Source organism: Sphingobacterium sp. MYb388 (assembly GCF_037479535.1).
Lineage (GTDB): Bacteria > Bacteroidota > Bacteroidia > Sphingobacteriales > Sphingobacteriaceae > Sphingobacterium > Sphingobacterium anhuiense.
Genome location: NZ_JBBGYV010000003.1, coordinates 230,686 through 692,058 on the forward strand (window position 1 = coordinate 230,686; position 461,373 = coordinate 692,058).

Annotated in this window: 344 protein-coding genes, 5 tRNA genes, 1 pseudogene and 1 riboswitch (2 of these 351 cut by a window edge); of the genes and pseudogenes, 199 read left to right on the forward strand and 151 right to left on the reverse strand. The window is 36.8% G+C overall.

Going from position 1 to position 461,373, the window contains the following annotated elements; genetic code table 11:
• Positions 1–340, forward strand: partial view of an MmpS family transport accessory protein gene (locus WH188_RS11575; protein WP_168127765.1) — the 3' portion only. 50 nt of this gene lie to the left of the window's left edge; 340 of the gene's 390 nt are visible here — the last part of the coding sequence; the start codon falls outside the window, past its left edge; its stop codon occupies positions 338–340.
• A gap of 261 nt (positions 341–601) precedes the next feature.
• Here the strand turns inward: WH188_RS11575 and WH188_RS11580 are convergent, their stop codons facing one another.
• From WH188_RS11580 to WH188_RS11640, 13 genes are all read right to left on the reverse strand, one after another.
• The gene (locus WH188_RS11580) at positions 602–895 is read right to left on the reverse strand and encodes an ORF6N domain-containing protein (protein ID WP_339423987.1); all 294 of its coding nucleotides are present in this window, start codon (positions 893–895) and stop codon (positions 602–604) included.
• A 168-nt stretch (positions 896–1,063) separates the two neighbouring features.
• Complete coding sequence (locus tag WH188_RS11585) at positions 1,064–1,963, reverse strand: WYL domain-containing protein (RefSeq protein ID WP_339423988.1); 900 nt, start codon at positions 1,961–1,963, stop codon at positions 1,064–1,066.
• A gap of 7 nt (positions 1,964–1,970) precedes the next feature.
• Complete coding sequence (locus WH188_RS11590) at positions 1,971–2,207, reverse strand: hypothetical protein (RefSeq protein ID WP_339423989.1); 237 nt, start codon at positions 2,205–2,207, stop codon at positions 1,971–1,973.
• A 5-nt stretch (positions 2,208–2,212) separates the two neighbouring features.
• Positions 2,213–2,512: a hypothetical protein gene (locus WH188_RS11595; protein WP_339423990.1), complete on the reverse strand. Its 300-nt coding sequence runs from the start codon at positions 2,510–2,512 to the stop codon at positions 2,213–2,215.
• A gap of 30 nt (positions 2,513–2,542) precedes the next feature.
• Positions 2,543–3,997 (reverse strand): GTPase domain-containing protein, encoded by a 1,455-nt coding sequence (locus WH188_RS11600; protein ID WP_339423991.1) that lies wholly within the window; start codon positions 3,995–3,997, stop codon positions 2,543–2,545.
• Positions 3,990–5,102, reverse strand: a complete 1,113-nt coding sequence (locus WH188_RS11605) for a GTPase (RefSeq protein WP_339423992.1) — start codon at positions 5,100–5,102, stop codon at positions 3,990–3,992. Before WH188_RS11605 ends, WH188_RS11600 begins: the two co-directional genes overlap by 8 nt.
• Positions 5,103–5,127: 25 nt before the next feature.
• Entirely contained in the window at positions 5,128–5,766 is a 639-nt protein-coding gene (locus WH188_RS11610) for a hypothetical protein (RefSeq protein ID WP_339423993.1), read from the reverse strand.
• 492 nt (positions 5,767–6,258) lie between these two features.
• Positions 6,259–6,945, reverse strand: coding sequence for a hypothetical protein (locus WH188_RS11615; protein ID WP_339423994.1), 687 nt, complete (start codon positions 6,943–6,945; stop codon positions 6,259–6,261).
• A 271-nt stretch (positions 6,946–7,216) separates the two neighbouring features.
• Positions 7,217–7,582 carry an STAS-like domain-containing protein gene (locus tag WH188_RS11620; RefSeq protein ID WP_339423995.1) on the reverse strand — a complete coding sequence of 122 codons (366 nt, stop codon included), beginning with the start codon at positions 7,580–7,582 and terminating at the stop codon, positions 7,217–7,219.
• Positions 7,583–7,714: 132 nt separating this feature from the next.
• Positions 7,715–8,650 (reverse strand): hypothetical protein, encoded by a 936-nt coding sequence (locus tag WH188_RS11625; RefSeq protein ID WP_339423996.1) that lies wholly within the window; start codon positions 8,648–8,650, stop codon positions 7,715–7,717.
• 1,416 nt (positions 8,651–10,066) lie between these two features.
• Entirely contained in the window at positions 10,067–10,399 is a 333-nt protein-coding gene (locus WH188_RS11630; protein WP_339423997.1) for a hypothetical protein, read from the reverse strand.
• A gap of 325 nt (positions 10,400–10,724) precedes the next feature.
• Complete coding sequence (locus tag WH188_RS11635; RefSeq protein WP_339423998.1) at positions 10,725–11,405, reverse strand: Abi family protein; 681 nt, start codon at positions 11,403–11,405, stop codon at positions 10,725–10,727.
• A 158-nt stretch (positions 11,406–11,563) separates the two neighbouring features.
• Positions 11,564–12,079 carry a hypothetical protein gene (locus tag WH188_RS11640; RefSeq protein ID WP_339423999.1) on the reverse strand — a complete coding sequence of 172 codons (516 nt, stop codon included), beginning with the start codon at positions 12,077–12,079 and terminating at the stop codon, positions 11,564–11,566.
• An 825-nt stretch (positions 12,080–12,904) separates the two neighbouring features.
• Here WH188_RS11640 and WH188_RS11645 point away from each other — a divergent pair.
• From WH188_RS11645 to WH188_RS11665, 5 genes are all read left to right on the forward strand, one after another.
• Complete coding sequence (locus tag WH188_RS11645) at positions 12,905–13,648, forward strand: hypothetical protein (protein ID WP_339424000.1); 744 nt, start codon at positions 12,905–12,907, stop codon at positions 13,646–13,648.
• Positions 13,649–13,760: 112 nt separating this feature from the next.
• On the forward strand, positions 13,761–15,131 hold the full coding sequence (locus WH188_RS11650) for a TlpA family protein disulfide reductase (RefSeq protein WP_339424001.1): 1,371 nt from the start codon (positions 13,761–13,763) through the stop codon (positions 15,129–15,131).
• An 11-nt stretch (positions 15,132–15,142) separates the two neighbouring features.
• On the forward strand, positions 15,143–15,724 hold the full coding sequence (locus tag WH188_RS11655) for a hypothetical protein (RefSeq protein ID WP_339424002.1): 582 nt from the start codon (positions 15,143–15,145) through the stop codon (positions 15,722–15,724).
• A gap of 29 nt (positions 15,725–15,753) precedes the next feature.
• Positions 15,754–18,960 (forward strand): SusC/RagA family TonB-linked outer membrane protein, encoded by a 3,207-nt coding sequence (locus tag WH188_RS11660; RefSeq protein ID WP_339424003.1) that lies wholly within the window; start codon positions 15,754–15,756, stop codon positions 18,958–18,960.
• A gap of 13 nt (positions 18,961–18,973) precedes the next feature.
• Entirely contained in the window at positions 18,974–20,338 is a 1,365-nt protein-coding gene (locus tag WH188_RS11665; protein ID WP_339424004.1) for a RagB/SusD family nutrient uptake outer membrane protein, read from the forward strand.
• Between the two features lie 56 nt (positions 20,339–20,394).
• Here the strand turns inward: WH188_RS11665 and WH188_RS11670 are convergent, their stop codons facing one another.
• The 3 genes from WH188_RS11670 to WH188_RS11680 all read right to left on the reverse strand — a co-directional run bounded on the left by WH188_RS11670 (position 20,395) and on the right by WH188_RS11680 (position 21,744).
• On the reverse strand, positions 20,395–20,775 hold the full coding sequence (locus tag WH188_RS11670; RefSeq protein ID WP_339424005.1) for a hypothetical protein: 381 nt from the start codon (positions 20,773–20,775) through the stop codon (positions 20,395–20,397).
• 119 nt (positions 20,776–20,894) lie between these two features.
• Entirely contained in the window at positions 20,895–21,503 is a 609-nt protein-coding gene (locus tag WH188_RS11675) for a MauE/DoxX family redox-associated membrane protein (protein WP_339424006.1), read from the reverse strand.
• A gap of 22 nt (positions 21,504–21,525) precedes the next feature.
• Positions 21,526–21,744 carry a hypothetical protein gene (locus WH188_RS11680; protein WP_339424007.1) on the reverse strand — a complete coding sequence of 73 codons (219 nt, stop codon included), beginning with the start codon at positions 21,742–21,744 and terminating at the stop codon, positions 21,526–21,528.
• A 390-nt stretch (positions 21,745–22,134) separates the two neighbouring features.
• Between WH188_RS11680 and WH188_RS11685 the strand changes: the two genes are divergently transcribed.
• The gene (locus WH188_RS11685) at positions 22,135–22,662 is read left to right on the forward strand and encodes a hypothetical protein (protein WP_339424008.1); all 528 of its coding nucleotides are present in this window, start codon (positions 22,135–22,137) and stop codon (positions 22,660–22,662) included.
• A gap of 60 nt (positions 22,663–22,722) precedes the next feature.
• Here the strand turns inward: WH188_RS11685 and WH188_RS11690 are convergent, their stop codons facing one another.
• The 4 genes from WH188_RS11690 to WH188_RS11705 all read right to left on the reverse strand — a co-directional run bounded on the left by WH188_RS11690 (position 22,723) and on the right by WH188_RS11705 (position 25,479).
• Positions 22,723–23,715 carry an AraC family transcriptional regulator gene (locus tag WH188_RS11690; RefSeq protein WP_339424009.1) on the reverse strand — a complete coding sequence of 331 codons (993 nt, stop codon included), beginning with the start codon at positions 23,713–23,715 and terminating at the stop codon, positions 22,723–22,725.
• Positions 23,716–23,802: 87 nt separating this feature from the next.
• The gene (locus WH188_RS11695; protein ID WP_339424010.1) at positions 23,803–24,615 is read right to left on the reverse strand and encodes a hypothetical protein; all 813 of its coding nucleotides are present in this window, start codon (positions 24,613–24,615) and stop codon (positions 23,803–23,805) included.
• A gap of 64 nt (positions 24,616–24,679) precedes the next feature.
• On the reverse strand, positions 24,680–25,252 hold the full coding sequence (locus WH188_RS11700) for a hypothetical protein (RefSeq protein WP_339424011.1): 573 nt from the start codon (positions 25,250–25,252) through the stop codon (positions 24,680–24,682).
• A 26-nt stretch (positions 25,253–25,278) separates the two neighbouring features.
• Positions 25,279–25,479, reverse strand: coding sequence for a hypothetical protein (locus WH188_RS11705; RefSeq protein ID WP_339424012.1), 201 nt, complete (start codon positions 25,477–25,479; stop codon positions 25,279–25,281).
• A gap of 161 nt (positions 25,480–25,640) precedes the next feature.
• Between WH188_RS11705 and WH188_RS11710 the strand changes: the two genes are divergently transcribed.
• The 3 genes from WH188_RS11710 (at position 25,641) to WH188_RS11720 (ending at position 29,966) form a co-directional block, all read left to right on the forward strand.
• A complete protein-coding gene (locus WH188_RS11710; RefSeq protein ID WP_339424013.1) occupies positions 25,641–26,408 on the forward strand; it encodes a LytR/AlgR family response regulator transcription factor in 768 nt (255 codons plus the stop codon).
• Between the two features lie 15 nt (positions 26,409–26,423).
• Positions 26,424–27,482 (forward strand): histidine kinase, encoded by a 1,059-nt coding sequence (locus WH188_RS11715; protein ID WP_339424014.1) that lies wholly within the window; start codon positions 26,424–26,426, stop codon positions 27,480–27,482.
• Positions 27,483–27,620: 138 nt separating this feature from the next.
• Entirely contained in the window at positions 27,621–29,966 is a 2,346-nt protein-coding gene (locus tag WH188_RS11720) for an Ig-like domain-containing protein (protein ID WP_339424015.1), read from the forward strand.
• Positions 29,967–30,011: 45 nt separating this feature from the next.
• Here WH188_RS11720 and WH188_RS11725 read toward each other — a convergent pair whose 3' ends face one another.
• From WH188_RS11725 to WH188_RS11740, 4 genes are all read right to left on the reverse strand, one after another.
• On the reverse strand, positions 30,012–30,821 hold the full coding sequence (locus WH188_RS11725; protein WP_339424016.1) for a LuxR C-terminal-related transcriptional regulator: 810 nt from the start codon (positions 30,819–30,821) through the stop codon (positions 30,012–30,014).
• A 56-nt stretch (positions 30,822–30,877) separates the two neighbouring features.
• Positions 30,878–31,636, reverse strand: coding sequence for a helix-turn-helix domain-containing protein (locus WH188_RS11730; RefSeq protein WP_339424017.1), 759 nt, complete (start codon positions 31,634–31,636; stop codon positions 30,878–30,880).
• A gap of 387 nt (positions 31,637–32,023) precedes the next feature.
• Positions 32,024–32,476, reverse strand: a complete 453-nt coding sequence (locus WH188_RS11735) for a lipocalin family protein (protein WP_339424018.1) — start codon at positions 32,474–32,476, stop codon at positions 32,024–32,026.
• 85 nt (positions 32,477–32,561) lie between these two features.
• Positions 32,562–33,230 carry a hypothetical protein gene (locus WH188_RS11740; RefSeq protein ID WP_339424019.1) on the reverse strand — a complete coding sequence of 223 codons (669 nt, stop codon included), beginning with the start codon at positions 33,228–33,230 and terminating at the stop codon, positions 32,562–32,564.
• 728 nt (positions 33,231–33,958) lie between these two features.
• On the opposite strand from WH188_RS11740, the gene WH188_RS11745 reads away from it, so the two are divergent.
• The 10 genes from WH188_RS11745 (at position 33,959) to WH188_RS11790 (ending at position 45,613) form a co-directional block, all read left to right on the forward strand.
• Positions 33,959–34,276 (forward strand): hypothetical protein, encoded by a 318-nt coding sequence (locus WH188_RS11745; RefSeq protein ID WP_339424020.1) that lies wholly within the window; start codon positions 33,959–33,961, stop codon positions 34,274–34,276.
• Positions 34,277–34,818: 542 nt separating this feature from the next.
• The gene (locus WH188_RS11750) at positions 34,819–35,436 is read left to right on the forward strand and encodes a fibronectin type III domain-containing protein (protein WP_339424021.1); all 618 of its coding nucleotides are present in this window, start codon (positions 34,819–34,821) and stop codon (positions 35,434–35,436) included.
• Complete coding sequence (locus tag WH188_RS11755; RefSeq protein ID WP_339424022.1) at positions 35,437–35,901, forward strand: DUF5675 family protein; 465 nt, start codon at positions 35,437–35,439, stop codon at positions 35,899–35,901. It abuts the gene before it with no gap.
• 91 nt (positions 35,902–35,992) lie between these two features.
• Complete coding sequence (locus tag WH188_RS11760; protein WP_339424023.1) at positions 35,993–36,295, forward strand: hypothetical protein; 303 nt, start codon at positions 35,993–35,995, stop codon at positions 36,293–36,295.
• Positions 36,252–36,449 (forward strand): hypothetical protein, encoded by a 198-nt coding sequence (locus tag WH188_RS11765; protein ID WP_168127745.1) that lies wholly within the window; start codon positions 36,252–36,254, stop codon positions 36,447–36,449. The genes WH188_RS11760 and WH188_RS11765 overlap by 44 nt, the downstream gene beginning before the upstream one ends.
• A 484-nt stretch (positions 36,450–36,933) precedes the next feature.
• Positions 36,934–40,101, forward strand: coding sequence for a SusC/RagA family TonB-linked outer membrane protein (locus WH188_RS11770; protein WP_339424024.1), 3,168 nt, complete (start codon positions 36,934–36,936; stop codon positions 40,099–40,101).
• Between the two features lie 11 nt (positions 40,102–40,112).
• Positions 40,113–41,585 carry a RagB/SusD family nutrient uptake outer membrane protein gene (locus tag WH188_RS11775; RefSeq protein ID WP_339424025.1) on the forward strand — a complete coding sequence of 491 codons (1,473 nt, stop codon included), beginning with the start codon at positions 40,113–40,115 and terminating at the stop codon, positions 41,583–41,585.
• Between the two features lie 22 nt (positions 41,586–41,607).
• The gene (locus tag WH188_RS11780) at positions 41,608–42,750 is read left to right on the forward strand and encodes a DUF4859 domain-containing protein (protein WP_168127742.1); all 1,143 of its coding nucleotides are present in this window, start codon (positions 41,608–41,610) and stop codon (positions 42,748–42,750) included.
• A gap of 41 nt (positions 42,751–42,791) precedes the next feature.
• On the forward strand, positions 42,792–43,760 hold the full coding sequence (locus WH188_RS11785) for a hypothetical protein (RefSeq protein ID WP_339424026.1): 969 nt from the start codon (positions 42,792–42,794) through the stop codon (positions 43,758–43,760).
• 23 nt (positions 43,761–43,783) lie between these two features.
• On the forward strand, positions 43,784–45,613 hold the full coding sequence (locus WH188_RS11790) for a DUF4859 domain-containing protein (protein WP_339424027.1): 1,830 nt from the start codon (positions 43,784–43,786) through the stop codon (positions 45,611–45,613).
• Positions 45,614–45,809: 196 nt separating this feature from the next.
• On the opposite strand, the gene porM is transcribed toward WH188_RS11790, so the two are convergent.
• From porM to WH188_RS11805, 3 genes are all read right to left on the reverse strand, one after another.
• On the reverse strand, positions 45,810–47,342 hold the full coding sequence (porM, locus tag WH188_RS11795) for a type IX secretion system motor protein PorM/GldM (protein WP_132769710.1): 1,533 nt from the start codon (positions 47,340–47,342) through the stop codon (positions 45,810–45,812).
• A gap of 30 nt (positions 47,343–47,372) precedes the next feature.
• Positions 47,373–48,185, reverse strand: coding sequence for a type IX secretion system motor protein PorL/GldL (gene porL / locus WH188_RS11800; protein ID WP_132769708.1), 813 nt, complete (start codon positions 48,183–48,185; stop codon positions 47,373–47,375).
• Positions 48,186–48,566: 381 nt separating this feature from the next.
• Complete coding sequence (locus tag WH188_RS11805) at positions 48,567–49,247, reverse strand: 2'-5' RNA ligase family protein (protein WP_339424028.1); 681 nt, start codon at positions 49,245–49,247, stop codon at positions 48,567–48,569.
• A 446-nt stretch (positions 49,248–49,693) separates the two neighbouring features.
• Here WH188_RS11805 and WH188_RS11810 point away from each other — a divergent pair, with 446 nt between their 5' ends.
• A complete protein-coding gene (locus WH188_RS11810) occupies positions 49,694–50,791 on the forward strand; it encodes a sensor histidine kinase (RefSeq protein ID WP_339424029.1) in 1,098 nt (365 codons plus the stop codon).
• Between the two features lie 189 nt (positions 50,792–50,980).
• Here the strand turns inward: WH188_RS11810 and WH188_RS11815 are convergent, their stop codons facing one another.
• The 4 genes from WH188_RS11815 to WH188_RS11830 form a co-directional block, all read right to left on the reverse strand.
• On the reverse strand, positions 50,981–52,150 hold the full coding sequence (locus WH188_RS11815; RefSeq protein WP_339424030.1) for a hypothetical protein: 1,170 nt from the start codon (positions 52,148–52,150) through the stop codon (positions 50,981–50,983).
• Positions 52,151–52,251: 101 nt separating this feature from the next.
• A complete protein-coding gene (locus tag WH188_RS11820) occupies positions 52,252–52,689 on the reverse strand; it encodes a hypothetical protein (protein ID WP_339424031.1) in 438 nt (145 codons plus the stop codon).
• A 53-nt stretch (positions 52,690–52,742) separates the two neighbouring features.
• Positions 52,743–53,126, reverse strand: coding sequence for a response regulator (locus WH188_RS11825; RefSeq protein WP_339424032.1), 384 nt, complete (start codon positions 53,124–53,126; stop codon positions 52,743–52,745).
• A gap of 69 nt (positions 53,127–53,195) precedes the next feature.
• Positions 53,196–53,378 carry a hypothetical protein gene (locus WH188_RS11830; RefSeq protein WP_339424033.1) on the reverse strand — a complete coding sequence of 61 codons (183 nt, stop codon included), beginning with the start codon at positions 53,376–53,378 and terminating at the stop codon, positions 53,196–53,198.
• A 327-nt stretch (positions 53,379–53,705) separates the two neighbouring features.
• Here WH188_RS11830 and WH188_RS11835 point away from each other — a divergent pair, with 327 nt between their 5' ends.
• Positions 53,706–54,944: a phage integrase SAM-like domain-containing protein gene (locus WH188_RS11835; RefSeq protein WP_132769699.1), complete on the forward strand. Its 1,239-nt coding sequence runs from the start codon at positions 53,706–53,708 to the stop codon at positions 54,942–54,944.
• Between the two features lie 305 nt (positions 54,945–55,249).
• Positions 55,250–55,498 carry a hypothetical protein gene (locus tag WH188_RS11840; RefSeq protein ID WP_021190102.1) on the forward strand — a complete coding sequence of 83 codons (249 nt, stop codon included), beginning with the start codon at positions 55,250–55,252 and terminating at the stop codon, positions 55,496–55,498.
• Positions 55,499–55,860: 362 nt separating this feature from the next.
• Here the strand turns inward: WH188_RS11840 and WH188_RS11845 are convergent, their stop codons facing one another.
• From WH188_RS11845 to WH188_RS11900, 12 genes are all read right to left on the reverse strand, one after another.
• Entirely contained in the window at positions 55,861–57,078 is a 1,218-nt protein-coding gene (locus WH188_RS11845) for an enolase C-terminal domain-like protein (protein ID WP_339424034.1), read from the reverse strand.
• 554 nt (positions 57,079–57,632) lie between these two features.
• Complete coding sequence (locus WH188_RS11850) at positions 57,633–58,244, reverse strand: response regulator transcription factor (protein WP_339424035.1); 612 nt, start codon at positions 58,242–58,244, stop codon at positions 57,633–57,635.
• 1 nt (position 58,245) lies between these two features.
• Entirely contained in the window at positions 58,246–60,234 is a 1,989-nt protein-coding gene (locus WH188_RS11855) for an ATP-binding protein (protein ID WP_339424036.1), read from the reverse strand.
• Positions 60,235–60,277: 43 nt separating this feature from the next.
• Positions 60,278–60,889, reverse strand: a complete 612-nt coding sequence (locus tag WH188_RS11860; protein WP_339424037.1) for a hypothetical protein — start codon at positions 60,887–60,889, stop codon at positions 60,278–60,280.
• Positions 60,890–60,911: 22 nt separating this feature from the next.
• Positions 60,912–61,880 (reverse strand): hypothetical protein, encoded by a 969-nt coding sequence (locus tag WH188_RS11865; RefSeq protein ID WP_132769689.1) that lies wholly within the window; start codon positions 61,878–61,880, stop codon positions 60,912–60,914.
• A 202-nt stretch (positions 61,881–62,082) separates the two neighbouring features.
• Positions 62,083–62,739: a hypothetical protein gene (locus WH188_RS11870; protein WP_168127733.1), complete on the reverse strand. Its 657-nt coding sequence runs from the start codon at positions 62,737–62,739 to the stop codon at positions 62,083–62,085.
• A gap of 1,115 nt (positions 62,740–63,854) precedes the next feature.
• Entirely contained in the window at positions 63,855–64,973 is a 1,119-nt protein-coding gene (locus tag WH188_RS11875) for a cytochrome-c peroxidase (RefSeq protein WP_339424038.1), read from the reverse strand.
• 11 nt (positions 64,974–64,984) lie between these two features.
• Positions 64,985–66,514, reverse strand: a complete 1,530-nt coding sequence (locus tag WH188_RS11880; RefSeq protein ID WP_339424039.1) for a DUF6850 family outer membrane beta-barrel protein — start codon at positions 66,512–66,514, stop codon at positions 64,985–64,987.
• A 47-nt stretch (positions 66,515–66,561) separates the two neighbouring features.
• Entirely contained in the window at positions 66,562–67,914 is a 1,353-nt protein-coding gene (locus tag WH188_RS11885) for a DUF4876 domain-containing protein (protein WP_339424040.1), read from the reverse strand.
• Positions 67,915–67,925: 11 nt separating this feature from the next.
• Complete coding sequence (locus WH188_RS11890) at positions 67,926–70,664, reverse strand: TonB-dependent receptor (RefSeq protein ID WP_339424041.1); 2,739 nt, start codon at positions 70,662–70,664, stop codon at positions 67,926–67,928.
• 763 nt (positions 70,665–71,427) lie between these two features.
• The gene (locus tag WH188_RS11895) at positions 71,428–73,143 is read right to left on the reverse strand and encodes a hypothetical protein (RefSeq protein WP_168127728.1); all 1,716 of its coding nucleotides are present in this window, start codon (positions 73,141–73,143) and stop codon (positions 71,428–71,430) included.
• 24 nt (positions 73,144–73,167) lie between these two features.
• Positions 73,168–73,320, reverse strand: coding sequence for a hypothetical protein (locus WH188_RS11900; RefSeq protein ID WP_243655404.1), 153 nt, complete (start codon positions 73,318–73,320; stop codon positions 73,168–73,170).
• 487 nt (positions 73,321–73,807) lie between these two features.
• Between WH188_RS11900 and WH188_RS11905 the strand changes: the two genes are divergently transcribed.
• Positions 73,808–74,056: a hypothetical protein gene (locus WH188_RS11905; RefSeq protein ID WP_168127727.1), complete on the forward strand. Its 249-nt coding sequence runs from the start codon at positions 73,808–73,810 to the stop codon at positions 74,054–74,056.
• Positions 74,057–74,074: 18 nt separating this feature from the next.
• Complete coding sequence (locus WH188_RS11910; protein WP_132769672.1) at positions 74,075–74,269, forward strand: hypothetical protein; 195 nt, start codon at positions 74,075–74,077, stop codon at positions 74,267–74,269.
• A 982-nt stretch (positions 74,270–75,251) separates the two neighbouring features.
• Here the strand turns inward: WH188_RS11910 and WH188_RS11915 are convergent.
• From WH188_RS11915 to WH188_RS11935, 5 genes are all read right to left on the reverse strand, one after another.
• Complete coding sequence (locus tag WH188_RS11915; protein WP_132769671.1) at positions 75,252–76,484, reverse strand: hypothetical protein; 1,233 nt, start codon at positions 76,482–76,484, stop codon at positions 75,252–75,254.
• Positions 76,485–76,495: 11 nt separating this feature from the next.
• Complete coding sequence (locus WH188_RS11920) at positions 76,496–77,737, reverse strand: DUF4998 domain-containing protein (RefSeq protein ID WP_168127726.1); 1,242 nt, start codon at positions 77,735–77,737, stop codon at positions 76,496–76,498.
• Positions 77,738–77,770: 33 nt separating this feature from the next.
• The gene (locus WH188_RS11925) at positions 77,771–78,967 is read right to left on the reverse strand and encodes a DUF5000 domain-containing lipoprotein (protein WP_165905873.1); all 1,197 of its coding nucleotides are present in this window, start codon (positions 78,965–78,967) and stop codon (positions 77,771–77,773) included.
• 39 nt (positions 78,968–79,006) lie between these two features.
• The gene (locus tag WH188_RS11930; RefSeq protein WP_339424042.1) at positions 79,007–80,935 is read right to left on the reverse strand and encodes a RagB/SusD family nutrient uptake outer membrane protein; all 1,929 of its coding nucleotides are present in this window, start codon (positions 80,933–80,935) and stop codon (positions 79,007–79,009) included.
• Positions 80,936–81,053: 118 nt separating this feature from the next.
• On the reverse strand, positions 81,054–84,257 hold the full coding sequence (locus tag WH188_RS11935) for a SusC/RagA family TonB-linked outer membrane protein (protein WP_206368566.1): 3,204 nt from the start codon (positions 84,255–84,257) through the stop codon (positions 81,054–81,056).
• 333 nt (positions 84,258–84,590) lie between these two features.
• On the opposite strand from WH188_RS11935, the gene WH188_RS11940 reads away from it, so the two are divergent.
• Together WH188_RS11940 and WH188_RS11945 are read left to right on the forward strand one after the other, a co-directional pair.
• Positions 84,591–88,670, forward strand: coding sequence for a hybrid sensor histidine kinase/response regulator transcription factor (locus WH188_RS11940; protein WP_339424043.1), 4,080 nt, complete (start codon positions 84,591–84,593; stop codon positions 88,668–88,670).
• A 170-nt stretch (positions 88,671–88,840) separates the two neighbouring features.
• The gene (locus tag WH188_RS11945) at positions 88,841–89,560 is read left to right on the forward strand and encodes a YoaK family protein (RefSeq protein ID WP_168127725.1); all 720 of its coding nucleotides are present in this window, start codon (positions 88,841–88,843) and stop codon (positions 89,558–89,560) included.
• Between the two features lie 289 nt (positions 89,561–89,849).
• Here WH188_RS11945 and WH188_RS11950 read toward each other — a convergent pair whose 3' ends face one another.
• The 6 genes from WH188_RS11950 to WH188_RS11975 all read right to left on the reverse strand — a co-directional run bounded on the left by WH188_RS11950 (position 89,850) and on the right by WH188_RS11975 (position 102,337).
• Entirely contained in the window at positions 89,850–91,844 is a 1,995-nt protein-coding gene (locus WH188_RS11950) for a RagB/SusD family nutrient uptake outer membrane protein (RefSeq protein ID WP_339424044.1), read from the reverse strand.
• Positions 91,845–91,855: 11 nt separating this feature from the next.
• Positions 91,856–95,278, reverse strand: a complete 3,423-nt coding sequence (locus WH188_RS11955) for a TonB-dependent receptor (RefSeq protein ID WP_339424045.1) — start codon at positions 95,276–95,278, stop codon at positions 91,856–91,858.
• Positions 95,279–95,528: 250 nt separating this feature from the next.
• On the reverse strand, positions 95,529–96,674 hold the full coding sequence (locus WH188_RS11960) for a FecR family protein (protein WP_339424046.1): 1,146 nt from the start codon (positions 96,672–96,674) through the stop codon (positions 95,529–95,531).
• A gap of 66 nt (positions 96,675–96,740) precedes the next feature.
• Positions 96,741–97,319: an RNA polymerase sigma-70 factor gene (locus tag WH188_RS11965; protein WP_339424047.1), complete on the reverse strand. Its 579-nt coding sequence runs from the start codon at positions 97,317–97,319 to the stop codon at positions 96,741–96,743.
• Positions 97,320–97,617: 298 nt separating this feature from the next.
• The gene (locus WH188_RS11970; protein WP_165905872.1) at positions 97,618–99,195 is read right to left on the reverse strand and encodes a RagB/SusD family nutrient uptake outer membrane protein; all 1,578 of its coding nucleotides are present in this window, start codon (positions 99,193–99,195) and stop codon (positions 97,618–97,620) included.
• Positions 99,196–99,205: 10 nt separating this feature from the next.
• Positions 99,206–102,337 carry a SusC/RagA family TonB-linked outer membrane protein gene (locus WH188_RS11975; RefSeq protein WP_237682835.1) on the reverse strand — a complete coding sequence of 1,044 codons (3,132 nt, stop codon included), beginning with the start codon at positions 102,335–102,337 and terminating at the stop codon, positions 99,206–99,208.
• Positions 102,338–102,778: 441 nt separating this feature from the next.
• On the opposite strand from WH188_RS11975, the gene WH188_RS11980 reads away from it, so the two are divergent.
• The 3 genes from WH188_RS11980 to WH188_RS11990 all read left to right on the forward strand — a co-directional run bounded on the left by WH188_RS11980 (position 102,779) and on the right by WH188_RS11990 (position 108,975).
• The gene (locus WH188_RS11980) at positions 102,779–106,045 is read left to right on the forward strand and encodes a SusC/RagA family TonB-linked outer membrane protein (protein WP_237682834.1); all 3,267 of its coding nucleotides are present in this window, start codon (positions 102,779–102,781) and stop codon (positions 106,043–106,045) included.
• 14 nt (positions 106,046–106,059) lie between these two features.
• Positions 106,060–107,508, forward strand: a complete 1,449-nt coding sequence (locus WH188_RS11985; RefSeq protein ID WP_132769652.1) for a SusD/RagB family nutrient-binding outer membrane lipoprotein — start codon at positions 106,060–106,062, stop codon at positions 107,506–107,508.
• A gap of 288 nt (positions 107,509–107,796) precedes the next feature.
• Positions 107,797–108,975, forward strand: a complete 1,179-nt coding sequence (locus WH188_RS11990; RefSeq protein WP_132769651.1) for an acyloxyacyl hydrolase — start codon at positions 107,797–107,799, stop codon at positions 108,973–108,975.
• A gap of 57 nt (positions 108,976–109,032) precedes the next feature.
• On the opposite strand, the gene WH188_RS11995 is transcribed toward WH188_RS11990, so the two are convergent.
• A tRNA-Val gene (locus tag WH188_RS11995) sits at positions 109,033–109,107 on the reverse strand.
• Between the two features lie 288 nt (positions 109,108–109,395).
• Here WH188_RS11995 and WH188_RS12000 point away from each other — a divergent pair.
• The 6 genes from WH188_RS12000 (at position 109,396) to WH188_RS12025 (ending at position 119,639) form a co-directional block, all read left to right on the forward strand.
• Positions 109,396–110,052 carry a Pr6Pr family membrane protein gene (locus WH188_RS12000; RefSeq protein ID WP_132769649.1) on the forward strand — a complete coding sequence of 219 codons (657 nt, stop codon included), beginning with the start codon at positions 109,396–109,398 and terminating at the stop codon, positions 110,050–110,052.
• A gap of 161 nt (positions 110,053–110,213) precedes the next feature.
• Entirely contained in the window at positions 110,214–110,894 is a 681-nt protein-coding gene (locus WH188_RS12005; RefSeq protein ID WP_021192013.1) for a response regulator transcription factor, read from the forward strand.
• A complete protein-coding gene (locus WH188_RS12010) occupies positions 110,884–112,257 on the forward strand; it encodes a HAMP domain-containing sensor histidine kinase (RefSeq protein ID WP_021192012.1) in 1,374 nt (457 codons plus the stop codon). Before WH188_RS12005 ends, WH188_RS12010 begins: the two co-directional genes overlap by 11 nt.
• A gap of 257 nt (positions 112,258–112,514) precedes the next feature.
• Positions 112,515–115,721 carry a SusC/RagA family TonB-linked outer membrane protein gene (locus WH188_RS12015; RefSeq protein ID WP_132769647.1) on the forward strand — a complete coding sequence of 1,069 codons (3,207 nt, stop codon included), beginning with the start codon at positions 112,515–112,517 and terminating at the stop codon, positions 115,719–115,721.
• Between the two features lie 12 nt (positions 115,722–115,733).
• On the forward strand, positions 115,734–117,731 hold the full coding sequence (locus WH188_RS12020) for a RagB/SusD family nutrient uptake outer membrane protein (protein ID WP_132769645.1): 1,998 nt from the start codon (positions 115,734–115,736) through the stop codon (positions 117,729–117,731).
• 153 nt (positions 117,732–117,884) lie between these two features.
• Complete coding sequence (locus WH188_RS12025) at positions 117,885–119,639, forward strand: family 16 glycosylhydrolase (RefSeq protein WP_339424048.1); 1,755 nt, start codon at positions 117,885–117,887, stop codon at positions 119,637–119,639.
• A gap of 152 nt (positions 119,640–119,791) precedes the next feature.
• On the opposite strand, the gene WH188_RS12030 is transcribed toward WH188_RS12025, so the two are convergent.
• Both WH188_RS12030 and WH188_RS12035 read right to left on the reverse strand, forming a co-directional pair.
• On the reverse strand, positions 119,792–123,838 hold the full coding sequence (locus tag WH188_RS12030) for a two-component regulator propeller domain-containing protein (RefSeq protein WP_339424049.1): 4,047 nt from the start codon (positions 123,836–123,838) through the stop codon (positions 119,792–119,794).
• A gap of 489 nt (positions 123,839–124,327) precedes the next feature.
• The gene (locus WH188_RS12035; protein WP_132769639.1) at positions 124,328–127,057 is read right to left on the reverse strand and encodes a DUF5695 domain-containing protein; all 2,730 of its coding nucleotides are present in this window, start codon (positions 127,055–127,057) and stop codon (positions 124,328–124,330) included.
• 203 nt (positions 127,058–127,260) lie between these two features.
• Between WH188_RS12035 and WH188_RS12040 the strand changes: the two genes are divergently transcribed.
• From WH188_RS12040 to WH188_RS12085, 10 genes are all read left to right on the forward strand, one after another.
• Positions 127,261–128,142: an AraC family transcriptional regulator gene (locus WH188_RS12040; protein ID WP_237682833.1), complete on the forward strand. Its 882-nt coding sequence runs from the start codon at positions 127,261–127,263 to the stop codon at positions 128,140–128,142.
• 113 nt (positions 128,143–128,255) lie between these two features.
• Positions 128,256–129,158: a dihydrodipicolinate synthase family protein gene (locus WH188_RS12045; protein ID WP_168127716.1), complete on the forward strand. Its 903-nt coding sequence runs from the start codon at positions 128,256–128,258 to the stop codon at positions 129,156–129,158.
• A gap of 95 nt (positions 129,159–129,253) precedes the next feature.
• Positions 129,254–130,741 carry an aldehyde dehydrogenase (NADP(+)) gene (locus WH188_RS12050; protein ID WP_339424050.1) on the forward strand — a complete coding sequence of 496 codons (1,488 nt, stop codon included), beginning with the start codon at positions 129,254–129,256 and terminating at the stop codon, positions 130,739–130,741.
• A 21-nt stretch (positions 130,742–130,762) separates the two neighbouring features.
• Entirely contained in the window at positions 130,763–131,761 is a 999-nt protein-coding gene (locus tag WH188_RS12055; RefSeq protein ID WP_132769633.1) for a 4-hydroxyproline epimerase, read from the forward strand.
• A gap of 23 nt (positions 131,762–131,784) precedes the next feature.
• Entirely contained in the window at positions 131,785–133,044 is a 1,260-nt protein-coding gene (locus tag WH188_RS12060) for an NAD(P)/FAD-dependent oxidoreductase (RefSeq protein ID WP_132769631.1), read from the forward strand.
• A 16-nt stretch (positions 133,045–133,060) separates the two neighbouring features.
• Positions 133,061–134,836, forward strand: coding sequence for a DUF885 family protein (locus tag WH188_RS12065; RefSeq protein WP_206368564.1), 1,776 nt, complete (start codon positions 133,061–133,063; stop codon positions 134,834–134,836).
• A gap of 21 nt (positions 134,837–134,857) precedes the next feature.
• On the forward strand, positions 134,858–136,279 hold the full coding sequence (locus tag WH188_RS12070) for an APC family permease (protein ID WP_132769629.1): 1,422 nt from the start codon (positions 134,858–134,860) through the stop codon (positions 136,277–136,279).
• Between the two features lie 68 nt (positions 136,280–136,347).
• Positions 136,348–138,591 (forward strand): S9 family peptidase, encoded by a 2,244-nt coding sequence (locus WH188_RS12075; protein ID WP_339424051.1) that lies wholly within the window; start codon positions 136,348–136,350, stop codon positions 138,589–138,591.
• 272 nt (positions 138,592–138,863) lie between these two features.
• Complete coding sequence (locus WH188_RS12080; RefSeq protein WP_168127713.1) at positions 138,864–141,923, forward strand: beta-L-arabinofuranosidase domain-containing protein; 3,060 nt, start codon at positions 138,864–138,866, stop codon at positions 141,921–141,923.
• A gap of 71 nt (positions 141,924–141,994) precedes the next feature.
• Positions 141,995–145,390 (forward strand): family 43 glycosylhydrolase, encoded by a 3,396-nt coding sequence (locus WH188_RS12085; protein ID WP_168127712.1) that lies wholly within the window; start codon positions 141,995–141,997, stop codon positions 145,388–145,390.
• Between the two features lie 79 nt (positions 145,391–145,469).
• Here WH188_RS12085 and WH188_RS12090 read toward each other — a convergent pair whose 3' ends face one another.
• Positions 145,470–147,113, reverse strand: a complete 1,644-nt coding sequence (locus WH188_RS12090; RefSeq protein WP_132769621.1) for a RagB/SusD family nutrient uptake outer membrane protein — start codon at positions 147,111–147,113, stop codon at positions 145,470–145,472.
• Between the two features lie 57 nt (positions 147,114–147,170).
• Positions 147,171–150,227 carry a SusC/RagA family TonB-linked outer membrane protein gene (locus WH188_RS12095; protein WP_339424052.1) on the reverse strand — a complete coding sequence of 1,019 codons (3,057 nt, stop codon included), beginning with the start codon at positions 150,225–150,227 and terminating at the stop codon, positions 147,171–147,173.
• Between the two features lie 883 nt (positions 150,228–151,110).
• Between WH188_RS12095 and WH188_RS12100 the strand changes: the two genes are divergently transcribed.
• The 15 genes from WH188_RS12100 to WH188_RS12170 all read left to right on the forward strand — a co-directional run bounded on the left by WH188_RS12100 (position 151,111) and on the right by WH188_RS12170 (position 166,600).
• Positions 151,111–152,478 carry a DUF6055 domain-containing protein gene (locus WH188_RS12100; protein ID WP_339424053.1) on the forward strand — a complete coding sequence of 456 codons (1,368 nt, stop codon included), beginning with the start codon at positions 151,111–151,113 and terminating at the stop codon, positions 152,476–152,478.
• Between the two features lie 226 nt (positions 152,479–152,704).
• A complete protein-coding gene (locus WH188_RS12105) occupies positions 152,705–153,661 on the forward strand; it encodes an ornithine cyclodeaminase family protein (protein ID WP_132769607.1) in 957 nt (318 codons plus the stop codon).
• Positions 153,662–153,856: 195 nt separating this feature from the next.
• Positions 153,857–154,819 (forward strand): glycoside hydrolase family 43 protein, encoded by a 963-nt coding sequence (locus WH188_RS12110; RefSeq protein ID WP_339424054.1) that lies wholly within the window; start codon positions 153,857–153,859, stop codon positions 154,817–154,819.
• 337 nt (positions 154,820–155,156) lie between these two features.
• Positions 155,157–156,359 carry a porin gene (locus WH188_RS12115; protein WP_339424055.1) on the forward strand — a complete coding sequence of 401 codons (1,203 nt, stop codon included), beginning with the start codon at positions 155,157–155,159 and terminating at the stop codon, positions 156,357–156,359.
• 115 nt (positions 156,360–156,474) lie between these two features.
• A complete protein-coding gene (ureA, locus tag WH188_RS12120) occupies positions 156,475–156,777 on the forward strand; it encodes an urease subunit gamma (RefSeq protein WP_132769601.1) in 303 nt (100 codons plus the stop codon).
• An 18-nt stretch (positions 156,778–156,795) separates the two neighbouring features.
• Positions 156,796–157,167 carry an urease subunit beta gene (ureB, locus tag WH188_RS12125; RefSeq protein WP_168127707.1) on the forward strand — a complete coding sequence of 124 codons (372 nt, stop codon included), beginning with the start codon at positions 156,796–156,798 and terminating at the stop codon, positions 157,165–157,167.
• A gap of 2 nt (positions 157,168–157,169) precedes the next feature.
• Positions 157,170–159,020, forward strand: coding sequence for an urease subunit alpha (ureC, locus tag WH188_RS12130; RefSeq protein WP_132769597.1), 1,851 nt, complete (start codon positions 157,170–157,172; stop codon positions 159,018–159,020).
• A 14-nt stretch (positions 159,021–159,034) separates the two neighbouring features.
• On the forward strand, positions 159,035–159,520 hold the full coding sequence (locus WH188_RS12135; protein ID WP_339424056.1) for an urease accessory protein UreE: 486 nt from the start codon (positions 159,035–159,037) through the stop codon (positions 159,518–159,520).
• A gap of 7 nt (positions 159,521–159,527) precedes the next feature.
• A complete protein-coding gene (locus tag WH188_RS12140; protein WP_168127706.1) occupies positions 159,528–160,214 on the forward strand; it encodes an urease accessory protein UreF in 687 nt (228 codons plus the stop codon).
• 4 nt (positions 160,215–160,218) lie between these two features.
• Positions 160,219–160,833 carry an urease accessory protein UreG gene (gene ureG / locus WH188_RS12145; protein ID WP_132840731.1) on the forward strand — a complete coding sequence of 205 codons (615 nt, stop codon included), beginning with the start codon at positions 160,219–160,221 and terminating at the stop codon, positions 160,831–160,833.
• Between the two features lie 7 nt (positions 160,834–160,840).
• On the forward strand, positions 160,841–161,794 hold the full coding sequence (locus tag WH188_RS12150; protein ID WP_339424057.1) for an urease accessory protein UreD: 954 nt from the start codon (positions 160,841–160,843) through the stop codon (positions 161,792–161,794).
• The gene (locus tag WH188_RS12155; RefSeq protein WP_339424058.1) at positions 161,787–162,140 is read left to right on the forward strand and encodes a hydrogenase maturation nickel metallochaperone HypA/HybF; all 354 of its coding nucleotides are present in this window, start codon (positions 161,787–161,789) and stop codon (positions 162,138–162,140) included. Before WH188_RS12150 ends, WH188_RS12155 begins: the two co-directional genes overlap by 8 nt.
• Before the next feature lie 81 nt (positions 162,141–162,221).
• Positions 162,222–162,680: an urease accessory protein UreE gene (locus WH188_RS12160; protein WP_168127703.1), complete on the forward strand. Its 459-nt coding sequence runs from the start codon at positions 162,222–162,224 to the stop codon at positions 162,678–162,680.
• A gap of 390 nt (positions 162,681–163,070) precedes the next feature.
• On the forward strand, positions 163,071–163,688 hold the full coding sequence (locus WH188_RS12165; protein ID WP_339424059.1) for a response regulator transcription factor: 618 nt from the start codon (positions 163,071–163,073) through the stop codon (positions 163,686–163,688).
• An 89-nt stretch (positions 163,689–163,777) separates the two neighbouring features.
• The gene (locus WH188_RS12170) at positions 163,778–166,600 is read left to right on the forward strand and encodes an MSCRAMM family protein (protein WP_339424060.1); all 2,823 of its coding nucleotides are present in this window, start codon (positions 163,778–163,780) and stop codon (positions 166,598–166,600) included.
• On the opposite strand, the gene WH188_RS12175 is transcribed toward WH188_RS12170, so the two are convergent.
• From WH188_RS12175 to WH188_RS12185, 3 genes are read right to left on the reverse strand one after another with little or no spacing between them, the layout of a single operon-like run.
• The gene (locus tag WH188_RS12175) at positions 166,597–168,006 is read right to left on the reverse strand and encodes a hypothetical protein (RefSeq protein ID WP_339424061.1); all 1,410 of its coding nucleotides are present in this window, start codon (positions 168,004–168,006) and stop codon (positions 166,597–166,599) included. The two genes, WH188_RS12170 and WH188_RS12175, sit on opposite strands and share 4 nt — an antisense overlap.
• Entirely contained in the window at positions 167,981–168,778 is a 798-nt protein-coding gene (locus WH188_RS12180) for a hypothetical protein (RefSeq protein WP_168127699.1), read from the reverse strand. Before WH188_RS12180 ends, WH188_RS12175 begins: the two co-directional genes overlap by 26 nt.
• Before the next feature lie 30 nt (positions 168,779–168,808).
• The gene (locus WH188_RS12185) at positions 168,809–169,351 is read right to left on the reverse strand and encodes a hypothetical protein (RefSeq protein WP_339424062.1); all 543 of its coding nucleotides are present in this window, start codon (positions 169,349–169,351) and stop codon (positions 168,809–168,811) included.
• A 47-nt stretch (positions 169,352–169,398) separates the two neighbouring features.
• Between WH188_RS12185 and WH188_RS12190 the strand changes: the two genes are divergently transcribed.
• Complete coding sequence (locus WH188_RS12190) at positions 169,399–169,554, forward strand: hypothetical protein (RefSeq protein WP_165905870.1); 156 nt, start codon at positions 169,399–169,401, stop codon at positions 169,552–169,554.
• On the opposite strand, the gene WH188_RS12195 is transcribed toward WH188_RS12190, so the two are convergent.
• The 3 genes from WH188_RS12195 to WH188_RS12205 form a co-directional block, all read right to left on the reverse strand.
• Positions 169,528–170,163 carry a TetR/AcrR family transcriptional regulator gene (locus tag WH188_RS12195; protein ID WP_168127698.1) on the reverse strand — a complete coding sequence of 212 codons (636 nt, stop codon included), beginning with the start codon at positions 170,161–170,163 and terminating at the stop codon, positions 169,528–169,530. The two genes, WH188_RS12190 and WH188_RS12195, sit on opposite strands and share 27 nt — an antisense overlap.
• Positions 170,164–171,446: 1,283 nt before the next feature.
• Positions 171,447–171,899: a carboxymuconolactone decarboxylase family protein gene (locus WH188_RS12200; RefSeq protein WP_132769572.1), complete on the reverse strand. Its 453-nt coding sequence runs from the start codon at positions 171,897–171,899 to the stop codon at positions 171,447–171,449.
• A 73-nt stretch (positions 171,900–171,972) separates the two neighbouring features.
• The gene (locus WH188_RS12205) at positions 171,973–172,548 is read right to left on the reverse strand and encodes a Crp/Fnr family transcriptional regulator (RefSeq protein WP_339424063.1); all 576 of its coding nucleotides are present in this window, start codon (positions 172,546–172,548) and stop codon (positions 171,973–171,975) included.
• A 428-nt stretch (positions 172,549–172,976) separates the two neighbouring features.
• Between WH188_RS12205 and WH188_RS12210 the strand changes: the two genes are divergently transcribed.
• Positions 172,977–175,232 carry a GH92 family glycosyl hydrolase gene (locus tag WH188_RS12210; protein ID WP_339424064.1) on the forward strand — a complete coding sequence of 752 codons (2,256 nt, stop codon included), beginning with the start codon at positions 172,977–172,979 and terminating at the stop codon, positions 175,230–175,232.
• 433 nt (positions 175,233–175,665) lie between these two features.
• A complete protein-coding gene (locus WH188_RS12215; protein ID WP_168127695.1) occupies positions 175,666–175,839 on the forward strand; it encodes a hypothetical protein in 174 nt (57 codons plus the stop codon).
• A 12-nt stretch (positions 175,840–175,851) separates the two neighbouring features.
• Here the strand turns inward: WH188_RS12215 and WH188_RS12220 are convergent, their stop codons facing one another.
• Together WH188_RS12220 and WH188_RS12225 are read right to left on the reverse strand one after the other, a co-directional pair.
• Positions 175,852–176,565, reverse strand: a complete 714-nt coding sequence (locus WH188_RS12220) for a LytR/AlgR family response regulator transcription factor (protein WP_339424065.1) — start codon at positions 176,563–176,565, stop codon at positions 175,852–175,854.
• Positions 176,562–177,512 carry a sensor histidine kinase gene (locus tag WH188_RS12225; RefSeq protein ID WP_206368560.1) on the reverse strand — a complete coding sequence of 317 codons (951 nt, stop codon included), beginning with the start codon at positions 177,510–177,512 and terminating at the stop codon, positions 176,562–176,564. Before WH188_RS12225 ends, WH188_RS12220 begins: the two co-directional genes overlap by 4 nt.
• A 361-nt stretch (positions 177,513–177,873) precedes the next feature.
• Here WH188_RS12225 and WH188_RS12230 point away from each other — a divergent pair, with 361 nt between their 5' ends.
• Entirely contained in the window at positions 177,874–178,857 is a 984-nt protein-coding gene (locus WH188_RS12230) for a DUF6268 family outer membrane beta-barrel protein (protein ID WP_339424066.1), read from the forward strand.
• A gap of 70 nt (positions 178,858–178,927) precedes the next feature.
• On the opposite strand, the gene WH188_RS12235 is transcribed toward WH188_RS12230, so the two are convergent.
• The 3 genes from WH188_RS12235 to WH188_RS12245 form a co-directional block, all read right to left on the reverse strand.
• Positions 178,928–179,671 carry a DUF2490 domain-containing protein gene (locus WH188_RS12235; protein ID WP_339424067.1) on the reverse strand — a complete coding sequence of 248 codons (744 nt, stop codon included), beginning with the start codon at positions 179,669–179,671 and terminating at the stop codon, positions 178,928–178,930.
• Between the two features lie 163 nt (positions 179,672–179,834).
• Positions 179,835–180,416 carry an outer membrane beta-barrel protein gene (locus WH188_RS12240; RefSeq protein ID WP_339424068.1) on the reverse strand — a complete coding sequence of 194 codons (582 nt, stop codon included), beginning with the start codon at positions 180,414–180,416 and terminating at the stop codon, positions 179,835–179,837.
• A gap of 308 nt (positions 180,417–180,724) precedes the next feature.
• A complete protein-coding gene (locus tag WH188_RS12245) occupies positions 180,725–181,777 on the reverse strand; it encodes a hypothetical protein (protein WP_339424069.1) in 1,053 nt (350 codons plus the stop codon).
• A gap of 211 nt (positions 181,778–181,988) precedes the next feature.
• Here WH188_RS12245 and WH188_RS12250 point away from each other — a divergent pair, with 211 nt between their 5' ends.
• The 7 genes from WH188_RS12250 (at position 181,989) to WH188_RS12280 (ending at position 193,851) form a co-directional block, all read left to right on the forward strand.
• Positions 181,989–182,369 (forward strand): DoxX family protein, encoded by a 381-nt coding sequence (locus tag WH188_RS12250; RefSeq protein ID WP_339424070.1) that lies wholly within the window; start codon positions 181,989–181,991, stop codon positions 182,367–182,369.
• A gap of 248 nt (positions 182,370–182,617) precedes the next feature.
• Entirely contained in the window at positions 182,618–183,712 is a 1,095-nt protein-coding gene (locus tag WH188_RS12255) for a mechanosensitive ion channel family protein (RefSeq protein WP_339424071.1), read from the forward strand.
• Between the two features lie 314 nt (positions 183,713–184,026).
• Positions 184,027–186,459: a TonB-dependent receptor gene (locus tag WH188_RS12260; RefSeq protein ID WP_339424072.1), complete on the forward strand. Its 2,433-nt coding sequence runs from the start codon at positions 184,027–184,029 to the stop codon at positions 186,457–186,459.
• Positions 186,460–186,798: 339 nt separating this feature from the next.
• On the forward strand, positions 186,799–188,421 hold the full coding sequence (locus tag WH188_RS12265) for a tetratricopeptide repeat protein (RefSeq protein WP_168127685.1): 1,623 nt from the start codon (positions 186,799–186,801) through the stop codon (positions 188,419–188,421).
• Between the two features lie 206 nt (positions 188,422–188,627).
• On the forward strand, positions 188,628–191,414 hold the full coding sequence (locus WH188_RS12270; protein ID WP_339424073.1) for a TonB-dependent receptor: 2,787 nt from the start codon (positions 188,628–188,630) through the stop codon (positions 191,412–191,414).
• Between the two features lie 88 nt (positions 191,415–191,502).
• Entirely contained in the window at positions 191,503–192,765 is a 1,263-nt protein-coding gene (locus tag WH188_RS12275) for a right-handed parallel beta-helix repeat-containing protein (protein WP_132769527.1), read from the forward strand.
• Positions 192,766–192,774: 9 nt separating this feature from the next.
• The gene (locus WH188_RS12280; protein ID WP_339424074.1) at positions 192,775–193,851 is read left to right on the forward strand and encodes a phytase; all 1,077 of its coding nucleotides are present in this window, start codon (positions 192,775–192,777) and stop codon (positions 193,849–193,851) included.
• Between the two features lie 641 nt (positions 193,852–194,492).
• Here WH188_RS12280 and WH188_RS12285 read toward each other — a convergent pair.
• The 4 genes from WH188_RS12285 to WH188_RS12300 form a co-directional block, all read right to left on the reverse strand.
• Entirely contained in the window at positions 194,493–195,677 is a 1,185-nt protein-coding gene (locus tag WH188_RS12285) for a C1 family peptidase (protein ID WP_339424075.1), read from the reverse strand.
• Between the two features lie 10 nt (positions 195,678–195,687).
• On the reverse strand, positions 195,688–196,815 hold the full coding sequence (locus WH188_RS12290) for an acyltransferase family protein (protein ID WP_339424076.1): 1,128 nt from the start codon (positions 196,813–196,815) through the stop codon (positions 195,688–195,690).
• A 184-nt stretch (positions 196,816–196,999) separates the two neighbouring features.
• Positions 197,000–198,889 carry a hypothetical protein gene (locus tag WH188_RS12295; protein WP_339424077.1) on the reverse strand — a complete coding sequence of 630 codons (1,890 nt, stop codon included), beginning with the start codon at positions 198,887–198,889 and terminating at the stop codon, positions 197,000–197,002.
• 39 nt (positions 198,890–198,928) lie between these two features.
• The gene (locus WH188_RS12300) at positions 198,929–199,096 is read right to left on the reverse strand and encodes a hypothetical protein (protein WP_165905868.1); all 168 of its coding nucleotides are present in this window, start codon (positions 199,094–199,096) and stop codon (positions 198,929–198,931) included.
• 1,178 nt (positions 199,097–200,274) lie between these two features.
• Between WH188_RS12300 and WH188_RS12305 the strand changes: the two genes are divergently transcribed.
• From WH188_RS12305 to WH188_RS12330, 6 genes and pseudogenes are all read left to right on the forward strand, one after another.
• Complete coding sequence (locus tag WH188_RS12305) at positions 200,275–200,541, forward strand: hypothetical protein (protein WP_132769520.1); 267 nt, start codon at positions 200,275–200,277, stop codon at positions 200,539–200,541.
• Positions 200,542–200,654: 113 nt separating this feature from the next.
• Positions 200,655–200,888 carry a hypothetical protein gene (locus WH188_RS12310; RefSeq protein ID WP_339424078.1) on the forward strand — a complete coding sequence of 78 codons (234 nt, stop codon included), beginning with the start codon at positions 200,655–200,657 and terminating at the stop codon, positions 200,886–200,888.
• 47 nt (positions 200,889–200,935) lie between these two features.
• The gene (locus WH188_RS12315; protein ID WP_339424079.1) at positions 200,936–201,247 is read left to right on the forward strand and encodes a hypothetical protein; all 312 of its coding nucleotides are present in this window, start codon (positions 200,936–200,938) and stop codon (positions 201,245–201,247) included.
• A gap of 496 nt (positions 201,248–201,743) precedes the next feature.
• Positions 201,744–201,902, forward strand: coding sequence for a hypothetical protein (locus WH188_RS12320; protein WP_165905867.1), 159 nt, complete (start codon positions 201,744–201,746; stop codon positions 201,900–201,902).
• Between the two features lie 32 nt (positions 201,903–201,934).
• Positions 201,935–203,500 carry a hypothetical protein gene (locus WH188_RS12325; protein WP_339424080.1) on the forward strand — a complete coding sequence of 522 codons (1,566 nt, stop codon included), beginning with the start codon at positions 201,935–201,937 and terminating at the stop codon, positions 203,498–203,500.
• Between the two features lie 552 nt (positions 203,501–204,052).
• Positions 204,053–205,471, forward strand: a pseudogene (locus WH188_RS12330) (acyltransferase family protein); the annotation flags it as partial.
• 77 nt (positions 205,472–205,548) lie between these two features.
• Here the strand turns inward: WH188_RS12330 and WH188_RS12335 are convergent.
• On the reverse strand, positions 205,549–206,424 hold the full coding sequence (locus WH188_RS12335) for a tyrosine-protein phosphatase (protein WP_243655401.1): 876 nt from the start codon (positions 206,422–206,424) through the stop codon (positions 205,549–205,551).
• Between the two features lie 599 nt (positions 206,425–207,023).
• Between WH188_RS12335 and WH188_RS12340 the strand changes: the two genes are divergently transcribed.
• Both WH188_RS12340 and WH188_RS12345 read left to right on the forward strand, forming a co-directional pair.
• On the forward strand, positions 207,024–208,859 hold the full coding sequence (locus WH188_RS12340) for a nucleoside-diphosphate sugar epimerase/dehydratase (protein ID WP_339424081.1): 1,836 nt from the start codon (positions 207,024–207,026) through the stop codon (positions 208,857–208,859).
• Positions 208,860–209,130: 271 nt separating this feature from the next.
• Positions 209,131–211,269, forward strand: a complete 2,139-nt coding sequence (locus WH188_RS12345; protein ID WP_132769510.1) for an ATP-binding response regulator — start codon at positions 209,131–209,133, stop codon at positions 211,267–211,269.
• A 57-nt stretch (positions 211,270–211,326) separates the two neighbouring features.
• Here the strand turns inward: WH188_RS12345 and WH188_RS12350 are convergent, their stop codons facing one another.
• Both WH188_RS12350 and WH188_RS12355 read right to left on the reverse strand, forming a co-directional pair.
• Positions 211,327–212,139, reverse strand: coding sequence for an anti-sigma factor (locus WH188_RS12350; protein ID WP_339424082.1), 813 nt, complete (start codon positions 212,137–212,139; stop codon positions 211,327–211,329).
• Positions 212,139–212,699, reverse strand: coding sequence for an RNA polymerase sigma factor (locus WH188_RS12355; protein WP_132769506.1), 561 nt, complete (start codon positions 212,697–212,699; stop codon positions 212,139–212,141). The genes WH188_RS12350 and WH188_RS12355 overlap by 1 nt, the downstream gene beginning before the upstream one ends.
• Before the next feature lie 360 nt (positions 212,700–213,059).
• Here WH188_RS12355 and WH188_RS12360 point away from each other — a divergent pair, with 360 nt between their 5' ends.
• The 7 genes from WH188_RS12360 (at position 213,060) to WH188_RS12390 (ending at position 225,234) form a co-directional block, all read left to right on the forward strand.
• On the forward strand, positions 213,060–213,584 hold the full coding sequence (locus tag WH188_RS12360; RefSeq protein ID WP_237682846.1) for a fasciclin domain-containing protein: 525 nt from the start codon (positions 213,060–213,062) through the stop codon (positions 213,582–213,584).
• A 413-nt stretch (positions 213,585–213,997) separates the two neighbouring features.
• The gene (locus WH188_RS12365) at positions 213,998–214,666 is read left to right on the forward strand and encodes a MarR family winged helix-turn-helix transcriptional regulator (RefSeq protein ID WP_339424083.1); all 669 of its coding nucleotides are present in this window, start codon (positions 213,998–214,000) and stop codon (positions 214,664–214,666) included.
• Between the two features lie 672 nt (positions 214,667–215,338).
• Complete coding sequence (locus WH188_RS12370; RefSeq protein ID WP_339424084.1) at positions 215,339–216,628, forward strand: cryptochrome/photolyase family protein; 1,290 nt, start codon at positions 215,339–215,341, stop codon at positions 216,626–216,628.
• 20 nt (positions 216,629–216,648) lie between these two features.
• The gene (gene idi / locus WH188_RS12375; RefSeq protein ID WP_021190036.1) at positions 216,649–217,161 is read left to right on the forward strand and encodes an isopentenyl-diphosphate Delta-isomerase; all 513 of its coding nucleotides are present in this window, start codon (positions 216,649–216,651) and stop codon (positions 217,159–217,161) included.
• 399 nt (positions 217,162–217,560) lie between these two features.
• Complete coding sequence (locus WH188_RS12380; RefSeq protein WP_339424085.1) at positions 217,561–220,779, forward strand: SusC/RagA family TonB-linked outer membrane protein; 3,219 nt, start codon at positions 217,561–217,563, stop codon at positions 220,777–220,779.
• Between the two features lie 14 nt (positions 220,780–220,793).
• Positions 220,794–222,527, forward strand: coding sequence for a RagB/SusD family nutrient uptake outer membrane protein (locus WH188_RS12385; RefSeq protein ID WP_339424086.1), 1,734 nt, complete (start codon positions 220,794–220,796; stop codon positions 222,525–222,527).
• A gap of 376 nt (positions 222,528–222,903) precedes the next feature.
• Positions 222,904–225,234, forward strand: a complete 2,331-nt coding sequence (locus WH188_RS12390; RefSeq protein ID WP_339424087.1) for a hypothetical protein — start codon at positions 222,904–222,906, stop codon at positions 225,232–225,234.
• Between the two features lie 123 nt (positions 225,235–225,357).
• On the opposite strand, the gene gmd is transcribed toward WH188_RS12390, so the two are convergent.
• The 3 genes from gmd to WH188_RS12405 all read right to left on the reverse strand — a co-directional run bounded on the left by gmd (position 225,358) and on the right by WH188_RS12405 (position 229,791).
• A complete protein-coding gene (gene gmd / locus WH188_RS12395; protein ID WP_183917621.1) occupies positions 225,358–226,455 on the reverse strand; it encodes a GDP-mannose 4,6-dehydratase in 1,098 nt (365 codons plus the stop codon).
• A gap of 36 nt (positions 226,456–226,491) precedes the next feature.
• Positions 226,492–227,439, reverse strand: coding sequence for a GDP-L-fucose synthase family protein (locus WH188_RS12400; RefSeq protein WP_132769491.1), 948 nt, complete (start codon positions 227,437–227,439; stop codon positions 226,492–226,494).
• Positions 227,440–227,844: 405 nt separating this feature from the next.
• Complete coding sequence (locus WH188_RS12405) at positions 227,845–229,791, reverse strand: polysaccharide biosynthesis protein (protein WP_132840825.1); 1,947 nt, start codon at positions 229,789–229,791, stop codon at positions 227,845–227,847.
• A 631-nt stretch (positions 229,792–230,422) separates the two neighbouring features.
• Here WH188_RS12405 and WH188_RS12410 point away from each other — a divergent pair.
• From WH188_RS12410 to WH188_RS12420, 3 genes are all read left to right on the forward strand, one after another.
• Entirely contained in the window at positions 230,423–231,688 is a 1,266-nt protein-coding gene (locus WH188_RS12410; RefSeq protein WP_339424088.1) for a chloride channel protein, read from the forward strand.
• Between the two features lie 222 nt (positions 231,689–231,910).
• On the forward strand, positions 231,911–233,116 hold the full coding sequence (hmpA, locus tag WH188_RS12415) for an NO-inducible flavohemoprotein (RefSeq protein WP_339424089.1): 1,206 nt from the start codon (positions 231,911–231,913) through the stop codon (positions 233,114–233,116).
• Between the two features lie 246 nt (positions 233,117–233,362).
• On the forward strand, positions 233,363–234,610 hold the full coding sequence (locus WH188_RS12420; protein ID WP_339424090.1) for a glycoside hydrolase family 88 protein: 1,248 nt from the start codon (positions 233,363–233,365) through the stop codon (positions 234,608–234,610).
• Between the two features lie 230 nt (positions 234,611–234,840).
• On the opposite strand, the gene WH188_RS12425 is transcribed toward WH188_RS12420, so the two are convergent.
• The gene (locus WH188_RS12425) at positions 234,841–235,032 is read right to left on the reverse strand and encodes a cold-shock protein (RefSeq protein WP_021190047.1); all 192 of its coding nucleotides are present in this window, start codon (positions 235,030–235,032) and stop codon (positions 234,841–234,843) included.
• Positions 235,033–235,290: 258 nt separating this feature from the next.
• Here WH188_RS12425 and WH188_RS12430 point away from each other — a divergent pair, with 258 nt between their 5' ends.
• The 15 genes from WH188_RS12430 (at position 235,291) to WH188_RS12500 (ending at position 261,102) form a co-directional block, all read left to right on the forward strand.
• The gene (locus WH188_RS12430; protein ID WP_339424091.1) at positions 235,291–237,621 is read left to right on the forward strand and encodes a GH92 family glycosyl hydrolase; all 2,331 of its coding nucleotides are present in this window, start codon (positions 235,291–235,293) and stop codon (positions 237,619–237,621) included.
• Between the two features lie 6 nt (positions 237,622–237,627).
• Positions 237,628–238,341 (forward strand): basic secretory protein-like protein, encoded by a 714-nt coding sequence (locus WH188_RS12435; protein ID WP_339424092.1) that lies wholly within the window; start codon positions 237,628–237,630, stop codon positions 238,339–238,341.
• Between the two features lie 12 nt (positions 238,342–238,353).
• Positions 238,354–240,645, forward strand: a complete 2,292-nt coding sequence (locus WH188_RS12440; protein ID WP_339424093.1) for a GH92 family glycosyl hydrolase — start codon at positions 238,354–238,356, stop codon at positions 240,643–240,645.
• A 102-nt stretch (positions 240,646–240,747) separates the two neighbouring features.
• Positions 240,748–242,148, forward strand: coding sequence for a sensor histidine kinase (locus WH188_RS12445; RefSeq protein WP_168127655.1), 1,401 nt, complete (start codon positions 240,748–240,750; stop codon positions 242,146–242,148).
• A 3-nt stretch (positions 242,149–242,151) separates the two neighbouring features.
• Positions 242,152–242,835, forward strand: coding sequence for a response regulator transcription factor (locus WH188_RS12450; RefSeq protein WP_339424094.1), 684 nt, complete (start codon positions 242,152–242,154; stop codon positions 242,833–242,835).
• 100 nt (positions 242,836–242,935) lie between these two features.
• Positions 242,936–243,511 (forward strand): discoidin domain-containing protein, encoded by a 576-nt coding sequence (locus WH188_RS12455; protein WP_168127653.1) that lies wholly within the window; start codon positions 242,936–242,938, stop codon positions 243,509–243,511.
• Positions 243,512–243,523: 12 nt separating this feature from the next.
• Positions 243,524–246,616: a SusC/RagA family TonB-linked outer membrane protein gene (locus WH188_RS12460; RefSeq protein ID WP_168127652.1), complete on the forward strand. Its 3,093-nt coding sequence runs from the start codon at positions 243,524–243,526 to the stop codon at positions 246,614–246,616.
• 17 nt (positions 246,617–246,633) lie between these two features.
• The gene (locus WH188_RS12465) at positions 246,634–248,445 is read left to right on the forward strand and encodes a RagB/SusD family nutrient uptake outer membrane protein (RefSeq protein ID WP_206368552.1); all 1,812 of its coding nucleotides are present in this window, start codon (positions 246,634–246,636) and stop codon (positions 248,443–248,445) included.
• A gap of 190 nt (positions 248,446–248,635) precedes the next feature.
• A complete protein-coding gene (locus WH188_RS12470; RefSeq protein WP_339424095.1) occupies positions 248,636–250,921 on the forward strand; it encodes a GH92 family glycosyl hydrolase in 2,286 nt (761 codons plus the stop codon).
• Positions 250,922–251,202: 281 nt separating this feature from the next.
• Positions 251,203–252,723: a DUF6377 domain-containing protein gene (locus tag WH188_RS12475; protein WP_237682829.1), complete on the forward strand. Its 1,521-nt coding sequence runs from the start codon at positions 251,203–251,205 to the stop codon at positions 252,721–252,723.
• A gap of 242 nt (positions 252,724–252,965) precedes the next feature.
• Positions 252,966–255,905, forward strand: coding sequence for a SusC/RagA family TonB-linked outer membrane protein (locus tag WH188_RS12480; RefSeq protein ID WP_237682828.1), 2,940 nt, complete (start codon positions 252,966–252,968; stop codon positions 255,903–255,905).
• Positions 255,906–255,916: 11 nt separating this feature from the next.
• Positions 255,917–257,437, forward strand: coding sequence for a RagB/SusD family nutrient uptake outer membrane protein (locus WH188_RS12485; protein ID WP_168127648.1), 1,521 nt, complete (start codon positions 255,917–255,919; stop codon positions 257,435–257,437).
• Between the two features lie 39 nt (positions 257,438–257,476).
• Positions 257,477–258,949 carry a glycoside hydrolase family 30 protein gene (locus WH188_RS12490; protein ID WP_168127647.1) on the forward strand — a complete coding sequence of 491 codons (1,473 nt, stop codon included), beginning with the start codon at positions 257,477–257,479 and terminating at the stop codon, positions 258,947–258,949.
• A gap of 12 nt (positions 258,950–258,961) precedes the next feature.
• Positions 258,962–260,299 (forward strand): DUF5125 domain-containing protein, encoded by a 1,338-nt coding sequence (locus tag WH188_RS12495; protein ID WP_168127646.1) that lies wholly within the window; start codon positions 258,962–258,964, stop codon positions 260,297–260,299.
• 434 nt (positions 260,300–260,733) lie between these two features.
• Complete coding sequence (locus tag WH188_RS12500) at positions 260,734–261,102, forward strand: DUF7674 family protein (protein WP_021190059.1); 369 nt, start codon at positions 260,734–260,736, stop codon at positions 261,100–261,102.
• Between the two features lie 209 nt (positions 261,103–261,311).
• On the opposite strand, the gene WH188_RS12505 is transcribed toward WH188_RS12500, so the two are convergent.
• Positions 261,312–261,836 carry a hypothetical protein gene (locus WH188_RS12505; protein WP_168127645.1) on the reverse strand — a complete coding sequence of 175 codons (525 nt, stop codon included), beginning with the start codon at positions 261,834–261,836 and terminating at the stop codon, positions 261,312–261,314.
• 220 nt (positions 261,837–262,056) lie between these two features.
• On the opposite strand from WH188_RS12505, the gene truA reads away from it, so the two are divergent.
• Together truA and WH188_RS12515 are read left to right on the forward strand one after the other, a co-directional pair.
• Positions 262,057–262,818 carry a tRNA pseudouridine(38-40) synthase TruA gene (gene truA / locus WH188_RS12510; RefSeq protein ID WP_206368547.1) on the forward strand — a complete coding sequence of 254 codons (762 nt, stop codon included), beginning with the start codon at positions 262,057–262,059 and terminating at the stop codon, positions 262,816–262,818.
• A 5-nt stretch (positions 262,819–262,823) separates the two neighbouring features.
• Complete coding sequence (locus tag WH188_RS12515) at positions 262,824–264,587, forward strand: ABC transporter ATP-binding protein (protein WP_168127643.1); 1,764 nt, start codon at positions 262,824–262,826, stop codon at positions 264,585–264,587.
• Between the two features lie 100 nt (positions 264,588–264,687).
• Here the strand turns inward: WH188_RS12515 and WH188_RS12520 are convergent, their stop codons facing one another.
• A complete protein-coding gene (locus tag WH188_RS12520) occupies positions 264,688–265,215 on the reverse strand; it encodes a PglD-related sugar-binding protein (RefSeq protein WP_168127642.1) in 528 nt (175 codons plus the stop codon).
• Positions 265,216–265,482: 267 nt separating this feature from the next.
• Here WH188_RS12520 and WH188_RS12525 point away from each other — a divergent pair, with 267 nt between their 5' ends.
• Positions 265,483–265,962, forward strand: coding sequence for a DUF4293 domain-containing protein (locus tag WH188_RS12525; RefSeq protein WP_168127641.1), 480 nt, complete (start codon positions 265,483–265,485; stop codon positions 265,960–265,962).
• 152 nt (positions 265,963–266,114) lie between these two features.
• Positions 266,115–266,582, forward strand: a complete 468-nt coding sequence (locus tag WH188_RS12530; protein WP_168127640.1) for a hypothetical protein — start codon at positions 266,115–266,117, stop codon at positions 266,580–266,582.
• Between the two features lie 32 nt (positions 266,583–266,614).
• On the opposite strand, the gene WH188_RS12535 is transcribed toward WH188_RS12530, so the two are convergent.
• Positions 266,615–267,154 carry a tetratricopeptide repeat protein gene (locus tag WH188_RS12535; RefSeq protein WP_021192435.1) on the reverse strand — a complete coding sequence of 180 codons (540 nt, stop codon included), beginning with the start codon at positions 267,152–267,154 and terminating at the stop codon, positions 266,615–266,617.
• A 113-nt stretch (positions 267,155–267,267) separates the two neighbouring features.
• On the opposite strand from WH188_RS12535, the gene ung reads away from it, so the two are divergent.
• A complete protein-coding gene (ung, locus tag WH188_RS12540) occupies positions 267,268–267,942 on the forward strand; it encodes a uracil-DNA glycosylase (RefSeq protein WP_168127639.1) in 675 nt (224 codons plus the stop codon).
• Between the two features lie 9 nt (positions 267,943–267,951).
• Here the strand turns inward: ung and WH188_RS12545 are convergent, their stop codons facing one another.
• Together WH188_RS12545 and WH188_RS12550 are read right to left on the reverse strand one after the other, a co-directional pair.
• Positions 267,952–269,031 carry a DUF6695 family protein gene (locus WH188_RS12545; protein ID WP_168127638.1) on the reverse strand — a complete coding sequence of 360 codons (1,080 nt, stop codon included), beginning with the start codon at positions 269,029–269,031 and terminating at the stop codon, positions 267,952–267,954.
• 384 nt (positions 269,032–269,415) lie between these two features.
• Complete coding sequence (locus WH188_RS12550) at positions 269,416–269,886, reverse strand: Lrp/AsnC family transcriptional regulator (protein WP_021192431.1); 471 nt, start codon at positions 269,884–269,886, stop codon at positions 269,416–269,418.
• 342 nt (positions 269,887–270,228) lie between these two features.
• Between WH188_RS12550 and sufB the strand changes: the two genes are divergently transcribed.
• The 3 genes from sufB (at position 270,229) to sufD (ending at position 273,868) form a co-directional block, all read left to right on the forward strand.
• Positions 270,229–271,680, forward strand: coding sequence for a Fe-S cluster assembly protein SufB (gene sufB, locus WH188_RS12555; protein WP_021192430.1), 1,452 nt, complete (start codon positions 270,229–270,231; stop codon positions 271,678–271,680).
• 69 nt (positions 271,681–271,749) lie between these two features.
• Complete coding sequence (sufC, locus tag WH188_RS12560) at positions 271,750–272,508, forward strand: Fe-S cluster assembly ATPase SufC (RefSeq protein WP_021192429.1); 759 nt, start codon at positions 271,750–271,752, stop codon at positions 272,506–272,508.
• A gap of 58 nt (positions 272,509–272,566) precedes the next feature.
• A complete protein-coding gene (gene sufD, locus WH188_RS12565) occupies positions 272,567–273,868 on the forward strand; it encodes a Fe-S cluster assembly protein SufD (protein ID WP_168127637.1) in 1,302 nt (433 codons plus the stop codon).
• Between the two features lie 78 nt (positions 273,869–273,946).
• Here sufD and WH188_RS12570 read toward each other — a convergent pair whose 3' ends face one another.
• Entirely contained in the window at positions 273,947–274,363 is a 417-nt protein-coding gene (locus WH188_RS12570; protein WP_165905865.1) for a PH domain-containing protein, read from the reverse strand.
• A gap of 275 nt (positions 274,364–274,638) precedes the next feature.
• On the opposite strand from WH188_RS12570, the gene WH188_RS12575 reads away from it, so the two are divergent.
• The 5 genes from WH188_RS12575 (at position 274,639) to WH188_RS12595 (ending at position 284,247) form a co-directional block, all read left to right on the forward strand.
• Entirely contained in the window at positions 274,639–275,976 is a 1,338-nt protein-coding gene (locus WH188_RS12575) for a sensor histidine kinase (protein ID WP_165905864.1), read from the forward strand.
• Positions 275,977–276,135: 159 nt separating this feature from the next.
• The gene (locus tag WH188_RS12580; RefSeq protein ID WP_168127636.1) at positions 276,136–278,751 is read left to right on the forward strand and encodes a zinc-dependent metalloprotease; all 2,616 of its coding nucleotides are present in this window, start codon (positions 276,136–276,138) and stop codon (positions 278,749–278,751) included.
• Positions 278,752–278,775: 24 nt separating this feature from the next.
• On the forward strand, positions 278,776–282,120 hold the full coding sequence (locus WH188_RS12585) for a SusC/RagA family TonB-linked outer membrane protein (RefSeq protein ID WP_168127635.1): 3,345 nt from the start codon (positions 278,776–278,778) through the stop codon (positions 282,118–282,120).
• An 11-nt stretch (positions 282,121–282,131) separates the two neighbouring features.
• Complete coding sequence (locus WH188_RS12590; protein ID WP_132769440.1) at positions 282,132–283,451, forward strand: RagB/SusD family nutrient uptake outer membrane protein; 1,320 nt, start codon at positions 282,132–282,134, stop codon at positions 283,449–283,451.
• Between the two features lie 70 nt (positions 283,452–283,521).
• Positions 283,522–284,247 (forward strand): LytR/AlgR family response regulator transcription factor, encoded by a 726-nt coding sequence (locus WH188_RS12595; RefSeq protein WP_132769438.1) that lies wholly within the window; start codon positions 283,522–283,524, stop codon positions 284,245–284,247.
• Here WH188_RS12595 and WH188_RS12600 read toward each other — a convergent pair whose 3' ends face one another.
• Positions 284,248–284,682 carry a PH domain-containing protein gene (locus WH188_RS12600; protein WP_021188858.1) on the reverse strand — a complete coding sequence of 145 codons (435 nt, stop codon included), beginning with the start codon at positions 284,680–284,682 and terminating at the stop codon, positions 284,248–284,250.
• A 182-nt stretch (positions 284,683–284,864) separates the two neighbouring features.
• Here WH188_RS12600 and WH188_RS12605 point away from each other — a divergent pair, with 182 nt between their 5' ends.
• Positions 284,865–286,100 (forward strand): MFS transporter, encoded by a 1,236-nt coding sequence (locus WH188_RS12605; RefSeq protein WP_339424096.1) that lies wholly within the window; start codon positions 284,865–284,867, stop codon positions 286,098–286,100.
• Between the two features lie 40 nt (positions 286,101–286,140).
• Here the strand turns inward: WH188_RS12605 and WH188_RS12610 are convergent.
• Positions 286,141–286,213, reverse strand: a tRNA-Gly gene (locus WH188_RS12610).
• A 64-nt stretch (positions 286,214–286,277) separates the two neighbouring features.
• Complete coding sequence (locus WH188_RS12615) at positions 286,278–287,816, reverse strand: NAD(P)/FAD-dependent oxidoreductase (RefSeq protein WP_021188859.1); 1,539 nt, start codon at positions 287,814–287,816, stop codon at positions 286,278–286,280.
• 176 nt (positions 287,817–287,992) lie between these two features.
• On the opposite strand from WH188_RS12615, the gene WH188_RS12620 reads away from it, so the two are divergent.
• From WH188_RS12620 to WH188_RS12640, 5 genes are all read left to right on the forward strand, one after another.
• Positions 287,993–288,571, forward strand: a complete 579-nt coding sequence (locus tag WH188_RS12620) for a LemA family protein (protein ID WP_021188860.1) — start codon at positions 287,993–287,995, stop codon at positions 288,569–288,571.
• Positions 288,572–288,660: 89 nt separating this feature from the next.
• Positions 288,661–289,092 carry a TPM domain-containing protein gene (locus tag WH188_RS12625; protein WP_021188861.1) on the forward strand — a complete coding sequence of 144 codons (432 nt, stop codon included), beginning with the start codon at positions 288,661–288,663 and terminating at the stop codon, positions 289,090–289,092.
• A gap of 69 nt (positions 289,093–289,161) precedes the next feature.
• Positions 289,162–289,926, forward strand: a complete 765-nt coding sequence (locus WH188_RS12630) for a TPM domain-containing protein (protein ID WP_132770060.1) — start codon at positions 289,162–289,164, stop codon at positions 289,924–289,926.
• Positions 289,927–289,970: 44 nt separating this feature from the next.
• The gene (locus WH188_RS12635; RefSeq protein WP_168127634.1) at positions 289,971–291,101 is read left to right on the forward strand and encodes a TlpA disulfide reductase family protein; all 1,131 of its coding nucleotides are present in this window, start codon (positions 289,971–289,973) and stop codon (positions 291,099–291,101) included.
• A gap of 72 nt (positions 291,102–291,173) precedes the next feature.
• On the forward strand, positions 291,174–291,617 hold the full coding sequence (locus WH188_RS12640) for a hypothetical protein (RefSeq protein ID WP_132769430.1): 444 nt from the start codon (positions 291,174–291,176) through the stop codon (positions 291,615–291,617).
• A 69-nt stretch (positions 291,618–291,686) separates the two neighbouring features.
• On the opposite strand, the gene WH188_RS12645 is transcribed toward WH188_RS12640, so the two are convergent.
• Positions 291,687–293,273, reverse strand: coding sequence for a glycoside hydrolase family 10 protein (locus WH188_RS12645; RefSeq protein ID WP_168127633.1), 1,587 nt, complete (start codon positions 293,271–293,273; stop codon positions 291,687–291,689).
• 152 nt (positions 293,274–293,425) lie between these two features.
• Here WH188_RS12645 and WH188_RS12650 point away from each other — a divergent pair, with 152 nt between their 5' ends.
• From WH188_RS12650 to WH188_RS12675, 6 genes are all read left to right on the forward strand, one after another.
• Positions 293,426–294,853, forward strand: a complete 1,428-nt coding sequence (locus WH188_RS12650; protein ID WP_021191985.1) for an L-serine ammonia-lyase — start codon at positions 293,426–293,428, stop codon at positions 294,851–294,853.
• 94 nt (positions 294,854–294,947) lie between these two features.
• Positions 294,948–295,751 carry an MBL fold metallo-hydrolase gene (locus WH188_RS12655; protein ID WP_021191984.1) on the forward strand — a complete coding sequence of 268 codons (804 nt, stop codon included), beginning with the start codon at positions 294,948–294,950 and terminating at the stop codon, positions 295,749–295,751.
• Between the two features lie 498 nt (positions 295,752–296,249).
• A complete protein-coding gene (locus WH188_RS12660) occupies positions 296,250–299,399 on the forward strand; it encodes a SusC/RagA family TonB-linked outer membrane protein (RefSeq protein ID WP_168127632.1) in 3,150 nt (1,049 codons plus the stop codon).
• A gap of 11 nt (positions 299,400–299,410) precedes the next feature.
• On the forward strand, positions 299,411–300,937 hold the full coding sequence (locus WH188_RS12665; RefSeq protein ID WP_168127631.1) for a RagB/SusD family nutrient uptake outer membrane protein: 1,527 nt from the start codon (positions 299,411–299,413) through the stop codon (positions 300,935–300,937).
• Between the two features lie 11 nt (positions 300,938–300,948).
• Complete coding sequence (locus WH188_RS12670) at positions 300,949–301,641, forward strand: hypothetical protein (RefSeq protein WP_168127630.1); 693 nt, start codon at positions 300,949–300,951, stop codon at positions 301,639–301,641.
• A 17-nt stretch (positions 301,642–301,658) separates the two neighbouring features.
• Positions 301,659–302,726 carry a DUF5007 domain-containing protein gene (locus WH188_RS12675; RefSeq protein ID WP_021191981.1) on the forward strand — a complete coding sequence of 356 codons (1,068 nt, stop codon included), beginning with the start codon at positions 301,659–301,661 and terminating at the stop codon, positions 302,724–302,726.
• Positions 302,727–303,287: 561 nt separating this feature from the next.
• Here WH188_RS12675 and WH188_RS12680 read toward each other — a convergent pair.
• Positions 303,288–303,710, reverse strand: coding sequence for a hypothetical protein (locus WH188_RS12680; RefSeq protein WP_339424097.1), 423 nt, complete (start codon positions 303,708–303,710; stop codon positions 303,288–303,290).
• 253 nt (positions 303,711–303,963) lie between these two features.
• Between WH188_RS12680 and WH188_RS12685 the strand changes: the two genes are divergently transcribed.
• From WH188_RS12685 to WH188_RS12695, 3 genes are all read left to right on the forward strand, one after another.
• Positions 303,964–305,142 (forward strand): exo-beta-N-acetylmuramidase NamZ family protein, encoded by a 1,179-nt coding sequence (locus tag WH188_RS12685; protein WP_339424098.1) that lies wholly within the window; start codon positions 303,964–303,966, stop codon positions 305,140–305,142.
• A 426-nt stretch (positions 305,143–305,568) separates the two neighbouring features.
• Positions 305,569–306,351, forward strand: a complete 783-nt coding sequence (locus WH188_RS12690; protein WP_168127627.1) for a hypothetical protein — start codon at positions 305,569–305,571, stop codon at positions 306,349–306,351.
• A 279-nt stretch (positions 306,352–306,630) separates the two neighbouring features.
• Positions 306,631–308,181: a sulfatase gene (locus WH188_RS12695; protein ID WP_168127626.1), complete on the forward strand. Its 1,551-nt coding sequence runs from the start codon at positions 306,631–306,633 to the stop codon at positions 308,179–308,181.
• A gap of 92 nt (positions 308,182–308,273) precedes the next feature.
• Here the strand turns inward: WH188_RS12695 and WH188_RS12700 are convergent, their stop codons facing one another.
• Complete coding sequence (locus WH188_RS12700; protein ID WP_165905863.1) at positions 308,274–308,690, reverse strand: hypothetical protein; 417 nt, start codon at positions 308,688–308,690, stop codon at positions 308,274–308,276.
• A 497-nt stretch (positions 308,691–309,187) separates the two neighbouring features.
• A complete protein-coding gene (locus WH188_RS12705; protein ID WP_021191972.1) occupies positions 309,188–309,910 on the reverse strand; it encodes a hypothetical protein in 723 nt (240 codons plus the stop codon).
• 101 nt (positions 309,911–310,011) lie between these two features.
• On the opposite strand from WH188_RS12705, the gene WH188_RS12710 reads away from it, so the two are divergent.
• The 3 genes from WH188_RS12710 to WH188_RS12720 all read left to right on the forward strand — a co-directional run bounded on the left by WH188_RS12710 (position 310,012) and on the right by WH188_RS12720 (position 312,399).
• On the forward strand, positions 310,012–310,428 hold the full coding sequence (locus WH188_RS12710; protein WP_132769405.1) for a hypothetical protein: 417 nt from the start codon (positions 310,012–310,014) through the stop codon (positions 310,426–310,428).
• Between the two features lie 139 nt (positions 310,429–310,567).
• Entirely contained in the window at positions 310,568–310,960 is a 393-nt protein-coding gene (locus tag WH188_RS12715) for a hypothetical protein (RefSeq protein WP_021191970.1), read from the forward strand.
• Between the two features lie 218 nt (positions 310,961–311,178).
• Positions 311,179–312,399 carry a hypothetical protein gene (locus WH188_RS12720; RefSeq protein WP_132769404.1) on the forward strand — a complete coding sequence of 407 codons (1,221 nt, stop codon included), beginning with the start codon at positions 311,179–311,181 and terminating at the stop codon, positions 312,397–312,399.
• A 60-nt stretch (positions 312,400–312,459) separates the two neighbouring features.
• Here WH188_RS12720 and lipB read toward each other — a convergent pair whose 3' ends face one another.
• The 10 genes from lipB to WH188_RS12770 form a co-directional block, all read right to left on the reverse strand.
• Positions 312,460–313,158: a lipoyl(octanoyl) transferase LipB gene (gene lipB, locus WH188_RS12725; protein ID WP_021191966.1), complete on the reverse strand. Its 699-nt coding sequence runs from the start codon at positions 313,156–313,158 to the stop codon at positions 312,460–312,462.
• Between the two features lie 112 nt (positions 313,159–313,270).
• The gene (gene hflX, locus WH188_RS12730; protein ID WP_021191965.1) at positions 313,271–314,458 is read right to left on the reverse strand and encodes a GTPase HflX; all 1,188 of its coding nucleotides are present in this window, start codon (positions 314,456–314,458) and stop codon (positions 313,271–313,273) included.
• Between the two features lie 226 nt (positions 314,459–314,684).
• Positions 314,685–316,790 (reverse strand): ATP-dependent DNA helicase RecG, encoded by a 2,106-nt coding sequence (gene recG / locus WH188_RS12735; RefSeq protein WP_132769402.1) that lies wholly within the window; start codon positions 316,788–316,790, stop codon positions 314,685–314,687.
• 197 nt (positions 316,791–316,987) lie between these two features.
• Positions 316,988–318,655: a RagB/SusD family nutrient uptake outer membrane protein gene (locus tag WH188_RS12740; RefSeq protein WP_132769400.1), complete on the reverse strand. Its 1,668-nt coding sequence runs from the start codon at positions 318,653–318,655 to the stop codon at positions 316,988–316,990.
• Positions 318,656–318,665: 10 nt separating this feature from the next.
• On the reverse strand, positions 318,666–321,725 hold the full coding sequence (locus tag WH188_RS12745) for a SusC/RagA family TonB-linked outer membrane protein (protein WP_021191960.1): 3,060 nt from the start codon (positions 321,723–321,725) through the stop codon (positions 318,666–318,668).
• 642 nt (positions 321,726–322,367) lie between these two features.
• The gene (locus tag WH188_RS12750) at positions 322,368–322,889 is read right to left on the reverse strand and encodes a hypothetical protein (RefSeq protein ID WP_132769398.1); all 522 of its coding nucleotides are present in this window, start codon (positions 322,887–322,889) and stop codon (positions 322,368–322,370) included.
• An 18-nt stretch (positions 322,890–322,907) separates the two neighbouring features.
• Positions 322,908–323,612: a hypothetical protein gene (locus tag WH188_RS12755; protein ID WP_132769397.1), complete on the reverse strand. Its 705-nt coding sequence runs from the start codon at positions 323,610–323,612 to the stop codon at positions 322,908–322,910.
• A gap of 65 nt (positions 323,613–323,677) precedes the next feature.
• Entirely contained in the window at positions 323,678–324,604 is a 927-nt protein-coding gene (locus WH188_RS12760) for an EamA family transporter (protein ID WP_021191957.1), read from the reverse strand.
• The gene (locus tag WH188_RS12765) at positions 324,604–324,990 is read right to left on the reverse strand and encodes a RidA family protein (protein WP_021191956.1); all 387 of its coding nucleotides are present in this window, start codon (positions 324,988–324,990) and stop codon (positions 324,604–324,606) included. The genes WH188_RS12760 and WH188_RS12765 overlap by 1 nt, the downstream gene beginning before the upstream one ends.
• 10 nt (positions 324,991–325,000) lie before the next feature.
• Positions 325,001–325,132 carry a DUF6728 family protein gene (locus WH188_RS12770; protein ID WP_310437834.1) on the reverse strand — a complete coding sequence of 44 codons (132 nt, stop codon included), beginning with the start codon at positions 325,130–325,132 and terminating at the stop codon, positions 325,001–325,003.
• Between the two features lie 68 nt (positions 325,133–325,200).
• Between WH188_RS12770 and nagA the strand changes: the two genes are divergently transcribed.
• From nagA to WH188_RS12875, 21 genes are all read left to right on the forward strand, one after another.
• A complete protein-coding gene (gene nagA, locus WH188_RS12775) occupies positions 325,201–326,313 on the forward strand; it encodes an N-acetylglucosamine-6-phosphate deacetylase (protein WP_132769395.1) in 1,113 nt (370 codons plus the stop codon).
• Between the two features lie 69 nt (positions 326,314–326,382).
• Positions 326,383–327,990: a glycoside hydrolase family 10 protein gene (locus WH188_RS12780; protein ID WP_132769394.1), complete on the forward strand. Its 1,608-nt coding sequence runs from the start codon at positions 326,383–326,385 to the stop codon at positions 327,988–327,990.
• Between the two features lie 165 nt (positions 327,991–328,155).
• Positions 328,156–328,704: an acyl-CoA thioesterase gene (locus WH188_RS12785; RefSeq protein ID WP_132769392.1), complete on the forward strand. Its 549-nt coding sequence runs from the start codon at positions 328,156–328,158 to the stop codon at positions 328,702–328,704.
• 243 nt (positions 328,705–328,947) lie between these two features.
• Positions 328,948–332,031, forward strand: a complete 3,084-nt coding sequence (locus tag WH188_RS12790) for a SusC/RagA family TonB-linked outer membrane protein (RefSeq protein WP_132769390.1) — start codon at positions 328,948–328,950, stop codon at positions 332,029–332,031.
• A gap of 4 nt (positions 332,032–332,035) precedes the next feature.
• Entirely contained in the window at positions 332,036–333,667 is a 1,632-nt protein-coding gene (locus tag WH188_RS12795; protein ID WP_021191952.1) for a SusD/RagB family nutrient-binding outer membrane lipoprotein, read from the forward strand.
• 51 nt (positions 333,668–333,718) lie between these two features.
• Positions 333,719–334,360: an N-acetylmuramoyl-L-alanine amidase gene (locus WH188_RS12800; protein WP_132769388.1), complete on the forward strand. Its 642-nt coding sequence runs from the start codon at positions 333,719–333,721 to the stop codon at positions 334,358–334,360.
• 483 nt (positions 334,361–334,843) lie between these two features.
• Positions 334,844–336,061, forward strand: coding sequence for an exo-beta-N-acetylmuramidase NamZ family protein (locus WH188_RS12805; RefSeq protein ID WP_168127625.1), 1,218 nt, complete (start codon positions 334,844–334,846; stop codon positions 336,059–336,061).
• Between the two features lie 57 nt (positions 336,062–336,118).
• Complete coding sequence (locus tag WH188_RS12810; protein WP_132769384.1) at positions 336,119–339,577, forward strand: SusC/RagA family TonB-linked outer membrane protein; 3,459 nt, start codon at positions 336,119–336,121, stop codon at positions 339,575–339,577.
• An 11-nt stretch (positions 339,578–339,588) separates the two neighbouring features.
• On the forward strand, positions 339,589–341,445 hold the full coding sequence (locus WH188_RS12815; RefSeq protein ID WP_132769382.1) for a RagB/SusD family nutrient uptake outer membrane protein: 1,857 nt from the start codon (positions 339,589–339,591) through the stop codon (positions 341,443–341,445).
• A gap of 170 nt (positions 341,446–341,615) precedes the next feature.
• Positions 341,616–343,469: an outer membrane protein assembly factor BamB family protein gene (locus WH188_RS12820; RefSeq protein ID WP_168127624.1), complete on the forward strand. Its 1,854-nt coding sequence runs from the start codon at positions 341,616–341,618 to the stop codon at positions 343,467–343,469.
• Positions 343,470–343,489: 20 nt separating this feature from the next.
• The gene (locus tag WH188_RS12825) at positions 343,490–345,316 is read left to right on the forward strand and encodes a glycoside hydrolase family 9 protein (protein ID WP_237682826.1); all 1,827 of its coding nucleotides are present in this window, start codon (positions 343,490–343,492) and stop codon (positions 345,314–345,316) included.
• 38 nt (positions 345,317–345,354) lie between these two features.
• Positions 345,355–346,011, forward strand: a complete 657-nt coding sequence (locus WH188_RS12830; RefSeq protein WP_237682825.1) for a polysaccharide deacetylase family protein — start codon at positions 345,355–345,357, stop codon at positions 346,009–346,011.
• Between the two features lie 25 nt (positions 346,012–346,036).
• Positions 346,037–346,849 (forward strand): N-acetylmuramic acid 6-phosphate etherase, encoded by an 813-nt coding sequence (gene murQ / locus WH188_RS12835; RefSeq protein ID WP_132769378.1) that lies wholly within the window; start codon positions 346,037–346,039, stop codon positions 346,847–346,849.
• Between the two features lie 30 nt (positions 346,850–346,879).
• Positions 346,880–348,370, forward strand: coding sequence for a sodium:solute symporter (locus WH188_RS12840; RefSeq protein ID WP_132769376.1), 1,491 nt, complete (start codon positions 346,880–346,882; stop codon positions 348,368–348,370).
• Positions 348,371–348,439: 69 nt separating this feature from the next.
• Positions 348,440–349,255, forward strand: coding sequence for a purine-nucleoside phosphorylase (locus tag WH188_RS12845; protein ID WP_132769374.1), 816 nt, complete (start codon positions 348,440–348,442; stop codon positions 349,253–349,255).
• A gap of 28 nt (positions 349,256–349,283) precedes the next feature.
• Positions 349,284–351,272, forward strand: coding sequence for a putative porin (locus WH188_RS12850; protein ID WP_132769372.1), 1,989 nt, complete (start codon positions 349,284–349,286; stop codon positions 351,270–351,272).
• A gap of 186 nt (positions 351,273–351,458) precedes the next feature.
• Positions 351,459–351,533 (forward strand) — tRNA-Val (locus WH188_RS12855).
• Positions 351,534–351,563: 30 nt separating this feature from the next.
• Positions 351,564–351,638 (forward strand) — tRNA-Val (locus WH188_RS12860).
• Positions 351,639–351,752: 114 nt separating this feature from the next.
• Positions 351,753–351,827 (forward strand) — tRNA-Val (locus WH188_RS12865).
• A gap of 46 nt (positions 351,828–351,873) precedes the next feature.
• Positions 351,874–352,119, forward strand: coding sequence for a GIY-YIG nuclease family protein (locus WH188_RS12870; RefSeq protein ID WP_132769370.1), 246 nt, complete (start codon positions 351,874–351,876; stop codon positions 352,117–352,119).
• 271 nt (positions 352,120–352,390) lie between these two features.
• Positions 352,391–355,324: a M16 family metallopeptidase gene (locus WH188_RS12875; RefSeq protein ID WP_132769368.1), complete on the forward strand. Its 2,934-nt coding sequence runs from the start codon at positions 352,391–352,393 to the stop codon at positions 355,322–355,324.
• Between the two features lie 43 nt (positions 355,325–355,367).
• Here WH188_RS12875 and WH188_RS12880 read toward each other — a convergent pair whose 3' ends face one another.
• Positions 355,368–356,090 (reverse strand): 3-keto-disaccharide hydrolase, encoded by a 723-nt coding sequence (locus tag WH188_RS12880; RefSeq protein WP_165905862.1) that lies wholly within the window; start codon positions 356,088–356,090, stop codon positions 355,368–355,370.
• A gap of 100 nt (positions 356,091–356,190) precedes the next feature.
• On the reverse strand, positions 356,191–356,712 hold the full coding sequence (locus tag WH188_RS12885; RefSeq protein ID WP_132769364.1) for an NADPH-dependent FMN reductase: 522 nt from the start codon (positions 356,710–356,712) through the stop codon (positions 356,191–356,193).
• A 228-nt stretch (positions 356,713–356,940) separates the two neighbouring features.
• Between WH188_RS12885 and WH188_RS12890 the strand changes: the two genes are divergently transcribed.
• The 5 genes from WH188_RS12890 (at position 356,941) to lepB (ending at position 361,753) form a co-directional block, all read left to right on the forward strand.
• Positions 356,941–357,738, forward strand: a complete 798-nt coding sequence (locus WH188_RS12890; RefSeq protein ID WP_132769363.1) for a ParA family protein — start codon at positions 356,941–356,943, stop codon at positions 357,736–357,738.
• Between the two features lies 1 nt (position 357,739).
• Positions 357,740–358,666: a ParB/RepB/Spo0J family partition protein gene (locus tag WH188_RS12895; RefSeq protein ID WP_021188018.1), complete on the forward strand. Its 927-nt coding sequence runs from the start codon at positions 357,740–357,742 to the stop codon at positions 358,664–358,666.
• Between the two features lies 1 nt (position 358,667).
• Positions 358,668–359,390: a DUF5683 domain-containing protein gene (locus tag WH188_RS12900; protein ID WP_132769361.1), complete on the forward strand. Its 723-nt coding sequence runs from the start codon at positions 358,668–358,670 to the stop codon at positions 359,388–359,390.
• Between the two features lie 84 nt (positions 359,391–359,474).
• Positions 359,475–360,221 carry a 4-hydroxy-tetrahydrodipicolinate reductase gene (dapB, locus tag WH188_RS12905; protein WP_132769359.1) on the forward strand — a complete coding sequence of 249 codons (747 nt, stop codon included), beginning with the start codon at positions 359,475–359,477 and terminating at the stop codon, positions 360,219–360,221.
• 107 nt (positions 360,222–360,328) lie between these two features.
• Positions 360,329–361,753 carry a signal peptidase I gene (gene lepB, locus WH188_RS12910; protein ID WP_132769357.1) on the forward strand — a complete coding sequence of 475 codons (1,425 nt, stop codon included), beginning with the start codon at positions 360,329–360,331 and terminating at the stop codon, positions 361,751–361,753.
• 45 nt (positions 361,754–361,798) lie between these two features.
• Here the strand turns inward: lepB and WH188_RS12915 are convergent, their stop codons facing one another.
• Entirely contained in the window at positions 361,799–362,515 is a 717-nt protein-coding gene (locus WH188_RS12915; protein ID WP_021188016.1) for a pyridoxine 5'-phosphate synthase, read from the reverse strand.
• Positions 362,516–362,632: 117 nt separating this feature from the next.
• Here WH188_RS12915 and cdaA point away from each other — a divergent pair, with 117 nt between their 5' ends.
• On the forward strand, positions 362,633–363,427 hold the full coding sequence (gene cdaA / locus WH188_RS12920; RefSeq protein WP_021188015.1) for a diadenylate cyclase CdaA: 795 nt from the start codon (positions 362,633–362,635) through the stop codon (positions 363,425–363,427).
• Positions 363,428–363,474: 47 nt separating this feature from the next.
• Here the strand turns inward: cdaA and WH188_RS12925 are convergent, their stop codons facing one another.
• From WH188_RS12925 to WH188_RS12950, 6 genes are all read right to left on the reverse strand, one after another.
• Positions 363,475–364,323, reverse strand: coding sequence for a DUF2911 domain-containing protein (locus WH188_RS12925; RefSeq protein ID WP_132769355.1), 849 nt, complete (start codon positions 364,321–364,323; stop codon positions 363,475–363,477).
• Positions 364,324–364,437: 114 nt separating this feature from the next.
• Positions 364,438–366,165, reverse strand: coding sequence for a DUF4091 domain-containing protein (locus WH188_RS12930; protein ID WP_132769353.1), 1,728 nt, complete (start codon positions 366,163–366,165; stop codon positions 364,438–364,440).
• Positions 366,166–366,234: 69 nt separating this feature from the next.
• Positions 366,235–367,530, reverse strand: a complete 1,296-nt coding sequence (locus WH188_RS12935; protein WP_021188012.1) for a sugar MFS transporter — start codon at positions 367,528–367,530, stop codon at positions 366,235–366,237.
• A gap of 331 nt (positions 367,531–367,861) precedes the next feature.
• The gene (locus tag WH188_RS12940) at positions 367,862–368,281 is read right to left on the reverse strand and encodes a hotdog fold thioesterase (protein WP_132840961.1); all 420 of its coding nucleotides are present in this window, start codon (positions 368,279–368,281) and stop codon (positions 367,862–367,864) included.
• Positions 368,253–368,801, reverse strand: a complete 549-nt coding sequence (locus tag WH188_RS12945; protein WP_132769349.1) for a DinB family protein — start codon at positions 368,799–368,801, stop codon at positions 368,253–368,255. The genes WH188_RS12940 and WH188_RS12945 overlap by 29 nt, the downstream gene beginning before the upstream one ends.
• Positions 368,782–370,011 (reverse strand): sensor histidine kinase, encoded by a 1,230-nt coding sequence (locus WH188_RS12950; protein ID WP_132769347.1) that lies wholly within the window; start codon positions 370,009–370,011, stop codon positions 368,782–368,784. The genes WH188_RS12945 and WH188_RS12950 overlap by 20 nt, the downstream gene beginning before the upstream one ends.
• A 161-nt stretch (positions 370,012–370,172) precedes the next feature.
• Between WH188_RS12950 and gltX the strand changes: the two genes are divergently transcribed.
• Positions 370,173–371,699, forward strand: a complete 1,527-nt coding sequence (gene gltX, locus WH188_RS12955; protein WP_132769345.1) for a glutamate--tRNA ligase — start codon at positions 370,173–370,175, stop codon at positions 371,697–371,699.
• A gap of 58 nt (positions 371,700–371,757) precedes the next feature.
• On the opposite strand, the gene WH188_RS12960 is transcribed toward gltX, so the two are convergent.
• Positions 371,758–374,643 (reverse strand): DEAD/DEAH box helicase, encoded by a 2,886-nt coding sequence (locus WH188_RS12960; RefSeq protein ID WP_021188008.1) that lies wholly within the window; start codon positions 374,641–374,643, stop codon positions 371,758–371,760.
• Between the two features lie 171 nt (positions 374,644–374,814).
• Complete coding sequence (gene dapF / locus WH188_RS12965; protein WP_132769343.1) at positions 374,815–375,597, reverse strand: diaminopimelate epimerase; 783 nt, start codon at positions 375,595–375,597, stop codon at positions 374,815–374,817.
• 243 nt (positions 375,598–375,840) lie between these two features.
• Here dapF and WH188_RS12970 point away from each other — a divergent pair, with 243 nt between their 5' ends.
• The 5 genes from WH188_RS12970 to WH188_RS12990 all read left to right on the forward strand — a co-directional run bounded on the left by WH188_RS12970 (position 375,841) and on the right by WH188_RS12990 (position 380,004).
• Positions 375,841–377,388 carry a Do family serine endopeptidase gene (locus WH188_RS12970; RefSeq protein WP_132769341.1) on the forward strand — a complete coding sequence of 516 codons (1,548 nt, stop codon included), beginning with the start codon at positions 375,841–375,843 and terminating at the stop codon, positions 377,386–377,388.
• A gap of 105 nt (positions 377,389–377,493) precedes the next feature.
• Complete coding sequence (locus WH188_RS12975) at positions 377,494–377,928, forward strand: low molecular weight protein-tyrosine-phosphatase (RefSeq protein WP_132769339.1); 435 nt, start codon at positions 377,494–377,496, stop codon at positions 377,926–377,928.
• Between the two features lie 183 nt (positions 377,929–378,111).
• On the forward strand, positions 378,112–378,459 hold the full coding sequence (locus WH188_RS12980; protein ID WP_021188004.1) for a hypothetical protein: 348 nt from the start codon (positions 378,112–378,114) through the stop codon (positions 378,457–378,459).
• 9 nt (positions 378,460–378,468) lie between these two features.
• Positions 378,469–379,221, forward strand: coding sequence for a peptidylprolyl isomerase (locus WH188_RS12985; protein WP_132769337.1), 753 nt, complete (start codon positions 378,469–378,471; stop codon positions 379,219–379,221).
• Positions 379,222–379,239: 18 nt separating this feature from the next.
• The gene (locus WH188_RS12990; protein ID WP_132769335.1) at positions 379,240–380,004 is read left to right on the forward strand and encodes an exodeoxyribonuclease III; all 765 of its coding nucleotides are present in this window, start codon (positions 379,240–379,242) and stop codon (positions 380,002–380,004) included.
• 121 nt (positions 380,005–380,125) lie between these two features.
• Here the strand turns inward: WH188_RS12990 and WH188_RS12995 are convergent, their stop codons facing one another.
• Positions 380,126–381,187, reverse strand: a complete 1,062-nt coding sequence (locus WH188_RS12995) for an Mrp/NBP35 family ATP-binding protein (protein ID WP_021189414.1) — start codon at positions 381,185–381,187, stop codon at positions 380,126–380,128.
• Positions 381,188–381,328: 141 nt separating this feature from the next.
• Here WH188_RS12995 and WH188_RS13000 point away from each other — a divergent pair, with 141 nt between their 5' ends.
• Positions 381,329–383,401, forward strand: a complete 2,073-nt coding sequence (locus WH188_RS13000; protein ID WP_132769333.1) for a transglycosylase domain-containing protein — start codon at positions 381,329–381,331, stop codon at positions 383,399–383,401.
• On the forward strand, positions 383,402–383,941 hold the full coding sequence (hpt, locus tag WH188_RS13005) for a hypoxanthine phosphoribosyltransferase (protein ID WP_021189412.1): 540 nt from the start codon (positions 383,402–383,404) through the stop codon (positions 383,939–383,941). It begins immediately after the preceding gene.
• Here the strand turns inward: hpt and WH188_RS13010 are convergent.
• Positions 383,938–384,498: a DNA-3-methyladenine glycosylase I gene (locus WH188_RS13010; protein ID WP_132769331.1), complete on the reverse strand. Its 561-nt coding sequence runs from the start codon at positions 384,496–384,498 to the stop codon at positions 383,938–383,940. The genes hpt and WH188_RS13010 overlap by 4 nt on opposite strands.
• A gap of 110 nt (positions 384,499–384,608) precedes the next feature.
• Between WH188_RS13010 and WH188_RS13015 the strand changes: the two genes are divergently transcribed.
• The 3 genes from WH188_RS13015 (at position 384,609) to WH188_RS13025 (ending at position 387,495) form a co-directional block, all read left to right on the forward strand.
• Positions 384,609–385,562 carry a DUF4271 domain-containing protein gene (locus tag WH188_RS13015; protein WP_165905861.1) on the forward strand — a complete coding sequence of 318 codons (954 nt, stop codon included), beginning with the start codon at positions 384,609–384,611 and terminating at the stop codon, positions 385,560–385,562.
• A 12-nt stretch (positions 385,563–385,574) separates the two neighbouring features.
• A complete protein-coding gene (locus WH188_RS13020; RefSeq protein WP_021189409.1) occupies positions 385,575–386,345 on the forward strand; it encodes a uroporphyrinogen-III synthase in 771 nt (256 codons plus the stop codon).
• Between the two features lie 283 nt (positions 386,346–386,628).
• The gene (locus WH188_RS13025; RefSeq protein WP_132769327.1) at positions 386,629–387,495 is read left to right on the forward strand and encodes a cupin-like domain-containing protein; all 867 of its coding nucleotides are present in this window, start codon (positions 386,629–386,631) and stop codon (positions 387,493–387,495) included.
• Positions 387,496–387,563: 68 nt separating this feature from the next.
• Here WH188_RS13025 and WH188_RS13030 read toward each other — a convergent pair whose 3' ends face one another.
• Both WH188_RS13030 and WH188_RS13035 read right to left on the reverse strand, forming a co-directional pair.
• Entirely contained in the window at positions 387,564–390,440 is a 2,877-nt protein-coding gene (locus WH188_RS13030; RefSeq protein WP_132769325.1) for a PD-(D/E)XK nuclease family protein, read from the reverse strand.
• A 3-nt stretch (positions 390,441–390,443) separates the two neighbouring features.
• Positions 390,444–393,815, reverse strand: coding sequence for a UvrD-helicase domain-containing protein (locus tag WH188_RS13035; protein ID WP_132769323.1), 3,372 nt, complete (start codon positions 393,813–393,815; stop codon positions 390,444–390,446).
• Between the two features lie 348 nt (positions 393,816–394,163).
• Here WH188_RS13035 and WH188_RS13040 point away from each other — a divergent pair, with 348 nt between their 5' ends.
• The 4 genes from WH188_RS13040 (at position 394,164) to WH188_RS13055 (ending at position 399,816) form a co-directional block, all read left to right on the forward strand.
• Positions 394,164–394,685, forward strand: a complete 522-nt coding sequence (locus tag WH188_RS13040) for a 30S ribosomal protein S16 (RefSeq protein ID WP_021189406.1) — start codon at positions 394,164–394,166, stop codon at positions 394,683–394,685.
• Positions 394,686–394,818: 133 nt separating this feature from the next.
• The gene (gene rimM, locus WH188_RS13045; RefSeq protein ID WP_132769321.1) at positions 394,819–395,346 is read left to right on the forward strand and encodes a ribosome maturation factor RimM; all 528 of its coding nucleotides are present in this window, start codon (positions 394,819–394,821) and stop codon (positions 395,344–395,346) included.
• 166 nt (positions 395,347–395,512) lie between these two features.
• Positions 395,513–395,618, forward strand: a riboswitch (SAM riboswitch).
• A gap of 60 nt (positions 395,619–395,678) precedes the next feature.
• Complete coding sequence (gene metF / locus WH188_RS13050; RefSeq protein ID WP_132769319.1) at positions 395,679–396,635, forward strand: methylenetetrahydrofolate reductase [NAD(P)H]; 957 nt, start codon at positions 395,679–395,681, stop codon at positions 396,633–396,635.
• Positions 396,636–396,801: 166 nt separating this feature from the next.
• The gene (locus WH188_RS13055) at positions 396,802–399,816 is read left to right on the forward strand and encodes a protein O-mannosyl-transferase family (RefSeq protein WP_132769317.1); all 3,015 of its coding nucleotides are present in this window, start codon (positions 396,802–396,804) and stop codon (positions 399,814–399,816) included.
• A 50-nt stretch (positions 399,817–399,866) separates the two neighbouring features.
• Here the strand turns inward: WH188_RS13055 and WH188_RS13060 are convergent, their stop codons facing one another.
• The 4 genes from WH188_RS13060 to WH188_RS13075 form a co-directional block, all read right to left on the reverse strand.
• Positions 399,867–401,534 (reverse strand): glutamine--tRNA ligase/YqeY domain fusion protein, encoded by a 1,668-nt coding sequence (locus WH188_RS13060; protein ID WP_132769315.1) that lies wholly within the window; start codon positions 401,532–401,534, stop codon positions 399,867–399,869.
• Between the two features lie 160 nt (positions 401,535–401,694).
• Positions 401,695–402,339, reverse strand: a complete 645-nt coding sequence (locus WH188_RS13065; protein WP_021190157.1) for a carbonic anhydrase — start codon at positions 402,337–402,339, stop codon at positions 401,695–401,697.
• A gap of 94 nt (positions 402,340–402,433) precedes the next feature.
• The gene (locus WH188_RS13070; protein WP_031288378.1) at positions 402,434–403,972 is read right to left on the reverse strand and encodes a SulP family inorganic anion transporter; all 1,539 of its coding nucleotides are present in this window, start codon (positions 403,970–403,972) and stop codon (positions 402,434–402,436) included.
• A 99-nt stretch (positions 403,973–404,071) separates the two neighbouring features.
• A complete protein-coding gene (locus tag WH188_RS13075; protein WP_031288376.1) occupies positions 404,072–404,341 on the reverse strand; it encodes a hypothetical protein in 270 nt (89 codons plus the stop codon).
• A gap of 283 nt (positions 404,342–404,624) precedes the next feature.
• Between WH188_RS13075 and WH188_RS13080 the strand changes: the two genes are divergently transcribed.
• The 5 genes from WH188_RS13080 to WH188_RS13100 all read left to right on the forward strand — a co-directional run bounded on the left by WH188_RS13080 (position 404,625) and on the right by WH188_RS13100 (position 408,756).
• On the forward strand, positions 404,625–406,166 hold the full coding sequence (locus WH188_RS13080; RefSeq protein WP_168127623.1) for a helicase HerA-like domain-containing protein: 1,542 nt from the start codon (positions 404,625–404,627) through the stop codon (positions 406,164–406,166).
• A gap of 55 nt (positions 406,167–406,221) precedes the next feature.
• Positions 406,222–407,133, forward strand: coding sequence for a nucleotidyltransferase family protein (locus tag WH188_RS13085; RefSeq protein WP_132769311.1), 912 nt, complete (start codon positions 406,222–406,224; stop codon positions 407,131–407,133).
• A 104-nt stretch (positions 407,134–407,237) separates the two neighbouring features.
• Entirely contained in the window at positions 407,238–407,918 is a 681-nt protein-coding gene (locus WH188_RS13090; RefSeq protein ID WP_206368541.1) for a TIGR02117 family protein, read from the forward strand.
• A 132-nt stretch (positions 407,919–408,050) separates the two neighbouring features.
• Entirely contained in the window at positions 408,051–408,560 is a 510-nt protein-coding gene (locus WH188_RS13095) for a hypothetical protein (protein ID WP_021190154.1), read from the forward strand.
• Positions 408,550–408,756, forward strand: a complete 207-nt coding sequence (locus tag WH188_RS13100) for a helix-turn-helix transcriptional regulator (protein WP_021190153.1) — start codon at positions 408,550–408,552, stop codon at positions 408,754–408,756. Before WH188_RS13095 ends, WH188_RS13100 begins: the two co-directional genes overlap by 11 nt.
• 57 nt (positions 408,757–408,813) lie before the next feature.
• Here the strand turns inward: WH188_RS13100 and dnaK are convergent, their stop codons facing one another.
• Positions 408,814–410,718, reverse strand: coding sequence for a molecular chaperone DnaK (gene dnaK, locus WH188_RS13105; protein ID WP_132769309.1), 1,905 nt, complete (start codon positions 410,716–410,718; stop codon positions 408,814–408,816).
• A gap of 213 nt (positions 410,719–410,931) precedes the next feature.
• Between dnaK and WH188_RS13110 the strand changes: the two genes are divergently transcribed.
• Positions 410,932–411,486, forward strand: a complete 555-nt coding sequence (locus WH188_RS13110) for a thioredoxin family protein (protein WP_021190152.1) — start codon at positions 410,932–410,934, stop codon at positions 411,484–411,486.
• An 18-nt stretch (positions 411,487–411,504) separates the two neighbouring features.
• Here WH188_RS13110 and WH188_RS13115 read toward each other — a convergent pair whose 3' ends face one another.
• Positions 411,505–412,413 (reverse strand): GLPGLI family protein, encoded by a 909-nt coding sequence (locus WH188_RS13115; RefSeq protein WP_339424099.1) that lies wholly within the window; start codon positions 412,411–412,413, stop codon positions 411,505–411,507.
• Positions 412,406–415,078 (reverse strand): TonB-dependent receptor domain-containing protein, encoded by a 2,673-nt coding sequence (locus WH188_RS13120; protein WP_021190149.1) that lies wholly within the window; start codon positions 415,076–415,078, stop codon positions 412,406–412,408. Before WH188_RS13120 ends, WH188_RS13115 begins: the two co-directional genes overlap by 8 nt.
• A gap of 194 nt (positions 415,079–415,272) precedes the next feature.
• Between WH188_RS13120 and WH188_RS13125 the strand changes: the two genes are divergently transcribed.
• The 3 genes from WH188_RS13125 to WH188_RS13135 all read left to right on the forward strand — a co-directional run bounded on the left by WH188_RS13125 (position 415,273) and on the right by WH188_RS13135 (position 417,725).
• Complete coding sequence (locus WH188_RS13125; RefSeq protein WP_021190148.1) at positions 415,273–415,626, forward strand: MmcQ/YjbR family DNA-binding protein; 354 nt, start codon at positions 415,273–415,275, stop codon at positions 415,624–415,626.
• A gap of 150 nt (positions 415,627–415,776) precedes the next feature.
• Positions 415,777–416,919: a PCMD domain-containing protein gene (locus WH188_RS13130; RefSeq protein ID WP_168127620.1), complete on the forward strand. Its 1,143-nt coding sequence runs from the start codon at positions 415,777–415,779 to the stop codon at positions 416,917–416,919.
• Positions 416,920–416,948: 29 nt separating this feature from the next.
• Positions 416,949–417,725, forward strand: coding sequence for a porin family protein (locus WH188_RS13135; RefSeq protein WP_168127619.1), 777 nt, complete (start codon positions 416,949–416,951; stop codon positions 417,723–417,725).
• A 162-nt stretch (positions 417,726–417,887) separates the two neighbouring features.
• On the opposite strand, the gene WH188_RS13140 is transcribed toward WH188_RS13135, so the two are convergent.
• Positions 417,888–418,850 (reverse strand): isopenicillin N synthase family dioxygenase, encoded by a 963-nt coding sequence (locus WH188_RS13140; protein ID WP_045752411.1) that lies wholly within the window; start codon positions 418,848–418,850, stop codon positions 417,888–417,890.
• Positions 418,851–419,138: 288 nt separating this feature from the next.
• Between WH188_RS13140 and WH188_RS13145 the strand changes: the two genes are divergently transcribed.
• From WH188_RS13145 to WH188_RS13170, 6 genes are all read left to right on the forward strand, one after another.
• A complete protein-coding gene (locus tag WH188_RS13145; protein ID WP_021187929.1) occupies positions 419,139–419,588 on the forward strand; it encodes a MarR family winged helix-turn-helix transcriptional regulator in 450 nt (149 codons plus the stop codon).
• Positions 419,589–419,625: 37 nt separating this feature from the next.
• Positions 419,626–422,052: a 3-hydroxyacyl-CoA dehydrogenase/enoyl-CoA hydratase family protein gene (locus WH188_RS13150; protein WP_132769299.1), complete on the forward strand. Its 2,427-nt coding sequence runs from the start codon at positions 419,626–419,628 to the stop codon at positions 422,050–422,052.
• Positions 422,053–422,094: 42 nt separating this feature from the next.
• Positions 422,095–422,457 (forward strand): four helix bundle protein, encoded by a 363-nt coding sequence (locus WH188_RS13155; RefSeq protein WP_132769297.1) that lies wholly within the window; start codon positions 422,095–422,097, stop codon positions 422,455–422,457.
• Between the two features lie 55 nt (positions 422,458–422,512).
• Entirely contained in the window at positions 422,513–423,688 is a 1,176-nt protein-coding gene (locus tag WH188_RS13160) for an acetyl-CoA C-acyltransferase (protein WP_132769295.1), read from the forward strand.
• A 257-nt stretch (positions 423,689–423,945) separates the two neighbouring features.
• Positions 423,946–425,724 carry an acyl-CoA dehydrogenase family protein gene (locus tag WH188_RS13165; protein WP_168127618.1) on the forward strand — a complete coding sequence of 593 codons (1,779 nt, stop codon included), beginning with the start codon at positions 423,946–423,948 and terminating at the stop codon, positions 425,722–425,724.
• A gap of 137 nt (positions 425,725–425,861) precedes the next feature.
• Positions 425,862–427,118: a YeiH family protein gene (locus WH188_RS13170; protein WP_031286926.1), complete on the forward strand. Its 1,257-nt coding sequence runs from the start codon at positions 425,862–425,864 to the stop codon at positions 427,116–427,118.
• A 102-nt stretch (positions 427,119–427,220) separates the two neighbouring features.
• On the opposite strand, the gene putP is transcribed toward WH188_RS13170, so the two are convergent.
• The gene (putP, locus tag WH188_RS13175; protein ID WP_339424100.1) at positions 427,221–428,714 is read right to left on the reverse strand and encodes a sodium/proline symporter PutP; all 1,494 of its coding nucleotides are present in this window, start codon (positions 428,712–428,714) and stop codon (positions 427,221–427,223) included.
• Between the two features lie 203 nt (positions 428,715–428,917).
• Between putP and WH188_RS13180 the strand changes: the two genes are divergently transcribed.
• Positions 428,918–429,454, forward strand: coding sequence for an RNA polymerase sigma factor (locus WH188_RS13180; protein WP_031286924.1), 537 nt, complete (start codon positions 428,918–428,920; stop codon positions 429,452–429,454).
• Entirely contained in the window at positions 429,414–430,154 is a 741-nt protein-coding gene (locus WH188_RS13185) for a hypothetical protein (RefSeq protein WP_206368539.1), read from the forward strand. Before WH188_RS13180 ends, WH188_RS13185 begins: the two co-directional genes overlap by 41 nt.
• A 6-nt stretch (positions 430,155–430,160) precedes the next feature.
• Here the strand turns inward: WH188_RS13185 and WH188_RS13190 are convergent, their stop codons facing one another.
• The 8 genes from WH188_RS13190 to WH188_RS13225 form a co-directional block, all read right to left on the reverse strand.
• Positions 430,161–431,384, reverse strand: a complete 1,224-nt coding sequence (locus tag WH188_RS13190) for a carboxypeptidase-like regulatory domain-containing protein (RefSeq protein WP_168127616.1) — start codon at positions 431,382–431,384, stop codon at positions 430,161–430,163.
• A gap of 143 nt (positions 431,385–431,527) precedes the next feature.
• Positions 431,528–432,094, reverse strand: coding sequence for a nitroreductase family protein (locus tag WH188_RS13195; RefSeq protein ID WP_132769287.1), 567 nt, complete (start codon positions 432,092–432,094; stop codon positions 431,528–431,530).
• A 45-nt stretch (positions 432,095–432,139) separates the two neighbouring features.
• Positions 432,140–433,399 (reverse strand): peptidase T, encoded by a 1,260-nt coding sequence (gene pepT, locus WH188_RS13200; RefSeq protein ID WP_339424101.1) that lies wholly within the window; start codon positions 433,397–433,399, stop codon positions 432,140–432,142.
• A gap of 552 nt (positions 433,400–433,951) precedes the next feature.
• Positions 433,952–434,761: a DUF4197 domain-containing protein gene (locus tag WH188_RS13205; RefSeq protein ID WP_168127614.1), complete on the reverse strand. Its 810-nt coding sequence runs from the start codon at positions 434,759–434,761 to the stop codon at positions 433,952–433,954.
• 183 nt (positions 434,762–434,944) lie between these two features.
• Positions 434,945–435,781, reverse strand: a complete 837-nt coding sequence (locus WH188_RS13210; protein ID WP_168127613.1) for an endonuclease/exonuclease/phosphatase family protein — start codon at positions 435,779–435,781, stop codon at positions 434,945–434,947.
• Between the two features lie 57 nt (positions 435,782–435,838).
• Positions 435,839–436,633, reverse strand: a complete 795-nt coding sequence (locus tag WH188_RS13215; RefSeq protein WP_237682823.1) for a glycerophosphodiester phosphodiesterase — start codon at positions 436,631–436,633, stop codon at positions 435,839–435,841.
• 225 nt (positions 436,634–436,858) lie between these two features.
• Entirely contained in the window at positions 436,859–437,506 is a 648-nt protein-coding gene (locus tag WH188_RS13220) for an HD domain-containing protein (protein ID WP_132841010.1), read from the reverse strand.
• The gene (locus tag WH188_RS13225) at positions 437,499–438,680 is read right to left on the reverse strand and encodes a THUMP domain-containing class I SAM-dependent RNA methyltransferase (RefSeq protein ID WP_168127611.1); all 1,182 of its coding nucleotides are present in this window, start codon (positions 438,678–438,680) and stop codon (positions 437,499–437,501) included. The genes WH188_RS13220 and WH188_RS13225 overlap by 8 nt, the downstream gene beginning before the upstream one ends.
• A 70-nt stretch (positions 438,681–438,750) precedes the next feature.
• Here WH188_RS13225 and WH188_RS13230 point away from each other — a divergent pair, with 70 nt between their 5' ends.
• The gene (locus WH188_RS13230) at positions 438,751–439,125 is read left to right on the forward strand and encodes a DUF3127 domain-containing protein (RefSeq protein ID WP_021187916.1); all 375 of its coding nucleotides are present in this window, start codon (positions 438,751–438,753) and stop codon (positions 439,123–439,125) included.
• 63 nt (positions 439,126–439,188) lie between these two features.
• Here the strand turns inward: WH188_RS13230 and WH188_RS13235 are convergent, their stop codons facing one another.
• The 5 genes from WH188_RS13235 to WH188_RS13255 form a co-directional block, all read right to left on the reverse strand.
• The gene (locus WH188_RS13235; protein ID WP_168127610.1) at positions 439,189–440,181 is read right to left on the reverse strand and encodes an acyltransferase; all 993 of its coding nucleotides are present in this window, start codon (positions 440,179–440,181) and stop codon (positions 439,189–439,191) included.
• An 8-nt stretch (positions 440,182–440,189) separates the two neighbouring features.
• Entirely contained in the window at positions 440,190–441,359 is a 1,170-nt protein-coding gene (locus tag WH188_RS13240; RefSeq protein ID WP_168127609.1) for an MFS transporter, read from the reverse strand.
• Positions 441,360–441,444: 85 nt separating this feature from the next.
• Entirely contained in the window at positions 441,445–441,975 is a 531-nt protein-coding gene (locus WH188_RS13245) for a fumarate hydratase (RefSeq protein ID WP_168127608.1), read from the reverse strand.
• Positions 441,976–441,979: 4 nt separating this feature from the next.
• Positions 441,980–443,377 (reverse strand): class II fumarate hydratase, encoded by a 1,398-nt coding sequence (gene fumC, locus WH188_RS13250; protein WP_021188024.1) that lies wholly within the window; start codon positions 443,375–443,377, stop codon positions 441,980–441,982.
• 108 nt (positions 443,378–443,485) lie between these two features.
• Entirely contained in the window at positions 443,486–444,055 is a 570-nt protein-coding gene (locus tag WH188_RS13255) for a hypothetical protein (RefSeq protein ID WP_168127607.1), read from the reverse strand.
• A 180-nt stretch (positions 444,056–444,235) separates the two neighbouring features.
• On the opposite strand from WH188_RS13255, the gene WH188_RS13260 reads away from it, so the two are divergent.
• Positions 444,236–445,807, forward strand: coding sequence for a S41 family peptidase (locus tag WH188_RS13260; protein WP_243655395.1), 1,572 nt, complete (start codon positions 444,236–444,238; stop codon positions 445,805–445,807).
• On the opposite strand, the gene WH188_RS13265 is transcribed toward WH188_RS13260, so the two are convergent.
• The 5 genes from WH188_RS13265 to uvrA all read right to left on the reverse strand — a co-directional run bounded on the left by WH188_RS13265 (position 445,804) and on the right by uvrA (position 453,352).
• The gene (locus WH188_RS13265) at positions 445,804–446,922 is read right to left on the reverse strand and encodes an endonuclease/exonuclease/phosphatase family protein (RefSeq protein WP_132841019.1); all 1,119 of its coding nucleotides are present in this window, start codon (positions 446,920–446,922) and stop codon (positions 445,804–445,806) included. The genes WH188_RS13260 and WH188_RS13265 overlap by 4 nt on opposite strands.
• A complete protein-coding gene (locus WH188_RS13270) occupies positions 446,915–447,796 on the reverse strand; it encodes a rhomboid family intramembrane serine protease (RefSeq protein WP_132841021.1) in 882 nt (293 codons plus the stop codon). The genes WH188_RS13265 and WH188_RS13270 overlap by 8 nt, the downstream gene beginning before the upstream one ends.
• 13 nt (positions 447,797–447,809) lie before the next feature.
• Positions 447,810–448,487, reverse strand: coding sequence for a rhomboid family intramembrane serine protease (locus tag WH188_RS13275; protein ID WP_132841022.1), 678 nt, complete (start codon positions 448,485–448,487; stop codon positions 447,810–447,812).
• A gap of 12 nt (positions 448,488–448,499) precedes the next feature.
• Positions 448,500–450,377 (reverse strand): DNA mismatch repair endonuclease MutL, encoded by a 1,878-nt coding sequence (gene mutL, locus WH188_RS13280; RefSeq protein ID WP_132769269.1) that lies wholly within the window; start codon positions 450,375–450,377, stop codon positions 448,500–448,502.
• Between the two features lie 134 nt (positions 450,378–450,511).
• A complete protein-coding gene (uvrA, locus tag WH188_RS13285; RefSeq protein ID WP_168127833.1) occupies positions 450,512–453,352 on the reverse strand; it encodes an excinuclease ABC subunit UvrA in 2,841 nt (946 codons plus the stop codon).
• A 165-nt stretch (positions 453,353–453,517) separates the two neighbouring features.
• Between uvrA and WH188_RS13290 the strand changes: the two genes are divergently transcribed.
• The gene (locus WH188_RS13290) at positions 453,518–454,573 is read left to right on the forward strand and encodes a DUF2157 domain-containing protein (protein WP_132769267.1); all 1,056 of its coding nucleotides are present in this window, start codon (positions 453,518–453,520) and stop codon (positions 454,571–454,573) included.
• A gap of 30 nt (positions 454,574–454,603) precedes the next feature.
• Here WH188_RS13290 and WH188_RS13295 read toward each other — a convergent pair whose 3' ends face one another.
• On the reverse strand, positions 454,604–455,275 hold the full coding sequence (locus WH188_RS13295) for a response regulator transcription factor (RefSeq protein ID WP_132769265.1): 672 nt from the start codon (positions 455,273–455,275) through the stop codon (positions 454,604–454,606).
• A complete protein-coding gene (locus tag WH188_RS13300) occupies positions 455,268–456,602 on the reverse strand; it encodes a sensor histidine kinase (RefSeq protein WP_168127606.1) in 1,335 nt (444 codons plus the stop codon). The genes WH188_RS13295 and WH188_RS13300 overlap by 8 nt, the downstream gene beginning before the upstream one ends.
• A 114-nt stretch (positions 456,603–456,716) precedes the next feature.
• On the opposite strand from WH188_RS13300, the gene WH188_RS13305 reads away from it, so the two are divergent.
• Positions 456,717–459,092: an outer membrane beta-barrel family protein gene (locus WH188_RS13305; RefSeq protein WP_168127605.1), complete on the forward strand. Its 2,376-nt coding sequence runs from the start codon at positions 456,717–456,719 to the stop codon at positions 459,090–459,092.
• A gap of 114 nt (positions 459,093–459,206) precedes the next feature.
• Here WH188_RS13305 and WH188_RS13310 read toward each other — a convergent pair whose 3' ends face one another.
• The 3 genes from WH188_RS13310 to WH188_RS13320 all read right to left on the reverse strand — a co-directional run.
• Positions 459,207–459,623, reverse strand: a complete 417-nt coding sequence (locus tag WH188_RS13310) for an OsmC family protein (RefSeq protein ID WP_031287012.1) — start codon at positions 459,621–459,623, stop codon at positions 459,207–459,209.
• A gap of 225 nt (positions 459,624–459,848) precedes the next feature.
• Positions 459,849–461,141, reverse strand: a complete 1,293-nt coding sequence (locus tag WH188_RS13315; protein WP_132769260.1) for a G-D-S-L family lipolytic protein — start codon at positions 461,139–461,141, stop codon at positions 459,849–459,851.
• A 26-nt stretch (positions 461,142–461,167) separates the two neighbouring features.
• Positions 461,168–461,373 carry the 3' portion of an OmpP1/FadL family transporter gene (locus WH188_RS13320; RefSeq protein WP_132841032.1) on the reverse strand. 1,012 nt of this gene lie beyond the right edge of the window, so 206 of the gene's 1,218 nt are visible here — the last part of the coding sequence; the start codon falls outside the window, past its right edge; it ends in the stop codon at positions 461,168–461,170.

The following is a 461,373-nucleotide window of genomic DNA, read 5'->3' on the forward strand; positions in this document are numbered from 1 at the left end:
AACATTTTCTTTAACAGGCTGTAGTGATAAAGATGATCCTGCTCCAGAAGGTGGAAAAGCTAAGGTTCAGTATAAGCTGATTGCTTCAGAGGGTGTTAATATTTCAACAATTGTCTATTATTCTGATAATTCTGTTGTGACTAAAACAGGTGATTTTGGATCGACATGGACAAGCGAAATTGTGACAAACAATGAAGAAACCACGATGATCAGTGCAAATGCTGTTGGACCATCTGATCAATCTACTTTAAAAGCGCAGATATTAATTGATGGAAAAGTGGTAAAAGAAAACCCGGTGTCAACAGGGAAGATATTGACAACTAATGTATCGTTGAAATAAATTTCGTACAAAAACTATTATTCATCTTATCTAAGGTATAATAATAAGTTTGATATAGTATGTTAATAAAGAAGACCGAATGTTTCATTCATTTGGTCTTCTTTGTGTTAGGGTATTTGATTTCGATACGTGTATTTTGAAAAAATGCTAAAATAGACTTTTCTCCCACGCCTAAAAAATTTCTTCTTTATTACCAGTTTCTAAGGTTCATGCCGTTATGTTCAGCTAAATGTTGTCTTATTTGAGCAAAAATTATCATATTTATATACTTACCTGAATTGTTTGTTCACTGTTTATTACGCTGGATAACATGAGAACACCGAATTCAGTAAATACATTTGGCGCAGATCTTCTTCCTCCCCAACTTGAGGTCGCATTTTGCGACTTCAAGATTTCAAATTCTTGAATAGTTAATGTGAACATGAAGTCCACAGGAAATCTGGTTAAGTTGCGCCGTACTTGTTCATTTAATCTTTTCGTTTCAATACCATATAATTCTGCGAGATCACTATCCAGCATTACTTTATGTCCACGGAATACATATATTTTATTCATGACCACCTATTTTGGTAGTACAGATAGCGTATCTTCTTTCGCCATAATTGTTTAAGCATATTGGTTTTCAATATCTAAGATATTGAAAAATGCAGTAATATGCCCACTTCTGTTACTTGTTAAACAGCTAGACCAATCGTCACTTTTCCGTTGAAAAGTTAAATGCCCTTAACAATAGTATACTAACATTTTGTTCAAAACTTGTTTAAGTTCTTCTTTTACTGATTCAGGTGCCAATACCTGTACTTGTTCGCGCTGCCCTAAAATTGCCTGTATAAAATCATAAGTAGGCTTTAGATAGAGTTCGAAATCTGTATAATCAGCTGTCTCTGCAATAACTTGTTGCGAATGATGCAGGGGTACGTCTTTCAAATACGCATTTTGAGGCCAATACGCCCGTATTTGTATAAACTCTGCTTTACCTTCCGTAATTACACCAAAGCTTGTATAAAAATAAGTTGTAGCATCTATTTTATCTTTTTCCTTTAACACATTTTTAGGCAACTTCTCGCTTAACGTTAAATCTAATATACGCTCTAAAGCATACACGCGATGAGCATTTTGGTCCATATCTATACCGATTAGATACCAGCGTTGTCCCCACAGACGAACAAATGCAGGTGTAAAATTCACTGTTTTTGCATCTTTATAGTGTGATTTGTAGCGAATCTTTAAGCTTATATTTTGATCTATAGCCCGAAAGATCGGCTCTAGGAAATGTGTTGCCGGTGCCTCTGTATCCAACACGACAAAATCCTTATTCTTGATATCATTGGCCAATTTGTCCATCCTGAAGCTCATCAGCTGCCATGACAAAAACTTATTATTCAAGATAGTTTCTTTGTCTTGAATCTCGTACTTGTGGTCATTAGCACGATTACATTGGATGCTGATTTTGAACATATCTTCGGTATAACGTCTATACCGATTGAAGCTACGTTCGGCTAATTCTTTGCCATCGATATTGCTAGCAGCATATTGCCATTTGCGTTGTATCTCTACTAAACTAGAAGCTTTTGTCAGCAATAGTTCGATCAACCAAATACTAAAATTAAAATGTATTTTCATGTATTATTTATTTAAAAACTCGCAGTATAAAATCAGATAAAATGCGGCTTCCTTTGACCAGTAGTTTCAATACCAAAATGCTATACAGGATAAAACCTAGGTGGTAATACCATTCCAGATCTAGATAACCAATATCTCGCTCGTGGCTGATAAATCCAAGAACGAGAAATGCGCCAATGATAAAAGGTGAACCTAAAGAGGTGAATGAAAGGATAAAAATAACGATTGATAATATAGCTCGCATACTTCCTATTTAATAATGAATAAAATAATATGCTTAATAATCATTTGTACTAGGATAAAGGCTAGGTATGCCAATACCAATACGACTACGAAGGTTAATACGGAATTATACTGTTGGGAGAATGTACGGTAAATAATGTACCACCAAATACATATAAAATATCCGGGCAGTAGGCAAATAATAATTGCAGCTATACTCGCTATAACTTCTTTTTTGTCTTCTTTAGGTTCTGAGATTTGTTCGCTCTGTTGTTCCATAATAGTTGTTAATGTTTCTGGAACAAACATATACCATAAAGCCGCCATAAACTGGCGGTTTTATAAATAATATTTTAATTAACTCCTTCGCGAAAAATCTTCTATTAACCCAGCATTTTGAGAACTTATTTCCAAAGCCACTCGTAGAAAGTCTAATTTTTCACGTAAATCAGAGTCAAAAGCATGTTGGTTATCGACCAGTGCTTTTACTTTGTTATAATATATTTTTTGGTTAGAAGATAAGTCTGCTATTCGTAATATGGCTTGTAAATTTTCTTCTGATTTTTTTATATCAAATGATTTTTTTATCAAGATATCGCTAAATTGATGCAATTCCGCTTTATATACACTTTCAATTTTATTAATTTCACTTTTTAATTGTTCATAAACAGCATCTAGTGTTTTTAAATATTTGTTTTCAAAGTCTAATATTAATTTTTCTTCATCTCCCCCTAACCAAGTTGGATTTTTTACGATAGTATTAAATCGATTAACATATTTTTGGTTAATTAGTAATACTTGGCTCCATAAATGAACAAATAAACTGCTAAGTTCATAAACTTCTTTTTTAGTGGTTTTCAATGGTTTTACTTGAATTGTATCACCTGTTAAATCTGAATAGAAGCTTATTATTTTCTCATAGTTCAAATCTATTTCTGATAAAATCTTTTTAGTTCTATGTTGTAATTCAGCTTTATCCCATGTAAGATATTCTACCCTGTTTAATAAAAGAGATAAAAAATTAATAGTTACGCTGATTGGCTGACCTGATTTTGTTGAAACAAAATCCCTTAGATTAAAAAAAGTATACGTATTAAATGCAATAAAAATTTCATCTTGCCTCTGAAAAATATCGGAAGTAAAACAATCATACCATTTTAGTCTTAATGCTGTGGAATTAGATTGAATACAATCTTCCTTATGGAAGAATAAAATATCGTCTAATTGTGGTACATTTTTAGCAAATGTATTCCACAAACCAATAAATGCATGTTTTAAAAAATCCTCCTTGCCGAAAGGTTTAACTTCTCCTATTCTTAATTTTTTAGAAACACTACAAATAGAGATGGTCTTTATATCCCCACCAAATATATTTATGATTTCACTTTCTAGTTCCTGCTTTATTGGTGCTGTAACCAAATCGGACTTGGTTAATACAATAACGACATCAATTTCTTTGCTCATTTCTTGAATAAATGAGATTTCGAAAGGTTCTATCCTTTTATTATTAGCGCCGAGACAGTAATACAAGGTATGTATATGTTCAAATACATCTGTCTTTTCTCTAAATCTGGTAATTTGAGTAGTTAAATGCGCACTAAATTCCTCTGTTGTATCAGGTTCGACTCCTTTTGTGTCAAATAAGTGATACTCAATCCCATTCGATCGGAGTATTTCTTTCGTAAAATAATCTTGAGTTACAGGCAACCCTTCACCTGTTTCAAATAGATTTTCCTTTCCTATAATATAATTTAGTAACGAGCTTTTTCCTACGCCGGATTTGCCTGCTACTAGAATATTTAATTTATGCATTGCTTTGTTTATTTTTAAATTCCTTTAAAAAAGCATCTAAATTTTCTTCTGTGATGATCGAGTTCAGAGTATCTGTATTGAATTTACCATCTAAAATTTTTAGATACACCATTTCTGCTAATTTGGTTAATGCGTAACCGAGAGAATACGTGAGGCTTGATGCTACTGTAGCATTAATAGTACCACCTACTAAAGACCCAGCTACAGGTATAAGCTTGAGTAAACTACCAGCTAAAGTTTTTCCAATTAGCGTCATAATTCGAGCACCTAGAATTTTCATCACAACATCACTAACTCCCTGCTGAATGCCGTAAATTTTGAAAATTTTAAGGACAAGTCCTGTTTGTAAAGCCAATAATGCTACTGAATCTGCAATAGGAATTGGAGTTGCACCTATAATTGCTGCAGATGCTGCTGCGGCAATTACATATTTATGAGCTTGTTGATATTTTATTGTTAAATTAGATTTTTGAGATAATATAAATGCTGCCTTTACATTTTCATCTGAAATATTGTTAACAGACCATTCAATTAATTTTTCTAAATCTAAAATTAAGTTTGGGTAATTGCTTACTTGGAATGTATGTGTTTTACTTGGCAACGCATTGTTAATAACATCTGATAATGCTGACGCTGTACTACCGTCTTCATCATCTAAATCACATTGGGTGAATACAACAGTTGTAGGGATTCTTAAAACTTCTATTAAAAATTTTAAATTTTCAAGGTCAAATGGTAGTACTCTAGCGGAAGATACATTAATACAATACCATGCTAAATGCACCTGTTCTGAGACTTCGGTGAATCTAGAATCTACATATTCTTTTAATTTTGTTTTAAATTCTGCTGAATTTTCTAACTCATAGCCTTCACTATCAATTATATTGATGGGGTATTTTTCGGATGAGAATGTGTGGAAACCTCTGGTTTCGGGCTTAACATTAGATACTTTTGCTATATCCTCTCCAAATATTAAGTTCAATAAAGAACTTTTACCTACTCCTGTTTGGCCTAGGACAAGAATGTTAGCATTCTTAATGCTGTTAGCATATTGCTGGTACTCTCTGTCTATTTGATCCTTAATTTCATCCGTGTATAAATTCATAATTTCAATATTTTTTTTAGTGTTATTATTTATTTAATTCTTTCAACATCTTAGCTACATAGCCGTCGTGTCTAAACCATTTATGTGCCCAGTTTGGCACCATAAAAATAAAACCGCTTGGATCTTCATGCGGCGCACAATCCAGCTGATTGCCAATTGCAAGTGCTGCATCACTGACGGATATGTCACATACGCAAGCTACCTCTGTTCGCAGTAAATCATAAGTCGCCTTTCGAATCATAGCTGCTGTAATAGACTTATTAGCTAAAGCATCCGTACTACTGCTTTGCCGGGAAAGTATATGCCTTAATTCTTGTACATCAAGTGTACGCACTACGGGAGAAATACGTAATCCCCAGAAGCAGTATTCGCCATTCACCTTGAACATCTGAAAGCCAGATTGTGTATTTCGGGCATTACATTCTTGAGCGAAAGCAGCTAACTGTTGATTACCAATCCCGCTTAGTAATTCATTAATTATAGGTTGCCTTCTCAACTGCCCATAGGTATAGCCTTCACGATTTATACCTCCATATCCTGTTGGAACATCCAGATCACTTACCTGATACCTCTCAACCTGCTGGATATGTCCTAGGTTTGGATAATCTATATTTAGGTTAATAAATTCTTTTATCGTATTCATATCTAGATTAAGGCACTTCACTATTCTTAATATCTAATACAAGATGTGTCAATATTTCATTAAATATATATATTACTCTATAAATTTCTACGCGTAATATTATCGTTAATCAATGTTCTCTTTAAACCATTTGTATATGAGGTAACTAAAATTGAATACCATAACTATCTTCCAAAACTCCCATGTTGTTTCGAAAATATAATACATCAATAGGGCGATAAAGGCTAATTGAATAAAAGAAGCTGGTTTGCTCCAATAAGTGAATAAAAAATCAAAATGCTTCATGTTTATTGCTTTAATATTCAAATATGATAACTCATACCGCCAAAAAATGACAGTCTAATCGATAGTGTAACATATGTTGGAAAAATATATAGTTGCTGCATTGGCGTACGCGAAAAAAGAAGGTGGAGTAGAAGGGTCGTTTAGAAGAGCATATTATGCATTTTTTATTTCCCTTAAAAAGCTTTATATTAAAATGACTTGTGGTTAAATAGTATAATTATAATTCGGTTATGATTTTTTTTGGATGTTGGCACTAGGGCGATCATCAAAATCATCTAACGACAGGATATTTCCGTTATAATCCCTACTGTAATAGATCACCATTCTTTGTAGGTATACCAACGGTCTTCCTTCCTGCAAGGCAGGCCCCCAAACACAGGCATTTTTTTTGATTGCATGAAGTATGGCTTCATGTCCAGGGATATTTGGTTCTGTGCTTGTTAAAGCAGCGATCCAACCATTCTTGAATATAATAAACTCAACACTGATTGAGTCAGATTTTAGTGCTATATTGGGTTTAGCGGCAGGTAGGCCCATTGTTGCGGCTAATTGCTCGAGGTATAATTTTTTCCCTTTTTTGGGGTATGGTGCTATATTTGTGATTGTAAAAATAGCATCTTCTACCTCCTCAAGATTAATATTGACTACATAACAGGGTGAAATCGAATCAATAACCAAAGGTTTTACATAGCGCTTCGTTTCCGTCTCAATGCGCTTGGGGAATACAGGACTCTTGGGTTTCATAGCCTGTGGTAATGTCTGTAATCTGGATACATCCTTCTTAATGGCGGAGGGCACAACCTGACTGCTGGATTGCCAAGCCTGTGGTAAAGCTGGTAATCCAAATTGCATCAAAAGTAAAAGTAGCAAATAGCCACGTATGGCAAACCTGTTGCACAGTGATTCTCTTTTCAAAATTTTTGGACGGTCGTTAATTTTAGCACTTTCCGATAAGATTAAATTTAAAAATAATTATCTGTAATCTGTTGTGTTATTCTTGTGCTTCTCTAAGATAACTATCTTTCCTAAACTAGAGTAGCTCAACTCAATTTACAAGTTTTTTGCAAGTTATATTTTAATGCTTTGCGAATATTTTTATAGTTGCATGCGGTTGTAATGCTTAAATAGAACTTTAATAAAAAAGGCTTCAATATGAAGCCTCTCTATTAAATAAGAAATAAGGTGTTTACCATGAAAAAGTGTAATCCTTTATCATAGAAATATCATTTACGACGAGAACAGATGATTTTAGCTCTCTTTTCGTTCTTGTAGTCTGTGTCTTCTCAACCACTCTTAACAATTCTTTCATGCTCAAAGGCATATTGGCAAATGTGAATGATTTATGAAAATTCTCTAAATTAATTTGCTTATGCAGTTCATCCGCAAATGATCTGGACATAAAATCAATTCCTGTAAAATCTAATGTTATATCGTAACAGTCCTCTTTACCCAACTCGTTCTCGATATAATTGATCAGAAAATGTACAGATTCTCTGGTATCTAAAGATTCATTAAATAAATCCTTTAACCTAATGTCTGCTGCAGTTGTCATAGTTTACTCCTGTTCTTTAAATAGTTTGCAAAGATATACTTAAATTATAGATTATAAAAATGCTTTTAAACAATATACAAATTCTACTTGTAAAGAACAAGTCAATAAATAAATTGTTTTTATTTTTTCTATTTATTCAGCAAATTTATAATAATCAAAATCTTGAGGCACGAGTGCGGGTATTCTTAAACAAACTAATACCCCTTGCCAGTTAAAATCACCTTTTGTATTATAAATCTCATTTTTCTCGGCGGATATATAGCAGAAGGTATCTCCTGAATAGATAAAATACTTGCCATTCATTCCCTCGGTCAACATACGTGTTGATGTACTTATTCCAAACCCTCTACTGATATCCTGTAATTTCGTGGATTTACCCTGAAGTGCTGCTTTCATTGCTTCTAGGTGAGTCGTCACATTATAGGCATTATCTTTAAAGTCAGTATAAGATTCTAGTAACGTCCTTCCAATATCGCCTATGCAAATGTCAAGATAACCTAATGTAGGGTAAAACTGAGCAAATATATAACCATGATCGTAATATGCGTGATGAATAATATTTTCAATGGTTTCATCAATAAGATAAAGCAGAGCTGAAAGAAGATTATAATTTGTGCCTACATTAACAAATCCTCTTAATAAAGAATTTAAGTGACCAATAAAGATATCTCTTATTCTTGAGGTCTCATCATCACTACCTATTGGAAATGAAAGTAGAGGTATGTATGTTTTATTTTGATATTTTTCCAATAGTGATTGGACAGACTCGCTATTAGTTTTGTCACAATGAATAATATGAGGGAAAAAAATATTATTCATATAGGCAGCAACACTTTGATTTTCTATTTCTGACTTTAAACTGATGGGAGCTCTTTTACCCTCGTATTGTTTAATGAGAAGTAAAAGACCTAATGTAAAAAATGGTTTAGTGAATGAGGCTTTACTATAGTCCAGTAATATTTCTATATCTTTTTCTGTTTTGTCGATCTGCACTTGGAGCTCAAAAAGTTTACCCATTGAGTCTCCAAAATTATCATTTATATGTGTTGGCAATGATATTGTTTTCATACTATAAAAGGGTAATTAGATACTATTAAATACTGATTTAACAGTTTTGGTTTATCGTAGTTTTTACAGTAACTAAGATACCAAAGATAAATATGATTTAATATATTAATTAATGAAAAGTTTACTCATTCTTCCTCCATGATTTCTGATTCATCTTCCTCGACATTATTATCAAGACTTTGTTGTTCAGAATCATCTTCTTCAATATATGAATCTATAAAACTGCAAGATTGTCCTAAAATGGTTATGGTGTACTCGTAACCTTTGTCACTTGTGAATGAACAGGTATAAGCTGAGAGGTCCTCTGCTGTGAAATGGTAAATTTCCCTGTTTATAAGAGTAAAAATATTAAAAATTTACTCTCGTTTATCTAACGCAGGTAATATCTATCCTTGTTATTATTTTGTGATTAATTCCTTTCGGCTTGCGAAGATCAATAGCCTTTATCCTTCACTTTCCTTTCCCTCAGCTGGTTTCGGTAATAGGCCAATAACTGGACGCTCACCATCACCGTAGAATTGTCCATAAGACAATCCATGATGCCTATTGAAAGTAAATCAACTTATCATGAACTATTCGAAATTTATATTGTTCTAGACCGAGTGCAAAAGTAAGATTGTGAAATTTGAGTTGTCGTTATTTAAGTAAACCTGTTTTAATAAAAAAGGACTTCAAAAATTTCGAAGTCCCTTCCCTAATTATTATTGGTAGATAAATCTTTATCGATAGATTTTTTATTCGAAAGGTGCTTTCTGACAAAAACACAGCTTAATGCTATTTTATAAACAGATCTAACGTAAACCGTTATACGATCATAAATTAAATATACTAAAAAGTTTTAGTTTTCAAAGAAATGGGTTTTTATGATAGACCTTCTTCCTCAATTTTCTTTTCCTTCAGCTGGTTTCGGTAATATGCCAATAAGTGGGCGCTCGCCATCTCCCTAGAATTGTCGTTTCGGCAATCCATGATTCCGATAAAAACAAATTCTACAAATCATGAACTATTCGAAGGTTGGCTTGGGTTCGATATTGTTCTAAAGAATGTCTTTTTGAATTAAAAATTTTATTTTAAATATTGTGTATTTGATTTGTCTTATTATTGATATTGTCAATTGCTGTAAAAAATGGTGCTAATTCAGGATCTATCCATTTGATTAAATGATAAAGAATTTGTTTGATATCTGTAGCCTCTGTACAGTCAATATGTTGTCCATTGAAACATATTGGCTCACAATGATTGACTCTATTTCTAAAATCTTTGATTTTTTCTAATTTGGCATGTATACTAGCGCGGTTTTCATTCGTAGGTTTATGAGGGAAAATTTGTATTGGTTTTCCGTTCAACAAGGAATAATGATGTGGTAGAAATAGTGCTATCCAGAAACCAAATGTTTGGTCTGCTAATAGCTTACCATTAGTAATGGTTGTATTTCTTGTTGAACTTACGTTCGGATTTAATAATGCATTCTTTTAAATAATAACGTGATTGTCCAAGAGAGGGATTGCTCATGAATCCATTTTTTTGATTAATAATCCAATCTGGATCAATGAAATGTGCCGCTAGTATGTTACTTAAGGAATTACGAAGGATTACTTCAAATTGGGTCAGTAATGGATGAAATGCTTGTGCCAATCTAATATTTGCATTATACAGTCTTTTTGCTTTTTCTTTATGATTATGGGTGGCATACAAATACCTATTGTATCTTGATCGGGAAAGATATTTATGTCTAAGATTTATTTTCATTTTGGTAATTGGTTTAAGAATTACTATATTTGCATTGTAAGACTTGGTCAAGCCTCTTTCATTTCTGAAATGTAACCAAGTATAAGATATAAAGGGATTCTGTAAGGATCCCTTTTTTTATTGTCTTATTAATTCAGTTATTAATGCCCACCATTATTTCGTTTCTCCATCTGCTGGTTTCGGTAACAATCCTATAATAGGCCGTTCGCCATCACTGTAGAATTGTGCATAAGACAGTCCATGATGCCTATTGAAAACAAATCAAAACATCATGAACTATTCGAAGAGTTGACTTGGTGTTAGACTGAAAGGTAATACATAAACTTTATAGTGAATCTATTTCATTACAGATACTGTATATGTGATCCAGCCCATAGAGGAGCGCGGCTTCGTCAATTTGCATCCATTGAAAAAGCTGTAATATCAAATTGTAATGTTGCCTAGCATAAGTTGTATCTTTGATGGCTAAACCAGCTTGAAAGCAAATTGGTTCGTGATGTGCCATTCTATTTCTTAATGAATTTAATTTAGCTAACTCATTAAAGACATAAGTGTTATTATATTGCAATGTTGCACTACTTTTCGGTTTTGACGGAAAGATTTGTAATAGTATTTTACTAGTTGCATTATATTGATGAGCTGCAAACATATATCTCCAAAAACCAAATCCAAGTTCTGCGACTAATTTGAAATGAGAATACGAATGTAATTTTTTTAACGCCTCATTGATACTTTGTTTAGTCAGATAGCATTTGGAGTTGTCGAATATTCCACCTTTCTTTACCCCATCACGAAGCCAGTTATCTCCAAATTTCAATGTACACTTATGATCTATTGCATTTCTCAGTGCAATTTCAAAGCAACTTATTACTGTAAATAGTTCCTGAGTCAAACGAAGGTTTTTACGATAAAGAGTCATCGCTTTTCTAGAATCATTTCCTGATGCAGCAAGGTATCGATTCATCCGGGCATGTGTAATTACATTTGCAAACTCATTGTATTTCATTGATTTGTTTATTTCAGTTAATTAACTTATCTTTGTATTACCTTATTCCCGTTGGTCCCTGAATTGATATTCAAACTAGCGGGTTTCGTTTTTTACAGCCTTAATCTTCATCTATTTTTCATAGATAAATTGAAGCTTTCTATCATAGACCTTATCCTTCACTTTCCCTCAGCTGGTTTCGGTAATAAGCTAATTACTGGCCGCTCACCATCTCCATAAAAGTATTCGAAAAGTTGGCTTGGTTTGAGGTTGAATAAAATCGCTAATGCATATATTTCATAAGCGAAAAGTTCTTCGCCATCTTTATCATTTTTTGAATTGCTAAAATGTGTTTTGCTAACTCCGATAGCTTTTGCTAGATCTTCTTCAGAACGTGTAACACCTGATATGAAAATGGCTAGTTTTGAGCTGCCTAGCTTAGGGGGCGGTAAAGCATTTAGTTTGTAATCACTAAATAAATCTTGGCAAGCAATATCAATATCTAGTTTAACTAATTGTAATACAGCATGAAATAATTTACCCGTTAATTCACCTCCAAGTTGGCTGATTAATGAATCAACAACACTTTGGGCTTGCTCATATTCAGCCATACTTTTATGTTGCTTTTTTACCCATTTAGCAATATATCTTATAAATTCTATATTTTTATTCCTTTGATAATCAGCGCTTTTCATATTTATTGAAAATAATTATTTTTATAAATGAGTTATATTGCTATATTTGAGTATCAATCAGCTCGTCTGATTGGAGTCTTGTTAACGAAAACGACGAATTTTCATAGAACGCGAGACGATAGGGTTTGTGAACCCCCATGCTTTTTGTACATTTACAATTAGAAGGGGTAAGCTCCCTATTTGAAATCGCGTTCTGGGTTCTTCGTCGTACCTCGTTAGCGTTGGAAAATAGTGGAGCTTACCTTTTCATATAAAACCCACCTTTTTTCCGCACGAGACTTTATTTTCATTAACCAATGTTTTATTAACCGAATAATGATGAAAAGTAAAGAGTCCAGAAATCCAATTTTACGTCTGCCGATCCAGGATCGGGCAGGGCATAGCGCTATCAATGCGTTGATAAAAAACAAGCTCCGACAACCGGAATAGCTTGTCATCCATTAAAACCAAAAGGGCGTATCTACCTGTGATGGGCAATGAAAAATGGCGATAATAATATAGAGCCATTTTAACTGTCCGATCCCTTGTTGGTTTTACCGATTCATAGCTTCACAATCAGCGCAAAAGCAATAGGATTTCGATCCTTAAAATTTCACACATTAAAAGTAACGAATATTTTATTGCTAAACAAAGATTAAGCTTTTATTTGTATAGATTTTCTGTATAATATGAATCGGTTTTTATTCAAATTATATAAAATGCAATCACGAAGAAAAATTTTAATACGTACTGAAGACATATAATTGCATTTTTTCCATCTTATTTTTTAACTGTTAAGCTGTTAATAGCAGGTTGCTGGATTTCTAGAGTCCAGCCCGCTAAAATATGCTTAACGTAACACTTAATCGAATGCTAAAAAATAGCAAAAGGGAAAGCTATGCGCTATCCCCAGAGGAAGAAATGTTTTCGTACCAGTCTAAAAAATGTATTCCAGTCCTCAAAAAACCTGTTATGATAAGCCTTTTACCGGAAGGAGCTTTTAAAAAGCGTGTAGTGGTATCTGCGAAAGAGCCAGTCCGCAACCCACTTAAAGATAGAGCTGACGAGCGCCCGAAAGATCGCTACTATTCGTATGTGCTTGCTTCTAAAAAGGAGCACGAATCATACAGCGCGGTGGTTCGTGATGAACGCAAGGATGTGCTCCGCATATCACTGGTGAATATGGCTATTTATGAATGCTATTTGTTTGCAGTGGGATTGCCGTTGAGTTTTCCGACGGAACACATTATCGTGCACGGTGAAGATAAATCCAAGTTGGTACCGCCAAGAACCAATAACTATCGGGAGCAGTTGTCTGCCCATAATGATTTTTACGACTATGAGCTCACCGTACCTGCCGATACGGAAAGAGAGGAGTATAGTCAGCGGATAATGAACGACCTGAATGAGCACTTTCAACTGGAAGTACATATCGAGAATCTTTCGGTCGTGAAAGACAGTAGGTTTTTGATGACAGATAAAGGTGAATCAATCGAGCTTATTTGGGAAAAACAGCCAACTATGATCATGAAAACGAAAATGGGGGCTAAAGTAGGGAAGACTTATCCAATGTTAGCGGAGAACAATTAAAAGTAAAGTTTCAGTGTTTATCAATCCCCTTTCTACCGAGGGCTAAGAAAAGACTTTAGAATCAAGTCTCCCTCGGTATGAAATGGGGTATAGGCACATTATGTCTAAAAATATGATGAAAATACATATAAAATATATAAGCAAGCTCTGGAGCTATCTCCAAAAGTTGATGCGGTCTGGGGGCGAAGGTTTTCTGTTGGTTGGGAAGATGATGATGGTGATTCTGTTGGTAATGGGTGTTAAGGAAGGAAAGGGACAGGAGATTAAACCTCTTAAAAAGGGGGAATATATTCCAGAGGCCATTTGGGAAATGCCTCTTTTGTTGCAGAATTTAAATGGAGGTACAAAAACCATCAAATTCAACGAACTCAAAGGCAAGGTAATTCTGTTTGATTTTTGGGCAACTAGCTGTAAAAGTTGTATTGAAGGTTTTCCTAAGATGCAAGAACTGAATCGAAAATATGGGAAAGACCTTGCTGTTATATTGGTTAACAGTAAAAGAAATAAAGACAGCCCAAGACGGTTGAAAGCGGTATTTGATAATTATAAGAAAGCATATAATTATGAACTGGAACTTCCGTCTTTGTTAGATGATACTGTTTTTACTAGTTTATTTCCTCATAATGGAATCCCAACGCATGCTTGGGTGGATCGCGAAGGCAGATTGGTGGGTGTTGATAAGGGAAATGATGATCTTGAAAAGAGAATTAGAAGATTGATTGCTAGTGAGCAAGTTGATATCCTCGATATGGGAGTTATCATCAATGCGGATCGTAATTATAATCCTGCACTGGTGGATACTGTTGGTAAATTATCAACTTCAATATTTGCTAAACCTCTACCTAATTTCTTGCCGACACAGCAATATGCTTATTACAATAATGGTCATACCCATTTTCAATTGGGTAATCATCCATTAATTTCTATTCTTCAATACGCTTTTAGTAAAGAACTAATGGGTTTTTCTTTTTATCAATATGTTTTTGATAAAGACTTAAAACAAGGTGATAAGTTCAAGATGAGTCAAGTACTTAAGAAAATATACTGGTATGAGATGTACCGTGCTGATTCGCTTGGAAGTGAACAGGTTCGAGAACTGGTGAGGGCAGATGTGATGCGCTATTTCCAGTTGGAAGTGATCCGTAAGCAAGCATTGCAGGATGCATATGAATTAACAATATCTCCTGCTTTTTCGAAAATGGAGTCAAAGGAAGGTATGCTGTCTAAAGTGGAAGAATTGGATGAAGATGAAATGCAATTGAATCATATAGCTATCCCTCATTTTTTTAATTTATTATCTCCTTATCTGGATAGACCTGTCATATTAAAGGGTGAAAACAGTAAAACTTTTAATCTTATGTTGCCAAAAGGCTTTATCAACTTCTCTTTACCACACAAATTATCTTTTTTGGCGTGTAAAGGCCTACATCTAGAGCCAGTTAAGAAAATTATGGAATACCCTTATTTTAAAAAATCCAGTTAACCGATACTATTATGAATACTTATAAATATAACAACAGAACTGCTAGGGCAACACATTTACTACAGAAATTGCTGGCTTTCTTTTTACTGATTGCCTTTATCTTTTTTCAAGAAGTCCTCGCTCAAGTTAAAAATAAGACTTCAGTAGAGGTCAAATTAGGTTTAAAGAAAAATGATTTTTTACCAGAAGAGGCTTGGAATTATCGTTTTAAATTTTCGTACCTAAATGGTAACCCTCAGGTGGAGAAACAGCTTTCCGACTATAAAGGTAAGTTACTTTATTTTTTCTTTTGGGATTCCATATACTCCAATTCATTTTCGGATCTGCGTAAGCTTTATGAGATGTGCTTAGTTCCAACGGATAAATTTGCTGTACTTATTGTGCATAGTAAGAACAGTAAAGATACACCAAAGCAGCTAAGAGCAATAATGGATCGTTTCGAAAAAGAATATGGAGATGTGATGGATGCCCCGATCATCTTGGATGATGAGTTCTTTACTACATTATTTCAGCCCAGTCAATTCTTACATTACGCGCTAATACTGAATGATGGGATGGTGCATATGTCTGAATATTACCAAGATAAACTGTAAGTCTTATGGAGTATTTTAATGTAAACAGGATGAGAAGAATACTGTTCATGGTGTCATTTTTCTTTTGCACTGTTCAGGCTCAAGAAAATAAGCTTTTGATAATTCGAGGCACGGTGCACTCCAATGAAGACCGCAAACCCTTGGGAAATGTGACTATTTATTATCCCGGAGGAACAACAAAGTCTGGTCAAAACGGCGCTTTTTCTATTGGTGTCCAATCTCTTACCGATACACTGATGTTTAGCTCTGTTGGTTATTGGAGTAAGAAGGAAGCTGTTAGCAAGTTCTCAATGGGCACTCCTGTCTATTTGGAACGGAAAGTGAATGTACTGGAAGATGTTGTGGTTCATACCGGTTACCAGACTTTGAAGGCTAATGAAATAACAGGTTCGGTAGATGTTATCTCCAGTGAAATGCTGAATCAACAGATTGGCGGCAATATCCTGGATCGCCTCAAAAATATCACACCAGCTATCCGATTTGACAATCGAAAAACAGAGGATGGGGCTTTACAGAAGTTAAATTTTTCTGTTCGAGGACTCAGTACAATCAATGGACAGCGCGACCCATTGATTGTCTTGGATGGATTTATATATGATGGTAATATCGAAAATATTGATCCGAACAGTATTGACAATGTCACGGTACTCAAAGATGCGGCCGCAGCTGCTATTTGGGGAGCGCGGGCAGGGAATGGCGTTATCGTAATCAGCTCTAAAAAAGGATCGTTTTATTTAGCGCAGCCTAAGGTATCCTTTCATAGTACTTTACTGTTGCCTCAAAATCAAGATCTAAACAAGTTGTACCGACTTTCCAATAGTGAGTTTATCGGTATCGAAAAGATGCTGTTTGACCAAGGATATTACCGGTTTTATTTAGATTATGCTCCTTATAACTCTATGACTCCTGCTATTGATCTTTTTGATCAAAGAAAAAGTGGTTTTATTTCTGCTGCAGATTCGACGATAAGGATGAATCGAATGCTTGCCGAGAATGGAGCACAAAATTATATGGATCGTTTTTACCATCGCAGTTACAGCGATCAACACAGTCTGAATGTGCGTGGGGGTGGTGGGCGGAATGCGTATAGTTTTGGAGTTGGACATAATCGCAACCGTGCGGTCAATGACGCAAATAGCGATAAATTGAACATCAATATGTCCAATAGCTATAAGCCTATCGAAAAGCTACGATTAGATATCAATGTTTTATTTACCAACCAAAAAAATACGGCCGGTATGCCGGGATTTAATAGCCTAACTTATGGTGGTAAAAGGGTACCTTACATGCAGTTTTTAGATGGTGAAGGTAAGGAATTGGCTTTTGATAATTCTTCTAGAAAATCCTTTTTAGATCGACAATATCCCAATGGCTACTTGGATTGGGGCTATTATCCGCTTTCGGAGTATAAACAGGCTACAAATACCCGAAATATTAGGGAGTATAATTCTAGTGTAGCTCTGAATTATCAGCTTTTCAGTTTTTTGGAAGCTAATGTGGCCTTCCAATTGGCTAATCAGCAAGAAGAAGCGATTCAGATCAATTCATTAGACAGTTATGCTGCTCGGTATATGATCAACTCTTTCAGTATATATGATGCTTCAAACAATACGACCAAATACAATGTGCCTTTGGGTGGGATTAGAAATAATAGTTTCATCACAAGTATATCTAAGACATTTCGAGCACAGTTGAATTTTAATAGAAAAATAAGGAAGCTTCATATGATTGGTATGGTCGGTGCAGAGCGTAGCGCATATGATAATGACTATTCATCTTATTCGAGCTATGGTTATAATAAATTACCCGCTACGAGTGTTCCTGTCGATTTTGTTAATGCATTTCCATCAATACCCTTAAATTATCCGATGAATATTTCCGGAAGTCCAACTGCATTTACGGAAAGAAATCGATTTGTATCTGTTTATACTAACTGGAGTGCAATATGGAAAGATAAATATAGCATTTCTGGCAGCCTACGCCGAGATGGGGCGAATATTTTTGGGGCAAACACCAATGAAAAATGGTCTCCTCTCTGGTCTGTGGGAGGATCATGGCTGTTGAGTAAGGAAAGTTTTCTAAAATACGATTGGCTGGATTCCTGGCGTTTAAGGTCTACATATGGCTACAGTGGCAATGTGGACATACGGAAAACACCAGATCCGATTGCTGGTGCAGTTACGGCAAGATATACGAATCTGCCAGCTTTAAACCTGAGTGCACTCAATGACCCATCTTTGCGCTGGGAAAAGGTAAGTACGTTGAATTTTGGAATGGATTTTTCATTATGGAAAGGACGATTTACAGGAACTTTGGATTATTACATCAAAACAGGTAAGGATCTCTATGGCCCTACTGAATATGATTATACCAATTGGGGAAAAGCCTTTACGGTAACCAAAAATGTGGCTAGTATGCAGGGCAGAGGGTTGGATCTGAACTTAAATGTCGTAATAATCAATGCAGCATTTAAATGGAATTCAAGAACGATTATGAGCCTGAATCGTAATAAAACAACCGCATACTATTTAAATACGAATCGTAATATTCATGCCTTTATTGGAGATGGTAATAATATGAGCCCTTATGTGGGTAAACCATTATATGCTGTGGCTGGTTATACCTGGATGGGGTTAGATGATCAGGGTAGAGCACAAGGAAATTTAAATGGAAACGCAAGTACAGACTATTTTGCTCTCTGGAACGATGTGATTAAGAATGGCGAAAATAGCACTGCAATACAATTTTTTGGATCTTCCAGACCACAGGTGTTTGGAAACTGGATCAATACTTTTTCTTACCGTAATGTGGATCTCAGTGTTAATATCAACTATTTGGGTGATTATTATTTTAGAAAGCCAACGACGCGAACAACTTCTTTATTTTCTTCAGGTACTGTATATCCCGATTATGAAGACCGCTGGCAAGTGGCAGGTGATGAGTCGCGGACTAATGTGCCTGCAATGGCTTTCCCGGCGAGCTCGGATGGAGAACCATTTTATGAAAATGCAGATTTCAATATCCTGCGGGCAGACCATATTCGTTTGGCCTATATTTCGGCATCGTGGAATAAAAAATGGCATCTTGGAAATAAGTATTTAAATACCCGATTGTTTGTGAATGCTTCGGATCTAGGTGTTATCTGGACAAAAAATAAGGAAAATATAGATCCCGAATTTCCGTATCAATTAGGCCCAGCTAGGACTTATTCTATTGGTATTCAGGTGGATTATTAAAAAAAAACGTATCATGAATAATAAATATATAATATTAGTTGGCATCTGGGCTATATTGGGGCTGAGTATGCTGTCCTGTGATCAATATTTAGATGTGCAATCCGATAGTCGCCTGGTCATACCAAATGGCATTGATGACCTGCAGAAATTATTAGATAATAACATGGAAATGAACTATCAGAAGGGAGGTAAAATCGAGGAGATCACGGATGATTATAGCCTAACATCTGCAAATTATGCGCTATTACGTGACCAAGAAAAATTAGCCTATATGTGGAAACCTTATGAAAGCTTAAACAATATGGACTGGGCTAGGTCATATAGTGTGGTTTACAATGCAAATCTGGTGCTGGATCGTCTGTCTAAAGTGGCCCGTACTAAAGAAAATGCTACTACTTGGGATAAGGTCAAGGGAACGGCACTGTTTTATCGGGCTAATCAATATTTATCGCTTTTATGGATTTATGCGCCAGCTTACAGCAAAACGACATCTCAAGATGATTTAGGTATCGTGTTGCGAAACACTTCGGATTTTAATGTGAAGTCAGCTAGATCTACAGTAGAGGTAAGTTATCGAAATGTAATAAACGATTTAAGGCAGGCTGCGGAATTGATGCCCGAACATTCTGTTCATGTATTACAACCCAATGTGAAAGCGGTATACGGTGTTCTTGCGCGTACATATTTGTCTATGGCGCGCTACGACTCGGCATATTTTTATGCCGATTTAGTGCTGGGTGATAATCCTAAGCTATTGGATTATAATCAACTCGAAGATGTTAAGCTTAACAATGATTATCCATTTATGGCCTTTAATAAAGAAACTGTATTTTATGAAGAGATGAATTTTACTGGATTTTTGTCTCAAAATAATATTAATATTCCAGCATCAGTTTTGCAACTGTACGAAACCAATGATCTGCGGAAAATGACGTTTTTTAAAAGCGGGACTGGTGGAGATATGACTTTTAAAGGGAATTATTCGGGTTCTAATGCATGGTTCTGTGGTCTAGCGAATAATGAGTTATTATTGATCCGAGCTGAAGGTGCCTCACGTCAGGGAAATTTGGTAGTTGCTCAAAATGATTTAAATAGACTGTTAGAAAAAAGGTACGCTACAGGTACTTATATTCCATACGTTTTTGCTCATAAAGATGTTGCCGTGAATACGATCTTACTGGAACGGAGGAAAGAGCTTTTATTTCGGGGATTGCGCTTTAGCGATATAAAACGGCTCAATGTGGTGGGTAATGGTATCGTCTTGAATAGAACGGTAGAGGGTACAGCTTATCAATTGAATCCTAATGATAAACGTTATGCCCACCGTTTGCCGGATGATGTGATTCGGCTCTCGGGAATACTTCAGAACCCTTACTAAAACACACAATGCCCGACATCATGTCGGGCATTGTGCTTAAAATGATTTAAATCCTCTTAATTTCTGTTAGTAATTGTTGGATTTGGTGTTCCCGAGCCACTAGCGCGTTGCGGAACGAAACCAGGTCCAGCTGCACCTGGAACTGCTATTAAATTTACTTTAGCAGGATCCAGCTGAGCACCGATGAGATCGGTATTTTCAACTGATATCATACAGGCTAAATTATTGCCACTGCATGATTGTCCATTTGAAGTAGTTGTCCATTTACTTTCATCTGCGACCTCAGCTGAATTGGCTGGATTTCCATGAAAATATACGGGCACAGAAACCAATGCTTTTGTCTCAACACTGCTAATTTTATAAGCAGAAAAAGTGATTACTGTTGCGACAGCTATCATAGCCAGCGCGTATTTTTTGAATATGTTTTTTATGTTCATTTTTCAGGTTTTTATTTCACGTGGTGGAAAAAAAACACGGTAAAAAAAAGTTATGTTAAAAATTGTAATTCATAATTGTTGCCTCTGTCGGTATATGATTTTGGCGGTTTTAATTGGTGTCAAAATACTTTAAATTGATACACCTGACTACTGGGGAAGGTGTTCATTTTCTGGGCCATCACAAATGCATTTGTTTTCACCCCGAATGGTCTGCTCTGTACTGTGCCGATTGAGATTAGGACTAGATACATGAAAAACAACCGCACGCTTTTGCTGTATCCCTCGCTATCACCTGGGGATAATAAAGCAGGACGAAGTATTAACAACCCGAATATAGATATGCTCAATAAGACAATGTTTACAACCAGATGCCACTCCCAGGACATTTCATTAAAGATGGACGAACAGGTACATGGACGCTTTTCATAAACTCCAGCTACGCCCAGACCGATAAAGATAGTAAAAGCCGATAGAAGTAAAATAGAACCCCAATAACCTAACCGCTGCATTTTGTTACTTCGAAAAGCCAGCAAGATACCGGTGAGTATTTCTAGCAGTGGTACCAGCCAAAATATAATGCCTATCGACCAGTCAGGCAATGGTTGCTGCTGCAAGGAAATCCTAAAGTTCTGCCAGCTCCATGCTTTCTCCAAACCAACAAACAAACAAAAGATGATCAAGAAAATACTGATGCTCTTACCGATGATATTTTTTACCTTGTTGTTCATGTTTCCTTATTTTTATTTTCGCTTAACAGCTTCCTTGTTTGTGATTTGGCGCGCTGCTATTTTCTATATAATACCACTGTGGTGTTTTCAGTAAATCCACAACTGCTTCCCGCATATCGTGAGCTTGATTTTTTAATACCTCTTGTGAGAAACGATTGATACTAACAATTGAAATAACCAAATATATCAGTCCAATGGCTACAATTAGGTATGGGTTATATCGTTTAATTAGAATTTTCATTACTACTTTGTTTTTGTTTGCATCTTTACTCAAAGGTAGCGCGTACCGGAAAATTCTATTTCGGCGATTGACATATTTTGATTTCGGAATTTTTTATTGTAAAGGTTAAGGTGCTAGAAGGTGAAAAGGTTATTTGGTTAGAAATGACAGTCACTTGATCACTTGTCACTTCGTTACTGATTAAGAGGTTAGCGGGTTAGTCGGTTAGTTCATAGTAGTTAGATTGTTCGTGTTGGATTTGGTTAAAATCAAATATGGAGTTGTCCTTAAAATAGGGTGGTTTTTAAGGTGAGATTGTGGTTCTTACGTTTTTTATAACTATGATAAGATGTTGCGCGAATAATTAAAAATATTTAACTTTCCTTAATTAATAACCAATCTATAAAATCAATGAGAAATTATCTAGCCTTAATGATCTTGTCTTTGTTTGCTGTTCGCGCTTCTGCACAAACTGATCTAGTAAAAGAATTGAAAATAGTAAAAGGCCAACTTCAAGAACAGGTACAACGCAATGACTATTTAAAAGATGCATTAGCGCTGAGGGAGGGTGCGCAAGAACTAACTGCCGATGATATTACCATTAAACTTACCCGCGTGTACATGAAGGAGAGTAAAGTATGTGTCGAGGGCTTAGTAAAATATATAGGCGATGGCGATCAGGTGATCCAGTTTTCAGATCAGGACCTTGTCGATCCAAAGGGTAATCTATACAAAAGCTATAACGCTGGCCCTCTAAATGAACCGACAGGAACGTTGCATATTGCGCATGCTATTAAAGATATCAATTATGGTTTCATTGTTATATTTGATGAGATAAAAGAAAAAGTACCCGATATCAGCTTATTAAGTTTAAGGCTGAGCGGTAGAGGTGCCAGCGGAATACCTTTTAACTTTAAAAGTGTAACTGTGAAGTGGTAGCTCAATTTTAAAAGCTGCAAAAGAGCCAATTATTGATCGTAATTGGCTCTTTTGCTTACTTTATTTTTTTTCTGTCAATATTTGTTGCTGATAAGCGCTCGGTCGTATGCCCACCCTCTTGAAGAAAAAATCGGAAAAACTGCTTACCTCGCTATAGCCACAATAAGTGGCTGTTTCACCTACAGTGTACAGGGCTAACTTTTCTTTCGCTTTGATAATAATAAGCTCGTGCAGGTACTGTTGCAGAGTCTGTTTGAAATACTCTTTGTGTACAGCAATGAGCCGTTTGTGTCCGATACTGAATTTTTCAGATAATCCACTTAGTGATAGATTGCTAAATTCTTGACTAACGAGGTCTTGTATAGCGCCTCGTACACGTTTAGCAAGATCTTCATTTGGATCAAGCCATTCATAACTTGTAAATTGTTTGAACTTAGCAATGTCAAATAGGATATAGAGCATTTTGATTATCTCGGCTTCATGACCGGAATGGTAATGAAAAAAAATCTCTTCTAATCGCTGGATCTGATAACTCGTTTTTTCTTTGATAGGCCAGATCGGGGTCTGGAATAATTTCTTTTTATCCCGTAATCGTGCGGTTCTAAATTCATAGAGAAAGCTATGTGAGGGAAAGATGTTAGCCCGAATAAAACCTACATCAATTAATAAACCATAGACAAGATAATGACCGTACTGAAGGTGGACCGAAAATTTTCCTTTTGGTACATAGGCGTACGTGCCATGTCCACCTGGTAGCTGAATATGATCTTCGCTCTTGTTGTTTTTGATAATAATTTGAGTAGGGGATTTGAAAGCATAAAGCAGATGAAAATCTGATTTTTCTGTTTTAAGTGGCAAGATACAGTCTGCTTCAGCATATGCTTCGATGCGGTACAGGAGTACTGAATGATAGTCCAGATAGGTCTCCATAAGCTGTACGTTTTCGGCTTCGTGCCTAACTGTAGTAGCATCGGGATGCTGTGGTAGAAAGTTGTGCATTGGTCCACTGAATTGTGCAACTTCGGGTATAGGGAAGTGATAGGTTTTGATCATTGATTAGGTGGTTAGTAGGTTAGATAGTTAGATAGGTAAAAGTTAGATGGTTAAAAAGTTAGAGGATTAGTAGGTTAGAGAGTTAGATTACTTCGTACCTCCTTTCGTTGTATTGATTGTCTCTTTCGCGATGGGCACCTGCAGCTTTGGCTTGGAGCGTTCAAGAGGTTTTATATTTGGCTTGGCGATATTCAATAAGGGATGGTTCCACGCACAGAGGTTGTACCAGATCATCAATAAGGCAAAATGGAGCAAACCCATACTCAGGGCTATGCCGATATGCATCAGGATGATACCATTGATAATGAGTGGTCGAAATGTTTTTTTTATGTATGCCAGTGGATAGCAGAGTTCCAGTAGTATGGTGATGATGCCTATAAGGATCCAAAGATATTCGTAACGATAAGCAGATAATGGGACCGAAAAGTAGCTGGCACCAATAGGCTGGTGGATAGCCTTCCATACCGCTTCGCCATTCCACCAGGTTTCGCCAAAGGCTTTACCGAGTCCTGCAAAGAAATAAACAACGGTGATCTGTAAACGGAAAAATGTGGTGCCAAGGTTTGTCAACCCTTGCCTTTTTAGTTGTAATGCTTGCCGGCCTCCAAACAGTAAACTGAAAAATAAACCTGTCTGCGCGAGATAGTCGACCCCATAACTCCACACACTGTTAGCAACAAAAAAGCTGTAATGTAAGATGAAAAGGCTGAGTGTAGGAAGAAATGTGTACGAATGAAAACACATGAATAATCCACTCAGGATGTATAATGCTGCAAATACATAGATCAGATCGGTGTTGATGATGAACATAGACCAGGGTAATTGATATTGCTGGATATGACTGGCTGATAAGAGATGATGCGAATAGAGCAATTCCAAATCTGGCCATAGCTGTATCATCTCGAGGCTCAATAGTAGTCCGATCCCTTTGGGCAACAGGTACATGCCCCATAGAACCGAACCATCAGAGGTGAGTTGTACTGCTTGTGCTTGCATACTGATAAAGCGAAACGTAAACGGTTTTTTGATGGTGATCTGATCGAAGTGCTGCTAAAGTTGGCGTGATCTTGGTTATTAGGGTGCTCACAATGCTATCTGAGGGATATTGTCTTATAAGTTCTTCCGTACCTAGCTGCACGGCCAGGCGGACACTTTCTTTAGCTTCTTCTTGACCTTTTTCTAAAAATATGGTACTCATATCGAGAAAACTTTGATAACGAATCCGCCCGGCTTCAGTACGGATGCCGGGCGAATTATAATAACTGTTGACCTTATTTGACTGGCAATGGATATGTATCTGGTAGCTATTGCCTATAGATGGGCTGTAAAAAGTATATCCGCCGTGAATACCTGTATAGGACGAGTAAAGACCTAAAAGACCCGTATTTATCAGTTTACCAAATGGGACATGTAGATGTGCGAATCTTTCTGACTTTGGAAGGTGCTTATATAGATGCCCAAAATTGGTGTCAATAACGATACTGAAATGGATAGCACATAAACCATACAGTAACCTTCGGGTCCAACGTTGTTTCATAGGGTTTTGATGAAAATCTTATTGATTTACTTAATGTCTTTAGGTTTATCAGCGATGGTGAAAATTTTGGTTTTGAGTCCATCTTTTATCGGCTCGTCCAATGTCGATAGTGCTACAGTTACGATAGGCTCGGCTTTCGCAGGTGTTTTTTCTTTTTTTGTCAAGTGAACTGTACTGATCACTAAAGCAGTGGCTGCCATGATCGTCAGGTTTTTGTTGTATTTCATCTTCTAGAATATTGATTTGTCGGAGACCAATATCCCTAATTTCATCTATCAATTAAATAGTAACTATTTATATACTATGTTATACTATTTTTCATTGTTTAAATATTTTTTATTACATTACGGGTTAATAATTATATTTCCAGTTATATTACACTTATTTTATGAGTCTACACCGCGTTATTATTATTGATGATGAGTATTTGGTGCGTTGCGCAATTGAAGATAAATTGATTGAAACGGGATTATTTGAAATCACTGGTTCGTTTGATAGTGTATCACAGGCGCATAAGTTTTTAAGAACACAAAACCGCCTGTTAGATTTCATTTTCTGTGACATCGAGATGCCTGATGTCACGGGTTTAGAGGCAGCAACGCTATTAAAGTCGTACTGCTTTTATTTTGTCTGCTGCACCGGACATCAAAAATATACATTGGAGGCATGGAAGCATTTGGTGGATGCCTTTTTGGTAAAACCGATCGCAGATGATCTGCTCCTGGCATTGGTGGATAAATATCGTCGTATGATGCGAAATGCGGGTAAACCTAAATTGGACTATCTCATGATGGATCAATTGCCGGAAAATAATCAGCAGGAAATGGGTAAGCGGGTGCGTAGCTTCATCAAGATCATGATCGATGATGTGAGGTACTTACAAAAATCGGGTAATTATCTGTATGCCTATGGTCAAAATGAAAAGGGTCTACTGGTTAAAATAGCAAGAACGGCGAGTACCGTTAAGGATTTTAAAGAAAAATATTGGTTTTTAGAAAATCTGATCTGTATCAATCAATCTGAGATTGTTAATATGGACTATGTGAAGCATTATGAAAACGAGAAACTGACTGTTGGCAATGAGATCCTTGTAGTCTATAATCTGGGAAAGAAGGACGTCGCTTCCTTTTTTGCAAAGCATGACCCTAATTATTAATCTGTTAATTCTTGCATGCATAGACAGCGAAAAACATATCTTATTGGGGAAGGCTTGCTTGCGGGGGTTTCCATTATATTTTTAGCGATCTACTTTTTTTTGGTAGTGCCCGATTATTTCAATGGTGCGTTGGATTTTGTTTTTTTATGCCTCACGTATTTTTCGCTATATTTTAGTTCACGCTATATTCTGATACCATTCGTATCTAAACTTTACCGACCTCATATTATTTTCTTGGCTATCGGTTTTTTAGTGCTCTATGCGCTGATTCTTATTATTGTATTAGGTGGGAGCTGGTTATGGGGTGGATTGGAATGGTCTGAAGATGAGTGGGATATTGAAAACTTCTGGCATGTATTTGTGATTTTCCTCTTGCCCTGTATCGTTGGGATATGTATGTATATCTGGAAGGTTGGGTTCGGGGATTGGAAGTTGCTGCAAGAATCGACGATGCTCTATGATCTGTTACTGAAAGCGTATTCATTATTGAAAGTGCAGTTGCTACAGCAAGAGCTTTCGCCACATTTTCTCAATAATACGTTGACCATCATCCAGCCATTGGTCCGCCGTGATCCTCAGGCTGCCATAAATGCAATGGAAAGGTGTAATCGGATTTTTAGGTTTTATATGATGCATCACGGTAAAAAACTGATCGCTTGTCAAGATGAACTGGATCAGGTGGAACTGATCCGGCAGATTTATGAACTGCGAAAAGGGAAACCTATATCTCTGCAGATTAGGGGAGATGTGGCTTTTGTTTCTTCCATTTTGGTACCGCCCATGCTCTTGATCAATCTGGTTGAAAATGCTTTTCAATATGGTGACTTAGATAATCGGGATTTTCCTGTTTGCATTACGGTTGGATTAAATGACGAAACTATTGTTATGCTGGAAGTGATAAATAGTCTTTCCCAGGCACGCAGGGTCTCAACGGGTACAGGTACCTCTCAGCAGCGTACTAAAGATCTTCTAAAGCTATTGGACCCAGAGTCGGGTGTTATGGAAATAGAGATATCTGCCAAGATATATCGGGTGCGTATAGCGTTTGATATGGGACATATCATAGCTCTTTAAAAGAGGGTTACGATTTAGATATGTTAGACTTACTTGTTTTGATCTGTAGATGAGATAGCAGTAAAATACTCAATTTGAGGTATTGTATTCGGTATTAGTCCATATTAATTTTGACTATAAAATATAAGGGGCTAAATTATGAAAAAAAGATACTTATCTTTCCTAGCAGTAGGCGTCGTGTTATTTTTAATGTTGAGCTGTGATAAAAAAGAAGTAGCAGGTGAAAAAGAGGAGGAGAGTAAAACAGAAGAGCTTGAACAAAAATCGCGTGCCGAATTTAACAATAAGCAGATGCCTGGCGTGGCAAATGTTTTTATTTCTGATTTTCCAAAAGTGGGAGATAAACAACAGCTCTATACTAAAGCCGACTACCTCACAGGGCATCTCGCATATTATATTTCTCCTATTTCGGGAGATGATATCGGAACAGATCATCGGATCGTTTTTAGTGCCAATAAAGGTGATCAATGTGTCGTCGAATTGGACGAAAAGGAACAGTTAATTCGGCTCTACACGGAGCGCGAAGGAAAGCGTTTACCTATTCTGTTACAAGTAAAGCAACATGCGCTTAAAGAATTTGAATTACGTCTTTATAGAATAGATTGGGATAAAAAAGTGGAAGAGCTGGTGGGCAGTGTCTATTTAAGAAATGGTGAAACTGTGGGGGCGTACCAATCTGCTGCTCGTGCTGCCAGTACCCAACAGAAAGCTGCTGCAAAAGATACTTTGGGCTTTTATGGAATAAAACGTCCCAGTGGTCAAACCTCTAAAGCGGCGGCAACAGGAGATTTTTTGGTGTATATAAGTCAAGTGCTAGGTCCTATAGTAGATACTTCTAATAAGGGTATGGGCACGTTATCCAGTAATTTGGAACAGACGTCTGTCCTAGCGGATGCATTTGGATTTTTATGGTATGATTTAGGAACACTGACCACTGTGCTTGGGGATGCTGGTGCTGTATTCCCTGCTTTTCGTACAGATCCGTTATCAACGAGCGATCCGCTAAAAAGATTTCAATGGTATGATGGACAGGGAGCATTAGCTGTTAATCTTAAAGATTTGCAACTTTCTGCTATAATGAAGAGCTCGGTTCTTACATATGATGAAACGGCGCTTAATATTCCTATCAAATTGGTGGTGCAGGTGGAAGATAAAAATAAAAAACCGTTAATAGGAAATCCTGTATTTGTTGATTTTCGGGTAGAGTTGGAACAGGATGGGAAAAATAATATACTATCGCAGCAAACATTGAGTACAGACAAGGCAAATGGTATGGTCGAGATGCTTCTCAATGCGCAGCAGATTGCTGTTAAACCAAAAGCTGGAAGTGTATTGACTATATTTTACCGTCTAAGTGCACATGAGGGAACGGTATTTGACAAACAGCAGGTAATTATTGCGGATCAGCAACCCGCTCATATTACCCTGGTAAGCGGTAATGGACAGGAAGTGGATTGGGAAGAGAAAATGAAAGCACCTCTGGTTGTCAAAGTGACCAATAAAGCTGGCCAGGTACTCAAGAATGTGCGGGTTAAATGGAAGGTTCAATCGGTTTCTTGGGGAATAATTGTCGGCACACTAAGCGATACACAAGAGCTGACTGATGCTAATGGAACAGCAAAAACTTATTATACGGTAGGTAAGCAACAGGAAAAACCAGAAACGGTACTGGTGCAGGCCATCGGGACTGATGGGCAGCCCTTACCTCAGGTGTCAGCTACATTTACTTATAAACAGAAACGGAGAAATTTTACACTTGTTCAGCTAAAGTTTGAGGTAGACAGAACTGATATGAGTAAAACGAGTGTGATCCGAGAATGGAAAAGTGGAGATCAGGTTACGATCATGGAAAACGAAATGATTCCATTTAATATCAAAGAGAATGGCGTTTTATTGAGGCTGCCCGATGGAAGCCCGGCTCATTTTATACATTCTACAAAAGGTATTGTGCAGACTTCAAAATATGCTAATCGGACTTTTCAGTCAAAAGATATTGTACTAAACAATTGGGGCGTTACATTTTCAGATCCTCTTACAGGCCGTATGGATAGTGTAGTGATTAACCTGACTGTTAGTAACCAACTTTACAGAACTTTTGTCGGAAAAACGGTTCGGGTCGAAGGAGGTGGAAATCCAATACATGGTAACACTGGGGAAATGCTTACCTTTGCGTACCGAAGTGATGGTAAAGTGGAGATAAAGAGCAAGACCTATCCGACACATAATGTTATTACTACTTTTGCAACGCATCATATGGATACCTATGCACCGATCTATGGTTGTTCGGATAAAAATGGGGTAATGCCTTATACTATGAAAAGAGTGGTCGGTGTTATCACATCGCCAGCGGGACCTCCGATGGTTTATGGTATGAGTGCCACATTTCTCTTATTTACTGATGGAACTGTTAGACCTAATACTTTGGGAATAGGTTTTGATGCCTGTACGTTTAATGAGTATTGGAAGAGTGTGAAACTAGAGTGATAAAGACCGTTTAATCAAAACGGTCTTTTAGGTTAAATTTTTAATTTAAAATATCCACTGATCTAACGTTGTATTTATGATTTGAGTATAAATAAGTAGTCCGAGCTCGATACAGCGTTTTATCAGCGAGCTGCTGTTGCAGGTATCGGTTTTGCGGAGTATATTTTTGCGATGTACACGAACAGTTAACGATGATATCTCCAATTGCTGTGCAATCTCACTACTTGTCATTCCCTGTGCGATGTAAGGTAAAATCTGTAATTCCCGATTAGTTAAAATAAGACCTTTATTGTTTTGTAAAGGTGAGAGATCTATTTGATGGAAATCATTGCGGTCATTGAAACCCACTACGGTGGCCATGTAATTATTTGTCTTTGTTAGGTAGGATATATCGGTATGGATATTGAGGCTACGGACTACCCGATTTTCTTTATCTGTAATTAAGGTAATGGCTTGATGATGGAATAAATGATACGAACCGTCTGCCACCCGCATACGAAACCAATAACAAGATTTTAGTGAACGGAGATGTTCCGCCCCAATTTCTGACATTTTTTTAGAACAATGTTCCTCTGCTTTCATAACAAATGAAATATCATCAGGGTGGATAAGATTAATGATCTCTTCTAGATGATTAGGCATGGTCGTAAAGCCATGAATCTTAGTTATATTAGGATGCTGATATGTTATTTCCTGTCTTAAAATATCGATCAAATAATAATAATATTCGCCTGGAATAAAGATCTCTGAAATAAATTCAAGGATGGATATTTTGTCATCAGGAATTTCATCCGAAGAGAAAATCTCTGGGTATTTTTCCCAAATGGGAACTAGGCTATGTTCATTTGGTTTCATCTTTACAATTTTAATAAAGAATACCAACGTAAAAAATACCGCAATTGTGGTATTTTTTAAATCAGACCATATTCTATACTTTTTTTTATGAGAGAACCGCTATTTGACGTTTTTGTTTTTTTTAATAAATTTCTTCGATGAACTCTTACTGTTAGTGGCGAAATATAAAGCCTATCTGCGATCTGAGTGCTTGATAGTCCTTTAGCCAACAAGTGCAGCACTTCCATTTCTCGTTTGGAAATTTCTGGCTTCTGCTCTTCAGAACCATCTTTTGAAAGATTTATTTGATAATATTCATTCCCCCCTACAGGTTTAACAAGGACTATTTTATTGTTAGTACTGGTAATGTGATTGATATCTGTATGTATATTTAGAGCGGTTGTTATTCGGCCATCTTGATCTGCACTTATATGAATCGCCTGATGATGAAAGAGATGATATGGGCCTGCTGCTATTTTCATGCGAAAGCAATAAGATGTCCTATATAATGTCCCTTTTCCTAGTCCCATTTCATCCATTTTTAATAAGGTTGCTTTTTCAGCTTCAAAAACAAATTCCAGATCATCAGGGTGGATACAATCAATGATCTGCTTAACGGTGGTTGGATAGGATTTCATCCCAAGAACACTAAGCAAGTTTTCATGAATTTGATACAGGCTATAGTCTGCAACATTAATGACATAGTAATAAAAAGGTCCAATGGCCAGCATCTCTGCTAAATATTGACCGATCGGGATATTTTTTTGAACTTCATACTGATCGGTAATGGGATAGCTTTCCCAAAGGTTTGAAAGTAAGTGTGGTTGTCTTTTCATCTTCTCTCGGTTAAGGATTCAATTGCAAAGTGCATTCAAATTGGCATGAAGGAAGCTATTGGCTAAACATCGTTAATTCTTCTAGGCACGGCTAATAATGTTCTAAAAATAATGAAATATTGACATAAAGCAAAGTAGCCTTGAGAAGATTATATTTTTAAATAATATTGATGTAATAGACGGATTAACAGTTTGTTGATCTGTTTTGTTTTTTAGGTTGTAATAAAATTTTACATTAAACAAGTCTGCTTAATATTGTCTATTCTAAATAGAAGAGCGTAATTTGTTTTTTGATGAAAAGAATGAAAGTTAGAATTGTCAGGTTCGTCTAAACGAAAAAAGGTAGTTTCCATTTAGAAAACTACCGCAATTATTGATACATGAAGATTATTTTTTCAGATAGTAAGTATCTATCCATTTGATATCCTTTCCATCGTTCTTATATATGCCTTCTATTTTGAAAACGAGCTCTTCCTTAGTCAGTTTGATTAACGTGGACTGTTCATTATTAAATTTTAATTTATCGCCGGTTACTTTCCAGATAAAGGGTTCCGGATCAAAAGTTCCATCGTCCTCTTTCCATTGTTGAATACCTGTTCCGTCACTTTTAAACTCGGCCCATTCGCCTTCTTTTCCCATGTACGTCTCGGTTTCACCTGGAATTTCCTGACTCACATATTTGTTCAACTTCCATTTCCCCAAGATAGCTTGTTCGGTTTTTTCAGAATCGTTTTCATCTAATAGATCATTGTCTTTACCACAGCCAGTAAATAACAATAGCAACAGACACATTACAATAGGTAATAGATGTATTTTGCTTGTTTTGTCTTGTGTTTTCATAATTATTGTTTGATTTGGATATATTTATTCATACTTAATTGTGCCATTGATGATGAGGTGTTTGGACTTTTTCTTGGAAACGGGGCTAAAATCTAAAGGCTAAAAAGATACGGCTACCACTTAGTTTGATTTTCTCTTTGACCGTTATTTCTTGTTCTTCTAGGTCCTCAATGTCCAGGTTAAAACTATGTTTAGCAGTGCCCCAGCGTGTTTCGAATCCAATCCCAAATGCCCCATAGTTTGCGGATAAACCTGTAGTAAACATATTGCCAAAGCCGCCAGAGAACTCCTCGTCTTCATAAAGTAACGAATAAGAAGGAGCGTAGCGGACATGCCCAGACAGACTAAATCCATCCGTTAATCCGACATGGACTGATGGACCTACCTGCATACCGATTTCAGCTTTATGCGTTATATAATTTTCTGTTTCTGTCAAAATTTCACCAGGTTGTTCCTCATAAGTATACGTTCCCGTTTGTTTATATTGTGCATAGTTCAAATCAAGATATGTCCAGTCAATACCAAAATATAGCACTTTTGCTATAGGATCTTTATTGAGAAAAAATGTGCGACCACTGCTCAGTGAGGCTCCAAATTTACTTTTGATGTTTAATACGTCGCCCAAATTGCTGTTTGGTATGAGCTGTTGAGAAACATAGCCGATGTTGAAATATTTCTTCCCAGGTTTAGACTGGCCATCAGCATTTAAATAAACTAAACCGAAACTTGTTAATAAGAGTAAAATTCTTTTCATAGCTATAATTGATATAAATTATCCAAAGATAGATACAGGATAAAAAGGATAAAATACCGCATTTGGAGTATTTATCGTTTTGAGTTTGTCATGATGCTTTTAAATTTGTGATTTCATACATTATGGACCTTATGTAAGTGCAAATGGTGGAAAGTGAAGCAGATCATAACGGAATAATGTGCTCTAAAATATCCAAGCTGTGAATTTTTATAATTGTGTTATGTATTGTTAGTATTTAGTAAGTAGATAAAAGCGGCTTACTGCATTTCTTGTCTAAAGGTTAGAAAGGTAGTTCGTTTTTAATTATTATCTTAAAGGCAATTATAAACCTTTACCATATTACAATGGGCTTTCTTTAATTCTATCTTATGATTTAGCATATCACATTGCAAAGAACCGTTTTATTGTAGACAAGTAAGTTTTTAGTACTGTTTGAGGGTGACCTTAAAAAGAAGTGCTTTTTAAGGTCAGCTTGTAGTTCTTGTACTTGTTTTAAGGTCAGTTATTGAGCTCACCTTAAAAATGGGTGTTTTTTAAGGTGAGTATGTAGTTCTTGTCTAGCTGTAGTTAGTTTTTAATTATTATCTTAAAGGTAATTATAAACTTTACCATCCCGTTGGGATATTTCCATTGTTTTTAGGGGCTTGGCGGACCTTTGAACTTTTTTTTGCTTTCTAGGTCTAGGAAATTGCCCTACCTGTGCGCTGATGGTCTTAACTCAATAGACCATGAATTTAAGTATCTTATTACATACACTGATTGATAAAATTGAAAAACTAACAGAAGCTTTACTACTTATATGTAAACTGCTCTCTCTACTCACCGCTGCTTCACGAGGCAAAAAAGCCGAAACTAGTTCGCTGTCTGAACGCAAACTTTGGACACACCTTGATGTGATGCGTTACCTGAATATAAGCCTCTCCACCTATAAAAGACGGGTGAAGGAAGGTCTGCTTAAACCCATGACACTGACCGGGGACGACCGCTACTTTGAAGAAGATCTGACCGAGGCTATGGAACGAAGCCGCATAAAGGGTAAAGTTTAATGCTGCCGTTTCGCGCTATGGCACAAGGTCAATGACGGTGGCTTTACCTATTTCGCAACAGAGGGAAATGCTCTATGCAGTCGGGGAATCTACATTTTTATCAGACAATTTCATTTAATTGCCCTCCAGTATCATGTTGATCCTGGTAATAATCAATTTATTCATGAGGTGCCGATGGTGCGGATGGAAAAAATGAAAATGACGGGTAGGGAAATCAGACGCTCTTGTAAAATTAGGAGATGGACGGGCGACATTACACTTTTTCTCTTGGGCGATGCCGCTGTTATAGTTGCCAGATATGCTGCGCCATAGTGCGAAACATGCCTTTTTTTGAAATGCTCATATCAAATAAGATCAAATGAAATCAATACGACTCAATCTAGCTCAAAACTTCATTTTCGCTCGGTATCAAGATATGTTTGTCTTATTAAATAAGCTCGCGAGGAATATTTAATGTATTAATTAACAGATTTTTAAATGAATAGACTAATGGGTTAGAATAGTTTATTCAAGTAATTAAATGAAACATTATGGCAACAAAAATGAAGGCCCTGATCGGGTTTGCGAAAATGAGAGACGATGAATTGGTGATGTCCTGCAGAACAATAATCGGTGCAATGACCGGAAATCCCAAATACCCTAATCCGACGCCTGATCTCCTAGATCTGGAGTCAATTTTGGAAGATTTTATCACTAAGCTTGCGGTAGCTAGAAAAAGAGGATCGCCCGAAGATACTGCGCTTAAAAATGAAAGCCGGGAACCCTTAATCGTTGCGCTGCAACAGTTGGGTTATTATATAAACGGTGTGGCACAGGGGCATCTTTCAACCTTGCTTAGTTCCGGATTTCCAACGAACAGTGCATCGTTCGGTAATCAGGTACCGCTTAAAATCGATAATGTGAGGCTTTCGGATGGCCGCCAATCGGGACAGGTAAAACTGGAATTTGCTCCGCAGAAAATGGCAACCATCTATGAATACCGCTACCGGATCCGTGATGACTTTGAACAATTATGGGGTGATCGGTTTACGACGACCTCGTCGCGCGGCAATATCATTGCTCCTCTGGAAATCGGTAAATTTTACGAAGTGCAAGTACGTGCGGTCAACACGCAGGGTACTGGTGACTGGAGCGATGCGGCAAGTATACTGGTTCGATAGGTGATAAAAGTAGTACGAGCGAGACAGGGGAAGCAAAGTACCCTGTCTTACATTTTTGTCGATGGAGAATTTATCTGTTATGCACTAGAAGATGCCATTCGCGATGTAAAAATCAAAGGGGAAACGGCAATTCCAGCTGGTCAATACTCTCTGATTTTGAATGCCTATGGTGCCATGAATGCCCGGTATAAACGCCTGTTTCCAGAGTTTCACAAGGGCATGGTCGAAATCGAAGGAATTCCTAATTATAGCTATGTATATATCCATATCGGAAATAATATTGGTGATACTTCTGGTTGCATCCTGGTCGGTAACAGCTATGAATTGATCGATGGTGACTATGAATTACGAAAATCGAAGAAAGCATATATCTCTTTATATAAAATGCTGATCGACAAAATGGCATATGATGCAGTTTGTGTGCAAGTTGATAACCAAATGCTAGACAGTAACGGAGTAAGCTAGTAACGATGTTAGAGAGTGAGAAGGTTAGTAAGTGAGAAAGGTTTAACTAACTAACTAACCTTTAGCTTTCTAACCTTTTTAAAAAAAAACAATGAAAAAAATCATAAAAAAAATAAGCGGTGCTATACAGATCATCTTGCTGGCGCCAGTGAAGTTACCTGCTAAAGTGTTGAATGTCCTTAAATACATCGGACTTGGAATGGGTATTATTGAGTCTGTAATGGTAGAAGATGAAGAAGTCGCATCTGCGGCGAAAAATAATTCACAGGCACGCTCTTCAAATGGCCTTTTGGCTGGTACAGAAGATGATGTTGCCGGCGCTATAAAACCTCCAGATCGCATCGTAAAATATGACCTGGAAACTGGAAAGGAGATCTTGGATGAAACTGAATGATATCCGGATTTCGGCACTAGGGGGAACCATCTGCTCGATATGGGCAAGTTTTTCTTTTGGCGATCTTTTTCAGACAGCACTCCTCGCTGCGGTTGGGACAGTGGTGAGTTTTGTGACGAGTAGACTGTTGGGGACGTTAAAGAAACGCAAGTAATAGATAATGTAATGTTGCAATCAGCGACAAAAAAGTTATGTGTAACTTTTGTAAAGTTAATAAAAATTAATTTCAGTTTAATAATATGGCATAAATAAAAGGCATTCTCAATAGGGAGAATGTCTTTTATGTTTAAAGTTGATATTTTGTAATTAAAGTATTATTATTTAAATAATCAATAATAAGAGGTGTGTATAATTAAAACGCAATGGCTAAGTTATAGAGCGAAGTATTATGTTTTCTGAGTATTGATCATGCAGTCAAAATCGGGTTACGAGTTGGTAAAATCCGATTAGATTTTAGTTTTTTATACGGTAAATTTGTGTCACAGGGTTTGTAACTAATCAATTACATGCCGATACTAGCCGTTCCTCTGTCTACTATATTAGTGTACGATCATAAATTGACCAATTGAATTAACCTTCTGATATACAGGTTTTCTATTTTTTTAATTTGAACTCAATTATACCTTTATTAATAAATTATGAATATGCATGAACACCCTCAAAAAAAAATCCTGTACGGTATTTTAATTTTTCTGTTTTTGCTCAGTAGTCAGCTTTATGCGCAGCAGCAAAAAACTGTTTCTGGAGTCGTCAAAGATGCAAAGGGTGAGGCATTGGCTGATCTCAGTGTCTCAGAAAAGGGCATGGGAAACGCGACTAAAACTGATGCCGATGGAAAATTTTCGATCAAGCTCAAATCAACTAAGACCACGCTGGTGTTTAGTTATGTTGGTTTTCTCAAGCAGGAGAAGGAGCTAACTTCTGGAGACAATAACCTCAGTGTAATCATGAAGGAAGATGGTACTGGACTGGATGAAGTTGTCATCATGGGCTATCAGGATATACAACGTCGAAAAACAACCGGTGCAATTGCTACGGTAAAGGGGAAAGATTTTGAAAATACACCCTATGCAACTTTTGATGGCATGTTACAAGGTCGTGTTGCTGGATTGACAGTCCTCAGTACATCGGGCGAACCAGGAACGAATAATATTGTAAATATTCGCGGATCAAGTAATTTAGGTCTTGCAAACAATGCCATGCAAGCTCCTTTGTATGTCATAGACAATATTATTTATGATGTCAGTGATATCCAAGCTGCTTATGGGAATTCAAGTCCGCTCCAGGCAATCAATCCTAATGATATTGAATCTGTGGATGTATTAAAAGATGCTTCTGCCTCTTCTATATATGGGGCGCGGGCTGCCAATGGTGTCATTATCATCAAAACAAAACGACCAGCTACTGGAAAACCCGAAATACGAATTTCGGCTTATAATGGTGTTTCTGGTCGTCCGTCGATGAAACCGATCACAGTAGGAGCTGCCGAGCGCAGATTGAAATCTGCATTACTGTATCAAAGTGGAAACTATAATTGGTTCAATAATGGGACTATCAGCCAGATGTTGACCGATAGTTTAAATCCTTCTTTCAATAACAATACCGATTGGCAAGGCCTATTCTTACAATCTGCTAATATCAACAATGTAAATGTGAGTATTGGTGCTTCAATGGAAAAATTTTTGTACCGATTTTCTGCGCAACGTTACTACGAGGAAGGGGTCATGATGGGTTTTGAAAACGAAAATTTGACACCTAGGCTTTTGCTGCAAGTGAATCCTACGGATAATTTTCAATTTGAAACTAATCTTTTTGCTGGTTTTACAAAAGCAAAACACGGATCGGGCGATGATAGTAAGTACCCGTTCAATACTTGGGGTTTTCCGTCTTCATTCTATGAAATAACGGATGTGGAGAAATCGATATATACGGGAAGGTATGATGGATTGATGGATCGGGACAACTCGTTTAATTTGAATGGTAATTTTGCTGGTACGATGAAAAAATTCGTGTTTCAAGGATTGACCTTAAGGACACAGTTTTCTTTTAATATCAATAATAATACGCGCGATTTATTTAGACCTGCTCTGATCACCGGCAATCGTAATCTAGCCCAAAATTGGGTCAATCAAAATAAGCGTTGGGAATGGGAGACTTACTTTAATTATATAAAAAGTATCAACAATGTCCATAATATAAGTGCAGTGATCGGTACAGGTCTTGAACGGAATACTTCCAATCAATCATACTTAAGTGGAAGTAGTGACAACAGTGATTATATTAAAACGGTAAACAATATACCTTCAGGATCTGATTTATTTGGTTCCGCAAGTATAGAAGAAAGATCCCGAGTTTCATTTTTTGGACGGTTTAATTATGATTTTAAAGATAAATATCTGTTGTCTGCAAGTTATCGAATGGATGCATCATCTCGGTATAGTAAAGATAATAGATGGGGTATTTTTCCATCCATTTCGGGTGGCTGGGTGCTGTCTGAGGAACCTTTTTTTCAAGGATTGAAAGGTGCAATATCATTTTTGAAATTTAGGGGAAGTTATGGATTGACAGGTCGGGATCCAGGCTCGGTTTATGCCCGATACACCAACCTAACATTTGACAGTAACTATTTTGGTTCTGTCCTTGATAATGGACTCTCTGGTTCACAATTTACGTACAATGGGGTGAATGTTGCTTACCCCAACTATTCAAACTCCGCGACTTCCGCAACTATCAAGTGGGAGCGATCGCCACAGTTTAATATTGGATTAGACATGAATCTTTTGCGTGATCGTGTCACGGTTCAAGCTGATTTCTATGTGCGTGATTCAAAAGATTTGGTTTATGATTTGACCATGCCGGTTACCTCTGGTTATTCAACCATTTCAAATAATTTTATAAGTGTTAGAAATAGTGGTGTTGAATTAACGCTCATATCAAGAAATATGGCTCCAGGATCTCCATTTCAATGGACGACAAATTTCAATTTGGCTTATAACAAAAATGTTGTGACCAATTTGCCAGATGGTGGCAAGGAAATTAATGTGGGGCAGATTTTTATGCAGCGTGCTTTAAATGTTGGTCAACCGATTTACCCATTTAAAGTTTGGCAAGTGGATGGGGTATTTGCAACAGATAATGATGTACCCATCGATCCTTTGACCGGAAATAAATTGTTTGATGCTGGTAGGGGACAGTACTATCGGGCTGGCGATCCGAGACGAAAAGATGTGAATGGTGACTTTATTATTGATCATAATGATAAGGTCGACATGGGAAATCCAAATCCAGATTTTACAGGTGGTTTTATTAATCAATTTTCTTATAAAAATTTTAGCCTCTCTACTCTGATCAGTTTTGTATTTGGCAGAACACTTTGGAATGGTTATCTCTCAGATCGACTGCAAGATGCGGGTTCCGAATCTCTATATAACACTTGGGGAACAAATTCAGCCATAGCTGGCGATTTCAATATTGATGATTTTTGGAGGCCAAATGCTGGACAAAGTAAGTATCCAACATTATTTCGCAACTCAGTGGATAACTGGCATATCTCAAATGATACTTTTGTGGAAAATGCAAGTTTTGTGCGCTTGAAAAATATTCAATTGAGTTATACTTTGCCACAGAACTTGATCAAGAGACTTAAATTGCGCATGCTGCGGGTATATACTGTCGTGGACAATATAGCCGTAAAATCGTGGTCGTCAGTGCCCGATCCTGAAGCTGTTCAGCCTAATGGCTATTCTACAGGTAATGGTTATCCTATTCCAAAGAAGTGGACAATTGGTCTGGATCTAACCTTTTAATCACAAAAGTTATGAAAAGAAAAATATTAATTTTGATGCTAGCCGCAGTGCTATGCACAACCTATAGCTGTTCCAAATTTTTGGATATTGAACCTGTTAGTTCAGCGACAGATGAAAACTTCTGGAAAACCCAATCCGATGCCAATGCTGGTACGGCTGCTATGTATGCTTTATTGCGAAAGGCTTTTAACGATGCAAGTGGTATTAGTTTTTATGCTTATGGTGATTTACCTTCCGATGAATTCAGGTCAGCGACAAACGTAAATTTTGATGCTGTTATAAAAATGAATTTGAATTTATCTGTTCCATCTTCTGATACTGGAAATCCAATGTATCGTTTACGCAGATATGAAATATTTTATCAGGTTATTGATCAGGCGAATCGAGTGATTCAAAACTTGCCAAAAATGGATGCTAGTGCTTTTGACAATGAAGCCGTTCGGAACTATTATCTTGGGGAAGCCTATTTCATGCGCTCTTTTACTTACTTCTACATGTCTCGAATCTGGGGGGGTGTTCCGATTGTGCGCGAATCTGTTCAGCCTGTCAGTGCAGTAAACTATCCTGCCGCTACTGAAAAAGAGGTGTTAGAACAAAGTGAAACTGATCTGAATAAGGCACTTACTTTATTGAAATGGGAGAATATTGCGGCAACAGATTTTGCTGTACGGGCCAATAAAGGGGTGGCTTATGCTCTTAAAGCACATTTAAGTGCTTGGAAAGGTGATTATGCAACTTGTGTTCTGGCAGCAGATTCTGTCTTGCAAAGTGGGAAATATTCTTTTGTTGGTCGGGATAGTCTGAATTATAGAACCATATATAAAGGTAAATCAGCAGAAGGTATTTTTGAAGTAGCACAGAATGGCTCAAATGAAAGTAGCAGTACAGGTATTGGATTTTATACTTTGGCAGCTCCTTATAATCGAATGTTGATCAATCCAATCTTTAATATTGACCCAACTCATATCAAAACACTTTTTAACGATGTTAAGGATAAACGCCTAAATAGTGTGTTTGATCTTGAGTTGAATACGGAATATGCAATCTGCAGTAAATATGCCAACCTGTCTTATTCGGATGAAACAGCAAATGCACGAACTATTTTTAAAAATAATATTATTGTTTTCCGCTATTCTGATATTAAGTTGCTGCTCGCAGAAGCATTGGCCGCAACAAATAATGTAAGCAGGGCTCAAACTATATTGAATGAAATAAGGACGCAAGCAGGTCTATTAGCATGGAATGGGGATGGAAACTTAATCGAAGAAATATTTGCCGAACGTGCTCGCGAACTTTTTTTGGAGGGACACCGATTTTACGATATGATCCGTCTAAAGAAGAATTTTAATATTTATAAATTTTCTGATCAGATGATCTTATCGCATTTTAATGCTAAAAAATATTATTGGCCATTTGATCCTAGTTTGTTGAATGCGAATTCACTGCTTAATCAAACTCCATTTTGGAGAAGCGTAAATATGTAAATTAAACTTAACACTTTGAAAAATGAAAATCTTATATTTATTCTTCGGTATAATACTGCTCTGCACTACTTTTAACGCATGTAAAAAAGCTTCCTATTTGGAGGATGATGGCGTACATGTCGCAGAAGTTAATCTTTCTACTTATGATTATCTGGCTGCACATCCAAACGGAATGTTTGATACGTTGCTCATGGTTATTGATCATTTTAAATTAAAAGGTGAAATCGATAATGCTAAAACTTTTTGGGCACCGTCAAATTATTCTGTAAATCGATACTATAAGATAAAAATGGACTCTGTACTGTATACCGATGAAAATGCAGTATACACATTTGATCAATTTTTGAATGATATTCCAATCGATTCAGTTCGATCTTATATCTATTCAGGAACGCCTTATACGTTACAAAATGCTGCCTTTGATTATACTTCTATTACGAATGTTGCGCATATAGATGGTTTTAACTACCATAAGCAAAAACAACCGCAAGCGGCATGGTCTTATCAACCAGTGTACTATTTATATTATGTCAAAGTACGCGGTGAAGCTGATCAGATCGGTGCAGATGGTGTCGTAACGGTCAAAGAAGATGATATGGCAGATCTACGGGTTCTTTGTCAAACAACGGGTATAAAAACATCTTCGGGCACGATACTGCATGTTCTGGCCAATACACATACGTTTATAGGTGATTTTGTACCACGTAAAAATACAGGGCCTGAAGTCGTCACGTCCGATACTGAAATTACGTTTACTTACGATCTTAGTTTTAAATATAGTGCAACAGATTATAGTGGAACAACAGTTGTTGCGGATCTTCCCAAGTTAGCTCGTTTTTATGGTCTGCAATCGGGCAGTATATCGGCTTTGATCGGTAACGATATTACGTATTCGGCGGTTGAACCTGATGGTACTTTAAATCCTAATAGTACGGCTAATGCTCCAGGGCACTGGTTTGGAGCACAAGGTCAAGTTTCTGCATGGGGTACTGATGCTCGTCTTGTTTCTGAATTGGCAACTCCGACCATGACCTTTAACTTATTGCAATTTCCAGGGCAAACGACAGTAGGAACTACGTATACGATCAAACAGGCGCTTATCTACAAAGATAAATCTAAGGGTGATTTGAAAGCTGTTTTTGTGTTTAAGATTACCATTAAATAAAGTTGTAAACAAAATACTTTATCATTTTAAATGATTACAGGATGAAAAAGAATAAATTATGGATATTAATTCCCGCGGTACTATTTTTATCGTTGTCCGGATGTAAGGTTGAAGAACAGGGGTTTTTAAGTGAAAACCTGCGATATAATGTCGCAAATTTACAAGTAAATCAAGGATCTGTTACTTATACCGATCCATTGATTGCTAATGGTAGTACAACACCGTTAATGGTCAAGTTGTTGGCGGTCCGTAATAAAAAAACAGGTGAACTCGCTCCTGAGTTTTTGCAGGAGGGTGAGATTTCGACATATTTGTCCGAAATCACTTGGCAGGATACTACACTGCAGCAATTGAATGCTAAAATTGGTAAAGCAAAGTATCCGCCATTGATGCTCAACGAGATCGGTGGCAGAGTGGGATTTACACAGGCTACCAATTTTGTTGACACGGGACAGTATAGCATCGATGTCGAGGTAAGTAATATTGCTGGAAAGAAAAATTTTAATAATATTTTGGATTTCAGCGTTATTGGAGCGAAAAAGGATTCCGTATTTTATCAAGCTTGTACAAGTTCTGAATTTGGTGCTGAAACTGATTTCCAACCAGTTTCAAATTATAGAATTGATATCGAGCATATTTCAGGAGAAGAGAATAAAATCATTTATATGTGGTTGGATAAAAATGGTGTGCCTTTTAATCCCAAAAAAGGTGAAATTATAAAACGTGGTGACCGTCCAACTTTTAAAAATTGGTCACCTTACTATCCGGAGCTGGTAACCGATACGGCATTAGTGTATCAATATCCAGATGTATCGGGATTAACCTATCCGATTATAAGTGGCACGTATACAGGGACACAATTTTGGGAAGGAGATCCTATTTGCTATTATCGTATCGTAGGAACGGCTAATAGTTTAGGCAGAAATCTGAATCCTGTTTCTACAATTAAATTTTACTTACCAGGTACGTATATCGTTCGTTTTAAATTTTCAACAATTACGCATATTTAATAGATTTATAAATTGAAAAAATTATGAAAAGTCTTTTTATGTCATTGTGTTTTTTATGCATGTTACAAATGTTATCCTGCAGTAAAAATATGATCGCTCCGATGCAGCAGGGGCTTTTAGAAAAAAATGGTCCTGATTCATTATCTATCTATAAGCCTATCGAATTTAATGATATGGATTTTGATAATAATGCTAGTACTTGGTCATATGCGAGAAGTCGTGAATCTGAGCACTTTATTGTTTTTTGGGGTGCTGGTTATGGTGCTAATGATCCAAATGCAAGTACGGTACCTGAAGTATATCGTGTTGATATTGATGACCTGCTGGTTAAGGCAGAAAGTTATTATGATATCAATATCAATACCTTGAAGTTTGCTGAACGTAATCAAGGTAAATCTAATTTGGATCAGTACAAAATGATGATTTTCTTACATTATACAACCGAATGGATGGCTTATGGCAGTGGGTATGATAATGTAATCGGAGCATTATGGATAAATCCAGCTACGTGCAAACCCGTAGGATCTACGATAGCACATGAAATTGGACATAGTTTTCAATATCAAGTATTCTCGGATCTGAAGGGCGGTGCAGGATTTCGCTATGGTTTTGGCGGTAATGGTGGTAATGCATTTTGGGAACAAACAGCGCAGTGGCAAGCTCATCAAAGTTATCCAGAAGAAGCGTTTTCATCACATGATTTTACTGTTTACACTGAAAATTATCACCGTCATATTCATCATGAATGGCAGCGCTATGCGAGTTATTTTATACATAATTATTGGACAGAGAAACATGGGATAGATATTTTGGGACGTATATGGAGACAGGCAATAGAACCTGAAGATCCGTTACAAGCTTATATGCGTATTACAGGAATAAATGTCAACCAATTTAATGATGAAATTTATGAAGCTGCCTCGCGTTTTGTTACTTGGGATTTAAATAATATCAGAAATCTTGGGGCAAATTATATTGGTAAGCATAAGTATAAATTTAACATGCAGCCAAATGGCAGTTTGCGTGTAGCATATGAACAATGTCCAGGTAGCACAGGGTACAATGTAATACCACTGGTTGTACCTGCTGGGGGGACGCAGGTATCTGTCGCTTTTAATGGTGTTGCCAATGCTCAAGGGTTTAATACTGTTAATGCGAGCCGAGCAGGTTGGCGATATGGTTATGTCGCTTTATTGAGCAATGGTGCACGCGTGTATGGTAATATGGCACAGGGGACACAAAATAATGTCAATTTTACTGTACCAGTCAATTGTGAGAAGCTGTGGTTCGTCGTGACAGGTGCTCCAAGTGTTTATCAACCGCACGCTTGGGACGAGGTTGAAACTAATGATGAGCAATGGCCATATGAGGTTAAATTTACAAATACCAATGTTCTGGGATTTATAAATACGACAGCTGATCCAGAGGATATCACATTTAATCAGCATGTTAATCTAACAGTTAGTGCTACAGAATATGGCACAGAACAGGTTGTTGTCAACGCAAATCAGTTAGGACAAGCTTTTGCTGTCCAGCCAGGAGATATTGCAAATTTAATGGCTAATGGAAAAATCAAATTTTACGCTATTGAACCTAACGGTAACTTGAATCCAACTGCAACTGCTAATGGATATGGTCATTGGTTTAGTGCGACGGGAAACGTGACTAATTGGGGAGTTAGTTCTGTCCTTTTTTCTGAGTTTAATGAGAATACTCTCACGTTTACGATTGGTCAATTTCCTGCTGCTTTGGCTACAGGTAATATTTATACTATTCGTCAAGCGCTGGTCTATACTTATGATACAAATAAGACAGTACAAGCGACTTTTGTATTTAAGGTCAATGCACAGTAAATAGCTTTTCTAGCATGTTTTACTATTTCTTATTATTGCAAACCCTATTATATTTGCTCATTAAGGATAAGTACAACAGAGGGGTGTCGGAAATTGGTGTGATGCGGTAATTCTTAATTGGATGGGGCTAAACAATAATAAAAGAAAGAAAGCATTCTCGAATTTGAGAATGCTTTCTTCGTTATGCTAATAAAATTTAGTTTGCAGTCAATGCTACTGCGTTTAATTGTCTCGAAGTTCCATCCGGACCTACAGCGACAATGTTATCAAAGATAACACGGGTGCCCGGCGTGATACCGTTTAAGGCAGATGCCATACTTGAACTCAATTGATTGCCAGAAGTTGATAATACAATGGCATCAGCACGTGGCTTGGCAATGATCATTGTAAATTTAGTCACCTTAAAGTTCGCATCAAAGTCAAAGTTGTCCAGTTTCGCAAAGATTGCATTCTGTGCTTTCAACGCCACGGTAGCCATACTGCCACCTGTTTTTCCTGCAAATTTTGCAATTGGATCTGGAATACGTTTAACACGGAATTCCGTGGTACTCAAGGTCTGCATTTTACCCGGTGCTACTTCAGCACTAATAGAAATGCGTGCAGTACCTGGGGAGGAAACACGGGCATTGTACTTACCGCCTGATCCTGAAAGGCTACCGCCTGTCATGCTAACTTTTACCTTATCTGTTGGTGTTCCTGCAGCAGAAACGGATAATGGGTTATCAACACCAATGTAAAGCACATTCATCTTGTCCGGTGATACAACTGCCGAAGGGCGTGCCACCTGATAGGTCTGTGTCGCTGTACGATATTCTTTCATCGAACCATCCGTTTGTTTCACCTGCACAACTCCGGTCCAAGAGAAGATACCTTCCTTGCTTGTCGATACATTATACACTCCTTTTCCATCAACAATCTGTAATGGTGAACCATTGACACTGATGGCGGGTTGTGATTTAGAATCTGAAGCGGTTAAAAATACTTCTGCTTTATAGGGTTGTCCCTGTACTAAGTACGATGTTGGTGCAACAGCCACTGCGGCAAATTTGTCCAGATTAACAACTGCCTGATCCATTTTGCCTAAGATTAATTTCACCATATCCGATTCCGCATTTTGAGCATCGGTCTGGATTTTGGTCAAAATAGTCATCGCTGCTGTTAGGGGAGTGCCACTTCCGAAATTGATTTCTTCCCAGCTTTTCTTGCCGTTGACAGATTTTTCAGGATCCTTTGCTTCCAATGAAAAGGAAACACTTTTTTGTTCTTCAGGTGTCAATAAAGCGAGGAGCTTAGCTCTTGTTTCATTGATCTTATCCTTTAATACGGTTCCTTTTTTCTCATTGATCATCAGATTCGGCGAAATATCTTCGTTTTCTCTTTTAACAAGATCTCCTTTTTCAGGATCAATACCGCCACCTTGCTTGGTGAAATCTTCTTTTAGTGAGCTGATATAGGTGTTCAGTTCTCCGATGATCGCCTGTGCTTTTTTAGCTTTATCGTAGATCGGTTTCGCACGCGCAGGCTCTTCCTTTAATTTGGTGCTTTCAAATGCCGAGAACAATTGCTGTACGGCAGTGTTGACATTTGAGCGAGATGATTCGAGGCTATTGTTGATGTTTTTAAATGCATCCAAGATCGTATCGGGCACATTCAATGCAAGTAATGCAAGTAGTACCAGATAAAGAATGCTGATCATTCTCTGTCTTGGTGTCTCTCTTCCTAATGCCATTTTTATTGATTTAGATTATACATGGATGAATTAAACACGCGGTTGGTTCATTGCACTCAACATATTGCCATAGATCGCATTTAAAGCGTTTAGGTTTTTTGCCAACTTGCCAACTTCTTCTTTGAATGCCTTAGAATCATCTAATGACTCATTGAAGTTTTGCATCGTATAACTTAAATTTTCATAAAATTGGTTCATCGATTTTAAGTGCGTAGCCGAATCCTGTAGTTCACGCTCGTACATACCATTCAATTGTTGCAGGTTTGTTGTCAGCTTATTCACCTGTTCGTGGTAGCTGGCAGTATCTGCGGATGAATTGGACATCTGTACCAAATTAGCAGAAGCCTGCTCAAAAGCAACACTCATGCTGTCGAATTTGGATGTTGCCAATTTCAGCTTTTGCGTGAAATCTTCTGTTGCCAAAGAAACATCTGAGATTTTATTGATCGCCGACATTTTCTCGCTGAAATCACGTAATCCTCTTCCTAAATTGCCGATACTTGTTTCGTCAATATTAGCATCTGCAAACATTTTGTCCAAAGCTACAGTAGCAGAAGGTCCCGTAGGTGTGTTCACGACAGTTGCACTTCTGGTAGGTAGTTCACCGGTATAGTTTTCATCCAATTCTGGATATACGCGGCTCCAATCTGGTTCTGGTGCAGGAGGGTTGAGACCCATTAGAAAAAATAAGAAGGCTTCAACTCCTAATCCGATTCCGATCATGTAATTGGCATAGGAACCGCCGATGTGGAGAATCTTGAACAGTACACCGATGATGACAATACTCGCTCCCCAAGAGATGGCGACATTTAACCATTTCGAATTGTCTTTTTTCTTACTCATAGTTTTTGTTGTTATAAATGTATTTAAATTGATTACTATTTTGGTTCTTGATATCTTTTTATGTAAAACGTATTTTTCACTTTTTTTGATATAAAATGATATAACAAAAGAAATTATTTGCTTTTCGAACCACACAGCATATTATTTGCGATCTTATTCAGATAGCGCTACATGTGCATGCATGGGTAGGAAAAGATTGCGTCTGTTAAATACAAAAATCAAACCATATTTAATCTTGAAATAAAAATGACGTAGAAAAGATGGATAAATTCTTATTATATTATTCTTCTCCTTATATCGTTCCATTTCATCTTTCTGTACAGAAAGGAAATTAATTGTTTACGACATTAAATAGCTATTCAAAAAATATAGGCGTAACCTTTACAACTTAACTGTAAAAAGCTGTTTCACAATATGTTTTTTCTGATACCAGTCGTTGTATACAAATTCTATTGTACTTGCTTTTAAACAACCAAAATCAGCATTTCTATAATAATCTAATAAATCTGAAAATTTTTCAGGCTCTTTTAATGTTGTTTGGAAACGTGCTGTGGTGATATGAGCTGTAGATAACATATACCTAGTGTCTATGCTTTGTCTAAGTTGTGAGCTATTAAAATTATCTCGTAATTGGCTCCTTAAATTTTCCAATTGATTATTAATCGGAAATCCTTGAATAAGTATAGCCTCCTGAGATGCTGTAACTCCTTTAAAATGTAAGCTTATATCGGAAATACGATGTAAACTTTCTTTGATTATTTGTATATATTTTGATATATCTATCTGATTTAATTTAAAGTCTTGGGTGCATGAGATAATTGATAAAACAGTAATATGCATATCTGTGACTGGTTGATAATACGGAGTGTTATCAATATGACGCATACGTTCTTGAAAAGAATGAATTTTTTCTTTGATATTTTCACTAGGTCTAATAATAACCGTCAGACCCCGTCGGGTATCATCTATATCATGAATTAAGCTATCAGTCGATATTTCCCCACTGCGGATTTTCGTTATAGCAGTATGATACATGTTATTATAGTGATTGGTTAGGTTCATGTGTAAGATGTAAATTTGTAAATGCTACTCTAAGATAGCCGTTTTGATGGTTTTTTTTATAATATTGTGAACAACAAATGGTATCTAAGTATAGGAAATGAAAAGTCTCAAAGCAGATTAGCCGTAGTATTTAATCCAAAAAATCGTTATATAGGTTTAAATTAAGGCTCATCAATGATGAGCGACGTTTTTATAAACTATATTTAATTTTTTAGCTAAAAGCCAATTTTTTGCTACTGAAATTCTTACATAATTCTTCCTTAAAATACGACTGTTTTTATTTTATATAAAATAGATCGCTGTACTTTTGTCGGTATACGTGAAAATTCGTTTTTTATCAGTGATATGTCACGCATTAAAATGAAATTGTTACTATATTTAGCAAATGCAAAGCATATATTTGTTTACCATGCTTTCAACTTTTACTTAATCTTATAAGTGTATCCATGATCGCTCATGATAGTTTAATATTAGCAATTCTTAATGATTCCCCTCAAGCAACCGCTATTTATAATAACGGTGATCTGAATATCGCTTATGCTAATCAGGGTATGCTGGATATCTGGTGTGCTGATGAGTCCATCATTGGAAGAACCTTATGCGCCTGTTTTCCAAATTTTGTACAGGAAGGGTTTTGTTCTATTCTTAAAAATGTCTGGAAGACCGGCATTACTTATAATGCCACGGAAGTCGCCGCCAATATTGTGGTGGGAGACAGAAAAATCAAACGTTATTTCGACTTTGAGTATAAAGCGATACTTGATGAGAAGGGACAGACTTACGCTATATTGCACACGGCAAGTGATGTGACCGAAAGAAAATTGGCTAATAATAAAATGGAAAGACAGCGCGAGGAGCTTTCTTTAAGTTATAAATTGGACCGTTTGGCCAGTACCTTATCGCACGATCTGAAAAATCCATTATCTGTTTTAAAGATGGGAAATGATTTTCTGCTTAAAAATGAAGATCTTTCTGTTCAGGTGGCTAAACGATGGTATAAAAACTTCTCTGAATCCATACAGAATATTGAATCCATCATCAACCAGACTTTGCAGCTCAATAAAGTACGTGGTTCAAAAAATATGGCTGATTGTGTCGAGATCGATAAAAGGATCGGAGAATGGATTAATGAAGTGAAGCTGAATTTTCCAGAACAACACATCGAATTTCAGTTGGGACATCTATATTCTTTGAATGCAGACAGTGGTGCGGTATATCAGATTTTTGTTAACCTGATTGGTAATGCTGTGAAATTTGCCAATAGTAAAGGGGCATATCTGCATATTGATAGTGAAGAGACAGATCAAGGTATTGTCTACATTTTTGAGGATAATGGAATTGGTATTCCTGAAGATGAATTAACCAAAGTATTACTCATGGAAGTTCGGGGTACCAATTTTTCACATATAGTAGGGTCAGGAATTGGATTATCATTGGTAAAAGATCTAATGGAATTTATGGGTGGCACTATTAACCTTTCAAGTGCTATAGGAAAAGGAACGGTTGTTCGATTATTTTTTCCGCAAAGTGTTGAGGATTGCTAGGAAAAGGTTAGAAAGTGAGGAGGTTAGGTAGTTAATTGGTTAGAAAGTTAAAAGGTTAGAAAGTGAGAAGGTTAGACTTTATGTTACTCCGTTACTGGTCACTTGTTACTGGGTAAGGTTAGATAGTTAAAAGGTTAGAAAGCTAGAAATTGAATTGGTTAGACTTTACTTATTACTGTGCAAATGGTTTCAGTCAGTCCTGCTAATGGGCCAGTAGGAGGCGGGTTTATTCGTGTCGCGATATGCTATTCTACCTGCATCCATCAGTTTTTGCAGTTGGAATTCAAGGGTACGTACTTTTATATTCGATATCGTTAAATAAAAAGACAATGGTTGACCAGGATTATTCGCAATGATGTCATATAATTTATCTACTGCATCCATTTCTGCCTTTTCTTTTTCTTTATCAATTTTTAGTCTATTATTCTTATAATTATTAAACTTGACTACTCGTGACCGATCCTCAGGTTTAATATAACGAACAACTTCGTTTATCGCCTCAGGTTTTTTAGAGGCTTTGCTATAGATGAATTTTTCTTTTTTAGAGATCTCTCCGTCTGTTTTAATCGTATTTATTTTGAACCTAGTCAGTTCTTTTCCCACAAATTTATTCATTAAGTTATTGATATGTAAGGGAGATTTAAAATGCTGATAATTATTTTCAATTTCCTTTGTAATTTCTACGGCAGTACGATCTGTGAGAAAAAAATCTGTATAGTTGATCATATAGTCAAGGATACTGTACAGCTGTCCTTTTTGTTCTCTGGATATATTTTTCTTACGAATAAACTTCTGGACAGGTAATTCTACTGGAATTATTTCGTGTTCAGGAAGTGAATTGACCTTCTCTTTACAATTCATTCCATCATCGATAATTTCAAATCTTAATATTAACCTCTTCTTTTTATTGCCATATAGATAATCAAAAAGAATATGTGTTTCTATTCCAACGACAATAGCTAACGCATATACTTCATATGCTAGAAGATGGTCGTAATTTTTATTAAATATTTCGCTCAATGGTGATTCTTCTACATTTGTTGATGGACTTATAGCTATATGAGTGTTAAAAAATAAATCAGATAGTTTTTTAATTTCATATTCCGGATATTTCAATCGGATGATAGGCATATCTTTAAAAAAATGTTGACATATAAGGGATAGATCTAATCCGAGTGTATGTATTATCTTGAAAAAGGCTTTACCGGTTAACTTTATGTTTTCATTTTGTATAATAGCTTCAACATCCTGCATCTTTCGGTTGATGATCGATTGATCATAAAATAGCGCATTTAGAAGCTTATTTATAAAGACACAGAAATCAGTTAAATTGCATAATTCTTCTTGATTTTTTTCCATTTGAATGTAATAATTAAATCTATGGTGTTTTAAAATTTGCATTAAATGTTGCATTGAATGAAGACCCGCTTACAATTTTGTCTGTCTCATTCTTTAAAAAATCACAGCGGAGTAACCGAAATAATTAAAGGTTTTTCTGCCGCTCTATGTTCAACAATACCTATGTTAAACGTTCCTCCGATTTTGGATATCGTGTTAGTTGAGTAAGCATTTTGATCTATTGCGGATGAACATCGTCGAACTGTAATCATTGTGAGTGAATTATCTGATATTTCTGGAATAGATATACTGCTCAGCTCCTGGTCGTTACTGCTTCTAATCTCCAATTGATAAGGACCTATAGAAGTTATTTCTAATCGAGTATAGTTTTGCTGTTGTACACTAAGGTTTCCCTCCTTCTTTTCGGATAGAGCTATGGATAAAAAAGACTTGAGATCGATTTTTATAGTCGCAGAGACAGATTGAGCCCTAGTTTCTGGTATGCCTAGTGTAATCAGGTAGAAAAATATCCCTAAAGATATCCGGAAGGTTTTATTCATTATTTATTCAGATTAGAAAATTATCTCTTTAAAGGTTCTATTTCTATCACTTACTAACTGTTTGTCGTGAAGAAACGATGTATTTCCTGTAACACAATATTAAAATTGGTCTTATTGAATATCAATTGTACTCCGCTTTTATGGAATATCTCTATTTCAGAATCCTTAATTGAGCTCGTGTAGCCAAATAGCTTAATGGAAGGAAATTTTTCTCTAATCCTGTTAGCTGTTTCTATCCCATCCATCAAAGGCATATGTAGATCAATAATGCATACTTGAGGTAATTCGGTACAAGCTTCCAGTTGATCAACTAGCTCTTGGCCATTGCTGCAATTATATAACAGATCAAAAATATTGTTCTGGGCGACGATGGCTCTTATAATAGTGCGCTGCAGGATACTGTCGTCCGCAAATGCAATCTTAATTTTTTTAACCATAATTTTTATCAATATGGAAACTTGGATTTAGTTTGTCGTGTTTTATGGTTTTGAATTTCAATATTTTATTTAATTTTTGTGTTTTTGGTCAATCTTTCCTGTTTTATTCGTTACTAACGAACTCTTTATTTCGGCTTTATCCTCGTAGGATAATTTTTCTAGACAAAAGCTGAAGCAACTTTCCATTTCAATTAATATCCATTCTATTTTTGGAGCTACATATAGTTCTTTTTGTAATCTTTTCTCGTTCATCGTTGGTGCGCTTTAGGTTATTAACAATATCTAAAATGGAGCAAATTAATAGTCCAATTCAGACTGCTATTTATATGTAATCACTTGGTTTGCAGGTGAAAATATTTTTTATCATATTTTGGAGCTATGTATTAGAGGAAGTTTAATTTCTAAAATTTGAGTATTTAGCGGGGATTGTATAATTTTCCATTACCTAAGAAAAAAATACAGTATTTATTATTTTACTAGGAAAAAATTAGTACCTTTGAATAAGGTGAATGTAGTCTGAATTGGACTTCTGCGAATATGGTATTATCTTTATTCACAGATAAATAACGATATAGTTCAATGATTAATTTTGATTTTACCCTGCAGACGCCCAACCCAACAGCCACGATTTTTATTAGAATTTTTGATGAGTTTCAGAAAGAACATCTACTGAAGACTCCACTAAAAATATGTCCGTCCATGTGGGATGAGGAGAAGCAAAGACCTAAAAACATCTATTTAAAGAAATTTAAAAAATTGAATAATAAGCTGGACAATCTGAAAATTGCTATAGCTGAATATTTAGAAAATATTAAAAATACGATGCAACTTTCTCCAAATAGGTTGCAGCAGATTATAAAGAAATATAGCTCAAGCTCAAAAATTGGCTATCCAAAAGATAGTTTGTTAGAGCATATAGAGTCCTACATAAATAGCCGATTGCATTTAATTTCTTCCTCTACATCAAAACGTTATATGGTTTTTCTACATTTGCTTGAACGTTTTGAAGGTAATCGAAAGAGGCATCTTCTTTTGCCCGAGGTTAATGCTTCTTTTGTAAAAGAATTTCTAGAATTTGGAGATTTTGAAGCATATAATAAAAGTACCATTCATCGCACCATCTATTTTGTTAGGACTATTCTTAATTTTCTGGAAAAGAGAGGTGTTCGTACGTATGTTTATGAACTTGAACTTCCGAGGGAGAAGAAATCAAACTTATTTGTCACGCTGAATGAGGATGAATTAATCAGGATCAAAAGAACTGAGGTTCCGGAAGATCTGAAGGCAGCAAAAGATTGGCTTATTATCAGTTGTTATACCGGTCAGCGTGTTTCTGATTTTATGAATTTCAATATGGAGAATATGGAAATTATACATGGAAAACCTTGTATGTCCTTTGTGCAACAAAAGACGCAAAAGGAGATTTTATTGCCTTTACACCCCGCCGCATTGAATATTTTGGCTCAAAATGCTAATATTTTTCCTGAAAAACTTTCCGCCCATAAATACAATTGCCAGATTAAAGAGGTGGTTAAATTGGTGGGGATAAACAATCTTGTTAAGGTCCGGAAAAGATTGGGATTTAGATCAATTGAAATGCTCGTGCAAAAATGGGAAGCTATTGCCAGCCATATCGGACGTAGAAGCTTCGCTTCAAATTTTTACGGTAAGATCCCGACTTCTTTGTTGATGGAAGCTACCGGACATACGACTGAACAGATGTTTCATAGGTATATTTCTACAATTGACACCGAAAGAACTCGGTCTTTAGGGCAATATTTTGAAAAATCATATAAAGATAAATTTTTAGTCGCATAAGTGTTTAGGTTAGAAAGTTAGATGGTGAGCTGGTTAAACTTTGTGTGACTCCGTTACTGGTCACTTGTTACTTCATAGTATTTGGATTGTAGTATTTAGATAGCAGTATTTAGTAATTGCAAGGTTAGAAAGCTAGAAGGTGAGTTGGTTAGTAGGTTAGACCTTTTGTTACATTGGGAATTTTATTTTTTTTAGCCTAAAAAGATGCTTTTTTGGATGTAAACCGATGATTTTGGTGATTTTTAAGTGTTTTTTGTCCACTTTTGGTAAAATGCTTAAAATTATTTTTTGTACATTAGTTTAATATGGAATTAGCAAATATTACAAAAGAGAGACTTGTAGAAGCTCAAAAAAATGGATATACTGCAATTATTACGAAGTACAATTCAAATCCTTTGGATCCGATCTGGATCTTTGAAAAAGTAAAAAAAGATCAGTTTTTTCAATTTTCGGAAAACCTTCAGGATACCTATCAGCTGTGCTACCAGATTTCGGAAGCAATTGATACCGTAGAGGAATACCCTTTTATAGGAAAGGTTACTTTGCCAGATTAGGATTGAGAAGCAAAAAAACGAAAAATATACTTATTTAATATGAGAGCCGATTAGGAGAAATCCTATCGGCTTTTTTATTTGTATATTCTAAGGGAATTAAAGCTAGTTCACATCTTATGTTATTGTTATATTCTTTTAAATTGTCAACGAATCGTGATGTTTTCAATCTGTTCCTATATCATCCTATTCTGTTTTAGAAGTATAGGCATATATACAGATCTGTCCATATTGATCTCATGTGCAAATCGGCTGTACTATTATCTTACATTAGAGATAAAACTATTATCCCCCACATTACGGTGATGAGGGGGATCGTTACAGGGAAAGATCACTTATTTATTTAAAAGTCATCACCATTTTTCTTAAATCTTTTTCAGGAGAGGCATGCCAAAACCCGCAGTAGAGGGAGGAACCAATTGACCATTTTTTATCTTATATCCCGAAAGATCAACATCATCTGACGTGCTCGTTACTCCTTCAATAGTGACCGTGTTACCTAGTCCGCCTGTGAGATGTGCCGTATAGTATGTCTTAAGTAAAGATCCCCATGCGTGAGGCGATGCCTGCACACTCAATTTCTTCAATTCGGACATCAGCTTTCTCCAGTTTGTAAAACCGAGACCTTCGATATCGGTAAGATGTACATCTAAAAGTTTCTTTTCAAAAAGCTCTTGTAAAAGCTTTGGATCCGGATCGGCTTCACCATCTGCCAATAAGGTAATTCTGCCTGTTTTTTTTATATAACTTCTCAATTTTTGATAATCAGCAACGGTTTCATGGAAGGGTTCTTCGATCCAGAATAGCTTTACTGAAGGAATTCCTTCGAGATACTGGATGAATTGGTCAACGGAGAAACCGTTGTTGCCATCCACTAAAATACCGCAATCTGGAAAGGCTTTTGCGACGGCATTGGTAACATCGATATCACGCTGTAGGCCTTCTTTATAGGGCATCCATTTATAACCTCTACCGATTTTGAGTTTAAACTGTCGATATCCTACTTCGTAATCATACCGACATTCTTCGAGTATACGGTCGATACCTGCAGGCTTTTCCGAGGGCTCGAGATCATCAAAGTAGATCATACCACTATAGTAATCGGTTAGATACGGTGTTTTTCGACCAAGTAGGTGATAAACTGGTTTCTGCAGTATAATACCCGCGAGATCATGGAGAGCCATGTCAAAAGGGATATGTCTAGCTTCTAAAGTTCCGATATCAGATGCAAAAATATCGGATACTTTTTTACCCAGTAGTTCTTTTGCGATCTGCTCTGCATCTCTTCTTGATCCGCGGAGTGAGGCCCATCCCATCGCGCCTTTGTCTGTTGTAATACAGCAGATCTCGACATTGGGGCCATATCCATGGAGGTCAAGGCGTGCATTTTTTCCGACAAGTCGGGGATATTTCATCTGAACAGTGGAATATTTGATTTCCTGGATCCGATGATAGGACAATTCTTTATCCTGCGATTTATTGTCTAGGAGAGAGGTCAGCGTCATGGCATGTCCTGCTCCATTATAAAGTGTTGCAGAAGCCATGCCTACGTTTAAAGCCTGTAAAAATGTTCTTCTTTTCATATTTGGTTTATTTTTGATTTTAATTAACTAACCAATAATTCTTATACGATTATTTTTACCCTCACTCAACCGCTTCCTGATTGCTTCATCGAGACATCGCAAAACGAAATGGGCTAGCAATAAAAGCAGTACCATACCTCAAGCAATGACCAGAACCATTTAAGTTTATCAGTTCTTTTTAATACGATAAACGATTGAATTAAAGTATCATCGTATTTTTTGAAAGTTACATCAAAATATAAAAATCATTATAGCACATTTGTTTCAATCGATTTCCAAATCGTATCATTATTATTTAAAAGACATATATGATTTTTCATTAATGTATTCTGGGAGGAGTATTGATAAAGTCAGAAATAATTCAAATTTGTTAATGGTCTTAATATATTAAACCTAAAGAAGCTAGCTTTTTTACTGCTGTGTAAGTGTCCATATCATTTCCCTTACAGGTTTGGTGGGATCTTCCATGACCCCTTCGGTCATGAGAAATTACTCTATATCTTTTTACAGGAAAACATCATCTGTACATCCCAATCATCTAAAACTGCTGTTATCTAGATGAACTTCATCTCTGTGGCTTTATGAATTAAGGAGGCTGTATTGACTACCCCAAATTTCTGTAGCAAATTTCGGCGATGGCTCTCGACTGTTAATGGACTGATGAACATCTGTTCGCCGATTTTTGCTGTAGTATGCCCCTGGGCCATCAGCTTGAGTACCTCGCGCTCGCGTTGGCTAACGGATGGTATGTGGTCTTTCTTATTGCTTAAGATAAAGCTCATCTCCTTGCTTAGCACCTGCTCGCCCCTTACCACAGCCTTTATTCCTTCGATCAATTCGTCGGTAGATACATTTTTTAGCAGATATCCCATTGCTCCGGCTTTTAACATACGTAATGCGATGCTTTCTTCGTTGTGGTTGCTGATCGCAATGATCTGGGTCTCTGGATATTTTTTTTTGATGATTTCTGTTGCATCGATACCATTCATCTCGGGCATATTGATGTCCATAAGAACCACATCTACGGCTTCGGCTGCTAAAAATTCGAAAGCGTCTTCCGCGCTGTTAAATGAACCGCGTAGTTTGATTGTCGAAGTGTTTTTCAAGATAAACTCGAAGCCATTGAGTACGAGTGGATGATCATCGATGATAATTACTGAAAGCATATTATTTGATTAGTTCAAATTGAATGTGAAATGATGCGCCTTTACCTATGGCAGCATCAATTTCTAAGTGGCCATTTAAAATATCTACTCGGTTACGGATATTAGATAATCCTATTCCTCCCTGTTTGGAGTCCTGCATAGACGGATCAAATCCCTTGCCGTTATCTTCGACGGTGATATAAAAATAATGATCTGCGTCCGAACATTGCACCCAGATCTGGGTTGCACCGCTGTGTTTTAACGCATTGGTGAGCAGTTCCTGCACGATACGATATACAGCAATCAGAAAAGACTGGGGGTAATCTGACTGCAAGTTAGTGGCTTGAAAATCTATCTTTAGTTGCGGTTGATTCATCGCATTGCATAGATCGCGTAGGGATAACTCCAGTCCCATGTATAATAAAGACTCGGGCATCATATTTCGGGCTATTCGTCGAAGTTCATTCACCGAATCGTCCATTTGATTGATAATTGTATATAAATCCATTGCTGAATCTGTTTGTGGCTGTACTTTCGCCTCTCTATTTGCAACAGCTGACAATTTGAGCTTTACGCTGGCTAGCATACCACCTAGACCGTCATGTAGATCGCGTGCTATACGGCTGCGTTCTCGCTCTTGTCCTTGAACCATGGCATTGAAGAGGTTAAGTTTTTCCCGTTGTGACGCTAGTTTTTTTCTGTTTCTGGACGATATGTACCAAATGAGACTGAGCATGCCTAGTATAATTGATGTGAGCAGGAAAATGCCGGCAAACAGGCGTGTGCGCTGCATTTTAAGCTGTTGCTGCTGATGGGCTGCTTTTACGCGGAGGAGTTCATTTTCTTTCTCACTGGTCTGATATTTCTTTTCCAGTTCCAGCGTGAGCGCCGTGCCTTTATCTGCAAGAAGGGTATCGAGTACAATTTTATGTTTTTCAAACCATTTTACAGCCTCCTGATAGGCTCCTAGCTGTACCGCAGTAGTTGCTAGATTATAATAAACCATTTCTTTATTCTTCAACGAAGGATTTTTTTCGATGTAGGGAAGCACTTCACGCAGTTTCTTCATCGCTGATGCGGGCTTGTTTGCTGTTTGAAATGCCGCGGATTGGCTGAATAGTATAGAGGCAACCATATCGCTGTTATGCTGCTCTTTTGCGCCCACCAGTGCTTTTTCGAAATAAATATGGGCAAGGTCGAAATCTCGTTGTTTTTCCCAATAGCTTCCTTCTACGCTGTAATAGGTTGGAAGGTAGGAAGAAGCTGATACTGATTTTGAGGTATGGGAAGCACTGTCTAAAAAGATTCGGGAATGTGTATATTTATTATTGAGCAACGCGTTGCGTGCTGCATTAACAAAGAGGGTAAAGCGTTGCTCGGCCGCAGCATTCCTGTCGTGCAGTAAGGTCAAGGCATTGTTGTAATATTGCTCGGCTTTACTGTATTCCTGTAGATTCATCAAAGCCATCGCGACATTCTGAAGATTATTGCCCCAAAGGGTAGAGTCTTTAATGCTCTTGGCCATGGGAATAACTTTGTCGATCAGCACCTGCACATACTCGTGCGCTTTTCCTTCACGTTGTAAAAGTGCACCATAGCTTCCCCACAAACGGGCTCGGTAATGTGTCGCAGAAATTTTGCTTTTCGTGGGTATATCACCCTTGAGGAAGTTTTCGGCCTGCATGTAGAGTTTCTTTGCTTGCGCAAGATCGACGTCAAACTGGATAGCTCCGAGATAGAAACTCAGCAGTCCTTGGTAATAGTCCGTATTGGCTTTATCACCCAGCAATTTTCTGCTAGCGGAAACGTAGTGTAATGCTTTTTCTGTATTGTAATCGGACCAAAAGAAGCTCAGATCCAACAATGCCAATGCTTTTTCTTCGGTGTCTTCGATCTGCTGCAACTGCCTGTACAGACTATCGCTATATTGCGTCAATTGCTCTGGTGACTGTGCAGATGTATTACCAATGGAAAGTAAGAAATACGCAAAAAGTAACAGGATTTTGTACATTATTTAATTGATCGTTTTTTGAAATTACAGATTAATCATCATATTAACAATCTGGAACCATACCCATTGTTACTCCTGATGGGCTCCATATCGGTACCAGGCGCATCTCGCACCCGTCACCGTTGTCGTCATCAGCGATCGTCCGGCGCGTATCAAAAGTGAGTTTGAGCGACGATCCGCTAGGGAAGGGACCATTTTCTGCTTTAAAATTCACGCGCATGGTCATGCTAGCCGTTTCCTTTTTTAGGGATCCTTCGAATGACATCTCTTGCTGCGTATTCTTGATCGCACCCGTGATGTTTTCGTCGATAATGCGAAAGAAAATGCTTGGATCTGTTGTGTCCATTCGGTATGTAGAGCGATCGTATTTGCCGCGCACTTTAAAATTCATTTCTCCCAGATCACCAAAATCGGCCATAAATACCATCGACACGGAGTCTGCCGTGGCTTCAATCAATGCAATCCGACCTTCACCTTTCCAGGTGTAATCATCAGCCCCATTTTGGGAACGTATGCCTGTGGCCGTGCCTTTAAATGGGGTGCCTCCAAAGATTTCGTTGAAATTTTGGTTTGCCTCCTGTTCATTATTCTCTTTTGCACAGCCTGTTAGCAATAACATAAATGCCAGAAGCAATGTTGAATGTATCGTTTTCATCGTTTTCTCATTACGTTATACATTAGCGCCAGATCATCTGTCCACCTGCCGTTTCAATCCTGTCTTTGCCTTTTAGGACCACGGGTATGACACCGGTTGTGTTTGGCGCAATTGGATCCACATTATACTCTTTGCCATCATTGGGGATAATCTTTAGCGACCACATCCAGCCAAAGGGTCCGGTCTGCCTGTATTCAGTGCCTACGAGTAGGTGTTTTCCATCGGGCGAAAACTCGGGTACGGATTCTTTAAAATTGCTGGTGGTCACCTTTTTCAGGTTTGTCCCATCCATATCCATGGTATACACATGGTTTGCAATGCGCACAGCGAGTTGGTTGCCTGCGGGATTGACTGCCACGTCGCCCCAGTCGTCATATTTCATCTCTTTCAGCAAAGTTCCGGATGTATAGGGTGGGGCCAAGCGTATGATATAGTTGTTATGCGTTATCAAAAGCGCGTTGCCAGGCAGCCATAAACGCTGGTCATTAAAACCCAGCTCCTCCCCGTTGATGTTGTAAATACGGACCACGAAGTCGCCATTTCGTTTTAGAATCGTGATACCGTCTGCCTTATCGTTCGAAAGCACAACAATATGACTATTGTCGGGCGAAAGATATCCCTTACAGTACGCATTCAGTCCCGGGCTCTGGTATACAAATTCCTCAACTATGCTGCCGTTCGTTATGTCACTTAGGGTAAAGCGTATGGGGTATTTGCCCAACGTTTGCTCACTCACGACCGTAAGTTTGTATCTGCCATCTCTTGAAATGTCGAAGTTGTTGAGTTTGGAGTTATCGGGAATAAAGGTGGATCCCACCGCATCGGGTAAACTCACTTTGAGGATTCCCTCGGTTGCCCAGTCGTAATATATTGTTCCTTTTAACGCGGACGGGTAGCCATTGTCACCACCATCTGGCCCGTTATTATCCTTTGAACAGGCAGTTAGCAGCACCAGATATACCACTATCAGTAATAAATTTGTCTTTTTCATCCTTTTATTTTTTTTATTCATTAGTCGATTTTCTCTTCAAGGCATTCGTGCTGCCTTCAGTGGCTTCAGTTGTGATATAGCTACCAAGATTTACTCATTTCCATATGTGATTATTCATGCACAATTCTTTTTTTAGTGATATTCATGAACTCGTTTTACTTGATTTGAATAAATCATGATGGTTTCAGCTTTACTTATTTATTTAGGAGTGGCATATAGGCACCCGGATTAAATCAACTCCTCCATTATATAAGTTGAATACCGGTCGTGTCTCCCATAACACATTATTGCAGTTAGTCATATTATCCTGTGTGTCGCTTTGAGCCCTGTTTAAAGTCATTTTTGTCGTCAGAATCGAAGAAGCTGGTATATTGCCGTCTGCAATCAGATATTTCATGCGAATGGTTAGAATAGCACTGTCGTTAGAAAGATACCCATCCCAGGTAAATTCCTTGTTACCATCGGAAACTTTACCTTCCATTTTACCGTTTTCTTTGATGGAAAATTTGCCACCTTTAAAGGTGGCATTCCAATTCTTTCCTTGCTGTTTTCCGGGTATGCCGAGTGTAAAGCCATCACCCTTAGGTAAATTAACGATCACTGCTACCGTAACACTATCTCCATATATTTTATCAACATTTAGGGAAGAAGTACCGGAGAGCGAGGGTAAAGCATCGCTTCCCCCAACCTGCAGGGTGGATTTGGCATCGCCCAAGTAAGCTTCGTCTTGCATGGCGCTGATGAAATCATTTTGACCCGCATCCCTGTCATTACCTGTGTCTTTGCCACAGCTTAGATGTAAACATAGTCCTAACATCAATAGGCATCCTCGATATAAAATAACCACCAGTTTCTTCATACGTGCGTTTTTATCTTTTACTCTAACAAATTTAATGTCTGTGTGATTACTGGTCAATCCACGAAAACAAGGATTTTCAATATGGGATATCGTTTGCTAGAATTATTTCCATAAAGCTTGGAGGTCTTTAAAAAACTTTAAAATATTTTAATTAGTATGTCTTGACTAAAGATCCCCATGCGTGAGTCGATGTCTTCACACCCAATTTCTTCAATTCGGGCATCAGTTTTCTCCAGTTTGTAAAACCAAGACCTTCGATATTGGTAAGATGTACATCTAAAAGTCTCTTTTCATATTTGGTTTATTTTTAATTAACTAACCAATAATTCTTATGCGATTATTTTTACCCTGACTCAACCGCTTCCTGATCGGTTTATCCACACATCGCAAAACGAAATGAGCTAGCAATACAAGCAGAAGCATACCCACTCCAATGATCAAAGCACATCTGAGTCTATATGAGGGTTTTCTTAACTACGATGGGATATGCCTTTTACAGGCTTATCGTATTTTTTGAAAGATATATCAAACTATAAAAATCATTATAACGTATTTGTTTCAGTACATTTTCAATTTGTATCATTAATTATTAAAATTCTTCATGATCAGTATCAATTTACATGATGCGGAGAATAGCTCGTATATCTACTGTAAGAATAAAACAAAACAAGGGCAAAAAACATCTATCAATATAAAAGCTGGACAAATTTTATTTGAGATAATAAAGCATTAATGTTGTTTTTGGTGAAGTTCGACATATACAAGATACAAGGAAAAATTGCTGGACAAATGAGCTTCCGGTTTCTCCATTAGGAAGAAACTAATTTGAGTACGCTTATTTTAGATGCTGATGTGTTTGACTTGAATAGGTTCTTATGAATAGAAAAATAAGCGATGAAATTCTAAAGGATATTAAGTAAGATTTGTGTGATGAGGTGAGATAAAATTAACCTGCCAAGGTTTTTTTTAGTAAAAAGGACTTCAAATTTTTGAAGTCCTTTTTAGCTATTTTACGATGCTATCAGTTGCAATTCTATTCTTTAAATGTATACCATATTGTTAAGCTGAGCTTATTATTAATGATCAAAAAAACGACTGTAATATGATGCTATCACTTATCTCGGTAGGCTTTCTGGACGACGCATACGATAACTGGTGGCTGTAATAGCATGTAAAAAAGCTTCAATATCTTTGATTTCTGATTTACTCAGCTGGAGTGGTTGCATCAGTAGATCAGTAACCGGGTAAAGCGGATCTTTCGCTTTTTGCTCAGCAGTGGCTGAATTCATCTGCATACCGCTGTTGTACAAATTCAACAACCCTGTCATGTTCCAAAATAATCCATTATGCATCCACGGATCTGTATTCATAATATCACGAAGCGAAGGGGTTTGAAAACGGCCGATATCGTTGGGGTCTTTGGTGACTTCATAACGACCCAGATCCTCAAATTTCCGTTTGTAATAAGTAAGACCGATATTGTGGTATAGGTTGTCCGTAAAAAACTGTCCACTGTGACAGTTCATGCAGCGAGCTTTTGTTCGAAAGAGGTGCAACCCACGAATCTCCTGATCGGTCAATACCTTATAGTTCCCATCTAAAAATTCGTCAAAACGGCTTCTTCTGCTGGTTAGTGTACGTTGAAATGCAGCCAGAGCCTTCAAAACTTCAGGCATCGAATAATCCTCTTCGTCAAATGCGGCTTTAAAAAGTTTGTTGTAGGCCGGAATAGCTTTCAGTTTGGGGATAAGTTGGGTGAGATCCATATTCATCTCATGAATAGCCTCAATAGGACCTAAAGCCTGCTCTTCCAGAGAGCCGGCCCTGCCATCCCAAAATAGCGCCTTACGGGCATAGACATTTAATAATGAAATGGTGTTCCGCTTTCCTTCAAGATGATCATTGCCGATCGAGACTGTCAATTTATCTGCCCAAGAAGTTTGCGGATTATGACAACTGCTGCATGATATTTGGTTGCTCCCTGATAGGATGGGATCAAAAAATAATAACTTGCCCAGTTTGACATCAGGGCGCTCCATTAATGAAAAATAATTCGAATCAATTTTTGGGAGTGACTTGAATTCAGCCCACTTTACGCCTGGATCAATTGTCGGACTAGGCCATTCATGCACTGGACGTGCGTAAGAATGACGTAGCTCCTCCTGGTGTGAATATACAAAGGAGGATAATACAACGCCCAATGTCAATAGACTTATTATAATACTTTTTTTCATTTCTCTCTCTTTTACAAATAGAAGTTGACACCCATGCGCCAATTTGTATTTTGACCTCTGAAAGCCTGACTCTCCTCAAGGACTGTTTTTAATTTGGAGGCAGATTCAAATCGAAGATCGATAAAAAACGCCGTTTTTGTTGTGTTGAATATCTTGCTTGTCAGATAGGATAGTTTTGTCTGTAACGCCAAGATATCGGCATCATAATAATAAAATTCAGGATAAGCAATACCTCGTGTGAACGAATTGATCTGGCTCTCTGGAACTTGGAGGCTATTTGTTAAGACAAATCGGTAGGAGGGCGTTAACTGCAGTCGAAAGCGGTCTGCAGACTTTCCTATTTTGGACCACGATAGGGGTACTGCCAGATCAATCCAGCTGTGTTCAGCGAGATGTTCGGTTAGCGCATCGTCACGTTTGTCGTACGCACTTTGTACCGAGATTCCAGCCTCTTTGGGCGATGTTGACGCTGAAGCAAATGCTTTACTGTACAATAACCCCATGTTCCATCGGTTTAAGAAGTAATTTTTGCCTTTATGATAAACACCATCATGACCGCTTGTGCTTTTTAGGTTGAAGCGTACCAGGTTGCCGTTGATCCGCTTGTCCGTGAAGAGCAAGTCTAAGTCAATTTGGTCCAGGTCGAATGTTTGTTTAACATGGTAATTCTGCATGTGACGGACATCATTGGTGTTTTCATTGTTACGCTTTATATAGCCTGCTGACCAATACAATGTCCAGCTCGGTTGGATCCATGTACCAGCTAATTCTAATCCGCGATATTGATCGTATTGCCGAAGTGAGGTAGAATCAAGTTGTTTGGTATAGCCGTAGCCAAAACTTGTAAAATGATGATACTCCGGCAGGAAAGCTCCATTATTCAGCCTACTGTTTTTATAAGCGATATCGGTCTGCGCCTTGCCGTATCCCCAAATACCGGAAACAGAAAAATGTTGCTGACTTCTGGTGACATACGAAATACTGGGTTTTAGCAAAAATTTCATGCTATAGTGTTCCATTCTTGGATCAACCGAGCGCGTGGACCAATGATGGGTATAATTGACCTGTAGATCAGCCTGCCATTGTTGATCTATTTTGTATCCCAGATGTGCCTGTGCATCGTAAGTCTGACGTTCATATTTTCCGGCTTTAGGTGTATAAAAATAACCCGGAATGCTGCTGTCATCCAGACCGCCTAAAAAATAAGCAAGGCTATCTTCCCAGGTTTTTGCATAACGAAATGCGCCAGAAACTACAATCTTATCCGATAGATAGCTGATTCCTCGGGCCTCAAACGCCGCAACAGTGGTTTTTTGGGCCATCTGGCTGGTGCGATAGTTCTGATTTCTACTGTCATAATAGACTGTCACGTCTCCAAAATTTTGCCGCGCGGTATCCTGTAATAAAACGCTGTGACCAAAAAGATACTGCATCTTTTGTTCGCCGGATTTGCTCCAAAGCAATGAATCTGAATGATAATTCTGTTGGGCATGTGCCAAAGAACAAAAACAGAGCAAGATGAAAAGGCTAAAATATCGCATAGTAAAAATTATTGAGACAGACGGAGCTGTCTCAATGCGTTAAAATATTAATCAATAAATGAACTCCCCGATTTGGATGCGTCGGCTTTGTTCAGGTAACCAAAGTCTTCACTGGAGTTATTGGTATCTTTTAAGATACGGCGGCCATTGACAGTTTTTAAGGTTTTACGTACGAGTGACTGGCTGGAATATTGTCCGGCTGGTACAAAAGTACGCACCGCATCCAGCGCGGCAGGTAGACGTTTCGGTATACGCTGACTTTCTGTTGGATGCATGACCTCTACGGCATCATCGATATAGCTGACCGGAATCTGAAGTAGTTTCTTTGTTGCGGCGGTAATCTCGCGTTGATCAGGTGTGGCTACGGTAGGTAGCGTTTTTACCGCTGGTAAATTTTGATTGGCTTTAAATAGGATGAAGGCATCGCGTCCGTTGGCCTTTAATATCATCTCATTGCCCGAAATAAAGTAAGTGACATCCATATTTGGAACATGGGGGTTATCAATATCATATTTGTATGGAGTGCCACCCAGATAAGCGACCAGATTGGTCTCGAAGTCTGCTTTGGATAGATTGACGGTCAGGGTTGGATCGGTAATATTTACATTTGTATTGCTGTTGTCAGCATAAGATGCGGTATGATCTACTGCTGTCGCAGCAATAATGATGCTTTGACCGGGCTGAACGGGATATTTCTTGCCTGTACCATCACTTGGTACCATAAATACGCTATTTGCATACACATAGTCTTTATTGGCATCCAGTCCGGCACCAACAGTAATGCCAAGTGATTGGGTCCAGTCGTACTGATTGCTGCCTGAGAGAAAATATGGTCCGCTATTGTTGTTGTTTTTTCCTTCTACCTGGCCAATATAAAGGCTGTCGGCATACATTACGGCATTGGAATTGTTGTAAATTTCCAAAAATTGATCCCTGAAAGTTGCGCCTTTTACGACATCTGATCCTGCATAATAGATTTGCTTAAAGACCCAATTGCCGACTTTACCAATGGCGAGGTCAAGCTGCTGCTCGGTATCTGAACTGACGTCCAATCTATCTAAAGCACCGTTGAATGTCACCTCTTCTTCCGTATAAATTCCTGTTTTTTGTGTGTATTCCTGTGCGCTGACCACAAGCACTGCAGATACATCGTAAGAACCAGGTGTTATGCTGGCAAAGACCACTTTTCCTGCGGACGCTTTCGTTGCGGTGTAGGATGCATCTGTCGTACGATTGGTAATCTTGATGACTGTTTTTGAGACATCAAAGGATATGTCGCCTTCTGCAGCTTTTAACGTAAGGTTGAGTGAAACTGGGCTTACGCGGTCGTCATCAGACTTTTTACATCCGAATGTGGTGCTCACGATGAGCATAATGATTAGGATTAGATTTCTGTTCATTTTATTAGTTGTTAAAATTTTATTGTTGTTCCTATGGTTAAGCTGGGTTTGGTATTGGGATTGAATATCCGCTCGACACCATTATCAAGTGTGATAAGCTTATATGGCCGCAGGTCCAAAAGATTGTAGACGCGCATATTGACCCTGAAGTTTTTTCGGATCTCCTTCTCAAAACCCATATTCATCGTCGTATAAACAAACGGTGTGTTTTCTGTTTTACTGTCTTTGGTCTGGTTGGCAAGTGTATTGAATGGAGCACCCTTTGCCTCATCTGCGGTGAGGGTATAGTATCTGATGTTGTCATCAAGATAGGCTATCGGATCCAGGCTGCTCAGGGTCTGGTTTCCGCCCATAATATTGATATCCAAAGAAAAGTTGATGACAAATCCAATGCGCGAAAAATGTGTTACGGTGTTCAATTTTGATATCAACGATTTTGTAGATAGGATCAATGGTTCATAGTAGAGTGTTTTGATATAGCGGTTCTCATCCAGATAAGTTTTTGTTTCGGGAGTAGAAGCGTCGTTAAGCGCACTTTTCGCTTTTGTATAATTGTATGAAGTATTGAGGGAAAATGAGGTTGCTATAACGGCAATTTTAGGGGTAGATAGATACCATTCAAAACCGTAGCTTTCCGAGGCTAACCCATTGGTCAATTGATGGTCAATGAAACCTCCGGTAACAAGCGTTTCTCCTGTTGAAGCATATTCGAATTTATTTGTTGTTTGATTTAACCAGACCGTATATTGGGGCAGCTCATATCGGCGCAAGTTGTTCATCGCATAGAAACCGTCACTGTTTTTCTTGTAATACGCATACATGGATGAATTGACCCAGAGACTTTTGCGCTCTACACCAAATTCCACCTGAAATGATTTGGATGGTTTGATTCTGCTATTGTCGATCTGTATTTTATCCGTGTATAAAAGATACAACGAAGGATCAATACCACCGGCACTTGCGGTGATCAGGTCATAATCAATAAAAGTAGGTCCGGGATATAACTGGGCGAGAGAAGGTGCTTTGGTCGCAATGCCCAGTGCTCCTGTAAATGTCCATCGCTGGTTCCATTGCAGTCGCGAATTGAAACGGGGCTGAATGGTACCGTAGCCATTTTGTACATCATAACGTACACCAAGATTGTTGGAAACGATGCGGCGACCCAATGTCAGGTCAAACTGATCTTCGAGGTAGAGACTCCAGTTTTTGGCCGATGGAATATGCTCAAAGGAATAGGGGCGCAAATTCTGCTGATTGTAACCGACCAATCTCGGGCGCTCGGGGTCAGAAACTACACCTTGTCCACCATTATTCGAATAATTAAAACGCGTACCATAGCTCAAGTTGTGACTAATAGACCCTAACTGTACATAGCCATTTGCAGAAAGGTTGACTGATGCATTAACGGGCTTTCCGATGATCAATTCTTCCGTCATTGTTGATAGGTACACATACTTACCTTCATAAATACCTGTGGTATCTAAATAGGCAATGGGTGTAAGACCTCGGTTAACCGCGTAGCTGGCATAAGATTTTTGTTTACCCAAAGAAATACTGCTGTTGACCTGCAAATTTTTCATCCATTGTTTACCGATTTGGATCCCCATACGGTTGTTCAGTGAAAATGTATTGTTGGTAAATTTGGAGGTTCTGAGTGTTGCATCATCGGGGTCCTGGCGGCTGTTGTCGTTACGGCCCGAATAATCCAGTGAAAGCGTGTTTTTAATCTTCCCAAAAACATTGGTCCACATTAAACTTTGTGTGTAGCGATGAAAAGACTTGACTTTATCTTTCGGATCGGCGTTACTGTAGGTCCAGTTGGTGCTGGAATTTAGTGCTCCCCATTTGGGTGATAATAAAAACCCCTTACTGAGCGAACTGTTGGTAGAGCCTCCATTGATATTAAAACTGGTAACATAAGGACTCTTTCCGGCCTGTCGATCTATAATGACAGCACCATTGGTTACTTCGCCATACCGAGCAGGGGCAATACCTTGAATGACCTCTATTTTTTCAATATTGTTAACGGGTATATCACGCAAGTCTATACCCTGAAAAGGAGTATCGTAGCTCTTTGCGTTCTGGTTGCCAAAATAGCTGTCGCGATACCCATTTGAGGTAAGGGTACTCCCATTAAGGCCGCCGCGCGCAAGTCCTCTGGTCTGTAGATTGGCATCATTGGAAATTCGCATATCATCAATGACAATGGCGATCCCCTGTGAATTATTTAAGTCAAACACAGGATTGGAAAGTTCGCCGCCACGTAAGGTGAGTGTCGATAGACTATTGAGGTCTAGAGGTAATGTTTTTTTTCCGGGTAAGGCATTCATGACGTCTACCAGACTGAAAGCCTGCAGCTGATCGATCGCCTGCTTGTCAATATGAATGGACGAATTGGAATGACCATTATTATTTACATCGGGTAAAATATTGACTTCGTCCAAGGTCAGAGATAGTTCGCGGAGAACAATAGTCTGACGCTCTTTTGATTGTTTTGTAGTATAGGAGCGATTGAGGGTCTGTTTTCCAAGATAGGCTACTTTAATACGTATGGAATCATGGGTTTGAACGTCAAAATCAAAATTTCCCGAACGATCGGTCATGTAGCTGATATTAGTAGTTAGGGAAGTGACCGATGCAAAGGGTAAAGGTAGTCCTTGCTCATCTTTTACCGTTCCATAAAACCGCTCTTGAGCATTGACCATAACAGCCATGCTGCAAAAAACAGATACCATTAATTCTTTTTTCATAAGCATGCATAAAAATGCATAATTCAGCTTGTGCTATAATAGCTGAATTAAGATGGTGCCAAAATTAGCTTAAAAAAACGTGTTTTTAAAATTATTTTTAATCAATCTAAATATAGAATAAGGTAATTTTAAATTTTGCATGCAAAAAAACGTATTTTTAAATTTAGCTTTTTTTGAATTTTAGCTATAAAGATTCAAGGGGACGATTTGGACCGGAGTTATGTTTGCTACAGTTTTAAGAAGTTATCCAGTTGAAATATAGCGACAGCCTTATTCGCTAAGGATGCTTGTTGCGAAGCGGGATCTTTTGTTCTTATAGGGCGTTGGATATTATGATACAGCAACTATTCTTGGTGCCCCTTTAGCAGAAGGAAGCCCCTATTGTCGAATCTCGACGAAAGGATTAAATATGATTTAAACAGATTAATTATGTTGTTGTGGGAGATGAACATGGAACTGTGAATGACTATTTGGGATACAGATGGAAAAATGTTCCAGAGGAGGATTCATGGTTATTTTTTATTATTCTCGCCGTCAGAAGAACAGCTCCGTTTTGGTCGAAGCTAAATGGATTATGGAATAAGGGTTAAATCAATGAAAAATCCGAGTTTCCTTTGCAAACAGATCTAGAAATTAACGTAAGCACAAGACAGGAAGATTTTGCAATCTAATTTTACCCTGAGAAATAATAAACTCAGGGCAAAATTAAAATATTGACTTCTGCCAATCCACAAAAGCTTATAGATTCAAAGCTTTTATGGATTTAATTATTAACAATTTGTCTTACACAGCGGATGTTCCTGCCCTCGGCATTATTGTTATTAGGGTAGGTTACATTTCCCCAAGAAAATAACCATGCAACTCTTGTGAAGGCAGACTTCACAGCATACGATGTATTGGAGTCTCTATTGTCTGAAGTCCAATAATGACATTCACCAGAAGCAAAAGCACCTAAAGCGATACCACCTGGACTTCCCACTACTGATGTTCCTCCACCAGTTACGTTTGGTTTAGTACGGTAGCCTCCAAATGATAACGTAAGATCATTGTCATCATAAGCAGGATTAGCGGGGTAGTCACTATCTCTATTCCACTTATAAGCATATTGCGCACCCCAGAATAGTCCCAACACCTCTTGTTTATTATCAGGTTGTCCTGCGGCCTCCCACTCTTTCTTTGTCGACATACGCCAAGTGCCTGCTGGATAGACGGATGTACAAGGGTCAACACTGTTAGCTGTCCCAGTAGGTGTAGCGGACTTCCAATTCCAAAATTCAGTATCTTTTGTCGCTGGAGTTGACCCCCCTGGATTAGATTTTAATCTATAACGGTCCATCTCATTTGCGTTATACACCAGATTGGATCGTGCCCATAAAACACCGTTAACTTTAACAGGAGATTCAATAAGGCGGATATTCAATCCGTAGGTGCTGCCTATTGTAGGGCTATAAGCTCCTGGATAAGTATATGTTACTGGAGTAAATGTTCTTACACGTGTATCGTCTAATGTTACTTTTAAAGTGTTTAATTTCATCTTGAAGCTATTGGCAGGAATTGTTGCCGTATTTAATGTAAAGAAGCTTGCGACTTTAACTGTATTGGCAGGATTTCCATTTTCCCCCACCATTGACGATGCTAACACTGCTTTATCTACATTCACCACATTATTAAACTGCCCTGTTAGCATATTCAAATCACCCATTTGCAAAACAGTCGTATTTGAGCTGCTTTTAACTAATGAAATGCTTGTACTATTTTCTATTCTGGCAAAAAGCCCTCTAACATTCAATTTGACTTGAATTCTAGCAGTCATGCGCTTAAATGTAATATCCAAATAATTTTCACCGTTTACAGTATTGACATTGCCTGAAGCATACAAGACATCTTTGTTTTCTAGTCCACTACGGGAGATTACTCCGGCGCCATTAATATCTGGAACACTTGCATTCTTTTCATTTACAGAAAATGCGTACCAAGTATATTTCTTATTGGCGTCTACCTTGATTTGTGGATCGACTCCTGAAGTAGCAACTTGATTCACCACTAAAGTATGAGTCGCATCATAGATCAGAAGTCGGAATCTAGTGTTATTTTCCATTGAAGAAGATGCTGCCTTCGTTGTACTTGAGGCAGCTTTCTTGCTTAAAGTATCGGATGAGCTAGTCTTTGCTTCCAATGGAGCTTCCTGACCGACCGTACCTTCTCCAAAATCCACAAATGCGTCTACACCCCCCAAAGATACCAACGATTGCTTATTAATGCCGCTATTTCCTTTATTGGACATTTTTAAGTTACTAGGTATTCCGCCGACTATTGCTTCTTCTATTCCTTTCACACCAACTTTTAATACTGCGCCGTCTCCAGCTGGAGCCATCTGTTCATCTTTCGAAGAGCAGGATGTGAAACTGGTGAGTAATAAGCAAAATACAGCCAATCCGGATATGTTTTTTCTTATGTTATTTGATATTATACTTTTCATCTTGTCTTTTAATTTGCTGGAATATTAAATATCAAAGTCCGAGTTCTGACCACCACCATCAAACCAATCTTCAGTTTTAGGATTGGAAGGATTGGACGAGTCTCCAGGGTTGACCGACGCAGATCCTGCGGCAATGCCCTGTTCTAATACAACAACCGTAGCATCGACCCGTGGCACGACATATGGTTTGCGTTTTTCTTGTTTTTTCATACTTAAAAATTTTAATTTTGATGTTCTTAATTTATTTGGTACAGTAGCTATTGTGACAGCAATACTACAACCATAAATAGTAAAACGAACTGTATTATAATTGTTTATGTTTTATTTGTAGAGGCGGGTTGACATCATGTAGTGAAATAGCTACGTGTTAACTTGTTTGTGTATATTTTAGTATTTAAATATGTTTTATATTAAATGGTTAATAAAATTACATGTTTACACATGTGTGTTTCCCCTTGTATTTAATGAGGCAGATTTTTTATGAATAATTAAGCTTTATTTATCAATATGTTGTAGAAAGAAAACTACATGTTGTAATGAGGCCTCTACAGGACGACAATGAGATGTTAAGAAAGCGCATTTTTTTTGTAAAAGGAATCATCTTTGTTATGGATATTTCATGATTTAGGAGTTTACAATAAATTGTAAACCAAAATAAACTACAATGGAAAGGAATAATAATGATTCAAAGAGAGTGTCGAATAAAGCTCGGCTACAATCTGCAATTTCAGATATAATAAATGGTTACTTATTGTTAAATGAGGCTGTAGAGAAATATGAAGTTGCAGCCTCCACTATTATTAAATGTCTAAAAAATATCCGAGATGAAAAGGAGGGGATGTTACAATTGAACAATTCTAAGACACAAACTAGGGCTACAAACGACTCAGGAAATATAGAGGAGAATCAATAAAAATAAATAACTGAACAAATGAAAAATAGCAAAGACATAATTGAAATTTTAGATAATAAATATAGCACATATTTGGAAGATGACGGAAAATGGCTCCATGAAGGATTTAGCAATATTTTTAGAGAGAGAGTTCCTAAAAGAGAGAATTTAAAAAACTCGGTATATCTGATGTTACCCCTGGAGATCAGGATAGATCTAGATCAGCTTTTATAGGGCCTAAGTCGCTTACATTGTATGTGTGCGGTCATCAGAAAGTCTTTTATAGTAAGGATTTCAATCCTCATTGAGAATTTTTGTTCTTTGAACATATTGAAAATAATAGAGATTTCCACCTCTATTATCTTATTTTGAGGTCACAATTTGTGATCTCAAATGTTCAAATTCCTTTTCTAATAATTCAAACATAAATTCATCAGAGAACTGGTCTACATTTCTTCTTTTTCAATGCCAAATGTATGGTTCCGAGGGGTTAAAGGATGCTATAGAGATTTTAGGACTTACGGGTGTATAGATCTATGAGGATAAGGAACCGCGGATTGTTATCGCGTAAGAGTTTCATGTTTTTTGTCGGACTTACGGCAAATAGGTGTGGATAAGGGGGGCACTCTCAATAGGAGTTATGTATCAAAATGGTAATACCACTTCCAATTTTTTGTATTTAACAATGTCAGGCTTGGCAGTGACAGGAGTTGGTTCTGGTATTGTAGCAGGATTTTTATATTAAATACGATATCTTTAGCTAAGACAGACAGTGATATAGGTCAGCATATTGATAGTTAATTTGAATAGAAAATGCTGTTTTTAGATTGTATGTATGTTGGTAGTGTTGCTACAATAGTTTGCGCCTCTGTTGTTTTGACAAGTATTTCTATTTATGGTATAGATGTTTATTATTTTAATTTTAGTAGGAAAATAGATTCAAAAATAGGAAGGGAATTAAATATATGGTAAGAAAGATGTTATTTTTAGATTTTTTGATGACAAAATGGTTTGTAGGTAAGAAAAAAATGACAGAGTTATTCCAGGGACGATTATTTTTTAGCTAAGGCAGCATATATGGGAGATGAACAGGAACTTATTTTTGAGAAAAGACTTTTAGACTCGAACTTAAATTATAATTAAAGCCCCAATCCGAAGATTGAGGCTTTAAGATCTTTAATTAATTTTATTGTTGATTTAAAACTTTAAACAATAATTATGGTGTATAACTTCCGCTATGGCTCGTCATCCCATCTTTACGCATCGCTTCAATAAGCAGACAGTTGTACACATAGTCCCAACTTGAACTGACTTCTGAATTTTGATTCAGACCATATGGCCACCAATGCTGGCTATCGCCACTTATCACCGCATTTTGATCTGAATTGATCAATTTTAACATGTTGTTTCCATTGGTAAATTGATATTTTCCAGCACTTATTGCTTGCTGTGACCACCAGCTTGTTGTGCCTGTTCCAAATGTATGGTTCATTTCATGTAGCATCGTCCGGATATTTTGGTAAGAAGTATTTGTTCCAAATCGCATCCATCCTTCATTATTCGCATCAGCGGTAGCAACTCCAGGTACATAATTAAGGTATACATGCTTAGTCGCTGATGTATATTGATTCGCATACCATACGGCACTGTCAATTGCTACTTGCAGGCGTGAGTAAGCGGCAAGCTCTTCCGCTGTAGGGCTACTTGCTTTGTTGAATGTATACGTGACGTTACCTTTCTTAATTGTTCGAAAGGCAATATTGGTTCCGTAGCTCACCCCGGTTTCATTGATAGCATATGCGCGAAGATGGTAGTTCATCAGTGGAGTTAAATTTGTTAATCCGATTCGAAATTTGCCAATACCGTTTGCTCCATGTGCAACCTTGTTTTGCGTGATTGTTGGATTTTCTTCTGTGCCCCAACAAACGCCGCGCTCTGTGACTGCTCCACCACCGCTATTCAAGATTTCTACATCGTAATACGCTCGTGATGAACCGATAATAAACATCGGTGTTTGGGCAAAATTGACGGATTGTATATCTGCCGTTTTTAAAGTAACCTGATCTCCGTATGCTACCCCACCTTTGTTTTTGGCATAAGGTCTGATGTAATAGGTTGTAGATTGCACGAGGGAATTGAGCTGAACGCTAAATTCTCCTGATCCTTTACTTACCGTAGCTTCGTGCGGATTGTTTTCAATCGTGGGATTGGGACTTGTGCTCCAACAAATACCTCGATTGGTGACTAGTGCACCGCCTTTATTGGTCACCATTCCTTTAACCATTGCTCCCGAAGTGGTGATATTGGAAAATGCTAATTGTCCTAAACCAGGAAGCGCAATTCCTTCTGGATTTTCGATTGGCTTTACGGGTACCAGATCTGATGTTGATTTGGCGCATGCCTGCACAGTTAAGCCGAGCATAAGCAGATAGAAATATCTTTTTTTCATGTTTTCTTTTTTTATGGTAAAACTTCAAAAGTCATATTACCTGTGATCTTGATATATGATCCATCACTCGCTGTTCCAGGCATGTTACCCAACAGTCCGATGGTGACGGCACTTGCTTCAGATAAATTAAATTCCAGTACGGCCTCGGTTCCTGAAATAACTTTATAAGCTAAACTTGCAGCTGCTAAATTAGCCTGGTCAGGTAATTGGGTTCCCTTAGCAGCAACTAAATGGACTGTTCCGGCAGCTCCTTTGTCCAGTTTAGTAATGGTAAACCGATATTTTCCAGGTTGAAGGTTGGTTGTTTGATACATTTTTCCATTGACAATCGGAGCTAAGTTTGGCGATGGTGTAGCCCACTGCCACCATCCTGCTTCGAACGATAAACAGGCCTGGTTGGAGCGGATCTCTATTCCACCATAGAAGTTATTGTCGGTATGTTTAAAGTTTTTTGCGGCATCATTCAATTGCCAATCTGCTGGAGTTCCCCATCTGCTGCCTGCCATGGCAGAAGTTTGGAACGGGAAATTCATATTTTTGAAGTAAATCTCTTTGGGCAATATCTCTGTGACATAGTTCGTGTAAAATGTATCGACACTTAAGGTATCGGGGATAAACAGGGTACGATAACGGTATGGTTTTCCAGGAAGATAGTTTTTTAATATGCTTTCACTGATATGGATCGAATCACGTTGTATGACCAGCTTTCCTGCAGTATTGGTGTACTCGACTTCTGTAAATGTTGCTCCACTGGTCAAATCGATACCGCCCCAAGTAATGGTGGTGTTTTGATCGCCAGCAAAATATCCTGTCGTGTAGTAAGGGCGATTGAGTAAGCCAGATCCATACCTTTCGCCATACGAAATTCCTGTTTTAAAAACGCTGAGTGATTTGTTTCCTTGTCCATCAAAAGTGATAAATTCAAAATTATGTACCCCTTCTCGGATGGGTAGAGATAACTTTAACGTATCCACTCCTGGCGTTCTATTGATATTAAGCTCGGCGGAGTCCTGTCGATTGTCCCAATAGACTTTTAATCGTTCGATTTTCGGATCAGCCATAAATAGACCGGTGATATATACTCTTTCTTTTCCAGAATAAACTTTTATCGAATCTATTTTTCCAGTATAGCTTTTTTCTCCGTCTTGTAGATATTTTTTATAATCATCACTTTTTGAGCAGCTGAAAAGATGAAGTAGCGCGACGCCAAGCAACATGCTCTTACCTATTATTTTAATGAGTTGTGTTTTCATAATTTTTGTATTAAAAATAAATGGTGGTCCCCGTTAGCGTGGGTCTCCATATACCTGAACTTCTGCGATTGCCATAAATGAAGAACCTTGCCAGTTTTTTGAAGTTTTTATGCGGAGATAGCGCACCTTTGGAGCACTGACATCAAAATCGAAACTAAGTCCCGAATTGGCGAGTTGGTAGTCTTCATCGGTCTGCTGGCCCATCGGTAATCCAGAAGGCTTTTTGCTTTCAAAGTTTCCGAGTAGTTTCCAATTATTCCAACTGCCATCTGAAGGAGGATTGTCTGAACCCCAGATTTCGAAAGTTTTTACATTTCCACCATAGTAATACATCCGGCCATTATTGGTGTATTCCGGATAATTCCAGATGACGATCCGACTCATTTTGGCTAAAGTTCCTGTATCAAAAGTGATCCATTGCGGACCATTGATCGTGACGTCAGTGAGTGAGATATTGGGCCAATTGATGATGTCGTTATCCCACATTTTTGATAATCCTGTCGACGCATATTGTTGTTTAGCATCAGTAGGTAAACTAATGGCATTATAACGGGATTTTGGCAATGCAGTTTCGAATAGGGGTGTAATGGTGGTCACCATGGTATCCGTAAAATTCATGTACTTATCGCGTATGGTGATCGCAAATTGTTTCGGATTAGGGGCAAATCCGCGAATGGTTCTATTGATCTGTTTTGTCGATGTATAAATATTGTCTACAGATGGAACCCACTCTCCTAAGGAATCCACCATGACCATAATGGTCAGATTTTTTTCCTCTTCATTATCTGCAGTTATCCGTATTCCGCCGAAGGCTCCAATTGCTTCTAAACTTCGAAAAGTATCCCAGATCGGATTTTCCAATGGAGTGACCGGGATGGTTACCGGTGTTGAGCTAATTTCGCTGCGGTTTACGGTAGAGAGTTTAATATCATGAGGTTTCATATCCGCAAATCCTTCTACAAGCAACGAGTTGTTGTAATAGGATGATTTTACCTCCATTTCTTGACCAGATGCCAAAGTGTATGTCGCGCGTACATAAAGCAGATCCTGATCTTTGGGAAGTGTGTAATGGAGACGGGCTGCTCCCGGTAAATTTTCGACCTGGACATTGCTTACAGGTTGTGGAGCAGTAGCATTGGTTACCTGAGCAGTCTTAAACTCCTCCTTGCAACTACTCAATGCTGCTATCAGCATGAGTAATGTGAATATATACAGTTTTGTTTGATTCATGTTCATAATTATCTTGTATCATCTATAATGAAATAAGGGCTACCAACCCAAATTTTGCATCAGTGAAGGGTTTACGGTTAATTCTCCTTGTGCGATCGGCCAAAAGTAATCACGTGGTGCAACGAATGTTTGTGCATACAGCGTGCGTAAGCGGTAGTAATCACTGGTCACTTCTTGGTTAACACTCCATCCCGTGATATTTTGGTTGAAATAATTAACCGCCAATTTCCAACGGCGGAGATCCCAATAGCGCTTTCCTTCAAATACCAATTCGATCATGCGTTCACGCTGAATGATTTCGCGTAGACCATCTTTCGTATTTGGTTTGCTGGGATTGGTTGAAAATGAACTCCAGGATTCGACGATACCGGCCAATCCTGCACGTTCACGGATGCGGTCCAGATATGTGTAGACTTCTGTAGATGGTCCATTGGCTTCATTTAAGGCCTCGGCATACATCAGGTAGATATCACTCAAACGGATCGTTGGCCAAGGGTATGATTTGTAACTCACGCCACTGCTGGCAAAAGCCTGTTCCCAATTGACCAGTTTTTTTAAGAAATACCCTGTTTCATTGATCCATCCATGATTATTTGCTCCTGCAGGTTGATTGAGTTTTGCCTGTACATAATAGGTGTCTTCATCGGATAAGCTCTTGGTGTCAAATTTAAACCAGATACCGCCATCAAAACCTAATGATGCATAAAATCGTGATTCACGGTCATAATTTAACCGAGCTGTCGTATAACCTTCTTTAATATGAAAGCGTTCTTCATTCTTAGCTGTTCTTAAGGTAAACCTGTTGGTAAAGTCTAAGGTCTTATCTTCATTGATGGGTACGCCATTTTTGGTGTAAAACATTTCGGCAATTTTGATCGGGGCACTTAAATGCTGTCTTGCAGTACCTACTACAGCATCAATGGTGAGTAATGGCATGGCATCACGCTGGATATTCCAAGCTTGATAATTAGGATTTGCCCAGATGTGCTCAGAGGACCAGCGCTCATTGAAACCTAAGTTTATACCTAATATTTGTGCGGTTTCATCACTCATCTTAAATTGTCCATATTCCGTTTTGCGAAATGGGAAAAATGTGGTGCCGGCTGATTCTGCTGCTGTAATTGCGGCTTTGGCCGCTTCAGCGGCACGTGTCCATTTGGAGGCATCATATACGGGATTAAAAAGAGGTTCTCCATCCTTGTTGCGGACCGCCTGAAAATCTGAATTACCATTGAATAAGGGACTGGCAGCGGTTAACAAAACTTCTGCTTTTACCGCTTGAATAATGGGCTTAGTGACCCGGCCTAATTCAGATGCCTGATCTGGAATGATCAAGGGAACAGCACTGTTTGAAGCCGAATCTAATAACGATACGATGTAGTTCACGACTTCGTCGACAGGTCGTTGTGTTACCCGAACTTCTTGCTGGTTTGCATCCAAAGGAGTATTGGTACGTGCCAAGGGTATTGGGCCATATTGGCGCATCAAGATATAGTGGTAGTAGGCTTTTAAAAACATGACTTCTCCAATCCATCTCGAACGATCTTCACTGGATAAATCGGGTACTTTCGATGTGTTAGAAACATTTTCTAAAAAGATATTGCAATCACGGATAGCGGTCCACATGCCGCTGCGCCAGGTATCTACTAATGGGGCATTTACATTTTGTCCTCCGCGTGCAATCCGCCAATTATTGGCTGGATAGATCTCGCGTTGCGCGACAGGAATCCATACTTCATCGCCTGCTAAAAAACCGGTATTGCTCTGCGCATCGGCATTGTTGGGTAGCCATGCATAGCAGGTAAATAAGAATTTTTCAGCTTCGTTACGCAATGAAAATGCATTGTCTATAGTCGCGACATTGTCGGGAACGACATCAATATAATCTGCACATGCGGAAAAACCGATGGTACTAACGGATAGATAAATGAGGTAGCGTTTTATCTTTTTTATCTGTAAATTTTTCATTTGGATAATTTTTTATAAATAATCATGAGTTGCTTGTCTGCAATCGATATGATTGCGCAGGGTTCAAATGATGGAATCCTGTGCTGCAGTTCATGAGCGTTTTATCATTTTGTAATGTTTAAAAACCAAGCTGTAAGCCAATATTATAGGTGGCTTGAATCGGATAGCCGATACCTCGTCCACCCATTTCTACGTCCCACATTTTAAAGGAACTGATCGAAAATAGATTCATTCCATTGGCATAAATCCGCAGATTTTTTGCTTTAAGTCTATTCATTAAACTTTCTTTGAAAGTATAGCCGATTTCAACAGTTTTTAATCTTAAGAATGATCCATTACGCATCCACCATGTGGATCTTTGGTTGTTGTTGGCAACAATATTTTCACTTAATCTTGGCCAGAAAGCATATAGATCTCGGTTTTCTTCACTCCAGTAGCTATCAGCGATTACGCTTAGAAGTCCATTTTGAGAACCTCCGTTGAGATAGAAGGGAGAGATGTTTTCAGGATTGATAAAGAATGAAGATCTTGCTGAACCTTGAAAATAGAAACTGAAATCGAGTCCTTTACCGCCCACTGTACCTCCAAACCCATAAATCAGTTCGGGTGTGGTTGGGTAGCCAATGGCTACACGATCTAAATCGGTAATTTGGCCATCGCCATTGATGTCTCTGTATTTGATATCACCCCCTAAATAATCAATACCAGGTTTGCCAAATTGAACGGGAGAATTTAATACTTCCTGATCGTCAACAAAGAGTCTTTCAGCTATATATCCGAATTCTTGTGAGGCGGAGGTTCCGACGGTATAGCGTCCAGGCTCTTGATAAGCCGGTTCATCAACGATCAAGCGTTTACTGACGGCATAGGTTAATGTGCTTCTTCCCTGAAGATACCAACCGTTCATAAAGTTTTTATTATAGCTCAATGTCAGATCCATACCTTTGCTTTCTGCTTTATTAGTATTTGCCACGATAGGGGCTCTTAGGCCCATTGTGCTAGGGATATAAGACCGATTTGTGAGTATATTGCTGCGGATTTGTTTATAAATGTCAATATTTAATTCAATTGCATTAAATAGACTCAGATCCATCCCGAAGTTGGTCTGGCGAGATCTTTCCCATGTGATGGCTTCATTGGCATATCGGTTGATCGCAATAGTAGGTCTGTTATAGCCCCCCAGTTCTCCGAAAGAAATTTCACCGGCATTCATGTTAACTTCTGAAAGATAGAAGAAACGATCCTGTGCTCTACCGATCTGATCATTTCCGGAGTATCCATGCGTAGCACGTAGTTTGAATTTATTGACCACGTCACGGAGTGGCTCAAAGAACGACTCGTTTGAAATATTATAAGATAGACCAAAGGAAGGGAAGAAACCCATGCGTCTTGCTTTTGCAAATCGCTCGGATCCATTATAACCGAAATTAAATTCGGCAATATAACGATCATCAAAATTGTAGGTAAATCTACCAGAAAGACCGATATTACGCGCTGGTAAAGACAGTTGTAGCGATCCGGCATTGCCACTTAATGAATTTTGAAGCAATCCAATTAGGGTGGCTCCGACATTATGCTTGCCAAATCCGCGGTTGTAATTGGCAATAGCATGCGCATAAAACATGGAATTGACCTCTTTGTCAGATTCCGAGTAATCGAGATATTCTGTTCCAACAGGGCCTATTGAACCTTGAGAGCCGTCGTTCATGACACGCAGTGTCAGGTCGCCATCAGCATTTGATGATGCCGAGTAATAAAATGGATTGTACCTTCTGCTCACTTCAAAATAAGCGTATCGTTTTAAGTAGGTCATAGCCGTTAAGTTCAGACCCGGTACGATAGCACTTAAGTCTTGACGTAATTCAATCTGTGGCATAATGGTCGAGGTGTTGAATTCCTGATAGCCACGTACCATTTCGGCATAAGGATTCACAAACAGACCTCCGTTTCGATTTAGTGCATTGCCAAATAGGGGATGGTTCATGTAAGGCATATACGAAGATGGATATAGCGCTGGAAACATCACGGGGTTTGACCATATTGCACGTCTAAAGGTGACGGCACCACCATTGATACGGTTGTTATTCTCGTCCAAACCACCTATAGGGCCATTATAATCATCAAATTGGGCGTAGACCCGTACAATTCCTGTAGTACTCGGAGTAAAGTTGATGTCGACATTGGAACGGACTGAATAATTTTTCAATTTAATGTTGTTATTGAAATTGTTGATGCCATCAACCTTCAGAATTCCGTTGTCGATATTGTAAGTTCCTGCTAAGTAATACCTTGCTTTGGCACCGCCTCCTGAAATATTTAAATTGTTTCGCTGATTGAGGGTATAATCTTTGATCAGCTGATCAATCCAATTATTATTAGGATAAAATAGCGGGTTATCTCCAGCGCGGGTATGATCGATTTTACTTTGCCAATAGGGCAATCCCTGGCCGCTCGAAGCATCTGCAGGTCGTGTCAGATAAGCTTCATTGGCCATTTCCATATACCGAATGTTATCGGCAAACTGAAAATTTCTGGTGTTGGTGGAAATGTTGTTTTCTGAACGAAATTCAAATTTTGTTTTTCCTTCGGAGCCTAGTTTTGTGGTGATCAGTACGACACCATTCGCACCGCGCGCGCCATACATCGCGGCGGCATTGGCATCACGTAGGACTGAAAAGCTGGCAATGTCGTCCGGTTGTAAACGTGCCATATCGGTTGGGGATGATTCGACATTATCTATCAAGATCAGCGGATCTTGTTTACCGGTACCAAATGTACCCAGCCCTCTGATAAAAAAATTGGCATTATCAGATCCGGGTTCTCCACTGCGCTGAAATGCAATCATACCAGCTACACGTCCTGCTAGCATGGTCGTCAGATTACTCGTTGGCCCTTTTAATTCTTTTGGGTTAATCGTCGTTACTGAACCCACAACGGATGTTCTTTTTTCGCGTTGCCCAAAACCGGTGACAACTACATCTTCTATCACATTCTCATTCATCTGAAGTATGACATCCAGTAAGATGGTATTATTGGATTCAACTTTTTTTTCTGCTAATGCTATTTCTTGACGTGTATAGCCTACACTTGTAAAAACCAAGGTTGCGGTTTTACTGGCACTTATAGCATACATCCCCTGTGCATCTGTCAGTATTTTTGATTCGCTACCTAGAACTCCTACAGTAACCCCTTGTATTGGGGTGCCACTACCCGAGACCTTTCCCGTCACACGGACTTGTTGAGCTGTGGCAACATAGCAGCTTAACGTCATTAGAAATATCCAAATTCCAAGACGCTTTTTAAGCACTTTACCTCTTTTCATTAATAATTAGTTTGGTTATAAATTGGTGAGTATTTTTACTCGATGTACAATTATCGCAACTATCTTTTGATTAAATTGGGGGGGATTTGGTCAAAAATAAGGGGGAAAATCAGCATAATTGGAGTGTTGAGATTTTAATGTGAAGATTTTCTCTACCTCAATATTTCGCGCTAAATGGTTTTTTTAGCTGTTTAGAAGACAAGGGAGACCTATTTCTTTAAAACACAGGCAAAATTGGTTTTACAATTATTAAATGTTAATTTAACACTTGTAAAAAGTCTGCTTTTTACATAGATTTATAGCTATACAAACCAATCATTTACGCCAATAATTATGAGGTACAATCTATTATGCCTTCTTATTTTTTTATTGCTATGTTTTGATATACGAGCGCAGTCATCCATCGAATATCTGGGGATCGATCATGGCTTGTCCAATGATTTTGTGACCGATATTTATCAAGATAAAGATGGATTTATGTGGTTTGGAACTTTCAATGGCCTCAATCGTTTTGATGGCTATGAATTTAAAATCTTTAAAAATAATCCATTAGAGAATAAATCGCTTCCCGACAATCGCATCACCGATATTCTTGAAGATCAAACTGGTAATCTCTATATTGCAACCAAAGGCGGATTGGGGGTTTTTGACATGGATCGCAATCATTTTACTCGGGCAGATCTGGTTAAAGGCGATTTGGAAATGCAACCTATTGATTTTTCCATCCATCAGCTCGAGAAAGATAACGATGGTCAACTCTTTGCTACCTCCGGAAAAGCGGGTTTATTGACGATCAAGAACACCGCAAAAGGTCTTAAAGCACATACTGTCCCTTTATATATTTCAGGAAAAGTAATTGATCAAGCGTACAGTGTAAGTTCGATCTGTAAAACTTTCGATGGAAGATTAATGTTGATGATACATGGGGTGGGATTAGCGATATATGACCGTAAAAACAACTGCATTCAAGTTCTTGCACAGGGAGATTTTAACGCAACATTGATGACTGCTTCTAGTGATGGGGGGGTCTGGTTTTCAAATGGTTGGTCGGTCACTTACTATGATTGGCAGACTAATGCCTTTCAGTACTACAGTTTTGTAAATGGCTTAAGTAATAAGCGGATTGTTAATCTATATTTTGGTCAGGATCGTAAAATTTGGGTATGTACCGATGGTGATGGCATTCAGAAGATTAATGTGGATACCAAAAAAATCGAAAAGAATACGGGTTTTGATGAAAAACAACTAACCGGTAATGCTGTTGTTGCTATTTATGAAGATAATGAGCGTCGGAAATGGCTAGGTACGATACGCGGTGGAGTGAATGTGATCGATCCGCAGAAGGGTAAATTTCAATTGGTAAAACATCATTCACCGGATAAGAAGGTAAGTTCCCGAGATTTTATTTCTGTGCTAGAGCAAGCGGATCATGATCATATTTGGGTCGGTACGGATGGTTCTGGCTTATTGAAGTGGAATTTAAAACAGAAAGTCTTTGTACCATATCCCAATACTTCCCGACTATTATCAGAGCGCGCATTTGTCACGGGACTTATTCAGGATGATCATCATCAATTATGGATCGGGACTTATGATTCTGGTATTTTTAAATTAGATATGACTAGCGGTCAGATCAAATCCTATACCTGCTATTATCCCCAAACCGAATATGTAAATGCAGCAGCTTGGCGCTTGTTTAAAGATAGCCGAAAACGAATCTGGGCATCGACTTTGGGCGGAGGAGTGGTCTATCTTTTTGATGTAGCGGAAGATCAGTTTAAACCTTTAAACTTACCGATATATGATGTGCTGACGTTTTTTGAAGAAAAGGAAGATATCCTCTGGATGGGATCTTGGTCTGAATTGATCCGCTTGGATCTGAAAACAAGGCGCTTTAAAACATATGCAGTGGGCACACCTGTCCGGTTTATCAAGAAGGCTGATCGTCATCATTTATGGATAGGTACGGAAGGGGGAGGACTACGTTACTTTAATATAGCGACGGGTCAATCTAAAACGTATACAGAGAAAGAGGGATTGCCAAGTAATACTTTATTAAACGCACTTAATGATGATTTTGGCAATTTGTGGATATCGACTTATCATGGGCTATCAAAATTTGATACCAAAGTGCGCTCATTCCAAAATTTCTATACATCTGATGGATTGCAAAGCAATCAATTTAATTACAATGCCGCGCTGAAATTGTCTGATGGACATTTGGTGTTTGGAGGCATTCGGGGATTCAATTTGTTTCAGTCGCGTGACCTTTTAGTCCATACTGTTTTTCCTGCACTTAAATTGACACAACTCCAGATTAATAATAATCCGTATGGTACTGATAAACGTTATGGCACAGGTCCTCTCAATGCCATTAGCAAATTGACCATCCCTTACAATCAGGCGGTATTGTCCTTTTCATTTGCCGCATTAGATTATAGTTTTTCAGATCGGATTAAATATGCATACTTTCTTGAAGGATGGGATAAGGATTGGAATTATGTGGATAAACAGCGATCAGCATATTATTCGCACCTTAAAGAAGGAATTTATACGCTAAGAATTAAATCGACGAATGCAAATGGTGAATGGAATCCTAGTGAGCGTACTATTGTGATTCAAATCTTGCCTCCATGGTGGCGTACAGGCTGGGCTTATACAGGTTATGGAATGTGTGTTGTCGCTGCACTGTATCTTTATTTTCTGTATGTACGACATCGAGCTTTATTATTAACGAAATTGAAGGCCGCTGAGTTTGAACGTGATAAAGAAAATGAACTTACAGAGAAGAAGGTCACATTTTTTACGCATATCGTGCACGAAATACGTACGCCGCTTACTCTTATTATAAATCCAATTAAAGAATTGCTGAAGGATAGTGAAGATCGTGTAACAGATTACGAAGAACTTCAGGACGTATATCGTCATTCCAAGAGATTGCTGAATCTGGTCGATAAATTATTGCTCTTCAGAAAATCCGAAGGAAACTTTGATGAACTATCTCTTGTTCCTCTGGATATCGTGCATTTGGTTCAGGAAGTTTTTCTGTGTTTTCGGCAAATCGCACATTCGCAAAATATAAGCTATACGTTGAAAACTGATATCGAGGCTTATCCATGTTATGGAGATTTTGAAAAATTGGAAATCTGTTTTTTTAATCTATTGCAGAATGCCCTAAAATATACACAAGGTGGGGGTATGGTGACCGTGCATATGAATAGTACGGTCACAGGTATTCGCATTGAAATATCGGATTCGGGTAACGGTACTCCGACTCTGCTGAAGGAAGATATCTTTAAACCGTTTCAGCGTGACTTCTCTTCTTCCAATACGGTAAAGGAAGGTTTTGGAATAGGCTTATTTTTAGTCAAAAAATTTGTGGAAATACATCAGGGTGAAATCAGCTATTACCCCAATGCTGATCGAGGCATGACTTTTTGTGTTGACCTGCCACAGCATGCTATTCTTAATGATGAGGATCATATTTTAGAAGTTTCCAATAGTGCTTTTTCTTCTCGGGAAACGATGGGGCTAAACGATCCGGTTATGGCAGAAAAGGCCGACCGTAAAAATAGTCATTATCTCGAGGGATCAGATACATCAATTTCGATAGAACGAGAAATCATACTATTGGTGGATGATCATGCTGATATTCGAAATTATATCTATAAACTGTTTCAAGATAGGTTTTATGTCGTGCAGGCTGAAAATGGGGAGCAGGCTGTTGCAATTTTACAAAAAATAGAACCGCATATCATCATCAGTGATATTATGATGGAGGGAGGTTCGGGGATTGATCTCTGTCATAAAATTAAGAAAAGTAATCAGTGGAGTCATATTCCTTTAATTCTTTTGACGGCAAGTTCCTCATCCGAAATAAAGTTGAAGGGGATTGAAGGGGGGGCTGATGATTATATTACTAAACCGTTTGATAAAGACATGCTGATGGCACGTGTGGATAATCTGATTCAAAATAGGAATCGTCTGCATGAATACTTCCATAGCCATATAACGTTGCAATCGAATGACCACAAAATTCCGGTTGAATATAAAGAGTTTTTGGAGAAAGTGATCCAAGCGGTTGAAGCACACTTGTTGGAAGAAGATTTTACGGTAAAAGTGCTCGCCGAAACCATGGGGATGAGCCATTCGAATCTCTATAGACAAATTAAAGCGATATCAGGAAAATCTGCTAACGAATTTATTCGGTACATCCGACTTCGTAGAGCTGCACAAATTTTAATTACGACTAAAGCGAATGTAAATGAATCTGCTTATCAAGTTGGTTTTCGAGATGTTAAGCATTTTAGGCAACAGTTTACGAAGCTTTTTGGTTGTACCCCATCAGAATATCGAAAACGCTATCCTCATTTAAAGAAATCCTATGCGCTAGATGGACTACTGACTCATTAAGATCTGTGCCGATGAGAAAGATTGACTGTGGAAATATAAGGGCCATCAAAAGTTTATGTATTCAGCTAAGTAGGTTATGAAGTAAGTCTGTTAAGTAACTATTTACAGATAAATCACATTTGTTTTGCTGAGATTGATTTTTTGTATCTTTACAATGTGGATTGATCATCATGTTTAGACATCGAGATAAGGGACGGAATTTTGTACACAATGTGCAGCTGGCAGCATTATTGTCCGTAGTTTCTGGTGTAGTGAATATTGTAGGAGTTCTTTCTTTTAGGACATTGACGACAAATGTAACAGGGCACTTTGCTTTTTTTTCTGAAGAGCTTTTTCGGAATAACTATGGGTTAGCTTTCTTGAGCATACTCTATGTGATTTCATTTTTCCTTGGTGCTTTCCTGGCAAATACAACCTTAGAAATGACTTCTAAAGATACTGTTCATTTTTCTTACACATTACCTCTTGCTATTGAAATTTCTCTTCTTGCAGTTGTTACTTTCTGTTTACATGATTACTCAGTTTGGCTATCTTGTTTATTATTGGTCGCGATGGGTTTGCAGAATGCGCTTGTCACAAAGATATCAGGTTCTGTGGTACGTACGACTCATCTGACGGGACTGTTTACTGATCTAGGTATAGAATTATCGCAAATGATTTTTTACAAAAAAAGTAATGAGCGGAAACTTCTGAGGGGGGCTATTGGACTCAAGGCAATCATTATTGGTGGATTTTTCCTTGGTGGAATTATAGGAGCATTTTTATATGTATGGTTTGACCGAAAAACGTTGCTTTTACCTATACTCATATTATTGATTGCACTTTATTTTGACCGCATCCTTTTGGGATATTACCGGTTCAGAAGAAAAAAGCTGGGAAGCCATGATTAAATAAACAAATGCAGCCTAAATGATTTTTTTTCAAAAGTTGAGTAAACCTCTACATGCAGTATGTTCGAGATCAAAACTTATTGGAGACCTCTTCCCATCCGCTCCAATAAGAGACAATTCGAGTGCCGACAGGTGTTTGCCTAAGTTGTTTTCTAAAATATTCTGTATATACATAATAGAGTTCTTGGTCCGGCAAGATGGAGTGATCTATTGTTCTTTTTTCTTTCAGAATGTTTCTGTATAAAAAAAGTACCATACTGCTGGTATGCAGTACGGTACTTCAGTATGCTTAATTTGTTGCTCCTTGATTAGCCATTAATGGCCAGCCTGGATTTTGGTATATGCTTGAAGATTCGGGTGAACCGTCTGGTGAAGTTATGGTAAAGTGGCTCATGGCAATTGGATTTAAATAATGTGCACTGATCCATTTATACCCGTCGAGGACTAAATTGGTTGCCGCTAAGTTGATGCGGTAAGGTCTAAGATAATTGCTTTCAGACTGCAGGGAAACATTGGCTGTTTTTCCTGCAGTATTTGGCTGTATCAACGATGAAACTCCTTTTTCATCTTTATACCATTCTTGCATAGGTCCCCATATTTTCATGCCTTCAACAATATAAGGTTTTGCCGCAAGTTGGTCTAATGCTCTCCAGCGTTTTAGATCTGCAAAACGCAGGCCCTCAGCAACTAATTCCAGGCGTCTTTCTCTCCGGATATTATATAAAACTTTATCCGATAATAATTGTCCGGCAGAATAGGCCCCGAAATCACCTTTTGCTTCCATATTCATATCGGTGTTATTGACCGTGTTCATATAGTCGGTGTTGACTCCAGCACGCTCCCTGATTTGCGTCCAGTATGCCTGCGCCTTAGCATTGACCGAACCATTTTTAAGGTAACTGGCTTCGATATAATTTAAGTAAGCTTCAACGGCTCTGAATACAATAGAACCGGTGGTGCTTGTTGCGCCTTCGGATTGTGCAATCAGGTAATTGAAACCTTTCTTAAGGGCATATCCTGTCACATATCTGGTTTCAGCAATTCCTAAAATATCTGGGTTTCCCTCTGAGATATCTTGTCCATTTGTATTCTTCCGATCGGTATAACTTAACTCTCCCGGAGCTTTCATAAAGATCTGTAAACGGTTATCGCGATCAATTTTTACATCGCTGATTAAATTATCGCCTTTATATCCTGAATTTGCGGCATAAATCGGTAATCCATTGGCCATAGTGAAATTTTCTACTAATCCTTTTGCATATCCCGAATTCCCTGCATTTCTGTTCATGTAATGATTGACAGCATGTGTAACATTTAAGGGTAGGCTATATTGTCTCCAAAGAAGCACTTCACTATAGGCATTTAGGTCAAAATCTCCAAACATCTTGAAATAAGGGTTGTTTGATGAATTAAATCCATTATCCTTTGTATTGTTTACCAAAGCCACTCCATCTGCTACCAACTGCGCAGACTCCATAGCCTGTGTCAGGAAATAGTCGATTTCCTGATCGATGTTCATGGCGAAATTGGGATTTGATTTTGCTCCTGGCCATCCTGGTCCTCCTGGAACTAAAGCAGTTCCTTTATGGTATTTCAGCCAGGTAGCTTCATGCAGTGCCACACGGGATTTTAACAATAGTGCAGCATTTTTGGTGATCCGAGTTTTTCCGGAAGCAGTTGTTGTACTGAGTAAAGTAGCCGCTGAATCCAGATCTGCGATGATAAAACGGGCAACTTCATTTCGCGGTTTACGAGTGGAAATGACGGTTAATTCCTCCAGATTATCTTTTACGGTATTTTTTAAGATAGGGAAATCTCCCAATGCCTGTACTTTGTTGAAGTATTCGTAAGCCCGTAAGAAATAGGCTTCACCGATATAATGCTCAATATTGAGCTTATTGCCGGTTATGCTGTTACTTTTCCATTTGGGAACTACCGATTCGAGGAAATAATTGACCTGACGGATATTCGTAAAATCCCAGTCCCCACCTGTAGCGCCTACCCGCCATTCGCCAGGTACCCAACGTGTCGCATAACCCGAAGTTACTTGATTGTCTGTCCCGTTATCATTAGCAAATGTACCCAATCCCCAACCTCCATGTGTTGGGAAATTGTAACGGGTAATGGTATATGCCGCGAGATCAGCTTCTGTATTTAAGTACTCTGAGGGTGTTACCTCGGATAAAGGTGCTCTATCCAAATATTTATTACAGGATAATAATGTACTAAAGGCAAGTACCGCTGCGCAGAGTTGTTGTATCTTATTTATATAGCTCTTTTTCATTATTCAAATCATTAAAAATTCACACTTAATCCAAAAGAATAGATGGTTGAGAACGGGTATGATTTACCATCGTTCCATCCTCCTAAACCTACCGTCTCTGGGTCAAATACTTTTGCCATTTTTGTAAATGTCAATAGATTCTCTCCGGAAGCATATACACGGATTTTTGATAGTCCGATCTTTGATAATAAAGCAGGGTTGAAGGTATAGCCGAGCTGCGCATTTTTTAACCGTAGATAAGCGGCATTCTGTATATATCGTGTCTGGGTCTGCTGGTTCTTTTGGGTGTTGAAATAAGGTCTTGGTAGGTAGGCATCGGTGTTGATCCCCAGCACATCGTTCTGTACCATCACTGAATTCTCGTCCCTAAAGAAATCCATGTTTTCCTGGAAACCTGCGGATTGCCACATACCGCCATTGGCACCCCAGAAATAAGGTCCGTTGGGCACGTGATCCCGTTTTCCAATTCCCTGAAGAAATACCCTAACGTCAAATCCTTTATAATTGGCAGTAAGATCTAAACTGTATCTAAAGCGGGGTAGGCTATTGCCGATAATGCTCATATCACCAGGATTGGCCAAGGTATTTGCTCCATTATTTACTTGTCCATCTCCATTTTTATCCAAATACATAACATCTCCTGCTTGCCATTTGGTAGCGAAGGATTGTTTGGTATTGGCAATATGTGCATCCATCTGCTCCTGAGTCTGTGCGATACCTAGCGTTGTATAACCCCAGATCTCTCCGTTCTTTTTACCGTTATACCATTGGGTAAAATTTCCGGTTGAATTAGGGTATTTTGTGATGGTCTGTTGATCGTCTGATAATACAGCACGTACGCCATAGTTGAAATCTCCGATATCGTCTTTCCATGAAAGTTCAACTTCAAACCCTTTAGAATACATTTCTGAATTATTGATGCGAGGTACCGCTGTTCCTAAAATCGCAGGTAGATCGGGTGCGGGGCCAATCATGTCATAGGTATTTCTTTTATAGAGATCAAATGCGAGTCCTAAACGATTGTTGAGAGCCGCGACATCCAATCCTAGATTCCAGCTGGAAACACGTTCCCAGGTTAAAGAAGAGGAAATTAAATTTGGAGCACTTGCCGAATTTGGTTTCACACCATTGAGTAACCAGCTACCTTGTCCGGCTGTAACAGGCATGATGGAATAGAAAGGATACCAGTTGTCTGTTCCCTGATTACCGAGTTCTCCATAAGATCCTCTAATTTTGAATAGTGATATTTCAGATTTTAGAGGCCAGAAGGCTTCGTTGGAAATATTCCAGCCTGCAGAAAATGAGGGGAAGAGATTCCATCTTAGGTCTTTCGGAAATCGGGATGAACCATCATAACGGGCATTTAATTCCAATAGGTAACGGTCTTTATAGCTATAATTGACCCGGCTAAAAAATCCTGCAATAGCCCAGTGCTGATAACCACCATTGGTTTTCGGGTCTAATGTTGCGGTATTTAACGTAGGGATATCGTCTGTGATCAAACCGCTCATAGTCCCTCCTAGCGTTCTGTACTTATTCAATTCTGAATTGAATCCTGCCAGAACTGTAAACTGGTGGTCTTCGGCAATATTGAAACTATAGTCTGAAAATAAATTGGTACTGAAGTATTCATCTTTTCGAGCAGTTTCCCCGACACTGGTTCCGCCAGCACTGTTGTATCCGACCGGAACAAGGAAAGGTTCTTTGTTTACTGCATAAGCATAAGCTTTTAAAATTTCCCCGTGATCATTCCTATTGGTGATTCTGTAATTGACATTACCGGTGATATTCCAACCTTTGACCGGTTGATATTTTAATTGGATCTGCTGATATAAAAAGTCTTTTTGGTAGTTGGTACGTCCTCCGTCCAGTAATTGATTTATTTCTGAAGGTTCTGAAAAGAATCCATTATCATCGCGTACAGGAACGGTTGGCCAGCGTCGGGCAATATTATGATAATAAAGGTCATTCATATGCGTTGCTTTATCAAAATCTTCTCTTACAAACCGGGTATTTGTTAATAGATCTAGCTTATCGGAAATTTTGACATCTAATTTTGTAGCAAATGAAAAACGTTTGAAATTATCGTTTGCATATTTATTTAAACCATCCTGATCCATATAATTCAGTGAAGAATAATATTTAACACGGTCTGATCCACCGTTCACACTCATGGTATGTTCATGTGAAGTGGAGAAGTTTTTATAAAATTCTTCAAACCAGTTGGTATTGGCGTTCGATCCGGTATAGTACTGCCATTTTCCATCTGCACCCGCTGTGGAGACGGTACTGATTTCTCCATTTTGATAGGCAATGATTTTATCAAGGACAGTTTGTGAAAATTTGGCCGCTTCGCCATCATTGGCCGCAACTTCATTGTAATAGTAAGCAAATGTTTTAGAATCCAGCATCGTTGGTAAACCTCTTGGTGCACTTAACCTGATATTGTTGTTGTAATTGACCACCGGTTTTCCAATTTTACCTGCTTTTGTGGTAATTAAAATAACACCAAAAGGAGCTCTAGAGCCATATATAGCGGCTGAAGCTGCATCTTTTAGAACGGAGATATTTTCGATATCCTGCGGATTTAGCGCATTCATATCGCCTTCCATTCCATCGATCAATACCAATACGGATGAAGAGGAACCAACACCGATTGTACCTGCTCCACGTATATTGACACTCATGGTTTGGTTAAGTTCACCACCTAGACCAGCAGTTTGCAGATTTAGTCCCGGTACCATTCCTTGTAGGGCCTGTCCTAAGTTTTGCACAGGTCTGGACTCAAGTTGCTTTGCGCTGACCGTAGAGACGGAACCCGTCAAATTTATTTTTTTCTGTGTGCCATAGCCAACGACGACAACTTCGTCCATGGCAGAAGCGTCCTCCTCCAAGGTGATACTCATCTGCGCTGAAGCGATATTTTCGATTGTTTTAAAGCCTACATAACTAAAAACTAAGGTTGATCTGGCATCTTTTACTGTTAGTGTGAATGTGCCATTTTCATTTGTAGTCGTACCATTATTTGTCCCTTTTTCTCTGATGCTTACTCCTGATAGAGGACTATTGCCGGATTTATACACTTTACCGGAAACAACCAACTGTGTTTGTACAGGTTCTGTTATCACAGTTTTAGCGGTTTCCAATTTGGGCTTAATCAAAATTGTGTTGCCATTCCATTCGTAATCAAAGGGTTGTTCTGCTAATACCAGTTCCAGGGTACGTTGTAGCGGCAGTCTTTTTATATCTACAGAAACAGGTTTTGCTTTGCCGATTAATTCAGTATTATAAACCATCCTGATTCCTGTCTGTTTGCGAATACTGACGAGTACTTCTTTTAAGCGGGCTTCTTTTACGCTTAAGCTTATTTCTTGCGACAGTACATTGGCGGAAACCTGTAAGCTCACAATAATAAGGAAAGTTGTTATTTTCATTTTTAGGAAAAAACCATTACATAAGATTGCAGGGATTTCCTTCAAAAAAATGAAAAATAATTCCCTACAATGCATCATTTTATTTATACATTTGTTCATTAGGTGATTGATTAGTAATACTTTAAGTTTATTTTGTTACCTTTTAATTGGTTCAGTTGCATGGCGGTGCAACTGGATTTTTTTGTTTTTAGGTGTTTGTTTAGTTGTTTTTTATCATAGGCATATTTTTTAATAGGTTTTGAATGGATAATTATTTTTCAACTTTTATCGTATTTTGCTTGAATTGGAATTTGACCGGTCCTGTCTTTTCCAGCATTTTCAATACATCTGAAAGTCGTACTTGCTTGGATAATTGTAGTGTATATCGTGTTCTTGGAAGTGAATTATAATCCACTTTTACATCATACCATCTTGCAATGACACGTAATATGGACGCCAATTCTTGATCTTCAAATAGAAAATCACCATTTTTCCAAGCCATAACAGATTCTATATCAGCTATGCTATGTTTTGATAGGCCAGAATGATGATCGGTCGTTACTTTAAAATTGGGCCTCATGAGAATGGTTTTTTCATCTTTTCCATGTAATGATCGAAGTGCAATTTGCCCCTCTAGCAGGGTTGTTTCTGAATAGCTTTCATCTTTATAAGCATTTACATTAAAATGGGTCCCTAAAACCTGGATTTCCTGCATGCCGTGCTGCACAGTAAATGGAACTTTTTTCTTTGCCACTTCAAAGTATGCCTCTCCCTGCAGCTGTACTTTTCTTTGGTGGCTAAAATCTAAATTGTACGAGAGAGAAGATGCTGAATTTAACCAGACATGTGTTCCGTCTGGAAGTAAAACTTCATATTTGCCCCCACGAGGTGTTTCTATGCTATTGGTACCTTTCAATCCTTTTGCTTTTGTATCCGCAATGATATACAGGAGCTGGCCATCATGATTGCTTTTCACCGTCAAACCTTTTTCTTTTAACAATGTCAGATTACTGCTATTGCTATCATCAAGTGAAATAGTGGTTCCATCCGCAAGTCTTAAGATGGCTTTATTCGTTCCTGGCATGATCTGTTCAGCTTGTTGAGACAGGTCTACTTTGGAAGTATTTTCAAGCTTTTGATTGAAATAAAGCATTCCAGTAATGCTCAGCATGATTATTACTGCCGCAGCTACCGGAAACCATCGTTTCCAATTTATAAATCTGCTCTTTTGAAAATGGATTTGATTTTCAATCTTGGATAAAATCGCCAATCGGCGCTCATCTGTAAAGAATGCTTCGTCCAATTCTTTTCCCTTACCATAGGTCTCATGAAATCTGGACAATAGCTGTTCTTCTTCGAAAGATGTTTCACCTGCGAGATACCTATCCAGTAATGCTAGAATTTCTTTTTGTGTCAAAATTTATGGTTATATGTATATATGAGTAAAAGGGATGATCTATCCCTAGGCAAAAATTGATTTTTTTTAAGGATGGAGTAGAAGAACCATAAATAACTCCACGCTGAGGGTTTTTCCCAGATTACTCCTTAAGAATAGTAGCGCATTTGATATATGATATTCAACTGTTTTCGTGCTAATGGCCAATTTTTCAGCAATTTCTTTATGTGAAAGATGCTCCAGACGGCTTAACTTAAAAACTTCTTGGCAACGGGAGGGAAGTGCATCGATAATCTGATTGATCTGTTGATCGAGTTCCTTATATTCCAATAGTTCTTGATTGCTATCGGTGCTCAGCGTATCCATAAAATTTACAATATCTTCTGTAATAGTCTTACGTCTCAATTGTCTCAGTATCTCATAACGTACAGATGCGTATAAATATGATTTTAAAGATATTTTAATGAACAGTTTTGAACGGATTTCCCAGAGGTTTACAAATACTTCCTGAATGGCATCTTCACATTTGTCATGGTCCTGTAGTATACGGTAACTGGATTGGTATAAGTTTTTCCAGTACTTATTGTATATAGCGGTAAGTGCTGAATGGTCATTATCCCTCAACTTTATCAATAGCTCGTCATCCCCAAATTGAGTGTTTTTCATAAAGCGGTTTTCTAGATACCCAATATATGTAGTATTTTTATAAATCACAAATTATGTAGTACATAATATATGGTTTTCACTCTTGTTATTGCTTTGAAAATTAGTTTTTTATAGGTATGCATGTGGCGAGTGTTAACGCTGTTTTGCGGATCGGATTTATTGAGTTTAAATTTATTTGTAGTAATAGTCTTTTACAATAATGATAAGATTAGATATAAATCTTTCGGTTCGAAAATGCAAAAAAAAGACTGCCCCCACATAAGTAGAGGCAGTCTTTTTGTATTTGATAAATGCTTATTTAATAATTTTTATTTTGAACTAAACTTCCTTTTCCTGCATCAATGGCACTTTGTGGTATCGGCCAAAGTTCATTTTTACCAGCAGTAAACGTTCTTTTTTCCACTAGGAATCTATCGGTTAAATTTGTAAAAGTAACTTCACCTGTAGTCGAATTAACTGATCCTTTAGATAAACTTCCATAAACAGTTGTATTCATTACATCTTGGGCAACACCCCAACGTATAATGTCAAATCTACGTCTGCCTTCACCTGCTAATTCAACTCTAAATTCACGCCTAACCAGCTCTCTTAGCTTAGCTTGAGAGGCATATTCGGATTCATTTACTTTTGGTAAACCTGCTCTTATTCTTACCTTGTTCAGTTGATCATAAACTGTAGCATTTATTTGATTTAGTTCAATTTTAGCTTCAGCATTTAGCAGTAAAATCTCCGCATATCTTTGTACAATAATATTCACGCCTACATTCCACACATTACTATAAGATGAAGGGTTTTGAAGATATTTACGGTAATTATATCCTGAATTAGATGCGTTATCTGCACTTGCTGGGTGATCTTTGGTATCGCCTAATGGGTCGAAGTATTTTCCAGCATACAATGCTCCAGGGTATACAATAGTAGCAGCTAGTCTTGGATCTCTATTATCATATGGTTTGGCAGGGTTGTAAGTCGTAGAGGAAGCAATGGTTTTTCCGTCTTTCGTTTCATATGCGTCCACAAGATTTTGGACAGGAATAATTGAACTCCAACCCCCGATGGTATTCGGCATCATAATACCTAGCTCAGTATAACCAAATGTATTTTCTATATATTGGATATCTGAAATGACTTCTAAGTTATTTTCGTTAGCGGCCTCAAACAGATTAGCATAGTCATTAAATAATTGATAATGGTTGAAATCTATGATTTGTTGAGTTGCCTTCAAAACATCAGCATGTTTATTCTGAAAAGCATATGTTCTAGCTAAAAAACCTAAGGCTGCCCCTTTTGTCATTCTTCCTTTTTCTGCTTGAACGACAGGTAGATCTGCTGCTGCAGCTATTAATTCATCTTCGATAAATTTAAATACTTCTGCCCTCGGGTTAGCTGGAACGGCAGAATCTTCTATGGCTAAGGTTTTGGTTATTAAGGGCACATCTCCGAAAAGAATGGCTAAATCTAAGTATCGATAAGCGCGCAGTGTTTTTACTTCTGCTGTTAATCTTTTCTTCAAATCAGCAGCAATTGGAGCTTTATCAATATTCTCTAAAATCCAGTTTGCTCTCCTAATATGTGTGTAGGTGAATCTTGAACTCGCATTACCTGGGTTTGTCGGGTTGAATGATCCATTACCGATTTGTTGAAAGCCTTCGTGTGAAAAATCATTATGTGAATTGTCTGAGGCACAATCCATGTAAAAGATCTGGCTGCCGGACTCCCATCCATTATATAATCCCGTTACTGCAAAAAGTGTTTCTTTTTCTGACGTCCAAAACGTTTTTTCACTTAATCGGTCTAATGGCTGTTGGTCTAATGACTCGCAAGAAGCTAACCCTAAGGCACATGCCAATATGATGTATTTATATTTACGTAACATTTTTTTTCTTTTAAAAGTTAACATTCAAACCAAAAATATTGGTCTTTACCTGTGGGTAATAATTTCCTCTTGAATCTGCTGGTGCTTCTGGATCAAATCCGTTGGCAAATCCTGTAATTGTCAATAAGTTTTGACCACTGTAGTATACTTTCGCTCCTTTGATACCAATTTTGTTCAATACACTTTGTGGTATATTGTATCCTAATGTGATATTTTTTAAGCGGACATAGCTTGCATTTTGAACCCAAAAATCGGAAGGATTAGTAGATGCTGAATTTTGACTCCAAGAGGTTAACGCTCGAGGCATAGAACCATTTGGATTATTGACAATATGGAAACGGTCGGCATAAATTTCTGTTGGTTTATCCGAACCGGTAATGCTACCTAAGGCTTCACCCCAGAGGTATCCTTTTACATCAGCAGCGCCTTGCCAAAACATATTAAGATCAAAATTTTTGTATGAGAAATTAGTTGTAAGGCCGAAAATGAATTTTGGATCAGGGGAGCCTAGATAAACACGGTCATTACCATCGATTTTACCATCACCGTTTTGATCTTTATAGATTAAATCTCCAGCGCCAACATCTCCTGTGACACCTGTAACTTTGGAATTAATATACTCTTCATCGGAACGGTAAATGCCCAATGTCTCATAACCATAAAATGAACGAAGTGGTAAACCACGATCGCGGACATAAAATGTAGAATGTGGCTCTGCGGCATCTGATTTCCACTCTAGGATCTCATTCTTAATGTAAGATGCATTTGCACCAATGTCAAATTTAAACTCTCCAGCTCTATTAGCATAATTTGCTTGAACTTCTAAACCTCTATTTCTAACTTTTCCTGCATTTTGAGTCGGAGAAGGAAGTCCAAATTGAATTGGTATAGGTAAAGTTGTATACAAACGATCGGTCGTGCGATTGAAATAATCGATTACAAAACTCCAGTTGTTTTTAAAGTTTAAATCTAAACCGATGTTAGAACTTACTGATCTTTCCCAAAGCAAAGCTGGATTTGCGGCAACAGAAACGGCACCTCCAGACGATAAGGCATTGCCAAATGCATAGTTAAAGCCAGAGTTTATGGTGTAAATACCTGGATACCACTCGTCATTGGTAGGATAAGCGTTTTCACCTACGCCAGTTAAAGTTTGATTACCTAAGATACCCCATCCACCTCTAAGTTTTAATTCAGATATGGAATTTGCTAAACCTGAATTCTGAAAGAAATTTTCCTGTGCTATTCGCCATCCTGCAGAGAATGATGGGAATGTGTTCCACTGATTGCTACTGACAAATCTGGATGAGCCATCTCGTCTCACATTGGCTTCAAATAAATACTTATCAGCAAATACATAATTTACACGACCAAAATAGGATCTTAAAATCAATTTTTTAGCTCCACCATTTGCCACTTGTCCAGAAGGGTCTCCTAGAACTAATTCTTGTAATTCAGTTCCTAAAAAATTCTGACGATATGCACTCGAAAAATCGGCACGTCTTGTTTCGTCCATAAAACCACCTAAGACATTAAGTTGATGCTTACCAAAAGTCTTGTCATAGGTTAGTAAGGATTGAAGCGTTAATAATTCTTCTTGATTGTTATAAACCGTTAAGTTATTTACACCTTGTTTTTGACTTGGTAAACCTGTGGTGTTATCATAGAATTGAATTTCCTTTACAAATTTTGAGGACATATTATCTCTAGGCTGGAAACTCACGACCTGCTTAAATTTCAGTCCTTCTACGATTTGATACTCAGCGGATACATTGATGTTGGCATGTTTATAGATCATGGCATCAGTTGATTTCATATCTAACCAGGCAATGGGATTTCCATCACCGTAATAGCCATAATATCCATTGGAGTATTTATAGGGAATGAAAGAAGGTATCCGATTGGCCTGCCTAAAAATTTGAGCCATATCTCCTGTATATGGATTTACAGGTTCATTGATCCGTTGATAGTTGTAGGATAAACCTAAATTCATCGAAAGCTTTGATGTAATTTTAGCTCCTAGATTTGTTCTAAAGTTATAACGGTCTGATTTAGCGACATCAATAACACCTTTCTGATCCATGAAACCCAAAGAAGCCATGTAATTTACCTTTTCGGTAGCACCAGAATACTGCAGATTGTGTGACTGCTGTAGACCGCTTCCAGAATATAATAAATCTAACCAATCGGTATCGGGGTATTTATCGGGATTAGATTTATTTTTGAATCCTTCTAAGTCTGCTTCTGAAAATCGTAGTGCTAACTTTTGATTCGCCAAGGCTTCATTCAAGATAACAGCATGATCGTATGATCGCATGTATTTAGGTAAGCGTGTCGGATCTTGCCAGCCAGCATAACCGGTATAGGTTAATTGCGGATCGCCCATTTTCCCTTTTTTTGTCGTGATCAAAACAACCCCATTGGCGGCTTTAGATCCATAAATGGCAGCACTAGGGCCATCTTTAAGGACAGAGATGTTTTCAATATCATTGGGATTGATGTTGTTCATGGAGCTCTCCACACCATCTACCAAAACTAAAGGGTTGGCATTGTTGGTGGTACCCAGTCCACGGATACGAATCGTTCCACCGTCTTTCCCGGGTTGACCTGAATTTTGAATGATGGTTACTCCTGCAAATTTACCTTGTAAGGCCGTTGATACATTGGTTACCGGACGATCTTGTAGATCTTTACTGCTGATTGCTTGTACTGCTCCAGTTAGGTTGACTTTTTTCTGTGTTCCAAAACCAACCACTACAACTTCATTCAACGTTTCATTGGATTCGGTAAGCTGTATAGACATGTTTCCAGATGTGATAACACGTTCTAATTTTTCAAATCCAACTAAAGAAAAAATTAAGGTTTGTCCTGAATTGGCTTTTATTGAAAATTGTCCTTTTTTATCAGTTGAAGTTGCGATTGTGGGATTTTCCTTGACAGTAATTGTGACACCATTAAGGGGGCCGGAACTGGAGGATACTGAGCCAGAGACAGCTTGTTGCTGGTTGAGTTGAAGTTGTACAATAATTTTATCTGTATTACTTGCATGTACATGATTTGGCATAGTCAAAGCCAACATGAGGGCAGATGTAATGGGATAAAAGTTAGTTACAAAAAAAGGTTTAGTAATCTTTTTTATCATAATGTTTTAATTAGTGAGTGTGGTTTATATTATGATTTGTCATCATAGGTGTCCAAAATACACCAAAAAAAATTAAAACAAAAGAGTTGAAAAGAGACAATCGATTGCGTAAAATGCTTCGTTAAGTATTTACAATTACAGATTATAAAAGACATCTAACGTAAATAAATTTATTCTATTTGCTCTTTGTGATCTTGTATTAACAAAAAGAAATTGCGACTAAATTCAGCTACTTAACTACTTAAGAAGTTTTTTGTGCTATTGTATAACGAGGTGATATCTCCTAATATATCCGTCATTAGCTTGCTTCATTTTTATGGAAGCTTAAACATAATGTTATGTTAACACAGCCTTAACCCATAATTGATCTTACATGCGTAGTATTGCAACAGTTTTAAACAACCCTGCAATTGCTTGCTGTGTTTTGAAGACTTATGAAGAATGAAAAATAGAAGAATTAAATTTTATCGGTATCCTGTATCTAAAGCTACCTCTTTGCTATTGATCGCAGGATTAGGAATGACGACTGCTGAAGCGAACAACAATTTTTTTTCTAAGCAGGAAACCTTAGCTATCAAACAACAAGGTATAATCGTTTCAGGACGTGTTGTCGATACAAAAACAAATGTTCCTATTGTGGGAGTTACGGTTTTGGTGGAAGGTAAAGCTCTAGGAACAACAGATGCACAAGGTAAATTTGAAATTAAGGCCCTACCGAATCAACAGGTAACTTTTAAAAGTGTGGGATACCAGCCGGTAAAGCGCACTTTTACGTCCAATGCACAGCAAGTTGTCATTGCTTTAGAATCTTCAGACGTTGCAATTTCTGAAGTTGTCGTGACGGCTCTGGGAATTAAAAGAGAAGCAAAATCACTAGGTTATGCAGTTAGTACCATCAGCAGTAAGCAGATGACCGATGCGGCATCCAGCAATTGGGTGGATGCGATGAAAGGCAAAGTTGCGGGTCTTAATATTACACAAGCGAGTTCAGGTCCTTTGAATACAGCTAGAATTACACTTCGCGGTGATCAATCCTTAGATCCGACGAAAAATGAGGCCTTGATTGTTGTTGATGGTGTGCCTATGGTAAATGGTCGCTTTAGTTCTGGCGTAACGGATGCTTACGGAGCTGGATCGAGTGGTGCAGATAAGGATGTACCGGTCGATTTTGGGAATGGGCTTGGTGATATCAACCCAGATGATATTGAGTCGATCTCCGTGCTAAAGGGTGCAGCTGCGACTGCATTATATGGAAGCAGAGCAGGTAATGGTGCATTGATCATTACGACAAAATCGGGTAAGCGGAATGCTAAGGGAATGGGCGTTACGGTTAATTCAAATACAAGTTTTCAGGATATATTGAAAATGCCCGACTTGCAGTATGAATATGGTCAGGGAAACCTAAACCGTAATGCTGCTGGAGAGCTTTACTATTCGTACGGGCTCAGTGAAGATGGCGCGAGTACGGGAGGCACTTCCAGTGCCTGGGGACCTAAATTTGATGGACAGCTGTTTTACCAATATGATCCGGCTGTTGAAGGTCAGGGTGCTACACGTACTCCTTGGGTACCTTATAAAGATGGTGTAAAAGGTTTTTTTAAAACCGGTGCGACTTATATGAACAGTGTGGCATTGGATGGCGGAAATGATAAATATTCGGCCCGCGGTTCCATCACACATACCAAAAATAATTGGATCATGCCGAACACAGGCTTTGAACGTCTGGTAGCATCGTTCAATACAAGTGCTCAAATTAGTGATAAATTGAAATTAAATTTAAAAGCTAATTACACGAATAAGACGAGTGATAATCTGCCTGCAACGGGGTATAATAATCAGTCGATTTCCTACTTTATGATCTTTCAAAATCCAAGTATTGATTTGGATTGGTACCGCCCGATGTGGCAAAAAGGTCAGGAGAATATTAAACAGATCCATCCTTTCAGTTCCTATATTGAAAATCCATTTGTTATCGCCAATGAAATGACCAATAGCCTAAATAGCAATGGTTTTGATGGAATGGTACAAGGTGTATATACGTTCAATCCGAAATGGGAATTGATGGTACGTTCTGGTATGAATATGAACTCTAACCTGCGCGAGCAACGCCGTCCTTGGGATACAGCAAATTTCCCTAAGGGCTACTATAAACAGCAGGATATCTTCTATTTAGAGTCGAATACTGACGCCTTATTGACGTATAACGATCAACTTACACCAGACTTTAAGATCCGTGCTACAATGGGTGGTAACTTGATGAAGCGGAATATCAAAGAAGCTGCAGGGATAGCTCGGGGTCTAAATATACCAGGAATATATAAATTGAGTAATGCCCTGACCAATGGTTTGGCCGATGGAAACAATTTAACACGCAGAGAGATTCAAAGTATGTTTGGTTTGGTGAATTTATCATGGCAGGATAAAATTTATGTGGATGTTACCGCTCGCAATGACTGGTCTTCAACATTACCTGCGGAAAACCGCTCTTACTTCTATCCTTCGGTTAGCAGTAGTTTTGTCTTAAGTGATCTGATGACTTTACCAAAGGCGATTTCTTTTGCCAAATTGCGTCTATCTTGGGCACAGGTTGGTAATGATGCAGATCCTTATCAAACGAGTAAATATTACTCAAGTTCTATTTTCCCAGGGTCAGCAGAAGCTCCTTCAAAATTACATAATGCGGAACTGAAGCCCGAAATTTCGACTTCTACGGAGGCTGGATTGAATGTTGCATTCCTGAACAATAGATTGACGGCTGATATCAATTTTTATTACAACCGCTCTAAGAACCAGATCTTAACGGTGCCTTTAGATCTGACAACGGGATACAGTTCTGCCATCATTAATGGTGGTTTAATCCGAAATCAAGGTCTTGAAATCAGTTTAACGGGTACACCGGTTAAAAATCAAAACTTCCAATGGAATACGACCTTGACCTGGTCTAAGAATGATAACAAAATCTTAGAATTAAGTGAGGGAGTAGATACACCGCAGCAGATTATTGCTTCTAGTGGGTCTGGCGCTGCACAGATTATTGCAACGGTTGGTGGATCTACGGGTGATCTGTGGGGATATGGCCTGGTAAGAAATGATGCTGGACAGGTTCTGATTGATGGAAAATCAGGACTTCCTGTTCGACCATCGGATAAGGTGAAGATAGGAAATGCCTATGCCGATTGGAGGGGTGGATTCAGCAATGAATTCCGATATAAAAACATCAGCCTAAGTGCTTTGATTGATGGACAATATGGGGGTATAGTATATTCCCAAACGCACCATAAAATGTCTGAACAGGGTAAACTGACCAACACGTTGAAGGGACGAGAGACAGGAATGATCGCTGGTGAAGGTGTGATTGCCAATGCTGACGGAACTTTCAGCCCAAATACAAAAGAAGTGCCTATCAATACCTGGTATGGTGATTATTACCGTCGTGCGAATGTCGAGACGAATAGTTTTAATGCTTCTTATTTAAAACTTCGTGAAGTACGTTTTGAAGTCGCTTTACCTAAAAATTTAATATCCCGCTGGAAAGTGAATAGTGCTTCTATCGCCTTTTTCGGGAGAGATTTATTTATGATCAGCAATTTCCCGATGTTCGATCCGGAGACTGCCGCATTAAACGGTGCTACGATTATGCCGGGAGTGGAAATGGGACAAATGCCGAGCACAAAAACATATGGTGTTAATTTGAGAGTGAGCTTTTAAGGAGGAATTTAGAGATGAATAAAAAATATATCGGTATCGCATTTTTAGCTGGACTTACTAGTCTTGTAAGCTGTACCAAAAATTTTGATGAATTAAATACAGATCCCAATAAAATTGAACAGGTGACACCCGGTTCTTTAATTACACCCACAGTATATGGGATGAGTACCTATTTTACAGTACGAAGTAATGACTTTACCTGGGAAATTATGCAAACAGGTTTGGCCAATCCCAGCGCTGCGAATGGCATCCACCGCTACTATTTTACAGAACAGTCGGGCGATGGCACTTGGAATACAAGCTATGCTTATCTGCGTAATATCCGCGAAATGGAAGCGGCTGCGTTGAAAAGTAATAATGAAGCTTATCAGGCTGTTGCTAAGACTTTGAAAGCCTATATCGTAGGTATTTTAACCGATAGCTTTGGAGACGTTCCTTTGTCTGAAGGTCTGCAGGCTGAAAGTGGCGTAACGAAACCTAAGTTTGATACGCAGGAACAGATTTATGCGGATATGGTAAAGGGATTGGAAGAGGCGAACAAGCTTTATCAGGGTGAATCTGTCATGAATGGGGAAGATATCCTGTATAAGAATGATAAAAAGCTATGGCGTAAATTTAATAATTCGTTACTACTACGCTATTATTTACGTCAGTCGAAACGTATGGATGCTTATTCAAAAATAAAGACAATTTTAGATAACCCGACGGATTATCCGATTTTTCAATCGAATGCAGAAGCAGCGGTGGTACAGGTGACGGGCTTAGCACCTTATGATTATGCTTGGGGAAGAAGACAGGATTACGTGAATTTTACGGCAATGGCTGAATTTTTTGTAGACAATCTGAATGCTTTGAATGATCCTCGCCGTCCCTTTATCATGAAAGAAGCGACACGTTTAGTAGATGGTAAAGTGGAGAGCATAGGCTATCGTGGAATCCCGGCAGGGCATTCCGGCGATCTTTCTGCCTATAACTTCAATCCGAGCACACCGAATGGAGATTTAGTATATCCAGAAGCGGTGGGTACTCCTGTTAAAGAACTGATCATGCCTTATGCTGAGGTTGAATTTATCAAAGCAGAAACTTACTTAGCATTAGGATTGACAAATGAAGCTAAAACGGCGTACGAGAAAGGTGTAAAAGCTTCGATAGAACAATATGGTGGTGTTATGCCGGCAACTTATTTTGAGAATGAATCCGCAAAATTTGATGGTACTCAGGAACGCATTATGATGCAGAAATACCTGAGTTTATTTATGGTGGATTATCAGCAATGGTTTGAATATCGTCGCACGGGTTTTCCAAAACTGCCTAAAACACCTTATATGTTTCATGATGGGGTAATGCCATCGCGTTTTATGTATAAAAATGAGGTCAGAAGGTTTAACCCAGATCATTATGCAAAGGCTGTTGCGCAAATGGGGGGAGATACTTACCACACGAAAGTATGGTGGGAAAAATAGTTTTTTAGAGCAATATCATATCGTTTTATTTTATGAGCCGATTACATCACGTAATCGGCTCATTTTTTGTGATGGATGGAAGGTTAGATTGTGAGAAGATTAGAAATTCAGCTTTAGACTTTTAGATTACTCATTCACTATATGACTATTCGGAAGGTGAGAAAGTGATTGATACACCTGTTCCCATGCAAGCGATAAGCTGAAATTTTGTGTATAGTGTTTGCAATTGGTTTAGGAGTTGCTACTTTTGCAAACAAATTAATCTTTATTTAAATTAACATCCCTTTAATGATCGTACGAATTCTGATTTTTATCACGCTCACATTTAGTTCCTTTGCCTTAACGGCGCAGGTCAGTCCCCGCATTTCCAGCTCCTTGGATTCCAGTAAATCAGTTGGCTCTGGAAAACCTCGATTGATCTTTCAGCTTGAACATGAAAGTGGCGGTGAATTGAAGATGAATGAACGTACAAAGGAAACGCTTGCAGATTCGTATTACAGTGGTATTAATTTCCGCGTTGGCTTTCAGAGTCAGTACCGTGACTCTGTCACGAGTGTGTACAATGAACTATACAATTACCCGATCTATGGTATTGGAGTGTATAGCAGTACTTTTGGACAGGAGCATCTTGGTAAACCTTTTGCAGTCTATGGCTTTGTTGCCATTCCTATTTCACCAAAAGTAGATAGCAAATGGAATTTTAATTACCGAATTGGTCTGGGACTTTCTGGGCGGTTCAATCCTTATAACGAAGAGGATAATCCTTTAAATCTGATTATTGGCAGTAAGAATAATGTTTACATCGATCTTGGGGTACAGGCAAATTACCGGTTGAGTCAAAAATTCCAACTTGGAGCAGGAATTGCTTTTCATCATTTCAGCAATGGTGCCCTGGCATTGCCCAATACAGGAATAAACTTATTACCGCTCAGTCTTTCTGTGGCATATAACCCTTCAAGCAAACCTTTTGACTTTAGAAAATCGACAGTTCCGCCAATGGAAAATAAGCAGGAACTCCACTTTAATTATGCTTTTGGATTTAAGCAGATCGATCGTGAAAATGATAAGCAATACTTTAAATCAACACTTGGCGCTTATTATAGTAAACATTTGGGTTATAAATGGCGTATCGGTGCCGGAATGGATGCTTTCTATTCAGCTAGCGGTAACGATAAACAAGTTGCAGGCGATAAAGCGGGGTCATTTTCTGCGTTATTTTCTTACGGACCGGCATTTTACATTGATCACGTTCTGAATTCAAGATTATATCTTAATGGTAATGTTGGAGCTTATTTACACCGTAATAAATTTAATGGTGAGAGTAGCCCGATCTATCTGAGAGCCGGGGTTCGGTACAAAGTTTATCGCGATATTTTTACAGGTGTTTCTATTAAAGCCCATGCCGGAAAAGCGGACTTTATCGAATGGACTATGGGGTACGGATTGCAGTTAAAAAAGAAAAAGTAGCATTATTATAAAAATACATCATAAAAAAGAGCATCTGAATTCAGATGCTCTTTTTTGTGGAGACTACTGGGTTCGAACCAGTGACCCCTACCTTGTCGAGGTAGTGCTCTAAACCAGCTGAGCTAAGCCTCCATTGTTGTTCCGGTAGGTCATAGAAACGGGTTTGCTTCCCTGTGCCTGAATGAACTGGTGCAAATAAAGCAATTTTATTTGTAAAATAAAAGTTAGTTACTTAAAAGCAGTTAGATTTTAGTATTTAGATGCTAGTAATTAGTAGTTAGATGGTAGAAGGTTAGAAAGTTAGTCGATTAGAACTTTTGTTGCCGGGTTATTTAATAGTATTTAGACGATATAAGATTACTCGGTCACTATATTAAAAGTTTTTTAATTATTTTTGAGAGAATTGACATTTGAGAAACTATGAAACAAACGGCTTTACCTCAGAATGTGAAAGGACTTAATGCGGTAGTATTAATCATAATGGCTATCTTTACCTTGGATTCTATTGAACCTTGGACCGCCTGGAATGTGGATCCGACATCTCCTGGTTATGGCTGGAACAGATTCAGTTATTTTACAATCCAGAGTAATTTTATTGCGATGGTTACTTACCTGATTGCCGCGGTGGCAATTTTTAGAAATAGGCAACTTGGTGAATGGTTCAGGTATCTTCGCGCGGGAGCAGTTCTTTATATGATGGTAACCGGGATTGTATTTGCCGTTCTGCTTCGTAACACGCAACTTGACCCAGACCATTTTAGCTGGAGCAATTTTATTCTGCATGAATTTGGTCCATTTTTTATTACTGTCTGGTGGTTGTTATGGCCTTCACGAAAACCGATTACATCCGGCAAAGCTTTTTATTTATTGATATTCCCGTTTTTGTGGGTCATCTACACGTTTATCCGAGCTTCGATAAAGGGTTGGTACCCTTATCCGTTTTTAGATCCTGCAACTGCCGGAGGTACAGCGGGGGTTATGACCTACGTATGCGGTTTAACAATATTCTTTGTCGTTCTTTGTCAACTGCTCGCATGGATTAGCCGTGCAAGGGAAAATAATAATACACTTTATTAAGTATTGAGATAATAGTGTTTAGACGATAGTAGGTAGTAACTAGATTAGAGCCGATTGCTTCGAAGAAATTGCCTATTTTTGTAAGTTGTGAGATGGTTAAAAAGTTAATGGGTTAAGAAAGTATGTCACTTGTGACTGTTTTACATTAAAATAAAAAAGAATTGGAAATACTACTTGTTGAAGATGAGCCATCTGTAATTTCGTTGATTGAAAGGGGATTGAAAGGAGAAAACCATTCGATAAGTGTCGCTATGGACGGATTTACGGGATTAAAAATGGCGGGTCTTAACCAATATGACTTGATTATTTTGGATGTGATGCTTCCGGGGATGAACGGGTTGGAGATCTGTAGAAATATCCGGAAGACGAATAAAGATGTGCCGATCTTGATATTAAGTGCATTAAATCAGACGGAAGATATTGTTGAAGCATTTAATCGTGATGCTGATGATTATCTGACCAAACCTTTTAAACTGGACGAACTTCGTGCGCGAATCAATCGGCAGTCTCGAAAGGCCAGACAGCAGACCACGACCAGTAACACCATTACTATTGATAATCTCGTCATGGATAGAGACAGTAAGAATGTGCAACGTGGAGGTAAATCCGTAATTCTGACGGCTACTGAATACCGATTACTGGAATATCTAATGGTCAATAAAAATAAGATTTTATCCCGGGTTGATATTTTGGAAGAAGTATGGGGTATGGATTTTAATATGAGTACCAATGTGGTGGATGTTTATGTCAACTACCTGCGAAAAAAAATAGATTATCCTACAGAAAAGAAACTTATCCATACTGTTATCGGTATGGGCTATATACTGAGAAATGAAAATTAGAACTAAGGTCATTGTCCTTTTTTCAGCGATCTCGATCGCCTATATTGTATCCTTCGCCCTATATGTTTCTTATTTTACGAAGGACAGTCTGCAGACCAAATTCTATCACCGGCTGGAAGAAAATGCCACTATTGTTGGTAATCATATCATACAGAATGATGCGTATAATAATAAGGTGTATTACGAAGTAACCCGAAAATATCTACGTCAGCTTTCTGAAGGTAAAGATTATCTGTTGCGGATTGTTAAAGGGCATACCGATCTCCGCTATAAACCCGATCTCCCTTTACCCGATGCCTTCTATGAAGAAGCTATTGTGAACGGAAAAGCGCAGTTTCTGCATAATAAAACCTCCTATGTAGCCCTATTTTTTGTCGATTCTTTACACAAGGAAAACCTATTGGTTATTTCTGCTGGAGTTGATGAGTATGGACATGATGAACAACAAATACTGGATCATACTTTAATTTCAGGTGGGGCATTAGCCATTATCTTGGTTGTTCTGCTGTCTTTTTATTTCGCGAATAGACTGCTTGCACCTATCAAAGCTATCAATAAGGAATTGACTCAGGTGGATATATCAAATCTGAACAAACGGGTTAAAAATAACTATTCGAATGATGATGATGAAATCGGAATATTGATTTCCAATTTCAACGCGATGATGAAACGACTGGATATTTCGGTCAAATCACAGCAGAGCTTTATCGGCAATGCATCCCACTCGTTACGTACGCCTTTAACGATTATTGGTGGGGAAGCAGAACTGGCCTTGCATCATCTGGATAAAAATCATGAAGCGTATTACTCGGTCGAGGCAATTGTTAAACATGCTTCAAAGATGAATCTCATCATCAATAATCTTTTGCTCTTGTCACGCACCGGATTTGAGGGTAAGATCGAAAGCAAACAGTGGATCCGGATCGATGAACTCTTATATGATGTGCAGAAGAGTGAAAAAAGCATGAACCCGGACTGTGAGATCTTTCTGGATTTCTCGCATATTCCTGAGGATAGCAGTGAGATGAATATCTTTGTAAATCCGGATCTCTTTTATATTGCTTTCAGTAATATTGTTTCTAATGCCTGTAAGTACGGGGATAAAAAAATGGTCACGATTTCACTGGTCTGTCATGAAAATCTTGTGGTAGTCAAAATTGCGGATCATGGTATCGGTATCCCATTACACGATCAGCCGCATATTTTTGATTCTTTTTATAGGGCCTCCAATGTGGGTGCAATCTATGGAAACGGATTAGGATTAGTACTGGCCAAGCATATTTTTGAATTGCATCATGCCATACTTTCGGTTTCCTCGATTGAAAATAAGGGGACATCTGTTAGCGTCTATATCCCTAAGTAATTTTTCTATTTTTGTGCCCTTAAGAGGAATTTATTTTAAAAATTTTGTTTTCATGTTGGTTTCATCAGCATGAAAATAGATAGGGAAAAGTAATTTTCCTTCATTATCTGTTGTTTTTCAATTTATTGGTTTTAAGGAACTTAAGACATGTATTTTTGTTTAAACTAATTACACCCTCAAAAATTACGAATTAGCCCCTCTCTTTAATTAGCTCTGTTTCCTAATATTGGATTGTTTAAAACGAACCAATTATAATTATGAAAGGAAATGTACTTTTTTGGAAAGGAAAAGGGTTTTTTATCTTTTTTTTTCTTTTGTTAGGCTTTAATTATGCCTCCGGACAAATCACCAAGATCCAGGGTATAGTTACTAATGCAGCGGGTATTTTACCCGGAGTGACGGTTTCTGCCGAAGGATCTTCATTAAAAACACAAACGGATGCTAATGGTCAATACAGTTTAAATACAACGGGTGCCAATGCTGTTATATTTACCTTTATTGGTTATGAAAAACAACGTGTTGTTCTTCAGGATATCACCGATTCAAAGAATGGTATTTATACTTTAAATGTGACATTAAAGGAGTCTGAGGGAGACCTTTTGGATGAAGTTGTTGTTGTTGGATTTGGAACACAGAAAAAAACAAATCTAACAGGGTCGGTTGCTGTTGTTGATGCGAAGCAATTGGAAAATAGACCAGTGAGAAATGCGATTCAAGCTTTGCAAGGTCTTGCTCCTGGATTAAATATTTCGCAAAATGGTGGAAGTCTGGAATCTAATCCAGCGATAAATATTCGTGGTGTAGGGACGATAGGAACTTCTTCTTCTTCACCTTTAGTTTTGATCGATGGATCAGAAGGCTCATTAGCAGCTCTCAACCCTCAGGATATCGAAAGTGTATCTGTACTTAAAGATGCTGGAGCTGCTTCTATCTATGGTTCTAGAGCCGCATTTGGTGTTATCCTAGTTACAACAAAATCGGGAAAAGTTGGAAAGACTTCTGTTAATTATAACAATAGTCTGAGAATGAATAAACCGACATTAATGCCTAAGATGATGGATTCTTATACGTTTGCCCAATATTTCAATCAGGCGGAAGTAAATGGAAATGGTACGCCTCATTTTTCTGAGGAATACCTGAAGCGCATTTTAGATTATCAAAACGGATCAAATAAAAATTCAATTATTGTATCTCCGGACAATTCGCAATATTGGGCAGATGGGTATGCATACGGTAATGATAATGTAGATTGGTTTAAAGCGATGTATCGGGATCAAGCCTTTTCACATGAGCATAACTTAAGCCTGAATGGAGGATCGGATAAAACTACGTATTATCTGTCAGGAAATTTTATGAAACAGCAGGGTTTGATGGCCTTCAATACAGATCATTATGATCGGTATGCGATTTCGGCAAAAATAAACTCAAAAGTATCCGACATTTTTCAAATTGGCTATAATGCGCGATTGGTAAGAGAGGATTATGAACGACCTGCCGCACTGACCAATAGTTTTTATGATGATTTAGGTCGTCAAGGATGGCCCACGCTCCCGTTATACGACCCGAATGGATTTCTCTATAGTTCGCCTTCCCCTGCTTTGGTTATGAAAGAGGGCGGGGTCGATAATTCAACCAAAGATTACATTTATCAGCAATTGCAATTAACATTGGAGCCTTTAAAAGGTTGGAAAACGATTGCTAATCTCAATTATCGTACGACAACACAATTTCGTCATTGGGATTCTCAAAAACTGTATAATCATGATGTAAATGGTAATCCTTATTTATATAAAAATACGTCGAATGTCTACGAATTTGGATTGAAGGAGAATTACTACAATATTAATATTTACTCAGAGTATGATAAGCGCATGGGCGATCATCATTTTAAAGGGATGGTCGGATTTCAAGCGGAACAAACTGCTTTCCGTAATTTAGGCGTGCAAAGGGATGGAATTATCCTACCGGATCAACCGGTTATTAATATTGCTTCAGGAACAGATATCAGTGGCAATCCTGTAGTACCATCGGTTTCTGGGGAATACCAAAAATGGGCTTCGGCAGGTTTTTTTGGTCGATTAAATTATGATTTTAGGGATAAATATCTTTTCGAAGCAAATTTGCGCTATGATGGATCTTCTCGATTCAGAAGTGATAGTAGATGGGGATGGTTTCCTTCTGTTTCTGCTGGTTGGAATGTGGCAAAAGAGACCTTTTTTGAAGAGGCGTTACCCTATATCAATATGTTTAAGTTCAGAGCTTCGTATGGAGAATTGGGTAATCAGAATACAGAAATATGGTATCCAACTTATGTGGTGCAACCTACGGGAACAAACAATGGCGGTTGGTTAATCAATAATGCACGTCCTAACACAGCTTCGGCTCCGGGATTAGTCAGTGCGCTATTGACATGGGAGTCTATTAACACCACCAATATTGGTGTTGACTTTGCCGCACTAAATAACAAACTTTCAGGTTCATTTGAAGTATTTGATCGTAGAACCTACGATATGGTAGGCCCAGCTCCGCAGTTACCTGTTACATTGGGTACTCAAGTACCAGAGACCAATAATACGGACTTGAAAACACAGGGTTTTGAAGCAACTATTGGTTGGAATGATCGGACAAAAGGCGGATTAAGTTATGGTGCTAAGTTTTTGATTTCGGATAACGTAACAACAATAACACGATATCCAAATGAGATTGGTGTATTAAATAAATACCGTACAAACCAAAGATGGGGTGATATCTGGGGTTTGCAGACGCTGGGGATAGCAAAATCACAAGAGGAAATGGATCGTCATTTGGCATCGCTTCCCAATGGAGGTCAGAGCGCTATCGGTACACAATGGGCCGCAGGTGATGTGATGTACAAAGATATAAATGGTGATGGTAAAATTGATAAAGGAGCTAGTACGGAAGGAAATTCAGGGGATTTGAGCGTCATCGGAAATAACACACCAAGGTATACTTTTGGTTTAAATCTAAATGCGGAGTATAAGAATTTTGATTTCAGTATTTTCTTTCAAGGTGTCATGAAACGTGATGTATGGCAAGGAGGCTATTATTTCTGGGGAGCGACAAATAGTAAATGGTGGTCTACAGGTTTGGTGGATCATTTAGATTATTTCCGTACAGCAGATAATGTACTTGGTGAAAACTTGGATGGATACTATGCTCGTCCGACTTTTGGTACCTCTAAAAATCAAGAAATACAAAGTCGCTACCTACAAAATGCTTCCTATATCCGAATAAAAAATGTGCAATTGGGATATACGATTCCTAAAGCGACGACCAATCGTATTGGTGTCGAACGTTTACGTGTGTATATCGCAGGAGAAAACGTCTGGACGGGATCGAAGGTGGCGGGGATGTTCGATCCTGAAACCATTGACGGAGGCAGTAACGGTACTGTGTATCCTTTAACAAAAGTATGGTCAGCGGGCTTAAGTGTAACCTTTTAAAAATAATTCATCATGAAATTCAAGCATAAAATTTTTAATATATTTCAATTGGGATTGATAACTGCGGTCGGTCTTTCTTCTTGTAATAAATATTTGGATATTAATCCACCTTCCCAAATCATCCCAGAAGTTTACCTGACGGAAGAATCGCAATTAGCGGCTTATACCATTGCACGTTATACGGAGGTGTTTCCTTCGCACGGGACGTGGTCATTTGGAACATTTGGAATTGATGGTAATACGGACAACATGGCCATGCCAAATTTAGATAACCGCTTTATTCCAGGTCAATGGCGTGTTGGAGCTGAAGGCGGTGACTGGAACTTTTCAAATATTTACCAGATGAATTATTTTATCAACACCGTGGTGCCAAAATGGAAGGAAAAGAAATTACTGGGTAATGCATCTAATGTGGAGCATTATATAGGAGAGGCCTATTTTTTGAGAGCTTATGTTTATTTTACAAAACTGCAGGCATTGGGTGATTTTCCGATCATTAAAAATGTCATGTCCGATAAGGATAAAAATATATTAATAGAAGCGAGTAAACGAGCGCCTCGAAATGAAGTAGCACGTTTTATTCTGTCTGATCTGGATTCGGCAATAACTTTATTGAAGACAAATTCTCCCGATGGAAAGAAACAGAGGATATCACAACATGTTGCACAGCTTTTAAAATCGCGCGTTGGTTTATATGAAGGTACCTGGTTGAAATATTTTAAAGGAACTGCTTTTGTACCTAAGGGTGCGGGTTGGCCAGGGGAATCGAAAGATTATTTGAAAAGTTATACGTTTCCTTCTGGAAGTATTGATGGGGAAATTGACTTTTTCTTGTCAGCATCCATGACTGCTGCCGCCGCGGTTGCAGATGCGGTTGCTCTGGTCAATAATACGGGGATCATCGAATCGGCCAATAATGAAAATCCTTATTTCAGCATGTTTGGAGCGGTTGATATGTCCAACTATAGTGAAGTGTTGTTATGGCGCCAGTATAATCAAAGTCTGGTTACCCATAATGTTCCTGTGTATCAACAGCGAAGTAATTATGCGGTTGGCTTAACGCGTAGTATGGTCGAGAGTTTCTTAATGAAAAATGGACTTCCGGTATATGCTTCCGGCAGCGGATATCATGGGGATGATTACATTGCAAATGTGCGCAAAGACCGTGATGGTCGATTGCAGTTGTTTTTGAAAGAACCGGGACAGAAAAACGTGCTGATCAATGTTGGCGCAGGTACACACTATACTTTGGTGGAACCGTATCCCAGTATATGGGAAACAGATTGGGAACGTCGTTATACAACAGGATACACCATCCGTAAAGGTATCTCCTATGATGGTCTACAGACAAATAATAATGGCGGATATACCGGAAGTATTACGTTTAGAGCTTCGGAAGCTTATTTAAATTATATTGAGGCTTCTTATGAAAAAAATGGTAATCTGGATGGAAAAGCGGAGGCTTATTGGCGAGCAATCAGAACGCGGGCAAAGGTGGATCCTGATTTTAATGCAACTATTGCGGCAACAAATATGAGTTTGGAAAAGAAAGACTGGGGCGTTTATTCTGCTGGAAATTTTGTTTCACCGACCTTATATAATATCCGCAGGGAGCGAAGAAACGAACTGATGGCCGAGGGTTTGCGATTGATGGATCTAAAACGCTGGAGAGCAATGGATCAGTTAATTACGACTCCCGATCATTATGAAGGGTTTAAACTCTGGGGGCCAATGAAGGAATGGTATACGGCGGCGCAGTTGAAATATGGTGCTTCGAGTGATCAATCTGTTGTCTCCGATCCGGCTTTAAGTATTTATCTGCGTCCTTTGGAAGTCCGCAGTAATGCGTTGTCATATGCTGGAATTAAATTTGCAATGGCGCATTACCTATCTCCTGTAGCCATAGAGCATTTTCAACTTACTTCGGTAGACGGAAGTATTGAAAATGCTGTCATTTACCAGAATCCGGGATGGCCTTTGGTTGCCGGAAATGGGGCAACAGGCTATTGATAGGTTAACCTACTTGTCGACATCAATTAAAGAATTGTTTTTTTTGCCTAGTATCCCCCTCCATGATAATATGAGATGGGGGATCTTTTATGCAAAGCGCGATCTAAGGAGAAAGAGACTTAAAAGGATTTTAATAAATAACGTATTTTATTCATGAAAAAACTATACTACTTGATTTTTCTATTGCATCTTGCTATACAGGTAAGTGCACAACATGTTTCTAAGGAAGGATATACATTGGTCTGGTCTGATGATTTTGATCAAAAGGGTTCTGTAAATGATCAAAATTGGAGATTTGAGGAGGGGTTCATGCGTAACCAGGAAGACCAATGGTATCAGAAAGAAAATGTATCCTGTAAAGACGGTATATTGACTATTGAAGCTAGACGAGAGATTAAACCTAATCCTACTTATAAACCGGACACTCCACATTGGGCGCTTTCGCGATCAGATATCCGCTATACGTCTGCATCGATTAATACATCTGACAAGCATAGCTGGAAGTACGGCATCTTTGAAATGCGGGCCCGTATTCCGGTGGGTAACGGATTGTGGCCTGCATTTTGGACGCTAGGAATCGAAAAAGAATGGCCTTCGAACGGGGAAATAGATATTATGGAATACTATAAGGGTAATATCTTAGCAAATATTGCTTCTGGGACGGATAAAAGATGGCAGGCGAACTGGCATAGTCAGAAAAAAGCGGTTTCAAATTTAGGGGGAATAGAATGGGCCAAACAATTTCATGTTTGGAGCATGCACTGGGATGAACATGAGATTGCTTTGTATGTGGATGATATACTGATGAATAAAGTGAAGCTGGATAAATTGACAAACCGTGATGGTACAGGATTTAATCCTTTTAAACAGCCACATTATATCTTACTTAATTTAGCTTTAGGCGGTATCAACGGAGGAGAAGTTGATGAAAATCTGTTGCCGGCCAAATATGAGATTGATTATGTCAGGGTATATCAAAAGAGTGATAAACAGCAAAAAAAAGTAAAATTTGTACCTGGCGAGCTTTGGCAGGATAATAAAGGCAATCACATAAATGCACATGGTGGTGGAATTGTTCATCATAGTGGCACTTATTATTGGTATGGTGAGAAAAGAGGGGGAACTGAATCACAGGGTGTCAATGTTTATTCTTCTAAGGATCTCTATAACTGGACTTTTGAGAAATTGGCCTTTTCTCCGTCAGATGATAAGGAGAGTGATATTGCTTGGGGTTGTATCATAGAGCGACCAAAGGTCATATACAATAAAAGGACTAAGAAATTTGTGATGTGGTTTCATCTCGAGTTGAAAGGTCAAGGTTATGCCGCGGCGCGGGCTGCGGTTGCAATTAGTGATTCTCCCACAGGTCCTTTTAAGCTGGTAGACAGCTTTAGACCTAATGGTCATATGTCGAGGGATATGGGACTTTTTGTGGATGATGATGATGTTGCATATCACATCTATTCTTCAGATGAGAATTACGAATTGAGATTATCAAAGTTGACTCTTGATTATTTGGCTCCTACAGCATCGGATAAATTATTGTTTAGAAATCATCGCGAAGCTCCTGCATTGTTTAAATACAATAAAAAATATTATTTGTTTACAAGCGGTTGTACAGGTTGGGCACCCAATAAGGCGGAATTGCATGTTGCAGATGATCTTTTTGGACCCTGGACTTCTTTAGGAGATCCGATGCGTGGCCCCGACGCGCAAATTACCTTTGACGCGCAATCTACTTTTGTTTTACCTGTTGCGGGAAAGAAGGACGCCTTTATTTTTATGGCGGACCGTTGGAAGCCTAAAAATTTGTTGGATAGTCGCTACATCTGGCTCCCGATTGACCTTAAGAATGGTACGGTAACCGTCTCATGGAAAGATCAATGGAAGCTTGATGTATTTAAATGAAATTTGGACATTCGTTAATCTCATTGCTTTAAGGTTTTTAACATTGGTATAAATCAATCTACCTTTAAGGTGCATCAAAAATCTGTTTTAAATGTGCTATAAACAATTTGAAACAGATTTTTCTACCTTAATGGGTACTGTAATTTAATCGTCTAATCGGGCATTCGATATCTGTTTTGAAATGCTTTTCGATATTTTTTTACATAATCTGAAGGATTTGATCCAAATAGCTTTTTGAACTGTTCACGAAAATATTTGATGTCGTAAAATCCAGCCATATCAGCAGCTTCATTAATTTTTGCGTCCGTATTGATTAATATTTCTGCAGCTTTTTTGAGCCTGACCGATCGGATAAATTCATTTATTGTTTGTCCGGATATGGCTTTTATCTTTTTATATAAATTGGAATGGCTCATACCAATTTTTGCAGATAGGGAGGTGACGTTCAAATCTTCTAATAAATTCTCCTCGATGATGCGAATACACTTTTCAATGAAATCTTTGTCTTTGTCGGTTATTTTTAATGTGTTGGACTGAAGGGTAATTGCATTGAAGAAAAACTCTTGTAGATGCTGACGATTTTTGACTAGCGTATTGACTCTGGCACGCAATACAGCCGCATCAAATGGTTTGCTCATATAATCATCTGCACCAAACCGGATCCCCTCTAGCTTAGTGCTTGAAGAAGCACTATTGGTGAGTAAGATAACTTGAATATGACTGGATAATGGATTGGATTTTATGGCTTGACAGAGCTCTATACCGTTCATACCATCCATCATTACATCGCTGATAACAACCTCGGGTTGCTTACTTTTAATGGTAGATAATGCATCGATGCCGTTTGCTTCATGATAGACCATATAATCATTTTCAAAAAGCTTAACCAAATAATCTCGTAGTTGATCATCATCATCAACGACTAATAAACCTACTTTTGGACTAACAGAATGAAGCTTATTAGACGAGTTTGTTGTTTCTGTTGGTGAAGAGATCCATGTTTCCATTAACGTTGAGGTATAATTACTATTTGGATTGGATGAATGGTCCCGTTGATAGTTTTCGTTTAGTAAGGGAAGCTTGAGCTCGAAAACAGTTCCTTGGTCCTGCGAGCTTTGATAGGAAATATGTCCTTTGTGCATCGCTATAAAAGTTCGGGTCAAATACATGCCAATTCCAAATCCGGTCTGTTTTTTTGTTCCATTGCGGTTGTCCGAATAAAATTTTTCAAAAATCTTATCGCCGATATGATCCGGAATTCCAATGCCGGAGTCTTTGATCAATATTTGTATATATTTTGGATGGCAGTTTATAGTAAAAGTAATTTGACCGTGTTCTGGAGTAAACTTAAAGGCATTGGAGATTAAATTACAAAGTACAATCTCTATTTTTTCTTTATCTGCTTGGATGATAATGTCATCATGATCTGCAGAAAATTGATAATCAATATGCTGTAATTTTGCTTGTGCAGAGAAATAGAAATAGATCTCTTCTGCAAAGTGGTGTAAGTTAAATTGGCTAATGTGAAGTTTCTCACCCTGTTCCTCCGCTTTTCTAAAAATCAATAATTGATCGACAAGACTTAAAAGGCGTTTGGCATTACGGTGTACCACTTGTAATGTGGTTGAATTCCGGTTATTTTCATCGCTTTGCAACAGGTCTGTTATAGGATTAATAATTAAAGTAAGTGGAGTTCTGAATTCATGTGATATGTTCGTGAAAAAGGCTTGCCTTTTTTCATAAATTTCACGTTCCTTGATGACATGCAATTGCGAAACTTCAACCTGGTATTGGAGTGCCGTTTGTTTGTTTCGATAGCGATTGTAGTAATAAAAGGCACATGCTATCCCTGATAAATAAATCAGGTAAGACCACCAGGTACGGTACCAGGGTGGTAATATACGGATCGTTAGCGGTACAATATTTTTTGTCCACTTGCCTTCAGTATCTGTTGAATTGATCAGTAATGTATACTTTCCTTCGTATAGATTATTATAATTAATGGAACGGGAGACTCCTGCATCATTCCAATTTTTATCCCAACCTTCGAGCATATACCTGTACTTGATCTTGTTGGGGGAGGCGAACTCTAGGGCAACATAGTCAATGGATATTGATGATCCATAGGGTAAGGTTATTTGGGAAATTTGATGTTTATCATTGAGTTGAACCTGATGAGTGGAGTCATTCAGTTTAATATTATTAATTTTGATGGTAGTCAATGCCAGTGATGGTATATGTTTTCTGGCTTGGATCTTGTCTGGATCGAATAAGTCAAATCCATTGATACCGCCAAAGATGAGTTGTCCGTCACTTAGTTTATGAGCGGCACTATACGAAAATTCATTATTCAGCAGACCATCTGTTTGATCGTAATTTGTGAATGATTTTGTAGTTGTATTAAATCTAGACAGACCATTAAAAGTACTCAACCATAAATTTCCTTTCCGATCTTCTAAGATATTTAAAACAGAATTGTTCGAGAGTCCATTGCTCTGGGAATAATTAACTTTTATTTTTTTGCTGTTTGGATCAAATTCAATTAGTCCACGACCCTCGGTTCCGATCCACATACGACCTTTGCTGTCGATATAGATTGAACGGACGGGTTTTCCAATGTGATAAGTTTCAAAAGCTTGCGATTGTTTATTAATCTTTATTAATGTGTTATAATTTCCAGCCCAAAGACTTCCTGATTTATCTTCGGTTAAGCAGTTCAGATCGATTAAGGAATCATTGAATTGCTCGAATCGATCTGTGATCGGGTTATATTTGTAGAGGTATCCATTTGAAAAAGTAGTTGCCCAAATATTTCCTGCAGCATCTTCTAATAGAATCTGTACGCTACTATTGATCAGTCCATTATCGGCAATACACGTGTAGGTTTTAGACTTACCATGTTGCTCATATAGGACAATCCCATTGTCGGTTGCAGACCAGATGTTACCGTTACGATCTGCTAAAATATTATTAATAACATTGTCCGTTAAGTTCTGATCCCCTTTTTTTATAGATCGAAATAGGTTTGTGGAACGGTTCCATATATACAATCCATTTCCTTCTGTGCCTATCCAAAGTGTGGATGGATCAACTTGAGCAAAGGAGCGTACAAATTTTGGATAGTTAGTATTGTTTTGTAATGATTTATCCTGCTGTGATTGGAAATTCAGTTGCTGATCATCAATCAAATGGATACCTCCCTTAGCAGTTCCAATCCATTTTTTGTTGTCTTTTCCTACATAGGTTGTATAGATCGCATTGCTCGTTAAAGCATTGGGAGCTAAGGAAGACTGATTCAGGTAGCGCACATTATCGTTTTTTAAATCGATGATGGATATGCCATTGTCTTGCGTAGAAACCCATAGCTGATCGTCATTGACTAGGGTTAGTTGATTGACCTGATCCGAACTTAAATTTTTTTGAAATACTTTTGATATTTTTCGAGATGCGTTATGAAAAATGTATACACCGTGATAGTTTGCAATAAAAATATCACCAGTTTGATTACTGGTCATACTTGTTGCTTCTAGAATATCATGATTGATAAGTTGTAATTCTTGATTTTGAATATCGAATCGATATAAACCTCTGTCACTAATAAATACCCAGATTTGATTTTTTTTATCAATATGAATAACAGGAACTGAGTAATCCACTACTGATCTTTCTTTGTCAAATTTTAATGGAATACGGATGGCATTATCCCGGTTATTTTCTTTGAGTAATAGTCCTAATCCGTTTGTCCCAATATAAACATTGTTTTTTTTGTCGACTTGAATCGTCTTTGTGTCGACATTCATGATATATTTTTTTTCAGGATTGTCAAAGTCTAAGAAAGACAGAAGGGAAAAGGTATCAAAATTTCGGTCATAAATAGCAACGCCTTGTCCTGTTCCGATCCATAATTTTTTTAATTGATCTTCTACAATGCAATAAATATAATTGTGGGGAAGACTATTGGTCTGATTCAGCTGATTGCGATATGCTTTGATTTCGTAACCATCGTAACGGTTTAATCCATCAAATGTGCCAAACCACATGTAGCCTTGGCTATCTTGAAAGATTGATTTAACCGAACTGTTCGATATTTGTTGATTGATGTTCGAATTCGTAATTTGGCTTACTGCACTCCACGGTCGTGTATAATACAATAGAATCAGTATTGAAATTATTAGTTGATGAAATTTATGACTGTTCATTGTTGTGATTTTTCCATTCAACAGCATTTACCTTGTTTAAAAATGGCTTTTTATTTACCAAAAAAAATGCTGCTATTTTCCTTATTGTCAGATTTTTAAATATCAAATATTTTTAAATATCATAAATTTATAGATAGACATTATACGCTAAACGGTACCTCGTTTGGACACATATTTTATCTTTAAAACCGGTGATTTTTTAAAGATATAGAATGTTTAATAAATAATAACTGTTTGCTTTACATTTATCAAGCTAACAGATCATTTAAAATGAAGATACAGGTGGGTAGTTTTGATCGATAAAGCAATGATATTCGGACGGAAATAGGTAGGTTTTTGTGAAACTCTTCTTCATAGGGAGAATGCTTTATTCGATGTGAAAATAATAAAGATGAGTCTGTAGAAAGACTCAGGGAAAAATTTGAAACACTAAAAAGCCCTGTTTAATATTAAACAGGGCTTTTCTGCAAGAATATAAATGACCTGATGTTACTTTGTTTTCACAAGTTTCACGGTATTCGTATTTGCGGGTATTTCGTAACGGTTGTATTTATCTTTGTTAAACCCTTCAATTTCATAGCCACTTTCCGGATTGATATTAAGCAAAATATTTGGTACTATCGCGGATTGACTTGTATTAAAGTTTAACAATACAGTTTTATCTTTTTGATTGTAGGTGAAGGTTTCAATTTCTCCGGCATCGGATGTTAACCATAAATTTTCTTTGGCTAGAAAAACACGACCTTTGGAAGCTGTTTTTATTGCTACTTCGATGTTATTTTTATCGGCTTTCAGATTACCACTAAATGCCAGCCAGCCAAATTCTGGATGTTCTATGATGTAGGTGCCTGAATTTACGGCATAGCCATAAAACCCAGTACCGTAATCGCCCGATATACCATCGTTAGCTAAGGTAGAGGGGTAAGAATGGAATGCTGCAGGACCAAAACCATCTGCAGTTACATTGGCTAATGCCCCCATCATACCTGCATGGCCTACACGAAGCAGGTAGAAATCATCAGGGTGATCTCGGTATTCTGTTAATACAGGGATAGCATTTAAAGCGGAACCATAATGATGAAGTTGACGCTCGATCCGGGATAGTTTTCCCCCATATACAAAATCCCAATAACGACGGGCACTACCATTGTATCCCCAATGTGGTACTGTAGGCATATACGCGAGAATGGCATTTAAGGTAACTTGAGTTTTATCGTCAAAACCAAAGTATCGAGACCATAAATATACTTCTTCTTGTCCTGTAGAGTCCCAAGGCATCTCACTTCCAAATGGATAATCAAGGGTTTTCCAATGTTCGGCTCTTTTACGCATCACAGCTTCCAATTTATTGGCCGCATCTGTTAATCCCTCGCGACGTAAATCATGGAGGATAAGCAGAAATATACTGCCTTCCATCTGGCCGAACTGCGCATAATAAGGTGCTTTTTCAATCATCGCCATGCTGGTTTGAAAAGCTCGATCTAGATAGATATCCCAGCTCTCTTCCTGTACGAGATTACGATAATCTCGGGCTAATCTGTACATGACCCAATGTGCAGCAGCAACATGGGGGTAATTGTAAGAACGCCCAATATTATCAGCTTCTTTTTTAGGCCATGCCGACCAAGTCTTCCAATTAATATCTGTTTGGTAAGTGCCTGCTGGCATTGAATCAGGTTCGTAATAAAATAAACTTTTGACGACACCATATTTTTGATCACCGTCCTTATGTTGGATTCGACCATACATGGTTTCATTGACAAAGCGTTTTAACTTTGCGATCTCTGTGGTATTAGGCTGTAAGACCTGTTTCATGATTGCGGCTAGCCAACTAGCTGCTCCGGCTTCATCACTTAAGCCGGCATACCAAGCGCGCTGTTCTTGGGTGACTAATTTCTTATCTTCATAATCGTAGCTGATAACAGATGGAGATCTTCCAAAAAGGTCTTTATCATTTTCATACCACTGTGTGGTCGTTAAGAAATTTCCAAGATCATTCACCACATCTTTTTCTGACTTAATCACTTTATATTGGATGGTTTGTTCGATACCATCCTGGTAGGTAATAGTCAATCGTGCACGACCCCATTGTTGACCTTTGACCTCATATTGATGCCATTTTTGTGGTGTATCTTTTTGCTTAATAATACTTAAAGAACCCTCTGGATAGACAGAAATGTTTTTAATGGCCTTGTTATGTTTGATAAACAACTTGACAGGATTATCTAATGGAACGACATATCCAGGAGCTCCAATTGCCACGGGTCTATTATTTTTTAGGAGCGTATTTTCAATTTCTTTAATACTTGGTGCCAGGACAAACTTGAGTGCAAATGTTTTAGACTCATTTGGTTTTAATAGGGTCGAAGTTGGTGTATTCCATTGTTCTACTCCTTTCCATTCTGTTTCAGCTAGTGCTTTGCTATGGATCATCCATTCATGGAAACCTTCGAAAGTAATACTTTTTGGTGTAGGATCAGTGTTTAAGGGGTTGTATGCCTCAAATCCTGCATTGGCATATGGTAGAACCAATAGGCTAGGGCCATTTCCATGTAAATGGTTCACTTGCATATAACCTGCATCTTTTCCAATGTAGGGGTCGAAAAACACATTTTGTGCATGCGCCTGATTCAGATTTTTCCAATCCATATTGTTATTGAAGGGTAGCGGTATGCCCAAAGCTCCGATTTCAATAGCTTGATCGGTAGGATTAGTGATTTGAAACTTTAAGATCAGATCGCCGTTTACATTTTCCCAGCTTCGCACAATTTTTAATGGAATGTCTCCTAATGTTGAGGTAATGTCAGCAGCAGCTAGAATTGTTTTTGAAGGCGTTATTTCGATTACTTTCTTGCGGTCTTTGGCCGAAGAATAACTTGACCACTGTGTCTCTCCTTGTCGTTTAAGACTGATGTTGATATCGCCGATATGGAAAAAGTTATTACGGTCACGTTTATGGAGCATTTCAATAGGCGTATAATCAAAAGCAAGATCGCCATTGGTCTGTTGAAAAGCCGATAAAGTTTGTGACGTATTAAGCACTTTAATTTTCAACTGATTTAGATTAAAACTTTTGGCTCCTTGGTCTATGCCTAAAGTAGCAGGTTGACTTTTTGTTGCCTTCCATACGGGATGTTCATCCTGTTGACTTAATGCTGGAAGGCTATATTGGATGTAAAATATTGTAAATAGGAGATAACAACTTTTCTTTAAATTCATTTTGCAAAGTTTAGAGATTAATTAATCTTTAATAGGATATAAGGTGAACTGTTACAAATTTGACTTATTAAGTTCTTTTTTTATTACCAGATTTTAACAATGTGTAACATGTTATTGATATAAAGCAACAAAATATTTGTTTTGTAAACAACTAAGTTATAAATTTAATGTATAAATGACATTTATTATAAACCAATCTATTTATGAAACCAATTCAATTTATGAAACCCGTTCAATATCGGGTTCCCGTTCCAAAAGATAGAACCGTTTTTATTCAAGAAGATTTTTTGGATAAGTTTTATCCTCATATGCATTGTCATGAGGAATATCAGTTAATCTGGATCAAAGAGGGAGCTGGACAATTATTAGTAGATGATAATGTACATTATTTTGAAAAGAATGATATTTTTCTTTTAGGATCTAACCAAGCTCACGTTTTTAAAAATGATTTAATGTACGGTTGTGTTCAGTCCATTTCTATTTTCTTTAGTTTAAAAGGTGCTTTGTCAAAGATTTTGAATGTTCCAGAATTAAGTATGCTACTTGATTTTATTGACAAAAACGGTCGTGGTTTTAAAGTTCCTGAATTATACTTACCACAAGTGAGCCGGAGAATAGAAGCACTTAAGAATTCGGATAGTTTGGGACAGCTTGTAAGTTTTTTTTATTTGTTGAAGTCTTTGAATAAACTGTCATTTAAGCTTAAACCCCTTTCTGGAATGATATCTCATGGCTTTGGGGAAGTTGGATCTTTTAGGATTACCACCTTATGTAATTTTCTTGAAAATAATTATAAGGAGAATATTGGTTTAAATGAGATGGCGGAAAAGGCTAATCTTACACCACAGGCCTTTTGTCGCTATTTTAAGAAAAGCACTGGTAAAACTTTTGTTTCGTATTTGAATGAATTACGAGTGAGAGAAGCTTGTCGGTTATTGGGAGGAAAGGACTATGACTGCATTTCGATTGTTGCTTATGATTCGGGATTTAATAGTATTACAAATTTTAATCGCGTTTTTAGAAGTATTCTAGGAATCTCACCCAAGATGTATGTTGCTAATTATAAAAATTTACTTTACGAATAGATTGTAAATGTCAATATCCAATAAGTAATTATTAAAAGGCGGTTAGTTTACTTCTATTATAGTTGGTTTCTTTGATAAAAGAAAATATTAAACTAATAAAGTAAAAACCAACTATGGCTGAATTAAATTGGAAGGGTGTATACCCAGCAGTATTGACCCCCTTTAAAGAGAATGGTGAAATTGACTTTGATATGTTTGCTAAGAATACCGAAGCACAGATTAAAGCAGGGGTGCATGGTATTATCATTGCAGGATCATTGGGTGATGCAGCAGTTCTGGATACGGATGAAAAATTTGAATTATTGACTTACGCAATTCAGGTTATCGCCGGCCGGGTACCGATTATATTAAACATTGCAGAAAATACAACTAAACATGCTGTTAATTTTGCTGTTAAAGCAAAAGAATTAGGCGCAGATGGTTTAATGTTATTGCCTCCGATGCGCTATAGGGCTGATGACCGTGAAGTGGTCGCATATTTTAAAGCAGTAGCGAATGCAACAGATTTGCCAATATTAATTTATAATAACCCGGTTGATTATTCGGTGTTTGTATCAACTGCTATGTTTGATGAATTGAAAGATTGTCCAACGATCGTTGCGGTAAAAGAATCCACCCGAGATTTGACAAATATAACCCGGATGAAAAATAAATTTGGTGAACGCTTTAAGGTATTAGGTGGTGTAGATACAATCTCTTTGGAATCAATAGTAGTGGGTGCTGATGGATGGGTTTTTGGTTTAGTTGATGCTTTTCCGAATGAAACTGTTGCGATGTATAATTATGCTGTAAATGGTGAATACGATAAGGCATTAGAAATCTATCGTTGGTTTATGCCTCTATTGGAGCTGGATATCCACCCTAAGCTTATTCAATATATTAAGCTTGCCGCAACAGCCGAAGGAATAAGTACGCCACATCTTCGTGCACCTAGACTTCCGTTGGTGGGTGAAGAAGCGGAAAGAATTAATAAAGTTATTGCTGATGGTATTGCTAATCGCCCTCAGTTAAATTAGGATCTGCAGGTTAAATAGCATTAAGGTACTGTGGGCGATTGGTGAATACTATTCGCCTACGGTGCGTTTTTTATATATAAAAATTGAAATAAATAATGAATCAATCACAAGTTTATTTGGATGAGCGTATTCGCATAGCGGCAGAAGCATTTCAATTTTTGAAATCTACGACGATTGCGCAGCGTGCCGCATTTATGCATGCTGTTGCAACTGAAATTGAAGGGTTAGGCCCGGAACTTTTGGAGACTGCTCATGCAGAAACAGCATTGCCTTTGCCTCGTCTTACAGGCGAAAAGGCACGAACAGTAGGGCAATGGCGCAGTTATGCCAATGCGGTGGCAATGGGTATTTATACAGAAGCCCGCATCGATTTAGCAAATACTGAAACAGGTAAAAGTGATATCCGGAAATTCAATTTGGGCATAGGACCAGTTGTTGTATTCGGGGCCAGTAATTTTCCATTTGCTTTTTCTACGGCAGGAGGTGATACGGCGAGTGCTATTGGCGCAGGCTGTCCAGTGATTGTGAAAGGCCATTCGGGACATTCTCAAACATCGACCATTATGGCCGATGCGATAGCGACTGTTATTAAAGAATTTGGGTGGCCGGAAGGAGTGTTTAGCCATATTCTTGGTGCCCATATTGAAGGTACAGATACCAAGATAGGTGCCTATCTGACGGCTCATCCTCTTGTGAAAGCGGTTGGCTTTACGGGGTCGTATTGGGGTGGGAAAGCCCTATTTGATATCGCTAACCAAAGGGAAGAACCGATACCGGTATTTGCCGAGATGGGAAGTATCAATCCGGTATTTGCCTTTACCCATCTCCTAACGGATAGAGCGGAAGATCTCGCGAAAGAATATGCCGCTTCGCTGACTTTGGGTGTGGGCCAGTTCTGTACCAATCCTGGGGTATTTATAGCTGTAAAAGGTGATGCTCTAGAACGGTTTAAAAAAGCGTTGGCATCGGCAATAGCTACTATTGCTCCGGGCACAATGCTCAATGAGGGTATTTATGAACATTTTGAAAAAAATAAAATAACATTAAGCAGCCAACATGCGGTAGCTGTAATCGCCGAATCGAGTGTTGAATCCACTCGAGGTCAAGGTCGTCCCAGGATCATTAGAACTTCAGCAAGCAATTTCTTAAAAAATCAGGTATTAAGTGAAGAAGTATTTGGTCCTTTTGCTGTATTGGTAGAAGCCGAAAATGATGATGAAGTACTGGCTATAGCGCAGCAGCTCAAGGGACAATTGACGATTACAATTGCAGGGACTAAGGAGGATGTGCAAGAACATCTAGAGGTTTTTAATGTGGTGAAAGATAAAGCAGGGCGTATCTTATTTAACGGAATGCCAACTGGAGTAGAAGTGGTCTATGCGATGCAGCATGGAGGTCCTTTTCCTTCCTGTACCGACCCAAGATTTACCTCTGTAGGACCGGATGCGGTGAAGCGTTTTGTACGCCCTTTATCTTTTCAGAACTGGCCAGATGAATTCTTGCCAGAAGAGTTGAAAAATGAAAATCCATTAGGTATTGCGCGGATCGTAGATGGTGCTGTGGTTACAACAACAAGTATTTAGGACATTTTTGTATAGCAATTGATGAAGAAAACGTTTTTTTGTATTGACTCCCACACCTGTGGTTGTCCAGTTAGGTTGGTAGCAGGAGGAGGGCCGGTGTTGCATGGAAATTCGATGATGGAACGTCGGCTACATTTTATGGAAGAATATGACTGGATTCGTAAAGGATTGATGTTTGAACCCCGTGGTCATGATATGATGAGCGGAAGTATTCTGTATCCGCCAACAGATCCAAATAATGATACCGGTGTACTTTATATTGAAACAAGCGGCTGTCTTCCGATGTGTGGACATGGTACTATTGGTACTGTGACTATTGCGATTGAAGAGGGATTGGTCATCCCTAAAGTACCGGGTAAGCTGCGTCTAGAGACACCAGCAGGTTTAATCCTGATCGATTATGTACAAGAAGGACCAAAGGTAAAAACGGTTAAGCTGACCAATGTTAAGTCTTTTCTCTATAAAGAAGGACTTAACGTGATATGCCCAGATTTGGGTGAAATTATTGTTGATGTAGCCTATGGTGGGAATTTTTACGCCATTGTTGATCCGCAGAAAAATTTTAGAGATATAAGCGATTTTTCAGCGAGTCAGCTCATTCATTATGGGAAAATTATTCGCCATTTACTTAATGAGCAGACAGATTTTGTTCATCCTGAAAATGAAAATATTTATGGTCTGAGCCATATCCAATGGACTGGGAAACCAACCAAAGAAAATTCTACAGGAAGAAATGCTGTGTTGGTAGGTGAGAATGCATTGGATAGATCTCCCTGTGGTACGGGAACTTCTGCTCGCATGGCACAATGGTATGCTAAAGGGAAGTTGAAAAAAGGAGAAGAGTTTGTTCATGAGAGTTATATCGGTTCGCAATTTGTCGGTCGTATCGAAGAAGAAACAACCATATCGGGGCAGACTGCCATCATTCCCTCTGTAGAAGGCTGGGCAAGAATTACGGGGTATAGTCAAATCATTATTGATGATGAAGACCCCTATAAAGAAGGATTTCAGGTTATGTAATTACTATTAAAATATCAAAAAAAGTGTCAACACATAATAAAGGAAAAGTTGCTATCATAGGGGCGGGTATAGCAGGATTGTCTACTGCCTATTACCTCTTACAGGATGGTTGGGAAGTTCAAATTTTAGAGAAAGGGAATGGGCAAGACAATTGTTCCTATGGCAATGCAGGAATGATCGTGCCTAGTCATTTTACACCATTGGCAGCACCAGGCATCGTGGCACAAGGTGTAAAATGGATGCTGAATAGTAAAAGTCCATTTTACGTCAGACCTTCATTGAATTTTTCATTGATCGATTGGGGTTTGAAATTTTTGAAGCATGCCAATGAAAAACATGTAAACCGAAATGCAGCAGCTATACGTGATTTGAACCTTGCGAGTAGCCGATCATATGATGAATTGGCTCAACAGGAGGGTTTTGATTTTGAGCTAAGACAGAACGGTATTATGATGCTCTACAAATCTAGCCATGTTGCGCATGAAGAAATTGAATTGGCAGAAAAAGCCCAAAACTTGGGATTGGATGTGGAAGTTTTTGATCAAGCGGGTATACAGGCTTTAGAGCCTAATCTCCGAATGGATACGATCGGAGGTATTTTATACAAATGTGATGGTATCTTGTATCCTCCCAAATTGATGAAAACATTGACAGATTACTTGTTCGCTCATGGTGTCCAGGTTCACTATCAAACAGATGTAACAGGATTCAAGTTTTCAGGTAAAAAGGTGTCTGAAATCCTTACTTCAAAAGGAGCATTTCATGCCGATGAAATTGTCGTGACTGGGGGAGCGTCGCTACCTGCATTAGCTTCGAAGTTACATTTGAAGTTACCTTTAATGCCTGGAAAGGGGTATTCTTTTATGCATAATACAACCGACAATAACCAGATGGTACATGCGGCTTTGCTGTTAGAAGCTCGTGTAGCGGTGACGCCTATGAATAATCAGATTCGTTTTAGTGGAACCATGGAATTAGGTCCGGCAAATGATAAGATATACAGTAATCGCGTAAAAGGTATCGTCGAATCTATCCCTAAATATTTCCCTGATCTAAAGGTCGATTATCCGCAGGATATCTGGTTTGGCTACAGACCATGTTCGCCAGATGGGCTTCCATATTTGGGCAGGACTTCTAAATACAGCAATGTCAGCATTGCGGGTGCGGGTGGTATGATGGGTTTGAGTTTGGGACCTGCTTACGGAAAAGCGATCACAGCCCTACTATCCGATAAACCTACAGAAACGGATATCAAGGGCTTTAGTCCAGATCGGTTTCAATAGACAAAAATAAACCTAAATGATGAAGAAAAACAACAATAACCCTAACGTAAAGAAATTTATAGTCATTGGAGTGCTTTGTATGGCTTCTTCGCTAACAGATGCCCAAGATATGGATTTGTATCAACACACAACACCTATTGAGCCTTATATCATACAATACCGCCATGATCTGCAGGCTGTCAATTATTTTTATGGCCCAATGCCTAAAAATTGGGGATTTCAGCAGTCGGCAGCCTCACCCGAGCAGATCAATAGACTGGTCAAGATCGATGATGACTATTTAGCTAAATTAAAAGGATTTGATTATAAGAAATTGAATACAAATGGTCAAGTCGATTATATTTTGCTGAACCAAAAAGTGCAACGACACAAGGAAGAACTCAAAGAAACATTAGCTTCTTACAATCGACTGAAGGCCTACTTACCCTTTGCCGAAAATATTCTTCAGTTTGAACAGAAACGTCGTCGCGGTGCCGCTGTGGTCGGCAAGGATGTTGCCATAGTGTTAGAAAAAACTACTGATCAGGTTTCTGAATCGATTCAAAAGCTAGAAAATGCGGCCGCGATTGAATCTGCTGATGTCAATTTTTTGGTCAATATGGTGGAGTCATTGCGAGTCCGTTTGGAGAGTGCGTTCGATTTCTATAATGGATATGACCCGATGTTTACTTGGTGGGTCCCTAAATCTTATGAAAGTTTAAATGAAAAACTGATTCAATATAAAACAGCTTTGCAGGGAAAGAGCAATTGGAAAGTCTTTAATGATGGCAGTAATATTGGTGGGCAACCGATCGGAAAATCTGCACTCAACAAAAAGTTACGTGAAGAAATGATTGCATATAATGCGGATGAGTTGTTGCGTATCGCTGATCAGGAATGGGAATGGTGCGTGGCAGAGTTATTAAAAGCTTCTCGTGAGATGGGATTTGGAGACGACTGGAAGGCCGCGCAGGAAAAGGTTAAAAACACCTATGTGCCAGAAGGGCAACAACCTGGTCTGATCAATGAATTGTATGATCGGGCCCAAGCATTTATCAAGGAGCACGAGCTAATTGCAATTCCTGAATTGGCGGATGAGACCTGGGGAATGATTATGATGACTCCTGAACGGCAGTTGGTGAATCCTTTTTTTACGGGAGGGCGTGAGATCAGTATTTCCTATCCGACCAATACCATGACTTATGATCAGAAAATGATGAGCATGCGTGGTAACAATCCACATTTTTCTTTGGGTACGGTGCAGCACGAACTCAATCCGGGGCATCATCTACAGTATTTTATGAATAAAAGGTATAAACCGTATCGTGAGCAGAATTTCAATACACCATTCTGGACAGAAGGCTGGACGTTATATTGGGAATTACTGCTCTATAGAATGGGTTTTGCAAAAACACCGGAAGAACGTATCGGGATGTTATTTTGGCGGATGCACCGTTGCGCACGGATTACCTTCAGTATTAAATTTCACTTAGGTGAGTGGACGCCACAGCAATGTGTTGATTATTTAGTTAATCAGGTCGGTCATGAACCTGCAAATGCGCATGGTGAAGTGAAGCGATCATTTGAAGGTTCCTACGATCCTTTATATCAATTGGCTTATTTGATCGGTGGTTTGCAGTTACTGAGTATCAGTGATGAATTGGTCGGATCGGGGAAAATGTCCTATACCGAATTTCATGACCGGGTCATTAAGGAGAATTACTTACCTATGGAGATGGTCAGGGCGATATTGACAAATCAAAAGCTTGAACCTAACCATCAAGCAAAATGGAAATTTTATAATTTTAAATAAGCGCAATTCAATCCTCAATCTATGAGCAGTCAAGAAAATAGTCAAGATTTCAAAAAGTCCTTAGGTTTATTGGATGCAACGATGCTCGTTGCCGGAAGTATGATTGGTTCGGGTATCTTTATTGTATCGTCAGATATCGCCCGAAATACGGGGTCTGCTGGCTGGCTGATGGTGGTGTGGCTGATCTGCGGATTTATGACTTTAGCCGCAGCTTTGAGTTATGGCGAGCTCAGTGCCATGTTTCCGAAAGCTGGTGGTCAGTATGTTTATCTCAAAGAAGCTTATGGGCCGGTGGTTAGTTTTACGTTCGGTTGGACTTTTTTTGCCGTTATTCAGACGGCTACGATTGCAGCTGTGGGGGTTGCTTTCTCCAAGTTTACAGCTTATTTGTTTCCGGTACTAGATGAAGATGTTTATTTGCTGGTGATGGGGAACTATCATATTTCATCTGCTCAAGTGCTGGCTATCGCTGTTATTTTGCTGCTGACCTTTATTAATACAGGGGGTGTAAAGAATGGCAAAATGGTACAGACCATACTTACCTTGATCAAAATATTAAGCTTGGTTTTATTGGTTATTTTTGGTTTTGCGGCTTTCGATCTGGAGGTGTGGAATCAAAACTGGTCTTCGGAGAATATGTGGAATCTACAGCGATTAAATGTGGATGGATCGACGGCAGATTATGCCACTTTTGGTGCATTTGGTGCCATATCTGCTGCTTTGGTAGGGGCGTTGTTCAGCAGCGATTCCTGGCATTCATCTTCTGCTGTAGCAGGCGAGATCAAGAATCCGCAACGCAACATTGGGCTGAGTTTAGCACTGGGGACTCTCATTGTGACCGTGATCTATATTTTGACAAATTTGATGTATACGGGTGTATTGACGATCGAGGAGATGGCCAGTGCGCCTAAAGATCGTGTGGCCATGCTTGTGGCGCAAGAAATTTTTGGTCCTGTTGGTATAGCCATCTTGGCGATTATGATTATGGTCAGCACTTTTGGATGTAACAATGGACTGATCTTGGCTGGTGCAAGGATCTATTATTCCATGGCTAAGGATGGTTTGTTTTTTAAGAAAACAGGAACCCTAAATAAGAATGCAGTACCGGCTTACGCTTTGTGGTTGCAGGCGGTGATTGCTTCTATATGGTGTTTAACAGGTAAGTATGGCGATTTGTTGGATATGATTACCTGTGTGGTTGTTATGTTTTATGTTTTGTGCATCATCGGCATCTTTTGGCTAAGATATAAGCGCCCCGATGTACCGAGACCTTATAAAGCCTTTGGATATCCTTTTATACCGGCCATCTATATTTTGATGGGGATCTCGTTTATTATTTTGTTGGTGATCTATAAACCGCAATTTACTTGGCCAGGTATTATCATCACGCTTTTGGGTATCCCATTATACTATGTTGTGAAACAAAAGGAAGCGAAGACGTAATCTATTTATTTCATCATGCCTGTTTATGGATAAAGGCATCATCTATAAGATATAAAAAAATAACACATATGAAGTTAACATTAACCGCTGTTTTAGTGGTGCTATTGCAACTTACGACAATGGCACAGGGCACATTGGACGATTATAAACGTGCCAAAGAGATCAGGAGTTCATTTGGCAAGGTGTATCAGGTTCCACAGCAGATTATTTGGTCTGAAAAAGGAGATAGTTTTTCTTATCGGGTGACCCAGAAAGACGGAAAGAGGAGCTTATATCTGGTCGATGCGCTGAACAAGAAAAAAATAGATACCGATGTTGCTGCGATTGAAAAGCAGCTATCCGATCAGTTGGATAAAGAAGTGAAATTAGGTGTATTGTGGGGACGAGATCTGAAAGTGCTGACGGCCAACGAAGTGGAGTTTACAGAAGAAAAAGTGGTCTGGAAGTGGAATGCCCAGGAAAATAAACTGAGCAAGTTGCGAGATGTCCCTGCAACAGGTGCTGACCGTAGATCGGACGGATATTGGGGAGCACGATGGGATGATAGTAAGGGGGAATCTGTAGACTCACCCGATAAGGCCTATACTGCTTATATTAAAAATAGTAATGTATACATCAGCAAAAAAGGGGATTCAAAAAGTGAGCGACAGTTGACCTTTGATGGAAGCCCCGGTGAGTATTATAGTGCCCGTATCCAATGGTCCAATGATTCAAAGAAATTGGCTGCTTCAAAAGTACGAAAGGCTGAAATTAGACAGTTGACTTTATTGGAGTCTTCTCCAGTGGATCAATTACAACCTAAATTACAAACCAGAGATTATAATAAACCTGGAGATGCTTTGTCACAATATTATCCAACTATTATTGATGTGATGGATGGTCGGGTGATAACTGTAGATCCTGCCCAGGTCGCCAATCAATTTTCATTGTCTGCACTGGTATGGAAGGCGGATAATACTGGAATCACATTTGAATATAACCAACGTGGTCATCAACGGTATGACGTGCTGGAATTGAATGCTGTGGACGGAAAAACAAAAGCCATTATTTCGGAGCGCAGCGCAACATTTATTGATTATAGTGGAAAGAAATATCGGAATGATCTTAAAAAAACAGATGACATCATTTGGGCTTCTGAACGCGATGGGTGGAATCATCTGTATCTGTTCGATGCTAAAACGGGCGCATTGAAACATCAGATTACAAAAGGAAATTGGGTCGTGCGTAAAGTTGTTAATGTCGATGAGGATAACAAAAAAATTATTTTTGAGGCGAGTGGCATGAATAAAGATTTGGATCCTTACTTAATCCGTTATTACGCAATTGGTTTTGATGGTAAGGGTTTGAAGGAACTTACTCCTGAAGCAGCCAATCATCAGGCAACCTTCAATACTGATCATTCTTTATTTGTAGATCTCTACTCTCGGGTTGACCAAGCTCCGCAGGCCGTACTAAGACGTGTGGCAGATGGACAGACTGTGATGGATTTGGAACATGCAGATATTTCGGATCTGGAGGCTACGGGATGGCGCAAACCTGAAGTGTTTAAGTCTCTGGCTAGAGATGGTAAAACAGAGATCTGGGGGATTATAGTCCGTCCACGAAATTTTGATCCGAACAAAAAATATCCTGTCATCGAGTATATCTACGCTGGTCCACATAGCGCTTTTGTCCCTAAATCATTTTCTGCTAATCCGGCAGGACTAGCTGAGCTTGCTGAACTGGGCTTTATAGTCGTGCAGATTGACGGAATGGGAACATCCAATCGTTCGAAGGCATTTCAAGATGTGGCATGGAAAAATTTAAAAGATGCTGGTTTTCCTGATCGTATTGCCTGGATGAAGGCTGCCGCGCTTAAATATCCCTATATGAATATTGAAAAAGTCGGTATTTATGGTACTTCTGCTGGAGGTCAGTCTTCTGCTGGAGCACTCTTGTTTCATCCTGAATTTTATAAGGTAGGGGTTTCATCTTGTGGATGCCATGATAATCGTATGGATAAAATATGGTGGAATGAACAATGGATGGGCTGGCCGATCGGACCTGAATATGCAGCTTGCTCTAATATCGAAAATGCATATAAATTAGAAGGAAAGTTGCTATTGATCGTGGGTGAGTTAGACGATAATGTGGATCCTGCATCGACTTATCAGTTCGTTAATCAGTTGATTAAACATGGTAAAGACCACGACTTCATTATGGTTCCGGGAATGGGGCATGCTTCTGGTGGTGATTTTGGAGAAAAGAAACGTCGCGATTATTTCGTGAAACACTTGCTTGGAGTAGAACCTCCAGCATGGACGGCTTATTAGCGAAAGTGCGCTGACTGATAATTGTTTTAAACCAAAACAGGAGTATCTTATCATTATGCCGATCGTAAAACGATTGGCATAGACAGGCATGCACATAGATAAGATCGAAAAATTAATTTTTGTGATTATAGATAGATTTAACGGTTGCTTGCATGTTGTTGAACATAGACAGAATGAAAATTGAGCTTGTGAGCTCAGGAAATAATTTGAAGGCTTCATCGCCTTTATAACTTTAAACCGAGCTTGCGAGCTCATAAAGGAATGATTTAGACATGAAAAGTTACACTTTTTTTTTACGTGTTATCCTCGTTGCTACGATCCTAACGAAAGGGTTCAGCCCAGTGCAGGCTCAAAATGGGGATCAGATATTGGATGGAATCGGCGAAACTGGAATGATCGCACGATATGTATTTAATGGAGATTTGAAAGATTGGTCTCGAAATAATCTGCATGCCACAGCTGGACGGAATGCTGCATTTATCAACGATAAGCGGTTTGGAAAAGTATTGTCGTTGACGGGAGAAAGTAATGATTTTATACAGATCCCTGCTGATGCATTGACCGATATGGAGTCGTTAAGTATCTCAGGTTGGGTTTATTTGCGTTCGGATAAAAAAAATCAAGTCTTTTTTGACTTTGGAAAGGATGTGCATAAACATTTCTTTGCAGCTCCTTTTGGCACGACCATTCAAGATGGTTTCCAAAGTTTAATAACAGCAGGGAAAAATAATCAAAAAGGAGCGGTTTCTCCAGCATTAGTATTGAACAAGTGGGTTTACCTGACGATCGTGGTGGATATTCCGGCTAAAACGATGAAGACTTATGTGGATGCTGTGCTTGTTGGGGAATCTAAGCAGATACCGCGTGAGTTGACCGAAGTTTTTGGATCTTCTGGAGATAAGAACAAATTGTATATCGGAAAATCATTTTTGACAGGATCTCCGTCATTGGATGGCATGTTGCATGATTTTCGGATCTATCGTGTTCCGCTGAGTAAAAATCAGCTTACTGGAATTTATACCAATTCACAACGTGGAGTAAGTAATCGCGACGTAAATGTGACGAAAGTGGAGGATAACCTACCGGAGTTTCCATTGACCCAAGCACAACTCTATAATGCTTACTTAGTTGCTGTGCCAGATATACAGGTGGAAACCGCATTAGGAGATTTACCACGTTTACCAAGTTATATACAGGGAACATATAAAGAGGAGATGGTTGGTCCTAAAGTACGGGTATTGTGGCCTTCGCCAAATGATAACAGTACCGTCTTGGAAGCTGGACGTTATACCATTACAGGACGAGTTCCGGGAACAGATTTACAACCTAAAGCAATCGTGACTGTAAAGTCAAGCAAGACCAATGCTGCACCAAGCTTAAAGCTGGAAGTTTTTGATCTTAATCAGGTTTCCTTGCAAGCTGATGCGCAAAATCAAGAAACGAAATTCATTGAAAATCGGGATAAATTTATCAACACATTAGCGACGACTGATCCCAACTCTTTTCTCTATATGTTTCGTGATGCATTTGGGAAACGACAGCCTGAAGGTGCTAAACCTTTAGGGGTCTGGGATAGTCAGGATACCAAACTCAGAGGCCATGCTACGGGTCATTATTTGACTGCGATTGCACAGGCCTATGCGAGTACTGGATATGATAAAACTTTGCACGCTAACTTTGCAGAGAAAATGACGTATATGGTCAATAACCTATACGAACTGGCACAATTGTCGGGCAAACCACAACAAGCAGATGCCGTGGCTATAGCTGATCCGACTGCTGTACCTTACGGTCCAGGCAAATCAACCTATGACTCTGATCTGAGTCAAGAAGGTATCCGTACGGATTATTGGAATTGGGGTGTAGGTTATATTAGCGCCTATCCACCCGATCAATTTATTATGTTGGAAAAGGGTGCGAAATATGGGGGACAGAAAACGCAAGTTTGGGCTCCCTATTATACCTTACATAAAATTTTGGCCGGCTTAATTGATATTTATGAGGTAAGCGGCAATGAAAAGGCGCTTCAAGTGGCAACAGGAATGGCAGACTGGGTGCATGCGCGTCTTAGTCAATTGCCTAAGGAGACCCTGATAAAGGTATGGAATACTTACATTGCAGGTGAATTTGGAGGAATGAATGAGACAATGGCGCATCTCTACCGCATCACCAATAAGGAACACTATTTGAAAACTGCTCAATTGTTTGACAATATCGATATGTTCTTTGGCAATGCGCAGCATGCACATGGATTGGCGAAGAATGTCGATACTTTTCGGGGGTTGCATGCCAATCAACATATTCCACAAATTGTGGGGAGTATCGAGCTATACCAAGTTTCAAACCTACCTGAATACTACCGCGTAGCAGACAATTTCTGGTATAAAGCTGTCAATGACTACATGTACAGCATAGGTGGGGTTGCGGGTGCACGCAATCCGGCTAATGCTGAAGTTTTTACAGCAGAACCGGCGACGTTATATGAAAATGGTTTTTCTGAAGGTGGACAGAATGAAACTTGTGCGACTTATAATATGCTTAAATTAACGAGCAACCTGTTTCTTTTTGATCAACGTGCTGAATATATGGATTACTATGAACGTGGATTGTATAACCATATTTTAGCTTCTGTTGCTGAAAATACTCCAGCGAATACGTACCATGTGCCACTGAGACCAGGAGCAATAAAGCAATTTGGAAACCCCAATATGACAGGCTTTACGTGTTGTAATGGTACCGCAATAGAAAGTAGTACCAAATTGCAGAATAGTATTTATTTTAAAAGCAAGGATGATCAAGCTTTATATGTCAATCTATTTATTCCTTCTACTTTGGACTGGACTGAACGTAAGGTGACTGTGGAACAGAAGACCAGCTTTCCAAAACAAGACGAGACCGAGCTGACCATAAATGGAAATGGTAAATTTGATCTTCATATCCGTGTGCCGAGCTGGGCAACCAAAGGATTTTATGTGACTATTAACGGTAAAGATCAAAAAGTACAGGCAAAGCCAAGTTCTTACTTGAAATTGAGTCGCCATTGGAAGAATGGTGATCGCATTACGCTGAAAATGCCTTTCCAATTTTATTTAGATCCGGTCATGGATCAACAGAATATTGCCAGTTTATTTTATGGACCTATCTTGTTGGCGGCTCAAGAACCGGAAGCGAGAAAAGATTGGCGTAAAGTGTCTTTGGATGCAAAGGATATCAGTAAATCAATAACGGGAGATCCGCAGCGTTTAGCGTTCAAGATTGATGGAGTTGATTTTAAACCATTCTATGATACCTACGGACGACACTCTGTTTATTTGGATGTTACGTTGAAATAAGTGCAAATTATGCTAAAAAATCTGAGGGGTACTTTGCTTGACGATGTACCCCTTTATTATACATACAGACTATGAAAAAAATTTTGTTTTCAGCTTTTTTCTCCCTTATCATGGGAGCTGGATCTGCTCAGTCATTAAAAAAGTATGAAGCACCTCATGCTATGAACCCATTATTGCCAGGGTATTTTGCTGATCCTACAATCAAAAAAATAGGCGACACCTACTATATTTACGCTACAACTGATGGGAATGGGTGGGGGGCTGGTCCATCGCAGGCATGGACCTCCACAGATTTTAAGAATTGGACTATACAACCCATGAACTGGCCTAATACGCATTGGTATTGGGCTCCCGATATGACAAAAGGATATGACGGAAGGTATTATCTGTATTATAGTCAGCCTGTTGAGATATTCGGTGCGGTATCAGATACACCTGTTGGGCCTTGGACATCTTTGGTTGATAACGGTAAATCTATTATACCCAATTATATGATTCCTGGAGTGATTACCTTGGATGGTCAAACATTTACGGATCGGGACGGAAAAATTTATATGTATTGGGGTACTTGGGGTATTTATCCAGACCATGGCTGCGCTGTAGGATTAATGGGGCAAGACATGAAGAGCTTTGAAAAAATTGAGTTGATCCCCAACACAGTGGCAAAAGATTTTTTTGAAGCTCCATTTATGTTTGAACGCAATGGTATATATTATATGATGTATTCATCTGGTCATTGCGAAGATCATACTTACCGCGTCCAATATGTAAAAAGTACGGTAGGACCGATGGGACCATTTGAATATCCGGCCGATAATCCCATATTGGTAACAAATGATGATGGTACAATACATGGTCCTGGGCACCATAGTGTGCTGGAAGAAGGAGGTAGATATTACATCGTGTATCACAGGCATAACAATCCGCATTCAGGTGGTGGTTTTCATAGGCAAATTGCAGTAGATGAGCTTTTTTTTACACCTGAGGGGGATATACAAAAAGTCGTTCCTACGCATGAAGGAATTGCTGATCTCATCAAACAAAAATCTTATCCGGAGGATCGAGCGTTTGGAAAGCCTGTGGTGGTCTCTTCTTTTTATAATGAAGATTTTAGGGCGTCCTTTTTGGTTGATGACAATAACGGAACTTTATGGAGAGCAAAAGACAATCATCAACCCGCCTGGCTCATGATCGACCTGGAAAAAATAACAGATGTACAGACTGTTGCCATTCAATTTGAATATCCTACTTATGCTTACCAATACCGGATAGAAACTTCAACAGATGCTAAAAATTGGACACCGTATGATGATCAGTCTAACAATAACCGTTGGGCAAGTCCAGTATTGTCGCATGGAAATGTAGCGGCACGATATGTCCGTCTCCATATATTGAATACACAATTAGCGGGTTTGCCTCGTGGAGTATGGAATATTAAAGTTTATGATAAGCCTCTCATGGAAGAAACGGTATGGTCAGCCCCGCAAAATATGGCTCCTAATGAGAAGACTTTTGGTTCTTTAATCCATTTAGATGCGTTGGATTATCGTGAAGGTGAGCGCATCACAACGATCCAAAACAAGGGCTTGTTAAAAGGAAGTTTAGATAGTGAAAAACCCGTTTATGTCAAGAATTACCAAGGAAAGAAAGCCTTTTTCTTAAATGGTTCAGCTTCACTTCGTTCGACATTTACAGTTCCTCAATCGCTAGCCGGTAATAGTCCTTACACCGTATCTATGTGGATAAACAATCCTAACATAGATCGATTTGAAAACGTCGTAGCGTGGTCTAAAGGCAATCAAGATATTAGCAAAGCAATATTCGGTTATGGAACAGATGCGCAGCGCGGAGCTGTTATCCATGGTGCCTGGCCTGATATGGGTTTTAAGACGCTACCGCTAGCAGATCATTGGCACCATATCATAATTTCATTTGATGGTTATATGGAACGTATTTATGTGGACGGACAGTTGCAACGAGAAGAAAACAGAATGTTATTTGTTAATCCTGCAGATTATTTTGTGGTAGGCGCATCGGATCTTTTGGATCAGCATTTTTCAGGTTATCTGGCAGATTTTAAGGTAGCTAATGTGGATCTCTCTGCTACATTAATAAAGGAAAAGGAGACTTTTTATCATGCTGAAAATATGTTTTTCGCAATACAGACAGATGATCTTGCTATCGGTAAAATCAACAAAGTAAGAAATCAGGGATCCAGTCAACATCATGACATTGTAGTTTATGGAGAAGTGCTCTTACAAGGCAATCGTACTGCCCTTAAAATGGGTGAATTGAAAGATTCTGCATTGTCTAGTATTATTGTTCAACCATCCTATACCTTAGCTTTTGACTGGTTTGATGGTCAAGCTTGGAATCACGGTTTGGCAATATGCGATCAGGGAAAAACGTTATTTTATAAAAATGGAAAACAAGATCAGGTGAAACAGATGAATAGACTGTTGCGCATAAAAAATGATCAATTTGAATTGAAACATGCTGTTCATTTTTTCAATGCTTATCCTGAAAAATTTTCGTTAGATCAGATGCACGAAAACTATCAGACATGGAAAGCTAAAAGTGCCGCTGATCTGAATAATTATGTACCGGTTACTGCGGTTAATCCGTATTGGATCAATGATAACAATATATTTGTACAGATCCGTGGAGATCGGTCTGACTTGTTGTATCTATTTTCTACAGGTCAATACGATACGGGTTGGATTCAAGAACCTTATCATTTATTCGATCGCGCACATGTGGGCAAGACTATTTCAATTTTTGCAAAAGATGAGTTCGGAAATGTGAGTAAAGCATTAGTGGTTGATATCCCGAAGTCCAAACCGCTGTTGATTGCTCCATCTGTTACCCAAACATTTGATTTGGGACAAAAAGAAATTCCCTATTGGGATGGTTGTCAAGTCGGTACTTATCCAGATAGTACACAAGTTCGCATCAGTGGAGTTGACGGACAATGGACGTTAGGCTCTAAGCATACTAAATGGGGCGATGCAAAACTATTACCTCCATTTGTATATAGAGAATTGGAAGGAGATTTCACCATTCAAGTTCATGTAAAAGATGTCGCTGGACTAGCCGAAAAAAGCCGCACTTCCAGTGAAGCTGGTATCATGATACAGGCAGGCGAACAATTTAATTCTTATATCAATAATACGGTATTAACGGGCTGGAATTTGGGTAATTTAGCGCGAAGTATAGGCTATCAAACTCATCAAGAAGGAAATAATGGGACAGGGTTACAATTTTTTCCTTATATCCAAATACAAAAAATAGATGATTATTTCTTTCTTCGCAGTTCTCAGGATGGTATTACCTGGATTGATCTTCCCAATACCCCATTTCTGCGTTCAGATTGGAAAGGACAAAAACTACGCGTAGGACTATATCAGATTGCAACCAACAATCAAGAAGGATATGGTTTATTTGAACATGTTAAGATTTGGCAGTAATAGCTAAAAATGATGCAGTAAAAAAGCCGTGATCAATTGAGATCACGGCTTTTTTTATTTGATTATCATCCAATAAAGATTAATTATATCCTTGGTTTTGTATTAATAATGGATTTCTATTAGTCTCAGCTCTAGAGATTGGGAATAAATAATAAGCTTCTTTAAACACTCTGTTGCGGACTAGTTTTGGCGTGTAGGTAAAACTACCGTCATTATTTTTAACCACGTTCACACCCATCAACGGTTTATTTTCAGTTTCCATGGCGATCTTCCATCTTCGTACATCATATATTCGATGGCTTTCAAAACAAAGTTCTACCTGTCTTTCACCTCGTATACGTTTTTTTAAGGCTTCTCCAGATTCTGTGAGATTGGGCATTTTGACGCTTTGACGATTTCTTATTTTATTGATGTATTGTCTTGCCAAATCATCTTGTCCTAATTCTTGTAATGTTTCCGCATAATTAAGGTATAGTTCAGCTAATCTAAAGATAATCCAGTTTTGATTACTGCCCTCCGATCCAAATCGGATCGTTTCACTCATATACTTTCGCCAGTGGTATCCAGTTTCCGTAGCATTCCAACCTTGATCGCCTTGTTGGCTGTCTTTTCCTCCAGCAAATATTTCAACGGCGGTCCCTCGAAAAGAAGCGCCATTATAAAGGATGTTGGCATAGAATCTAGGGTCACGGTTTACATAAGGATTCTGACTGTCGTATCCAGAAGTCGGATCTTCAGGTAATTTCCCGTTTGTTAATTCAAATGCATTTACCATGGTTTGAGATGGGGTATAAACACTCCATCCGCCATAGCTGTTGGGTTGGCAGACAATATCTAAACCTGCACCTGGGACATTGCTAAAGTTGTAATCAAATAGCACTTCGCTATTTCTTTTGTCTGTAAAAACCTTTTTGTAGTCGCTGTTCTGATATAATGCAAATCCATTGTTTTCGGCAAAATCGATTGCTTCTTTTGTCGCTATTGAAGCCGTAGTCCATTTTCCTTTGTCATTACTGGTATTGTGTAATGGGCTTGCTGCATATAAGAGTGTTCTAGCTTTCAATGCATAGGCCGCAGTTGAAGTGGCCCTGCCAATACTTTTGGTTTCCTCCTTATAGGTTGCCGGAAGTAAGGCAATTGCTTTTTCAATATCGGTCAAGATAAAGGTGACGCATTCATCAAACGTATTTCTTTTGACCTCAAAAGACTCTTCATTGAGGCCATATACTTTTTCGATAAGGGGTACGCCGCCATAATGTCTTGCTAAGTCAAAATAAGCATATGCGCGTAAGAAATGTACCTCTCCTATTAAGCGGTTTTTCTGTGCCTCAGCAGCTGATCCTTCTGCAGGAACAGCCGCGATACGGCTTAAAAAAATATTCAGATTTCTAATTTCCTGATAGTTTTGTTGCCAAAAACTGTACACTGGGTTATCAGGATCCATTTGTCCGAGCTCCAGTGCACGTTCATTGCCATAGGAATGTTTTGAATTACCTTCATCCGATGCTCCCGACATAAAGTATGCTTTTTGTACGCCCTGTGCCTCTAGAAATGGTAATAAGGTATAGCGACTATTAACATAAGCTTCGACAAGATTCAAATCTTGCCATACATCCGCGTCGGAGTAGGAGTCTAACGGTTTTTTATCTAGGAAATCTTTTTCGCAAGAAACCTGCGTAAATGCTAGCCCAGCAAGTATAAGAAGTGGAAATATTTTTTTCATAATATAAAGCTCTATTTTTAAAGAATTGTGCTGTTTTTAAGTGATCATAATACTGGCCTAAAAGCTCAGATTGACACCGACGGTATAAATTCTTGTTTGTGGATAATAAGCACCGGTGTAAGAAACTGTTTCTGGGTCATAGTGCTTCACCTTATCAAAACTAAACATGTTAAAACCATTGAGGTATAAGCGAAGATTTTTAATGCCAGATTTCTCCAGCTTTTCTCCTGAAAAGGTATAGCCAACTTCTACTGTTTTAAGTTTGAAAAAGGACATGTCCTGTAACCAAAAATCGGAAGCTCTGTTATTGATATTATATGTCCGATCAAAAGCTCCCGGATATTTCGCATTGGGATTTTCGGGTGTCCAACGATCTTCGTATAACCATTGAGGCGGGATAAACTCGCCATTGTTGGCTTGAGGCAGGATGATCTGCTTGGCTTTGGCCTGTCCTTGCCATAGCATGCTAAAGCTTAGGTTTTTATAGCTTCCGCCCATCCGTAATCCATAAACCAATAATGGTGTAGGGGACTCGTAGATTCGTTCCTGATCATTCGCATTGATGACACCATCATTGTTGATATCCAGGTATCGGATGTCTCCAACTTGGCTTCCTGGGAGTTTGGCGGTGGTATTATCGAGTTCTTCCTGCGTACGAAATAAACCGTCTGTACGGTATACCAACCAAGATCCCAATTGGTATCCCTGTTGTTTTTGCCATTCTAAGACATTTGGTGATTCATCGATAAAAACGATTTTACTCCAGGTTCGAGTCATGTTTGCGTTAACAAAATATTTGAAATCTTGAATCGATCCTTTTGTACCTAAGGTTAGTTCGATCCCTTTTCGGTCTACCCGGCCGATATTTTCATCCGGTAATTGAAGTCCGGTGGTATGGGGTACTGATACATTTCTTTTAGCAAGTAAGTGATCTCTTTTTGCCCAAAAGTATTCTGCTGAAAAATCAAGTTTATTATTGAAAAAAGATCCTTCTAATGCCACATTTTTCATTTCCTCTACTTCCCATGTGATATTTGGGTTAGGTGCTACGCCAGGCATTAATCCTGGTGCATAACCCGGATTTTCACCATCACCAAGATAATAGCGGTTGTAATCCTGTGCTACCGTATAACGGGTTAGAAATTGGTATTGATTAATGCGGTCATTTCCTAAACGGCTTATGGATGCTCTTAATTTAAGTTCGGTGACAAAAGAGAAATTATCTTTGATGAATTTTTCTTCACCTAAACGCCATCCTAGAGAAAGGCCCGGAAAATTGCCATATTGTCTTCCTGGAGGAAAATTAAATGATCCATCACGACGGAAGACAAATTCCGCAAGATATTTATTTGCGTAAGCGTAATTGAGACGACCGAAGTAATTGCGTCGGGCATTTTGATCAGCAGTGCTTCCATTGCCTTGTCTGGTCACGTCATAGAAAAAAGCAAAAAGTTGATCGATTTGACTACTCACTAAACCTTGTCTGTTTGCAAAAATACCTTCATTGTAGTAATCACTTTGTTCAGCAGCCACAAATGCACTTACGTCATGTTGACCAAATTGACGGTTATAATTGAGTCGTAGGTGAAAGGTTTTTAAATTACTATCGCCATAGCTTTGCGAAATACTAGGATCTCCCAATAGGAGGGTTCGCACATTATTGTACGTGTCGGTTGTACTGTTATAGCGGTATAGGTCAAAAGGTTTGGTAAATGATTTTTCATTGTAAAATGTGAAGTCAAATGCAGCAAACCCCAGTAGCGAAAGACCTTTGGTAATATAAGGAAGCTTAAGCTCTCCGTTGATTGTCGTCTGTATGCTATTATTTCTTTTTCTTAAGTATCCGTTATATCCTTGAGCCATCTGTAGTGGGTTTGGACCTTCGATCCCTGCAACAGGAAGTCCGTTTGGATAAAATGGTGCTAATCCAGGATAGGACCCTAATATGGATAGGAAAATACCATCTGCTCCAGTGGGTGGATTATTGCGATCTTCTTTTCGGCCAACGATATCCAAGCCTAATTTGAAGTTGTCCGTGATCTTTGCGTCAATATTAGAACGCAGATTGTACTGATTATAATTTGTTGCACTTTTTTTATAAAATGCATCTTGATAGAGGTATGCTCCCGATACGAAATATTTTATTTTTTCTGACCCTCCCGAAATGGAAAGTGAATGTTGGGTTTGCGGAGTTAATGGTTTTAGCACTTCACTATACCAATCCGTATTGGGATAACTGATGGGATCGGATTGGTCTTTGAATTTTTGAATTTGTTCCGGTGTATAAGTCACATTCCCCTGACCTTGACGGATATCTTTTTCATTTCTAAATAAAGCATAATCGTAAGAATTGACCAATTTAGGGACACGTGTTGGTTCAGAAAGACCAAAAGACCCCGCATAATTAATGGTAGGCTTTCCTGTACCCCCTCTTTTTGTCGTGACCAGGATGACACCATTGGCCGCTTGCGCTCCATATATAGCTGCGGACGCATCTTTTAAAACCGTGATACTTTCTATATCTGTTGGATTTAATCTTTCAAAGCCACCTCTGTTGGCCACTCCGTCTATCACGATTAGAGGAGCATTATTTCCGGTAGTTCCTGATCCTCTTATTAGAATAGAAGAGCCATCAGCACCTGGTTCACCACTACGGTTATTGACCACAAGTCCAGGCATACGTCCTGCCAATGAATTGGCAATATTAGGAGATTTACTCTCGTTAATTTCGTTAGCATTAATCTGTGTGACTGAACCTGTTAGCGTAGCTTTTCGCTGCGTACCATAACCAACGACAACAACTTCATCCACTTGTTGAGATTTTTCTTGTAAAGTGATCTGCAAATTGGTTTGCCCATGTAGGTGCACTTGTTTTGAAGTATAATTAAGACTTGAAATTATCAAGGTATCACTTGTGCTGTAGCTAATGGTAAATTTACCGTCTTGATTAGTCGAGGTACCTTTCCCCGTTTTTTTTAACAGAATAGAAGCTCCCGCTATTGGACTTCCGTTATCCGTAAGTACAATAGCATTAAGGGTTTTGTTTTGTTGTGCAGTCCCTGCCAGACCCAATAACACAAGACAGCAACTGAGCCATACTTTTAGAAATTTCATAATTGTTTATTTGTTTGGTGATAATTTGTGATTCCCATTAATGAATTTTCGTTAAAAAGACATTTAAAGGACTTATAGTCTGTTTGTAACAGTTGGTTTAAACAAAAATAATCTCTTGACGCAGTTTAATTGGATCATATTTTAACAAGAGGTGCTCGGATTTTGATATTTCGAAGAACTTTTAGCTACTAGTCTCCTTCAAAGAATCGTAAAAATTTTAAAATTTTCGATATGAGAAAGTATTTAACTCTTATATGGTCTGTCTGGACTTCTTAATTATGTTCACTTTGAATAAATCTTGCATTGATTTTGGTGTTCCGTGTATTTTGCGATTACTTTAGAGATAATCTTACTTTAATGAAGTGCAGGATTAACAACATAGCTGTGTATATGTGGAGAGTTGTTGTGTTAAATAAAGCTAAATCTGAACTTTTGGTCACAATTGAAGTGTGATTGGTTAAATTCGGATTGAATTTGGACCTGATTCTACTTTATCTTCGACTATCTAATTAACAACTAATTTTTATTAACCAAATTAATTAATTTGTGAAAACGCAGGTATTTTATTAGTCCTCGTGGTTCTCCTTTCGTTTGATTTATTTGCTCAACAGGTAACAGGCGTCGTTCGGGATGTTTCGGGAAGTGTAATGGAGGGGAGCTACGCTGAGAAATTTGTCCACGCAAATAAGTGCGCAAACTAATAGCATAGGAGAGTTTACGATGGTAGCAAAGCCAAGAGACTGACAAATGTGACCGCTATAAATTCATCTGGTCCGCCTACGGCAGGACTATAAATACGTATATAGCAGGTTTAAAGCTAAAAATCCAGTTGCTTTGTCGACTGGATCATTTTTAAAAAGTATATATTAAAATAGGATACAAAATGCAATCAAGATTAATTTTTTACCTCGTGTTAATGGGGAGCGTGCTTTTTGCACATCAGGCTTGTTCGCGACCTCATGATCCGGTTGTCAAGGAAAAGGAACTTTACTTGCCTGCTCAGATATATCGTGTTCCAAAAAACAATGATTACAATAGTAAGGAGAGTGAATTTAGCCATCATCGAAAGATGGAATCTGAGAATATAGCCATATTTTGGGCGAAGGAATATGGAGAGCGTCCACAAGACCATACGCTAGCGTCAAAGCGGTTTGATCCTGAGGCTATTTTGCAGGAGTGCGAACGTTTTTATAGCCACTATCTCGATGTGACCAAAATGGTGCAACGCGGTAATTCATTATCGGACCAGTATAAGCTGCTTTTCTTTGTTATTGGAGGTGATGAGGGAACAGCTTTTGGCGGTGGAGCGGCAGATTCTGTCGGTGTCATGTGGGCCTCTTCTCTTCGTATTCAGCATAAGCCTTTTGGTGCTGTAGCCCATGAGATGGGACATTGCTTTCAATATTTGGCCAAATGTGATGGCAATTGGGCATTCTCCTCACCCGTAGAAGGGAGTCAAGGACATTCCATTTTTGAAATGACTGCGCAATACTTACTGTGGCAAGTTTATCCTGAATGGATGACCTTTGAAAATTATCATTTGAATAGCTACATGGAGAAAACGCACTATGCATTCTTGCATGAAACCAATATGTATCATGCAGCACAGATACTAGAATATTGGTCTGCAAAATGGGGGACGGACTTTATGGGACGCCTATGGCGTGAAGCAGTTCCTGGTGAAGATCCGGTCAGGGTATATAAAAGATTGACGAATACGGATCAAAAAGCATTTAATGATGAAATTTTTGATGCGAGTAGAAAATTTATCACCTGGGATCTACCTCGCATCTTGGAAGTTGCGAAACCTTATGCCAATCAACATACAACAAAATTAGTAGTTGCGGAAGATGGCTGGATGCAAATTGCGGCGAGCCATGCGCCACAAAATTACGGGTATAATGGTATCAAGTTGGCCTCATTTTTACCTGGAACAACTGTGGAACTGGATTTTAAAGGTATAGCTGGTGTAGATGGGTATCGGTCTATCAATCTAGAAAATGCGGGCTGGCGTTATGGTTTTGTTGCGCAAAAAGGAGATGGAACGCGAGTGTATGGCGATGTCTTGAATGCCAAGACTGGAAAGGCTAATTTTTCAGTTCCTGAAAATACAGCATATCTCTGGTTGGTCGTGAGCGGTGCTCCGCAGGAACATAGGGTTCATATTGTGGATGGAAAAGATGAAAATGATGAGCAGTGGCCTTATGCGATTAAGTTAAAGGGTGCGACAGTTGATGCAAAGATGCTGTAGCTATGCTGTTCGTGATGGCTTCTTGGGGGCATTATATGGTCCGATCATCTCCTTTATTTAAGATGAAAGAAAATATGAAGATTGGATATATATCCAAAGTGTCGCATGTGTCTGGTCAACACATGCGACACTTTGGGTAAAAAACGGTCATGAAAAGGTAGTTTATAAGGATAGGACTTCCTTATTTTTAGTTATGTTTATGGTTTTACCAAATGCTGTTGAACATATGAAAATTATTGATAAAGAAACGATTGATGCTATACTTAAATATGATAAATTGATCGAAGCGCTGCGCGAGATTTTTCAATCGTCATTTACGATGCCTGTTCGGCATCATCATTTTTATCAAAATGCTGATGGAATTGAAAATACGCTTATTTTGATGCCTTCGTGGACGGATAATTATATCGGAATCAAGCAGGTTGTTGTTGCACCCGAGAATCATAGAAAAAACCTCCCGGCTATTCATGCCTTGTATACGTTATTGGATGCAGTCACTGGAAAACCTTTGGCACAGATGGATGCGGCAGGGTTGACTTCCCGAAGAACAGCCTGTACTTCTGCTTTAGCGGCTTCTTATTTAGCTCGAGATGATTCAAAAATCTTACTGATTGTCGGAGGAGGGAAAGTTGCGCAACATCTTGTGCAAGCGCATTCGGCTGTGCGTGCGTATGACCAAATTTTGATCTGGACAAGAAATGAATCGAAAGGTGGAGATCTGGTATTGAACTTACAGCAGGCGGGATTTCGTAATGTTGCGTATGCCGATAAGCTGGAAGAGGCTGTGCGTAGGGCAGATGTGATCTCCTGTGCGACGCTTAGTCATGAACCTTTGATAAACGGGGAATGGATTAAGGCTGGAACACACTTGGATCTGATTGGATCACATACGCCTAAAACGCGTGAAGTAGATGATAGCGCCATTCTTAAAAGTAGCATTTTTGTGGATTCGCGCGCGGGAGCGCTCCACGAGACGGGAGAACTTGCGATCCCCATTGCAACAGGTGTACTGGATCCTGCAAGTATAAAAGGTGATATCAAAGAACTTTGTTGTGGTGAAATTATGGGAAGATCATCATCAGATGAAATCACTTTATTTAAATCGGCGGGATTGGCAATTGAAGATTTGGCGGCAGCTTTGCTCGTGTATAGGAATGTGGGAAAGGAGACGACATCGGTTTGATCATTTCAGAAAATGAAAAAGAGTAGGACTTAGTCAGTCATCATACCGCAAAGAATCTTTTTTGATTCTTTGGGAAGCATAGTAGGTTGATTTGGATTTCTGTCGAAATTATGAGTTCTTTAGATAGATTTTGTATGACCATAAATTGGAATATTAAGTTATATTTCCTACTTTCAAGGTTACTAAAACCTTTTAATGATGAAAATATTTTTTTATTTCCTTGCAGGCTTCGTCCTCTACATTTCACAACCTGTCTATGCGCAGCAAAATCCTGTATTTCCAGGTTGGTATGCCGATCCTGAAGGTATTATATATAACAATGAGTATTGGGTTTTTCCGACCTATTCTGCGCGATATGAAGATCAGATATTCTTTGATGCGTTTTCATCAAAAGATTTTGTCACCTGGAAAAAACATCACCGTATCATTGATACGGCAGAAGTAAAATGGGCTAAAAAAGCGATGTGGGCACCAAGTGTTTTTCAGAAAGACAAGAAATACTATTTATTTTTTGGTGCGAATGATGTGCATAAAGGCGAAATTGGCGGTATCGGCGTAGCTGTTGGTGACAAACCACAAGGTCCTTATAAAGATCTGCTTGGGAAACCGTTAATTAATGATATTGTGAATGGGGCACAACCTATTGATCAATTTGTTTTTAAAGATAATGATGGACAATATTATATGTTCTATGGTGGCTGGCAACATTGTAATGTGGTCAAATTAAGCCCTGATTTTAAAAGTTTAGTTCCTTTTGATGATGGAACGATCTATAAGGAGGTAACTCCTGAAAATTATGTAGAAGGTCCGTTTATGTTTATTCGCAATAATAAATACTACTTTATGTGGTCTGAGGGAGGTTGGGGTCTTCCGAATTATAAGGTAGCCTACGCAATTGCGGATTCTCCTTTTGGTCCCTTTAAACGAATAGGTACCATTTTGGAACAGGATCCTGCAATCGCAACTGGGGCGGGACATCATTCGGTGATCAAGGTCCCAAATAAAGATCAATATTATATCGTGTATCACCGCAGGCCATTAGGAAAAACGGGTGCGAATGAACGAGAAACTTGTATCGATGTGATGACATTTGATGCGAATGGTTATATTAATCCCGTAAAAATGACTTTCGAAGGTGTGAAGCATAAATTGAAGTAAGTTTAAGCAACCTCATTAAGAAATTTCTAATATAGAATTCCGGTAGTGCCTAACAACGCTATCGGGATTCTGCATTTATACACATTTTTGTCTCTTTTTTGTAACAATTTGTGCTCTTAATCAAATAAATAGTCGAAAAATGAGGGTATAGACAACGAATGGAAAGATTGATTAAGTTTTCTAATCTCGCTCTAATTTCGCTCTTATCACATTTTTATCTCTTTGTGATATACTTGTGCGAATGTACAGATAATGAACATGTCATGAGTACGCTGTTATCCTGCAGCATTTCATATGCTCACGCATCTTCATTGTTATTGAAAAACAAGTTATTCTCATGAACATAAAAGCATTAATCGCGACGACGTTATTTTTTTTCCCTGCTATCTCGTTACTGGTCACAGCACAGGAGAGGCCTGCGGCATTGCTTATAGAACAAGAGGCTGACTCCTTGAAAAGCAAGGAACCTGCCCGTGCAGATCTTTTTAAACTGGATGTGCTTTTACGCGCAGGATTAAATGTTGAGTCCATGGGCGACAATGAGCGCAGTAATAAAGTTAATTTGGATGAAGCCCGTATTTTGCTTCACGGTGATTATAATGACCAACTCTCTTATCGTGTTCGTTTTCGTTTAAACCGTCCGTTTACACCTACAAGTCAGGACAATGCTTCGCGGGCATTGGATATGGCTTACATCAAATATAAATTTGGAAAGGATTATAAATGGTCTGTTACTGCCGGAAAGCAAAGTGCTTTGGTCGGAAGTTACGAGTTTGAAAATAATCCGATCTATGAATTTATGTTCACGGATTATGTGGACCGTATTCTTAATCTTTTTGTGGTAGGGGGAACGCTTTCGTATGAGCCTAATCCTGACCACTCGCTAAACGTACAGGTTTATAATACAATCAACGATAGTTTTGTGGATCTGCATACCAAAAACGGTTATGCAATGGGTGACTTGAAAGCGTCTAAGACACCAATTGGGGCTTATGCTACCTGGATCGGATCGTTCTGGAATAAAAAGATCAGTACAAAGTGGTCTTATAATATTTCGCAGTTTGCTCAAAATAAAACCAATCACGGGATCTCTTTGGCTAATAAATTTAAAACAGATAAAGACATGCTGTATGTGGATCTGCAGTATAGTTATCTGGCGGTAGATCATGCTTTGATCGCATCTGCTGCGATGAATGACTTTTATGCGCGTACGAATTCCGATCGTGTGCTGGCTCAGGATGTGACTTACAAGTCTATTGTGGTCCGTTACGATCGAATGCTTACGGATAAATGGGAGCTTGCTCTGAAAGGAGCATATGAAACAGCTGGAATGGATAAGGATGCAGACATTGATGCTAATTTCCGTCAAAACTGGACCTATTTTGCGGCTTTACAGCATAAACCATTTAAAAAACAGGATTTACGGTTTTATCTGGGTTACGTCGGCAATACGGTGTCTTTTGATCGTCAGTTTGACCGCGCTCAACAACAATTTAACCGCCTTACATTAGGAACTTATTTTACGATACCGGCACTATAAATTTTTTACACATCGATAGGGTGGGTTCAGGTGATAGGTAATGCTATGCTTACTGTAATTGAACATATCCAAGATGTTTTTATTAATAAAAAGCTTTGAATTTAAATCAATCAATATGCATTTAACACCGAGAGAAACAGAGAAGCTCTTGCTCCACTTGGCAGGGGAACTTGCTGCCAAGCGATTAAAAAGAGGGGTAAAATTAAACTATCCGGAATGTATCGCTTACATCAGCGGACAGATTATGGAAGAAGCACGTGACGGTAAGTCTGTGGCATCACTGATGCAGTATGGTACGACATTATTGAAGCGTTCCCAGGTGATGGAAGGTGTTCCGGAAATGATTCACGATGTACAAATTGAAGTAACCTTTCCGGACGGAACGAAATTGGTTACGGTTCACAACCCAATCCGTTAATTTAATAGCGTATACGATATGATACCAGGAGAATATATCCTTAAAAAAGGAGAAATAAAAGCGAATGTCGGCTATAAAACGACAAGTGTTACCGTGAAAAATGTAGGTGACCGCCCGATTCAGGTTGGCTCTCATTATCATTTTTTTGAAGTGAATAAAATGTTGTCTTTTGACCGTGAGGAAAGTTTTGGAATGCGTTTAAATATCCCAGCGAGTACAGCGGTACGTTTTGAGCCCGGAGAACAAAAGAAAGTGATCTTGGTCGAAATAGGAGGTAATAAAGAGATCCACGGGTTTAATGGCTTGACCAACGGTAAATATACCGATCCAAAGGTTAAGAAAGCCGCACTGGAGAAAGCGAAAAAATTGGAATTTAAAGATTCGAAATAGTTATGGCAGGTTGGAATAGAAGAGAGTGGATTAAAGTAGTCGGAATGGGTACTTTAGGTTCGATTGTAGGACTTGACGCTCTTGGTTTAGATAAACTGGGTTTAGATAAATCGTCGGTTAAGTATATAGATGGGGAGCTTTATATCCCTCGTGATAAATATGCTGCATTATTTGGCCCAACGACGGGCGATAAGGTCCGTTTGGCAGATACAGAGCTTTTCATTGAAATCGAGAAAGATTTTGGTGTTTATGGTGAAGAAAATAAATTTGGTGGCGGTAAAACAATCCGTGATGGTATGGGCCAATCTGCCCGTGCGATGCGCGATGAAGATGTATTGGATTTCTGTATCACCAATGTAATTATCATCGATCACTGGGGTATTGTGAAAGGTGATATCGGTATTAAAGACGGTAAGATCGTGGGTATAGGTAAAGCGGGTAACCCGGATGTTCAAGATGGTATTACCAAAGGCATGGTGATCGGCGGGTCTACAGAGGTGCATGGAGGTGCGGGACATATCTTAACTGCAGGTGGTATTGATACACACATCCACTTTATTTCACCACAACAGGTAGAAACAGCACTTTATAGTGGTGTCACCACTTTTATTGGTGGTGGAACCGGTCCTGCTGATGGTACCAATGCAACCACGGTGACTTCTGGTAAATGGTATATGGAGCGTATGTTTGAAGCTTTTGAAAACTTGCCGATCAACGTAGGTTTTTTTGGTAAAGGTAATATATCGACTACTGGACCTATTATTGAACAAATTGAAGCGGGTGCACTGGGGGTGAAAATTCACGAAGATTGGGGTGCTACTCCAGCGACAATTGATGCCGCGCTTACTGTTGCGGATAAATACGATGTGCAAGTTGCCATCCATACGGATACGCTGAACGAGGCGGGATTCTTAGAAGATACAGTTGCGGCTATTGATGGCCGTGTGATCCATACCTTCCACACGGAAGGAGCGGGCGGTGGTCACGCGCCGGATATCATCAAAATTGCGATGTATCCTAATATTTTACCAGCATCGACCAATCCAACAAAACCTTTTACAGTAAATACGGTAGAAGAACATTTGGATATGTTGATGGTTTGTCATCACTTGGATAAAAACGTGAAGGAAGATGTGGCGTTTGCCGATTCACGTATCCGTCCACAGAGTATTGCGGCAGAAGATATTTTGCAGGATATGGGGGTGTTCTCGATTATGAGTTCAGATAGCCAGGCGATGGGACGTGTAGGTGAGGTAATTTCACGTACTTTCCAGACGGCACACAAGATGAAAATTCAGCGTGGTGCATTAGCGGAAGATAAAGGAAAAGACAACGATAACTTCCGTGTGAAGCGTTACGTTTCTAAATATACGATCAATCCTGCTAAAGCGCATGGTATCGATCAATATATCGGTTCTGTTGAACCGGGTAAGATTGCCGATTTGATATTATGGAAACCTGCAATGTTTGGTGTGAAGCCAGAAATGATCATTAAAGGGGGTATGATTGTAGGTGCTAAAATGGGTGATATCAATGCGTCTATCCCTACACCGCAACCCGTTTTATACCGCCCGATGTTTGGAGTGCACGGTAAAGCATTACAGAAGTTGTGTTTCAACTTTGTTTCCAAAGTTTCTTTGGAAAATGGCAACATCGCGAAATTAAACTTGTCACGTGTGAGTCTACCGGTAGAAGGTTGCCGTACAGTACGTAAAAAAGATATGGTGCATAATGATGCAACACCAAACATCGAGGTGAATCCAGAAACTTACGAAGTGTCGGTAGATGGTGTTTTGGCCATCTGCGAACCTCTACATGAAGTGCCAATGGCACAACGTTTCTTCTTATTTTAAAGAAAATCGGATTTATGCTACTGGCAAGAACAATCTTGGGCAATATCGCTAGCGGATCCTTCCAACTGGAGGTGGACTTCCTTCAGTTGGAATGGTTCGACACCACAAAAAAAATCATTCGGGCAATTACGGTAGGGGGACGTGAAATCGGTTTCAAAAATTTATCCTCCCGGCAACTGTCGGATGGTGATGTACTCTACCGTGATGAAAAGGCTGGTTTTTATATTGCGGTCAAGATATTGCCCTGTTCTTGTCTTGTATTTCGAGCAAATGGCCCAAAGCAGATGGCCTACGCTTGTTTTGAAATCGGAAATCGACATGTTCCCGTTTTTATCAACGATCGGCAAGAAGTCATAACAGCATTTGAAAAACCTTTGTTTGATCTGCTCTGCCGTAGGGGGCTAGAGCCGACGATCGAAACGCGGGTGATAGAAAAAACGAGTACTCTGGTGATCCATCAGTATACTTCAGGAAAAATGAAAATAAAACTAGGACTATAACAAGCATATGAATCCATTATTAACGCTGTTGCAGATCAATGACTCGGTATTTCCTATTGGAGGATTTACGCATTCATATGGATTGGAAACCTACATTACAAAAGATATTGTAAAGGATAGCAAATCTGCCGAAGAATATGCAAGAACCATGTTGGAGCATAATTTTTATTATAATGACGCCGCTTTTTTTTCAAAGGCCTGGACACTCTGCGTGAAGCGTGCTTCTAAGCAGAAAATCGCAGCGCTTGATGAACTGGTTACGGTGCTAAAAGCGCCTTATGAAATAAGGGAAGCCAGTAAGAAACTTGGAATTCGCTTTTTGAAATTGACGGAAAAACTACATCCTGTAAAACGCTGTTCTAATTACCTGCAGTCGATCAGCAGCAATGAGCTGCATGGTCATTATGCGTTAGCATTCGCCATGTATGCGCAGGCGTTAAAAATAAGCTATCAGGATGCGCTCAGTGCATTTTACTATAATGCACTTAACGGCATGATGACCAACTGTGCGAAACTTGTTCCGATCAGTCAGATGGATGCACAACAGATTCTTTTTAAACTTCAGCCTTTAATTAACCGTTTGGTTGCTGAGCAACCGAATATGGATGAGGGGCTTATCGGTAATTGCTGCGTGGCGCAAGATATACGCTGTATGCAGCACGAAAAATTATATACACGAATTTATATTTCATAATCATATGGAAACAAGAAACTACGTCAAGGTAGGCGTAGGCGGACCTGTAGGGTCTGGTAAAACTGCCTTGATTGAACGACTGGTAAGATCGATGTCTACTGATTACAGCATATGTGTTGTGACAAATGACATCTATACGCGTGAAGATGCGCAATTTCTTCAAAAAAATTCGGCTCTTCCGGCAGAACGTATTATAGGAGTGGAAACAGGCGGTTGTCCGCATACCGCGATCCGTGAAGATGCATCGATGAATATTGAAGCAGTGGAGGAACTGGCCACCCGTTTTCCGGATACGGAACTGATCTTTGTGGAGAGTGGAGGCGATAATCTGACTTCTACTTTTAGCCCAGACCTTGCTGATGTCAGTATTTTCGTCATCGATGTAGGTGAAGGAGAAAAGATGCCCCGTAAAGGCGGTCCGGGTATTACACGTTCCGACTTATTGATCATTAATAAAATCGATCTGGCTCCTTATGTACATGCCGATCTGGAAGTGATGCGTCAGGACACCTTACGCATGCGTGGCGAAAGACCTTTTATTTTTACAAACCTCATGACCTTGGAAGGGTTGGAAGATGTAAAAGGCTGGTTGAAAAAATATGCATTGTTAGAGCAATAAGAATAAGATGGAAAGTGTAATTCAGCTAAACGTAGCTAAAGAGGGAACCTATAGTGTATTGAAAGAAAGCTGTCACAATGCTCCTTATAAGCTCACACATTATGGTGCCCCAAAGCTACAGGAGCATCTGGAAATGATTATCATGAGTGCTTCTCCCGGTATTATGGATGATGATACTTTGGATATTGAGATCAATATGAAAGCTGACACGCAATTGAAGCTTTTTACACAGTCTTTCAATAAACTTCATCCGATGAAACGCGGAGCCCGACAGACAACTGTTGCACGTATCGCACACGACGCGGTCTTTCATTATATTCCACATCCAGTTACTCCTTTTAAGGATTCGATATTTAAAAATGAAAACAGTGTCTATCTTGAAGGTAATGCAGTTTTGATCTGGGCGGATGTTGTCGGTGCTGGGCGTATACACATGAATGAGGCTTTTTTGTTCAACAGCCTACACAGTACGACGAAGATATACCGTAACAACAAGCTGATCATGATGGACAACCAGTTCCTGTCACCTGCAAAACAACCGATAACAGGCCTGTTATTCTTTGAAGGATATACGCATCAGGCAACTTTTATTTTTTCGGCCCTATTTGCGAAAGAACTGAAGGAAGAGCTGGATGAAATTATGACTTTGGATTACAGTGATATTACGTACGGTTTCACAAAAGCTGCGGATGATATTGTCATGTTGCGGGCTTTAGGAAATGATGGCGAACTGCTTTATGATTTTATGGGTATGCTCGGACAATTGTGCTGGGATTTTACACAACATATCAAGGAAGAGTCTAGACTTGCAGGTATTGCTGAAGATCAACTTGAGGAAAGTACTAGGGAAGTTGCTCCAGTACCGGTTGTTAAAGAGGTGAAAAAACGGCCTGCTCTTAAAAAAACGAATGCGGTTAAGGCTCGTCCTAAGACGAAAAAAAAGGAGGTTGTGGATGCATGAGCTATCGATCGTAAGGGATATCTTTAGCACGTTGGAGGAAGCTTATCCGGGGCGGATACAAGATATTATCAAAGTGGAGATAGAGGCTGGATTGTTATGTAATATTCAGCCTATCCTGATTCAGAATGCTTTTGAAGCCTACGTGCTTGATGAAGCGTTGTTTCAGGATCTGGAGCTAGAGGTGAAATTATTACCCATCATTGCTTACTGCAAAGTATGTGCAATGAATTTTGAAGTACATTATCACCGGTTTGTATGTACTTGTGGACAGCCCTCTGACCAGATTATACAGGGTGAGGAACTGCGCATCAGTAAGGTGATGTTTAACAATAAAACTGGTCATTAAAAATCAATGATATAAAAAACAGATGGCTGTCTTGATTAAGGGAAAAATCTTAAAAATTGCGATCTGTTAATCCGATATGATATGCTTGTTATAGAAAGAAATTTAATCACTCCATCTGAAATTGATCCTTCGGTCATAGACCTACTGGCGATTGATTGGTATGAAGTCAACAAGACTGTTTTGAGTCGTGAGACAAGGGATGGCCGATTTGTGCGCCTCCATCGGACAGGCGGTACTGCTCTTGATGATGGAGAATTTGTGTATTCTTCTCCAGAGGTCGCCATACAGATATATATCAAACCATGTGCTTGTATCGTTCTTAAATCTACAGATCTTAATGCTATCGGTCATTTTTGTTTTGATGTTGGCAATCGGCATTTACCTCTATTTTGGTTTGATGATGGGCTAGCACTTGCGTATGATGGACAGCTCTATCCAGCATTAAAAGGGCAATATGGCAACAATGTTGTTATAGAAACGCGCACACTTTCACCAGCCTCTACTTTACAGGCGTTTGGCGCATCATGGTTATTAAGTTAGAAGGTCAAATGGCCTGACTGCTATCTACATGATGTTAAGCTGTCCCTCCGCTTACCAGCCCCAGCCGTTACTTTCGTATCAGGTCACTTTATGTGAGGTTGGAAAATAGAAAGTTAATAGTTAAGATTCTTTCTGCTTAAAGTTTTCATTTGTTGCTCAGGCAAATGATTGATATTTGCTGAATATAAGTTAAGTAATTCTTTACTTCTGAAGAATTAGTTTGCGGAAATACTGATATGGTAGCAGTATTTATACTTAATATTGAAGAAAATGAACTATTTTATCCTTATAAAAAGTTATCTTTAATCAATAGTATAGATGTTCAATAACAAGTTTAAGTTTTGAATATTTTTATAAACCGATCACCTAAATTTTAAGTACAACTGTATTATGATTAAAGTGGGAATTATTGATAACAACGCACATGCTCGAGAAGCTATTAAGCGTATTCTTGTGACACACACGTTGGGTGGCACCGCTATTCCTATAACAATTCTTTTTGATTTGGAATACTGCAATTTAACCCGGGAGGAGAAATCTCCAGTTCCTGATGTGTTGCTGCTCGATATTGAACACCAAGATACCTTGATCATGGAAAAAGTAAAAAAGCTTTTTCCAATGTCTGAGGTGATCATATTGACTAATCTAACGGATGTAAAAATTGTTCGTAAATGTTTTCGAAACGGAGCCGTCAGTTATCTGCTGAAGGATACGTGTATGCAGGATCTTGTGCATGCCATACTTATTACGTTTAATCAAGGTTCTTTTATCAGTCCTACAATCAATAGGGCACTGATCAACCAGGCTTTTAGTTCAAAAAAATACGAAGATCTGCTCACGGCGCGTGAGCTTCAGGTAGCCAATGGTATCGTTGAAGGATTGAGTTATAAGCTGATTGCTGAAGAATATAAAATATCATTAGATACGGTACGTATTTATATCAAACGTGTATATCGAAAATTAAATATCAACAGTAAAGGCGAACTGATTGCGCAATTGTCGATGTAGAGATTATTTCGTAACATGAAGATGTGACTTTATATATTTCTCACTGACCGAATTAAGACTGATTTTTGTTATAATTTGAATTTCCTGATATGCGCATAAAATGTCTGTGGAGTTTCTTGTTTCTGATGTGTTGCTCATGTGTTTTCTTATCCGAAGCGAAAAGTCAACAGGTTGCTGATGTGGACATAAGCTTTGATCAGGATACAGTAAGCGTAACAGGAGGTCAGACATTTTCTAATAAAATTAGTATCCGTAATTTAACGGATAAAACCATCGAACTGATCCCTTCAGCTGTTGAGACGATGTCTTTATCGGGATTAATAAAGCTGCCGCAGCGAATTATATTACAAGCTCGGGAGCAAAAAAGCTACCCATTAAAGTATATGGGTGATCGGAATACCTTAAAAAGCAATCATCAATCTTTTTCAATCGGTTTTTCTAGTGATGATCAATCCATCCGTTTACCCAAACCGGTATCTTTTTTCATCAAATTGAATGATGAAAAAACACTTGTGTTACAAACGGAACAGCCAGCGTATTATTTGGATCTTTCCACCAATCAGGTACAGTTGCTCGTGCAGGCATCAAATTTTGGACTTGTACCGATTACATTTAAGCTTCTTTTTTCAGGCTATCCTCAAGGCTTTACCATTACCGGAGACGTTATGCAGGTTACCTTACAGCCCGGGGGGCAGACACTACTTCCTTTGACGGCTACTATGCGGTATAAAAGTAGTTTTCAGGATTTTGACTTTGTCATGCAAGGGATTGATGAAGAGGGCCGAATCTTAGCGGCTAGTCGTGTCCGAATTATGCGGGTTGGAAGTGTTAAGCGGTTTGGAGCTATTAACAATCTTGAAAGTGATTTTATTAATAATACGGTTGCCTTGCAGTACCTCAGTTTAGGACAAGGAAATTCTATTTATCAGTTTCAGGCTTATGGAGATCTGGAGCTCGAAGAAAACAAAAACCTGAACTACAGACTGAATATCGATTATTATCAGGAACAAAAGGCGTTAAATGCTTATGACACCTATATCGATTATCAAGATAAAGACTGGGGCGTTAAAGTCGGGAATATTTATGAAAATCTGGATCAGACGATTAGTGGAAGAGGAGTTAAAGCGAGTTATAAATTTAGTGAAAATCGCTCGATCAGTCTCTACGGAGTCGAAAATAATTATATGCTTTTCAGTCAGCTGCAGAATTTGATTCCTGGCGCGAAAATTATCGGAGCTAATTATGCTGTTCGATCGGAGGATAATCAGGAAAGTTACCTCACCTATTTACATCGTGAACACAGTTATCGTGAGATCAAGAGCGATCAGGTAAGCGGAAAGACTGCAGTCCGGTTCAATGCACAGCAACAATTGGGGCTGGAAGGGGGGTACAGTATGGAGCGTACAGATTATAATGGAAGCAAACATGCCTTTGCCATGGGCATTAATTATAACTATAGCACAGAACAGTATCAGATAATGAGTATGAATTATTACAGCTCACCCTATTATACTGGTTTGCGGAGGGGTTTAATACAGAGTGATACCCGAATCAGTAAGGTGTTAGAAAATAATCAAAGTATCGCTGCCCGGATCAGTTATCTGGATAATAATCCCAAATTTCAGGAAAGGTATAAAGATTATTACATTAATAATCCTAGTCGGATCCAGATTTATGAGCTTGGTTATCATACTGGTCTGGGCAAATTTCAACTGGATTTTAGGCCTTATTTTATTTTTCAGGAAGTGGATTATCAAGGCTTTGGAATTCCAGGTATCGGTCCTGCAAATTGGAAATCAAATGCCATTAGAGGAATCGGTGATATCAATTTTTTTAGTACGGGACATCGCTTTTCCCTGCGCACAGATTATGGCTATACGTATAAGAATACTTCCAATAAGCCGCTTTCTCCCTTTCATTCGTTGCGTGTGACGGGTACCTATGGATATCGGTTTATCGGTTTTAATACCTATATCCAAATAAATCCTTACTACTTAAACGATTTGCTTGCTACAGCATCGGATGCAAATTTTAGAATTTATTCTTTTGGACCTAATATGCAGATCAATAGTTTTAAGGGAACGCTGCAGGCACAGGTAGCGGGTATGTACAGCTATTATGGATTTTCCCGAAGTAATAATTTATCGGTTAACGGAAATGCCAAATGGCATTTAAAAGGGAACTGGAGTCTCACTGCTGACATCTTTTATAATTTTATGCGCAACCGCCTTCCTCTCAATTATCTATCTGAGGCAAATGCTGTAGAAACCATATCGTTTAATAACCGACAGTTTCGAGTAGGTATTGAAAAGAAATTTTCCAAATTTAATAGTGCGAAAGGACATATGTTGCAGTTGTCGTTTTTTGACGACAAGAATAAAAATGGCGTTAAAGATCCTGATGAAGCAACTCCCGAAGCAGTTGTGGTTAAAATTGCCGAAGATGTAGCGAGTACCGATGGAAAAGGACGGGTGAAATTTTTAAATATGGCTAAGGGTTCATATGCTGTCCTTGTTGAAAATAATCAAGGCTGGGTAGCTCAGGGACCCATCAGTATTGTTCTAACAAAAAATCAACGGCTAGCTATTCCTTTGGTGAAAACACGAATTTTAAAAGGTAGAATTAAGCCTATAGCAGGTAAATACCTGCAAACAAATCCGGAGCTATCCGGTATTCGGATTAATGCAGTCGATAAGGAAAGTAATACGTTCACGACATTGAGTGATGCTGATGGCAACTTTACCTTTTTCCTGCCATTAGGGAATTACAATGTAACAATACCGACGGCAGGTATGCCCTTTTCGATTGAAAATCCGAATCAGGAAATTGATCTAAGTGAAAAAGGAACCGTTTATCTCCAAGATTTTAATTATAAAGATGAGCGTAGAAAAGTGGGTATTAAACGTTTTTAAGGAGCCACAAAACTAAAGATGATATTCGTTGTATATGTTCCTGCCGGTTTGTTGAGCAATTTTGAAGTTTCTGATGCAGGAATGCTGTATCTGATATTTAAGGATCTGTCGATTACAGGGTCAGCTCCATTAATAAGTTGCTGTGCGGTGGCAGACAAGGTTACGGTCTGCATACCGGTTTGACCTGGCATCGGTCCTATCCGCATGACATTTAGTGGAACGCTATTAACTCCAGAGGCAAAGTTTGCCGAAGTGGCTCTTACATACACGTTATAAGGCGTGGTTTTACTCAATTTTAAGTGCGCTGGCATATCTTGGTTAACACCGTTCTGGTAATGACTAGCTGTTGAAAAGGTTAAGTTAACTGTTGATTGGTTTGCTATTATTTCACTTAGATCGCTGACCACAACCTCCAGACTGCCAACACCCTGCGCTTGTAAAGTTCCTGTAGGATAGGTAGCAGTTGGCTTGTTCCAGGTGTAAGTGATCGGTACTGAATAGGTTCCTGCCTGTAAAAATCCTGTTTTAAGTTTTGTCGCATCAATTGAGAATGCGTAATTCAATGTCTGCGAATTATTTGTGGGTACAGCAAGTCCAGCAACGGGGGTTAATCCCTGAGCTGTGGTTGATAGTGTTATAGGCGTTGCTGTAGGGATTGCCGTTAGAGTGGTTGCCACTGAAGAAACAGGAGTGACCGGCAGGCTATTGTAAGGCAATGTGGTGCTAAAACTGAAATTTGAATTACCTGTCTGTAAACTTGGTCTATAATTTACGGTGTTTGTAAGACTAAGGGCTTTACTTGCACTAATACCTGCGGGTGTACGATAAAAACTCAAATTGTTAATTAAAATGCTGGTCGTTCCTGCTGTGGTTAATGGCGTTATGAAAGAAGGAACAATAACATTCATCGTATGCGTTGCAGGAGTGACCACATTCCCTCCTAAAAGACCGGGAGCTAAAAAAAACAGCTCAGCAGTATATGTTCCTGCCACCCAAGTGAAGCCAGCTGTAGCCAAGCGTAAATTGTTGAGGACAGTGCCAGAAGCAACACTGGCAACTGCTGCAAATATATTTTGATTGGTTGTGGAAAGTGCAATTTCTGTAAAAGTACCCAAAACCGTGAGATTATTAATAGAGACCAGCTTGATATGTGCCAAATTGAGTGGAGCAGGACCATTACCTCCAAGCGTATTACTGAAATTAGCGGTATTGGACTTGACACCGATTGTAGGCAATAGGCCGAGTGCAGAGGCATAGTTGCCGGATGTGAAATTTTGTTGATAATCTGTTCTTGCGGTGATATTTGCTGCTGGTAGATTCACATTGATTTGAGCCTGTACATGTATGGTGTACAAGCTTGCTGCTAGTGTGAGGGCGCTCTTAATATGTAATTTCTTTTTCTGCAATTTTCAAGTCATATTGAGTTCCGGCATCTAGGATAGCTACAGCGAGGTAGCGTCCTTTGAGTGTTGCTGGTAAATCCAGTTGAATCCATTGTTCTGCCTCGGGTAACATTGCTATTGCAATTGATTTTACCGGGACCTCTTCTCCAGTCTCGATATTGGTCAGTTCGAAACGAACGTAAGCATCTTTATTGATCTGCCCCGTGTTTTTCACTTTAACAAGCATTTTCCGGACGCTATTGCCGCCTTCCGGCGTGATGAGACCTTTATCTTCAAAAGCTAAAAATTCCAGATCTCCAGTTGACAGGCCAGTAGGGACATGATAAATCTGGATGCCCATTTCAAGGAGGACGTTCATGTTCACGCCCTTTTGAAGTTCACCTTTCTGTTCTTTTACCTGTGTGAAAAATAGCATGCTATTGGTTAATACAAGCGAGGTGGCTTCATGCGGAATGGTCATATTGAGATTGATATTTTTAGTCTCGCCCGGTGCTAACCGGACAGAGTTTTCCGATAGCAATAACCATGTGGCATTGGATTGCTTGCGCTGGCCTACAGGGTAATATTTTTTGACACCTAAGGAATCACGATCCCAGTCTTTCATATTTGCTACAAAATAGAATTCGGATGTTGAGGTGTTGCTAAAGGAAATGGTTTGACTGACTGTCTGCCCAGCCTCTCCCTTAAAAAAAATACGGGAAGGCGAAACAGAAATACCCTGAGCATAGGTCAGGGTATTTAGGTATAGAAAAACTAGCGTTAAATAAAATTTCACAGATTAAGATAAAGTGTGCTACTGATTTGTTTACAATTGTGTTGCGGTATACGTTACCGTTGTGGTATAAACCTCTAAAGGTAAAGAAATTAATGAACTTGGATCTGCTATAGTATAGCTGATATTATAAACTGCATTTATTTCTGCATTGGCCGCCGATATAAATTCTTGATCAACCTGTGTTAGTGCCGTTATGGGGGTCAGAGTTCCTCCATGTAGGGTTGCGGCATCAACGCTTATGCCCACTATGCCCAGCGCAGGAAGATTTGTGGTATTAGTTGAGTTTGAAGAGGTAAATAGCCCGTCGGCACTTACTGCTAAATCATAAGGTTTATTACTGATCACCGTGAGATGTCCCGGTTTTGTAACTGTTTTGGAAGCCGTATATTCTGCTGCTGTTCCATAAACAAAGTTGACCGTTGGTGCTGCATCTAAAGCAATGGACAGGACGGCTGCCTGCAAATCAATGTTGACCGTTACAGGGGCAGTACTAACTGATACTTGAGCTTTGGCTTGTTGTCCTAGACATAGCGCGACCAGGGCAAATAAAGATAATATTAGGTTCTTTTTCATAATTCTCATAATTATTATATGCTTAACACTGATTAAAATTAGTGATTATGAGAGGTATATCCAATGTAATGAAGTCACATAATGATGTTATAAAGAACGTGATACTGTTAGGTCGTTGGAGCGTGAGTAGGTTGGAAAGTTCGGGTTCTGCTCCGTCACTTCGTGACTTGGCCACGCTAAACTATGCTATAGGTATCTTCTAATATTTTTTTAATTGTTGTTTTAATTCTTCCCATTCCTTGGTCTGTTGTGAGGTCTATTTCGCAAAATGTGCTATTAGTTGTTTTGGTATGCAGGACAAGATAATAAATACCGGCAACCAAGATACTTGAAATCGCTCTTAGATCTACTTGTTGATCTTTTAATTCCTGATCGGCTTTGGGAAAAAGTAAGGGGTAAATTTCCTCTCTGTTTGCTATCACGTGAGCCATGAGCTCTGTATTTTCACTAATCTGCCAGAGCACAACTTTTTGCATTTCTTCGTCGTTCGTGAAATGTTCAAGTTGCGTCAATAATAGATTTTCAAGAATGAGGCGTGTACTTGTTTCGGGAGCAGTAGTTAAGAGATTTATCGCACTTTCGTTAATGGTATCCCAATAGTTTTTACCTTTAATATAGGTTTCAATGAGATTGTTTACGGAACCAAAATAAACAGAGACGAGTTTTCTATCTACACCAGCTTCGGCTGTAATATTACTGACCGTTAATCCGGTATATCCTTTATTTTTTAGAACAATTCCAACAGCCTGAATCAGCTTATTCATCGTTCTACTTTTGTTGTTTTTTTCTCCTTGGTAAGTTTTTCTAGCCATTGAAATATCTTAGGTCCTCATCATATAGCTATGCAATATAAGTATTTTATCTGTACAAAAGTTAACCAATGGCTAATATTTTTTGGCTTAAAGCGTTTAAATTCTCGTAAAAGCGTCTGTTGGCATAAATAAGGCGGTTTATATGTGGCAACATGAATCTTGATATTTTTAAAAATTATTGTAATTCAATCAGAATTATCCTTTATTTGAGATAATTTCGATTGTCGACCCCGATCCATAAGCACAATAAATTCTTTTTACCGACCTGTTTTTTTAGTGATTGCTTATTTTATCCCGATCATCATGCTTTAAAAAAAATGCATTCGATTTTATTTTTGGATTATACTAACCTTATATCGGGTATACGTTGCTATTAGTTGAAAATTTCTTTTTTAAATTTTATACATCTTATAGCTGGGCAGAATATACTATTTAGTAATGTTAATTACTTTTTCCACATGCTGTTCACAAAATGGTTAATTGACCCCTAATTTTCATTTTTTTGAATACCGTTATTTTTGTTTTATAAAGGATGTTTATAAAATGTGGATAACATGTTAATATAAGTGGAAAAATTGTACGATACAGGTGATAAATAATTTTGAGAACCTTTAATTGTAAATGATAAATACCAAGATATCCACATATTGTGAGTAATAGTTGTTTTTGTGTGAATGAAATTGGATGTTGAATAGGTGTGGATTACTTTTTCCACATAATATGCACAATGTTCGATTTTAGTGTTATTTGCGCATATTTTTGACGAATTCAAATTTTTCAGTAATTAAATATCGCTAATGTGTGGATAACATGTTGATAAATCAATAAATTAAAGTTTGGTGTTCGGTGTAAATAGTTTGAATCTCGTCTTTTATCTGCGCTTTATGTTCATAAGTGCATATCTTGTTGATAGAAATTGAATTTTTGTTAATTAACATTATTGAGCTAACAATGTTAATTACTTTCTCCACATATTGTCAGTAAAACTGTGGAAAGCGGTTTTTTGAGGTTGTTTTAGTGCAAATTTCCATTTTGTCTTTCTGTGTTGTTAACAAAATGTGGAAAACGTGTTGAAATGTGTGAATAAGTGTTTCGAAGGAGACTGTATACTTGTTTAAATGTTAGAAACTTATGTGGTGAGTAGGTTTTAACAATTTACTACGTCGCTGGATTATTGTGTCACTTGCTAAGAGGTTAGCAAGTTAAGATGTTAGTAGTTGAGAAGGTAAGTGAGTTGGAAAGAAACCGTAGATAAGAAAATATACGGTTTCTTTTAAAGAGCTTTATCCGTGGGCTTCTTCTATTTTTAGATGGCCACTGATTGCAATTCTGTTCCAGGCATTAATCACTACAACTGCCATGATGATTTGAGCAATCTGATTATCGGAAAAGAACTTTAAAGCTTTGTCGTAGGTTTCGTCAGTTAATCCGTTTTTATGGATTAGTGTTACTTCTTCTGTAATTTTTAGCACTACCTTTTCCTCTTTGGTAAAAATATCATGTGTTTCATGCCATGCACTTAGCAGAAAAATACGTTGGTTTGTTTCTCCGTTTTTCAACGCATCCTTGGTGTGCATATCGATGCAATAAGCACATCCATTAATTTGAGAAGCACGAATTTTAATAAGCTCTTTTAGCGATTTTGAAATCGGAGCTTGAGAGATATACGTTTCAAGGCCCATCATTGCCTTTAATGCATTGGGTTCTACCGAACCGATATTAATACGATTTTGCATAGTTTTATTTTTTAATATTTATTGTTAACAGTACAAAAATGGGTATTGTAAAATTTTAAAAAGTTAAACTGGTTTAAGAAACACTTTTCTTCCGGATTTCACTTAAATATTCTGGCGTAAAACCAAGAAAAGAGGCAATAAGATATTGAGGTACTCTTTGTACAAATTCAGGGTGTTTATGCGCCAAACTTAAATAAAACTCCTCTTTAGATAATGAAAAAAGATAGTGTACGCGCAACTGTGCGGCGGCATATGCTCTTTGATAGATAAATCGAAAATAGCGTTCCATAACCGGAAATGCAGCTAAAAGTTTTTCTTGACTTTCCTGATCTATATATAGCACTTGCGTTTTTTCTACTGCTTGAATGTAACAGGACGTCGTTTGTTTATGCTCATAAGCAATATTATCGGTGAGCCACCAGGTTTCGATAGCAAATTCTGTTGTTTGTTCGGTACCTTTTTCATTGATAAAGAATTTACGGAGTAAACCATGAACAACAAAATAATGATGCTTGCAAACTTGTCCTTCCTGCAGTAAATTTTCTTTTTTGGCGACCTGTTTTGTGTTAAAATACTTCAATATTTCATGAAACGTCTCATCATCAATCGTGACGAATTTTTCTAAATGTTTTCTGAATAACTCCGACATGGTATGCTTATAGATTTTATATCTAAAGTTAGGAATTTAAATATGTACTCTTGCTCCCCGATAGAAGTGAATATATTATGATGTTTAACGCTAGTGGTTCTTTTAATAATCATGAAAATGTTAAACTCATTTGCGTGTTTATTGAGGAAGTTACAGCTATTCTATGGTAGGTATGTTTCTGGACAAGATGAATATTGATTGACCGTACCATACTCTGAAAGTTAGCAAATTTAATAATTGGTTACGATGAATAGCTATGGATAAGCTGGAATATATAAGGACGGCAGTTTAAAAAAGTAAAACAAACGGGACTGATCACAGTTTCAAAATAATACTGCTATAAATAGACGCTATATTGTCAAAATAAATTATCTTTAAGATCTTAAATGTTATTTTTCCTTAAACCGTTGATTCCTTAATTGTTTACCATGTTAAAAAAGATTATTAAACATAAATCGAATACATTATTACGCACAATATATTGCTGTTCTTTTCTTTCGATTTTTATGCTAAAAGGTTTTTCTCAGACCCAAGGCCCCAAAGAGTATGTGGATTATGTCAATCCTTATATGGGAAACATCAGTCATTTATTGGTACCGACTTACCCGACCGTTCATCTACCAAATAGTATGTTGCGGGTTTATCCTGAGCGAGCGGACTTCACTTCAGATCGCTTATTTGGTCTTCCGCTTATTGTTACGAGTCACCGTGGAAAATCGGCTTTTAACTTGAGTCCGATGATAAAATTACCATCCGATCTGAAACCTGTGCAACTGTACAGTTATGATCAGGAAGAAATAAATCCCTATTCTTATACGGTACAGCTGGATCAGGAGGATATCAAAGTAGATTATGCGGTATCACATCAGTCGGGTATGTACACCTTTACTTTTCCTAACAAATCAAATAAGTATCTGCAGTTCAATTCACATGAAGGAAAATTGCAGTGGGATGGTCAGGGGCTTTCCGGTTCCCAGGATATCGGTAACGGTACCCGTGTCTATATCTATGCTGTGCCTGAATCAAAACCAGTAGCGGTTAGTGGTTTGAAAGGCTCGAAATTGGAAAAAAGTACTGAAGTTGCAGGTAAAAATGCCTGTATCGTATTGCAATTTGACCAATCTGGATCAGCCTTACGGATGAAGTACGGTATTTCTTTTATCGACGTTGCACAGGCAAAAGCCAATCTGAAACGTGAGATTACGGATTTTAACCAAGAGAAATTAGCCGCCAATGGACGAAAGATCTGGAATGAGGCTTTAGGGAAAATTGCTGTAGAAGGTGAAAATGAATCGGATAAAAAAGTGTTTTATACCTCTTTATATAGAACTTATGAGCGTCCTGTTAATATTTCTGAGGATAATCGCTACTACAGTGCATTTGACGGAAAAGTACATGATGATCAAGGGAAAGCATTTTTTACAGATGATTGGATATGGGACTCGTACAGGGCGCATCATCCGCTTCGGGTATTGCTCGATTCGGATAATGAAGCCTTGATTTTGAATTCCTTCGTTCGGATGTCTGAACAGATGAAGGAACCATGGTTACCGACTTTCCCTGAAATAACCGGTGATAGCAGACGCATGAATTCCAATCATGGCGTGGCCACATTGCTAGATGCTTACCGAAAAGGAATACGTAATTTCGATATTAAGAAAGCTTATCTGGCGGCGAAAGGTGCTATAACTGAAAAGACTTTAGCACCATGGTCAGGTAAACCTGCCGGAAAATTGGATGCTTTTTTTAAGGAAAATGGCTATATACCGGCACTGTATCCTAATGAGAAAGAGACAATACCTGAGGTGAACAGTTTTGAAAAAAGACAACCTGTGGCAGTTACTCTGGGTACTTCCTATGATCTTTGGTGTTTGGCTCAATTAGCCAACGAGCTTGGTATGAAAGCGGATTATGAACTGTTTATGAAACAGTCATTCAACTATAGGAATCTATTCAATGAGCAAACTAAATTTTTCCATCCAAAGGACGATAAAGGTAAATTTATTATGCCTTTTGATTATGTGTTTTCAGGAGGACAGGGGGCGCGTGAATACTATGGCGAAAATAATGCCTGGATATACCGCTGGGATGTACAGCATAATATTCCGGATCTTATCAAATTGATGGGTGGTAATGAACTGTTTATTCAATATTTAGACGATATGTTCCAGCAACCTTTGGGGAGATCTAAATTTGATTTTTATGCGCAGCTTCCTGACCATACCGGAAATGTAGGACAATTCTCTATGGCCAATGAACCTTCGCTCCATATTCCATATCTATACAACTATGCGGGACAGCCTTGGATGACACAAAAACGAATTCACAAATTGGTGGGAGAATGGTTTAGAAACGACTTGATGGGAGTATCTGGAGATGAGGACGGAGGCGGTATGTCAGCGTTTGTTGTTTTTTCACAGATGGGATTCTATCCGGTAACTCCTGGACTTACTTCTTATAGCATAGGTTCTCCATTCTTCTCAAAAGCGAGTATACAACTTCCTAATGGCAAGTCTTTTGTTATTATCGGAAAAAATGCTTCGGAAAAAAATAAATATATTCAGTCGGCCAAATTGAATGGCCAACCTTTGAATACAGCACAATTAGATCATGCGGATATTCTTAAAGGGGGGATACTTGAATTTGTTATGGGTGATAAAGCCAATAAAAACTGGGGTAACTAAATCATCACATTTAAATATTTTCTGCATACAATTAGTACAAGAAAGCGTGGTCATTTGTGCAGTGCTTTTCTGGTACTAATTGTATCTAACAAAAACTGCTTCCATCTTATTTCAGGCTGATATCTGATATTGGGGTGCTTGTCAAATTATATTTATACTCAGTATTAAATCTAATACTCTTAAAGCTAGCTGGAGCAGGTACTGGAGTATATTGCGGTTATTCTGCTGATATGACTATTTTCGTATAATAATCTAACCTTTTGGTATAAAATTCAAATCTGGTAAGTCCATATCGAGTAGATTTGTTTAACAATGCTCTATTCCGGTTTGATAGAGTCAGAATAATTTGGTTAAAACTAATTCAAAGAACATGGTTAAGCAGGTATTAATTTTTAAGAGTTCAATAAAAACAGTAGAGAGCAAAATTTTTTTGATGCAATTATTGCAATTGAATATGCCGGAAGTGTTTTCTCCTACAGTAGATCTTGACGATGAAGATTCGATTTTTCGAGTAGAAACAGCTGGCTGTTCTATTGACCAGTTAACCAATCTGTTGGACAGCCATAATATTCGAGTTGATTTATTGGAACGTTTTGATGTTGCCTAATCGAATGAACTCTTATAAAAGACCACTTGTATATTTTTGGAAAAAATCGTTGCGATAGATTTCTCCTATCGGTATCTCTGCATCGTCTATGTAAATGGTATGACTATCGAAAGAATCGATAAATGACATATTGATCAGGTAAGATTTACTTACCCGGATAAAGAGTTCGGAGTTCAGTTTTTGATGGATTGTTTTTAAGTTCATGGCTGTGATCAGTTTGTTGTTGCGAGTATAGATCACGACATAATCTTTTAGGGCTTCAATGAATTTGACTTCATCAAAGGTGATTTTATAATATTTTCGATCTGATTTTATCAGTATAGAATTGTCATTGCTGGCTTCAAATGTGTTTTTCTGTTCATGAAATGTCAACAGTTTTTGGTAAGCGATTGCTTTCGTTATCGCTTTTGCTAGTCGCTCCTTTTTGATCGGTTTTAAGAGATAGTCAATTGCGTCAAGTTCATACCCCTGCAATGCATACTGACTATATGCTGTCGTTAAAATCACTAATTTATCTGTAGGCAATGACTGTGCAAAATCAAGACCATTGATGGTCGGCATTTCAATATCCAGAAATAGCAGATCAACAGCATTATTTTTTAAAAATTCCATTGCCCCAATAGCGCTGGAAAATTCCCCTACAATCTCAAGGGCTGAAATTTCTTGTACCAGATTGCTCATTTCTTCACGAGCGAGAGGTTCATCATCAACTATAATACACTTCATATTGGGATCGTTAATTTTACGCTATATTCCGTTTCTTGAACAGTAATATTTAACTGATAATCATCTTGATATAACAATTCTAACCTACGTTTAGTATTGGTGAGGCCCAGCCCGCTATATTTTTTGTTAGGATTGAGGGCTAGTTTTGGATCTTTGGAATTGCGGCATTCAAAGTGAAGCTGCCCATCACTTGCCATAAAGGAAATATGAATAAAGGACGTTCCTTCTGTCGCACTTAAACTGTATTTTATAGCATTTTCGATAAAGGCCGTAAAAATATGCGGAGGTAAGAAAATATTTTTTTTAACGAGTTCAGGTTCGCATTGTATGGTCGTTTTCAAATGATCTCTTCTTATTTCTTCCAATTTTAGAAAATTGGTTATAAAGTTTATTTCTCCAGTTAAAAGTGTTTTATCGTTATCATTTTCGTAAAGCTGGTATCTTAAAAAATCCGATAGTTTGATAATGACTTCCGTTGCCATTTCAGGATCTTTCCGTATCAGTGCTTTGACATTATTCAACATATTAAACAAAAAGTGTGGCTGTATCTGGTTTCTTAGGGAAGTTAACTCAGATGTTAGGGCCAGGTTTTTGAGTTCAGATATTCTCTTATTGTCTTTGATCCAACGATTAAAAAGTTTCAGTGTTGTGGTTGTCAAAATAATGGGAATACTGACTAAGATCCCGTTGAAAAAATTCATGTTTTGCCGCTTATCAACTTTTAAATTTGCAGCCGTTATAACATGCATATAATTGGAAACATACATGACGATCAGTAAACTTCCAATAACCAATAAGATTAATAATATTATATAGATCTCATACCTTCCCTTGAAAAAAAAACGTGGTATCAGCAGATACATGTTGATGTAGAACATACATACAAAAACGATCCATACTGATAAATGTAGATAGGTTTTATATGGATCAGATAGCTCTGTCTTCATGTCTGAATTGAAAAAAAGCAAAAGGAGCCCCACTACAAATACGCTGTGGCGGAGGACCCTATATTTTTTTTCGGTCAAGTAACGTATGATTATTCCATTTTTAAAATCTTGCATCAGTTCTTAGTAATAATGTTACTGTATAGGAACAAAAGTAATTTTTTTTGAGCCTACTCTAATTTCTTTTATACCAAGAGTGCTTTTTTTTATACCAAAGTAATTGAAGTAGTATGGTGTGCGTTCTATATTATTCTAAGAAAGGATCTTTTGTATAAAATAAAGGGTGTTTCGTCTAAAATGTATTTTTCATATCCACATTTAGGATATTCTTGTACCGTTTTATCAACCATTTATCCATTGTTATATGTTAAAAAAGATTTTGCTCATATTTGGAATAGGCATTTACACTTTTGTTACCAAAGCCCAGACAAAAGACAGTATCCCAGACAAAGTCCGTGCTATTATTGCGGATAAATTTCCGGCGATCCGCGTACTGAATCTGGAGTACGAAATTGTTGGTGGGTTTAAATATGCTTCAAAGTATTTAAAGAATCCACTTCCTAAGGGAGAGGTTCAAAATATGAATCAAGCGAATGCCAGTATGAATGTCAACTTGATGAAGAGAAAAAATTGGACTTTAGGAACGCTTGTGGGTTATCGGCATCTTTCTGTAGAGCTGCTGCAACCTGATTTGAGTACACAGCAAATATATCAGGAGAAGCAAGATTATCACTATCACCATGAATCATTAAATTTTACTTACTACTCAAGATTATTTGGGAAAATGGCTATTTATAGCGCGAGTTTGATGACTGATGGAAGTGAGAAAGGCTTTGAACGTGTTCGTGGTATGCTGATGGGAAACTTGGTTCTAAAAGCTACCCGTGAGGTGCAGATGACCTTAGGTGTGGTCGGTTTATTGGACCCAAGTGCCCTTGTACCTGTGATACCTACTTTTACATATAAGAGACAGTATCAACAGGGCTGGGTGGTCGATGTCGTGTTGCCGAAAGCCGTTTATCTTCGTAAAACTATTTTGGGTAATGGACGTGCATCTTTTGGATCGGAGCTTGATAATAATACCTTCTATATCTATGATTTTGCTGGATTATCGAGCGTCCAGATCTTCAATCAGATGAATTTGAATTCAGGGCTGCTTTATGAACACAATCTGGGACGTTCTTTTATAGCTATGGTCAAAACCGGGATGAGAAATTCGTTAAGATCTCGAATATCAGAGAAAAACAAATCTCAGAATGATTTTATTTATGAAGCATCTACGGATCCATCTTTTTATTTTAATGCTGGTTTATCGTTTAATCCTTTTGCAAAAAAACGCGTTAATTAACGCGAATAATCCGTGAATGATATAAATGGAGCATCATATGCTGCCTTTTTAAATCAAAGAGCGCTATCGTTTATAATCTGAGGTAAGCTGCGACCTGTATGATATTATTTACAGTCTTATTATTTCTGCCTAGGCTATATTGATTCATGTAACCTGCTTCTATATCAAATTTTGGATTTACCCGCCATCCTAGTGCTAGGTAAGCTCTGTTTTGGTCAAATAACTTACCATTGGGGGCATTTTGAATATGTGCAAAAATTTCATTTTGCAGTGCAATGAAAGCACCATCAGTAAAACTAGTGGTTTCGGAAACAGGGACAATGGCACGGGTGAAATAGCGCAGTCTTTGGGCAAAATCGTAACGGTCCGTAACCAGCTCGTTTTGTTCAACAGCAGGTTGGCCCATAAAGCGCTGTTCTAATCTAAAACGGTGCTGCAGTGTGAAAGGTCGATTTAGAACGGTAAATTTTTGGTTTATAATAAATTGCTCCCATATGCGGTGTTCTGGTACCCAGCCATGGATAGCGATAATATTTCTTTGGTTCCCGATGTAGGCATACCCTAAAGTGGCAATCATATTGTTCTTGATATGATAATTCAATCCCGGTCGGATAATAAAGGATTGTATGTCTTTGAGTTGATCTGTACTTCGAGCTTGTCCATCAAAATGTATGCTGAACCTGGGATTTATTTTGTAAGTGAAAAATGCGGCACTCCAACCTGTAAATGTCTGCTGTGTCTGTGCTTTTAAAGGACCACTAAATATGATCAGGAAGATCATGCAACTCTGAAGAAGAAATAATTTAGATAGCATTATTATAAAAGTTTGAATTGGTTTATTAAGTTTAATATTTAAATATGTTAAGTATCCTTATCCTGAATGGAAAAATAAACAAATTTATTTTACATCCGATTGAAAACAATCACATTTAGATGAACTTTAACCGAGAATTTAGACACTTCTTTTTATAAGGCTTCTAGAAAAGATTCCATTTAACGCCTATTTGATATTGCGAAATACTCGTATTCCAGTTGTGGTATACACCGGTTTTTCTTTCTACATTTCGATATCGGAAATACAATTTTCCCAATTCTAATCCAAAAGTGTAACCCATTCGGGAACCTCTATTAAATGCCTCTTCTCCATTATTCAGTAGATATTTATCTTCATTCAATAGTTTATTGAATTCGAGGCCACCTAATAATGCAAAATTTGATGTCAGGTCTAACTTAAATAATACAGGGAAATCAAAGAACTGGAGGGCCTTGTTTCCTTTTGCAATACCGTTAACCTGATCCACAGTTTCAGAATTTGTTCTGACACGTGTTACATTATACGTGGGCTCTACTTGGATAGCCATGTTAGGTCTAAAATGATAACTTAGTATACCTCCGACTTGAAAACCTATCCGATTTGCTGAACGGAATGATAGTCCATCAGCATGAGATAAATTTCCACCTAATTTTATTCCTGCTCCAATTTGGGAAAAAACCTTCGCAGTAGGTACTAAAAGTATTAATAGAAGCACTAGTAAAGTTAATCGTATATTTTTACACATATACAAAAGTACCTTTTCTAGATAGCTCAGCTTACTGACTTTTGTAAAGATTTGGTCAATAAGTTGGGTTTTTAATAGGTTATTTTCATTTTTTACAGTTAATAAAACTACAGTAATACCAGTTTAGTCACATGGAAAAACAACTGGATGACTTTGGATAACTGTTGGCGCTTTAGGCATTAATTTACTTCCCTTATAATCAATATAGTCTTATTGATAGGTATCACTTTTGTCGATAGGAGACCAGATCATGTTTAAACTTTCCAATTATGTGCTCATCTTTATTTAATTTCAATAATTAGTATTGTTTATTTCTTTCGTATTAAATACATACTCTGACTATTGGAAGAATAGAATGCGAACCCATGGGGTGAAATATAAAATGTTGGTCTAAAATGTAGTGCTGAATAATTTGCTTCTAACACCGTATAAAATCGATTTTTGTAATCGTCAAATCTTTCTTTCTCTACAGCGATATGGGGCTCAAAAAAATTAAAATCACGATCTCCGATCTTTGTTTTAAAGAAAGCTTTCCCGCGCCAGTTTTTGACACTATATCCTGGACTTCCACCACCAATATGGTGGCTGTATTTTAATTTTTCCTCAGGGTGAAAATGTAAAAAAGTAACGTTTTCAGGTAAATAAGGATCTTGTTCGCCGGTCCAAAAAACATCGTCACGGTAACGGCCGGCATCTTCACTGCTATCAATGCTTCTGTATGCTGGTATTTCTTGCCATAGCATCTGCCATTGTTCATTCTGGTAAAAGAAAAACTGCATGTAATAATGATCATTTCTAGTTACATTTTTTAAAAACCAATATTTGCCATCTTTTTTCGCGCTTGCAATTTTTTGATTTATTTTTTCTCCAGTCCAACTCAAATCTTCATTTAAAACCTTAAAAGCATGTGTGGTGGTATCGCCATCTTGTGGCCAAGTGGTGTAATAGGCTTTTTCGTCATTGGTGAAAATGATGAAATCATCAATAAATTCTGGCCAATATTTATTTTGGGACAAGTGTAATGTATCTTCTGTAATTCCTTTACTATTTATTTTATAATAAAGCATATTACTTTGGGTCTCATCATTTTTTTCTGCATCGCAGGATACGATCAGTTGGTCATTCACAGATGGAAAGATGCGAATGGGGTTAGGTGAGCTGGAATGAGTGACTTCAGTTTCACAGAACAGTTTCACTTCGAAAATATCGGAATGATACTTTTCGTTAATTTCTTCAAAATTAGCATATGCCGCATCTAAGGGTTCGTTGTTCCGCTCTATAATTCCGTCGCAGGAAGTTAAACTGGATATGAAAAGGATCGTCGTGCTTAAAACTGAAGTGAAAAGGGTTGTTTTATTCATGTGATTTGATTTAATCATTATACCTGTCATTTAAAATGAAGCCAATGGTAGAAAAGAATTTTTTGGTTTTGTAAATTCGTTGTTCCCACTGTCGCAATTCACCCCTTATAATGTCGTTTTTGTAATCTGTTAATTTAAGCAAACCCTTGCATCTTTGTCATATCAATATAAACAATTTTGCAATATAAATAATTCATAAATCTTCAAAAACATGAAAAAGAATAAATTAATCTTTTGGATAGCTACAGCGATCCTTATTATCTGGGAGGGTATCATGCCTCTTGGTACGCTTTTATTTGCGCCACAGTATGTTAATGCTGGAACTAAACCGTTAGGATATCCAGACTACTTCGCTTATGCACTTATTATCTGCAAAGTGCTCGGAGTAATAGCCATTTCTTATCCTAAAACTCCAAGTAAATTGAAAGAGTGGGCCTATGCCGGATTAACATTTAACCTAATTTTTGCTTTTATTAGCCATGCAATGGTCGATAAAAATATTGGATTTATGCTGTTGCCACTTGTTATACTTGCTATACTTATTATTTCTTATGTATATGGCAACAAGGCATATGGTCTTGTAGTAAAGTGACAAATCTTATTACACGATATGTCAATAATAAGTGAGAACTGTATTTTCTTCAATAGTAGATAAGCCGATTCGAGTAATCGGCTTCATTATTATTGTCGGTTAATGCTTTTTGGGGAATTGAATATATTCGTTGCGATCTCTAAATCAGTTAGTTTTGTTCCTTTTTAAAAATAAAACAAACGTTAGACCAAGCATACCGTTATACTTATAGTACATAATAATGGTAGCATAAAAAAAGAAAAATAATAATGAACGAAGAATTAATTCAACTTTCACAAAAATTTCCGGCTTGGATATGGAATACTGCATTTATACTGTTTTCGTTTGCACTCGGGATCCTCATTAAGATTTTATTTATCCCGATTTTGCGTTATCAGGCGATTGCACAGTCATCTTATTCCCTCTTTCGGTCTTTTATACGTCGATTTAATAAGATTTTGAGTCTTTTTATTCCCTTGGTTGTTTTTAACAGTTTGTTACCTTTTACGCGTTTCAATACTGCCACATTGCATATTGTCGGTAAAATAAATGAAATCTTACTGATCAGCTTTTTTGCTGTTGTTCTGATTCAGGCCATAAAAGTTTTTGAAGATTATTTATATCATCGTTTTGATATCAATAAAGAGAATAACCTACGTGAAAGAAAAATTAGGACACAGATTGTTTTTATTCGAAAGGTCTTCATTACTATTATCATCGTTGTGTCTTTTGCCATTATTTTGTTAAGCTTCGAAAGTATGCAGAAGATAGGTGCAGGACTGCTGACGGGTGTCGGAGTTGGTGGTATAATCATTGGTTTTGCCGCTCAGAAATCTCTTGGAAATTTATTAGCAGGTTTTCAGATTGCTTTTACACAGCCCATTCGGATGGATGATGTGCTGGTCGTTGAGGGCGAGTGGGGTAAGGTCGAAGAAATCAATCTGACTTATGTCGTGGTTAATATCTGGGATAAGCGCCGTCTGGTGCTGCCGATTACCTATTTCATCGAAAAACCTTTTCAGAATTGGACGAGAACTACGGCAGAGATATTAGGAACTGTTTTTATTTATGTTGATTTCGCGATTCCTGTCCAACAATTACGAGAAAAATTAGACTCATTGCTTATGCATCATCCTTTGTGGGATGGTAAGGTCAATGTCCTGCAGGTCACTGATCTGAAAGAGCGAACGATGGAGATTCGTTGCTTAATGAGTTGCCGAAACTCGGGACAGGCTTTTGATCTTCGCTGCTATGTAAGAGAAGAGATGATGAGTTATATAAGGACAAATTTCCCAGATTGTCTTTCTAAATCGAGAATTGATTATGGCGCTGAAGTTAATAGAAGTGAACTAAGAGGAATGTAGCAGTTTCATTTTCTAATCTATTCTCTTTCGTGTAAGTAGACTATGGATAATTCTGAAAAATGAAGTTATCAAGGGGCAATAAACGATCGTTTATTGCTCTTATTTATTTTAAATTTAATGGACTCATAAAAATCCAACTAGGATTTTTCATTCTTAAATGAAAGAAATGTGTTTTGCATTTTCTTGCATTATTATGATGTAGGTAGATGTGTTTATTATTGAAATACAACTTTTTTTGAAATTATATGCATTTTATTGCGTATTTTGATTTAAATTGTTACTCTTGCTGTAAGTTATAATCACTGAATAAACCAATGGTATCACCTCAATTTTTAAGAATTGTATTAATAGGAATACTTATTTTAACTGGTATAACGCTCTACTCACAGGTTAATGATAAATACATTACTGGAAAAGTGGTCGATCGTAATATGTCACCAATACCGTTAGCGACGGTAAGCTTACATGACCGGAACGATAAGCTCATTTTAAGCACCTCGACTGATAGTGTCGGACAATTTAATTTAAGATTTGGAGTAAAGGGGAAATATTTTGTTAAAGTGAGCCATGTTGGCGACAAAGATTATCAATCTGCAATTTTTGAATTAATTGATGTTAATTTAGGAACTTTAAAGCTTCTGCCATTGGAGAATATCCTGGAGGAAGCCACTGTTGAAGGTAGGAAAAAAACGGTTCAGGTTGAAAGTGGAACACTTATTTATAATGTCGAAAATACACTGGGTGGACAGGATGTTTCTGTTTTGGAAGCACTGAAAAGAGCTCCCGGAGTATTTGTGGAAAATGAAAGCGATATTACACTCAATGGAAAAAGTGGTGTACAGATTTTATTGGATGGTCGACAGACGTTTCTTTCAGGAAAAGAACTGACAGATCTTTTAAAATCTCTATCTTCCAACAACCTCAAATCTATTGAAATTATCAATAGTCCAACGGCAAAGTATGAGGCAACTGGAGCTGCAGGAATCATCAATATCAAAACTAAAAAAAATCAGGTAAGAGGGTTAAATGGTAATGTCAGCTCTGCTGTTGCTTATGGTATCAGTGCAAAACAACTTCAGAACGCGGCGCTTAATTATCGGGTGGATAAATTAAATATATTCGCGAACTATAGTCATACATTGGGTAATTATCATTACCTGTATGGTACAAGCAGGCAACAAAATGGTAAAGCTTACAATAGCCATACCAAGGATTTTGACAAACGCCAGAAGATGTCCAGTCAGGTTGGAATCGATTATTATCTGAATGATAAAAATACAATCGGTTTTCTGGCTAATGGTAATTTTATTTTTGGTGGAGGTATCACCGATACCAGAACGGAAATTAGCACGTTGCCATCCTTATTAATGGAAGAGTCGCTGGATGCGATTAACGATTATTATAGCCAGCGCACAGCCCGATATAATTTCAATTTCAACTACAAATATGAAGATTCGCTGGGACGAATTTTAAATATTGATGCTGACTATGGTTTTTTTGATAAATGGAATAAAAACCTACAATCTAATATTTACCGCGATCATCAGGAAAATATCCTTCAGGAAAATCTGTACCGTACGCTCAATGGGATAGATATTGATTTAAAGGGAATAAAGTTAGACTATGGGATGAACTTATGGCAGGGGAAATTGGAAACGGGTTTTAAGTATTCAAATGTAGGTTCCAAGAATAATGCTAGGTTTTTCCATGTTGATAAAGGCCCGGATAGCCTCGATAACAGACGCACCAATGATTTTCATTTTTACGAGCACACGACAAGTGCCTATATAGATTATAAAAGAACGTTAGGAAAATGGTCGCTACAGGGTGGAGTACGTATAGAGAATTCGAACTCTAAAGGAACGCTTTTTTATAACGAGAATGGGGCAGAACTAGATGATGATATCAAAAGAAATTTCACCAATTTATTCCCCTTTTTTTCTGCTACGAGACCGTTAGGGGAAAACCAAACTGTTTCTTTATCTTATGCCAAGCGTATTGAGAGACCAGCATATCAGGATCTGAATCCCTTTATTTATATGCTTGACGAATTATCTTTTTGGCAAGGAAACCCCTTTTTAAGTCCCTCATTAACCCACCGCTTGACTGTTCTTTATTCATTAAAAAGCGCAACGGTAGTTTCGTTTAATTTTGCTTATACTGATCAGCTTAACGCGAAGGTGACCGATACGCTGGACAATGATAAAATAGTTATGATCAGTAGAAATGTAGGAATACAAAAGCACTGGTCTTTATCCCTGACACAGAATTTTACACCTAAATCCTGGTGGGATCTTACTTTTAATGGTCTTCTATATTATATTCAAAATGATGTTTCTTTTGATCAGTATAGAAATCTGAACTTACAACAAGCGGCAGGACGTGTCAGTTTGGTGCAGTCCTTTCGTTTACCTTTTAAAATGAGAGCAGAAGTAACGGCGGTTTATAATTCAAATCGCCTGAGTGGAGCAAATACGATAAGCAGGGAGATCAGTCAGGTGGACGTTGCTTTTCAAAAAATCCTTTTAAACGATAAAGCAACAATTCGATTTGCTATTAATGATATCTATAAAGGCAACCAGAGTAAGTACACTCAAAATTTTCCTGGCTTTGTGTCTAACAGTTATGGGTATTACGAGTCGAGACAGGTACGGTTAAGTTTTAGCTACCGTTTTAGTAATGGAACAACGAAAGCGCAACGTGCGCGAAAATCAGCACTGGAGAACGAAAGTGGAAGAATACAATAGTATTTACTTTGAAGAAATCGCTATTTAGATTGAAAAATTTTTATGCCATCAAAGTAATTTCCATTTTGTAATCCAACCAGTAAAATCCTTTCATTATTTGAATCATTTAAACCAGTTCTTCTATTGGGATGTGGTATTTTTATTATTTAAAGGCATATATGTTCTGTTTAGAGATAGTTCCCTAGTGTCTTGTAATATGCTTTAACACATTTTTACACGATATGATAATCAATCTTTTTTGTTCTATGATGTTAAGTGGCCGTGCATGTAATGTGATTTAATATTCTGTTAACATGCTTCGTGTACATTTGCACAGCAACATCAATTAGTTACTTGAATATGAGGATTTCTGATAAAATTATATTTTTAATACTATTTATAGCACAGGCATTTATCGGTGACACCGCAAATGCACAGGTAGAATCATTTAAAGATATTCGGGTGTTAAGTCAAAACTATCCTGATTCTGCGATTACGCTAGTCAAAAAGCGGTATGCTGAGGCCGTTGGTGATAAAGACTTGTTATTACAAGCTAATTGTTTACAGGCAATAGGGTGGTTATGTGTTAATCAAGGGCATTATGGACAGGCGCAAGATTATTATTTCCAAGCGGACCGTATCTACACCCAGTTAAATGCGAAACAATTACTCGCATCTAATTGGAGTGATATAGGCGAACTCAATATTTTTAATAAACAGCATGATCTAGCTAAAAATTACTTTAATAAAGCGCTCCATTCTTTCAGAGCTGAGAAAGATAAAAATGGTGAAGCTGGTGTATTGGGCAATATTGGTCATCTATTTGAAAAGGTTGCTGATTATGATTCGGCATTCGTATACCAAATGCGGGCCTTAGCGATTTATAACGAAGAAGGAAATAAAAATGGCGAAGCTAAGATTCATGAGAATCTGGGTAGTATTTATGAAGATTTGGAACAGTATGATCGGGCATTTGATCATTTTGAAAAAGCACGTGACTTATATGATGAAACGCAAGACAACTACGGAAAGATTGTAGTGGTGAATAATATGGGTGATATTTTCAGGAAGACCGGCAAGTTTTCGGAAAGCATAAAATTAACAAAGTGGGCTTTTGATATGGCAGAGAAATTGGGAGATGTGTATCAGATGTCGGCAACGACTAAAGATCTAAGCAAAACATATGCATTAAGCGGTCAAATGGATAGTGCTTATGTTTATGCAGAGCGAAGTCGGAAGCTTGTGCTGGAGTTATATAGTGTAGATGGGGCTAGGCATACTGCTTTTTTTCAGGCACTTTATGATATGAATCAAAAAACAGAAGAAATTGAACAATTGCAGGTCACTAAAAAGATCAACTCCATTTTATTGCTGGGAACTATTGTTTTTTTGATCTTGTTAATTATTTTATCGTATGTGCTGTATAGCCGTCAAAAAATAAAGATCAATAATCAGATGACCGAGTCGCGAAAGCAAGAAGCGGAAAGGGAATTAGCAGAAATTGCACTTAAAAATCAGTTGCTCGAAGATAAACAGCTTAAGCAGGAACTGACGCTCAAAGAGAAGGAATTGACGTCGCATACTTTGAATTTAATCCGTAATAACCAATTTTTGGAACAGCTCCGAGATGAGTTAAAAGTAATGGTTAAGGATGAACGACGGGATCAAAAAAAGCAAATGCACGATCTGGTTTTGCAGATCAATGAAAATATTACACAGGGTATTCATTGGAAAGAATTTATGGTGACTTTTGAAAGAGTACATCATAGTTTTTTTGAAAAACTAGTACAACGGTTTTCAGATTTAACTGCCGCCGATATGCGCTTGATTGCATTGCTTAAAATAAATTTGAACAACACGGATATTGCTGTGCTTTTGGGGATATCACAAGATAGCCTTCGTGTGGCTAGACATCGCCTGAGAAAAAAGTTAAAATTGGAACAAGGTGAAGATCTTACAGGTTACCTACTCAGTATTTCATAATTCCTTAACATAACGATAACGGAATGGTAATGGCGTTTATTTTTCTATTAATCGATTGATTAATAGTTTGTTGATTGATTTTGTTTCCTTGTTGTATAGTCCGTAAATCTCTTTGTTTCCTTGTTGTAACGCTTGCTATTTTGTGAAACTGAAATTGGATGTCATATTTGCTCAACGATCAAAGATTCATATATAATCTAAGCAAAATGAAAAATTTTTTAACGGTATTACTTGCCTCCAGCATTTCGGTCAGTGCAGCATATGCAACCAAAATCAAAGGTAAAGTATTGGATGGTCAAACCGGTGAAGCCATAACTGGAGCCACTGTTTTTTTGGAACAAAGCGGACTATCTACCAAAACACAATTGGATGGTTCATTTGAATTAAAGGGATTGTCCGCAGGAAAGGTCAAAGTACATATTAGACATATGGCCTATGCCGAATTTACCCAGGAAATCGAAATTAAAAAAGAAGATACTCCCCATTTTATTTTTCAACTTACTTCTACAGATCAAAAATTGATGGAGGTAACGATCAAAGGACAGCGAAACGGCGGTGATGATGATCCCAGTGCGAGACGGATGGAAAAGAACGCATCGCAGATCATGAATGTTGTTTCGGCTAGAGCTATTGAGATTTCTCCAGATATCACGGTCGCAAACGTTGTGCAACGCGTATCGGGGGTTTCTATAGAACGGAATTCTAATGGAGAAGGGCAGTATGCCATTTTAAGAGGTATGGATAAGCGTTATAACACAACCTTGGTCAATGGTGTAAAAGTACCAAGCCCAGATAATAAGTATCGCTACGTACCATTGGATTTGTTTCCTTCAGATATGTTAGAACGTCTGGAAGTATACAAATCGCTTACACCAAATATGGAGGCAGATGCTGTTGGCGGTGTTGTGAATATGGTTATGAAAGCTGCGCCAAGCAAATTATTACTACAAGCTAATTTGGCGACGGGATATAGTCAACGTTATTTTAATCAGGACTTCGGAAGTTTCGCTGCAGGTGGAACTTCATCCAAATCACCTTATGAACTTCATGGTAAAAATTACAATGCGACTGCAGCAGATTTTAATAAAGGGGTATTAGACTATACCTATAAAAAACCTTCGCCAGATGTCGTTGGTAATTTAACTTTCGGGAACCGCTATCTGGATGATAAGCTGGGTATAATCTTGGGGGCAAGTTATCAAAATCTGTACCGCGGAAGCCGCTCTATTTTTTATAAATCTGCTGTGGTCGGCGTAAATCCGAATGCAGTTATTACTGAGCAACAAGATCGTCAGTATGATGAACAGCAGCAACGCTTAGGTCTACATAATAAAATCGACTATCGTTTTAATCCCAATCATCGTTTGAGCTTCTATCAAATGTATGTGAATCTGAATAATACGCAACTTCGTGATGCGGTCAATACCATCTATAATGGGCAATATGATCCTAATATTGGAAAGGCAGAATTGACCTATGTAACGCGAAGTCGAAAGACACAGCAACAGATCTATAACGGAACTTTGCAGGGTGATCATCGTTTTATGGATAATAAATTGAATGTAAGGTGGTCGGGTGCGCTGTCATCTGCTAGTAATCAATTGCCTCAAAATACCACGATAAGTTTAGACGGTATTCAAGAGAATTTTGAATGTAAGCGCACTTCTCTTGTTAATAAATCACCTGTTACCTACCGTTGGGAACGGAATACTGACAATGATTATGCGGGATACTGGGATGTGGCTTATAAAGTACCCATGACAGATGGTAAATTGGAGTTGTCTACAGGGGGGGTATACCGTGATAAACAACGGAGTAGTTTCTATAACAATTACAACCTTTCTCCTGCATCTGCGGAAGAGGCAAAGTATAAATATGGTGTAGATTTTCAAAATTATACGGAACTGAATTTGACCGTGACCAATCCCACCGGTGCCGTTGCTAATCCCTTGACTTATGATGCCAATGAGAAAACTACAGCAGTGTACGGGATGTTCAATTATGAAAGTGACAAACTCCAAATGATCGGAGGGGTCCGTATGGAACATACCAATCAAGATTATAAATTACTGTTTCCTGCAGGGGAAAAGAGACCAGAAGGATCTCAAGTCTATACGGAATGGTTGCCAAGTTTGACCGTCAAGTATCATTTGAATGAGAAACAGCAACTTCATGCCGCATATTATCGCGCATTGAATCGTCCCGGTTTTTATGAAATCGTTCCTTCCAGTGTGGTTAACGAGGAGTTTCTGGAAAGAGGAAATCCAGATCTGAAACATGCACTTGCTGATAATTTTGATTTACGTTATGAATTGTTTCCTGAGGCTTCGTCACAATTTTTTGTTGGCATGTTCTACAAAAAGATTAAAAACCCGATCGAGTATACGTTTCAGCCAGATGAAGTCCGCAAGCAGGATGTGTATTACACACCGGGTAATTTTGGTAATGCAAATAATTTTGGAATCGAAGTGGATTACATCAAGTACATCCAAAAGTTCGGGATAAAAGCGAATTATACCTATACACACTCGCGTATTACTACCGCGAAAATGTCACGTAGAATAAACGAAACGACACAAGATCCAGAACCTATTATTGTTGACCAAACACGTCCATTATACGGGCAGGCGGCACATATAGCCAATCTATCTTTACTGTATAAGGATGCGAATAAAGGCTGGGAGGGACAATTGGCTGGTTCTTACACTGGTGATCGCATCAATACCGTATCGCAGTTTTTGAATGATGATCTATGGCAAAAAGGATTTGTGCAGCTGGATGCTTCTATTGAAAAGAAATTTAAGGCGGGTTGGGCTATTTTTGCCAAAGCCAACAATATTTTGAATACTCCGATGGAACTGTATGTAAAGGGAGTGAATCCTGAAAATGAAAAGATTGCGGAGAAGCTAACGGAAGGTCGTAATACGCTTATCAGAAAAGATCTTTACGGTCAAAATTATATCCTTGGTTTGCGTTACTCATTTAATAAATAATCGGATAGCATCAATATTTTATTTAACAATCTTGACCTAATCGTGGTTAGAAAACAAATCAATTATGACAATTAAACAATTTGTTACAATGAAAAATAACATGATTTTATCGTGTCTAGCATGTTTTTTTCTAATGCTAACGGCATGTGAAAAAGCGAATATTGACGTCGATACGAGCGAGGCTGATGGCAGTGCGATCGGCGAAGTATCCGGAGTATGGAGTAAAGGCAGTGTGCAACATATAAAAGGAGATATTATTATCCCCGAAGGCAAAACATTGACCATCGAAGAGGGGGTTACAGTTTTGATGGATACAGAGAATAAACCCGAAATTGTGGTCTTGGGCAATTTGTATGCACTCGGAACAGATGATAATCCAATCAGGTTTACCGTAGAAGAACAGTATAAAACTAAAACCAATGAATTTGGAAAACTTTGGGGTGGAATTTTAGCGGCTCCGAGTTGTCAAGAGCTGGTTTTAGATCATACCGTTCTGGAATATGGCGGTGCGATTACCTCAGATGCTTCAACTTCTGTGAAGATGGGTTTGTATAAGAAAGTATCGGGAGAGGCACTACCTGCGCTTTGGTTTTCCAATGCTGACGGGAAATTAGTGGTCCAGAATAGTACGATCAGTCATTTTCATGAAGACTGTACATATATTGAAGGTGGGAAAATTATCTTTGCTAATAATCGCTTTTTCTCAAATGGTGTGACAGGTGGTGAAGCGATGAACTTTAAATCTGGTTCTATTGCCGATGTCGCCTACAATCTGGTTTACAGTGTGAATACAAATGCTTTAAAGCTGTCCAATTCGGGTGACAAGACTCCCCAGGCATACATTATGGTGTATAATAATACAATGCTTAATACGGGATGGCGCAGACCTACTGCCAAAGGTGGTTCAATATGGATAGAGGCATCTGTAAGAGTGGAGATCTACAATAACCTTTTTGCCAATACCCGATTTGGCGTCAAGCGGGATCCTAAAAAACCGGAAGATAATCGTTCAATATTTAGCAATAACTGGTACTTTGGTCAAGATCAATTAACTGTAGATCAGTTTCAGGTTGGAAAGAATGATATTGTAGCAGGATCAAATGATGTTAGAGGTAAACTAGCGGGAGAGAACAATCCGAAATTTGTAACTTATCCTTTGGAGACTTCGGTTAATAACTATGTGTTTGATTCGGCTTGGGACTTTAACCTTCAAGGGAATTCTCCAGCCCTAAAATCGGGAACTTTATCTTTTAAACCACATTTCATTACCGGATTGGTCATGTCAAATGGATTAACCTATAACTCACCTGCACCCGCAGTTTATGCAGGTGCTTTTGGAACAAAATTTTAATTACTCAACATGATAACTTTAAAAACAACACTATCTATTTCTTTGGTCGTATCAGCGATATTTCAGGTGGCTTGCAATAATCCACAAACTAATACTGTCGCTACAGATACCATTAAGCCCATTTTCGTGACCGATGCGGTGCGTTATGATTCCGATGATCCTGCGATCTGGATCAATAAATCTGATCCAAGTAAGAGTTTAGTGATCGCAACGGATAAAGATGCTGACGGAGCGCTTTTTGTCTATGACCTAGCAGGTAAAATTGTAAAGGATAAGGTCGTGCGCAATTTGAAGCGTCCGAATAATGTGGATGTAGCTTATGGGTTGATCTTGAATGGTAAGCCTGTTGATATTGCTGTAACAACAGAACGTATGACGCATAAATTGCGGATATTTTCGCTCCCTGATATGAAGCCTATTGATCAGGGCGGATTGGATATGTTTGCAGGTGAAACAGCGCCTGATTTTAGGGATCTCATGGGCATTGCGCTGTATACTTCATCCAAAGGACAGATTTATGCTATTGTGGGGCGGAAAAATGGTCCTAAGGATGGCTATCTGTGGCAATACCTATTAGAGGATAATGGTTCGGGTGCAGTAAAGGCAACTTTTGTCCGCAAATTTGGTTCTTTTAGCGGAAAGAAGGAGATCGAGGCAATAGCGGTGGATAATGAACTTGGATATATCTACTATTCGGATGAACAGGTGGGAGTAAAGCAATATTATGCAGATCCTGCAAAAGGAAATGAGCAACTGGCTTTATTTGCAACTGAAGGTTTTAAAGAAGATCATGAAGGTATTTCTATTTATAAATTGACCGATAGTACGGGATATATATTGGTTTCGGATCAGGGGGCAAATCGTTTTCAGACTTTTAGCCGTGAAGGAACTAAGACAAATCCATTTGAACATAAGCACTTGAAAACGGTGCCGGTCATGGCTACACAAAGTGATGGTTCGGAGGTTGTATCGGTTAAATTAAATGATACATTTAAACATGGTCTTTTTGTTGCGATGAGTGATGATAAAACTTTCCATTATTATCGCTGGGAAGATATTGCAGGTACAGATTTGAAAATGAAATAGCTAGTTGTTTTTGGGGTAATGAGGCAGGTTTTTTGAACCGGTGGGATATGCTCTTACGATACATCATAGAAAAGCTTATGGACAACGATTGGAATGAAGGGGTGAGTTGATATGATCTTAAAATATCCTTTTTCATCTGGTTTTTACATGGAAACCATTAATTTAGAACTTAGGGGTATTTCACAAAAAGTGAAATACCCCTTAAGTATTCTCTTCCATCTTATTTTTTGGTCACAGTCCAAATGCTAGTGGTTAAATTCTTGTTGAATATATAGCGAAATCTATTTTACCATCGAACATCTATCTATTAACAACTAATATTAACTTACCAAATTAATTAACTATGTGAAAAATAGTTTTTTAATCCTTATTGTTCTCTTTTCGTTTGATCTATTTGCTCAACAGGCAATAGGCGTGGTCTGGGATGTCTTTGTAAATGTAATGGTCGGAACTACATTAAAAAATAGTTCTTTTCTTGGTCAAATCAAGATAGCACTTGTTTGTGGTAGCATGTAGATGAACATGGATAAAGAAGTCGGCGATTGTCTCAGGAAAAGTGGAGCTATAGATGATATGCGTTTTTCTATGAATGATAGTTTTAGAGAATATATTAAAAACTTTTTCGAATAATTATATCATAGTCACTCCATAATATTTAGGTTAGATCTGAAGTCAGAGGTTAGGCCGTCTTTGTGTAGCATTAAAGTAATAGTTTTATAGCGAACAAATTCTCTGGTCACATACATGTAACCTTTGTATTCATTTGCTTTTCCCCATGAATTTTTAACGAGATAATAGGGCTTGCCATTTTGATCTTTTGCAAGCCCCACAATATGCATCGCATGATCGTCTGTCGTGTTCCAATTGTCGAGCGCTTGTTGTCTTTCTGTTGCCGTGATTTTCTTTTCGGACATTGGTTTTTTAAACATGTTTTGCTGTTCGGTATGAGACATTTCATCAAACGATTTGTCGGGTACATACGCAATACCATATGGCCATGAAAATCCTTTATCTGATATATCTGTGGTCCAAGCTACGGTATATCCTTTGTACAGTGCGCTGTCAATAATACGGGTGAGATCATGCATGGGCACATTATAAAAACTGTCAAAAGACCAGTTGTCTGGAACTAGAAGGACGAAAGGCTTATAATAGGGATGGGTCGTAACAGAGGCAATGCGGCTATAATCATCCGGATTGATCCCAATCACTTGATCAGCAAAAGAACGCGCTGTATAGATCTTGCCATTAAAAGCAAACGTGTCTGGTACTTTACCCAAATGCCAGTCCAGTGCAGCAGTATAGAGCTGGGTCCAATGGGGAGGTAATGGTTTACTTTTTACCAAAGATTTTAACAATGCATTCAGCATAGGTGTCATTTTCTTGAAGTCATTGTAAGTATGATTACCATGAAGGCCAGAATAAGCGGTTCTGGGCATTGCTCCATATTTACGGAGTACATTCAATACATCGTGTAGCTGACCACCTTCGCCTAGGGATAATCCTCCATGTAGCTGCACATAATTTTGTGCTCTATCCAGATACGCCTGACGAGCAGTAAAAATTGGCGAAATTGGAACGGGCTTTTTGCCCATGCGGATCATCTCCGACTCTAAAAAAGAATTTCCTGTGTAAGACCAGCAGGTATTTGAAATGCCCTGATGTTTAACAGAAGTGCAACCAAGATTGATCACTTCAGTAAATACATACTCGGTTTTCATCCTGACATCCTTATTTTTATTAAAGATCTGGAGCCCATATCTGATGAGGAATACACTTATAAAAAGTACGATAGCTATAACTAAGAGCCATTTATATTTTTTCATATACATTTTATTATCGTCCTCCATTGATGAATGCAGTGAATTTTGGTAAATATTGCCGCAATAAACGATAGCCAAGCAGACCTAATACAATTATTATTGTAGGACATGCCAGATATAAGAGGAGCAATACTGCCTCAGATTGTGGATGAAGTAATTTAAATAAAAATTTGATCACAAATACGAGCGGTAATCGATGGTAAGCAAAGATGAAAAAGCTGCTATTGGCTAAAAAGGTGTTGGTGTGCCAGCTCCCTTTTTCGATGAAATAAGCGGAAAGTCCAACGGCAAGGATAAGACCGACCATAATGCCTCCGCAATATAAATAGCTCCACCAGCTCTGACCAAGAAAATAGAGTGTTGCAATAACGATAAGTATATAAAGCGGTGCAACAAGCGGTAACATTTGCTTCATGCTGGTGGCGAAGTTTTTCTGGTACATACTAAAATAAGCCCCCGCGGAAAAGAAAAAGAAAGAGACCGTACTAAGTCCCGGCTCATAGAACCAAGGATTAAAAATCCAAAGCAAGCCCAATGCGATGACCACATAAACGCCGATTTTTTTGATGGCAAAACAAATCAGGGGAGATAAAAGGATGACGACTATCAAATCGCGAATAAACCAAAAAGGAGAATTGATAGGTAAGGACTTGTCTAAAGTAGGATTGATCATGGAGGTATCCCAAAATGCCCTGAACCAGTCCTGGACACTGTAATCGATGATCAATTTATTATTTCCAGAAACCAAACCGCCCGATAGGAAAGTCTGAGCAAGGAAAAGAAATAGGATGACAAGTAAGTTCCAAAAGATATAGGGAATCAAGAGTGTATGGACACGATTTTTTAGTTTTTGGAGATAAACCTTTATAGTAAAAACATCTGTTTTATAGAAAAATAGGAATCCCGAGATAAGAAAGAATAGGGGTACACAGGTTGCAAAGATAATTTTGGAAAACAAGATAAAAACATGCGAAAAAATTGGATAGTTAACAAAGTTTATTTGCTTTACTCCTGGTAGGATGATATTTGAAAAATCGGTATGTATAAATATTACTCCTATTATAAGTGGGAACCGAAGGAAATCAATGGTCTTCGATTGCAGTTCTTTTCCAGATATTTTAAAATGATTGGCCTTGTCCATTAATCAGATTGAACTATTGTTTAGTACCTGTTAAATTAAGCATTTATTGACAATTAACCATTAAAATGTTATCATTAATGCAATGAATAACATTTCAATGTCTGTTAATCTCCAGCCTATATAAAAAAAGGGGCTTGATCGAATCAAGCCCCTTGTGGATATGTTCTAAAATGATCAGTTTATTCTAGATCGCACGTACACAACGTACGTTTTTGAATGATGTCTGTAAAAGATCTAGGCCTAATAATTCGACATTTAATGCTTCAAGTGTAGTGGTAGCTTTAATGAAAGGATTCGTATTAAATATATCCGTTGTTGTTGTCGTTGTGCGGGCATAATATCCGTAGTAACCTACTCTTGTACCTAATAAAGTTAAAAGAGGGCCACTAAGTACTGGAGAATCTGTCCAAAATGCAGCAGCTACATTATAACTTGTACCTAGTACAGGAATATTTGTCGATAAAACATTTAAACCGAGCAAATCTGCACTAAGATTTGAAAGTCCAAGACCCAATAGTCCGTTCCCATTTTGACCAATAGCAGTAAGAATTGTGGTATTTGTAATCTGTCCGTTATAGAAAATACGCATATTGTTTGAATTGGATGTGCTAGTGCCAAATGCATTGGTTGTAGTAGTTCCTCCTGTCGATGTGTATTGCGCATGGTTGCCACCTACTGTTCCAACAGAAGATGTTGGAGCTGGATCAGCGACTAATAAATTACCTAAAGCGCCTAGAATATTAGTTAATAATCCATCTGTAGAAGTTAATGAGTTAACCTGCGCAACGCTCGGCTGTTTCCAAGTTCCTGCAGGATATACCCTTGTACAAGGGTCACCTTTTGTTGCTAGGGTATTCGAAAACTGAGACGCTTTAAGTCCTTGATAAGGGAAATAACCATTTGCTTTACTTCTTTGTTCATTTGATGCATAGAATGCATAGCCACGAAGTGCGTCATTATTGTTTCGATCGTATAAATTCGAACGTCCCCACTTTACAGTAGTACCTTCAGAGACTGTTGTCAATGGTGATTCAATGACGTTTAGTAGTAAGTGGTGGCTCTTGCCCAATTCTGGCGTAACTGAGAAATTAAAAGGTGTGGCAGTCGTAAAATATGTACGTGCTACATTGCCATCCACGTGATTAATAGCTAAATTTTGTAATGATACACTGATAGCCTGATTTGCTGTTGTTGATGCCGTGTACACATAAGCAATTTTTGCGTCGTTGTATAATGTATCCACTCTGTTAAAGCTTGCATAGCTGAGGGTAGGTGTATAGGGATTGGCTAAATCAGCAGTCACGGCACCACCATTAAGCAAATCAATACTTCCTGTTGCTAGGTTCAAACCTGATACACTTACAGTTGGTGTACCTGTGATTTCTCCAAAAACACCGATAGTGTTTAATTCGATACCAATACGTGAAAACATGTGGTCGAAAAGCACAGCAATGTTAGAGCTTTCCGCTAAATTAACAGTACCTGTCGCGTATAGTACATCTTTATTCTGGTGAAGTGCAATTGATCCACTTGATGGTGCTAACGAAGGTTGCTCGGTATCTTTTGTATTGTATGAAAGCGCTACCCAAGTGTAAGAAGCTGCAGGATCAAGCCCCTCAATAGTACCAGCTGTTCCTGCCGTTAATTCTTTAGCGGTAACCAATGTAGTTCCGGAGTAGATATACACGATATATTTGGCCCCCTCAACCATATCTTCTGTAACACCAGGAGCAGCATCAGCGGCTAAACCATTTGAGCGTGCTGTACCAGCGATGTTACTAGTAGTTTTTACAGGTAAGGTGTTGTCGGTAGACACTCCCATGTCTACATCGGAGAAAGAATAAATTTTGTTCGTATTCGTTTTTTTATTTGATGATGTAAGTCCCATACGTTTAACAGCCCCATCAGTGTCATTATTTTTGATACCATTTACGGAGAATGTTAACTTATTGTTTTTGGAGTCTACAATTGCTGAGTTGTTATCTTTTGAGCAGCTCGTTATTAACGTGCCTGGAATTGCAAGTATTGCCATTGCAACAATCCAGCTAGCTCCTTTTTTTTGTATAAATTTCATTTTTTTCCTTTTTGTTGTTATTAAGAATAGATATACTTCCTAGGATGCGTCACCGTTAATTGTGTCATCATCTCCGGCTCCCCAGCCAGTTGCTTGTGGAGTTGCTTGAGGTGATGCTCCCGATCCAGCTGCAATTCCTTGTTCTAATTCGATTACCAGCTCCTCAATAGTTGGAGCCATGTACATTTTTTTGTTGTTCTTGTTCATAATGTTATTTATTTTATAATACCATACTGTCTCCAGTTTAGCTTTTAAATTATTTACACGATTAAGTAATTTTTTTATTTATTATGTTGTAACATGGATTTGAATACAAAGGAGTGTTTGTAAATTTACACATATCATTGTTAATCAGTTTTTTAAGTCAGTATGATAAATTTTAGTTAATTAATATGTTTAAACATGTGTTGTTGGTAATAAATTTTCTTTTCAAAATGTAATAATAGGAATTAATATCAACTTTGGCAAAATAAATATTCAAAAATTATTTTTAACCATGTTTTGAATCGAGAAAATCAATTACCTTATTATTTGTTATAACATTGGTTTTTGTTTTTTATTATGAAATAGTTGTTTATCTAATTTTCTTTTTAAGTTTTTTAGTAACTATCTTTTATTGTTAATCAACAATTCTATTGTGTTGATTTTTGTTTTAGGAAAAATACAGATTTTTGTAATCTAATTCCTACATCAATATTTCGAAATTATAGCTATTTAACAATTAGTTTTTGTGTTTTAATTTTATTGTTTTTTGACGGTTATATAATTAGCTTATTCCTATTAACAAAAATATTAGGAAAATTGTTTTAAAGAGCTTTAATAATATTGATGAAAATTTACCTGTTAACTTAATACCTGTATTGTAATGGGTTTTTTGAGTTTATTTTAACTAAACATTGCGTTCATTTTTTAGGGACGAATGTGTTTCATCTTCTTTCATATATATAGAAATTACTTATTAATGTCTCTGATGAGTTTAGTGTTATTAGAAAAAGACCTCTTTCAAAATAAATATTTATATTTTTTTCTTCCTGTAAGGATCGCGATTTTATTTTTTGTTACGAGGTGCTATATTTTGATAATGAAGCATTAAATTTTATACCACAGCCAGTGAACGATTATTTTAAATTTGAATACTTAATTGCACTGATTTAACATGGTCTCATAGATGCTTTCATAAACTAAAAACGAAGCGAGAGGGTGATGTAATGACCTGTATACAAAAATAAATATTGAGACTCAATTAATTCATTATTGCTTTGGTTAGCTATATCTTCGTTGTCATTATGTTGTGTAGCATACTATCGTGATGTTTTGGGAAAGACATGAAATACTGCGCTAAAAGAAAAACTTATAGCATATCGTTTTTTAACAGTTTTAATGTTATGATTTCGAAAATATATCAAAAATCAAGCAGTAAGGTTCTTCTAGCGATTGTCGCTTTCCTATGTATGACCGCTTATTCCTGGAAAGAAACTCAAGATAGTGTCACGAATGGCGAAACTGTTGTAAAAGTAAATCTTCTTGGCGTAGCTAATCATGTTTTCAGTAAGGATAATGTCGCTTCCAAAAAAGGGAAATTAGGCCATGAGGCTTCTTATAATGTACAAGTGGGTACAGAACTTTTTCTAGCAGTAGTTCATTTGAGATAACGTTAAGCACTGCTTCTTAGGCTGTGTCAAATGAGTTGCAGTTGTCAACTTCAAATCGCAATGCAACAATGACTGATCGCACTCCGCTGAATTAAAATAATAAATATAAAGTATTGGTATATAATGCGGATGGTGATTCTGTAACAGAAAAGCTCTATACCAACGAAGTCGGTGATCAAGGTGGTGTCACTTTAGATGCAGGAAAGACCAATTCGTTTAATAGTACAACGTCAGTTCCTGCTGTAGTGGATGGAAGTAAACTGAGCGGAGCAAGTTTAAAAGGAATTGATAGTGGTCTGATGTATTTTTCAGGGAAAATGCCCTTTCAGCCGGTGAGAATAATTTGAATGTAATCATAAAGCATCAATATAGCCAGATTATCACCTGTATTAAAATGAGACCGAATACAACTGGAGCGATCACAAGTATTGTTACTCCGATAATAAATGAAACTCATGTAAGTGCAAACCTGAAGCTTGCAGATGGTAGTTTGATCTATAAAAGCTTAAATAAAGCGGGTGTCAATGTCGTATTTCCTGCTTTCGGGAAAGGTTTGCGTGAAGTGACAATCCTTCCAACAATTATGATATATCCTAATGATTTTGCTAGGATATTAAAATTTAGAAGTATGACGATTGGTGATGAAACTTTCATAATAGGGGGAGGTAGCGGTGTTAAAAAAGTTTTCTGTAAACTGGCAAAGTAATTAATCTTCAATAAATATAGAGTTGATAAAATTAAAAGGAAATTGAAAAAGACATTTCTAAGTCCGCGAGTTGAAACTGCTCAAGTGTGAGATGTTAGCGGTACGGTACAACAGGAATGGACTGATGGTCTCAATGATTCCCGTACCCTAGATTGTTAATAGTGTCTGAATAATTTGATAGTTCCCGATCGCAAATGGGGAACTATCTTTTTTCTCAAAAACTTTCTGTTGATGACAGAATTGAAAGTTTGAGCTTTGGTTGTAGATGGCTAGCTACAAAAGGTTTAGCACTTGTAGTTGATCATCTACAGATGCAATTATTTAGAGTAAAATTGTATTTATACAAGCGAATATTATCTAGGTTTGCTCAACTTAAAATCTGAAAGTAAGTTTGTAATTCCTTTATAGACAGTGTGATAGTTCGGGGTGTGATTTTCAGGTTAGGATTAAATATTTAAAAATAAAGAAAATAAAAATGAAAACTAACAAAGTATTTTTGGCTAACTCTACAGGCCAATTAAGTTATGAGTCTCCTCGTGTTGGTATGCTTCAAGTAGAACTTGAACATAGCATTGCAGCGGCTTCCGCAATGAATAACTCTATCAATGAATCTTGGAAAACTGAGACGCAAGCACAGGATCAAGAGTGGTCATAATTACCTACATTTTCAATGATAATTTAAATATAATGAAAAAAAATACAATTAAACTGGGCTTAGCTACTACTTTAGCGTTAGCACTTTTTATTTCTTCTTGTAATAAAGATACTAATGAAGTAATTAACGGTAATTCTACGGTAAGCTTACAAATTGGTCAGACTTATGCTAAAGACGAACCTGTCAAGGCTGCTTCTGTAGGACGCAGCTATGCATCGGCGATACAAACGGCTGAAATTCCTTTTGACAATGAATATACTTTGGTAGCGACTTTGACACCGGTAAGTTCATCAAATGCTGCAAGTGGCTTAAAAGCGGCAAACCGTGCGGCGGCAGTGAATACAGGTAATGAAGAAAATGAATTGAAACAAGGTACTGTATACTATGTCGCAATTTTTGATGCTGCTGGTAATTATAAAGAAACAAAGAATTTTACACAAGGTAGCAATTCTGCAGATTTTGCCATTGCTAAAGGTAATTATACCTTTCTGATCTATGCTTCTGGAACAAATAAAGCATTGCCTACAATAACGGCGGGTGCAACACTAAGCACTGTTAATTTTACAGGTCTTCAAGCTGATCAGGATTTTATGTTGGATCAGGTTGAGTTTGAAGTAAAAGCTGGTCAAAATGTATTAACGGCTAAATTGGAGCATCTGTTTACACAGGTTGCATTAAAATTTGATACTTCTGAATTAACGGGTGCTACCACCATTGCAGGGGCTACAATTACGCCTTCAAATGAAAACGTGAATGTGACATTAGCAAATGGTGCATTAACTTATAGTACAGGAAGTAAAACTGTTCCTTTTAATTTACCAGTAAAGACTGGAAAAGTAATTTTATCTGATAATGCTTTTATTACGACTGCCGCCACATCAAACGGAACTATAGCGTTATCTGGGGTTTCTATTAATGGGAGTGCGCCAAGAAATATCAGTAAAAGCGACTGGACTCTTAGGCCTGGTGTTAAGTATGTGCTTGAATATAAGTTAAGATCACCCATCAGTGTAAATATCGGTGGTCAAGTATGGGCATTGGGTAACTTAACATATAGCAATGGTGTATATGGCTTTGCTAAGACTAATGATACTTATGGTAACTATTGGTTTCCAGGTTTTCAAAAACCGAAAGTAATCGATGGTACGAATTACAATCAAGGACCTTCGACAGCTATTAACGGGAATTCTTCAGATCCTTGTTCTTTGGTATTACCTTTGAATACCTGGAGACTGCCTACCGCAACAGAATTCGATAAATTGATAAGTAATACTAATCCTAATGGAATAGATAATCATGGTCCTAATATTTATCAGCCTGCCCGTTGGATAGATAGCTATGATGGTACTAAAGCGACTAATGTAGGTATGTTCTTTGGTACTCAGATCAATCCTGTCGATCGACATGGTTATTTATATTTACCTTATGGAGGTGCATACCATAATAATGCTGATGGTGGTGGTTTATTTGGCTCTCAAGGTTACTATTTATTGGCAGGTGAGAAATTCTTTCGTATGGGGGCAAGTGGCCCTTGGGATATAAACAATGCAGCGCCTGCTTCTTCGACAACTGCTATGCAGATCCGTTGTGTTAAGTAATGTAAGTAAATAAAAGTTTTAATATATCTCTTTTAAGAGCGCTTTCTATTGAAAGCGCTCTTTTTTTACTCTTCTAATTTTCATAGATTTATAACATCCATCACATTGAATTCTAGCCTTAATGACGTTTCGTTATGATATTGGTCTCTTAAGGGCAATTGTTGTTTGTTTTACTCTATCATTATAATTTTCCATTTTTTGAGGGCGGATATATAGGGGTTGACATATTTTTTGTGATATTAAGTTTTTTGATTACTAAAATTATTTTAACAGAGATTAAAGGGAATCGATTTTCTTATTTCTCATTTATTGAAAGAAGAATGAAACGCATTGTTCTAGCTCTTTTAGGTGTTACGGCACTAATGCTAATTATATAACCTCTTCTCTATTTTGATGTAGATCTGAAACTTAATGCTAAGTATATTGCATTAAGCCTATCTTTTATATCTAATATATTACGGTAGCTTATCTAGTGATTATTTTTCGCCAGATGCTCAGGACAATCTTTTTTTACATAGCTGGTCCCTAGCTGTTGAATAGCAATTTTATTTAGTATATCCTCTTGCTTTATGGACAATTAAGGATCGGTACTTACATCATTTAAAACAATTTCGCTTTATTTTAATTGTTTTAACGGTAATATCTCTTTCTCTTGGTATGGGAAGTCGTAGCAGTTGGGCTTTTTATTTGATGCCGACGCGGATTTGGGAATTTTTAATTGGGGGTTTGGCTTTTTTGTACAGTCAAGAATTAAAAGTTAGGTTGAAACCATTCTTAACAGCACTAACCATTATGAGCTTAGTACTAATGTTTGTTTCCGCTCTATTTATTCGCGCAAATCATACATGGTCTCCAATATTAGTTGTAATTCCTGTTTTGGCAACTGCTGTTTTATTGACTATAGATCATCAATTGGTATGGTTTCAAAATAGCGGAATTCAATTTTTAGGAAAAATTTCTTACTCTTTGTACCTGTGGCATTGGCCATTTTATGTGCTCTATCGAAAATTTGAGTTTTTGATGCAATGGCGTTATAGTATTCTTATTCCTTTTTTTCTTTCTTTTATTTTTGCTATCCTATCTTTTTATCTGTTTGAGCGAAAGAAAAATATATTTGGCGCTAAGATTTTAACAATTTCTGGATGTGTAGTTGCTTTACTTGCAACAATGCTCTTTGTATTTCCTAATCATACATTATGGGATAAAATTCGCCTCGTTGATAATCAATATGTCCATTATTTTCAACAGGATGAGCATCAGCATTTGAACCCATGTAATTGCTATATCACAAGAAGCCCGAATTATAACACCTATGATAAAGAAGAATGTTTGAAAATCGATGTGGGAAAAGAAAATATCTTATTGATCGGGGACAGCCATGCGGCGCAGCTTTCTACGGCTTTTAGAAATGCCTTGAAAGAAGATCAGCATCTGCTTGAGATGAGTTTAAGCCTAACTTTTCCTTTTCCAGATCCAAAAGGTTATGATAAGTCAGTTCAGTTATGGAACTATTTTTATACCGAGTTCCTGCCTAAAAATGAGAATAAAATCAATAAGGTGTTTATTTCTGTTCATTGGTTAATGAATACATATGAGGAAATGAACTATACACCTAAAGAAATAAAGCAAGGTTTAAGTCAGATGACTGCGCTCTTTGATAGTTATGGGCTACAGTATTATTTCATCGGACAAACCGAACTTTATCAGGTTCCTTACCGACAGGTTGCATTAAAGAAAATGTTTAACCCTGTTCTAGATGAGCAGCAATTTATTCTAGACGAAGGGCAACAAGTTAATGAATTTCTGAAACGAATTATCCCGGAGCAACATTATATTGATATTTATAAACATGGAGAAATAGAGCACAATTCTCAGGAAATGGGGATGTCTTACATGTTTGATAAACATCATCTTAGTGCATTTGGGGCTAGTCAGGTTGTAGATTATCTGCTACGTAAGGAATATCTGTGATCGCATATACGCTGTTAATGAAAGGAGCTTTATACATGTTAGTATAAAGCTCCTTTTTTATCTGCTATTCCGATTATTTATCCAGCGATAATATGTTGCCCTTTGCCTGCATTGAAATGATCAAGTAGGGTCGGGTTTAAAATTGTACAGGTTTTTAGCATTTCCCGGACAGGATATTTTTCAACAATATCTTTTAATGAGCGGAGATGCTTATCATGGTGCAGGTCTGTTCCGACAAAATCGTACATTCCCGATTTAACAAGTGTCATGGCAATGGCTTTTACATCAACACCATAATATCTGCTCAGAGATAAAAGGTTTAATTGTAAATAACATCCAGCATCTTTTATCTGTTTGTAAATGTTGAAATTGCTATGGTAATAGTTATACCGTTCGGGATGTGCTAAAATAGGTTTGTATCCTAATTTTTGAATATTCAATATCGTTTGAAATAAAGCCTTCGATTCGGAAAGGTATGACATTTCAATCAAAACATATCCGCCAGGCATTAAGCACAAATCATTGCTCTCAACCAGTGCATGAAGACCGTCGTCGATCATGTGTTCTGCGGCAGCAAAAATCTCCACATCGCTTCCTGAATTTTTTAATCCTTCGCTTAGTGCATGGTGGGCTTGTCCAATGCTAAATTTAGTATTAGGATGTACACCCTCCATGATATGTGGAGTACAAATAAATTTTTTGAAACCAAGGCTGCTTAATTCCTTAATATAGCCTAATGATTGCTGTACTGATGTGCTACCGTCATCAATGCCCGGTAGTAAATGATTATGCATGTCAACTTCAAGAAAATCCAATTGTGATATGGATCGAACCGAAGCGGCATTTTTATTTTTTGTGAATAGATTGCTAAAAAAAGACATCTGTGATTTTAGTAATAATTGTTTTTCGATAGTATAGATTAAAGTACGTTGCGATCTGACAAATATTCGCATATTAAGCAAAATTGAAATATGAGCTTAAAGCCTGTTTTCACAACGTTATTTTCCCCAATTTATTGTAAATAAATGTTCTCAATTAGTGTGCCAACATTACTTGTGAGGAAATGTGTTTGAAAGGATGATAATATAACTGTTTAAACAGTTAAAGCCTTGATAAAGAAATTTTTTAGAATTTTATTTAGTAAAGTTTTTAAATCAAAAACCTTTTTGTAAGATTTTTGTTATTAACCCTGCCACTTCGCTAGAAAGCATATTAAAAGTGAACCGGTTTTATTAATAATTAATAAATATATGAAAATTTATATGCTGGGATTGCCAATTTTTAAGTAAATTGGTGTTGTGAATTATAATATTGAATAGGAGCCATTTAAGGGTCATCTAAATACCCTTTACTAACCATATCCTATTAATAAGAGTGAACTGTTAGCAATAAGATTATGATAAGTTTTTTTGGAGATTTAAAAAGACATTTATATCGAGACCATCCGCGTTGGATTATTTTGATAATCGATATGTTTATTGTATTTGTCAGTTATGTACTGTCTATTTATGTACTTTATGATATTAAGGGCTTTACTGATATTTGCATGGCGATGAAAAAGTTAATCGTTACTCTTCCCGTATATTGCATATTTTTTGTTTGCAACAGTACATTTAAAGGAATCGTGCGCCAGACGGGTATTCAAGATGCAATTAAAATATTCAAAACTACAGTAACTGCTTATATTGTGCTCATGCTATTTATGATAGTCGTTAAATCTGTGGTGACAAGGGGAAGTGTGGTCTCCGATTTCCTAAGATTACCTTATGGACTATTGACCATGCAGTTCTGTATGTTACTGGTATTCATGATCGGTTCTCGTGTGGTATATCGTACGGTATTTGAATATCTCTCATTATCTGCCAGAAAGTTGGAAAACGTCTTGATTTTTGGTGCTTCTCGTCCCGGACTCTCAACTTACTCTCTTTTGAAAGAAGACCCTCAAGTGAAATATCATGTAATTGCATTCGTAGAGGATCAGTTAAATCGAGTGGGTAAACGGCTTGCGGGTTTAAAAATTCTGGATATAACTGAAATTACATCAGATTTTATTAAAAGAAACCGTATAACGGATGTGATTATTGCTGTAGAAAATAATGATCCGGAACGTTTGCAATATGTTTCGGATTGGTTCCATCAGCTTGGTCTTGAACTTAAAATCATGTCTCCTGCGCGTATTCTACCTAATTCAAGAGTGAATCGTGAGATCAGACCTTTAGAAATTGATGATTTATTGGGACGTAAGCCTATCAAACTGGATCACCATGAGATAGAAGCCGAGATGGAAGGTAAAGTAATTTTGGTGACAGGTGCAGCAGGATCAATTGGCTCAGAGCTTGCTCGGCAAATTGCCCGACGTTCTTATAAAAAATTGATTTTATTAGATCAAGCTGAATCTCCTTTGTATGATATACAACAATCAATAAAATGCAGCTATCCTGAACATTTACATTGTGTTGTTGGAGATGTGCGTAATTATTTTTTCATGCAAAAGATATTTGCAGAGTATCATCCGGATTTGGTATTTCATGCGGCGGCCTATAAACATGTGCCCTTAATGGAGGCTAATCCATACGAATCAATACAGACAAATGTGCTAGGAAGTAAAAATGTTGTAGACCTCTCGATGAAATATGGGGTTAAAAAAATGGTCATGGTATCCACGGATAAAGCGGTTAACCCGACTAATATTATGGGAGCAACAAAGCGCATGGCTGAAATATATGTGAGCAGTTGCAGTGGAAAATCCGATACTCAATTTATCATTACCCGATTTGGTAATGTGCTAGGTTCTAATGGATCGGTAATCCCACTTTTTGAGAAACAGATGGAGCAAGGCGGGCCATTGACATTGACTCATCCTGATATCACCCGATTTTTTATGACAATTCCAGAAGCTTGTCAATTGGTCCAAGAAGCTGGAGTAATGGGAAAAGGGGGAGAGATTTTTGTGTTTGATATGGGTAAGTCAATTCGTATCATCGATCTGGCAAAACGTATGATTAATTTGAAAGGTTATCGTTATCCAGAAGATATTGATATCAAAATCGTTGGGTTACGCCCTGGAGAGAAGATCTATGAAGAGCTTCTTGCGAATAATGAGAATACAATAAAGACTCACCATCCCAAAATAATGATAGCGAAGGTAAATCACGACGATTTGCTTCAAAAAGTAGAACGAATTAATTATTTGTGTCAACATATAGTAGGTCCGCATGCTATTTTACCCGATTTTATGAATCTCGTGAGACATATGAAAAAAATAGTTCCTGAATTTAAGTCGCAGAATTCAGAATTCGAAATACTGGATAATGAAGTTTTGGACATGGAAATTATGGATAAAATAGTTTCTGAAGTACCGATCTATCCTATCGCTAGAAATGCTTAACAGGATATTTCCTTAATAAATAATTTCCTTGTTTAGGAGTATTATATTCTTTAATTAGAAAATTATCATTCGAAATATAGATTGATGTAGTGGGGTAGCTACAAATTTATAAACAATCTATTTTTTATCCAACGATCTTCATAGGTGTACAGTTATAATAGTTATTATTGTTACTATTTTAATGCTCACATAATTTGATGTCAGCAAAATATGCTGCATGGAGTATCGATGCCTGCGCTTGCCATACATCTGAAGAAAATATACTGAACTCTTGTCAACACTAAAAAAGAAAAAAACATTTCTCCTTCGAGCTTTATTGATCGGAGCACTTATTGCTTCTTTTATATACTTAGGTGTTATTTTTATTTACCAGTATTATGAACAGCAAAAGGTAAAAGAACGTCTTGATGCTGCATATGCATCTTCATATAAACAATCTTCTGGACTTGATCGATTATTTTCCGTATATAGTGAAGCCGAAAACCTCTTCAGGTTGTATACCGTGAATTTTGATAAGCCTACTTTTTCAGCTTACAAAAATAAATTGGATACGATTAGGTATTCTGTAGACTCATTGTCGAAATTGCCTTTGAAGGAAAATTTAATGCAGGTGAGTGCAGAAGATATGGAGCAAAAGAAGGTGCTTTCACAAGAATTTGCGACATTAAAGCAGACGGTAGATCAACTCATATTCTTTACAAAGGACTCCTTGTCTGTTTTATCTTCGTCCAATAAAACATTATTAAGGGATCCTAAGTTTGAGCAGGTCGATTCGATTGTAAAGAGGATAATGAGTGACACCTCCTTTAATACATTAAAGAAAGATACGACAATCCGAAAAAAAGAAAATCTCTTTAAACGTATTTTTAAAGCTAAAAATGATACGCTTGTCGCTAGGACGATTACACAGGATTTTAATACGTTGCAAAAAGATGTAATTTCCCGTAATATAGCCTACCTAATACAGCAAAATAAAAAAGTTTACCGTCAAAATTTAAAGAACCTCCAAGAAAAGTTTGTTGCTCTTCAAGATAAAGAAAAACAACTGGTGCTGGCAAATAGAAGCTTACTGGATAATCTGAGGAAGGGAATTGATGTTATTAAAAGTCACGAGTTAGCGCTACTACGAAAAGCAGAAAAAAAAGACTTGGCATTATACAAAGAAAGTACACATAATTTTAGAAATCAGCTTATTGGATCTTTTATCATAATTGGACTGTCAATTATCCTCATTTTCTTCTATCAGTCAAATGCCGTTTCTTATGAACGTAAATTGCAGGAGGAGAAGGATTATGCATCACAGGTAGCGGCTGAGAAAACGACTATTTTAGCTAGTGTAAGTCATGAGGTACGATCGCCAATCAATGCATTGCAGGGAATAATTAATATATTAAGAAAGAATAACGGTGGTAATGTGATCCATCCTGAATATCTTAACTCTGCTTCGCACGAAATAGATGTAATCAATAGTACTGTAAATGACATATTAAATCTGAGTAAACTGGAAGCAGGGGCAATGGATGTGCAATATGATTATTTTGCACCGCACCAATTATTACTAAATATCCTTAATTTACACAATCATCAAGCCCAAAATAAAAATATTACTATTGTTAAAAAAATAGAAATAGACCCTACATTATTAATTTATAGCAGTGAGTTTAGAATGAAGCAGATCGTTTCTAATCTGATCAGTAATGCCATTAAATATACTTCTCAAGGAGAAGTCAGTATCACTGCTTATCTGAAACTGAAAAATGGAAAAACAACGCTGTTTGTGGCTGTTCAGGATAGTGGTATTGGTATTCTAGAAGAAGAACAGGCGCTGGTATTTCGTCAGTACTATATGGCCGGAGCGAAGAAGCAAACAAGTAGTTTTGGGCTGGGGTTATATATATCGAAATTATTTGCCCAACAAATGGAGGGCAATATTGATTTGGTCAGCACATTAGGAAAAGGATCTACATTTACTTTGGTACTTCCTGTCGAAAAAACGAAAATAGTGGAAACCACCGCTGTACAGTATACATTGGAAGATCTTCCTCAAGAAATGAAGATTGTGATCATTGATGATAACAGGATTAATGTTCTTTACTTGAATCACTATTTTAAAGATTTTCCAAATGTACATATCTTTGAACAAGGTCATGTTGCACTTGTATATATGGATGAAAATGAAGTTGATGTCGTAATCACAGATTTAAGGATGGCTGATCTTGACGGTTGGGGAATTTTAAATAAGATACGAGCAAAAAAAGAATGGGAACTAGTTAGGGTATTTGTTTTTACGGCAGACAGTATGTATCTGGAAGTTGCTGAACAAAAGCAGGTAAATCTTTTTGATGCAAAATTGAAAAAACCATTGGATGCTCACGACCTAATTTCCTCTATTAAGAGGTCGATGGGATAACTAATGCGACTGCAATTAGTGTGGCCGGTAACTTCTGAATTAAAATATAACGAAAGCTTATGTATTTCCCATCACATAAAGTTGTGATAAATTTGGTGTCGGATTTCCTCCTTTTGTCTCTAGGGTTATAGCAAAAGCTTGTGCTTTAGGTATTTGATTCATGCTGGTGATTCGGTCAGTATGATCCAAAGGAAATACACCAGCATCTACTGGTTTACCATCAACGATTGCCCAAAGTTGGTACTGCATACCTTCTGGAGCAGGAGGTAAATTTTCTAGACTTAGATAAACATCTGTTGTATTGGTGTTCCAAAAAACATGTGCTTTGAGTTTTGGATGTTGCTCTACTCCGGCTAAAGTGATCGTTTTGATTGCAGGATCTTGCAACATGGCCCATTTTTCCTCCAAACTCATCAATGCTTTTTGAGTAGATTCTTGTTTTGATTCTGATTGAGCAAGAAGATTTTGATTAACAGATTTTTTATTGTGATAGTAAATATTGGTACCGATACTTAACGCTAATAATATAGAAGCGGCTATACTCCAGTTACGCATCTTTAAGTTGCGTACAGATGATGCTAAAGGTGGCTCTGCAATCAACTGAACTGTCTTTTCAACAGGTGGTGGTAATACGGGATGAGTAGTCTGATCGGATATTTTGCCCCAGATCACTGATTTAAGTTCGACAGGAGGAGACATAGCTTGGACAGTAGCAAAATCTTCTAAAGTTTCTTGTGCCTCTAGAATCGCTTGCTGTACTTCAGTGTTATGCTTACTTATGCACATCAAAACACTCACCTCTTCTTCGCTGGCGAGATTTAGCACATAAGCTTCGATAATTCCTGACGATATGTATTCTTTAATATCCACTAGTATTGGTATTCTTTAAGTATTTTTTTTAATTCTAAAAGTGCTCCTCGTGTACGAGTTTTTACTGTACCTAAAGGAATATTTAGTTTTTCTGCAATTTCCTGTTGTGTGTATCCTTCATAGTAGGCCATTTCAATAAGCTCTTTCCATTCTGCACGAAGTTCATTCAATACGTTTTTAAAACCAATATGATCTACCTGTGTAGAAACACTAAAGTTATGTTTTTCTTTAGCATCTACGATATCTGGAAGAGATTGGTTTTTTTGTTCATTTTGGACGCCTTTTGATTTGATGTAATCAAATGCAGCATTACGGGCTATATTAATGATCCAAGTGTACAGTTTGCCTCGAGAAGCATCGAATGAATCAATATGTTTCCATATTTTGATAAAAACATTTTGAAGTACTTCGTCAGCATATTCCTTGAGTGTAACGATACGAAGAACTAGACCATACAGTGCTCCCGCATAATGATCATAAAGATAATTAAAGGCGCGCTGATCCTTTTTCTGTAATAAGGAAATTAATGTATCTTCTTCTAAGTGGTGTATCGGGCTCAATTAATTAGTCTTTGAGTTCAAAGATATATAATAGGATTAAGAAATTCTATATTTATTTGAATTTTAATTGATTGTACTGGATTTATTGCACACAAACCTATTATTCATTTCTTAAATGAGTGCTCTCGACATAAAGTTGAGGTGACTTATGTTTTGAAATATTTTAATTAAATCAGCTCAGGACCAAGTTTTTTTTTAATGATGTAGCATAAAATGGCGGTGAGATATTTTTAATTTCAAAACGCAATCCAATTGAAGCATTATTTCGTAAGTGATATAAATAGGGTAAATAAAATGATAACCACTAAAAAATAAGAAATGAAAACGAAATTCACTTTTATGACACTCGGTCTATTATTGATGGGTGTACTCTTTTGCGGAAATGTTGCAGCGCAACATGCAAATAAAACTGTAATGGTAGGTGGAGCTGCAATGTATCCAACTAAAAATATTATTGAGAATGCGGTTAACTCAAAGGATCATACCATTTTGGTCGCGGCAGTGAAAGCCGCAGGTTTAGTCGAGACATTGTCTTCTAAAGGACCTTTTACTGTATTAGCTCCAACAAATGAAGCGTTTAATTTATTGCCGAAGGGCACGGTTGAAAAATTATTAAAGCCAGAAAATAAAGGTATGTTAACGAAGGTTTTGACCTATCATGTATTGGCTGGAAAATTTGATTCCGTAGCGATCTTAAAATCTGTTAAGGAAATGGGCGGTAAAGCTGATATGACTACAGTAGAAGGTGGGAAGATTACTTTTTGGACGAAGGGTAAGGATCTTTATGTACGTGATTCTAAAGGAAAAGATGCTAAGGTGGCGATTGCGGATGTTGTCCAATCAAATGGTGTAATTCATGTTATTGACCATGTATTGATACCTTAGGTAATATTTAATGTTGCTAAATGTTTTTGTAATCTTAAGTCTTTTTTGAAAATAAAACTTGTACTTTTTCGGTGATCTTGAGACTTTCGAATATCATTTTAAAAAAGATGTTTCTAAATAAAATAAAAAGCTGTAAATCTATTTTCAAGATAGATTGACAGCTTTTTTATTGAGGACCGATTTTGTGATCCTGTACTATTGGTTTTAAAAGGGGAATTAATTTTTGAAAAATTATTCCTTAAAACAACTTTGATAGGGTAAAGTTTTAAAACATATTATGTGAGAATTTAAACAATATCAAAAAAATATTTAGAGTAATAATCAACTATATTTCAATATTAAATTTTAAAAATGTACATTTATGAAAATAAATAGAATATTTTTATTCTATTTATTTATTCAATGTATAAATCATGAATTACAATTTATTAAGAGATACTATTGAACTACTTGAAAAGTTTGAAAAAAATAAGCAAGAAAGTGGAAAGTATAGTGAAGACAGTGCAGGCTTTCAGCAATTTATAGTTGATCATTACAAAGGCATAGTTCCTGCAGAGCCGGATTGGGAGGGAAAGGAAAACGGGCGAAATCCTGAGAGTGTTATTAATACACTAATCGTGCAGATGAACAGATTTGCAAAAACTTACTCTAAAGCGGCTATACATGAGTCAGATTTTTCTACGCAGGAAGATTTTATTTATTTAATTAACCTGAAGGTTTTTGGGCCAATGATAAAAATGGAACTTATAAAACGTAATATCCATGATAAACCTTTTGGTATGCAGATCATTAATCGGTTGATTCACCAAAAATGGGTAGGTCAGGTCGACTCAGAGGATGATAAAAGGAGTAAAGTCATTTCAATTACAGATGAGGGACTGCGCGTTCTTGAGAATCAGATGGATAAAATTCGTAAAGCCAGTCTAATTGTCACAGGAGATCTGACCCGTCCTGAAAAAATGGAATTAATACGTTTATTACAAAAATTGGAGAAATTTCATCAACCGATATATGATCAAAATATTGACGTTGCAGATTTACTTACTTCTGTTGCTGAAAACTATCCTTTGTCAAAGAATTAGATCCGTTAGCAGAAAATTGCTTAGGTAAATAAGAGTGTTAAGATCGTTGCTTGGGGTTGCTTTTTGATTGTCAAAGCCATTTTAATAAATATTTTCGAGCATTTTTAAGAACAAGTATTATAGTTTCGGCTCTTTTCATTTAATGGAATATACAGTTAACTAAAATGAGTGTTTGGTAAGTTTAAGTACAGCTTATACCATGCCTTTTCAATTATTTAGTTTGCCAATTGAAGAATGGTTATTTTTTATATATACTATTTGCATGTATTTTTAACTATTTCTGTCTCGACAAATTTTTTAATCTTAATTGGTCAAATAAATTCATCACTTGAACAGAAAATATATCAAATTATTAAGGCATTGATAACTACTGGAACTGGACTATATTGCACTTTATAGCCAAAGTGAACGGGAGTGGAAAAGTGCCTTTGTTTATCTTTTCTTAATGAATGTTTTTTAAGGTAAATGGTGTACTCGCCGCAACTGGATGGGAATCTCCTATAGTGATTATGGATCAAATACTCAATATTCGCAGATTGAACATTAAGTATAAGATGCGATTTATGGTTATAGGCAGTTTATGCTCAATAATTATTCTTTTTAACGATTTCAAAAAAAATAATTAATCGCAAGCTATATATTAATCGTATGTACGGTGAAAAAATAAGAAATATGAAGGATAAGGTTGTTATATTTTGGTTCAGACGTGACCTACGTTTAGAAGATAATGTGGGATTACAGCAGGCTGTTGCATCGGGTTACCCTGTGCTCCCTATATTTATTTTTGATACGACTATACTTCAAAAGTTGGAAACTGACAAAGATCGACGAGTGGATTATATTCACCAAGCTTTGAATTCACTAAATAGTACTTTGCATAATTATGGATCAACGGTGCAGACTTATCACGGTAAACCACTTGAGATTTTTGAGATTATTACTAAAATTTATGACGTACAAGGTGTATACTGTAATAGAGATTATGAACCACAGGCAATAAAAAGAGATAAGCTGATAGAATCGTACCTGAGAGAGCGAGACATTCAATTTAATACTTACAAAGACCAGGTTATATTTGAAAAGTCGGATATTGTTAAAGATGACGGCAACCCCTACAGTGTATACACTCCCTATTCGAGAAAATGGAAAAGCCTATTGGTTCCTCAGAATTATGCCTCTGTAGTAGTTTCTGCAGAACATTTTTATAAAACTAATCCATTGAAAATTAAAGAGCTAGAGGTATTGGGCTTTCAGAAAACGGATATAATATTTGAAAAGCCTAATTTAGAACTGGAGATTATAAGCGATTATGATAAAAAGCGTGATTTTCCTGCATTAGATCATACAACACACTTAGGTATTGCCCTGAGATTTGGCACAATCTCAATCAGATCGTGTGTAGCGTTTGCTTTGAAATATAATGAAACATGGCTTTCTGAATTGATCTGGAGGGAATTTTTTATGCAAATACTGTATCACTATCCACGCGTAGTCACACATAGTTTTAAACCAAAATATGATTCGATCGTATGGCGAAATAATGAAGCTGAATTTCAGCTTTGGTGTTCCGGGAAAACGGGTTATCCGATTGTCGATGCAGGCATGAGGCAACTCAATGAAACGGGATTTATGCATAATAGGGTACGAATGATTACGGCTAGTTTTCTTTGTAAACATCTTCTTATTGACTGGCGTTGGGGTGAAGCATATTTCGCTCAAAAATTAGTGGATTATGACCTAGCTTCAAATAATGGTAACTGGCAGTGGGTGGCTGGATGTGGTTGTGATGCAGCCCCATATTTCCGTATTTTTAATCCCACAGCGCAAACTTTAAAATTTGATGCTGATTTGACTTATATCAAGACTTGGAATCCGGATTATGAAAAAAATATTCAGATACCGATAGTGTCGCACGAGGAAGCACGTGAAAGAGCACTGAGAGTATATAAGCAAGCATTGTAAATTTATTGTCTGTAAAAAATATGAAAAGAAATAAAGTAATATTGGTAGATGAACAGGATCACGTAGTAGGTGAAATGGACAAAATGGAGGCGCATGAAAAAGGAATTTTGCATCGCGCATTTTCTATTTTCATTTTTAACAGCAAAGGACAAATGCTAATTCATCAACGAGCGAATGAAAAATATCATGGTGGTGGATTGTGGACGAATGCATGTTGCTCTCATCCACAATTAGATGAAGATATTAAAGAGAGTGCCGAACAGCGCTTACAATTTGAAATGGGGCTGCAATGTGATCTAAAAAGAGTATTTGCATTTGTTTACTATACTCCTGTTGAAAATGAACTTATCGAACACGAATATGACCATGTATTAGTAGGATATACGGATCAACAGCCTGTGCCGAATACTAATGAGGTACAGGCCTTTAAATGGATTGATAAGTTAGAATTGTTCCAAAAGATAAATGATCAACCAGATATTTTTACGTATTGGTTTAGAATGGCTTTACCTCAGCTTATCGGACAAATATAATTGGATCTCATTCTCATTTTTTTTGAAAGTAAAACGCTTACTACAAGTTTATTTATGAATAAATACTGTTTTAATATACTAGAGTTAAATCATAAGTAACTATTAGATGTTGTGATTACTAATTTATTTAGATATCTAACATTTTGATGTGTAATATTACCTTTTTCACTTAAGATTTTCATTCTTTAATTTTCCCTTGTGCGGTATAATATTGAGATTATACCGCATTTGTTTTGCATGTTCGTGCAAAATATATTTGACCCATATCTTTTCTACATCGTTTTCGTATGCAGTGCAATCGATTGCTTGATTTGAGCGATAGTATACGTGTTTTTTTTTTGTTTAGACTTGTTTCACTATAACCAAAAGTTACACGAATAAAAACCTAATACATTGAATATGGTTAAAAACAATTACTTAAAGAAGAAAGGCTGGTCACAATTATACTGTCGTCTTGCACTTTTAGCACCACTTTCACTTAGTGTATTGCCTAATCAGGCAACAGCAAGTATACTTTTCCCGGAAAGTCTGGTGTATGCTAAATTACGAACGCAACAAAACATTTCTGGTAAAGTGGTTGATGCAACTGGTAAAGCTGTCAGCGGCGTTACAGTAAGAGAAAAAGGTGGTAAAAACTCGACTTCAACAGATATTAATGGGAATTATAATTTAGCTGTGAGTACTCCGGACCCTATTTTGGTTTTTAGTTCCATTGGTTATATTGGCCAAGAAATACTAGCTTCTGCTGCTGAAAAAGTAATTTTAAAGCAAACTGAAGATGTTCTTGATGAGGTTGTGGTAGTTGGATACGGTAATCAAAAGAAAACCAATTTAACAAGTGCAGTGTCACAGGTCGATGCAAAAGTATTAAAAGATAGACCATCACCTACTGTAGTCAATATGCTTCAGGGTGCAGCTCCTGGTTTAGTAATTAGCCGAAACTCGGGAAGACCAGGTGCCCAAGGTTTAAATATGGAAGTTCGTGGAGCTACTTCAGCGAATGGAGGCGTTGCGCCTTTGGTTGTTATCGATGGAGTTATAAGTTCTGAAGGTACATTCATGGCTTTAAATCCTAATGATATTGAGAATATTAGTATTCTGAAAGATGGTGGAGCTACAGCTATTTATGGAGCACAATCTGCAGGAGGAGTTCTGTTGGTTACCACGAAGAAGGGTGAAAAGGGTAAATCACGAATTTCATTGATGAGTAATATGGCCTGGCAAATGCCTGCTAATATTCCTGAAAGACTGTCTTTGATCGATGAAATGAACTATGTTAATACAGCAAGAGCAAATGCCGGATTAGCGCCAGAGTATAATGAAGAAGATCTGAATTATGCTATCAATGGTCCTACGTTTGTTTTAGGCTCTAACGGTCAGTGGAGAACATACAATCAGGAAAATTTGATTGATAAGGTGGTTAAAAAGTCTTATACAATGAATAATACGAATCTGCAGTTTTCCGGAGGAAATGAAAACGTAACTTATATGGCGTCATTGGGAAATATGAGCCAGGCAGGTATGTTTAAGATTGGAGAAGATCATTTTACGAGATGGAATGCGCGTGCAAATATTTCTGCAAAAGTAAACGAATATATCAAGTTAGATATTGGTAGTGCATTTATCGATCAAGCTACAGATAATCCGCAGGATGGTGGATATGGTTTAGATGGGGGTGGAAATGGAATACTACGTCAATTTTTTTCTTCACGAATGCGGTTCCCTATTTTTAATGAAGACGGAACATATTATCGTAGCGGTACTTCATCAGCTTTTGGTTATGCTTTGTTGAAAGACGGAGGATTTAACCGAGATCGTAGCAGTACTTATTTTAACAATGCAACTGCAACGATAAACAAGTTAGTAAAAGGACTTGAAGTCAAATTAATGTATAGTCGAGAGGATATTACTAAGCAAAATCGAAACTTCAGACGTACCGTAACCTTCTATTCTGGACCTGAAGCTAATACTGCCAGTCAATTGAATAATCCAAATAATTATTCAATAATGGACTATAAAACCCTGAGTCAGAATTATCAGGCTGTAGCAGATTATGATTTTAAACTTGGTTCAGATCATAATTTCCATATCATGGGAGGATATCAGTTGTACTCATATGACTATCAAACTTTGGGGGCAACAACCAAAAATCTATATGTTAATGATAATCCGAGTTTGAATTTCACTTCAGATCCAGTGAATAAGTCAAATTCACAATCAGCTTTAACAGAGAAGATGCAATCATACTTCGGTCGTTTCAACTATAATTATAAAGAGAAATACTTATTTGAAGCAACGATAAGAAGTGATGAAAGCTCTCGATTAACTCCTGGACAACGAGTGAAGGTATTTCCATCATTTTCTGCAGGATGGAATATGTCTAAAGAATCTTGGTTTGATGGTATTTCCACTGTTGTTAATGAGCTAAAACCACGTATTTCTTGGGGTAAAGTTGGCTCGAAGGTAGGAATTGGATATTATGATTTTATAGCGCAATTACAAACAGGGTCTAATGTCTTATTAGGTGATAGTAGACAGACATATTTATATCAAAGCATGATTCCTGCTGTTAACCTTTCATGGGAAACAATAGAGACACAAAACTTTGGTTTGGATTTTAGCTTTTTGAATAGAAAGCTGAAAGGATCATTTGATTATTATAATAAATATAATAACAATATGCTTGTAAGAGTAAGTTTGCCCGCAACGATCGGGATTGATGTTCCCAAATCTAATGTTGGAAAAATGAAGACCTGGGGATGGGAACTGGCTTTAGGATATCAAGATAAGATCGGTGACGATATTACTTTTGGAGCATCATTCAATCTTGCAGATAATCAAAATAAGCTTGTGAAATATGGTGGCGCGGATAATATTATTTATTCTGGTGTTAATAATTTGGTAGAAGGGTATGCGCTTAATTCAATTTGGGCGTATAAAACCAACGGTTATTTTCAGACAGAAGAGGATCTAAAAAATGCACCAAGCTATGCTAAGTTGATAAATAAAGCGGGCGTACCTGGGTTAGGTGATATTCGTTATGTAGATCTAGATGGAAATGGTGAAATTTCGCCAGGAAAAAATATCGTTGGTGATGCTGGTGATTTGCAGTATCTGGGAGATATTAATCCACGCTATCAGTATGGGTTCAACTTTAATTTTGGGTATAAAAATTTAGATTTCAGTATGTTCGTTCAAGGGATTGGTAAGCGTAAGTTTAAACCAAGTAATGAATTAATTCAACCTCAATTATATTCGTATTATCTGCCAATGAATTTTCATATGGATTATTGGACTCCTGAGAACAGAGATGCAGCCTATCCGCGACCTTATTTAGAAGGAACTCAAAACTTTCAAAATTCCGATAAATGGTTTATGAGTGGTGCATATGCACGATTGAAAAATATCCAGATTGGTTATTCTTTGACGCGGGAAACAGTTAAGAAATTACCATTTTCTCGTGTACGTATGTATGTTTCTGGAGAAGATTTATTGACAATTTCTAGATTGGGAATTTATAAAGGAGTGATCGATCCAGAGATGAAGCCTGAGGATGGTAAAGTATCTCCATATCCATTCGCAACTTCAATCTCTTTCGGTTTAAATATTGATTTATAATAAGAACAATGATTATGAAAAAAAGAATTTTATATCTATTATTAGCATCGGTCTCTTTTAGCTCTTTTATTTCTTGTGATATCAATGAAGTGCCAGAGACAACAATGAGTGATGCTAACTTCTGGAATACGGTGGCAGATATCAGGTTGGCGGCTAATTATTTTTATTCTACAATACCAGGACTAACATTAGCAGATGTAACTGTAGATAATTGGTCAACAGATGCTTACCCGAATACTTCATCAAATAATATAAGCGATGGTTCTCGCGCAACCCCGGCCACTAGTACAGATTATAATTATAATGGTATTTTTCAAGCTAATAAACTAATTGAAAAATCTGAAGAGGTTATTAAAAAGGGTGGTGATCTGACGCAAATAAATTGGTATGTGGGTGAGGCAAGGTTTTTTAGGGCTTGGTATTATTTTGAAATGTTTAAACGTTTTGGAGGAGTACCATTGATCACAAAAACGATGACTGTAGATGATCCTGATATTTTTAAAGTACGCGCTTCAAGGGAAGAACTTTTTCAATTCATCTTGGATGACCTGGACTATGCAATATCTGTTTTACGATCTGCAGATGAACTAAATACCGCAAAAGAATATGGCAGAATTTCTAAAACTGCAGCGCTAGCATTTAAATCTAGAGTAGCTCTGTTCGAAGGAACGCGAGAAAAGTTTCATAATTATGGTGAGCAAAAGAAACATTTAACCATCGCCAAGGAGGCTGCCGAAGCTGTTATTAATTCTAGCGCACATGCTTTGTTTACTGCATCGGCTGTAGGAAGTCACGGTGAAGTTATTAATAATGCTTATTTTAATTTATTCCAAGAGGCTGGTGAAGGCCGATCGAATAAAGAAAATATAATAGTAAAGACATATGGGATTAATCGCGATAATAGTGTGATTTCCACTCCAGTACAGCGCTATTATGAAGGAAATTCTGTAGTCCCAACTCAAAATTTTGTTGATAACTATTTGATGGCAGATGGCTTACCAATTGAAAAATCACCATTATATCAGAAACCTGATAAATCAATGACTCACGCTCAATATTTCAGTAAAAAAGATCCGCGTATGAGTTTAAGTATCTTTAAAAGGGGAGATGAGTTTATTTCCAGTAGTAATTACACGATACCGAATCCTAGTTATCAAAGAAGTGGATACGGTATACGAAAATATGCTAAAAAAGATTTTTGGACACTTCAAGCATCTTATATAGACCGACCTGTCATTCGTTATGCTGAAGTCCTTTTAAATTATGCTGAGGCTGTGTATGAGTTGGATGGAACAATCAGTGATATGGTATTGGATCAAACGATCAATGCACTTCGAGGCAGATTGCCACAAGTGAATATTGGTACAGATGCTGCACCAAATTATGTTGCAATGCCTAAATTAACCAATGCTTTTGTAAATAGTAATGGACTAAATATGAGGACGGAAATTCGACGTGAAAGAAAAGTTGAGCTGGCCTTTGAAGGGCATGGATATTGGGATTTGATTCGATGGAAAACAGCAGAAATTGAGTTGCCAAAAGCATTGTTAGGTAGTTATTTATTTACAGAATATCTAACAGCTACAGGTGACAAATGGTCGGATAAGACTCTAGTAAACGATCAGAATTATATAATTTTGCAACCTGCTACATTACGTAGATTTGATAAGGATCGAGATTATCTATGGCCATTGCCAACTTCTGAACTCACTAAAAATGTAAAGTTAGAACAGAACCCTAACTGGTAGTATTGAAAAAAAGCACGGGATTTAATTCCGTGCTTTTTTACCTTTAGTAATACACATTTTTATTCTTAATAGAGTAAAATCTGTCACGTTTCATAGAAATGATAGGATGAAGATATCATATATCATACAGTTTCTCATGTAAAGGTGTTTTTCATTAATGGTATTTTATTCTGTGTTATTCTCAAAAAAGATAGAACCTGAATAAGTTGGATTGCTAAAACCTTTATCGTAAAGTAACCTCTGAAAATGAGTTGAAAATTCAAGTAGAACTTTTTTAACCACTTGAAAATTTAATACTTAAGTGTTATGATTTATTATTACTTTAGATGGGAATTGCTAACCATTCAATTTTATAAACCAAAGCCATAATAAATACATGAAACTACTGCGCTTCATTACCTTTTTTAATTTAATTTTTCTTAGTCTTTTTACACAGGCACAATCAATCTCCAAAATAGCGATTCACTTGGATCGAACCGAGTATTTTCCTGGGGATACAATCTTGTTTAAGGGATATGTAGTGACAGATGGTGTTTTGGATAGTGCTATACGAAATGTCTATATTGATTGGGCTGATGGAGAGGGGGCGGTACTGGAAAATAATGTTTATGTTGTGGTTGATGGAGTTTTTGCAGCTCAGTATTTGGTGCCTAAAAACTATACAGAACATCGGATTTTATTGAATGCTTTTACAAAAAACACGGTTGATTTTCCTAATCTGATTTATGATAAAAGTATTGCAATTTATCAAAAAGAGGAGAAAATTGTATTGAATGGCGGAATGAGTCAAATACCCGAATTGATAATGTATCCGAAAATAAAACATATGCTGCTCCATGAACCAGTTGGATTCCTCTTTAAGAATCCAGTAAATATTTTTTTTAAGGGACAAATCAAAACAGCCGATGGAAAAGTGGTAGAAGAATTTGAAAGCGATAAAAATGGAGAAGTCAATGTATTCCTAACTCCTGAGGCCAACGAATATATTTTGGAATGGCAGATGGTAGGTGGTGAAAAAATTAAAACAGTATTACCTAACGTTGTTGATCATGGTTATAAGATAACTGTAGGAGAAAGTGCAGATAAATATAAACTGACGGTTTCTAAAGTTGGAAAAATAAACGATGAAGTTATTGTTCAAGCTTATCTCGATCACCAGAAATTATTTGATGAAAAAGTAATTATAAAGGATGGGCAAGATGTAAAAACACTTGTATTGCCAAAGGATGGATTAGTAAATGGTGTTCTCCAATTTTTGTTGTACGATATAAATGGAAATCTATTACAAAAAGAAGGTTTGATCACTAAAAGTCAAGAAACTTTTATAACGCCAGATGTTAGCTTTGTCAATCGTTCTTCGGAACCATTGGGGAAAAATTTGTTACGTGTTCAATTGCCAGAAGGTGAGCTGGCGAATGTTTCAGTTTCTATTATTGATGGAATTTTTCCATTAGATAGCACTGCTACGATGATATCAGATCTCTTATTTAAAAATATAGCAAAAAAGCCATTTGAAAATCAATTTGTTCAAGACATTACTAAAGATGAGCGATACATTGCAGCGTTATCCAAAGATGAATTTATTATACCAGATAATGGTAAAAGTAAACCAGATGATATATTACTATTACATGGTAAAATGGAGTTAAAAGAAAAGGGTAAGAAAAAAATAGAAAAGACTTTAGACAACTTAGCTGAGGATGGAAAAGCGAAGCGTGGTATTTCATTTGGGTATCAAGGTGAACTGGACCCGGTTATGCGTTATATGGAAGTACCTTTTGATGGCGAGAATAGTTTTAAAATAACGGACTATGTTCCATTTGATACCGTACAGTTACGTGTCACGCAGGTGGAGGATAAAATGAGGTTCATACCTTTTAAAGTGAATTATACTTTTTATGATATGTCCAAGGTAGATACTTTGAGAAATATACCATATGCAGGATCGTTATGGATAAACCCGGAAGTAGAAAAAAATCAGTTACTTGATAATTTTAGAACTCGGTATATGGCGACTTTGTTGAAAAGGGATATAACCAAACTTGATACAGTAAAGATTAGCGGCAAAATAGTAAATGAACAAAGGGTAAAAGATTTGAATAATAAATATGCTAAAAGTGGACTATTTTCAAAAGATGGAAGGGGCATAGATATTCAGGGCGACAAAGAGTCCAAAGGTAGTTTTAACCTGTTTACTTATCTACAGCTGGGTAAGATTGCGGGATTACAGATTATTAGTCAACCCATGACAAATGTGCCAATCGTGAAATTTAAAAGTGATGTTGTCGCATATTATATCAATGAGATCGAAACAACTGCGGAGGAAGTAAGCTACCTGGCTATGAATGAAATTGCTTATGTGAAGGTAATTGAAGGACCTACGCCAACGGTTAGTCGTGGACCTGTGGTCGCCGTTTATACGCTCCCGTCCTCTGAAGTGGTACGAGATAGGGGGAGATTAGTTGATTTTCAGAAAGTTAAAGGATATACATCACTCCGCCCTTTTCAGAGTGTAAATGAAAATTTAAATTTAAGCGGTTTTGGAGATCGTATTACATTGTACTGGAATCCCATACTGGTTTACTATAAGAACGTTCCAGCAAAAGAGATCGAATTTTTAAATAATAATCGAGCAGGAAAGGTACAGGTAACTATCCAAGGTATCACAAAATCGGGAAAACTCGTGTATTTTCAAAAAGTAATGTAGATGGATAAGTAAAGACTAGTAGGAGAACGTTTGAAAATTTGTCTTCAAAATAAAATAGGGTATTGCATCAACTCATTGCAATGCACTACCCTAATTTATTTTGAACGTTATGAGAGGTCGTATCTATTTAACCTGTGAAGGATTGGCCAGTAAGAAATCTCTTTTGACTAAAGCAACATCACATTCCATCATTTCTTTTACTAAACCTGCAAGATCGTATTTCGGTTTCCATCCTAATTGTGTGTTTGATTTAGTCGGATCACCTACCAATAAATCGACTTCAGTCGGTCTGTAATATTGAGGATCTACTTTTACAACAACTTTACCGATTTCTAATTGATAATCGGGGTGATTACAGGCTTTTACTTTTGCAACTTCTGAAGCTTCACTACCTTCAAATTCGAGTTCTATACCTATTTCAGCAAATGCCATACGTACAAACTCACGAACAGAAGTGGTTACCCCTGTTGCGATGACAAAATCTTCGGCTACATCTTGTTGCAAGATAAGCCACATGGCTTCCACATAGTCTTTTGCATGCCCCCAATCGCGCTGTGCATTGAGATTACCTAAATATAAGCATTCTTGTTTGCCGTGTGCAATGGCAGCTGTAGCCATCGTAATCTTACGAGTGACAAAAGTTTCACCTCTTCGTGGCGATTCATGGTTGAAAAGAATACCATTGCAAGCATACATCTTATATGCTTCACGATAGTTTTTCGTAATCCAAAAACCATAGATCTTTGCGACTCCATAAGGTGATCTCGGATAAAATGGAGTAGTTTCTTTCTGAGGAACTTCTTGAACCAAACCGTATAATTCGGAAGTAGATGCTTGATAAATCCGTGTTTTTTTCTCTAGACCTAAGATGCGTACAGCCTCAAGAATACGTAATGTTCCAATACCGTCGACATTCGCTACATATTCTGGTGAATCAAAAGATACCTTAACATGTGACATGGCTCCCAGATTGTAAATTTCATCAGGTTGTACTTCTTGAATGATACGGATGATATTAGTTGAATCGGTCAAATCTCCATAATGCAACTTAAAATTGACATGGTTTTCATGTTGGTCCATATAAATATGGTCAATACGCTGTGTGTTGAAAGAGGATGCTCTACGTTTGATACCATGTACCATATAGCCTTTTTCTAATAATAGTTCTGCTAAATATGAGCCATCCTGTCCGGTTACACCAGTGATTAATGCAATTTTCATCTTAATTATATGCTTAATTTAAGTAGTATTGAATACTTATAATTTTACTTCTTTGTAGTTATCCTGATTTTCTAAAAACCATTGATAGGTAGTCTGAATACCATCCTTTAATTCAATTTGATGTTTCCATCCCAATTCATGCATCTTACTTACGTCCATAAGTTTGCGTGGAGTTCCATCGGGTTTACTGCTGTCCCAGTTAATTTCTCCTTGGTGACCGACAATAGATTGAATGAGAGTGGCTAAATCTTTGATACTAAGATCTATTCCTGTACCGACATTATATAGGTACTCAGGAAGCTTATTTTCTAACGCAAATGCAACAGCTCGCGCTAAATCATCCACAAATAAAAATTCGCGCATCGGACTTCCAGATCCCCATAAGTTGACTGTGGTATGTCCTTCTAATTTCGCTTCGTGAAATTTTCGAATCATCGCTGGCAGTACATGTGAACTTGTGAGATCAAAATTGTCATGTGTGCCATATAAATTTGTAGGCATAAGGCTAACATAATCTTTTCCAAATTGATTACGTATCGCCTGACATGCTTTAACCCCCGCAATCTTTGCCAAGGCATACCATTCGTTTGTTGGCTCTAGACTATCCGTCAATAAACTGGATTCTTGTAAAGGCTGAGGTGCAAATTTGGGATAAATACAAGAAGAACCTAGGAAAATAAACTTTTCAACATCGTTTTGTAATGACTCGTTTATAAGGTTGTTTTGAATTTGCATGTTATCCATCAAGAACTGATAAGGATAATTGTTATTGGCTAATATACCTCCTACTTTTGCAGCAGCATCAATTACAATGGCTGGCTTTTCATTCCTGAAAAATTCCTGTACTTCGGACTGGTTTCTTAAATCCAGTTCAGCAGAACTTCGTAAAACGAAATTATGGTAACCTAAGTTCTCTAAATTTCTTTTGACTGCTGAACCAACCATACCACGATGACCTGCTATATATATATATTTGTCTTTCATCTTTGTTCTTACTCTTATTTACAGACTGGATGATATGAAAAAGGAAATCAGTATTGCTAAATAATGGCTCATTATATTGAACTCTTTGAGTACATATAAATTTGACTACCGGATTCTCATCCAAAATACTTGAATCGAATGAATTTATTTTTTATAAATAGCAACCCGATGAAGAATTCGATGGCAAATTACGAAAGAATAATTGGAATTGTATGAGAAATAAATGTATTAAAATATTTGAAGAGAGCCTTTAGAGATGGGTAAATTCAATGTGAAACAAACAGGAGATTAAGACAACGACTGTGCAGCTTTTATTCACAGATATAAAACTCAAAAAAAATAACCCACCTATATGTAGTTAAGCGGGTTATTTATTGTTTTGTAACGATATTTATTTATCGCATATTAAGTGTTTAAAATAACTTTTTCTTCAAGATGGTCGTCCAAATCTTTAAATATCGAATTCTGTGACTTAAATTCTGGAACAATTTTCTTAAGCTGTAGCACTAGTTGCATGTCATTGATATCACTTTTGTCAAACGAAGTAATGTCACGGCTCAACTGCTCAATTAGATGACATTTTTCAGCTATGTCTTCTCGATTTACTTGAGCGATCATAATTTTAGGATGATGCGTTTTTTGTGTATTCTCATCATTCGCCAATAATTCCTCAAATATTTTCTCGCCTGGTCTTAAGCCTACTATCTTAATATCAATATCTTCAGGATAACGGTAACCTTTCAGCTTGATCATGCGCTTGGCCAAATCTATAATTTTGACAGATTTACCCATATCAAAAACAAAGATTTCTCCACCATTGCCCATAACACCAGCTTCTTGAACTAATAGACAAGCTTCTGGTATAGTCATAAAATATCGTGTGATGTCTTCATGTGTCAGTGTCAATGGCCCACCTTGCTCCATTTGTTTTTCAAATAATGGAATAACAGATCCATTTGACCCTAATACATTCCCAAATCGTGTCACAATGAAATTGGTTTTTCCTAATGCGCTACAGCTGTTGACATATATCTCAGCCGCCCGCTTTGTTGCTCCCATGACATTAGTTGGGTTGACAGCTTTATCTGTAGACACCATGACAAACTTATGGATACCATATGCGACAGCCAAATCCGCCATATTTTTACTGCCAATTAAATTGGTCCAGATAGCTTCATATGGGTTTTGTTCCATTAAAGGAACATGTTTATACGCCGCCGCATGAAAAATCATCTGTGGGCGATAACGTTTAAAGATCCGTTCCAAAAATAGCTTATCACGAACGTCACCAACAATACACTTAACGCGATCGGGATGAGAAGCTTTTAGCGATTGTTGAAGATCGTAAAGTGGTGATTCGGCTTGATCCAATAAAATAAGGTGACGGTAATTGCGTTGTGAAATCTGACGGGATAATTCTCCTCCGATCGAACCGGCAGCACCAGTTATCAAAATTACTTTATTGTCCAATTCTGCATCAATTCCCGGATTTTCAATCTTAATCGCTTTTCTTCCTAATAAGTCCTCAATCTTTAGTGGACGAATCTCACGTTTGGCACCAGAATTTAACATAACCCGTGAATTCGGCATGATTTTCAGTTCAAGATTAAGTTGTTGAAAATGGTCTGTTACTTGTACTAACCTTTCTGGATCATTGTTTTCCACTGCAATAATAACTTCTGATATATTGAATTGGTCAATGAAGGCTTGATCTATTTTTTCTAGATAGAGTATACGTAATCCCGTAATACGTTTACCTACACGTGAAACTTTATCTTCGACAAACGCAACAACATGATTTTTGATACGGCGGTCTTCACGTAAAAGTGAGTAAGCTACTAATCCAGGTCTGGAAGCTCCAAAAATTAATACATTTCGATTTTTCCGATTGGGAAGAAAAAGCATGTCATAAATGCTTCTGTAAGTCACACGTGCTGCAACCAACATCACCATGGTGAAAAAGCTGTGCATAAAAAGTATGATGTACGAGAGGCGTAAGAAATCGCCAGCAATGGTTCCTTTTGGAATATAGTAACGAATAGCAATCGTTGGTATTGCTAACAACATAAAGGCCAACCAGACCGTTTTAAATATTTTTATAGCATCTTGAATACCAGTTTGACGAATAATGCCTTTATAGGTTCCCATTATCGAGAAAGCAAAGCTATATACCAGTAAAATAAGAATACTTTTCTTCAGCATCATGGCCGTCGAATATTGTTCATGCATGCTGTTAAAAATGAAATTAGAAATAGCATAACAGACAAATACGATAAACAAATCAATTAAAAGAATAACCCATCTTGGATTGTCTTTTCGAAATTTTCTCTTTAGCAGCGTAAGGTTAATCATGAAACATGTTTCAAATAGTAGGTGATTTTATTACAATAACTTTGATATAAGATAGATGTTGAAACAACTACCTAATTTTAAAAATTGTTGGTTTTTGTCGTCAGTAATACCCTATTCAAATTTCCCATCATGAAGTAAAAATCGTGCCAAGATATTCATGATAATAAAATATGATTAATAAAAGAAATACTGATTACAGCTAATTCGGCCGTAGGTCTACTAAATAAGTAAAAGGAATAAAAGATGTAAAAAATAATCTGTTCCAATTTATTCGAGTTCTTTTCTTTTATCATTTATTGTAAAATGATATATTCATTGTCCAATGGCTTGTAGCTACAAATCTACATAAATTTAATTGTTACAGTGATTTTTTTCTCTTTCAAGGGATAATTTTTGTTAAATATTCTAGGAATAACTGAAAAATAATTCATTATACTGATTTAAATGGTTCAGTATTTTAGTAAACAATTTATATGTTACTGAGGTGTTCTTTGATTTTCTGTTTGTATGTACAGTTTTATGTTCATGGATTAACAATGATAGTAACCTAGATTTTGCACAGTTTTTCTTGCAAATACTTGAATTACTGCATTTTTTTATGGTAGCTTTGCGCCAGAATAGGAAATCGATCATGAAAGATAAAATAAAACTGTACAGTTATTTTAAGCTTATGATAGGCAGTATTATTATCGCTGTGCTATCTGGACTTTTGGCGTATACACTTAAACACCTCACTACCCATTGGCAAGATTATCTGTTTGAGCATGTGTCGCAAATAAATCATTATCTCTATATTATTTTTCCATCCATAGGTATTACCATCATCTATTTTTTAAGGAAATACGTATTTCAAAATAAAAAAAATAAGGGCATTCGTGAAATTTACCGGTCACTGGATACACGTCAGGATCATCTTCCATTATATAAAATTCCATCACATTATATAAACGGTTTTCTTACGGTTATTTTTGGAGGATCTACAGGTATAGAGGTTTCTACGGTAGTGGCTACTGCTACATTAGGCAACCAGATGAGTAAAGGAGGCTGGGCACCGATGAAATATAAGCGCGAGCTCATCTGTGCAGGCGTGACAGCGGGTGTCGCCGTGTTGTTTGGAACTGTTTTAGGCGGTTGGTTTTTTGCTATTGAGGTGATCGCTCGAGGATTAAAGAAAACTGTTTTATTGAGCTGTACAATAGCTGGAATTGTCGCTTATGTAGGGATACATTTTTTTGAAAAAGAACCATTGTTATCCTTTCCAGTTGTGGAGTGGCATTGGTATGGACTGCCGTTTATGATGTTGGTTGCTGTATTAGGAGCTGTATTGGCTAATTATTTTATGAAGCTGGTCTTGACTTCTAAAAAACTTTTTGCTCGAATAGATAGTAATTTTTTGAGAGTTAATATTGGTGCAATTACTGTCGGAAGCTTTATTTTGTTCTTTCCAGCCTTGTACGGAGATAGTTATCACGGTCTTCAGCAAATGATCAAATTGTCGACAGCATCACAGGGAGCTGTGATGATTCCGATATCATTACTGATTCTGGTCATATTGAAACCCTTGGTCGCATCCCTTACTTTGGGCGCCGGTGGTGATGGTGGAGTATTTGCGCCAAGTATTGTTGCTGGGGCTTTTTTGGGTATGGCAGTGGCATTGTGTTGCAATATGATTTTTGGTTTAGATTTATTGATTTTAAATTTTGCCTTGGTAGGTGCCGCTTCGACATTAGCAGCTGCTATTCATGGTCGTTTCACTGCCTTGTTCTTGATCTGCAGTATGGCTCCGGGTGCATATATCCTACTATTTCCAGTGGCAACTGCAGTATTGATCGCTTATGCCGTAGCAAAAAAGATAAACCCTTACAATGTCTATACATATCCTGAAATAGCAAAGTAGTGGCTATATTTCGTGCTTGTGTCATATTTTTTTAATAAAAGATGATAAAGTCTTTTATTGTTTTTATCTTTGTGAGACTTAGAGATGAGTTTATTTATTTTAGGTTTATCATATAAAAATGATTAAATATAGCACTTAGCCACGTTTCTAGTACTTTGTTTAAAAAAGCATTTTTTTACAACAATAAAAGATGTAATTATCTTTTATTTTTATTGATATAACATGACAGCAGATCAAAAACAATTAGTAAAGGCTACTGTGCCAATTTTAAAAGAGCATGGTGTGTTGTTGACAACACATTTTTATAAACGTATGTTCGAGCTTAACCCTGAATTGAAACATGTGTTCAACATGGGCAACCAGCAGAATAATAAACAGCAGACAGCGCTAGCAATGGCCGTACTGGCGTACGCAGAACATATCGAAAACCCAGGTGTATTGATGCCGGTTGTCAATGGTATCGGTCATAAGCATACCAGTTTATCTATCCGTCCGGAACATTACGTGATTGTGGGCAATCACTTAATTGCATCCATTGCTGAGGTTCTAGGCGATGCTGCTTCAGTGGAACTGTTAGAGGCTTGGACTCTGGCTTATGGGCAACTTGCTTCTCTGATGTCTGGTCACGAGCAGTCACTCTATAGCAAGCAAACAGCCAAAGTCGGAGGTTGGTCTGGTTGGAGACCTTTTGTTGTAAAGCAAAAAATTAAAGAATCGGAAGAGATAACCTCATTTTATCTTTATCCCAGTGATCGCGGACCAGTGGCTGATTTTCTGCCAGGCCAGTATATCAGCCTACGTTTATTCTTGCCAGAATTGGATCTTTTACAACCGCGACAATATAGTATTTCATGTGCCCCAAATGGAAAATATTACCGTATTTCTGTGAAACGAGAAACCGGAACTAAACATCCTGATGGAATGATCAGTAACCATCTGCACAATCATGTGGAAATAGGTGACTTGGTCGATTTATCTACACCGGTGGGAGCATTTGTCCTCCAACTAGAAAATCAAAATCCAAAAGTATTTATAAGTGGCGGAGTCGGACAAACTCCTTTGATGGCGATGCTTGAACAATTGGTAAAAGATAAAGTAGAATCACCTATTCCAATTACCTGGATACACGGTTGTAGAAATGAGTCGGTGCATGCATTCAAGGATAGGCTTGCAGAAATCGCTATGGATAATAAGATCGATCGCCATATTTTTTATGATCATATTGAGGAAACAGCAGCATTTGAGTATAAAGGCTGGGTAGAGCTTGCACAAATAAAAAATGTGGTATTGCAACCGGAAGCAGAATATTTTATTTGTGGTCCGGCTCCCTTCATTTCAAAACATTATCATTTTTTATTGGAACATGGAGTCGAGAAGTCAGCCATTTATTTTGAAGAATTTGGACCAGCATCATTACAGTTGAATTAATCAAAAAATATTTATTACATCAGTGATTCTTTTCAAATCAAAAAGATAATAATCGATATTAAAAAAGACCAAGTTTCATTATGAAGCTTGGTCTTTTATATTCAACATAATTTTATTTACCGTCAAATAATTTTGAATGACTAGTATCCTTTGTGTTATTCTAAAGAATAGATAACACAGATTATATTGAGATGCTATTTAATTAAGAGATTTTATGTGTTTACTATTTATATTATGAAGATTCTTATGAAAAGAAAAATGTTGATTCCTTTATTGGGGCTTACAGTGGCAGGTTTAACACTAAGTTTTATACCTATAAAATTGCCATTTATCAAGAAAAGTTTTGAAGCTTCGGAAAAGCAATATACATATTTAGCAAAAGAAGCTGATAGATTGAGAAATTTTCCAAGAACAATAAATAAGAAAGGAGAGTTGGTCGTGAAGAGTGAGTGGGATTGGACAGGAGGTTTCTTTCCTGGATCGCTTTGGTACATATACAACAAAACAGGTTACGAAGGAATAAAGAACGAGGCGATAAAGTGGACCGAGGCTTTAGAGAAAGCTAAAAATCTTGACCAGCACCATGATATTGGTTTTGTGATGTACTGTTCTTATGGTAATGCGATCAAATATCTCAAAGATCCAAAAAAGGTAGAAGCTTATAAAGATATTATCATTCACGCAGCTAATACGGCTTTAAAACGTTATAATCCAAAAGTAGGATTGATTAAATCGTGGAATAAAAAGAAATCATGGGACGGCAAAACAACTTGCCAGTATCCTGTTATTATTGATAATATGCTGAATTTGGAGATGTTGTGTTATGTTTCGGATATTACAGGAGATCCTAAATTTAGAAATGTTGCGATCAGCCATGCAACCAAAACAATGCAGAATCATTTCCGTCCGGATCACAGTACCTACCATGTTGTGGATTATGATGAAAATGGAAAAGCCATCCATAGGCAAACAAATCAAGGCTATGCTGATGATTCGACTTGGGCGAGAGGCCAGGCATGGGCAATCTATGGTTTTACGATGATGTATAAAGAAACCAAAAAGAAAGAGTTTCTGGAGACAGCTAAAGCTGCGGCAAGTTTTTATATGAATCATAAGAATTTACCTAAGGATAAGATTCCTTACTGGGATTTTAATACACAGCAGGAAGGGTATAAGTCAGATCTTGACTTTGCCTACTTGAAGATTGATTATATACCGAGAGATGCTTCGGCGGCGGCGATTGTTGCATCAGCATTGGTGGATCTATCTACTTTTACTACAGGGAAAGAGAGTAGATCTTATTTAGACTTTGCTAAGTCAACTCTAAAAACATTATCTGGACCAGCTTATTTTGCTAACTATGGGACAAATGGAGGCTTTTTATTAAAACATAGTGTTGGAAGTATTCCTCACAACTCGGAGATTGATGTGCCACTGGCTTATGCAGATTATTATTATTTGGAAGGTTTGACAAGATTGTCCGAATTGAAATAAGAAAATCTGTAAAGGAAAATATATTTTTTATCGTATAGTTATGATCAAGGATTTAAGGATTCTTGAGCATATTTATATTAGCATTTTTTTACGGTCGAAAAGAACGGTTTAAGAATCTTTTATGAAGGAGCTAAAAGATTGTGTATCTGGATTTGTATTTTTTACTGTTTGTAACAAAAAAAAGCAGCTTCCTGTGAGGAAGCTGCTTTTGCAAGAAAATATAATAGTAATTAGTTTATTCTTACATTAACAGCATTTAAGCCTTTTTTTCCGTTTTCAATTTCGTAGCTAACGCTATCGCCTTCTCTAACTTGGTCTTTTAAGCCTGAAATGTGTACAAATACATCGTCTCCACCATTTTCAGGGGTAATAAAACCAAATCCTTTAGTTTCATTGAAAAACTTTACAGTTCCTTTATTCATTTTATTTAAAAATTATATTGATACAAGGATAGGCTAAATATGTGATAATTTCCCAAAGGTGAGTAAAAAAGACTTTCAGATGACATTTCTATTTTTTGTTATACCTCCTTTGTAATAAAGAAGATAGGATTTGCCAATTGCTATAAGATTTATTTTTATTTATTGCTAAAAGGTTTTATCTTTAATCTCGTTAAATCAATTATTTCTTCGTGAATAGATGTTGAAATACCCAATTTATGTCAATTTAACTTACCACATATGATTTTTAAAACCCTAAAATGGGGGATAGCATGGAGCTTAAGTCTATCCTTATTTTGTACGAATACTGTTTCTGCCCAGAAATTAAATGGCAAAGCTGTTGATCCTGTTGATTTGGTCAACCCGCTTATGGGAACAGATTCAAAACCTTCGCTGTCTAATGGAAATACGTATCCTGCAATCGGATTACCTTGGGGTATGAACATGTGGACCCCGCAGACCGGAAAAAATGGCGATGGCTGGCAATATACCTATGCCGCAGATAAAATAAGAGGTTTGAAGCAGACGCATCAGCCGTCGCCATGGATGAATGACTACGGACAGTTTTCTTTAATGCCGGTAACAGGTAAAGCCACTTTTGATCAAGAAGAAAGAGCCAGTTGGTTTTCACATAAAGCTGAAAAGGCCACTCCTTATTATTATTCGGTGTATTTAGCGGATCATGATGTAACTGCAGAATTAACGCCAACAGAGCGTGCCGCCTATTTTAAATTCTCCTTTAATAAGACAGATTCAGCTTTTGTTGTCCTCGATGCATTCGATAAGGGATCTGAAGTACAGATTATTCCTGAAAAGAATATGGTTATAGGTTATTCTACACGTTACTCTCGTGGAAAATTGACCAATTTTAAGAATTATTTTGTCTTAATATTTGATCAACCTTTTGATAATTACTCAACTTGGGAAGGTAAGGAACGTTTTAAAGGTAAATTAAAATCCACTGCAGATCAGACCGGAGCAATTTTAGGTTTTAAAGTGAAAGATAAATCTAAACCTGTTCAAGTTCGTGTAGCTTCTTCATTTATCAGTGCCGAACAGGCATTGCTCAATCTCAATGAATTAGGTAACCGTACTTTCGATCAGGTAAAGGCTGATGGAAGAGCTGTTTGGAATGAAAAGTTAGGTCGACTAGCTGTAGAAGGTGATAATATCGATCAGATGCGCACTTTCTATTCAACTTTATACCGGACATTATTCTTTCCAAATAAATTATATGAAATCAATGCCTCTGGAGAGAAAGTACATTATAGCCCTTATAATGGAAAAATACTGCCAGGATATTTATACGGTGGTACAGGTTTTTGGGATACCTTCAGAGCGCTATATCCATTTCTAAACCTCATGTATCCATCCATCAATGTTGAAATGCAAGAAGGATTGAAAAACGCGTATTTAGAAGGTGGATTTCTTCCCGAGTGGAGTAGTCCAGGTTTTGCAGATATCATGGTGGGAAATAACTCTGCTTCTGTAGTTGCTGATGCTTACATTAAAGGATTAAGGGGATACGATATCAATACACTTTATGAGGCTTTGAAGCATGGTGCTAACAATGAGGGACCAATGACTGCAGTAGGCCGTAAAGGCGTTGAGTACTACAACAAATTAGGTTATGTGCCTTACGACGTAGGAATCAATGAAAATGCAGCACGTACACTGGAGTATGCTTATGATGATTTTACAATTTATCAATTAGCCAAAGCTTTAAAAAAACCAAAAGCAGATATTGAACTTTATGCAAATAGAGCACAAAATTACCGCCATCTATTTGATCCTTCAACAAACTTAATGCGCGGAAAAAATAAAGATGGCAAATTTCAGAGCCCATTCAATCCATTGAAATGGGGAGATGCGTTTACCGAAGGCAACAGCTGGCATTACTCGTGGAGTGTCTTCCACGATATAGAAGGATTGATTGATTTGATGGGCGGTAATAAACAATTTAATACAATGTTAGATAGTGTATTTACACAACCACCAGCTTTCGACGATAGTTATTACGGTGGTACGATCCATGAAATTCGTGAAATGCAGATCGCGAATATGGGACAGTATGCGCATGGTAATCAACCCATTCAGCACATGATCTACTTGTATAATTACAGTGCTCAACCTTGGAAAACACAATATTGGGTTCGTCAGGTATTAGACCGTATGTATCAAGCTACTCCTGATGGTTATTGTGGAGATGAAGATAATGGTCAAACTTCTGCATGGTATGTTTTCTCTTCACTTGGGTTTTATCCGGTTTGTCCTGCAACAGATGAATACGTATTAGGAGCACCACTTTTCGCAAAAACAACATTAAAACTGGAAAATGGTAAAACAGTAGAGATTATTGGAAATCAAGCTAGCGCACAGAATTTCTATGTCAATGACTTAAAAGTTAATGGAAAATCCTACACCAAGAACTGGTTAAGCCACCAAGAATTAGTGAAAGGTGGAACACTATCCTTTGATATGACTTCTAAACCAAACTACAACCGCGGAGCTACATTAGACGCAGCCCCTTATTCGATGAGTACGGAATTAAAGACAGTTTTTAAAAAATAATGACAAATGAAATTTAGTCAGATAGTTGGTTGTGTAATAGGGTTGATTGCTGGTCAATCAGCCCTTGCTCAAGATAACTGGAGCCATACAGAACATGATCGTGAGGTAGCAGTTGATACCGATAGTATTACAAAGAATGGTTATACATTGATATGGATAAATAAGGATAAAGATTTCAGCCCTGTTTTGAAAGAAAAATTGATCCATACTTTTTTTGTCAATTACCCTAAGTTGGCAAAAACGTATAACAAAAAGACAATGAAAAAAGTATCTTTTGTGATCGATCCCGATTATAAAGGAGTAGCCGCCACAGCCGGTGGTATCGTAAGGTATAGTCCTGAATGGTTTGCGAAGAATCCAGGAGATGTAGATGTCGTAACCCATGAAGTGATGCATATCGTGCAAAGCTACCCCAATGGCTCTGGACCTTGGTGGATTACAGAAGGAATCGCTGATTATGTCCGTTTTGCCGATGGTATTGACAATGCTGGTGCAAATTGGAAATTGCCAGAATGGAATGCCAATCAAAAATATACTGACTCATACCGAGTTACCGCCCGTTTTTTCTTTTGGATAGAGAAAAAAGTGAAAAAAGGATTTGTTAAGAATCTAGATGCCGCAATGCGGAATAAAACCTTTACAGAAGGATTTTGGAAACAGCAAACCGGAAAGACGCTGGATGAGTTATGGAAAAGCTATAGCCAGGCTCCTAGTCTTTAAAAACCTAAACTTATGAAAAGTAAACAATTCCTATATTTAGGATTGTTCCTGTTTCCTAACCTGCTACAGGCGCAGTCCAATTTAATACAATATGTAAAACCCTTGATCGGGACAGCACGGATGGGACATACGTTTCCAGGTGCAACAGTGCCATTTGGTGCCGTACAATTAAGTCCTGATACAGATACTATCCCATATGCTATGAATGGTAAATATAACGGTGATGTCTATAAGTATTGTGCAGGATACCAATATGATGATCCGACCATTGTTGGATTCAGTCATACTCATTTTAGTGGTACTGGACATTCTGATCTGGGTGATATCTTGGTTATGCCAACACAGGGTAAAGTACAGCTTAATCCTGGTACCGCCGATAGACCACAGGATGGATATCGATCACCATATTCACACAGTAATGAAGTTGCAGAAGCAAATTATTATAAAGTACTATTAGATAAACATCAGATTAAAGCAGAGATGACGACCACAAGTCGGGTGGGCATACATCGGTATACATTTCCGAAATCTGATGCTTCTCACTTGATCTTAGATTTAACCGCTGGTATCTATAATTACGAAGCTAAAAATGTTTGGACCGTAGTCCGGGTTTTGAATGACTCGACGATCGTAGGCTACCGTCAAACAAATGGGTGGGCTCGTACAAGGACAGTTTATTTTGCGATTAAAACTTCGAAAGCATTTAAAAATTATGGAGCTAAGTATGAAGATGCAAAACAGGTTTATGCGGGGTTTTGGCGAAAATTTGATCAAAAAAATAATTTTCCGGATTTAGCCGCACATCAGATCAAAATGAATCTGGATTTTGACACGAAGGATGGTGAGGAGGTTTTGATGAAGGTAGCACTAAGTCCCGTAAGTATGAAGAATGCGCTTGCGAATATGGAATACGAAGCACCAGATTGGAACTTTGAAAGTTATGTGAAAGCGGGTCAAAAATCGTGGGAGCAGGAATTGAACAAAGTACAGGTGGATATGCTGAACAAAGAAGATCTGATTAATTTCTACACCGCCATGTACCATGCCAGTCTGATGCCGACAGTGTATATGGATGTGAATGGAGAGTATAAAGGTTTGGACCAAGAGGTGCATCAAGCAAAGGGATTTACCAATTACACCTCTTTTTCGTTATGGGATACTTTTAGGGCATTCCATCCATTAATGAATTTAATCAATCCTACGCGCAATGCCGATATGGTAGCATCCATGATGGCACACTATGATCAAAGTGTCTTGAAAATGTTGCCTATTTGGTCACATTATGCCAATGATAATTGGTGCATGAGCGGGTATCATTCAGTCTCGGTGGTGGTAGATGCAATTTTGAAAGGAGTTTACAAAGGAGATGCCGAAGCCGCGTTGGCAGCATGTGTTCAAACAGCAAATGCACGTAAATATGAAGGAATAGGATCCTATATCGATCTAGGATATGTACCCGATGAAATATCGGGCACTTCAGTTTCCAATACATTGGAATATGCCTATGATGATTGGTGTATTGCACAGTTAGCTAAAAAATTAGGGAAAGAAGACGTCTATCAGATTTTTATGAAAAGAGCATCTAACTGGGAAAATGTCTATGACCGGACCATTGGTTTTATGTGCCCTAAAGATTCAAAAGGAGTATTCAGATCCAAATTCGATGCTTTGGAGACCCATGGTCAAGGATTCATAGAGGGGAATACTTGGAATTACAGTTTATATGTACCACATCAGCCAGTGGCTATGATGGAAATGATGGGGGGGGGCAAAAAATTAGAAAACTATCTGGATTCCTTGTTTACAATGGAATTACCAGATAAATATTTCGAACATACAGAAGATATCACTCGCGATGGAATTATTGGTAACTATGTACATGGTAATGAACCATCGCACCATGTAGCATATTTATATAATCAAACCGCTAGCCCTTGGAAAACACAAGCTCGTGTACGTCAGATCATCCGGAATCAATATCATAATGGACATGCAGGCTTAGGTGGAAATGATGACTGTGGACAGATGTCTGCATGGTATCTATTTACTGCTTTGGGCTTTTATCCAGTTGCACCTGGAGATGATGCTTACTGGATAGGGAGTCCATTGGTCAAATCGGCAAAGATTAACCTAGAAAATGGGAAAACGATTACAATAGATGTGAAAAATCAATCCGAAAAAAATGTCTATGTAAAAAAAGTAAGCTTAAATGGTCAACCTTTAGCTGATTTGAAACTTTCTTATGCTGCCATTATGAATGGAGGGGCACTGCAATTTGAGATGACTGATAAGCCAGGGAAATAGATTTTTATATTGACCTATCATATAAATAAATCAAGTTTCATAAAAGCATAGATCAGATCGTTTATTGTGGACCTGTCAATGATAAAGTTTATGAATAAGAAGATGAGTAAAATTAAGATCATTCAAGCAGTAGCCATTACCAGCTTTGTGGTCTTAATTTTACTTCAATTGAGACTGATATCGAGCGTTTATAAAATTGAACAGCTTGAGTTCCTGAAAAATGAAAAGGCAGAGATCAAATTAGCATATGAGGAATCTATCATCAATGACAAGTTGTATCCAGGGGGGCAGGCAATTATTGATTCGATCTTGGTACCACAGTATGAAACATTACAAAAGCTGTATCATGAAGACCCAAAGCTTTTTCGCCGTAAATTAAAAGATCTGGGAAATGAAATTTTGGGAGAATTAAAAAAGAAAGCAGATTTTGAGATTCAGTTTCACAATATCATTCGAAACCTAAAACTGGACTTGACCGAGTATGATTATGCTTTGTATTTGGATAAGCTTGCGCTAACGTTTGACGGTAAAATCTATTACTCATTGTTTGAAGTTAATTCGACAGATAAAGATGGATTAATCGATGGAAAGTTTGAGGTCGTTCGTCCGCAAAATATTGTCTCTGCCATTACGGTTACAGTTCCCTCCAAAAATTCTAGCTTAATTGCCTTTAAGTTATATGCTAGTAAGCACAATCAGGTAAAAAATATAGTTATGGCTATTGCCCCATTGTTGCTTTTATCGAGCAGTAGTATTTTAGTCATCGTTTTCTTATTTTTCATTACCATGAGAAATTGGATAAGACAAAAAAAATTGAATGAGATTTCAGCCGATTTTTTTAATCATGTGACGCATGAATTTAAGACACCCTTAACAACCATACAGGTCTCTGTCAAAAATTTAAAAGCAGACCTGGAAGATAAAAAATGGGAAGGTGGTTACAGAAGTGTGGATGTCATCACTAGGCAGACCCAAAGATTAGATAAACTGATCAATCAAGCATTGGAGGTGTCAGCTTTTGATCCACAGGCTGCACAATTTCAAAAACATCTTTTAGTAAAAGATCTCAATGATATTATTCTTGATAGTCAAATTAAATGGAAAAAAGAAGCAACTGTAGTATTGAATTTTGAACCTCATACAGTTGATTTATATGTTTATTACGATCATTTTATGTTAACCACTTTAATCACCAATTTAGTTGAAAATGGATTGAAATACAACGTAAGTGAACACAAGAGAGTGCAAGTAAATGTTTTATATATTTCCCCAAAATCGTTAATGATTGAAATTGGCGACAATGGGTTTGGAATTGATAAACAGGATCGAAGTCGCATATTTAATAAGTTCCAAAGAGGTCGGCAGATCAGATCCTCAACAGGATTAGGGTTGGGTTTATATTTTGTTTATAATATTGTTGCGGTACATAAATGGAAACTTGACCTGGAGACTTTTCAAGATCAGGGGACTATTTTTAGAATAATAATTCCAATTAGTAAATAGGATATGGAAGGAAAAATATTACTTATAGAAGATGATGTAGATCTTGGAGTAGAGGTACAATGGTATCTGGAAAGAAGTGGGTTTCATGTACAGCTAGTCGATGATGGGGATAAAGCTTTAATGTTGAGTAAAAAACAAAATTTCGATTTATTGCTAGTCGATGTTCAACTGCCATCATTTGATGGTTTTGAATTGGTGAAGCGGATAAAGGTTTTGAAACCTGGATTTCGTTTCTTGTTTTTAACAGCACGGAATGCAAAGGAAAGCTGTATTGCAGGACTCAAGCTAGGAGCAGAAGATTACGTCACCAAACCATTTGATACGGAAGAGCTCTTATGGCGCATGAACAATATTTTAGCGCGTGGCAAAGAGAAAAAGATAGAAGAACTACAAATTGCAGATGTTGTTTTGTATTGCAGTGCTATGGAAGTACGTGTTAATGGAGGGAAAACATTACGTTTGACTGCACGTGAATTTGAAGTGTGGAAATATCTATTGCAAAATTTAGATCGCGTACTGACCAGAGAAGAAATACTCAATAAACTATGGGGGGAAAGTGACTATTTTATGGGACGCAGTCTAGATGTCTTTATTTCTAAAATACGGAAAGTGCTCTTAAATTCTAATCAATTAAAAATTGAAACAATCTACAAAGTTGGCTTTATCACACGTTTGATCAGGAATTAATAGAAAAAGAATGATGTTAACAATTGATTAACAAGTTTTTGAAATAGGCTTCTCTATATTAGAGTACTAATTCGTTTTAGTATAACTAATTAAGCCTATTATGAACAAACTAACCAGATCTAGGCGACTATTGCTTTTCGTGGGCATGCTGTTGTCTTTTAGTGCTTGTCAAAAAACAGAAGTCAAGCATTATGAATTATTACCCCCAGAAACTGAGCCTGAAATGGACATCACGATTTATGGTAAACTCACTGTTAACCATGAAAATAGTGGTGGTTCAGGTGCTGGTGAGGGCTCTCCAAAAGTAGTCGATGACGACTATTCAACAAAATTTCTAATTAATCCCTATGTGAATGATCTTTTTCTACAATTAACTTTCCCCGGCGGAATTGCCGTAACTTCTTATGTATTAGCCTCTGCCAATGATGCTCCTGGAAGAGACCCTAAAAATTGGGATCTAGTTGCCTCCAACGATGGAGAAACCTGGACAACATTGGAAAGTAAGACTGGGTACACTTTCCCAGATCGAAATTTTAAGGTACGCTTTGACATCTCCAATACAACCAAATACAAGTTTTACAGACTGAATATCAAGGAAATTGCTGGTGGAACAGGTCTGTTTCAAATGGCCGAATGGCGATTGATCTCGGATCCTCAAAAAAGTGCTAACCAATAATAAACCTATTAGATGATGAAAAATATAATCAGAACAATATTTGTTCTTATAGCTTTTTGTAGTTGCTTTTGGGGCAATGAAACTTTTGCACAGCAAGCAGGGCAGGTTCTTGTAAAAGGAATTGTGCGTGATGAGATGAATGTAAATCTGGCAGGAGTAACAGTGACCAATTTAATGACAAAAAACTCTGCTGCAACCAAAGAAAATGGACAATTTGAAATACTTGCAAGTCGAGGTGATTCTTTGACCATAACCAATATCGGATATGAAACTTTCCGCACAGTTATCAATAATGCAATTACGATAAATGTTATTTTAAAAGCAACAAGTAATGGTATTAATGAAGTTGTGGTTGTGGGCTACGGTCAACAAAAGAAAATTTCAGTAGTCGGTGCCCAATCAAGCGTAAATGTTGAAGACCTTAAACTTCCGGTAGCTAACCTAAGTACCATGTTAGCAGGAAGAATTTCTGGACTGGTTGGAGTACAGCGCTCAGGACTTCCGGGTGCAGATGGGGCCGACTTGTGGATTAGAGGTATCTCAAGTATGTCTGGAAATACAGGGCCATTAGTAGTAGTTGATGGAGTACAAGGGCGTGATATTAACGGTCTTGATCCAGAAGATATTTCCTCACTGACTATTTTGAAAGATGCTTCGGCTACTGCTGTATACGGTGTTGCAGGAGCCAATGGGGTGATCTTAATCAGTACAAAAAAAGGAATCACGGGCAAGCCATCATTAATGTTTAATTACAATCAAGGTTTTACATCATTTACAAAAAGACCTGAATTAACAGATGGAGTAACCTATATGTTATTGCGTAATGAAGCACGATTAGCTACAGGAATGCAAAAGGAATATTCAAATAATTATATCAACAATACCATCTTAGGACAAGATCCTTATCTGTACCCAAATGTGAACTGGATGGATCAACTTTTTAAGAATTCAGCAAGCAATCGTCGTGCAAACTTTAGTGCCCGTGGTGGGTCAGAATTCGCAAGCTATTATGTTTCTGGAGCTTATTATGATGAATCGAGTTTGCTTAGAACTGATGCGCTACAAAAGTATGATGCTACAACCAGATTTAAGCGCTACAATTTTACTTCAAATATCTCGATGAATTGGACGACAACAACAAAATTCGAATTGGGAGTACAGGGAAATATCGGAAATATCAATTATCCCGGAGTAAAACCCGAGGAAGCTTTTGGCAATGTTATGCAGACTAATCCAGTCTTATATCCAGCCATGTATCCAGGTAACTTTGTTCCTGGCGTTAGTTCAGCAGGTGCACAACCAAATCCATATGGACAAATAACGCAAACAGGTTACCAAAATATTTTTAACAATCGAGTGATGTCAAATGCTAGACTGACACAAGATTTGTCATTTTGGTTAAAAGGACTGAATTTTTCAGCTTTATATTCATTTGATATCTGGAATGAACATACCATCAATCGTACCCGAAATCGGAGTACTTATTTGATAAATCGTTTGTTTCCATATGACGATCAAGGTAATCCCATCTTAAATATTATTTCGCAGGGTGCTGATGATTTGGCATTCTCTAAATCAAATAATGCCAATAGACAGTTTTACACCGAAGCTGCTTTAAATTATAATACTGTGATTGCAGACAAGCATCAAATCTCAGCTATGTTATTGTATAATCAGCGTGAAATCGTAGAAGCATTTGCAGATAATGTCACATCGTCATTGCCTTTTCGTAACATGGGAACAGCTGGACGTTTAACCTATTCTTATGATGATAAGTACTTTGTGGAAGGTAATTTTGGATATAATGGTTCTGAAAACTTTGCTCCTGGAATGAAGTTTGGTTTCTTCCCTTCTTTTGGGGTCGGCTGGGTAGTTTCGAATGAGAGATTTTTTGAACCAGTGAAAAATGGAATTAACTTTTTAAAATTACGTTATTCTGATGGTAAAGTTGGAGATGGCAGTAATGGTGGTACTCGTCGTTTTGGTTATCTGACTTTAGTCAATACGGATGCGGGAGGTTATACTTTTGGTAACGGTCTTAGTAATACGGGGTATGGAGGTACAGCGATTTCAGACTATGGAACAAATGTACAGTGGGCGGAATCTCATAAACAAAATCTAGGTTTAGAAATAAAAACACTAAAAAGTAAATTATCATTAACAGTTGATTTTTTTAAAGAAAAAAGAACAGGTGTATTTTTACAGAGAGCCTCGCTTCCTGACTATGTTGGATTGACCAATAATCCTTGGGCTAACTTGGGAATTATTGAAAATAAAGGTATTGATGGAACATTAGAATTAGCACCATTTCCAGTTGGAAATGTTCATGTAGATCTACGCGCTACTTTCACTTATAATAAAGATAAGATTCTTGAAAATGATCAACCAAGACAGCCTTTTCCATATATGGAAAGAAGAGGTAACAACGTATTGGGAATATATGGATATCAGGCCGATGGTTTATTTCAGTCGGAAGATGAAATCAAAAATCATGCAGATCAAAGTGCTTTAGGAGCGCAGCGTGTAGGAGATATTCGTTATAAAGATTTAAATGGTGATGGTCTGGTTGATGCTAATGATGTGAGCTGGATAGGTCATGGAGATGTACCCAACTCAGTCTTTGGTTTTGGAGTTAATGTTTCCTATAAGCAGTTTTATTTTGGCGCATTTTTTCAAGGCACTTCAGGAGCTCAACGCCTAATAGGTGGAGACGGTATTATTCCTTTTAATAACAGTACCGGTGCCGAAAGAAGCAATCTTTATGCGATTGCAGAAGACCGTTGGACAGAAGAAAATCCATTGGAAAATCCATTCTACCCACGACTGGCTTATGGAAATGCAGCTAATAAGAATAATTCAGCAGCTTCAACATGGTGGGTGAAAGATGTAGATTTTCTTCGCTTAAAAACAATGGATGTTGGCTATAATTTTAAAAAGGACTTTTTGGAAAGGATCAATGTGAAGAATGCGCGTATCTATGTCCAAGGTGTCAATTTACTTTATTGGAGCAAATTTAAGCTTTGGGATCCTGAATTGAATACCGGAAATGGCACACGTTATCCGAATGTTAGAACAATCTCAATGGGAATACAAGCAACATTTTAACTTTTAATCTTACAAAAATGAAAATAAATAAATTTAGCTGGATGATAATTGCAGCTTTAGCTTTGACATCTTTCAATGGTTGTAAAAATTATTTGGATCAAGTACCTGATGATGTGATTACCGTAGAGGATATTTTCAAATCCAAAACGAATACAGATAAGTTTCTAGCCAATATATACAGTGTTATTCCTAACGAACTGGTACAACGATTTACAAATTCGGGTAATGCAGGTCCATGGACTGCGGCCTCCGATGAAGCCAAATATACCTGGGATTTTAATTATGCAAATAACATGATTTCAAGTGTATGGAGCAATACTGATGGTGTTGTTGCTGGATTTTGGAATAGCTACTATGAAGGTATCCGAAATGCATCATACTTTATTCAAAATATTGATAATGCAAACCCTGTTGAAGTGACATCAGTCATGAAATCAACATACAAAGCAGAGGCACGAGCACTTCGGGCACTCTATTATTATTATTTAGTAAAAACATATGGGGCTGTACCGTTGATTGGTGAAGAGATACTCGATATCAATGCACCTCTTTCTGACCTTAAACTTGCAAGAACTCCTTTTGATGCCTGTATTGATTATATCGTTGACGAATTAGATGAAGCATATAAAGAATTACCATATCGTCCTAATAATAATGAATACGGAAGGATTACAAAGGGAGTCGTAAAGGCATATAAATCAGAAGCACTCTTATTAAAGGCAAGTCCTTTATACAATGGAAATGCAGACTTTGCATCACTGAAAAATCCAGATGGAACAGCTTTATTTAGTGCGACAGAAGATAAGCAGAAGTGGCAGATTGCTGCAACGGCTTCCAAGGAGTTTATAGATGAATTTGTACCAACTTATTATGATCTCTATCAGGAAACAAATGCAGACCCTTTCGTTGCAGCATATTTATCATGCCGCAATGTAATGATTATAGATTGGAATAAGGAGTGGATATTTGCTCGATCAAATAGTGGAAATAATGCACAATATGACCGTACACCAAAACATGTCGGTTTCCCATCAGCAGCACAAGGGGGAGGAGCTCTTGGAGCAACGCAGGCAATGGTAGATGCTTATTTTATGAAAAATGGATTAGCGGTTACCGATTCAAAATCTGAATATTCTGAAGTAGGATTTGTTAACTATAAGGCTCCCTATGATGTTGCAGATCGTACAACATTTAAAATGTATGTAAACCGTGAACCACGTTTTTATGTAGGAATTACTTATAGTGGAAGTTATTGGCTTAATCAAGCAAATAGTAGTACACCTGTCATCTCATGGTTCAATTATAGTGGAAATTCAGGCCGATCCCAAAGCACATCAGATGTAACGCCTACCGGTTATACAGTGAGAAAGAACGTTGGAACAAACGGGAATAATCGAGGAGCTTTATTGTTAAGACTAGCGAATATTTATTTGAACTATGCAGAAGCATTGAATGAATCTTCTCCAGGAAATGCAGATATTTTAAAATATGTCAATTTGATCCGAAAACGCGCTGGTGTACCAGGATATGGCGAAGGAGATATTGCTATTCCTGCAGGGCAGGCGGCAATGCGCGAGGCAATTAGAAAAGAGCGTCAAGTAGAACTTGCTTTTGAAAATGTCCGTTATTTTGATACTCGTCGTTGGAAAATTGCTGAAAATGTCAGTGGAGGACCAGTCTATGGAATGAATCTGAATGCCGATGGAAATGATTTCTTTAAGAGAACGGTAATCGAAACAAGAATTTTTAAAAAGCGGGATTATCTATTTCCAATTCCGAATAATGAAGTACTGAAAAATGAGAAACTAATTCAAAATGTAGGTTGGTAGTGTTTGTTTGTAATCAAATCGAGGTCTTTTTAAGACCTTGATTTGTTTTATGCCATTTAACCTAAAATTTTTGTAATTATAACAGTATCATATATTAAGTTAATGCAGGGATACGTAAATTTAACAAAATTTAAATATTAAGATTGAAACCTTGCTTCCTGCGGTTTCAATCAAAATGAAAAATACAATAATGAATTTTAAAAAAAATTTAGGAGCATTAGTTTTATTGCTCTCTGTTCAGTTGAGCAAAGCACAGTCATTTAGTCCTGTCGATTATGTCAACCCATTGATCGGGACACAGTCTAAGTACGAATTGTCAAATGGGAATACCTATCCAGCTATTGCAATGCCATGGGGCATGAATTTCTGGACACCACAAACAGGCAATATGGGTGATGGCTGGGTCTATATATATACGGCAGATAAAATCAAAGGTTTTAAACAAACCCATCAGCCAAGTCCTTGGAATAATGATTATGGACAGTTTTCTATTATGCCAACAATTGGAGAACCAGTCTTTGACCAAGAAAAGCGTGCGAGCTGGTTTTCCCATAAAGCAGAAGTCGTAAAACCGTATTTCTACAGTGTATATCTTGCAGATCATGATGTGACTACAGAATTAACACCATCGGAGCGAGGGGCAATATTTCGTTTTACCTTTCCAAAAACTGCAGCAGCTCAGGTGGTTATTGATGCTTTCGATAAAGGATCATACATTAAAGTAATTCCAGAAGAAAATAAGATAATCGGGTATAACACCCGGAATAGTGGTGGCGTGCCTGATAACTTTAAAAACTATTTTGTCATCGTTTTTGATCGTTCATTTGATTTTAAAGCAGCTGTAAAGAGTGGCGATATCAAAAATGATGTATTAGAAATGAAAGATAACCATGCAGGTGCTATCGTAGGATTTAAAAATTTGAAACGAGGTGAGCAAGTTATCGCTCGTGTTGCATCATCATTCATCAGCTTTGAACAAGCGGAGCTAAACCTTAAAGAAGTTAAAGGCAAAACGTTTGATGAGATAGTTGCGGTAGGAAAAGCGAAATGGAATGAAGTATTGGGACGTGTTGAGGTGAAAGATCCAGATATTGATCGTTTAAAAACTTTTTATTCCTGTTTGTATCGTTCGACTTTATTTCCGCGAGATTTCTCAGAAATAGATGCAAAAGGAAAAAGGGTGCATTATAGTCCTTATAACGGACAGGTTCTACCCGGAGAAATGTTTACAGATACCGGATTTTGGGATACATTTAGAAGCTTATTTCCCTTATTGAATCTCATCTACCCTGAAATGAATGATCGTATGCAGGCTGGACTGGTAAATGCATATAAGGAAAGTGGATTTTTACCAGAATGGGCTTCCCCGGGGCATCGCGAGTCAATGATCGGTAATAATTCGGCCTCAGTGGTGGCAGATGCTTTTACAACAGGAAGAAAAGGATATGATGCTGATCTATTATGGGACGCTGTCGTGCATGGGGCAAATAACGCTCATCCTAAAATTTCAGCAACAGGAAGGTTCGGTCATGAGGTGTATAATACATTAGGGTTTATACCTATTGATAAGAATATCAATCAAAATGTCGCCAGGACTTTGGAATATGCCTATAATGATTGGAGTATCTATCAATTTGGAAAAGCCTTAGGAAAACCAAATTCAGAAATTTCAATTTATGCAAAGCGTGCCATGAATTATAAAAATATTTATGATGCTGAGACAAAATTGATGCGTGGAAAAAAATCTGATGGTACTTTTATTACACCTTTTGATCCAAGTGCCTGGTCTAAAGAGTATACTGAAGGAAATGCGTGGCACTGGAGTTTTTGTGTCTTCCATGATCCGCAAGGTTTGATTGATTTAATGGGTAGTAAAAAGGCTTTCAATGCAATGCTTGATACCGTATTTGTGATACCAAGCTACGAGGGCATGAAGAGCAGAAGTATGATCCACGAAATGAGAGAAATGCAAATCATGAATATGGGCCAATATGCACATGGTAATCAGCCAATTCAGCACATGCCATATCTCTATAATTATGCTGCTGAGCCTTGGAAAGCACAATATTGGGTGCGCCAAATCATGGATAAGCTTTATCTGCCAACTCCCGATGGTTATTGTGGTGATGAAGATAATGGACAAACATCTGCTTGGTATGTTTTCTCAGCTTTGGGTTTCTATCCCGTAGCTCCAGCTTCGGGCGAATATGTATTGGGATCACCACAATTTCAATCCGTCAAATTAAATCTACAAAATGGGAAAACACTGAAGATCGACGCGACTAATCAAAATAAAGATAACGTATACGTCAATGAAGTAAAGGTTAATGGGAAAATGTATACCAAGAATTTCTTTCAATATAAGGAGCTAATGAAAGGGGGGGAGTTGCAATTTGATATGGCTGATAAACCGAACAAAAAAAGAGGAATTAAAGATACTGATGCACCCTACTCATTCAGTAAAATGAAATTGTAGCAATAAATCAATTTTGAATATACTAACGAAAATTTTTAAAAGAGATCTTTAATGCCAACAAAGGTTGTTATTAGGCTGTTAAACAGGGGGCGACAATTTTTTGTCTGCCCCCTGTTTGTTTTTTATAGCTAAAATATGATATATTTATCTTCAACCATTGGGGAATTTAAATAATGACGAAACGTTTTATTACTCTTTTTTTATTCTATTTTTTCATTTTAACAGTCTTTGCGCAAGATTTGAGCGATAGTATAAGTCTATATCGCAAGCTTGATTATGTTATGGAAAATCAAGAACTCTATGTGAAAAAAAGAGAAGATCATATTGCTAAACTTAAACAGGAAGCCTCTTTGGTAAAAAAAGATGAACATGACTATCTAAAGAAAAATTACGAAATATTTAAAAACTATAAAAAGTTTCAATCCGACTCAGCATTGCATTATATTATGCTATGTCGACAATTAGCTTTAAAAAATTCAGATTCGTCATCAATAGCCGTAAGTCTAGATCTGGCTTGGATCTATTCTTCAATAGGTAGGTACATTGAGGCAGAACATGTATTGCAACAGTTAAATCCCACGACACTATCAAGTACATTATTACCGCAATATTATGAAACTTATAGCGCTTTTTACAGCCATTATGGCCAAAGCAATAATCATGAAAAATACTACCAGGCCAGTGAGCGTTACCGAGACTCCTTGTTAATGGTTCTTGATCCTCAGTCTTCTCAGTTTAAAAGTGCAACAGCGATTAAAATCCTATTTCAAGGACAGCGAGAAGAGGCTAAGACCTTATTTAAAGCCATGTGGAAGGAAAACAAAGAAGATTTAGAACAAAGAGCACTTATTGCCTATTTCATAGGACTAATCTATAAGCAGGAAAAAAATATAATCGCACAGCGTTATTATTTTGCGCAGTCAGCAATTGCTGATATTGAAATTGCTAATCGTGACAATGCCTCTTTGCAAGATCTGGCATTGACTTATTATGAGCTCCGCGACTTTGATCATGCATTTAAATTTATCGAAAAAGCGATCGATGACGCAATGGGTTGTAATGTTCGTTATCGTATAGTAGAAGGCACATCTTTTTATCCGATTATTAACGCAGCTTATCAGAAGAAAATCAATACCCAGAATAGACAGTTACAAGTGATGTTAATTGTCATTAGCTTTTTATCATTGATCTTGATTATCGGTTTGGTATTTATCTTTAGGCAGGTACAACGACTAAGGTTAACACGTGAAGAACTTTCGATGACCAATAGCAATTTACGTAAACTGAATGAAGAGGTCAATGATAAAAACATGCAGCTCTTTGAATCAAATCACATCAAAGAAGAATATATCGCCCAATTTTTTGATCTCTGTTCCAATTATATTGATAAGATGGAAGACATACGGAAAGCACTTCTTAAGAAAGCCAGTACCCAGCAATGGGATGCGATCAAAGATCAACTGAAATCCACACAGATGGTCGAACGGGAAGTGCAGCAGTTATATATTAATTTTGACCGCATTTTCTTAAATCTATATCCTTCATTTGTTGCAGATTTCAATAAACTGCTTGCTTCAGATGAGCAAATCCTACCCAAGAAAGGTGAGTTTCTAAATACTGAGCTCCGCATTTTTGCCTTGATTCGTCTGGGCATTTCAGACAGTGTTAAGATCGCGAGTTTCTTACGTTACTCCCTTCGCACAGTCTATAACTATCGGACCAAAGTCCGCAATAAAGCCGTTGGAAATCGAGATGATTTTGAAGATCAAGTCCGACAAATTGCAGTAATTGATCGCTCTTAAAGGTCAATCTAGTACTTTTTAACTCCCTAAATTTTATTTAACCATCTTGTTTTAAGGTGTTTAGAAAATATGATCAGTACTTTTTAGATTTAGACCCTTTTATCCCGCTCAGCGTTCTAGTAGCTTTGTTTTTGTCATAGAGCTGGGGAATTCTATGGCTATTTGAGTAGTTCTCAAACTAAATTATTGAAACCATTTTATAAATGCTTATGATTTTCTTTACTAAGAAAGCAACTCTTTTTATGTGGGTAATTTATTTCTTTGCGATAGTCGGTACATCCGTCGCTCAGGATAAAATACAGATCAGTGGACGTGTACTTGATGTCCAAGATCAAAAGCCACTAGGAGGTGTTACAATTGTTCAAAAAGGAACAGTCAATGGCGTATCTTCTCAAGAAGATGGACGCTTTCAAATCTCGGTTCCATCCGGAACAACTTTGTTATTTACCTACGTTGGTTATGATAGAAAGGAAGTGGTGGTCAATTCTAGCAACCTGACAGTACAATTAAGCTCTTCTGCCAATGTACTGGAAGATGTGGTTGTGATTGGGTACGGTAGCGTAAAACGAAAAGATGTAACCACAGCAATCTCATCGGTATCAACAAAAGATCTTGAAAAAAGACCAATTGTCAATGTCGGTCAAGCAATTCAAGGAAAAGCTGCAGGAGTTGCGGTAATACAGCCGAATGGTGCACCCGGAGCTGAAATGTCTATTAAAGTCCGTGGTACAACATCTTTTAATGGAAGTAATGATCCACTTTATGTCGTCGACGGAGTACCGGTCGATAATCTAAAATTTTTGTCTCCAAATGATGTGACAGATATTCAGATTCTGAAAGATGCATCTTCAGCAGCGATTTATGGATCTTTAGCAGCAAATGGTGTCGTGCTCATCACCACCAAATCAGGTAAAAGTGGAGAAGCCAAAATCAATCTCAATGCGCAGTACACAGCAAATATCGTTAATAATAGTTTTGACGTTCTCAATGTCCAACAATATAAAGAGCTGCAGGATGAAATAGGAATGGTAAACTTGCCATCAGGACTTGCTGATCAAACAGACTGGGCTAAGGAAGCATATAAAACAGGAATACAGCAAAACTATCAATTGTCAATCTCAGATGGGACAGAAAAGTTGCGTTATTTTCTTTCTGCAGGTTATGTGAATGATAAAGGTGTCCTAGAAGGATCGTTCTTTAAACGCTATAATTTTAGAGCTAATATCGATAATCAGTTAAGAAAATGGATGAAAGTAACAGCCAATATCAATTATTCAGATTACAACGATAATGGTATAATTACGGGTACTGGAGCAAGTAGGGGAGGTGTGGTACTATCCGTGATCAATACTCCTACCTATGCACCAGTTTGGGATCCTGTAAATCCAAATCAATACTATAATAATTTTTATGGAATAGGAAATATTACAAGCCCATTGGAAAATTTAGCACGAGGTAAGTACAACAATAATCGTGAGAATCGCTTATTGGCGACAGGTAGTACCTTGATCACTTTTATGCCTGAATTGACTTTCAAATCTTCTTTTACAATGGATAGAAGAAATGCTTTAACCACAAATTTTCTTGATCCAATATCGACAGCATGGGGGAGAAGTCAATTCGGAACCGCCTCAGATTTTAGAAATATGAATACCAGATTAACTTGGGATAATGTATTGACTTATACCAAAAATTTTGGTAAACATAGTTTAGAAGCTATGGCAGGGTCATCATGGGTAGATTCAAAATATACCAATAGTTATATCAATGGGTCCAACTATCGTAATGATCTGATTCAAACCCTGAATGCTGCAAATAAAATTTCGTGGAATGGAACTGGTTCTGGCGCATCTAATTGGGGGATGATGTCTTACTTTGCACGTGCAATGTATAACTACGATGGAAAATATATGTTAACGGCTAATGTACGGGCAGATGGATCTTCCAAATTAAATCCCAAAGATCGCTGGGGTTATTTTCCTTCTCTATCAGCGGCATGGCGCGCATCGTCTGAATCCTTTATGTCAGATATCGAATGGATAAATGATTTCAAAATTAGGGGAGGTTGGGGACAGACAGGAAACCAATCCGGAATAGGAGATTATTCTTACCTCCAATTATACAATATAGAACGTTTTCAGTGGTTTCAAGTAGGACTGGAAAATGCTGTCCCTAATATTAATCCAGCAGGCCTACGTACACCAGATTTAAGTTGGGAAACAACTACGCAATCCAACGTAGGAATTGATTTTGCAGGATTCAATAATAGGTTAAATGTAACAGTAGATTATTATCATAAAAAAACCAAAGATATGTTGATGTATGCTAGCCTTCCAGCAGGGAATACAGCCTCAACAATCGCCCGTAATGAAGGTGAAATGACCAATAAAGGATTTGAACTAACTGTCGGATCGAAAAATCTAAATGGAGATTTTACATGGAATACCGACTTTAACATATCATTCAACCGAAATAAACTCGATAAAGTAGAGCTTCAAAAAATATATTACGCAGCAAAGACCAGTGAAGTTGTTAATGATTATGTCGTAAGAAATGAGCCAGGTCGAGCATTAGGAGGATTTTATGGCTATATCAGTGATGGTGTTAATCCAGAAACCGGAGAATTGATGTACCGAGATCTAAATGGAGACGGAAAGATATCATCTTCAGATCGTACATACATTGGCGATCCAAATCCAAAATTTACATATGGGATGACTAATAGCTTTTCTTGGAAGAATTTTGATCTTAGTATTTTCTTACAAGGAACCTATGGAAATGATCTTTACAACGCTAGTCGTATGGAAATGGAAGGAATGTATGACGGGAAAAATCAAATTACTAAAGTATTGGATCGCTGGAAGATTCCTGGACAAATCACAGAAGTACCGAAAGCTGGATATGATATGAAAAATTCGAATTATTTCATTGAAGATGGAAGCTACTTACGATTGAAAAATATTTCATTGAGTTATGGTTTCGCTTCAGAAAAGTTAAAACGCAACGGTATTCAAAAAATACAGCCTTATTTTTCAGCCAGTAATTTGTTGACGTGGACCAAATATTCAGGCATGGATCCAGAAGTAAATCAATGGGGTGGAAGTGGAACTATTCAAGGGATTGATTGGGGAACTTATCCACACAGCCGCTCATTTGTTATAGGTGTTAACCTTGAATTTTAATGAAAATCATCATGAAAATAATATATAGATATCTGCTTATCTTGTTGGTGTTTAGTACATTGCTGTCGGCCTGTTCATTGGTCAGAGATCCACTAGATTCATATTCCGACATTACAGAAGGAGAAACCGTTACAGGTGAAAAAGTTGTATTTAAAGATAAAGCTGCAGTAGACAATTTTTTGGCATCTTTGTATAATCAAATGCGTGATCGTCAGGAACATTGGTATGTTGATTTACTGTTGATTGCAGAATCCCATGCCGACAATGCATATGCAGGTACAACAGGAGCACAAGTTGTGCCTTTTGAGAGTAATGCTATTGAAGGCTCTAACTCTGTAGTAGAAAGAGATTGGGATCGCTATCTTGAAGATATCGCACGCGCCAACCGTTTGATTATACACGTGGATAGTGTAGCTGATCGATCAGTTAACGATGCTGAAATTAAATTGTATAAAGCACAAGCAAAGATATTTCGCGCATTGGCAATGTTTGATATGGTAAGAATTTTCGGATCTATCCCAGTTATTACAACCATAGCTGGAGATATTACCTCGGAAAATATTGTTGAAGTATATCCACAATACTTTCCAAAACAAAGTACGGAGGAAGAGGCTTATATGCAGATTGAAAAAGATTTGCTGGAAGCATTAGTTGATGCTCCGAATACAAGTTCCTCCAATAAAACAATATTTACTAAATCTGTAGCAAGAGCCATGCTTGCCAAAGTTTATGCCGAAAAACCATTACGTGATTACAATAAAGTTGTCCAGTATGTGGATGCTCTTGCTACCGATGGCTTTGATCTGAATGTTAATTATTCCGATATCTATGCCATGAATGCTGGTAATACAGATTTAGCACAGCGTAATACACGTGAATCAATCCTAGAAGCACAATTTCTTCCAGGAGCAGGTAACTGGGCAACATGGATGTTCGGCCGTGACCTTTCGAACTACGATAATAGCTTTACATGGGCCAAATGGGTAACTCCTTCGCGAGATTTAATTCAGACCTATCAAAATGAAGGTGATCAAATTCGAATGAATCAATCAATCGTTTATTATGTAGCCACATGGAGTAACTACTATCCGGCATCACACTATCCCTTTATGTTCAAGTTGCGATCAGGTATGAGTAGTATGGTAAAACTAAGATATGCCGATTTATTATTACTGAAAGCCGAAGCATTGATTATGCAAGCAAGTCCCAACTTAACTGCTGCTGCAGATATCATAGATCGTATAAGAGAAAGAGTAAAACTTCCGAAATTAGATAATTCAATACGTGTTGCTAAAGATCGTATGTTGGATGCATTATTGAAAGAGCGACGTTTAGAATTAGCTTTTGAAGGACAGCGTTGGTTTGATTTAGTCCGATTGGATAAAGTCGAATCTATTATGAATGCAGTTTACGCAAAAGATTCAGGGCGTAAATCGCAAGTTTACCCTTTTAATAAGAATTCATACCGCCTGCCGATCCCACAAGCAAAGATCGATCAGAATCCAAATTTAGTGCAAAATCTAGGGTACTAATTAATTGAAAACTTTATGAAACGCAAAAATAATAACACTATGATATATACACTCCTGTTGTCCTGTTTAATCACGGCAACATCATGTAACCGAGATAGCTATAAGCCTTCAGCTTCAGATAACATAAAAGACAAAGGCGATGTAACGATTTATACAACAACCAATACACGCTCCCAAGATTTTACAAAAGGATTTATAGATTTCAGTACGAAATTTAATATGTCACCAAACACGATCACATTAGATCCTACCCAAAAGTTTCAAACGATGGACGGTTTTGGTGCCGCTATTACAGGATCTACTTGTTATAACTTAATGAAGATGAGTAAAGAAGATCGCACCAAGTTTTTAACAGAAACTTTTTCAGATGAAAAAGGTATGGGAATGAATTATATTAGAATCGCTATTGGATGTTCTGATTTCTCTTTAAGTGAGTATACCTGTTGGGATAAAGAAGGGAAAGAAAATTTTGCTTTGCAGTTCGAAGAGAAGCAATATATCCTACCTGTGCTAAAAGAAATACTGGCAATCAATCCATCAATCAAAATTATGGGTTCTCCATGGACACCGCCCAAATGGATGAAAGTAAATAATTTGACAGATTTGAAACCTTTCGATTCTTGGAAGAGTGGTCAATTAAACCCTAAGCATTACCAAGACTATGGATGGTATTTTGTGCAGTGGTTGCAGGCAATGAAAAAAGAAGGTATCACGGTATCTTCGATTACAGTTCAAAACGAACCGTTAAACCGTGGTAATTCGGCTTCGTTATACATGACCTGGCAAGAACAACAGGCTTTTATTAAACAAGCATTAGGTCCGCAATTGAAAGCAGCTGCGTTAGAAACTAAAATCTATGCCTTCGATCATAATTACAACTATGATAATATTGCTGATCAAAATGACTATCCTGTGAAAATTTATAACGATGCAGGTGCCGCTTCTTATATAGCTGGAGCCGCATTTCACAATTATGGCGGTGACAAAGCTGAATTATTGGATATTCATAACCAACGTCCAGATAAAGAACTGGTCTTTACAGAAACATCTATCGGAGAGTGGAATGAAGGTCGAAATCTTGAAAAGAGATTAATGGAAGATATGCGTGAAGTAGCGTTAGGAACGGTCAATAATTGGAGCCGGGCAGTTATAGTTTGGAATCTGATGTTAGACACCGATAAAGGACCAAATCGTGAAGGGGGATGCCAGACCTGTTATGGTGCTGTTGATATCAGTAAATCTAATTTTAAGAATATCACACGCAATTCGCACTACTACATTGTAGGACACCTTTCGTCAGTCGTAAAATCTGGTGCAGTTCGTATTGGAGCGAAAGGATATACAGCAGAGGGGCTAGTGTACACTGCATTTCAAAATAAAGATGGGTCTTATGCAATTGTATTGCTGAATGATGCCGAAGAAAATAGAAAGATTACAATAAGTGATTCAAAAAATCATTTCAGCTATGAGGTGCCGGCTAAATCAGTAGTTTCTTATCGTTGGGCCAATTAAAATCTAAAAAATATGAAAAGACCTATTTTAAATTTCCTATTAGGAACTGTCGCAGTTGCGACGCTGTATTCCTGTAAAAAGGATGAAAAATATGTGTATCAAATAGGTGAGCCCAAATTGGAAGTGAAATCAGATATGTCAGCAGCTCACTTTGGAGACAGTTTAGTATTTCAAGTACATGCTTCGGATCAAGAGATTGCTTTATCGACTGTAAAAGTACAGTTGTTTTTTACAGATGACCAAGTGTCGGAAACCACTATACGAACAAAGGAAAATGGAGACTATTCTGGAAAGATCTTTATACCCTTCTATAAGAATGTGCCAAATGGTAAGGCAACGTTAAAATTTATTCTACAGAATATTAGTCAGAAAATGACTGAACAGTCTTATGAAATTGATTTGACTAGACCAGATTTTCCTTATTTGAATTTAGTAACAGAGTCTAAATCCTATAAGATGGAGAAAATAGGGACTAATGAATATGCGGTTACAGAAAGTTTTCCATCTTCAGTAAAGGGTTATATCCAGGCTCCAAAAGTAGGTGAGCAAGGAAATCTAATGAATTTTGGTTGGGTCAACAATACTGTTGAAATTGGATCTACGACTGAAATTCCTTTTACCAATTTAACTTCCGGTGTATATAGCATAAAGTTTAATACCTTGACTTATGAAGCATCGCCATTCATAAATATTTATTTGAATGGTAATTTATTAAGTCGCATGGATGATGATCATTTTAAAGGAGAGTTGGAGCTGAAAAATGGTGAACAGGTTACATTTGATGGTATCGACGATGTGAAAAACTGGTGGATTGATCCGGATTATTTCACACAAAAGTCAGATGGATCCATCAATTTTAACGGTATTAATGGAAAGTATCGTATAACGGTAGATTTTAAATTGAAGTATTTTCTTGTAGAAAGCATGGATGGAGCAAATCTGGCATCACTGAAAGCCGATGGTACAGGAGCTATCTGGATCATTGGAGAAGGTATTGGTAAGCCCGGCATTGCAACTAACCAAGTTGGTTGGAGCCCAGAGAGGGCTTTGTGCATGATGCCGATCGGAAACAAAAAATATCAAATTACCTTGAAGGCCGGAGAGTCCATTCATGCAAGTAATATCAACTTCAAATTTTTCCATCAAAAGGATTGGGGGGGCGAGTTTGGAGCAACAAGTATCAGTACAGATAATGATATGATTTTTATTGGTGACGGCAATAATGGCAGGGATTCGGGTAATTTAGGCATAGTTTCTGGTAAATCTCTTGCTTTAGGAACTAGCTATATTTTGACGGTAGATTTGAGTCAGGGTAATAGCAAAGCTATTCTGACAGTCGTGAAAAAATAAGCAAATTAAAGAAGTATATGTAGGCCTTTACTCATAATTGAGTAAAGGCTTTTTTATTGAATAGGTAAGTTAAAAATCACGATAGGGTAAAAAAAAACTATCATTTTGATAGTAGCCGATCATTTTGATATTGATATACAGTCTTTTGATTTTTTTATAATTTACTTAAACTGTTGTTTTATTGTTTGTTCGGTCTGTTACGATTATTTGGCACAAATTTCGTGTATCAATAGCAAAAAGAGAAAGTGGTTTTAGTGAATAAGAAGTTTTGGTTAGCTAATGATTGCTTTGAAAGTGATTGTTGGAATCATATAACAAAACAGTGACAAAAATATGTAGAAACTGATCAATATTCTGGGGGTTTTGATCGTTTTTTATATGTTGACAAGGTGATTTTTTAAGAAATTTAACAAGAAGATATAAATAAAAAAGGAATGGATACAATTAATGAAAATATAGCTACAGATTATATAACTGCTCATTACAAAGAAATAAATAATGAAATACGTCAGTTGTCCAACCATAAAAATTTCGCAGGGATTCTTCAGGCAGTCGTAAATTTTTTAAAGTCACAACTAACAAATGGACAAATACAAAAAATAGGTGACCGTATAAAAGTGATGGGCTGGCTTCATAAACGTGGAAATGATTATGTGCGGTTTATTATTGAAAACTTATTTGTGCGTTCTTTTGACAGTATGAAAAAAAGCTGTACACCGCCACAATGGGAGGATTTATATAGAAAATTTCCTCTGGATCTAAAAAAAGTTTATGCAGCACAAAAAGCAATGGCATACAGGTAAAATCTACTATTTAATAATAGAGAGGAATAATCAGATGCTTTACGGGTTGCATTGACTAAATACTTTGGATTGATTTAAAGATATACTAAAAATTGGGAATGTGATAGAATGCATTCCCAATCTTATTTCCTAAGTTGTTCTCATATTTACTGATGTAAATTCCGATTTATATTTATTCGAGTTCATATTTTGTGAGAAGAAGAACATTTTTATGCCGTGATATAGGACTTTAGGTCTTTCAATTGTTTGCGGTATGACCAACTACCAGCATATTCTGTCAGAATAAATAAAATTAATACAAAAACAAGACAAACGATAAATAAGTTTACTTGATCAGGGAATAATAACTCCATTTTATTTAGGGCTGGAATAATGCTTACCTTATTAAAATAACAATATAAAATGCCAAACCCCGATGCGATAAATGTAGTGATGTAATGAAAGCTTTTATAATTTGCTAGTTCTAATCGTAGCTCATGATAGAACGATCTTACATCTTGAATATTTTGAACATTGATGGTATTACATATTTTATAAAAAAAATAAAACCGGCTGAAGTAATAGCTGGTAAAAATGAACAAAATACTATAAAAGAAATAGTATATCAATGCTAGTTCTTTAGTAAATCCAAAATAAGTCGGCAAAAAAGCAAGTAAGAACATAGCCAGAACTTGTGCCGAAAATTCCATTTTCATTTTTGATTTGATAGATTGAATGATGCTTAACGTTTCCATATTTTTGGTTTTAAATTGTTATTGTTTAATTATTATACAGTAAGTAAGAGAAAATTATAAACGTTACACTTTTTTTTATTTCTTTTAAAACCTTGATATATAGGAAGCCCATTTTCGTCTTAAATTGTAAACTGCCATTACTTTTATGAATTTATTCAGACAGTTCTATCGTATCATTATTCTTGTATCTTCTTGCTAATTCATACCTTTGTCCTTGAAAATGGAGAAAAGTAGATTTTTTATAGAAGTAGCTTATTTTGGGAAAAATTACCATGGCTGGCAGGTTCAAAATAATGCAATTTCTGTTCAAGAGCGATTGAATGACGCTTTAGCAATTCTATTGCGTGTGCCAACAGAAACGATTGGAGCAGGTAGAACTGATACCGGTGTTCATGCCAAACAATTATTTGTTCATTTTGATGCAGATGCCACTGGAATATTAGCAAATCCGGATCGTTTTCTATATGCATTGAATGGTTTATTACCTCATGATATTGCCGTTAAATCTGTTTTACCTGTTCATGAAGATGCACATGCCCGTTTTGATGCGGTGCGTCGCTCTTATGAATATCACCTTCATTTCGAAAAAGATCCTTTTATATATGCATACTCTTCATTTTTAAGAGATATTCCCGATGTAGAAAAGATGAATAAAGCGGCCGAATTTTTGTTAGGGAAACAAGATTTTAGTTGTTTTAGCAAATCAAATACACAAGTTTTTACCAATATATGCACGATATCAAGAGCCGAATGGATCTGGGAAAGTGAAGGGAAACTTATTTTCCATATCACAGCAGATCGATTCTTACGTAACATGGTACGTGCTGTTGTTGGAACCCTGTTAGAGATCGGAATAAAAGGTAAACCAATTTCATTTATGGAAGAAGTCATTGCTAGTCAAAATCGTTCAATGGCCGGTACATCTGTACCTGCTCAGGGCTTGTATTTGACTGAAGTGGCCTACCCTTACCCTGTAAAATAGAAAAAGTGAGTCAAGAGAAAATAGTAGGAAAAACGTATGACGTCAATCTATTACGTCGGATGGTTAAGTATATGAAACCTTATGGTAACATATTCTGGATCTCCGTTGTATTGACCATCTTATTAGCAGCTGTTGCTCCGGCACTGCCGATATTGATCCAATATACCCTGGATAAATATATATTACAGTTTAATACATCCGGACTTAGTTTGATGTTTATTCTGATGATAGTATTGCTCATTGTGCAAACATTGGTACGCTACTATCATACCCTTATGACCAATACGCTCGGACAATCTGTAATTCGTGACATCCGTATTGAAGTTTTTAATCATATCACCAAGCTTAGATTAAAATATTTCGATCAGACACCATTAGGAAAACTGATAACAAGAACCATTTCAGATCTGGAAACCATATCCAATATTTTTTCAGAAGGGTTGATCCAAATTATTGGTGATCTATTGCAGCTCGTAGTTATACTCGGGGTCATGTTTTATACCGACTGGAAATTGACCTTGATTGTTCTCGTGCCGATGCCACTGATGATAGCTGCCACCTATATATTTAAAGAGGCTATGAAATCTGCTTTTCAGGATGTTCGGAAGTGGGTTTCCAATTTAAATACCTTTCTACAGGAGCATATCTCTGGAATGGGCATTATCAAGTACTTTGCCCGTGAAGAACAGGAGATGAATAAATTTAAAGATATCAATGGTCACCATCGGAATGCTCATATTCGTGCCAATTGGTATTTTTCAATATTTTTTCCAGTTTTGGAGATTATCATGGCTATTTCTTTGGGTTTATTGGTGTGGTTTGGAGCCAAGCAGATTTTAGGTGATGTCATCTCAGCAGGGGTCGTGGTCGCTTTTATCATGTATATAAATATGATCTTTCGCCCCATTCGCGAGTTAATAGATAAATTCAATACCCTACAGATGGGTATGGTGAGTGCAGAGCGTATTTTTGAAGTGTTAGATACCGATGAACATACACCGAATGGCGGAGCTTTAGAACCAGCACATGTTCGAGGAGAGATTGAATTTAAAAATGTATGGTTCGCTTATAACGATGAAAATTGGGTTTTACGTGATGTTAGTTTTAAAGTAGCACCTGGAGAAACTTTGGCATTAGTTGGAGCTACAGGAGCAGGAAAATCATCTACTATCAATATTCTGAGCCGGTTCTATGAAATTAATAAAGGTCAGATTTTACTTGATGGGGTTGATATTCGGGAGTATGAATTGAACTTTCTAAGGAAAACAATTGCAACAGTACTTCAGGATGTTTTCTTATTTTCAGATTCTATCTTACATAATATAGATTTGCATGACGAACATATCACACGCGAATCCATCATTTCTGCAGCGAAACAAGTCGGGGCACATGATTTTATTATGAGATTACCAGGTGGGTACGATTATCAAGTGCAGGAAAGAGGGGCTACACTGTCTTCAGGACAAGCACAACTGATTTCCTTTATAAGAGCTTTAGTACATGATCCGCGAATTTTGGTATTGGATGAAGCAACTTCATCAGTCGATACGGAAACAGAAGAACTTATTCAACATGCGATTGATAATTTAATGGTGGGTAGAACAGCAATTGTGATTGCACATCGACTATCGACAATTCAAAAAGCAAATAAGATCATCGTCTTAGAAAAAGGTGAGATCATGGAAGTGGGTACACACCATGAGTTACTAAATATCGATGGCTATTATAAAAAACTGTATGATCTGCAATTCCATTCTGCAGGAATTTGAAAAAGTAAGACCAAAGTAAGGGAAGCTTTCTTTACTTTGGTCTTATTATGTAATAGATGCTTTGCGTCCTCCTGTAAAAATCACCAAAAGAAGACAGTTATTATACAGACATTATATAACTGTTTTTTTCGATTGTCTCTTCTGCAGTGATATGTATATTAGCACTTATTTCAGAACCACTTCCAATTAAAACATTACTTCCAATACTGCTATTAGGGCCAATTGTAACAAAATCTTCAACAATAGTATTGCTTGCAATCACTGCGTTGCTACCAATAACACAATGGTTACCAATTTGAACATCAGGAGCAATGGATGCTCCAGGTAAAATAAGAGTGCCTTTGCCGATATCCGCTCTTTTAGAGACATGCGCTTTAGGATGTATCAGTGAACAGTATTTCCAAAAACAGTTTTCGGAAACAATTCTTTGTCGTAATCCCGAATCGAGAACAGCTACAAATACCATATCTTCTTCCTGATTTATCTCCTCGTGAAGTTCAACCGGATAATCAAAGACATCATTAATAAGCAATGATTTATCAATAAGACCTGCAATATCCAATTTAAGATCTTCTGCAGTTTCGACAGCAACTTTAGCGTGTGCTGTAGCGCCATAAATATATAACATCTCGCAAAAGTAAAAAATACCAAATCAAAAGCAGGAATTAATTGTTATTGTTATGTAATGTGTTATTTTTAAATTAGCAGTTCGCGAATATAGTAGTACAAGTGACCGTTAAGTCTAGTATAATCACATTGCAATACATTTGATTGTAACCCAAACAAAGACAATTTTCAATCTTATCTCCAGCTACAAAAGGGTGTTTGTATCGGAAATATATTGTGTTTGCAATCAAATTTATCTAAGTTTGTCATCAATCAATTTATATAAAAAATGATTCAACGTATTCAAACCATTTATTTGCTGGTAGCCGGACTTGTTTTGTTTGGCTTATTTCTGTTTCCATATGTTCATTATAATGATCTTGTAGGCCTTGGAAAAGATGTAAAAGTAACAGGTATTTATGGAACGTCGGCTGGTTTGCCAACACATGAAACTGGTTTTTATTATATCTTACAGATCATTGCAACGGTAGTAATTGGCCTGTTACCCCTATATACCATCTTCAAATTTAAGAATCGCAAAACTCAGATAAAATTGATTCTTCTGAATATTGTATTGATCATTTTATTAGGCATATGGTTATATGCAAGTGCAAGTGGTCATTTAGTAACGGTAAATCAGTTTTTAGGAGCAGGGACAATTGGTGTCGGCTTCTTTTTATTGCCGATATCCATTATTTTTCTATCCTTAGCATTAGGAGCAATTCGTAAAGATGAAAAATTGATCAAGTCTGCAGATCGATTACGTTAATAAGAAAAACAAGATTTAATATAGAAAGCTATGTATTCAGTACATAGCTTTTTTTAATTTTTAAAAATGAAACCAGCATCTGCATATTCTTCACAAATAGTAGTGAATATGCTCATGCTAGTTTGATTACAGTTAAAAACAGATTATATTCAATGAAAATAATAATAAAAGACCTCGTTATCATATGCATGTTTATTTTATTTGGACAGTTTGTGTATGCACAGTCCGATAAGATAGAAAAGGAGCCATTAGTAGTAGATGAAATTCAAGTTGATGTTAAAAGCGTCCAGATTGATGCTAAATTAAAGACTGCAACCGTAGAGCTTTTTCTTACCTCTTACAATAGAAATGAACGCGAACTTAAATTAAACACTTATGGTACGCAATTGGTTGATGTAAAAGGTAAAAAATATCTGTTCGGAACGCTAAGTCTAGGGAAAATTCTGGTAAAATTAGAGGACAAGCAAAACTACATTAACTATTTAATGAAAATGGATGAACCTGTATTGTTGACCCTAAAAATTGCAAACTGGGGAAAAGAAAAACCAAAAGAATTGATTCTTGTCTTTGAAAACAGTGAAGAAGAAGGTCACTATATAGAAACGGCTGTTCAATTATAATTGAACAGCCGTTTCTATATAAATTTAATAACTTATCTGCTGTATCGAATTTGTTGGCGATCCATCATACCCATCTGATCTTTCATCATTTTGATTTGATCGGCCAATAATTTACTCTTATCTGCTTTTTTAGCTTCCTGTAAATATTTCTCTGCCTCACGCTTATTACGTTTTGCCATTGCTATACCTGCTAAACTAAGTTTTGCTAATGCAATATTGTGATCCATATGAAGACCTAATGTCAATGCCTTTTTGAAATATTTCTCAGCTTGCATAGGAGCACGTTGCGATTCGATCAGGCCGATTAACATATTGTAATAACCATATTGAGCCGGAATTAACTGCTTTTCATAGTTTGTGATTTTATTTAACCATTTTTCAGCTTTTGGCATATCTTGCTTGCGAAGAAACCATTGCGCCAGTAACATATATTCATGGAAGAAAACTGTTACAAATCCGATTATTGTTAAGAATATTCCTAAAATACCCCATCCCCATTGGCCAATCCAAAATAAAGCAACTGTTCCGATTAATAGCACACTGCTAATAATAATTCTTACAAGATTTGACATAAGTCTATATTTAATGTAAATGTATATCGAGTTTAATTTTGCAAATATCCGTTAAATTGTGCGCTAAAGCAACTTGTTTTAGTTGTTATTTTGTAAAATTGTATATTTAGAATATGGGAAAACGTTTTGATAAATCTTGGGAACCGATTTTGGGCCCACTTTTAGGTCAGTCTTATATGGTTGATCTATCTTTTTTTGTGCAACAAGCAAGAGATAATGGACAAGTATTTCCTCCGCAAGATCTAGTATTCAATGCATTTCGATTAACAACTTTTGATTCTCTTAAAGTAGTGATTTTGGGTCAGGATCCTTATCACAACGATGGTCAAGCTCACGGTCTGGCATTTTCGGTTCCAGAGGGTATTGCATTACCGCCATCCTTAAAGAATATTTTTAAAGAATTGGAAACAGATATTTTGGACTTTAAAATTCCGAAATCAGGAGATTTATCGTATTGGGGCAAACAGGGAGTTTTATTATTGAATGCTACTCTTACAGTCAATGCACATCAAGCAGGGTCACATCAGAAAAAAGGTTGGGAAAAGTTCACAGATCAGGTTATTCAGGCAATTTCAGAAAATAAGGAAGCTGTAGTCTTTTTATTGTGGGGTGCATATGCACAGAAAAAGGCGAGCCTAATAAACGCTCAGAAACATTTGGTTTTGACAGCAGTACATCCATCACCTTTATCTGTTTATCGTGGGTTTTTCGGATGCAGGCATTTTTCTCAGACAAATGTCTTCTTACAGCAACGTGGAGAAAAACCGATTGACTGGAAATTGATCTAGCTATCCATCTCAAGCAGTCATAACTTCCGCTAGTAACGATTGCAGTTCTTGAGTAGAAATATGATGGAGATGATTTATTTTGATTTTTCGTTGCTTATAAAGCACATGTGTCATTTGAAGATGGCTGTCATAAGTTATTTTTAGATCTTGCAAACACGTTATTCTTTCTTCAATCTCACCGATAATCGCATATTCAAAAGTGCCGATTATGGTAAACCGCTGTATGAGTAACTGATTGTTTCTAAGCAACGATAGATCAAACCAGGCTCCTTCACCAACGCCACCGAGATATTGAGAACTCTCAGGGATATGAAGCGGTTTATGTTTAGATAACATGCTTCCGATACTGATGTCTTCAGGGAGTAAAGCAGCCTGTTTGCTGTATACGTTTTCACTTAGCTTTTTAATTAAGAATAAGAGTGATTGAACGCGAGACATTCTGAAATTCTGCAATCCATATTCTGGAGAATAACGGTAAATCATTTTGTTCTCAGCAGAATTGACAATATTGCTGATCGGACTAGCTTTAATAGTTTCCGGAAAATTAATTGGATGGGACCAGCAAAATTGGCGTGAAGAAGCAAACAGTAGCCGTGTAATGAAACGGGAGCAGTTATTGTTTCCTTTTGCCACTGCTCCGTAAGGATAGGAACCTTTCTGTACCCATTTATCTGCAAATGCTTTTGCATGGTCAAAGTTAAGTCCTTTGACAATAGAGAAGAAAAGTTCACCACTTCCCTGCATAGCAGGTTTCATATCTTCAAAATGAGCAACGATAGCCTCTAAATTTGAAATCTCCCCATTGTTGAACGTCGCTTTGATACTGATTGATAAAAGAGGGTCTGATTCCTTTGATCTTGTTCGTCCATAACCTCGCGGGGAGATATATCTGCCAAAATCATAATAAAACAAATCGCCTGTTTTTGAGGAAATGATAACAACACCAGTATGTCCAACCTTAAAATTTAAATTCTTAACGATCCCTATTTTTTTGAAAAACATCATCCATTTTTCATCACCTCTTATTGTGGCATCTGGCCAAGAAAGAATAAGTGCAAAATCAGGATATGGTGTAATAGTATCTGTCATAACTGTCTTGTAAAGATAATAAATATAATTTATTGCCTTCTCTAATGCTGTCACATGCGAAAAATAGTAATTATGAATAACTATTTTTTCACAGTTTTATTTATGATAAATTCATTATCAACACGTAACCTTAATCTACTTTTATCAGTCAAGTATATTAGAAAGAATATGGTATATCAATTATAGTAGTTGTCAAGTAATGAATGGAAAGCAAAATAACTGGTACTAAAATCGAGCCGATTTTTAAGTGGGACAGCAGATTTTTCGCTAAAGTGAAAATCCCTAAGACAGATCATAAAGGAAGTAATCCAAAATAGGGATGTATATATACGATGAAGAACATTGCCCATCAGCAGCAAGCAAAATGGACAATGTATTTATTCATTAATATTCCAAAGGAATAATAGGTTCTTTTTTACTTGTGGACATTATCATCATGGTCTGGAAAGTTTTTACAAACGGAATCTTAGCTATTTTTTCCATAATTACAGCTTCATATGCTTTAATATCCTTAACATATACTTTAAGCATGAAATCACAGCTTCCTGTTACGTGGTGACATTCAGTTACTTCTGGAATCATTTTAACTGCTGCCACAAATTCTGGGATAGCATTGTGTGTGTGAAAATCCAACGATATTTGTATGAAAGATTTGATTCCTAATCCTAATTTTTCTTCATCAACAAATGCGTGGTAGCTCTTTATAAATCCCGAATTTTCAAGTTTCCGTACTCGTTCCAATGTTGGAGCGGGCGAAAGTCCGATGCTTGAAGCTAGTTGCAGGTTGGTGATACGTCCGTTCTCCTGTAATAATTTTAGGATTTTTAAATCTGTTTTATCTGGCAAAAATGGCATATTCAACTATTTTTATTGGTGATATTCTGTAAATATACACAATTGTTCCAAATTTAATTTGGTGTTGTAGTGTGTTTTTGATTTTTAATTTTTTGTATAATCAAAAACAATATTTTAAACCATATGATATAGATTTTTGTTATGGTGAATCATTTGTTTGTAAAAAAAGAGCTACCTGTTAAGCTTAGAGTGCGTAAAAAGTGACATTCGTCACTTTTTTTATCAAAATGGGCGCTTAAACTACTAAAAGTAACGTTTTATTGGCATGTAAATCGTAACTTTGTCGTTCAGAAGATTGTGGGTTTTACCTGAATGCAATTTTTTAAACCGTGAGAGCGAACTATGAGTACTAAAGACGACGATTTACTAAAAGAGCTGGAGCTCGAAGAATATAAATACGGGTTCACAACAGACATCGAAATGGAATTTGCGCCGATTGGTCTTACAGAAGACACCGTGCGTTTTATTTCAGCTAAGAAAAACGAGCCTGAATGGTTATTGGAATGGAGATTAAAAGCATTCCGTCATTTTCAGACCTTAAAAATGCCGAAATGGCAAAATTTCGAAACACCAGAGGTTGATTTTCAAGGCATTTCCTATTATGCGGCGCCAAAGGCAAAACCGCAATTGAACAGTTTAGATGAAGTAGACCCTGAGTTATTGTCTACATTCGCTAAGCTTGGAATTCCTTTGGACGAGCAGAAAATTTTGGCAGGTGTAGTTGCCGTAGATGCTGTATTTGATTCAGTATCTGTGAAAACAACTTTCCGTGAAAAATTAAAAGAACAAGGTGTTATCTTTTGTTCTTTCGGTGAAGCTGTTCAAGAGCACCCTGAATTGGTTAAAAAATATTTAGGATCAGTTGTTCCTCAAACAGATAATATTTACGCCGCATTAAATTCAGCAGTATTCTCTGATGGATCTTTCGTTTACATTCCGAAAGGCGTTCGTTGCCCAATGGAATTGTCTACTTATTTCCGTATCAACGCACAAAATACAGGTCAATTTGAACGTACATTAATTGTTGCTGAAGAAGGCGCTTATGTCTCCTATTTAGAAGGTTGTACAGCTCCTATGCGCGATGAAAATCAATTGCACGCAGCAGTAGTCGAATTAATTGCAGAAAAAGACGCTGAAATAAAATATTCTACCGTTCAAAACTGGTATCCTGGTGATAAAGACGGTAAAGGTGGTATCTTCAACTTCGTTACAAAACGTGGTATTTGTAAAGGTGATAATAGCAAAATTTCCTGGACACAAGTAGAAACTGGGTCAGCAATTACATGGAAATATCCCGGTGTCATCTTAAAAGGCGATAATTCAGTTGGTGAATTTTATTCGGTAGCAATGACACGTAATATGCAAGTCGCAGATACAGGTACCAAGATGATTCACATCGGAAAAAACACCAAATCAAAGATTATTTCTAAAGGTATTTCTGCAGGCAAAAGCCACAACAGTTACAGAGGTTTGGTGAAAATCGGACCAAATGCAGATAACGCAAGAAACTTTACACAATGTGACTCCTTACTAATCGGAGACCGTTGTGGTGCACATACGTTCCCTTATATTGAAAATCGTAATAATACAGCAACTTTAGAACATGAGGCTACCACTTCAAAAATAGGAGAAGATCAAGTCTTTTACCTCAATCAACGTGGTATCGATTCGGAGAAGGCAGTAGGGTTAATTGTCAATGGTTACGCAAAGGAAGTATTAAACCAGTTACCGATGGAATTTGCTGTTGAAGCACAGAAGTTGTTGGCGATTTCGTTAGAAGGTTCAGTAGGATAGATAAAAAAATAGTTGCAACCAGAGTACTTGTTTAAAGTACCATGCGCAATACACAATACTAATAAAGAAATGTTAAGTATAAAAAATTTACACGCGTCTGTAGACGGCAAACAAATTTTAAAAGGTTTAAATCTTGAAGTAAAAGCAGGTGAGATTCATGCAATCATGGGTCCCAATGGTGCTGGTAAAAGTACTTTAGGAAATGTTTTAGCTGGTCGTGATGCGTACGAAGTGACAGAAGGTGAAGCTTTATTGGACAACGTTGATCTATTGGATTTATCTCCAGAAGATCGTGCTCGTGAAGGGCTGTTCTTAGCTTTCCAATATCCAATTGAAATACCAGGAGTATCGAACATTAACTTCTTGAAAACAGCAGTTAACGATATTCGTGCATATAAAGGTCTGCCTCCAATGGAAGCAAAAGAATTCTTAAAAACAGTGAAAGAAAAGCAACAGTTGGTAGAATTCTCTGCGAACTTGGCTAACCGTTCATTGAATGAAGGATTCTCAGGTGGTGAGAAAAAAAGAAATGAGATCTTCCAGCTGGCCATGTTAAATCCTAAATTATCTATTTTGGATGAAACAGATTCAGGTTTGGATATCGATGCTTTACGTATCGTAGCAAATGGTGTTAATCAATTGCGTTCTAAAGATAATGCTTTCGTAGTTATCACGCATTACCAACGTCTTTTAGATTATATCGTGCCAGATGTTGTTCACGTATTATACAACGGACGTATTGTAAAATCTGGTCCTAAAGAATTAGCTTTAGAATTAGAAGAAAAAGGTTACGATTGGTTAAAAGAATTAGACGCACAAAACGCATAATTACACAAATCTTGTGAAAGAATAGAGGTGTTAATTAGCGATTTGATTAAAATATAAAATGAATACATTAGTTTCAGAATCATTACTTCAACAAGTGTTGAGCAATTTTCAAGAGCAAGTAGCGGAGCCTACTTTTTTGTCGGCAATACGTCAGCAAGCTTTTGATCGCTTCTCAGCAGTTGGCTTTCCAACGGTGAAAGACGAAGAGTGGAAATATACCAATATTCATAAGCTTATCGATCAATCATATGTATTGAATTCGGATGTGGATATTGAAGGATTAGATTTTAGTGCCGGTGAAATTCCAAATTTGGATGCACACCGCATTGTGTTGGTTAACGGTCAATACATGCTGTTATTCTCTTCTTTAGAAGAAGAAAAAGGCCTTATCGTGAAAACGATGGAGGATGCTGTAGAAGAACCTGCTTTTCAAGCGCATTTTGCACAACATGCAGACAAAACTAGTAATCCTTTCGTAGCATTGAATACAGCTGGTTTTACAAATGGTGTTTTTATTGCACTTGCAAAAAATACAATTTTATCTAAGCCGATCCATATTATCCATGTTGCGACAGGTACAGAAGATTTCTTTTCACAGACACGTAATTTAATCGTGCTGGAAGCAAATGCTGAAGCAGAGATTATCGAGTCTTATATGACTGTTGCTGGTGCCGCTAAAAACATTCAAAATAAAGTATCAGAGATCATTGTCAAAGAAAATGCTAAAATGCAACATTACTATTTGCAAGTAGCGGAATCTGCGAGTAATTATTTCAATCATACGGAAGTATATCAAGAGAAATATAGCTTATACAATAACTATAACTGTAATTTTCCTGGAGCAGCTTTTATAAGAAATAATATCAACGTACGTCTTGACGCTGAAAATGTGGAAAGCCACTTATACGGTATCAACTTGACAGATGATAAACAGTTGGTCGATAACCACACAGAAGTGGATCATATGAAACCACATTGTGAATCTTACGAATGGTATAAAAATATTACGCAGGGAGAATCTGCAGCTGTTTTTAATGGTAAGATTTTCGTACGTGAGGATGCTCAAAAAACAAATGCATTTCAGCAAAATAATAACTTGTTGATCTCAGATAAATCTGCAGTTTATACGAAGCCTCAGCTTGAAATTTTTGCTGATGATGTGAAGTGTTCACACGGTTGTACAATTGGACAATTTGATAACGATGCCCTATTTTATTTAAGAGCTAGAGGTATTGGTGAAGAAGCTGCTCGTATCTTATTGGTACATGCATTTGCATTTGATGTAACGACTCGTTTCTCGAATGAGGTTGTTCGTCAATATGTCGAAGAATTAGTTGAAGAAAACTTAACTAGTAAATAGGTTAACTTCCTAGGTGCAATAAAATACTAGGTGCAATAAAATAAAAGCGTTTGAGCTCTAATTCAAACGCTTTTATTTCTAAATAATTTCAAGATCTGGATTTACTTTTAGTAATTCTTGTATAAATGAATCCTCAGAACGAGGATTTACAAAAACATCATCATATTTATTGAAATGTATTACTAAACCCTTCTGGTAAGGATTTAAAAAAGGGTAGATTCCTCTGATTTGATTTCGCTCTATTTTTCTAATTGTACTAATGGGGATTGTTTTTTTTTCTAAAAAATTGTTTAGCTGAAGAAATTCATTTGTAATATGATATTTTGGAGATATAAACATAGCATACCAGATAAATCCAAGCAATGAAGTTGATAATAGTGCTCCCAGAAAAAGTCCTTTATTAATACTTCCGTAGGAATTGAAAACAAATAAGGTAAGGATAATAAGTAACCAGACATAAGTTCCTTTACCAATTTTAGGGTGATAACTTTTCATAATCATTGTTTTTTGGCTTTAATTCCTTTAATATAGTGATTTTTTCACTTTTCTACAAGTATTAGTATTGCGCTTGATGCTTAATATATAATTTTAAACTTTGTAAGTTTTTAGGCTCTTTGTTGATGAATAAATATATAACTTCATTTTATTTTAAACGTAATCGATTTATAATCTTAGGGTTATCGCTATTTGTGATAGTTTCGATCTACGTCTTGATGTTTCGAGTCATTGACCATAGGTTACACACTTTAAACAAGAGGATTTTAAAAGAGATGTCATTTGAGAAATCACAATTAGTCCAAAAAGAATTCGATGATTTTGATTGTGTTTTCCATTTGATGGGGCTTGCTGCTGATGAAGGACAGCAAAAATTTATGAATAAACTGATTGATCAAGACAGTGTGCGACAGTTTCTCATTGCCTACACATATTGGAGATCTGATGGTCTTAATTTTTCAAAAAGTCTGGAATGGTATGCCGATCCGAAGGCCGTAGATCCCGTGATTAAGAGTACAGCATTACCAGAAGATTTCAGAAAAACAAAATTTATTAAAAGTGAAAAAGGGATGTATTTACATGTTTATGTCCCAACCGATGAGGGAATTCTTCAGCTGACACTAGATCTGCATAAACTGAACGCTTATTTTTGGGCTGGAAATCCAGGAACCCGGGCATATTTTGAAGTATATGATGCCAATGGAATATGTTTGATTTATCCTGATGAAAAACAAATAGGAAAAAAAAGAATAAAGAGCTGGAAGCAATATCCTGTGAAAAATAATCTGGTCATGTCAGACTATATTCTGATGGAAGTTCTGTTGGATGAATATAAATTCAAAGGAACATTTGAAAATAATCGATTATTTGTGAATGTGCTATTGATGCTGACAGAAGATGATGTACGTGATATTAGTAACAAGACATTCCTTCTAGGTGCTATAGGTATTGCTACCATGTTATTTTTTATGTTTTTGCTTGACATTCAAAATAGAAAAGCGAAGCGATTGCGGCTAAAAAATCTGGAATATCAAAAAGAAGATGCTTTGCTTCGCTTTGAAAATTTGAAACGGAAAGTAGATCCACATTTTCTGTTTAATGCTTTGGGATCCCTACAGCAATTAATTGGCAAAGATCCGGCTCAAGCAAAAGTTTTTGTTGGGAAGATGGCAAAAGTATACCGGAAGTTTTTAAGTGGTGATGAGTCAGGTCTAGCAACGATAAGAGAAGAATTGGCACTTGCAGAGGAATATTTTTTCATGCAAAAAATACGTTTTGGAGATACCTTAAGTCCATTGAAAATCAACGTCACTCCAGAGGTCATATCTTTATTTATTCCGAAATTCAGTTTGCAGATTTTAATTGAAAATGCCATCAAACACAATGAACTTCGTAAGGAGCAGCCATTATCAATTACGATTGAAGAGCAGGAAGGAAGATTGGTCGTTCGTAATACTGTATTGTTCAAAAACCCGGATATGGACGCCGCAGGTTATGGAACCAAAATGATAGCACATGTTTACGATTTTTACCAGGTACAAGGGTTTGAAATCCAGTATCATGATGCTGATTTTATTGTATATCTACCATTCATCCATATTGACAGTCGATAAAGATAAAATAATAATTTTAGAGCACTGGACTATTTCTTCCAGTAAAACTGCGGATTCACTCCTGAAATTCACGCCTTCACTCGGATTCGCTTTTTGGAACCATAATATATTGGCATCTTCACCACCCTATATCTATGAGTCCTATTTTAATTTAAACAAATGAATAATCTGCCTTTCAAAAGAAATTCAGCATTAGCAAGCTTTGGTTTCTTTTCTATTTTCATTCTCAATTCTTGTCAGCTGCTCAGTCCTCTAGGCTTAGGTAAAAAGAAAGATGTTGTCGCTGATTCCACAAAAAAGGATTCTGCTTTAGTTTACGACAAGTTTCTAAAAAATGCCAAAATTGATAGCGGGATTTTTAATGTTATTAATAAAGAGAAAGATTTCTTTTTCGAAATACCGGTTGAGAAACTGGATAAAGACTTTTTGTTGATCAATAAAATCTCTTCTGTACCCTTAGCTTTGAATGAAGCAGGTTTAAATAAGGGTATGAATTATGAAAATAAAGTAATACGTTTCTCCCTAAAAAAAGCGCGGAAAGAGATTTGGGCAAGTGAGCTCAAACCTCAGGTAGAAGTACCTAAAGAAGATGCGATAGCACGCTCAGTCGCCGATAATTTTACAGCATCTTTTATTGAATCATTTAAAATTGAAGGCTATAATAAAGATTCATCGTCAGTAATTATCAAAATAAATAAAGTATTTGATGGAACTGAGAAAAGTTTTAATGATGTATTTACCAATATTGGATTAGGTACTTCTCCTAAAACTGCATTATCATTGATCGATCAGATGAAATCATTTGATAACAACATCGTGATTCGCTCCATATTATCTACACGTGTCACCGAAGGGAATGAATCTATTCCAATCAGTTTAACCATCACTAGTAATATATTAGAATTGCCTAAAGATGCAATGAAGCCACGTTTCTCAGATCCTAGGGTAGGTTATTTTACTACTCCACGCTGGTATTTTTCAGATAAGCAGCAAGAAATGGAGAAAAGAGAACTGGTAACACGCTGGCGGTTAGAGCCACGTGAAGAAGATGTGGAACGTTATTTAGCGGGCGAACTGGTTGTTCCAAAGAAACCAATAGTTTTCTACATTGATCCAGCTACTCCACAGCAATGGCGTAAACAAATTATCGAAGGAGTGCACGATTGGCAAAAAGCCTTTGAAGAGGCCGGTTTTAAAGATGCCATCATTGCAAAAGAAGTTCCAAAAGGAATGGACTTTGATATCGATGATGCAAATACATCAGCCATCACTTATGCAGCTTCTCCACAGGCCAATGCGATGGGACCATCAGTTGTTGATCCACGTACCGGTGAGATTTTAGAAGCAGATGTAATCTGGTGGCATAATGTAATGACTGCTTTAAATACCTGGATGCGTGTACAGACAGGAACGATCGATCCATCTGTTCGCGGTAACGTGTTCTCCGATGAGAAAATGGCACATGCCATCCGCTTTGTATCATCACACGAGATTGGACATACATTAGGATTGAAGCATAATATGGGATCGTCTTTTAGTTTCCCTGTAGATTCATTGCGTTCAGCTTCCTTTACACAGAAGATGGGAGGGACAGCAACATCCATTATGGATTATGCCCGCTTTAATTATGTGGCACAACCAGAAGATCAAGTACAGGCTATTACGCCAGTGATTGGTTTATATGATAAGTATGCAATTGCCTGGGCCTACCGTTGGTATCCAAATAAGACTGCCTGGGATGAACTTCCATTGCTAAAAAAAGAAATTGAATCGAAGCAGGACAATCCTTACTATTGGTACGGAGAGCAACAGGACCCTAAAAATACAGTTGATCCAAGATCGCAGTCAGAAGATTTAGGAGACAATGCCATGCTTGCTGGTACATATGGGTTGAAAAATCTGAAACGTATCATGCCACAGATCATTAACTGGACGACTACTTCAGGTCAGGATTACTATAAAGCAGGTAAATTATATATGGCTGTTATTGGTCAGTGGTATGCTTATGCAGATCATGTTTCCAACAATATCGGTGGTATCTATCTCAATAATCCTGTTTTAGGTGACGGTAAAGACGCATATGCACCAGTGCCACGCCAGAAACAGGTAGAAGCATTAGCTTACTTAAAAGAAAACGTTTTCACTTTGCCAGAGTGGTTGTTCCGAAAAGAATTGATGACAAAAACATTTCCATTAAAAGATAGTCCAGTAGGTTCTTTCGAATATGCGCCTTATACATTAAAAAGAGAATTTCAATACAGCTTATTATATAATTTACTTCAAGATCAGCGCTTATTGCGCATGACCGAGATGGAACTACTTTTCGGACGTGCTCAAGCGTGGAGTGTAGAGGAATTTCTGAAAACATTACGTCAGGAGATATTTGCAAAAACTTTAAAAAAGCAAAACTTAGATATTGATGCCCGTATGTTGCAGCAGAACTATATCGATATATTATTGGTAACCAATAATAAAAGTATGGATAAGTTGAATACGAAAAAATTGTCTTTTGTAGATCAATTTATGAAAGTGGCTAAACCAGCGTTCTGTCCGATACATGCAACAGCACATACTAATTCTGATGAACATGATTTACGCAATGTGCATGTTTCAGGTATGAGCAGAACATCTGAAATGCTGACCGTGAAGCGAGCGGAATTAATCCAGATACAGAAGTTGTTGAAAGCAGCGCAGTCTTCAGGAGATTTTACCACTCAGGCACATTATCAGGACCTGTTAATGCGGATCAATAGTTCGTTAAATGTGAATAATTAACAAAAATCTATATATAAAAAACAAATGAACAAATTCTTACTCTTTGTCATCTTTTCTTGCGTGCAACTTACTTCGTATGCACAAGAAACGATAACCCTAAAGGGAAAAGTGTTGGATAGCAAAACACAAACACCGATATTAGGTGCTACAGTTTTTATTGAAAGCACAGCAGTAGGGGAATCTACGGGCGTAGTTGGTCAAATACAACAATCTGCATTGGGAGCAGTGACCGACAATGCTGGTAATTTTACGCTAACTGTACCGACGGACGTTAAATATTTTACGGTTTCCTTTGTAGGGTACCAAAATAAGCAAGTCCAGGTAGCAAAGGTATACAACACGATCTTTTTGGAGGCAACAGATAATGCTCTTGATGAAGTGATCGTAACAGGGTATACCAATATCAGTAAGGTCAAAAACACGACCGCTTATAATAAGCTGAAATTAGATGATATCAAGCAAACCGGTGTGTCTAGTGTTGACCAATTACTGGAAGGACAGGTAGCAGGTTTACAATTAAGCAATCTTAATGGTGGACCAAACAGTGCACCAAAGATTCGTATCCGCGGTACCGTATCCTTAAATGGAACACAAGATCCACTATGGGTAATTGATGGTTTACCGATCGAAGGAACTGCATTGCCCAATACTTTCGATAAAGATAATTTGAACAATCTGTCGAATTTACCGATTGCAGGTATCAATCCAGATGATATTGCGGATATTACCGTATTGAAAGATGCCGCGGCAACTTCAATTTATGGCGCTAGAGCTGCCAATGGTGTTATCGTCATTACAACTAAAAAAGGTAAAAAAGGACCTACACAGGTTTCTGTATCGGCAAATAGTTTCGTTACGCAAAAACCTGATTTTACGAAACTCAACCTGATGAACGCATCAGAAAAGGTTGAGTTTGAATTAGGGATGGCCAATCGTTCGGATTTGACTTACCGTACTAACCAAGGCGCTATTGCTCGGTTGTTGAGTGCTAATAATGAATTAGATTCTTATCGTAAATTTGGTATAACGGGCCTTTCTAAAACAACACAAGATGCGATCAGTCAATTGCGCAGTCAGAGTCATAACTGGGGAGATGAATTGTACCGTACTGCATTAAATCAGCAATATACAGCAGCAATATCTGGAGGATCTGATGGACATGATTTTTATTTATCAGGTGGATTCTATGATGAACAAGCAGCTACCAAAGGGGTCGGAATGCGTCGTTATTCATTGACTTTAAATAATAACTTTAAGATCAGTAATAAGCTAAAGGCTGGTATCAATTTATTGGGATCATCTACAGATCGTAATAATTTCATTCAGGATCGTGATGCATTTACAAACCCCAATACCTATGCACGGACAGTTAACCCATATTTGACGCCAAGAGACGCACAGGGTAATTATGTGTATGACCAAGATATCGTAGGCTATGAAAGAGATACCTATATTCCTTTCAATGCTCTAGAAGAACGTGCAAATACAAATTATAATTTGAATAACAAAAGCTTAAAAGCGATTGCAAATTTAACCTATCAGATTTTGCCATCGTTATCTTTACGTACTGAACTGGGTTTGCAATTTGAAGAGTCAGGCACAGAGCGTTTCGCTGACAAGGAAAGTTATAATACAAGAAAGTTTAGGGCACAAACACGTTATTATGATAGTGCTTCAAAAACAAATAAGTATTTTTTGCCTGATGGCGGGCAAATCCAGAATGATAAGAACAGTATTTTTCAATACAACTGGAAATCTTTTGCTCAATACAACTTGAAATTCGATGATCACCATGATATTGAAATCATGGCAGGTACGGAGTTGAGAAGATCTAAAAATACGGGTATAATGACACGCGGTTTTGGTTACAATCCAAAAACATTGACAACTCAGCCTATTTTGTTCCCATCTAGTAATTATGCGACTGATAAAAAATATCAGCAATATGTTAAAACAATAGGTGAATCTTCTTATGCATCATTTTATGCAAATGCTTCATATAGTTATGATCGTAAATATAATATATATGGTAGTATCCGTTACGATGGCTCCAATATGTTTGGTGTAGATCCTAAATATAGATTCTTACCCATCTGGTCACTATCGGGATCATGGAATGCAAAAGAAGAAGATTTCTTGAAAGATCAGGAATGGGTTTCTAATCTGAAATTTCGTGGTTCTTACGGTATACAAGGTAATATTGATCGTAATTCATATCCATTTATTATCGGTACATATAGTAATGGATCTATGTTGCCTGGAAATAACGAAGAAAGCATTGTTGTTGACATGCCTGCTAATGATAAATTACGTTGGGAGCGTACACAGTCCTGGAATGCAGGTTTTGATTTCGGAATTCTAAAAAATAGAGTACAGTTTACGGTTGATTATTATAATCGTTTATCGACAGATCTAATTGGTACAAGTCAATTGCCATTAGAAAATGGATTCCCGAATGTATCACGCAACTGGGCATCTGTTAGCAATGATGGTATTGAATTCTCAGTTAATAGCCAAAATATCGTGCGTGATCGTTTCTCTTGGTCGACAGATTTTAATATTGCACATAACCGTAATAAGTTGAAACGTGTGATGGCAGATCCGACAGCTTACAATGTAGATGCGCGTGCAGGTAATCCGATCAATGCGATGTATGAAATTGAGACAGCTGGTTTGGATGCTGATGGTTTGCCTCAGTTCTACAACGATCAAGGAGCTGTCGTATCATATGAAGATTACTTTCAATTGTTTGATCCCTATGCAGATATGGCGCCGGGTCTTTTTGTAAATTCATCGATGAATAACAATGAATATCAGAATAAATTTAAATACAAAGGTAGTATGGACCCTAAATTTGTTGGTGGTATGACAAACAGGTTCCGCTATGCTAATTTTGATCTAGCTGTTTCAGTTGTATTTAATATTGACCAATGGATGAGACGTAGTCCAACTTATAATCCAGCCATTGTAGATCGCGGATCCAATTATACAAAAGATGTACTGCAGGCATTGACTCCAGGCTCAAAAGATTTTATTGCAATAGGTTCGACAAGCGCTGAAGCGAGTGATCGCTGGATGGCCTACAGCTGGATGGATGGTAACGATCCATCAAATGCTTTTAAATATTTAGATATCTGGTCTAAAAAGATGAGTTATTTACGTGTCAATAGCATCCGTTTAGGTTATACTTTGCCAAAATCAGTAGCAAATAAAATTCAGGCATCTAATATCCGATTTAATATAGAAGGACGTAACCTGTTTGTTTTTGGTAATAATTATGATGGATATTTTGATCCGGAAACGTTTGGTAATAACTATGCACAACCCATCTCCAAATCATTTGCTTTTGGTTTAACAGCATCATTTTAATTAAGATATCCATGAAAAAGAATTTATTATATATAGGATTGTTAGTTGGTGGGCTTTTAAGCACTTCTTGCAATAAATACTTAGATATACAACCAGTAGGAACTGTTGTTCCTACTACAGAAGCTGATTTTAGAGCTTTGATGTTTAGTGGCTATAAAGTTTATCCAGAACACAAATCATACTTAAACTTACGTACAGACGAGTTGTTATTGGATGAATTTTCTACCGATCTGGCAACATTGAAAGATCTTTATCTATGGAATGATCAAAATCCTGATCGCAATACTCAATCCATGGCTTGGGAAACGCTCTTTAAAAGTATTTTCTATGCCAATCACATCATTGCAGAAGCTAAAGACAAAGCAGGAGATACAGATGCTGTAAAGCAAATCCGTGCAGAAGCCTATTTGTTACGTGCTTATGCGCACTTTGAATTATTAAATACCTACGCTGATAATTATAATGCTGCAACAGCTGCAACAGATCGTGGCGTACCGATTTCGATAAAAGTAGACTTGGAGCAATTGTTTGCGCCAGCAACAGTAGAAAAAGTATATGCCCAGATTCTGCAGGATATGGAAGACGCATCTGCTTTATTACAAGTTCAAGATCAGGCGACCAACGTAAAATACAGATTCAGCCGTCGTGCTTACGAAGCCTTTGAAGCACGTTTAAGATTATATCGTGGCGAATGGGAACTTGCAACCAAAGCTGCCGATAAAGGATTAGCGATTAATGCGAATCTAGAAAATTTAAACGAAGTCGGTTCAAAATTACCAAATGATTTTGAATCCAAAGAGATGATTCAGGCATGGGAAGAGGTAGGAAAAACGAATGTTTCTCGCTCAACTTATATTAGTCCATCTTTTATGGCTAAGTATAAAGCGGGAGATTTACGTGTTAATCGTTATTTTCAAAAATTAGGAAGTGACTATGTATCTAAAAAAGGGGGAGATAACCGCTTTAATGTCACGTTTAGAAATGCAGAGTTATATTTAATTAAAGCGGAAACAGCAGCGAGATTGGGACAAAAAGAACAAGCTATTGCAGCTTTGACTACGCTATTAAAAAATAGATTGACCGCAAGTGCTTTTACAACAGCTCAAGTAAAATTGGCAACCCTATCTAATGCTGAACTGATTATGTTTATACTAGATGAGCGTGCTCGAGAACTTGCTTTGGAAGGATTGCGTTGGTACGATTTAAAACGTACAACACGACCTGAAATTGTACATAGCTATCAGTCTAAAGACTATACTTTAATTCAAAATGATCCACGTTATGTCATTCGTTATCCTAAAGAAGCGATATCAAATAATCCAGATTTATAAAATTAGAGCAATTTCATAAATTCCGATCCCCATTCTCGAAAGAATGGGGATTTTTTTTTAAATTCAGCACATGTTTAAAAAGATATTAATCGTAGAAGATGAAAATTGGGCCTCTGAAAGTCTATTGGAGAAATTAGACCAATTGATTGCTACGAAATTTCAATCTACGATTATAACAACAGTGCGTGAAGCTACCGATTGGTTGCTTAAAAATGAAGTCGATCTCATTTTTATGGATGTGCAACTCGGTGATGGATTGAGTTTCGAAATATTTGACCAGGTCAAAGTTCAGGCACCTGTTATTTTTACTACAGCGTTTGAAGATTACGCCTTAAAAGCTTTTCAGAATCAAGGCTATGCCTATTTGTTGAAGCCGTATGACGACGACGAGTTACAACAGGCACTTAATAAAGTCGCGCCGTTTATCGTCCAGGATACCAGGGAGATTCAATACAAAACTCGTTTTCTAGTACGGTATGGTATGCGGTTAAAATCGATACCGACAACAGAAATTGCCTATTTTATGGCTGAAGATAAAATATTGTACGGCTACACAAAAGATGGAGATCAATTTATTGTCGACGATACCATAACAGGTCTTGTGTCTCGCCTGGATCCAACATTCTTTTTTCAGGTCAATCGCAAATTCATTATCCATATAGATTCCATTATAGATATGTTGAAAGTAGCTCGTAATCGCATACGGCTCCAATTACAACCAGCGTTGCCAGCTGGTATCGAAGTTATCGTGAGTGAAGATAAATCATCCGATTTTCAGATGTGGTTGGACCGCTGATTAAGCTGATCGTATGATTTTAATAGCAGGATTGTATTGCAGTAATTCATTTACAAAATTATCATTTCCGTCTGGGCTAATGTATATTTCTTCGTACTTGTTATAGTGTATGATCAAACCTTTGCGGGCAGCTGCTGGTTTAAAACCCACCCATAAAGTCTTTCCAATCTCTATTTTGTGAATTTTGTCAATGGCAATCTTTCCTCTAAAGATACACGTTCGATAAGAAAAATACGGACTGTCTATTGTATACCTCGGTCTTGGTAATAATAATGTGGCTATCAACAATGTCGGAAGACCTATTATAGTCACAAATTCTATAAAAGTAGCTTGTTCAGTACGAAGTGTAACGATCATCATGACTATCATGGATAATATAAGGCCAATGATCATGGCATCCATCAAAGGGTCTTGTCTGCTTCTGAAAACTTTCATAATTTATAGGATGTTGCTAATCTTAAAGTTAACAAATTTTTGTAAATTTGCATCGTTATGAAAGTCGCTTTATATACAACGTTTTATTTTATTCCTTGACGATTTTAGCTCAGTCAAGTAAATAGTTTTTTTAATAAATGATATTTCGCATCATTTAAGGTTGTATAATACTTTATTATTTTATGGAAAAGAAAAATTGGTTTCAAACCTATATGTATATTTGGATTGGACAATTTGTGTCACTGTTGACGAGCTCTGCTGTCAATTTTGCTGTGATTGTCTGGTTGAGTTTAACGCATAAGTCGGCCGAGGTATTGGCTTTGGCAGGTATTGCAGGCTTATTGCCACAGGCACTTATTGGACCCTTCGTAGGTGTTTTAATTGATCGCTGGGACCGGAAAAAGGTAATGATTTTTGCCGATGCATTTATTGCTTTATGCACCCTAATGATGACTTTTATTTTGCAGGAGGCTGCAGTAGGGCTATCGCTGATCTATCTGTTGCTAACTTGTCGTTCCATAGGGGCAGCTTTTCATGCACCAGCGATGCAGGCAATAGCACCACTGATGGTTCCGGAAGATAAATTGCTACGTGTATCTGGAATAAATCAGATGCTTCAGTCCGTCAGTAGTATTGCCGGGCCTGCATTAGGAACGCTGGCGATTACTTATTTTTCAATCGCTCAAGTGCTTTATCTCGATGTTATCGGTGCGGCAGTTGCAATAGTATCGTTGTTCTTTGTCACCATTCCTCATTTAAAGGTTGAATCTAAATTATCCTTTGGACAGGCATGGGGTGATCTGAAACAAGGTATGCAGGCCATCTACCATAATCGTGGCTTGAGCCTATTGTTTTTATACGCGATGATCGCTACTTTTTGTGTTATGCCGATCGCTATTATGTTTCCACTTTTGACAATCGATCATTTTAATGGCGGAAAATGGGAGATGAGTGTGATTGAAATTATATGGGGAGTAGGCATGTTAGTAGGAGGAGGATTATTGGGAGCATTTAAAGTGAATTTTTCGAAAGTAATTATGATCAATACCATGCATATTGTACTGGGATTGACATTTGCTTTTTCAGGATGGTTCCCATCCACTTGGTTCATTCCTTTTGTAATCGTGACTGGAATAGGCGGTGTATCCATGTCGCTGTTCTCAGCCTCTTTTATGACGACCATACAAGAAGAAGTCGCACCCCAAATGTTAGGTCGCGTATTTTCGCTCTATTTTAGTCTTGCTATTCTGCCAAGTGTCATCGGATTACTTTTTACGGGTATGATAGCAGATGTAATTGGAGTAGCCAACGCTTTTGTGATCGCAGGATTATTGATGATGATTGTAGGCGTATTGTCCTTTTTTACACCAGCTGTCATGCGACTGGGAAAAAAAGTGCCCCATAACGAAGCAGTATAAAATAAAAAAGCTTCCAAATTTTGGAAGCTTTTTTATTTTGAGCGAAAGACGAGATTCGAACTCGCGACCCCAACCTTGGCAAGGTTGTGCTCTACCAACTGAGCTACTTTCGCGTTGGTCTTACAAAAATACGGCTTTATTTGAATTTTTGCAAGACCAATTTAATATTTTATCAATTTAATTGATCGCATTGGCACAGTTCATACCATCAATAGCAGCGGAAATAATACCCCCAGCATAACCAGCCCCTTCAGCACAAGGGTAAAGACCCTTAATTTCAGGATGTTGTAAAGATAACTTATCACGGGGAATACGGACGGGTGAAGAAGTGCGGGATTCTACAGCAACAAGGATAGCTTCATTGGTATAGTAACCTTTCATCTTTTTACCGAAGATAGGCAATGCACCGCGTAATGCTTCGTACACAAATTTTGGTAACACCTGAGTTAAATCTGCAGAAACCGTACCCGGTTTATAAGAGTTTTCCGGAAGATCTTTGGATATCCGCCCCTCAACAAAATCAATCATCCGTTGCGCAGGAGCCACCATTTTTCCACCACCAGCTTCAAAAGCACGTTTTTCGATTTCACGTTGAAAATCCAACAACGCAAATGGATTGCTGTCCGATCCCGGAACATCCTCCAGGTTGATCTGGATAACAGTACCAGAATTGGCGTGCGGATTATTGCGTTTCGATGGCGACCAGCCATTCACAACGATTTCATTGTCTGCAGTAGAACAAGGAGCAATGACCCCACCTGGGCACATACAGAACGAAAACACACCACGGCCATTTACCTGTTCCACAAGACTATAATAAGCCGGTGGAAGATGCTCGCTTCGGACTTCACAATGATACTGTGCTTGATCAATAATCTCCTGCGGATGCTCAATTCGAACACCTAGAGCAAAAGCTTTAGCCTCAAGTAACCAGTTTTTAGCACGGAAGAGTTCGAAAATATCACGTGCCGAGTGTCCTGTAGCTACAATGACATGATTTGATTTCAATTGTTTTCCACTTGCAAGTGTGACACCTGTAACCTGATTATTTTCCGTATTGATATCAACTACACGTTGTTCAAAAATAACCTCGCCACCATGCGCGATAATCGTTTCTCGGATGTCCTGAATAATATGAGGTAACTTGTTCGTTCCGATATGAGGGCGCGCATTGACCAAAATATCTTCATTCGCACCATGGGCAACAAAAAGTTTAAGTACTTTCTCAACATCACCACGTTTATCCGAGCGGGTATATAGCTTTCCATCAGAATATGTACCGGCACCACCTTCACCAAAACAATAATTGGAGTCTTCATCAACAATACCTTCGCGGTTTAACTTCGCAAGGTCACGGCGGCGATCCTGCACAGCTTTACCACGTTCAACAATAATAGGTTTAAGCCCTTTTTCCAAACATTGTAGCGCTGCAAATAAACCTGCAGGGCCAGCACCGATAATTAACACTGGTTGTGCGTTATGGGCCAATTTAAAGTGGGTTTCAAAAACTTCATTAATAGGTTCTTCGTCGATAAAAAATATAATACGAGCTCTAAAAACGACATGTCGGCTACGGGCATCAATAGAACGCTTGCGAATTTTAAATCCTTTAATACGCTCACCATTTATTTTCAAGGCTTTAGAACCTTGAATTAGAATATAATTATCGTCCTCAATTCTTTCCGGAGCGATAGCCAGTTCAATTTCTTTCTGCATAAATTTCTTGCTGGGTTTTTATCCCAAAAACAGCCCAAAGTTAAGGATAACTGCTGTATTTTTTTAGTTATAAATACTTAACGCCTAAAATTATTCTTATATTCGTAGGAGTGGTATGAGCTTTGTAGTAAGCTTTCTATCAAAATTTAATTTGAAATATATTAATTCAACAAAAAATGAAAAGATTATTAGTCGCATTCTTTGGTTTAATGGTCGCATTATCTTTCAGTTCATGCGGATACAATACAATGGTATCGCAAGATGAAAATGTAAAAGGAAAATGGGCTCAAGTTGAAAATGCATATCAGAGACGTGCAGATTTAGTTCCGAATTTGGTAAATACCGTAAAAGGAGCAGCAAAGCACGAAGAAAGTACATTAACAGCTGTTGTTGAAGCACGTGCCAAGGCGACTTCTATCACGGTAGATCCTACCAATTTGAATGAAGAAACAATTGCACAATATCAAAAAGTACAGGACCAGTTTTCAGGTTCTTTAAGTAAGTTGATGGCTACAGTAGAAGCTTACCCAGATTTGAAAGCAAATCAAAACTTTTTAGAATTGCAAGCGCAATTAGAAGGTACTGAAAATAGAATTTCAACCGAACGTAGAGCTTACAATGAAGCGGTACAGCAGTTCAATACAACTGTGAGAAGTTTTCCTAACAATTTGATGGCTGGCATGTTTGGCTTTAAAGCAAAAGGAACTTTCACAGCACAAGAAGGTGCGGATAAAGCGCCAGCAGTATCTTTCTAAATACAGCGTATTAGTTTACTAGAAAAGATGAATGATGGCCGAAATTTGTGCACGCATTCATCTTTTTTTATTTAAAAAAGACTTTAGTAATGGGAACATTTTCATCAGAAGAGCAGGAAAAAGTAGTACATGCGATCAGTATTGCGGAAAATAAAACTTCCGGTGAGATCCGTGTGGTTGTTGAGAAACACTGTCCTGGAGAAGTTTTCGATCGTGCAACCCACTATTTTGAAAAGTTGGATATGCATAAGACCGCTTTAAGAAATGGAGTTTTAATCTACTTAGCACACGAAGACCATAAATTTTCCGTTATAGGAGATGCGGGAATTCATAAGAAAGTAGGGGACGATTTCTGGGAGAAAACGAAAGAAATTATGGTTCAGGAATTTCGGAATGCACAATATGTGAATGGTTTGATCCAAGGCATTGAGCATGCAGGCGAACAACTGGCGAAATTTTATCCACGAGAAGACGATGATATTAATGAATTACCGAATGATATTGTTTTTGGCGATAAATAAAAAATGGATAAACGAAAAGAAAATAGGTCATTGACCAAAATTAGATTGTCAGCCATACGTTTTGTTGTCATGACGGCAGTCGCAGTACTATTTAGTATTGCAGGTGTATTTGCACAGGACGATTTTCCGGCGACATCCAACAGATTGGTCAACGATTATACAAACACATTATCGCCCACTCAGGTACAGCAGTTAGAGCAAAAACTACTGGCTTTTGAAGACTCTACCTCCATACAGATTGCGGTAGTCTTGATGAATTCAACAGGATCTTATGATATCAGTGATTATGCCGTAAGACTAGCTCAAAAGTGGGGCGTAGGAAATAAAAAGTACAACACAGGTATTCTGTTGCTTGCCGCAATTGGCGATCGTGCTGTTACTATTCAGACAGGGTACGGTATAGAAGGCGCTGTTCCTGATGCGATCGCACATCGAATTATTGAAAACGAAATAAAGCCAGCTTTCCGGGCGCAGGATTATTTTTCAGGAGTTAATAAGGCAACTGATGCTCTGATTTCCTATACCAAAGGAGAGTATAAAGCAGATCCTAAGCAACCCCAAGGAAAAGGAGGCACTTCAAAGATGTTGATCGTGATTGTGATTGTGATCATTGTCATCGCAGTGATTTCTAGAAAAGGAGGAAACGGTGGAAATGGTGGTGGTAAAGTCATGAATGGTACAGGAACTTCCGATTTGTTTTGGTGGACACTCTTAAATACACTTGGACGAGGCGGTTCCGGAGGTGGCGGCTTTGGTGGCGGTGGAGATAGTGGTGGTTTCGGCGGTTTTGGTGGCGGTGGCTTCGGTGGTGGCGGTGCCAGCGGCAGATGGTAATCCAAACCGTGTAAATGAAGTAATAAATATCAAATTATATACAGATGAAAAAAGGAATATTATTGGGATTAGGACTTATCCCGACTTTAATTTTTGCACAAGAGAATTTTACCGTAACAGGTAAAATACAAGGAGCGACAGATAAAGCAAAAGTGTTTATGCAATATGCTGAAAACAATGCGCGCAAAATAGATTCAACAACAGTAACAGGTGGACAGTTTAAATTTAGCGGTACAGTTGCTGGACCTGTTAAAGCGTACTTAATTCTTTCAGCAGACGGAACTAGCATCAAAGAAATACAAAATCCTGATTTGACGCAAGTATACCTGTCAACTGGAGTGATCAAAGTAGAATCTACTGGTGAGATGAAAAATGCAGTTATTTCGGGTAATGCGATCAATAATGATTTTGCAAAATACCAAACTGCTGTTAAGCCTTTCTCAGAGGGATTTCAGGCATTAAATAAGCGTTATTCAGAAGCTGCTGAAGAACAGCGTAATGACCAGACTTTTATTGCAGGTCTGCAAAAAGAAGCCGGAGAAATCAATGAGAAACAAGAATTGGTGGACGAGCAGTTTATTAAAAATAATAAATCAAGTTTCATTACATTGGATTTATTAGGAGATAAATTAGATGCTGAAAATGTCAATTCATTGATTATTCCAAGTTATCAAGCGTTATCAGCAGAGCTAAAAAACAGTAAAAAAGGTAAAGAATTAGCAACAAGAATTGAAAAGTTAAAAGCAGTAGCTATCGGAGCAGTAGCGCCGGACTTTACATTACCTGATACTGCAGGTAATCAGGTTTCTCTTTCTTCTTTAAGAGGTAAATATGTATTATTAGACTTCTGGGCAAGCTGGTGCGGACCATGTCGCCAAGAGAACCCTAATGTTGTAGCAGCATTTAATAAATTTAAAGACAAGAACTTTACTGTATTTGGAGTCTCTTTAGATAATCCAGGTAAAAAAGACGCCTGGTTGAAAGCGATTGCAGACGATCAATTAGGACAGTGGCCACAAGTGTCAGATTTGCAAGGATGGAAATCTGCTCCAGTAGGTTTATATGAAGTACGTGGTATTCCACAGAACTTTTTAATCGATCCGACAGGAAAGATTGTTGCCTCTAATTTACGAGGTGAAGCTTTAGAAGCTAAATTAGCAGAATTACTAAAGTAATAGCAGTGTAAGGATATCTTAAAAAGGGCTTTTCAATTCGTTGAAAAGCCCTTTTTATGTTTACTATTGTACATGCGTACTTTTTTAACCCTTATCGTAGCGACCGTGTTAATGGTCAGTTGCCAAAACAAACAAGAAGCGGGAGTGCCCGTTCTGAACCTTGCCTCATTAGCGGCAATCCCATTAGACAATCCCATTGATACTTTGGCGAAAGGCAAAGCCTTTATAGAGGTTAAATTGCCTCCTGGAGCTCGAATTGAAGAATTGTCGAAAGAAGATTTAGGACTATTAAAAGCCGCTGCTTATCGTTTTTTTGGACAAGTTAAATTGGTCGACAATCAATATATCGCAAATATCAAAGAAGGAAAAGAAATTGCGGTTTCGGATGCTGTGGTTGCAGCTTATTTGAAAGCAATAGCCAATACCAATGCATTTGCAGACTCCTTAAAAAATGAAGGACAAGAAATCCAATTGCCGGCTATAACAGATGAATACCGTAATGCTTTATTAAAATAATAAAAAAGCCGATTATATACTAATCGGCTTTCTTTTTGTCATATTTTGAAACCAGTACTGTATAACTTTTTATTGTTGCCGCGTTACTTCTTGATTTGTACTATATAGATGAGTTTTTTGGGTACTTCTTATGTTAGATGGTTCACTCTCATTTTTCATTCGGTCCAGTGCCGTCACCATATAATAGTACTGTTGATGTATTTCCAGGTCACTATCATCAAATTGAAGGTCATCCTCATTATAAGAAATATGGATGATATTCTTACTATTATTCAAATCAGGTTGATCCCCCTCTTTAAATCGGTAAACAATATAGCCATAAGCAGATTGACCATCAGACGCACGATCGGGTTTTTGCCAGACTAGGTGATTTAATTTTGTATTTTCTGAAGACCTCAACTGTAATCCAAAAGGTGCATTGGGCGGGATACTGTCGATCCACGGCATCGTCGGAGGCAAAGCCGATGTTTTATACAGATTACGTTGCAAAGAATCCTGAAGACCGGCAAGATTGTCCGTTAAAGATTTTGAACTAAAGAAGATACTTCCCTGTACATTCTGTTGTTCTCGTAAAAAACGGATCTGACGCGGAATTTGGCTTCGGTCAGTCCATCCAGGTTTTTGCTCATTCACGCGATAAGCACCATGACCGATATAAAAGTGTCGGCCATAAGTATGATGTTGCCACCATTCAACCAGAATTTCATAAGCGGCAGCACGGTTTTGGAAAGGAAAATAAATCTGGGGATTGATGTAGTCTATCCAACCCTCTTTGATCCATTTCACGCCATCCGCAAATAAAGTCCGGTAACCACTTAAACCATGTGTATTAGAACCGTCACGGTTTGCATCCTTATTATCCCAGATACCAAAAGGACTAACACCGTATTTTACATAAGGTTTTTTAGCTTTGATCGCAACGCCCAGATCGTGAATAAGCACATCGACATTATTTCTGCGCCAATCCTCTATATTTGAAAAGTTGTTGCTGTATTGGCCAAACGTTAAGCGGTCAGGAATAGCTGTGTTGCGGCTGTCGGGGTAGGGATAAAAATAATCATCAAAATGAACACCATCAATATCATAATTGCTCACGACATCCATGATGACATCGATGATATATTGACGCACCTCCGGTATTCCCGGATTAAATAATTTTTTTCCAGCGTAGGTAAAAAACCATTCGGGTTTCTTTTTCGTGATATGATCTTCTGAAAAATGGTTCGGGTTTAGAGTTGTTGAAGCACGGTAAGGGTTGATCCAGGCATGCAGTTCCATCCCTCTTTTATGGCATTCAGCGATAATGAAATCCAAAGGGTCATAAAAAGGTTCAGGAGGCTTTCCTTGTTTCCCCGTTAAATAACGGCTCCAGCCTTCTCTACCACGACCATAGAAAGCGTCTGCAGCGGGTCGAATCTGAAAAAGAATAGTATTCATACTCGACTTTTTGTGCTGGTCAAGTATTTGTATCAGCTCTTGTTTCTGTTTTTCAACATTAGTGCCAGTGGCGACTGTTGGCCAGTCAATATTACCTATAGTGGCAATCCAAACACCGCGAACTTCTCTTTTGGGGCTAGGTTGAGCGAATAAAAGTTGTGCTGTTGATGCTATTAAAAAAAATACTCCAAGTAAGTGCAGAACGTGTTTAATTCTCATTTGTTTAATGATAAGTTAACAAAGATAATTAAGCTTTATTGATAAAGTATTAAATCTTTGTAAGAACTTTGTGGTTGTTTTATATTCTGTAAATTGCAATGTTTTTGGACTGTCCTAAAAACATTATTTTTATAGCGCTTTATTAGTATAGCATGAGCAAAGAGCAAATTTCCGTTTTTGATATGTTTAAAATAGGTATTGGCCCCTCCAGTTCACATACCTTAGGTCCCTGGCGTGCGGCGCAGCAGTTCACAAAGGTACTGCAGGATAAGGATGTACTTAATAACGTCGAATCTGTTAAGATATTATTATATGGATCTTTAGCCAAAACAGGTACTGGGCACGGAACTGATATTGCTGTGATGTTGGGTTTAAGCGGAGATGATCCTGTAACTTTTGATGTCAATCAAGTAACACCAAAAGTAGAACATATCAAATCTGTAAATCAGTTGCGTCTGGCTGGTACACATACCATTCCGTTTACATACAAAGAAGACTTGCTTTTTTTATATAGTGAAAGCTTACCCTTTCATCCCAATGCAGTTACTTTTCAGGCATTTTTGAATAATGGAAAGGCTCTTAGTGAAACCTATTATTCAATTGGTGGTGGATTTGTTGTTCAGGAAAATGATGAGAGCAGTTCTTCAACAGAGGTCGATCTACCTTTTCCGGTAGATACCGCACAGGATTTATTGCATTGGTGCCGCAAGACAGGTTTGAAAATCTCAGAGCTCGTTTTAGAAAATGAACATGCTTGGCGTGAAGAAGAAGAGACGCGCGCCGGCGTATTAAATATCTATAAAACCATATACGAATGTATATATCGTGGGTGCCATACAGCGGGAACACTACCAGGAGGACTTAATGTAGAAAGAAGAGCTGCAAAACTGAATCAGCGATTGCTTAAAAACCGAAGCTATCACGATTATGAAAGCTGGATCGCAGCAATAAAAGCAGGAGGAGAGAATTTTCAATATATCCTGGATTGGGTAAGTTGTTTTGCTTTAGCAGTAAATGAAGAAAATGCTTCATTTGGAAGAGTCGTTACCGCGCCAACAAATGGAGCGTCTGGTGTTATTCCTGCCGTATTGCAATATTTTATTACCTTCCATAATGGAGATTCAGAAGATAAAATTATTCAGTTTATTCTAACCGCTTCCGAAATCGGTTCCATATTTAAAAAAGGAGCAACTATTTCTGCCGCTATGGGCGGATGTCAGGCTGAGATTGGAGTATCATCAGCAATGGCAGCTGGAGCATTGACCGAATGTCTCGGCGGATCGCAAAGACAGGTTCTCATGGCCGCAGAAATCGCCATGGAACATCATTTGGGCCTAACATGTGATCCTATTGGAGGTTTAGTACAGATACCATGTATTGAGCGAAATACGATGGGAGCTATAAAGGCTATCACAGCTGCGCAGTTGGCCCTGCAATCCAACCCTGATAAAGCCAAAGTCAGTCTCGATACAGTTGTCAAGACCATGTGGCAGACCGCGTTAGATATGAACGTTAAATATAAAGAAACGGCAGATGGCGGTTTGGCTGTACAGATTCCGTTAAGTTTACCGGAATGTTAATGTTAAAGAACCCGTTGTCATAAAAATATTTATGTTGCATGAATGAGGTCTGATCATGCAATATAAATGTCAATAAAGAATAAATGAAATACATATGAAGTATTGTGCTATTGCCTCAGGCAGTAATGGAAATTGTTATTATATCGCGAAAGGCGATACAGCTATTCTAGTAGATGCGGGTATTAATAATAAGCACATTCATCTCCGTATGCATAATCTAGGTATAATTCCAACTCAGATCAAAGCCGTTTTTATTACCCATGAACATACGGATCATATTCGGGGTTTATCTGTTTTTGTCAAAAAATATAATATACCGGTGTATATCACTCAGGGCAGTTACGATGGAACAAGATTGCATCTTCCTGGCCACTTGGTGCACATCATTACCCCAGATGCCGTTACCGAGATCGGAGAAATGAAGATTTATGGTATACCTAAGTATCACGATGCAAAAGAACCTTGCAGTTTTTTGATTTCCGATGGAACGCATAATATTGGCGTGTTGACCGATATAGGTCGTCCGTGTTCAAATGTGCAGCATGTCATCAAACATGCAGATGTACTATTGCTAGAATCCAATTTCGATGAAGAGATGCTTAGAAACGGGCGATATTCCTATTTTCTAAAAAATAGAATCAGCAGCGGGTGGGGGCATCTTTCCAATGCAGTTGCGTTAGAATTATTCAACAAATACCGAACAGCCCGTCTCAAACACTTAATTCTAACGCACCTTTCAGGCGAAAATAACACCGTAGAACTGGTTCACGAAACGTTTAGAACACATTGTGAAGACATTCTACTTTCCGTTGCCACACGCTATGAAGAAACAGAAATTTTTGATGTTTTAGACCTCCATAATATAGAAAGCAATCAGGTCATTAGTCAGTGCGGATAGGGAAAATCTTATCATTACATAATGTAACGATCTAAACCGTTAAAGTTATAAACTTTAACGGTTTTGTTTTTTATGTTAAAATCCTTAACGAGCTAAAATTCAAGAACATTTATTTGGTAAAATAATTTCATAAAGTTTTCATGTTTAGTATTTGTGAAAAATGGAATTTTTAAACACTAAAATTTAGTTGCATAGTGTATTAATATATTGTTTCATAAAAAAACCGTTTAAATTATTACGAAACAACAAATGCCCATATACTCCTTGAAATGGGAAAAATTCAATGTAATTAATATGTTAAAAAATGTAAAAATTTCCCGATTTCAGGAAAAAAAATAGTACAAATTACGCATACGTTTGCGTGAAAATAGAACAATCGTTTGCGATGCAATCAAGTTAATTCTTTTGTTTAGAATGAAAATTAAGAAAATGTAAAATTTGAGTTACCATTTCAATTGCTGTAAATTAACCTAAAATTTACTAACCAAATCAATTGTTATGAAGAAAATTTTACCAATTTTTCTCTTCTTTTTGATGTCATGTAATTTATTGTTTGCACAGGTAACTAATATTACTGGAACAATAAAAGACGACAAAGGAAGAACATTACCTGGGATAACAGTATCCGAACGAGGTACCAAAAATCAAGCTTCAAGTGGAGGTGATGGAAACTTTACTATTAAAGTTAAAGGTATTCCTACTGCCTTAATTATTAGTGGTGTTGGGTATAAAAAACAAGAAATACCAGTGAATAAAGAGACGCATGTCACCATTAATCTTGAAGAATCTACTAATGATCTGAGTGAAGCTATTGTGACAGGTTATACTACAATTAGTCGACGAAAAACAACAGGATCTATTTCCAGTATTACAAGTAAAGAAATTGAAAACTTGCCTGCGGCTAGTATTGATGTTCTTTTACAAGGTAAATTGCCAGGAGTCAATGTCCAGAACTTTACAGGACAGCCAGGTGTTAAGACTTCTTTGGTAATTCGTGGAAACACAAACATTCCAAGATCAAGCGGTGACTTTGATGCAGATAATTTAAGTAGTAATCCTTTATATGTACTCGATGGTATACCAGTATCAGATGATGAGATTAAAAACTTTAATGTTACTGGAACAAATTATTTAGCGAGTTTAAATCCAAATGATATTGAATCTGTCGATGTATTAAAAGATGCATCTGCGGCAGCATTATATGGCGCTCGAGCAAATAATGGGGTTATCATTATTAAGACGAAAAGAGGGGTGCTTGGAAAGCCTAAATTGAGTTTAAATACCTACCAAGGTTATGTGACGAAACCAGGAAAGGTGGAAACATTGATTGGTGCCGCAGAGCGTAGAAAAAAGATGGAATTAATTTATAAATATGCGAATGATGCACAAGAGCAAAATATTCCTCAATTACTTACTGATAGTTTAAATCCTGCATTTAATAATAATAATGATTACCAAGATCTATTTTATCAATCAGGCTACGTTCAGAATTATGATTTAGCTGTATCCGGTGCTACTGAAAATGTAAATTATCGTATCAGTGGAGGTATGTACAACGAGAAAGGAATAGTTAAAAGTACAGGTTATAAACGGTATTCTTTTACCAGTAATGTAAATTTTAATATTACTCAGAATCTTGAGTTTCTAACTAATTTTAAAGCTTCTACAGGCAAAAGATTAGAAGGAAAGGGGACCACTGATTTCTTAAAACAAGGTAGATATAGAAGTGTATTCGGGATTAATCCAATCAGTATGCCAACTTCATTGTTAGGTATGAGCGATGATGATGTAAATAGTATCATTAATCCGTATGATTATCAGCGGAATGATAATGTGAACGTTGATCTAAGTGGAGTTGGAGAATTACGTTATACTTTCTTAAAAGACTTTCGTATCAGTACAAGAAGTATTATTAATTATTCAACAGCTAAAAATGACTTTGCTTCTCCGTCCATTATTAATACAGATGGTTTAGCATACGCAAAATCGACTTATACACAATATCGAAAATACTTATTGACCAATAATATATTGTGGACTAAGACTTTAAATGATAAACATAATATTACTGCAACTTTTGTGCAAGAATATGAGACTCGTAAAAATGAGGGCTTATATTTGCTAGGCAGAGATATTCCAAATGATAACATTCAAGTTATTAAAGGTATTGCATCTCAAAATTTAAGTGGCTATTCCGATCAATCTACATATGCAAAGTTATCCTTTCTAGGAGCTGCTCACTACGATTATAAGGGCAAATACCTTTTTGATGCAGTTTATCGTGGAGATGCTTCTTCACGTTTCGGAAAGAATAATAAGTGGGGATATTTTCCATCGTTAGGAGCAGGATGGATCTTAACAGAAGAAGATTTCTTATCGCAGTCGGAATGGGTTAAAGAACTGAAACTACGTGGAAGTTGGGGTAGAACAGGTGATGAAAGTAGTATCGGTGATAATGATCGTTATAATGCTTATATCGCTGGTAATGGGAATTACCCAGGAAATTATGGTAGTACATATGGTGGTGGTACCGCAGTTATACCAAACTATGCCGGTATAACAAATGATGATATCACTTGGCAAAGAACGGAGACTTGGAATGCTGGTGTAGATGCATTGCTTTTCAATGGAAGACTGACGGTCAATGTAGATGCTTATGTGAGAACTACGACTGGACAAATGTTAAGTGTATGGATTCCAGAATATACTGGATATCTGAGTACATTTACAAATGCAGCCGGTGTGCGTAATTCAGGTCTTGAAATTAACCTAATGGGAAAAGTATTTGGTAGGGAAAAAGCTTTACAATGGACACCATCTATTAATTTTTCATTCAATAAAAATATAGTAACAGCTCTTCCAGATGGAAATCGTGACCTGTATTATGATCAAGCAGTTTATGTTGTTGGGAAACCATTAAATATGTTTTATGGTTATTTAGTAAATGGTGCAATTAGTACTTCCAATGATATTATTGTAAATCCATATACGGGTGCTGTGGGCGCTTCAAAATGGGGAACATTACAGCCGGGATATCCAAATTGGGTCGATGTAAATGGTGATTATAAAATATCAGATGCAATAGGTGAAAATGATATGACTTTTTTTGGTGATCCTAACCCTAAAGTAACAGGTGGTTTTACCAATTATTTTAGTTATAAGGATTTCTCATTGCAAATTCTGACGACGTTTACTTTTGGAAGAGATATTATCAATAGTACTTTTGCGCAGCGTATGTCTAATGGGTTCTTCTATGGTAATCCTAAAGATCTTTCAAAAGCTTCAATTGGTAATTTAGATAATTATGATTTTTGGCAAAAAGAAGGTGACATAAGTCGTTATCCTGCCGCGAATCCATATATGGGATTATATGCCTGGAGAGCTGGTCAATCGATGTTCATGGAACCAGGATGGTATATCCGTATTAAGAACATCAATTTAGCGTACCGTTTTGATAAAACAAAACATGCTTGGATGAATCGTGCAGGTATAAATTCATTCCGTATTTATGGTACTATGGACAATGTACATATGTTTCAAAAATTTTCGGGGATTGATGCTGAACGTGTTGATGGGAGAGGATTTGACTATGGAGATGGTTATCCACTACCATCAAAATATACATTGGGTGTACAATTCGAATTTTAATAGATACTATTATGAAAATACAGTTTAAACAATATATAAAAATTGGGGTAGCGGCCTTGATTTTAATTGGTTTATTTGGAGCGAGTTCATGTAATAAAGACTTGGAAAATAAATTGATAAACGATACGTATTCAGATACGTATTGGCAAAATGAAAAAGATATCAATGGTGCCGTTTTAGGGACATATGGTTTATTCCGTAAGGCAATGACTACAAACCAATGTTTTTTTATTTGGGGAGATGCACCAATAGGAATATTAACAACGCTTGAAGGAACAAATCATTCAGGAGTATATACATCTGGTAATTTTGCACTTCCATATCGTGAAACAGGGGTTCATAATTGGACAAACTGGTATCGAGTGGTCGATTTATCCAATCTGATTATTAAGCGGGTACCAGAACTTGATGATAATAAATTTTCATCGGGAAATAAGAACTATCTTTTGGGGGAGGCATATTTCATGCGGGCGCTGGCTTATTTTTATATGTCTCGTGTCTGGGGCGATCTTCCATTGCAAACTACGCCAACTGAAACGGCTAATCAGGCTGTTTTGAAAGGAAGAACTCCTACAGATGAAATTCTTAAATTAATTGTCGAAGATGCACAAAAAGCATCATCATTATTAACTTGGGAGGGTGTTGAAGGCAACGGTAGACGTCGTGCTAATAAAGCGGCTGCATTAGCTTTACTAGCCCACACAACTGCTTGGCAAAATGACTATGCTAAAACTATTCTTTATACAGATTCAATAATTTCAAAAAAGGAAATCTTTTCATTGCAACCAAAAGGAAGTATTCGTAATGTTTTCAAAGATGCAAATGCAAAAGAGAATATTTTTGTATTTACAACTAAAGATAGTGAAAATGAATCATCACAATATGATGGTAATGTAAACATATTTTCTGCTGCAGTAGGATTCATAACTGTTTCGAATCAAATTTATGTCAACATGCCGTTTAATGTACCAAATTATTTTATTACAAATTCAAAACTTGATGAAATTTACGGAGATAACTCAGTTGAAGATTCGCGTAAATTAGAATTCTTTCGTAATATGACGAATACTGAAAACAACTCTTTAATGAAGTATTCAGATATTGTTTATAAAAATGCTGCCACCAATTCGGACCCTCGACTAGAAAGTAATTATGTGATATTCCGTTTGGCTGATATGATTTTATTAAAGGCTGAAGCACTAAACGCTCTAAATCGTGATGGAGATGCGTTGACAGCTGTAAACAGCATACGAACGAGAGCAGGTGCAAAAACGATGTTAAATAGTGGTGGAGCAAACCTTAAACGTGATATATTAAAAGAAAGACAAAGAGAATTAATTGGAGAAGGACATGCGTATTTTGATATAGTGAGAAACACATGGAAATCAGGAAATAATAATTTATTTGTTCAATTGACTTCTTGGAGTATGGATGCAGGAAGATTAGCTCAAAAAGGTTATTTATTTCCTATTCACAATACAATATTAAATACTAATCGTTTAATCACCCAGAACCCATATTGGATGGGTAGATATTAATGAAGAAAATTATGAAAAAAATAATATTCCTAACAGCAGTAATTATTGGTTTTTTTACGAGTTGTAAAAAAGATGACGTAATCGATGGTAGATTAAGTATTGGTTACGTTAATATGACTACTTATGATTTTTTGAAATCACATCCTCAACATTTGTTTGATACAACTTTGATGATTATAGATAAAGCTGGATTGAAGGATAAGGTCAATGCTGCAAAAACATTTTTTGTTCCTACGAATTATTCAATTCGTAATTTTCTGTTGTCGAAACAGCAAGAAATTCGCAAACAGAATGAAAAATTGAATTTCAATATTGATTCGTTATTTAAATACTACACACCTAAAATGTTGCAGGATTCAATGAGTGTTTATTTTTTCTCGGGTAGAATTACACGTGATGATCTGACCGAGGCCGGTACTATTTATCAGACGGAGGAACCATCTACTAAATTATTAGCCACTTTAGAACAATCAACAAGTAATGATTACTTGGTAGATGGTATTATTTCGCAAGGACCAAAATTTATTTATTTGACTAAGATTATTGGTGAACGTGATATTATGAAAAATGGTTCATTGAATGATCCCTCAGGTAATACAAAGTTAAATGATATCAGGGTCTTGTGCCAGACAACAGGACTTTTAACTAATACAGGAGTTATACATGTTCTGAATAACACACATATTTGGGCTTTTAGGAGATAATTTTAAATTGAATCAAAATGAAAATTAATTATAAAAAAATTATTATAGCCACTGCGGTTTTCTCTCTTTTTTACACAGGGTGTAAGAAAATAGAAGTCGGTTATTTGAGTGATAATATTCGTTATGGATCTAATCCTATAACGGTTGATCAGGGCACATTTTATATCGCAACTGGAATTATTCCTGATGCTTCCACTCCTCCATTTAAAATCACTTTATTGGATATTAGAAATAAAGAAACTGGAAAACGAGAAGAAGCTTTTTTTAAAGAGTCTGATGTTGTGGTCTGGAAGGAAAAATATGATCCCAAAACTGATACTACTCTGGAAATTATAAATAGTAAAAGAGCTATTGAAAAGAGATTACCTTTTACAGTTTTGGAAAAAAGTGGTCAATTCATGTTTACACAAGCAACAGATAAAGTTCCAGTCGGTGATTATGAAGTTGATTTACGTGTTGAAAATCCCAAAGGAACTAAAGATTATAAAGGGATAACGACTGTTCGACTTTCTCCTGTTAAGGAATATTCTTATGAAAATGCACCTTACTTTATTGCTGTTGAGGCTAATAGTGAAACAAGTATTCGTTATCCGTATGATGACCAATGGGTTGATCAAACTAAAGGTCAAACCACAAATACAACGTTAAAAATAACACGTGTTGCAGATGGACCAAATCAAATAGTACTAAAAGTTATTGACAAAAATGGAGCAGTGTTTCCAGGTAAAGCATTAGAGAGAAGACCTTCTGGAAATGATTTTCTTAAAACATTGTCAACATTTGCATATAAAACAACTGTTACTGATACTGCTGTCTTATATGATTATGCGCAGACAAGATTTCCAGATATTTACTGGGATACTCAATCAAACGGTCTTAACTGTTATTATAGAATATACTCGCAATGGATAAAATCCGTAGATTACGCTGATTCTAAAAATTGGAATCCACCATTTGGTCTAAATTATTTGACGCAGGAGGGACCAGTGAAATTAAATATTCGTTTCAATACAAAAATTAATAGACCTGGTAAGTATATTTATGAGCTTCATTTGAAAGCAACTAAAAATCCAAATGCAAAATAAGCTATAGAGTGATTTAACTATATTTTTCAATATAGTGCTCGGACTCGATTTTAATTGTCTTTTGTTAAGACTTTAAGAATTGATAGATTAATTAAGAAAACCTCGAACTTCAGTTTCGAGGTTTTCTGTTTTAAGGGAAAACTAATCTGATCATCTATTGTCTGGAATATTCAAATTAATTATTTACTCATACATGGTTGAAGCCGTAAAAATTGTTGGATATATAAGTAAAGTCTGCGCGCACAGGATAGCACTTTTTATTTCATATTCAGTTCCGCTTTTTAAGCCATTTATCACATAATAAGTTTTCCTTGGTCCATTCAATGAGCCGGTTCCAGAAGAATGAAATTGTGGAGTTTGTAACCATTGATCTTGTGTGTTTTTCTCTCTGTATAGAAGAACTATGTATGTATTTAAACTTAAATCATTAGGAAACAATACTAAAATTTCATTATCTTTTTTATGTAAATCAGTATTATTAGGTCCAACATTAGTGATTATGTCAGGAAATTGTGGACTTGTTAGTGAAGATGGATACGTGCAATTATTATTTCCACTTCCTTAAGATATTGTGATGCTTTTTGTTAAAGAAATGTTTTTAATAATTCCATTTATTAAATAATCAAAAGTCGCCTTAATATTATATTGTTTTGAAGCAATACCTTGGAAATTTGCGGTTCCAGTACTACCAAAGATTGCAGAATTCTGATAGGTTCCGTCAACACCCAGGCATTCTATTGACCCATTGATTTGGGTTGCTCCGGAAACTCCTACTAAAGTGGCCTTTGTATTGATGATTGTTCCGCTGACAGTGACTTCTAAAGTTATAGATGGAGGACCATTAGCTAAGAGATTAATGTTTTGAGACTTTGTACTGCTAATTTTGTTTAGCTCATCTTTTGTGATTTCAGTTCCATTTTGTTTAGAACAGCTAAATAAAAGCACAACTAGAAACAAAGTAAGTTTGTAAATTGAATTTTTCATAATTTTTTAGGGATTAGTTATGTGAATTTATGTAAATATTTCTATTTATTATGTTGATATTTTTGACACTTTATAAGTGTTTTAATCAGTCAATACTGTAATAAATAATATCTACATAAGTTAAGCGTCTTTTTTATACCTCAATTTTCTTCCATTCCAAAATAAATGAAATCACTATCTTTATATAGATTACACTTGTAACCCTATTATGATGAATGCTAAACAATTAATCAGTTTTATGATAGCCATTTGTATGATGCTTACGATTGGTAAAGCACAGACAAAATTAAACTATTGCAACGATCAGATACGAACCGGAGCAGAACAGACGGAAAAATACCTACCCTATTTAAAAGATAAACGAGTTGCCATATTAGGCAATCCATCAACAGTAATAAAAGAGCGCCATCTTGTCGATAGCCTTTTGCTCAGAGGAGTTAATATTGTCAAGATTTTTGGCCCAGAGCACGGCTTTAGAGGAAATGCAAGTAATGGAACCGAAGTATCGGACGAAAGAGATCCCACAACGCAGATACCCATAATTTCCCTGTACGGAAATAAGAAAAAACCAACAGCAAAGGATTTAGCAGATGTCGATATCTTTATTTTTGATGTGCAGGACATGGGCGTCCGTTTTTATACCAATATCAATACCTTACGGGATATAATGGAAGCGTGTGCCGAAAATGGTAAAGAGTTGCTTATCCTTGATAGACCAAATCCCAATGCATACCTCATTGATGGACCCATACTCGATATGAAACATAAATCAGGAATCGGTCAGTTCCCGGTACCCATTGCCCACGGTATGACTACGGCCGAATTTGCTCAGATGATCAACGGAGAGAAGTGGATGGCAACAGACCGTAAATGCAAATTGAAAATCATTCCAATAGAAGGGTATAACCACAGTATGCTATATAAATTACCTGTCAGCCCATCACCGAATCTCAATACTGAACAGAGTATAATTCTATACCCCAGCACCTGCCTCTTTGAAGGAACCAAATTGAATCACGGTCGTGGAACAGATTTTCCATTCACCATTGTTGGCAGTCCGATATATAAAGGAATCTTCACATTTTCCTTCACACCCGTTAGTAAAAAAGGAATGAGTGAAACACCACTGTTCATGAATGAAGTCTGTTACGGATTAGATTTACGAGATTATGATTTGCAAAGTCTCGTTGACAGTAAAGAGATCAATCTTTCATGGATAAAAGAAATGTACAATAAATCCCCAGAAAAAGATAAATTCTTTGACCAGAGCTATTCCAAGCAAATCGGTAGTATCGAAAAGCTGGCCGGAGTAGACCAATTTCGAAAGCAGATAGAGAACAATGTGAGCGATCAGGAAATCAGAGCAAGTTGGAAAGCAGGTTTAGAAAGCTATAAAAAGATGCGTCAGAAATATGTCCTTTATAAAGATTGATGTAATACCGGAAAAAATCACTTATTCTACAGGTGGCACATCATTTTCATTAAAACCAATTAAAACACGCCATTAATCGGCAGTGGTTTGAAGTTTCTTTGAGAATCATTCGAGACAAGTAGGAGACAAGTTCGGCGATGGTATGCCTTCTGTTCGGCGTTTGTTTGCCTCCTTGCCGAACCCCTCCCGAACAATAGGCGAAAGAGAGTCGAACCATTCCCGAAGGTGTTCCCTATGAATGTCAAGGCACTACCGACTCAATCCCGAATAAAGTATGGACTTTCACGGACTTCTACGGACTTACATGGACTTTTACGCACTTAAATTTACTGAATGTAGAGATATGAGCTAGTTGATTCATAAAGCTAATAATTGTATTTATCCAATAAATAAACTATTTTTAGTAAAACCAGTATAGCATAAATCATGTTCGATTTCGAAAAACCTAAGAATCCATATCGAAAAAAAGGAAAAGATTATAATTTGTCAGAGAACAGCAAATTAGCAGGAGCAGATTTCGCATACTCCAATACATTAGCCAGCAGGATTTATAAGCAGATGAAAATCATACAAGATGATTCCGCTAAGTACGAATCCTTCTTACGTCTCAAAAAGAAGCTTTACATGGTCATTCGAAATGATCGTCAACATGATCTAGGACAATTGAAATTAGGATACGGGAACATAAATCCGCTAAAGAACTTCCGTTTTTCACCAAAGACTAGTTGGCAAACTTTCTTTATGAATTATCCCACAACAAATTTTGACGCGGAGAAAGAAGAATTATGTATAAGTACTCCACCGATTTTAGCCCGTGAACTAGATACACTTCCTGAAAGAGTAAGAAAAGTTATTCTGAAGATGCATATCATTAAAGTGTCCATAGATGATGAAAATACAGTTGATATAAGTTCAAGTAAAGAGTTGGTTATAGTTAAGGGTGATGATGTCGAATCACGATCGGTCATTTTTTCCATTAAAGATAAACCCAATGTGCTATTATTATGTGTGGCCACCGTACGGATGTGGCTGTTATCCACAGATCGTAAAGAGGAATTTCTGACCCTAAACACAAAATATATGACTGCAGAAATATTTGATGCCATATTGATTCGTAACGGTCAGATCTGCAAGTTTGAAGAGGAAACAAATAAAGAAAGCCGTCCTTCGGAATTTCCAGATTCAGATGAAGAACTAGATTGGGTGTAATAAGTTTTGAAATTTTAATAAAAGTAATATTTTGTGAGCTTGTGCTTCCGTAGAATCATTTTAATTTATCGTTCTTAGAGTTTGAGCAGCCTCCGACCTGGAGAGGAAAGGCCGTAAATGAAGCTTTTGCTAAATAATGATTTTTTAAAAGATATATCCATTACTAGGGGAAATTAATAGTAACAGGAAGCCCTCTGATCTGCTCAGGGGCTTTTGCATTTAAGAACCAAATTTGATTAAAGAATAATACTTTGTAAATTAGGACATATAAATCTAAACATGCTATTTAAAAAATCAACCTTCTTCCTGTTATTATTTTCTTGTGCAATCGGAAGTGGCCAAGTTCATGCCCAAACAAAAGAACGACCGAATATTATCGCATTCATCGTAGATGATATGGGATGGGAAGATACTTCGGTTCCTTTTTGGAAAGAAAAAACTTCGTTAAACAATTTTTATCAGACACCGAATATGGAACGTCTGGCGAACCAAGGTATGAAATTTACACAGGCTTATGCCAGTAGTGTTTGTTCTCCAAGCCGGGTAAGTTTAATGAGTGGCATGAATGCCGCACGACATCGGGTGACCAATTGGACATTAAACAGAAATGCTTCCGTAGATGCTAAAGATGATGAGTTGGATTTTCCTTTGTGGAACGTAAATGGTATGCAACCCGTTGATACCATAGAGCGATCTGTATTTGTCAATTCCTTGCCTCAACTATTAAAGGAAAACGGATATTTAACCGTTCATGCAGGAAAGGCTCACTTTGGAGCTGTGGGAACACCTGGAGCTGATCCTATAAATTTGGGGTTTGATGTGAATATTGCCGGTCATGCAGCGGGTGGTCCTGGTAGCTTTCTGGGAACAGAAAATTTTGGGAATAATAAAGATGGAACGCCCAAAAGTCCTTGGGGAGTACCGGGTTTGGAAGAATATTACGGTCAGGATATATTCTTGACAGAAGCATTGACGCAAAAAGCACTAAAAGTTTTGAATGACTCATTGTCAAATCAAAAACCTTTCTTTTTGTATATGTCACATTATGCAGTGCACGTACCTTTTAATGCAGATAAACGGTTCTATCAGAAATATATTGATAAAGGAGCCACTCATGTTGAAGCACAATATGCTTCAATGGTAGAAGGTATGGATAAGAGCCTCGGCGATATGATGGATTTTTTGGAAAGTAAACATTTGACTGATAATACGATCATCCTCTTTATTTCTGACAATGGTGGTTATGCGATACAGGATCGTGGCAGAACATGTAAAAAACACAGATGGAATGAACCTTTAAAAAGTGGCAAAGGATCGGCATATGAAGGTGGGATAAGAGTACCCATGCTGGTTAAGTGGCCCGCTGTTGTTAAAGAAAATTCGGTAACGGAATATCCCGTTATAATAGAGGATATATTTCCGACAGTATTGAACATGGCAGGAGTTAAAAAAACAAAAACTGTGCAACATATAGACGGAGAAAATTTTATTTCTGTACTGAAAGCGAATAAGCAGGTAAATCGTAAATCGGCCATATATTGGCACTTTCCAAATAGCTGGGGCGAGACTGGACCCGGAATAGGTGCAACAAGTACAGTGAGAGACGGTGACTGGAAACTGATCTATTGGCATAAAACGCAGAAAAAAGAACTGTTTAATATCAAGAACGATATCGGAGAAGAGCAAGATCTTGCGATGAATAATCCCAAAATTGTAAAAAGGTTATCACATAAGCTGGGAGGCTATTTAAGACATGTAGATGCTCAGATGCCAATTATTAAAAATACTAAAGCTTCTGTTCCTTATCCAGACGTAGTTTCTGATCGGTAGTACTTCGTAATAAATTTTGGTAAATGATATATGAAAATAACAAAACAAAGCCCTCTATAATATTTTAGAGGGCTTTTACTTTTTTTAGCTATCTAATTTATTCCTGAGTTTAATTTATGCTCCAAACATTTTTCTATTCCTCCCACAGCATGTATCGTCTGCAGAGCAATGGGAAGATTAGTGAGAAATTGTGCAATGGGAATTATACTGTCCGCACTTTGTATGAAAGAATCTTTTAATGAGGTAATGGAAAAACTTTCTATTAATTCATCCATGATTTCGTACCATTCTCTATGAGTTTTGAAACGAAACATTCGAGCTAAGAAATCAGGAGGATAGATTCCTAAGTTATTATTGCACGAACAAGCTATCTCGTGTTTATGATTTAAGAATAAATCTTTTTTCTTACATTTTTGTAGGTCTGATTGGATGAAAATCAACCACGCGAGGTCGATTGCATAACCGATATTCATATAAATGTAACCATAGTTGAAATCTTGGCAGCGCATCCTGCTACTGACAGAAATATTAACAAGGTGGTTGAAATTTTTACTCCAGTCCGTATTGCTTTTTGCAAATTTCTCTAAAGAGTTTGAATAATTCTTAAAGGTATATTTAGGTAAATACCTAAACTCTTTCCATTTTAGTTTTTTTTTTCATGATTGTAATATTGGATTATTATGCTGTTGGGTAGCATTAAATAGGCTGTCTGAAAGGCTATATCAAGGGGGGTATGTTGTGTTCATTTGCTACATTTTAGTTTGTGTTATTTCTTGTCACATCTTTTTGGTGAGAATGGAGATGAAATGTAACATTGTATTCAGACGCCTTATTATTTATTTGTTTTATAACATATTTTTTTCGTTAAATGCTCTGTTTTTTTAAGATTATAGAGATTGTAAGGTTGGCTGAATACAGGTCATGTTCTCTTTTAAAGTGTTTACCGGGTCAAGATGATCTGTTGCTTCCATATATAGTCCTGTTATTTTCTGTGTAGCTCCTTCTTTTATATTTGCGCCTTATTCTCTGTTTCCAGTTTTGTCGAGTTTATTTCCGACATTTTTTCTTCATCTCGTATATCATGAGGATCGTCTAATGATTCATTATTTGATTCCGCTTCTTCACGTGGTTTCCTTGATTCCATATGAACATAGGGAGGTAGAGGAATAGTGATACCCCCATGCTCATAGATATAATAAAGTGCGTACGCCAAACGAATGAGAAACTCGCGAATAACGACAATTTTATCACCGAAATGTTCATCGCCGATAGATCTTTTTAAAGTTAGCTGTTCCATCAGGCCATCCATGGTTTTATACCATTTTTGTAAGGGCTGATAAGAGAAAAACTTACGAATCAAATCGTAGGGGCTTTTTTTATTATTACAAGTGAATTCAGGTCCATACGAATAATTGAAGTAATCTTTTCTTGTGTCAAATAATGTTAAGGGATTCTTATGTTTGGGTAGTCCACATTGTTTAAAAATAACATAAGCTATTTCCATCTGCTTAATCATTTGATGGCAATTGTAGCCATTTTCGGGATAACCACCGGTCGACATCGCTGGATAAGCTCCAGTTGTTACAAAGAGATTGATATCCTTTTGCCAGTTAATGATATCAGTTTGCTGTTGGAAAAAATCACGGATGTAGATCATGGGATTTTTGATATTCTTTTTACTTAAATAGCGAAAATGTTTCGCTTTTAGTTTCTTTTGCGTATTTTTCATAATGGAAATTTTGGTTTAAAATGGTTTTAATTATCTTCATAAAACTAATTTAGGGATTATTTTAAGTCAAAACAAATTATTTTAAGATTAAATTTGCACATATGAGTGATTATTTGAAGAGAATTAAGCTTGTTGCTGATCGGGAAGGTATGAGTGTTTCTGCTTTAGAAGCTACTATTGGGGCCAGTAAAGGCGTTTTTACAAGAGCCCTGAACAACGGGACAGATATTCAATCAAAGTGGCTAATCAGCTTGTTAGAAAATTATCCCGATTATTCAGCAGAATGGTTACTAAGAGGTGAAGGAGCTATGTTATGTGCTAAATCAATCGTTAAAGAATTTAATGAGACCTACTTAACAGCCGAACAGGAAGGCATTAGTAATGCTGTAATTAATGCCTTACATCAAGTAATAGCATCTCAAAATGCAACAATTAAATCCCAGGAAAAGATAATTTCCTTCATGGAGCGACAATTATCAGTTTACGAACAGGAAAATACATCGTCAAAAAAGGAGTAACCCATACGGGGTGATATTTAAGTAGGGATAAAGTAATATTGAAATAGCGTAAAATAACACGCAGAAATTGCGAGTTAAGAGGTTATAATGATGAGAGCGCTGTGTTGCATCATAAAGTATAGGTTAAAAAAGAGAAATCATGTCGGGAGTTAAAGAACGTGTGTTATTAATTGCAGAAAGTAAGGGGATAAGCAAAGCTATTTTTTTTGAAGGCTTGGGATTTTCTTATGCTAATTTTAAAGGCGTTCAAAAATTTTCAGCACTTAGTTCGGATGCAATGATAGCGATCTTAACTAAATATAATGATATATGTCCAACCTGGTTACTGATGGGTACAGGTGAAATGTATAGGAACAGTAACGGTGATGAAAGGGTTTCTCTTGAACATTCCAAGCAGCGCCCAGATGATAATGCAATTAAGATGGACGAGGCAATGAATAAAGTGATCAATGCTTTGGAACAGACGATAAGAACACAAGAGAAGACAATTCTTGCCCTTGAAAAGCAAATTGGTTTCTTGGAAAAAGAATAGGGTCGGGTATCATTGCACCTGATTTCTATAAATTAGGCCAATATTGACTCAAGAAAATTTGTATAGTACAATATTTCGTTATTATAATTTTAAAAAAATAACGGATTCAAGTGATTTTATTGCCGTGGTTTTCGTTTATTTTTGTCTCATGGAGGTGAACTGTCGAATATAAGAATTATTATTGCTAAGATCTTTTAATAATTAATAATACCATATTTATGTTGGGAAGACTATATCGTTTGTTTGCTGTGTTACTTTGTTTTACAACACTTGATACTGTTGCTCAATCGGCCGGTGATCGTCCTGTTTACACTTCAGAATGGGGGCATCTCTATCGAACCGAAAATAACAAAATGGATCTGCTGGGGATATTTCCGACGGAAGCTCCTGTATATGTTTTGGACTCTACAAAAACACAATATAAGGTGCAGGTGAGTAATGGGGATATTGGGTTTATAATGAAGCAACCTCTCCAACGGGCAATGTTTGGTAAGCGATCAGCGGGTGAACCTGCGCAATATTTCTATCGGGGTACACAAGGAAGCCAGTGCCCTCATTTTTTTGTTCAGGTATCGGAATTACGGGTGCGTAAAGCTCCAGATGTTTCAAGCACTGCAGTAAGAAGAGCAAGACTCAATGAGCTGGTCTGTATCGATTACTTTCCGCTCTACACGGACGGTTGGGTATATGTGGGTGATCACTTTCATGAGAGACCAGAATTCATTCAGGCAAAATTTCTAGGTGCGGAATTGACCTATGATAAAGTGTTAAAAGAATATCTCAAAGTAAAAGGTAAGGATCAAAAACAGGAAATTTTATGGGTAGGAAGACTCCGGGAAATTGCCTGGACCGATGATAAAAAATTAAAACAGGCATTGACATTTTGGAAAGAGTCATTCGAAAATGCTGGATTACAGGACCCGAAAGTTGATATTGATTTTGAATTGTATCTGGCAGATTGGTTTCAAGTTCGTCCGGCATTCGATGTGGTGGAGAAGCAGGTGACATCTTTACGGATGCATTTCGATTGGAAGGGGTTGCTTCTTTATGATGGGAAGATAACAGAAAGTCAGATGAAGCAACTTCAGATGCAAAAAGTATCGGTTATTCCGGATATGCCCGAATGCGGTTGGGAACCTGTATATTATTATCGATCTGATAATAATATCGTGGCATTTGAAGAAAATGTCAAGGGAAAAGTTTTTGGGTCCGTATATCAGGTTACCCTCAGCAATGAGCTAGCCTTGTGGATGGGAGAGGAGCGAATCGATATGAATTATGATGAAAAGGAATTTGTGAAACATTTTGGACATCTGGTTTCGACCGACTGGATCGGTGCCCCGCATGTTTATCGAATCCCCGATGGTGACGCAGGCCTATTTATGATCACTTTTGAAAATGGAAAAGCCGTCCGTTATGAATGTATGTTTTATTGTTAGAAAAGTCAATTAAAGATAAAATAAAAAAGGACCTGAAGCTTTTGTAAGTCCTTTTTTATTTTAAACCAATTCCATAGCGAAGAGATTGGCGATATGCCCTTTTAGCTTATCTTTTACCTCGTTAATATTGGGTTTATAGCCCAGTTCTCGCTCCATAGAGGTAACGTCTTTGTCGTCTATACCACAGGGTACAATATTTCCAAAATAGCTTAGATCGGCATTTACATTGAATGCAAATCCATGCATGGTTACCCATCGGCTTGCGCGGACACCCATCGCGCAGATTTTCCGTGCCTTTTCGTTGTCCCCATCGATCCATACACCTGTAAAACTTGGGTATCTTCCTGCCTGAATTCCATAATCATTTAGGGTTAGGATGATCGCCTCTTCTAACGTGCGTAGATAAAGATGAATATCGGTAAAGAAATTATCTAAATCCAGAATTGGGTATCCAACAATCTGACCAGGACCATGATAGGTAATATCACCGCCACGGTTGATCTTATAGTAGGTTGCTTCTTTCTCTTCGAGCGCTTTTTCATCCAATAAAAGATGTTCAGGTTTCCCAGATTTCCCTAAGGTATATACATGAGGGTGCTCGTTGAAAATTAAAAAGTTTTCCGTTGGAAGTTCTGTGCTGTTAACCCGGTTTTCATGTTTTACAGCTAAGGTTTTATTAAAAATCTCTTCTTGTCTATCCCAGGCTTCTTGATAGTCAACCAAGCCCCAATCGATAAAGGTTACTTTTTTATTTTGCATAGTGATGTGGCTATATGCGTTTTAGCCCAGTTTGAAATGATTAAAGCACGCTTGATTTTACATTGGATATAACCTGTTTTTCAAGCGTACTTTAAGTACTTATAAATTCGGATTAGTAAAGCAAATTATTATAAGGATATCTTTCACGGTGAATTTCCACAATGATATCGTATAATTTTTGTTTAAATTCCTCTAAGTTTGTTTTATTTGTAGCTGAAATGAAGATTGCTGGATCAGCATTCTTGGCCATCCAGCTGTTTTCAAAATCTTCCAATGTTACTGTTTTTTCACCTTCTTCACCCTCTTCAACTGTCGGTACATAAGCATCAATTTTATTGAATACCGTAATGATTGGTTTATCTAAAGCTCCAATATCTTTCAATGTCTCATTAACAGCGATAATATGATCTTCAAAATTTGGGTGTGAAATATCAACCGCATGAATCAATACATCCGCTTCGCGAACTTCGTCTAATGTTGATTTAAAACATTCAACTAAATGATGGGGAAGTTTACGGATAAAACCTACAGTATCGGATAATAAGAATGGTAAATTATCAATCACTACTTTACGAACGGTTGTATCTAATGTTGCAAATAATTTGTTTTCAATCAAAACATCCGATTTTGAAATCATGTTCATGATGGTTGATTTCCCGACATTGGTATAGCCGACTAAAGCAACACGTATCATTTCACCCCGATTTTTACGTTGTGTTTCATTCTGTTTGTCAATCAGATCAAGACGTTCTTTTAAAACAGTTATTTTATTTAAAATAATACGTCTATCAGTTTCAATCTGACTTTCACCAGGACCACGCATACCAATACCACCACGTTGGCGTTCCAAGTGGGTCCATAATCTTGTCAACCTGGGTAATAAATACTGTAATTGTGCTAATTCAACTTGTGTTTTTGCTTGCGCACTTTTAGCGTGGCTTGCAAAAATATCTAAAATTAAATTTGATCTGTCTAATATTTTAACTTGAAGCTCACGTTCGATATTACGTAATTGAGAAGGAGATAATTCATCATCAAAAACGACCATATCAATTTCTTCTGCGATAACAAAAGCTTTAATATCTTCCAATTTTCCTGCCCCTACATAGGTAGAGCGATCTGGATAAGTTAATTTTTGCGTGATAATACCTTTTGTTATCCCGCCTGCAGTTTGAACTAAAAATTCTAATTCTTCAAGATACTCGTGTGCTTTTTCCTCGCTTAATCCCTGAGGAATTACACTCACGAGTAAAGCTGTTTCGGGTCTTACTGCGGTGTCGTATATTTTGATTTTTGCCATTGTTTTCTATTCTAATTTTGTATTGCTTATTAAGATTTTGCATGAGTAGGCCCAGGGGCACTGCAAAAAGACGTGAAAATGATGTGACGTCATAGCACGATGACTCAATAATAATACAAAGATAATCGTTTTTAGTTTAATTGTTTTATGCCAAAAGCGGATCCTATAATTTTATTAAAGAAGCTTATAGACTAATGCATAATGGAATAGGAGGGAGATAAGTACTTTATGAGATCTTATCCCATGCAATACCGTCCGTTTTTCTAGCGAGGTATTGTCTGAGTGATGCATGACGTTCTTCTGTCATTTCTGGATCTTCCTTGAAGATATCAATAACAGAATTTCGGGCTTCTGACAGAAGCTGTTGGTCTGTTGCAAGGTTGGCCAATTTTAATTCCAGTACACCAGATTGTTGCGTACCTGAAATATCGCCCGGACCACGAAGTTCTAAATCAACTTCTGCGATTTCGAATCCATCATTTGTTCGTACCATTGTATTCAATCGCAACTTCCCTTCCTTGCTCAACTTATTACTTGACATTAAGATACAGAACGATTGCTCTGCACCACGGCCAACCCGTCCTCTCAACTGATGGAGCTGAGATAAACCAAATCGTTCCGAGTTTTCAATAATCATGACAGAAGCATTGGGAACATTAACACCGACTTCAATTACGGTTGTTGCAACCATAATCTGGGTTTCATGTTTCACAAAACGTTGCATCTCAAAATCCTTATCTTTGACAGGCATCTTGCCATGGACAATACTGATCTTAAATTCAGGAAGCGGAAATTCACGTTGGATATTTTCCAGACCTGCTTCTAAGTATAATAAGTCTAGTTTCTCACTTTCCTTGATCAGTGGAAATACAACATACACCTGTCTCCCCTTTGCTATTTCTTCACGGATAAGACCAAACATGCGCAATCTGGAGCTCTCGAAAAAATGAACTGTCTTAATCGGTTTTCTTCCCGCAGGGAGTTCGTCGATAACCGAAATGTCCAAATCGCCATACATAGTCATTGCCAAAGTACGCGGAATAGGGGTAGCGGTCATCACGAGCATATGTGGTGGAATGCTATTTTTACGCCAAAGTTTAGCGCGCTGTTCAACTCCAAACCGGTGTTGTTCGTCAATAACAACAAAACCTAAATTCTTAAATTTGACTTTGTCTTCAATTAAGGCATGGGTTCCTATCAGGATATCCAACGAACCATTTTCCAATTCTTCATGTATGATACGGCGTTGCTTAGTACTCGTAGAGCCTGTTAACAATTTAATATTGCAGATATCCTCTCCCAGTAACTCTTTTAGCCCCGTATAATGTTGGGTTGCTAATATTTCTGTTGGTGCCATCATGCAAGCTTGAAAACCGTTGTCTATGGCCAAAAGCATAGTTAAAAGTGCAACCACTGTTTTCCCAGATCCCACATCGCCCTGCACCAAACGATTCATTTGTGCGCCGGTAACAGTATCCTGTCTGATCTCTTTGACGACACGTTTCTGTGCGTTGGTCAACGGAAAAGGAATCCGTTCTTTGAAAAAGGTATTGAATTTGTCGCCGACTTTAGAGAAAATCTGTCCCCTGAATTTTTTAGTATTGAGCTGTTTATTTTTTAGTAATTTGAGCTGAATATAGAATAATTCTTCAAATTTGATACGTTTTATGGCCTGCGTCAGTTCCTCTTGACTCTGTGGAAAATGAATCGCAACAGTGGCTCTGACTTGGTCCATCAATTGATGCTTGGCCAATAAATAAGCTGGTAGCTGTTCAGTGAGTTGACGAAATACGGTTTCTAAAGCAGTCTGCTGTAATTTTTGAATCCCTTTACTGTCCAAGTTGAACTTCTTCAGTTTCTCAGTGGAGGAGTAGACAGGTTGCAAAGTCATATTACCCAGGTTTTTTACTTGAGCTTGATAAGGTTCCATTTCGGGATGTGTGATCGATATCTGTCCGTTAAATACAGATGGTTTGCCATAGAGCACATAGGCCGAACCTACTTTTAATGATTTCTGTAACCAGGTGATCGATTGGAACCACACCAGTTCGATGCTCCCTGTTTCATCTTTGAATTGTCCAACCAAACGTTTTGCTCTTTTTTCACCAACTTCTTTAAGCCCAATAAGTCTCCCTAATACTTGGGCCGAATACATATCGGCATCCAGTTGTCTTATTTTATGAAATACGGTACGGTCAATATAGCGAAAAGGGTAATAACTAAGCAGATCACCAATGGTGAAAATTTGCAATTCTTTTTTAATTACATCAGCTTTCTGAGGGCCTACGCCTTTCAGATATTCTATTGGGGTTATTAAAGATAAATCAGCCATTCTTCTACTTTGCTAATTTAAGGATTTTACTTAAAAATTTAGCAAAATAGTATAGATGATTGCTAAAGTTGTTGTATATGTTAATTAAAAAGGAGTATTTAGTCCGGTGATGTGGTATCAGATATTTTTTTCGCATATTAATAAAAAAGGCTGCCCCTTTATTGAAGAGGCAGCCTTTAAATAGGATAAGATGTTGATTAAAAATTTCCTTTATTCACATCCCACCATAGACGTGTACCGCCGTTATCAGCACCGCCAAGTAATGAAATGGCATTCTGTACCTCAGCTGCATTCGTGTTGTACTCATTTTGTGGAAATGGTAAACGACGGATCTGAATCTTAGTGTCAATAAGACCAGCGCTATTATTCACCGCAACAGGGAATAATTTTGGATATCCGGTTCTACGGAACTCACTCCAGGCTTCTTGTCCTTCTGGGAAGATCGCTAACCATTTTTGTGTAATAATACGTTCCAACTTTTCTTCATTAGAGGCTGCATCATTCCATTGAATAGTTAAGTTAGTTGGTGCAGCTGCATTATTGCTTGCATTGAATGGATCAACGTAAGCAGCAGCTTTACTCGTATTGTCTTGTAAATAGGCCGATAAACCGCTTACGCCCCATTGTGCAAAAGAGGTTTCAACACCTTTTTCGTAAAGTGATTTTGCTGTTCCACCAACATTTGCCCAACCTCTCAATGCGCCTTCAGCACGTAAAAAATAGACTTCAGCAGCAGTCATTAAAATTGGGGCAGTGGTTGCTGTGAATGACGGCGTACTTCCTCCCGTATTAAGCGCTGATAACATCTGGTATTTGTCTTTTTCAATACCTGCTGCACCTGTACGGATACCAATGTATTTGCCCGCGAAGCCGGTTGTCTGTTTGTCAACTGGTACTGGCTCCATATATTTGGAAATACGTGGATCGCCGTAACCTGTCATGTATGACTGTAAAGAAGCATTCATACGGGTATCTGCCCAATTCTTTGAAATAAACCAAAGGGGATTGCTGAATGTACCGTCTGTAGGAACTTTTACTTTGAAGTTTTCACTATTCGCTTCAATAACGCCACCATTTGCTGGATCTAACGCTTTCTCTGCTTGTGCTTTTGCTAGTTGAGGTTCAACTTTTACAATACGCACAGCAAAACGCAAGCGAAGTGAGTTAGCTAATTTTAACCAGTTCTTAAAACGTGTTTGGTTATCCAAATTCGGATATACTAAATCGATCTCTTCAATTTTGTCGGTCATTGGACTTTGGGCATTAAATGACTTTAAAGCCTCCGTCGCTTCATCTAATTCTTTGAAAAAAGCAGTGTAAAGATCAGCTTGCTTATCATAAGGAATATCTCCAGATGTGCCTACTTTGCTATATGGAATAGGTCCGTAAATATCAGTTACACGATTAGCAGCAGCTACCTTAATTACTTTTGCGGCTCCGCCAAGTGCTGGATAGTTTTTATCCAATCCATTTTTTTGTAGTTTATCAATAGATTTGATCACATCAAGGTAAAGCACTTTAAAGGGTTCACCATTCCAGCCATTTACCATAGCGTAATTCAGGTTATTTTGACCGCTATTGAAAGGTGTAGGGGACATGAAATAACCAGAGAATACGTCGGCATTCAAATTTTGTTGAAGTTGATATGAATTTGGATCACCACCTCCAGAAAAATTGTAGATGGCCATCTGTGCTGTTTTGAAGAATAGTACTAAATCTTTTCCATCGGCAGCCAGGTCTTCATCTGTCAGGCCGTTGTTGTTTTTGTTATATTCTTCGAAGTTTTTTGTACAGCTGCTCATGGCACTTCCAAGTACCACAAAAGCTAACATCAACTTACTTATATTTTTGAAATTGTATTTCATCGTTGTTTTATTAAAAAGTTGCATTCAAAGTAAGACCATAATTACGAGTTGGAGGCATCATGAAGATATCGACTCCACTTAATGTATTGCCGGTAGACATGGTCACTTCCGGGTCAAAAGGTGCTTTCTTAGTAAAGTAGAATAGATTTCTGCCGACTGCCGAAACGCGGAGCTTTTTAAAGAAACTATCATTAAGATTAAAGTCATAGCCTAGCACTAATTCACGTAGTCGAACAACTGTTCCGTCATAAATATATTGACTGCTTACAGGTCCCATACCACCAACGGTTGTATACCATTTCTCTGCTGCAACATTTGTTACTTCAGCACCAGCAGCTGTAATGCCATTGATTGTTACACCTCCATTAGCGCGGGCATCTCCACTTGCTTTTGAAACACCATAACCGTCAAGAAGCGCTTGTGTTATGGACATCACTTCGTAATCAAACTTACCGTCGATCAAGAAACTTAAGTTGAAGTTTTTGTAACTAAAGCTATTGTTCAATCCCATTTGCCAAATAGGATTTGAATTTCCTAATTTGGTATAATTGGAATTCTTTTGGGGAGTACCGTCTGCCGAGACTAGAATACGGCCTTGATCATCACGAGCAAAATCTTGACCATAAATGTCACCAAAAGAACCGCCTACTTCAAATTTGGAAGCGTAATTGTTACGTCCATCTCCGGTTAATGCAAATTCTTTAATGCGATCATCTAATTTGATAATCTTATTTTTGTTATAAGTGAAGTTTAAACTTGTTGTCCAGGTAAAATTGTCATTCTTAATGGCATCTAATGACACTAATGCTTCAACCCCTTGATTTTGGATATCTCCAGCATTGATGGCATATTGATCATACAATGATGCTTGACTGGCAGCAATTTTGAAGAACTGATTCTTCGTATTTGTCTTATAGTAGGTTACATCTACGTTTAAACGGTTGTTCCACATACGCCATTCAGTACCAATCTCTAATGAATGTGTTTTCTCTGGTTTAAGACCCTTAAGAAAAGCAATATCATTGAGGTTGATAACACCATAAGCATTCAGATTATTGGTTAATAAGGTGGTGTAAGGAGGTAAATCATTACCAACGATAGCATATGAACCCCTAATTTTGGCCATGTTGACAAAATCAGGCATATTCAATTTGTCGTTTAAGACAACACCTAAACCTACTGATGGATAAAAGAATGAATTTGATTCTGTGAAAGCAAGTGTACTTGACCAATCATTACGAGCAGTTAAATCAAGATATAACCATTGATCGTATGATAGATTAGCACTGGCAAAAACAGATTGCAGTTGTCTTCTGTTATTTGATAAACCTGTCGGAGTAGGTGTAGTCGAATTCTGAATGATAAACTGATTTGGATATTGCAGACCTGCTGTTCCACTGGTGTAATCTACTCCTTCAGTCTTCCAGTCTGTAATACTTGTTCCCACGACACCGGTAATCTGAAGCTTATCGTTCACATTGAAGTTCATATTGGCGATTAGATCACCATATTGTTGTGTGATGGTTGTATTCGTGTAATTATAGCCGCCATTTGGTCTAGCTAAAATATTTTGAGTACCTGCATATATTTTTCGATCCCAAACTTCACTTGTACGATCTACACTTCCACGTGCTTGAACATTAATCCATGGTGCAATTTGATATTTGGCACTTCCATTTAATAATAAACGGTTTCTTTTAGAACTGTTCTGGTTTCTGTTTACGATCCACCATGGGTTTTGTTGGGTTGTAGGATCATCGGATAAAGTAAACCAGTTCTGATCATAAAGATTACGGCTTGGATTAAATTTCTCAAAATCTTTGTAAGGTGAAATATCAATACTACGAGGCAATAAATAAAGTCCTACTAGAGGATTATAATAAAAACCAGATGTTGGTGCATTATCCAATTTTTGGGTAATATAATTGGCACTTCCTTCAACCGTTAATTTGTCATCAAAGAATTTAGCACTTTCTTTCAGATTGAAATTGTGACGGGTCATGTCATTATTTGGCGTGATTCCTTTTGCTAAGGTGTTCGCGTAAGAAAAATAAGTTTGATTTTTCTCGTTTCCGCCTGATAATGTCAATGAATTTGTAAAATTACTCCCTGTTCTTAAGAACTTGTCAACATTATTAAAATTAGCTTGATCGCTTTTCTCTCCCCAACTGGATACACTTGTCGCACTAGATTTTCCACCCGATCCTTGTCCATATTGATTTTGAAATTCGGGTAAAGATGTTGCTTGTTCGATTTGTGCACTGGAAGAGAAATTGACGGTTGTACGTCCTCCTTTTCCAGACTTTGTTGTAATCAGAATAACACCGTTTGCCGCTTGGCTACCATATAAAGCCGCAGCAGATGCTCCTTTTAGTACAGAGATATTTTCAACATCTTCTGGATTGATCATAGCAATTGGATCTCCGGGATCGCGTTGGCCACCAAATACGTTATCAGGTTGTGTTCCTAATGTCTGATTATTGATAGGTACACCATCAACAACATATAATACCTGATTGTTGCCTGATGCAGATTTATTACCTCTAAGCACAACTTTAGCAGAACCGCCGGGGCCCGATGAACTGGAAGCAATATTGACACCTGCAACTTTACCATTTAGATTATTGGCTAAGTTGGTGCTTTTTACGCGATTCAGTTCATCACCTTTGAGTTGTTGGGTCGAATAAGTTAAGGATTTTTGAGAACGGCTAATTCCTAGTGCTGTAACGACTACACTTTCTAATTGTTGTGTCTGCGGTACAAGACTCACGTTGATAGTAGTCTCATTTGGCCCTAATGTAACAGTTTTGGTTTCGTAACCAATCACACTAATGCTCAAAATACGATTCTTATCGTCAACGTTAATTTGAAAAACACCATTAGCATCCGTAGAACTAGCTTTAGAAGTACCTAGAACTTTAATGGTTGCTCCAGCTATTGCGGCTTTAGATTGGCTGTCCACAATAGTACCCTTTACTTGATTATTTTGGGCATGGAGTAAAGATGCTGAAAAAAGCATTGTCGGAACAATACCCAGTATCTTTAATGTAGTTTGTAATTTACTATTCATTCAGTAATATGTGTTATGATCTAATTATGTCTTTACACATTTCATAAGAATAGATTTATTGTAAATGGCTAATTCAATTTAGCACATTGGTCAGTAGATGTCTCATATTGAAGATAGGTAGGATACGTAATTTCGCAAATGTGAATAAATATCAATACAAGGTAAAAATAAGAAGGATTCTTATTCTAGGAATCTAATGTACTACTGTTCTATAAAATTTAAAAGAGTTTTATAACATATGTGATATATTTTAACATTTTTTTCCTGTAAATAGCTATTTATCAGGTTGTTTTATTTCAATGTTTTTTACAGGGAAATTATGTTTTGTATCATAATTTGTTTTAATCTCATAAAATATATGTTCAGACGTACAGGGGGAGATCAAAAAAAATCGGCCAATACTTTAAGAGCTTAGCCGATTTTAAAAATACTGCTGTTTGTTTTATTATTCTGAGAGCTCAACAACGGGTTTGTTATTGACGCATTTTACTCCTTTGGGATATGTATATTTTCCTGTCGAACAATTCGGCTTTTCACGTTCTATGATATTCTTTTTTAAGGAATTGTAAAGTGCAATATCTTTCATGATTTCCGGACGTTCTGCTGTTCTAATATAAGCTATATGTTCAACTCCACAGTTTTTTAAGAGTATTGTCGTACCCCAGTTTCGGTTCCGCTACAAGTAAGATTATTCAGGTATTTGTCGATCTTTATTTTTAAAGGGGCAATACGTATTTTACTTTCTGATAAGCTTAAATCTTTTATGTACAGCAATTTGGCTTTTCCATTTACGCAGGAAAGTTGAGTGGGTTCACTATTAAACAAAATATACTCCTCACAGGGTTCGTAAATAATTCCTTCTTTGATACCGGCATTGACTTCGTTGGATCTAAGTGCTAGATATTCCTCCCATAGTTTGTTGAATTGTGATTTGAAACGTTTATGCACAGGGAAATAAACATGCCCACACCAAAAGTTGCTGACTTTTTCAATGTTCCAGTCGTTCAAATTTTCACATTTTTCTGAAGCAATGAGTTTATCAATTTCGGCTTTCTTTTCTTCAGCTTTAGCAGACCATTGTTCAGAAGTAAAATCGTCTTTTTTGCAAGCACTAAAAAGTAACATAAATAGAAACAAATAGCTGACTAGTTTTATAAATTTCATATCGAGTAAGTATAAAGTCTAAAAGACTAAAATCGGTTTATTATTTTCACATCGTACGGATTTGGGGGCGGGGCCACTATTCGGAGTACAATTTTGTAGTTCTTTATCTAATTGTGTTAGATGGAAATATAAGGTATTATATTCTGTAAGAATTGTATAAAATCCATTACGATATGTTTGATTAGCAATGGTTGGAATCCATATTTGGGAACAATCTTTTTTTATGCCAGTAACTATCCAATCATTCGCCGCGGTACATGGTTTATCTTTAAAGTAATGCTGCAGTGTTTCACTTCTTTCGTTTAGAGCCTTTCGTGTCTGTTCGGTATTGAAATCTTCGACAGTTTTTACCTTTGCAAATCCATTCTGGCATATGATTCCGAAATGTACAGGCATATGTAGAGATACAAAGTTTGGATATGGCCGATCATCAGCGTCCATGGCTTTTGTTAATAAATTAGTATGTTCTTTTTTTAGAAGATCATATTTGTTTTTTATTGTGGGAGAAACGGGTAAGTAACCTCGAGTATTTGGATCTAACAATAAGGTATCGACGTACCACTTGCTGATGTCTCCGCATGAAATACTTTGTGTCAACAATTGCATTTCTTGATATTTCTCTGATGCTTTTTTATAAAGCTCATCATAAGAAAGGTGATCTTTTTTACACGATAGTATCGTGAGCACTAAAAAAGAAAGTGTAAAAAATCGATAGATTTTCATTGCATTAAGGTTACATGGTTAATATTAGTTTATTAACCATGTAAACGTAACTAAAACAGGTTGTGCTACATGTGTTTTTTCCTTTTAAAGAGAAATTTTATTTTATCAGAATTGAAGATAATAATGGCAATGAAAATAAGGCCATATGCCCAGAACTTATAAGGATCTACCTGTTCCCGAAAGTATGTAACAGCGAGTGCGAATGCAATGATGGGATTAATATATAACATGATCCCCAGTGTCGAAGAAGATATTCTCTTTAAAGCATACATGCTCGAGAAGAGCGGTATGATTGTGAACAATAGTGCTATGGTTAAAGTAACAGTCCAAAATGTGCTGTCTTGAGGTATTGGACTTTGATCAACGAGCATTTGAGGTATAATGAATAATGTACAGATGGCAAGTTGGATTGCCAGCATATTGAGCTTGTCAAACCCTTGTATAATACGCTGTAATACCAAATAAAAGGCATATAGTGAGCCAATGGTTAAAGACCATAATACTTCTGTAAGTGATCCGGTTGCCAACATGCATACACCAGTAATAGCAATAAGTAAAGATACCTTTTGGGCTATATTTAAGTTTTCTTTTAAAATTAAATAGCCTGCTGCAGTCGTGATTAATGGACATAAGATGTAAGCAAAGGCACCGGCCTGTACACTGATGCTATTAATGCAGTAGATATACGTATACCAGTTTGCAAATAAAAGTATAGCCGAAATAAGGGTAAGATAGGTAATCTTAGTTCTGTTATTCTTGGGCAGTTGCCTAAAATAATTATAATCAGCTCTAATGTCGGCCTTTCTGAAAACGATATTGAAGAGCCAAAGAAGTGAAACGGCTAATATGATGCGGTAATGGAGGATATCTTCTGCTGACCAATTTTTTAATAAGCGTATAGGGACAGCCATAAACCCCCAGATTAAAGGACCTAAAAAAGCCGCTAAGAAATACTTTCCGCGGCCTTCAGTATCTTGTTCTATGTTTGCCATTAATCTTTCCAAGCAATCACGGAGATTTCTACATTTACATTTTTTGGAAGAGTCTTTACAGCAACACATTCACGTGCAGGCTGTGCTGTAGTGAAGTATTGTGCGTAGACTTCATTTACTGTAGCAAAGTCATCCATACTACTTAAGAAAATAGATGCTTTAACAACATCTTCAAATCCATAGCCTGCGTTTTTTAAGATGGCATCAACATTCTTTAACACTTGATGTGCTTCATCTGCAGCTCCTGTTGTGATTAATTCCATAGTTTCAGGAATTAAAGGAATTTGTCCGGAAACGTATAATGTTTTGTCAGCTTTTATAGCTTGGTTGTAAGGACCAATTGCGGCTGGTGCTTTTTCGGTATTTAAAATAATTTTTTGAGACATATGCTGGTATTTAGGATGCAAAGAAAAACTTGTAAATCAGCGCCAGAATGAAAACGATGATGGCTATAGCATTAATAATATGCATAGCTTTTAGATTGCCGTTCGTTGGGCGATTGGGGTCTTTTTTTCTAAAAAAGTACATGGAACTAAGTTACGCTAGTAAATTGATAATCGCAATGATTATCTTTAAACAATCAAAAATAAAAGATAATGAATAAACTCGCTTTAGTTGGTGGAAGAATTTTTTCAGATTATAATCTTATTGAAGATAAAACATTGCTTATTGAAAATGGAAAGATTACTGCAATAGTAGAGCCTAATCAAGTTCCAGCTGATTTTGAACAGATTGTTGTTAATGGAGCTAATATTTGTGCGGGTCTCATTGATTTACAGTTATATGGCGACGGTGATGATTTATTTTCGGCGCATTTGACTTCAGCATCTTTACAGCGCATTTCTGATCGTTTGGTTCGAAAAGGAACGACTTCATATATGATGACTTTAGCGACAAATACGTTTAAAGTTTTTCAAGAAGCGATTCAGGTTGCTGACAATTTTAAACATGATGCATTATTGGGCTTGCACCTTGAAGGGCCATTCTTGAATGCAAAGAAGAGAGGGGCTCACCCGGCTGATCTCATTGTAAAAGCAACAAAAGAAAATATTAAGGATTTGCTTGGCGAGCACAATACTGTTGTGAAAATGATGACCATTGCTCCGGAATGTATGGACGATGATGTTCTTGAGTACCTAAAATCGTATGAACTTTTATTAAGTGCAGGGCATAGTGATGCAACATTTAAGGAAGGCACTAAAGGTTTTGATTTGGGGATTCCCACAAGTACCCACCTATTTAATGCGATGTCTTCTTTACATCATCGGGAGGTTGGTATGGTAGGAGCTATTTTCAATCATCCAACAGCATGTTCGAGTATAATTACAGATGGACATCACGTCAGTTTCGAGGCCGTTAAAGTGGCTAAAAAACAAATGGGCGAACGATTGTTTTTGATATCAGATGCAGTTGCTGCTTGTGCAAAAGGAATCTATCAACATGTGTTGAATGACGGTTATTATTCACTGCCCGACGGGACGATTTCGGGAGGAGCCATTTCTTTATTTGAATCGGTTAGAAATATAGTGCAACAGGTTGGTGTTCCATTGGACGAGGCGATACGGATGGGAACTACTTATCCAGCAAGACTGCTAAAGCGTACAGATATTGGAAACCTGAATATAGGAAGTATAGCTAATGTGATCATTTTTACTTCTAATTTTGAACTTCAAGATGTTCTGGTTAAAGGAAAGTTAATATCGCGCTAGTGCTCTTGATACAAATCCATAATCCGTACATTTGTAACTTATTTTGAAATAATTCCTTAACATTTTTTAATGAAACATCACTTATTAATACTTTCAGTTGCTTTATTCTTATTTTCATGCTCTTCCAAAAAGAATAGAAAAACAGAAGAGGTAAAAGCCACACCTGCTGTAATTGTACAGCATCCGGATAAAAAGGATAAACCGCAACGTGAAAAGGTTAACATTAATATACAAGAGAAAAAGATTGAAGCACCAAAAGAAATCGCTGTGGAGCTTCCTGAAGTGCAACGTGAATTTCGTGCTGCATGGATCGCATCTGTCGCAAATATAAATTGGCCAAGTAAAAACTTTTTATCTACGGATGAACAAAAACAGGAAGCGATCCAGATTTTAGAATTTTTGAAAGCAAATAATTTCAATGCAGCTATTTTTCAGGTTCGCCCCTCGTCGGATGCGATGTATAAGAGTGATCTCGAGCCTTGGTCATATTTTTTAACAGGAGAACAAGGGAAAGCTCCTTTTCCATATTATGATCCTTTGGAATTTTGGGTTGAAGAGGCACATAAGCGGGGGATTGAATTACATGTTTGGTTAAATCCTTATCGTGCTCACCATACTTCTGGCGGTAAGTTGACAGAGGCATCTATGGCTAAAAAGATGCCCAATTCCGTTGTCCGTTTGAAGCAGGGATGGTATTGGTTTGATCCATCAAAACAATCTACTCAAGACCATGCTGCCCGTGTAGTAATGGATATTGTAAAACGTTATAACATTGACGGGGTACATTTTGATGATTATTTTTATCCTTATGCGGAATATAATGGAGGGCAGGATTTTCCGGATAATGACAGTTGGAATGATTACAAAAAGAATGGTGGTACATTGGCTCGTGCAGATTGGCGTAGAAATAGTGTAAACACATTCATTGAACGGATCTATAAAGAAATAAAAGCTGAAAAGAATTTTGTGAAATTTGGTATTAGTCCTTTTGGGATCTGGAAACCAGGTTATCCGGCAGGTATTCAAGGATCTAGTCAATATGATCAATTGTATGCAGATGCAAAGCTATGGCTTAATAAAGGCTGGGTCGATTATTATACGCCACAATTGTATTGGCCTATACAGCCTGCTAAGCAAAGTTTCACAACTTTATTGAAATGGTGGGAGAGTGAAAATACAATGCACAGACATCTTTGGCCAGGTATCAATACTGTCGGGAAACGTACAGCAGAATATTCAACTGAAATTGTAAATCAAATTGCTGCGATGCGTAATATCGTGCCAGATAGCAAAGGTATTGTTCATTGGAGCTTAGCCGGTTTAATTAAAAACCCTACGATGACAAGAGCAATTTTTGAAGGTCCTTACCAAAATAAAGTATTGATACCTAGAACGCCTTGGTTGAATGCAAATCCGATGCTGAAGCCAACTTTGTTGTTGACAGCAGAAAAAGATTTTGTTTTTGCAAAGTGGCAACATAAACAAGTAGATCAAGTTTATCACTGGATACTTTACTGCAACTATGGTGGTGAGTGGTCATATGAGATTTTTGATCCTTCGGTTACTGCCAAGCAACTTGCAAAAAGTAAGAATGGTAAAAAGTTACAGTATGTGGCAGTAAAAGCAGTGGACCGTCTGAGTAATGAGAGTCCATATATGGCGGAAAAGATTAAGTAATTTAAAATAAATCTATTAAAAGGGATATCCAAAAAGGTATCCCTTTTTTTTGTTCTGCGAATTCGTGTTTTGATGTGGTAGCGTACATTATAGTCTCGGTGTCTTAATTACATTGCTTGATAACAAGCGATTTGGAGTTCGTATTTATCTGAAGTATATTTAGATATGGAAGATACTTATAAAAAAGCTGGTGAATCTGTTATACGGATATCTCAGTTGATGTTACCCTCTAACGCCAACTTTGGCGGAAAGATTCATGGCGGCTATATTTTGTCATTGATGGATCAAATTGCTTTTGCAGTTGCCTCCAAGTTTTCCGGAAATTATTGTGTGACAGCGTCCGTTGGAAAAGTGGACTTTCTAAAGCCTATTGAAGTAGGGGAGTTGGTAACACTTATCGCTTCGGTCAATTATGTAGGAAATAGTTCGATGGAAGTTGGAATTCGTGTTGAATCGATGAATATTCAATCTGGTGAGACAAAACACTGCAATTCATCATATTTTACAATGATTGCGAAAAATGCTGAAGGCAAATCTGTTCGTGTTCCGCGACTTATATTGGAAAGTGAAAAGGAGATCTTTCGGTTTTATAAAAGTGTGATTAAAATCGAAATTGAGAAGGAGAGAGAGCGGGCTACCCTCGATTTGGAATTTGACTCTCAAGAACAACAGGAATATATCAGACAACATTACGATGTGAAAATAAATTTGTGATGATGGTGATAATAATTTAGTGGTGCGGTCTTTTGCATATTGTATTTTTTGTTTTTAAGGTTTATCAATCGATTGTATGATAACTTAATGATTTTCAAGTGTGTTTTATGGCATTTTTTGAAAATAATTACGCATAATCTTGCAAAGCTTAGAACCTTTTTATACTATTGTAAAGTAATTCGTATAAACCTGTCGGGATCGAAACATCCGATATAAACAATTGCTACTAACTAAATTATTATCATGAATAAAAAATTACTCTTATTCTGTTCGGGAGTGATGTTATCTACCAGTTTGTGGGCACAAACGAAAACTATTTCGGGAAAAGTGACCAATGCATCTGATGGGACATCAATGTCGAATGTGACTGTAAGCATCAAAGGCAAAGCAGTAAGTACGCAGACCAATCCAGATGGAAGTTTTACCATTAAAGCAGATCCTGGAGATGTGCTTATTTTTAGCACTATTGGTTCCAAACCATTGCAACAGACTGTTGGCTCAAGCTCTACCGTCAATATTGCCCTTTCCAACAGTGAAGAAGCATTGACCGAGGTAGTTGTAACTGCTATGGGGATAAAGAAGGAGAAAAAAGCTTTAGGTTATGCTGTTCAGGATATTAAGGCCGACGAGCTGATGAAGAATAAAAATCCTAATGTGATCAATTCTCTGAATGGTAAGATTGCAGGTGTGAATGTAACCAACTCTGGAGGTTCCCCCGGAGGTTCGGCATCTATTGTTATTCGTGGTGGCACATCTTTAGAAAGAGATAATCAACCTTTGTTTGTTATTGATGGTATGCCCATGGATAATTCGACTGGTCAAGGTGATAATTCAGCATTTGACGGAAATACAAATATTTCAACGACAAATGGTAATCGAGCATTAGATATTAATCCCGAAGATATTGAGTCTATTTCAGTATTAAAAGGCCCGGCTGCTGCTGCGCTTTATGGTTTGAGGGCAGCGGCCGGGGCTGTGGTTATTACCACAAAGAAGGGTAAAGAAGGTGCAACTTCTATTGGTATTAATTCGCGTATCGGTACTAATTGGGTTAATCGTCTGCCAAAGCAACAGGATAAGTTTAAACAAGGATCATATTACAATGGTTTATTTATTCCTGAAACTAGCTTATCCTGGGGTGATGCTTTTAAAGATGGGGAGAAAATCTATAATAATATGGAAGATTTCTATCAAACCGCAACTACATATGATAATTCATTTAATGTTTCTGGCGGATCTGCAAAAGGGAACTTCTATCTATCGGGTTCAAATATTAAACAGAGCGGTGTTGTGCCAACAACAGATTTCGACCGGACTACATTTCGATTTAATGCAGAGCAGAAAACAGATATCTTTACCTTTGGTGCTAATGCTTCTTTTGCACGTTCCTCAACTCGTAAAACTTTAACTGGATCTGGTTTATGGGGTGGTTCTGGTTCGGGCTATATGGAATCTATAATTGCTTGGCCGAGAAATTCAAATATGCGAGATTGGATAAATCCTGATGGTTCACAGCATTTATTATTGCCAAATATTCCATTGTTAGATAATGCGGATAATCCATATTGGACGATTAATAAGAATCCACAAAATGATAAAACAGATCGTTTTTTAGGTACTGCTTATGCCTCTGCTAAAATTACGAGTTGGTTAGATGCTACATATCGTCTAGGTATCGATAATTATACTACGGATTTTAGTACATTAATTTCTCCTGGATCTGCAGTCAAATTGGCCTGGCAGAATGGTATGCTTTCTGAAGGAAAAAGACAATACTCCTATTTGAATTCAAATTTCATGTTAAATTTCCATAAAGTAATTGCTGAAGACTGGGATTTAAATTTGTTATTAGGGACTTCTGCTGAAGATACTCACATACAGGCAAATTCTTTACGTGCAGAAAATTTTTCTATTCCAAATTTTCAAAGTATCAATAATGCCGAAAATGGAGATAAATATTTAAATCAAGTAATCACGGATAAGCGCTTATTAGGTGTTTATGGTGAATTTAGAGCGGGATATAAAAATTTGGCGTTCTTTAGTGTTACTGGAAGAAATGATTGGTCTTCAACTTTGCCAATCCAAAACCGTTCATTTTTCTACCCATCTGTTTCAGGAAGTTTAATTTTCACTGAGCTAATGGAAAAGAATGATATGTTATCATTTGGAAAATTACGAGCATCGTATGCTCAAGTGGGAAAAGATGCTCCGGCATATCAAACCAATACTTATTTGTTTGGTCCTGAATTAACGATAGGTGGAGGTTATAGAAATGCCTGGACACGAGGTAATGATCAATTAAAACCTGAGACAACAACCTCTATGGAATTTGGTACGGAATTGAAATTCCTAAAAAATAGATTGGGGCTAGATTTTACATACTATCAAAATAATTCGAAAGATCAAATCTTACAACCTCGTGTTTCAAACGCTACAGGTTATATCTTAAGTTATGTAAATACGGGTGAAATTGAAAATAAAGGTTTTGAGATTTCGTTAAATGCAACTCCAATAAAACGAGATCATTTCACTTGGGATATGATGTTGAATTTTTCACATAATAAAGGTGTTGTTAAATCGCTTCCTGCGGCACTCCCAATATTATATGTTACTGATGTGCAGGTGGGAAACGGTAAAGCTGCTTCTTTTGGTAATGGGAATTTTATGGGCCTGTCGGGATCAACATGGCAGAAGGATGCAGACGGAAATCTTTTATTAGATTGGGAAACAGGAAATCCTTTGACATCCACATTGACTACTACACCAATTGGCAATCGTGAACCAGATTTTATTGGAGGATTAACTAATAATTTCACGTATAAAAATTGGGATTTTTCATTCTTATTTGATTTTCGTAAAGGTGGAGATATCTTGAATGGGACAGAATATCTGATGACAACTTATGGGCTTAGTAAAGAAACAGAAAATAGAGGCCAGACACTTACCTTTACAGGGAAATCTTTAAATCCAGTTACAAAAGAATACGAGACAGTAACGCGTGAAGTTATTGCTACAGAAAAATATTATCGAGATATTTATGCAAATAACACTCCTTTTTTTGTTGAAAAAGTTAATTGGTTGCGTTTACGCTCGGTTTCATTGACTTATAGTTTACCATCATCTATCTTAAAAAGATCCAAAGTTTTCAAAGGTGCTTCTTTTAATGTAACCGGAACAAACTTGTGGTTGCTTACAAATTATTCAGGGATGGATCCGGAGACAAGTGCAGCGGGGGCGGGTGTTATCGGATCAGGTTCGGTAGGTATTGATTATGCAGGCGTTCCTGCAACTGCTGGATTTACATTTGGTGTTAATTTAAAATTCTAACGTAATGAAAAAAATATTTTATATAGCCACAACTTCTATACTATTGCTACTCAATTCTTGCAGTAAATGGTTAGATGTCAATGAAAATCCTAATTCTGCGAATTCAACAGTACCTACACCTCAACAACGACTGCCATCAATGTTGGCTCAGTTTATCGATGGATATGAGTCTGCAGGTACACGTACTTCATTTTTAGGTCAACAATTGGCAGTTGTAAATGCTAACAACAACAACTGGAATTTAACCAGGTGGAATTCAACAGCTTCTTCAACAGGCTGGCCTTGGCAATCATGGTATGTGAATACTGCGGTAAATATTGATCCATTAATTGAGAGTGCAACTAAAGTTGGAGCTTACCACTATATTGGAGTAGCAAAACTGATTAAAGCTTGGGGCTTTGGTTATATGGCTGATTTATATGGAATGTTGCCGTATGACGAGTTTGATAAAGTTAATAATCTCACACCTAAGTTTGATGATGGAGAATATGTGTACACCAAAATTTTAGCTTTAATTGATGAGGCTATCTTAGATTTGTCTAAAGAACAAGCTTCTGGAGCAGCTCCATTATCTGCCGGAGACATTTATAATAAGGGAAACGTACAGAATTGGTTGAAATTAGCTTATGGATTAAAAGCTAGATTTTTAAATCATTATAGTAAATTACCTACATATAACTCACAAGCTGTATTAGACGCTTTGGCGAAAGCTCCAATTTTAAATGATGAGAGTACAATTATACAATATATCGATGAGACAGCTACGACAAGTGATCAGAGTAAAGCTTCTTTGCAGTGGGGGAATACTGGGACTTCAGCCCGTATTACGCAATTATATTATAATTATATTACCAATAATTATCATGGCGCCCCCTCTGGTAATGCTAATGTTATTGATCCGCGATTAAACTTATTAGTTCCAAGTTCTCAGAATCCAGATGGCAGTTATCGTCAAACCTTATTTGTAGATATGACTTCGGATTTGCCAAAAACAGGCCCTGCTTCTTATGTTTATGCCAGCGCGACAAATAAATTTTCAAATAAAGATTCTGTTTATATTTCAATGCGTAAGGAGGTTGCAGCAAATGGACGAGTACTTTCAACAGGAACTTGGTATACTGAAAAAGGAGGTAAAGGATTATTATTAACTAATTCTGAAATGAAGTTCATTGAAGCAGAAGTTCGCTTTAAAAAAGGAGAATTGGGAGCTGCGCTAACCGCTTATCAAGCCGGTATCAAGGCGCATATGGAAATAATGGGTGTTAAGGCTTCTGATGTAGCAGCATATATGGCAAGTTCTTCCATAGTGCAGGAAGCTGGAAAATTAACTTTAAGTCATATCATGATTCAAAAATATATCGCTCTTTCGTACTCCCCTGAGCAATGGTCTGACTTGAGAAGAATGAATTATTGTACGGATGCATCAGGGAATTACAATGAATCAACGGGTATTTATAAAGGATTTAAAAGGCCGTCCCATGTATTTGCCACTGCTTATCCGTCGCAAATTGAATGGCCTAGACGGTTTGCAATTCCATCTTATGAAATTAATTATAACCTAACTCAAGTAAAAGCGGCTAATGCGGAAGCGGATTTGCCAACATATCAAAATCAACGTATTTGGTGGGATAAATAAAAAATAATTAGGGTTTACATTTTTTTGTAAACCCTTTTATATATTAGTGAAATGAGATATTTTTATTTTCTATTTTTATTTTTTGCCATTCGTTCATTTGCGCAGACATCTGAAATTATTCAAAAACCAATTATTTGGAATGCTGAGCGTGAGCAATTGTCTTTAGATTATTTGAAAAAAAGGCATGGTATTGTACAGCAAAAAGCCATTATTAAGCCAACAATGGTAGTAGTGCACTGGACCGCGAATAACAGTGTTCAGGCAACATTTAATACATTCAATCCAGTGCTATTGCCCGGAAGGCCTGAACTCAGAAAAGCAAGTGCTTTAAATGTTTCTTCCCAATATGTTATTGACAGAGATGGAACAATTTATCAGTTTTTACCCGATACAGTGTTTGCGAGACACACTATTGGTTTAAACTATTGTGCTATCGGTATTGAAAATATTGGAGGAGATAAGTATCCACTTACCGAAAAGCAGTTAAAAGCAAATGAGAAGCTGATTAGATACTTGAAAAGTAAGTATCCGATTGATTTTGTAATTGGCCATCATGAATATAGAGCTTTTCGAAAGACTAAATATTGGAAAGAGACTGATCCTGATTATTTTACGTCTAAATCAGATCCAGGGGATGCCTTTATGTTAAAGCTGAGGGGAAATCTGACTGATTTGAAACTTTTATCTTTATAATAGATCGAATCGATCAATGAAATAAAAGGAGCTCGTATGGGTTCCTTTTTTTGTTATTTATTTTTTTTTGAGGATTTCATTGCATTTGAGGAGTTTTTTTGTCGCTTTTGATCCCCGAAAGATATTTCTCTTATCTTTTTCTTAAGAAAGTGTTGTTTGCTGTTTTATGCTACATTCTGCATATGTATCAGTAATGTTACATTAAGGTGTATCTGTTACACTATTTGAACCACTTTTACATCTTTAAATTTTGTTTAATATGTTGTTATTTAATTAGTTGCGTTATTGAAGTGATTTTTTCTGTTAAAAAATGTTAAATAAATAGCAATTGAATATGGATAAAATAAAAGTGATCACTTACTTTGTTTTGCGTTTTTATGAGTTATTTAATTTAAAAAACGAAAACATCTACTTACATTTATTGACGAATTATCAACTATTTGGCAGTATGGTAGATATGCTGTCATCAATTTTAATTTAACTATGAAAAGACTATTTGCATTCCTTGCATTGACAAGTTTTCTTACTTTCAATTCGTGTGCTAGTAAATCAGCAATTGTAAGCAAGACTTCTTCTGTTATTAATAATTCAGAAATCTTACCTGGAGCAGATCAACTTGCAATTTATTTACCAATGCTAAAAGGTAAGAAGGTTGGGATAATGGGGAATCAAACTTCTGTTGTTGGACGATCAAAGGAACATTTGGTTGATCTATTATTTCGGGAGAAAGTGGATTTAAAATTCGCTTTTGCTCCTGAGCATGGATTTAGAGGTGATGTAGAAAGGGGGGAGAAATTTGGAAATGATGTTGACTCAAAAACAGGATTGCCTTTATATACTTTATATGGCGGTAATCAGAAACAGGATTCAATCATAAACACTATCGATGTTATGATTTTCGATCTTCAGGATGTAGGTGCTCGATTTTATACTTATATCACTTCGTTGCATCGTGTCATGGAATTATGTGCAAAACATAATAAGAAATTGATTGTTTTGGATCGACCTAATCCAAATGGAGATCAAGTAGACGGTCCAGTAAGACATGATGATAAATTTAAATCTGATGTTTCATGGCACAAAATAGCGATGATTCACGGGTTGACAATTGGTGAATTGGCGAAAATGGTTAATGGTGAAAAATGGTTAGAAAATGGAAAGCAATGTGATGTTACGGTTGTCCCTGTAAAAGGATATGATCATAAGATGATGTATGAACTGCCGGTTATTCCCTCACCAAGTCTTCCAAATGCGTTATCGGTTCGGCTGTATTTATCATTATGTCTTTTTGAGGGGACTGATATTTCCGTGGGACGTGGAACGGACTGGCCATTTCAAATTATTGGTTATACCAATCCAGTTTACGGTTCATTTACTTTTACTCCAGGTGATCGCCATGGTATGACAAAACATGTGGAAGGTAAAGGCGCTGTTAATTATGGTGTTGATCTGCGAAATATAATTCCTTCAGAGCACAAGTTTACCCTGAAATATCTCTTGGATTTTTACAATAAAACTCCTGATAAGTCAACTTTCTTTGCTCGACCTGCCTTTTTTGACAAGCTAGCGGGAACAGATCAATTAAGACTGCAGATTCTTGCGGGTAAATCGGAAGAAGAAATTAGAGCATCATGGGCTAAGGATTTAGACGCATATAAATTGATGCGTAAAAAATATTTGATCTACCCAGATTTTAAATAAAACAAACAAACTAAATATCAATATAAGCAATCATTTATTTTAAAACGCTACAATACAATGAGAAAATTTATACTATTTTCTGTTGCAGTGGGATTAAGTGTGCCTTCTAAGTCTTTCAGTAATGTGAGCAAAGAGAGTATTCTAAATAATCCTAAAGTAACACAGTCACTTTTAGCTTCATCCAAATCTGTACTTCAAAATGCAGTTCAGGGGGTAGTGACTGGACCAGATGGGCCCATATCTGAGGTAAGCGTAGTAGTTGTTGGAGGGACGGCATCTACAAAAACTGATAGCCAAGGTCATTTCAAAATTGCTGCTCCAATTGGAAGTAAATTAAGATTTACTTCTGTGGGTTATGCAACAAAAGAGGTGACAGTAACTTCTAATACAGTTAATGTAACCATAGAATCTAGCAATCAAGCTTTGGAAGAAGTCGTTGTGGTTGGTTATGGTACGCAGAAAAAAGGAAATTTGACAGGTGCTGTTTCGTCAATTTCTGTAAAAGATAATTTACAAGGCAGAGCTATTGCTGATGTTGGAAGAGGTATTCAGGGAACTACTCCAGGTTTGACCGTGGTTATTCCAAGTGGCGAGGTCGGGTCTGATCCGGTTATGAAAATACGTGGGCAGATAGGTTCTATTGCAGGAACATCTAACCCACTTATTTTGTTGGATAATGTTGAAATACCAAGTATTCAGTTGGTTAATCCTGCTGATGTGGAATCGATTACTGTATTGAAAGATGCTGCCGCATCATCAATTTATGGTGCAAAAGCAGCCTTTGGTGTTGTTTTGATTACGACAAAAAAAGGTGGATCAGGTGAAAAAGTAAATATCAATTATTCAAATAACTTTTCGTTTCAAAGCTCGGCAATCGATTATAATATGGCTGGGGTAAATGCTTTGAAATATACTTTGGAAGCTGTAGAGCGTGTTGGAGGAACCGAAGCTGGGGCTTTTTATAAAGTAAATCGTGAAAGTTATAACCGTGCTTTAGAATGGGAGAAGCTATATGGTGGAAAATTAGGTGTTAATGATCCAACTGTATATGGAAGAGATTGGTATGTGAATCCAGCTGAACCAACAAAAAAATATGGTGTACGAACTTATGATCCTCAAGATTATATGATTCGTGATGTTGCTCCTTCGTCACAACATAATCTTTCATTTTCTGGATCTGCAGGAAAAACAGATTACAATTTAAGTATGGCTACTCTCAGTCAGGCTGGAATGATGAAAACTACTGACAACGATAAGTTTAAGCGTTATAATGCTTCGTTGCGGATTTCTACCGAGCTTAACAAATATTTGACTGTGAGAGCAGGAGCGATGGTCTCTAGAAGAAATAAACAGTATCCGTATACGACTAACTCAACAACTGCAGATCCTTGGTTATATTTGTATAGATGGAGTTCGCTGTATCCAATGGGCTTGGATGAAAATGATAGAGCGATCAGAAGTCCTTGGAGTGAAACATCTGCGGCAAATACAGCCAGTCTACAAAATAATTATTTAAATCTAAATCTAGGAGCGACAGTAAAAATTAATGATAACTGGAAGTTTGATATTGATTACACATTTGCAAATAATGAGATGATCAATACTTATCCAGGAACACGATTTACAGGGGCAGATTCATGGGTTGCTGGTGTGGCTAGAAATGATGCAAATGGCGTTCCTGTTTATGTTGATAATACAGGTGCTTTAGTAGCTTCAGATGTTTCTGGTGCCATGCGTGCATACGATCTAAATTATTATCAGTATACGCCTAATGGTGGTAATCCTGATCATTATAAAAGGACAGCTGGTAACGAACGAAATAATACGATCAATGCATTGACAACTTACAATTTAAGGGTAAATGATGATCACGATTTTAAATTTATTGCAGGATTGAACCGTGTAACATTAGATTATTCTGAAAATTCTTCGCAAACATTTAATCTAATAGATTTAAATAATCCTCAGTTAGGATTTGGAATTAATACTGCATCACAACAAGCTACGGGTGATGCAAAATGGGAAGCTCAGTTGGGGTACTTTGGACGTGTGAACTATGCCTACAAGAATAAGTATCTTTTTGAGGGTAACATTAGATATGATGGTTCTTCTAAATTTCCGACAGACTTGAAATGGAAATGGTTTCCATCTTTTTCAGCTGGTTGGGTTGCTTCGGAAGAAGGTTTTATGGAATGGTCTAAGCCTGTTGTGAACCAATTGAAATTTAGAGGTTCATGGGGCTCTATTGGTGATCAAACGATTAAGCCAAGTTTATATACGTCAACTATGACTGTTGGTGAGGTGAGTTGGTTGGCTGCAGATGGTAGTAGGGTTTATGCGATCGGTACACCAACTTCTGTGCGATCGGATATATCGTGGCAAAATATTGAAACTTTGAATTTAGGAGCTGATTTAAGAGTGCTTAATAATAAGTTGGGTTTTGTATTTGATTGGTATAGAAGAAATACGAGAAATATGATTGTTCCTAGTGGAAATGTGAGTGCAACATTTGGAGCGCCAGCACCACAAGGGAATTATGGTGATATGAAGACTCAAGGATGGGAGTTTGCGGTAGACTTTAATCATAGATTTAGCAATGGTTTAGGTTTAAACATGCGTGGAACATTAGCTGATGCACAATCAACTATCTTAAAATATACAGATACGCAGTTGATCAGCAGTTATTATGTGGGTAAAAAAGTAGGAGAAATCTGGGGGTATAAAACTGATAGATTGTACCAAGCTTCAGATTTTGAATATGATGCCGCTGGAGCATTAGTTAAAACAACAGATAAAGGTAAAATAGTAAATAAATTATCTGACCCTAAAGGCGCTTACCAAGGATATTTGCAGAATAGCAGTGACTTTATTTTCGGGCCTGGTGATGTAAAATTTGCTGATTTAAACGGTGATGGAGTTATCAATGATGGAAGTAAGACCGTTAATGATCATGGGGATTTAGCAATCTTGGGGAATGAGACGCCTAGATATGAATATGGTTTCCGTTTAGGTCTTGATTTTAAGGGGTTTGATTTTTCTGCGTTTGTTCAAGGTATTGGGAAACGTGAAATGTGGGGTAATGGTTCGTTAGCGATTGCTGGCTATCAATCCTCTGACGGTGCAATGCCTTCAACTATTGCCGATAATTTTTGGTCTGCCGATAATCTTGAAGCATTTTATCCTAGAGCTTATAATAATGGTGGTAACAATCTGAATAATAATATGCAAATCCAATCGAGATACCTGTTGGACTTATCATACCTGCGTGTTAAAAATATAACGTTGGGTTATTCGTTGCCAACTACGATGCTGAATAAAGTTTATATTAAATCAGCACGTGTCTATACGTCATTAGAGAATTTCTTTACAAAAGATCATGTAAATGGATTGCCTATCGATCCTGAAGTGATAAATGGTTATTCAATGTTTAATGACACGAATTATAACTCGGGAAGAACAGGGATTGGTACGCCTACTTTTAAGTCGGTATCGTTTGGTGTTCAAGTTAATTTTTAATAACAATGAAAATGAAATATTCAAAGAAAATAGCATACGTTGCTTTTGGGGCAATGGCTTTGTTTTCATCATGTAATAAGGAAGTGTTAGATAGAAATCAATTGACACAGTTGGAAGATGAAAATAGTTGGGGAAATGAATTGGGACTTCGGTTATATGCGAATGGGTTTTATCAAAATTACTTTGTGGGGTATAATAGTGCTTGGGGGACAGATTATGCTCCGGTTACTGGTTATACGTTCTCAGATGATTTGACAAATAGAAACGTTCAGACAAATTTTGAAAATGCTGTTCCTGCATCTCGTGTAGGTTCTGGTAGCACGATTACTGCTATGGAGGCTCCATCTATGTTGACGCAGTATTCTGGCCCAACATGGAATTTTGCTTGGGTAAGAAAGGCAAATATTTTTATCAATAGAATCGATACTAAAACTAAACCAAATATTACCACTGAAGCCTATAATCATTGGACTGCAGTTGCGCGCTTTTTTAGAGGGTTTGAATATAGTCGCTTAGTGGAGGTTTTTGGTGATGTTCCTTATTTTGATCGTGAACTCGCGGATAATGATACCCAATTAATGTATAAAGACCGTGATAAACGCGGTGAGGTAATGGATAAGGTTTACGAAGACTTTAAATATGCCTTGGAGAATATGAGAATCAATGACGGTAAACAGTATTTGAATAGATATATTGCCGCATCTTTTATTTCTAGATTAATGTTGTTTGAAGGATCATTTCAATATTATCATAACCTGGATAAAAATAGGGCTAAGAAATATCTTGAATTAGCACAACAAGCTTCTGAAATTGTTATCAATTCGAACGCGTATTCATTTACGAGTGATTTTAAAAGTTTGTTTTCTTCAGATGATCTAAGCGCCAATAAAGAGGTGATCATGTATAGAGCCTACGATAATGGTAAAAGTGTTACGCATAGTGTAGGATCTTATAGTAACGGAACTGAAGGACAAAATTCAGCAGCCAATTTAGTATTGATGAAATCGTTTATTTGTAACGATGGTAAGCCTTGGCAAAATTCTACTGCAACAAATGCAAGTAGTTTCAAGATAAAAGATTTGGCAGTGTCGCGTGATCCTAGATTTGAGGCTTCATTTTATGAAAAACCATTAAGTTCTTCTGCGACTTTATTGTATGCTTTTAAATTTGCTTCTCGTGAGGCTCTTACTTATTTAGGCAAAACATATCCTGCGGCTTGGGCTAGTAATACAAATATTACTGATGCGCCTGTCATTCGTCTAGCTGAAGTTGTATTGAACTGGGTCGAGACGAAACAGATTTTAGCTGAAGGTTTTGGTGGAGCTGCAGTTACGCAGTCGGATCTGGATAAGTCGGTTAATGCGATCAGAAACCGTCCAATTGATGCTATTGCAACTTCAAAAGGAGTTAAAAAAACTGCGCCTTTAATTCTTGGAGCTATTGCGGTAGATCCTTCTCGTGATGGTGATGTTTCTCCTTTGATGTGGGAAATTCGTCGTGAACGCCGAATGGAATTTGTGTACGAAGGTTTTAGATTGTTGGATATTAAGCGCTGGAAAAAACTTAATTACATGGATTATAGTAAAAATCAAGACTATTTCTTAGGCCCGTGGTTAGATGTGAAAACAGATATGCCTAGTTTACTAAATAAGAGTAATGAAGGTAAATTGAAAGTTGTGAATGCAACCGGTGCGACAATTACATATAATGGTAGCAATGCTGATCAATTGGTTGGTTTTTATATGGTTGAAAATGCGCAACATAGAGAACCTTTCACAGATCGCTCTTATATGGCTCCAGTTGGTCAGGCTCAGGTTAACGAGTATAAAGACAGAGGATATACATTAACACAAACAGCAGGCTGGTAGTCTTTGACTACTGGGTTATTAGAGCCACTTAATTTAAGTGGCTCTTTTTATTTGTTTCCATTGATCAATATATAAAAGTCTTTGTTTGCGTTATTATTTTATGTTATTGCACAAACATGCATGTTTGTGCATTTTTTTAAGTATATTTACTTTAATAACTGATTCCTATAATGATAAAAAGAACCTATAGTTTTATTTGCATAATGATTTTTGCCTTCAATTTCTTGCATGCGCAAACTTTCAAATTTGCTCATGTAACAGATACGCATGTTGGCGGTGCAACTGGAGAAGAAGATTTACGTCGAACCGTAAAAGATCTGAATACATTAAAAGATATTGATTTTGTTATTTTATCGGGTGATATTACAGAGTTTGGTGCGGATCATGAATTGAAATTGGCCAAGCAGATACTGGATAGCTTGTCATTACCCTGGTATGTAATACCTGGAAATCATGATGGTAACTGGTCTGAAAATGGGGCTAATACATTTCGTAGTGTGTTTGGAGGTGAAACCTTCTTCTTTAAACATAAAGGATTTATATTTTTGGGAACAAACTCTGGTCCTAACATGCGGATGAGTCCCGGTCAGATTCCGAGGGAAAACCTAGTGTGGATGGATTCTGTGTTTATTGCTCATCCTGATCGTAATACCCCTCTCATATATATCAATCATTATCCGCAAGATTCTTCTTTAAATAATTGGTTTGAAGCGTTGGATCGTGTGAAATCTAGGAATGTGCAATTGGCTTTTTGTGGACATGGTCATATAAATAAAGTGTACGACTGGGAGGGTATACCCGGGATCATGGGGAGGTCAAATTTGCGCGCCAAGAATGAGTATGGTGGTTATAATATTGTGACGATTGACCAGGGTAAGGCTACTTGTCAAGAACGTACAGTTGATGGAACTTACTTGGATCCTTGGGCAGTGATCCCGCTAGAAAATCATCATTTTGAACTAGATAAAAAGAAATATCCAAGACCAAATTACGCAGTTAATGAAAAATTTGCCTCTAAAGTTGCTGTGGATTGGGTTTTTCAAGATGAGAGTGATATCGGTTCTGGAATGGCACTTTATAAAGATTTGATCATTACAGCAAATACTTCAGGTGATGTTTTTGCTTTGGATAATAATACGGGACAGAAAAAATGGTCATTTAAAACTGGTGGTAAAGTTTATTCAACACCAGCTGCTTGGAAGGGGGTTGTTATCGTCGGTTCTTCAGATCATTATATCTATGGATTGGATGCAGAAAGTGGACTGTTAAAATGGAAAGTAAAAACAGGAAAAGCTGTTTTGGGATCACCTTTGATTCAGAGTGGCACTGCATACATCGGTGGTTCGGATGGAGTTTTTAGAGCATTGGATGTATTGACTGGAAAGGAAAAGTGGAATTTTAAGGGTGTAAAGGGGTATGTTTCTACGCTTCCAACTTATTATCAAAATCTAATTATTTTTGGTTCATGGGGTAATGGTTTTTATGCCTTAAATGCGCAGTCAGGTAAATTAGAGTGGGAATGGAATAATGGGCATGCAAATCGGATGTTTTCAGCTGCTGCTTGTTATCCCGTTGCGGTGAATAACGCCATTTATGTAGTAGCTCCAGATCGGTTTATGACAGCATTAAATGCAAAAGATGGAACGGTTATCTGGCGAGAGAAGAAGGATACGATACGAGTTAGAGAGTCAATGGGTTTATCAACTGATCATAAATATGTTTATGTGAAAACAATGGATGGTGATTTACTTGGTATTTCCACCAAAGCTGATAAAATGGAAGTCTCATGGAAATCAGATTTGAAACTTCCATATGAACTAACCCCGTCAGCGATAACCGCTAACAGTAAAATTGTTTTTGTACCAAGTCATTCAGGTTTGCTGTCAGCTGTTAATGCCTCATCAGGAGCTGTAATGTGGCAATATAAAATATCAAATGGTATGGTCAATCCGCCATTGATTATGGGTAATAAAGGGTTAGTTTGCAGCACAATGGACGGTAAAATTGTTAAACTAAAATTTTAACTTTATAAAAGTTCTAAATTATGAAATTAACTACACAAAACTTATTACATTTACAGCGAGTTTTTATGCTTGTTTTTGCATGTTTTGTTTTTAACTTTGCGAAAGCGCAAGAACAGGCATGGATAAGAGTGAACCAATTAGGGTATACACCTGCAGGAATTAAAGTTGCGGTATTTGGAGCAAAGGAAAAGGCTGATTATACTCGGTTTGAACTGATTGATGTGAAAACGCAGAAAAGTGTATTTTCGAATCTAATCGGTAAAGATTTTGGAACTTATGGACCATTTGTGCAAAGCTTTAGGTTTGATTTTTCAGCATATCGCGATACGGGTTCTTATTATTTAAGAGTTGGAAAAGTGAAATCACCAGTTTTTAAAATTGGAAAGGATGTATATAAAGGAGCTGCTGATTTTGCACTTCGTTATATGCGGCAACAAAGAACACTTTTTAACCCGTATCTGAAAGATAGCTGTCATACACACGATGGTTTTGTATTGCATGCTAATAAGGTAGGTATTGCAGATAGCTCACGTATTGATGCAGGAGGAGGCTGGCATGATGCTTCCGATTATTTGCAATATTCAACGACTTCGGCAAATGCTACTTATCATTTGTTAGCGGCTTATAGAGATTTTCCAAAAGTATTTGGTGATCAAAAGCAGGCAAATGGATTGGATGGCCAGAATGGTCGCGCTGATGTGCTGGACGAAGCAAAATGGGGATTGGATTGGTTGCTGAAGATGCATCCTGCGCCAAACTTAATGTTTAACCAGATTGCAGATGACCGTGATCATACGAATATGAGAATGCCAGGTGAAGATCCTTTTTATGGAAGAGGTTTTGAAAGACCTGTTTATTTTATAAATGGAGAACCGCAACAAAGAGGTAAGTTTATGAATAATACAACTGGTACAAGTTCAACGGCAGCCAAATTTTCGAGTGCTTTTCATCTGGGTAGTTCTTTGTTTCGAAATGATGATATTAAATATGCTAAAACTTTGGCTAAAAAAGCCAAAACAGCATATAACTTTGCATTAATAAAACCTGGGGTAACACAAACAGTATCAGTGAAGTCTCCTTATATTTATGCCGAGGATAATTGGGTTGATGACATGGAACTTGCTGGAGCAATGTTTTATGGAGCAACAAATAAGAAGCGGTTTTTAAATGAATCGATAGTTTATGCGCGGCAGGAGAAAATTACGCCGTGGATGGAAACAGATACCGCAGCACATTATCAATGGTATCCATTTATTAATCTAGGGCATTATGAACTGGGAAAACAGCTAAAAGGCAATGATCGCGAGGAGATTGTCTCATATTATAAGTCTGGAATAGCGTCGGTCTTTGAACGGGCAAAAACAAATGCCTTTTATAGGGGTGTTCCTTTTATTTGGTGCAGTAATAATTTGACTGTATCCTTCGCTATTCAATGTTTATGGTATAAAGAATTGACACAGGATACACAATATGATGAATTGGCACAAGCAAATATAGATTGGATCTTCGGTACAAATCCTTGGGGTACAAGCATGGTTTATGGCCTGCCTTCGTGGGGCGATACACCGGTTAATCCGCATTCTGCTTTTACTCATTTAAAGAATTTTCCAATTGATGGTGGGTTAGTTGATGGTCCCATAATGACTTCGACATATCGTAATCTGATCGGAATTAAATTGCTCAATGAGGATCCGTATGCGGCATTTCAAAGTGATCTTGTTGTTTATCATGATGATTATGGTGACTATAGTACAAATGAACCTACAATGGATGGTACTGCTTCATTGATCTATTTGTTAGCTTCTCAAGAACAAAAGGCCTTAGAGGAGCCTCAAATAAAAAAGTAGTCAAAGATTCTTTTGGAGCTATCGTGAGAGGAGATAGCTTGCAAAAGCAATTAGCGCTGGTTTTTACAGGACATGATTTAGCTGATGGTGGATTGACGGTGCTAAAAATATTGAAAGAAAAGGATGTAAAGGGTTCTTTCTTTCTAACAGGAGACTTTTTGAGAACATCCAAATTTCGTTCTGTTGTAAAGGAGATTAAAAGGAATAAAAATTATCTTTCTGCTCATTCTGATAAACACTTATTGTTTAGTGACTGGGGCAATAGACAAGGTTTATTAGTAACAAAGGATTCATTTATCCAAGATTTGGAGATGAATTTCAGGGAATTAGAAAAATTAGGTTTTCGAACCGATAACAAATATTTTATTCCTTCGTATGAATGGTACAATCAGGAGATTGTAACTTGGAGTGAGCAAATGGGATATGTTCCCATTAATTATACTCCTGGATTACGAACTGCCGCCGATTATAGTTATCCTGAAATGGGTAAACGATATTTATCTTCCGATGATATTGAAAAGGGGCTATGGGAACAAAATAAAAAGCTAAACGGATTAAATGGATTTATCATACTCATACATATGGGCACAGACTCACGTCGAAAAGATAAATTTTATCACCGTTTAGGTAAAATAATAGATAAGTTAAAGAAAGAGGAATATCAATTTGTCGATATTCGTGAGTTATTACAATAGAATAAAGGATAATATAGAAGATAGGATGATAAATACAACCGAAAAAGAATCGCATTACCAGGATTTAGAAAAAATGACTGTTTTGGAGTTGTTGACGAATATTAATAACGAAGATAAGACCGTTCCGATGGCTGTTGAAAAAGCTATTCCGCAGATAGAGGCGTTGGTTAATGAGTGTGTGGCTAAGATGAAAAATGGGGGACGTGTTTTTTATATCGGTGCTGGTACAAGTGGACGACTAGGTGTTTTGGATGCATCAGAATGTCCTCCAACTTATGGTGTTCCATTTGATTGGATTATCGGAATGATTGCAGGAGGAGATACGGCTATCCGAAAAGCAGTTGAATTTGCCGAAGATGATACAGAACAGGCCTGGAAGGACTTGACTGAATATAGTATCAATAAAACGGATGTTGTTATCGGTATTGCCGCATCAGGAACGACTCCTTATGTAGTTGGAGGTTTACAAGCTGCCAATGCCGCGGGATTAGCAACAGGCTGTATCGTTTGTAATAGTGGTTCTCCTATAGCAAAAGAAGCGCAATTACCTGTGGAAGTTGTGGTTGGACCTGAGTTTGTTACAGGTTCTACACGTATGAAAGCAGGGACTGCTCAAAAATTAGTACTGAATATGCTAAGTACCTCCATTATGATCCAATTGGGACGTGTGCAGGGAAATAAAATGGTCGACATGCAATTATCTAATCATAAATTAGTGGCTCGCGGGGTCCGTATTATTATGGATGAAACGAATGCAACGGAAGCTGAAGCGACAGAATTATTGGAAAAATTTGGTCATGTGCGCCAAGCAATAGAGGCATATCAAGAAACACACTAAACACTAAATCACCTATTATAAAACAAACTTATGTCACCAATAATTTTATTATCATTTTTGGTGGTCTACTTTGCTGTTTTACTTGCCGTAGCGCATTTTACTTCAAAGGGATCATCAGATAACTCCACTTTTTTTGTGGCTAATCGCAATTCGAAATGGTATATGGTTGCCTTTGGAATGATTGGTACTGCATTGTCAGGAGTGACTTTTATTTCAGTACCGGGAGCAGTTGGTGCTTCAGAATTTAGCTACTTTCAGTTTGTACTCGGAAATGCCGTTGGTTTTATTATCATCGCATATGTCTTGTTACCGCTATATTATAGGATGAACCTAACTTCTATTTACACCTATTTAGAAGAACGTTTTGGTCATACAACCTATAAAACAGGAGCAGCTATTTTTTTAATTTCAAGAACGATTGGTTCTGCCTTTCGTCTTTACTTGGTTGCTATTGTATTGCAACATTTTATTTTTGACGCTTGGAATATTCCTTTTGTAGTTACAGTTGTCATCTGTCTGTTGTTAATTTGGCTTTATACAAATAAAGGCGGGTTGAAGACAATTATTGTTACAGATACACTGCAAACAACATTTTTGATAACAGCGGTTATTCTTTCCATCTACTTTATGGCTAAAGGACTAAACTTTGGAATTGTTGATACTTTCGAAGCAGTTAAAGAAAGTAGCTATTCTAAAATATTCTTTTTGGATGATTTTGTTGGTAGCAAAGCTAATTTTTGGAAACAATTTCTAGGGGGGATTTTTGTAACCATTGCCATGACAGGATTAGACCAGGATCTGATGCAGAAGAACCTCTCCATGGGAACAATCAAAGAGGCTCAAAAGAATATGATTACCTTTACCAGTGTATTTGTGGTGATCAATATTTTCTTTTTAGCAGTTGGAGCACTGCTCTATATCTATGCAGAGAAAAATGGAATTGATATCAGTCAGCTCGCTACTCGTGATTATTTATATCCTGAAATTGCTTTAAATCATTTGGCTATTCTTCCGGCAATAATTTTTATGATGGGATTGACGGCAGCTACATTTGCAACTACTGACTCAGCATTAACTGCTTTGACGACTTCGTATTGTATTGATTTCCTAAATTTCAATAAAAAAGAGAATCCAAATGATCCTGTATTGGTTAAGCAACGCAATTATGTACATTTTGGCTTTTCTATTGTTATGTTATTGGTGATTTTAGTATTCAAATTAATCAATGATGATTCGGTCGTAAACGCAATCTTTACAGCTGCAAGTTACACATATGGTCCATTGTTGGGACTCTTTGTTGTAGGTATTGCTACAAAATACGCAGTTAAAGACAAACTAGTGCCTTTCATTTGTGTTATATCACCAGCTATTTTGTATATTTTGAAAACTTATGTAATAGAAGTTTATACGCCGTATGTAATCGGTTTAGACTTGATCATTATCAATGGTTTTATAACATTCTTATTGTTGATTTTAACTTCTCCGGGTAAAGCCTCCGATAGAGCGCTTTCACATAATTAAAAAAAGTTAAGTGATTTGTACGTGCAAAAAAATTAAGTTAAGTTTGATTAAATTAGTTTTTTTGCACGTATGTATCAATTGATAGAAGAAACCGCTGGATTTATCCGCAAGAAAATAGGCGATTTTCAGCCTGAATTTGGAATAATACTAGGTACTGGATTGGGTAAGTTGGTCGATGAGATCGACGTCCAGTATTCATTGATGTATTCCAATATCCCCAACTTTCCCATTTCTACAGTTGAATTTCATTCCGGTAAATTGATATTCGGTACGCTGAATGGTCGTAGGGTTGTAGCGATGCAGGGTAGACTTCATTATTATGAAGGCTACAATATGAAAGAAATTACATTTCCAATCCGTATCATGAAAGTCTTGGGCATTCAGAAGCTCTTTGTTTCAAATGCCTCAGGATCTTTAAACCCTAATATTCTTAAAGGTGATTTGGGTATTATTTCCGATCACATTAATTTGTTGCCAGATAATCCGCTACGTGGTTCAAACTTAGCCGCATTCGGTCCACGTTTTCCTGATATGAGTCAACCCTATAACCGTGAAATGGTAAAGCAAGGTTTAGACATTGCTGTCCACAAAGAAATTAGGGCGCATGAGGTTGTATATGTAGCCGCCCCGGGACCAAATTTGGAAACTAAAGCCGAGTATCGTTACATGAGATTGATTGGTGGTGATATTGTAGGGATGAGTACTGTGCCTGAAGTTATTGTCGCTAATCATATGGATATACCTGTTTTTGCGATCTCTGTGATTACTGATGAGGGTTTTCATGATCATCTGCAACCTGTTTCTTTGCAGGATATCGTAGATATAGCAGCAAAAGCTGAACCAAAGATGACGTTAATTTTGAAAGAATTAATAGCTTTGCAATAGTTTTTAAACAATACTAGTTCAAATATTAATGAAGGTGACCCTGCGCTTATTAGCGATTTTTTGTTGTATTCTTGGTTTTGTAAATCAAGTTCAAGCACAAAGTAATGATGAATGGAGTAGTGCTTTAGATTCTGCTAGGGCAAAAGAGGATGCAAAACAGGATTCTGTTATTTTGTCTGCTAAATATATTCGATATACAACATTGGATATGATGAAAAAAGGAACCTACACCGTTCAAATAGATACATCACATCGTAATTTTCAATATTACAATAAACAGAATTTACCAGGGAATCCGAGTATCAATTTAGGCTCCTACGGTTTGGCAACGCGTGACCTATTATTTCAACCTAGTAAAACGATAGGTTTTCAAAGTGGATTTCATAGCTTGGAGCGGACCTTATACAGACCGGATTCTATTCAATATTTTAGGGCCCGTGCTAGATTTTCGGAACTTTATGCTGTAGGTTTTTTCTTTGATGATCAAGTGTTTCGTGCTAGACTTGCACAAAATATAAATCCAAGACTTAATATAGGTGGAGAATTTCATGCAACAAGAGCAGATGGATATTATACCAATCAGAAGTATTCCGATATCAAATCGGCTTTATTTGCTTGGTACGAGTCCGAAAATCACCGCTATAATTTGTTGACAAATTTAGTGTTTAATAAACTTGATGCTTCAGAGAATGGTTCGATTTTATCAGATAATATATTCAAAGATAAAGAAAAACAATCGTCCGATCGTTACCCCGTAAGATTACAGGGGCAAGGAGACAATAGACCTCGAAATGAATGGCGTGATAATTCATTCTTCCTTCGTCAATCGATGTTTCTTGGTCATCTTGATACCGTTGATGCAGGTAAGTCTACGATGCAGATTTACCCTACAAATAGTGTTGCACATAATAGTTCTGTACGGATTCAGAAATATAATTTTTTTAAAAATGAAACCGATGCTAATGGTGCTTTCCCCTATGGCTCTTCCAGATTAACGCAGGATACAACGGAAATTACTTCTATTTCAAATGAATTTGAATATAGCTTTTACTTGAGGGGAAAATCTATTTTTAAAAATGAAGCGAAATTAAATGTTGCTTTTCAACATGATATGTATTGGTATTCCGATAGTGGTGTCAATAACAGATTTTATCAAAATGGTATGCTAAAGGGGGAGCTGGGGTATAAGTTCTCAGATCGAGTCAATCTGACAGGTAAAGTCAATCAGATAGTGATGGGTCATAATTTTGGTGATTATCTTTATGAAGCAAAAGCCGACTTTTTATTAAGTTCTAATGTTGGTAAAATTACGCTTTCGGCTTATTCGCAGAATAAATCACCAGAAATGGTGTTTAATCGAATGAATTATACGTACCATCAATGGGAGCGGGATCTTAATAAAACAAAAACACAAAATCTAGCTTTTCAGTATAGCAATCCAAAAATTGGGTTCAATGGAAAGGTTGAATACTTTTTAATGGATAACTATCTTTATTTTAAAGAGATTGATAATCCGCAAAATGATCCACGTCTGGCTAAATTAATTGAACCGGCGCAATTAGGATCTGTTAATCTATTAAAGGTTTCAGTAGGACAAAAGTTCAAGTTTAGTAAATTTACCTTGGATAACTTAATTGTATATCAAAAAACAGATCAGCAGGAAACACTTGCAACTCCTGAAATATATACCTGGCATAGTTTGTATTACAGCAATGTGCTTTATAAGGTGGTTGATTTCAACATTGGAGTTGATGCACGTTTCAACACTCCGTTTACAACACCATCTTATTCAATTAATGCAAGTCAGTTTTATAATGATAATGCAGGGATTAAATTTTCGACTTATCCTATATTTGATGCGTGGGCTACAGCAAACATACAACGCGTGACACTTTTTATCAGTTGTAATTTTGTAAACCAATATTTGGGCATGCCAAAAGGCTATTATACTGTTCGTCGTTATCCGATGAATGATGCGAATATAAGATTTGGTGTTTCTTGGAAATTCTATGACTAAAAATATTGAAAATTATATGCGTGGCTTCTAGTGGATTGCGTTTTTAAGCGTAAAAAACTTTTGAAATAATTTTGAGAGTCGAAATTTTGCAGTACATTTGCATACGCAATTAGGGAAAGGTATTATATACCAAGAACTAAAGCGGAGAATTAGCTCAGCTAATTTATTGAAAGTCTGAAAAAAAATGGAGAATTAGCTCAGCTGGTTCAGAGCATCTGCCTTACAAGCAGAGGGTCACTGGTTCGAACCCAGTATTCTCCACACAAACAGAAGTGTTTCAAAATACTTAATGGAGAATTAGCTCAGCTGGTTCAGAGCATCTGCCTTACAAGCAGAGGGTCACTGGTTCGAACCCAGTATTCTCCACACAAACAGAAGTGTTTCAAAATACTTAAATGTGAATTGGCTCAGCTGGTTCAGAGCATCCCTATATATCGGGAGTGGTCACTGACAAATGAGATGGTTCATTGAAAGAAAAAAGGAGAATTAGCTCAGCTGGTTCAGAGCATCTGCCTTACAAGCAGAGGGTCACTGGTTCGAACCCAGTATTCTCCACATCAAAGCATCGATTTATCGATGCTTTTTTTATTTACCCCTTTTTATGTATTTCCTATATATTTTATATTCGTTAAGCTGTGACCGGTATTATATCGGTGTTTCTTCAGATGTTGAGGGGCGACTTCGCAGGCATAACGCTGTTTATAAAAAAGGTTTTACCGGTAGAGCTCAGGATTGGGAGGTTGTATACCAGGAAGAATATGGCTCTAAGCATGATGCTTTGATTAGGGAAACGCTTATTAAATCTTGGAAAAGCCGTTTAAAAATCGAAGAATTGATTCGTGTCTAGTACGCTGGTTCAGATCATCCCGATACATCGGGAGTGGTCACTGGTTCGAACCCAGTATTCTGCACATCAAAGCATCGATTTATCGATGCTTTTTTTATTTACTCCTTTTTATGTTTCCTTTATATTTTATCGAAGCTAAATTGATCTAGCTGATTGCTTTCGCAATTGAAATTTACCTCATAGTAGTGTTGTCATTTTAAAGATGTTCAAACACGATGAGTTTTCATATAAACATTTATATATTTGATTGTATTATATAAACTTATTAGAAATGAATTTAAAATCTATTTCGGTAATAGCTTTTGTGTTCTTATCACACGTAACAATTTTTGCACAGGTGAAAAAGTATGATTGGAAAGAAGCAAACGAGGGTGGGTATACGTATCGTTACGTAACCAATGATCCTACAAATTCGCGTTTTTATACATTAAAAAACGGTCTTACAGTTATTTTGAGCCCTTCTAAAAAGGTACCTCGTATTCAGGCCTATATTGCAACGAAAGCAGGTAGTAAAACTGATCCTTCAGATCACACAGGCTTAGCACATTATTTAGAGCACATGCTTTTTAAAGGGACTGATAAGTTTGGATCAAAAGATTGGGCAAAGGAAAAACCATTACTGGATCAGATCGATGGTTTATATGAACAGTATAACTCCACTAAGGATGAAGCCAAGCGTAAAGAAATTTATAAGCAGATCGATCAGGTTTCTGGCGAGGCAGCAAAATATGCTATTGCTAATGAATACGATAAATTGATGAGTGAGATGGGGGCTGAAGGGACAAATGCCTTCACTTCTTTTGAACAGACTGTCTATACTGAGGATATTCCCAATAATGTCATCGATAAGTTTCTGGCTGTACAAGCAGAGCGTTTTCGTAATCCTATATTAAGATTGTTTCATACAGAATTAGAAGCTGTTTACGAAGAGAAGAATAGAGGTTTGGATAATGATGGACGTAAATCTGTAGAAGCCATGTTTGAGGCGATGTTTCCAAATAATAATTATGGAAAACAGACAACTATCGGTACGGTTGAACATTTGAAGAACCCGTCTTTGAAAGCGATTCGTGAATATTTTAATACGTATTATGTCCCTAATAATATGGGGGTAATTATGTCTGGTGACTTTGATCCAAATGAAGTAGTAAAGAAAATCGATCAGGCGTTCAGTTATATGAAACCGAAAGAAATTCCAGCCTATACTTTTGATGCTGAAAAAGACATCAAACAACCAATTGTAAGAGAGGTTAAAGGTCCAGAATCGGAATTTCTATTTTTAGGTTTCCGTTTCCCCGGTGCATCTACAAAAGATGCTCAAATGTTAAATTTGCTCGGAAATATGCTTACAAATGGTTCAGCTGGATTAATTGATTTAGATTTAGTGAAATCTCAAAAGTTATTGGGAGCAGGGGCTTTTCCATATGTATTAAAAGATTATTCGATGTTGATCATGCAGGCTAATCCAAGTCAAGGTCAATCTTTAGATGATGTGAAATCTTTGATTTTAGGAGAATTGGATAAGCTGCGTAAAGGTGATTTTTCTGACGACCTGATTACTTCCATTGTAAATAACGAAAAGAAATCAGAAATTTCACGAAATGAAAGCTATAGTAATCGTGCTGAGGAGTTAATGGATGCCTTTACTTCTGGAGTTGATTGGTCGACAGAATTGAGTTATTCAGATAACTTAACTAAAATCACGAAGAAAGATATTATGGATTTTGCTACAAAATATCTGAATGATAATAATTATGTAGTGGTCTATAAACGTAAGGGCATTGACGATAGCATTGTAAAAGTAGAGAAACCTCCTATTACGCCTGTAGTTGTAAATCGTGACGATCAATCACTTTTTCTAAAAACTATTGCTGCAATGCCTGAAAGCAAAATTGCACCTGTCTGGTTAGATTATACTAAAGATGTACAAAAGACTACCTTAAAAGGTCTTGATGTGATCGCAGTGCAAAATAAAGATAACGCATTGTTTAGTTTAACTTATCGTTACGAGATGGGGAAATGGAATAATAAGTTATTAAGTATTGCCGCAGATTATTTAGAATTCTTAGGTACTAAAGAAAAAACCAGTGAAGATTTCAGCAAGGCGTTTTATAAGTTGGCCTCAGATTTTTCAGTGTCTTCAGGTAATGAAGAAACACGTATTAATATTTCAGGATTAAATGAAAATTTTGAACAAACAGTTGAGCTGATTCAAGATTTATTAAAAAATAGTGTTGGTGATCAAGAAGCATTGGAAGCTTATATCGGTCGTTTGAAGAAATCAAGAACAAATGCTAAAGAAAATAAGAACTTGATCATGGAAGGATTGAGGTCATATGCAAAATATGGAGCTAAAAATCCTTTTAATAATGTTTTGACAGATCAAGAGTTGGATGCGATCAAAGCATCGGACTTAGTTGCTATTTTACACGAGCTGGCAAATACAAAACATCAAATATTATATTACGGGCCTAAGACCACCAGTCAATTGGTTGCTACTCTTAAACCTTTAAATTCAAATACCAATTTTGCTACAGTTCAGAAAGCAAATACTTTTGAAGAATTGCCTACCCCTAAAAATCAAGTGTTGTTTACTAATTTTGATATGAAGCAGGCGGAAGTATTCTGGTTTAGAAATTCTGAAGTGTATAATTCAAAATATAGTCCTACTGTCGCATTATTTAATATGTATTTTGGTGGAGGTATGGGAAGTATCGTATTTCAAACGATTCGAGAATCTAAAGCTTTAGCTTATTCTACTTATGCTAATTTTGCTTCTCCTGTTAAAAAGGAAAATCATTATTCGGTAGGCGCATATGTCGGTACACAGGCCGATAAATTTAATGAAGCTGTTGTCGGTATGAATGAACTATTAAATGATTTACCTGATGCTCCAAAAGCTTTGGATATTGCTAAAGTTAGTTTAGTAAAATCATTGGCTAGTGACCGAATTACAAATGCAAATATTTTATCAAATTATCTAAGTGCACAGCGGTTGGGACTTACTTCAGATATCCGTAAAGATGTTTATGAACAAGCACCAAAATTAAGTTTTACAGACCTAAAAGCTTTTCATAATAAAGAAATGAGTCGTAAACCTTATGTTTATTGTATTGTTGCAAAAGATGAAAATATAAAAATGGAGGATCTGCAAAAACTTGGAGAAGTTAAGAAATTAACATTGCAAGAGTTGTTCGGATATTAATCTGATTTAAAAAATAAGAGCAGGATTACCTGCTCTTATTTTTTTATAATACCTTAATTTTGATGTTACGAAAAGAAACTTCATCAGTATGGTTTTGTAAGGCAATTTTTCCTTTTTGGAATTTACCGAAATCTGGATAGTTCTTCATATTGGTACCAGCGACAAGATCTTTCCATTCCTGGGTGTTGGTTTCGTTTTCGAATGTTAACTTCCCATTTAACCAAAAGCTTACTTTTCCCTTGTTCTGTACAATTCTAGATTGATTCCATTCGTTGTAGGGATTAGGTTTTGAATTGGATCCTATGCCCTTTATTGCGTACAACGATCCAGCCCAATGTGTTGAATCTGTTTGATGCCGCGGTTCCGCATTGGCATTATCTAAAAGTTGCATTTCAAGTCCTGTAACAAATGTAGCGTCATATTTTGGATCCTCTTGAACATCTATAAATACGCCGCTATTGCCACCTTTGGCAACTTTCCAATCAAATTTTAAGTCAAAGTCTTGAAAAGTTTCATTCGAAACTAAATCTCCAAATACACCAGTTTTAACAGTGGGGTCGCAAAGTATAGCATCATCTTTTACCACCCATTTAGAGGGTTGATTCCCTTGGTTGTAAATATGCCAATTGTTAATATCTTTTCCGTTAAAGAGAAGTTGCCAACCCTCTTCTTTTTCGATTGCACTTAGCGTATTATGTTCTGTAGTTTGTTTGCAAGACCATAGTAAGCCAATGGATAATAGGAGGTATGTAATTTTTAATTTCATATGATTAAGTTTTGGGCAAAATACAAATATTTGCGCTTTTATTGAATTAAAACACAAGAGCCAATGCGTGTAAGCATTGGCTCTTGTGTTTTGTAAATTTTTAAAAATGAATAAGTTCATCTATTTGTTCATGAATGGCATTCCTTGTTTCAATATGCACAAATGTATTTTCTTCGCTTATTTCATTTTGAATATGAGGTAAAAAAATTTTTAATGGTAAAACATGCATACGTAAGTAATTACATATTCCGGTTAGATGATCTATCCCTCTTAAATTACCATAGCGTCCCGATGAAATACCAACAAGAGCCGCTTTTTTATGGCAGAAGCTAATTGGGAAAGTACAGGCGTCAATGAAGACCTTGAGTACGCCTGGTATACTGCCATTATACTCTGGTGTGATAAAAATAAATTTATCGGCTTCAGATACCAACTGTTGTATCTTTTTAAACTGGTCACTTCGTTGACCATATAAATCTGAGACTATAATATCTGCAGGTAGATTTGTTAAAGGTAGTATTTGACAGCTTTCACCGCTTTTTTGTATGTAATCTTGATAGTATTGTGCAACTTTTAGCGTCTTACTTTTGGGTCGATTCGTCCCCGAAATTATTAAAATCATTGTCTAGTTGTAACTTATAAAAACCCAAGGAACAAAGTGGATGTATATCCTGATTTTTTGTATCTTAGCATCTTGAGGATCTATTCCTTTAGATGCTTTCAAAAGTAAGAAATATGCATGATTTAAGTGTTTTTTTGCGTGGAAGAATTTATGAATGAACAGAATAATCCTTTTTTGTGACTTTAGGGGAACAAAATGACATTTTATAAAGAAAGAATTTCATTCGAAATGGGTAAAATTATATCAATTGCAAATCAAAAGGGTGGTGTTGGTAAGACGACAACATCAATCAATCTGGCAGCTAGTTTAGCTGTTTTAGAATATAAAACCTTATTGGTTGACGCTGATCCACAAGCAAACTCTACTTCTGGAATTGGATTTGATCCAAGAACCATTAAAGAAAGTATCTATGAGTGTCTGGTAAATGATCTAGATCCACGTGATGCTATTCAAGCTACTGAAACTCCTAATTTAGACTTATTACCTGCTCATATTGACCTGGTAGGTGCTGAGATCGAAATGATTAATATGCACGAACGTGAGTATAAGATGAAAAAAATCTTAGATCAGGTAAAGGATGATTATGATTTTATCATTATTGACTGCTCTCCTTCACTAGGTTTAATTACGATTAATGCTTTATCGGCTTCAAATTCAGTTGTAATTCCTGTTCAATGTGAATATTTTGCATTAGAAGGGCTAGGCAAGTTGTTGAATACAATTAAAATTGTTCAGACACGTTTAAATACTAGTTTGGAAATAGAAGGTATTTTATTGACCATGTACGATGTGCGATTACGTTTGTCTAATCAAGTTGTAGAGGAAGTTAAGACACATTTTACTGATTTGGTATTTGAAACGATTATCCAGCGAAATACGCGATTAAGTGAGGCGCCAAGTTTTGGTATTTCTGTGATTATGCACGATGCATCCTGTAAAGGTGCAATCAACTATTTAAATTTGGCCAGAGAAATTTTACATAAGAACGGACATCTAAAAGAATTAGATTCAACAGTTACAATATAATATGGCAGCACAACAGCGAAAAACAGGTCTAGGAAGAGGATTAGGTGCCTTATTAAACGATAGTGCCGATATCCCTGAAAGAAATTCGGAGGTAGAAACATCCCGGGTAGAATCTGCTACAAAATCAAAAGAATCTGGCAATATTAGTACAGTTAATGTGGATACGATAGAAATGAATCCATTTCAACCCCGTACTGATTTTGATCCACAAGCGCTACAGGAACTGTCTGAATCGATCTTATTGCAAGGTTTAATTCAACCTATTACTGTTAGAAAAATTGGTGAGAATGCCTACCAGTTGATTTCTGGAGAACGCAGATACCGTGCATCAAAATTAGCTGGTATTACCGAAATTCCGGCATATATCCGGACAGCGAATGACCAACAGATGTTGGAAATGGCACTGATTGAAAACATTCAACGTGAAAATCTAAATGCGATTGAAGTAGCATTAAGTTTTCAACGGATGATTGAAGAGTGTAATTTGAAGCAAGAAGAATTGGGAGAACGTGTAAGTAAAAACCGTTCTACCGTAACCAATTATTTACGCTTATTGAAATTGCCTCCTGTTATTCAAGCAGCGATCCGTGATGGAGAGTTAACGATGGGACATGCACGTGCGCTAATTAATGTGGGAGAGGTAGATAAGCAATTGTATATCTTTAAATTGATCGTTGACTTAGGATTGTCTGTTCGCAAGGCAGAAGAATTGGTGCGGGAGATTCAAAATGGCAATAAAAAGAAAGCACAAAAAGATAAGAATGTACCTAAATCATTTCAGTTTCAAAAGATTGAAGATGATCTGGCATCTAAATTTTCATCTCAGGTTAAGTTAAATTTGAAAAGTGCAAAAGGAAAAGGTGCGATCGAAATTCCTTTTGAGTCTGAAGATGATCTGAGCCGTATTCTGGAATTATTAGACTGGTAAGATGTATAAAATAATCAGTTTATTCTGTTCTATATTTATCTTTTTTGCTGCGCAGGCACAGAAAGTTGATACAAAGGATAAAGTTGCTTTAAAAACAGTTACAGCAACAGATTCAACGAAAAAAGTATCGGCAGTGCAGGATACAACAAAAAAAGAGAGCCGTAGGGAACGAAAAAAAAGAGAGAAGGCTGAAGAAGAAGCAAAAACACCCAAAATCTTTAAAGATTCAACACGTCTTGCTATTGAAGCCAAAACCGTTACCGCATGGAAGCGATCTTTAGTTTTGCCAGGATGGGGTCAATATACCAATAAGGGATTATGGTGGATCAAGGTTCCTGTAATTTATGGAGGATTTGCAACCACGGTACTTGTCTTTGACTTTAACAACCGTTTTTATAAAGAACTTCTTGATGAACTTGATTATCGTTTTGAATTTAATCAGAAGAAAAATCCGTTGTATTTTAACGCTTCAGATCAAGGTCTTATCAGTGCAAAAGATTATGCACGGCGTAATCGAGATTTAATGGTGCTTTTAACTGTGGGGTTATACGGGTTGAATGTGGTTGAAGCCTATGTGGACTCAATGCTAAAGAATCGATGGAGTGTAAGTTCTGAAAAGGTCGCATTTTCCATTAGGCCAACTGTACTTCAGGGCCCATCAAATAGTTTTGCATTTAATGCCGTTCCAACTATGGGACTGAAATTATCCATGAAAATAAAATAAAAATTATATAACTTAAAGCTGTATTTGTGCGCTGTCGCATAGATTTATTTGGTCTTCTTTATTTAAATATGATCTGAAATAGATATGAAAATAGTATTATTCGGCTACGGAAAAATGGGCCAAATCATAGAAAAATTTGCTCAAAAGAGGGGGCATGAAATTCATTTGATCGTCAATAGCGAAAATCGTAATCTCATTACAGTGGATGAACTGGTTGGTGCAGATGTTGCAATTGACTTTGGTGTTCCACAGGCAGCGATAGCTAATATGGAACTTTGCTTAGAAGCAAATCTTCCGATTGTAATGGGTACAACAGGCTGGTATGAACATCTTGATACGATCAAGGAGAAATGTCTCTCTGTGGATGGGTCTATCTTATATGGTTCTAATTTTTCGATCGGTGTAAATATCTTTTTTCATATCAATAAGATGTTGGCGAGAGCAATTCAGCCTTATAAAGCTTACGATGTACAGGTTGAGGAAATTCATCATATCCACAAATTGGACGCACCAAGTGGAACTGCTATTACAATAGCGGAGGGTATCCTGAACAATAGCGACACTAAAACTTCCTGGGTTAATTCTGTCGTTGGCGATGGAGAAGAGGAGGTTATTCCGAAAGCAGATCAATTGCTAATAGAGAGTCATCGTATTGAAGAAGTTCCAGGAACTCATACTGTTGTATATAGTTCTGAAGTGGATCAAATTGAATTTAAGCATACAGCACACAGTCGTGATGGTTTTGCTTTAGGTTCAGTAATTGCTGCTGAATGGTTATTTGGAAAGCAAGGATTCTATCAGGTGACAGAAATGTTTGATTTTAATCGGTAACTAAGTTGCCGATTTTGCATTAAAAAATAAGGATTCTGTAACGAATCCATAGTCTATTATACTAATTGAAATATTAGATTATTAAACAATAAAATTTTAAGAAGCTTATGTGGTATATTATTTTTGCGGTCTTAACAGTAGTTGCTCATTACGGGCTTTGGAAATTATTTGTTAAGGCAGGAAGACCGGGATGGGAAGCATTAGTTCCTTTTTATCGGGAATATGTGATGGCTCAATTGACAGGTCGTGCAAAATGGATTGTTGTTCTTTTGCTAGTTCCAATCGTAAATATTTTTATTTTCTATGGATTGTATTTGGACCTTATAAAGGCATTTGGGAAAAGAAGATTCTGGGAAAATACGGCAGCAGTTTTAGCTCCTTTTATTGTATTGCCTCTTTGGGGTAACGATCCTCTAGTAAAGTATTTAGGAAATCCAAATTCAGAGGAATTTAAAAAGAAATATTTTTATAAAAAATCAATGGCCCGCGAATGGGCAGATGCGATTGTTTTTGCAACAGTTGCAGCATCCTTAATTCGTGGTTTTTTGATTGAAGCGTATATGATTCCAACTGGATCCATGGAGCGAACATTGTTAGTCGGTGATTTCTTGTTCGTTAGTAAGTTGAATTATGGGCCTCGTATTCCAATGACACCTTTGGCATTTCCTTTTGCTCATCATACGATGCCGCTAACAGGCGGAAAAGCTTATTCCGAACTGATCGAACTTCCTTATAAACGTTTACCTGGTTTTCAGGATATCAAAAGAAATGATGTCGTAGTATTCAATTATCCTATGGAAGCCGATGCTCCTTACAACAGACCCGTTGATAAACGTGAAAACTACATCAAGCGTTGTGTAGGGATGCCTGGAGATGAAGTTTCAATGGCAAATGCAGTATTTTTTGTAAATGGTAAGCCTGGTTTTAATCCGCCAGAAGGACAATTAGATTATATTGTAGTAACGGATCAATCTGGTTTGGATCTGCGTGTGATGAAAGAAAAACGATTAGAAATGTCTGATACCGGACAACCTAACATTTATCAAGTTTTTATGACAGCAGATGAGGCTGCAATGGTCAAAGGTTGGATAAATGTAAAGGAAGTTGTTCCCAATATTCGTAAAGCTGGAGAAAATGAAGATGGAACTTTTCCTCATGTTGCATCTCTGAACTGGAATTTTGACAATTTTGGTCCTATTAAAGTTCCGAGTAAAGGATGGACAGTTCAATTAGATAGTGCAACAATGCCACTATATGAACGTGCAATCACTGTTTATGAAGGTAATAAATTAGAAAATAAGTCTGATGGTATTTATATTAATGGTGTAAAAGCTAATTCTTATACTTTCAAAATGAATTATTACTGGATGATGGGTGATAATAGACACAATTCATTAGATTCTAGAGGATGGGGTTTCGTGCCGGAAGATCATATAGTGGGTAAAGCATTATTTACCTGGTTAAGTCTTGATGAATTGGGATCGGGACTATCGAAAATAAGATGGAATAGAATATTCAAAGGAATAGAATAAACATAACAACAAAAGAGGCTTAACATTTGTAAAGCCTCTTTTGTTTTATTTAAGTGCGTTTAAGTATCTTTTTATCGTTTCTTCTAAGCCTAAGTACAGGGCATCAGCAATTAGAGCATGTCCTATGCTTACTTCTAACAATCCGGGAATATGTTCGTTAAAGTAAGTTAGGTTATTTAAATCTAAATCATGACCAGCATTAATGCCTAATCCTACCTCTCTCGCTTTTAATGCGGCATGAAAATAAGGTTTGATCGCTTCATCTCTTTCATCTAAGAATGCTTGAGCATATGACTCTGTATAAAGCTCAATTCGGTCAGTACCCGTTTCTGCTGCTGCCTCAACCATATCTTCATCTGGATCCACAAAAATAGAAACTCGAATACCTTGATCTTTAAATAGTTTGCACATATCAGTCAGATATGCCTTATTTTTAATAGTATCCCAACCATGATTCGAAGTAATCTGTCCCTCCGCATCAGGAACTAATGTTACCTGAGCAGGTTTGTTCGCCAAAACAAGATCTATAAATTTTTGTTCCTGACAATTACCTTCAATATTTAATTCTGTTTGAATATTGGCTTTTAAGTCAAAAACATCTGCATAACGGATGTGGCGTTCGTCAGGTCTTGGATGTACAGTAATTCCATTTGCACCAAAACGTTCACAGGCTAGAGCAGCTGCTAATACATTTGGATTATTTCCGCCACGAGAATTACGTAGGGTAGCAATTTTATTGATGTTTACAGATAATGCAGTCATGTTGATTTCAATCTTTAAAGTAAAAATACAAAACAATTTGCATGCTTACTCATATTAGCAACAATTTGCTTGATAAAGAACAGATTCTTAAATTGATTTTTTTTAACTTGCATCTATATGGAAGGATTTGATTACAGCCTTTTTAGAGGTTTCCGCTTGCTCGATGTTATCGATATTATTTTAGTAGCGATTATTATTTACTATGTGTATAGTTTGATACGCGGGACCATTGCTGTTAATATATTAATAGGTGTCGCATTATTCTACGGAATATATATAATTGTTAAGCAGATGCATATGCGCTTGCTGACGGAAATATTTGGGGGCTTTATCTCTGTTGGTTCTATTGCCTTGATTGTTGTATTTCAACAGGAGATCCGGCGTTTCCTGTTACATATAGGGAAAAACATTTCGATGAAGCGAAAGAAGATCTTATGGTCCTTTTTGGTTAGCAAACGTACTGTTGCAAAAGATAATTCTGAACACATGAGACCTATTATTGAGGCATGTCGTAGCATGTCAAAATCCCGTACGGGTGCGCTATTGGTTTTTTCTAAATATTTTGATGAAGAATACTATCAAAGCAGTGGTGAGTATATTGATGCACATATCTCTAAGCGCCTAATAGAAAGTATTTTCAATAAGAATAGCCCTTTACATGATGGAGCTGTAGTTGTTGTTGATTTTAAAATTATGTCAGCTTCTTGTATTTTACCTTTATCAGATAGCGAAGATCTGCCTTTGCAATTTGGCTTACGACATCGTGCCGCGATTGGGGTGACAGAGGTATCTGATGCTGTCGCTGTTATTGTATCAGAGGAAACGGGTGAAATATCTTTTGCAAAAGATGGCAATGTCAATATGAATATTACACATGAGGAACTCGCAGAATTGCTGAAAGAAGAATTATAAAAAAACGCCACTTTTTTCGAAGTGGCGTTTTTTATAGCATAATATTATTATTTACCAGCTTCTTGGATCACCTGGTTATTTAATTTAACGTACTCAGCATTATTCCCTTTTTGTGCAATTTCTACTCCTTTTTGAGCTGTTGCAATTGCACCTTTTTTATCGCCAGATTTTAATTGAATTTTAGCTTTCCAATAACGAACATATGGTGCATCAGGATTTTCTTTTTCAGCCTCATTTGCCCAAGCTAATGCTTTATTAAGATCTAAATTATTACTTAGGTAAAATTGTGCAGCTTGTAGATAAGGTTTTTTATCACCTTTCATTGCTTGATCAATATTAGCTAAAATCTCCTTCGTTTGATCGGTTTTAATTGTAAATTTCGTGTATGTGTTTTCCCAAGCTAATGATAGTGTAGCCGAATTAGTTGTTACATTTTCAAATTGCATGGTAAAAGTTTCTACCTTATTAGAAAGCTTTGTGGATTTTACATTAAAACGAACTAAATCATCTTTCTTATCGTAGGTATAGGCTCCCCACTGATTACTGTTTTTTGTTAATATGATTGTCCAGTCACCTTTAGTTGGGATAGTTAAAATACCATATGTTCCTGCAGGAACCTTATTTCCTTCTATTGTAACTTCTTCTTCAAATTTAATAATAGGAAGGTTATTAGCACCTGTTCTCCAAACTTCATTGTAAGGAACCAAATTACCAAAGATAACACGACCGTTTATGTTCGGTCTTTGGTATGTAAGCGCTATGTTTTTAATTCCTAAACCTTGAGTAATCGAAGTCGTACTACTTGCTTGCGGCAATTTTACTTGAGCAAAAGAAGTTGTAGAGATACTAAATGTGAGTACCGTCGCGGCGCACAGTGTTAAAATAGATTTTTTCATTTTGGAAACGTTTAATTTTTCCTAATTTACTCGTAAAAAATCAGAATAAAGAATTTTGATTATTAATAATAAGAGCCGGTAAATCATCTTTATCGGCTCTTATATTCTATATTTTTATAAACTGTTTAATATTTTTTGTGCTTCTTTCACTTGGTTTGGTATTGCTTTTTGATTGATATTTTTATTTGTGAATCCAGCAATGGCATCATTCAATTTCTGTAATTGAGATGCTTTTAACTCTTTTTTCAAGATTCTTATTTTTTCAGCATCCTGAATCCCTTCAATTAATTTTTCGAAACGAATAGAAGTCATATTATCAGGATAAACAAAATAGGTGTCGCCACCTAACCACGTTCCATAACGTGTATCTTGATTAGGATTTGAATTCCAGCAGTCAAATGCCCATCTTAAATAACCATCAAAACCTCTTTGAACACTGTGCCACGCTAACCACGTTGCTTCTTGATATCCAGAATTAGTAAAAGTGTTCGGGAATATTTCTGAACAGCAAGTGTAAACAGTGGTTTTGTAACCTTTTTCCTGACGGGCTTTTAATACATCTGGAGCCATATCTTCTCCTAGAGTAATACTATAATCTGCAAATTCATTCGAAATTTGTGGATGATATCCACCGGCAAGAGATGATTTGAATTGGGGATCAGCTTCTTTGATAATAGCAATAGCACGTTTCATATCTTCCTGGGGTCTTTCATCCATGGCAATGGTTGTCCATTCGAAGTATCCTTTTTGTTTAAGGTGTTTTGCGAAATCTTTTAAAAGAGGTAACCAATGTGCTCTATATTTTGGATCATCAGTTTTTATTTTTAAAATTTCATATTTTCCGGTGTTTTCATCAAAATATTGGAAATTCATATTCCATGGAATCATGCTATAACAATTGATATATTCTGAAATTCCAATTTCACGCATGAAACTTACCCATTTATCAAAAATACTGTAATCATATGACCAAGAACCGTCCTTCTTTTTAGTCCATTTGATCATAGCTTGGTATTTATCATACGTTTGACCATTCCAAGGATCGTTGATGATACTTGCAGTGATATTTTTCTGACCAGCATCGCGTAACCTTTCATAATATGGTTTCATGACACTGAAGTGTGCAGGAGACCATAGCTCGACGTTATGATGCCGAGCAATAGAGTAAGGGTTTTGCCATAGATCTAAATGATAAGCCCAATCTTTTGCTTCAGGAAGTATATGTGATAATACCTCTACTGTATAAGGAATAGTGGTGTTATAATTTGTACCTTTTAGTGTAAGTGATCCTTTATAGATTCCAGGAGCTGCATCACGAGGAACTTGAATACTTAACCAGAGGGGTCTCGTGGTATTTTTATCATATTCAAAACTTGATTGATTAGTGATACGGTCTGCAACTAAAGCGGAATCTAGTATTTTACTGATACCGCAACCATTTTTTAAATCTCCAGGAAGGTCTGTCATTACATAAGAAATATACCCAGTAGTAATATCTTTTGTTCCGATTTCCTGCCCTTTGCTATTTTTTAACGGTGAAGAACTCACTTCAATTTTATCGTGATTTTGGTTACTCCAAAAGACTAATTGTGTATGTACTTTCTCACCTCTCCAAGCTTTTGTAATCCATGATTTACTTAGTGTTTCTAGGGTGGGTGGGTTTCTTTTGGAATAACTATAATCAGCTGTGCTAAAAGAAAAATTATTATTCTCTTTTAGACTGTTCCATTTTTCAGTTGTTTGAGGGGCTTTTGGATCTTTCAGTTCATTTATTCTCTGGGAATAGCCCTGTTGTGTATAAACGAATAGACCAAATAGTAAACAATAAAACGATTTTTTCATATTTAGGTGGATAAGAAAATAGCGATTATTTCTTAAAAATAATCGCTATTTGATTGTAATTAGTATTTTTTATTTCTGTCCGACTCTGTGGCCCTTTGTTGCGAAGTATAAGATATACAGATAAGCAGGAACCATAGCATAAAGAAATGCATGTTGAAAGTCAACATGTAAATTATCTTTTAAGTAACCATAAATTAGAGGCCAAATAGCTCCTCCGGCAATACCCATAATCATGATGGCTGATCCTGTTTTAGTAAAACGGCCTAGACCTTTAATACCTAGTGGGAAAATAGCAGGCCACATTAAAGAATTGGCAATACCTAAAAGGGCAACGAAAATGAATGAAGTGATTCCAGTTGTAAATACAGAAATAACAGTGAATAAAATACCAACAATAGTACAAACTCGTAATGCTAATTGTTGAGAAACAAATTTTGGTATTGCAATAATACCAACAATGTAACCTAAAAGCATACATCCTAATGTGAATGTTGTCGCATAGGTAACTAATGCACCATGGATATTTAATTCTCTTGCATAAACACCAATAATATCTCCAGCCATTACTTCTACAGCAACACAGAAAAAGATAGCTAAAGAGCCTAAGAATAGGTGTGGGAATTGGAATACACTTGTTTTTTTCTCTTTAAGAATAACTGCCCCATTCTCATCAGTATGTTCTTCTTCTGCATTTACATCCACCTCAGGTAAATGTGTTATTTTAATAACGATCGCAAATAAAACGAAGATAACAGCTAACGTAATGTATGGTGTATGTACGCGTTGTAATAAAGAATCTAGAATGGCATTTTTAGCTTCCATATCTACCGCGGCATCCAATTTAGCTGTTATAGCAGAAGAATCTTTTAAGAATAATGTACCAAATATTAATGGAACAATAATACCTGCAGATTTATTGAAAAAGCCAGCAATAGATATTCTTTGTGCAGCACTGTCAATAGGGCCAATGATACTTAAATATGGGTTAACAGCAGTTTGTAGTAATGCCATTGCAGAACCTTGAACAAAAATTCCTGTTAAGAAAAGAATATAGCTTCTACCATCTGCAGCAGGAATGAAAATTAAAGAACCAACTCCAAGTAAAATTAAGCTGAGAACTAATCCATTTTTAAAACCAATTTTTTTCAAAATCCAAGAACTTGGGATTGCTAAAAAGAAGTAAGCGATGTAAGAAGCAAATGTTACAAAAAAGGCTTGTAAATCTGTTTCTAAATTACAGGCAATCTTTAAGAATGGGATAAGTGTTCCATTTGCCCAAGTGACAAATCCTAAAATGAAGAATAAGGCACAACACATAGCCATGGGGCGAAATGCTGTTTTTCCTGAATTTGGTTGAGAATTCATTTTTTTAGTATCAATTAATTGTTTTTTAGATTATAAAATTAGAAAATAATGATTTTTATAGTGTCTCTATTCAAGATGTGCTTACACAATCGATTGATATTGGTTTATAATAAAAAATCATGCTTTCCATTACAAGACTAATTAAATAAATTCAATATAGGAAATAAAAAGAAGTGGTTTTTGAGATTATTTAGTAATATTTTCATTAGAAAAAAGGAGCATTATACCTAGTATAATACTCCTTTCTTGTAAAAACCGTATTTGTAAACCAATCCAGTTGGCTTCATTTATATTTAAGACAAGTAATAAGAATAAATGTTTTAAAATAATTTTATTTTGGTATAATAGCGACTGTCAATCTGGAAATACAATTTAAGTTACCCGATTCATCTGCAATTCGTACATCCCAAATATGAGTTTGTTTGCCAATGTGTACGGCTGTACAAACTGCGGTTACTAATCCTGTAGCAACTGGTCTTAAATGATTAGCATTAATCTCCAATCCCACGCCTTTATAAATATCTGGATCAATAATCAGATTGGATGCGATACTTCCTATTGATTCGGCTAGTACAACAGATGCTCCGCCATGCAGGATTCCAAATGGCTGTCTTGTTTTGTCATTCACGGGCATCGTTGCAGTAATGGAATGACTATCGATTGCCGTCGCTTTAATTTCGAGCAGACCGGTCATATATTGAGAGAGGATACCGTTTATCTGCTCAATGCTGTAATTCTGAAACCAAATCATGGACATTGTTTGAGTTGAAATAACGCTCTTGAATAATTATGCGGTGATGATTTAGGTGTCCGGCAATCACATATAATAAAGCTTTTACACTTGTAAGTCTTTCTGACGCCATTCCTTTTCTCTCCAATTCTGCCTCATTGAAGTTTTCGAAAAGAAACATATTTGCTTTTCTAAGATGTACAAATTCTTTACTTAGAGAGGCTAATGTGCGTTCGCTATATCTTGAGTTTTGGATAAAGTATTCTTGATCATACCCCAAAAGTTCTTTCATATCATTTCGAGAGAAGCGCAGGGCACGGTAAGCCATAATACGTTCATTATCCAAAATATGCCCTATAACCTCTTTAATAGACCATTTATCTTCAGCATAACGGTAATCGCCTTTTTCTTCAGGTATGGTATCTAGGAACGCTGGAAAGGATAAAATTTGTTCTTCCAGTACTTCCATGACATCGCCGACAACGGTCTCAATGTACGTGGAATACACCGCTGGGTATTCATCAGATTTCAGTGGGTTCATATGTTAGATTACTTTTTAATATTATTCTAAATGTTGTTCCTTTTCCTATTTCCGAGTCTTTGACAAAAATGTGGCCTTGATGATAATGTACCATTCTTTTGGTTAAACTCAGTCCCAATCCCCACCCTCGTTTGCGCGTGGTGAAACCTGGTTGAAATACCGTTTCAAAATTTGATCTGGGAATTCCTTTACCTGTATCACTAATGTCTATAAAAATTTCCTCTTTCGCAATATTTTCAGATATTTTAACAGTTATCTTTCCTTCTGATGCAATTGCGTTAACGGCGTTTTTCAGAAGATTCTCAATAATCCAATCAAATAAGGGAATGTTTAGTTTCGCTTCAACATGTTTGTCACCCGTGAGCTCGAAGAGAATCTTGTCACTTGTTCTTACTTTGAAGTAACGAATGTAAGCGGCTATCACCTCATAAACATTCGCATTGTGAAGAACAGGTGTTGAACCAATTTTGGAAAAGCGATCGGCGACGATTTCTAAACGTTTAATGTCATTTTCCATCTCATTTAAAGTTTCGTCATCTTCTGCATCGAACTTTAATTTAATAAGCTCAACCCAGCCCATTAATGAAGAAATCGGTGTACCGAGCTGATGAGCAGCTTCCTTAGTCAAACCTACCCAGACTAAATTCTGTTCTGATTTTCGAATAGAATTAAAGACGGTATATCCAATAATTAGAAAGATAGCGATTAATGATAACTGAATATAAGGAAACACACGAAGTTGTTGTAGAAACCAGGAGTCTTTGTAATATACCATCCATTTTGCTCCATTGTCTAAATTTAAAATAATAGGAGCATGGCTTTTCTTCATGAAATTGAGTTGCTTCTCAAAGTAATGTGGATCGTAATCCAAATGATGGTTCGAGCTATCTTTTGCTGTTGTTTTAATGTTGGTTTTGGTCGAATCTAAATCCCTCCAGAATACAATATTATCCTTTTCATCGGTAATGATTGCAGGAACTGCTAGACTATCTCTTACCGAGTAGACGAACGTTATAAATTCATCGTCAACATCTGGCATGGTCATAATACTTTTTGTACTCATTGCCCATACTTCTGCTTTTGTTCGCTCTACCTTTGATAAATTTCGAACAAGGTAATTTGTGTACAAAAGCGAAGCCGCCGCGATGATGGCCGCGAAAATAAGCAAGAAAAATTTCCAACGTTGTTGGTTGTATTGATACGGATTCATATAAGTGATCAGGAATCTTGTTGCCGCAAATTAAGTAATTAAATGAAATTTACCTTTATCGGCAACATTTATCTATTCATAAACTCCCTGTTTTATTATTTTATTGTGGTTATCAGTGCTATAGTTTCATTGAAATGAAAATTTTGTGGTAATTTTGTGTCATGAGTTCTGAAAGAAAAGTAAGAGTGCGTTTTGCACCAAGTCCTACAGGTGGATTGCACCTTGGAGGAGTTCGTACAGCTTTATTTAATTATTTGTACGCGCGTAAACATCAAGGAGATTTTATTTTGCGTGTTGAAGATACTGATCAGACACGATTTGTTGCTGGTGCAGAAGAATATATTAATGAATGTTTAGCTTGGTGTGGCTTAACACCAGATGAAAGTCCTCTTAAAGGTGGCGATTTTGGACCCTATCGTCAAAGTGAACGAAAACCTTCTTATCGCCAATTTGCGGAACAATTGATAGAAAAGGGATATGCTTATTATGCATTTGATACTTCGGCTGAATTGGATGAACAACGAAAAGAACAACCGAATTTCCGTTACAGCCATGAAAATAGATTGAAACTTAGAAATTCATTAAGTTTATCACAAGAAGAAACAGCAGAACTATTAGCCGCAGGTACACCCCATACGGTTCGTATCAAAGTACCAACAGATGAAACCGTTTCTTTTAATGATATGATTCGTGGACAAGTAAGTTTTGATACTAATCTTATTGATGATAAGGTTTTGTTAAAAGCTGATGGAATGCCTACTTATCACTTAGCTGTTGTCGTCGATGACAAAGCAATGGAGATTTCTCACGTTTTCCGAGGGGAAGAATGGTTACCTTCTGCTCCTGTACATGTTTTATTATGGGAATATTTAGGATGGAATGATGAAATGCCAAAATGGGCACATTTACCATTAATATTGAAGCCCGATGGTAATGGTAAATTGAGTAAGCGTGATGGTGACCGATTAGGTTTTCCTGTGTATGCTATGAATTGGAAAGATGCGCAATCAGAGACTGTAACGCAGGGATTCCGTGAAATGGGATTTTTGCCGGAAGCATTTGTCAATATGTTAGGTGTACTGGGATGGAATGATGGCACAGAACAAGAATTGTTTTCTTTAGATGAATTGATCGCAAAATTCTCGGTAGAGCGTATTAGTAAAGCTGGAGCAAAATTTGATTTTGAAAAGGCGAAATGGTTCAACCATGAGTGGATCAAAAAATCGTCTAACGAGGATTTATTGCCACAGATTAAAGCCCTGTTAACATTGCATAACGTGCAAAAGGTAGACGATCATTTTGTTACTGAAGTTTTAAGTGCAGTGAAAGAGCGTTTGACTTTTGTTTCGGATTTTTGGGAACAAGCATCATTCTTCTTTGTACAACCAGAAAATTATGACCTAGCTGCTGTTAAACCTAAATGGTCTGCTGAGAAAACGGATTTCTTTCAGAAAGTTAATAGCGAATTTGGTAAATTTGAGTCTTGGGATGCTTCAGCATTGGAAGCGTACTTTAAAGGTGCTATTCAGGAGTCAGGCATGAAAATGGGTGAATTGATGATGCCTTTCCGTATTATGTTAGTGGGAGGTAAATTTGGTCCAGATGTGTTCCAAATCGTTTCATTATTAGGACAAGAAGAAGTAATAGCTCGTGTTAATAAAGCTTTAGTAGCTTTTACAGCTGAATAAGAGCACTGATATATATGATAAGCCCCCCATGCGTTGTATGGGGGCTTTTTTTGAGCAACTAACCCAGTAGCTCTTGAATATCTTCTGAAGAGAGTGATTTGATAAAACTTTCTTCAGTGGTAATTAAACTTTGAGCAATGGAACGCTTCCTGTTTTGCATTGCAAGTATTTTCTCTTCGACAGTATCTTTTGAGATGAATTTGTATATAAAGACATTTTTTGTTTGTCCAATACGGTGGGATCTATCAACAGCTTGTTGCTCCACAGCAGGATTCCACCATGGATCTAAAATAAATACGTAGTCCGCTTCAATAAGGTTTAGGCCTACACCGCCGGCTTTGATGGATATTAAAAACAGCTTGGTGTCTTTATCTTCTCTAAATTGACTAACAGCTTCGTCCCTATTTTTTGTGCTTCCATCCAAGTAGGCATAATTAATACTTTTTTTGTCAAAATAGCTTCTGAAAATATTCAACTGCTTGACGAATTGAGAGAAAATCAATACTTTATTACCATTTTGAAGTACTTTTTCAAGTGTTTCTATGACAGTATCGAATTTACCCGAATTGCCTGTGTATTCCTGATCAACCATTTTCGGGTGGTTGGCAAGTTGTCTCAATTTAATCAATCCTTGTAATAATGCGATCTGATTTGATTTTGCTTTTCCTGCGAGCTGATTGTCTAAAATGGCATTACGATATTCCGATTTAACCTTTTCATACAGTTCATGCTGTTTCTCTGACATTTCGCAGTAAAGGACCTGTTCCGTTTTTGGAGGTAATTCCGTTGCTACTTGATCTTTAGTTCTACGTAAAATGAACGGTTTAACTATAGTTTGAAGTCTTTTTGCTTTTTCTTCATCCTTTTTCTTTTCGATTGGTTGAACAAATTCTTTTTGAAAATAAGTATAACTACCCAAGAGGCCTGGATTTGTAAAATGCATCTGTGTCCATAAATCAGAAACTGAATTTTCTACGGGTGTTCCGCTTAATGCTAATTTATGTTGACTTTTTAGACTTTTGATCGCTTTAAATGATTTTGATGTTGGATTTTTAATGTTTTGACTTTCATCTAGGATGATATAGTTGAAGTAAAACTGATTTAAAAATTCCTCATCAATACGAGTGATACCATATGTAGTAATGACCAGATCATACGGAGAAAGCAACTGTGGGTCTTTTAATCTATTATTTCCCGTATGCAGATAAATCTTAAGATCAGGAGCAAATTTAGTAGCCTCATTTTGCCAATTGTAAATTAATGAGGTTGGCAATATTAGTAAAGATGTTCTGACAGCATGGTCTGCTATTAATATTTCTTTTTGATGTTGCAGTAGGGCTAATGTTTGAATAGTCTTACCAAGACCCATATCATCTGCCAAGCATCCTCCAAATTTATATTGCTGTAAGAAATTGAACCAATTGTAGCCAGCCCTTTGATAAGGTCGGAGTTGACCATGAAAATTTTTAGGTAATGGTGCATCAGCGATTTCTTCGAAATCAGCTAATTTTTTTAATTTTCGACTAAAGGTAAGTTCTGTATGTTCACTGATTTCATACAGCAAACCCAGATGAATTTTATTTAATTTTAATTCATTCTTATCCCTAGAGAATTGAAATAAGTGATTGTATTGTGCAAACCACTCTTCAGGTATCATCGCAATCTCTCCATTGGGTAAAGTAAATTCTTTAATGTTATGAAGGATATGATGGCGCAATTGAATAAAAGGAATTTCAAAAGGACCAAATTTTGCGATCGCTTTGATATCAAACCAGTCGTTATCCTCATTGATGGATATATCAATGGAAGTTTGGCCGATGAAGAATTTCTTTTCGGCTACATCCTGAATGATTTCAAACCCTTTTTCCCGCAATACCAAATCATTTTGACTTATCCAATCAAAAATAGAAGGCCGTTTTCCAAGTATTTCTTTTGGCAGTAAATCATTAGAGTGGGGATATAGTTTTTCTAAACCAAGCTCAGTAATGATCTTTGCCTGATTTTCTTCCCAAATAATCGATCTTTTTATACGATGGAAAGTATACAGATCATTTTCCTCATCATATTCCATACGTACATTGACCTTATTGTCTTTTCCAGACGAAAAGATATAAGGCCCATATTGAAACTGCAATTCAACATGCGAATCACCTTCCTCATGATAGATTAATTTTAATATTGGGTTGGCATTATGTTGATGGGTTTTGATCTCAAAGCCTTCAGCATATACATTATATTTCTCTATTAAGCTACAAACAAAAGTTTCAAAATATTTTTTCTCGGTACTTCTGGATACAGATATGAATCTTTTATTTAAAAAAGGGCTGAGTTTTTTCCCCTCTAATTGTTGGTCGAAGTGGAATAGGGTATTGTTTAAAAGTAGCCAAGCTTGTTCATTGACAATGACTTGTGCGTTCTTAAACATGAATTCCATACGATGGTCTTCATATTTAATCGTTGGAAAATAGCGGGTTTCCTCTTCATTTCTTCTAAAATGGAAAAGTACGGAAGCGGGTTGAGGAGCGATCAATAGTTTTTGATCTGCAGGATAACCATCTTTGCTCATGAGGAATATAGGCTTCTCTCCAACAAGGGCAAAGAATTGTAACAATACCTGATCAATTTTTGTTCTTAATAATTCATACAGATTTTTATCAAATACTTTTGAAAAAAAGTCTACGGGTCTTATTGCTTTTTTATGGAACTTTTTAATAAGGCTTGTTTGCTCAATTTCATCTAATAATCGGATTAATTTATAATCCAATTCATCGACCGCTTGCGCATATTCATTGACTGTATTGCTAAATACGCGTTGATATCGAAGTGAATATGTCCCATTTGGATTTAACTTAACCACATGTGGTTCTATTAAATAGCCCAAGTAAGGATGTTCGCAGATTGAATAAACAATTCGGTGTGATGAAGATAACTTTGTTTGTTGCATTAATATATTCGTACCTCTAAAAAGGTTTCTAATATACAGATTAATCTATATGATGTGGCTAAAATTTGTTAATAAATTTATGCTCAATGAACATAAACGTGGATTTTGTTTATGTTCATCAAGTAATATTTGACTTTTTAATAAATTTTTTGGTCAGTCAAAGATGGGGAATTAAATCATTCCTTCGAAAACAAATGTGGCAGGGCCCTTCAGGTAAACTTCTGTAAAGGAAGTTCCGTCTTTAAGAAAGGAAATATACAATTGACCTCCTAATACACGGATAGGTATTGTTATTTGTCCATTTAGATTTTCGTGAAGAGCTATAGTCATCGCTGCTGCAGTTGCTCCGGTGCCACAAGCAAATGTTTCATCTTCAACACCTCGTTCAAATGTACGTAAGAAATATCCGGAGTCGCCTTCTTTTTCGATAAAATTGACGTTGATACCCTCTGTTTTGTAGATCTCATTGTTTCGAATCTCATAACCTGCCTTGAAAACATCTAAATCAACCAGATTATGCATAAACTTAATATAGTGAGGGGAGCCTGTATTGATCACGTATGCCTCTCCATCACGGCTTATTTCTTGAACATCAATCATCTGCAGGTCAATCAAATTATTTTCTAAATTGGCATGATGACTTCCGTCTACTGCCAAAAAGTCAGTTTTGTCAGATATTAATTTGAGATCTCTAGCAAATGCAACAATACACCGGCCCCCATTGCCACACATAGTTCCTTCTCGTCCATCCGAATTGTAATAAATCATCTCAAAATCAAAGTTTTCTTTTTCTTGCAATAACATCAGGCCATCTGCACCGATACCAAATCTTCGGTCACAAAGCTTTTGTATCAAACCCTCATTCTTACTGTCGAAATGAAGCTTTCTATTATCAATTAGAATAAAATCATTGCCGGCGCCTTGGTATTTTGAAAATTTAATTTTTGATTCCATTTGAGTGATTGTATCTAGCAAAATTAACTTTTCTGTTACAGATAACATAGGGAAAGTTAAGTTTTGTTAAAATAGTCTTTCATAGGCTTTAATTAACATTTTTTAACGTGTCTAATTTGCAGAGAATATTGAAATGGTACTAGATTTGAAAAGTATCTGTTATATTTATGTAGAATAAATTTTCGGGATAAATATCAATTTGAAGTATATCATATTTAATAAAAAATTTAGAAGCTATAGTTTATGAACAAAGTAAGTTTAACTTTATTAACAGCAGTCTTCGGTGGAGCCGTAGCCCTTGGGGGTTATAAGCTTTTTGAAAATAAAAAGTTTGAAGGAATGTCTATCGAGGACAAACAGAAAGTATATTTTGCGAACAATCCAACTGGAGTGATGTCCTCAACAGGAAATCCTGATTTTACACAAGCTGCTGCTATTGTGTCTCCGGGGGTAGTTCATATTAAAACAACATATACGAGACAAGCGCCTCAAGGTGGTGGATCGGGTTCTCCTTTCGACATGTTTGAAGAGTTTTTTGGAACACCGCAGGGCCGTGGTCGTCAACAGAGACAGGCACAACCTGTCCAAGCGTCAGGTTCTGGAGTAATAATAACAGAGGATGGTTATATTGTAACAAATAATCACGTTGTGGAGGACGCCGATAAGATTGAGGTTGTCTTGACAGATAAACGTTCCTTTGAAGCAAAAGTAATAGGTCGCGATCCAAATACGGATTTGGCCCTTCTTAAAGTGACGGGTAAAGGTTTGCCTGTCGTGAAGCTAGGGAATTCGGATAATGTCAATATCGGAGAATGGGTTTTAGCGGTAGGATATCCACTGGGATTACAGTCTACAGTAACTGCAGGTATAGTGAGTGCTAAAGGTCGTCAGATTGGGATCTTAGGTGAAAGTCAACAACAACCAAGAGGATATGGAAATCAGGACCAACCTCCTGTGAATTCTTCAATTGAGTCTTTTATCCAGACAGATGCCGTTATTAATAGAGGTAATAGCGGGGGAGCATTGGTTAATGCACAGGGTGAGTTAATCGGTATTAATTCAGCAATAGCATCACCAACAGGGGTTTATGCTGGATATGGTTTTGCAATACCAGTTAATTTAGTTAAAAAAATTGTTGACGATTTTATTGAGTTTGGAAATGTTAAGCGTGGATACATTGGTATTACCTTTACTGAAATTACACCAGAGTTAGCGAAAGAAAAAGGATTTACAGATGTGAATGGTCTGTATGTTCAAGATATCGTTAAAGGTGGAGCTGCTGAAGCTGCAGGAATTCAGAAAGCAGATTTGATTACGAAAATTAATGGTAAAGTGATTACTTCTTCGCCAGTTCTACAAGAAACAATCGGTAGATTACGTCCTGGAGATAAAGTTAAATTAACGTTTAAGCGCGATGGAAAAGAGAAAGAGGTGACGGTAACTTTAAAAGGCGAAGAAATTAATAAAGCTGCAGCTGGTGATAAATCAAGTAAAAGTGCTACCGAAATTTATAATAAGTTAGGTGCTAGCTTCATGCCTGCTTCTAGTGAGAAGAAAAAAGAATTAGGAATTAACTCAGGTGTTGTAGTGACGCAAATAAATAAAGGTGGTGTATTTGAATACTTTGGAGTAGAAAGAGGATTAGTGATAACAGAGGTGAATGGGGTTCCAGTTAATAATGTTGATGAAATTGAAGCGGCATTAGGTAAAACAAAACGTAATATTGTAAGCTTAAAAGGAGTTCCTGAGCGTGGAAGTACTGTTATTATTAATGTTCCTATTGAATATTAATTAGATTTTAGGTTGGTTATGGAAAGGTGGTTTCGGAATCGAAATCACCTTTTTTTAGTTTATATATACCACTTATAATAGCAATATTATCATTATTTTTAAGGCATGAAAATTTTAATGGTTTGTTTAGGAAATATTTGTCGCTCACCATTGGCACATGGTATTCTGAGCCATATGGCAAAGGAAGAAGGTTTAGATTGGACAATTGAATCTGCTGGAACAGGAGACTGGCATATTGGTCAAAGCCCAGACCGTAGATCTATCGCTGTGGCTAAAAAATATGCAGTAGATATTTCACAACAAAAGGCAATGCATTTTAATCCTAGTTTATTTGAAATCTATGATCATATTTTGGTAATGGATCACCAAAATTATAAGGATGTCGTTGCACAGGCATCAACAAAAGAAGAAAAAGATAAAGTTGCTTTATTTTTAGTTAATGATATTGTTCCCGATCCCTATTTTGATGAAAGCTTATTTGAACCTGTTTATAAGATGATCGAAGCTCGTTGTAAAGAATTAATCAAAGCGTGGAAGTAATAATATGAAATGTCTAGAACCCCATATTTTCAGGAGATAGGTACATCTTGCTAATCTCGCGCTGAGATCTACTTGAGGTAAAATTGATAATCTGAATGTACTATGTTTCATATTCACATTTATATATTAGTATATAAATTACAATTTATCTAAGTTTGTCTTTATATCTAAGATTGTCTTTATATGAATGCATCAGAAGTAAATAAGAAATGGGTGATTTTGCAACATGAGATTGCACAGTCATTTGATATGGATCTACCAGATTTAAAAGTGTTTTTATTTCTGATAGGTGTCCAGGAATTAGGGAAAGGACCGCAGACTTTTTCAAAAAGAGAAAAAGAAGAGTTGATGCATATAGCTAATTGCCGCCTTTTTAGTGCAATGGGCTTTTATGAGCTTAAGGGGTTGGACGAACAAGGATGGCCACATTGGGAATTGATTAAGCCTATTCCTAATTATACATTGCTTGAACAAGAGTTGATCATAAAATCATTGATCATTGATTATTTTCAAGAGCTAAATGTAATTTAATAAAACGTAATGAAAAGAATTGTTTTAAGTTTATTTTTTTGTGCTTTATCGATCGTAGTATTTGCTGCAAAGCCTGCGTTTAAATATGTACGTATTCAAACAGATAAAGGAGTAGTTGTTTTAAAATTGTATAATGAAACACCTAAGCATCGGGATAATTTTATCAAATTGGTGAAAGAAAACTATTTCGACAGTTTATTGTTTCATCGTGTTATACAGAATTTTATGATTCAAGGTGGAGATCCTGATTCAAAAAATGCCAAATCAGGACAACTGTTAGGTGATGGTGGTCCAAGTTATACAATTCCTTCAGAAATACAATCGGGATTATTTCATAAAAAAGGTGCTCTTGGTGCCGCACGTGACGATAATCCGGCAAAAGCTTCCTCTGCGTCACAGTTTTACATCGTACAGGGCAAGAAATTTACGAATGCAGGTCTGGATAGTTTAGAAACTTTACGAATGAAAGGCGTAAAATTTACTGAAGCACAACGCACAACTTATACAACCGTGGGTGGTACTCCGCATTTGGATGGAAATTATACGGTATTCGGAGAGCTGGTCAATGGAACGGAAGTTATCGACGCGATTGCCGCTGTAAAAACGGATAAAAATGATCGTCCTTTAACAGATGAGCGTATGTATGTTAAATTATTAACGAAAAGAGAAGCAATTAATTTGGAACGTGAATTAAAGGGTTTAAAACCTCAGAACGGTTTCTTTACAAAGATTGCAGATTTATTTTCTTCTCAAAATTATTAAGCTTCAAAAAAGATTACTGTGAAAATAGTTACTTATAACGTCAATGGTTTACGAGCGGCCATAAAAAAAGATTGGTTAGGTTGGGTAAAGGAAGTAAATGCAGATGTTATATGTTTGCAGGAGATAAAAGCGACTCCCGATCAAATTCCTGAAATAGCATTGCTGGAACAGCTCGGTTATGAACATTATTGGTATCCTGCTCAGAAAAAAGGATATAGTGGTACCGCTATATTTACTAGAATAACACCAAAACATGTTGAGTATGGATGTGGACATGAGGATTATGACTTTGAGGGACGAATTATTCGTGCAGATTTTGATGATTTGTCCATCATGAGTACTTATTTTCCTTCAGGCACCACGGGAGATATCCGACAAGATTTTAAGTATCGGTTTCTTGCAGATTTTCAGGATTATTCGAATCAGTTACTACAGGAAAAGCCTAATTTAATTGTATGTGGTGATTATAATATCTGTCACCGTCCGATTGATATTCACAATCCGAAATCAAATGCTAACTCTTCAGGTTTTTTACCAGAGGAAAGGGAGTGGATGGAAAATTTTATAAACTCAGGGTATATTGACTCTTTCCGTCACTTAAATCCAGATCCGCATCACTACAGCTGGTGGAGTTATCGTGCAGGAGCACGTGCTAGAAATTTAGGTTGGCGTATTGACTATAATATGGTATCAAATGCTTTAGCAGATCGAATCGAATCGGCTACAATATTAAATCAGGCGGTACATTCTGATCACTGTCCAGTTGTCCTTAACTTAAAATAATACTATGTCGAAGCAGTAGCTTCCATATTTAATGATGGAATAAGTTTATCGTCATTTACAACACAAAAGAAAAGGCCCTAATTCTTTATTAGGGCCTTTTCTTTTTATACGATATAAGTTGCTATCTAACAGCTTGTATAATAGACAACTGTTGTGCTACTTTTTCAGCGATTGCTATAAATGCTTTGGTTGTTGGATCTTCTTCATCAATAGCGATTGGAAAACCGTTATCTCCGGCATCAGAAATCCCCTTTAATAAAGGAATCTCCCCTAAGAAAGGTATTTTGTATTCTTCTGCTAGCCTTGTTCCTCCACCTTTACCAAATATGTAATATTTGTTTTCAGGTAATTCTGCTGGTGTGAAGTACGCCATGTTCTCCACGATACCCAGCAATGGGATATTGATAGAGTCCATTAGAAACATTCCCATACCTTTAATAGCATCAGCTAGTGCTACATGCTGTGGTGTCGTTACAATGACTGCACCTGCAATAGGATAGTTTTGGGCAACAGTGATATGGATATCTCCGGTTCCTGGTGGCATATCGATCACTAAATAATCTAAATCACCCCAATCAGTGTCATTCAATAATTGTTTGATAGCCGATGTTGCCATTGGACCTCTCCATGGAATAGGCTGATTTGGATCTGTGAAAAATCCGATCGATAACAATTTGATACCAAACTTTTCTATAGGCTGTATTTTAACAGTACCATCTTCATGTTGTACAGATTGAGGTTTTTCACCTTCTAAGCCAAACATAATTGGAAGGGAAGGGCCATAGATATCGGCATCTAAAAGTCCTGTTTTTGCACCTTTAGCATGTAATGATAAGGCTAGGTTTGCAGCAACAGTCGATTTACCCACACCACCTTTTCCCGAAGAAACAAGGATGATGTTTTTAATTCCTAAAAGTTGATTTCCTTCTTTACCTAATACACGTGAGGTCATGTGAACATCTACTGCAATATTCTTGTCAATAAAATGCGCAATAGCATTGCGACAAGCATGTTCTATATGATCCTTAAGTGGGCATGCTGGAGTTGTTAAAACAACTTCGAAAGATACTTTTTGATCTTCAATCACAATATTCTGAATCATATTGAGCGTAACCAAATCTTTTTTCAAATCTGGCTCTTCGACATATGATAATGCTTCTAGTACTTGTTCTTTGGTTATCATCTGATATATGGATGCATGTATATTAAACTACAAATTTACTGAATGATAAATTAAAACTTGTCATAAAGATGTTTTTAATGATATTAAGATTTAATTTTTACATTTGAGTATTCAAAATCGAGTGTGATACGTTGTTATAATATGTCCAATAATCTTAAGACCCTTCTTCGCTCCAAGAAAATGCGAATCTTGTACATTGTATTAGGAGTTATTTCTATATTTATAGTAGCAGGAGGTGTATTCGCATATCAAAAAAGAGACGGTATCTTGTTGTCTGCAATCAACAAGGCAAAAGAAAAACTTGCGACCAAGTATGACTTGGACCTTAAAATCCAATATTATTCTTTTAAAGGCCTATCAGCTGTTCAGTTTCAGAATATTATTTTGCAACCTAAAGGTAAAGAGCAATTGGCCCATATTCAGGATCTGACTGTATCTATTCGAATATTTCCATTACTATTCGGTGATGTCAAATTAGGTCAGATCTTAATGAACAATAGTGCGGTCACTTTGATTAAGAAAGATTCGACAAGTAATTACGATTTCCTATTCAAGAAAAAAAATAGAGATAGCACAGCTAATGATAAAGCTGAAACTAATTTTGCAGAACTGGCCGATCGTATGCTAAAGAGCGTATTCTTTAAAATTCCAAAGGATATGGATTTACAGAATTTCGAAATATCCTATCAGGATGATAGCACTTCACAGCGTATCTCAATTCCTGAGGCAGAAATCTCAGGTGGAGATCTTAAAACAAAATTCCTGTTGAATGATCATGAAGCTGTCTGGAATCTAGAGGGCACAGTCAATCCTGATGGGAAGGAAATGTATCTCCGGTTGTTTTCTGATGCAAAAGATGTAGAGCTACCATTGTTACGACGAAAATTTGGTTTAAGAGCAAGTTTTGATGCGTTGACATTTCGTTTAAATAAGGTCGATCGTAAAAATAAAGAGTTATTGTCGCTATCTGGTGAATGGGGGTTTGAGAATTTGAAATTGAATCATTGGCGTATTTCAGATAAAGATGTTCTTTTTCCTGAAGGTTTAATGAGTGGTATTCTTAATATTGGAAAAACATCTGTTGAAATTGATAAGGAAAGTAAGGTTAAGGTTAAAGAGTTTGAATTTAGTCCTTATGTAAAATATGTGCATAAACCTGATAAACAATTAGAACTGGCCATTCATACCGATCGAATTGAGGCTCAAAAGTTTTTTGATGCCATACCTCAAGGGTTATTTCATTCTTTAGAAGGTATACGTGTTTCCGGACATATGCAATATGATTTAAATTTTGCATTGAACTTTAAGAAACCGAATGAAGTGATCTTTACATCTAAAATGGATGATAAAGATTTAAAAATAGAAAAATGGGGTAATGCTAATATTCAAGAATTAAATACAGCATTTACCTACATTGCCTATGAGAAAGGAGAGCCCATGAGAACGATAGTACTTGGCCCTCAGAATAAAGATTTTACACCTTTAGATCAGATTTCAAGGTATATGCAGATATCCTTAATCAATACGGAAGATCCATTCTTTTTTTCTCATAACGGTTTTCAAGAAGAGGCTTTTCGTTTATCAATTGCTACAAATTTAAAGGAGAAAAAATTTAAACGTGGAGCAAGCACAATTTCGATGCAACTTGTGAAAAACGTGTTTTTGAACCGTAATAAAACGGTAGTAAGAAAGGTAGAAGAGATTATTTTAGTCTGGTTGATGGAGTCTTCTAAACAAGTCAGTAAGAAACGACTTTATGAAGTGTATTTGAATGTCATAGAGTGGGGGAATAATGTTTATGGTATTACAGAAGCATCTCGTTATTACTTTGGTAAAAAACCTGCAGATTTAAATTTAGGTGAAAGTATCTTTTTGTCTAGTATTGTACCTCGACCTAAGACGGGTTTATATTCTTTTGACTGGACAGGCCATCTGAAGTCAAATATGATCCGCTATTTTAATACCTATGGCAACATCATGGTTAAGACAAAGCAGATTGGAGTAGACTCTACGGTGTCTAATTATGGTTTTTATCAAGTCGAGTTGGTGCCACATCTTCGATCGGCAAGACCTGCATTTTTTGATTCAGTACAAACAGATACATTGGATCTAGAAGAGGGAGAAGATAATTTTCTAAACTTAGATGAGACAACGGAAGCCCACAAGCGATCTCTTTTTGATAAATTATTAGGGCGAAATAAAGAAGAAAAATAAATGAAACAGATACAGATAGATGAATTGCACTTTGAATTGATGATTGATGAAAATCAGATTCAAAAACGGATACGTTTGATTGGCGTTGATATTAATCATCGTTATGAAGATAAAAATCCAGTATTTATTGGTGTCTTAAATGGCTGTTTCATGTTTATGAGCGACCTTTTGAAGCAGGTTGTAATTCCTTGTGAAATGTCTTTTGTAAAACTATCTTCTTATCAGGGTACCAACCAGGGGGAAATGAGTGAGCTTATAGGTTTGGGTATAGATCTTAAAGGAAGGGATGTTATTATTGTAGAGGATATAGTAGAGTCAGGTAATTCATTAAAGCATACCATAGCCTCCATCGAAAAGCAGTCACCATCCAGTGTAGTGGTATGTACGCTATTGTTAAAGCCTGAATGTTTACAAAATGATTTTGAAAACATTCAGTATGTAGGCTTTGAGATTGAAAAAGAGTTTGTTGTTGGCTACGGTATGGATTACAATGGTTTGGGACGAAATATCCCACATATTTATAAAAATATTGTTATTTAGTTTCTGAAAGTACAAGAATTAAGGTGATCGTTGACCATCCCTACAGCTTGCATATAGGCATAGCAAATGGTAGATCCAAAAAACTTAACACCTCTTTTTTTTAGATCTTTAGAAATTAAATCAGATTCTAAGGACGTAACTGCGGTGTCCTTTTGTGTTAGGATGTTGTTTTCAATCCGCTCCCGATTGGGCATAAATTGATAGAGATATTCATAGAAGCTACCAAACTCCTCTTGAATTTTGATAAAAATTTGGGCGTTTGTTATTGATGTTTCAATTTTCCGACGATGGCGGACAACTCCCGTATTTGTTAAAATGTGCTCTACATCTTCAGGAGTGAACTTTGCCACAGCTTGTACATCAAAATCTGCGAATGCCTCCTTGTATTGGGGCCTTCTTTTCAATATGGTAATCCAGCTTAATCCAGCTTGCGCAGATTCCAAAATCATAAATTCAAAAAGGGTTTTGTCATCCTTAACCTGTTTACCCCATTCCAAATCATGATACTCCATATACAGCGGGTCGTTCCCGCACCATAAACATCTTGTTGTTGACATCTGTTCGTTTTTAATTTTGGTTGAAGTTAAGAAAAGCGTTTGTAATGTTTTTTTTCTAAGCCAATTTTTATCATAACTTTACAACTCTAAAGAGTTTCAAAGCGATGCAGGTGAAGTTAAGCTACATTATTCAGTTTATTTTTTTCATTTTTTTATCTTTTGCCCATAATGCAAAAGGACAGGAGACTGTTGATTCGATAAGCAAGATTTCCATTGATTCTGTAACGATCTCAGATACTTTGGCTGTGAAACAAGTTCCAAAAGGACAGGAATTGCTCCATCCATCTTTAATACGGCCCTATCATATCGTAGAAATTGTTGGCGATGAAATTATTCTTCATAATTTGAACTCATATGCTGTTACACAATATTTTAAAACAAGTGATCTAAAAGGTAAAGATAAAGTACATGTTGGCATATTAAAATATGAACGGAAAAGGTGGGTATTATTTACAAGTCTATTTCTTTTTTTAGCATTTGCAATAGTTCGGTTTTTCTTCTCTTCAGATGTAAAATTAATTGTATCTGCATATTTTAATGAACGAATTATTGTACAAGTAAGTAAAGAAGATACCATATTAACCTCTTGGCCGTTTATCTTTTTATACCTACTGTTTTCTTTAGCACTAAGCTTATTTGTCTGTATATTTTATGCATACATCCTACAACGATTTAACTTCTTATCTTTTACCAATTATTTAAAAATATCAGCGATCATAGCAATAATATTTGCTTTAAAAATAGGATTTATAAGGTTTATAGCGTTTGTTTTTGAAATACAGCGATTAGTGAAAGAATATGTTACAATCTTATATTTAATTTACTTTAATTCATTGTTATTTTTACTGCCAGTAGTGCTTGTAGTAAGTCTTGTACCTTTAGAATATCTGTCTTATATCTTCAGTTTCACGGTAATCATCGGTATACTGCTGTTTTCTTATCGTTTTTTACGGACAGCGCTAAATGTTGTCTCTCAACAGCAGTTTTCAGTTTTTTATTTAATTTTGTATCTTTGTTGCCTAGAAATAGCACCTATTTTAATATTGGTGCGACTACTAAGCTAATTAAATGATAATATGCAAACTTCCGACGTAGAAAGAGCGAAAAAGGTAAAAAGTATATTGGTAACCTTGCCAAAGCCTGAAAATGATAAGTCACCATATGCTGCATTAGCACTGAAGTATAATTTAAAACTTGATTTTAGAGGTTTCATCCACGTAGAGGGTGTTCCAGCACGTGATGTAAGAAAAGATAAAGTTAATCTTGCTGATTTTACGGCTGTTATTTTTACAAGCAGAAATGCTGTAGATCATTTCTTTAGAGTCTGTGAAGAAATGCGTTTTGAAGTGTCTTCTGAGTTGAAATATTTCTGTATTTCTGAAACGATAGCTTTGTACCTTCAAAAGTATATTCAGTATCGTAAGCGTAAAATTTTCTTTGGAAAGCAAACAGCTAAAGATTTAGAAGACGTTCTTAAGAAGCATAAAGACGAAAATTTCTTATTTCCTTGTTCAGATGTCGCAAATGAAGAGACAAGTAAGTGGTTGAAAGAAAATGGCTATAAATTTACACCTGCTGTTCTTTTTAAAACAGTGGTAAGTGATTTATCTGATCTGAAGGATGTTTTTTATGATGTCATCGTATTCTTTAGTCCTTCTAGTGTGCAATCTCTGTATGAGAATTTTCCAGATTTTAAACAAAATCAAACCAGAATTGCTGCATTTGGTGGAAGCACACAACAAGCATTACTTGAGCATGGCTTAGTTTTAGATATTCCTGCACCAACACCTAAGGCACCTAGTATGACAATGGCGGTTGAGGAATATATAAAAATGGTAAATAAATAAAAATATCATTATCTCAATTTGAGATGATGATCGAAATAAGGCTTAAGACGAAGTTTGATTGAATACTGAAAAGTTATTTGTAATTCTCTATATGTTTTTATTCAGTAATATTAAGATGATAATATAAAATTAAATGACAAGTGTCATTTAGTTATTTAGAATATTTCTACTAACTTGTGAGCTAAATTAGTACTTTAGCAGGAGTGATTGTTTTTAATCATGGCATAAGTTTAAGTAGAAATATTTTTTTTAAGTTTGTAGTAGTTGTAAAAACAGATAGCTTGTGAAATTAAAACCAGTTGATAGTATCTCAGGAATAACTCCAAAAGAATTTGTAAAAGATTACTTAAAAAAAGGTCAGCCTGTAATTATTAAAGACTTTATAAGTAAGGATAGTGCATGTTGGGATAAATGGAGTTACGATTATTTCAAGGAAATTGCAGGTCAAGAGCAAGTAGATGTGTATGGGCGTGAAGAAAATTCTCAAAATCATGCTGCAAGTCCTCCTGTTGGGAAAATGACTTTGGCAGAATACTTAGATAAAATAAGTGCAGAACCTACCGAGCTACGGTTGTTCCTTTTTAATCTGCTGAAGATTAGACCAGAACTAAAAAAGGATGTTATTTATAACGATGTGACCGGTGGTAAAGTGATTCAATGGTTACCTTACTTATTTTTTGGTGGAGAAGGGTCGTCAACAAGAAATCACTTTGATATTGATATGTCACATGTGTTTATTTCCCAGTTTCAAGGATCTAAGCGGATCTGGTTATTTCCAAATGATCAATCTGATTTATTGTACAAATTACCCTATAATTTTCATAGTATAGCCAATCCTAAATACAGTACTGAAGCTGAATATCCTGGATTACAATTTATAAAAGGCTATGAAGCGGTTATAAATCCTGGAGATACGTTATATATGCCGGCAGGGTGGTGGCATTATATCCAATATGATACGGAAGGTTATTCCATCTCAGTTCGGGCTTTAGCAAATACATTCTCTGAAAAATTAATTGGTGCCCGCAATTTGTTCATCACCCGTTATTTTGATGATGCTATGCGTAGGATCTTTAAAAAGAAATGGTTGGATTATAAGATAGAAATGGCAATAAAACGAGCGCAAAAAGCGATTAAAAAATTAAAATAGTATATTTTAATTGATAAAAAGAGCTCCATCCGACACAAAAGGGTGGAGCTCTTTTTATGATATTGCATTTATTCTTCGTCTTCTTCGTCGATAGCGTTTTTGTAAAATAAAGTATAAGGATCCGAATCGTATATTTTTGCTTTTGGATCATGTCTAAAAGGAATTTCTGGATTGAAGATCTCTTCCAAAGTAGCTTTTAGAAAGGAAATAAATTCTTTTTTCACTTCTGCAAGATATACTGTTTCTAACACTTCTGATTTGGCGTAAAATAAAGTTCCTTCTTCCCTCATTTTTCGAGCAACATACAGATTAGGTTCTATTCCGATACGTCCTGTTACCTGCTCATAGACATACGTATAAAATAAAGTTTGCACCAATGCTTTATTCTCCGTGTTTTTGATAAACACTTTATCCAATGACTTAAAATTGACTTCGTCCGCGCCTGTTTTATAATCAACAATACGTATTTTGACTGTTTTATCTTTTAATAGCACTTCGTCCACGCGGTCAATAATACCGTATATACGTACATTTTCCTCTTTCCCTTCAACCTCGATAGGTAAATCCATGATATAGTCTTCATCATTTTCCAATTCAATGATTTTGATGCCAATAAAGTGATCGATGTCATGTTGAACCAGTAATCTGACATATTCAGAAGAAATCTTATGCATGATCCGCTGAAGACTATTTAGCGAATTTAGTCCCGTGCCTTCCAATTGATATAATTCAATTATTTCGGCAATAATTAAAGCATCTACTGTCTGTAATGATTGCTCTAATTTTCCTATAGGTACAAATTTTGCTGCACCTTTGAATGGTAGATAGACTTTTTCCATCACGTTGTGAATAACAGTACCCAAATTGTTCATTTCAAATTCTTGCGAGATACTGGGAGGTTCTTTAATCTCAGCTACATATTTCAAGAAAAATTGTAGGGGAGATTGTAAATAAGTCGTGAGCGCGGTTGCAGAAATTTTTTTCTTATTAGTAATGAAATCCGAGCGCAATTTATCCCAAATTTTTCCTTTTTTGTCAATGATAACTTCATCTTGATCAGGTAAAAAGGTAATATTTTGCTGTTGATTATGTTTTAAAAAATTGAACTTGCTTTCAAACTCCAGCTGTTTGATAAAGCGGCTTTCCTCTCCAGATGAACTGTCGCTAACAATACCATTATAGAGCAGATGGATCTCGGTACTGTATTGAAAATGACGATAGAACAAATATGCGGAAAGCGCGTCCTGGTTCTCCAGAATTGGTAATCCATAAGCCTGTCTTAGTGAATTGGGGATGAATGTTGGAGAGCTAGATGTTTTAGGCAATATACCCTCATTTGCACCTAAAACATAAACGTGGTCAAAATTGAGACAACGACTTTCTAAAAGCCCCATGATCTGCAGTCCTTCAAGTGGATTACCCTCGATTGCCGAATTGATATTTGCAATTGCTTTACTGATTAGTCCAAATTGAAATGGTAGGCTTAGCGGTTGAAGCGATTCTAGGCCTAAATTAAGCTGGTTTAAAGTCTTTCTTACTTCAATCAATAAGTTGCTGTCAATCTGTTTTATTCGATCTTCCTGTGCTAGATTTTGCAGTAGATTATCAATGATATGAATCAATATAGCAATTGCTTCCTCTATCCTTACAATGGGGTGGAAGAAGTGTGCTAAACTTGAACTTTTGAAGGAAAGCTCTTTGATTTCTACTTCGAAAAGTTGTTTATCTGATATAAGCTTTTGAATGTCCAACTTTTCCTCTTTAGACACATTGGTCAATGGGTGATTGATAAATGTCTCAATCAGTGTGTATGGAATTTTATTTTTTTTCTGATGTGTGATGAGGTGTTGTACCTCCATCCACAATTCTATAATGCCGTAGATGGGAGATTGAGTCAAAGGAAAACCGGTGGTAATATTAGGTTTCACATCTGGAAGACTTTGTAATAGCGATACTAGTAAAGATTCATCTGCCAATAAGATAGCAGAAGATTTGCCTTCCTTTTCATTATTTACTAAAATATCATGCAATAATTTGGTTTGCGATACATTTCCGGTTGCGGAATAAAGGTTTACATCTGAATAGCGATTGCCAATAACATTTGAACTTTCACCTAATGCATTTTTCAATCCGCTTTCAAATATGTTACGACGAATAAATAATCCTGCCTCTTGTTGTTTGTCATCTAAATAGTAAGCATCTGCATCAAAATAGAATAATGCCAAACCTGCATCTTGCCACTTTTTGAATAAAGTAGCTTCTGCTTTGCTCAAAGCATTGAATCCGACAAAAATGATTTGTTTATACTGTTGGTGGAATGTTTGGTTTTTTGCTTTTCCATCCACAATATCACGGTAGATGGTCGGCATATTTGTCATTTTTTTAACTTTTAATTCTTCTTTAAACGACCGATATAGCACCGGAAGACGTCGCCATAACTTTAAAAATCGTTCTTGTACAGCAGTATGACCTGCTATGGAAAATGATTGCCAAAATTGACGGATAAAATCCTGCTGTTCTGCAGTGAAATGTTGAAACTGTAAATCAATTTGGGTATTGTCAAACAATTCCATAAAGATTTCGTCTATGTCAACAAGATCATAATCCAGCTGTGAAAAATCACTCAATATGGTTTCTGCTATTGGGTAAAACTCTTCTAAGGTCTCCGCTTCATGACCTTCCTTGGCGAGGAGTTCATTGTGTAAATGATAGAGAATAAAAAATTGTGCAATAGGTGTAGCCTCAGACAAGTTAGTGGACAGACGAAAAAATTCTTGAATGGTAAAAAATTGTGGTGACCAAATTGCTTGACCATATACCTCAGCTAGATGTTGTTTGAGGTACGTAATCGGTCTCTTATTATTGAATATTATAGCAGTTTCGTGTAGATCTTCTCCAAAACGATTTTTCAAATCGATAGCGACGTCTTTTAAAAATGGATTCATTTCTTAGTTTTTTGCTTGTATGATAACCTCTACTAAATCATTTGACTTGGCGTAAAATAAAAATCCTTTCACATTTTTATACCCCAATTCTTCCAAAGTTTTGACATATTGTTTGACTTGCTTCTGATGTGACAGCGCTTCGCTCTGTGTAAATTTAAAGTCTAATACGATTGTCTCTTCTTCACTTGTGAAAACTTTATCAGGACGTAATGTTTCTCCTTTAGCAGTAATAATAGCCGATTCATTCCAAATTTTGAAATTCCCAGTTAACCATTTATTAATCTGTTGGTGTTGCCAAATTTGGTTGACTTCATGTAAAATCGCTGACTTTTCTGAAGGTGTAAATATTCCTTCAGAAATATATTGATTTATAATACCATCAATTTCGTCTTCAGAAGTTATGATCGACATAATTTCGTGAGCCATTACACCATATTGGGACGCTTTATCCAATAGCAGGATACTGGTGATAGTGCGTTGTGATGATTTATCAAAGGCTTTATCCAATTCTTTTGAAATCGGGTATTGCTGTAAGGCAATTTTGCCAACTTCAATCTTAGTGCTTTTTTCTCTACGAATAACATGGTCGATATGCAATTCGTTGTCGGTAAGTGTAAAGGCTCCATTATTGCTGTCAAGCACTTGATAAACAATATCACTGATTAAATCATTTTTTACATCCATTCCCATTATCTCTCCCGTTTTTTTGTCAACGATTTGCTTAAAAGCAGGAGCCGATATATAAAGATGTTCTATTGCTCGGGTTGTCGCCACATAAAATGTATTCAGGGCATCCATATAATTGAAAACCATCTCTTCATAATATTTTTGATAGAGTGTTGATTGCCCTAAAGAAGAGGTATATTTTATGGGCGCCTTTCCAATAATTTCAAGAGCTGTACCTTCCGTATCTATCCAGAAGTTTCCGTTGGTCATACCATCTAGTGTCCAACTGCAGAAAGGAATCATAACGACATCGTAAGCTAAACCTTTAGATTTATGTACAGTGGTTACCTCAATGGCATCCACTTTGCCCGAAGAAGGAAGTACCGCCTTCACCCCATCTTCATCCCAAAAGGTTAAGAACTGGTTAATTCCGCGTTCCCCATTTGCAGAAAAATTAGCGATCATATCTTTGAATGCAAGAATATAAGGCAAATGTGGGTTGTGTAATGAGGTTAAACTATAAACTTCTATAAGTTTTTCAACGAGGTGAACTAAGGGTAATTTTTGCCAATTTTCCCAATTTTCAATCAGATCCTTAGGGAGGTCCTCATTTAAATTAAGAACATCATTTTCCTTAAATTTCAACCAGACTTCGGCATTGAAATTTTGCTCTTTTTGAATAATATGATAAAGATGTGTGATTTTAGCTTTATATAAAATGTGCTTATCCGTATTAAAAACAAATGCTTTTAATGTTTCGATCAACAGCTGAATACCTTCGTTAGCCTCTAATGCCAGTGCGTCTCCAGAGATAACTTCAAAATGTAACTGTTTTTCATTTCTATAATTCATTAATTCGTGGATAATCAATCGCGCCTGTTTATTCGATCGTACAAGGATTCCGATTTGATTAGCTTGGTATCTGCCCGAAGTAATCCATTCTTCAATCTGTTCACATAAGGAAGATACAGTAAGATTTTCAACTTGTGAGTTTCTTCTCACGTTATTTTCTACATCAAAATATTTGATGGTAATAGAACCCTTTTGTGATTCATCTAAGACCTTTGCTTCTGGAACCTTTTGTGACGCACCATCGTAGGCTTTATTAATCATGTGGTCATATCCCATTTCCTGCCACCATGTTTGTCCTTCCGTAGTAAGATTAGTAGCAATATGTTCATTAAGTAACTGTTGGATATGATCAGGTACTGTCTCAAATAGGTAATTATTGAAATGAATAATATTTGGAAGACTTCTATAGTTTACATCCAGCGAGCCATTCTCAACAAGTTCCTGTAATTCCTGCTCGTTTGAAATATGAAAGGCATCTGCTACTTGTTTTTCAGCCTGTTCCAATAGTATTCGCCAATCTCCATTTCTCCAACGGTAGATACTTTGTTTAACATCACCAACGATTAAATGCTCGGATAATTCTCCCGATGCATTCCCAAGGGCATTAATCAATAAAGGACTGTAATTTTTCCACTGAATGCGGGAAGTGTCCTGAAACTCATCGAACAAGAAATACTGATAGCGATTTCCAATCTTTTCCCAAATAAAAGTAGGATCTCCATGTTGATCTAGCCCAAGCTTATTCAATTGGATCTGCGCATCGGAAATTAATTGTGCATTATTTTCCTTTCGCCATTGCGCTAACAAATCACTCATTTCTTTTAAAAGACGGAGGTAGTAGAAATTCTTTTGGAATGCCTCATATGTGATATAAGTACTTAATTTATCCTGTAATATTTTGAAATTTTTTAAGATAGGTAAAAGTGCCTGCTGTAGTCCGTAATTAACTTCTTTTTTGCCATCTAAAAATGCATCTTCCTTATCTAGGAGCTCTACATATTTACCAATGATCTCCTGTAGTTTAGAAGTACTTTGTTTGAATACGTTGTTCTTTGAATTAGAAAGCGAGTAAATCGGATTTCTACTTTTTCCTTTTAAGTCAGCAGAATCCATATTTAATGCCTTAAAAGTATTTGCAAAACTTTTTATTTCCTCATGAACTGCTTCTAGGAATATTTTTGTAAAGTTTTCAATTTCTTTATTTAAGGTATTGAACACTTTATCCGAATCTTGCGATAGGAGGTGTTTGTCAAACTCTTTAAAGTTTTCAGAAAATATCTCATTCGCTAGATTGGTTAATTCACGACGATAGTTCCAGTTTTCATTATTTAAAATTTTCTTTTCCGCATATTCAATAATCCATTCCAATAAATCAGGGCGTTGATCCAGAAGTTGATTTAACATGACAGTAAGGTCCTGCCGCACCTTACTTGTATTCATTTCAATCTTGTAAGCAGCATCTAAATTGAGTTCGTAAGTAAAGCTTCGAATCACTTTTTGCGAAAAACCATCAATGGTACTGATGGTAAAATGGCTATAATCATGTAAGATTTTACGATAAACACGATGTGCTTTTTCTTGAATTGAAGTCGTACTCCAATATGGAAATTGGGTCAACAATAAACGTCTATAATCATCGATTTTTCGGCTTTTGTCACCTTGTGCTAATCCTTTTAGAACAGATAAGATCCTTTCCTTCATCTCAGCGGTCGCCTTATTAGTAAAAGTGACGGCCAATATTTCACGATAACTGTTTTCTTTTGAAAGTAATAAAGTCAGGTAATGGACAGTTAAGCTGAATGTTTTGCCTGAACCAGCTGAGGCTTTTAATATTTTTAATGGCGCTATCGATGACATGAATTCAATTTGATTTGGAAGGATGAAAATACGCTTATTAATTTGAATAGACAAAATTGCTAATGCGTACGGAACCTTTAGAAATAAGGCAAAATTACAAATTAATTCCCTATATAAATTTGTATCATCCAGATGGCATCTATGATTTGTTTCGTTGTAAGACTAAGACGGTGTGCATGAAATAATTTGGCCATAATGGTATATAATGACGCTTATTTGTCATCTTTCTTATTCTGTGGAAGTTGACTTCTATTTTTAGTTTTTAACTTCCAATAATCCTTTGTATCTTTGCGTCCCCTCTTGCATGTAGCACGGGGGATATGTTGAATACATAAATAACACAAAAACATGGCAACTAAAATCAGATTGCAAAGACATGGTAAAAAAGGACGTCCTTTTTACCACCTAGTAGTAGCAGATGCACGTGCTCCACGTGATGGTAAATTCATCGAACGTATTGGTTCTTACAACCCGAACACAAATCCAGCGACTATCGTTTTGGATTTTGACAAAGCTTTGGATTGGATGAATAATGGTGCACAACCTACTGACACAGCTCGTACTATCCTTTCGGATAAAGGTGTTTTATACAAAAAACACTTATTAGGCGGTGTTAAAAAAGGTGCATTTGATGAAGCAGCTGCTGAAGCTAAATTTGTAGCTTGGACTGAAGCTAATGATGCAAGAACTGCTGGTAAAAAAGACGGTTTAGCAACTACTAAAGCTGAAGCTAAGAAAATTGCATTAGCTGCTGAAGCTAAGAAAAAAGAAGAAAAAGCTGCTGCTATTGCCGCTAAAAATGCGCCAGTTGTAGAAGAAACTCCTGCTGAAGAAACTGAAGCTCCTGCTGCAGAAGAAACTGAAGGTTAATTTTTCTTTCATACAGTATCAAGAAAGCCGGTTCAATTTTGATCCGGCTTTTTTTTAAGAATGTAGTTGCTATACCTACGAAGTACTGTATTTATATATTTATATTTTTAAATTTGCACTTTCAAATTAGAACATGACCATAGAAGAAAGTTTTTACATCGGTTATATTAGCAAAACACGTGGATTAAAAGGTGAGCTTCAGCTTTTTTTTGAATTTGAAGATTATCAAGATTTAGACTTTGATGTTTTATTTGCTGAAGTGAATAAAAAATTAGTGCCTTACTTTGTCGACAATATCAAATACCAATCAAATAGTACAGCCTATTTAAATTTAGAAGACGTCGATCATATTGATAAAGCACAACCTTTAGTGCGTAAGAAAATATACCTTCCAAATGATAAAATGCCAGAGCGTGATCCTGATGATTTTAGATATACGGATTTAATTGGATACTTGGTGATTGATGAAGTTCATGGAGAATTAGGAGAGATTAAACATGTACAGGAAATGCCTCAGCAATTTATAGCAACAGTAGACTTTAATGGAAAAGAATTGATGTTCCCATTAAATGACGATCTTATGCTAGGAATTGATTCAGAGGATAAAGTTTTAGAGGTTGATTTACCAGATGGATTGGTTGAGCTATATAAGGAGATTTAAAGTCTTCACGATATACAGATTAATAAAAAGGAGTTACTGTAGTTATATGCAGTAACTCTTTTTTATTTAAAGAAATCCATTTTAATAAACGTTTTATTGGGGCATTTTTTTAGGCATGACCTTAATATTATTTTGATTATAAATTTCTATTGCCGATATTAGCCGATGCTTATAGAGAAAGGCCGAGGGAATAGACCCAATGAAGCCTTAGCAACCTGTTATTTTATAAGGTGCTACATTCTACCCCAACTCAGAGCTGGGAAAGATAAGTTGAAACAAGTCCACTTGTGCATTTCGATGTAAGCCAACCAAAATCACTTTAAAAAATATTAATGAAAATCGTTGATCATATCAGTAATGCCAAAGGAAAAACTTTGTTTTCTTTTGAACTGTTGCCACCAGCTAAGGGGCAAGGTATCCAAAGTATTTTTAAAACAATGGATGCACTTATGGAATTCAAGCCTCCCTTTATCGATGTGACTTATCATAGAGAAGACTACATGTATAAGAAGCACGAGAGCGGTTTATTAGAACGTGTGGCTTATCGTAAACGTCCAGGGACTGTTGCAATTTGTGCCGCTATTATGAATAAGTATAAAGTGGATGCTGTACCACATCTTATCTGTGGTGGTTTCACAAAAGAGGAAACTGAAAATGCTTTGATAGATTTGAACTTCTTGGGTATTGACAATGTGCTCGTATTGAGAGGTGATGCAAGAAAAGGCGATCCTGATTTCATACCAACAGAAGGTGGTCATGCATTTGCAACAGATCTTTTACAGCAGGTTGCCGATATGAACCAAGGACAGTACTTACATGAGGATATTGCGATTTCAGAAAAGACCAACTTTTGTATTGGCGTTGCAGGATATCCTGAAAAACACTTCGAAGCGCCAAATTTTAATACCGATTTTAAATGGTTAAAAAAGAAGGTTGAGATGGGGGCTGAGTTTATTGTTACACAAATGTTCTTTAATGTTGAAAAATATAAAGAGTTTGTCAATAAGTGCAGGGAAAATGATATTCATATTCCAATTATACCAGGTTTAAAACCATTGACAACAAAAAAACAACTGATTACGCTTCCGAAAATTTTTCATTTGGATATTCCAGAGGAATTGAGTGAAGCAGTATCCGGATGTAAAAATAATGCAGACGTGAGACAAGTCGGAGAAGAGTGGTTGGTACAACAATGTAAAGAATTAATTGACTTTGGTGCGCCAGTTTTACATTTTTATACCATGAGTAATCCTGGACCGACTAAAAGTATTGTAGAAAAGTTATTCTAAGACTTATATCGTATAAAAAAGCCTGCTATCACATTATAGCAGGCTTTTTTATGCGTTTCGATTTTTGTTAAAAAAAGTTAATCACCCTCAAATGAAATCTCTTTTTATTATATTTAATTGAAAATTAATTTGATTTATCAAATAATCAATTAAACCTGAATCATTCATGGATTATAAGAAAGTAAACAACGTGTTAGGTTGGCTATGTGCCATCATAGCAACATCCGTTTTCATTATCACAGCAGAGCGAACAACAAGTTGGTGGGATACTGGTGAATTTATTGCATCAGCATATAAACTTCAGATTGTTCATCAGCCTGGAGCACCTTTGTTTCTAATGTTGCAGAATATATTTTCAAATTTTGCTTTAGGAAATTTAGCTCAGATTGCATTTTGGATGAATGTGGGTTCTGCTATATGCAGTGGTTTGACAGTTATGTTTTTGTTTTGGACCATAACAGCATTAGCAAGAAAAATTATCCAATCTGATCATCAATCCAATGATAAAAATCATCTGATTAAAATAATGGGAGCAGGCATGGTGGGAGCTTTAGCTTACAGTTTCTCCGATACATTCTGGTATTCAGCAGTAGAATCTGAAGTTTATGCGATGTCATCCTTATGTACAGCAGTCGTATTCTGGGCAATTCTAAAATGGGAAGCCCGTGCAAATAAACCGCATGCAGATCGTTGGCTTATTGTCATCGCTTATATTATTGGACTTTCAATAGGAGTTCATTTATTGAATCTATTAGTTATTCCAGCGATAGCACTTATTATTTATTTTAAGAAAACTGATCGTACAACGTTTTGGGGAATTAGTAAAGCATTGTTTATTGGACTAGGAATATTGGCCATTATTCTGTGGGGAATAATCCAGTACCTTATTAAATTTGCTGCCAAGTTTGATTTGTTTTTTGTCAATACACTTGGATTAGGATTTGGCTCGGGCATATTCGTTTTTATCATAATGATCTTATCGGCATTAGTTTATGGCATATATTACTCCATAAGAAAAGGAAAAGTTATTTTGAATACAGCGATTTTGGCAACTTGTTTTATTTTATTAGGATATAGCTCTTTCACTATGGTATTGCTAAGGGCTAATGCTAACCCTTCCTTAAATAATAATGATCCTGAAAACGTATTTTCTTTCTTGGGTTATTTAAGTAGAGAACAGTATGAATCAGAGCCACTCATAAAAGGGCAATATTTTGATGCAAATCCCATAGGTATCAATGAACGTATTGATTATAGAAAAGACAACCACCAGTATACTTCAATAAAAAGAGCCGCAAGTTATCAATTTGATAGAGAAACCATTTTCCCAAGGATTTACAGTCAAAAACCCTATCATCAATATTTTTATAAAGGTTATTTAGGTATTGAAGAAGGAAGAAAAGCAAATTTTGCTGACAACTTGAAATTCTTCTTTAACTATCAAGTGGGGCATATGTATGCACGTTATTTCCTGTGGAACTTTGTTGGAAGGCAAAATGATCAGCAGGGACACGGTTCTTTAACAGAAGGAAATTGGTTATCAGGGATTAAGGCTATCGACAATTTACATGTAGGTGGACAATCTAAATTATCGGATGAAATGATCCATAATCCATCTCGGAATACCTATTTTTTCCTTCCGCTAATAATTGGATTCGCAGGTGCACTATGGCATTTTAAACGTAACAAGAAAGATGCAACTGTTGTTAGTCTCTTATTTATGTTTACAGGATTGGCCATCGTTATCTATTTAAATCAATCTCCTTTGCAACCACGTGAACGTGATTATGCTTATGCAGGATCATTTTATGCTTTCGCAATCTGGATTGGATTAGGTGTATTTGCTATTTCTGAATTTTTTAAAAAATATATTAATGAAAGAAATGCAAATCTGCTTGCTACATCATTATGTCTCATAGCTGGCCCATTGATTCTTATTAGTCAAAATTGGGATGATCATAATCGATCGGAGAAATCGTTAGCTCGGGATATGGCGAAAAATTATTTAGAAACCTGTGCTCCCAATGCGATCCTGTTTACTTACGGTGATCATGATACTTTTCCGCTATGGTATTTACAAGAAGTAGAAGGTGTTCGGCGGGATGTTAGAATAGTGGTGATCAGTTATTTGACTTCTGACTGGTATTTCCGCCAGGTGAAAAATGGTACCTATCAGGCCGCAGGATTGCCGATCACGATACCGAATGAAAAGGTGGCAAAAGGCCTTCGAGAATCTTTGCCTTACCATGATCTGAATTTAGCAGGATCTACAGATATAAACTTGTTGTTGGATTTTTTATTATCAGATAGTAATGATAACAAACTTCAAATGAGAGACGGACAATATGAAAACTTTCTGCCAACAAAAAGCTTGAAGCTTGCCGTGAATAAGGAAGATGTCATTAGAAATAAAGTCGTACCTCAAGAATGGGAAAGTGAGATCCCAAAACAAATGGAGTGGACTTTTGGTAATGATTACGTCACCCGCGCAGATCTAGGCTTGATGTCTGTTCTTGTGAATAATAATTGGAAAAGACCAATTTATTTTTCAGGAATGGTACCCGCTGAAAGTTTGATGGGATTGGATAAATACATGGTTAATGAAGGGTTTGCCAAACGGTTGATGCCTATAGAAGCAAAGCTTGAAAAAGGGGAGTCTCTAATTAATGTCGATAAATTATATAAAAATATTGTTGATAAATACGCTTGGGGAAACATACATCAAGCAACTTACCTTGATACGGATTCCTTCCGTTTTGCAGGTATGTATGCAGAGGAGATTTTCGGGAAAGCAGCGCGAACCCTATTGGCAAAAGGGGAGACCGAAAAAGCAAGACAAGTGGCAGTAAAAGCATTTAATGAATTACCCCAAAGACTATATAGCATGTCTGATGTGACGAGTTATGGGGATGTTATTGATACGCTTTATAAAACTGGAGAAATAAAATTTGCAAACCAGCTGGTTGATCGTAATATGAAATTTTTAACAGAGCATATGGATTATTATCAACAACTAGCTATTGACAAACCTGAAAACGGGTTGGAAGTTCAAAATATAAGGATGGCTCTTGACTCGGTCGATCTATATGAACGTATACTTTCTAATACAAAAGAAAAGGACCGATATGCATATATTGCTGAGCTGAGCAATAAATATAAAAAGATGTATCTATCAGAATGATATATTAAAAAAAGGGAAGCAGCTGCTTCCCTTTTTTGTTAATATTAATATTATCCTTTTTTAACTTCCTTGGCCCAAGAGTCTTTTAGTCCGACCGTACGGTTGAAAACCAAGTGATCTGGTTTAGAAGATGTATCTAAAGTGAAATACCCTAAACGGATAAACTGATAACCTTTTCCAGGGATTGCATTTAACAAATCAGGTTCAATAAATGCTTTGCTGATTTTTAAACTATCTGGATTAATCGATTCTTTGAAGTTTTCTGAAGCAGCAGGATTCTCGTCGTTAAATAAACGATCGTACAATCTGATTTCTGTTTCTTTAGCATGTGGCACAGAAACCCAGTGAATAGTTCCTTTAACTTTCATTCCTGAAGTATCTTCGCCAGATTTTGAATTGGGCACATAAGTACAGTGTACTTCTGTTACTTGACCATTTGCATCTTTAACGAAATCATGACAGGTTACTATATATGCATTTTTTAGACGCACAGAAAGGCCAGGACCTAAACGGAAAAATTTCTTTGGAGCATCTTCCATAAAGTCATCACGTTCAATCCATAATTCATTTGAAAAAGGAATCATACGAGAACCTTCACCACCCTCAACTTCTGGGTTGTTTTCACCATGTAGTTCTTCAATGTGGTCAGAAGGAAGGTTTGTGATCACTAATTTAATAGGGTCTAGCACAGCCATTCTTCTCCATGCTGTTTTATTCAGATCCTCACGAATACAGAATTCCAACAGACTCACATCAATCATATTTTCGCGTTTAGCGACGCCGATCTTATCACAGAAAGTACGGATACTTGCTGGAGTATAACCTCTTCTGCGTAAACCTGAAATAGTAGGCATACGTGGATCATCCCAACTTTCTACAAATTTATCATTTACCAATTGTAAAAGCTTACGCTTACTCATAACGGTGTAGGTCATGTTTAAACGTGCAAATTCATATTGCTTTGAAGGATAGATTTCTAGTTTTTCAATACACCAGTCGTACAATGCACGATGTGGAATAAATTCTAACGTACAGATAGAATGTGTGATTTTTTCGATAGAATCGGATTGTCCATGTGCAAAATCGTACATGGGATAAATACACCATTTATTTCCAGTTCGGTGGTGATGCGCGTGTTTGATGCGGTATAACAACGGATCACGTAAGTGCATATTTGGATTTGCAAGATCTATCTTAGCACGTAACACTTTTTCACCATCTTGGTATTTACCATCTTTCATTTCTTGAAAAAGAACCAAATTCTCTTCAATGCTACGACTGCGATTAGGAGTTGGAACTCCAGGTTCAGTTGGCGTACCTTTGGCTGCTGCAATTTCTTCGGCAGTACTATCATCTACATAAGCCAAATCTTTTTTGATGAGGTCTACAGCATATTGATAAAGGGTGTCAAAATAATCAGAAGTATATAATTCCTGTGCCCAGTTGAAGCCAAGCCATTGAATGTCGTTTTTAATACTTTCAACGTACTCCGTATCTTCTGTCACGGGGTTAGTATCGTCAAAACGTAAGTTGGTCTGGCCATTGTATTTTTGCCCTAAACCGAAGTTTAGGCAAATAGATTTTGCATGACCGATGTGAAGATAGCCGTTAGGCTCGGGAGGGAAACGTGTCAATACACGCCCATCATGGGTCCCATTACGAAGATCTGCTTCGATAATTTCTTCAATAAAATTTAATGATTTCTCCTCGTTTATCATAATACAAAGTTAAGTATTACTTCGAATTATCCGTAGTAGTTCTTACATTTTAAAGTAAGTTGTTTCGAAAGAAAAATGAGTGAGTTGTAACGGAGAGAAGAGATGCTGTAAAGAACTGTTTTTAATAGTAAAAGGATCGGTTGCCCGATCCTTTTATATGCTATCTATAAGAGAATACATCTCCAAGATCTTCGTTACTCGTGAACGTACAATCAAGATCTGTTAATTCACCTGTTCCAATGTTGATGACCATTCCATGAACAGCTAGATCGTTTCTGTCTTTCCAAGCATTTTGGATAATAGAAGTTGTACATAAGTTAAATACCTGTTCTTGCACATTTAACTCAATTAAACGATCAACTTTTTTATCATGTTCATCAATTGCATCTATTTCTGCTGCATGTAAACGATAAACATCTTTGATGTGACATAACCAGTTATCAATAATTCCAAATTGATTACGGCTTAATGATGCCGCTACACCACCACAGCCATAGTGACCAGCAATAATAATCTGCTTTACTTTCAATACATTTACAGCATAATCGAGTACTGATAACATGCTCATGTCCGAATGCACACACATGTTTGCGATATTACGGTGTACAAATACTTCTCCAGGTTTAGTACCTGTGATTTCATTTGCAGGAACACGACTATCAGCGCAACCAATCCATAAAATTTCTGGATTTTGACCTTTTGCTAATTGTTGAAAACGACCAGTCGTATCATTCTTAACAAAGTCCATCCACTCACGATTTCCTTGTAAAATTTTTTTAAATCCTATTTCTAAATCTTTTTCCATTTTATATATATATTAATACAGTTCATTCAGTCATGTGCTGTATGTTTTATCCCTTATAGGATACAAATCTCGTTAATTAATTGTTTTTATTTTATTATTTTTTCTTGTATTCAATATCTGTCAATTCAATGCGCTTTCCTTTGGTCAGGGCATTCTGTTCAAAATCTTTAATGACCTCGATAACATCTTTATCAATGAATTTACTACCTGTACCGTTAATAACAATAAGGCCAACAGATTTTGGAAGACTATAAAGCTTTTGTTGAATAGGAGCTTTGTTTAAAAAAGATACTTCTTCCGCTAAAGTGATTACAGCTTTGTCGTAATCATTTTGTTTGACGATATCAAATTTGAAAGCATTCTGCATATTAGCTTTTAAAATATAAAAAGTGGCTACCACAAGACCAATACCTACACCCATTAATAAGTCTGTAAATACAATTGCCACAATTGTTGCAAAGAAAGGAATAAACTGGTCAAGTCCTTTTTTATACATAGATGTAAATAAAGCTGGTTTCGCTAGCTTATAGCCAGTTTGCAATAAAATAGCAGCTAAACAAGATAGTGGGATAAAATTTAATACGTTAGGTATGATCAGAATCGCTAGTAATAACCACATACCATGAAGTAAGGCAGATTGTCTTGTTCTTCCTCCAGCATTTACATTCGCTGATGAACGTACAATAACTGACGTCATTGGTAAACCACCCAATAGACCACTTGTTATGTTACCAACTCCTTGTGCAATCAGTTCCCGATTGGTCGGCGTATTTCTTTTAAATGGATCAATTTTATCGACCGCTTCAATACTCAATAGTGTTTCTAAACTGGCAATGATCGCAATGGTGAAAGCGACAATCCAAACTTCTTTATTGATGATCTGTGTAAAATCGGGAAGCGTAAACAGCCCTGTAAATTCTGCAAAGGAATTAACAATCGGTACAAGTACAAACTGTGACTCTGCTAATTGAAATGCTGTTCCATTAAAGGCAAATGATAATCCGATACCTAAAGCCACTACGATTAGTGGAGCAGGAATGCTTTTCAATTTCGGTATGCTTGGCCAATAAATTAAAACAATCAGTGATAAGATGCAGATAATCAAAGCCCCAGGGCCAATTGAAGATACCAAAGTGTCTGTAAATGCGCCAATTCCATGGCCGTTATCAAGCTCAAAAGCATGTGTTTCCAACATACCAAGTGCCAAAGGAATTTGCTTTAATATAATGGTAATCCCAATGGCAGCAAGCATTCCAACAATAACCGAGGATGGGAAATAATTACCAATCATTCCCGCCTTTACAATACCTAGAATCAACTGAAGTATTCCAGCAATAACTACGGCTAATAAAAACGTTTCATAAGCTCCAAGACTCTGAATGGCTCCTAAAACGATAACTGTAAGACCAGCTGCAGGACCACTGACGCTTAAAGGTGATTTACTGATAGAAGAAACGACTACACCGCCAATTACTCCAGTTAACAATCCTGCAAACAATGGCGCACCAGAAGCCATTGCAATACCCAAACATAGTGGAAGTGCTACTAAAAACACCACAACACTAGCGGGTACATCATATTTTAAGTCTCTTTTCGATAGTTTCAGAAAAGCAGACATACGAGTTCCAAACATTAGTTTTTGTCTAAAATTTTACCTGTTTTTTTTATATAAGATTTTCCTTTAGTCAGATCTGACCAAAGTTGAGGTCATGCCAAAGCATGTACAGGAAGCCTAGCAGTTAGGAGGCGGCGTAGGAACAGATGGGTGGAATGCACGAATACTTTTTTCATTTTTCAAGTAGTGCTTTTGTTTTCCGTGGTTATCAGTTATGATCGCTAGAAAGTAAGATTCTTCAGTTTTGGCATTAAAAAACTTTGATCCGGACTCATTATGATCACTATGTGCTCCATTGTTGTTCTCAATTTCTAATTGAAGCACAATTTGAAGAATGGTATTTTGATCTAATAAAGATGAAAATATAGGTGTTATTGATATGCTCATCTTTGTGAAAAAGATTAAAGCACATAATAAAGCGGCTATATTTCTAATTTTTTTATTAAACATCTTTCTTCAAAACTGTATCTGTCCCCTATTTAGAGTATGTAAAAATACATTTTTCATGTTAAAAAATTGTGAAATTTTTTTAAAAAAATCCATGCTGACAAAAAAATTACAAAGACTCAATATTTCGTTCTATCTTTAATAGAGGAAATATAACATGTAAAAAGTGAAGAGATTTCTCAAGCGTTAACTGTTTGGGTTTTAAAAATTAGCAAATTAAGTAATGGAAGATCAAACACTATTTATTGAAAAAGTAAAAGCATCATACAATCCAAAGGGAGCCTATATATATTTAGGTGCAGGTATTTTGGACGGTAATATTTTATCAGAGGCTAAAGTTAACCTGGCTTTAAAAATGATGAATCGACATGGCTTAATTGCAGGAGCAACCGGAACTGGGAAAACACGTACTTTGCAGTTAATTGCAGAACAGTTGTCTGATGCAGGAGTTCCCGTGTTTATGCTAGATGTTAAGGGAGATTTATCGGGCTTAGCTGTTGAAGGACAAACCAATCAAGCGCTTATAGATCGTGGAGATGCTGTGGGCGTTCCGTTTGTACCAGCGAGTTTTCCCATCGAATTATTTTCTTTGACAGGTAATAAAGGAACAACAATGCGGATAAAAGTATCTGATGTTGGTCCTATTCTTTTGTCCCGTATTTTAGAACTGAATGATACACAAACTGGAGTGTTAGCTGCAATCTTTAAATATGCACAAGATCATAATATGCCTTTGGTTGATTTTAATGATGTTAAAAAGTTACTGAGTTACCTCGCCGATGGTCCAGGAAGTGAGGAGATTAAAGATGATTATGGTAAAATAAGTACATCGAGTTCCGGAACTATTTTACGTAAGATAGTTGCTATAGAACAACAGGGTGTTGCTCATATATTTGGAGAGAAGGAATTTGATATCGAAGATTTATTTCAAAAAGTAGATGGCAGAGGTGTCATTAGTTTATTGAATATTTCGGATGTTCAGGATCAACCCGTGTTATTTTCAACATTTCTATTAAGTATATTAGCCCAGTTGTTTAAAAATTTACCTGAAGTAGGCGATTTGGATAAACCAAAGTTGGTATTTTTCTTTGATGAAGCTCATCTACTATTTAAAGATGCTTCTAAAGCATTTCTGACGCAGGTAGAGCAGATCGTTAGATTGATTCGATCAAAAGGTATAGGCGTATTCTTTTGTACTCAGTCACCAACAGATATTCCCGAGTCTGTGTTGGCACAGTTGGGGAATCGCGTACAGCATGCTTTACGTGCTTTTACTCCGAATGATGCTGAGAATTTAAGAAAAACTGTCAAAACATATCCTAAATCAGATTTTTATGCAATCGATCAAATATTAACATCCTTAGGAACAGGGCAGGCACTCATTACAGTGCTGAATGATAAAGGAATTCCTACAGAAGTTGTTTCCACACATCTGGTACCAGCAAGAGCTGTCATGGGACCTGCAGATGCAACAACTTACGATCAGCTTGTCAAACAATCTGATTTGTATTTGAAATATCAACAACGTGAGGAAAATCGCTCTGCAGCTGAGATTGTTGATGAAAGAATGAAAGTGGCAAATGATCAGCAGATACAGCAAGATCGAGAAAAAGAAGAGGCTAAGCTTGCTAAGAGCAGTTCGAGAAGACAAACACCACTAGAAGCCGCTCAGAAAACAGCGACGACCACACTTGCAAGAGAAGGGGTAAAGTTGTTGGGGAAACTGGCAAGTGGTTTGTTAACAGCATTCTTTAAGAAAAAGTAATCTAATATTTATATATTTGCACAAATTTAAACTAGAAACGACCTAGAAATTGGATATGAGTAAACCAACTTTATTAATTTTGGCAGCAGGTATGGCTAGCCGTTACGGATCATTGAAACAGATTGATGCTTTTGGGCCTCACGGCGAAACTATTATTGATTATTCTATCTATGATGCTATTAATGCTGGATTTGGCAAAGTAGTATTTATAATTCGTGAAGAATTTTTAGATAAAATGAAAGAAGTCTTTGACGAAAAGTTAAAAGGAAAAATCGAAGTAGATTACGCTTTCCAAGATTTTGATTTAAAGAAGTATGGTATTGACCGTGAAATAGAGCGTGCTAAACCTTGGGGTACTGCACACGCTGTAATGAGTGCAAAAAATCACGTTGATGGACCTTTCTGTGTGATTAATGCAGATGATTTTTACGGTACGGATTCTTACGAAAAAATGGCTAAGTTCTTAACAACTGAAGTATCAGATGACCAAATGGCTTTGATGGGATTTCAAGTTGGTAATACGTTATCCGATTATGGTTATGTATCTAGAGGGGTATGTGTAGTAAGTCCTTCAGGACATATGGAAAGTGTTACGGAACGTACTAAGATATACTATAAAGAAATTGAAGGCGAGAAAAAAATAGTTTTCGAAGAAGGTGATGTAATAACAGAGTTGGATCCGGAAAGTCGTGTATCTATGAATTTCTGGGGCTTTACTCCAAAAGTATTTGAAGTGGCTGAAGGCATGTTTAGAGATTTTGTTGAGAAAAATTCGGAAGATCCTAAATCTGAATTCTTCATTCCTTCTGTAGCAGATTATTTCGTGCAAACAAAGCAAGCAGATTTTAAAGTTATCCCGACCTCATCAAAATGGTTCGGTGTTACCTATAAAGAAGATAAGGAAATTGTGCAGGCATCAATCCTAAAATTGATTGCAGATGGTGCATATCCAGAAAAAATATTTTAAAATATTATCGTAGTATTTTCTAAACCCGCAATATTTGTTGCGGGTTTTTTTTATGTTTGAGTATTAGAAGGTATTATCATTCTAAGATCAAGTCCATTATAAACATGAAAAAAATATTAAAAGTGCTATTATATATTCTTATCACACTCATTCTAATTGTATTTATTTATTGGTTGTCAGAACGTGTCTTATCGCGAATAAGTGCACATAGAGAAAATTCTGCTCTACCGAAAGATATAACGTTGTATATTATGTCAAATGGTGTGCATACAGATCTAGTATTCCCCGTTAAAAATAATCTGATGGATTGGACACATCTATTTCCATTAAGTAATAATAAGGGAAAAGATACCACATATACTTACATGGGAATAGGATGGGGAGATAAGGGCTTTTATTTAAATACCCCAGAATGGAAAGATCTAAAAGCTTCGACAGCATTTGTAGCAGCAACTGGCATTGGTGAAACGGCACTACATATTACCTATCATAAATCAGTGGAGGAGAATGAGCTCTGTTACAAGTATATGATTGATACAGTACAATATCAAATCCTTATTGATTTTGTGAAATCATCGTTGGAATATGATGCTGAAAATAAGCCAATTGTAATTAATACTAATGCACAGTATGGTGATTCGGATGCTTTTTATGAAGCCAAAGGATCTTACAGCATGTTTTACTCATGCAATACTTGGACGAACGAGGCTCTTAAAAAGGCGAATATGCCAGCGGGTATATGGGCAACATTAGATAAAGGAATATTAAGCCATTACAAAAAATAGCACTCCAGTATTCATCACAATAAAAGACATAATAGATTGACAAGTATTTTTTACATTTTGTAAAAAACACTTGTCAATATGTATGATTAGTTTTACATTTGTCGTACTAACAATATAAAACTTAAAATCATTATGAAAAAAATTCCTTTATTACCCCGGTACTTCCGGTGGATTGGATTAGGATTAGTCCTCATGTTTTTAATCCCAACGGCATTATATATGCTAAAAGAAAATAGTATTTTAATTACTAATTATCCAAGAATAAAAGGGGTAGAGATTATGCCTTTCGAATTATCTTTTTCTACTTTTGCAGTTTTGGGAGGAAATGATGGCCCTTTTGAAATTATTAATACAGAAATGTCACTAACATTACAGCTTTTATCGATCTTTTTAGGGTTGAGTTTTATTGCATTTACGAAGTATAAGTATGAGGATGAAATGATTAATTCTATTCGTCTTTATTCTTGGTCCTGGTCTATTATTTCTTTTGCTATTTTCAATGTATTATTAATTGCATTTGTTTATGCTAGTTGGTATATAAGCCTGGCATTTTTAAGTCCAAATATTATATTATTGCTTTATATTATTATTTTTCGGTTCCAGGTTTTTAAAATGAATAGGAGGTTAGCGCATGAAGAATAATATTAAAATCAATCGACTGATGAAAGATTATTCACAAGAACAGTTAGCAAATAAAGTCGGAGTAAGTAGACAGACAATCAATGCCTTGGAAGCTGCGAAATATGTTCCTTCAACTGTATTGGCACTTAAGTTATCAAGAGTATTGGATAAAAGTATAGAAGAATTATTCCAATTGGAAGATTCAGACTTGGTCTAATAATAAAAAAGCTCGAAGATTCATCTTCGAGCTTTTTATTATTTAAAAGGAGTGTAATTATTTGACTTCTTCGTATTCTACGTCAGTTACGTCATCACCACCTTGGTTACCACCATTGTTTGCTTGACCAGCATCACCTTGAGGTTGTGAACCACCTTGTGAAGCAGCATACATCTCTTCAGAAGCAGCATTCCAAGCATTGTTTACTTCTGCAGAAGCTGAATCGATATCAGCAAAACTTCTTGCTTCAAAAGCAGCTTTCAATTTTACTAAACCAGCTTCGATAGCCGCTTTTTTATCTGCTGAAATTTTATCTCCGTATTCTTTTAATTGTTTTTCAGTTGAGAAAATCAAAGCATCTGCACCATTGATTTTATCAGCTTCTTCTTTCATTTTTTGATCCGCTTCAGCATTTGCTTCAGCTTCTTCTTTCATTTTTTTGATTTCTTCGTCAGATAAACCAGATGAAGCTTCAATACGGATATTTTGCTCTTTTCCAGTTGCTTTATCTTTAGCAGAAACTTTAATGATACCATTTGCATCGATGTCGAATGTTACTTCAATTTGAGGAACACCACGAGGAGCAGAAGGAATATCATTTAAGTGGAAACGGCCAATCGTACGGTTTTGAGCAGCCATTGGACGCTCTCCTTGTAAGATGTGGATTTCAACAGATGGTTGATTATCAGAAGCAGTTGAGAACGTTTCAGACTTTTTAGTAGGAATAGTTGTATTTGCTTCAATTAATTTAGTCATCACACCACCCATTGTTTCGATACCTAATGATAAAGGAGTAACGTCTAATAATAATACGTCTTTCACTTCACCAGTTAATACACCACCTTGGATAGCAGCACCTAATGCTACAACTTCATCAGGGTTAACACCTTTAGAAGGCTCTTTTCCGAAGAATGCTTTTACTGCATCAACGATTGCAGGGATACGTGTAGAGCCACCAACTAAGATGATCTCATCGATATCACCTGTACTGAATCCAGCATTTTTCAATGCAGAACGACAAGGATCAATTGTACGTTTGATCAAATCAGCAGCTAAGCTTTCAAATTTAGCACGTGATAAAGGACGAACTAAGTGTTTCGGGCCTGTTGCATCAGCAGTGATGTATGGCAAATTGATTTCAGTAGAAGTTGTGCTTGATAATTCAATTTTAGCTTTCTCAGCAGCTTCTTTCAAACGTTGCAATGCCATTGGATCTTTTTTCAAGTCAAAGCCATTGTTTTCGTTTTTAAACTCGTCATTTAACCAGTTGATGATTACATTATCAAAGTCATCACCACCTAAGTGTGTATCACCGTCAGTAGATTTAACTTCAAATACACCATCACCTAATTCCAATACTGAAACGTCATGTGTACCACCACCACAGTCAAAAACAACAATTTTCATGTCTTTGTGTGCTTTATCTAAACCATAAGCTAAAGCAGCAGCTGTTGGCTCGTTGATAATACGTTTAACTGTTAAACCAGCGATTTCACCAGCTTCTTTAGTTGCTTGACGTTGTGCATCATTGAAGTATGCAGGAACTGTAATTACAGCTTCAGTTACTTCTTGACCTAAGAAATCTTCTGCAGTTTTCTTCATTTTTTGAAGAATCATAGCTGAAATTTCTTGAGGTGTATATTTACGGTCGTCAATTTCTACACGTGGTGTATTGTTGTCGCCTTTTACTACATTATAAGGTACATGTTGCGCTTCATTTACAGACTCATCATAAGATAAACCCATAAAGCGTTTAATAGAGTAAATAGTTTTAGTCGGGTTTGTGATCGCTTGACGTTTTGCTGGATCACCTACCTTACGCTCGCCACCTTCAACAAAAGCAACGATAGAAGGGGTTGTACGTTTACCCTCATTGTTAGCAATAACTACCGGTTCGTTACCTTCCATTACAGCAACACATGAATTGGTCGTACCTAAGTCGATTCCTATTATTTTAGACATATTATATATATTTATTTTTTACTAATCTGTTTGTTGTATACCTACCTAATCAACCCTTGTGCCAATCATTTTGTTTTGATGAAAATGAATAAAATTGACAAGTAAACGTCAGAATTGGTGACAAACTGTCATTTCTATGTTTCTTTATTTCGTCTGAATTGTGCAAATGGCAAAATTTTGTCATATTGTATCCCAAAATATAAAAGCTAATATATGCAGTTCGAAGAATACGTATCCTATTTTAAAGCTATCGTAGAAAATCCCGAGAATTATGAAGGTTATCAAGACGAAGAAATCTTTAATTACACCAAATTAAATTGGTCGAGAATGAATCGCTGGTTGAAAAAATTTGAACCCAATGCTGAAACAGCTTCATTTATGAACGGGATTGCAACCAAGCAACATTGGATCTTAATAACAGAACCATGGTGCGGTGATGCCGCTCATTCTGTCCCCATGATTTACCAGATGGTGAAGAGTAATCCATTGCTTGTTCTGGATATACAGTTACGTGATTCGGAACCTTATACAATTAACCAATATTTGACCAATGGCGGAAAGTCTATTCCTAAATTAGTGATTCGTAATGAGCAAGGTGATGACTTGGCTGTATGGGGACCGCGCCCTCAGGGCTGTACAGATCTATTTGTTATGATGAAAGGTAAAGGAGCTGAATTTAATGACATTAAAGAAGAGATTCAAAAATGGTATAATCAAGATAAAGGAGTTGCCATACAGGAGGAATTAGTTGACATACTTAGTCGATAACTGATTAGAGCAGATTCTTTAATAAAGAATCTGCTCTAATATTTGTCTTCTTTGTTGCGCATCACTGTTACCTCTTCCCCTAAACATACTGCCTGAAAGCAATTTGAAAAATTCGTTGGATGACATCTCTTTTGCTTTTTTATCTTTCCACGAACTTGAAACCTGATCAGTGGTGAATTTTACCTCAGTCGCCCAATAATTGATATGCATTTCAGGAACAACAAGTCCCAAGATCATTCCGGGCAATCCTCCTGTTAATACCGGCCCTCCTGAGACAGGAATCTCTTCTGAATAAAAAGCGATTAGATAGAGTGAATCTTTCGTCGCCCCATTTACACGTCTACATTCATACCCTGAAATTGTTCTAAACTCATCTGTGAATCGCCATGTAACATCCTGAAGACTATCTTTTATAATAATTTTTTCGTCAATTTGAAGCTGTACTTCAGAAAGCTTAGCTTTAAGGTTCTGAAAATAAGTTTTATCGCCCATTCTGTTGTTTCCTCTGCCCATGCCACGCATACCGCCACCTCCATTTGTGCCTGTTCGTTGATTGGCTACTGCATTCCCTCGTCCTCCTGCATTCCCTCGTCCTCCTCCTGAACTTCTTCCAACTCTTGTATTTGCTGGTGAGGTATTGGGTTTTGTTGGCGTTTCTTCTGCATTGGACTCCATCAATGTCTGGTTCTCATCAAACTTCAGAACAAAATTGGATGTAGAACTTTCTGGCATTTCATCGATGTTTCCCATGTACATCATACCTCTATTACCGTTTCCACCATGCTTAGCCATCAATTCTCGCATTCTCGCTTTCGTATACACCACTTTTTCAAAATTGATGGTTCCCTTTGTTGCAAAGTAAGCATGTTGCGCAAATGCATCTGTGCCAAATAGCAAAAGAATGAAACCTATTAATAATTTAGTCATTTTTCTTTCCTAATTTTTTGTTAAAATCCCATTTCAATCCAAGCATGAAATATTGAGTAAGCATCTGTTGTTGTGATTCCGAAAATTTACTGCTGTCAAATGAGCGATTGGTAGTATTGAATGTTTTAAAAATATCAAATGCTTTTAAGCTTAATTGTAGGTTATTGCTCATCAATTTCTTATTTAATTCCATATTCATATAAAATTGATTGATAGCTTTAGTGTATACTTTGTTCTTACCCGTATATCCGTAATTAATAACCTGCACCAGATCAAATTTAAAGGGTAGGAAGTATTTGATATCCGTATTGATATTTGCTCTCAGACTATTACTGTTTAAATCAGGTTGTAAAAGAGTCTCCACACGATCAACACCTATATTCGTAAAGAAGTTGAAGTCAATAACCTTAGAATTTTGTTTATTTAATCCAAAACCTGCACTTGCATTGTAGTTCTTGGAATTGTTCAATACACCATTCAGAAAGTCGTAACTATTTCCATAACTTAAATTCGCATTTGGATTGAACTGAAGTAAATTATTAAATAAAGGTTTACTATAACCAGAGTATACTCTAGCGGACCAGTTTATTTTATCTCGTATGTTTTCATAATTACTGGTTGTCACCCCTTCAGAATCAAGGATTCTCTTATTTGCAATCGGATTATGTGTTGTTGTAATACCCGCATTGATATTGAAGCTCGAACTTCTTAAAATGCTAAAGGTATTAAAATTTAAATTATAAGAGTTTTCAGTTGATTTCTTTAAATCGGGGTTTCCTAATTGTACAAATAATGGATTTGTCTGTGGTTGTAAGGCTATCAATTGTCCGAACGTCGGAATTCTGTTCGATGTACCGTAGCTAAGCATCAAATTTTTGTTTAAAGACAATTTGTAATTAACATTCATATTCAGGTTATTATCCCAAAAGTTGCGATTGAGATTAATATCACGATAGGTGTCAATTAATTTTTGATTCCTATAGCTCATCGTATTTGATAGGTTAATATTGAGTTTGTCTTTAATGTTGTAGTTTAACTGAATATTTGCACCCTGATTGAAATTTTTGTTTTCTTCATTTTTAGAATATAATGAATCTAACAACGTATATTCACCCAGTCCATTGGCATTTAATGATCTATTTAGACTTTTTGAAACGCTACTGTTCATCGTATATCCTACAGTTAGGTACAAGTCTTGAAGTAATTTCTCATTTAAATTTAGAGAAGCACCGATTCGATTGTTCTTCGCTTCGTTTACACGTTTTTGATCTATAGTATCAGCTCTGTTAAGCGCGTTGTTTTTATAATAGTTTGTAATCGATTTTGTTTGACCAATAGATTCACTTTGTGATAATTGCGTATTAAACTGAACATTAATAGACCGTCCATTATTGTTTAATCTTCTTCTATAATTAATACGGAAATCGGCATTATCATTATTTCCCTTTGAGCTGTTATTTTCATCAAAAGTGTTCGTTAGTGTAGTGTCATTAATGGTGATCCTACGGTTCGACGTACTTTTAGTATAGGTGTCTGATTTGCCTGCATTCAATTGAACGTCTAGATTTTGGATAGAATCGATTTTGAATCGTACCTGTGTTCTGACATTGTTATTTTTTGTATCGTTATCGGAGCTGTTACTTCCTATTGTTTCTTGTGTTTTGTCTTCAAATAATTCCTTAACGTTAGAAGTTCGTTCATTAGTAGCGCTGTTGTTGTTGAAATTATAACTGGAATTTAATGATAATCTTTTCTTTAGAAATACATTATCATAATTTACGCCAATATTTTTATATTCAGGTTTACCTTGAATGCTGGCATTGGAACGGATCCTTGAATCATTTCCCCCTCCCATATTGTTCCAGTTTCCGGTTAGTCCTATACGTTCAGAACGATTGAATTTAGCGGCAAATAAACCCGCGTCAAATAAATGTTTAGTACCAATTGTAGCATTCGCATTTCCGAAAATACCTTTTCTAGCTTCTTCTTTAAGCACCACATTAACCGTTTTGATACGTACGCCGTCATCCACTCCCGTTAATTCAGCTTCATCAGATTTTTTCTCGTATACCTGTACTTTGTCAATAGCATCTGCTCTAACATTGCGAATCGCAATTTTAGGATCATAACCAAAAAATTCTTCACCATCTATCAATACCTTTGAAACTGTTTTCCCCTGAGCAGTAATAGTTCCGTCCGAAGATACAGTCATACCGGGTAACCTTCGGAGAAGGTCTTCCAATTTTGCATTTTTTTCAGTTTCAAAACTACCGGCATTATATTCTATTGTGTCACCTTTAATTTTTATTGGTAGTTTTTGCGTAATAACAACCTCTTCAAGAACATTGGCTCGTGAACTTATCTTAATATCATGTAAATCAATCTTGCTATCTTCTACATTTATAATGTCACTGTATAGTTCAAATTTTGGATAAGTCACAAGTACGCGATAAGCACCTTTTTCTGGGGGTTGAATATTGAAACTACCTTCCTCGTTTGTGCGTGTAAATACTTTCAAAATAGAATCTTGTGCCGTAAGTAAGATTACTGAAGCATTGAAAAGGGGCTTGTTTTCGCCTCGATCTATAACCTTACCCTTAATAGAAGTTTGTGCGTAACTTAATGATGTGCAAAAAAATAATAGGAGGAAAAATATCCTGTTCATAATGCTATTTAGGTGAAGTTATGTGTCAAATATAGAATATTAACCGGTTCTTAATATTTGTGTAATCAGAATGTTATAAAAACAGAGCATTATTTACAATAATTAACATTTTTTGTTTTTTTATAATCTTTATCAGCAGGCTGTACATTGGGTAAAATAATAATTATTTCTTAACTTTCAGAAAAAATCCAAACATGAATATCGAAGAATTACGCGATTATTGCATAGCAAAAAATGCAGTAACAGAAGAACTTCCATTTGGTCCTGATACACTGGTTTTTAAAGTTGCTTCTAAAGTTTTTCTATTAGTTGGGTTAGATCAATTGGAGGGACTATCTTTTAATGTTAAGTGTGATCCAGAGTATGCTATTAGTTTGAGACAGGAATTTCTGCAGACAGTTTTTCCAGGTTATCATATGAATAAGAAACATTGGAATACAGTTCATGCAAATCGTGAATTAACAGACCAAAAGTTATTGGAATTAATTGATCATAGTTATGATCTTGTATTTGCATCATTGCCTAAAAAAATAAAAGAAAATCTTTAATAACAGTTGAATTTCCTTTAATTGTCAAGTTTTAGAGACAAAGGTCTTTTTTCTCCACGAAATTTAAGTTGTTACCCCAACAATCTTAACTTTGCGCCACGTTAATAATTCTCACAATTAACGATATTTTACATTAAATATTAATTTATTATGGAACAAAAACGAATTCTATCGTTTATGATTTGTATTATGCTGTTTTTTGGATTAAATGGCTGTATTAAAGAAGAGGCATTGAATACAGAAGCTGATATTGAACAGGCGAGTATTCTGAATGGAGATTTAGCACTTAGTACAGCACCTTCTATAGGTAATAATACGATTATTTTTAAACTAAAACGCTTTTCTGGTAGTTACGTACATACGCCTGAGTTTGTGTTGACACCAGGAGCGACTATCTTGCCAAAAAGTGGTACCGAACTTGATTTTTCACAACCTCAAAAATATACGGTAACTTCTCAAGATGGTGCATGGTCAAAGACTTATACAGTCTCATTTGTAGTTGACGAAGGCGCTAATTTTTATGGTGCATTTGAAAATGCACAAGTTGTTGATACAGATAATCCTGTAGGTCATTACCATCAGTTTTTTGAATTAACAGCAGGCGGTCAGAAAAATATTATTTGGGAAACAGCAAATGAGGGATATAATATTCTTGCTGGTACATTAGTGGGAGAGGATAAAGATTTAATACCATCTTTCTATCCAACTTCGCAAGTAACAGACGGTTATCTTGGTAATGCTGCTAAATTAATGACGAAAGATACCGGTCCATTAGGCGGGATGTTCGGTTCGCCATTGGCTGCGGGTAATCTGTTTGTTGGGGAGTTCAGGCTTACTTTTCCTACTGTTAATTCTACTCGATTTGGTATCTCGTACAACAATGATACTGCTCCGGTAGCATTAAAAGGTTTCTTTAAATATAAAGCCGGTGAAAAATTTGTAGATAATACAAAACCATCACAGCTCACTAAAGATACGTGGGATGGATATGCAATTTTATTTGAAAAATCAGCTGATTTAAATAAAAATTTCTTAACAGGTACACATGCCTTTAAAGATTCTCGGATCGTTAGTGTTGCTAGAATTGGAACAAAAGAACAAATTGAAACTGATAAATGGACAGCATTTAATGTTCCTTTTTCTTTTGTGAATGGTAAATCTTTTGATCCAGCTAAAGAATATATGTATACCATAGTATTCAGTTCAAGTAAAGAAGGAGATATTTTTAATGGTGCTGTAGGAAGTACTTTATTTATTGATGAGGTAGAGCTTGTTACAGGTCAAAAAAAATAATGATGAATATAAATAATAAAACTATTGTAATGAACAGAATACTATATGTTGTAGCTATTTGTTTAATGGTTACCCAATATGCCCAGGCGCAAGACAGTACAGTTAACAGTAACACAAATTTTTTTGATACAAATATTGATTACGCAGTGCAAGCGCAATTTAGTATAGGGGGCAGTAGTCCATTAGGTATGCCTCGTGAAATAAGAAAGATTGAAAGTTTTAATCCCGGGTTTAGTTTTGGTTTAGAAGCAAACGCTACTAAATGGATACATGAAAATGGAAAATGGGGAGTGCGATTAGGGCTTCGTTTTGAAGAAAAAGGAATGAAGACCAATGCCCGCGTCAAGAACTATCTAACAGAAGTGGTTAAGGATAATTCAAAAGTTAGAGGTTACTATACAGGAAAAGTACAGACAAATGTGAGTAATACATATTTTACTATACCTGTTTTGGCTGTTTATAAACTTTCGGATAAATGGAATTTATATGGAGGTCTCTATTTTTCAAGATTGATTGACAATACATTTGATGGATATGTATCGGATGGCTATTTAAGGCAAAATACACCAACAGGAACAAAAATATCGTTTGAAGACGGAAGTCAAGCTGCATATGATTTCTCGGACAATGTTCGGAAATTTCAATGGGGTACTCAACTTGGAGCAGAATGGAAAATGAATAAACATTTTAAATTATTGACAGACCTTACATATGGCTTCAATAATATTTTAGAAAAAGATTTCAATTCTATCGATTTCAGTATGCATAATATTTACCTCAACGTAGGTTTTGGTTATTCTTTTTAAACAGATTAATATGGATTTCCTGATTGATCATTGTCAAAAGGGAAATCAAGATTTTAATGATGTTAAAAATTAAAAATGGCCTGTTAAATTTTTAACAGGCCATTTTTGTTTTCTAATAAACAGTTTGTTTGAAAGGTTGGTCTTCTTTTTTATAAAAAATACTTACATCTTCAAACCGATCTCTCTCAAACGTTCATCTAAATATTCACCTGCAGTATAATCAGGATAAGCTTTTGGATAGGTTTCGCTAATGCAAGAATCTAAACAAGCTAAGCTCATTGATGCTTTAGGGTGTAAGAAGAAAGGAATAGAAAAACGAGAATTACCCATTAATTCACGCGGTGGATTAACGACACGGTGTGTAGTTGATTTTAATTTATTATTTGTTAAGCGCTGCAACATGTCACCAACATTGATAACGATATCTTCACCTTTAGCTTTAATAGGAAACCATTCACCGTCTTTTGTCATAACCTCAAGACCGTCAGCACTCGCTCCAATTAATAAAGTAATTAAATTGATATCTTCGTGTGCTCCGGCACGAACAGCATCAGGTGCTAATTCATCAGGATTTTGGATCGGAAAGTAATGGATTGCACGTAAAATAGAGTTACCGTTGATAACGAATTTTTCGAAATAATCTTCTTCTAGCTCCAAATAAGTTGCAATTGCTTTTAATAATTCACGACCAGTGTCTTCTAGTTTTTTATATACTTCGGCGGTGATTTCACTGAATCGGGGTAATTCGGCAACTTCCGGATTATCAGGAAAATCAGTTTTACTATATTCTTCACCAACGATTGTTTGTCCTCTTTGCCAAAATTCTTTCAAATCTGGAGTTGTGGAATCTTTTGCTTTTTCGCGACCTTTTGTTGTATACCCTCTTTGTCCGGCAAGTTCAGGAAACTCATATTTCAATTTTGTTTCTGTCGGTAATGAGAAGAATGCGGGTACGATTTGATACAATTCGTCTATTAGTTCTTTTGATAGACCATGATTAGCAATAGTAACGAAACCAGTTTCGTTAAAAGCTTTTCCAATGTCTTGGATAAATTGACCGCGCTGTTCTGAATTCCCCTCAGTAAAGTTTAACAAGTCAAGTCTCGGTATATTAACTAAAGCCATACGTTTATGTTTGTTTGTACAAAGGTAACCGATTTAATTTTGAATATAAAAACACAAATGTGAATAACTGTAGGGGTGTTTTGCTTAAGTTGTTGGTTTGTAGTTGTTAAAAGTTTTCCACATTTTGATAATATGGCATATTGTTGATTATAATCGGTATTTTAATACCTTAGTAAGGGACTATTCATTTCCGTCAAATATTTATTAAAAATTTAATATTAACTATTTGAAATCCAAAAAAAATAAATTAGATTTGTTATGCTTGCATAGTAAATAATAAAGCAAATTATGAGTCAAAATAAAACAATTGATTATTTTTTAAAAACAGGTTGGCAGACTATCGCTAATAAGTATAACCAGATTGCGACGCAGTATGGTTTTACTCAGGCTGCTGGTTATATTTTAATTAATATCCATAAAGAGGGGACCCCCGTATCACAGATCGCCAATTTAACAGGTGTGAAAACAACTAGTTTGTCTCGGGTGTTAAATAATTTAGAGAAGTTGGGATTTATTTATAGAGAAGCGAGTGCATCTGATAAGCGATCGGTTAAAGTGTATTTAACAGAGCTGGGTAAAGAAAAAAGAGAAATGGCAAAAAACGTCGTTCGTAATTTTAATCATTATCTCGAGGAAAATTTATCAGAGAAAGAGCGGAATCAATTGATGAAATCTTTAGCCAAATTAAATGAATTGGCGACTTCATATCAAGAAGAAAATAGTACCATCGATCAATAATAAGCTTAGCAATTATTGATAATAAACAATTAGATAAATGAGTAGAAACATTAGAAAAGTAGCAGTATTAGGTTCTGGAGTAATGGGCTCTAGGATCGCTTGCCATTTTGCTAACATCGGTATGGAAGTATTACTTTTGGACATCGTTCCAAAAGAGCTATTGCCAGCTGAAACAGCAAAAGGACTTACTTTGGATAGTAAGTTCGTTCGCAATCGCATTGTCAACCAGTCTTTAGAAACGGCTGTAAAATCTAATCCATCTCCTATTTATAGTAAATCTTTTGTGAAAAGGATTTCAACAGGAAATTTTGATGATAATATGTCTGATATCGCATCATGCGATTGGATCATTGAAGTTGTCGTTGAACGATTGGATATCAAAAAATCTGTGTTTGAACGCGTTGAACAATACCGAAAACCAGGCACTTTGATTACTTCAAATACTTCGGGTATTCCGATACATCTTATGACGGAAGGTAGATCCGAAGATTTTAAAGATCATTTTTGTGGTACACACTTCTTTAATCCGCCACGTTATTTACAATTGTTGGAAATTATTCCTACCCCCCATACAATAAAAGAAGTTGTTGATTTTCTGTTAGAATTTGGTGACAAGTTTTTAGGTAAAACTGTTGTTTTATGCAAGGATACACCAGCATTTATTGGCAATAGAATCGGTGTTTATTCAATGCTTGCTTTAACCCATCTCGTTGAACCGCTAGGTTTGACTGTGGAAGAAGTTGATAAGTATACCGGTCCAGCGATGGGGCATCCGAAATCGGCAACTTTCCGAACAGCTGATGTTGTTGGTTTAGATACTTTGGTAAACGTTGCTAATGGCCTCGCCCAGAATGCACCCAATGATGAAGCTAAAGGGGTATTTCAATTGCCTTCCTTTATAACTAAAATGGTTGAAAATAAGTGGCTAGGTGAAAAAACCAAAAAAGGATTTTACGAAAAAGTAAAAGATGCTTCTGGAAATTCAGAAATTCAATCTTTAAATCTGAAAACTTTAACATTTGGACCTCAAGGAAAGGTGAAATCTGCTACCCTGGAAGCTACAAAATTGGTGGAAGATATTCGCAAACGAATGAAAGTATATGAACAAGGGAAAGATAAAGCAGGAGAATTGTTCCGTGCCATGCATTATCCTTTGTTTGAATACGTATCTAATCGTGTACCTGAAATTACTGACGATTTTTTCCGTATCGATGATGCGATGCGTGCTGGCTTCGGTTGGGAGATAGGTCCTTTCGAGGTTTGGGATGCTTTAGGTGTTCGAGAGACAATAGAAAAAATTAAGAACGAAGAGAAACGTCTCCCAGGTCAACGTGGTGAAGTTTCACAATGGGTTCATGATATGTTAGACGCAGGTTGTGAGTCTTTCTATAAAATCGAAAATGGCGTTCGTCAATATTATGATATTGCATCAAAATCATACAAACCTATTCCAGGAACAGAAGATCTTATTGTTTTAGATCACATCCGTGAAAGCAAAACAATTTGGAAAAATTCCGGAGTTTCCATTATTGATCTTGGAGATGGAATTATCAATTGTGAATTCCATACCAAAATGAATACGATCGGTGGAGATGTAATTCAAGGCGTGAATAAAGCAATTGATTTAGCTGAAAAAGAATATCGTGGATTAGTAATTTCTAACGAAGGAAAAAATTTCTCCGCAGGAGCTAATATAGGTATGATATTCATGATGGCCGCTGAGCAAGACTACGATGAATTAAATATGGCGGTTCGTGCTTTCCAGAATACTTCTATGCGGATTCGCTATTCGTCCATTCCAGTAGTAGTAGCACCATTTCAAATGACATTAGGAGGAGGCTGTGAATTTTCAATGCATGCCGATTTTGTGCAGGCACATGCTGAGACATATATGGGCTTAGTTGAATTTGGAGTTGGTGTAATTCCAGGTGGCGGAGGTACTAAAGAATTTGCTTTACGTGCTTCAGATGAATATAAAGAAGATCAAATTGTTCAAAATACTTTAAAAGATCGTTTTTTGACCATAGGAACAGCAAAAGTGTCAACCTCAGCTATAGAGGCCTATGAGCTTGGATACCTGCAGCAAGGTAAGTATGCGATTACTATGAATAAAGCTCGACTTATTGCTGATGCAAAAGAAAAGGCTTTAGAATTAGCTAATGCAGGTTATATACAGCCCGTTCAAAGGACTGATATTAAGGTATTGGGAAAACAAGGATTAGGAATTGTCTATGTAGGAGCAAGTTCAATGCGTGCTGGAAATTATATCTCTGACCATGATAAAAAGATTTCTGAAAAATTAGGAAATGTTTTATGTGGCGGTGAGTTATCGGCACCAACAGAAGTCTCTGAACAGTATTTATTGGATCTAGAACGTAAAGCTTTTCTTGAGCTATGTGCAGAACGAAAAACTTTGGAACGTATCCAATTTATGTTAACAAAAGGAAAACCGTTAAGAAATTAGAGTATAAATTAGATTAGAGATTTGAGACATTAGATTTGAGATATGCATAATCTGAAAGAATTAAAGATTTGGAGTAAATCAATTGAATTAGCTACAAAAGTATATGAAGTAGTATCTCTTTTTCCTTCAGAAGAAAAATTTGGATTATCATCTCAGATTAAACGATCGGTTATATCGATTGCGTCAAATATAGCAGAAGGAGCAGGTAGAAATTCAGGAAATGAATTTATTCATTTTCTTGGAATTGCAAATGGATCATCTTTCGAATTGCAGACACAAATTATTATAGCACAAAATCTAAAGCTGTTAAAGGTTGAGCAAGCCGAACAGCTGTGTTCTCAAATTATAGAAATTCAAAAAATGATTTTTGGATTTTTGAATAAATTAAAAAATGATAATAAATAATATGTGAATTTTAACGATCTGATATCTTAAATCTCACATCTCACATCTAAAAATTATGGAAGCATACATTGTAGCAGGATATCGTACAGCAGTAGGGAAAGCACCTCGTGGAGGATTTCGTTTTATGCGTGCGGATGATTTGGCCGCTGATGTGATCAAGCATTTGGTGGCATCAGTACCCAACTTAAATAAAGAAGAAATTGACGATGTAATCGTCGGTAATGCGATGCCAGAAGCAGAGCAAGGATTGAATGTAGGACGTTTAATTTCTTTGATGGGCTTGCAAACGGATAAAGTACCAGGAGTCACTGTAAACCGTTACTGTGCCTCTGGGTTGGAGACAATAGCCACAGCTGTAGCAAAAATAAAAGCCGGAATGGCAGATTGTATTATTGCTGGCGGAGTCGAGGTCATGTCAGGAATGCCTTTTGGAGGATGGAAAATTGTTCCAAACCCTGAAGTAGCAAAAGAAAACCCAGATTGGTATTGGGGAATGGGACTTACAGCCGAAGCTGTTGCAAAAGAATACGGCGTATCTCGAGAAGACCAAGATGCATTCTCTTTAAAATCACATCAAAAAGCTGTTGAGGCTATTAAAAATGGTCATTTAAAAGATGGCATTGTTCCGATTACAGTAAAGGAAAACTACTTAAAGGATGGCAAAAAATTAGAAACAAGAGAATATGTCGTTGATACAGACGAAGGACCGAGAGCAGATTCATCGCTTGAGGCGCTTGCGAAGTTGCGTCCAGTTTTTGCAGCTGACGGTGTAGTTACTGCAGGTAACTCATCACAAACTTCAGATGGAGCAGCCTTTGTTTTGATTGTTTCAGAAGAAAAAATGAAGGAATTGAACCTAAAACCGATAGCACGTCTTGTCAGTTATGCCGTGGCAGGTGTTCCGCCACGTATCATGGGGATTGGTCCTATTGTAGCAATACCAAAAGCTTTGAAAATGGCAGGATTAAAAAAGGAAGATATTGATTTATTCGAATTGAATGAAGCGTTTGCATCACAATCTTTAGCCGTAATTCGTGAATTGGGTCTTGATGAAGAAAAAGTTAATGTCAATGGCGGTGCCATTGCTTTAGGACATCCACTGGGTTGTACTGGAGCCAAATTGACTGTTCAAATATTAAATGAACTGAAGCGTAGAAATAAAAAATACGGCATGGTAACCATGTGTGTCGGAACAGGGCAGGGAGCAGCAGGTATTTTTGAATTACTATAGATAGCGCAAATTTTAAGACTTCGACAGAGTATATGAAATGTTCTTTATCGAAATCAAATGGCACATTTTGAGGATGACTTGAGCTTTTCATCCAGATGTTTTTTTTAAATCGGACCATTTAAACTGATTTTAAGCTTAGAGATCAATAAGGTGACATATAGAGATGTACCTGTTTTAAATTAGAGAATAATATTTAACAATAGAAGCAAAGAAATAAGGTCTTAGTCTTTATCCTTTGCACTTTAATCAGAAAAATTATGAGCAACACAATTAAAGGCGGAGAATTTGTAATTAAAGAGACATCTTATACAGATATTTTTATTCCTGAAGAATTTGATGAAGAAGCAAAGATGATTCGTCAGACCTGTATTGACTTTCTAGATACGGAAGTTCTAAACAAATTGGATCGTATTGACTCCCAGGAAGAAGGTTTGATGCCAAGTCTTATGGATAAAGCTGGAGAACTAGGAATGTTGAGTGTGTCCATACCAGAAGAATACGGGGGATTTGGTAAAAACTTCAATACATCCATGTTAGTTGCAGATGCGGTTGGGGGAGGATTCTCCTTTGCTGTGGCATTATCGGCACATACAGGCATAGGTACTTTGCCTATTTTATACTATGGAAATGCAGCTCAAAAAACAAAATATATTCCAAAATTAGCTACTGGGGAATGGAAAGCTTCTTATTGTTTAACAGAACCTAATTCAGGATCAGATGCCAATTCTGGTCGTACTGCAGCAAAATTAAATGCCGCAGGTACACACTATGTCATTAATGGACAGAAGATGTGGATTACAAATGGTGGTTTTGCTGATATCTTTATTGTTTTTGCAAAAATTGATGATGATAAGAATCTTACCGCTTTTATTGTTGAGAAAGATTTTGGAGGAATCAGCATGAACCCGGAAGAGCATAAACTGGGAATCAAAGGATCTTCAACCCGTCAGGTATTTTTCAACGATTGTGAAGTTCCTGTTGAAAATATGCTTTCTGAACGTGAAAATGGATTTAAAATAGCGGTTAATATCCTAAACATTGGTCGTATAAAATTAGGTGCCGCTACTATCGGTTCATCACGCATGGTGATTACACAAGCTATTAAATATGCGAATGAGCGAGTGCAGTTCAATTTACCTATTTCCAAATTTGGAGCCATCCGTTACAAATTAGCTGAAATGGCAACACGATTATTTGCAACCGAATCAGCAGCATATCGTGCCGGTCAGAATATTGATGACACCTACGAATCATTAGTTGCAGGGGGAATGGATGAAGCCAAAGCAAAACTGAAATCTGTAGAACAATATGCTATCGAGTGTGCGATCATTAAAGTGTGGTGCTCGGAAATGTTAGATTATGTTGTGGATGAAGGCGTACAGATTTATGGAGGCATGGGATATTCAGCAGAAGCACCAATGGAACGCGCTTATCGAGATTCACGTATCAATCGTATTTTTGAAGGTACCAATGAAGTTAACAGACTGTTGGTGGTAGATATGCTTTTAAAACGTGCCATGAAGGGTGAGATTGATTTGATGGGACCTGCTACTGCAGTTGCATCAGAACTATTAGCTATTCCTGATTTTGGAGAAGAAGATGAAACACCATTTGCAGCAGAAAAGAAAATTATCGCTAATTTGAAAAAGGCAGGCTTATTAATTGCTGGCGCCGCAGTTCAAAAATTGATGATGTCTTTATCTAAGGAGCAGGAGATTTTGATGAATATTGCCGATATCATTGGTTATGTATACATCGCTGAGTCAGCGTTACTTCGTGCGGAGAAATTATATCATACAAAAGGAGTAGAAGCAAGTGCTGATGCAACAGATATGGCTAAAATTTATCTATATTCAACCATTGATAAAGTAAATGTTGCAGGAAAAGAAGCCCTAAATTCTTTTGCTGAAGGTGATGAGTTGAAAATGATGTTAGTGGGTTTACGTCGCTTTACAAAATCAGAACCATATAATGTGAAAGATGCGCGTCAACGAATTGCTAAGAAGTTGATTGATGCCAATAAATATTGTTTTTAGGTTTTAAAAAGTGATTATAGGTTTAGAAGCCGAGATGAAAACATCTCGGCTTTATTATTTGGTAACTTTTTCGTTTACTAGTTGCCGGCATGGATAATATTTCTAAATTTGGGGTTTCTAAATTAAAACCTGTTTACATGTCATCTTCGAAATCATTCTCCTTAGCTGAGGATTGGGTAGTTGTTATCTTAGGATTAGGAATTGTCTTTTTAGCAATTTTTGGGGTCATTGTTCCTCAACCAAGTTTCAGCTGGAGCAATTTTTCAGAATTAGGAAACCAAGTATTTTCCATTCATAACCTGCAGGCAATAGCGACCCAATTTGGTCTAGTCTTTATTGTCGCCATTATCGGAGCCTCCTTATTAGGTAAGTCGGTTAAAAGCTTATTAATAGTTTTTCCGTCTGTCTATGTGTTAACCATGCTCGCACTCATCTTTGCTGGAAATTCACTCGTAAAAGACTATAATCTAGAAGCTGTTATTTTCAGTTTGGCGATCGGCTTGGTCATCAGTAATTTTTTCAATCTTCCTGATTGGTTTAAAAGTGCATTAAGTACAGAGTTGTATGTCAAAATTGGATTGATTCTTTTAGGAACAACAGTTATTTTTGGAGATATACTCAAAGCTGGTTCACTGGGACTTATCCAAGCATTAGTAGTGGTCATTTCAGTATGGTATTTTGCTTTTTGGGTTTGTAAAAAATTAAAGATTGATAAAGAAATGGCTTTAATGCTATCAAGCGCAGTATCTATCTGTGGGGTATCAGCAGCAATTGCAACATCTGGAGCAATTAAAGGAGATAGTAAAAAGCTATCTTATATTATTTCACTTGTCTTGATCACGGCAATTCCGATGATGATTTTTATGCCTTATTTGGCAGATAAAATGGGATTGTCTCAAGAAGTAACAGGAGCATGGTTAGGAGGTTCAATAGATACATCGGGAGCTGTAGCCGCTTCAGGTAGTTTAGTTGGAGAGGAAGCCTTAAAGATCAGTACAATTGTTAAATTTTCACAAAATGTATTATTAGGAATTGCAGCGTTTGCAATTAGTATTTATTGGAGCTATTCAAAGTCAGTAGATGATGAAACAAAGAAAGAGAAACCAACTTTGAAAATTATTTGGGAGAGATTTCCAAAGTTTGTCCTAGGTTTTATATTTGCATCTTTACTTTTCTCATTTTTTATTTCACCAGAAACAAATGTTGCGGTTAAAGGAAGTTTGAAATTTATTCAGGGACTTTGGTTTACCCTGGCCTTTACCTCAATAGGACTGGAAACTAATTTTAAAGACCTGTTTCAACAGGATAATAAAAAGCCACTGTATGCCTTTTTAATTGCACAAACATTTAATATTATTGTGACCTTAATTATTGCACTCTTGTTATTTCAGTAGACTTAGAAATACAATGATGGATGAAAAAGGCCACTAATATCTCGTCAATATCAACATTTCAAATAGTAAAAAGGATAACCAGATTTAGGTTATCCTTTTTTATTATTTCAGAATTTTCGTAACCTGATCAAATTCCTCCACAATGGAAGCGTCAACAGGTTTACTGAAAAACGAAACAATAACAATCGTTAAGAAACTCAAAATGAAACCAGGTATGATTTCATAAACAGATTTGTAATCGTGAGGGATATACACCCATAAAAGTACAGCAGCACCACCCACCAACATTCCTAATAATCCTGCAGTGGCGGTTGTTTTTTTCCAAAGCAGCGACAAGATGATAAGGGGACCAAAGGCTGCGCCAAAACCGGCCCAGGCATTTCCCACAAGATTTAATATGCTGTCTTTAGGGTTTAGGGAGAGTAGTAAGGCAATTATCGCTACAATAAGCACAGATAGTCTACTTACGAGTAACATACGTTTAGGAGAGGCTGTTTTATTAAAAAAAGCTTTATAAATATCTTCTGTCATTGAGCTAGAGGTCACTAATAATTGAGAAGATATGGTACTCATGACAGCTGCTAAAATTGCGGATAAGAGAAAACCGCCAATTAAGGGATGAAATAAAGTTCTCGAAAGATGGATAAAAATAGTTTCTGACAATTCCTTTGATTGATCAAATTGCAACATAGTAGTTTGATCAAACTTATATAAATAAGCTATTCCAAATAATCCCAAAAGTAATGCTCCCCCAACAGTTAGAATCATCCAGCTAATTCCGATTCTTTTAGCTTTAGGGATATCTTTAACATCTCCAATAGCCATAAATCGCACTAAAATATGAGGTTGCCCAAAGTAACCCAATCCCCAAGCGAGTAAAGATACGATCGATACAGTGGTGGTACCCTTTAGTAAATCTAAATAATTAGCACCTTTATTATGTATAATATCCAATGTATTACCCAGTCCATCAAGTTGGATAATCAGTACAATTGGAATAATAACAAGCGCAGTAACCATAATTGTTCCCTGCACAAAATCTGTTAAGCTAACAGCTAAAAATCCACCTAAGAAAGTATACAGTACAACAACAAAAGTTGTAGCATACAATCCAGTATAGTAATCAATACCAAAAGCAGATTCAAACAATCGACCTCCCGAAACCATACCAGCTGAAGTATATAAAGTGAAAAATACTAAAATGAAAATTGAAGAAACAATTTTTAAGAGCTGGGTCTTATCTTTAAAACGATTCTCAAAAAATACAGGGAATGTAATTGCATTTTGGGCAACTTCTGTATATACCCGAAGTCGAGGGGCTACAATAACATAATTGAAGTATGCGCCAATAGTCAGACCAATTGCAATCCATGCACTGGATAATCCTGAAAGATACATCGCACCGGGAAGTCCCATGAGTAACCAGCCGCTCATGTCTGCTGCACCTGCCGATAAAGCAGTCACAGCCGCGCCCATCTTGCGCCCACCGATCAAAAAATCATCGGAATTACTGTTTGACTTCCTCCAAGAGTAAATTCCAATTCCAATCATTAAGGCCATATATAAGCCAATAGCTATTAATTCATATTCATTCATAAGCATCTATTATTCTTTAAAATGTCATCAAATAATTGATAAAGACTATCAAGTTTTGATTGTACGAAGATACTACAATCAATTTGAAGCGATAGAATTTCAATAACTCGATATAAAAGTGAAACATAATATTAATCTTTGCTTGATTGTTTTATGGAATTATGTATCTTAAAGCATCAATTAAGCAAAGTAATATCCCGAGCATGACAGAAAAGGAATTATTAATACAATATCGAAGTACAGGAGATCTGGATCTTTTGGGTAAATTGTATGCTCCCTATATGTCATTGCTTTATGGTGTATGTTTTAAATATTTGCACGATGCCGAAAAGAGTCAGGATGCCGTCATGCAAATTTTTGAAGAATTGATTCGGAAATTGCGCATCCACGAGGTCGATAATTTTAAAAGCTGGCTTTACACATTTTCTAAAAATTTTTGCCTCATGCAGCTGAGGAAAGAAAAGGGAACGCAGTATGTTGATATTGATGAACAAGTTGCGGTTGGTCATGATTATTTAGATGAATCTGATCCCAAAGAATGGAGCGAAAGTCAATTTGAAAAATTAGAAATGTGCATGTTGACGCTAAAACCTGAGCAGGAGCGTTGTATCAGGTTATTTTATTTAGAGCAAAAGTGTTATAAAGATATCGTAGTCCTTACCGGAATAGAAATGAATAAAGTGAAAAGCTATATTCAAAATGGCAAGCGAAATCTTAAAATTTGTATGGAGAGTAAGTAAAATGGAAAATAATTATCAATTATCCAGAATTCATAACTACATCAGTGGTCTGATGAATAAAGAGGAAATGTTTCAACTAGAGAAAGAAGCATTGGAAGATCCTTTTTTGCAGGATGCAATTGAAGGTTATCGTTTGCAAAAAGGAGTGGATGTACGACAATTGAGTTTGTTGCAACAGCGTTTAAACCGCCGCGTGGAGCAAACGATATCTACCCGTAATGCCCAGTTTTATACTTGGCAACGATTGGCAGTTGGATCAGCAGCAGCAGTCATTTTTGTCGTGCTTATCGCCTTTATTTATTTTAAGAATTTTAATACAAATAAAAGTAGAACGACAGAAGTCGAGCTGAGTTCCCCTGAAAATAAGATTGGGATTGAACCCATCTTAACTGGTGGAGATGCCTCACCGATAGAAGGATGGAATGCATTCGAGCAATATCTGCAAAGAAATGTACAGGTGCGGGATGTAGGAGGTAAAATTATCCTGAATTTTGAAGTTGATAAAAATGGAAAATTAAAAAATGTTAATTTTGAAGACGCACCCAATGAAGTTCTAAAAAAGGAGATATTAAGATTAATAGACAAGGGACCCAAGTGGCATGGAAAAAAAGGTAAATTAATTATTAGCTTTCCTATAGAAAATCCTACCCAAGCTTTCAAGCCGACACATTGTTTTGGAATTGTAGAAAAAAGTAATTAAGAAAGACTATTTATTATTTTCCTGTACAGTATAATCCAAGGGGAGCATATTGCCAACTTTAGAATACCAGGCAAAAAAACCTTCCATTGACCATTGTATAGCAGGCGTATAGTTTCCTTGATAATTTATGACAATGGATGAATCGTCATCTATTTTTAAACGAGATGATTCATCATAAGCATTGTTAGAATTGAAATAATCGAGGTCTATTTTTTGGGTCCTATTTAAGATATGAATGTAATTTTGATGGTGAATTTCCTTTAATTGATTTCCCAAGCTTCCTTTTTCAAGATCAGATTCAGTTAACTGTTTTCCTAAGACGTCATAGAACGCAGGTTGCCGCATGATATTTTGATATTTAGTCACACTATCTTTGATGATTTCTGATTGCAGTATATAAAATGAGTTCCATTTACCTTCATATTTCGTATTGACCAGTGACGTTATTGTTTTCAGTTTTTCCTGGGCATCTTTTCTTTCTAGATTTTCTTTTTTAGTAAGCTCGCGGACTACATAACCATCCTCCTGCCATTTATGTTCATATAAACTTCGTATAAAGCGCATCATGGAAAGCTGGTAGGCCACTCTTCTTTGCGTCAATATACTCTTTGTAATCCGCTTATAATCTTTAAAATAGCTAAAACCTTCAAATTGAATTGTATTTTCAGGAAAGTTTGATCGAAAACTAATGAGATCGTATGAGATCATATAACCCAGTTCTTTATTGTCTATTTGTATTGGTTCGTTCGCTATTACAGTTAATATTTTTGATGATTTATTATATCGGAATCGCAGTATATCTGGATTTAATATTTTCGTTTTTTGGGCAAATTTACTTGTTCCGATAAAGCTTTCCGTAAAATATTTACCCCACTTTGCCCAACCATCTTTTTCAAACGGGATAACACTAACTTCTTCTAAAGTAGTAATCTTACGTGTTAAATAAATCTTTACCTTTTCATAATTATTAGTAGTAATTGTTTCAAATGCGGCCTCATATCCAATATTTGAAATGACCAGTTCTTGATTCTGGATAATTTTTTGGTGCAGTTGGAAACTACCATCCTTTGCAGTACTGGTTGCAGAAGATGAATTATTGATATAAACAGTAGCTCCGTGAATAGGTTGCTTAGTCTCCCTATCCAATACAACACCTTTAATCACGCTTTGGGCGAAACTTGGAGAGAATGTAAAGATTATGTATAATAAGAAGGATATGATTATTTTCATAGGCCAATTTTGGTTTAATTTACGAATATATCGTAGACTGTGAAAATAAATTTTTAAAAATTTGAGATTAAGAAGTTTAATAATAAACTGCAATAAAAAAGGTCGACTATTGGGTCGACCTTTTTTATAATTAAAGAATATTTTTATTCCTCCCAACGGATTTTGTCCGCAATAGGAGATCGAACAGGTTCTCTAGCTTCTGTTTCATGGTGTCCTAAATAGAACAACCCAATGCACTTTTGATTCTCTTCTAAATTTAAGAAATTGCTTAAGTGATTGATTAATCCTGGAGTAGCCCAATAACCTCCCAATCCTAAAGAATGTGCCGCTAACCACATATTTTCAATCGCACAAGATGTTGCCGCCAGTTCTTCCCACTCAGGAACGTCACCAGTATAATTGACAATTAAAGCTATTGCAACTTTGGATTGCGTAGCCTTTTCACCCATAGTGATTTCTGTTTTTTCAAAGTATTTTTCTGGAGGAGTGACCGCTTTATAAATACGCGAAAGTTCAGTGCCTAGACGTAAAAGACCTTCGCCTTTGAAAATAGTAAAACGCCAAGGTTGCGTTCTTTTATGAGTAGGAGCAGCATTCGCCGCTTCTAAAATCGTTAAGATATCTTCTTTATTAACATCTTGATCCGTAAAATTAGCTTGAAAAACTGATCTTCGGCTCTGTATTGCTTTTAAAACTTCGTTAGATTGCATATATGTTATTTCCTTAAACGCGTTGAATATGTATGAAGTTAATGATTATTTTTCTTCCCAAAGAGAGGCTACATGCAAAATTGTTAAAACAGCTTTTTGCATATCTTGTTCAGATACCCATTCCTGTTTTCCATGGAAGGCGTGTCCACCAGCAAAAATATTAGGACAAGGTAATCCCATAAAAGATAAACGCGAACCATCAGTACCACCGCGAATACTTCTGCGTGCAGCCTTCATGCCAGCCCGTGTAATTGCTTCAATTCCAATTTCCATGATTTGAGGATATTGATCTAGAATTTCCTTCATGTTGCGGTACTGTTCCTTTACTTCGAACGTATAACTGCAGTTAGGGTATTGAGCGACTATAGATTTTGCAATAGCTTCCAGCTCAGATTCATGCTTTACTAAATTAGCTGTAAGGTGATCACGGATAATAAAATGGATTTCTGCTTTTTCCACTGTGCCCGAGATATTTGTCGGATGAACAAAACCATCTTTTTTATTTGTACTTTCTGGCGACAGGCGGTCCTGGGGTAAAGCCTCTATGATTGCACTAGCAATTTTGATAGCACTTTGCATTTTTCCTTTAGCAAATCCAGGATGAACGGAAACACCATGTATGGTTAATGTTGCACCATCTGCAGAAAAAGTTTCATCTTCTATCGTGCCCGCTTTTTCACCATCCATCGTGTATGCATAATCAGCAGCTAGGCGTTTAAGATCAGCTTTGTCAACCCCTCTTCCAATTTCTTCATCTGGCGTAAATAAGATTTTTATATCCCCATGCTTGATCTCAGGATGTTTCATTAATAAACGAGCTGCATCCATTATTTCTGCAATTCCCGCCTTATCATCGGCGCCCAATAGTGTTGTACCGCTCGCTGTAATAATATTATGACCGATTTGATTTGCCAGATCAGGATGTTCCGAATATTTGATGATAATACTGTTATCATCCGGTAATACCAGATCCTGACCTTGATAATCATGATGAACCAAAGGTTTAACATCTTTACCTGAGGAGTCAGGTGACGTGTCCATATGTGAACAGAAACAAATAGTAGGTACTTTTTTAGTACTATTGGAAGGGATAGTTGCATATACATAGCCATTTTCATCCATGGCTGCATCAGAAATTCCCAATGCCAGTAATTCCTCCACAAGAAGATTGCCTAAATTTTTTTGCTTTTCTGTCGAAGGACAAGTAGGCGAACTTGCATCCGACTGTGTATCTATCTGTACATAACGTTGGAATCTTTCAGAAACTGAAAAATCACTGATGTTATTGATCTCGAACTTACTCATACTTTTTATATCATTAATGTGATTATGCCCTGCAAAATTACAAAAAATGTGAGCATTAGCGAATTTTGACTTTTATAGTTTATTATTTGTAAAACAATATTTTTTTTGTAAATTTAAAAAACTTAAAATTTGATTTCCAGTATGTTGCGTTTATTAAAAGCAATGTTTCTCCTTCTTTTTATCGCTCAGTTATTTTTACTTTTTAGTATGGATAATTCTATTAGACAATTGATCTATATTAGTCAATTTATATACCTTCTAATTCCGTTTTGGATTTTAATCAAGACAAAGAATCAACGAATCTTAAGAAAAGCATTTCAAATTTATCTGATTATTTGTGGATTATATTATATGTTTTTCGCTTTAATACTAATGGCGAAACATGTGCAGATCACACCTTATTTTGGAGTAAATTTATTTGTGAAGTCTATCTTATTATTGATCGGACTTGCTACTATATACCAGTATAAAAATTGGTCCAGGCTATATTTTAGCCATATTAACAAAAGAAACGTAAAGGTGTAGACAGAATTAAAAATTCTGTCCAATACCTTATTTTTGATTATCAGCCCAGCCGAATACTTTTGATAGTAAATCCGTGTTTCGCGATCCACCAATATTTTCTCTGATCTTTAACTCTTGATCTGCTACTTTTACAAATAATCCATCGATAGCTTTTTGCGTAACGTAACCTGTTAAATTGGTTTCTACCTTTTTTGAAAATGGTAAATTGTTATAAGCAGTCGTTAATTGATTCCAGTAACCCGATACATTATTAGCCCCCATTGCCTTGTCTATAACAGGAGAGAATTTTGAAGTCAGTTCGGTCGAAGTATTTGTTTTAAAGAAAGTCGTTGCGGCAATTTGATTACCACTTAATAAAATATTGTAAGCATCTGTAATCGTCATTTTCGATAAAGAGTTGACAAAAACAGTCCCTGCTTCACTAACAGCTGTTTCCGCAGCTCTATTCATACTGCTGATAAACTGATCACACAAAGAACCCATACCTACTGCGCGAAGTGCTTTTTCTACTTTTTGAGCTTCAGCAGGCATTAAAATTTTGACTGCGGCATCTCCTAAAAAACCATCTTTTACAGAAAGAATATTAACACTGTTAGTCAATCCTTTAGCTAAAGCTTCTTTTATACCTGAAGTAGCTTCTTTCTTTGTAATATTTTTTACGACAGCCTGATTAGAGGGAACAACTTTACTCGTAGTAGTATCGCTATTTGTTTTATTTTGAGCAGATGTAGAATTTAAGATATCCTTTAACTTAGAAAGCCCTTTGGACTGAGCTTGAGATTGAGTTGCAAAGAATAATCCTGATGCAATAAGAGCGTATGATAAGATACTTTTCATGTCTTTTTTTTGTAAAACTACAAATTAGAACGCAAAAGGAATCTAAAGTTTAACGAAGAGTACGAATATTTACCGTATTTAGAAGGGTGAGTGGATACCCAAATGATCGTCTAACTCTTGATAAATCAAGGGAAAAGGTAGTTTAATTGCGCCGGTTTTAGACCGGCACAATATAATTCTGTTTTATAGCGATAAATCTACAATAACAGGAAAATGATCTGACGGAAATTTTCCCTGATACGTATCAGTCAATATTGCATAGTTACTTACTTTTGTTTTAGGAACAACAAAAATATGATCTATCCTTTCTTTCTGTTTAATACTTTTACCCCAGCCATTAAAAGAAGAGCTTGGTTCATAGATTCGAGGACTAACGGTATAACTATCGACCACAGTTTTGCTATTTGCTAAAGTAAAATATGCTTCATTATGTTCATCAACATTGAAATCACCTGTTAAGATTAAAGGAAGATTATCGGCTAATTCCTTTGCCTTAGTTAAGATTAATTTAGCACTTTCTTTTCTCGCTTCAACACCAACATGGTCAAAGTGCGTATTCATAAAAATAAATGATTTTCCACTTTTTTTATCCTTTAAAACTGCCCATGTGCAGATTCGTGGCAGTGCAGCATCCCAGCCTTTATTGGGTTGTTTTGTATCTGTCGCAGACAACCAGAAAGTTCCGCTTTTAATAGCATCAAAACGGTTCTTGTTATAAAAAATTGAAGAATGTTCTCCTTTTTCTGCACCATCATCTCTACCAACACCTATCGATTTAAAATCAGGAAGACGGTCTTGAAGATCTTTCACTTGGTCAATAAATGCTTCCTGTATACCGAAAATTTCGAAATTATGGAATTTAATCAAATTGGCTACAGCATCTCTGCGTTCATTCCACATATTACCAATATCATGATCATTTTTCTGTCTTATATTGTAGGTGGCCACTCGCATTTGCTGTGCAAGAGCACTTCCTAAACCCACAAGTAAAATAGAGAAAGCAAGAATAATTTTTTTCATTAACTTATTTTTTTATAAATGTGTTGTTCATATATATGAACTGCTATACAAGGTTAATTATTTTTTGAGTAAAGTCTTTAAAAGCTCAGGTTCATTCGTTGTAATGTAATCAATCTTTTGACTGATCAGAGATTTCATATCATCTTCTTTATTAACTGTCCAAGCATTTGTCGTCAGCTTTAATGCTTTTGATTCTTGTAACCAGGTTGGGTTTTTCGTGAAAACACTAAGATGATAATCAATACCCGTTAAACCATCCTTTTTAATTTGATCAGGAGCAATATCGCCATTTAAATAGGCTACCTTAGCTTTAGGATCAAGTTCATGGATCTTTTTACAAGCATCATAACTGAAAGCAATATATTCAGTTACTTTTTCAGCTTTTAATTCTTTTACTAAAGCGACAGCTTTTTCAGTAGCCTCCAAAGTACGTTCCAGTCCTAGTTTATTAGTCTTCAATTCAAGAATTAATTTTAAACCTTTAAGCTTTAACCCTGCTTTGATATATTCCTCCAAAGTAGGAATTTTCTCTCCATTTGGATGGCTTTTGGCCAATAACTCCTGGTAAGTAGCGGTCGCAATATCTATTCCGTAAAAATCATTATCATGATTGACAACAAGTACATTATCCTTTGTAAGATGTACATCATATTCCGAACCCCAGAGATTTAAATCCTTAGCGGCTTTTAACGAAGCAATTGAATTTTCCGGAACTTTCGTGTTTTTAAAAGCTCCACGGTGAGCAATGATTTTGGTTTGAGCATTTACTTCAGTGATTCCCATAACGGCCATAGTGGCAAGGATTACAAAAACTGTTTTTTTCATCGGATATAAATATAAAGTAGTATTCATGTTTTCTGGTATAGACGAATACTTTGTTTTACTTAGGAGCCTACGAGCTCTTTTTGTTTTAAATATAAAAAATAAGCGATCATAACCTGTTCGCATAGATTGCAATTTATTACGGGCTTAGTTTTACAGACTAAATTTAAACAAAAAAAATGGTACCTCGATAATTATCGAAAGTACCATTTTTGTGTAATTTCCGAGTTAAGGAAATATTAAGTTTTATTATAATTATCGTTTACCTTCCCACTCAGCATAAAATTCATCTAAAAAAGAAAGCATAAATTCATGTCTTTTTTCAGCGATAGCTTGAGCGGCTTTGGTATTCATTTTATCTTTAAGCAATAAAAGCTTTTCGTGAAAATGATTAATTGTCGGTGCTTCAGAATGTTTGTAGCTTTCCTTGTCCTGATATTCTTGAACAGGGACATTCGGATTATACATTTCTCTGTTTTTATGACCACCATAGTTGAATGCTCGAGCAACACCAATTGCACCTATTGCATCCAAACGATCAGCATCCTGAACAATCTCAAGTTCCTTAGAATGAAAAACGATTTCGCCAAGACTTGCCTTAAAAGACATGTTTAAAATAATTTTTTCAACATGTTCAATTACGTCTTTATCAACGCCTATAGAGGTTAAAAATTCACCAGCAACACGAGGGCCTATCGTTTCATCTCCATCGTGAAATTTGCTATCAGCAATATCATGTAATAAAGCGGCTAGTTCGCAAGTTTGGTAATCCGCCTCTTCAGTTTGAAGAATTAATTTTGTGTTGTTCCATACACGTTGGATATGAGACCAATCATGACCAGATTCAGCAAATTTTAATCTGTCCTGTACAAATGCAACCGTACTTTCAATAATCTTATTCATAAATTACTTTTGGTTTTTCGCGAGTTCCCTCGTATAATTCGTATTCTAATAAACGACAATCTAATTTACCGTTATAAAATTCAACTTTTCTAGAAGCCCGTAAGCCTATCTTTTTGGCAAGATCCGGATTTCCAGTAAAAATGTAACCTTTATAACCCTTGCAGTTTTGTTTTAGAAAGTCACCTACACGTTTATATGTTAATTCCAATTGACTATGATTACCAAGGCGTTCACCATATTCCGGGTTAAATATAGCAATTCCTTTTTCTTCTTGTGGTACAGTTGTGTCAGCAAAATCACAAACTTGAAAATCAATAAGCTGATCTACACCAGCAGTCTTGGCATTCATGATCGCAATATCTACCGCCTGTTGCGAAAGATCTGAAGCAATTATCTTCGGATTTGCTTTCTTATTGACCTGTTCTTTAAGATTTCTTCTTTCTTGAAAAAAGACTTCTTCATCGTAACCAATGAAATGCATAAACGAATAGTTCATGCGGTAAAGACCAGGACGACGGTTGGTCGCGATCAATGCTGCTTCAATAGCTAAAGTACCAGAACCACACATTGGGTTGACAAAAGATGATAGACCATCCCATTTCGTTGCAAGAATAGTACCAGCAGCAAGTGCTTCTAACATTGGTGCCTTTCCAGGGTGTTTACGATAACCATGTTTCGCTAGTGTTTCACCGGAAGAATCGATAAAAACTTCTGCGCGATCATCTTTCCAATACAGATGTATAACAGCTTTGTTTGAATCAGAACCCGAATTTGGGCGAATGTCCTTTTTTTCTTTGATACGATCAACTATGGCATCCTTAACTTTCAAATTCGCAAATAAAGGTGTCGTGATTGTTTCGTTATCGACATTTGAAGTCACAGAAAAATAGCCGTCAAAAGCAATAAGCTCTTCCCATGCGATGTCTTTCAGTTCATCGTATAGTTCCTGAGGGTTGGACGCTTTAAATTCTTTTATCGAATAAAGAATCTGAGAAGCAGTGCGCAAATTCAAATTTAACTTAATCGTTTCATTCAAGGTGTTAAATAATTCTACACCAGTAGAGAAAGAACGTTTGATCTCGAAGCCAAGTTCTTCGACTTCTTGTTGCAAATAAGGAGAAAGTCGCTTATTGCAAGTGATGATGATTTTATTGGGGGTGTTGAAAACTTCCATAATATTTGTACAAAGTTAGTTAATCTCTTACTCAAAAAATGCTTATTTTTACGGTTTAATATTTTTGATTATGGAAATTAGAGGAAAAGTACACGAAATAGGTGCTACGCAACAAGTAACAGAGTCATTTAAGAAGCGTGATATAATCGTGGCTTACGCTGAAAATCCGCAGTTTGTTGAATATATTCGCTTTGAAGCTACTCAAGACAGAACATCAATTTTTGATGGTTTGACTGTAGGTGAAGAAATTGAAGTTTCTTTCAATTTACGTGGTCGTCCTTGGACAAATAAAGAAGGTGTAACAACATACTTCAATTCATTAGTTGCTTGGAGAGTTACTAAATTAGCAAATACTGCTGCTTCAGCTCCTGCTCCAGGTTATGCTGAAATGCCAGCTCCAGTTGATTTATCAGGATCAAATGACGACGACGATTTACCTTTCTAGTCTTACGCGAATCTCAAATATAAAAAAGCTTCAATTCGCCCTGCGCTTATTGAAGCTTTTTTATTAACCAGAAATGTATTTGCCAAAAGGAATTTTGCGAATACCGTATATAACCATAATACTGATGGCAAGTGTAACAAAAGTTGCTAAAGGAATCTTTAAAAATGTGCCCACGGGTAATATCGGATGTACATAGTTTAAAATCAGGATATGGCAGAGATATATTCCAAAACTATATTGATCGATCCATACTGCCCACTGGGGAAGTTTTAGATCACTCGATATTGTTTTGATGAATATAAATATGCCGGTAGCAATAAGGACTGTATTCGGTGACAAATAACCGTATAAAAGTGGACGAAATTCATGTGCGCTTAAACTCATTTCATAAGTAAAATAAGCTGTTCCCAATGCAGCCATGATAAATAAAAACAAACACCACCATTTTATCCCACTAAAATCTTTTACCTTCAAATAATAACCTAAGATCAAGTACCCTGTATAACTCGAAAAAAATGTAAGATCGAATTTTGGTAGATAGGTTGAAAAGTTTTTGTTGAATATAAACAGCGTTATAAACCATAAAACTAAAAAAATCTCCAGTTCTCTCATAGATGAATGCTTTACGATCTTTTGAAGAAAAGGAATAGCAAGGTATAGACCCATGATCATATAGAGATACCAAAGATGTGCGTTCGCACCGTTTTTGAGTCTATAGACCAATGTAGAGATCAATTGGTCTATATTTAATTCCAGCACATTCGTGTTATAAAAAAAGTAAATAATAGTCCAAAAAAGAAAGGGATAAAAAATCTTAAGGAGTCTTTTTTTATAAAACTGTCCTGTATGTTCTTCTTTCGTCAGCAGGAGAGCCCCAGAAAGCATCACAAATATGGGAACAGAGAATCGAGTGAAACTATTTATCAGATTTGCATATTTCCAGTCAAACCCAGCTATATCAGTACTATTTAAGTAACCAGAAGATGCGTGTATCGCGATAACTGCAATGGTAGCAATAATTCGAAGGACACTGATATAGCTAAGTTTTTCAGTCATATTATCTGTTAGTCTGCACTTGGGATTCTGTTCTTTTGTACAAATTGAACCAAGAATACACAAGCAAGTAAAGCTCCTATAGTGGCCATTCCAACACCTACTAAAGAAGGAGTATTATACATTAAGCCATATGTAATGGGTATACCTCCTAAATAAGCTCCTAAAGTATTACCCAAGTTGAATGCTGCCTGACCACCCGCTGCAGCCAAAGTTTCAGCACCTTTAGCAGTGCGGATCAACATCATCTGTGTAGGTGGACCTATTGTAAAAGAAACCAAACCCGTAATAAAGGCCATAATGTATGCTGACCATTGAAATGGTGAAACAAAATAAACAAAGACTAAACATATCGCCATAGCACTAAAACTAGCAATGGCCGCTTTTGTCGGAGAGATGGTATCAGCCATTTTTCCACCCAATAAATTTCCAAAAAACATACCTATACCGATTAAAATCATAATAATAGGCACACGATTAGGGTCAAGTCCAGATACATTTGTAACCAATGGAGCAATATAGCTGATCCAAGCAAAAAGACCTCCAGTTCCGATTGCAATAATTGCCATCAGTAGCCATGCTTCTTGCTTTTTGAAAAAACTTACCTGTGCTAAGATATTATTTTGTTTAGAAGATTCAATTTTTGGTAACCAAAGATAAATCATTAAAAATGTCAGGAGGCCTAGTACACTGATGACACCATAGGTAATGCGCCAAGAGTAATGATGTCCGATATATGTTCCTAAAGGCACACCTGCTAAATTAGCAATCGTCATACCTGTAAACATAATCGATATTGCCTGCGCCTCTTTACCTTTAGGAGCTAATCTAGCTGCAACAACAGAACCTACACCAAAGAAAGCTCCATGTGGCAAACCGGACATAAATCTGGAAAGTTGCATAGTAAAATGGGTAGGAGATATAGCAAATAATCCATTAAAAATGAAAAATAGAACCATTAAAAAAAGTAAAACGTTTTTAGGAGGGTATTTTCCAGATAATAGTACTAATGTAGGGGCACCAACAACAACACCGATAGCATAAAGTGCTATTAAATGGGCAGCTGTTGGAATATCGATATTTAAGTCTTTTGCGATGTCTGGTAAGATTCCCATCATAGAAAATTCTGTCATTCCTATAGCGAGACCTCCAAATGCCAATGCAATAATTCCTTTATTCATATTTTTTGCTCAGATAGTGACGAGCGTGTCGTTAATGATAGAAAAAGCCATTTAAAAAATTAAATGGCTACATGTTTATTCTTTTTTATTGCCAGCGTTTCTGCGGGACACAAATTACATCCTTTGTTTTACGTAATATGATAGGACGCTGATCATATTTATTTTCTAATACTAGAGAATCTTTAGAGTGGAAAGCAACTTTAAACCTTGGTAAATATTGACCTTGGCGATAGCAACCAGATACTTTTTGTTTGCCATTTTCTTTGACGTATATACCATCGACAATGACACTGTCACCACGTACAACATAAATACCTTTAGCATATTCGATCCAAGACCCATTATTGTAACAGCTATCCGATATCTGCTTTGTTTTAGCATGGACATACATGCGTGCATAAATGGAGTCACAGGTAAAACGGAAATCCGTGAGCGTATATTGCAACATTTGATCTTGGTCGGCAATACTGTCTTGTTTCCATTCCCCTTGCAAATAACCAGCACCCTCAGATTGCATTTCCGAATTGAATTTGCAACTTCCAAATAGCAAAAGCATACCCATTGCTAAAAATAGGTATGCTTTGATATTTTTTAATTTATTTAAAAATGGAATCATAGCCTTATTTTAAGCTACCTACCATTTCTTCAGGTTTTACCCACTCGTCAAATTCTGCAGCAGTTACATATCCTAATGCAATAGCCGTTTCTTTTAATGTCGAGTTATTTTTATGTGCTGTCTGTGCAATTTCTGCCGATTTGTAGTAGCCTATTTTAGTATTCAAAGCCGTTACCAACATCAAAGAGTTATCAACTAATTCTTTAATACGAGCATAATTTGGTTCAATACCACTTGCACAGTGCTCTTCAAATGATACACAAGCATCTCCGATTAATCGAGCTGATTGTAAAAAGTTAGACGCCATTAAAGGTTTGAATACGTTCAATTCATAGTGACCTTGAGTACCACCGATAGTAATAGCAACATCATTACCCATTACCTGAGCAGCAACCATTGTTAAAGCCTCACATTGAGTAGGGTTAACTTTTCCAGGCATGATTGAAGAACCAGGTTCATTTTCAGGAATAATAATTTCACCAATACCAGAGCGAGGGCCAGATGCCAACATGCGGATATCGTTAGCAATTTTATTTAACGAAACTGCTAATTGTTTTAATGATCCGTGTGATTCAACAATGGCATCATGCGCAGCTAAAGCTTCAAATTTATTCTCAGCAGTAATGAAAGGATGACCAGTAAATTCAGCGATATATTTTGCTACCAGGACATCATATCCAGCAGGTGTATTTAATCCCGTACCAACTGCAGTACCACCTAATGCTACTTCTGCCAAATGCGCTAAAGTATTTTTAACAGCTTTGATACCATAATTCAACTGTGCTACATAGCCTGATAATTCTTGACCCAATGTTAAAGGAGTTGCATCCATTAAGTGAGTACGGCCAATTTTAACAACATTCATGAATTCAGCAGATTTTTTTGCTAATGTATCACGTAGTTTTTCAACACCAGGAATTGTTACTTCAACAACTGCTTTATAGGCCGCTATGTGCATTCCAGTAGGGTAGGTGTCATTAGAAGATTGTGATTTGTTCACATCATCATTCGCTTTTAATACAGGCTCACCTTCTCCAATTTTGAAACCAGCTAATACCTGAGCACGGTTTGCAATTACTTCATTTAAATTCATGTTAGATTGAGTTCCCGAGCCTGTTTGCCAGATTACCAATGGAAATTGATCGTCCAATTTACCAGCTAAGATCTCATCACAAACTGCAGCAATAGCATCACGTTTCTCAATAGGTAATACACCTAATTCAGCATTTGCATAAGCAGCAGCTTTTTTTAAGTAAGCAAAACCTTCGATAATTTCATGTGGCATAGATGCAGCAGGACCAATTTTGAAATTATTGCGTGAACGTTCAGTTTGAGCACCCCAGTATTTATCTGCAGGTACTTGAACTTCACCCATGGTATCTTTTTCTATTCTAAATGACATAGCGTTTGATTTTTTTTAATATAACAAAGTTAAGTAAAAATATAGAGAACAGGCATTCAAACACTTCATCTTAGTAAAATTTGAATGTCATAGTATCTTCAAATGTTATTAACCATTCAATCGTTTGGTTAATTGTTCATTGATATGATGGAAAACTTGGATTGGTTTTAGGGTACGCCAAGAAAGATCATTGAGGTTTCCTCCAAAATTGATATAATAATCAATATTATTTTGCATAAATTCTGTGATGACATGTGTCCTAAAATTAACAGCAGCTATCCAACCATCATCAATATCCTGAAACCATTCTTCATAATAAGTATCATCCGAAGCATGAAAATTAAGAATATTTTCACCAATTAATATAAAATGATTAATACCCGAAGCGATCATCAAATCAATCACTTCACGCTTCAGAATCATAATATCATTATCAATGGCATCATTCCATTCGCCTATCAGTTCGATGATGCAAAATTGCTTGTCATAGTCTACAAATAGTACTTTCAAATATAAAGTATGTGAACCAAAGTCGTCCCACTGGGGGTGTAAAAGGAAATTATAAATCTGTTTGTCGTATTCAAATTCATTATATATCGTTCCGTAAAAAGGAGACTGTTCATCTTCCGATGCGATATAATCATGTCTCCAATTGTAAAAAGGTTCAATTTCGTGCATTTTGGCAGATTATTTGATTGTTACAAACACAAAGTTGAGAAAACTTTCACATATTAACCACTTTTAACGACTTTTGTTTTAATCCAAAAATCAACGCATATATTGTGGTTTTAATGGATAAAACTTAGTATTTTTGAAGCATCTTTTCATATGCAAGGAAGTATAAAACGGAATATTTTTGTGGCAGCAACATACGCAGGAGTTTTACTCGTGGGGCTATTGCTTGGGCAAAAATATGCCGATGAACAAGGTAATAAACAGTCAACTTCTATTCTAGCAGGAGGACTGACCGGTAATTCTGAAAAAGTTCAATATCTAGTTAATTTAATATCGGACAATTACGTTGATAAAGTAAGCTTGGATACGATTCAGGATGAAGCCATTCAGCATATCATTACCCGATTAGATCCTTTTTCAACCTATTTAAAACCCAATGAACGTTTAGCACAAGCAGAGGCTCTGGAAGGAACTTTTGATGGTATTGGTGTTGAGTATTTTAATCTTAACGATACCTTGCTTGTTGTCGGAATGATCTCAGCAGGTCCTGCAGAAAAGTCTGGAATGAAGATTGGAGATCGATTGGTCAAAATTGCGAATCGAAATATAGCTGGCGTACGTGTGACAGAAAATGAAGTAGACAAGTTGATTCGAGGTAAAAAAGGATCTACAGTAGACATCATTGTGAAACGAAATAACGAAATCTTGACAACTCCGCTCAAAGTTGTTCGCGATCAAGTATCTGTGAGTACATTGGATGCATCCTACATGATAGCTCCTAAAGTAGCTTACGTAAAAATAAGACGTTTTGGGCATCAGACTTCTGAAGATTTTAAAATCAAATTGCGCGATCTTCGAAAAAGTGGAGCGCAAGATTTAATTTTAGATTTGAGAGGTAATGGCGGCGGTTATGTACATACAGCTATTGAAATAGCCAGTATGTTTTTTAAAGATAAGCGTTTACTGATGTATACCGAAGGAGCCAATGAATTGCGAAGGGATTATTTCTCAAAAGAAACTGGTGATTTTAGTGAAGGTCGCATCGTAATACTTATTAATGAAGATTCAGCTTCCGCAAGCGAGATCGTGACAGGTGCGCTACAGGATTTAGACAGAGGTACAGTAGTCGGTCGTCGTTCCTATGGCAAAGGATTAGTTCAAGAACAATTTGATTTTGCCGATGGCTCTGCCGTTAACCTGACAGTAGCACGTTATTACACGCCTTTGGGCAGATGTATTCAGCGCAAATATACGCGCGCAAATTACGATCAGTCTAAGTATATGACCACATTTGACCTATGGACGTTGGATACCGAATTTAATCCTCATGATTTATATACCACCAGTAAGGGGAAAATGCTATTTGGGGGAGGAGGAATTCAGCCCGACGTTCTCATTCCAATAGATTCCAATGAAATCAGTGCTAAATATAGAGAAATATATCATTCCAATAGTATACAAGAATTTGTTTATGATAGGTTTACAAAAAAATTGCCAGCTTATTCCATAGAAAATTTCTTGAGTGGTTACAATTTGCCTGACTCCGAGTTTAATGATTTCATTTCCTTTTTATTAAAAAAAGGAATAGCTGTGAACAAACTTGAAGCAGATCGTCTGCATCAAATTATTCAATCAGATATTGAGGCACTAGTAGGACGTTATTATTTTGGTAGAGAAGCTTACTTTAAGATAAAAAATAGAAAAGATCATTTTGTTGCAGGAGCATTTCGTGCATTGGGAATTCAGATGCACTAAAGGTGCTTCAATTTCAAATCGCTCCAGATAGGGTAGTGGTCTGATAATTTTCTTTTAACCACATGATAATTTAAGATATCAAAATTGGAACTGGCAAAAATATAATCAATTTGAAAGATCGGCAATAATTCATAATGCGTCACTCCCCAACCCGATCCTTTTTCTTTAAATGCATTGTGGAGACCCTTACTCACCCGATTTACTGAATAGCTCATAGGAGTATCATTAAAGTCACCCATTACGATAAAAGGGAAAGGACAAGCGTCCATATGTTTTTTTAAAGAACTAGCCTGCTCACTTCTAAATTCAAAAGCATTTTTAAGCTTTCGTCCAATGCGACGTGTAGCAGCATTATCAGTCTCCTTTTTGGATGATGGATTTTGAAAAAATTCCTTTTCATCATTTTGAAGAGCAAAAGATCTGAGATGAACATTGTAGACGCGGATAGTACTATCATTTTTTTCAATATCTGCGTACGAAATGCGGTTGATACCATAGTCATTATCTAAGATATTACCAGAATTTATAATCGGATATTTGGAGAATATGGTCATTCCATAAGCCTCATAATCATTTTTGGCACTTTCTGCAAAATAATGATAGTCATAGCCTAGTTTGCTCTTAAACTCATTAGAGATGACATATTTCCCTTTTATTTTACTGTAATATTCTTGGAAACAGACAATGTCAGGTTTAATACTGTCCAATATCTTTATCGCATCATTTTTGAAGTTTTTCTTTGAGTCGTTGATATCTTTAAAAAGATGGGCATTGAAGCTAAGTACGCGGATCTGATCAGATGCTTTTTGAGTTATTGGCGAGCTCGAACGTAAATTCCAATGTTTTGTTAGCAGTGGCCAGCCAAGTAAGATCGTTGCTAAAGAAAATACAATCATTTTAGGTTTTCTTAACAACCAATAAGCGATAAAACCAATATTGACAAGTAATATCGGTAAATAACCTAAACCAAAAAATGCAATAGGCCAAACTGTCTTAGGATTGATGAAAGAAGCAGAATAGCTAATCAATAAAGCAACAATAGCAAGAATGTTAAAAATGAAAACGGTCCTGCTTAAATAGCCCAATTTTTTTTTTAACAATACACGCTTAACCATCGATCTTATTATTATTGCTTGCTTTGAAAAGAATTTCTTTTTCGTGTGAACTTAGACTATCATAGCCTGTTAGGGATATCTTATCCAAAATTTGATCGATCTGATCCTGATTGGGCAAATCATAACGATGATGCTTTGATTGTTGTGCACCATTCCCAACGACAACTTTCATTTTTGCGGATCTTTTCTGTTTTCTTTTAAATACTTTAGACCAGTCCATGCCCGATTGCAGTGCATAAATAAATCCCATTCCAAAGAGAATGGAACAAAAATAACTGATGGCCGCAGGTCTATTCGTAAGAATAAAGAACAAAAACTGGATTGCAAAATAAATGATAGCGATAGTCTTTAATTTAACATTCCCAAACAGCAATAGTCTAAGTTCATATTTTGGAACTAAGGTAGCTGTAGCAGCTAAAATTGCAGCTAATCCAAATGCTCCAGTGCTCAATGGAGGATTAATCGTATTGGAGAAAAGAGCAAGGTGTGAGAAGACTAAAAAGATCAGTCCCGACATGATAGCGGAGACAATGTAAATGAAAAGAAACTGTTTCCTATTTAAAAAATTAAAGAAAATAGTACCTAACCAATATAGCCATAAACAATCAAAAGCAACGTTGAAAAGGCCTGTATATAGAAAGTTATACGTAATTAGAGACCACGGTTGCTGGATGAATGCCTGAAAATTTGTTGGTAAACTTAGTTTATCTACGCTCCATTGAAAAAGAGGGAAAGAAATAATCTTCAGCTCAAAAAGGAGATCAAAAAAATAAATCAGAATAAATAGGAAAACCTGTCCACCAATAATAAATGGAATGGGAGAGCCTGAACCGAAGGTTGTCCTGATAAAGTTTTTGAACGAGTTTTCCCTCATCTTATAAAGTTAATTAATATAATCCTTTTTTTATACCCCAGACCTTTAATAGTATATAACCAAATAAAGCTCCACCGACATGAGCTAAGTGTGCAACAGAATCGCCCGGTCTAGATATACTCATATAAATTTCGAGAAGAATAAATCCCCCTATCATGTATTTGGCTTTAACGGGTACTGGTATAAATAAGAATTGCAATGGTAAGTTCGGAAATAGATAAGCAAATGATAAAAGTATTCCGTAAACAGCACCTGAAGCACCTAACATTCTAGTCGTGTATATTTCTTTAACAAGGTTTGGATTGCTAGAAGCTAAATTAGAAAGATCTAAACTATGATGCAGAGGAAAAAATGAACCCGTAGCATTGTACAGTTCAATGCCCTGCACACCCGATTGTAATAACCAAGCACCCAAACCCGAAAGTAAATATAAATTTAGAAAACGTTTAGGTCCTAAAACCTGTTCAATAAGGGAGCCAAACATCACAAGTGAAAACATATTAAAAAAGATATGTGATAGATCCGCATGCATAAACATATGGGTGATGACCTGCCAAATTTTGAAAAAGGGTGAATCTGGATAAAATACTGGAAGATAATTGTACGCCATTGGACTTAGATTAGAACCAATAAAAAATACAATATTGACTATTAATAAGTTCTTGACAACAGGTGTTAATTGTGGAAACATAATTTTTATTTTCTAATTTTTACTAAACTTTTCTAATAGTTCCTGTAAGGTAATGGTAATAACGATTGGTTTCCCAAAAATAGAGATATTTGGAGACTCACAAGCGAAAAGCTGATCAATAAGTTCTGATATCGCATTATTATCCAGAAAAGTACCTGGTTTTATTGCCGCATTGCGCGCTAAGCTTTTTGCTAAATTCTCACGTTTCTCAATTTTGAAATCATTAAGATTGTTCTTATAATCTTCTAAGATCTGTTCAATAATTTTACGTTCGTCAATTCCGGTACCTAAATCTGCAGGTATTCCGTCAATGATATAGCTGTTTTTTCCAAATGAACGAATTTGAAACCCTAAACTTTGAATATCTTCCAATAAATCTTGCATCAATTCATTATCCGAAGGATTTAAATCAATACTTTGAGGAAACAGACTCTGTTGACTCAAACCTTTATGTTGATCAAGCTGTGATTTGAACTGTTCAAATAAGATGCGTTCATGAGCAGCTTGTTGATCGATCAGCATCACACCAGAATGAATTTGTGAAACAATGAATCGATTATGGATCTGAAAAAATTGTTTCGTTGTCGCTTGACTTTTTATACCTTGTATCTGATGAATTGGACGGTCTTGTTGTTCGTGCTCTAAAGGCAGTTGCATCGATTCATCCTGTTCAGTAATTTGATATAAAGTATCCCAATTTTGAGGAATGGCCGTTTTCTTTTCAAAACCTGCGAGATAATTATCTGATCGCGAAAATGTCGTCTTTGTAATCTGATCAGGTTCAAACGGATTAAAATCAGGATTAAAATTCACCGTAGGTACAATGATCTCGTCCAAAGGTTTTGGCGTGATCATGTTTGAGAAACCTGTTTCTTGTTCAAAATCCAAAGAAGGCGCGATATTATATCGTCCCAAAGACCTTTTAACAGCAGATCGGATGATCGCGTAAATTGCCTTTTCATCTTCGTATTTAATTTCCGTTTTCGTTGGGTGTACATTGATATCAATCTTTGAAGGATCGATGTCAATGAAAAGTACATATAAAGGAAATGTTTCTGCTGGCAGAATTTCTTCAAAAGCATTCATCACAGCATGATTCAAGTAATGGTCTCTGATAAATCGCTTATTAACAAAGAAGAATTGTTCCCCTCTTGTTTTTTTAGCAAACTGAGGCTTTCCTACAAAACCATTTACTTTTATGATCGTGGTATCCTCTTCTACAGGTACTAATCGCTGATTATACGTGTTGCCAAATAGATGAACAATACGTTGTTTCAATGTTTCCGCAGGTAAATGAAACATTTCATTACCATCACTATGTAACGTCAAAAAGATTTCAGGATTAGCTAATGCTATCCGTTGGAACTCTTCAATAATATGACGCATCTCGACCGAATTGCTTTTTAAAAAGTTTCGGCGTGCAGGTATATTGTAAAATAGATTTTTAATGGAAATATTGGTGCCAGCAGCGACAGCTTCTGGTGCTTGATTGATGATTTTAGAGCCCTCTATCTCTACGACAGTACCCAATTCATCCTCAAAACGACGTGTTTTTAATGTCACATGTGCAATGGCAGCGATGGAAGCCATTGCTTCACCTCGAAATCCCATTGTACGAATGGCAAACAAATCTTCTGCTTTACGAATTTTGGAAGTAGCATGTCGTTCAAAACAAAGACGTGCATCCGTCACGCTCATTCCACAACCATTATCAATCACTTGAATTAATGATTTTCCAGCATCTTTGATGATCAATTGTATCTTGTCAGCCCCAGCATCAATAGCATTTTCAATCAATTCTTTGATCGCCGCGGCAGGTCTTTGTACGACTTCACCCGCTGCAATTTGATTGGCAACATTATCTGGTAATAATTGAATAATATCCGACATATGACGCGAAGTTACGAAATTAATGAGGAATGCTTTTAATTCCGTTAGAAAGTTGTCGTATAAATTACATTACTTATTAACTTTCATGAGTTAGATTTGATACGTAATACTTACGTATCAAATCTAACTGTTCGTTATTGCATTTCCAGTTTAAGGAATCGAGCCGTTTCGCTCTTTTTATTTTTGATTAACTCTTCAGGTACACCTGCAAATAAGACATTACCGCCTTCTTTACCACCTTCAGGGCCAATGTCAATCACCCAATCAGCACATTTAATAACATCGAGATTATGTTCGATGATTAAGATCGTGTTACCACGGTCAACTAATCGGTTGATTACGCCCATCAATACATTAACATCCTCAAAATGCAAACCCGTTGTCGGCTCATCTAAGATATAAAATGTATTTCCGGTGTCTTTCTTGGAAAGCTCTGTCGCCAATTTAATCCGTTGTGCTTCCCCGCCCGATAATGTTGTTGAAGACTGTCCCAATGTAATATAACCCAAGCCAACATCCTGTAATGTTTTAATCTTACGATAGATGGAAGGAATATTTTCAAAGAAAATGACTGCCTCATCAACACTCATATCCAGGATATCTGAGATGGATTTACTTCTGAAGCGAACCTCCAAAGTTTCTCTGTTATAACGTTTTCCATGACATGTTTCACAAGGAACCTGGACATCAGGAAGGAAATTCATTTCCACAACCTTCATTCCACCTCCTTGACAAGTTTCACAACGACCGCCTTTCACATTAAATGAAAAACGTCCCGGTTTATAACCCCTTATTTTCGCTTCAGGAAGTTGGACAAATAAAGTTCTGATATCTGAAAATACACCCGTATAAGTAGAAGGGTTTGATCTTGGCGTACGACCGATCGGACTTTGGTCTATTTCAATGACCTTATCGACATGCTCCAGACCTTCGATACTTTTGTAAGGAAGTGGAATACCTTTTGCACGGAAAAAATGTTTATTTAGAATCGGATATAACGTACCAGTAATCAAACTTGATTTACCAGAACCCGAAACACCCGAGACAAGAATTAATTTTCCAAGTGGAAAATCAACAGAAACATTTTTTAAGTTATTTCCTGTTGCACCTTTTAAAGATAATGTTTTTCCGTTTCCAGCTCTTCGTTCTGAAGGAATCGCAACCTCTTTTTTCCCATTTAAATAAGCTGCAGTTAGTGATTTTGATTTCAGGATATCTTTCGGTTTCCCTTCAGCGACCACTTGACCACCATTGACACCCGCGGCAGGTCCCATATCAATAACATAGTCTGCATTTAAGATCATGTCTTTATCATGTTCAACAACCAGTACCGAATTGCCGATATCACGTAAATTTTTTAGAGAATTGATCAGACGCTCATTATCTCTCTGGTGGAGACCGATGCTCGGCTCATCCAAGATGTATAAAACATTGACAAGTTGGGAACCTATTTGTGTCGCAAGTCGGATACGTTGCGCTTCACCACCAGATAGCGATTTAGAAGAACGATCTATAGTCAGGTAATTTAAACCGACATCCAGTAAGAAACCTAGACGTGATTGTATTTCTTTTAATATTTCGGTAGCAATGATCTGTTGACGTTCATCTAAAGAAGCGTTTACATTTGAGAACCATTCATATAGCGATTTAATATCCATATGTGCCAGTTCATAAATGTTTTTACCGGCAAATTTAAAATGAAGTGATTCCTTTTTAAGTCTTGCACCTTGACAAGTTGGACATACAATCTTTGATCTGAAATCATCTAAAGAAGACATATCATCACTAGATTTGCCAGACTGCTCCTCTAGCATTTTGAAAATACCAGAAAACTCAATGCGGTAATCACGTACATCGTAACTGCCGTAGGAAACAGCAACTGAAATAGGCTCCTCAGCACCAAATAGTAACGTGTCGATTTGCTCTTCTGTCAACTTCTCTAGCGGTGTTGTCAAAGAAAAATCAAGTTTTTTAGCCACAGCTTTCAACACTTGGAAGTTCCAGGTCTCCTTTGCAGGTCCTAAGGGAGCTAAGCCTCCTTTTTGAATGCTTAATTTTCCATCAGGGATAACGGTGTTTTTGTCAATTTCAAAAATATATCCTAGGCCATCACATTTTGGACAGGCACCGTATGGGGAGTTAAATGAAAACGTATTAGGCTGCGGTTCATCGTAAGAAATACCTGATTCGGCATCCATGAGATAGCGGCTGAAAAATTGCTCGACATTTTCTTGATTGGCTACCTTAATAATTCCTTTTGCTGTCTTCATCGCTTGCATAACAGATGTTTGCAACCTTTTTTTATCGTCGGCAGTAACCTTTAAGCGGTCGATCACAATTTCAATATCGTGTATTTTATAGCGGTCTACCTGCATTTTAGGCGTTAAATCTACGATTTCTCCATCTACACGGACTTTAACATAACCCTGTTTACGGATTTGCTCAAACAACTCACGGTAATGACCTTTACGCCCTTTGATCACGGGAGCTAAAATATTCAAAGCCTGTCCATCAAAATCGGTTAAAATACGATCAACAATCTGGTCGTCAGACATGCGTTGCATGCGATTGCCTGTAACATAAGAAAATGCTTCACTTGCGCGAGCAAATAGCAAACGCATAAAATCATACACCTCAGTGATGGTGCCGACAGTAGAACGCGGATTTTTGCTTGTTGTTTTTTGTTCAATAGAAATCACAGGACTCAAACCAGAAATTTTATCTACATCCGGTCGTTCCATACCACCTAAAAACTGACGGCTATAAGCGCTAAATGTTTCCATGTAACGTCTTTGGCCTTCCGCGTATATGGTGTCAAAAGCTAATGACGATTTACCACTGCCACTTAATCCTGTAATAACAACCAATTCGTTTCGAGGAAATGAAATGTCAATATTTTTGAGGTTATGTACACGTGCTCCAAATACTTGAACTTCACTTTGTTCACCTAAATCAGGTGTGATTTTCTTTGTCATGTAACCGCTGTTTTCTTCCAAACGCAGATGAATTTCTGCAAACATGCAAAATTACTTATTTTTAATGAACTTTAAGAGTGCTCACCTCTTTATTATTGTCACGCTATTGCAAATCTATACCCTAAGTGAAAGGTATAATTTGTATTTTGCAACCACAAAAGTTATATGAAGAAATTAGACGTTACTAAACAAGAAAAAGAATCCTTAGAAGAAGCAATACAATTTTGGGAAAAGGAAAATGTAATTGATGCATCGACAGCAAAAGCTATGGTCGATAGCATTGATGTCAAAAGCTTTGATTGGAAGCGCCTAGCACGGTATGCATTTTGGGTTGCCTTAGCATCTTTGGTATTTGCAGTTTTTTCTTTAATGACTGATACTGCATTTCTCAAATTTGTAGATACACTGTACGAAGCGCCCAATATTTTATTCTGTCTCTTTTTTGGTGCTTTAGCTGTATTGTTTTATACCCTCGGCTTTCGTTACAAAACAAAATTTCCTAATAAAAATCTTTCTATTGAAACCATGATGTTGATAGGTGTTTTTTCGACAGCAGCATGCATCGGATTTTTAGGAAAGGTATTGGATAAGAATAGTATGCACTATTCTTTACTATTTCTATTATCAGTCCTCATATACGGATATCTCGCGAACCGCTTAAAATCTAAGCTCATATGGGTATTTATGCTTGTTGCATTAGGAATCTGGTTTGCGACCGAAACAGCATATCATAGTGATTGGGGATTTAAGTTCTGGGGAATGAATTACCCACTACGTTTTACTATTTTTGGACTAATGCTGACATTAATTGCTGTTTATGTGCAGCCACGGTTCAAAAAACTGATAGAATTTCAACCGCTAAGCTACCTCATTGGCTTACTATACTTAATGATTTCATTGTGGTCTCTTTCTATTTTTGGTAATTATTCAGATTTCTATGAATGGACTTTAGTAAGACAGTACCACATCTTTTATTGGGGTCTGTTGTCGACAGCAGTAGCCGCAGGTCTCGTTATCTATGGACTGAAGATGAAAGACAATACAACAAGAGAAATTGGTTTTGTATTTTTTGTATTGAATGTCTACACAAGATATGTAGAATACCTTTGGGATAATATCAATCGTGCAATCTTTTTTCTTATTTTGGCAGTATCATTCTGGTTTGTTGGTCGTTGGGCAGAAAAATTATGGCAAAAAAGAGAAGATAGTTTAGATACCTAATATCACGATATAAGTACCAAGCGCGCATACTTAAAAGGAAATGTTAAAGCCTACACCTCTTGAAGAAGTAATGTGTAGATTTAAATCATGTTTGAGGTACTTGCGTAATCTCGTAATGAAAACATCCATGCTGCGGCCATTAAAAAAGTCACTGTTACCCCAGACTTGCTGTAAGATTTCTTCCCTTGTCACAAGAGAACCATTGCGTTGACATAGAAACTGTAAGAGCTTCGCTTCTCTTTCTGTTAGTTTAAATTGTTCCAGTGGATGAGTGAGGAGTAATCGCTGAGGGAAAAATTGATAACTACCAAGGGTAATTGATGTGATCTGATCAGTTTTTTTATTACGCTTTAGGATATTTTGGATTCGTAATACTAATTCCTCTGGATCACAGGGTTTTGTTAGGTAATCGTCAGCGCCAATTTTTAAACCTGTTATTTTATCTATTTTTTGTTCTTTGGCGGTTAGGAAAATAAAAGGGACTTCAGGATAGTATTCTTTGATCTCCTGCGCTAATGTGAAACCGCTTTTAACGGGTAACATTACATCCAAAATTAATAGATCGTAAGGAAGTATATTTTCAGCAAGCAGTAATTCCGCTGGGCTTTGCATCCAGTGCACATCATATCCGGAAAGCTGTAAATAATGCTGCAACATAAATCCGAAATCAGCATCGTCTTCAATTAACAAAAGTTTATTCATGGGGAATTATAATATTAAAAGTAGTTCCTATATTGATTTTGCTAGTAACGTCTATTTTGCCTTGATGACGCCCTACAATCGTATTGACAAGATATAATCCTAGTCCTAAACCCTTGCTATCATGGATATTATTTTTTTGTATGCGGTAGAATTTCTCAAAGATATGAGGAATTTCTTTTAAAGCCATTCCTATCCCATTATCACGTACTTGGATTTCAAATAAATTCTTGTTCGTGGAAATTGATACACTCAGATGAGAAGCACCATACTTGATGCTGTTATTCATAAGATTGACAATAATGGTCGTAAAATCGGATTCGTTAATTGGTATTTCGATTGTTGAAAACTCATTTATATCAAATTTTATATGAGGATGAGCAAGTTTAAAATCAGCAAGTATCATCTTCACTTGATCAAAGGTAATGGGGATGTCTGCATCTGTTTTGTCACTTTCATGCAAAGGTTGTAAAGTGTTTTCCAGACGTTCCACTTGACGTTCCATAACGGCTAGAATGGTAGGATCAGGTTGTTTTTGAATTGTTTTTAAAGCTACTTTAAGCGTTGCAATGGGCGTTTTTAGTTCATGCGAAATATTGTCAACGGCATCATGCAACTGACTAATCTTTCTCTGTTGCTGTTTTAAATTCTGATATGTTCGATAAAATAAGAATAATAAAGCCAATAGAATCAATGTTGAATTGAAGAGTAGGAATGCTAACTCCTTAAAAACAATCCAGTTGATATTGACCACCTCAAACGTTGATCTTCGAAGAACAAGAAAACTGTACTGTTTATCTTCCTGCTCAGCAGTGATTGTTGACTGTTCTTTCGTTAACTGTTTAACAGTTTTTTCAGTAGACCAGGTTCCAGAAGATAACTCCAATGGATGCGTCATCTCACCACTTGTTTTATAGACAATTATTGGTTTTTTGATCAGTTTTTCTTGAGCGTTTTGAAAGGTGATTTGCAGAATCTCTTTTTGTAATCTTACCTGAAAACCTAATGGGGAAAAAAGACTATCTACATAATGTGTCAACGCTTTCTCAGTTTTATTTACTTTATCAGCATAACTGCTTTCCAGCGTTGCAAGCGTAATTTTTTTCTGAGCTAGTTGTATGTAGTAAGAAGTTGCGTCTTGATTATTAAGGAGATCATTGTCGAATAGAGCGTCAGTCTCATCTATTTTTCCTAGTTTCTCTTTTGTTAGCGAATATATCTCCCTTTTCTTCAATTGAAAAGAATTCAAGAGCAAATAGGATTGAATGCCCATAAGGATAACAAAGAGGATCGTGAAAAAATAAATATAGTTTTTAGACTTAAGTTCCATATACAAATATAGGTTGCGATTTTGAATAAATGGAACCTTAACCTACCATTAACTCTTTATTAACCATCGCTCTCCACTACTTGAGGCTACTTTGTAGCAGCAATTTAATCAAGTATGAAGTATCTAATTATTCTATTATTATTACCTTTTCTTGGACAGGCTCAAGGGAAGCGTTTATCCGGTAGTGTGTGCGATCAAAACGAAATTCCTTTGAAAGGAGCAACTGTCATTTTATTGGACAGTATAAGTAAACCCATCCACACATTAAGTCTCGACACTGCCGGTAGGTTTGATTTTGTAATAGAAGACAACCGGCTATATCGTATGGCAATATCCCATTTAAATTATCAGAGCCGAGAATTGAATTTTCGATCAGATACCTTACAAGTTCCATTATTAATAAAGTTAAGTCCTAATGAGTCGAAATTGGAAGAAGCGCAAGTAACCGGTAAAAGACCAAGGGTTACTCGAAAAATTGATCGTTTAGAGTTTAATGTGCAAGGAAGTAACCTATCCGGATTGAACAGTTGGGATATTTTAAAACGGACACCTATGGTTATGGTAAGTGGAAGTAGTATAACTGTACGTGGAGACAAAAAAGTAGTTGTCATGATTAATGAAAGAAAACTGATGATGAGCGGGGAAGAACTAAAAACGTTACTCGAAAATACAGCAGGATCGGATGTTCAATCTATTGAGGTCATTACAAGTCCACCTGCAAAATATGAAGCGGAGGGAAGTACTATTATTAATATAAAACTCAATAAATCGCAACTATTTGGGTACAGAGGTACGCTACTGGCATTGGCAGAGCAAAGTAATTATGGTAAGCAACTATTTGGACTGACCCAATACTATAAAAATGAAAAAGTTAATGTTCGCGCCACTTATAATTTTGGAAGAGGGACATATGCGCGCTATGGGACAGATTTTGTTTACTACCCCAAAGATGAAACTTCCTGGGAAAGTGTTATGACCCGTGTTGATAAAAATAATAGTCAAAACAGTTATGTGTTTTCGCTCGACTACACGCCGGATAGTATCTGGAATATTGCCGTCGGTCTAAACGGATATTATGGACCAAAATCAACAGGATTATATCAAGTACCGACTTCCATCTATAATAAGGATAGGTTACTGGAGTCTTCTTATTTAACACAGAACGATCATATCGAATCGCGTAAAACCAATAACTATTACTTGCAGGTTAATAAAAAAATAAATTCCAACTGGAATGCAAATTGGTCTTCCTATTTTACAACAAATCGTAAATCTAATCTACAGGATGTATGGACAGATCTACAATTTAAGAATCAAGATCCTAAAAGTACGCGCTTTCTGAGTGACAATGCTACACAGAACCAATTATTCACAACACAGCTCGATCTTTCTGTAAATATGAATAATATTGCCATTGAGTTTGGAGGTAAGTTTAGTGCTGTGAAAACGAAAAGTACCTTAATGTTTTCAGATGATGCTTCAGGAAGTTTTGAGCCTCGATCAGATAAGAGTAATATTTTTGATTACGATGAACAGCAGGCGGCTGTATATGGATCAATAGCATATAAATGGCGAAAATGGAGCTGGAAAGGAGGTTTGCGTCTTGAAAATACGGCATTGGAAGGAGTCGTCTCAGAACCGGAAGACCGGAATAATCAAAATTATTGGGTACTCTTTCCAACCTTCTATGCTCAGTACCAAACAGATCAGGAATACCAATGGGGGGTTTCTTACGGTAAGCGTATCAGCAGACCTGCTTATTCGTGGTTAAACCCGGCGAAGTCCTATTATAATCTTTTTTCTTATTTTCAGGGAGATCCGCGGTTGAAGGCTACAATTATTCATAATCTCAATATTACGTTAACGAAAAAAGAATGGAATGTAGATTTATTTTATCGATATGAGCAATGGCCGTCCATGGAGATTGCTATTCAAGATAATATAAATCATCAATTGATCTATCATTACACGAATATTCGAAACGGGCAGGGAGCAGGTGTAGATTTGGGTAAAAGTTTTCAATTATTGAAAAATTGGAGTTTAAACGCACAACTGGAAGGGATGTACAATGTCAATAATTATCAAGGTAGCGATATGCAATTGTATCGTAATCGAGTGTGGATGGCCAATGGAAATTTTAGTTCAATTTTCGTGCTGAATAAAGAAAGCGACTGGAACCTTGAGCTTGGAAACACCTTTGAGTCGCCTACCATACAGGGACCTTTTAAGATCACAGGTTATTCTAGTACCTATCTGATCACGAGCCGTAAGTTTTTTGGTAAACGGTTTGAAGTCAATCTTTCTTTTATGGATATTTTTAAATCGGAAAGACAAAGGGTATCTTCAAAATATGCGGACCAAAATAATTACTATAACGATTATCGAGATACACGCAAAGTCAATATAACATTACGCTATCATTTTGGCAATCAGAAGATAAAGAATAATTCCATTGTACCTAAAAAGACGGAAGAGCAGGGGAGGTTGTAATTCGCGAGCATAATATTAAAATACAAAAACCAGATAGCAATAGTTATCTGGTTTTTGTATGTTTTTATTTTACAATGCGTAAGTTCAGATTATGAGCTAAGCATTCCACTATTATTAATTGATTTTGAGTGAATAGGTGATATTGATACCACCTGCGGCAAGCATATCATGTACCGAACAGTATTTTTTGACCGCCAATTCTGCTGCCTTTTGAGCTTTAATTTCATCAATAGCACCTTTTAGATAAAAGCTAATGTGGATATCTGTAAAGATATTTGGAATTTCCTCGCGGCGTTTTCCCTCAACCTCAACTTGTATATCTTCAATTTCCTGACGCTGTTTCGTCAAAATAGAAGAAAGATCAAATACACTACATGAGCCTAGTGCCATTAAGACTAATTCCATCGGGCGAACTCCTTTGCCTTCACCACCAATAGCTTCTGAACCATCAATATTTACTTTTACATTGGATAGTTCGCTTGCTGCTTCAAAGTGAACTGCTTTATTTTGACGATTTAGTGTTACTTTCATGATTGAATCTCCTTGTATATACAAATTTAATGAAATTTGCTTTCATTAACAATATAATTGCGCTGACACGTAAATAACATGACTTGTTATTACTTTTTTCTTACAAAGCGGTTATATACATAATAAGATATACTTATTACCCTAAACACATCTAATTGAGGATAAATATAAAAAGGGTGATCATAATTATGATACACCCTTTTACCAAACCATTTATTAATATTTTTATGGAAGTTTCACACCTCTATAATCAGATATATTTAACCTCGGAACTTGAGCACCGTACGTTTTATTGATGGCTTCAATAAATACATTTGCCATTAATGCATTTCCAATAGGCGTCAAATGTATTCCGTCCAATGAAAACCCATTTCCAGTGATATATTTCGCACTTACCGATAGACCATCGATGCGGATGCCATTTTTAACAGCTGTTAAAAATGCATTGACGTCTGCGACAGCTAAGCCTTTAGACGCGGCGATCGATTTAATTGATTTATTGAAATCATTGACACGCACTACCACTTCTGCAGCTTCTTTTGTATCTAAAACATATTTGTCCTCAACAGGATTGAGCGGGTGTAATCCGTAAGGTATTTTGTTTACATTTGGAACACCCAATAAACCTGCCGATGAAAAAGGGAGGACAAAGAAATCCTGATCCGTAGCAGCTCGCGGGCCCGTCTTAGTTGCGATGTAAATATCAGTCACTTTGGTTGTACTTGCGGCATTTACTGCCGCTAGAAGCGCTTGACGTGTTACTGTTGTAAAATAAGGCACGGATGTTACATCAGGGATCGTTGCTAACACACCTTTTTGCCCTTTTGCTGTTAATGTTGTTACATAATTATTCAATAGGGTATTGAACAGTGCTGTAGAGGTTAATGTTGTCGTTGGACCTTCATTAACAGCTCCATTGGTTGCATACCCCAATACATCATTATTTCCCAATGAAAATGTAAAGAACGTATGATTTTGTGACGTAGAATAAGTGAAATAATTCATTGTTGGTGGAGTGCCTTCTGGTAATAGACGTTCGAAGTACATATTTCCAGCTGCTGTTCCTATGCCAGGTGCAAAAGCCATATCCATACGCATACCCGGTACCCCTAAATTATTGATCGGATCAGTAAATTTCGTTAATAATTTTGGACTAGCGGAGCGGTAAGCTAATTTGTCTGTAACCTGTTCTGTTACTGGTTGGCCATTGACCAATGCTTTAAGACGAATATAGCCCGATCCATTGGACTGCTCCTCGCTAAAAAATGGAGATTTGAACTCGCCTCCGCCTACTTTTTGAAGTTGTTCTGAGATGAGCAATGGAAAAGCTACTTTTTGGCCATCAAGATATAGTCCCCCATCAGCGAATCCTGCAGAAAGAGAATTTCCAATGGCAATATATTTACTAAAGTCAGCTTTTGTTCCTGCTGAAGGTGTGAATTCGTCGAGAGATGGTTTACATGCTGTGATACTCAGTATCGCCAATGCAACTCCTATATATAAATTTCTTCTGTTCATGATAATAACATTTTTAATATAAATGCTTAAAATTTGTACGTCAATCCAATACCTGGTGCGTAAATATTCGTCGTATACGTTCCTGATAAATGGCTGTCTACATTATTTGCTTCGCGAGGTAATATTCTCTGGTATGCAAAAGAGCCTGTTAGATCAAACTTCTGATTCATTTTGTATGTGAAACCGCCAGCGATCAGTACACGGTTGTTATCTGGAGTTTCTGGATAGACAT

Coding starts and splice junctions, on each gene's coding strand:
- WH188_RS11580 (WP_339423987.1), bottom strand. CDS start 895: ATGAATAAAATATATGTATTCCGTGGACATAAAGTAATGCTGGATAGT.
- WH188_RS11585 (WP_339423988.1), bottom strand. CDS start 1,963: ATGAAAATACATTTTAATTTTAGTATTTGGTTGATCGAACTATTGCTG.
- WH188_RS11590 (WP_339423989.1), bottom strand. CDS start 2,207: ATGCGAGCTATATTATCAATCGTTATTTTTATCCTTTCATTCACCTCT.
- WH188_RS11595 (WP_339423990.1), bottom strand. CDS start 2,512: ATGGCGGCTTTATGGTATATGTTTGTTCCAGAAACATTAACAACTATT.
- WH188_RS11600 (WP_339423991.1), bottom strand. CDS start 3,997: ATGCATAAATTAAATATTCTAGTAGCAGGCAAATCCGGCGTAGGAAAA.
- WH188_RS11605 (WP_339423992.1), bottom strand. CDS start 5,102: ATGAATTTATACACGGATGAAATTAAGGATCAAATAGACAGAGAGTAC.
- WH188_RS11620 (WP_339423995.1), bottom strand. CDS start 7,582: ATGACAACTGCAGCAGACATTAGGTTAAAGGATTTATTTAATGAATCT.
- WH188_RS11625 (WP_339423996.1), bottom strand. CDS start 8,650: ATGAAAACAATATCATTGCCAACACATATAAATGATAATTTTGGAGAC.
- WH188_RS11630 (WP_339423997.1), bottom strand. CDS start 10,399: ATGAAAATAAATCTTAGACATAAATATCTTTCCCGATCAAGATACAAT.
- WH188_RS11635 (WP_339423998.1), bottom strand. CDS start 11,405: ATGAAATACAATGAGTTTGCAAATGTAATTACACATGCCCGGATGAAT.
- WH188_RS11640 (WP_339423999.1), bottom strand. CDS start 12,079: ATGAAAAGCGCTGATTATCAAAGGAATAAAAATATAGAATTTATAAGA.
- WH188_RS11645 (WP_339424000.1), top strand. CDS start 12,905: ATGCTTAACGTAACACTTAATCGAATGCTAAAAAATAGCAAAAGGGAA.
- WH188_RS11650 (WP_339424001.1), top strand. CDS start 13,761: ATGATGAAAATACATATAAAATATATAAGCAAGCTCTGGAGCTATCTC.
- WH188_RS11655 (WP_339424002.1), top strand. CDS start 15,143: ATGAATACTTATAAATATAACAACAGAACTGCTAGGGCAACACATTTA.
- WH188_RS11660 (WP_339424003.1), top strand. CDS start 15,754: ATGAGAAGAATACTGTTCATGGTGTCATTTTTCTTTTGCACTGTTCAG.
- WH188_RS11665 (WP_339424004.1), top strand. CDS start 18,974: ATGAATAATAAATATATAATATTAGTTGGCATCTGGGCTATATTGGGG.
- WH188_RS11670 (WP_339424005.1), bottom strand. CDS start 20,775: ATGAACATAAAAAACATATTCAAAAAATACGCGCTGGCTATGATAGCT.
- WH188_RS11675 (WP_339424006.1), bottom strand. CDS start 21,503: ATGAACAACAAGGTAAAAAATATCATCGGTAAGAGCATCAGTATTTTC.
- WH188_RS11680 (WP_339424007.1), bottom strand. CDS start 21,744: ATGAAAATTCTAATTAAACGATATAACCCATACCTAATTGTAGCCATT.
- WH188_RS11685 (WP_339424008.1), top strand. CDS start 22,135: ATGAGAAATTATCTAGCCTTAATGATCTTGTCTTTGTTTGCTGTTCGC.
- WH188_RS11690 (WP_339424009.1), bottom strand. CDS start 23,715: ATGATCAAAACCTATCACTTCCCTATACCCGAAGTTGCACAATTCAGT.
- WH188_RS11695 (WP_339424010.1), bottom strand. CDS start 24,615: ATGATACAGCTATGGCCAGATTTGGAATTGCTCTATTCGCATCATCTC.
- WH188_RS11700 (WP_339424011.1), bottom strand. CDS start 25,252: ATGAAACAACGTTGGACCCGAAGGTTACTGTATGGTTTATGTGCTATC.
- WH188_RS11705 (WP_339424012.1), bottom strand. CDS start 25,479: ATGAAATACAACAAAAACCTGACGATCATGGCAGCCACTGCTTTAGTG.
- WH188_RS11710 (WP_339424013.1), top strand. CDS start 25,641: ATGAGTCTACACCGCGTTATTATTATTGATGATGAGTATTTGGTGCGT.
- WH188_RS11715 (WP_339424014.1), top strand. CDS start 26,424: ATGCATAGACAGCGAAAAACATATCTTATTGGGGAAGGCTTGCTTGCG.
- WH188_RS11720 (WP_339424015.1), top strand. CDS start 27,621: ATGAAAAAAAGATACTTATCTTTCCTAGCAGTAGGCGTCGTGTTATTT.
- WH188_RS11725 (WP_339424016.1), bottom strand. CDS start 30,821: ATGAAACCAAATGAACATAGCCTAGTTCCCATTTGGGAAAAATACCCA.
- WH188_RS11730 (WP_339424017.1), bottom strand. CDS start 31,636: ATGAAAAGACAACCACACTTACTTTCAAACCTTTGGGAAAGCTATCCC.
- WH188_RS11735 (WP_339424018.1), bottom strand. CDS start 32,476: ATGAAAACACAAGACAAAACAAGCAAAATACATCTATTACCTATTGTA.
- WH188_RS11740 (WP_339424019.1), bottom strand. CDS start 33,230: ATGAAAAGAATTTTACTCTTATTAACAAGTTTCGGTTTAGTTTATTTA.
- WH188_RS11745 (WP_339424020.1), top strand. CDS start 33,959: ATGAATTTAAGTATCTTATTACATACACTGATTGATAAAATTGAAAAA.
- WH188_RS11750 (WP_339424021.1), top strand. CDS start 34,819: ATGAAGGCCCTGATCGGGTTTGCGAAAATGAGAGACGATGAATTGGTG.
- WH188_RS11760 (WP_339424023.1), top strand. CDS start 35,993: ATGAAAAAAATCATAAAAAAAATAAGCGGTGCTATACAGATCATCTTG.
- WH188_RS11765 (WP_168127745.1), top strand. CDS start 36,252: ATGACCTGGAAACTGGAAAGGAGATCTTGGATGAAACTGAATGATATC.
- WH188_RS11770 (WP_339424024.1), top strand. CDS start 36,934: ATGAATATGCATGAACACCCTCAAAAAAAAATCCTGTACGGTATTTTA.
- WH188_RS11775 (WP_339424025.1), top strand. CDS start 40,113: ATGAAAAGAAAAATATTAATTTTGATGCTAGCCGCAGTGCTATGCACA.
- WH188_RS11780 (WP_168127742.1), top strand. CDS start 41,608: ATGAAAATCTTATATTTATTCTTCGGTATAATACTGCTCTGCACTACT.
- WH188_RS11785 (WP_339424026.1), top strand. CDS start 42,792: ATGAAAAAGAATAAATTATGGATATTAATTCCCGCGGTACTATTTTTA.
- WH188_RS11790 (WP_339424027.1), top strand. CDS start 43,784: ATGAAAAGTCTTTTTATGTCATTGTGTTTTTTATGCATGTTACAAATG.
- porM (WP_132769710.1), bottom strand. CDS start 47,342: ATGGCATTAGGAAGAGAGACACCAAGACAGAGAATGATCAGCATTCTT.
- porL (WP_132769708.1), bottom strand. CDS start 48,185: ATGAGTAAGAAAAAAGACAATTCGAAATGGTTAAATGTCGCCATCTCT.
- WH188_RS11805 (WP_339424028.1), bottom strand. CDS start 49,247: ATGAACCTAACCAATCACTATAATAACATGTATCATACTGCTATAACG.
- WH188_RS11810 (WP_339424029.1), top strand. CDS start 49,694: ATGATCGCTCATGATAGTTTAATATTAGCAATTCTTAATGATTCCCCT.
- WH188_RS11815 (WP_339424030.1), bottom strand. CDS start 52,150: ATGGAAAAAAATCAAGAAGAATTATGCAATTTAACTGATTTCTGTGTC.
- WH188_RS11820 (WP_339424031.1), bottom strand. CDS start 52,689: ATGAATAAAACCTTCCGGATATCTTTAGGGATATTTTTCTACCTGATT.
- WH188_RS11825 (WP_339424032.1), bottom strand. CDS start 53,126: ATGGTTAAAAAAATTAAGATTGCATTTGCGGACGACAGTATCCTGCAG.
- WH188_RS11830 (WP_339424033.1), bottom strand. CDS start 53,378: ATGAACGAGAAAAGATTACAAAAAGAACTATATGTAGCTCCAAAAATA.
- WH188_RS11835 (WP_132769699.1), top strand. CDS start 53,706: ATGATTAATTTTGATTTTACCCTGCAGACGCCCAACCCAACAGCCACG.
- WH188_RS11840 (WP_021190102.1), top strand. CDS start 55,250: ATGGAATTAGCAAATATTACAAAAGAGAGACTTGTAGAAGCTCAAAAA.
- WH188_RS11845 (WP_339424034.1), bottom strand. CDS start 57,078: ATGAAAAGAAGAACATTTTTACAGGCTTTAAACGTAGGCATGGCTTCT.
- WH188_RS11850 (WP_339424035.1), bottom strand. CDS start 58,244: ATGCTTTCAGTAATTATCATCGATGATCATCCACTCGTACTCAATGGC.
- WH188_RS11855 (WP_339424036.1), bottom strand. CDS start 60,234: ATGTACAAAATCCTGTTACTTTTTGCGTATTTCTTACTTTCCATTGGT.
- WH188_RS11860 (WP_339424037.1), bottom strand. CDS start 60,889: ATGAAAACGATACATTCAACATTGCTTCTGGCATTTATGTTATTGCTA.
- WH188_RS11865 (WP_132769689.1), bottom strand. CDS start 61,880: ATGAAAAAGACAAATTTATTACTGATAGTGGTATATCTGGTGCTGCTA.
- WH188_RS11870 (WP_168127733.1), bottom strand. CDS start 62,739: ATGAAGAAACTGGTGGTTATTTTATATCGAGGATGCCTATTGATGTTA.
- WH188_RS11875 (WP_339424038.1), bottom strand. CDS start 64,973: ATGAAAAAAAGTATTATAATAAGTCTATTGACATTGGGCGTTGTATTA.
- WH188_RS11880 (WP_339424039.1), bottom strand. CDS start 66,514: ATGCGATATTTTAGCCTTTTCATCTTGCTCTGTTTTTGTTCTTTGGCA.
- WH188_RS11885 (WP_339424040.1), bottom strand. CDS start 67,914: ATGAACAGAAATCTAATCCTAATCATTATGCTCATCGTGAGCACCACA.
- WH188_RS11890 (WP_339424041.1), bottom strand. CDS start 70,664: ATGAAAAAAGAATTAATGGTATCTGTTTTTTGCAGCATGGCTGTTATG.
- WH188_RS11895 (WP_168127728.1), bottom strand. CDS start 73,143: ATGAAAAGTATAATATCAAATAACATAAGAAAAAACATATCCGGATTG.
- WH188_RS11905 (WP_168127727.1), top strand. CDS start 73,808: ATGGAAAGGAATAATAATGATTCAAAGAGAGTGTCGAATAAAGCTCGG.
- WH188_RS11910 (WP_132769672.1), top strand. CDS start 74,075: ATGAAAAATAGCAAAGACATAATTGAAATTTTAGATAATAAATATAGC.
- WH188_RS11915 (WP_132769671.1), bottom strand. CDS start 76,484: ATGAAAAAAAGATATTTCTATCTGCTTATGCTCGGCTTAACTGTGCAG.
- WH188_RS11920 (WP_168127726.1), bottom strand. CDS start 77,737: ATGAAAACACAACTCATTAAAATAATAGGTAAGAGCATGTTGCTTGGC.
- WH188_RS11925 (WP_165905873.1), bottom strand. CDS start 78,967: ATGAATCAAACAAAACTGTATATATTCACATTACTCATGCTGATAGCA.
- WH188_RS11930 (WP_339424042.1), bottom strand. CDS start 80,935: ATGAAAAATTTACAGATAAAAAAGATAAAACGCTACCTCATTTATCTA.
- WH188_RS11935 (WP_206368566.1), bottom strand. CDS start 84,257: ATGAAAAGAGGTAAAGTGCTTAAAAAGCGTCTTGGAATTTGGATATTT.
- WH188_RS11940 (WP_339424043.1), top strand. CDS start 84,591: ATGAGGTACAATCTATTATGCCTTCTTATTTTTTTATTGCTATGTTTT.
- WH188_RS11945 (WP_168127725.1), top strand. CDS start 88,841: ATGTTTAGACATCGAGATAAGGGACGGAATTTTGTACACAATGTGCAG.
- WH188_RS11950 (WP_339424044.1), bottom strand. CDS start 91,844: ATGAAAAAGAGCTATATAAATAAGATACAACAACTCTGCGCAGCGGTA.
- WH188_RS11955 (WP_339424045.1), bottom strand. CDS start 95,278: ATGAAAATAACAACTTTCCTTATTATTGTGAGCTTACAGGTTTCCGCC.
- WH188_RS11965 (WP_339424047.1), bottom strand. CDS start 97,319: ATGAAAAACACTCAATTTGGGGATGACGAGCTATTGATAAAGTTGAGG.
- WH188_RS11970 (WP_165905872.1), bottom strand. CDS start 99,195: ATGTTACGTAAATATAAATACATCATATTGGCATGTGCCTTAGGGTTA.
- WH188_RS11975 (WP_237682835.1), bottom strand. CDS start 102,337: ATGATAAAAAAGATTACTAAACCTTTTTTTGTAACTAACTTTTATCCC.
- WH188_RS11980 (WP_237682834.1), top strand. CDS start 102,779: ATGAAAAATAGAAGAATTAAATTTTATCGGTATCCTGTATCTAAAGCT.
- WH188_RS11985 (WP_132769652.1), top strand. CDS start 106,060: ATGAATAAAAAATATATCGGTATCGCATTTTTAGCTGGACTTACTAGT.
- WH188_RS11990 (WP_132769651.1), top strand. CDS start 107,797: ATGATCGTACGAATTCTGATTTTTATCACGCTCACATTTAGTTCCTTT.
- WH188_RS12000 (WP_132769649.1), top strand. CDS start 109,396: ATGAAACAAACGGCTTTACCTCAGAATGTGAAAGGACTTAATGCGGTA.
- WH188_RS12010 (WP_021192012.1), top strand. CDS start 110,884: ATGAAAATTAGAACTAAGGTCATTGTCCTTTTTTCAGCGATCTCGATC.
- WH188_RS12015 (WP_132769647.1), top strand. CDS start 112,515: ATGAAAGGAAATGTACTTTTTTGGAAAGGAAAAGGGTTTTTTATCTTT.
- WH188_RS12020 (WP_132769645.1), top strand. CDS start 115,734: ATGAAATTCAAGCATAAAATTTTTAATATATTTCAATTGGGATTGATA.
- WH188_RS12025 (WP_339424048.1), top strand. CDS start 117,885: ATGAAAAAACTATACTACTTGATTTTTCTATTGCATCTTGCTATACAG.
- WH188_RS12030 (WP_339424049.1), bottom strand. CDS start 123,838: ATGAACAGTCATAAATTTCATCAACTAATAATTTCAATACTGATTCTA.
- WH188_RS12035 (WP_132769639.1), bottom strand. CDS start 127,057: ATGAATTTAAAGAAAAGTTGTTATCTCCTATTTACAATATTTTACATC.
- WH188_RS12040 (WP_237682833.1), top strand. CDS start 127,261: ATGAAACCAATTCAATTTATGAAACCCGTTCAATATCGGGTTCCCGTT.
- WH188_RS12045 (WP_168127716.1), top strand. CDS start 128,256: ATGGCTGAATTAAATTGGAAGGGTGTATACCCAGCAGTATTGACCCCC.
- WH188_RS12050 (WP_339424050.1), top strand. CDS start 129,254: ATGAATCAATCACAAGTTTATTTGGATGAGCGTATTCGCATAGCGGCA.
- WH188_RS12055 (WP_132769633.1), top strand. CDS start 130,763: ATGAAGAAAACGTTTTTTTGTATTGACTCCCACACCTGTGGTTGTCCA.
- WH188_RS12065 (WP_206368564.1), top strand. CDS start 133,061: ATGATGAAGAAAAACAACAATAACCCTAACGTAAAGAAATTTATAGTC.
- WH188_RS12070 (WP_132769629.1), top strand. CDS start 134,858: ATGAGCAGTCAAGAAAATAGTCAAGATTTCAAAAAGTCCTTAGGTTTA.
- WH188_RS12075 (WP_339424051.1), top strand. CDS start 136,348: ATGAAGTTAACATTAACCGCTGTTTTAGTGGTGCTATTGCAACTTACG.
- WH188_RS12080 (WP_168127713.1), top strand. CDS start 138,864: ATGAAAAGTTACACTTTTTTTTTACGTGTTATCCTCGTTGCTACGATC.
- WH188_RS12085 (WP_168127712.1), top strand. CDS start 141,995: ATGAAAAAAATTTTGTTTTCAGCTTTTTTCTCCCTTATCATGGGAGCT.
- WH188_RS12090 (WP_132769621.1), bottom strand. CDS start 147,113: ATGAAAAAAATATTTCCACTTCTTATACTTGCTGGGCTAGCATTTACG.
- WH188_RS12095 (WP_339424052.1), bottom strand. CDS start 150,227: ATGAAATTTCTAAAAGTATGGCTCAGTTGCTGTCTTGTGTTATTGGGT.
- WH188_RS12100 (WP_339424053.1), top strand. CDS start 151,111: ATGCAATCAAGATTAATTTTTTACCTCGTGTTAATGGGGAGCGTGCTT.
- WH188_RS12105 (WP_132769607.1), top strand. CDS start 152,705: ATGAAAATTATTGATAAAGAAACGATTGATGCTATACTTAAATATGAT.
- WH188_RS12110 (WP_339424054.1), top strand. CDS start 153,857: ATGATGAAAATATTTTTTTATTTCCTTGCAGGCTTCGTCCTCTACATT.
- WH188_RS12115 (WP_339424055.1), top strand. CDS start 155,157: ATGAACATAAAAGCATTAATCGCGACGACGTTATTTTTTTTCCCTGCT.
- ureA (WP_132769601.1), top strand. CDS start 156,475: ATGCATTTAACACCGAGAGAAACAGAGAAGCTCTTGCTCCACTTGGCA.
- ureB (WP_168127707.1), top strand. CDS start 156,796: ATGATACCAGGAGAATATATCCTTAAAAAAGGAGAAATAAAAGCGAAT.
- ureC (WP_132769597.1), top strand. CDS start 157,170: ATGGCAGGTTGGAATAGAAGAGAGTGGATTAAAGTAGTCGGAATGGGT.
- WH188_RS12135 (WP_339424056.1), top strand. CDS start 159,035: ATGCTACTGGCAAGAACAATCTTGGGCAATATCGCTAGCGGATCCTTC.
- WH188_RS12140 (WP_168127706.1), top strand. CDS start 159,528: ATGAATCCATTATTAACGCTGTTGCAGATCAATGACTCGGTATTTCCT.
- ureG (WP_132840731.1), top strand. CDS start 160,219: ATGGAAACAAGAAACTACGTCAAGGTAGGCGTAGGCGGACCTGTAGGG.
- WH188_RS12150 (WP_339424057.1), top strand. CDS start 160,841: ATGGAAAGTGTAATTCAGCTAAACGTAGCTAAAGAGGGAACCTATAGT.
- WH188_RS12155 (WP_339424058.1), top strand. CDS start 161,787: ATGCATGAGCTATCGATCGTAAGGGATATCTTTAGCACGTTGGAGGAA.
- WH188_RS12160 (WP_168127703.1), top strand. CDS start 162,222: ATGCTTGTTATAGAAAGAAATTTAATCACTCCATCTGAAATTGATCCT.
- WH188_RS12165 (WP_339424059.1), top strand. CDS start 163,071: ATGATTAAAGTGGGAATTATTGATAACAACGCACATGCTCGAGAAGCT.
- WH188_RS12170 (WP_339424060.1), top strand. CDS start 163,778: ATGCGCATAAAATGTCTGTGGAGTTTCTTGTTTCTGATGTGTTGCTCA.
- WH188_RS12185 (WP_339424062.1), bottom strand. CDS start 169,351: ATGAAAAAGAACCTAATATTATCTTTATTTGCCCTGGTCGCGCTATGT.
- WH188_RS12190 (WP_165905870.1), top strand. CDS start 169,399: ATGAGAGGTATATCCAATGTAATGAAGTCACATAATGATGTTATAAAG.
- WH188_RS12195 (WP_168127698.1), bottom strand. CDS start 170,163: ATGGCTAGAAAAACTTACCAAGGAGAAAAAAACAACAAAAGTAGAACG.
- WH188_RS12200 (WP_132769572.1), bottom strand. CDS start 171,899: ATGCAAAATCGTATTAATATCGGTTCGGTAGAACCCAATGCATTAAAG.
- WH188_RS12205 (WP_339424063.1), bottom strand. CDS start 172,548: ATGTCGGAGTTATTCAGAAAACATTTAGAAAAATTCGTCACGATTGAT.
- WH188_RS12210 (WP_339424064.1), top strand. CDS start 172,977: ATGTTAAAAAAGATTATTAAACATAAATCGAATACATTATTACGCACA.
- WH188_RS12215 (WP_168127695.1), top strand. CDS start 175,666: ATGCAATTATTGCAATTGAATATGCCGGAAGTGTTTTCTCCTACAGTA.
- WH188_RS12220 (WP_339424065.1), bottom strand. CDS start 176,565: ATGAAGTGTATTATAGTTGATGATGAACCTCTCGCTCGTGAAGAAATG.
- WH188_RS12225 (WP_206368560.1), bottom strand. CDS start 177,512: ATGAAGACAGAGCTATCTGATCCATATAAAACCTATCTACATTTATCA.
- WH188_RS12230 (WP_339424066.1), top strand. CDS start 177,874: ATGTTAAAAAAGATTTTGCTCATATTTGGAATAGGCATTTACACTTTT.
- WH188_RS12235 (WP_339424067.1), bottom strand. CDS start 179,671: ATGCTATCTAAATTATTTCTTCTTCAGAGTTGCATGATCTTCCTGATC.
- WH188_RS12240 (WP_339424068.1), bottom strand. CDS start 180,416: ATGTGTAAAAATATACGATTAACTTTACTAGTGCTTCTATTAATACTT.
- WH188_RS12245 (WP_339424069.1), bottom strand. CDS start 181,777: ATGAATAAAACAACCCTTTTCACTTCAGTTTTAAGCACGACGATCCTT.
- WH188_RS12250 (WP_339424070.1), top strand. CDS start 181,989: ATGAAAAAGAATAAATTAATCTTTTGGATAGCTACAGCGATCCTTATT.
- WH188_RS12255 (WP_339424071.1), top strand. CDS start 182,618: ATGAACGAAGAATTAATTCAACTTTCACAAAAATTTCCGGCTTGGATA.
- WH188_RS12260 (WP_339424072.1), top strand. CDS start 184,027: ATGGTATCACCTCAATTTTTAAGAATTGTATTAATAGGAATACTTATT.
- WH188_RS12265 (WP_168127685.1), top strand. CDS start 186,799: ATGAGGATTTCTGATAAAATTATATTTTTAATACTATTTATAGCACAG.
- WH188_RS12270 (WP_339424073.1), top strand. CDS start 188,628: ATGAAAAATTTTTTAACGGTATTACTTGCCTCCAGCATTTCGGTCAGT.
- WH188_RS12275 (WP_132769527.1), top strand. CDS start 191,503: ATGAAAAATAACATGATTTTATCGTGTCTAGCATGTTTTTTTCTAATG.
- WH188_RS12280 (WP_339424074.1), top strand. CDS start 192,775: ATGATAACTTTAAAAACAACACTATCTATTTCTTTGGTCGTATCAGCG.
- WH188_RS12285 (WP_339424075.1), bottom strand. CDS start 195,677: ATGAAAAAATATAAATGGCTCTTAGTTATAGCTATCGTACTTTTTATA.
- WH188_RS12290 (WP_339424076.1), bottom strand. CDS start 196,815: ATGGACAAGGCCAATCATTTTAAAATATCTGGAAAAGAACTGCAATCG.
- WH188_RS12295 (WP_339424077.1), bottom strand. CDS start 198,889: ATGAAATTTATACAAAAAAAAGGAGCTAGCTGGATTGTTGCAATGGCA.
- WH188_RS12300 (WP_165905868.1), bottom strand. CDS start 199,096: ATGAACAAGAACAACAAAAAAATGTACATGGCTCCAACTATTGAGGAG.
- WH188_RS12305 (WP_132769520.1), top strand. CDS start 200,275: ATGATTTCGAAAATATATCAAAAATCAAGCAGTAAGGTTCTTCTAGCG.
- WH188_RS12315 (WP_339424079.1), top strand. CDS start 200,936: ATGAGACCGAATACAACTGGAGCGATCACAAGTATTGTTACTCCGATA.
- WH188_RS12325 (WP_339424080.1), top strand. CDS start 201,935: ATGAAAAAAAATACAATTAAACTGGGCTTAGCTACTACTTTAGCGTTA.
- WH188_RS12335 (WP_243655401.1), bottom strand. CDS start 206,424: ATGCGAATATTTGTCAGATCGCAACGTACTTTAATCTATACTATCGAA.
- WH188_RS12340 (WP_339424081.1), top strand. CDS start 207,024: ATGAAAAAGTTAATCGTTACTCTTCCCGTATATTGCATATTTTTTGTT.
- WH188_RS12360 (WP_237682846.1), top strand. CDS start 213,060: ATGGGTGTACTCTTTTGCGGAAATGTTGCAGCGCAACATGCAAATAAA.
- WH188_RS12365 (WP_339424083.1), top strand. CDS start 213,998: ATGAATTACAATTTATTAAGAGATACTATTGAACTACTTGAAAAGTTT.
- WH188_RS12370 (WP_339424084.1), top strand. CDS start 215,339: ATGAAGGATAAGGTTGTTATATTTTGGTTCAGACGTGACCTACGTTTA.
- idi (WP_021190036.1), top strand. CDS start 216,649: ATGAAAAGAAATAAAGTAATATTGGTAGATGAACAGGATCACGTAGTA.
- WH188_RS12380 (WP_339424085.1), top strand. CDS start 217,561: ATGGTTAAAAACAATTACTTAAAGAAGAAAGGCTGGTCACAATTATAC.
- WH188_RS12385 (WP_339424086.1), top strand. CDS start 220,794: ATGAAAAAAAGAATTTTATATCTATTATTAGCATCGGTCTCTTTTAGC.
- WH188_RS12390 (WP_339424087.1), top strand. CDS start 222,904: ATGAAACTACTGCGCTTCATTACCTTTTTTAATTTAATTTTTCTTAGT.
- gmd (WP_183917621.1), bottom strand. CDS start 226,455: ATGAAAATTGCATTAATCACTGGTGTAACCGGACAGGATGGCTCATAT.
- WH188_RS12400 (WP_132769491.1), bottom strand. CDS start 227,439: ATGAAAGACAAATATATATATATAGCAGGTCATCGTGGTATGGTTGGT.
- WH188_RS12405 (WP_132840825.1), bottom strand. CDS start 229,791: ATGATTAACCTTACGCTGCTAAAGAGAAAATTTCGAAAAGACAATCCA.
- WH188_RS12410 (WP_339424088.1), top strand. CDS start 230,423: ATGAAAGATAAAATAAAACTGTACAGTTATTTTAAGCTTATGATAGGC.
- hmpA (WP_339424089.1), top strand. CDS start 231,911: ATGACAGCAGATCAAAAACAATTAGTAAAGGCTACTGTGCCAATTTTA.
- WH188_RS12420 (WP_339424090.1), top strand. CDS start 233,363: ATGAAAAGAAAAATGTTGATTCCTTTATTGGGGCTTACAGTGGCAGGT.
- WH188_RS12425 (WP_021190047.1), bottom strand. CDS start 235,032: ATGAATAAAGGAACTGTAAAGTTTTTCAATGAAACTAAAGGATTTGGT.
- WH188_RS12430 (WP_339424091.1), top strand. CDS start 235,291: ATGATTTTTAAAACCCTAAAATGGGGGATAGCATGGAGCTTAAGTCTA.
- WH188_RS12435 (WP_339424092.1), top strand. CDS start 237,628: ATGAAATTTAGTCAGATAGTTGGTTGTGTAATAGGGTTGATTGCTGGT.
- WH188_RS12440 (WP_339424093.1), top strand. CDS start 238,354: ATGAAAAGTAAACAATTCCTATATTTAGGATTGTTCCTGTTTCCTAAC.
- WH188_RS12445 (WP_168127655.1), top strand. CDS start 240,748: ATGAGTAAAATTAAGATCATTCAAGCAGTAGCCATTACCAGCTTTGTG.
- WH188_RS12450 (WP_339424094.1), top strand. CDS start 242,152: ATGGAAGGAAAAATATTACTTATAGAAGATGATGTAGATCTTGGAGTA.
- WH188_RS12455 (WP_168127653.1), top strand. CDS start 242,936: ATGAACAAACTAACCAGATCTAGGCGACTATTGCTTTTCGTGGGCATG.
- WH188_RS12460 (WP_168127652.1), top strand. CDS start 243,524: ATGATGAAAAATATAATCAGAACAATATTTGTTCTTATAGCTTTTTGT.
- WH188_RS12465 (WP_206368552.1), top strand. CDS start 246,634: ATGAAAATAAATAAATTTAGCTGGATGATAATTGCAGCTTTAGCTTTG.
- WH188_RS12470 (WP_339424095.1), top strand. CDS start 248,636: ATGAATTTTAAAAAAAATTTAGGAGCATTAGTTTTATTGCTCTCTGTT.
- WH188_RS12475 (WP_237682829.1), top strand. CDS start 251,203: ATGGAAAATCAAGAACTCTATGTGAAAAAAAGAGAAGATCATATTGCT.
- WH188_RS12480 (WP_237682828.1), top strand. CDS start 252,966: ATGTGGGTAATTTATTTCTTTGCGATAGTCGGTACATCCGTCGCTCAG.
- WH188_RS12485 (WP_168127648.1), top strand. CDS start 255,917: ATGAAAATAATATATAGATATCTGCTTATCTTGTTGGTGTTTAGTACA.
- WH188_RS12490 (WP_168127647.1), top strand. CDS start 257,477: ATGATATATACACTCCTGTTGTCCTGTTTAATCACGGCAACATCATGT.
- WH188_RS12495 (WP_168127646.1), top strand. CDS start 258,962: ATGAAAAGACCTATTTTAAATTTCCTATTAGGAACTGTCGCAGTTGCG.
- WH188_RS12500 (WP_021190059.1), top strand. CDS start 260,734: ATGGATACAATTAATGAAAATATAGCTACAGATTATATAACTGCTCAT.
- WH188_RS12505 (WP_168127645.1), bottom strand. CDS start 261,836: ATGGAAACGTTAAGCATCATTCAATCTATCAAATCAAAAATGAAAATG.
- truA (WP_206368547.1), top strand. CDS start 262,057: ATGGAGAAAAGTAGATTTTTTATAGAAGTAGCTTATTTTGGGAAAAAT.
- WH188_RS12520 (WP_168127642.1), bottom strand. CDS start 265,215: ATGTTATATATTTATGGCGCTACAGCACACGCTAAAGTTGCTGTCGAA.
- WH188_RS12525 (WP_168127641.1), top strand. CDS start 265,483: ATGATTCAACGTATTCAAACCATTTATTTGCTGGTAGCCGGACTTGTT.
- WH188_RS12530 (WP_168127640.1), top strand. CDS start 266,115: ATGAAAATAATAATAAAAGACCTCGTTATCATATGCATGTTTATTTTA.
- WH188_RS12535 (WP_021192435.1), bottom strand. CDS start 267,154: ATGTCAAATCTTGTAAGAATTATTATTAGCAGTGTGCTATTAATCGGA.
- ung (WP_168127639.1), top strand. CDS start 267,268: ATGGGAAAACGTTTTGATAAATCTTGGGAACCGATTTTGGGCCCACTT.
- WH188_RS12545 (WP_168127638.1), bottom strand. CDS start 269,031: ATGACAGATACTATTACACCATATCCTGATTTTGCACTTATTCTTTCT.
- WH188_RS12550 (WP_021192431.1), bottom strand. CDS start 269,886: ATGCCATTTTTGCCAGATAAAACAGATTTAAAAATCCTAAAATTATTA.
- sufB (WP_021192430.1), top strand. CDS start 270,229: ATGAGTACTAAAGACGACGATTTACTAAAAGAGCTGGAGCTCGAAGAA.
- sufC (WP_021192429.1), top strand. CDS start 271,750: ATGTTAAGTATAAAAAATTTACACGCGTCTGTAGACGGCAAACAAATT.
- sufD (WP_168127637.1), top strand. CDS start 272,567: ATGAATACATTAGTTTCAGAATCATTACTTCAACAAGTGTTGAGCAAT.
- WH188_RS12570 (WP_165905865.1), bottom strand. CDS start 274,363: ATGAAAAGTTATCACCCTAAAATTGGTAAAGGAACTTATGTCTGGTTA.
- WH188_RS12575 (WP_165905864.1), top strand. CDS start 274,639: ATGTCATTTGAGAAATCACAATTAGTCCAAAAAGAATTCGATGATTTT.
- WH188_RS12580 (WP_168127636.1), top strand. CDS start 276,136: ATGAATAATCTGCCTTTCAAAAGAAATTCAGCATTAGCAAGCTTTGGT.
- WH188_RS12585 (WP_168127635.1), top strand. CDS start 278,776: ATGAACAAATTCTTACTCTTTGTCATCTTTTCTTGCGTGCAACTTACT.
- WH188_RS12590 (WP_132769440.1), top strand. CDS start 282,132: ATGAAAAAGAATTTATTATATATAGGATTGTTAGTTGGTGGGCTTTTA.
- WH188_RS12595 (WP_132769438.1), top strand. CDS start 283,522: ATGTTTAAAAAGATATTAATCGTAGAAGATGAAAATTGGGCCTCTGAA.
- WH188_RS12600 (WP_021188858.1), bottom strand. CDS start 284,682: ATGAAAGTTTTCAGAAGCAGACAAGACCCTTTGATGGATGCCATGATC.
- WH188_RS12605 (WP_339424096.1), top strand. CDS start 284,865: ATGGAAAAGAAAAATTGGTTTCAAACCTATATGTATATTTGGATTGGA.
- WH188_RS12615 (WP_021188859.1), bottom strand. CDS start 287,816: ATGCAGAAAGAAATTGAACTGGCTATCGCTCCGGAAAGAATTGAGGAC.
- WH188_RS12620 (WP_021188860.1), top strand. CDS start 287,993: ATGAAAAGATTATTAGTCGCATTCTTTGGTTTAATGGTCGCATTATCT.
- WH188_RS12625 (WP_021188861.1), top strand. CDS start 288,661: ATGGGAACATTTTCATCAGAAGAGCAGGAAAAAGTAGTACATGCGATC.
- WH188_RS12630 (WP_132770060.1), top strand. CDS start 289,162: ATGACGGCAGTCGCAGTACTATTTAGTATTGCAGGTGTATTTGCACAG.
- WH188_RS12635 (WP_168127634.1), top strand. CDS start 289,971: ATGAAAAAAGGAATATTATTGGGATTAGGACTTATCCCGACTTTAATT.
- WH188_RS12640 (WP_132769430.1), top strand. CDS start 291,174: ATGCGTACTTTTTTAACCCTTATCGTAGCGACCGTGTTAATGGTCAGT.
- WH188_RS12645 (WP_168127633.1), bottom strand. CDS start 293,273: ATGAGAATTAAACACGTTCTGCACTTACTTGGAGTATTTTTTTTAATA.
- WH188_RS12650 (WP_021191985.1), top strand. CDS start 293,426: ATGAGCAAAGAGCAAATTTCCGTTTTTGATATGTTTAAAATAGGTATT.
- WH188_RS12655 (WP_021191984.1), top strand. CDS start 294,948: ATGAAGTATTGTGCTATTGCCTCAGGCAGTAATGGAAATTGTTATTAT.
- WH188_RS12660 (WP_168127632.1), top strand. CDS start 296,250: ATGAAGAAAATTTTACCAATTTTTCTCTTCTTTTTGATGTCATGTAAT.
- WH188_RS12665 (WP_168127631.1), top strand. CDS start 299,411: ATGAAAATACAGTTTAAACAATATATAAAAATTGGGGTAGCGGCCTTG.
- WH188_RS12670 (WP_168127630.1), top strand. CDS start 300,949: ATGAAAAAAATAATATTCCTAACAGCAGTAATTATTGGTTTTTTTACG.
- WH188_RS12675 (WP_021191981.1), top strand. CDS start 301,659: ATGAAAATTAATTATAAAAAAATTATTATAGCCACTGCGGTTTTCTCT.
- WH188_RS12680 (WP_339424097.1), bottom strand. CDS start 303,710: ATGAAAAATTCAATTTACAAACTTACTTTGTTTCTAGTTGTGCTTTTA.
- WH188_RS12685 (WP_339424098.1), top strand. CDS start 303,964: ATGATGCTTACGATTGGTAAAGCACAGACAAAATTAAACTATTGCAAC.
- WH188_RS12690 (WP_168127627.1), top strand. CDS start 305,569: ATGTTCGATTTCGAAAAACCTAAGAATCCATATCGAAAAAAAGGAAAA.
- WH188_RS12695 (WP_168127626.1), top strand. CDS start 306,631: ATGCTATTTAAAAAATCAACCTTCTTCCTGTTATTATTTTCTTGTGCA.
- WH188_RS12700 (WP_165905863.1), bottom strand. CDS start 308,690: ATGCGCTGCCAAGATTTCAACTATGGTTACATTTATATGAATATCGGT.
- WH188_RS12705 (WP_021191972.1), bottom strand. CDS start 309,910: ATGAAAAATACGCAAAAGAAACTAAAAGCGAAACATTTTCGCTATTTA.
- WH188_RS12710 (WP_132769405.1), top strand. CDS start 310,012: ATGAGTGATTATTTGAAGAGAATTAAGCTTGTTGCTGATCGGGAAGGT.
- WH188_RS12715 (WP_021191970.1), top strand. CDS start 310,568: ATGTCGGGAGTTAAAGAACGTGTGTTATTAATTGCAGAAAGTAAGGGG.
- WH188_RS12720 (WP_132769404.1), top strand. CDS start 311,179: ATGTTGGGAAGACTATATCGTTTGTTTGCTGTGTTACTTTGTTTTACA.
- lipB (WP_021191966.1), bottom strand. CDS start 313,158: ATGCAAAATAAAAAAGTAACCTTTATCGATTGGGGCTTGGTTGACTAT.
- hflX (WP_021191965.1), bottom strand. CDS start 314,458: ATGGCAAAAATCAAAATATACGACACCGCAGTAAGACCCGAAACAGCT.
- recG (WP_132769402.1), bottom strand. CDS start 316,790: ATGGCTGATTTATCTTTAATAACCCCAATAGAATATCTGAAAGGCGTA.
- WH188_RS12740 (WP_132769400.1), bottom strand. CDS start 318,655: ATGAAATACAATTTCAAAAATATAAGTAAGTTGATGTTAGCTTTTGTG.
- WH188_RS12745 (WP_021191960.1), bottom strand. CDS start 321,725: ATGAATAGTAAATTACAAACTACATTAAAGATACTGGGTATTGTTCCG.
- WH188_RS12750 (WP_132769398.1), bottom strand. CDS start 322,889: ATGAAATTTATAAAACTAGTCAGCTATTTGTTTCTATTTATGTTACTT.
- WH188_RS12755 (WP_132769397.1), bottom strand. CDS start 323,612: ATGAAAATCTATCGATTTTTTACACTTTCTTTTTTAGTGCTCACGATA.
- WH188_RS12760 (WP_021191957.1), bottom strand. CDS start 324,604: ATGGCAAACATAGAACAAGATACTGAAGGCCGCGGAAAGTATTTCTTA.
- WH188_RS12765 (WP_021191956.1), bottom strand. CDS start 324,990: ATGTCTCAAAAAATTATTTTAAATACCGAAAAAGCACCAGCCGCAATT.
- WH188_RS12770 (WP_310437834.1), bottom strand. CDS start 325,132: ATGTACTTTTTTAGAAAAAAAGACCCCAATCGCCCAACGAACGGCAAT.
- nagA (WP_132769395.1), top strand. CDS start 325,201: ATGAATAAACTCGCTTTAGTTGGTGGAAGAATTTTTTCAGATTATAAT.
- WH188_RS12780 (WP_132769394.1), top strand. CDS start 326,383: ATGAAACATCACTTATTAATACTTTCAGTTGCTTTATTCTTATTTTCA.
- WH188_RS12785 (WP_132769392.1), top strand. CDS start 328,156: ATGGAAGATACTTATAAAAAAGCTGGTGAATCTGTTATACGGATATCT.
- WH188_RS12790 (WP_132769390.1), top strand. CDS start 328,948: ATGAATAAAAAATTACTCTTATTCTGTTCGGGAGTGATGTTATCTACC.
- WH188_RS12795 (WP_021191952.1), top strand. CDS start 332,036: ATGAAAAAAATATTTTATATAGCCACAACTTCTATACTATTGCTACTC.
- WH188_RS12800 (WP_132769388.1), top strand. CDS start 333,719: ATGAGATATTTTTATTTTCTATTTTTATTTTTTGCCATTCGTTCATTT.
- WH188_RS12805 (WP_168127625.1), top strand. CDS start 334,844: ATGAAAAGACTATTTGCATTCCTTGCATTGACAAGTTTTCTTACTTTC.
- WH188_RS12810 (WP_132769384.1), top strand. CDS start 336,119: ATGAGAAAATTTATACTATTTTCTGTTGCAGTGGGATTAAGTGTGCCT.
- WH188_RS12815 (WP_132769382.1), top strand. CDS start 339,589: ATGAAATATTCAAAGAAAATAGCATACGTTGCTTTTGGGGCAATGGCT.
- WH188_RS12820 (WP_168127624.1), top strand. CDS start 341,616: ATGATAAAAAGAACCTATAGTTTTATTTGCATAATGATTTTTGCCTTC.
- WH188_RS12825 (WP_237682826.1), top strand. CDS start 343,490: ATGAAATTAACTACACAAAACTTATTACATTTACAGCGAGTTTTTATG.
- murQ (WP_132769378.1), top strand. CDS start 346,037: ATGATAAATACAACCGAAAAAGAATCGCATTACCAGGATTTAGAAAAA.
- WH188_RS12840 (WP_132769376.1), top strand. CDS start 346,880: ATGTCACCAATAATTTTATTATCATTTTTGGTGGTCTACTTTGCTGTT.
- WH188_RS12845 (WP_132769374.1), top strand. CDS start 348,440: ATGTATCAATTGATAGAAGAAACCGCTGGATTTATCCGCAAGAAAATA.
- WH188_RS12850 (WP_132769372.1), top strand. CDS start 349,284: ATGAAGGTGACCCTGCGCTTATTAGCGATTTTTTGTTGTATTCTTGGT.
- WH188_RS12870 (WP_132769370.1), top strand. CDS start 351,874: ATGTATTTCCTATATATTTTATATTCGTTAAGCTGTGACCGGTATTAT.
- WH188_RS12875 (WP_132769368.1), top strand. CDS start 352,391: ATGAATTTAAAATCTATTTCGGTAATAGCTTTTGTGTTCTTATCACAC.
- WH188_RS12880 (WP_165905862.1), bottom strand. CDS start 356,090: ATGAAATTAAAAATTACATACCTCCTATTATCCATTGGCTTACTATGG.
- WH188_RS12885 (WP_132769364.1), bottom strand. CDS start 356,712: ATGATTTTAATAATTTCGGGGACGAATCGACCCAAAAGTAAGACGCTA.
- WH188_RS12890 (WP_132769363.1), top strand. CDS start 356,941: ATGGGTAAAATTATATCAATTGCAAATCAAAAGGGTGGTGTTGGTAAG.
- WH188_RS12895 (WP_021188018.1), top strand. CDS start 357,740: ATGGCAGCACAACAGCGAAAAACAGGTCTAGGAAGAGGATTAGGTGCC.
- WH188_RS12900 (WP_132769361.1), top strand. CDS start 358,668: ATGTATAAAATAATCAGTTTATTCTGTTCTATATTTATCTTTTTTGCT.
- dapB (WP_132769359.1), top strand. CDS start 359,475: ATGAAAATAGTATTATTCGGCTACGGAAAAATGGGCCAAATCATAGAA.
- lepB (WP_132769357.1), top strand. CDS start 360,329: ATGTGGTATATTATTTTTGCGGTCTTAACAGTAGTTGCTCATTACGGG.
- WH188_RS12915 (WP_021188016.1), bottom strand. CDS start 362,515: ATGACTGCATTATCTGTAAACATCAATAAAATTGCTACCCTACGTAAT.
- cdaA (WP_021188015.1), top strand. CDS start 362,633: ATGGAAGGATTTGATTACAGCCTTTTTAGAGGTTTCCGCTTGCTCGAT.
- WH188_RS12925 (WP_132769355.1), bottom strand. CDS start 364,323: ATGAAAAAATCTATTTTAACACTGTGCGCCGCGACGGTACTCACATTT.
- WH188_RS12930 (WP_132769353.1), bottom strand. CDS start 366,165: ATGAAAAAATCGTTTTATTGTTTACTATTTGGTCTATTCGTTTATACA.
- WH188_RS12935 (WP_021188012.1), bottom strand. CDS start 367,530: ATGAATTCTCAACCAAATTCAGGAAAAACAGCATTTCGCCCCATGGCT.
- WH188_RS12940 (WP_132840961.1), bottom strand. CDS start 368,281: ATGATTTGGTTTCAGAATTACAGCATTGAGCAGATAAACGGTATCCTC.
- WH188_RS12945 (WP_132769349.1), bottom strand. CDS start 368,801: ATGAACCCACTGAAATCTGATGAATACCCAGCGGTGTATTCCACGTAC.
- WH188_RS12950 (WP_132769347.1), bottom strand. CDS start 370,011: ATGAATCCGTATCAATACAACCAACAACGTTGGAAATTTTTCTTGCTT.
- gltX (WP_132769345.1), top strand. CDS start 370,173: ATGAGTTCTGAAAGAAAAGTAAGAGTGCGTTTTGCACCAAGTCCTACA.
- WH188_RS12960 (WP_021188008.1), bottom strand. CDS start 374,643: ATGCAACAAACAAAGTTATCTTCATCACACCGAATTGTTTATTCAATC.
- dapF (WP_132769343.1), bottom strand. CDS start 375,597: ATGGAATCAAAAATTAAATTTTCAAAATACCAAGGCGCCGGCAATGAT.
- WH188_RS12970 (WP_132769341.1), top strand. CDS start 375,841: ATGAACAAAGTAAGTTTAACTTTATTAACAGCAGTCTTCGGTGGAGCC.
- WH188_RS12975 (WP_132769339.1), top strand. CDS start 377,494: ATGAAAATTTTAATGGTTTGTTTAGGAAATATTTGTCGCTCACCATTG.
- WH188_RS12980 (WP_021188004.1), top strand. CDS start 378,112: ATGAATGCATCAGAAGTAAATAAGAAATGGGTGATTTTGCAACATGAG.
- WH188_RS12985 (WP_132769337.1), top strand. CDS start 378,469: ATGAAAAGAATTGTTTTAAGTTTATTTTTTTGTGCTTTATCGATCGTA.
- WH188_RS12995 (WP_021189414.1), bottom strand. CDS start 381,187: ATGATAACCAAAGAACAAGTACTAGAAGCATTATCATATGTCGAAGAG.
- WH188_RS13000 (WP_132769333.1), top strand. CDS start 381,329: ATGTCCAATAATCTTAAGACCCTTCTTCGCTCCAAGAAAATGCGAATC.
- hpt (WP_021189412.1), top strand. CDS start 383,402: ATGAAACAGATACAGATAGATGAATTGCACTTTGAATTGATGATTGAT.
- WH188_RS13010 (WP_132769331.1), bottom strand. CDS start 384,498: ATGTCAACAACAAGATGTTTATGGTGCGGGAACGACCCGCTGTATATG.
- WH188_RS13020 (WP_021189409.1), top strand. CDS start 385,575: ATGCAAACTTCCGACGTAGAAAGAGCGAAAAAGGTAAAAAGTATATTG.
- WH188_RS13030 (WP_132769325.1), bottom strand. CDS start 390,440: ATGAATCCATTTTTAAAAGACGTCGCTATCGATTTGAAAAATCGTTTT.
- WH188_RS13035 (WP_132769323.1), bottom strand. CDS start 393,815: ATGTCATCGATAGCGCCATTAAAAATATTAAAAGCCTCAGCTGGTTCA.
- WH188_RS13040 (WP_021189406.1), top strand. CDS start 394,164: ATGGCAACTAAAATCAGATTGCAAAGACATGGTAAAAAAGGACGTCCT.
- rimM (WP_132769321.1), top strand. CDS start 394,819: ATGACCATAGAAGAAAGTTTTTACATCGGTTATATTAGCAAAACACGT.
- metF (WP_132769319.1), top strand. CDS start 395,679: ATGAAAATCGTTGATCATATCAGTAATGCCAAAGGAAAAACTTTGTTT.
- WH188_RS13055 (WP_132769317.1), top strand. CDS start 396,802: ATGGATTATAAGAAAGTAAACAACGTGTTAGGTTGGCTATGTGCCATC.
- WH188_RS13060 (WP_132769315.1), bottom strand. CDS start 401,534: ATGATAAACGAGGAGAAATCATTAAATTTTATTGAAGAAATTATCGAA.
- WH188_RS13065 (WP_021190157.1), bottom strand. CDS start 402,339: ATGGAAAAAGATTTAGAAATAGGATTTAAAAAAATTTTACAAGGAAAT.
- WH188_RS13070 (WP_031288378.1), bottom strand. CDS start 403,972: ATGTTTGGAACTCGTATGTCTGCTTTTCTGAAACTATCGAAAAGAGAC.
- WH188_RS13075 (WP_031288376.1), bottom strand. CDS start 404,341: ATGAGCATATCAATAACACCTATATTTTCATCTTTATTAGATCAAAAT.
- WH188_RS13080 (WP_168127623.1), top strand. CDS start 404,625: ATGGAAGATCAAACACTATTTATTGAAAAAGTAAAAGCATCATACAAT.
- WH188_RS13085 (WP_132769311.1), top strand. CDS start 406,222: ATGAGTAAACCAACTTTATTAATTTTGGCAGCAGGTATGGCTAGCCGT.
- WH188_RS13090 (WP_206368541.1), top strand. CDS start 407,238: ATGAAAAAAATATTAAAAGTGCTATTATATATTCTTATCACACTCATT.
- WH188_RS13095 (WP_021190154.1), top strand. CDS start 408,051: ATGAAAAAAATTCCTTTATTACCCCGGTACTTCCGGTGGATTGGATTA.
- WH188_RS13100 (WP_021190153.1), top strand. CDS start 408,550: ATGAAGAATAATATTAAAATCAATCGACTGATGAAAGATTATTCACAA.
- dnaK (WP_132769309.1), bottom strand. CDS start 410,718: ATGTCTAAAATAATAGGAATCGACTTAGGTACGACCAATTCATGTGTT.
- WH188_RS13110 (WP_021190152.1), top strand. CDS start 410,932: ATGCAGTTCGAAGAATACGTATCCTATTTTAAAGCTATCGTAGAAAAT.
- WH188_RS13115 (WP_339424099.1), bottom strand. CDS start 412,413: ATGACTAAATTATTAATAGGTTTCATTCTTTTGCTATTTGGCACAGAT.
- WH188_RS13120 (WP_021190149.1), bottom strand. CDS start 415,078: ATGAACAGGATATTTTTCCTCCTATTATTTTTTTGCACATCATTAAGT.
- WH188_RS13125 (WP_021190148.1), top strand. CDS start 415,273: ATGAATATCGAAGAATTACGCGATTATTGCATAGCAAAAAATGCAGTA.
- WH188_RS13130 (WP_168127620.1), top strand. CDS start 415,777: ATGGAACAAAAACGAATTCTATCGTTTATGATTTGTATTATGCTGTTT.
- WH188_RS13135 (WP_168127619.1), top strand. CDS start 416,949: ATGAACAGAATACTATATGTTGTAGCTATTTGTTTAATGGTTACCCAA.
- WH188_RS13140 (WP_045752411.1), bottom strand. CDS start 418,850: ATGGCTTTAGTTAATATACCGAGACTTGACTTGTTAAACTTTACTGAG.
- WH188_RS13145 (WP_021187929.1), top strand. CDS start 419,139: ATGAGTCAAAATAAAACAATTGATTATTTTTTAAAAACAGGTTGGCAG.
- WH188_RS13150 (WP_132769299.1), top strand. CDS start 419,626: ATGAGTAGAAACATTAGAAAAGTAGCAGTATTAGGTTCTGGAGTAATG.
- WH188_RS13155 (WP_132769297.1), top strand. CDS start 422,095: ATGCATAATCTGAAAGAATTAAAGATTTGGAGTAAATCAATTGAATTA.
- WH188_RS13160 (WP_132769295.1), top strand. CDS start 422,513: ATGGAAGCATACATTGTAGCAGGATATCGTACAGCAGTAGGGAAAGCA.
- WH188_RS13165 (WP_168127618.1), top strand. CDS start 423,946: ATGAGCAACACAATTAAAGGCGGAGAATTTGTAATTAAAGAGACATCT.
- WH188_RS13170 (WP_031286926.1), top strand. CDS start 425,862: ATGTCATCTTCGAAATCATTCTCCTTAGCTGAGGATTGGGTAGTTGTT.
- putP (WP_339424100.1), bottom strand. CDS start 428,714: ATGAATGAATATGAATTAATAGCTATTGGCTTATATATGGCCTTAATG.
- WH188_RS13180 (WP_031286924.1), top strand. CDS start 428,918: ATGACAGAAAAGGAATTATTAATACAATATCGAAGTACAGGAGATCTG.
- WH188_RS13185 (WP_206368539.1), top strand. CDS start 429,414: ATGGCAAGCGAAATCTTAAAATTTGTATGGAGAGTAAGTAAAATGGAA.
- WH188_RS13190 (WP_168127616.1), bottom strand. CDS start 431,384: ATGAAAATAATCATATCCTTCTTATTATACATAATCTTTACATTCTCT.
- WH188_RS13195 (WP_132769287.1), bottom strand. CDS start 432,094: ATGCAATCTAACGAAGTTTTAAAAGCAATACAGAGCCGAAGATCAGTT.
- pepT (WP_339424101.1), bottom strand. CDS start 433,399: ATGAGTAAGTTCGAGATCAATAACATCAGTGATTTTTCAGTTTCTGAA.
- WH188_RS13205 (WP_168127614.1), bottom strand. CDS start 434,761: ATGAAAAGTATCTTATCATACGCTCTTATTGCATCAGGATTATTCTTT.
- WH188_RS13210 (WP_168127613.1), bottom strand. CDS start 435,781: ATGAAAAAAATTATTCTTGCTTTCTCTATTTTACTTGTGGGTTTAGGA.
- WH188_RS13215 (WP_237682823.1), bottom strand. CDS start 436,633: ATGAATACTACTTTATATTTATATCCGATGAAAAAAACAGTTTTTGTA.
- WH188_RS13220 (WP_132841010.1), bottom strand. CDS start 437,506: ATGAATAAGATTATTGAAAGTACGGTTGCATTTGTACAGGACAGATTA.
- WH188_RS13225 (WP_168127611.1), bottom strand. CDS start 438,680: ATGGAAGTTTTCAACACCCCCAATAAAATCATCATCACTTGCAATAAG.
- WH188_RS13230 (WP_021187916.1), top strand. CDS start 438,751: ATGGAAATTAGAGGAAAAGTACACGAAATAGGTGCTACGCAACAAGTA.
- WH188_RS13235 (WP_168127610.1), bottom strand. CDS start 440,181: ATGACTGAAAAACTTAGCTATATCAGTGTCCTTCGAATTATTGCTACC.
- WH188_RS13240 (WP_168127609.1), bottom strand. CDS start 441,359: ATGAATAAAGGAATTATTGCATTGGCATTTGGAGGTCTCGCTATAGGA.
- WH188_RS13245 (WP_168127608.1), bottom strand. CDS start 441,975: ATGATTCCATTTTTAAATAAATTAAAAAATATCAAAGCATACCTATTT.
- fumC (WP_021188024.1), bottom strand. CDS start 443,377: ATGTCATTTAGAATAGAAAAAGATACCATGGGTGAAGTTCAAGTACCT.
- WH188_RS13255 (WP_168127607.1), bottom strand. CDS start 444,055: ATGCACGAAATTGAACCTTTTTACAATTGGAGACATGATTATATCGCA.
- WH188_RS13265 (WP_132841019.1), bottom strand. CDS start 446,922: ATGGTTAAGCGTGTATTGTTAAAAAAAAAATTGGGCTATTTAAGCAGG.
- WH188_RS13270 (WP_132841021.1), bottom strand. CDS start 447,796: ATGAGGGAAAACTCGTTCAAAAACTTTATCAGGACAACCTTCGGTTCA.
- WH188_RS13275 (WP_132841022.1), bottom strand. CDS start 448,487: ATGTTTCCACAATTAACACCTGTTGTCAAGAACTTATTAATAGTCAAT.
- mutL (WP_132769269.1), bottom strand. CDS start 450,377: ATGTCGGATATTATTCAATTATTACCAGATAATGTTGCCAATCAAATT.
- uvrA (WP_168127833.1), bottom strand. CDS start 453,352: ATGACAAAGAAAATCACACCTGATTTAGGTGAACAAAGTGAAGTTCAA.
- WH188_RS13290 (WP_132769267.1), top strand. CDS start 453,518: ATGAAGAAATTAGACGTTACTAAACAAGAAAAAGAATCCTTAGAAGAA.
- WH188_RS13295 (WP_132769265.1), bottom strand. CDS start 455,275: ATGAATAAACTTTTGTTAATTGAAGACGATGCTGATTTCGGATTTATG.
- WH188_RS13300 (WP_168127606.1), bottom strand. CDS start 456,602: ATGGAACTTAAGTCTAAAAACTATATTTATTTTTTCACGATCCTCTTT.
- WH188_RS13305 (WP_168127605.1), top strand. CDS start 456,717: ATGAAGTATCTAATTATTCTATTATTATTACCTTTTCTTGGACAGGCT.
- WH188_RS13310 (WP_031287012.1), bottom strand. CDS start 459,623: ATGAAAGTAACACTAAATCGTCAAAATAAAGCAGTTCACTTTGAAGCA.
- WH188_RS13315 (WP_132769260.1), bottom strand. CDS start 461,141: ATGAACAGAAGAAATTTATATATAGGAGTTGCATTGGCGATACTGAGT.